The 368,340-nt window shown below is 67.2% G+C and carries 344 protein-coding genes, 1 tRNA gene and 2 pseudogenes (1 of these 347 only partly in view); 197 read left to right on the top strand and 150 right to left on the bottom strand.

The window, feature by feature from the left end:
* Together ACFWO8_RS00545 and ACFWO8_RS00550 are read left to right on the top strand one after the other, a co-directional pair.
* Positions 1-1,379 carry the 3' portion of an FAD-binding protein gene (locus ACFWO8_RS00545; protein WP_378940349.1) on the top strand. It extends 19 nt beyond the left edge of the window, so the window shows 1,379 of its 1,398 coding nt (coding positions 20-1,398); the start codon falls outside the window, past its left edge; its stop codon occupies positions 1,377-1,379.
* 212 nt (positions 1,380-1,591) lie between these two features.
* Entirely contained in the window at positions 1,592-2,311 is a 720-nt protein-coding gene (locus tag ACFWO8_RS00550; RefSeq protein ID WP_378940351.1) for a hypothetical protein, read from the top strand.
* A gap of 48 nt (positions 2,312-2,359) precedes the next feature.
* On the opposite strand, the gene ACFWO8_RS00555 is transcribed toward ACFWO8_RS00550, so the two are convergent.
* Positions 2,360-3,514: a cytochrome P450 gene (locus ACFWO8_RS00555; protein WP_378940353.1), complete on the bottom strand. Its 1,155-nt coding sequence runs from the start codon at positions 3,512-3,514 to the stop codon at positions 2,360-2,362.
* A 167-nt stretch (positions 3,515-3,681) separates the two neighbouring features.
* Between ACFWO8_RS00555 and ACFWO8_RS00560 the strand changes: the two genes are divergently transcribed.
* From ACFWO8_RS00560 to ACFWO8_RS00595, 8 genes are all read left to right on the top strand, one after another.
* Positions 3,682-4,710, top strand: coding sequence for a 3-oxoacyl-ACP synthase III family protein (locus ACFWO8_RS00560; protein WP_378940355.1), 1,029 nt, complete (start codon positions 3,682-3,684; stop codon positions 4,708-4,710).
* 6 nt (positions 4,711-4,716) lie between these two features.
* Positions 4,717-5,583: a hypothetical protein gene (locus tag ACFWO8_RS00565; protein ID WP_378940357.1), complete on the top strand. Its 867-nt coding sequence runs from the start codon at positions 4,717-4,719 to the stop codon at positions 5,581-5,583.
* Positions 5,584-5,684: 101 nt separating this feature from the next.
* Positions 5,685-5,939 carry a hypothetical protein gene (locus ACFWO8_RS00570; protein ID WP_378940359.1) on the top strand — a complete coding sequence of 85 codons (255 nt, stop codon included), beginning with the start codon at positions 5,685-5,687 and terminating at the stop codon, positions 5,937-5,939.
* Between the two features lie 106 nt (positions 5,940-6,045).
* The gene (locus ACFWO8_RS00575) at positions 6,046-7,065 is read left to right on the top strand and encodes an NAD-dependent epimerase/dehydratase family protein (RefSeq protein ID WP_378940361.1); all 1,020 of its coding nucleotides are present in this window, start codon (positions 6,046-6,048) and stop codon (positions 7,063-7,065) included.
* Positions 7,062-7,829: a glycosyltransferase family 2 protein gene (locus tag ACFWO8_RS00580; protein WP_378940363.1), complete on the top strand. Its 768-nt coding sequence runs from the start codon at positions 7,062-7,064 to the stop codon at positions 7,827-7,829. The genes ACFWO8_RS00575 and ACFWO8_RS00580 overlap by 4 nt, the downstream gene beginning before the upstream one ends.
* Before the next feature lie 54 nt (positions 7,830-7,883).
* Positions 7,884-9,398: a class I adenylate-forming enzyme family protein gene (locus tag ACFWO8_RS00585; RefSeq protein WP_378940365.1), complete on the top strand. Its 1,515-nt coding sequence runs from the start codon at positions 7,884-7,886 to the stop codon at positions 9,396-9,398.
* A gap of 69 nt (positions 9,399-9,467) precedes the next feature.
* Complete coding sequence (locus tag ACFWO8_RS00590; protein ID WP_378940367.1) at positions 9,468-9,719, top strand: type II toxin-antitoxin system Phd/YefM family antitoxin; 252 nt, start codon at positions 9,468-9,470, stop codon at positions 9,717-9,719.
* Positions 9,712-10,125: a type II toxin-antitoxin system VapC family toxin gene (locus ACFWO8_RS00595; RefSeq protein WP_378940369.1), complete on the top strand. Its 414-nt coding sequence runs from the start codon at positions 9,712-9,714 to the stop codon at positions 10,123-10,125. Before ACFWO8_RS00590 ends, ACFWO8_RS00595 begins: the two co-directional genes overlap by 8 nt.
* A gap of 8 nt (positions 10,126-10,133) precedes the next feature.
* On the opposite strand, the gene ACFWO8_RS00600 is transcribed toward ACFWO8_RS00595, so the two are convergent.
* The gene (locus ACFWO8_RS00600; protein ID WP_378940371.1) at positions 10,134-11,411 is read right to left on the bottom strand and encodes a hypothetical protein; all 1,278 of its coding nucleotides are present in this window, start codon (positions 11,409-11,411) and stop codon (positions 10,134-10,136) included.
* A 109-nt stretch (positions 11,412-11,520) separates the two neighbouring features.
* Between ACFWO8_RS00600 and ACFWO8_RS00605 the strand changes: the two genes are divergently transcribed.
* Both ACFWO8_RS00605 and ACFWO8_RS00610 read left to right on the top strand, forming a co-directional pair.
* Positions 11,521-11,799 (top strand): hypothetical protein, encoded by a 279-nt coding sequence (locus tag ACFWO8_RS00605; RefSeq protein WP_101466053.1) that lies wholly within the window; start codon positions 11,521-11,523, stop codon positions 11,797-11,799.
* On the top strand, positions 11,796-12,119 hold the full coding sequence (locus ACFWO8_RS00610) for a hypothetical protein (RefSeq protein WP_378940373.1): 324 nt from the start codon (positions 11,796-11,798) through the stop codon (positions 12,117-12,119). Before ACFWO8_RS00605 ends, ACFWO8_RS00610 begins: the two co-directional genes overlap by 4 nt.
* Positions 12,120-12,368: 249 nt before the next feature.
* On the opposite strand, the gene secA is transcribed toward ACFWO8_RS00610, so the two are convergent.
* Positions 12,369-15,161 (bottom strand): preprotein translocase subunit SecA, encoded by a 2,793-nt coding sequence (secA, locus tag ACFWO8_RS00615; RefSeq protein ID WP_378940375.1) that lies wholly within the window; start codon positions 15,159-15,161, stop codon positions 12,369-12,371.
* 245 nt (positions 15,162-15,406) lie between these two features.
* Between secA and ACFWO8_RS00620 the strand changes: the two genes are divergently transcribed.
* The 6 genes from ACFWO8_RS00620 to bluB all read left to right on the top strand — a co-directional run bounded on the left by ACFWO8_RS00620 (position 15,407) and on the right by bluB (position 22,176).
* On the top strand, positions 15,407-16,819 hold the full coding sequence (locus ACFWO8_RS00620; RefSeq protein WP_378916778.1) for a wax ester/triacylglycerol synthase family O-acyltransferase: 1,413 nt from the start codon (positions 15,407-15,409) through the stop codon (positions 16,817-16,819).
* Positions 16,820-16,829: 10 nt separating this feature from the next.
* Complete coding sequence (locus ACFWO8_RS00625; protein WP_378942975.1) at positions 16,830-17,375, top strand: DUF6912 family protein; 546 nt, start codon at positions 16,830-16,832, stop codon at positions 17,373-17,375.
* 127 nt (positions 17,376-17,502) lie between these two features.
* A complete protein-coding gene (locus tag ACFWO8_RS00630) occupies positions 17,503-18,633 on the top strand; it encodes a ferredoxin reductase (protein WP_378940377.1) in 1,131 nt (376 codons plus the stop codon).
* A gap of 140 nt (positions 18,634-18,773) precedes the next feature.
* Positions 18,774-20,174 (top strand): fatty acid desaturase family protein, encoded by a 1,401-nt coding sequence (locus tag ACFWO8_RS00635; protein WP_378940379.1) that lies wholly within the window; start codon positions 18,774-18,776, stop codon positions 20,172-20,174.
* Positions 20,175-20,271: 97 nt separating this feature from the next.
* Entirely contained in the window at positions 20,272-21,516 is a 1,245-nt protein-coding gene (locus ACFWO8_RS00640; protein ID WP_378940381.1) for a fatty acid desaturase family protein, read from the top strand.
* Between the two features lie 15 nt (positions 21,517-21,531).
* Complete coding sequence (gene bluB, locus ACFWO8_RS00645) at positions 21,532-22,176, top strand: 5,6-dimethylbenzimidazole synthase (protein WP_378940383.1); 645 nt, start codon at positions 21,532-21,534, stop codon at positions 22,174-22,176.
* A gap of 49 nt (positions 22,177-22,225) precedes the next feature.
* On the opposite strand, the gene hpf is transcribed toward bluB, so the two are convergent.
* The 6 genes from hpf to ACFWO8_RS00675 all read right to left on the bottom strand — a co-directional run bounded on the left by hpf (position 22,226) and on the right by ACFWO8_RS00675 (position 29,103).
* Entirely contained in the window at positions 22,226-22,927 is a 702-nt protein-coding gene (hpf, locus tag ACFWO8_RS00650) for a ribosome hibernation-promoting factor, HPF/YfiA family (protein WP_378940385.1), read from the bottom strand.
* Positions 22,928-23,108: 181 nt separating this feature from the next.
* The gene (locus ACFWO8_RS00655; protein ID WP_378940387.1) at positions 23,109-23,753 is read right to left on the bottom strand and encodes a ComF family protein; all 645 of its coding nucleotides are present in this window, start codon (positions 23,751-23,753) and stop codon (positions 23,109-23,111) included.
* A 200-nt stretch (positions 23,754-23,953) separates the two neighbouring features.
* A complete protein-coding gene (gene lpqB / locus ACFWO8_RS00660) occupies positions 23,954-25,762 on the bottom strand; it encodes an MtrAB system accessory lipoprotein LpqB (protein ID WP_378940389.1) in 1,809 nt (602 codons plus the stop codon).
* Positions 25,759-27,630, bottom strand: a complete 1,872-nt coding sequence (gene mtrB / locus ACFWO8_RS00665; protein WP_378942985.1) for an MtrAB system histidine kinase MtrB — start codon at positions 27,628-27,630, stop codon at positions 25,759-25,761. The genes lpqB and mtrB overlap by 4 nt, the downstream gene beginning before the upstream one ends.
* Positions 27,631-27,700: 70 nt before the next feature.
* Positions 27,701-28,378 carry an MtrAB system response regulator MtrA gene (mtrA, locus tag ACFWO8_RS00670; RefSeq protein ID WP_056813049.1) on the bottom strand — a complete coding sequence of 226 codons (678 nt, stop codon included), beginning with the start codon at positions 28,376-28,378 and terminating at the stop codon, positions 27,701-27,703.
* A gap of 77 nt (positions 28,379-28,455) precedes the next feature.
* Entirely contained in the window at positions 28,456-29,103 is a 648-nt protein-coding gene (locus ACFWO8_RS00675) for a dTMP kinase (protein ID WP_378940391.1), read from the bottom strand.
* Positions 29,104-29,243: 140 nt separating this feature from the next.
* On the opposite strand from ACFWO8_RS00675, the gene ACFWO8_RS00680 reads away from it, so the two are divergent.
* Both ACFWO8_RS00680 and ACFWO8_RS00685 read left to right on the top strand, forming a co-directional pair.
* Positions 29,244-29,660, top strand: coding sequence for a hypothetical protein (locus tag ACFWO8_RS00680; RefSeq protein WP_378940393.1), 417 nt, complete (start codon positions 29,244-29,246; stop codon positions 29,658-29,660).
* Between the two features lie 128 nt (positions 29,661-29,788).
* On the top strand, positions 29,789-30,040 hold the full coding sequence (locus ACFWO8_RS00685) for a hypothetical protein (RefSeq protein WP_378940395.1): 252 nt from the start codon (positions 29,789-29,791) through the stop codon (positions 30,038-30,040).
* 66 nt (positions 30,041-30,106) lie between these two features.
* On the opposite strand, the gene ahcY is transcribed toward ACFWO8_RS00685, so the two are convergent.
* The 10 genes from ahcY to cofD form a co-directional block, all read right to left on the bottom strand.
* Positions 30,107-31,588, bottom strand: a complete 1,482-nt coding sequence (ahcY, locus tag ACFWO8_RS00690; protein WP_378940396.1) for an adenosylhomocysteinase — start codon at positions 31,586-31,588, stop codon at positions 30,107-30,109.
* A 57-nt stretch (positions 31,589-31,645) separates the two neighbouring features.
* Positions 31,646-32,803, bottom strand: a complete 1,158-nt coding sequence (locus tag ACFWO8_RS00695) for an alkane 1-monooxygenase (protein WP_378940397.1) — start codon at positions 32,801-32,803, stop codon at positions 31,646-31,648.
* Between the two features lie 131 nt (positions 32,804-32,934).
* On the bottom strand, positions 32,935-33,594 hold the full coding sequence (locus ACFWO8_RS00700; protein WP_378940398.1) for a TetR family transcriptional regulator: 660 nt from the start codon (positions 33,592-33,594) through the stop codon (positions 32,935-32,937).
* Complete coding sequence (locus tag ACFWO8_RS00705) at positions 33,591-33,773, bottom strand: rubredoxin (RefSeq protein WP_266292625.1); 183 nt, start codon at positions 33,771-33,773, stop codon at positions 33,591-33,593. Before ACFWO8_RS00705 ends, ACFWO8_RS00700 begins: the two co-directional genes overlap by 4 nt.
* The gene (locus tag ACFWO8_RS00710) at positions 33,770-33,943 is read right to left on the bottom strand and encodes a rubredoxin (protein ID WP_358183913.1); all 174 of its coding nucleotides are present in this window, start codon (positions 33,941-33,943) and stop codon (positions 33,770-33,772) included. Before ACFWO8_RS00710 ends, ACFWO8_RS00705 begins: the two co-directional genes overlap by 4 nt.
* Positions 33,940-35,178, bottom strand: a complete 1,239-nt coding sequence (locus tag ACFWO8_RS00715) for an alkane 1-monooxygenase (RefSeq protein ID WP_378940399.1) — start codon at positions 35,176-35,178, stop codon at positions 33,940-33,942. The genes ACFWO8_RS00710 and ACFWO8_RS00715 overlap by 4 nt, the downstream gene beginning before the upstream one ends.
* A 200-nt stretch (positions 35,179-35,378) precedes the next feature.
* Positions 35,379-35,906 (bottom strand): NUDIX hydrolase, encoded by a 528-nt coding sequence (locus ACFWO8_RS00720; RefSeq protein ID WP_378940400.1) that lies wholly within the window; start codon positions 35,904-35,906, stop codon positions 35,379-35,381.
* Entirely contained in the window at positions 35,903-36,025 is a 123-nt protein-coding gene (locus ACFWO8_RS00725) for a hypothetical protein (protein WP_378940401.1), read from the bottom strand. The genes ACFWO8_RS00720 and ACFWO8_RS00725 overlap by 4 nt, the downstream gene beginning before the upstream one ends.
* On the bottom strand, positions 36,022-37,413 hold the full coding sequence (locus ACFWO8_RS00730) for a coenzyme F420-0:L-glutamate ligase (protein ID WP_378940402.1): 1,392 nt from the start codon (positions 37,411-37,413) through the stop codon (positions 36,022-36,024). Before ACFWO8_RS00730 ends, ACFWO8_RS00725 begins: the two co-directional genes overlap by 4 nt.
* Positions 37,410-38,396 (bottom strand): 2-phospho-L-lactate transferase, encoded by a 987-nt coding sequence (gene cofD, locus ACFWO8_RS00735; protein WP_378940403.1) that lies wholly within the window; start codon positions 38,394-38,396, stop codon positions 37,410-37,412. Before cofD ends, ACFWO8_RS00730 begins: the two co-directional genes overlap by 4 nt.
* A gap of 560 nt (positions 38,397-38,956) precedes the next feature.
* Between cofD and ACFWO8_RS00740 the strand changes: the two genes are divergently transcribed.
* The 8 genes from ACFWO8_RS00740 (at position 38,957) to ACFWO8_RS00775 (ending at position 46,465) form a co-directional block, all read left to right on the top strand.
* Complete coding sequence (locus ACFWO8_RS00740; RefSeq protein WP_133733920.1) at positions 38,957-39,190, top strand: WhiB family transcriptional regulator; 234 nt, start codon at positions 38,957-38,959, stop codon at positions 39,188-39,190.
* Positions 39,191-39,314: 124 nt separating this feature from the next.
* Positions 39,315-39,797: a metallopeptidase family protein gene (locus tag ACFWO8_RS00745; RefSeq protein ID WP_194826429.1), complete on the top strand. Its 483-nt coding sequence runs from the start codon at positions 39,315-39,317 to the stop codon at positions 39,795-39,797.
* A gap of 58 nt (positions 39,798-39,855) precedes the next feature.
* Positions 39,856-40,230, top strand: a complete 375-nt coding sequence (locus ACFWO8_RS00750; RefSeq protein ID WP_101466035.1) for a DUF3499 domain-containing protein — start codon at positions 39,856-39,858, stop codon at positions 40,228-40,230.
* 121 nt (positions 40,231-40,351) lie between these two features.
* Positions 40,352-41,731, top strand: a complete 1,380-nt coding sequence (locus ACFWO8_RS00755; RefSeq protein ID WP_378940404.1) for a phosphomannomutase/phosphoglucomutase — start codon at positions 40,352-40,354, stop codon at positions 41,729-41,731.
* Positions 41,732-41,867: 136 nt separating this feature from the next.
* Complete coding sequence (locus tag ACFWO8_RS00760) at positions 41,868-43,082, top strand: tobH protein (RefSeq protein ID WP_378940405.1); 1,215 nt, start codon at positions 41,868-41,870, stop codon at positions 43,080-43,082.
* Positions 43,082-44,302, top strand: coding sequence for a mannose-6-phosphate isomerase, class I (gene manA / locus ACFWO8_RS00765; protein ID WP_378940406.1), 1,221 nt, complete (start codon positions 43,082-43,084; stop codon positions 44,300-44,302). The genes ACFWO8_RS00760 and manA overlap by 1 nt, the downstream gene beginning before the upstream one ends.
* A gap of 124 nt (positions 44,303-44,426) precedes the next feature.
* Entirely contained in the window at positions 44,427-45,341 is a 915-nt protein-coding gene (locus ACFWO8_RS00770) for a cation diffusion facilitator family transporter (protein WP_378940407.1), read from the top strand.
* Between the two features lie 173 nt (positions 45,342-45,514).
* Complete coding sequence (locus ACFWO8_RS00775; protein WP_378940408.1) at positions 45,515-46,465, top strand: cation diffusion facilitator family transporter; 951 nt, start codon at positions 45,515-45,517, stop codon at positions 46,463-46,465.
* A 4-nt stretch (positions 46,466-46,469) separates the two neighbouring features.
* On the opposite strand, the gene ACFWO8_RS00780 is transcribed toward ACFWO8_RS00775, so the two are convergent.
* Together ACFWO8_RS00780 and ACFWO8_RS00785 are read right to left on the bottom strand one after the other, a co-directional pair.
* Complete coding sequence (locus ACFWO8_RS00780; RefSeq protein WP_378940409.1) at positions 46,470-47,939, bottom strand: phytoene desaturase family protein; 1,470 nt, start codon at positions 47,937-47,939, stop codon at positions 46,470-46,472.
* Between the two features lie 69 nt (positions 47,940-48,008).
* A complete protein-coding gene (locus ACFWO8_RS00785) occupies positions 48,009-48,587 on the bottom strand; it encodes a TetR/AcrR family transcriptional regulator (RefSeq protein ID WP_378940410.1) in 579 nt (192 codons plus the stop codon).
* 107 nt (positions 48,588-48,694) lie between these two features.
* Here ACFWO8_RS00785 and ACFWO8_RS00790 point away from each other — a divergent pair, with 107 nt between their 5' ends.
* Complete coding sequence (locus tag ACFWO8_RS00790) at positions 48,695-49,111, top strand: DUF4267 domain-containing protein (RefSeq protein ID WP_378940411.1); 417 nt, start codon at positions 48,695-48,697, stop codon at positions 49,109-49,111.
* 72 nt (positions 49,112-49,183) lie between these two features.
* A complete protein-coding gene (locus tag ACFWO8_RS00795) occupies positions 49,184-49,402 on the top strand; it encodes a DUF4287 domain-containing protein (RefSeq protein WP_378940412.1) in 219 nt (72 codons plus the stop codon).
* An 83-nt stretch (positions 49,403-49,485) separates the two neighbouring features.
* Here ACFWO8_RS00795 and ACFWO8_RS00800 read toward each other — a convergent pair whose 3' ends face one another.
* The gene (locus tag ACFWO8_RS00800) at positions 49,486-50,850 is read right to left on the bottom strand and encodes a cation:dicarboxylate symporter family transporter (RefSeq protein ID WP_378940413.1); all 1,365 of its coding nucleotides are present in this window, start codon (positions 50,848-50,850) and stop codon (positions 49,486-49,488) included.
* A gap of 98 nt (positions 50,851-50,948) precedes the next feature.
* Here ACFWO8_RS00800 and ACFWO8_RS00805 point away from each other — a divergent pair, with 98 nt between their 5' ends.
* Together ACFWO8_RS00805 and ACFWO8_RS00810 are read left to right on the top strand one after the other, a co-directional pair.
* Positions 50,949-52,502: an ATP-binding protein gene (locus ACFWO8_RS00805; protein WP_378940414.1), complete on the top strand. Its 1,554-nt coding sequence runs from the start codon at positions 50,949-50,951 to the stop codon at positions 52,500-52,502.
* Complete coding sequence (locus tag ACFWO8_RS00810; RefSeq protein WP_378940415.1) at positions 52,499-53,197, top strand: response regulator; 699 nt, start codon at positions 52,499-52,501, stop codon at positions 53,195-53,197. The genes ACFWO8_RS00805 and ACFWO8_RS00810 overlap by 4 nt, the downstream gene beginning before the upstream one ends.
* On the opposite strand, the gene ACFWO8_RS00815 is transcribed toward ACFWO8_RS00810, so the two are convergent.
* The 3 genes from ACFWO8_RS00815 to ACFWO8_RS00825 form a co-directional block, all read right to left on the bottom strand.
* Positions 53,198-54,526 carry a cytochrome P450 gene (locus tag ACFWO8_RS00815; RefSeq protein ID WP_378940416.1) on the bottom strand — a complete coding sequence of 443 codons (1,329 nt, stop codon included), beginning with the start codon at positions 54,524-54,526 and terminating at the stop codon, positions 53,198-53,200.
* A gap of 100 nt (positions 54,527-54,626) precedes the next feature.
* Entirely contained in the window at positions 54,627-55,340 is a 714-nt protein-coding gene (locus ACFWO8_RS00820; protein ID WP_378940417.1) for a TIGR03089 family protein, read from the bottom strand.
* Between the two features lie 3 nt (positions 55,341-55,343).
* Complete coding sequence (locus tag ACFWO8_RS00825) at positions 55,344-56,765, bottom strand: LCP family protein (protein WP_378942994.1); 1,422 nt, start codon at positions 56,763-56,765, stop codon at positions 55,344-55,346.
* Positions 56,766-56,991: 226 nt separating this feature from the next.
* Here ACFWO8_RS00825 and rfbD point away from each other — a divergent pair, with 226 nt between their 5' ends.
* From rfbD to ACFWO8_RS00840, 3 genes are read left to right on the top strand one after another with little or no spacing between them, the layout of a single operon-like run.
* Positions 56,992-57,843, top strand: a complete 852-nt coding sequence (gene rfbD, locus ACFWO8_RS00830) for a dTDP-4-dehydrorhamnose reductase (RefSeq protein ID WP_378940418.1) — start codon at positions 56,992-56,994, stop codon at positions 57,841-57,843.
* Positions 57,844-57,854: 11 nt separating this feature from the next.
* Positions 57,855-58,760 (top strand): glycosyltransferase family 2 protein, encoded by a 906-nt coding sequence (locus ACFWO8_RS00835; protein ID WP_378940419.1) that lies wholly within the window; start codon positions 57,855-57,857, stop codon positions 58,758-58,760.
* A gap of 35 nt (positions 58,761-58,795) precedes the next feature.
* Positions 58,796-59,875, top strand: coding sequence for a sugar phosphate nucleotidyltransferase (locus ACFWO8_RS00840; protein ID WP_378940420.1), 1,080 nt, complete (start codon positions 58,796-58,798; stop codon positions 59,873-59,875).
* A gap of 58 nt (positions 59,876-59,933) precedes the next feature.
* Here ACFWO8_RS00840 and ACFWO8_RS00845 read toward each other — a convergent pair whose 3' ends face one another.
* The gene (locus ACFWO8_RS00845; RefSeq protein WP_378940421.1) at positions 59,934-61,511 is read right to left on the bottom strand and encodes a carboxylesterase/lipase family protein; all 1,578 of its coding nucleotides are present in this window, start codon (positions 61,509-61,511) and stop codon (positions 59,934-59,936) included.
* 214 nt (positions 61,512-61,725) lie between these two features.
* On the opposite strand from ACFWO8_RS00845, the gene ACFWO8_RS00850 reads away from it, so the two are divergent.
* Positions 61,726-61,947 carry a zinc ribbon domain-containing protein gene (locus tag ACFWO8_RS00850; protein ID WP_301902976.1) on the top strand — a complete coding sequence of 74 codons (222 nt, stop codon included), beginning with the start codon at positions 61,726-61,728 and terminating at the stop codon, positions 61,945-61,947.
* Positions 61,948-61,984: 37 nt separating this feature from the next.
* Here the strand turns inward: ACFWO8_RS00850 and ACFWO8_RS00855 are convergent, their stop codons facing one another.
* The 4 genes from ACFWO8_RS00855 to ACFWO8_RS00870 all read right to left on the bottom strand — a co-directional run bounded on the left by ACFWO8_RS00855 (position 61,985) and on the right by ACFWO8_RS00870 (position 65,779).
* Positions 61,985-62,260, bottom strand: coding sequence for a SelT/SelW/SelH family protein (locus ACFWO8_RS00855; protein ID WP_378940422.1), 276 nt, complete (start codon positions 62,258-62,260; stop codon positions 61,985-61,987).
* Between the two features lie 18 nt (positions 62,261-62,278).
* Positions 62,279-62,677, bottom strand: a complete 399-nt coding sequence (locus tag ACFWO8_RS00860; RefSeq protein WP_378942998.1) for a YchJ family protein — start codon at positions 62,675-62,677, stop codon at positions 62,279-62,281.
* A 50-nt stretch (positions 62,678-62,727) separates the two neighbouring features.
* A complete protein-coding gene (locus tag ACFWO8_RS00865; RefSeq protein ID WP_378940423.1) occupies positions 62,728-63,153 on the bottom strand; it encodes a hypothetical protein in 426 nt (141 codons plus the stop codon).
* A gap of 85 nt (positions 63,154-63,238) precedes the next feature.
* A complete protein-coding gene (locus ACFWO8_RS00870; RefSeq protein WP_378940424.1) occupies positions 63,239-65,779 on the bottom strand; it encodes an AAA family ATPase in 2,541 nt (846 codons plus the stop codon).
* Positions 65,780-66,170: 391 nt separating this feature from the next.
* Between ACFWO8_RS00870 and ACFWO8_RS00875 the strand changes: the two genes are divergently transcribed.
* The 5 genes from ACFWO8_RS00875 (at position 66,171) to ACFWO8_RS00895 (ending at position 76,573) form a co-directional block, all read left to right on the top strand.
* Positions 66,171-69,230, top strand: coding sequence for a DUF5691 domain-containing protein (locus tag ACFWO8_RS00875; protein ID WP_378940425.1), 3,060 nt, complete (start codon positions 66,171-66,173; stop codon positions 69,228-69,230).
* Positions 69,227-70,327 (top strand): AAA family ATPase, encoded by a 1,101-nt coding sequence (locus tag ACFWO8_RS00880; protein ID WP_378940426.1) that lies wholly within the window; start codon positions 69,227-69,229, stop codon positions 70,325-70,327. The genes ACFWO8_RS00875 and ACFWO8_RS00880 overlap by 4 nt, the downstream gene beginning before the upstream one ends.
* A 122-nt stretch (positions 70,328-70,449) precedes the next feature.
* Complete coding sequence (locus tag ACFWO8_RS00885) at positions 70,450-72,837, top strand: DUF5682 family protein (protein WP_378943004.1); 2,388 nt, start codon at positions 70,450-70,452, stop codon at positions 72,835-72,837.
* A 175-nt stretch (positions 72,838-73,012) separates the two neighbouring features.
* Positions 73,013-74,176 carry a VWA domain-containing protein gene (locus ACFWO8_RS00890; protein WP_378940427.1) on the top strand — a complete coding sequence of 388 codons (1,164 nt, stop codon included), beginning with the start codon at positions 73,013-73,015 and terminating at the stop codon, positions 74,174-74,176.
* Between the two features lie 129 nt (positions 74,177-74,305).
* Positions 74,306-76,573, top strand: coding sequence for an ADP-ribosylglycohydrolase family protein (locus ACFWO8_RS00895; protein WP_378940428.1), 2,268 nt, complete (start codon positions 74,306-74,308; stop codon positions 76,571-76,573).
* A gap of 64 nt (positions 76,574-76,637) precedes the next feature.
* Here the strand turns inward: ACFWO8_RS00895 and ACFWO8_RS00900 are convergent, their stop codons facing one another.
* The 4 genes from ACFWO8_RS00900 to ACFWO8_RS00915 are packed head-to-tail and all read right to left on the bottom strand — an operon-like array spanning position 76,638 to position 81,463.
* Positions 76,638-77,063 carry a nuclear transport factor 2 family protein gene (locus tag ACFWO8_RS00900; protein WP_378940429.1) on the bottom strand — a complete coding sequence of 142 codons (426 nt, stop codon included), beginning with the start codon at positions 77,061-77,063 and terminating at the stop codon, positions 76,638-76,640.
* Positions 77,060-77,992, bottom strand: a complete 933-nt coding sequence (locus tag ACFWO8_RS00905) for an NAD-dependent epimerase/dehydratase family protein (RefSeq protein ID WP_378940430.1) — start codon at positions 77,990-77,992, stop codon at positions 77,060-77,062. Before ACFWO8_RS00905 ends, ACFWO8_RS00900 begins: the two co-directional genes overlap by 4 nt.
* Before the next feature lie 8 nt (positions 77,993-78,000).
* Complete coding sequence (locus ACFWO8_RS00910; protein ID WP_378943008.1) at positions 78,001-80,904, bottom strand: alpha/beta fold hydrolase; 2,904 nt, start codon at positions 80,902-80,904, stop codon at positions 78,001-78,003.
* Entirely contained in the window at positions 80,846-81,463 is a 618-nt protein-coding gene (locus ACFWO8_RS00915) for a malonic semialdehyde reductase (RefSeq protein WP_378940431.1), read from the bottom strand. Before ACFWO8_RS00915 ends, ACFWO8_RS00910 begins: the two co-directional genes overlap by 59 nt.
* A gap of 113 nt (positions 81,464-81,576) precedes the next feature.
* On the opposite strand from ACFWO8_RS00915, the gene ACFWO8_RS00920 reads away from it, so the two are divergent.
* On the top strand, positions 81,577-82,233 hold the full coding sequence (locus ACFWO8_RS00920) for a TetR/AcrR family transcriptional regulator (protein ID WP_378940432.1): 657 nt from the start codon (positions 81,577-81,579) through the stop codon (positions 82,231-82,233).
* A gap of 64 nt (positions 82,234-82,297) precedes the next feature.
* On the opposite strand, the gene ACFWO8_RS00925 is transcribed toward ACFWO8_RS00920, so the two are convergent.
* From ACFWO8_RS00925 to ACFWO8_RS00955, 7 genes are all read right to left on the bottom strand, one after another.
* Positions 82,298-84,850, bottom strand: coding sequence for an ABC transporter permease (locus tag ACFWO8_RS00925; protein WP_378940433.1), 2,553 nt, complete (start codon positions 84,848-84,850; stop codon positions 82,298-82,300).
* A gap of 23 nt (positions 84,851-84,873) precedes the next feature.
* Entirely contained in the window at positions 84,874-85,650 is a 777-nt protein-coding gene (locus tag ACFWO8_RS00930) for an ABC transporter ATP-binding protein (protein ID WP_378940434.1), read from the bottom strand.
* A gap of 78 nt (positions 85,651-85,728) precedes the next feature.
* Positions 85,729-86,643 carry a hydroxymethylglutaryl-CoA lyase gene (locus tag ACFWO8_RS00935; protein WP_378940435.1) on the bottom strand — a complete coding sequence of 305 codons (915 nt, stop codon included), beginning with the start codon at positions 86,641-86,643 and terminating at the stop codon, positions 85,729-85,731.
* On the bottom strand, positions 86,640-86,810 hold the full coding sequence (locus ACFWO8_RS00940) for a hypothetical protein (protein WP_378940436.1): 171 nt from the start codon (positions 86,808-86,810) through the stop codon (positions 86,640-86,642). Before ACFWO8_RS00940 ends, ACFWO8_RS00935 begins: the two co-directional genes overlap by 4 nt.
* Positions 86,807-88,018, bottom strand: coding sequence for a CaiB/BaiF CoA transferase family protein (locus ACFWO8_RS00945; RefSeq protein ID WP_378940437.1), 1,212 nt, complete (start codon positions 88,016-88,018; stop codon positions 86,807-86,809). The genes ACFWO8_RS00940 and ACFWO8_RS00945 overlap by 4 nt, the downstream gene beginning before the upstream one ends.
* Before the next feature lie 68 nt (positions 88,019-88,086).
* On the bottom strand, positions 88,087-89,016 hold the full coding sequence (locus tag ACFWO8_RS00950; protein ID WP_378940438.1) for a TauD/TfdA dioxygenase family protein: 930 nt from the start codon (positions 89,014-89,016) through the stop codon (positions 88,087-88,089).
* Between the two features lie 101 nt (positions 89,017-89,117).
* Complete coding sequence (locus ACFWO8_RS00955; RefSeq protein WP_378940439.1) at positions 89,118-89,888, bottom strand: deoxyribonuclease IV; 771 nt, start codon at positions 89,886-89,888, stop codon at positions 89,118-89,120.
* A 118-nt stretch (positions 89,889-90,006) separates the two neighbouring features.
* Between ACFWO8_RS00955 and ACFWO8_RS00960 the strand changes: the two genes are divergently transcribed.
* From ACFWO8_RS00960 to ACFWO8_RS00970, 3 genes are all read left to right on the top strand, one after another.
* Positions 90,007-91,215, top strand: coding sequence for a protein kinase (locus ACFWO8_RS00960; RefSeq protein ID WP_378940440.1), 1,209 nt, complete (start codon positions 90,007-90,009; stop codon positions 91,213-91,215).
* Between the two features lie 137 nt (positions 91,216-91,352).
* On the top strand, positions 91,353-93,200 hold the full coding sequence (locus tag ACFWO8_RS00965; RefSeq protein WP_378940441.1) for a protein kinase: 1,848 nt from the start codon (positions 91,353-91,355) through the stop codon (positions 93,198-93,200).
* Entirely contained in the window at positions 93,176-95,014 is a 1,839-nt protein-coding gene (locus ACFWO8_RS00970; RefSeq protein ID WP_378940442.1) for a protein kinase, read from the top strand. The genes ACFWO8_RS00965 and ACFWO8_RS00970 overlap by 25 nt, the downstream gene beginning before the upstream one ends.
* Here the strand turns inward: ACFWO8_RS00970 and ACFWO8_RS00975 are convergent.
* Entirely contained in the window at positions 95,011-95,835 is an 825-nt protein-coding gene (locus ACFWO8_RS00975; RefSeq protein WP_378940443.1) for a GNAT family N-acetyltransferase, read from the bottom strand. The genes ACFWO8_RS00970 and ACFWO8_RS00975 overlap by 4 nt on opposite strands.
* 53 nt (positions 95,836-95,888) lie before the next feature.
* Positions 95,889-96,167, bottom strand: coding sequence for a hypothetical protein (locus ACFWO8_RS00980; RefSeq protein ID WP_378940444.1), 279 nt, complete (start codon positions 96,165-96,167; stop codon positions 95,889-95,891).
* Positions 96,168-96,425: 258 nt separating this feature from the next.
* Between ACFWO8_RS00980 and ACFWO8_RS00985 the strand changes: the two genes are divergently transcribed.
* On the top strand, positions 96,426-97,061 hold the full coding sequence (locus ACFWO8_RS00985; RefSeq protein WP_378940445.1) for a hypothetical protein: 636 nt from the start codon (positions 96,426-96,428) through the stop codon (positions 97,059-97,061).
* Between the two features lie 48 nt (positions 97,062-97,109).
* Here the strand turns inward: ACFWO8_RS00985 and ACFWO8_RS00990 are convergent, their stop codons facing one another.
* Entirely contained in the window at positions 97,110-98,237 is a 1,128-nt protein-coding gene (locus ACFWO8_RS00990; RefSeq protein WP_378940446.1) for an acyl-CoA dehydrogenase family protein, read from the bottom strand.
* Between the two features lie 9 nt (positions 98,238-98,246).
* On the bottom strand, positions 98,247-99,419 hold the full coding sequence (locus ACFWO8_RS00995; protein ID WP_378940447.1) for an acyl-CoA dehydrogenase family protein: 1,173 nt from the start codon (positions 99,417-99,419) through the stop codon (positions 98,247-98,249).
* Positions 99,420-99,618: 199 nt separating this feature from the next.
* On the opposite strand from ACFWO8_RS00995, the gene ACFWO8_RS01000 reads away from it, so the two are divergent.
* Positions 99,619-100,419: a hypothetical protein gene (locus tag ACFWO8_RS01000; RefSeq protein ID WP_378940448.1), complete on the top strand. Its 801-nt coding sequence runs from the start codon at positions 99,619-99,621 to the stop codon at positions 100,417-100,419.
* Between the two features lie 131 nt (positions 100,420-100,550).
* Here the strand turns inward: ACFWO8_RS01000 and ACFWO8_RS01005 are convergent, their stop codons facing one another.
* The gene (locus ACFWO8_RS01005; RefSeq protein ID WP_378940449.1) at positions 100,551-101,465 is read right to left on the bottom strand and encodes an SMP-30/gluconolactonase/LRE family protein; all 915 of its coding nucleotides are present in this window, start codon (positions 101,463-101,465) and stop codon (positions 100,551-100,553) included.
* Between the two features lie 161 nt (positions 101,466-101,626).
* Here ACFWO8_RS01005 and ACFWO8_RS01010 point away from each other — a divergent pair, with 161 nt between their 5' ends.
* From ACFWO8_RS01010 to ACFWO8_RS01025, 4 genes are read left to right on the top strand one after another with little or no spacing between them, the layout of a single operon-like run.
* On the top strand, positions 101,627-102,232 hold the full coding sequence (locus ACFWO8_RS01010; RefSeq protein WP_378940450.1) for an alpha/beta hydrolase: 606 nt from the start codon (positions 101,627-101,629) through the stop codon (positions 102,230-102,232).
* Between the two features lie 18 nt (positions 102,233-102,250).
* On the top strand, positions 102,251-102,649 hold the full coding sequence (locus ACFWO8_RS01015; RefSeq protein ID WP_378940451.1) for a hypothetical protein: 399 nt from the start codon (positions 102,251-102,253) through the stop codon (positions 102,647-102,649).
* Positions 102,642-103,943 (top strand): hypothetical protein, encoded by a 1,302-nt coding sequence (locus ACFWO8_RS01020; protein WP_378940452.1) that lies wholly within the window; start codon positions 102,642-102,644, stop codon positions 103,941-103,943. The genes ACFWO8_RS01015 and ACFWO8_RS01020 overlap by 8 nt, the downstream gene beginning before the upstream one ends.
* Positions 103,940-104,644 (top strand): ESX secretion-associated protein EspG, encoded by a 705-nt coding sequence (locus ACFWO8_RS01025; protein WP_378940453.1) that lies wholly within the window; start codon positions 103,940-103,942, stop codon positions 104,642-104,644. Before ACFWO8_RS01020 ends, ACFWO8_RS01025 begins: the two co-directional genes overlap by 4 nt.
* Positions 104,645-104,654: 10 nt before the next feature.
* Here ACFWO8_RS01025 and ACFWO8_RS01030 read toward each other — a convergent pair whose 3' ends face one another.
* Together ACFWO8_RS01030 and ACFWO8_RS01035 are read right to left on the bottom strand one after the other, a co-directional pair.
* Complete coding sequence (locus tag ACFWO8_RS01030) at positions 104,655-108,581, bottom strand: AAA domain-containing protein (RefSeq protein WP_378940454.1); 3,927 nt, start codon at positions 108,579-108,581, stop codon at positions 104,655-104,657.
* A 134-nt stretch (positions 108,582-108,715) separates the two neighbouring features.
* Positions 108,716-110,518 (bottom strand): DEAD/DEAH box helicase, encoded by a 1,803-nt coding sequence (locus tag ACFWO8_RS01035; RefSeq protein ID WP_378940455.1) that lies wholly within the window; start codon positions 110,516-110,518, stop codon positions 108,716-108,718.
* A gap of 62 nt (positions 110,519-110,580) precedes the next feature.
* Between ACFWO8_RS01035 and ACFWO8_RS01040 the strand changes: the two genes are divergently transcribed.
* Both ACFWO8_RS01040 and ACFWO8_RS01045 read left to right on the top strand, forming a co-directional pair.
* Positions 110,581-111,438 (top strand): carbon-nitrogen hydrolase family protein, encoded by an 858-nt coding sequence (locus ACFWO8_RS01040; RefSeq protein ID WP_378940456.1) that lies wholly within the window; start codon positions 110,581-110,583, stop codon positions 111,436-111,438.
* An 11-nt stretch (positions 111,439-111,449) separates the two neighbouring features.
* On the top strand, positions 111,450-112,070 hold the full coding sequence (locus ACFWO8_RS01045; RefSeq protein ID WP_378940457.1) for a phosphoribosyltransferase: 621 nt from the start codon (positions 111,450-111,452) through the stop codon (positions 112,068-112,070).
* A gap of 7 nt (positions 112,071-112,077) precedes the next feature.
* On the opposite strand, the gene ACFWO8_RS01050 is transcribed toward ACFWO8_RS01045, so the two are convergent.
* On the bottom strand, positions 112,078-113,256 hold the full coding sequence (locus ACFWO8_RS01050; protein WP_378940458.1) for an amino acid deaminase/aldolase: 1,179 nt from the start codon (positions 113,254-113,256) through the stop codon (positions 112,078-112,080).
* Between the two features lie 45 nt (positions 113,257-113,301).
* Positions 113,302-113,838: a TetR family transcriptional regulator gene (locus tag ACFWO8_RS01055; protein WP_378940459.1), complete on the bottom strand. Its 537-nt coding sequence runs from the start codon at positions 113,836-113,838 to the stop codon at positions 113,302-113,304.
* Between the two features lie 314 nt (positions 113,839-114,152).
* Between ACFWO8_RS01055 and ACFWO8_RS01060 the strand changes: the two genes are divergently transcribed.
* Positions 114,153-114,896 carry a tyrosine-protein phosphatase gene (locus ACFWO8_RS01060; RefSeq protein WP_378940460.1) on the top strand — a complete coding sequence of 248 codons (744 nt, stop codon included), beginning with the start codon at positions 114,153-114,155 and terminating at the stop codon, positions 114,894-114,896.
* Here the strand turns inward: ACFWO8_RS01060 and ACFWO8_RS01065 are convergent, their stop codons facing one another.
* Both ACFWO8_RS01065 and ACFWO8_RS01070 read right to left on the bottom strand, forming a co-directional pair.
* On the bottom strand, positions 114,897-116,147 hold the full coding sequence (locus ACFWO8_RS01065; protein WP_378940461.1) for a class I adenylate-forming enzyme family protein: 1,251 nt from the start codon (positions 116,145-116,147) through the stop codon (positions 114,897-114,899).
* A 78-nt stretch (positions 116,148-116,225) separates the two neighbouring features.
* Entirely contained in the window at positions 116,226-117,020 is a 795-nt protein-coding gene (locus ACFWO8_RS01070; RefSeq protein ID WP_378940462.1) for an enoyl-CoA hydratase/isomerase family protein, read from the bottom strand.
* A 175-nt stretch (positions 117,021-117,195) separates the two neighbouring features.
* On the opposite strand from ACFWO8_RS01070, the gene ACFWO8_RS01075 reads away from it, so the two are divergent.
* The 8 genes from ACFWO8_RS01075 (at position 117,196) to ACFWO8_RS01110 (ending at position 128,447) form a co-directional block, all read left to right on the top strand.
* Entirely contained in the window at positions 117,196-117,915 is a 720-nt protein-coding gene (locus tag ACFWO8_RS01075) for a hypothetical protein (RefSeq protein ID WP_378943012.1), read from the top strand.
* Positions 117,912-118,874: an ATP-binding cassette domain-containing protein gene (locus tag ACFWO8_RS01080; protein WP_378940463.1), complete on the top strand. Its 963-nt coding sequence runs from the start codon at positions 117,912-117,914 to the stop codon at positions 118,872-118,874. Before ACFWO8_RS01075 ends, ACFWO8_RS01080 begins: the two co-directional genes overlap by 4 nt.
* The gene (locus ACFWO8_RS01085) at positions 118,871-119,656 is read left to right on the top strand and encodes an ABC transporter permease (RefSeq protein ID WP_378940464.1); all 786 of its coding nucleotides are present in this window, start codon (positions 118,871-118,873) and stop codon (positions 119,654-119,656) included. The genes ACFWO8_RS01080 and ACFWO8_RS01085 overlap by 4 nt, the downstream gene beginning before the upstream one ends.
* Positions 119,656-123,261 (top strand): ABC transporter ATP-binding protein, encoded by a 3,606-nt coding sequence (locus ACFWO8_RS01090; RefSeq protein WP_378940465.1) that lies wholly within the window; start codon positions 119,656-119,658, stop codon positions 123,259-123,261. The genes ACFWO8_RS01085 and ACFWO8_RS01090 overlap by 1 nt, the downstream gene beginning before the upstream one ends.
* Before the next feature lie 105 nt (positions 123,262-123,366).
* Positions 123,367-127,137 carry a multifunctional oxoglutarate decarboxylase/oxoglutarate dehydrogenase thiamine pyrophosphate-binding subunit/dihydrolipoyllysine-residue succinyltransferase subunit gene (locus ACFWO8_RS01095; RefSeq protein ID WP_378940466.1) on the top strand — a complete coding sequence of 1,257 codons (3,771 nt, stop codon included), beginning with the start codon at positions 123,367-123,369 and terminating at the stop codon, positions 127,135-127,137.
* Positions 127,138-127,241: 104 nt separating this feature from the next.
* On the top strand, positions 127,242-127,520 hold the full coding sequence (locus ACFWO8_RS01100; protein ID WP_378940467.1) for a type II toxin-antitoxin system prevent-host-death family antitoxin: 279 nt from the start codon (positions 127,242-127,244) through the stop codon (positions 127,518-127,520).
* A complete protein-coding gene (locus tag ACFWO8_RS01105) occupies positions 127,517-127,780 on the top strand; it encodes a type II toxin-antitoxin system RelE/ParE family toxin (RefSeq protein WP_378940468.1) in 264 nt (87 codons plus the stop codon). The genes ACFWO8_RS01100 and ACFWO8_RS01105 overlap by 4 nt, the downstream gene beginning before the upstream one ends.
* A 43-nt stretch (positions 127,781-127,823) precedes the next feature.
* A complete protein-coding gene (locus ACFWO8_RS01110; RefSeq protein ID WP_378940469.1) occupies positions 127,824-128,447 on the top strand; it encodes a hypothetical protein in 624 nt (207 codons plus the stop codon).
* A gap of 87 nt (positions 128,448-128,534) precedes the next feature.
* Here ACFWO8_RS01110 and ACFWO8_RS01115 read toward each other — a convergent pair whose 3' ends face one another.
* Together ACFWO8_RS01115 and ACFWO8_RS01120 are read right to left on the bottom strand one after the other, a co-directional pair.
* Positions 128,535-129,008, bottom strand: coding sequence for a hypothetical protein (locus ACFWO8_RS01115; RefSeq protein WP_378940470.1), 474 nt, complete (start codon positions 129,006-129,008; stop codon positions 128,535-128,537).
* The gene (locus ACFWO8_RS01120; RefSeq protein WP_378940471.1) at positions 129,002-129,718 is read right to left on the bottom strand and encodes an SDR family NAD(P)-dependent oxidoreductase; all 717 of its coding nucleotides are present in this window, start codon (positions 129,716-129,718) and stop codon (positions 129,002-129,004) included. The genes ACFWO8_RS01115 and ACFWO8_RS01120 overlap by 7 nt, the downstream gene beginning before the upstream one ends.
* Before the next feature lie 101 nt (positions 129,719-129,819).
* Between ACFWO8_RS01120 and ACFWO8_RS01125 the strand changes: the two genes are divergently transcribed.
* Positions 129,820-130,659 (top strand): helix-turn-helix transcriptional regulator, encoded by an 840-nt coding sequence (locus tag ACFWO8_RS01125; RefSeq protein WP_378940472.1) that lies wholly within the window; start codon positions 129,820-129,822, stop codon positions 130,657-130,659.
* 6 nt (positions 130,660-130,665) lie between these two features.
* Here the strand turns inward: ACFWO8_RS01125 and ACFWO8_RS01130 are convergent, their stop codons facing one another.
* On the bottom strand, positions 130,666-131,277 hold the full coding sequence (locus tag ACFWO8_RS01130; protein ID WP_378940473.1) for a hypothetical protein: 612 nt from the start codon (positions 131,275-131,277) through the stop codon (positions 130,666-130,668).
* Positions 131,278-131,356: 79 nt separating this feature from the next.
* On the opposite strand from ACFWO8_RS01130, the gene ACFWO8_RS01135 reads away from it, so the two are divergent.
* Together ACFWO8_RS01135 and ACFWO8_RS01140 are read left to right on the top strand one after the other, a co-directional pair.
* Positions 131,357-132,004 (top strand): TetR/AcrR family transcriptional regulator, encoded by a 648-nt coding sequence (locus tag ACFWO8_RS01135; RefSeq protein WP_378940474.1) that lies wholly within the window; start codon positions 131,357-131,359, stop codon positions 132,002-132,004.
* A gap of 96 nt (positions 132,005-132,100) precedes the next feature.
* Positions 132,101-132,319 (top strand): hypothetical protein, encoded by a 219-nt coding sequence (locus ACFWO8_RS01140; protein WP_378940475.1) that lies wholly within the window; start codon positions 132,101-132,103, stop codon positions 132,317-132,319.
* Between the two features lie 63 nt (positions 132,320-132,382).
* Here ACFWO8_RS01140 and ACFWO8_RS01145 read toward each other — a convergent pair whose 3' ends face one another.
* Complete coding sequence (locus ACFWO8_RS01145; RefSeq protein WP_378940476.1) at positions 132,383-133,375, bottom strand: NAD(P)/FAD-dependent oxidoreductase; 993 nt, start codon at positions 133,373-133,375, stop codon at positions 132,383-132,385.
* A gap of 82 nt (positions 133,376-133,457) precedes the next feature.
* Between ACFWO8_RS01145 and ACFWO8_RS01150 the strand changes: the two genes are divergently transcribed.
* A complete protein-coding gene (locus ACFWO8_RS01150; RefSeq protein WP_378940477.1) occupies positions 133,458-134,072 on the top strand; it encodes a helix-turn-helix domain-containing protein in 615 nt (204 codons plus the stop codon).
* Between the two features lie 13 nt (positions 134,073-134,085).
* On the opposite strand, the gene ACFWO8_RS01155 is transcribed toward ACFWO8_RS01150, so the two are convergent.
* The gene (locus ACFWO8_RS01155) at positions 134,086-134,568 is read right to left on the bottom strand and encodes a hypothetical protein (protein WP_378940478.1); all 483 of its coding nucleotides are present in this window, start codon (positions 134,566-134,568) and stop codon (positions 134,086-134,088) included.
* 564 nt (positions 134,569-135,132) lie between these two features.
* Between ACFWO8_RS01155 and ACFWO8_RS01160 the strand changes: the two genes are divergently transcribed.
* From ACFWO8_RS01160 to ACFWO8_RS01180, 5 genes are all read left to right on the top strand, one after another.
* Positions 135,133-136,443 (top strand): cytochrome P450, encoded by a 1,311-nt coding sequence (locus ACFWO8_RS01160; RefSeq protein WP_378940479.1) that lies wholly within the window; start codon positions 135,133-135,135, stop codon positions 136,441-136,443.
* Between the two features lie 109 nt (positions 136,444-136,552).
* The gene (locus ACFWO8_RS01165; RefSeq protein WP_378940480.1) at positions 136,553-144,982 is read left to right on the top strand and encodes an SDR family NAD(P)-dependent oxidoreductase; all 8,430 of its coding nucleotides are present in this window, start codon (positions 136,553-136,555) and stop codon (positions 144,980-144,982) included.
* Between the two features lie 34 nt (positions 144,983-145,016).
* Positions 145,017-146,588 carry an NAD(P)/FAD-dependent oxidoreductase gene (locus ACFWO8_RS01170; RefSeq protein WP_378940481.1) on the top strand — a complete coding sequence of 524 codons (1,572 nt, stop codon included), beginning with the start codon at positions 145,017-145,019 and terminating at the stop codon, positions 146,586-146,588.
* Between the two features lie 26 nt (positions 146,589-146,614).
* Entirely contained in the window at positions 146,615-147,523 is a 909-nt protein-coding gene (locus ACFWO8_RS01175; RefSeq protein WP_378940482.1) for an SDR family oxidoreductase, read from the top strand.
* A 244-nt stretch (positions 147,524-147,767) separates the two neighbouring features.
* Positions 147,768-148,247 (top strand): PaaI family thioesterase, encoded by a 480-nt coding sequence (locus tag ACFWO8_RS01180; protein WP_378940483.1) that lies wholly within the window; start codon positions 147,768-147,770, stop codon positions 148,245-148,247.
* 45 nt (positions 148,248-148,292) lie between these two features.
* Here the strand turns inward: ACFWO8_RS01180 and ACFWO8_RS01185 are convergent, their stop codons facing one another.
* Together ACFWO8_RS01185 and ACFWO8_RS01190 are read right to left on the bottom strand one after the other, a co-directional pair.
* On the bottom strand, positions 148,293-148,871 hold the full coding sequence (locus ACFWO8_RS01185) for a LuxR C-terminal-related transcriptional regulator (RefSeq protein ID WP_378940484.1): 579 nt from the start codon (positions 148,869-148,871) through the stop codon (positions 148,293-148,295).
* A 205-nt stretch (positions 148,872-149,076) separates the two neighbouring features.
* Complete coding sequence (locus ACFWO8_RS01190) at positions 149,077-149,796, bottom strand: alpha/beta fold hydrolase (protein ID WP_378940485.1); 720 nt, start codon at positions 149,794-149,796, stop codon at positions 149,077-149,079.
* A gap of 177 nt (positions 149,797-149,973) precedes the next feature.
* Between ACFWO8_RS01190 and ACFWO8_RS01195 the strand changes: the two genes are divergently transcribed.
* Positions 149,974-150,624, top strand: coding sequence for a TetR/AcrR family transcriptional regulator (locus ACFWO8_RS01195; protein WP_378940486.1), 651 nt, complete (start codon positions 149,974-149,976; stop codon positions 150,622-150,624).
* A gap of 4 nt (positions 150,625-150,628) precedes the next feature.
* On the opposite strand, the gene ACFWO8_RS01200 is transcribed toward ACFWO8_RS01195, so the two are convergent.
* The 10 genes from ACFWO8_RS01200 to ACFWO8_RS01245 all read right to left on the bottom strand — a co-directional run bounded on the left by ACFWO8_RS01200 (position 150,629) and on the right by ACFWO8_RS01245 (position 161,790).
* Positions 150,629-151,900, bottom strand: coding sequence for a glutamate synthase-related protein (locus tag ACFWO8_RS01200; protein ID WP_378940487.1), 1,272 nt, complete (start codon positions 151,898-151,900; stop codon positions 150,629-150,631).
* Positions 151,897-152,892, bottom strand: a complete 996-nt coding sequence (locus ACFWO8_RS01205; RefSeq protein WP_378940488.1) for an asparagine synthetase A — start codon at positions 152,890-152,892, stop codon at positions 151,897-151,899. The genes ACFWO8_RS01200 and ACFWO8_RS01205 overlap by 4 nt, the downstream gene beginning before the upstream one ends.
* A 36-nt stretch (positions 152,893-152,928) precedes the next feature.
* Positions 152,929-154,137: an ATP-grasp domain-containing protein gene (locus ACFWO8_RS01210; RefSeq protein ID WP_378940489.1), complete on the bottom strand. Its 1,209-nt coding sequence runs from the start codon at positions 154,135-154,137 to the stop codon at positions 152,929-152,931.
* A 38-nt stretch (positions 154,138-154,175) separates the two neighbouring features.
* Positions 154,176-155,438: a methylaspartate mutase gene (locus ACFWO8_RS01215; RefSeq protein WP_378940490.1), complete on the bottom strand. Its 1,263-nt coding sequence runs from the start codon at positions 155,436-155,438 to the stop codon at positions 154,176-154,178.
* Position 155,439: 1 nt separating this feature from the next.
* Positions 155,440-156,921, bottom strand: coding sequence for a hypothetical protein (locus tag ACFWO8_RS01220; protein WP_378940491.1), 1,482 nt, complete (start codon positions 156,919-156,921; stop codon positions 155,440-155,442).
* Positions 156,918-158,153, bottom strand: coding sequence for an acetyl-CoA carboxylase biotin carboxylase subunit family protein (locus ACFWO8_RS01225; protein ID WP_378940492.1), 1,236 nt, complete (start codon positions 158,151-158,153; stop codon positions 156,918-156,920). Before ACFWO8_RS01225 ends, ACFWO8_RS01220 begins: the two co-directional genes overlap by 4 nt.
* Positions 158,153-158,641 carry a cobalamin B12-binding domain-containing protein gene (locus ACFWO8_RS01230; RefSeq protein WP_378940493.1) on the bottom strand — a complete coding sequence of 163 codons (489 nt, stop codon included), beginning with the start codon at positions 158,639-158,641 and terminating at the stop codon, positions 158,153-158,155. The genes ACFWO8_RS01225 and ACFWO8_RS01230 overlap by 1 nt, the downstream gene beginning before the upstream one ends.
* A complete protein-coding gene (locus ACFWO8_RS01235; RefSeq protein WP_378940494.1) occupies positions 158,638-159,888 on the bottom strand; it encodes an MFS transporter in 1,251 nt (416 codons plus the stop codon). Before ACFWO8_RS01235 ends, ACFWO8_RS01230 begins: the two co-directional genes overlap by 4 nt.
* Positions 159,889-159,890: 2 nt before the next feature.
* Positions 159,891-160,952: an LLM class flavin-dependent oxidoreductase gene (locus ACFWO8_RS01240; protein ID WP_378943017.1), complete on the bottom strand. Its 1,062-nt coding sequence runs from the start codon at positions 160,950-160,952 to the stop codon at positions 159,891-159,893.
* Between the two features lie 124 nt (positions 160,953-161,076).
* Positions 161,077-161,790: a LuxR C-terminal-related transcriptional regulator gene (locus tag ACFWO8_RS01245; protein ID WP_378940495.1), complete on the bottom strand. Its 714-nt coding sequence runs from the start codon at positions 161,788-161,790 to the stop codon at positions 161,077-161,079.
* A gap of 591 nt (positions 161,791-162,381) precedes the next feature.
* On the opposite strand from ACFWO8_RS01245, the gene ACFWO8_RS01250 reads away from it, so the two are divergent.
* The 3 genes from ACFWO8_RS01250 to ACFWO8_RS01260 all read left to right on the top strand — a co-directional run bounded on the left by ACFWO8_RS01250 (position 162,382) and on the right by ACFWO8_RS01260 (position 165,007).
* Positions 162,382-163,761, top strand: coding sequence for a cation:proton antiporter (locus ACFWO8_RS01250; protein WP_378940496.1), 1,380 nt, complete (start codon positions 162,382-162,384; stop codon positions 163,759-163,761).
* Between the two features lie 145 nt (positions 163,762-163,906).
* Positions 163,907-164,125, top strand: a complete 219-nt coding sequence (locus ACFWO8_RS01255) for a hypothetical protein (protein WP_378940497.1) — start codon at positions 163,907-163,909, stop codon at positions 164,123-164,125.
* Between the two features lie 135 nt (positions 164,126-164,260).
* The gene (locus tag ACFWO8_RS01260; protein ID WP_378940498.1) at positions 164,261-165,007 is read left to right on the top strand and encodes a response regulator transcription factor; all 747 of its coding nucleotides are present in this window, start codon (positions 164,261-164,263) and stop codon (positions 165,005-165,007) included.
* A 12-nt stretch (positions 165,008-165,019) separates the two neighbouring features.
* Here the strand turns inward: ACFWO8_RS01260 and ACFWO8_RS01265 are convergent, their stop codons facing one another.
* On the bottom strand, positions 165,020-165,655 hold the full coding sequence (locus tag ACFWO8_RS01265; RefSeq protein ID WP_378940499.1) for a TetR/AcrR family transcriptional regulator: 636 nt from the start codon (positions 165,653-165,655) through the stop codon (positions 165,020-165,022).
* Between the two features lie 68 nt (positions 165,656-165,723).
* Here ACFWO8_RS01265 and ACFWO8_RS01270 point away from each other — a divergent pair, with 68 nt between their 5' ends.
* The 4 genes from ACFWO8_RS01270 (at position 165,724) to ACFWO8_RS01285 (ending at position 170,962) form a co-directional block, all read left to right on the top strand.
* The gene (locus ACFWO8_RS01270; RefSeq protein ID WP_378940500.1) at positions 165,724-167,271 is read left to right on the top strand and encodes a flavin-containing monooxygenase; all 1,548 of its coding nucleotides are present in this window, start codon (positions 165,724-165,726) and stop codon (positions 167,269-167,271) included.
* Positions 167,268-168,101: an SDR family NAD(P)-dependent oxidoreductase gene (locus ACFWO8_RS01275; protein WP_378940501.1), complete on the top strand. Its 834-nt coding sequence runs from the start codon at positions 167,268-167,270 to the stop codon at positions 168,099-168,101. The genes ACFWO8_RS01270 and ACFWO8_RS01275 overlap by 4 nt, the downstream gene beginning before the upstream one ends.
* 18 nt (positions 168,102-168,119) lie before the next feature.
* Complete coding sequence (locus ACFWO8_RS01280; protein WP_378940502.1) at positions 168,120-169,073, top strand: alpha/beta hydrolase; 954 nt, start codon at positions 168,120-168,122, stop codon at positions 169,071-169,073.
* A 92-nt stretch (positions 169,074-169,165) separates the two neighbouring features.
* Complete coding sequence (locus ACFWO8_RS01285; RefSeq protein ID WP_378940503.1) at positions 169,166-170,962, top strand: AMP-dependent synthetase/ligase; 1,797 nt, start codon at positions 169,166-169,168, stop codon at positions 170,960-170,962.
* A gap of 51 nt (positions 170,963-171,013) precedes the next feature.
* Here the strand turns inward: ACFWO8_RS01285 and ACFWO8_RS01290 are convergent, their stop codons facing one another.
* Positions 171,014-171,724 (bottom strand): cutinase family protein, encoded by a 711-nt coding sequence (locus ACFWO8_RS01290; RefSeq protein WP_378940504.1) that lies wholly within the window; start codon positions 171,722-171,724, stop codon positions 171,014-171,016.
* Positions 171,725-172,091: 367 nt separating this feature from the next.
* Between ACFWO8_RS01290 and ACFWO8_RS01295 the strand changes: the two genes are divergently transcribed.
* Both ACFWO8_RS01295 and ACFWO8_RS01300 read left to right on the top strand, forming a co-directional pair.
* Positions 172,092-172,403, top strand: a complete 312-nt coding sequence (locus ACFWO8_RS01295; RefSeq protein WP_378940505.1) for a hypothetical protein — start codon at positions 172,092-172,094, stop codon at positions 172,401-172,403.
* 44 nt (positions 172,404-172,447) lie between these two features.
* A complete protein-coding gene (locus ACFWO8_RS01300; RefSeq protein ID WP_378940506.1) occupies positions 172,448-174,121 on the top strand; it encodes a molybdopterin-dependent oxidoreductase in 1,674 nt (557 codons plus the stop codon).
* Between the two features lie 160 nt (positions 174,122-174,281).
* Here the strand turns inward: ACFWO8_RS01300 and ACFWO8_RS01305 are convergent, their stop codons facing one another.
* A complete protein-coding gene (locus tag ACFWO8_RS01305; protein ID WP_378940507.1) occupies positions 174,282-175,754 on the bottom strand; it encodes a DHA2 family efflux MFS transporter permease subunit in 1,473 nt (490 codons plus the stop codon).
* Positions 175,755-175,782: 28 nt separating this feature from the next.
* Complete coding sequence (locus tag ACFWO8_RS01310) at positions 175,783-176,439, bottom strand: PadR family transcriptional regulator (protein ID WP_378940508.1); 657 nt, start codon at positions 176,437-176,439, stop codon at positions 175,783-175,785.
* A gap of 372 nt (positions 176,440-176,811) precedes the next feature.
* Here ACFWO8_RS01310 and ACFWO8_RS01315 point away from each other — a divergent pair, with 372 nt between their 5' ends.
* Positions 176,812-177,672: a hypothetical protein gene (locus ACFWO8_RS01315; protein ID WP_378940509.1), complete on the top strand. Its 861-nt coding sequence runs from the start codon at positions 176,812-176,814 to the stop codon at positions 177,670-177,672.
* Positions 177,673-177,785: 113 nt separating this feature from the next.
* Here the strand turns inward: ACFWO8_RS01315 and ACFWO8_RS01320 are convergent, their stop codons facing one another.
* Both ACFWO8_RS01320 and ACFWO8_RS01325 read right to left on the bottom strand, forming a co-directional pair.
* Positions 177,786-178,847, bottom strand: a complete 1,062-nt coding sequence (locus ACFWO8_RS01320) for an alpha/beta hydrolase family protein (RefSeq protein ID WP_378940510.1) — start codon at positions 178,845-178,847, stop codon at positions 177,786-177,788.
* 274 nt (positions 178,848-179,121) lie between these two features.
* On the bottom strand, positions 179,122-179,730 hold the full coding sequence (locus ACFWO8_RS01325; RefSeq protein ID WP_378940511.1) for a hypothetical protein: 609 nt from the start codon (positions 179,728-179,730) through the stop codon (positions 179,122-179,124).
* A gap of 199 nt (positions 179,731-179,929) precedes the next feature.
* Between ACFWO8_RS01325 and ACFWO8_RS01330 the strand changes: the two genes are divergently transcribed.
* From ACFWO8_RS01330 to ACFWO8_RS01345, 4 genes are read left to right on the top strand one after another with little or no spacing between them, the layout of a single operon-like run.
* Positions 179,930-180,862, top strand: coding sequence for an ABC transporter substrate-binding protein (locus tag ACFWO8_RS01330; protein ID WP_378943022.1), 933 nt, complete (start codon positions 179,930-179,932; stop codon positions 180,860-180,862).
* 28 nt (positions 180,863-180,890) lie between these two features.
* Positions 180,891-182,039 (top strand): ABC transporter ATP-binding protein, encoded by a 1,149-nt coding sequence (locus ACFWO8_RS01335; RefSeq protein ID WP_378940512.1) that lies wholly within the window; start codon positions 180,891-180,893, stop codon positions 182,037-182,039.
* Positions 182,036-182,695: an ABC transporter permease gene (locus ACFWO8_RS01340; RefSeq protein ID WP_378940513.1), complete on the top strand. Its 660-nt coding sequence runs from the start codon at positions 182,036-182,038 to the stop codon at positions 182,693-182,695. The genes ACFWO8_RS01335 and ACFWO8_RS01340 overlap by 4 nt, the downstream gene beginning before the upstream one ends.
* Positions 182,692-183,411 (top strand): ABC transporter permease, encoded by a 720-nt coding sequence (locus ACFWO8_RS01345; RefSeq protein ID WP_378940514.1) that lies wholly within the window; start codon positions 182,692-182,694, stop codon positions 183,409-183,411. Before ACFWO8_RS01340 ends, ACFWO8_RS01345 begins: the two co-directional genes overlap by 4 nt.
* Before the next feature lie 42 nt (positions 183,412-183,453).
* Here the strand turns inward: ACFWO8_RS01345 and ACFWO8_RS01350 are convergent, their stop codons facing one another.
* The 5 genes from ACFWO8_RS01350 to ACFWO8_RS01370 form a co-directional block, all read right to left on the bottom strand.
* Complete coding sequence (locus ACFWO8_RS01350; RefSeq protein ID WP_378940515.1) at positions 183,454-183,663, bottom strand: hypothetical protein; 210 nt, start codon at positions 183,661-183,663, stop codon at positions 183,454-183,456.
* A 69-nt stretch (positions 183,664-183,732) separates the two neighbouring features.
* A complete protein-coding gene (locus ACFWO8_RS01355; protein ID WP_378940516.1) occupies positions 183,733-184,953 on the bottom strand; it encodes an NADP-dependent malic enzyme in 1,221 nt (406 codons plus the stop codon).
* Between the two features lie 422 nt (positions 184,954-185,375).
* A complete protein-coding gene (locus ACFWO8_RS01360; RefSeq protein WP_378940517.1) occupies positions 185,376-186,932 on the bottom strand; it encodes an FAD-binding protein in 1,557 nt (518 codons plus the stop codon).
* 51 nt (positions 186,933-186,983) lie between these two features.
* Positions 186,984-187,250, bottom strand: coding sequence for a hypothetical protein (locus tag ACFWO8_RS01365; protein ID WP_378940518.1), 267 nt, complete (start codon positions 187,248-187,250; stop codon positions 186,984-186,986).
* Entirely contained in the window at positions 187,247-188,101 is an 855-nt protein-coding gene (locus tag ACFWO8_RS01370; protein ID WP_378943026.1) for a PHP domain-containing protein, read from the bottom strand. The genes ACFWO8_RS01365 and ACFWO8_RS01370 overlap by 4 nt, the downstream gene beginning before the upstream one ends.
* Positions 188,102-188,178: 77 nt before the next feature.
* Between ACFWO8_RS01370 and ACFWO8_RS01375 the strand changes: the two genes are divergently transcribed.
* Positions 188,179-189,255 (top strand): magnesium and cobalt transport protein CorA, encoded by a 1,077-nt coding sequence (locus ACFWO8_RS01375; RefSeq protein ID WP_378940519.1) that lies wholly within the window; start codon positions 188,179-188,181, stop codon positions 189,253-189,255.
* Here the strand turns inward: ACFWO8_RS01375 and ACFWO8_RS01380 are convergent.
* The 3 genes from ACFWO8_RS01380 to ACFWO8_RS01390 are packed head-to-tail and all read right to left on the bottom strand — an operon-like array spanning position 189,252 to position 191,292.
* Entirely contained in the window at positions 189,252-189,833 is a 582-nt protein-coding gene (locus ACFWO8_RS01380) for a suppressor of fused domain protein (protein WP_378940520.1), read from the bottom strand. The two genes, ACFWO8_RS01375 and ACFWO8_RS01380, sit on opposite strands and share 4 nt — an antisense overlap.
* Positions 189,834-189,837: 4 nt before the next feature.
* Positions 189,838-190,332 (bottom strand): general stress protein, encoded by a 495-nt coding sequence (locus ACFWO8_RS01385; protein WP_056813349.1) that lies wholly within the window; start codon positions 190,330-190,332, stop codon positions 189,838-189,840.
* Positions 190,333-190,344: 12 nt separating this feature from the next.
* The gene (locus ACFWO8_RS01390; RefSeq protein ID WP_378943030.1) at positions 190,345-191,292 is read right to left on the bottom strand and encodes an HpcH/HpaI aldolase/citrate lyase family protein; all 948 of its coding nucleotides are present in this window, start codon (positions 191,290-191,292) and stop codon (positions 190,345-190,347) included.
* Between the two features lie 52 nt (positions 191,293-191,344).
* Here ACFWO8_RS01390 and ACFWO8_RS01395 point away from each other — a divergent pair, with 52 nt between their 5' ends.
* The 9 genes from ACFWO8_RS01395 to ACFWO8_RS01435 all read left to right on the top strand — a co-directional run bounded on the left by ACFWO8_RS01395 (position 191,345) and on the right by ACFWO8_RS01435 (position 198,978).
* The gene (locus tag ACFWO8_RS01395; RefSeq protein ID WP_378940521.1) at positions 191,345-192,652 is read left to right on the top strand and encodes a magnesium transporter MgtE N-terminal domain-containing protein; all 1,308 of its coding nucleotides are present in this window, start codon (positions 191,345-191,347) and stop codon (positions 192,650-192,652) included.
* Entirely contained in the window at positions 192,649-193,239 is a 591-nt protein-coding gene (locus ACFWO8_RS01400) for a DUF1003 domain-containing protein (protein WP_378940522.1), read from the top strand. Before ACFWO8_RS01395 ends, ACFWO8_RS01400 begins: the two co-directional genes overlap by 4 nt.
* Before the next feature lie 112 nt (positions 193,240-193,351).
* The gene (locus ACFWO8_RS01405) at positions 193,352-194,722 is read left to right on the top strand and encodes a lytic transglycosylase domain-containing protein (RefSeq protein ID WP_378940523.1); all 1,371 of its coding nucleotides are present in this window, start codon (positions 193,352-193,354) and stop codon (positions 194,720-194,722) included.
* A gap of 96 nt (positions 194,723-194,818) precedes the next feature.
* Positions 194,819-195,682, top strand: a complete 864-nt coding sequence (locus ACFWO8_RS01410; protein WP_378940524.1) for a lytic transglycosylase domain-containing protein — start codon at positions 194,819-194,821, stop codon at positions 195,680-195,682.
* A gap of 71 nt (positions 195,683-195,753) precedes the next feature.
* Positions 195,754-196,890 carry an Mrp/NBP35 family ATP-binding protein gene (locus ACFWO8_RS01415; RefSeq protein ID WP_378940525.1) on the top strand — a complete coding sequence of 379 codons (1,137 nt, stop codon included), beginning with the start codon at positions 195,754-195,756 and terminating at the stop codon, positions 196,888-196,890.
* 37 nt (positions 196,891-196,927) lie between these two features.
* Positions 196,928-197,248, top strand: a complete 321-nt coding sequence (locus ACFWO8_RS01420; protein ID WP_378940526.1) for a DivIVA domain-containing protein — start codon at positions 196,928-196,930, stop codon at positions 197,246-197,248.
* The gene (locus tag ACFWO8_RS01425; protein WP_378940527.1) at positions 197,245-197,877 is read left to right on the top strand and encodes a DNA-3-methyladenine glycosylase I; all 633 of its coding nucleotides are present in this window, start codon (positions 197,245-197,247) and stop codon (positions 197,875-197,877) included. The genes ACFWO8_RS01420 and ACFWO8_RS01425 overlap by 4 nt, the downstream gene beginning before the upstream one ends.
* Positions 197,878-197,983: 106 nt before the next feature.
* Positions 197,984-198,151 carry a DUF3117 domain-containing protein gene (locus ACFWO8_RS01430; protein ID WP_011211259.1) on the top strand — a complete coding sequence of 56 codons (168 nt, stop codon included), beginning with the start codon at positions 197,984-197,986 and terminating at the stop codon, positions 198,149-198,151.
* Positions 198,148-198,978, top strand: a complete 831-nt coding sequence (locus ACFWO8_RS01435; protein WP_378943039.1) for a putative RNA methyltransferase — start codon at positions 198,148-198,150, stop codon at positions 198,976-198,978. The genes ACFWO8_RS01430 and ACFWO8_RS01435 overlap by 4 nt, the downstream gene beginning before the upstream one ends.
* Positions 198,979-199,070: 92 nt before the next feature.
* On the opposite strand, the gene glgA is transcribed toward ACFWO8_RS01435, so the two are convergent.
* Positions 199,071-200,237, bottom strand: coding sequence for a glycogen synthase (gene glgA, locus ACFWO8_RS01440; RefSeq protein WP_378943044.1), 1,167 nt, complete (start codon positions 200,235-200,237; stop codon positions 199,071-199,073).
* Positions 200,238-200,348: 111 nt separating this feature from the next.
* On the opposite strand from glgA, the gene glgC reads away from it, so the two are divergent.
* Positions 200,349-201,566, top strand: coding sequence for a glucose-1-phosphate adenylyltransferase (gene glgC / locus ACFWO8_RS01445; RefSeq protein ID WP_378940528.1), 1,218 nt, complete (start codon positions 200,349-200,351; stop codon positions 201,564-201,566).
* 19 nt (positions 201,567-201,585) lie between these two features.
* On the opposite strand, the gene ACFWO8_RS01450 is transcribed toward glgC, so the two are convergent.
* Positions 201,586-202,218, bottom strand: a complete 633-nt coding sequence (locus tag ACFWO8_RS01450; protein WP_378940529.1) for an O-methyltransferase — start codon at positions 202,216-202,218, stop codon at positions 201,586-201,588.
* A 376-nt stretch (positions 202,219-202,594) separates the two neighbouring features.
* On the opposite strand from ACFWO8_RS01450, the gene sigE reads away from it, so the two are divergent.
* The 9 genes from sigE (at position 202,595) to ACFWO8_RS01495 (ending at position 209,867) form a co-directional block, all read left to right on the top strand.
* Positions 202,595-203,257 (top strand): RNA polymerase sigma factor SigE, encoded by a 663-nt coding sequence (sigE, locus tag ACFWO8_RS01455; RefSeq protein WP_378940530.1) that lies wholly within the window; start codon positions 202,595-202,597, stop codon positions 203,255-203,257.
* Between the two features lie 139 nt (positions 203,258-203,396).
* Entirely contained in the window at positions 203,397-203,765 is a 369-nt protein-coding gene (locus ACFWO8_RS01460; RefSeq protein ID WP_378940531.1) for a hypothetical protein, read from the top strand.
* Between the two features lie 10 nt (positions 203,766-203,775).
* On the top strand, positions 203,776-205,308 hold the full coding sequence (locus ACFWO8_RS01465; RefSeq protein ID WP_378940532.1) for a trypsin-like peptidase domain-containing protein: 1,533 nt from the start codon (positions 203,776-203,778) through the stop codon (positions 205,306-205,308).
* Between the two features lie 33 nt (positions 205,309-205,341).
* A complete protein-coding gene (gene tatB / locus ACFWO8_RS01470; protein ID WP_378940533.1) occupies positions 205,342-205,761 on the top strand; it encodes a Sec-independent protein translocase protein TatB in 420 nt (139 codons plus the stop codon).
* A gap of 182 nt (positions 205,762-205,943) precedes the next feature.
* Entirely contained in the window at positions 205,944-206,801 is an 858-nt protein-coding gene (locus ACFWO8_RS01475) for a hypothetical protein (RefSeq protein WP_056813397.1), read from the top strand.
* Positions 206,802-206,917: 116 nt separating this feature from the next.
* Positions 206,918-207,484: a hypothetical protein gene (locus ACFWO8_RS01480; RefSeq protein ID WP_378940534.1), complete on the top strand. Its 567-nt coding sequence runs from the start codon at positions 206,918-206,920 to the stop codon at positions 207,482-207,484.
* A gap of 91 nt (positions 207,485-207,575) precedes the next feature.
* Positions 207,576-208,667 (top strand): XdhC family protein, encoded by a 1,092-nt coding sequence (locus ACFWO8_RS01485; protein WP_378940535.1) that lies wholly within the window; start codon positions 207,576-207,578, stop codon positions 208,665-208,667.
* 152 nt (positions 208,668-208,819) lie between these two features.
* Positions 208,820-209,413: a TetR/AcrR family transcriptional regulator gene (locus tag ACFWO8_RS01490; RefSeq protein ID WP_378940536.1), complete on the top strand. Its 594-nt coding sequence runs from the start codon at positions 208,820-208,822 to the stop codon at positions 209,411-209,413.
* Position 209,414: 1 nt separating this feature from the next.
* On the top strand, positions 209,415-209,867 hold the full coding sequence (locus ACFWO8_RS01495; protein ID WP_378940537.1) for a DUF6640 family protein: 453 nt from the start codon (positions 209,415-209,417) through the stop codon (positions 209,865-209,867).
* A gap of 52 nt (positions 209,868-209,919) precedes the next feature.
* Here ACFWO8_RS01495 and ACFWO8_RS01500 read toward each other — a convergent pair whose 3' ends face one another.
* From ACFWO8_RS01500 to dapE, 7 genes are all read right to left on the bottom strand, one after another.
* Positions 209,920-210,858 (bottom strand): glucosyl-3-phosphoglycerate synthase, encoded by a 939-nt coding sequence (locus ACFWO8_RS01500; RefSeq protein WP_378940538.1) that lies wholly within the window; start codon positions 210,856-210,858, stop codon positions 209,920-209,922.
* The gene (gene folP, locus ACFWO8_RS01505) at positions 210,855-211,823 is read right to left on the bottom strand and encodes a dihydropteroate synthase (protein WP_378940539.1); all 969 of its coding nucleotides are present in this window, start codon (positions 211,821-211,823) and stop codon (positions 210,855-210,857) included. Before folP ends, ACFWO8_RS01500 begins: the two co-directional genes overlap by 4 nt.
* 139 nt (positions 211,824-211,962) lie before the next feature.
* On the bottom strand, positions 211,963-213,729 hold the full coding sequence (locus ACFWO8_RS01510) for a long-chain-acyl-CoA synthetase (RefSeq protein WP_378940540.1): 1,767 nt from the start codon (positions 213,727-213,729) through the stop codon (positions 211,963-211,965).
* 11 nt (positions 213,730-213,740) lie between these two features.
* Complete coding sequence (locus ACFWO8_RS01515) at positions 213,741-214,292, bottom strand: TIGR00730 family Rossman fold protein (RefSeq protein ID WP_378940541.1); 552 nt, start codon at positions 214,290-214,292, stop codon at positions 213,741-213,743.
* Positions 214,289-215,080: a TIGR00730 family Rossman fold protein gene (locus tag ACFWO8_RS01520; protein ID WP_378940542.1), complete on the bottom strand. Its 792-nt coding sequence runs from the start codon at positions 215,078-215,080 to the stop codon at positions 214,289-214,291. Before ACFWO8_RS01520 ends, ACFWO8_RS01515 begins: the two co-directional genes overlap by 4 nt.
* 107 nt (positions 215,081-215,187) lie before the next feature.
* Complete coding sequence (locus ACFWO8_RS01525; protein ID WP_378940543.1) at positions 215,188-216,009, bottom strand: TIGR02452 family protein; 822 nt, start codon at positions 216,007-216,009, stop codon at positions 215,188-215,190.
* 237 nt (positions 216,010-216,246) lie between these two features.
* Positions 216,247-217,341 (bottom strand): succinyl-diaminopimelate desuccinylase, encoded by a 1,095-nt coding sequence (gene dapE / locus ACFWO8_RS01530; protein WP_378940544.1) that lies wholly within the window; start codon positions 217,339-217,341, stop codon positions 216,247-216,249.
* A 118-nt stretch (positions 217,342-217,459) separates the two neighbouring features.
* Here dapE and dapD point away from each other — a divergent pair, with 118 nt between their 5' ends.
* The 7 genes from dapD (at position 217,460) to ACFWO8_RS01565 (ending at position 223,691) form a co-directional block, all read left to right on the top strand.
* Positions 217,460-218,410 carry a 2,3,4,5-tetrahydropyridine-2,6-dicarboxylate N-succinyltransferase gene (dapD, locus tag ACFWO8_RS01535; RefSeq protein WP_378940545.1) on the top strand — a complete coding sequence of 317 codons (951 nt, stop codon included), beginning with the start codon at positions 217,460-217,462 and terminating at the stop codon, positions 218,408-218,410.
* A gap of 112 nt (positions 218,411-218,522) precedes the next feature.
* Complete coding sequence (locus ACFWO8_RS01540; protein WP_378940546.1) at positions 218,523-219,101, top strand: hypothetical protein; 579 nt, start codon at positions 218,523-218,525, stop codon at positions 219,099-219,101.
* 401 nt (positions 219,102-219,502) lie between these two features.
* Complete coding sequence (locus ACFWO8_RS01545) at positions 219,503-220,138, top strand: hypothetical protein (RefSeq protein WP_378940547.1); 636 nt, start codon at positions 219,503-219,505, stop codon at positions 220,136-220,138.
* Positions 220,135-220,791, top strand: a complete 657-nt coding sequence (locus ACFWO8_RS01550; RefSeq protein ID WP_378940548.1) for a hypothetical protein — start codon at positions 220,135-220,137, stop codon at positions 220,789-220,791. The genes ACFWO8_RS01545 and ACFWO8_RS01550 overlap by 4 nt, the downstream gene beginning before the upstream one ends.
* 129 nt (positions 220,792-220,920) lie before the next feature.
* Positions 220,921-222,000 carry an NAD(P)/FAD-dependent oxidoreductase gene (locus ACFWO8_RS01555; RefSeq protein ID WP_378940549.1) on the top strand — a complete coding sequence of 360 codons (1,080 nt, stop codon included), beginning with the start codon at positions 220,921-220,923 and terminating at the stop codon, positions 221,998-222,000.
* Positions 221,997-222,884, top strand: coding sequence for an RNA polymerase sigma-70 factor (locus ACFWO8_RS01560; RefSeq protein ID WP_378940550.1), 888 nt, complete (start codon positions 221,997-221,999; stop codon positions 222,882-222,884). The genes ACFWO8_RS01555 and ACFWO8_RS01560 overlap by 4 nt, the downstream gene beginning before the upstream one ends.
* A gap of 135 nt (positions 222,885-223,019) precedes the next feature.
* Entirely contained in the window at positions 223,020-223,691 is a 672-nt protein-coding gene (locus ACFWO8_RS01565; RefSeq protein WP_378940551.1) for a molybdopterin-dependent oxidoreductase, read from the top strand.
* Between the two features lie 45 nt (positions 223,692-223,736).
* Here ACFWO8_RS01565 and ACFWO8_RS01570 read toward each other — a convergent pair whose 3' ends face one another.
* A complete protein-coding gene (locus tag ACFWO8_RS01570) occupies positions 223,737-225,164 on the bottom strand; it encodes an acyl-CoA synthetase (protein ID WP_378940552.1) in 1,428 nt (475 codons plus the stop codon).
* 125 nt (positions 225,165-225,289) lie between these two features.
* Between ACFWO8_RS01570 and ACFWO8_RS01575 the strand changes: the two genes are divergently transcribed.
* Complete coding sequence (locus tag ACFWO8_RS01575; RefSeq protein WP_378940553.1) at positions 225,290-226,141, top strand: oxygenase MpaB family protein; 852 nt, start codon at positions 225,290-225,292, stop codon at positions 226,139-226,141.
* A gap of 50 nt (positions 226,142-226,191) precedes the next feature.
* On the opposite strand, the gene ACFWO8_RS01580 is transcribed toward ACFWO8_RS01575, so the two are convergent.
* A complete protein-coding gene (locus tag ACFWO8_RS01580) occupies positions 226,192-227,742 on the bottom strand; it encodes a GMC oxidoreductase (protein ID WP_378943050.1) in 1,551 nt (516 codons plus the stop codon).
* Between the two features lie 345 nt (positions 227,743-228,087).
* Here ACFWO8_RS01580 and ACFWO8_RS01585 point away from each other — a divergent pair, with 345 nt between their 5' ends.
* The gene (locus ACFWO8_RS01585) at positions 228,088-228,798 is read left to right on the top strand and encodes a hypothetical protein (RefSeq protein WP_378940554.1); all 711 of its coding nucleotides are present in this window, start codon (positions 228,088-228,090) and stop codon (positions 228,796-228,798) included.
* 20 nt (positions 228,799-228,818) lie between these two features.
* On the opposite strand, the gene ACFWO8_RS01590 is transcribed toward ACFWO8_RS01585, so the two are convergent.
* The 3 genes from ACFWO8_RS01590 to fdxA all read right to left on the bottom strand — a co-directional run bounded on the left by ACFWO8_RS01590 (position 228,819) and on the right by fdxA (position 232,029).
* Complete coding sequence (locus tag ACFWO8_RS01590) at positions 228,819-230,396, bottom strand: serine/threonine-protein kinase (protein WP_378940555.1); 1,578 nt, start codon at positions 230,394-230,396, stop codon at positions 228,819-228,821.
* A 197-nt stretch (positions 230,397-230,593) separates the two neighbouring features.
* Complete coding sequence (dapC, locus tag ACFWO8_RS01595; protein WP_378940556.1) at positions 230,594-231,679, bottom strand: succinyldiaminopimelate transaminase; 1,086 nt, start codon at positions 231,677-231,679, stop codon at positions 230,594-230,596.
* Between the two features lie 26 nt (positions 231,680-231,705).
* Positions 231,706-232,029, bottom strand: coding sequence for a ferredoxin (fdxA, locus tag ACFWO8_RS01600; RefSeq protein WP_056813450.1), 324 nt, complete (start codon positions 232,027-232,029; stop codon positions 231,706-231,708).
* Between the two features lie 282 nt (positions 232,030-232,311).
* On the opposite strand from fdxA, the gene ACFWO8_RS01605 reads away from it, so the two are divergent.
* The 3 genes from ACFWO8_RS01605 to ACFWO8_RS01615 are packed head-to-tail and all read left to right on the top strand — an operon-like array spanning position 232,312 to position 234,240.
* Complete coding sequence (locus tag ACFWO8_RS01605; RefSeq protein ID WP_378940557.1) at positions 232,312-233,151, top strand: SH3-like domain-containing protein; 840 nt, start codon at positions 232,312-232,314, stop codon at positions 233,149-233,151.
* Positions 233,152-233,180: 29 nt separating this feature from the next.
* Positions 233,181-233,888 (top strand): thiocyanate hydrolase subunit gamma, encoded by a 708-nt coding sequence (gene scnC / locus ACFWO8_RS01610; RefSeq protein ID WP_378940558.1) that lies wholly within the window; start codon positions 233,181-233,183, stop codon positions 233,886-233,888.
* Positions 233,889-233,895: 7 nt separating this feature from the next.
* Complete coding sequence (locus tag ACFWO8_RS01615; RefSeq protein ID WP_378940559.1) at positions 233,896-234,240, top strand: thiocyanate hydrolase; 345 nt, start codon at positions 233,896-233,898, stop codon at positions 234,238-234,240.
* A gap of 2 nt (positions 234,241-234,242) precedes the next feature.
* On the opposite strand, the gene ACFWO8_RS01620 is transcribed toward ACFWO8_RS01615, so the two are convergent.
* Complete coding sequence (locus ACFWO8_RS01620; protein ID WP_378940560.1) at positions 234,243-236,843, bottom strand: bifunctional FO biosynthesis protein CofGH; 2,601 nt, start codon at positions 236,841-236,843, stop codon at positions 234,243-234,245.
* A gap of 149 nt (positions 236,844-236,992) precedes the next feature.
* Here ACFWO8_RS01620 and ACFWO8_RS01625 point away from each other — a divergent pair, with 149 nt between their 5' ends.
* Entirely contained in the window at positions 236,993-237,493 is a 501-nt protein-coding gene (locus ACFWO8_RS01625) for a PH domain-containing protein (protein ID WP_378940561.1), read from the top strand.
* Positions 237,490-239,319: a PH domain-containing protein gene (locus ACFWO8_RS01630; RefSeq protein WP_378940562.1), complete on the top strand. Its 1,830-nt coding sequence runs from the start codon at positions 237,490-237,492 to the stop codon at positions 239,317-239,319. Before ACFWO8_RS01625 ends, ACFWO8_RS01630 begins: the two co-directional genes overlap by 4 nt.
* 45 nt (positions 239,320-239,364) lie before the next feature.
* Here ACFWO8_RS01630 and ACFWO8_RS01635 read toward each other — a convergent pair whose 3' ends face one another.
* Positions 239,365-240,882: an MFS transporter gene (locus tag ACFWO8_RS01635; RefSeq protein WP_378940563.1), complete on the bottom strand. Its 1,518-nt coding sequence runs from the start codon at positions 240,880-240,882 to the stop codon at positions 239,365-239,367.
* A 164-nt stretch (positions 240,883-241,046) separates the two neighbouring features.
* Between ACFWO8_RS01635 and ACFWO8_RS01640 the strand changes: the two genes are divergently transcribed.
* Both ACFWO8_RS01640 and ACFWO8_RS01645 read left to right on the top strand, forming a co-directional pair.
* The gene (locus ACFWO8_RS01640; RefSeq protein ID WP_378940564.1) at positions 241,047-241,787 is read left to right on the top strand and encodes a TetR/AcrR family transcriptional regulator; all 741 of its coding nucleotides are present in this window, start codon (positions 241,047-241,049) and stop codon (positions 241,785-241,787) included.
* A 70-nt stretch (positions 241,788-241,857) separates the two neighbouring features.
* A complete protein-coding gene (locus tag ACFWO8_RS01645; RefSeq protein ID WP_378940565.1) occupies positions 241,858-242,211 on the top strand; it encodes a DUF1622 domain-containing protein in 354 nt (117 codons plus the stop codon).
* Here ACFWO8_RS01645 and ACFWO8_RS01650 read toward each other — a convergent pair.
* The 4 genes from ACFWO8_RS01650 to typA all read right to left on the bottom strand — a co-directional run bounded on the left by ACFWO8_RS01650 (position 242,201) and on the right by typA (position 247,429).
* Positions 242,201-242,620 (bottom strand): hypothetical protein, encoded by a 420-nt coding sequence (locus tag ACFWO8_RS01650; RefSeq protein ID WP_378940566.1) that lies wholly within the window; start codon positions 242,618-242,620, stop codon positions 242,201-242,203. The two genes, ACFWO8_RS01645 and ACFWO8_RS01650, sit on opposite strands and share 11 nt — an antisense overlap.
* 66 nt (positions 242,621-242,686) lie before the next feature.
* Positions 242,687-243,568, bottom strand: coding sequence for an N-acetyl-1-D-myo-inositol-2-amino-2-deoxy-alpha-D-glucopyranoside deacetylase (mshB, locus tag ACFWO8_RS01655; protein ID WP_378940567.1), 882 nt, complete (start codon positions 243,566-243,568; stop codon positions 242,687-242,689).
* On the bottom strand, positions 243,565-245,298 hold the full coding sequence (locus ACFWO8_RS01660) for an ABC transporter family substrate-binding protein (RefSeq protein WP_378943055.1): 1,734 nt from the start codon (positions 245,296-245,298) through the stop codon (positions 243,565-243,567). Before ACFWO8_RS01660 ends, mshB begins: the two co-directional genes overlap by 4 nt.
* 229 nt (positions 245,299-245,527) lie before the next feature.
* Complete coding sequence (gene typA / locus ACFWO8_RS01665) at positions 245,528-247,429, bottom strand: translational GTPase TypA (RefSeq protein WP_378940568.1); 1,902 nt, start codon at positions 247,427-247,429, stop codon at positions 245,528-245,530.
* 125 nt (positions 247,430-247,554) lie between these two features.
* On the opposite strand from typA, the gene ACFWO8_RS01670 reads away from it, so the two are divergent.
* Both ACFWO8_RS01670 and ACFWO8_RS01675 read left to right on the top strand, forming a co-directional pair.
* Complete coding sequence (locus ACFWO8_RS01670; RefSeq protein ID WP_378940569.1) at positions 247,555-247,731, top strand: hypothetical protein; 177 nt, start codon at positions 247,555-247,557, stop codon at positions 247,729-247,731.
* A 20-nt stretch (positions 247,732-247,751) separates the two neighbouring features.
* Positions 247,752-248,039, top strand: a complete 288-nt coding sequence (locus ACFWO8_RS01675; RefSeq protein WP_378940570.1) for a 4a-hydroxytetrahydrobiopterin dehydratase — start codon at positions 247,752-247,754, stop codon at positions 248,037-248,039.
* A gap of 3 nt (positions 248,040-248,042) precedes the next feature.
* Here the strand turns inward: ACFWO8_RS01675 and ACFWO8_RS01680 are convergent, their stop codons facing one another.
* The gene (locus ACFWO8_RS01680; protein ID WP_378940571.1) at positions 248,043-249,299 is read right to left on the bottom strand and encodes a mannosyltransferase; all 1,257 of its coding nucleotides are present in this window, start codon (positions 249,297-249,299) and stop codon (positions 248,043-248,045) included.
* A gap of 324 nt (positions 249,300-249,623) precedes the next feature.
* Between ACFWO8_RS01680 and ACFWO8_RS01685 the strand changes: the two genes are divergently transcribed.
* Positions 249,624-250,343, top strand: a complete 720-nt coding sequence (locus ACFWO8_RS01685; protein ID WP_378940572.1) for a hypothetical protein — start codon at positions 249,624-249,626, stop codon at positions 250,341-250,343.
* A gap of 99 nt (positions 250,344-250,442) precedes the next feature.
* Complete coding sequence (locus ACFWO8_RS01690) at positions 250,443-250,793, top strand: hypothetical protein (RefSeq protein ID WP_378940573.1); 351 nt, start codon at positions 250,443-250,445, stop codon at positions 250,791-250,793.
* A 1-nt stretch (position 250,794) separates the two neighbouring features.
* On the opposite strand, the gene ACFWO8_RS01695 is transcribed toward ACFWO8_RS01690, so the two are convergent.
* The 3 genes from ACFWO8_RS01695 to ACFWO8_RS01705 form a co-directional block, all read right to left on the bottom strand.
* Positions 250,795-251,505 (bottom strand): DUF1906 domain-containing protein, encoded by a 711-nt coding sequence (locus ACFWO8_RS01695; RefSeq protein ID WP_378940574.1) that lies wholly within the window; start codon positions 251,503-251,505, stop codon positions 250,795-250,797.
* Positions 251,506-251,667: 162 nt separating this feature from the next.
* Positions 251,668-252,816 carry a hypothetical protein gene (locus tag ACFWO8_RS01700; protein WP_378940575.1) on the bottom strand — a complete coding sequence of 383 codons (1,149 nt, stop codon included), beginning with the start codon at positions 252,814-252,816 and terminating at the stop codon, positions 251,668-251,670.
* 188 nt (positions 252,817-253,004) lie between these two features.
* Positions 253,005-253,589, bottom strand: coding sequence for a CHAP domain-containing protein (locus ACFWO8_RS01705; RefSeq protein ID WP_378940576.1), 585 nt, complete (start codon positions 253,587-253,589; stop codon positions 253,005-253,007).
* A gap of 395 nt (positions 253,590-253,984) precedes the next feature.
* On the opposite strand from ACFWO8_RS01705, the gene ACFWO8_RS01710 reads away from it, so the two are divergent.
* Entirely contained in the window at positions 253,985-254,725 is a 741-nt protein-coding gene (locus tag ACFWO8_RS01710) for a helix-turn-helix domain-containing protein (protein ID WP_378940577.1), read from the top strand.
* On the opposite strand, the gene ACFWO8_RS01715 is transcribed toward ACFWO8_RS01710, so the two are convergent.
* Positions 254,722-256,158 (bottom strand): MFS transporter, encoded by a 1,437-nt coding sequence (locus ACFWO8_RS01715; RefSeq protein ID WP_378943062.1) that lies wholly within the window; start codon positions 256,156-256,158, stop codon positions 254,722-254,724. The two genes, ACFWO8_RS01710 and ACFWO8_RS01715, sit on opposite strands and share 4 nt — an antisense overlap.
* A 68-nt stretch (positions 256,159-256,226) precedes the next feature.
* Between ACFWO8_RS01715 and ACFWO8_RS01720 the strand changes: the two genes are divergently transcribed.
* Positions 256,227-256,712 (top strand): MarR family winged helix-turn-helix transcriptional regulator, encoded by a 486-nt coding sequence (locus tag ACFWO8_RS01720; protein ID WP_378940578.1) that lies wholly within the window; start codon positions 256,227-256,229, stop codon positions 256,710-256,712.
* Between the two features lie 19 nt (positions 256,713-256,731).
* Complete coding sequence (locus tag ACFWO8_RS01725; RefSeq protein WP_378940579.1) at positions 256,732-257,055, top strand: hypothetical protein; 324 nt, start codon at positions 256,732-256,734, stop codon at positions 257,053-257,055.
* Here ACFWO8_RS01725 and ACFWO8_RS01730 read toward each other — a convergent pair.
* Both ACFWO8_RS01730 and ACFWO8_RS01735 read right to left on the bottom strand, forming a co-directional pair.
* Positions 257,052-257,342: a hypothetical protein gene (locus ACFWO8_RS01730; protein ID WP_378940580.1), complete on the bottom strand. Its 291-nt coding sequence runs from the start codon at positions 257,340-257,342 to the stop codon at positions 257,052-257,054. The genes ACFWO8_RS01725 and ACFWO8_RS01730 overlap by 4 nt on opposite strands.
* A gap of 235 nt (positions 257,343-257,577) precedes the next feature.
* On the bottom strand, positions 257,578-258,441 hold the full coding sequence (locus ACFWO8_RS01735; RefSeq protein WP_378940581.1) for a DoxX family protein: 864 nt from the start codon (positions 258,439-258,441) through the stop codon (positions 257,578-257,580).
* A gap of 121 nt (positions 258,442-258,562) precedes the next feature.
* Here ACFWO8_RS01735 and ACFWO8_RS01740 point away from each other — a divergent pair, with 121 nt between their 5' ends.
* Complete coding sequence (locus tag ACFWO8_RS01740) at positions 258,563-259,192, top strand: class I SAM-dependent methyltransferase (RefSeq protein WP_378940582.1); 630 nt, start codon at positions 258,563-258,565, stop codon at positions 259,190-259,192.
* A 75-nt stretch (positions 259,193-259,267) separates the two neighbouring features.
* Here ACFWO8_RS01740 and ACFWO8_RS01745 read toward each other — a convergent pair whose 3' ends face one another.
* A complete protein-coding gene (locus tag ACFWO8_RS01745; RefSeq protein WP_378940583.1) occupies positions 259,268-260,224 on the bottom strand; it encodes an alpha/beta fold hydrolase in 957 nt (318 codons plus the stop codon).
* 189 nt (positions 260,225-260,413) lie between these two features.
* On the opposite strand from ACFWO8_RS01745, the gene ACFWO8_RS01750 reads away from it, so the two are divergent.
* Together ACFWO8_RS01750 and ACFWO8_RS01755 are read left to right on the top strand one after the other, a co-directional pair.
* Entirely contained in the window at positions 260,414-261,514 is a 1,101-nt protein-coding gene (locus tag ACFWO8_RS01750; RefSeq protein ID WP_378940584.1) for an agmatine/peptidylarginine deiminase, read from the top strand.
* 51 nt (positions 261,515-261,565) lie between these two features.
* Positions 261,566-262,144 carry a TetR/AcrR family transcriptional regulator gene (locus ACFWO8_RS01755; protein WP_378940585.1) on the top strand — a complete coding sequence of 193 codons (579 nt, stop codon included), beginning with the start codon at positions 261,566-261,568 and terminating at the stop codon, positions 262,142-262,144.
* 17 nt (positions 262,145-262,161) lie between these two features.
* Here the strand turns inward: ACFWO8_RS01755 and ACFWO8_RS01760 are convergent, their stop codons facing one another.
* A complete protein-coding gene (locus ACFWO8_RS01760) occupies positions 262,162-262,878 on the bottom strand; it encodes a hypothetical protein (protein ID WP_378940586.1) in 717 nt (238 codons plus the stop codon).
* Positions 262,875-263,510: a hypothetical protein gene (locus ACFWO8_RS01765; RefSeq protein ID WP_378940587.1), complete on the bottom strand. Its 636-nt coding sequence runs from the start codon at positions 263,508-263,510 to the stop codon at positions 262,875-262,877. Before ACFWO8_RS01765 ends, ACFWO8_RS01760 begins: the two co-directional genes overlap by 4 nt.
* A gap of 211 nt (positions 263,511-263,721) precedes the next feature.
* On the opposite strand from ACFWO8_RS01765, the gene ACFWO8_RS01770 reads away from it, so the two are divergent.
* From ACFWO8_RS01770 to ACFWO8_RS01785, 4 genes are all read left to right on the top strand, one after another.
* Positions 263,722-265,434, top strand: coding sequence for an ABC transporter substrate-binding protein (locus tag ACFWO8_RS01770; RefSeq protein ID WP_378940588.1), 1,713 nt, complete (start codon positions 263,722-263,724; stop codon positions 265,432-265,434).
* A gap of 63 nt (positions 265,435-265,497) precedes the next feature.
* Positions 265,498-266,496, top strand: coding sequence for an ABC transporter permease (locus ACFWO8_RS01775; RefSeq protein WP_378940589.1), 999 nt, complete (start codon positions 265,498-265,500; stop codon positions 266,494-266,496).
* Positions 266,493-268,238, top strand: coding sequence for a dipeptide/oligopeptide/nickel ABC transporter permease/ATP-binding protein (locus tag ACFWO8_RS01780; protein WP_378940590.1), 1,746 nt, complete (start codon positions 266,493-266,495; stop codon positions 268,236-268,238). The genes ACFWO8_RS01775 and ACFWO8_RS01780 overlap by 4 nt, the downstream gene beginning before the upstream one ends.
* Positions 268,239-268,240: 2 nt before the next feature.
* The gene (locus tag ACFWO8_RS01785; protein WP_378940591.1) at positions 268,241-269,086 is read left to right on the top strand and encodes an ABC transporter ATP-binding protein; all 846 of its coding nucleotides are present in this window, start codon (positions 268,241-268,243) and stop codon (positions 269,084-269,086) included.
* A 212-nt stretch (positions 269,087-269,298) separates the two neighbouring features.
* Here the strand turns inward: ACFWO8_RS01785 and ACFWO8_RS01790 are convergent, their stop codons facing one another.
* The 3 genes from ACFWO8_RS01790 to ACFWO8_RS01800 form a co-directional block, all read right to left on the bottom strand.
* Complete coding sequence (locus ACFWO8_RS01790) at positions 269,299-270,078, bottom strand: hypothetical protein (protein WP_378940592.1); 780 nt, start codon at positions 270,076-270,078, stop codon at positions 269,299-269,301.
* A gap of 158 nt (positions 270,079-270,236) precedes the next feature.
* A complete protein-coding gene (gene ychF, locus ACFWO8_RS01795) occupies positions 270,237-271,316 on the bottom strand; it encodes a redox-regulated ATPase YchF (RefSeq protein WP_378940593.1) in 1,080 nt (359 codons plus the stop codon).
* 81 nt (positions 271,317-271,397) lie between these two features.
* A complete protein-coding gene (locus tag ACFWO8_RS01800; RefSeq protein WP_378940594.1) occupies positions 271,398-272,315 on the bottom strand; it encodes a zinc-binding alcohol dehydrogenase family protein in 918 nt (305 codons plus the stop codon).
* A 348-nt stretch (positions 272,316-272,663) separates the two neighbouring features.
* Here ACFWO8_RS01800 and ACFWO8_RS01805 point away from each other — a divergent pair, with 348 nt between their 5' ends.
* The 7 genes from ACFWO8_RS01805 to ACFWO8_RS01835 all read left to right on the top strand — a co-directional run bounded on the left by ACFWO8_RS01805 (position 272,664) and on the right by ACFWO8_RS01835 (position 279,522).
* Positions 272,664-273,506: a helix-turn-helix domain-containing protein gene (locus tag ACFWO8_RS01805; RefSeq protein WP_378940595.1), complete on the top strand. Its 843-nt coding sequence runs from the start codon at positions 272,664-272,666 to the stop codon at positions 273,504-273,506.
* A gap of 4 nt (positions 273,507-273,510) precedes the next feature.
* Entirely contained in the window at positions 273,511-273,921 is a 411-nt protein-coding gene (locus ACFWO8_RS01810) for a VOC family protein (RefSeq protein ID WP_378940596.1), read from the top strand.
* A 126-nt stretch (positions 273,922-274,047) separates the two neighbouring features.
* Positions 274,048-276,300 carry a carbon starvation CstA family protein gene (locus tag ACFWO8_RS01815; protein ID WP_378940597.1) on the top strand — a complete coding sequence of 751 codons (2,253 nt, stop codon included), beginning with the start codon at positions 274,048-274,050 and terminating at the stop codon, positions 276,298-276,300.
* 128 nt (positions 276,301-276,428) lie between these two features.
* A complete protein-coding gene (locus ACFWO8_RS01820; RefSeq protein WP_378943066.1) occupies positions 276,429-276,608 on the top strand; it encodes a YbdD/YjiX family protein in 180 nt (59 codons plus the stop codon).
* Positions 276,609-276,664: 56 nt separating this feature from the next.
* Positions 276,665-278,284, top strand: a complete 1,620-nt coding sequence (locus ACFWO8_RS01825) for a DNA-3-methyladenine glycosylase 2 family protein (RefSeq protein WP_378940598.1) — start codon at positions 276,665-276,667, stop codon at positions 278,282-278,284.
* Complete coding sequence (locus ACFWO8_RS01830; RefSeq protein ID WP_378940599.1) at positions 278,277-278,789, top strand: methylated-DNA--[protein]-cysteine S-methyltransferase; 513 nt, start codon at positions 278,277-278,279, stop codon at positions 278,787-278,789. The genes ACFWO8_RS01825 and ACFWO8_RS01830 overlap by 8 nt, the downstream gene beginning before the upstream one ends.
* Before the next feature lie 79 nt (positions 278,790-278,868).
* Positions 278,869-279,522 carry a YitT family protein gene (locus tag ACFWO8_RS01835; RefSeq protein ID WP_378940600.1) on the top strand — a complete coding sequence of 218 codons (654 nt, stop codon included), beginning with the start codon at positions 278,869-278,871 and terminating at the stop codon, positions 279,520-279,522.
* Positions 279,523-279,593: 71 nt separating this feature from the next.
* Here ACFWO8_RS01835 and ACFWO8_RS01840 read toward each other — a convergent pair whose 3' ends face one another.
* Together ACFWO8_RS01840 and ACFWO8_RS01845 are read right to left on the bottom strand one after the other, a co-directional pair.
* Positions 279,594-283,256 (bottom strand): AAA family ATPase, encoded by a 3,663-nt coding sequence (locus tag ACFWO8_RS01840; protein ID WP_378940601.1) that lies wholly within the window; start codon positions 283,254-283,256, stop codon positions 279,594-279,596.
* Positions 283,257-283,284: 28 nt separating this feature from the next.
* A complete protein-coding gene (locus ACFWO8_RS01845) occupies positions 283,285-284,472 on the bottom strand; it encodes an exonuclease SbcCD subunit D (RefSeq protein ID WP_378940602.1) in 1,188 nt (395 codons plus the stop codon).
* Between the two features lie 169 nt (positions 284,473-284,641).
* On the opposite strand from ACFWO8_RS01845, the gene ACFWO8_RS01850 reads away from it, so the two are divergent.
* Together ACFWO8_RS01850 and ACFWO8_RS01855 are read left to right on the top strand one after the other, a co-directional pair.
* On the top strand, positions 284,642-285,790 hold the full coding sequence (locus ACFWO8_RS01850) for a DNA recombination protein RmuC (RefSeq protein ID WP_378940603.1): 1,149 nt from the start codon (positions 284,642-284,644) through the stop codon (positions 285,788-285,790).
* A gap of 51 nt (positions 285,791-285,841) precedes the next feature.
* Positions 285,842-286,696, top strand: a complete 855-nt coding sequence (locus tag ACFWO8_RS01855; RefSeq protein ID WP_378940604.1) for a DUF6542 domain-containing protein — start codon at positions 285,842-285,844, stop codon at positions 286,694-286,696.
* A 162-nt stretch (positions 286,697-286,858) separates the two neighbouring features.
* Here ACFWO8_RS01855 and ACFWO8_RS01860 read toward each other — a convergent pair whose 3' ends face one another.
* Positions 286,859-287,872, bottom strand: coding sequence for a 4-hydroxy-3-methylbut-2-enyl diphosphate reductase (locus ACFWO8_RS01860; protein WP_378940605.1), 1,014 nt, complete (start codon positions 287,870-287,872; stop codon positions 286,859-286,861).
* 114 nt (positions 287,873-287,986) lie between these two features.
* On the opposite strand from ACFWO8_RS01860, the gene ACFWO8_RS01865 reads away from it, so the two are divergent.
* The 4 genes from ACFWO8_RS01865 to ACFWO8_RS01880 all read left to right on the top strand — a co-directional run bounded on the left by ACFWO8_RS01865 (position 287,987) and on the right by ACFWO8_RS01880 (position 291,758).
* Positions 287,987-288,580, top strand: a complete 594-nt coding sequence (locus ACFWO8_RS01865; RefSeq protein ID WP_378940606.1) for a lipid droplet-associated protein — start codon at positions 287,987-287,989, stop codon at positions 288,578-288,580.
* A gap of 78 nt (positions 288,581-288,658) precedes the next feature.
* Complete coding sequence (gene xseA / locus ACFWO8_RS01870) at positions 288,659-289,945, top strand: exodeoxyribonuclease VII large subunit (RefSeq protein WP_378940607.1); 1,287 nt, start codon at positions 288,659-288,661, stop codon at positions 289,943-289,945.
* Complete coding sequence (locus tag ACFWO8_RS01875) at positions 289,942-290,202, top strand: exodeoxyribonuclease VII small subunit (protein WP_378940608.1); 261 nt, start codon at positions 289,942-289,944, stop codon at positions 290,200-290,202. The genes xseA and ACFWO8_RS01875 overlap by 4 nt, the downstream gene beginning before the upstream one ends.
* A gap of 131 nt (positions 290,203-290,333) precedes the next feature.
* Entirely contained in the window at positions 290,334-291,758 is a 1,425-nt protein-coding gene (locus ACFWO8_RS01880) for an FAD-binding oxidoreductase (RefSeq protein ID WP_378940609.1), read from the top strand.
* An 11-nt stretch (positions 291,759-291,769) separates the two neighbouring features.
* Here ACFWO8_RS01880 and ACFWO8_RS01885 read toward each other — a convergent pair whose 3' ends face one another.
* Positions 291,770-292,336: a DUF4245 domain-containing protein gene (locus ACFWO8_RS01885; protein ID WP_378940610.1), complete on the bottom strand. Its 567-nt coding sequence runs from the start codon at positions 292,334-292,336 to the stop codon at positions 291,770-291,772.
* Between the two features lie 127 nt (positions 292,337-292,463).
* Between ACFWO8_RS01885 and glpX the strand changes: the two genes are divergently transcribed.
* A complete protein-coding gene (glpX, locus tag ACFWO8_RS01890) occupies positions 292,464-293,507 on the top strand; it encodes a class II fructose-bisphosphatase (protein ID WP_378940611.1) in 1,044 nt (347 codons plus the stop codon).
* A 164-nt stretch (positions 293,508-293,671) separates the two neighbouring features.
* A complete protein-coding gene (locus tag ACFWO8_RS01895) occupies positions 293,672-295,072 on the top strand; it encodes a class II fumarate hydratase (RefSeq protein WP_378940612.1) in 1,401 nt (466 codons plus the stop codon).
* Positions 295,073-295,123: 51 nt separating this feature from the next.
* Here ACFWO8_RS01895 and ACFWO8_RS01900 read toward each other — a convergent pair whose 3' ends face one another.
* From ACFWO8_RS01900 to ACFWO8_RS01910, 3 genes are all read right to left on the bottom strand, one after another.
* On the bottom strand, positions 295,124-295,978 hold the full coding sequence (locus ACFWO8_RS01900; protein ID WP_378940613.1) for an acyl-ACP desaturase: 855 nt from the start codon (positions 295,976-295,978) through the stop codon (positions 295,124-295,126).
* 83 nt (positions 295,979-296,061) lie between these two features.
* The gene (locus ACFWO8_RS01905) at positions 296,062-296,688 is read right to left on the bottom strand and encodes an LGFP repeat-containing protein (protein WP_378940614.1); all 627 of its coding nucleotides are present in this window, start codon (positions 296,686-296,688) and stop codon (positions 296,062-296,064) included.
* Positions 296,689-296,872: 184 nt separating this feature from the next.
* A complete protein-coding gene (locus tag ACFWO8_RS01910) occupies positions 296,873-298,252 on the bottom strand; it encodes a PhoH family protein (RefSeq protein WP_378940615.1) in 1,380 nt (459 codons plus the stop codon).
* Positions 298,253-298,559: 307 nt separating this feature from the next.
* Here ACFWO8_RS01910 and ACFWO8_RS01915 point away from each other — a divergent pair, with 307 nt between their 5' ends.
* Positions 298,560-298,832: a hypothetical protein gene (locus ACFWO8_RS01915; RefSeq protein WP_378940616.1), complete on the top strand. Its 273-nt coding sequence runs from the start codon at positions 298,560-298,562 to the stop codon at positions 298,830-298,832.
* Here the strand turns inward: ACFWO8_RS01915 and ACFWO8_RS01920 are convergent, their stop codons facing one another.
* Both ACFWO8_RS01920 and ACFWO8_RS01925 read right to left on the bottom strand, forming a co-directional pair.
* A complete protein-coding gene (locus tag ACFWO8_RS01920) occupies positions 298,833-299,252 on the bottom strand; it encodes a limonene-1,2-epoxide hydrolase family protein (protein ID WP_378940617.1) in 420 nt (139 codons plus the stop codon). It lies immediately after the preceding gene.
* 9 nt (positions 299,253-299,261) lie between these two features.
* Positions 299,262-300,005: a TetR/AcrR family transcriptional regulator gene (locus ACFWO8_RS01925; protein WP_378940618.1), complete on the bottom strand. Its 744-nt coding sequence runs from the start codon at positions 300,003-300,005 to the stop codon at positions 299,262-299,264.
* Between the two features lie 109 nt (positions 300,006-300,114).
* Here ACFWO8_RS01925 and ACFWO8_RS01930 point away from each other — a divergent pair, with 109 nt between their 5' ends.
* From ACFWO8_RS01930 to ACFWO8_RS01955, 6 genes are all read left to right on the top strand, one after another.
* Positions 300,115-301,308, top strand: coding sequence for an FAD-dependent monooxygenase (locus tag ACFWO8_RS01930; protein WP_378940619.1), 1,194 nt, complete (start codon positions 300,115-300,117; stop codon positions 301,306-301,308).
* 63 nt (positions 301,309-301,371) lie between these two features.
* Positions 301,372-301,617 carry a ribbon-helix-helix protein, CopG family gene (locus ACFWO8_RS01935; protein ID WP_378940620.1) on the top strand — a complete coding sequence of 82 codons (246 nt, stop codon included), beginning with the start codon at positions 301,372-301,374 and terminating at the stop codon, positions 301,615-301,617.
* Positions 301,614-302,048, top strand: a complete 435-nt coding sequence (locus tag ACFWO8_RS01940; protein ID WP_378940621.1) for a PIN domain-containing protein — start codon at positions 301,614-301,616, stop codon at positions 302,046-302,048. Before ACFWO8_RS01935 ends, ACFWO8_RS01940 begins: the two co-directional genes overlap by 4 nt.
* 163 nt (positions 302,049-302,211) lie before the next feature.
* Entirely contained in the window at positions 302,212-303,195 is a 984-nt protein-coding gene (locus ACFWO8_RS01945) for an LLM class F420-dependent oxidoreductase (protein ID WP_378940622.1), read from the top strand.
* Between the two features lie 90 nt (positions 303,196-303,285).
* Positions 303,286-303,531: a type II toxin-antitoxin system Phd/YefM family antitoxin gene (locus ACFWO8_RS01950; RefSeq protein ID WP_378940623.1), complete on the top strand. Its 246-nt coding sequence runs from the start codon at positions 303,286-303,288 to the stop codon at positions 303,529-303,531.
* Complete coding sequence (locus ACFWO8_RS01955) at positions 303,518-303,901, top strand: type II toxin-antitoxin system VapC family toxin (RefSeq protein WP_378940624.1); 384 nt, start codon at positions 303,518-303,520, stop codon at positions 303,899-303,901. Before ACFWO8_RS01950 ends, ACFWO8_RS01955 begins: the two co-directional genes overlap by 14 nt.
* Positions 303,902-303,924: 23 nt before the next feature.
* On the opposite strand, the gene ACFWO8_RS01960 is transcribed toward ACFWO8_RS01955, so the two are convergent.
* The 4 genes from ACFWO8_RS01960 to ACFWO8_RS01975 form a co-directional block, all read right to left on the bottom strand.
* Entirely contained in the window at positions 303,925-305,223 is a 1,299-nt protein-coding gene (locus ACFWO8_RS01960; RefSeq protein ID WP_378940625.1) for a hypothetical protein, read from the bottom strand.
* Between the two features lie 4 nt (positions 305,224-305,227).
* Complete coding sequence (locus ACFWO8_RS01965) at positions 305,228-305,440, bottom strand: hypothetical protein (RefSeq protein WP_378940626.1); 213 nt, start codon at positions 305,438-305,440, stop codon at positions 305,228-305,230.
* A 154-nt stretch (positions 305,441-305,594) separates the two neighbouring features.
* Positions 305,595-306,890: a serine hydroxymethyltransferase gene (glyA, locus tag ACFWO8_RS01970; RefSeq protein ID WP_378940627.1), complete on the bottom strand. Its 1,296-nt coding sequence runs from the start codon at positions 306,888-306,890 to the stop codon at positions 305,595-305,597.
* Positions 306,891-307,084: 194 nt separating this feature from the next.
* Entirely contained in the window at positions 307,085-308,287 is a 1,203-nt protein-coding gene (locus tag ACFWO8_RS01975; protein ID WP_378940628.1) for a DUF885 domain-containing protein, read from the bottom strand.
* A gap of 292 nt (positions 308,288-308,579) precedes the next feature.
* On the opposite strand from ACFWO8_RS01975, the gene coaA reads away from it, so the two are divergent.
* A complete protein-coding gene (coaA, locus tag ACFWO8_RS01980; RefSeq protein ID WP_378940629.1) occupies positions 308,580-309,512 on the top strand; it encodes a type I pantothenate kinase in 933 nt (310 codons plus the stop codon).
* A gap of 34 nt (positions 309,513-309,546) precedes the next feature.
* Here coaA and ACFWO8_RS01985 read toward each other — a convergent pair whose 3' ends face one another.
* The gene (locus tag ACFWO8_RS01985; protein WP_378940630.1) at positions 309,547-310,662 is read right to left on the bottom strand and encodes a hypothetical protein; all 1,116 of its coding nucleotides are present in this window, start codon (positions 310,660-310,662) and stop codon (positions 309,547-309,549) included.
* A gap of 264 nt (positions 310,663-310,926) precedes the next feature.
* Positions 310,927-311,709 (bottom strand): isoprenyl transferase, encoded by a 783-nt coding sequence (locus ACFWO8_RS01990; protein ID WP_378940631.1) that lies wholly within the window; start codon positions 311,707-311,709, stop codon positions 310,927-310,929.
* Positions 311,710-311,815: 106 nt separating this feature from the next.
* On the opposite strand from ACFWO8_RS01990, the gene ACFWO8_RS01995 reads away from it, so the two are divergent.
* Together ACFWO8_RS01995 and ACFWO8_RS02000 are read left to right on the top strand one after the other, a co-directional pair.
* Positions 311,816-312,481, top strand: a complete 666-nt coding sequence (locus ACFWO8_RS01995) for a hemolysin III family protein (protein WP_378940632.1) — start codon at positions 311,816-311,818, stop codon at positions 312,479-312,481.
* 115 nt (positions 312,482-312,596) lie between these two features.
* Entirely contained in the window at positions 312,597-314,078 is a 1,482-nt protein-coding gene (locus ACFWO8_RS02000) for an adenylate/guanylate cyclase domain-containing protein (protein ID WP_378940633.1), read from the top strand.
* A gap of 191 nt (positions 314,079-314,269) precedes the next feature.
* Here the strand turns inward: ACFWO8_RS02000 and ACFWO8_RS02005 are convergent.
* From ACFWO8_RS02005 to ACFWO8_RS02015, 3 genes and pseudogenes are all read right to left on the bottom strand, one after another.
* A pseudogene (locus tag ACFWO8_RS02005) lies at positions 314,270-316,346 on the bottom strand (thioredoxin domain-containing protein).
* Positions 316,347-316,409: 63 nt separating this feature from the next.
* On the bottom strand, positions 316,410-318,077 hold the full coding sequence (locus ACFWO8_RS02010; RefSeq protein ID WP_378940634.1) for a recombinase family protein: 1,668 nt from the start codon (positions 318,075-318,077) through the stop codon (positions 316,410-316,412).
* 510 nt (positions 318,078-318,587) lie between these two features.
* Positions 318,588-318,791, bottom strand: coding sequence for a hypothetical protein (locus ACFWO8_RS02015; protein ID WP_378940635.1), 204 nt, complete (start codon positions 318,789-318,791; stop codon positions 318,588-318,590).
* An 87-nt stretch (positions 318,792-318,878) separates the two neighbouring features.
* Between ACFWO8_RS02015 and ACFWO8_RS02020 the strand changes: the two genes are divergently transcribed.
* Together ACFWO8_RS02020 and ACFWO8_RS02025 are read left to right on the top strand one after the other, a co-directional pair.
* Positions 318,879-319,460 (top strand): TetR/AcrR family transcriptional regulator, encoded by a 582-nt coding sequence (locus ACFWO8_RS02020; RefSeq protein ID WP_378940636.1) that lies wholly within the window; start codon positions 318,879-318,881, stop codon positions 319,458-319,460.
* Between the two features lie 266 nt (positions 319,461-319,726).
* Positions 319,727-320,512, top strand: a complete 786-nt coding sequence (locus ACFWO8_RS02025; RefSeq protein WP_378940637.1) for a helix-turn-helix domain-containing protein — start codon at positions 319,727-319,729, stop codon at positions 320,510-320,512.
* Positions 320,513-320,550: 38 nt separating this feature from the next.
* Here ACFWO8_RS02025 and ACFWO8_RS02030 read toward each other — a convergent pair whose 3' ends face one another.
* Together ACFWO8_RS02030 and ACFWO8_RS02035 are read right to left on the bottom strand one after the other, a co-directional pair.
* Entirely contained in the window at positions 320,551-321,126 is a 576-nt protein-coding gene (locus tag ACFWO8_RS02030; RefSeq protein WP_378940638.1) for a Fic/DOC family protein, read from the bottom strand.
* Positions 321,123-321,434 carry a hypothetical protein gene (locus tag ACFWO8_RS02035; protein WP_378940639.1) on the bottom strand — a complete coding sequence of 104 codons (312 nt, stop codon included), beginning with the start codon at positions 321,432-321,434 and terminating at the stop codon, positions 321,123-321,125. The genes ACFWO8_RS02030 and ACFWO8_RS02035 overlap by 4 nt, the downstream gene beginning before the upstream one ends.
* Before the next feature lie 303 nt (positions 321,435-321,737).
* Here ACFWO8_RS02035 and ACFWO8_RS02040 point away from each other — a divergent pair, with 303 nt between their 5' ends.
* The 8 genes from ACFWO8_RS02040 (at position 321,738) to ACFWO8_RS02075 (ending at position 329,571) form a co-directional block, all read left to right on the top strand.
* Positions 321,738-322,940 (top strand): transcriptional regulator, encoded by a 1,203-nt coding sequence (locus ACFWO8_RS02040; RefSeq protein ID WP_378940640.1) that lies wholly within the window; start codon positions 321,738-321,740, stop codon positions 322,938-322,940.
* An 87-nt stretch (positions 322,941-323,027) separates the two neighbouring features.
* A complete protein-coding gene (gene adh / locus ACFWO8_RS02045; protein WP_378940641.1) occupies positions 323,028-324,545 on the top strand; it encodes an aldehyde dehydrogenase in 1,518 nt (505 codons plus the stop codon).
* Positions 324,545-324,940 (top strand): DUF779 domain-containing protein, encoded by a 396-nt coding sequence (locus tag ACFWO8_RS02050; protein WP_378940642.1) that lies wholly within the window; start codon positions 324,545-324,547, stop codon positions 324,938-324,940. The genes adh and ACFWO8_RS02050 overlap by 1 nt, the downstream gene beginning before the upstream one ends.
* 207 nt (positions 324,941-325,147) lie before the next feature.
* The gene (locus ACFWO8_RS02055) at positions 325,148-326,341 is read left to right on the top strand and encodes an RNA-guided endonuclease InsQ/TnpB family protein (RefSeq protein ID WP_378940643.1); all 1,194 of its coding nucleotides are present in this window, start codon (positions 325,148-325,150) and stop codon (positions 326,339-326,341) included.
* A gap of 100 nt (positions 326,342-326,441) precedes the next feature.
* Positions 326,442-327,854, top strand: a complete 1,413-nt coding sequence (locus ACFWO8_RS02060; protein ID WP_378940644.1) for an ethanolamine ammonia-lyase subunit EutB — start codon at positions 326,442-326,444, stop codon at positions 327,852-327,854.
* A 113-nt stretch (positions 327,855-327,967) separates the two neighbouring features.
* A complete protein-coding gene (eutC, locus tag ACFWO8_RS02065) occupies positions 327,968-328,831 on the top strand; it encodes an ethanolamine ammonia-lyase subunit EutC (RefSeq protein ID WP_378940645.1) in 864 nt (287 codons plus the stop codon).
* A gap of 75 nt (positions 328,832-328,906) precedes the next feature.
* Entirely contained in the window at positions 328,907-329,305 is a 399-nt protein-coding gene (locus ACFWO8_RS02070) for an NUDIX domain-containing protein (RefSeq protein ID WP_378636247.1), read from the top strand.
* 92 nt (positions 329,306-329,397) lie between these two features.
* A complete protein-coding gene (locus ACFWO8_RS02075; RefSeq protein WP_378940646.1) occupies positions 329,398-329,571 on the top strand; it encodes a hypothetical protein in 174 nt (57 codons plus the stop codon).
* Here ACFWO8_RS02075 and ACFWO8_RS02080 read toward each other — a convergent pair.
* Positions 329,568-329,813, bottom strand: a complete 246-nt coding sequence (locus ACFWO8_RS02080; RefSeq protein WP_378943069.1) for a hypothetical protein — start codon at positions 329,811-329,813, stop codon at positions 329,568-329,570. The genes ACFWO8_RS02075 and ACFWO8_RS02080 overlap by 4 nt on opposite strands.
* The gene (mca, locus tag ACFWO8_RS02085; protein WP_378940647.1) at positions 329,813-330,679 is read right to left on the bottom strand and encodes a mycothiol conjugate amidase Mca; all 867 of its coding nucleotides are present in this window, start codon (positions 330,677-330,679) and stop codon (positions 329,813-329,815) included. Before mca ends, ACFWO8_RS02080 begins: the two co-directional genes overlap by 1 nt.
* A 120-nt stretch (positions 330,680-330,799) precedes the next feature.
* On the opposite strand from mca, the gene ACFWO8_RS02090 reads away from it, so the two are divergent.
* Positions 330,800-331,264, top strand: coding sequence for a DUF4307 domain-containing protein (locus tag ACFWO8_RS02090; protein ID WP_378940648.1), 465 nt, complete (start codon positions 330,800-330,802; stop codon positions 331,262-331,264).
* A gap of 318 nt (positions 331,265-331,582) precedes the next feature.
* The gene (greA, locus tag ACFWO8_RS02095; RefSeq protein ID WP_056813695.1) at positions 331,583-332,074 is read left to right on the top strand and encodes a transcription elongation factor GreA; all 492 of its coding nucleotides are present in this window, start codon (positions 331,583-331,585) and stop codon (positions 332,072-332,074) included.
* Positions 332,075-332,165: 91 nt separating this feature from the next.
* On the opposite strand, the gene ACFWO8_RS02100 is transcribed toward greA, so the two are convergent.
* Complete coding sequence (locus ACFWO8_RS02100; RefSeq protein ID WP_378940649.1) at positions 332,166-333,308, bottom strand: cystathionine gamma-synthase; 1,143 nt, start codon at positions 333,306-333,308, stop codon at positions 332,166-332,168.
* 99 nt (positions 333,309-333,407) lie between these two features.
* On the opposite strand from ACFWO8_RS02100, the gene ACFWO8_RS02105 reads away from it, so the two are divergent.
* Positions 333,408-334,589, top strand: coding sequence for an acyl-CoA dehydrogenase family protein (locus tag ACFWO8_RS02105; protein ID WP_378940650.1), 1,182 nt, complete (start codon positions 333,408-333,410; stop codon positions 334,587-334,589).
* 5 nt (positions 334,590-334,594) lie between these two features.
* Here ACFWO8_RS02105 and ACFWO8_RS02110 read toward each other — a convergent pair whose 3' ends face one another.
* Complete coding sequence (locus ACFWO8_RS02110; protein WP_378940651.1) at positions 334,595-334,900, bottom strand: hypothetical protein; 306 nt, start codon at positions 334,898-334,900, stop codon at positions 334,595-334,597.
* Between the two features lie 114 nt (positions 334,901-335,014).
* Here ACFWO8_RS02110 and ACFWO8_RS02115 point away from each other — a divergent pair, with 114 nt between their 5' ends.
* On the top strand, positions 335,015-335,359 hold the full coding sequence (locus ACFWO8_RS02115; RefSeq protein ID WP_378940652.1) for a DUF6401 family natural product biosynthesis protein: 345 nt from the start codon (positions 335,015-335,017) through the stop codon (positions 335,357-335,359).
* A gap of 67 nt (positions 335,360-335,426) precedes the next feature.
* Here ACFWO8_RS02115 and ACFWO8_RS02120 read toward each other — a convergent pair whose 3' ends face one another.
* Positions 335,427-336,269 carry a hypothetical protein gene (locus ACFWO8_RS02120; protein WP_378940653.1) on the bottom strand — a complete coding sequence of 281 codons (843 nt, stop codon included), beginning with the start codon at positions 336,267-336,269 and terminating at the stop codon, positions 335,427-335,429.
* 217 nt (positions 336,270-336,486) lie between these two features.
* Here ACFWO8_RS02120 and ACFWO8_RS02125 point away from each other — a divergent pair, with 217 nt between their 5' ends.
* The 3 genes from ACFWO8_RS02125 to erm all read left to right on the top strand — a co-directional run bounded on the left by ACFWO8_RS02125 (position 336,487) and on the right by erm (position 339,391).
* A complete protein-coding gene (locus tag ACFWO8_RS02125; protein ID WP_378940654.1) occupies positions 336,487-337,131 on the top strand; it encodes a TetR/AcrR family transcriptional regulator in 645 nt (214 codons plus the stop codon).
* Positions 337,128-338,312, top strand: coding sequence for an NAD(P)-binding protein (locus ACFWO8_RS02130; RefSeq protein ID WP_378940655.1), 1,185 nt, complete (start codon positions 337,128-337,130; stop codon positions 338,310-338,312). Before ACFWO8_RS02125 ends, ACFWO8_RS02130 begins: the two co-directional genes overlap by 4 nt.
* 254 nt (positions 338,313-338,566) lie before the next feature.
* On the top strand, positions 338,567-339,391 hold the full coding sequence (gene erm / locus ACFWO8_RS02135; RefSeq protein WP_378940656.1) for an ErmE/ErmH/ErmO/ErmR family 23S rRNA (adenine(2058)-N(6))-methyltransferase: 825 nt from the start codon (positions 338,567-338,569) through the stop codon (positions 339,389-339,391).
* Positions 339,392-339,506: 115 nt separating this feature from the next.
* Here erm and ACFWO8_RS02140 read toward each other — a convergent pair whose 3' ends face one another.
* A complete protein-coding gene (locus tag ACFWO8_RS02140) occupies positions 339,507-340,754 on the bottom strand; it encodes a Glu/Leu/Phe/Val dehydrogenase dimerization domain-containing protein (RefSeq protein WP_378943072.1) in 1,248 nt (415 codons plus the stop codon).
* Between the two features lie 145 nt (positions 340,755-340,899).
* Here ACFWO8_RS02140 and ACFWO8_RS02145 point away from each other — a divergent pair, with 145 nt between their 5' ends.
* A complete protein-coding gene (locus tag ACFWO8_RS02145) occupies positions 340,900-341,871 on the top strand; it encodes a LysR substrate-binding domain-containing protein (protein ID WP_378940657.1) in 972 nt (323 codons plus the stop codon).
* A 70-nt stretch (positions 341,872-341,941) separates the two neighbouring features.
* On the opposite strand, the gene ACFWO8_RS02150 is transcribed toward ACFWO8_RS02145, so the two are convergent.
* Positions 341,942-342,655: a hypothetical protein gene (locus ACFWO8_RS02150; RefSeq protein WP_378940658.1), complete on the bottom strand. Its 714-nt coding sequence runs from the start codon at positions 342,653-342,655 to the stop codon at positions 341,942-341,944.
* Between the two features lie 21 nt (positions 342,656-342,676).
* Complete coding sequence (locus ACFWO8_RS02155) at positions 342,677-344,059, bottom strand: cystathionine beta-synthase (protein ID WP_378940659.1); 1,383 nt, start codon at positions 344,057-344,059, stop codon at positions 342,677-342,679.
* 244 nt (positions 344,060-344,303) lie between these two features.
* On the opposite strand from ACFWO8_RS02155, the gene ACFWO8_RS02160 reads away from it, so the two are divergent.
* A complete protein-coding gene (locus ACFWO8_RS02160) occupies positions 344,304-345,173 on the top strand; it encodes an SGNH/GDSL hydrolase family protein (RefSeq protein ID WP_378940660.1) in 870 nt (289 codons plus the stop codon).
* Between the two features lie 62 nt (positions 345,174-345,235).
* On the top strand, positions 345,236-346,456 hold the full coding sequence (locus ACFWO8_RS02165; protein WP_378940661.1) for an acetyl-CoA C-acetyltransferase: 1,221 nt from the start codon (positions 345,236-345,238) through the stop codon (positions 346,454-346,456).
* A 60-nt stretch (positions 346,457-346,516) separates the two neighbouring features.
* Here the strand turns inward: ACFWO8_RS02165 and ACFWO8_RS02170 are convergent, their stop codons facing one another.
* Both ACFWO8_RS02170 and ACFWO8_RS02175 read right to left on the bottom strand, forming a co-directional pair.
* Positions 346,517-347,374 (bottom strand): Bax inhibitor-1/YccA family protein, encoded by an 858-nt coding sequence (locus tag ACFWO8_RS02170; RefSeq protein ID WP_378919449.1) that lies wholly within the window; start codon positions 347,372-347,374, stop codon positions 346,517-346,519.
* 150 nt (positions 347,375-347,524) lie between these two features.
* Positions 347,525-348,673, bottom strand: a complete 1,149-nt coding sequence (locus ACFWO8_RS02175; protein ID WP_378940662.1) for a class I SAM-dependent methyltransferase — start codon at positions 348,671-348,673, stop codon at positions 347,525-347,527.
* Positions 348,674-349,077: 404 nt separating this feature from the next.
* Between ACFWO8_RS02175 and ACFWO8_RS02180 the strand changes: the two genes are divergently transcribed.
* The 9 genes from ACFWO8_RS02180 (at position 349,078) to ACFWO8_RS02220 (ending at position 354,782) form a co-directional block, all read left to right on the top strand.
* A complete protein-coding gene (locus ACFWO8_RS02180) occupies positions 349,078-349,659 on the top strand; it encodes a hypothetical protein (protein ID WP_378940663.1) in 582 nt (193 codons plus the stop codon).
* A gap of 24 nt (positions 349,660-349,683) precedes the next feature.
* The gene (locus tag ACFWO8_RS02185) at positions 349,684-350,253 is read left to right on the top strand and encodes a hypothetical protein (RefSeq protein WP_378940664.1); all 570 of its coding nucleotides are present in this window, start codon (positions 349,684-349,686) and stop codon (positions 350,251-350,253) included.
* 65 nt (positions 350,254-350,318) lie between these two features.
* Positions 350,319-350,924 (top strand): DUF305 domain-containing protein, encoded by a 606-nt coding sequence (locus tag ACFWO8_RS02190; protein ID WP_378940665.1) that lies wholly within the window; start codon positions 350,319-350,321, stop codon positions 350,922-350,924.
* 158 nt (positions 350,925-351,082) lie between these two features.
* Complete coding sequence (locus ACFWO8_RS02195; protein ID WP_378940666.1) at positions 351,083-351,622, top strand: hypothetical protein; 540 nt, start codon at positions 351,083-351,085, stop codon at positions 351,620-351,622.
* Between the two features lie 89 nt (positions 351,623-351,711).
* Entirely contained in the window at positions 351,712-353,019 is a 1,308-nt protein-coding gene (locus tag ACFWO8_RS02200; protein ID WP_378940667.1) for a serine hydrolase domain-containing protein, read from the top strand.
* Positions 353,020-353,127: 108 nt separating this feature from the next.
* Positions 353,128-353,859, top strand: a complete 732-nt coding sequence (locus ACFWO8_RS02205; RefSeq protein ID WP_378940668.1) for a GntR family transcriptional regulator — start codon at positions 353,128-353,130, stop codon at positions 353,857-353,859.
* An 86-nt stretch (positions 353,860-353,945) separates the two neighbouring features.
* Positions 353,946-354,218: a hypothetical protein gene (locus tag ACFWO8_RS02210; RefSeq protein ID WP_378940669.1), complete on the top strand. Its 273-nt coding sequence runs from the start codon at positions 353,946-353,948 to the stop codon at positions 354,216-354,218.
* Positions 354,219-354,378: 160 nt separating this feature from the next.
* Positions 354,379-354,534 (top strand): DUF6131 family protein, encoded by a 156-nt coding sequence (locus tag ACFWO8_RS02215; protein WP_378940670.1) that lies wholly within the window; start codon positions 354,379-354,381, stop codon positions 354,532-354,534.
* Positions 354,535-354,569: 35 nt separating this feature from the next.
* Positions 354,570-354,782: a hypothetical protein gene (locus ACFWO8_RS02220; RefSeq protein ID WP_378940671.1), complete on the top strand. Its 213-nt coding sequence runs from the start codon at positions 354,570-354,572 to the stop codon at positions 354,780-354,782.
* A 36-nt stretch (positions 354,783-354,818) separates the two neighbouring features.
* Here ACFWO8_RS02220 and ACFWO8_RS02225 read toward each other — a convergent pair whose 3' ends face one another.
* A complete protein-coding gene (locus ACFWO8_RS02225) occupies positions 354,819-355,649 on the bottom strand; it encodes an MHYT domain-containing protein (RefSeq protein WP_378940672.1) in 831 nt (276 codons plus the stop codon).
* A gap of 147 nt (positions 355,650-355,796) precedes the next feature.
* Entirely contained in the window at positions 355,797-356,243 is a 447-nt protein-coding gene (locus ACFWO8_RS02230; RefSeq protein WP_378940673.1) for an SRPBCC family protein, read from the bottom strand.
* A 163-nt stretch (positions 356,244-356,406) separates the two neighbouring features.
* Here ACFWO8_RS02230 and ACFWO8_RS02235 point away from each other — a divergent pair, with 163 nt between their 5' ends.
* The 4 genes from ACFWO8_RS02235 (at position 356,407) to ACFWO8_RS02250 (ending at position 363,845) form a co-directional block, all read left to right on the top strand.
* Complete coding sequence (locus tag ACFWO8_RS02235) at positions 356,407-357,894, top strand: peptide MFS transporter (protein ID WP_378940674.1); 1,488 nt, start codon at positions 356,407-356,409, stop codon at positions 357,892-357,894.
* Between the two features lie 53 nt (positions 357,895-357,947).
* A complete protein-coding gene (locus ACFWO8_RS02240) occupies positions 357,948-359,459 on the top strand; it encodes an APC family permease (RefSeq protein WP_378940675.1) in 1,512 nt (503 codons plus the stop codon).
* Between the two features lie 116 nt (positions 359,460-359,575).
* Positions 359,576-359,649 (top strand) — tRNA-Leu (locus tag ACFWO8_RS02245).
* Between the two features lie 959 nt (positions 359,650-360,608).
* The gene (locus ACFWO8_RS02250; protein WP_378940676.1) at positions 360,609-363,845 is read left to right on the top strand and encodes a WD40 repeat domain-containing serine/threonine protein kinase; all 3,237 of its coding nucleotides are present in this window, start codon (positions 360,609-360,611) and stop codon (positions 363,843-363,845) included.
* A gap of 19 nt (positions 363,846-363,864) precedes the next feature.
* Here the strand turns inward: ACFWO8_RS02250 and ACFWO8_RS02255 are convergent, their stop codons facing one another.
* Positions 363,865-364,836 carry a hypothetical protein gene (locus ACFWO8_RS02255; RefSeq protein WP_378940677.1) on the bottom strand — a complete coding sequence of 324 codons (972 nt, stop codon included), beginning with the start codon at positions 364,834-364,836 and terminating at the stop codon, positions 363,865-363,867.
* 239 nt (positions 364,837-365,075) lie between these two features.
* Between ACFWO8_RS02255 and ACFWO8_RS02260 the strand changes: the two genes are divergently transcribed.
* The 3 genes from ACFWO8_RS02260 to ACFWO8_RS02270 are packed head-to-tail and all read left to right on the top strand — an operon-like array spanning position 365,076 to position 367,837.
* Positions 365,076-365,483 carry a hypothetical protein gene (locus ACFWO8_RS02260; RefSeq protein WP_378940678.1) on the top strand — a complete coding sequence of 136 codons (408 nt, stop codon included), beginning with the start codon at positions 365,076-365,078 and terminating at the stop codon, positions 365,481-365,483.
* Between the two features lie 40 nt (positions 365,484-365,523).
* Positions 365,524-366,273, top strand: coding sequence for a hypothetical protein (locus ACFWO8_RS02265; RefSeq protein ID WP_378940679.1), 750 nt, complete (start codon positions 365,524-365,526; stop codon positions 366,271-366,273).
* 52 nt (positions 366,274-366,325) lie between these two features.
* Positions 366,326-367,837 carry a protein kinase gene (locus tag ACFWO8_RS02270; RefSeq protein WP_378940680.1) on the top strand — a complete coding sequence of 504 codons (1,512 nt, stop codon included), beginning with the start codon at positions 366,326-366,328 and terminating at the stop codon, positions 367,835-367,837.
* Positions 367,838-367,911: 74 nt separating this feature from the next.
* On the opposite strand, the pseudogene ACFWO8_RS02275 reads toward ACFWO8_RS02270, so the two are convergent.
* A pseudogene (locus ACFWO8_RS02275) lies at positions 367,912-368,120 on the bottom strand (transposase); the annotation flags it as partial.
* Positions 368,121-368,340 lie beyond the last annotated feature (220 nt).

The following is a 368,340-nucleotide window of genomic DNA, read 5'->3' on the forward strand; positions in this document are numbered from 1 at the left end:
ATCCAGTCAGCAATTGCCGCAGCCTGAGCGGTTGGGCCCGCACCGCACCGAGCGTCGCCGAAGTGCTGCGCACGCCGGACGTCGCGGTGATCGCCGAACGGGTGCGGACCGCGGGGCCGCGCGGGGTGATCGCGCGCGGGCTCGGGCGTAGCTATGGCGATCCGGCGCAGAACGCGGGCGGATTGGTCGTCGATATGACCGCGCTGGACCGTATCCACAGCATCGATCCCGACAGCGGGATCGTCGAGGTCGACGCGGGCGTCAGCCTGGACACGCTCATGCGCGCCGCGCTGCCGTTCGGGCTGTGGATTCCGGTGCTGCCGGGAACCCGGCAGGTGACGGTCGGTGGGGCGATCGGCGCGGATATCCATGGGAAGAACCATCATTCGCAGGGCAGCTTCGGCAATCACGTGGTGTCGATGGACCTGCTCACCGCCGACGGATCGGTGCGCGCCTTGACACCGGAAGGGGCCGACGCGGAACTGTTCTGGGCGACGGTAGGCGGCATGGGGCTCACCGGCATCATCGTCAGCGCGCGAGTCCGGTTGACGCACACCGAGACCGCGTATTTCATCGTCGACAACGACCGCACCCGCGATCTCGACGAAACGATGGAATTGCTGACCGGTGGTTCCGATGACGGGTACGACTACTCGATGGCGGTACCGGACACCATTTCCACCGGGGCGAAACTCGGGCGGGCCGGGTTCAGCCGCGGGTCGCTGGCCACCGTCGATCAGTTGCCGGTGCGGCTGCGCAGCAAACCCTTGAATTTCGATGCGCCGCAATTGTTCACGGTGCCCGATATCTTTCCGAACGGGATGGTCAATTCGGTCACCACCCGGGTTGCCGCCGAGGCCGCCCATCGCCTTTTTCCTCGCCGGGCGCGCGGACGTATCCAGAATCTGACGCAGTTCTATCACCCACTCGATCTGCTCGGCGAATGGAATCGGGCATATGGCAAGCGGGGGTTCCTGCAGTATCAGTTCTCGATGCCGTTCGGGGCCGAGCAGCAGCTGGCCGACACGGTGCGCGCCATCGCCGAGTCGGGGCACCACTCGTTCCTCAATGTGTTCAAGCGAATGGGGACGAGCAACCCGGCGCCGCTGTCGTGGCCGCATCCCGGATACATGCTGAGCTTGGACTTCGCACTGACCAGCGGGCTCGACCGGTTCTGCGTCGACCTCGACGAACGGGTGCGGGCGGCGGGCGGGCGCTTGTATCTCGCGAAGGAGTCACGGACCACGCCCGAGATGATCGCGACGATGTACCCGCGGCTCGACGAATGGCGCCGAGTCAGGGATCGAATCGACCCGGAGCGGGTGTTCGCCTCCGACCTCTCACGGCGATTGCGGCTGGTCGCCGGACTCCGATATTGATGTGCTTCAGATCACGAGGGGTGTATTTCGAGCGAAAGTTCCTAACAGCTAATCGAATTCATCGAGAATGACGCACGTCACTGTCCGTTTTGAACTCTCAGGACTTTCTAAGTTACATTTCAGCAACAAACAGTTGGACACTTGATCATGGGTGCTCGATCGAGGGCCTGCGCTCCCCAGGGAGTATCGCCATTGAGGGAAAGACTGCATTCATGAACATCAGCAAGGTCGCCGCAACCTCCGCACTTGTCATTGCCGCACTCGGCGTTGCCACCGGCACGTCGCACGCTGCCCCGGCACCTGCTCCCGCGCCCGTCGCGGCCTTCCTCGACGGCGTGAACCAGGGTGTGAACCAGGTGCTGCCCGGCATCAACTGGAAGACCGGCATCGAGGGCGACGCGGTCGTCGTGCAGACCGACGCGGGCTCGCTCACCACCGAGAACAACCAGTTCCAGGTGCGCGACAACCAGGGCAATATCGTCGTCGCCCTGCCGCTGGCCTACACACTCGACGACCTCGAGTACCCGATCGACGCCGCCATCGACGGCACCCGCGCCACCCTGACCCCGCGCACCGACGTGGCCTCGGCCCGCCCGTCCACCCTGCTGAAGGACGTCGTTCGCCAGGACGCCTTCGATGACGCGGTCGGCGCCGCGGCCACCCAGTTCGGCATCATCACCGCCATCGGCACTCTCGTCGGCACCCTCACCGGCGGCCTCGCCGGCTGCGCCATCGGCGGCGTCGGCGGCCTGGTCCTCGGCGTCCCGGTGCTCGCCCTCGGTGGCGCCACCGGCGTCGCGGGCTGCCTCGCCGGTGCCGCGGTCGGCATCCCGCTCGGCGCGGCCGCGGGCCTGGTGCTGACCGGCGTCCCCGCCGCGATCGCCATCGGCATCGGCTTCCACAACCGGATCAACGCGCCGGAAAACCAGTAGGTAATCGTCGCGAAGGCCCCGTCCACCCGGATGGGGCCTTCGTGGAGTTCACTGCGCGAGACGGATGCGCAGCTTCTCATAGGTGGGGATGAAAACCTTTCGGCGGTACCGACGTTCGACGATCTCCCAGGGGCGACCGGCGGCGGTCAGCGCTTCGAGAAGCGCGGTGAGTTCGGAGTGGACGAGTTGCGCGCCGAGGCACAGGTGACGGCCGCCGCCGAACCAGAGCTGGCGGGTTTCGGGGTTGTAGTCGCGGTCGACGCGGAACTCGCCCGCGGCGTTGTTGATGGTCCAGGTGAGGATTTTGACGTGTTCGCCCGCGCGTAGGTCGCGGTCGGCGATGCGGACGTCCGCCGTGACCGAGCGGCCGACGAGGTAGGCGGGGCTGGTGACGCGCAGGGTCTCTCGGACCGCGTCGGGGAGCCGGTCGGGAGCGGCGAGCAGGGCGCGATGCTCGCCGGTGTCGTGCATGATCGCGACCATTCTGGTCATGGCGCTGGCGAGGGTGTCGGTGCCCGCCACGGCCATCAGGATCGCCAGGCCGCCCGCGTGCTCCACGTCCAATCCCAGTTCACGGCAGCGGCCGAGAGTGGTGTCGGGGTCGGCGCGGGCGTACGCATCGGGAACATTCACGGCGAGCTGGGTGGCCAGCGCACGGGCGCGGGCCAGCGCGACGGGGTCGAGTGTCGTCGAGGCCATGGTGCCGAAACCCAGGTTGACCAGCTCTTCGACATGATGGAACAGCCGCAGGAACAGCGCGTCGTGGTCGTCGGTGTAGTCGCCGCCGATGGCCGCGGCGATGTCTTCGGGGCGCATGCCGACCAGGTCGGAGACGCTGCGGCCGACCAGGATCTGCGCACGGGCGGCGATGTCGACGGTCTCCCCTGCGGCGAGCCGTTCGCGCAGGTCGCGCAGGTCGGGGCCGATCACTCGCTCCACCAGCGCATCGGTGTGGGTGAGGGTGAACAGGTCGCGCACCTTGGACCGCAGGTCGGTATGGCCCGGCCCTTCGAACAGATCCTCGACCCAGTCGCCGATGACCTGCGCCCACCAGTGCCCGGCCGCACCCTCGGACACGATGCTGAAATGCGTGCTGTCGTTATAGATCTGGCGGGCCACCAGCGGATCGGCGACGAACCAGCCGAGTTTGCGAACCTTGCGGATCGGCCGCGCGACCCGGCCAAGCAGCAATAAGCCAGGCAACCAGGGCTGACCTGCGGCGAGTAGGGTTAGTTCATGGCGTCGGGCAGAGCTCCACACCCCGGCACAATCTAATCGACCCGGCCCGATTAGTGAAGGTCTGTGGCTAGGATCGGCGAGATGCGCTGGTGGTGATCTGTGCATCACGCGATATCTGGAAGTGAACAAGCATGGTGAGATCGACAATCGAAGCCGTCGGCGCGTATCTGCCGGCCAGGGAAGTGACCACGGCGGAGTTGCTGGCACAGCTGGCAGTCGACGCACCGCTGGATCTGGAGAAGGTCAGCGGAGTCAGGGCGCGCAGGGTTCGCGGCGAATCCGAGGACTCGTTCACCATCGCCCTCGCCGCTGCCCGTAGCGCGCTGGACAATTCGCGCTACGACCCCGCCGATCTGGACGTGATCATCTCCTGCTCGATCACCAGGACCCGCGGCGAGGACTTCTGCCTGGAACCCTCGTTCGCCCTGATGCTGCGCACCGCGCTCGGGGCAGGCAGGGCGATCCACTTCGACGTGTCCAATGCGTGCGCCGGGATGATGACCGGAGTTCTCCTGCTGGACAGGATGATTCGATCCGGTGCGGTACGTCGCGGCATGGTGGTGTCGGGGGAATGCATCACGCCGATCGCCGATACCGCGGTGCGGGAGATCTCGCAGAAGTACGACCCGCAATTCGCCTCGCTCACCGTCGGTGATGCCGGCGCGGCCGTGGTGCTCGACGGTACCGACGGGCCAGGGCTCGACTACGTGGAGCTCAACACCAGCGCCGCTTTCGCGAAGCTGTGCCTCGGGATGCCGAGCGATCAGGGGCCGGGGGTCGCGCTCTACACCGACAACCGCGCGATGCACAACGAGTCCAGGTACCTGCTGTGGACCTCGCGGCAGCTGGAGTTCCTCGCCGCCCGCGGTTCCAGCTTCGCCGAGGAGGGTTACGACTACCTGATCCATCACCAATTCAGCGGCCCTGCCGTGGAATTGATCAACAAGATCGCCGAGCGCGAATTCGACGCGGCGATGCCGCCGGGGCTCGCGGTGCTGGACAGATACGGCAACACCGCGTCGACCTCACATTTCGTGGTGTTGCACGACGCGCTGCGGCAGGGACTGATCGCGCCGGGGTCGAAGGTTCTGCTGGTACCGGCGGCCTCCGGGGTGGTCGCCGGATTCTTGTCGGTGACAATCGGCGATCTGCGGGTATAGGACAGTATGGGAATCATCATTTCTTCGGCAGTGACGCGCAGCGGCGGCGTCAGCTCGGTGGGACAGGCGGCCGACGCCGCGCGCACGGCGTTGGCGGGGGCTGGTTGTCAGCCCGATCAGGTCGACGCGCTGATCAATGTGGGCGTTTACCGCGATGCGAACCTCGTGGAACCGGCGGTCGCGGCGCTGATCCAGCAGGCGGCGGGGATCGGATTGGACTACCGGCGCGGTGATGTGCCGTGTCTGTCGTTCGATCTGATGAACGGCGCCTGCGGGGTGGTGAACGCGGTGGGAGTGGCCGCCTCGCTGCTCGCCGACCTGCCTTCCGGGCATGTGGTGGTGGTCTCCGGGGATGCGCATCCGTCGGGGCTGGCCGATGCGGAGTTCGCGTTCGAGCCTGTCGGGGCGGCCTTCGTACTCGAGAATTCCGCTGAAGCCGCGGGTTTCGGCAGCGTCCATGTGAGCGCCGGTGACGTGCTGCCCGATCCACAGGGGTATGTGAAGTTGTCCGCGATGGGAGCCGAAGGGCGCTCGTCGTTGACGGTGGAATTGCTCGCCGGGACAGCGGAGCTCGTCGAACACGCCGCCATCGCGGCGCGAGAAGCCTTGGCCGCCGACGGTATCGACGCTGCGCAGGTGGTGCTGCTGTGCGGCAAACCGACGGCGGACTTCGCCGGGGAACTGGCTGCCCAGCTCGGCGTGGGCGCGGTGGTGACCGACGACTTCGCCGCCGACGCACACACGTCCGCGCTGACCGCCGCGTTCGTGGCCGCGCGTGATGCCGGACTGGCCGATCGGCCGTTGCTGTTCGTCGCCGCTGACGGTGGACCCACCGCCGCGGCTGTGACCTATCGAGGGGTTGGTGTGCGGTGACACGGTCTCTGCATGTTGTTCCGGATCCGGTGAATGCGCCGCGGCACGGTCGCCATCGCGCGTCAGACGATCCTTCGGCAGGAGTACCCAGCCGGGGCACGGTGCTGGCCCTGCGGTCGATTCCGGTGATCGGCTGGATATTTCTGATCGTCGGTGTGGTGCGGCCGTTCCGGGCCCGATGGTTGCGGGTGGCCTTCTGGATCGATGTGGTGTTGAGCGTCGGGGTGCACGCCGCGCAGATTCCGGCTGCCCGGAAAGTGGCCGCCGAGCGGGGGATCTCGCCCGGCCGGGCCGCCGTGATGACCATGCTGTTCGGGGCTACCTGGTGGAAGACGTTGGGCGAGGGCGAGCAGTGATCGATGCGCCGGGCGGCGATAGTGCGACCACGGGGTTCGGCCCGTGGGGGTACAGCACCTCGACTCTGTCCGGCTGGAGCTCGCATCGACGGTATAGCTTGGCGCCATGACTGTGCTGGTGACAGGCTCAACAGGGTTCGTCGGCGGGGCGATCGTGCGTGGGCTGCTGAAACGGGGGGTGCCGGTTCGGGCGATGGTCCGGGATTCAGCGGCGGCACCGGAGGGTGCCGAGGTCGTGGTTGCCGATCTCGGGGATACCACCGCGCTGGCGCGTGCGGTGACCGGGGTACGGGCTGTTGTACACGCGGCTGCCCTGCTGGGCGAATTCGGTCGACCCGCCGAGTTCTTCGCGGTGAATGTGGCGGGGACCGATCGGCTGGTGCAGGAAGCCGCGGCGGCCGGGGTCGAGCGGTTCGTGTTCATCGGGAGTCCGAGTGCGTTGATGGCGCCCGATGGCGGGGATCAGGTGGGGATCGATGAGACGGTGCCCTATCCCGAGCGGTTCCTGAACAGCTATTGCGAAACCAAGGCTGTCGCCGAGCAATTGGTGCTCGCGGCGAACGCGCCCGGGTTCACGACGTGTTCATTGCGGCCGCGGGCGGTCTGGGGGCCGGGGGATCGGCGCGGGCCGATCGTGCAGATTCTGGCGAAGTTGCGTGCGGGCCGGTTGCCGGATCTTTCCGGCGGACGCGATGTTCGGGCCTCGCTGTGCTACATCGACCATCTCGTCGATGCCGTCGGTCTCGTGCTGGAAGCCGAGAATGTCGGCGGACGCGCATATTTCGTCGCCGATGCGGAACCGGTGTCGGTGTGGCCGACGTTGGACGCCGTGGCCGAACGGTTCGCGTTGGCCCGGCCGAGTGTCACGGTGCCCGCGCCCGTCCTCGGCGGGGCGCTGGCGGCGATCGAAACGCTGTGGCGGATACCGGCGGTCGCGCAGCGGTGGACTCCCCCACTGTCGCGATACGCGGTCGCGCTCGTCACCCGGTCGGCGACCTACGACATCTCGCGAGCCGAGCGTGAACTGGGCTATCGGCCGGACGTCCCGTTCTCGACGGGCCTGGACAACTTCCATCGCTGGGTCGCCCAGGTCGGCGGGCTCGATCGGCTGTTGGAGGACCTGTGAGTAATCGTGAACCGGAATCGCTGTGGGTGGTGATTCCCGCCTTCGACGAAGAACGAGGAATCGGCCGGACCCTGGCTGCCATTGCCGCGCAACAGGACACGGACTTCACGGTGGTCGTGGTCGACAACAATTCGACCGATCGGACCGTCGAGGTGGTCCGCGCGTTCGCTTCAGCACATCCGGTGCCGCGCATCATGGTGATCCACGAGCAGCAGAAAGGCACCGGAGCTGCCGCCGATACCGGTATGCGCCATGCGATTTCACAGGGCGCGACCTACCTGGCACGGACCGACGCCGACTGTCTGCCCGCGCCCGACTGGACAGCGCGGATCAGAGCCGGGTTCGGCTCCGGGCTGCGACTGGTCAGCGGTCAGCTGATTCCGCGCACCGACGAAGGCGTTTCCTGGATCGACCGCACGATCATTCGGGTGGCTTTGGAAGTGGCGTCGACCTTCGGCAAGGTGCGCTCGGGTAACCGGGACCCGAAGTATCTCGGGCCCTACGTGATGACACCGGGCTGCAATATGGCGATAACCGCCGAATTATATATTGCCGCAGGAGGATTCCCGCGAACCGCGATCGAGGATCTGCACGAGGACCGGGCACTGGTCAACGCGGTGCGGACCATCACCACCGACTACGGGTTGCGTCGGGACGTGCGGGTGTTCGGCTCGAATCGGCGGGTACGCGCCTGGGGAATCCGCAAGACGCTCGCCTGGTATGCCGACCATCGGTATCGGCCCGAAGTGGTCGACATTCGGTGAGGGTCGCGCCCGTCATGCCCGCACGCCGTGCTCGACTACCGAGGGGGACCACCGATGACCGACTTTCTCGAACGGCTTGGGGCGCAAGCTGAACGGATTCCGGATGCCTCGGCACTCGGGACGGTCGGCAAGCGTGCGCTCACCTACCGGGAACTGGTGGACACCGTCGGCCGGGTGGCGAACAACCTCGGCGAAGCCGGGTTCTCGGCAGGTGATCGGATGCTGTTCTCGATCCGGCCGAGCGTGTCGTCGGTGATGTTGATCTTCGGGGTGATCGCCGCGGGCGGAACGATCGTGTTCGTCGACCCCGGTGTGGGGCCGGAGCTTTTCGCCAAACGGGTCGGCGTGGTCGAACCTACTTGGGCAGCAACGGAATCACTGCTGTATGCCGTGAGTGGGCCGCTTGCCGGGTTCGGCCGCAAGAAGGGGCTGGAACTGCCCCGGTTCGGCGCGCTCGATGTTCGGCACATCCACAGTGGGGTGTGGGTGCCCGGCACACCGTTCGGGTCGATTCCGTTGCGGCGGTTCACCGGCGATGCGCGCCAGACCGTCCTGCCGGCCCCGAAGCCTGATGCGGCGGCGTTGATCGTGTTCACCTCCGGAACCACCGACGAACCGAAAGCCGTTGTGCACACCCGTGCTTCGCTGAGTGCGGGGCTCGCCGCGATGGGCGGAAAGACCGATCTCGCGCCCGGCGCCTTCCTGCACACCGAGCAGCTCATGATGGGACTGCCCGCCTTGATGGCGGGAGCACGGTGGGCGATGCCGCGATATCCACGGTTCGGTACCCATATCGACCCGGTCCGATTCACGCAGAATCTGCGAAGCGCGACGCACGCGTTCTACACCCCGGCCGATCTCGCTGTCGCGCTCGACGCGATCGAAGCCGGCGATCTCACGGCGCCACCGAATCTCCGTCAGGTGGCCCTCGGCGGCGCGCCGGTCACGTCGACACTCCTTCGCCGGGCACGGAAGTCATTGCCCGACACCGAGTTTCTGGCGATCTACGGGATGACGGAGATTCTGCCGGTGGCGGTAGCGACCGGCGCCGCCAAGCTCGCGCACGACGGGGATCTGCTCGGTTCCCCGGTGCGGGGTGTGCAGGCGCGGATCGCCGACGACGGCGAACTCGTGCTGTCCGGCCCGAACCTATGTCGCGGCTATCTCGGCGCCCAGCCGCTGACCGAGATCGCGACCGGCGACCTCGCCCGCTGGGACGGCAAGGAACTGGTCCTCACCGGACGCAAGAAGGACATGATGATCCGGGGGAAGACGAACATCTACCCAGGGTTGTATGAGCCCGTGATCACCGCGATCGACGGTGTGCGCGAGGCGATCATGGTCGGTCTGCCGGACGAGATCGGTGACGAACGGATCGTGCTCGCCGTTGTCGCGGAACCGGGATCCGGGGACATCGCGGCGCTGCTTCACGAACGACTGCCGCGGGTCATCGACACCACCGCCGTCCCCGACGACATCGTGGTGGTGGATCGAATTCCGGTCAGCGGACGAACGAACAAGCCGGACCGGGCGGCACTACGGGAGATGGTGCGCGGGCTGCTCGCCTAGTCGGACAGTCGCGCGAACCCGCTGTAGCATTATGTACACAACGTAGCAGTCGTGAGTACACTTGCCTCTATGAAGCAGATCCAGCAACGCGACCTTCGCAACGACAGCGGAAAAGTGCTCGCCGCGGTCGAAGCAGGCGAGAGCTTCATCATCACTCGCAATGGCAACCCCGTGGCCAAGCTCGAGCCCCTCGTTCGACGGACCTTTGTGCCCGTCGCCGAGCTGGCGCGCACGAGCGCCCGACTCCCGCGCGTCGACTACCAGCAGTGGCGTGCCGACCTGGACGCGATGATCGACCCGGAAATGCCCGACGGTGAGTGAGCCAGCCGAGCCCCTCCACATCCTCCTCGACACGTCGGTGCTCATCGACTACAGCGATGTTCAATCGAGCCTGCCTACAGACGCAGACGCTGCGATCAGCGCCGTCAGCGTGGCCGAACTCGCCGCCGGCATCCACGCCGCCATGGACCCGGTGCGCCAGGCACAGCGCCAACTCCGCTTCCAATGGGTTGTCAGGTCCTTCGATCCACTCCCGTTCGAGATCGACACAGCTCACGTGTACGGGTCGCTGGCTTTACTGGTCGAGCAGATCGGCCGCAAACCCCGGCGCCGGGTTGCCGACCTGCAGATCGCGGCCACCGCGGTCCAGCATGCGCTGCCGCTCTACACCCGAAATCCCGACGACTTCAAGGGGCTCGGTCCGCTGCTCAACATCGTCGCTGTGTAGCCGCCGAATCAACAGGTGACGGAGCGGATGGTTCGGTCTGCCAGAGATTCGATGGCTGCATGCGGGAGTATGGCGTCGACGTAGCAGAAGGTGACCGACATCGTGGTGCCGAGGGTAGCTACCGCGACCGTGAGGGCACTGGCGCAGGAGTTCGTTCCGGCGACTGTGAGGGCGGTGATGTCTAGGGGCTCAGGGGTTTCGGGTGGGGTCAGTTTTCCGAGGTTGCTGAGTGTGACGTTCCACGGTGCGCGGCGGTCGATGAGTTCGATGGTGCGCCTGCCGGATTCGAGTGATCGGGGACAGCCGTAGCGGATGGCGGCCAGGGCGGTGAGGTCGTTGTTCTTCGCCAGTCGTTGAGTCAGTTGGGTTTTCGCCGCGCGGGCCGCGTCCCAGAGGGAGTGAGACAGGCCGTAGGGGACGAAAGTGGGGACTACCGCGGTGAACATGCCGGGCTCGTCGTCGTCCGGGGGTGGGTTCAGGCGGGAGCGGACGTCGACGGGGATGCCGATGCCCGCTACGCCGGAAGGTTGGGGGGCGAGTTCGCCGAGGGCGTTGGCCAGGGCAGCGGACAGCGCGGCGTTCATGGTGACGTCGTGCTGATGGCACCGGGTGCGAAGGTCGGTGAGGGTTGCCCCCTCGATGGTGCGAATCACGGTGCGGGTGCGGCGGATCGGGAGCGGCGGCGGGGTGCCGGGCAGGCTGGCCGGGCGGCGGGCCATGGCGGTGAGTTGGCCGGTGATGTTGGTGCGTAGACAGCGTAGGAGTCGGGTGTGTGCGGGCGGGATGAGGTCGTCGGGGGCTGGGATCGGCGGGCGCGAGGCGGCGGGGACGGGAGATCCGAAGGCGTAGGCGAGGATTCGCCAACCCAACGACGTCATCGAGCGTCCGTCGACTAGGACGTGGGACAACACGAGGATCAGGTCGTGGTGTTCCTCGGAAGTGCCTGGGCGCCAAACCAAATCGATGAGGCGCCCGGGTTCCGTTGCCAGATCGACGGACTCGGCCAATTGTTCGTCGAAGACCGTGCGCCACTCGTCGGGGTCTTCGGCGATGCGGTGCAGGACCGGTAGGTGCGGGTCGGCGGACGGGGCGAAACGCGGGCCGTCGACCACCGTTGTTCGCAGCAGCGGAAACTCCGCGACCAGCGCGTCGGTGGCCGCTTCGAGGCGGTAGGCACCGATCGAGCCGCGCACCCGCAAGCGGACGACGCAATTAGCCGGCGACAACTGATCGACGAGCCAGAACCACCGCTCCGACGCCGACAGCGGCCGCATCACCTCACCCATCGCGGCCTCCTGTGTATCGGCAATTGTGTCACCGCCGAGCGTAACGAACCGACGCCCGCTCGATCCTCAGCACTTTCACATGGCGTTACTACATGCGTATTATGGACTTATGGGTTTCGAGTGGCCTGATTGGGCGATCGCTCACCTGATCGGCATCGAACCCAGCGAGGTTCGGCAGGTCCTCGCAGCGTCACGACGGTGGCCACGCCCGGCCTTCGACGGCCAGGTGACCGTTCTGACGGTGTGGGGGCGCACCACAGCCGGCCGCCCGCTGATCGTGGTGATGCGACAGCGGGAGGACTGGACGTGGGTGATCATCGGCGCACGCACGATGCGCGCCGAGGAACTGGCGCAATTCGAGCAGTGGGAAAGTGGGAGCCAATCATGAGCGAGCCAGGACTTCCGTCCAGCAGAGAAGAACTCGCCGACTTCATGGATCGGCTGAGTTTCTCCGACGAGCCCACCGACGCCCCACCACGCCTTCCGGTCAACGAAGACATCATGGTGACCACGTCGATCCGCCTCCCTCTCGGCCTACACAGCCGCCTGAAATCCCTCGCCGACGAACGCCGCGTAGGCGTATCGACCTTGCTCCGAGAATGGGCCGAAGCGGCCGTCGCCGAAATCGACGACGAAGACCAAATGATCTCCCTCGCCGAAGCCAAACGCGCCCTCTCCCGAGTCCACCCGATCCACCGGGCGAGTTGAAGAGCGAACCCGCCATTCAGGCCGGCTACCGCTCGGGCCGCTTGGTCGGTGCTGATGGTGCCCGCACCGGTGAAGCGGCGAATCACCGAAAGGACTTCGACGGTCCAGTGCTGGGGGCGATCCAGCGATTGTCGGCTTCCAAGGCGGCGCGACAGCTGTCACCGAGGGGGCTGGATTCAGGAGAGCGGGAAGACGACCGAGGCCCCCGCAAAGCGGAGGCCTCGGTCATGCTGATCAGCTAGCTCTGCCTCAGCGGCGGCGCTTGCCCTTCGAATCGGTGCGGGCCGCTTCGCGACGCTCGCGGCGGGTGCCGGACTGCTGGCCGCCGCCGTATTCCTGGGCGTCGGAATGGGATTCGGCGTGGCCGTCTTCGGCGGGGCCCGAGTAGTTCATCGCGCGGGCGGGCTGGTCGGTGATGCCCTTGGCCCGCAAGGCCGGTGGGGCCTGGACGGGGGCGTCCTGGACCGGCGCGCCGACCGGGGAGCGCAGGCCCTTGTCGATGGAGACGCCTTCGGGCTGGGGCTGCTGGACTTCCACCTGGAGGTTGAAGAGGAAGCCGACGGACTCCTCCTTCAGGCCTTCCAGCATGGCGGCGAACATGTCGAAGCCTTCGCGCTGGTATTCGACCAACGGGTCGCGCTGGGCCATGGCGCGCAGGCCGATGCCCTCCTTGAGGTAGTCCATCTCGTAGAGGTGTTCGCGCCACTTGCGGTCCAGGACCGAGAGCAGGACCTGGCGTTCCAGGTTGCGCATGGCGCCTTCGCCCGCGAGGCCGTCGATTTCCTGTTCGCGCTTCTCGTAGGCGTTGTGGGCGTCTTCGAGGAGGGTCTCGCGGAGTTCGTCGCGGGAGAGTTCGCCCGCGTCGCCGGTGGCGGTCTCGCCGGTGAGTTCCTTGTGGTCCAGGCTCACCGGGTAGAGGGTTTTGAGGGCGGTCCAGAGCTTGTCCAGATCCCAGTCCTCGACGTAGCCCTCGACGGTGGCGCCGTCGACGTAGGCGGTGGTCACGTCGGTGATCATGTTCTGAACCTGACCCTCCATGTCCTCGCCACGCAGGATCTGGTTGCGCTCGCCGTAGATCACGGTGCGCTGCTGGTTCATGACCTCGTCGTACTTCAGAACGTTCTTGCGGATCTCGAAGTTCTGCTGCTCGACCTGGGTCTGCGCGCTCTTGATGGCCTTGGAGACCATCTTCGCCTCGATCGGGACATCGTCGGGCAGGTTCAGGCGCGTCATGATCGACTCGAGCGCGGCACCGTTGAAGCGGCGCATCAGCTCGTCGCCCAGCGACAGGTAGAAGCGGGACTCGCCCGGGTCGCCCTGACGGCCGGAACGACCACGCAGCTGGTTGTCGATACGGCGCGACTCGTGACGCTCGGTGCCGAGCACATACAGACCGCCGGCCTCGCAGACCGTTTCGGCATCTTCCTCGGTCTGCTTCTTGACCTGCTCGAGCGCGGAGTGCCAGGCGGCCTCGTACTCGTCGGGGGTGTTCACCGGGTCGAGGCCCTGCTTGCGCAGCAGGATGTCAGCGATGATGTCGGCGTTGCCGCCGAGCACGATATCGGTACCACGACCGGCCATATTGGTGGCTACGGTGACCGCGCCGGGGCGACCGGCCTCGGCGATGATCTGCGCTTCCTGCTCGTGGAACTTCGCGTTCAGAACCGAGTGCGCCACACCGCGTTTGGTGAACTGCTTGGACAGGTACTCCGAGCGCTCCACGCTGGTGGTACCGATCAGGACCGGCTGGCCCTTCTCGTGCCGCTCGGTCACGTCGTCGACGACGGCGGCGAACTTGGCCTCTTCCGACTTGTAGATCAGGTCGGCCTGGTCCTTGCGGACCATCGGCTTGTTCGTCGGGATCGGGACCACGCCGAGGTTGTAGATCGAGTGCAGCTCGGCGGCCTCGGTCTCGGCGGTACCGGTCATGCCGGACAGGCGGTTGTAGAGGCGGAAGTAGTTCTGCAGGGTGATCGTGGCCAGGGTCTGGTTCTCCGGCTGGATCTCGACCTTCTCCTTGGCCTCGATCGCCTGGTGCATGCCCTCGTTGTAGCGGCGACCGACCAGGATGCGGCCGGTGAACTCGTCGACGATGATCACTTCGCCGTCGCGGACGATGTAGTCCTTGTCGCGCTGGTAGAGCTCCTTGGCCTTGATGGAGTTGTTCAGGTAGCTCACCAGCGACGAGTTCGCGGACTCGTAGAGGTTGTCGATGCCGAGCTGATCCTCGACGAACTCCACGCCCTGCTCGTGCACGCCGATGGTGCGCTTCTTGATGTCCACTTCGTAGTGGACGTCCTTCTTCAGCAGCGGTGCGATGCGCGCGAACTCGGCGTACCACTTCGACGAGGCGTCGGCCGGGCCCGAGATGATCAGCGGGGTGCGGGCCTCGTCGATGAGGATGGAGTCGACCTCGTCGACCACGGCGAAGTTGTGACCACGCTGGACGAGATCGTCCAGGGAGTGAGTCATGTTGTCGCGCAGGTAATCGAAGCCGAACTCGTTGTTCGTGCCGTAGGTGATCTCGGCGGCGTAGGCCACGCGGCGCTCGGCCGGGGTCATCCCGCCCAAGATCACGCCGACCTCGAAACCGAGGAAGCGGTGCACGCGGCCCATCCACTCGGCGTCGCGCTTGGCGAGGTAATCGTTGACCGTGACGACGTGCACGCCGTCACCGGAAATCGCGTTGAGGTACGCGGGGAGCACACAGGTCAGGGTCTTGCCCTCACCGGTCTTCATCTCCGAGATATTGCCGAGGTGCAGCGAGGCGCCGCCCATGATCTGGACCTTGTAGTGCTTCTGGTTCAGCACGCGCCAGGACGCCTCACGCGCCACGGCGAAGGCCTCGAGCAGCAGGTCGTCGAGGGTTTCCCCGTCGGCGTAGCGCTGGCGGAACTCGTCGGTCTTGGCGCGCAGCTCGGCGTCGGTCAACGCTTCGATCTCGTCGCCGTACGCGATGACCTCATCGGCGAGGTTCGAGAGCCGCTTGACCATGCGACCTTCACCAATCCGTAGCAACCTCGTCAGTGTCAGCGCAGGCACGGGTCTCGTCAGTCCTCTGGTCGGAGTTGTGTTCAACGGCGATGGTAGTCCGCAGACCACCGTACCCGGCGGCGCGGACCCGTGCCCGACGTACCGGTGCAGTCATTACCCCAGGTCACGACGCTCGGCGAGCCTCCTTGCCCGGCACCGCGATTCACCTGCCGTGACGTAGGATGTAGCGCGTGCCCGATCAGCGCCATGGGCGCGCGAAGCGTGCTACGGCACCGGAAGGAGCTTCGGAGCGCGTGATCACGAGATTGACGCCGCAGGACGCGTCGTTCTATCGGCTCGAGTCGAGCAGCAACCCGATCCACATCGGCTCTCTCGCGATCCTGAACAACTCCTCTCCCGACGCCGAGGGCCAGGTACTGGACTACGAACGCCTCGTCGACCTGGTCGAATCCCGGCTGCCGCTGGTGCCGCGCTACCGCCGCAAGGTGCGCGAGATCCCACTCGCCATGGGCAGGCCGGTATGGGTCGAGGACAGCCGTTTCGACATCAGCTATCACATCCGCCGCTCCGCGCTGCCCGGTCCGGGCAGCGACTGCCAGCTCTACGATCTCGTCGCCCGGCTCGCGTCGCGACCCCTGGATCAGGGTCGGCCGCTGTGGGAGATGTATCTGATCGAAGGGCTCGCCGACGGGCGCGCGGCGGTGTTCACCAAGTCGCACTCGGCGCTCGTCGACGGTGATACCGCCCTCGAAATCGGGCACGTGATCCTCGACAACTCCCCGCTGCCGCGCGAACTGGCCGACGACTCGTGGCGTGCGCCGCGCGAACCAACCGATGTGGAATTGCTGGCCGGGGCGCTGTCGCAGCTCGCCGCGCAGCCACGCGAGGCCTACGGCGTGATGCGCGACGCGGGATCGAACGCGTTCGGGGTGGTGCGCGGCACCCGGATGGCAGTGAAGGCCGCGGCCAATGTGGTGCGCGCGGCGACCTCGAGCGCGGCGCCGGACAGCCCGCTCAACGCCCGCACCTCGCGCAGCCGCCGCTTCGACGTGGTGCGCACCGATCTGGACGACTACCGCACGATCCGCAGGCATTTCGACTGCTCGATCAACGACGCGGTGCTCGCGGTGGTCACCGGGGCGCTGCGAAACTGGCTGCTCTCACGCAACGAGGCGCTGGTCGAGTCGACCAATCTGCGCGCGGTGGTGCCGATGTCGGTCTACGTCGACGGCGACAACCAGCTCACCCCGGCCAGCGAGGTGTCCTCGTTCCTCATCGATCTGCCCGTGGGCGAACCGAATCCGACGATGCGGCTCTCGCACATCTCCCATGCCACCGAGGCCGCGGGCAGGCAACGTCGCGGCGTGCGGGCCCGCACGCTCGTACACCTGGCCGGATTCGCGCCCGCGAGCCTGCACGCGATGAGTGTGCGGGCGGCGAGTACGTTCGCCGACAACAGTTTCAATCTGGTGATCACCAACGCGCCGGGACCACAGACCGCGATGTACATCGGCGGGGCGCGCATGCTGGAGATGTATCCGGTATCGCCGCTGCTGCGCAATCAGACATTGAGTTTCGGACTCACCTCGTACGACGGTCAGGTCTTCTACGGACTCAACGCCGACCGCGACGCCATGGCCGACATCGATGTTCTCGCGGCCTCGGTGCACGAATCGATGGAGGAGTTGCTCGGTGCCTGTCTCTGAGAACGACACGATGCGGGTCTACATCCCGGCGACGATCCCGCTGCTGCGCCAACTCGTCGACGAGCAGCAGTTGCTCCCGCTCGGCGCGACCGCGTTCGCCGTGACGCCCGCCCTGCGCGAGGCCTACGCCGCGGGCGACGACGAGGAACTCGCCGAAGTGGCGATGCAGGAAGCCGCGCGGGCCTCCATGCGGCTGATCGCCGCCGAGCGCGACGGACTCGACGATCCGGACGACGCCGCCGAGGGCGAAGCGGCCAACCCGGGTAGCCCGGTGTATCGGCGCGCGGTGATCGCGGCGGATGTGCCGGGGGCGAAGCTGCGGCCCGATCTCGACGATGCCGTGGTGAAGCTGTCGGGGCCGATCAGCTTCAAGCAGGTCGCCGCGGTGCATGTCGACCTGGCCGAGGCGGAGCCGCAGGTCGCCAAGGCCGTGGACGTCATCGATGCCGCCGACCTCGGTGATACCGATGCGGAATTCGTCCTCGGCGACGCCGAGGACCATCAGCTGGCCTGGTACGCGCCCCAGGAGCTGCCGTTCCTGCTCGAGCTGTTGTAGCTGCGGCGGTCGGCGGCCCCGGTTGCCCGATGTTCACAACTAGCGCTCAACCTACGATGCCGTAACCTGGCTGCGAGCGAGTCACCCCACGGTGGCTCGAATGCACGACAGGGAGAAATCGCAGCGCATGGTCCTCAATAAGTTCCGGGAATGGCTCGAAGCACCGGCGGCGCAGGTCGCCGATCGCGGCGGCAAGCTGAACGTGTTGCGTGGCGCGGTAGCCCGGGTGACCACTCCCCTGCTGCCCGATGACTACCTACACCTGGCCAATCCGCTGTGGTCGGCGCGCGAGCTGCGCGGGCGCATCGTCGAGGTGCAGAAAGAGACCGCCGACTCGGCGACCCTGGTGATCAAGCCGGGCTGGGGCTTCGATTTCAAGTACCGCCCAGGGCAGTACATCGGCATCGGCATCCTGATCGACGGCCGCTGGAACTGGCGTTCCTACTCACTGACCTGCCCCCCGGACTGGACCGGCGAGGGCGGCAAGCGGCTCATCTCCATCGCGGTGAAGGCGATGCCGGAGGGCAAGCTGTCAAGCCACCTTGTCAACGGGGTGGCCGCGGGCACCATCGTGCGGCTGGCCGCACCGGCGGGCGGGTTCGTGCTGCCCGAGCCGCCGCCGACGAAGGTGCTGTTCCTCACCGCGGGCAGCGGTATCACCCCGGTGATGTCGATGCTGCGCACGATGGACCGCCGCGACGGCGTCAACGACGTGGTGCACGTCCATTCCGCGCCCACCGACGCCGATGTGATGTTCGGCGCCGAACTGCGCGCCCTGCACGACAAGCACCCCAGCTTCGTCTCCCACCTGCAACTCACCGACGAGCAGGGCCTGTTCTCCCTGGCCCGCCTCGACGAGCTCTACCCCGACTGGCGCGAGCGCGAGACCTGGGCCTGCGGACCGGCCCCGATGCTCGACGCGATCGAGAACCACTGGAAGAACGCGGGTGTGGCCGACAAGCTGAACATCGAACGCTTCGAGGTGGAGCGCTCCGCGATCGGCGAGGGCGGCACCGTGACGTTCGGTACCACCGGGCGCACCCTCACCGTCGACGGTGCGACCAGCCTGCTCGAAGCCGGTGAATCCGTCGGCGTGCAGTTGCCCTTCGGCTGCCGGATGGGCATCTGCCAGACCTGCGTGGTGACCATCTCCGCCGGACACGCCCGCGATCTGCGCAACGGCGACGAACGTCAACCCGGCGACAAGGTGCAAACCTGCATCTCCGCCGCCGCGGGCGACTGCACCCTGGACATCTAGCGCCGCCTGCCGGAGCGACCAACGGGTACCCTCGGAGCTATGCGTCGGTCATAACCCGTGACCAACGGTCATCTCTGCGGCCCCTGACGTCGATCGATTCCGACGGGCGCGACCTAGGACCACTCACAGGAGGACCCCCGGTGGCCATCACCGATATCCAGGCCTTCGCCCATCTGACGGCGGCCGACATCGACACACTGGGGAAAGAACTCGATTCGATCCGCCGATCGGTGGAGACCTCCCGCGGCGAACACGACGCCAAGTACATCCGGCGCACCATCGCGGCTCAGCGCGCACTCGAGGTGGCCGGGCGCGCGGTGCTGTTCGGCAGCCGTAACCGCTGGGCCTGGCTCGGCGGTACCGCGATGCTCTCGGTCGCCAAGATCATCGAGAACATGGAGCTCGGCCACAATGTGAGCCACGGCCAGTGGGATTGGATGAACGATCCCGAGATCCACTCCACCAGCTGGGAGTGGGACATGACGGGCCCGTCGGCGCAGTGGCGGCGCGCGCACAACTATTCGCACCACACCTACACCAACGTCCTCGGCAAGGACGAGGATCTGGGTTTCGGCATTCTGCGGATGACCCGCGACGAGGCGTGGCGCCCCGTCCATCTGGCCCAGCCCGCCGCCAATCTGCTGCTGGCCGCGACCTTCGAGTGGGGTATCGCACTGCACGATCTCGGCATCGAGAAGGAGCTGGCCGGGATCGCGCCCGGCGCGAAGACCTCGCCGCCCGATATCGAGTTCTACCGTAAGTCGGCCCGTCAGGTCGCCAAGGATTTCGTGCTCTACCCAGCACTGACCGGCCCGGCCTGGAAGTCGACGCTCAAGGCGAACGCCACCGCCAATCTGGTGCGCAATCTCTGGTCCTACGCCGTGATCTTCTGCGGGCATTTCCCCGACGGCGCGCAGAAGTTCACCTCCGAACAGCTCGACGGGGAAACCCAGGGCGAGTGGTACCTGCGCCAGATGCTGGGCAGCGCCAACTTCAAGGCCGGTCCGGTGATGGCCTTCATGAGCGGCAACCTCTGCTACCAGATCGAGCACCACCTGTTCCCCGACCTGCCGAGCAACCGGTATTCGGAGGTGGCGGTACGGGTGCGCGAGCTGTGCGACAAGTACGACCTGCCCTACACCACCGGCTCGCTGGGCAAGCAGTACCTGCTGGCCTTCCGCACCATCCACAAGCTGGCGCTGCCGGACCGTTTCCTCAAGCGCACCGCCGACGATGCTCCCGAGACGTCTTCGGAGCGTAAGTTCGCCGGCATCTCACTGCCCGACAGCCTGCGGGTAGATCCGGAGACCGGTAGGCGTTTCGGCCTGCGTTCGGCGCTGCACGATGCGAAGGTCGCGCTCGAGATCAAGGCGCGGCACGAGAAGGAAGTGCTGCGCGAGGCGAAGACGGCGCTCAAGGCGCGAGCACGGCAGGAGAAGCTGGCCTTGCGCGAGGCCAAGCGGGCGCTCGGCGAACGCGCCGTGCGCGAACGGGGTGTGCTGCGCGACAAAGCAGCTCGCCGAATGGCTCGCCACGCCTGATAACATTTACATCTCGATTACGCAATAGGACTTATCACACATTTCGTCCTGAAAATCGCCAACCTACGCTCTCGTAACTTACGGTACTGTAGCCGCCATGGCGATCTCGGATGTCAAGGAATACGCGCACCTCACCGCAGCGGATGTCGAAGCTCTAGGTGCGGAGTTCGACGCGATCCGCCGAGAGATCGAATCCTCGCGCGGAGCGGCCGACGCGCGCTATATCCGCAATGTCATCCGGCTACAGCGCGCCCTCGAGATCAGCGGCCGCACGGTGCTGTTCGCCAGCTTCCTGCCTCCGGCCTGGCTGGCCGGGGTGGCCCTGCTCGGCACCGCCAAGATCATCGAGAACATGGAGATCGGGCACAACGTCTTGCACGGGCAGTGGGACTGGATGAACGATCCGGAAATCCATTCCACCTCGTGGGAATGGGACAACGCAGGCCCCTCCGAGCACTGGAAGATCACCCACAACTTCCTGCACCACAAGTACACCAACGTGCTCGGCATGGACGACGACATCGGCTACGGCCTGCTTCGCGTCACCCGCGACCAGCGCTGGAAGCCGTTCTACCTCGGCAACCCGGTCTACAACCTGCTGCTGCAGATGTTCTTCGAATACGGCATCGCGATCCAGCATCTCGAGCTCGGCAAAGTCGCGATGAGCAAGTGGGAAAAGGACTCCGCCGAATGGCAGAAGTTCGACGCCGACCGCAAGGTGGTGCTGAAGAAGGTCGGCAAGCAGGCCGCCAAGGATTACCTGGTCTTCCCGCTGCTCACCGGGCCCGCCTTCCTGAGCACACTGACCGCGAACCTCGCCGCGAATGTCGTGCGCAACGTGTGGACCAACGCGGTCATCTTCTGCGGCCACTTCCCCGACGGCGCCGAGAAGTTCACCAAGGCCGATATCGTGGGCGAAACCAAGGGTGAGTGGTATCTGCGCCAGATGCTGGGCAGCGCCAATATCAACAGCGGTAAGGTCCTGGACTTCATGACCGGCAACCTCAGTCATCAGATCGAACATCACCTGTTCCCCGACCTGCCGAGCAACCGGTACGCCGCCATCGCGGTGCGGGTGCGCGAACTGGCCGACAAGTACGACCTGCCCTACACCACCGGTTCGATGCCGGCACAGTACTTCAAGTCGTGGCGCACCATCCTCAAGCTCTCGCTGCCGAACAAGTACCTGCGCCACACCACCGACGACGCGCCGGAGACCAAGTCCGAGCGCCTGTTCGCCGGCAACACCACCACCACGATCGACCCGGCGACCGGGCGCCGGCAGGGCCTGCGCACCGCGCTGGCCGCCGGTCGTAAGCTGGCCCGCCGAACGGTGGCCTGAGGCGGCTACGGTTGTATGGTCGGCGTGAGTGCCGACCAACTGAGCGTCTACGACGCGATCCGTCTGCGTCGTGATGTGCGCGCCGAATACACCGGCGAGCCCGTCGACGACGACACCCTGTTGCGGATCCTCGACGCCGCGCATCGCGCGCCCAGCGTCGGGAACTCGCAGCCGTGGGATTTCGTCGTGGTTCGCCAGGCCGAGACGCTGCGCCGGTTCGCCGAGCATGTGGCGGACAAGCGGGTCGAGTTCCGTGCGTCGCTGCCTGCCGAGCGGGCGGCGACATTCGAGCCGATCAAGATCGACGGGATCCTCGAGAGCGGCACGGGTGTTGTTGTCACGCACGATAATTCGCGTGGCGGACCGCAGGTACTCGGTCGGGCGAGCGTGCCGGAGACCGGCGTGTACTCGACCGTGCTCGCCATTCAGAACCTGTGGCTCGCGGCGACCGCGGAGCAGGTGGGGGTGGGCTGGGTGTCGTTCTACGATCCGGAATTCCTGCGCGAACTCGTCGGCCTGCCCGCCGGAATCGAGCCGGTGGCCTGGCTGTGTGTCGGGCCGGTGAGCGCATTCCAGCAGGTGCCGGATCTGGAACGTTTCGGATGGCGGACGGGACGGTCGCTGACCGAGGCCGTGCATCACGAAACCTTCGGCGGCTGAACAAGATCCGGACACCCGCCGAAAGCGGATGCCCGGATCGGTCATGGCTCTAGGCCAGCTTGATCAGGCCGTAGTCGAAGGCGTGTCTGCGATAGACGACCGACGGACGGTCGGTCTCTTTGTCGTGAAACAGGAAGAAGTCGTGGCCGACCAATTCCATCTGATAGAGGGCGTCGTCCACCGACATCGGTGTCGCGGTGTGCACCTTGGTGCGCACGATGTGGCCAGGGCCGGACTCGTCGAGTGCCTCGTCGTGGTCGTGGGCAGCGGAACCGTCCGGCTGGGCGAACAGCGACTCGTCGACCAGCGTGGCAGTGGCCTGCGCGACCGAGACCGGCGTCTTGTCGCCGTAGTGCACGACGCGCCGCTTGTCCTTGGACCGGCGCAGTCTGCTCTCGATCTTCTGGGTGGCCGATTCGAGCGCGGCATAGAAGCTGTCGGCGCACGCTTCGGCGCGCACGATCGGTCCACGGCCGCGCGCGGTGATCTCCACGCGCTGACAGGCCTTGCGTTGACGACGATTGCGTTCGTGGAACAGTTCCACATCGAAGAGGAAGATCGACGGGTCGAAGCGCTCTAACCGAGACAGCTTCTCCGCGACGTAGATTCGATAGTGGTCAGGGATTTCGACGTTGCGACCGGAGACCACCACTTCGGCGTTCGGGGTCTCCATATCGATCGTCTCGGTGGCACCGTTCTGTAGTGCCGTGGGTTCAGCATCTTGCACTGATGCCCGTGAAGAAGTCGTCACGCGTACCTCCCGGATATGGCCGCACAACTACGAACGTAGGGCGGCGGGATTGAGCTGTGCCGATCGGGAATCGCCCGGCACCTGTATCCGCGGCACCACCTCCCAGACTTGGTTCGGTGTGTGCTCGCGACGCTAGTCCGCCATCGGCAAGTCCGCCACTGTTCACGCGAACTTTCCTCCGTCAAGCCGCGCAGGTCACCAAAACCGCCCGCGGAACTATGCCGATTCGGCTAAGAACGCGTGTCGATTCACAGGCGGTGGCACCGGTGGTCAGCACATCGTCGACCAGCACTACCTGCGCTTTCGCACCGATAGCGACCCACTCGGCCGGATCGGCGACGGTCATGATCTTGCCGCGCAGATTGTGGGTGCGCTCATGCTGCGTCAAGCCCACCGAATCCCGTACACCGCGACCCATCCGCAGCAACGGCGCGGTTCGGCAATCGATCAGCGATCGTGCCGCGACCACGGCCGAGCGTGCCACGGGATCACCACCACGGCGACGGGCCGCCGCGGATCTGGTCGGTGCGGGCACGAGCAGGAGTGGGCGGTCGGGGGCGCGCAAGCGGGCCAAGCCGTGGGCCAGTGCCAGCCCGAGTGGGCCGGCGAGGTCGCGTCGGCCCTGTTCCTTGGCCGCCAGCACCGCCCGCCCGCCCACGCCGGTGTAGGGCCCGAGCGCCCAGCACGGCACACCGGGATCGGCGCGCGGCCGCACCCGGACGGGACCGCGGCCGAGCTCAGCGGCGCACTCGGCGCACCAATTCTCGCCCGGCGAACCGCAGCCGCCGCACCGGTCGGGCAGGATCAGATCCAGCAGCGCCTTCATAGCGAGCGAGTATGGCAGTGCGCACTGACATGCTTCGTCGCTCTACGAGCGTTGTTCTCGGCGCGCCTGGCGCCGATGGACTGACCGAAGGGTGCGACGAAGGAGTGCCCGTAGGGAGGGAAGAGGTGGAGTTAAGCGCCGAGAACCGCGGCGCCAGCCGCAAATAGACACAGAGAACTGCGGCACCAGCCGCCAATAATTCAGCTCGGCAGGACCGGCACAACCTGTTCTCCGGTCAATCCGGGTACCTCGCGCCAGAAACGGTCATTGCGGGTCGGATCGGCGGTCTGTAGCTGCAGGACGGCCCGGGAATCGGCCACGTACTGCGTGGCCGGGGCTGCCGTCACCACTCGAACCGGCGGGGTGAGGTTCTGCGAGGTCACCGCGTTGAATTGGGAGCCGTCGATGGAGACGGTGAAGACCGGATCAACATTGCCTTCGCGGGCGACCATGATGGTGTCACCGGTGACCCAGCTCAGTGAGACCGCGCGCGAGCTCAGGCCCAACGCCAGCGGCAGCGGCGAGGTGAGCGCGTACTTGCCGTCGGGACGCCGTTCGACCACCGCGACGTAGACCTTGCCGTCGGCGATCAGCGCCGCACGTACGCCGGTGCGCGAGATCACCACCTCGCTGATCGGCGGCCGCGGGGCGCCGGTGCCCTCCAACAGGGCTGCGATGTCGACGTCCTCGGTGGAGACGTTGCCGGTGGCGCGATCGGTGACCGCCCGGATGACTCGCTCACCGTCGATCACCGTCCAGGCCGCGCCGCCGTCGCTGGTCCAGGACGGACGAGCGATGCTGGCGCCCTCGGCGACCGCGAACGCCTTGGCGCCGTAGTTGCCGATGAGCAGGGTGCGGGCGGGTTCGGGCGCCGGTTTTCCGGAGTCGGCGACCGCGGCGACGAACTGACCGTCGGCCGAAATGCCGATCGACTGCAGGTTGGTCGCCTCGCCGAAGGAACCGCTCGGCGTGACGATGCCGTCCGGGGTGACCTGAACCAGCGTCCCGTTGCGCAGGGCGTGCAGGCCGATCCGGTTCTGGCCGGGCGCCGAGGCGCTGTACTGGTCGACATCGGCCACCGACCACCCGTTGGCGTACCGGTCGTCGAGCGGTTTACCGTCGGCGAGCAGCACGTACGGACCGAGGATGTCGGCGCCGGACAGCGTGAGCACCACCTGCGCCGCGAGGAGTTCGCGCTCGCGCTGGCCGAGTGCGCCGAGGCCGGCGAAGTCGATGCGCACTCCACCGATACCGATCCCGACATCGCCCGGTTCGTTGTTGGCCTTGGTGATCGGACCGCGCAGCGAAACCGGCTGCGCCAACGGGTTGCGCACCACCGGGGCGATCGCGGATTGCGGGCCTTCGGCGAGCATGCTGATCAGTCGCTCGGTGAGCTGGGCGCGCGGTACCGAGATCCAACGCGGATCCGGGACGACCAGCGAATTGCTCGGGTCGATGTAGTGCAGGAGATAGCGGTGATAGGACTTGACGAAGGCATCGTTGTCCATCACGACGCCCGGCGGTAGCTCGGTGATCCGCCACTCGCCGTCGATCTTGCTCATCTCGATCTTGTTCTCGAGGGTGCCCTCGGTGGCGCGATAGCCGCCGTCGCCGGCGAGCTCACCGACTTTGCGGGCACGCAGCACGTAGCTGGCCTTGTCGCCCGAGCGTGACTCGCGCAGGGTGTCGGGGCGGTCGTCGACGATGGTGGTGCTCGCCTCGTCGTTCCAGGCGGCGGCCGTCTCCGGTGCCATGTATTGGCGGGCGGCGGCGTGCCTGTTGGTGGGATCGGCGCTGGCGGTGAGGAAATCGCCGAGCAACAGGTCGGGGTCGCGGCCGGAGATCGGCGGGGTCGGTCCTTCCGAGGTGGGGGCGCGGTTGATCGTGCCGAGTGCCTGGGGTGCGGAGGACTCCGGCAAACTGGCGCAACCGGTGAGCACCATCAGGCCGGCCAGAACCGCCGCGACCAGTGCGGCGCCGTGCCGATCCCGACGATCACCACTAGTCATGACTTCCCGTCTCCGGTTTCGGTGGGCATCGACTCGTCGGCGTCGGCTGTGACGGGGTCGCGGCCGTTGGTCGTCGGGTGCGCGCCCGCGGCGGGCGGTTCGATGCCGGGCTCGTCCGCCGATGGGTCCTGCGGTTCGACGGCCCCCGGCTCCACAGCCGTCGGGTCGTCGACAGCCGGATCGACAGCCGTCGGCTCGTCGATCGTCGGCTCGGCACCACTCGATGCGTCCTTCGCCGGCGCGGTCGGCTCGGCGGGTTCGGCTTCGATGATCGTCGGCTCGGGTTCGACTTCCGGCAGTGCGGGGACCTTGCGCAGCATCGGTTCCAGCGCGAGCGGGCTCTGACCGAGCTTGCGACCGCGCACCATCGGGAGCAGCAGCCGGAAGCTCGCGCCGACGCCCGGATCGCCCCACGCTTCGAGCCTGCCCTCGTGCAGATTCGCGTCCTCGACGCTGATCGACAAGCCGAGCCCGGTGCCACCGGAGCGACGCACGCGCGACGGGTCCGAGCGCCAGAACCGGTTGAACACCAGCTTCTCCTCGCCCGGCCGCAGCCCGACGCCCTGGTCGCGCACCACCGTCGCGACGGCATTGGCCTCAGCGTCGCCGCGCATCCGGATCAGCACCGGCTTGCCCTCGGAATGGTCGATCGCGTTGGCGAGCAGGTTGCGCAGCACGCGCTCGACGCGGCGCGGGTCGACCTCGGCGACCACCGGCTCCTCCGGCAGGTCGATCACCACCTCGATCTCGGCGTCGCGGGCCAGGTGGCGCACCGTGGAGATCGCGGCACGCGCGCACATCCGCACATCCAGCGATTCGACCTGCAGTTCGGCCACACCCGCGTCGTGACGGGAGATCTCGAGCAGGTCGTTGAGCAGGCCCTCGAACCGGTCGAGCTCGTTGACCAGCAGTTCGGAGCTGCGGGCAAGAGCGGGATCGAGATCGTCGCTGGAGCCGTGGATGAGGTCGGCGGCCATGCGCACCGTGGTGAGCGGGGTGCGCAGTTCGTGGCTCACGTCGGAGGTGAAGCGGCGCTGCAGATTGCCGAATTCCTCGAGCTGGGTGATCTGGTTGGACAGGCTCTCGGCCATCTCGTTGAACGCCTGTGCCAGCCGCGCCATGTCGTCCTCGCCGCGCACCAACATGCGTTCTTTGAGTCTGCCGTCGGCGAATCGGCCCGCGATCCGCGCCGCCGACCGGATCGGCAGCACCACCTGCCTGGTGACGAGTGCGGTGATCGCGGCGAGCAACACCAGCAGGACCACCCCACCGATGAGCATAGTGCCGCGCATCAGCGACAGGCTCGATTCCTCGCTGGCCAGCGGGAAGATCAGGTAGATCTCCAGGGTCGCGACTTCGGCGCTCGGGCTGCCGATAACCAGCGCGCGCCCGCGGTAGCCGTCGGGGTCGGCGACGGTGGTGAACTGGTAGGAGACCTGGTTGCGCTGGACGAACCGGCGCAGTTCCTGCGGGACCTCCGAGATCGAGCTGGTGGCGATCTCGTGCGGCGGTGTCCCGCCGACCATCGCCAACGCCGAGTCGAAACTACCCGCCGCGCCGCTGGACTGACCGGTGCCACCACGGCTGGACAGCGCGGCTCGCGCGTCTTCGAGTTGCTGCTCTTGGCTGTTGCCGGATTGGACGCCCGACATCTTGTTCTCGATCGTGCTGCGGGCACGATCCATTTCCTCGACAGCCGCGTTGATCTTGGCTTCGAGGAGCCGGTCGGTGATCTGACCGGTCAGCACGACCCCGAGGATCGTGATCACGATGAGCGACAGGGTCAACGTCGAAACGATGACTCGCAGCTGCAACGACCGGCGCCACAGATGGCCGAGTGCGGTCCCGACGGCCTGGAACCAGGCCATGATCGGGCTCGCCCACCGCCGCAGCTGCGCCACTGGACCAGTGGTCACAGCGGCGCCCCGCAGTGACCGATCACGGCGGTCCGGCCTTGTAACCGACACCGCGCACGGTCAAGACGATCTCCGGGTTCTCCGGGTCCTTCTCGACCTTGGCGCGCAGTCGCTGCACGTGCACGTTCACCAGACGGGTGTCGGCGGCGTGCCGGTAACCCCACACCTGCTCGAGCAGTACCTCGCGGGTGAACACCTGACGAGGCTTGCGCGCGAGCGCGACCAGCAGGTCGAACTCCAGCGGGGTGAGCGAGATCTGCCCCGGGCCGCGAGTCACCTTGTGCGCGGGCACGTCGATGACGATATCGGCGATCGAGAGCAGCTCGGCGGGCTCGTCCTCGGTGCGGCGCAGGCGCGCTCGTACCCGGGCGACGAGTTCCTTCGGCTTGAACGGTTTGACGATGTAGTCGTCGGCGCCGGACTCCAGGCCGAGGACCACATCGACCGTGTCGGTCTTGGCGGTGAGCATGACGATCGGAACGCCGGAATCGGCCCGCAGCACCCGGCATACGTCGATGCCGTTCATGCCGGGCAGCATCAGGTCGAGCAGAACCAGATCGGGGCGGATCTCCCGCACCGCTGACAGGGCCTGCGTGCCGTCGCCCACCACATGCGGGTCGAACCCTTCCCCGCGCAAGACGATGGTCAGCATCTCAGCGAGTGCCATATCGTCGTCGACGACCAGAATCTTGGGCTTCATAGTCCTATGTTGTCATCTTCATGGCCAGGATCGGGCCGCCACGCCATTAATGGTGTGAACCCGTCGCGTATCCAACCTTATCCGGAAAAGATTTCCGAGCAGAGGGTGAGTAATGCAGGCCTATCGTCATCGGATCGGTATGTCCACCACCGGCCGAACCAGTCGCGGTCGGCGAGTTCACGATAGACCTCGCCGGTGCGCTGCTGTAGACCGCCATCCCGTTCGTAGGCATCGAGGGCCCGCGCGTCGTCGAGTTCGCCACGGCGACGGGCACGTTCGGCCGCCACCTCGGTGGGCACGTCGAGCAGCACGGTGAGATCCGGCGCCGGCAATGCGAGCCTGCCGAACTCCAGATCGCCCACCCACGAGACGATTTCACCATCGGCGTCCTGGTGTGCCCGCGCCGCCGAGTAGGCGGCGTTGGAAGCCGCCCAGCGGTCGAGGATCACGATGTCGTTGCCGCTCAACAGGTCCGATAGTTCCGCGGTTGCGCCGGCCCGGTCGAGCGCGAACATGATCGCCATCGCGTTGATCGACCCGCCAAGGTCGCCATTGCCCCCACGCAGCGCTTCCGCCGCCAGATCGGCATGGATCGAGTGCCCGTATTGCGGAAACGCCAGGCTGTCCGCCCGTAACCCCTTGGCGGACAATTCGGCGATCAGCCCATCGATCAGCGTGCGTTTGCCCGCCCCGTCGAGACCCTCCACCGCGATCAGTACGCCCATGCGGTGAGATTACCGCGCCGGTACGCGCGTCTTCACCGGTGGCGCGGTGCCCCGAGTTCTTCGGTCTGGCGCAGCCGTCGGCGCGACGACAAGGTGAGCGCAGCTCACTCTCACCGCACAGCGACCGAATGGACCAGCCCATGAACACACGCAGACTGACCATCGCGGCAGGCGCCTTCGCCGCCGCAGCAGCGCTGACCTGCGGTCCCGCGACCGCCACCCCGACGCCACCGGCTCCGATACCCGTCGCGGATTCGGGCAGCGCCGCTCAGAGCTTCATCGACGGACTCCTGCGCGCCATCCGCTGCGGATCATCGACCACGTGCGGCACCTACCCCACCGCGGTGGCCGACACCGCCACCGGTTCCGACGCCACCGCACCGCTGTTCAACGAGCTGGTCATGAGCGGCTCCGGTCAAGGCGTCGTCACCGGCAGCAATGCCATCACCAGCGGGACGGCGCAGAGCCCCGCGCTGCCCGGCGTGCTGTGTTCCCTGGCGACCATGTCGGGCCTGTCACCGCAGAACATCTTCTGCACCGGCTATCAGAACGGCTGAGGATCCCCGCGGAGCACTGGACGCACCCGTTGATATTTCGCTGTTCCCCCTCCTGCCGAGAGTGTGAAGTGTTCTCATTTCAGTACTGAATTTCCGGCCTCACGTGCCGGCTCGGACCAGGAGTCACCATGCGCAACCGCACCACCCTCCGCGCCGTCGTCGCCGCCGCGGCCCTCGGCCTCACCCTCGCGGGCACCGGCGTCGCCGCCGCGGCACCCGAAGCGGCCCCGATCCGCCACGACCGCCCCGGCCTACTCGCCGGCTCCGCCTCGGCCGGGTCGGCAGCGGCGGGTTCAGCAGCGCGCGGTTCCGCGGATCTTGCCATCTGCCTGCTGCTGGAAGTCGCTATCCCACTGCCGGTTTGCCTGCTGCTCAGCTGATACTCCCGGACACGACGACACTGGCCCGCCGACCGGATGGTCGACGGGCCAGTAGTCATGCGGAGATCAGTAGCGGTAGTGGTCGGGCTTGTACGGGCCTTCCACGTCCACGTTGATGTACTCGGCCTGATCCTTGGTGAGCTTGGTCAGGGTGCCACCGAGGGCTTCGACGTGGATCTTGGCGACCTTCTCGTCGAGGTGCTTGGGCAGGCGGTAGACCTCGTTGTCGTATTCCTGCGGCTTGGTCCACAGTTCGATCTGCGCGATCACCTGGTTGGAGAAGCTGTTCGACATCACGAACGACGGGTGGCCGGTCGCGTTGCCCAGGTTCAGCAGTCGACCCTCCGACAGCAGGATGATCGCCTTGCCCGAATCGAAGGTCCACTCGTCGACCTGCGGCTTGATGTTGATCCGGGACGCGCCCGAACGCTCGAGCGCCGCGATGTCGATCTCGTTGTCGAAGTGGCCGATATTGCCCAGGATCGAGTGATCCTTCATCGCCTTCATGTGCTCGAGGGTGATGATGTCCTTGTTACCGGTCGAGGTGATGACGATGTCGGCATCGCCGATCGCCTGCTCGACGGTGACCACGTCATAGCCGTCCATCAGCGCCTGCAGCGCGTTGATCGGGTCGATCTCGGTGACCTGCACACGCGCGCCCTGGCCCGCGAGCGACTCCGCGCAGCCCTTGCCGACGTCGCCGTAACCGCAGATCAGCACCTTCTTGCCGCCGATGAGCACATCGGTGCCGCGGTTGATGCCGTCGATCAGTGAGTGGCGGGTGCCGTACTTGTTGTCGAACTTGGACTTGGTGACCGAGTCGTTGACATTGATCGCCGGGAACACCAGCTCACCCGCGGCGGCGAACTGGTACAGCCGCAGCACGCCGGTGGTGGTCTCCTCGGTGACACCCTTGACCGACTCGGCGATGACGCTCCACTTGGTCTTGTCGGCCTCGAGGCTCTCACGCAGCAGGTCGAGGAACACCGTGTACTCGGCGGAGTGATCGGCGTCGGCGGGCGGGACCACACCGGCCTTCTCGAACTGCGCACCGCGCAGCACGAGCATGGTCGCGTCGCCACCGTCGTCGAGGATCATGTTGGCCGGCTCGCCGGGCCAGGTGAGCATCTGCTCGGCGGCCCACCAGTACTCCTCCAGTGTCTCGCCCTTCCAGGCGAAGACGGGGATGCCGGCGGGCTCGTCTTCGGTGCCGTTCGGGCCGACCACGATCGCGGCGGCGGCGTGATCCTGGGTGGAGAAGATGTTGCAGGAGGCCCAGCGCACCTCGGCGCCGAGGGCAACGAGGGTTTCGATCAGGACGGCGGTCTGCACCGTCATGTGCAGCGATCCGGAGATTCGCGCACCCTTGAGCGGGGCGACGTCGTGGTATTCACGACGCAGCGCCATCAGGCCCGGCATCTCGTGCTCGGCGAGGCGGATCTCCTTGCGGCCGAATTCGGCCAGCGAGAGGTCTGCCACCTTGTAGTCGATGCCGTTACGGACGTCAGGGGTGAGCTCGGTGCGCGCGGGGAGTTCTGAGGTCGTCACGTTGGCTAGGTTACCGTCTGGGGCCGCGCGAGTTCCCGGCTCCGTCGAGGTGGAGTCTCAGGCCGCCGCACGGTATCGGGCCAGCAACCGTCGCGGCTTCTCGGGCGCGACGTTGGCCAGGCTCAGGTCACCGCCGTAATGGGCCGCGACCTTGGGGTCCATCACCGCACGCCACAGCGGCGGGACGGCGGCCAGCAGGATCATGGTGGCGTACCCGGCGGGCAGCTGCGGCGCATCTTCGGTGCTGCGCAAGGTCTGATAGCGCCGACCGGGGTTGGCGTGGTGGTCGCTGTGGCGCTGCAGATGGAACAGGAAGATGTTGGTGACCAGGCGATCGGAGTTCCAGCTGTCGCGCGGGGAGCACCGTTCGTAGCGGCCGTTGGGCTTGCGCGCGCGCAACAGCCCATAGTGCTCGACGTAGTTGACGGTCTCGAGCAGCGCGAAGCCGATCACGGCCTGGATGACCAGCCACGGCAGGATAGCCGGGCCGAAGACCAGCGTCAGCGAACCGAACAGCACCGCCGTCATCGCCCAGGCCTGCAGGATGTTGTTCTCGATACTCCACCAGCCGCGACCCTGCCGGTACAGGCGCGCGCGCTCGAGTTGCACGGCCGAGGCGAACCCGCCGATCACGCTGCGCGGCAAGAACTCCCACAGCGATTCACCCATCCGGGCGCTGGCCGGATCCTCGGGGGTGGCCACGCGTGCGTGGTGTCCGCGATTGTGCTCGACGAAGAAGTGGCCGTACCCCGATTGGGCCAGCGCGATCTTCGACAGCAATTTTTCAGCACTCTCCACCCGGTGACCCAATTCGTGGGCGGCGTTGATGCCGATGCCGCTGACGAAGCCGACCGTGGCGGCCAATCCGAGCTTGTCGACGAGGGCCAGCTCGGGGCTTGTCCACATGAAGCAGGCCACGGCGAGGCTGATCAGCTGGATCGGCAGGAACAGGTAGGTGCACCACCGGTAGTACCGGTCGGCCGACAGCGCCGCGTAGTCCTCGTCGCGGGGATTGTTGCCGTCTTCACCGACGATCCAGTCCAGCACGGGAATGGCGATCAGGACGATGACAGGTCCGATCCACCAGAACACTTCAGCCTTGGTATGGAACACCAGCTGGGAGGGCAACAGCGCGCACGCCGGGGCGATCAGCCCTAATGCCCAGAGATACCGTTTGGGATCACGAAAACCCCCCGGTTTGCCAACCGTTTGCACACCCGCTCCGCTGTAAAAAGACTAATCGTCGACCGATGTGAATACTGACAGACCGTAGACGCGTTACACACCGGCAGATCATCAAACGTGGTGATGGTTACACCGGAGCGAATTCAGGCTAGTGACTTCTCTCAGTGATCCACTTCACCCGAGGGGACGCATATGCCTCGTACCTGCACAATTGCCTCGACATACGGGCTGAGCAGGGCGCTCATCTCGGCCGGGGCGTCGCGTTCCGGCACGGGCGGATTCGGGATGTAGCTCAGCGCGATGCGGACCAGCGCGTGCGCGATCACATCGGCCTCGGCGTGCGTCGCGTCCACCCAGCTGTGCATGAAAACCTCGGTCAGGCGTGCGGTAGCGTGCTCGAGCAGCGGGGCCGCGTCGAGGGTGATCAACCGCAGCAGGTCCGGCTTCATCTCCCCGCTCAGCAGCGAACGGACCAGCGGGTCGCCCGCGGCGGAGAGAAAGAACCCGGTCATCCCGACCCGGATCGCCGCGCGCGCGTCACCGATGTTGGCGTCGAGCGCCTCACGCACATGGTCGACGAGGTCGTCGGCCAGGCGCAGCGCGTAGGCCTGCGAGAGCCCTGAGCGCGAACCGAACTCGTTGTAGAGCGTCTGCCTGCTCACCCCGGCCCTTGCCGCGACGTCACCGAGCGTGACTTTGGACCAGTCACGCTCGGTGAGCAGTTCGCGCATCCCGTCCAGGACCGAATTGCGCAGCAGTTCGCGCGCGGCCTCCTGGTACGGGATGCGCGAACCTGTGCGCGGAGTGCCCGCGACGCTCACGAACGTTCGATCTCGACCATGAAGAAGTCGGACTTGCGGGCACCGCAGTCCGGACAGGTCCAGTCGTCGGCGATGTCGTCCCAGCGAGTGCCGGGCGCGATGCCGTCGTCAGGCCACCCCTGGGCCTCGTCGTACTCGAAACCGCACTGTGCGCACTGGTACAGCTTGTAGTCGGTCACAGCGATTCTCCTACCGCCTCGAAGTCGATCTTTTCCCGCACCCCACAGTCCGGACAGCACCAGTCGTCAGGAACGGCAGTCCACAGTGTGCCAGGCGGAAATCCTTCGCGTGGCGCGCCTTTGGCTTCATCGAAGACAAAATCACACACCGGACATTTGTAGGCACTCATGACCCGACCTCGGTTCCGTACTTTTCCAGCACCTGCGCGCGGCGCTTGGGTTCGATATTGGCGCGGGTGACGTCCCCGCCGTAGTGCGCGAGCACGCGCTTGTCCATCACCTTGCGCCAGATCGGCGGGAAGTAGCCGAGCAGGATCATGCTGGCGTAGCCGCTCGGCAGGTTCGGCGCACCGTCCCAGCTGCGCAGTGTCTGGTAGCGACGGGTCGGATACGCGTGATGGTCGCTGTGTCGCTGCAGGTGGTAGAGGAAGATGTTGGTGACGATGTGGTCGCTGTTCCAGCTGTGCGCGGGCGCCGGTCGTTCGTAGCGTCCGCTCGCGGTCTTCTGCCGGACCAGGCCGTAGTGCTCGAGATAGTTCACCGACTCGAGCAGGCTGAAACCGATCACGGCCTGCAGGATCAGGTACGGCAGCACCTCGATGCCGAACACCGCGATCAATCCGAGCCACAACACCACCGACATCGCCCAGGCATTGAGCACATCGTTGCGCAGCGTCCACGGACCCTTGTCGAGCCGACCCAGACGTTGCTGCTCGAGGTGCCAGGCCGAGCGCAGGCTGCCCCAGACCGTGCGCGGCCAGAAGGCCCAGAACGACTCACCGATGCGCGAACTCGCCGGGTCCTCCGGGGTGGCGACCCGCACGTGGTGACCACGGTTGTGCTCGATGTAGAAGTGCCCGTAGAACGACTGGGCCAGCGCGATGCGCGCGAGCCAGCGTTCCAGTTCGACCTTCTTGTGACCGAGTTCGTGGGCGGTGTTGATGCCGATGCCGCCGATCATGCCCACGCTGATCGCGATGCCGATCTTGTCGACCACGTTGGCGCCGCCGGAGAAGCCGAGCCAGTGCAGGTTCGGCGCGGTGATGATGTAGCAGGCGAAGATCAGCGAGGCGTACTGGAACGGCAGGTACAGGTAGGTGAGGTAGCGGTAGTACTTGTCGTTCTCCAGGTACTCCATCACCTCGTCGGGCGGGTTGTCGCCGTCGGGCCCGAAGAACAGGTCCGCCAGCGGGATCACGATGTACACCAGCACCGGACCGAGCCAGAACGGCACTTCGGCGAGGCGATGCCAGCCGAGCTGATTGAGGCCCCAGATCAGGGGGATCGCGATCGTGAACAGGCCGGTCGGGGCGAACAACCCCCACAGCCACAGATATCGCTTGGAATCTCGCCACTGCGGCGGCGCGATCCGCTGCTCGGACGCTCCTGCATCGGTCGACATCATCGTCTCCATCCCGAGGCACATCTCACACCTGTGATGTGCGTAACTCTCTGTCACAGACGATAGGTGCGCAGATGTTCGATGTCTAGACAAATTTCGCAATTTGTAAAGTCGAGATGGTCGAATAACGAAAGCGACGACCGCGCCCATCCGGACGCGGTCGTCGTCGTTACAGGTCAGAGACCTTTTCAGGGGCCTTTACATCACCCTTCTGACCGAAGCAGAACGTCGGCGCCCGCCGGTAGCCCATCGACCGGCCACCACCGCAGATCGGTCGATTCTGAGCTGCGGACCGGCACCGCGCCCGGAGGTGCCACGAGCTCGAAGAGCAGGTCGAGGTGCCGTGTCGGCACACCGAGCGAGCAGGTGATCGGGTGCGCCTGCACGCCGTAGAGACCCGGCGTGAGGGTCAGGTCGGGAATGCCGGATTCCTCCACCGCCTCCCGCAGCGCCGCGTCCGGCACGGTCTTGTCATCGGGTTCGCAGTGACCACCCAGCTGGATCCAGCGACCGACGCGCGGGTGCAGGGTGAGCAGGATGTCGCGCCGGTCATGGGACAACACGATGGCCGATGCGGTGATGTGGCCGGGGGCGTGTGCGCGCAGGCAGCCACGCGGCGCCGAGCCGAGGAAGGCCAGAATCGCTTCGCGCAGTGAGCGATCCGCGTTCGTGTCCGGCTCCCACTCGGTGAGCAATCCGGTTGCCGAGGCGTGCAGCGATTCCGCGCTCATCGGAGCAGCTCCGTCATCGCGGCGTGCGGCACCGCGCCGGGCTCCGGCTGTGCGGCAGGTGCCGGCTCCGTGGTCGCGGCACGCAGCTCCGACGCGGCGGCGCGCGACTGCGCGGTCACAGCTCCACCAGCCCAGCGCCGGGCGAGCTGACGGCGCGCGGGACAGGCTCTTCCAGTGGATGACCGATTGCGATGGCGCCCAACGGCATCCAATCCTCGCCGAGGCCGAGGACCCCGCGGACGATCTCGGGCGCGAAGATGGTCGAGCCGATCCAGCAGCTGCCGAGGCCATCGGCGGCCAGCGCGACCAGCAGGCCCTGCACCGCCGCGCCGACTGCCACGGTGAACATCGTCTGCTCAGCGGCCTGGCGACGAGCGTCGGGGTAGTCATGTGCGCCGTCGGGCACGCAGAACGGGATGATCACCTCCGGTGCGTCGAAAAGGATGCGACCGCGCGCGATTCGACGCTGCACGCGTTCGGGGGCGAGCCCGTCGGCGGTGAGGTCGGCGCTCCACTTCTCGGCCATGGCCTCGAGCAACCGCGCCCGCAGGGTCGCCTCGCGCAGCCAGACGAAGCGCACCGGGCGGGTGTGGTGCGGCGCGGGGGCGGTGAGGCCGACCGCGACGGCGGCGCGGATCCGTTCCGGGTCGACGGCTTCGCCGGTGAACGCGCGCACCGAACGACGCAGCGGCACAGCCTCTTTGCGACCCTGCTCGAGCGCCTCGGCGGTGCCGAGCCAGAACAGGTCGTCGACGCCGCCGCGCAGCAGCGCCGCCGCGGTCGATCCGTCGTCGTCGGTGTCGAGCCCGCGCACCACCGCCACCGGGACTCCGCCGAGCTTGCCCTTGACCAGATCGGCGGCCGCGGCGAGTTCATCGGCGATGGCCACCAGCGTGACGTGCAGTTCGTTGCCCTGCCCGTCGACAGCGCCGTCGTAGTCGTGCAGCACCCGCAATCCGGCCGACCCGATGGCCGCGTCGATCTGCCCGTTGCGCCAGGCGCGACCCATGGTGTCGGTGATGACAACGGCCACGTCGACACCGAGCCGCGCAGCGAGCGCGGTGCGCAGGGCTTTCGCGCTGCCATCGGGATCGATAGGCAGCAGCACCAATTCACCCTCGGCCACATTGGAGCCGTCGACCCCGGAGGCCGCCTGCACGATGCCGAGCCGGTTCTCGGTGATGAGGGTGCGGCCCTTGCGCGCGAGCACCCGGACGGCCTCGTCCTCGACGAGCTTGCGCCGAGCGGTGTCGCGCTCCTCGGGGTCGATCGGCGCGACGACGATGCGCCCCTCGGCCTTCGACACGATCTTGCTGGTGACCACGAGGATGTCGCCGTCGGCGAGCCAGGGCGCTTGTGCCGCAAGATGTTCGGCGATGTCGTCACCCGGCCGGAACTCCGGCAGGCCGGTCACCGGAAGGATCCGCAGCTCGTCGGCGGCATGGTCGGGCAACGCACCGCCGCCGTTCGCCGGCCGGATCGAGGGGGCCGCCTCGTGTGCGCTCATGCCTTCACTCCCGCCAATTCCAGTGCGGCGCGCGCCATTTCAGCGGTCGCTTCGGGGTCGCTCATCAACAGCGGTACGCTGCGCACCTCGACGCCGGGAACATCCGCGGAGTCGGTGGAGTGCACCAGCCACCCGTCGAGAATGCCGGTGGCCGAGCGGGCGCCGTAGTGGCGACCGATGGCCTCCGCGGTGGACTCGACGCCGATCGCCGCGAGGCACTCATCGGCCATGCCGCGCAACGGCTTTCCATCGATCACCGGCGAGAGCCCGATCACCTTGGCTTCGCTGGTGCGCAGCGCACCCCGGATCCCGGGCACGGCGAGGATCGCGCCGATGCTCACCACGGGGTTCGACGGGGCCAGCAACACGGCGTCAGCGGTGCCTATGATTTCGGTCACATTCGGCGCCGGAGCGGCTTGCTCAGCGCCGATCGAGGCAAATCCGTGGGTCGGGAGGGCCGCGCGATACCGCACCCACCATTCCTGAAAGTGGATCGCGCGACGTTCGCCAGCATTGTCGGGATCACTGACCACCACGTGGGTTTCACAGCGATCGTCGGTAGCCGGGATCAGCTGCACGCCCGGTTGCCACCGATTGCACAGCGCTTCGGTGACCGCGGACAGCGGATATCCGGCGCGCAGCATTTCGGTGCGAATGAGATGGGTGGCGATATCGCGATCGCCGAGGCCGAACCAATCGGGCTGGGCGTTGTATTTCGCCAGCTCCTCTTTCGCGTGCCAGGTTTCGTCGGCGTGGCCCCAGCCACGCTCGGTATCGATGCCACCACCGAGGGTGTACATGCAGGTGTCGAGGTCGGGACAGATGCGAAGGCCATGCATCCAGACGTCGTCGCCGACGTTGACGATGGCGGAGATGTCGGCTTCGGGCAGCAGCTGCCGGACGCCTTGGAGGAACCGGGCACCGCCGACGCCGCCGACGAGAACGGCGATCTTGGGCTCGCGCACCGCGTGTTGTGCAGTCACAGGGTCACAGCCTAGTGAGTGGCGGTTGCCGGTTGGTTCCGCGCCGAAGTCCAGTGAATTTGCTGATCGTTAGCCACAGCACATAACAAGATCAACACGAAAGGCGGGTGCGGAGTGTAACGGAAGGGTGACGGCGGGTTGACCACCGGCAAGTGCGGCGTGTCTAATCACAGACATGTCATTCCGGTCACCGCGAGAGGGCATAGCGCGGGGGCGTTTGCGAGAAGGTTCCAGCTCGCCGAAACGGACACAGCGCGAGGTCGTAGCGCGGTGGACGTTCACGAGAGTTTCGATCTCGCCGGAAGGCAGGCTTGGGGAAGCCCGCGAGACTACGTCGCGGTGTTGGGCCGTCGGAGTTCTCATCGGACCGACGGAAAGAATCATTCTGCGCTAACACATAGTGAGGAGGCGGAACGATGACCGAAGATCTGGTCTCGCCGACCGATTCCACAGCAGGCGCAGCTCACGCTGTCTGCGCTGACATGAGCTGGCAGGAACCGGACGTGGTAAGCGAAGTCGCGGCTCCCCGGCTGAGTCTGGTCGTCACGGGCTTCGACGAGATGTTCGAGTCGATCGAGGAGCAGTGGCAGGAACGTGCCCTCTGCGCTCAGACCGACCCCGAGGCGTTCTTCCCCGAGAAGGGCGGCTCGACGCGTGAGGCCAAGCGAATCTGCTTGGGCTGTGAAGTACGTGACCAGTGCCTGGAATACGCACTGGCACATGATGAACGCTTCGGAATCTGGGGCGGTCTCTCGGAACGAGAGCGTCGCAGGCTGAAGCGCGGAATCGGTTAAGTGACTGTTCGAAAGTAGACTCTCTCCAGGCCTGGCCCGGAGCCACGCAGGCGCAGTACGTCGGTGTCTCCGGGCGAACGCCCTTGTTGATCTTCACGGTGCAGGCGAGAGAGGTGAAAGACCCATGGCACGTTCCCGGCGTCATTCCCCGGCACCCACCGCTCGTTCGGTGACCCGCCGCGGCCGCGGTGTCCGTGGCCCCATGCTCCCGCCGACGGTGCCCGCGTGGCGCACCAGGGGCCAGAAATTCGATCGGCTCGTGCTCGAGGCGTTCGCTCCGCTCGATACCCGCTGGCACGATCGACTCACCAAGCTCGATATCGCCGTCGACGATGTCCCGAAAATCCGTCCGCTGCATCCTGATTCGGTCACCTGGCCGGACGAGGTCGTCGCCGACGGACCGGTGCCACTGTCGCGGCTCATCCCCGCGGGCGTCGACCGCCACGGTGCGGCCACCCGCGCCAGGGTGGTGTTGTTCCGCAAGCCGCTGGAATTGCGCGCCGCAGATCCCGACGATCTGGTCGAGTTGCTCCGCGAGGTACTCGTCCAGCAGATCGCAACTTACCTCGGCGTAGACCCCGATCTTATCGATCCGGAGCCCGAATAAAGGCGTGTCCGTATCCACTTTCGGCGCGCGGAGGGTTAATCTCGACGTCGTGATCCCTATGCGTCGTTGCTGCCGACCCGGCTGCAAGAACCCGGCTGTAGCGACGCTGACTTATGTGTACTCCGACTCGACCGCCGTCGTCGGACCCTTGGCCACCGTCGCCGAACCACACTCCTGGGATCTCTGCGAAACGCACGCCTGCCGCATCACCGCGCCCAAGGGCTGGGAACTGGTCCGCCACGAAGGCGGCTTCTCCTCGAGCACCCCGGACGACGACGACCTCACCGCCCTCGCCGAAGCTGTCCGCGAAGCGGGCCTGCGCCGCCGCCCCGCCGAAGCCGACCAGCCGGGCTACCGCGACAACGCCCCCGCGGCCCCCCGCACCGCACGCACGGGCCGACGCGGCCACCTACGGGTTCTGCCAGATCCGTAACTGGTCTCGCGAGTACATGGACCACCTCCCAGCCTGCCTCCCCACACAGGGGCCGCCGAAACTGTCGCGCTAGGCGGACCTGTACGGCCGAAGTCGCGGAGTGGCGGATACGCTTAGCCATATGACGACCCTCGCGCGCTCTGGCGAACTCGTGAATGCCGTGATCAAGGCTTATGACGTCCGCGGGGTGGTGGGCGAGCAGATCGACGAGGCGTTCGTCGGCGATGTGGGCGCATCCTTCGCCCGCCTCATGCGCGAAGAAGGCGCCACCCGCGTCGTGATCGGCCACGACATGCGCGACTCCTCCCCCGCGCTGTCCCAGGCTTTCGCCGCGGGCGTGCAGGCCAACGGCCTCGATGTGGTGCACATCGGCCTCGCCTCCACCGACCAGCTCTACTTCGCCTCCGGCAAGCTCGGCTGCCCCGGCGCCATGTTCACCGCCAGCCACAATCCGGCCAAGTACAACGGCATCAAGCTGTGCCGGGCGAACGCGCTGCCCGTCGGCCAGGACACCGGGCTGGCCACCATCGCCGCCGAGGTCATCGCGGGTGTGCCCGCCTATGACGGCACGCCGGGCACCGCGACCACTACCGATCTGCTCGCCGACTACGCGACCTACCTGCGCGAGCTGGTGAACCTCGACGAGATCCGCCCGCTCACCATCGCGGTCGACGCGGGCAACGGCATGGGCGGCCACACCGTGCCCGCCGTCCTCGGCACGCTCTCCTGCGTCACGATCGTGCCGCTGTACTTCGAACTCGACGGCTCGTTCCCCAACCACGAGGCCAACCCGCTCGATCCGAAGAACCTCGTCGACCTGCAGGCGCTCGTCCGTTCCAGCGGCGCCGACATCGGCCTGGCCTTCGACGGCGACGCCGACCGCTGCTTCGTCGTCGACGAGCGCGGCGAGCCGGTCTCCCCCTCGGCGATCACGGCCATCGTGGCGCAGCGTGAGCTGGCCAAGGAGCCGGGTGCCACCGTGATCCACAACCTGATCACCTCGCGCGCGGTGCCCGAGCTCGTCGAGGAGCTCGGCGGCAAGCCGGTGCGCACCAGGGTCGGGCACTCGTTCATCAAGCAGGAGATGGCTTCGACCGGCGCGGTGTTCGGCGGCGAGCACTCGGCGCACTACTACTTCCGCGATTTCTGGGGTGCCGACTCGGGCATGCTGGCCGCGCTGCACGTGCTGGCCGCGCTCGGTGAGGGTGAACGTCCGGTCTCGGACCTGATGGCCGCCTACGACGTGTACGCCGCCTCGGGCGAGATCAACTCCACCGTCGCCGACGCCGCCGACCGCACCGCCGCGGTGCTCGCCGCGTTCGCCGACCGCACCGAGTCGGTGGACCGGATGGACGGCGTCACAGTCGACCTGGGGAACCACGCCTGGTTCAACCTGCGTGCCTCGAATACCGAACCGCTACTTCGACTCAATGTCGAGGCCGGATCGCAGGACGAAGTAAACGCACTCGTGACCGAGATCCTGAGCATCGTCCGCGCCTGACTGGGAAGATGAAACCAGTACCAGTGGAATCACATGCCCGGTATTCGGCGACGGCAGATTACGAGCATTGCCGGTGCCCGGCTGGAATAGTGGAGTCACGGACGACACAGCGCGATGAGGGGAGGTGGATTCGGCGATGATCGCTGGAACACCGGTATTCGACCTCGACGATGCCGAGTCGCTGGCGGCCGCCGACACCGGCGGCACCCTGCGCTCGGCGGCTTCGGGCGGCGCCCAGGTGCGTGCCACGGCCGCCGCGGTCGCTGAAACCTCGCTCATCGAACGGCTCTCCGACCTGCGCCCGCGCAGCCTCGTACTGGTCGCGGGCTCGGGTCGGGCCGCGCGCGCGGCCGGGCTGCTGGTCGCCACGCTCGGCGACCGGGCCGGGCTGCCGATCGTGCCCGTCACCTCGCTGCCGCCGTGGGTCGGCCCGCTGGACGTGGTCCTGGTCGCCGGCGACGACGCGGGCGATCCGCGGCTCATCGACGCCGTCGACCGTGCCCTGCGCCGCAGCGCCGAAGTGGTGATCGCCGCGCCCAACGAGGGTCCGTTGCGTGCGGTCGCCGCCGGTCGCGCGATCGTGCTCGAACCGCGGGTGCCCGTGCTCGACCACAACCGGCTGCTACGTTTCCTCGCCGTCGGGATCGCGGTGTTACGCGGTGTCGACGCCCAGCGCAGCGGCCCGGCCACGCCGGACCTCACCGCGCTGGCCGACATGCTCGATGCCGAAGCGCTGCGCGACGGCCCGACCAACGAGGTCTTCCACAACCCGGCCAAGACGCTCGCCGCGCGCATGCACGGTGTCGGTGTCGTCCTCGCGGGCGACTCGCCAGCCGCTGTCGAACTGGCCGGTCACGGTGCCGAGGTGCTGCTGCAATCCGCGGGCAAGCTGGTTTCGGCCGCCGATCTCGCCGATGCTGTCGCCGCGGTCGGCCGCCTGGCCGCGACCACCGGCGGCACCGCGCCCGGCTTCGATCCGCTGTTCCACGACGAGGAGCTCGACGGACCGGCCCCGGTCGACCGGGTGCGGGTGCTGGCCTTGAGCGTGCACCCCGATCAGGCCGCCGCCCGGCGCAAGCTCGCGGTCTTCGAAGGCGCTGGCGCGGGACTGGTCGACGCCGATCTGGTCCATGCCGATGTCGATGTGCTGCAATCTCAGCTCGCCGACCCGGGTGCCGCGATCGAACGTGCCGCTGCCGAGTCCGCCGCGGGGGGCGGTCACGGCAGTGAACTCGAGCAGCTGGCCGTGCTCGCGCTGCGGCTGGACATGGCCGCGGCTTATCTTCGACTGACCGGTGCGCGCGGTGTCACCGCGCCCGAACCGGATCGATACGACGGGGGACGCTACTAGTGCAGGAACTCGTTGGTGCGCTGCGTTCCTACGCATGGGGGTCGCGCACCGCGCTCGCTCAGCTGTGCGGAAGGCCGGTACCCTCGGCCCATCCCGAAGCCGAACTCTGGTTCGGCGCGCACCCGGCCGATCCCGCGCACGTGCAGACCGACTCGGGCAAACGCTCACTGCTCGAGGTACTCACCGCCGACCCGGCGGGTGAATTGGGCGCGGTGGCCGACACTTTCGGCACCCGGCTGCCGTTCCTGCTGAAAATCCTCGCCGCCGAGGAACCGCTGTCGCTGCAAGCCCACCCGAGTTCGGCGCAGGCGCGCGCCGGATTCGAACGGGAGAACCGCACCGGCGTCGCGCTGGACTCGCCGCTGCGCAACTACCGCGACGACAGCCACAAGCCCGAACTCGTTGTCGCACTGGAGCGTTTCGAGGCACTGGCGGGGTTCCGCGACCCGCATCGCACCGTCGAGTTGTTGCGCGCGCTCGACGTGCCCGGCCTCAATGTCTACGCCGAACTGCTTGCCGCCCAGCCTGATTCGGCCGGCCTGCGAACCCTGTTCACCACCTGGATCACCCTGCCGCCCGCCGCGCTGTCGAAGCTGCTTCCCACGGTGCTAGAGGGCTGCGTGCACTACCTGTCCGGCAAGGGCGCGCGGGCGTTCACCGCCGAAGTGCGCACCGCGCTCGAACTGGCCGAGGTCTACCCCGGCGACGCGGGTGTCCTTGCCGCGCTGCTGCTCAACCGGCTGACCCTCGAACCGGGCCAGGCGCTGTTCCTCTCGGCCGGCAATCTACACGCCTACCTGCGTGGGGTCGGGGTGGAGATCATGGCCAACTCCGACAACGTGTTGCGGGGCGGACTCACGCCCAAGCACGTCGACGTGCCCGAACTCTTGCGGGTACTCGACTTCGAACCGATCGACCTACCGGTGATCGAACCCGAACCCGGCGGCGACGGCGGCATCCGATACCGCACGCCCGCACCGGAATTCGCCCTGTGCCGCTTCGACCTCGGCGCCGAGGCCGAGCCGGTCGTACTCGCCGATGCCGGACCCGGCATCGTGCTGTGCACCGCGGGCACGGTCGAGCTCTCCGAGAACGGACGCACTCTCATCGTCGAACGTGGCAGCGCGGCCTGGATCTCCGCCACCGACACCGACATCAAAGCGCGCGCGCTGCGCGGCCCCGCCCAGCTGTTCAGTGCCTGCGTCGGCGACGGCAACTGATCTGCGCCCGAGGCTAAACCTCCCCCATCGCTGCGGCAATGTGCGAGAGACAAATGACCGCTTCGCGGCTGTGTCCTATTAGGCTGTGGCCAGTCGAGTTCAGTGAGCAGAAGGGCGGGCCGGCATGTCGGCTGGTGGTGGCAAGAAGGCGATCGTCGCGGCGTTGGTGGCCAACGCGGGGATCGCGGTGGCGAAGTTCGTCGGCGCGTTCATCACGGGGTCGGCATCGATGATGGCCGAAGGTGTGCACTCGGTCGCCGACACCTCGAACCAGGGTCTGCTGCTGTTCGGGCAGCGCGCCGCCGCCAAGGACGCCGACGACCTGCACCAGTTCGGGTACGGCCGTAACCGCTACTTCTACTCGTTCGTCGTGGCGCTGGTGCTGTTCACCCTCGGCTCGGTGTACGCGATCTACGAAGGCATCCACAAGGTCCAGCACCCCGAGGAGCTGAGTCAGCCGATCGTCGCGGTCGTCATCCTCGTGATCGCGATCGGCCTGGAGACCTTCAGCTTCCTCACCGCCGTGCGCGAATCCCGGCCACTCAAGGGCAATGCGAGCTGGTGGCGGTTCATCCGCAACTCGCGCAGCCCCGAGCTGCCGGTAGTGCTGCTCGAGGACACCGGCGCACTGATCGGTCTGATTCTCGCCCTCGGCGCGGTGGGGATGACCATGATCACCGACGACCCGATCTACGACGCCATCGGCACCCTCTCCATCGGTGTCCTGCTCGGCATCATCGCGATCGTGCTGATCGTGGAGATGAAGAGCCTGCTCATCGGTGAAGGCGCCACCCCCGAACAGGGTCAGGCCATCCACGAGAACTTGGTCGACGGCACCAAGATCACCTCGGTGATCCACCTCAAGACCCAGTACATCGGCCCCGAGGAAATGCTGGTCGCCGCCAAGGTGGCCATCGCACCGAACCTCGACATCGCCGGAATCGCCGAGGCCATCGACGCGGCCGAAACGCGTATCCGCGCCGCGGTACCGACAGCCCGCCTGATCTACCTCGAGCCAGACCTCTACCGTGTGAAATAGCGGCTGGTGCCGCAGTTCTCGGCGCTTAACTCCACCTCTTCCCTCCCTCCGGGCACTCCTTCGTCGCACCCTCCACTCAGTCCAGAGGCGGAGGCGCGCCGAGAACGTCAGGGCCTGGCGACACGGGGGTGAGGTCGGGAGTGTGTGCGGGCGTCGGCGGTAGCGTCGGCGATATGGCCGAGCAAGGTGGAGACAGCAAGGTCGCGATCATCGCCGCGCTCGGGGCGAACGCGGGCATCATGGTCGCGAAGTTCATCGGCGCTTTCATTACCGGTTCGTCGTCGATGCTGGCCGAGGCGGTGCACTCGGTGGCCGACACCGGCAATGAGGCGCTGCTGCTGGTCGGACGTCACCGAGCCGAGCAGGCGCCGGACACGCTGCACCCGTTCGGGTACTCACGCAACCGGTACTTCTATTCGTTCGTTGTCGCGCTCGTGCTGTTCGTGATGGGCTCGCTGTTCGCGATCAACGAGGCGATCCACAAGATCCGGTTCCCGGCGGAGATCGAATCGCACTGGGTCGCGATCGGGATCCTCGGTGTGTCGTTGGTGTTGGAGAGCGGCAGCTTCCGCACGGCGCGCAAACAGTCGGCGCCGCTGAAGGGTCAGCAATCGTGGTGGCATTTCATCCGCCACACCCGCAATCCTGAACTGCCCGTGGTGCTGCTGGAGGACGCGGGCGCGATCATCGGCCTGCTGTTCGCTCTCATGGGCGTGTGTCTGACGGTGCTCACCGGCAACGCGGTGTGGGACGGCATCGGCACACTCCTCATCGGCATTCTGCTCGGTGTGAACGCCGTGATCCTGATCGTGGAGACCAAGAGTCTGCTGATCGGTGAGGGCGCGACGGCCAAGGACGACACCGCGATTCGGTCGGCGCTGCTCACCGATCCGCGGATCGAGCGGGTCATCCGGATGCAGACCCAGTACCTCGGGCCGCAGGACCTGCTGATCAACGCCAAGATCGCGCTGCACGCCGGCCTGGATATCACGCAGGTGTCCGAGGTGATCGCGGCCGCGGACGGCCGCATTCACGCCGCCGTGCCCAACGCGTGCACGATCTATCTCGAGCCCGATCTGTTCGAGCCCGACAAGGTCCACGACATACCGATGAAGCCGAGCTGAGCGGCTACCGGTAGGCGGGGGCCTCGCCGCGCAAGAGGTCGAGTGGGTCGGTGACGATGCCGAAACGGTTGCGCAGCAGGTGTTGTGCCGCGTGCAGCCCCGGCATTCCGTGGACGCCGGGCCCCGGCGGGGTCGACGACGAGCACAGGTAGGTGCCCGGAATCGGGGTGGAGTAGGGGTTCCAGCGAGCGAGCGGCCGGAACAGAGTCTGGCGCGTGGTCATCGCGCCCGCGGAGATATCGCCGCCGACGTAGTTGGCATTGTGCGCGGGCATGAAGGCCGCCGGGCGCACGTGTTTGGCGAGGATCAGGTCGCGGAAACCCGGCGCGAAGCGTTCGACCTGGTCGATCACCTGGTCGCTGATATCGCGATCGGTTCCGTTGGGAACGTGGGCATAGGTGTAGAAGGTGTGCTGGCCCTCGGGCGCCCTGGTGGGGTCGACCACGCCGGGCTGAATGGCCAGGACGAACGGCCGATCGGCGAATCTGCCGGTGGCGACCTGATGTTCGGCGTGCATGGCTTGCGCCCTGGTACCGACCAGGTGCAGGGTGCCCGCCAGGTCGGCGCCCGGTGCGGCCCACGGCACCGGCCCCGACAGGGCGAAATCGACCTTGCAGGCGGCGTTTCCGTACTGAAAACGCCCGAGTCTGTTGCGGTATCGCGACGGCAGCCGGTCACCGGCGATGCGAAGGAGTTCGGCGGGCGAGGTGTCGAACAGCACCGCGCGCGCGGTGGCGAGTTCGGCGAAATCGTCGACCCGGTGCCCGGTGCGCACCTCGCCACCGAGGCTTTCGATCTCGGCGATCATCGCGTTCGGGATCGCCTGACTGCCACCGCGCGGGATCACCCAGCCGCCCGCGTGCGCGAGGGTGCCGAGCAGCAGGGAGGCGCCGACCGCGGGGAACGCGCGCGGTGAGGTGATGGCGTGGGCGGCCACACCGCTGAACATCGCGGGCGCGACCTCACCGCTGAAACGGTTGTCGGACAACGGGGATGCCTGTTCGAGCAGGCGGGTAGCGAACTTGATACCCGTGCCGACGCGCAGCGGTGGGTGCCGCAGATCCGACATGGCCAGCTCGACCACCTCGGGCCAGTGCTCGACCAGCGGCGCGAACAGCTCGCGCCAGGCCCCGCCGTCGCGCCCGAGGTCGGCAACAGTGGATTCGAGGTTGCGCCAAGCCAATCCGGCGATCCCACCGTCGAGGGGGTGTGCGTAGGAGACGGTCGGGGCGAGCAGCTCGACGCCGTGCGCCTCGAGGTCGAAGGCGCGAAAGAACGGTGATGCCAATGCCATCGGATGCGCACCGGCACAGATATCGTGATGGAACCCGGGCAAGGTCAGCTCGGCCGTGCGCGAGCCGCCGCCCGCCTGCTCCTGCGCTTCGAGAACCCGCACCGACAACCCGGCGCGAGCGGCGATCACCGCCGCGGCGAGACCGTTCGGCCCCGACCCGACCACAATTACTTCCGCCATTGCCGTCCCTTCGCACACATGCCTACCTGCTCCAACCTACGCGGACCCGGTCCGCGCGCCGATGAGCGCTCAATCCGCCGCTTCGCTGGCCCCGTCTACCAGCAAGGCGATGCGGCGTTCGCGGAGTTCGGGGCGCAGCCGGCTGCTGCGCTCGAGGGTCGCGAGGCCGTGCAGGGAGGCCCAGGCGACTTCGGTGCGGGCGCCGAGGTCGTCACCTTCGGCGTACGGGGTGAACATCGCTTCCAGACCGGCGAAGGCGTCGCGCAGGGGCTGCGGAGCATTGAGTCCGAACTCGAGGTCGGTCTTCTGCTCGAAGATGGCGTCGTAGCGGGCGGGGTTGTCGGTGGCGAAGTCGAGGTAGGCGCGGGCGACATTGGCGACCACCTCGGAATGGGTGGTCGCCGCCTCCCTGGCCACCTTCAGTTTCTCGGCGAACTCGACGCAGCCCTGCAGGGCAACGGCGCCGACGATCGCCGCCTTGTTCGCGAAATGGCTGTAGAGCACGGGCTGGCTGTATTCGATGCGGTCGGCCAGTTTTCGGATGGTGACCGCGTCCCAGCCGTCCGCTTCGGCCATCTCACGTGCGGCGTCGATGATCCGCTGATGCCGTTCGGCGCGGTCGCGTTCTTTGCGCTGTTGCGTGCTCATGCTTGAAATTCTAGCAGCGCTAGACAAGATAGCGAGGCTGGGTTATGGTTCTCTCAACACCTAGCGCCGCTAGATTTCAGAGCACAGCAAAGATTCAGGAGCACATCATGACCACCTCGCGCATCGCCACCGCCCTCTCCCTGCTCGGCGGGCTCTTCATCATCTACGTCGGCATCAACTACCTGATCGTCCCGGAGGCGACGGCCGCGGGCTTCGGCCTTCCCGCTGTGCCCGAGGGCGACGCGGTGGCGTTCCTGAACCTCAAGGGCGTCCGTGACATCGTCAGCGGCGTGGTGATCCTCTCCCTGCTCGCCACCAAGCAGCGCTTCGCGCTCGGCGTCGTCATGCTGGCCACCTCCCTCACCCCGTTCGGCGACATGACCACCGTCCTGAGCTGGCAGGGCTCCACCGCCACCGCGTTCGGCGTGCACGGCTTCACCGCGGTCCTGGTGGCGCTCGCCGGCGTGCTGCTGATCCGCGAGCGCCGCGGGAGCTCGACCGAACGCCCACTCGTCGCGGCATGAGTCGCCGCCGATGAATTCCCTACCGCCACGCCGTCTGTACCGATAACGAACACCCACCGAGGAGGAACCACCATGGCGAACGCACCGCACGGCCCCGCGTCCTACTTCCCCACCATCGAGGCCAAGTACGGGCGCACCGCCGACGAGTGGTTCGCGCTGCTCGCCGCGGCCGAGCCGAGCGGGCACACCGCATTGGTCGGCTGGCTGAAGTCCGAGCACAGCCTCGGCCACGGTCACGCCAGCGCCTTGGTGCAGTTCCACCTCAACCCCGGCAAGTGGTCCAGAATCTAACCCCCCACAACGGCGCAGCCGGTCCCGCATCCGACACCACCGATAGGCCCCGCGATTTCTCATCGCGGGGCCTATCGGCTTTCTCACCGCACTTCGACCGACTGCGCTGGCGCAGGTTTGGTGAGTTCGACGGGCTGATCCACCTCGTGATCGTCGACCATCGTCTCCTCGTCGAACGGCAATTCACGGTCGAGCACGCGGCGGGCCCGGTCGGCGTCGACCGTCGCGGTCCAGGTGCCGATGAGCAGCGTGGCCACCGCGTTGCCCGAGAAGTTGGTCAGCGCACGGGCTTCCGACATGAAGCGGTCGATACCGACGATCAGGCCGACACCGTCGAGCAGGTCGGGGCGATGGCTCTGCAGGCCGCCGGCGAGGGTGGCCAGACCGGCACCGGTGACACCGGCGGCACCCTTGGACGCGATGATCATGAACAGCAGCAGGCCGATCTGCTCGCCGAGCGCGAGCGGCTTGCCCATGGCGTCGGCGATGAAGATCGAGGCCATCGTCAGGTAGATGGCGGTGCCGTCGAGGTTGAACGAATACCCGGTCGGCACAACAACACCCACGGTGGTGCGCTCCACCCCCGCGTGTTCCATCTTCGCGATCAGTCGCGGCAGCGCCGACTCCGACGACGAGGTCGCCACGATCAGCAGGTACTCACGCGACAGATACCGGCACAGCTTCAGGATCGAGACACCCGAGACCACCCGCAGGATCACGCCGAGCACACCGAACACGAACACCAGACACGTCAGATAGAACGCGATCATCAACGTCGCCAACTGCACCACCGCCGACCAGCCGGTGCGCCCGACCACATTCGCGATCGCGCCGAACGCGCCGATCGGAGCCAGCCACAGGATCATCGACAGGATCCGGAATACCAGCTTCTGTCCCAGCGCGACCGCGCGCAGGATCGGCGCGCCGGCATCGCCCATCGCCTGCACGGCGAACCCGACCAGCAGCGCGACGAACAATGCCTGCAGCACGCTGCCCGCGGTCAGCGATGACACGAGCGTGGTCGGCACGATGTTCTCGATGAAGTCCCACGTGCCGCCCGCACTGTGTGCCTGATCGGCATATTTCGCACCCGCTCCCGCGGTGCCGACATCGAGTCCGTCACCCGGATCGATGAGGTTGCCGACGACGAGCCCGATGCCTAGCGCGACCGTCGACATCACCAGGAAATAGCCGATGGCCAGGCCACCGACCTTGCCGACGGTGGCGGCCGCGCGCACCGAACCGATGCCGAGGACGATTGTGCAGAAGATGACGGGTGCGATCATCATCTTGATCAGGTTCACGAACACGGTGCCGAGCGGCGCCAGTGACTGACCGAATTCCGGGGCCACCCGGCCGACAATGACGCCGGCCACGACCGCGATGATCACCGCGATGTACAGCCAGTGGGTATGGTCGCGTTTCCGCGCTGCGGTGGTATCACTCATGCCGACGAGCATGAGGAACTATTGTGACGGCCGTCACTTTGTTCCATAAGTTTCATATAGGCGCATAACGTTCGAGAAATCCAGGTCGGAGGCAAGAGGTGCGACGAGTACGACTGTCGCTCGCAGGGCAGGCCTTCGTATGGCAGCTGGTGGTGCTGGGGCTGCTGATCGCCGTCGGCACCATTCTGGCCGTGTTCGATGCCAGGCGCGACCATGACGTGGCCGCGGAAATGCAGGTCAGAGACGTCGCGGTGACGGTGTCGCGGTCACCGTCGACCCTGGCCGCGGTGAACTCGCCCTACCCGAGCGGGCTGCTGCAGCCGACCACCGAGCGGATCAGAGCGGCCACCGGCATGGACTTCATCGTCGTGATGGCACCGGACCGCACGCGCTACACCCACACCAACCCCGACCTGATCGGCAAGCCGTTCATCGGCAGCATCGACGGTGCGCTGGCAGGCCAGACCCTCACCGAGACCTTCACCGGGACCCTCGGCCCCTCGATCCGCGCGGTCACCCCGGTCTACGACAACGGCCGGGTGGTTGCCCTGGTCTCGGCCGGGGTCACCCGAGCCAAGATCGGCACCCAGGTCGCCACTCAGCTGCCCCTGATCCTCGGGTTGGCCGCGGTGGGGCTCGCGCTGGCCGCGCTGTCGTCGTTCCTGATCAGCCGTAGGCTGCGCCGCCAGACCCACGGTCTCGCCCCCGACGAGCTGCGCGCGCTCTATGAACACCACGACGCCGTCCTGCACTCCGTCCACGAGGGGCTGGTGGTATTCGGCGCCCAGGCCGAGGCCGCGGAGGTGGTCAACGATCAGGCACGCACCCTGCTCGACCTGCCCGATGGTCCGGTGCACCGCGGTGACCTGCCCATCTCGCTGCAGCAGATGAGCGGAGGCGTGGTGCGCGATGAGACACACGTGACCACCGACCGCATTCTGCTGGTCAACCAGGACCTGGTCAGCTGGGAGGGCCGCGAGATCGGCACCGTGCTCACCATCCGCGATCAGACCGAACTGCGCGCGGTGCTCGGTGAACTCGACTCGGTGCGCGGCTTCGCCGAATCGCTGCGCGCCCAGGCGCACGAGGCCGCCAACCGGCTGCACACCGTGGTCACCATGGTCGAGCTGGGCCGCCCCGACGAAGCGGTGGCCTTCGCGACCGCGGAGCTACAGCTCTCACAGGTGCTGATCGACCGTTTGCTGGCCGCCGTCGGCGACGCGGCGCTGGCCGCGCTGCTGCTCGGCAAGGTCGACCAGGCCGCCGAGCGCGGGGTGAGCCTGGCCATCAGCGAGGACACCGCCCTGGACTCCACCGACCCGCTGTCCGCGCACGAGACCGTGACCCTGGTCGGCAACCTGATCGACAACGCGATCGACGCGGCGGCGGGCACCGTCGCCAAGCGCGTCGAGGTGTCGGTGTGTCATCGTGACGGCGCGCTGTGGGTCCAGGTATCCGACAGCGGACCCGGCATGTCGGCCCAGATGTTCTCGCGTGCCGCCGAACGCGGCTACACCACGAAATCCGACCACGCGGGCCTCGGCCTCGCGCTGGTGCACCGCCTCGTCGACCGACATCGCGGCACCATCACCACCACGGCCGCACCACACAGCGCGGTCATCGTTCGCATTCCGCTGAGGGAGACACCTTGATCCGCGTTCTGATCGTCGAGGACGAGCCGTTGATCGCCCAGGCACACCGGGCCTATCTCGAACGGCTCGACGGTTTCGTCACCGGTGGCGTCGTGCACACCGGACGCGACGCGCTGCGAGTGGCGGCCGAGGCGATCGCCGCGGGCAATCCGTTCCATCTGGTGCTGATGGATATCGGGCTGCCCGATATCAGCGGGCTCGATGTGGCCGCCGCGCTCAACGGACTGCAGCCGCGACCCGATGTCATCGCGATCACCTCGGCGCGCGAGCTGAACATGGTGCGCAGTGCGGTGGCGCACGGTGTGGTGCTGTATCTGCTCAAGCCGTTCACCTTCGCCGCGTTCCGCGAAAAGCTGGAACGCTACCGCGGTTTCGACACCGCGCTGCCCGCGGGCGAGGCGGCCCTGTCGCAGTACGACATCGACCGCGCGCTCGGTGCGCTGCGCACCGCCGACCAGAAGGCCGGTGCGCCGAAAGGCGTTGTGCAGCACACCCTGGAAGAAGTCTCGCGAGCCGTGCGCTCGGCCGAATCCGGCATCACGGCCACCGATGCCGCCGCGGCCGTCGGTGTTTCGCGGATCACGGCGTGGCGATACCTGGAGAAGCTCGCCGACGACGGATTGGCCGAGCGCCGTGCCGATTACGGCCGGGCCGGTCGCCCGAAGACCCGCTACCGCTGGCGCTCGACCACCTGACTAGGCCGGATGCGCGGCGCCTGCCAGATCGTCGGGCGCCGACGTGCGCGCGACCGGCCCGAGATCGACCGGCATGTGCTCGAAACCGTGCAGCGTGAACAGGTTTCGGCGGGTCGGCTCGCCGCGTAAGCGCAGGTTCGGGTAGCGGGTGTAGAGCGCGCGCAACGCGCGCTCCGCTTCCATCCTGGCCAGGCTCGCGCCGAGGCAGGCGTGGATGCCGCTGCTGAACGCCACGTGCTCCTTGACATTCGGGCGGTCGATATCGAAGCGGTGCGGGTCGGGGAAGACCGCCGGGTCGCGGTTGGCTCCGGCCAGCGACAGGATAACCGTGCTGTTCGCCCGCAACCGCACGCCATCGATGTCGACATCCTCGAGCGTCTGGCGTGCGGTGGTCTGGACGGGTGGATCGAACCGCAGCGTCTCCTCGACCACGTCGGGCCAGCGGTCGGGGTCGTCCTGGGCGAGGGCGAGCTGGTCGGGATTGGCCGACAGCGCGGCGACCGCATTGCCGATCAGATTGACCGTCGTCTCGAATCCGGCGCCCATCAGCAGACTCGCGCCGGCCTGCAGTTCCCGCAGACTCAGATCGCCCGAGCTGACCAGTGTGGACAGGATGTCCTCGCCCGGTGCGCGGCGCAACGTGGCGATGTGGTCGGCCAGGTACTCGTCCATGGTCTCGGTCGCGGCCATCGCCGCCCGATACGACCGCCACGAGGTGCCCAGATCGAGCAACGGCGTCATCTTGTCGCCCCACCGCAGGAACATCTCGTGGTCCGAGGGCGGGAAGCCGAGCATGTCGGCGATGATCGCGATCGGCACCCTGGCCGCGAAATCGGTGATCAGATCGACCGATCCGTCCGCCGGCATCGCCTCGAGCAGTTCGGCGGTGACCACCTCCACGCGCTCGCGCAGCCGGGCGATGGCGCGCGGGGTGAATGCCGAGGCCACCGGCTTGCGCATCCGGGTGTGCTCGGGCGGGTCGAGGACCAGCATCGACGGCGGCTCGACCGGGTTGGGTGGCACCGTGACCCGCTCGGCGAGCTTGTGCCACGGCGCAGGCAGCTCAGCGTTGAGGGGCGGTCGCACGCCGAATCGGGGGTCGCGCAGGATCGCTCGGACCTGCGCGTGATCGAACGTGGCGAAGGACACCGCCGTCTTGATCAATCCGCCGCGACCGCGCAGTTCATCGATCAGCGGATAGGGGTTGTGCAAGCCCCGCTGACCGCTGAGCAACGTCGCGAACGGATCGCCGCGACGCACCTGCCACCGCAGGATCGCCCGCGGCGCTCCGTGTTCTGCCGACCATCGAACCCAGTACTGCGCAATCATCGCCACCCCTGCTCTGCCGAAGTCTTGCTTCCACAGTACGGACGGTGTGTGACATGCGACACGTCCCCGAGGTGGACCCGAACCTATACCTGGGTAGGAGCTAGCGCCGGACGGTCACCTTTTCGGTGACGACCCGATGGTCGATCGCACCCGGATCGGGATTGACGACCTGCACCAGTGAAGCCCCGGCGAACAACACCGCGACGAACCCGTCGATCACTTCCTCCACCGTGTCCCACGGTGTGCTCGACAGCACCCGGTCGCCAGCGGAAAAACCTTGCAGTGCGGCGGATTTCCGAGACATGGTCAGCACTTCGTTCACCGAGAGGCCGTCGAGCGCGGCCCGGAATCCACCGGGCAGGAACTGATCACCGTGCACCCGCACCGCGGTCGCGAAATCGGTGACCCCGACCGGCAGATCACGCACCGGCGTCCCCATCGCGTCCAGCGACAGCACCGCCACCTCGCCGACACCGTCGGCATCGTCGAGCCGGTCGGGCGTCACCAGCGCGAGGTCGGCATCAGGATCGGGCGTGAGCACCACTTCGGTTCCCGCCCACCAGCATCCGAGCAGCACCGCGGCGGTCTGCCAGTGCGCGGGCAACAGCACCGCGACCCTGGCGCCGGGGGTGAGCGCGAATTCGTCGCGGATCAGGTTCGCGGTCTTGGCGGCCCAGTTGGCCAACGTCAGCCCCGACAGTTCGATCCGCGCGCCGGTGGCGTCGTCGTACCAGGTGACGCGCGGTCCGGCGGGATCGCGTTCGAGAATCGGGTCGAGGAGGGCGTCGGTCAGGGTCGAGTTCGGCTCACGCATGGGTCAATTCACACATTTCGGTCCGTTCTGGCCTGCGTCGATCGGCGGGGCTGGCGGTATCGGTGTCGCGGTCGCGGAGGATGTCGCGTCGAGATCGAACATGCCTGCCGCGGCCGAGCCCGGACCAGAATAGTCGCTCGCCAGGACCACGCTCACCGTATCCGCCGACACTGTCGCATCGGCGACCACCGTCAGGCCACCGAGCGCCTCGGCGACCGCCACCGCCTTCGGGTCGTCGGCATCGGCGGCCAGCACCCGACTCGAGCTGACGCTGCCGCCGGTGTAGTTGCTGATCGTGCCTTCCCGGAATCCCTTGCTCGTCAGGGCCGCCGACACCTTGCCCGCGAGCCCGGTGGCGCCACCCGCGTTGAGCACGCTCACCGTCACCGTGGAGGTGTCGATCTTCGGCGCGGCCTCTTCTTCGGTCTTCTCCTCCCCCACCAGGGCGGCGACGAAACTCTGCACCGTCTTCGGGTCGACCTTCACCACCGACTCCCCCGCCGAGGTCATGCTGTTGAGATCGGAGACGGGAATGGTGTCGAATTCCACCTTGCCGCCGGACAGGTCCTTGAGCTGCTGCAGAAAGGCCAGCACGTCCCAGTCCTCGTCGAGCACGACGGTGCGCCCGACCGCCTCGCTGATCTCGCTGAGCTTGCCCGGATCGGCGAGAGTCTTGGCATTGAGCAGCTGGCCGACCAGCTGCGCCATGAACACCTGCTGACGCACGATCCGGTCGATGTCACCGCGTTCGAGATCATGGCGCTGACGCACGAAGCTCAACGCCTCCTGACCGTCGAGACGCTGGCGGCCTGCCGGGAAGTCCGCGCCCGACATCGGTTCGTCCACCGCCTGATTCAGGCATACCTCGACCCCGCCGACCGAGTCGGTGAGCAGCACGAAGCCGAGCAGGCTCACCTCGGCGTAGTGGTCGACGGTGATGCCGGTCAGGTTGGCCACCGATTTGATGAGGGCCTGCCTGCCCGCCTTGGTCGACTCCTTCTCGGCGTCGGATTCGGATTTACCCGCGGCGAGCAGCTTCGCGCGTTCGGTCTCCTTGGTCGAGCCGTAGGCGGAGTTGATCTTGGCCTTGCCCTGGCCGCCGCCGACATCGACGTAGGAATCGCGCGGGATGGAGATCGCGGTGGCCGAGCGGCCGTCGTTGGGGACACGGATCAGCACGATGGTGTCGGTATTGGTGCCCACCTCGTCGCCGGCGTGCAGCATGGCGCGTTCGGCTTTGGTGAGTGGGTTGCCATGCGCGTCGGTGCGGCTGTCGACACCGACGAGCAGAATGTCGACGGCACCGTCGCGTCCACCGCCGAGGCCGAGGCCACCGATCCGGTCGATATTGGCGATCAGGTTGTCGACACTGCGCCAGGCGAATCCGGTGAGTGCCAGCACCAGCACCGCCGAGATCGCCACCATCAATTTGGCCGGACCGAAGGTGCCCGCAGGCGCGCTGATCGGTCTTGTCGACTCTCGCACTCGTGCATCCTCTCGACGAACTCCGCGCCCGGTCAGCTCTTCCCCCCGGCAAACACCACCTTGTCGTCAGCCCGGGCTCGTCCGAGGACACCGGCCATCACAGGCTAACGAACAGTTACCACACTCGGGCCCAACCGCAGGTGCTCCGGCGTGCCAGACTGGCCGCGTGAACGCCGATTTCCCCGCCCCCGCTCAGCTGATCGTAACCGGCGCACGTGGTCTGCTGGGGCGACAGCTGCTGCGCCTGGCACCCGATGCGCGTGGCTTCGGGCGGGCCGAACTCGACATCACCGACCGCGCCGCCGTCGACGCGGTCCTCACGCCGGGCGCCGTGGTGATCAACTGCGCGGCCTACACCGCGGTGGATGCCGCCGAAACCGATGTCGAGGCGGCCTTCGCCGCCAATGCGACCGCACCGGCCGTCCTCGCTGCCGCCTGCGCCGCGGCGGGTGCGCGGCTGATCCACGTGTCCACCGACTATGTCTTCCCCGGGACCGCGCGGACACCGTACGAGCCCGGCGATCCGACCGGACCGGCCACGGTCTACGGACAGTCCAAGCTCGCCGGTGAGCGGGCCGTACTCGAACTGGGCGCACACGTTGTGCGCACCGCCTGGGTGTACGCCGGTGTCGAGGGGGATTTCGTCGCGACGATGCGCAGGCTGGAAGCCGAACGCGACACCGTCACCGTGGTGAACGACCAGCTCGGCTCCCCGACCAGCGCCGCCGACCTCGCCGCCGCACTCCTGGAATTGCGCACCCGCCCCGACGCTCCCCGTGTGCTGCACGCCACCAATTCCGGCACCGCCACCTGGTTCGACCTCGCCGCGGCGGTGTTCACCGACCTCGGCGCCGACCCGAACCGGGTGCTGCCGTGCGCGTCCAGCGAATTCCCCAGACCCGCACCGCGCCCGGCGTATTCGGTGCTGTCCCCCGCGGCCTGGAACGCGGCAGGCCTCACCCCGCTTCGCTCCTGGCGTATCGCACTCACCGACACACTGCGGCGGTTGTCCGACTAGGCTCCGCAGTCGTGAACGCAGCAGACGCAGCCGATTCTCCAGCCCCCGCCGGCCTTGCCGTGGTCACGGTGACCTATTCACCGGGTGAGCACCTCGAGCACTTCATCACCACCCTGGCCGACGCGACCAGCGAGAAGCCGCAGGTGATCCTGGCCGACAACGGCTCGACCGACGGCGTCCCCGAACTCGTCGCCGAGGCCAACTCACACGTGACACTGCTGCACACCGGCGGCAATATCGGCTACGGCGGTGCCATCAACCGGGCCGTCGCCGAGATCGATCCGTCGATCGAGTTCGTCATCCTGGCCAACCCGGACATCCGCTGGGGCGTCGATTCCATCGACAAGATGCTCGAGGCGGCGAAGCGCTGGCCGCGCGCGGGCGCTTTCGGGCCGATGGTCCGTGAGCCCGACGGCAGCATCTACCCGTCCGCACGCCGGGTCCCCGGGCTCGCCGACGGCGCGGGCCACGCCGTTCTGGGCTCGGTCTGGCCGAAGAACCCCTGGTCGGTGCGCTACCGCCAGGAGAACGAGGAGATCTCCGAGCGGGTGGTCGGTTGGCTGTCCGGCTCGTGCCTGCTGGTGCGCCGCGCCGCGTTCGACACCATCGACGGTTTCGACTCGCGCTACTTCATGTACATGGAGGACGTGGACTTCGGTGACCGCATGGGCAAGGCCGGCTGGCACAATGTATTCGTCCCGGACGCCGAGGTGACCCACGCCAAGGGCCACGCCGCGGGCAAGCATCCGGAATTGATGCTGCCCGCCCACCATGCCAGCGCCTACCGCTTCCAGGCGGACCGGCATCCGCACTGGTGGCAGGCACCGTTGCGGGGCGCGCTGCGGGTCGGACTTGCGGTTCGCTCCCGGATTGCGGTTCGATCGGCGCTGCGTGAGCAAGCGCGAACCGGCGCCTGAGTGGGCGCCGGTCCACTGTGAACAGGGGAAACTCGATGGCAGGCAATGCAGGCACCGACGCGGTCATCCTCGTCGGCGGACAGGGCACGCGGCTGCGTCCGCTCACCCTCTCGGCGCCCAAGCCCATGCTGCCGACGGCCGGGCTGCCGTTCCTGACCCACCTGCTGGCCAGGATCGCCGAGGCCGGGATCACCCATGTGGTGCTCGGCACGTCCTTCAAGGCCGAGGTCTTCGAAGAGCACTTCGGTGACGGCTCCGAGCTGGGCCTGGACCTGGAGTACGTGACCGAGACCGAACCGCTCGGCACCGGTGGCGGTATCCGCAATGTGCTGCCCAAGCTGCGCGCGGACAACGTGATGGTGTTCAACGGCGACGTCCTCGGCGGCACCGACCTCGGTGCGATCCTCGACACCCATGAGTCGACCAACGCCGACGTCACCCTGCACCTGGTCCGGGTCAGCGACCCGCGGGCCTTCGGCTGCGTGCCGACCGACGAGAACGGCCGCGTCACCGCGTTCCTGGAGAAGACCCAGGATCCGCCGACCGACCAGATCAACGCGGGTTGCTATGTGTTCCGCCGCGAGTACATCGAGAAGATCCCCACCGGTCGTCCGGTCTCGGTGGAACGCGAGGTCTTCCCGGCGCTGCTGGCCGAGGGCGCCCGCGTCCAGGGTCACGTCGACGCCTCCTACTGGCGCGATATGGGCACCCCGGAGGACTTCGTGCGCGGCTCCGCGGACCTGGTCCGCGGTATCGCTCCCTCCCCCGCTCTCCCCGGCCAGCGCGGCGAGTCCCTCGTCCATCCCGGCGCGGGTGTGGCACCGGGCGCACTGCTCATCGGTGGGACCGTGGTCGGGCGCGGCGCCGAGATCGGCGCGGGTGCGCGACTGGACGGCGCGGTGATCTTCGACGGCGCGGTGGTCGAGGCGGGCGCGACCGTCGAACGCTCCATCATCGGCTTCGGTGCCCGCATCGGCCCCCGCGCGCTGGTTCGCGACGGTGTGATCGGTGACGGCGCCAACGTCGGCGCCCGCTGCGAACTCCTGCGTGGCGCCCGCGTGTGGCCCGGCGTGGTCATCCCCGACGGCGGCATCCGCTTCTCCACCGACGTCTGATCCACATCACGCCGGGTCACCGCCCGAGTTCTCGGTCGGTGACCCGGCGTTGTGCTGTTCAGCTGAAGCCGACGGCCTGGTCACCCCAGGCGGTGTGGAGGTCGGCGTCGGGGTTGTCCACGACGCGGTCGATGGTGTCGATGAGCAGGGTGGTGCGGGCGGCGGGGCGGTAGTGGGGCCAGTGTTTGGAGCCGTCGATGGCGGCGGGGACGCTGTGTTCGGCGAAAGCCAGCCAGCGCCGCTGCATGCGGCCGGAGACCGCGACCGACGCTTTGCGCCCGCCGAGCCAGAAGGTGGGGTCGTGGTTGAAGGTGCCGAAATTGCCGAAGACATAAGGCAATTCGGTGGCATGACCGGCGCCGACCCTGGCCGCCTTCAACATCGGGGTGGCGTAGTCGAAGCGGTACATCCAGGTCGGCGAATGCTGGGCATGCCCCTCGGCAACCCAGGCCGCGGGCATCCGGAAGGCCGCGTCGGTCGACATCGCCAGCGCCCCACGGGTTTTGGTGAGATCAGGGTAGGCCGAGGTGATCTCGGCGATCCGCTCCGGCGACATCTCGGGATGCGACGCGGCGACGTCGCGCAGCATCGCGTTCACCGCGTCGGGCGTCACCGGCATGATCGGTGAGCGCAGCACCCGAAACAGCGACGCCTCATCGCGATTGGTGCCGATCAGCAACGGCACACGATGCGACAGCCCCTGCTGGAATCGGTCGATCGGGTAGCCCGGCAACAGGTTTCCGTCGACGACCGGCGCCGCGGCGAGCCTGCCCGGTTCCTTGATCGGTACCTCGTCCAGCAGCACGGCACCGACCTCGACGAGCTGTTCGATCGGCAACTCCAGCAACCGATTCGCCTCGCCCGGCCCGAGTTCGAGCAGCTCCAGATAGCGCTGCCCGACGACCGCGGCCCGATCCTGTCCGAAAACTGTTGTGGCGGGCGGACTCTGGACAATTGCCTGGTGGAACAGTCCGGCAGCGGAAGGCGAGGTGAGTAGTGCGGTAACGCATCCCGCGCCCGAGGACTCGCCGAAGAGGGTCACATTGCCCGGGTCGCCGCCGAACGCGGCGATATTCTCGCGCACCCACGCGAGCGCGGCGAGCAGATCGTGCAGGCCGAGGTTGGCGGTGAACTGCTCGCCGAACGAGGACAGATCGAGAAAGCCGAGCACCCCGAGTCGATAGTTCACCGAGACGACCACCACGTCGCCCGCCTCGGCCAGCTTGCGGCCGTCGTAGATGGACTGGGCAGCAGTGCCGAGGCAGTAGGCGCCGCCGTGCACCCAAACCATCACCGGGCGCGGTTCGTCCTGGCTCGGCTCGGGCCGCGGCGACCAGACATTGACCCACAGACAGTCCTCGCCCATCTGCAGGTCGGAATCCACCGGCACCATCGCGCCCATGGCCTGCGGTGCGATATCGCCGAAGACCACACAGTCGCGCACACCGTCCCATGGCTTCGGCGGCTGTGGCGCGGCGAATCGAGCAGGTCCGGCGGGTGCGGCGGCATAGGGAATGCTGCGCCACACCGCAACCGGCCCGTCCCAGGTTCCACCGACCTGTCCGTATTCGGTCTCTGCCAGCGGGTCGGCATCGTGGGTCCGCGCGTCCGGATCGAAATCGGGCTGAATGCTCATCGCACACCTCCTAGCCGGCACGACCGCACGGGTACCTGTGTATTCGCTCCCGCGGGTCGCAGCACCTGGTGACTTCCTACGAGAGTACGTGCGTGCCGCCTGAACGCGCGCCCTACGCGCCGTTTCCGCAGGTAACAGTTACTCCACGGTACAGACGGAAGCGACGTGATGAACGGTCGATCCATCGTGCGCCGTTGCTGCTTACACTGTGCCGATGCCGAACTACAGCTTCCGGTGTCGTTCCTGCGGCGACACGTTCGACGTCAACCGGCCGATGGCGCAGTCCTCGGACCCTGCCACGTGCCCCGCCGGCCACGACGACACCGTCAAACTGCTCACCACCTTCGCGGCGGTGGGGCGCGGCTCGGCTCCGAGCCCCGCGCCCGCGCCACGTCCGGCAGGTGGCGGTTGCTGCGGTGGTGGCGGCTGCTGCTGACCCCGCCGATCGGAGGTGCGCGGCCGCCGCCCGGTCGTCAGTCGCGGCGGTCGACGTGGCCGAGGTCGCGTTCGGGTGCGATGCGGTCGCGGACCCGTTGCTTGAGGATGGCGATATCGGGGAAACCCCCGTCCGCCTTGCGTTCCCAGAGCTGTTCACCGTCGAGGGTGATGCGGAAGATGCCGCCCTGGCCGGGAACCAGCGCCACCTCGCCGAGTTCGGTGGCGAACGTGGTCAGCAGTTCCTGGGCCATCCAGCTCGCCCGGAGCAGCCAGCGGCATTGGGTGCAGTATTCGATCGCGATACGGGGCACGTGAGCAGTATCCCCGTTTCAGGCCTGGAACGTCCCGTCGAGGTAGACCCATGCCCCATCGACCCGGACGAACGTGCTCATCTCGTGCATCGCGTCGCGCGTGCCGTCGAGCTTGTAATGGGCGATGAATTCGACGGTGCCGTTGTCGTCGAACGGGCCGCCACGCTGGGTGCCGACGATCTCGAGGAACAGCCATCGCTGGTCCGCGTCGTGCTCGAGGCCGGCCGGGCGGGTGCTGGGATGCCAGGAGCGCAGCAGATAGTCGACATCGCCGACGACATAGGCGGTGTACCGAGACCGCATCAGCGTTTCCGCGGTCGGCGCGGCTTTCTCCCCCGCCAGAATCGGCCCACAACAGGCATCGAACGGCTCACCACGACGACACGGACACGGCCTCACTTCACCCATACCGCCCATCCTGCCGGACCGGCCTGCGACCTCGGGCACCCAACGTCCGCCGACGTCGATCACCCGAACGGCTGCTGTGCGAGCGGAGCGAGCTCCAACACCCGCGCCAGCTCCGCCGTCTGGTCCCGCCAGCGCCGCAGATCGGTGACACTCGGCGCCATCTCGTAATCGAGGTGATGCGCCGCGCGCGACAGCGCCGCCCACAGCGCACCGACCTGACCGGCGGTTTCCGGCCCCGTATACACCCGCAACGCGAGTAGTTGAGCACGCATCGGGCACCGCATCAGCTCCGGCGCGACCTGCGCCCACAGCTGATCCACCGCCTGCTCGAGCGCCAACCGCAGAATCCACGCCACCGCCCGCGACCACACCCCACCGGCGTCCGACACCGACCCGTCCAGCAAATTCTCGGCCGCTTCCAGCCGCTGAGCCACCGAGGGCCGCGGGCTGAACTTCGCGCGAGCAGGTCTGCCGCGGCGATTCACGACCCCACCGTACCGGGACGGCGGCGCGCGGCCGTCGGGTCGCGTCGACCGCGACGCTGCCCGCCGACTTTCCCCGTGAGCTCACTCACCTGCGCACCGCGGCAGGCTCGTGGGCTCGCAGCCAGGTGATGAATCGTTCGGTGTCACTGATCAATTCACGCATCGGACGGTCGATCGGCACGTGCGCGCCCGCGGTGGCATCACGAAGGACGCCGACGAGCCAGCGTCCGCCGACCGCGCTCAGGTGCTTGTTCAGGTCGTCCACGCGGGCGCCGACACCCATGATGGCGAGGGTGATCATGGCGCGGGTGGTGTGCGCGTTGCGCACCCGCCGTTCCACTTCCCCGTGCTCGAGACCGCCCGCCAGCAGTTCCTGGCGGGCCTTGGCCAGCCCGGCCGCCTCGATCGCCGAACGGCAACAGGTCGCGACGAGTTCGTCGGCGATGGCGGCGGGAAGTTGCGGTGTGCGCAGCAGGGATCGGGCGTCGTCGAGATAGCGGCGAACCGGGTCGCCGGTCACCCGCACCTCGACGATCGAACGCTCACGACGCTGGACTTCGAGCACCGTCGCATCGAGCTGCATGCGACGCACCGCCTCGGCGAGGCGCTCGTCGTGGGTAAACACCACCACCTGTCGCCCCGCCGCTACCTCGGCGAGGACCCTGGCCAGCCCGTCGACCTTCGCGGGGTCCATCGCCTGCACCGGGTCGTCGATCATCACGAACCGGAAAGGGCTGTGCGCCACCGTGGCTCGCGGCAGGAACAGCGACAGCCCGAGCGCGTGCAGCTCCCCCTGACTCATCACGCCGAGCGCCGCGCCGTCCACTTCGTCGACGGTGACATCGAGCAACACCCGTCGCGCGGTCCCCGCACTGCCCTGCAACCGAATCGATCCGAGCTCCACATTGCTCTGCTGGCGCAGGGTGCTCCACACCCAGCGCGCGGTGGTCTCCAGCGGCCGCATCCGCTCCCCACGGATCGTCGCCGTCGCCGCCTTGAGCCAGTCGGCCGCCTTCTTCACGACCCGCAGCTCGCTCGCGTGGTCGGCGACGGCGCGGGCGGGGTCGAGCCAGGCGAGAACGCGCGGGACCAGTGGCGACCACACCGCATCGAGTCGATCCAGTTCGGTGCGCGTATCCCTTTGTAGTGCACCGAGTTCCACAGCAAGGTCGGTGTGAATCGCGCGCAGTCGATCCGGGAGCCGATCTTCGTAGTCGGCTGTCGCGAGCCCGGCCCACTCCGACCAGAGCTGCCCTACGATCTCGCGCTGTTTACGCAACGAGTCCGAGGTGCCATACGAACTCGGTTGCCCTGCAGGAGCATCCGCCTGGCGATGCCTCGGATCGAGGCTTGGCAGCACGTCCGCCGGGTAGGAGCGGCCCGCTCCGCCGGGGGTCGCCGAGCCGAGCTCGATCGGCAGCTGCGCGGGGAGGTCGCGGGCCGCCGCGAGAGCCGTGTCGAATTCCGCCGTGGCCGCCTGCAACGCCGCGAGTTCCGTGGTGCGGTGCGCGATTTCGGACTCAGCGGCAGCGAGCCAGTCGGCGCCGAGCTCGTCGCGTCCACAGACCGGGCAGGGACACGAACCCGCCGCCGTGACGTGTTCGCGGGCCCGCGTGAGCAATTCGAGAACTCGCAGATCGGCGTCGGTATCGACGGTCGCGTGGCGCGCCACATTCCGGGCCGATTCGGCGAGCCGATCCGCCGTGGCGGCGACCTGCCTGGCATCGGGCAACGTCAGCCGCAAGATCGTGCGCAAACCCTCGGGCCCGTCGATACCGAGGACCGAGCCCGCTACCGCGCCTGCCACCGCGTCGAGATCGGGGTCCGGCGTCCGCAGCAGCTCTGCCACGCCGCGAGCACGGTCGTCATCGGCCTCGGCGAGCTCGACCAGCAGGTCGGCGCGGGACTGACGCGAATCCTTCACGGCGCGTTCGAGTTCGAGTTTGCGCAGCCTGATCTGTTCGGCCGCGGCGGCCAGCTCGTCGAGGCCGAGCAGGCGATGCAGCGCGTCGAACAGGTCGCTCGGCTTGCCGTCGACGAGCGCGCCGAGTTCGCTGTAGGACAGGAACGGGCGGTACAGATCGAGCCGTTGCCTGCGTCCACGCGGGTCGACCGATGCCACCGGTTCGGATCCGCGCCGCTCGGTCCACTGTGCGTCGGCCAGGTCCGCACTCGCGTCCCAGCTGGTGGCGACCGAGAGTTGCGGCTGTTCGCCTGCGGTGAGCAGCTCGACATCGATCCGGGCGGTATCGGGTTCGTGCAGGTTGCGCCAGCCCTCTCGCCATGCGGTCGAGCGGCCGTCCCAGCGCCGATTTCCACCGGTCAACGCGAATTCCGCGGCCTCGGCGAAACTCGACTTTCCGCTGCCGTTGCGACCGACCACGAGCGTCAGGCCGGGCCCCGGATTCAACCGCAGCGTCGCGGCGGGCCCGATCCCACGAAAACCCTGCACGGTGATCGACCGCAGGAAAACCCCGGAATCACCGGAATCCGTTGCGGCCGAGTCACCGTCGACAGCTGTGAGCGCGGCGAGCACGCATTCGGCGACCCGTTCCTCCACTGCCGGGTCGGCGGCGAGCTCGCGTGCGACCACCTCGGCGATCCGATCCGAGCACACTTGCGACATCCCCCTTCGCGTCGGCGCGCAACGCGGCGATTTTGGTGGAAACGCTACCTGATCGCCGGATGTTCGCCCAGGGGATGCGCAGGGCCCCAGCGAATCTGCCCGCGGGAGTGGAATGGCCATCGCGGTACCTCGGCGGCCCTCGATGTCCACCCCTCGCCCACCCCGGCGGGCAGCTCGATGAGGTGTTCACACCCGCGTTACGCTGCGTCGAGCAGCGCGGGCGGTCCGGGCGGTGCCGAACAGGTCAGAATGCCAGACATCGCGGCTCACGGCAAGGGCTGGAGCACGAAACTTCCACAGCTCCAGCATTTTCCAGGTGCCTCGCCGCCAGGACCGCTAGTTGTCGGTGGGTTGCGGTAGATATTCGGCGAACAGAGAACGGGGGAAGTTGATGACCGAGCAACGCACGCCGTGGACCGAGGACCAGGTCCGCGCGCTCGCACCCGACGCGAGCTCGCTGGCTGCCGCACGCAAGCTGGCCGGTCGCTGGCGCGAGACCGGCACCGCCGGTAACGCGGTGTGGGGGCTGTGTCAGGGCAGTGGCGCCAAGCCGTACCAGGCGATCGTCGACCTGGATGGGCCCGCGTACAAGTGTTCGTGCCCGAGCCGCAAGTTCCCCTGTAAGCACACGCTGTCGCTGTTGCTCGCATGGTCGAGCGGCCACGCACCCGCCCGGGATGCCCCCGCCGATTTCGCGGCCGAGTGGCTGGCGGGGCGGGCCGCGAAGGCCGCCGCACCGCCGAAGGCCAAGGCCGCGAGCACACCGTCGCAGGCCTCCGTCGAGCAGCGGCGGACCCGCGTCGCCGCCGGGCTCACCGAACTGGAGGTCTGGCTGACCGACCAGATCCGGACCGGCCTGGCCCAGACCGACCGGTCGTTCGCCGCCTACGAGGCGATCGCGGCACGGATGGTCGATGCCCAGGCGCCCCGCATCGCCGAGACTCTGCGCAGGTTGCCCACCGCGGTCGTCACCACCGAGCACTGGCCCGAACTGCTGTTGCGCGAGTTCGCCCGCCTGCACCTGCTGGTGCTGGCCCATCGCAGGCTCGATGCCATGCCCGAGCCGCTGCAAGCGGGAATTCGCACCCATGTCGGCTACCCGACGTCGGCCGAGTCGGTCCTGACCGAGCCCGGCGTGCGGGATCGCTGGCTGGTGCTCGGCATGCGGGTGAGCGAGGAGGAGCGTCTGCACACCCGTCGTACCTGGCTGCGTGGTCGCGGCAGCGGACGATGGGCTCTGCTCATCGAACATTCCTTCGCCACACCGAATTTCACCGGCGAGGTGCCCGCGCCCGGCAGCGAGGTGGACGCCGAGCTGCACTACTACCCCGGCGCGGCGGCCCTGCGCGCGCAATGGGGCACCCGCCACGGCGTACCCGAACCCTTCACGACCATCCCCGCTGTCGGCGGCACCACGATCGACGACGCGCTGGACGCCTACGCAGGCGCGTTGAGCGACGATCCGTGGCTGCGCGCCTGGCCCGCGCTGCTCACCGATGTCGTACCGGTGCTCGACGAGAACGGCTGGCAGCTCGTCGCGTCCGACGGCACCGCGCTCCCGCTGCCCGCGGGCGTGCGTCCGTGGCGGCTGATCGCCGTCGCAGGTGGTCATCCGGTGACGGTGTGCGGCGAGTGGCGGGCCGACGGCTTCGACCCGATCTCGGTCTTCAGCGCGGGCGAGGTGAGCGACCTGGAAACCGAGTTCCCCACCGAGATAACCCCGACTCCCGCGCTGGCCGAACTCGTCTCGGTAGCCCTGCTCGGCACCGCCCGCCGCAGCGCCGACGGCATCCACCTCGACGCCGTGGTCGCCACCGCCGTCCCGCAGCACGCGGGCGAACCGGCCACCCGGCTGCTGCACACCGCCGCGCTGCAAGATCTGTACCTGCGCGGCGGGCAACTCCCGCGAGCCGCGTCGAAACCCGAACCCGCCGTGGACGATCCGCGCCGCCTGCTGCCCCGTCCGGCCGCCGATCGCCTCAGCCGCCTGCTCGCTGACAAATCCCCGTTCCTTAGCGAGTGGTTCGCCGCGGCAACGCCTTTCGATTTCCGGCTCCCCGACGTGCTGTGCGTCCAGGCGCTCTCCGCTGCCTCCGACAGTGCGCTGCGAGCGCCACTACTGCGACTTGCCGGCCGCCGCGGACGCTGGCTCGCCGCCCGCAATCCCGCCTGGGCGAAACTGGTCGACGAGTTCCCCGCCGATGCGGCCCTATCGCTCGCGGATGGGGCAGCCGAGAACAGCCGGCCGGAGCAAACAGTGGATACCACCGGCATCCACACCCACGCTGAGGCGAGCACTGCCCGCAGCGCTGACACAGGCGCGCGCGCAGCCACCGAAAGGGACTCCGAGCCGACGACGACTGCGGATATCGGTACCGGCTCGGGCTCCGGTACGGAGCCGGGAGCCGCCGCTGCCCATGATGTCTGGTTGTTCGGCACATCCGGCGAGCGAAAGGACTGGTTCGCGCGTACGCGCCGGGCCGATCCCGCCGCTGCCCTGGCCGTGCTGAAATCGGCGTGGCCGAAGGAGTCCGGGCCGGTCAAGGCGGAACTGCTGGCACTGCTGGAGGATGGGCTGAGTTCGGCGGACGAAGCCCTGCTCGAGCGGGCTCTCGATGATCGGCGCGGGGATGTCCGGCGCACCGCCACCACGCTGCTGAACAAGCTCCCTGACGCCGCTTTCGGGCGGCGGATGGCAACTCTGGTGGCGTCGTGGATTCGGGTCGACGATGACGGCACCATCGAGGTGACGGTGCCAGCGGAGCTCGACGCGCAGGCCCGGCGCGACGGCATCACCGATGCGACCGATCAAGCGAAATTGCGCTGGGACACCCCTGATTCGACGATCACGACCCTGCACCAGGCGATCGCCGCGACTCCGCTCACCGCATGGACCCCGATCGTGCGCTCCACCCGCGAGAACACCGCGACCACCGCGCTGACCTTGTCGCTGCCACCGCGCTATGCCAAGGCGATCGTGGACGGCTGGGTCGATGCCACGCTCGCCCAGCGCGACACCACGTGGGCCCGTGCGCTGTTCGCCCACGCGACGCCGACCGAGCAGGCCGTGCTCCGGCGGCGCGAGCTGTTCACCCTGCTCGATGCCGCCGACCGGATCGAGCACGTGCTCGACCTCGACGCACACCAACTCAACGAACTCCACGCGATCCTGCCCGGCCTCGATCACCCGTGGCCGGAACCCGTCGCCACCCATGTGCTGCGTCTGCTCGGCGAGCGTGCCCGCACCACCGCGCGTCAGCCCCATGCCAGTGCCGGCGTGTACACCGACCGGGCGCTGCTCACCGCGGCGAGCGTCCACCTGCCTGTCGAGCTCGCGACGCGCATCACCGCGCTCGCCGACACCACCGACGATCCCGCCTGGCAACAGGCTTTCCACCGACTCGCCCACGATCTCACCGACCGCGCCACCATGCTCGAGGAGCTGCGATGACCACCACCGAACCCGCCACCACCCTGCTGCGCCCGCACGCCGAACAGGCCTTCGCCGACGAGCTGGCCGCCCTGGCCCGCGTCGACGACCGCGTGCGTCCGCCGTCCTGGCAGCTGTCGCCGTGGGCGGTGGTCACCTACGTCCTCGGTGGCACCCTCGACGACGGCACCGTGATCACGCCCAAGTATGTCGGCCCACGCAGGCTGATGGAAGTCGCGGTCGCGACGCTGGCCACCGACCGCGCGCTGCTGCTGCTCGGTGTACCCGGTACTGCGAAAACCTGGGTGTCGGAACATCTTTCGGCTGCGATCAGCGGCGAGTCGACGCTGCTCGTGCAGGGCACCTCCGGCACCGCGGAAGAAGCGATCCGCTACGGCTGGAACTACGCCCGCCTGCTCGCCGAGGGGCCGAGCGACGCCGCGCTTGTCGCGTCGCCGGTGATGACCGCGATGCGAACCGGCGCCATCGCCCGCATCGAAGAACTCACCCGCATCCCCTCTGATGTGCAGGACGCGCTGATCACCATCCTGTCCGAGAAGACCCTGCCGGTTCCCGAACTCGGCGCAGAAGTGCAGGCGGCCAAGGGCTTCAACGTCATCGCCACCGCCAACGATCGCGACCGCGGCGTGAACGATCTTTCCTCGGCCCTGCGCCGGCGTTTCAACACCGTCGTGTTGCCGCTGCCCGCCGACGAGGATTCCGAGGTCGCCATCGTCAGCCGTCGCGTCGAACAGCTCGGCGCCGCACTGGAATTGCCGACGGTTCCCGCCGCCGCCGAGGAAGTCCGCCGGGTGGTGCGGGTCTTCCGCGAACTGCGCTCCGGCATCACCGCCGACGGCCGCACCAAACTCAAGTCCCCCTCGGGCACCCTGTCCACCGCGGAGGCGATCTCGGTGATCACCAACGGCCTCGCCCTCTCCGCTCACTTCGGCGACGGTGTGCTGCGCGCCTCCGACATCGCGGGCGCCGTCCTCGGCTCGGTGATCAAAGACCCGGTGGCCGACACCGTGGTCTGGACCGAATACCTCGAGGCCGTCGTCCGGGAGCGCCCCGACTGGGCCGACTTCTACCGAGCCTGCCGCGAAATCGCCGGCTGACACCACCGCCTGGGAGGACGGAACACACAGCACACATGGGGTTTTCGATGAGTCACAGCAACAAGGCGGCCCACTCCGCCACTGGTGATGCCACACCGGGCGATCCGGCGGGCGATCCGCCTGTGGATGCGGTGACGCGGGTGTTCGGCATCCGTCACCACGGGCCGGGATCGGCGCGCTCGCTACGCCACGCACTCGAGGAGTTCCGACCCGACGCCATCCTCATCGAAGGTCCCGCGGACGCTGACCCGCTCGTCGGATTCGTCGCCGCCGACACGATGATCCCACCGGTCGCGCTGCTCGCCTACGTCCCGGATTCGCCTGCCCGCGCGGCATTCTGGCCCTTCGCGGCGTTCTCCCCGGAATGGCAGGCGATGCGCTACGGCGTCGACCACGCCGTGCCCGTCCGCTTCTGCGACCTCCCAGCGGCGAACGTCCTCGCCGCCGACGACGATGCTCGCGGTGGCGGTTCCGACCCACTTGCCGCTCTCGCCTCGGCCGCCGGCTACGACGACGCCGAACGATGGTGGGACGCCGTGGTCGAATCCGTCCCCGACAGCGCGGCTTTCGACGCGATCACCGAAGCGATGACCGCCCTACGCGAGGACGCCCCACACCCGGCGACCGGCGCCACACCGCACGCAGCGGACGCGCCACCACCGAACAATCGGGCACCCATCGACCCGTCTGCACCAGCGAGCGGCGCGGCCCGGACGGGCACCGATCCGGACGATGCCGCTGAAACAACTTCAGCGGCAGCGGAATTCATGTCTCCGGCAGCGCCGGATCAGAGTCGCAGCGCCTTCGCACCGCTGGTTGTCGATCAGCACACATTGCGACGGGAGGCGCATATGCGGGAGGTGATGCGGAAGGCTCTCAAGAATGGGTCGAAGCGGCTGGCCGTGGTGTGCGGCGCCTGGCATGCGCCCGCGCTGACGGGCCCGCTGGGACCTGCGGCGCCGGACAAGCGGCTACTCACAGGCTTGCCGAAGACGAAGGCGGCACTGACGTGGGTGCCGTGGACACATTCGCGGCTGGCGGCCGGATCGGGATACGGGGCAGGCGTCACCTCGCCCGGCTGGTACCACCATCTGTTCACCGAGACCGAGCGGCCGGTGGCGCGCTGGCTCACCAAGGTGGCGGGGGTGCTGCGCGAGCACGATCTGCCGGTGTCGAGTGCGCACATCATCGAGGCGGTGCGGCTGGCCGACACCCTCGCGGCGTTGCGCGGCAGGCCGCTGGCCGGCTTGTCCGAGGTCACCGAGGCGGTGCGGTCGGTGATGTGCGGTGGCGACGAGACCATGCTGCGGCTGGTGATCGATGAACTCGTCGTCGGCGAGACGCTCGGCAGCGTGCCCGAGGACACCCCGACAGTGCCTTTGGCCGCCGATCTGCGGGCGCGCAGCAAAACCCTGCGGCTCAAGCCGGAGGCTCTTGCCCGCACAGTCGACCTGGACCTGCGCAAGGAACGCGATGTCGAACGCTCGCATCTGCTGCACCGGCTGCGCCTGCTCGGCATCGACTGGGGCACGCCGACAACCGGCGAGGTCCGCAGCACCGGCACCTTCCGCGAGACGTGGACCCTGCGCTGGGAACCGGAATTCGAAGTCCGCATCGTCGAGGCCGCGGTATGGGGCACCACCCTGCGCACCGCCGCGGAGACGAAGATCCTCGATACCGCGAGCCGCGACGACGTCACCGTCACCGCACTCGCCGACGCACTGGAAATGGCCCTGCTCGCCGACTTGGGCGGTGCCACCGAAGGTTTGATCACCAGACTCGAAGCCGCCGCCGCCCTCGACCACGACGTCACCCACCTTCTCGGCGCCCTACCCGGCCTGACCCGCACGCTGCGCTACGGCGATGTCCGCGGCACCGACACCAAGGCATTGGCCCACGTCGCCGACGGCCTGCTGGTACGGATCTGCGCGGGCCTGCCCGGCGCTGTCACCGGCCTCGACACCGACGCCGCGCAGGCCCTGCGCACCCAGATCGACGCCGCGCACACCGCCATCAGCACCCGCGACGATGAGCACGCCACCACCGAATGGCTGGCGACCCTGCAGCGCATCGCCGACCGCGACGATGTGCACGGCGCGATCGGCGGCCGCGCGGTGCGCCTGCTCTGCGACGCCGAACGCATCGACGACGCCGACTCCGCCCGCCGCCTCGCCGCCGCGCTGTCCATCGGAAACACCCCCGCCGCGAAAGCCGCCTGGATCGACGGCTTCCTCGGTGGCCGCGGCCTGCTCCTGGTTCACGACCGAGAGTTGTTGCGCCGCATCGACGAATGGCTCCGCGATCTCAACGAGGACCAGTTCGTCGCCACCCTCCCGTTGTTGCGCCGCACCTTCGGGTCCTTCGAATCCGGCGAACGCCGAGCCATCAGCCAGGTCCTACGAGACACCGACTCAGCACCGACGACACCCTCGGGCCCCACTGCCATCGATCCGATCCGCGGACAACTGGCGCTCCGCGCGGCGACCGCGATCCTCGGAGCCGCAGGATGACCCACCTCCACAGACCTCGAACGCCAAGCCGCACACAACGCCAGATCCCCAGGTCACAACCGTTCTCCGCGATGCCGCGACAGGATTTCGCACCGCCCATCGAACCCGGCGCGATCAGCATGGCGGCTCGCACCCTCGCGCTAACCGATCTCTCGCTCGATCACCAGGAGCACCGATGACCGATCCCGACGAAACCCAGTCGCGCCGTTGGCGTCTGGTGCTCGGCACCGCCGCCGACGAGCAGCTCGGCGGCCTGTCCGCCGGCGCCGATCAGGCAATGGACCAGGCACTGGGTGCCCTCTACAACACCGGCGAGGCCGGCGGCTCGACGAAAAGGTCCGGCGGACTGGGTGGTTCGGCGCCACGGGTAGCGCGCTGGCTCGGCGATATCCGCACCTACTTCCCCGCGACGGTGGTCGAGGTGATGCAGCGCGACGCGGTGGAGCGACTGAACCTCACCCAGCTGCTGTTGGAGCCAGAGCTGCTGGAATCGGTGGAGCCCGATGTGCACCTGGTCGGCACCCTGCTCGGGCTCAACCGGGTGATGCCCGAAACCACCAAGGCCACCGCGCGGATGGTAGTCGAGAAGGTGGTGCGCGAGATCGAGCAACGCATCGCCGCCAAGACCGTGGCCGCGGTGTCGGGCGCCATCAACCGTGCCGCCCGCACCCATCGCCCGAAACTGCGTGACATCGATTTCAATCGGACAATTCGCAAGAATCTCGCCAATTACCTGCCCGAACACCGCACCATCGTGCCCGAAAGGCTCGTCGGCTACGGCCGCAAGTCGCAGTCGATCCAGCGCGATGTGGTCCTTGCCATCGACCAATCCGGTTCGATGGCGGCCAGTGTCGTCTACGCCTCGGTTTTCGGCGCGGTCCTCGCCTCCATGCGGTCGCTGAAGACCTCGCTGGTCGTGTTCGACACCGAGATCGTCGACCTCACCGACCAGCTCAGCGACCCGGTCGACGTGTTGTTCGGCACCCAGCTCGGCGGCGGCACCGACATCAATCGCGCCATCGCCTACTCGCAAACGCTGATCACCCGCCCCACCGACAGCCTGTTCGTGCTCATCTCCGATCTCTACGAAGGCGGCGTGCGCAACGAGATGCTGCGCCGCTGCAACGCGATGAAGGAAGCGGGCGTCCAGGTGGTCGTGCTGCTCGCCCTCTCCGACGAAGGCGCACCCGCCTACGACCACGACAACGCCGCGGCCCTGGCAGCACTCGGCATTCCCGCCTTCGCCTGCACCCCCGACAAGTTCCCGGATCTACTCGCCACCGCGCTGGACCGCGGCGACATCACGCGCTGGGCCGACACCTTCGCCCCAGCGGTGTAATCGCGCCCCGGCGGGAATGTGGGTGGTCTTCCACAGATCTCGCCGGCGGCCGGTGGCGAGACTCGGGAGCGTTCCGAGCCCGGGCCAACTAGGCTGCCAACGATCGGGTTCGGTGAACGGAGTGAGGCGATGTTGCGGCGCGGGGCGGTGTTCGCCGGTTTCGTCATCGAGCGTGAGCTGGGGCGGGGCGGGATGGGCGCGGTGTACGCGGCCAGGGACCGCAGGCTGCCACGGCTGACCGCGTTGAAGTTGATGCACCGTGACCTGTTCGCCGACTTCGAGATCCGGGCCAGGTTCGAACGCGAAGCCGACCTCGTGGCTCAGCTCGACCACCCGAACATCATCACCGTCTACGACCGTGGCATCGACGAGGAACGACTGTGGATCGCGATGCAGTTCGTGGACGGTGTCGACGCGTCGGCGGTTCCGGTAGAGCAGTTCGGGAGCGAGCGGATCGCTCAGATCGCCACCCAGACCGCGAGCGCCCTCGACTACGCCCACCGCCAGGGCGTTCTGCACCGAGACGTGAAACCGGCCAACATCCTGTTGTCGCGCACCGCGGGTGTCGGCGCGGGCTTCGACGAACGAGTCGTATTGACCGACTTCGGCATCGCGAAACTCCTCGACGACACCGGCGGCCTTACCCGCACGGGCCAGTTCACCGCCACCATCGCCTATGCCTCCCCCGAGCAACTCAGCAGCGCCCCTCTCGACGGCCGCGGCGACCAATACTCGCTGGCCTGCACGGTATTCCGCCTGCTCACCGGCACCGGCCCCTTCGACGCACCCAACCCGGCCACCGTCATGCTCGGCCACCTCAACACCCCACCCCCCGCGGCCAGCACCCGCCGCGCCACCCTCCCCACCGCGGTGGACGCGGTCCTGTCCAAGGCCATGGCCAAGGACCCCGCCCACCGCTTCCCCACCTGCATCGCCTTCGCCACCGCACTCACCGAAGCCCTCCGTCGCCCGACATCCGGGGCTACCTCGGCGCTGCGGCCGGGTACCGGTGCCGCGCCGCACAGGTCGCCGAGTCAGCCGCATGCCGCCGGGCGCCACGACCCGACTGCTGTCCGCCACACCTCGATCGAGCCGGAAAGTCTCGTCTCACTCAACAGTCGTGGGCTCGACGCGGCCCGGAAGGTCCATCCCGCACAGGAACCGACAGCACACGGCCTGTCACGGACGCGATCGTCGAGCCCCGATCCCGCCCGACGGACCAGGGATGCCGTAGCGACCGCCGCCCCGCTGTGGCTGAACGCCGTGCACGGCTGCCTGCTCGGCGGCGCGATCGGCGATGCGCTCGGCGCTCCCGTGGAAACCCGCTCGCTGCCAGAGATACGGGCCGAATTCGGCCCGCTCGGCGTCACCGACATCGACCCGCTGCGCATCTCCGAAGAGACCCAGCTGACCGCGTTCACCGTCGAAGCGCTGATCCGCGGCTCGGTGCGAGCCAGGGCGAAGGGCATCGGCGGCGCGACGATGGGTTTGCTCCAGCAGGGCCTGCTCGTGTGGTTACGCGGACAGGTCACCGAAATGCCCGACCAGCCGTTCGCGCTGTACAGCTCGCTCAGCGACTACCCCGAACTCACCGAGCAACGCGGCGTGGCCAATTCGGTCTACACCGCGCTGCGCCACGCGGCGGAAAGGCGCGCGCCGACCGACCCGCTCGGCACCCGCGCCCAGCCGATCAACCACTCCAAGGGCAGTGGCGCCGTGATGCGCGCCGCCCCGTGCGGATTCGGTTACGCCGCAGACCGTTCCGGTGCGGCTACCGACGCCGTCTTCGAATTGGGTTGTGACGCCGCCGCACTCACCCACGGCCACCCCAGCGGCTGGCTCCCCGCGGGCACCCTGTCCGCACTGATCTATCAGCTCGCGCGCGGCGCCGACCTCGCCACCGCACTCTCCCGCGCACGCGTCGAGCTCGCGAAGTACCCCGAGCACGAGGAAACCTCGGCCGCCCTCAATGCCGCACACCGGCTGGCCGCCCGGATCGAACGCGAACGGCGGTATCCCACACCGGAAGACGTGGAGACCCTCGGCCAGGGCTGGATCGGCCCCGAAGCTCTCTCGATCGCCGTCTTCGCCACCCTCGCCGCCGAAGGTCTCGGTGGCGCGCCCCACGACATCGTCCGCACCGGACTCCTGCTGTCGATCAACCACTCCGGCGACAGCGACGCCACCGGCTCGATCGCGGGCAGCCTCCTCGGCGGGCGCTACGGCCGCTCCGCCCTGCCCCGACGTTGGGCAAACGCTGTCGACGCCCGCCGGGTCCTGGAGTTCCTCGCCACCGACTACTGCACCGAATTCGGCCTCACCCCACCCCGCGACTCCCGCGGCCAACCACCCGACCAGTGGTGGAACAACCACCCTGACCGGCCGCCGTCTGCCTGACCGCGCACCCCGACGGCGTAGCCGTCGGCAGGACGACACGGGGCGCCCTGCCAACGGCTTGCGATCAACTCTCGATCAGCCGGTGGAACTCGACGGTGTCGAAGATGTCCTCCATCCGGGTCGCCTTCCCGTCGCGCATCGTCCACGAGTGCAAGAAGGAAAGAGTGGCGGTGGTTCCGGTTCGGGAGGTCACATCACGGATTCCGAATACCACCACCCGATCACCTTGCTCGATGAACTCCTGTGGGTGCAGCTTCATGCCGCCCAGCACCGACGGGACGTGCGCGAGGAATGCCTTGATTCCCGCATGACCCAACTTCGTTCCGCCGAGCCCGTATTTGTTCATCCCCTCCGGATGCACCCATTCGATATCCGGGTGCATCGCCGACAGGATCGCGTCGACATCGCGGCTGGCGAAACCTTCATATGACCGGCGGATCACGGCGAGATTGTCCGTCCGGGTCTGCGACCCCCTGGTTGTCTCGCTCATGACACCGACTCGCGCAACTGCTCGGGGAACAGCTCGGCCACGGTCCGGCGAATGCCTTCGCGCCAGGTCACCGCGCACGGGCCGGTGAGGGAATGCCGCAGCGCCGGATCGAATTGGTATGTTTCCCTGGTGATTTCGCTGGGCACCAGTTCGGCCTGCACGCCGGTCAGTTCCTCCAAATAGCGAACGCAGTCGGTGATGCCGACCGATTCGTCCCCGCCCCAGTTCACCAACGTCGCCGACGTGGACGCCGCGGCGAACAGCTTCGGTACCTGCGCGATGAGATCGTCGATGTAGAGCAGCGAACACCAGTTCTGACCTTCGAGCGGCACGGGGATGGGTTCGCCCGCCAGCATTCTCTTCAGGTACAGCATCGGCACGCCGCCATAGCCGCTGGGGCCATAGGCGATATTGAGCCGCGCGATGACGGTCGGCAACTCGAGCACCGACGCGAGCGCACGGACCGCGCCCTCGGCCGCTATCTTCCCGACGGGATAGGTCGGCAACCAGTCCGCGACACCGTCGATCGGATCGGTCTCCCGGTAGCGGTGGTCGAGGGTCTGGCGCTTGTACAGCGCGCCTGTCGAGACGAACAGGAACGCCTCGGCGGTCCGGCAATGCGCCATCAAACGGCCGGTGGCGGTGGTATTCGCCGCGATGCTCTCAGTGAAATCCGTACCATCGCCGCGGCGGACCGCCGAGTGGAAGACATGGGTGAAATCGTCGGGCAGCCCGGCGTAGGCGGTGGGCCCCTGGTTGTCGAGATCCCACTGAAAAGTCGTGATCCCGTGGTCCCGCAGTGCCGCTTCCGAACCGGGTGCACTGAACCGGCCGAGGCACCACACCTCGTTGTGTTCGGCCAGTGCCTTCGCGACGGGACCGGCCACCAGCCCGGTCGCGCCGGTGATGAGTACCTTCTTGCCCTGCAATGCTCGTCCTATCGATCGGTGCGGTTGGCGTCGGCGTCGGCGAGCGCCTGATCCAGTTCCTTGCGGAGAGTGGCTTGGAAGGATGCCACGTGCTGGGGACCCATCAGGGTGTAGTGCTCACCGGGAACGTCGATGTAACTATTGGTCTCCCGGCTGAAGTCATCCCATCGGCGCAGTTCCTTGTCGAGCCAGTCCTGCTTGGTTCCGCGCAGCGGAATCGCGTAGAAGACGGCCATCGACCGCACGTTCCCGCTCGGAGCGTACGTGCCCCCGAGTTCGGTCAGTCCGGCGGCGAGCTCGGCCCACGCGCGGAACTTCGTGAGATCCAGGTCCAGTTCGGAGACCCGCCCGGCGGGCGCGAGTTCGAGCAGCCGGATCAGTTGTTCTTCCTTCGGCAGCGGCCGCAGCCGGTCAGGTAGCAGCGCCGCTTGCGCCGTGGTGACCAGTTCCAGGAACATGGCCAGGTTCGTCGCGGTCTCAACGAAATCGAGTTCGTCCATGCGGTATTTGATGTGCGGCGGAAGATTGAAGCTGCCCACGAAATCGACTCGCTCACCGGCGGATTCGAGTCGCTTCGCGATCTCGAAGGCCACCGCGCCACCATAGGAGTAGCCGGCGAGGGCGTACGGGCCGTGCGGTTGACGTTTCCGGATCGCCGCCACATACGTGTCGACCATCTCGTCGAACGTGCTGAACGGCACTTCACCCGGGTTGAAGCCGCGGGCGCGCAGAGCGTAGAACGGCCGATCACCGACGAAATACTTCGCCAGGTTCACGAAGACCAGGACCTCACCGACACCCGGATGCACACAGAACAGCGGCGTCTTGTCGCCGACCGGCTGCAGCGCCACGATCGGATCGTAGGCGCGCGGCCCGGTGCCGCCCGCCACGTGGACCGCGAGTTCGCGAACGGTCGGTCCGGTGAGAATCTCGATCACCGGCAGTTCCCGGCCGTCGAAGTCCCTGGCCACCAGCTTGCTCAGGCGCAGAATATCCAGCGACGTCCCGCCGAGTTCGAAAAAGCTCGCGGTGACACTGATCTCGGCGGCGGGAAGATCGAAGAGTTCGGCGAAGATCTCGGTGAGTGCGGTCTCGATCGGCCCGTTCGGCGCCTCGAACCCGCCGAGCTGGCGGGTGGTCGCGGCAGCGGTGGCGGCGAGAATGTCACCGTATTCGCCGGATTCGAGCGCCCGCCGCATCCGAGGACGCAGGGTCTTGCCGAGACTGGTCTTCGGAAAATCCGACTTCGGCAGCGGCACAATCACTCCCGGGCGGAACCCGCACAACACCACCACGGTCGACCGCACCGCGGTCATCACCCGATGCAACTCGGTTTCGTCACCCTCGTTGTCGAGGTTGACCGCGATCACCAACTGTTCGGTGTCGGCGTCCGGGCGGCGGGTGGGGAAAGCTGCCACGTAGCCGCGGGTGACACCGTCGAGCTCCTCGAGCGCCGTTTCGATCTCGTGGCTGAAGTAGTTGACCCCGTTGACGATAATGCTGTCTTTGCTGCGTCCGGCCAGGGTCACCCGGCCGTCGTCGAGGCTACCGAGATCGCCGGTCCGGAACCAATGGTCAGGGGTGAAGGCAGCCGCCGTCGCGGCGTCGTTTCGGTAGTAACCGCGCGTGATCATGTCACCGCGCACCTGCAGTTCGCCGATCTCCCCGTCGGGCAACGGATTTCCGTCGTCGTCGGCGATGCGGACCGACAAACCGGGGATCGGACCGCCGACGCTCGCGAATTCCTGTCCGGCGTCGCAGACCGGGAATTCGCGGTTGTAGATGCTGCCCGCGCAGGTCTCGGTCATGCCGAACGCAGGCCACAGGGCGGCGTAGTTCAGCCCGTGCTGGGCGTAGGCGTCGAGGAACCGTTGCCCAGTCGCCACCACATTGGCCTCACCACCACTGACGATGTGCCGCAGGCAGGTCAGATCGAGACGCTCTGCCGCGGTCGCCACCGGCGCGTCGACCAGCGAATTGATCTGTCCGAGCAAGAAATTGGGTGTGAATGTCATGCTGACCCGGTATCGCGAGATGATCCGGAGGAATTCCAGCGGGTTCTGCAGGATCAGCTCCGATGGCGCGTGGATCTGCTGCGCACCGGCATACAGGGGCAGCAGATGTGTTTCCAGCATCGCGGCCACATGGTCGAAGGAAATCCAGTTGAACGTGGTGTCCCCGACGCCGAGCTGTTGCGTCTGCTGCTTGCCCGCCATCGACGCCAGCAGGTTGCCGTGCGTGAGCGTCACCGCCTTGGCGTTGCCGGTCGAGCCGGAGGTCAGCACGAGCAGTGCGAGATCGTCGAGCTGCGCGAGATGGGGCGCGGGCGCGGAATCGTCGGCGCGCAGGGCATCGAGTGACACCACGGACAGGCCTGGTACCGCGGGCAAGGCTCGGCGGGTAGCCGCCGAGGTGATCAGTAATGGGTGCTCGAGCAGCTCGTCGACGTGCCGCAGCGTGGCGGCCCAGCGTGCGGGGTCGGCCGGGGTCGCCACCAGCGTGCACGGTACGAATCCGCCGAGGAAGCAGGCCCACAGGGTGGTGACGAAGTCGCGATGATCATCGAGCAGCAGCGCCACCTTCGACTGCGGCCGCAGGCCCTGCGCGTGCAGTGCGCCCGTCAACAGCATTGCCTCGTCGAGCAATTGGCGATTCGACTGGTGGGAGCGAACTTCGGGTGTGCCGTCGGCGGCGTTGTCCAAATAGATGATCCCAGATGACGGGCGATGCAATACGGCAGACAGCAGGATCTGGGCTACTGATTGCGCGTCCTGCACCGAACGCGGAACTGGGATCGTTTCGAATCGACTCGCGAGCATGCTGTTCTCCATGTCCGGTTGCGGCAGGGCTGGATCAGACGGCGGTGATGACTTCGTCGTACTCGAGGCGGGGCAGGCGGCCCATCCAGGCATCCGGGCCGGGTTTGCCGATATTGACCACGCACAGCGGGGCGTGGCGGCCGTCGGGGAGGAATTCCCGAGCCACCGCTTCGTGGTCGAAACCGACCATCGGACCGGCCGCCAGGCCCGCTGCCCGGACACCGATGATGAAGTAGGCCACCTGCAGGGCGGCATTGAATTTCGCCGACTGCGCGCGGATCGCGGGATCGGCGAACACCGCTTGCGGGTTCTCCATGAACGGCACGAGTCTCGGCAGTTCTTCATGGAAGTCCAGGTCGGCGGCGAGAATCGCGACCAGCGGCGCCCGGTTGGTCTTTTCCTGGTTCCGCTCGGTCATCGCGGCGATCAGGCGACCTCGGGCCTCTTGCGAGCGGACCAGCACCACCCGAAGTGGCTGCTGGTTCATTGATGTGGGACCGAACTTCACCAGGTCGTAGATCGCCCGCACCTGCTCCTCGGAGACCGGCTCGTCCAGGAAAGTGTTGGCGGTGCGGGCGGTGCGGAACAGCAGATCCTGCGCGTCCGGATGTAGTGCCAGCGGTTCGGTCGATGTCAAGGTACGGCCGTCCATGACGCCCTCTCATAGTTTTTTGGACTGAGAGTCCAGAAAACCACCCGCTAAACTGGCCCGCAACTCGAACCATCGGTGACGCGTCTCACACGGAAGAAGGATGGGCCTGGGAAATGTGCTCCGCCGCCGCATATTCCGCTGCCATCGGGCGGCCGAAGGGGAATGACCCCGGTAAGTCCCGCCGGATCCTGGACGCTGCGGTGACCGAATTCCTCAACGAAGGCTATGACCGAACCAGCGTCGATTTGATCGCGGAGCGAGCCGGCGTCGCCAAACAGACCGTCTACAACCACTTCGGCGACAAGACGTCGCTGTTCCTGGCCGCGGTAGAGGCCGAACGCGGCCGTACCGCCACCGAATTCGAGAACAGCGCCGCCGCCTTGGTGCCGGTCGCCCCAGGAGCAGATACCCGCTCGGCACTACTCGCCATCGGACGACGCGCACTCGCGGTACTGCTCGATGAACGTGCCTCGGCCCTGCGCCGCCTGGTGATCAGCGAGGTCGCCCGGTACCCCGGACTGCAGCCTGCCTGCTCGGCGGGTGAACCGGCGCAGCTGGTGCGATTCATCGCCGATGAGCTGCGCCGGCGAACCGATCGTGGCGAACTGGATGTCCCTGATCCGGCAACAGGCGCCCGCCAGTTCGTCGCTCTGCTCGTCCAGCAGGGTCTGCACGAGTCGATGTACGGCACGATCGCGCTCACCGACGCACGGATCGACAGTCTCTGCGCTGAAACAGTCGAGTTGTTCCTGCGCGCGTACCGCATCTGAGCCAACGCGGCCGTGACCAGGTTCCCGCCGAACGCGTCTTCAGCGGGAACCTGTCGCCTGACTGCTACAGATCGGCGATGGCAGCCAGCGGTGGGGTGCGGGCAGCCCGCACACCTGGCCACACCGCCGCCAGCACACCCACCACACCCGAGGCGACCAGCACGATCACCAACTGCGACCACGGAATGGTGATCTGGTCGATGCCCATATCGCGCAGGGTGCGCAGGAATCCGACACCGAGCGCGATGCCGAGCACCAGCCCGACGATCGCGCCGAAGATGGCGATCAGCATGGACTCCAGATAGATCGTGCGCCGCACCTGCGCACGCTGGGTGCCGACCGCGCGCAGCATGCCGATCTCGCGCCTGCGCTCCACCACCGACAGCGCCAGGGTGTTGATGATGCCGAGCACCGCGATCACCACGGCCAGGGCGAGCAGCCCGTAGAGGATGGCGAGCAGGGTGTTGATCTGCTTGCCCTGGGCGCCCTTGAACTGTTCGTGATCCTGCACCTGCACCACCACGAACGGTTCGGTGGCCTTCTCCAGATTCGCCCGCATCGCGGTCAGGTCGGCGCCCGGCGCGGCCTTGACCAGCACGAAGATGTTGGTGCGCAGGCTCTGCGGCATCAACTGCTCGTACACGCCCGGATCGACGACCATGGGACCGAGCAGCGGTGTGTTGGCGTAGATGCCGGCGACGGTGAGCTCGAACTGCTTGTTGTCGAGGCTGGTGATGGCGATCTTGTCGCCGGGCTTCCACCCACGGGCGGTCGCCTCGGTCTCATCGACGAGCGCGCCACCGGCGGGGATCGTGCTCGTGCCGCTGAGCATGTCGACATCCATCACCGGATCGATCGGACCATCCGGTGAGGTGGCGCCGATCTGATCGTCGCCGACCTTGAACGCGACGACCCGGATCCCGGTGACATCGCTGACCTCGGGTACCTCGGTGCGCACGGCGTCGACCGCACCGATCGGCGCGCCGATCATCTGCGGACCGGCGAGCACGTATTCGGCCTTCACACCCTTGTCGATCAGCACACCGACGCTGGTTTTCGCCGAAGCGCCGAGAATGCCGATCGCCGAGACCAGCATCAGGCCGAGCGTGAGCGCGAACGCGGTGGCCGCGGTGCGACGTGGGTTGCGCGTGGCGTTGTTGCGCGCCATCTGCCCGATCGGGCCGAACGGCCTGGTGAGCACCCCGAGCACGAGCACCATCGGCCGCGACAGCGCGGGCGCCGCCAGCAGCACCGCCAGAATCAATCCGAGCGCACCGACACCGACGGTCACCGCCGAGCCCTTACCGGTGCCCTGCGCACCGACGTAGACGAGCACACCACCGGCAACGGCCATGACCGCGCCGATCGCCGTGCGTACGTGCAAAGAGTCACCGGCACTGGCGAATTCGGAACGCATCGCCTCCACGGGCGGCACCTTCGCGGCCCGTCGAGCGGGGGCGTAGGCACTGGCAACGGTGACGATCAGGCCGACGAGCAGCGCGACGATCGCGGTCCGCGGCAGCACCGTCAGCGAACCGGTGGGCAGGCCGAGATCGAAAGCGTTGAGCAGCACCGACAACCCGTAGGCCAGGCCGATACCGGCGGCCAACCCCAGCGCGCTACCGATCAACCCGATCACGATGGCCTCACCGACCACCGACCGGCCGACCTGCTGACGGCTCGCCCCGATGGCGCGCAGCAACGCGAGTTCGCGCAGACGCTGGGCCACGATCATCGAGAAGGTGTTGTAGATGATGAACGTGCCGACGATCAGCGCGATCGCGCCGAAAGCGAGCAGGAAGTAGTTGATGAAGGTGAGGGCCTCGGAGATCTCCTTCTTCATGTCCTCGCGGACCTGGTCGGAGTTCTGCACCTTGTAGTTGGGCAGCCCGGCGGCGAGCTGGTCGCGCAGGTCATCGGCCGAGACTCCGGGCGCCGCGGCGATATCGACGTAGGCCACATGCGAGCCGTCGGTGAACAGCTTGCGGCCCTGTGGCTCGGTGAACATCACCGCGACCACACCGCCGCCCTCGGCACCGGGCATCTCGTAGATGCCAGACAGTGTCACCTCGAAGGGATCACCCTTGGAGGGAATCAGCACCTTCGTCTTGTCGCCGACCTTCAGCCCGGCCTTCTCGGCGCCACCGGTATTGAGGGCGATCTCGTTGGGCTGGGTGGGCGCGACACCCGCCACGAACTTGTTCGGCTCCTCGACGGACTTGTCCGGCGGCAGGTAGGACAGACCGAAACTCGGTGCGCCACCGGTCTGGACGGCCTTCTTACCGTCGGGCTCGAGCAGCACGACCGGTCCGTTCACGGCGGGAGCGACCCGCGCGACACCCTCGTGCTTGGCCAGCGCGTCGACGATATTCGTCGGCAGCCCCAGTGATTGGCGATCGGCGGGGCCGACGCGCACGTCCACACCCTGGGCCTGGCCTTCGAAGATGCCGTCGAAGGTGCGCTGCAACGTGTCGGTGAAAACGAACGATCCGGCGATGAAGGCGGTACCGAGCACCACCGACAGCAGGGTCAGTGCCAACCGCACCTTGTGCGCGGCGAGGTTACGCAAGGCAACCTTGCGCATCGGCCCGCCCGTCACCCGGCCACCACCCCTCATCGAATCGCTCCGCGATGCTGTGTTCATCGGGTTTCCAGCGCCTTCATCCGGTCGAGGATCGAATCCTGAGTCGGGGCACGCAGCTCATCGACGATGCGACCGTCGGCAAGGAACACGACGCGGTCGGAGTAAGCGGCCGCACGCGGGTCATGGGTGACGATCACGACGGTCTGGTGGAACTCGTCGACCGAGGCCCGCAGGATCGAGAGCACCTCGCCCGAGGAATGCGAGTCCAGGTTGCCGGTCGGTTCGTCGCCGAAGATGATCTCCGGCTTGCCCACCAGCGCACGCGCACACGCCACGCGCTGCTGCTGGCCACCGGACAGTTCGGACGGCCGGTGCTCGAGGCGGTCGCCGAGGCCGAGGCGCTTGACCACGGTGTCGAGCCACTCCTGGTCGGGCTTGCGGCCCGCGATATCGAGCGGGAGGGTGATGTTCTCCAGCGCGGTGAGCGTCGGGACCAGGTTGAACGCCTGGAAGACGAACCCGATCCGGTCGCGCCGCAGTGCGGTCATCTGCTTGTCGGACAGGCCGGTGAGCGGGGTGTCGCCGATGCGCACCTCGCCCGCGCTGGCGCTGTCGAGCCCGGCCAGGCAGTGCATCAACGTCGACTTGCCCGAGCCGGATGGACCCATGATCGCGGTGAACTCGCCTTTGGCGAAGTCAGCCGACACTCCGTCCAGGGCCTTGACCTGTGTATCTCCCGATCCGTACAGCTTGACCAGATCGAGCGCGGCGGCCGCGATATCGGCGGCGGCCGCCGCGTCGACGGCCTCGGTCCCCATGGCGTGCGAAGTCATGCTGTCCAGTCTGGCTGGCAGGAGTGAACCGCGCCATCCGGGATCCCCCCGATACCGCAGGTCTTACCGACCTCTCAGTTAGCGAACGACCCACTCGAACGCGTCAGCCTCGGAGCGCGCGCCTTCCAGCGCTCGGGAGCGGTTGGGTTCGCCCAGATCAGCGAGGAGCCCTTCGGTGAGCCCGACCAGATCAGCCAGCGAGGCCGGGGTGAACCAATCGGGTCGGGTGGCGAAGAGGATGTCCTCGGAGGCGGTGTTGCCGCTGGCACCAGGGGCGAACGGGCAGCCGCCGAGACCGCCCAGCGCGCCGTCGACCATGGTGGCGCCCGCGGCGACGGCCGCGAGGGTGTTGGCCACGCCCATGCCCCAGGTGTCATGACCGTGGAAGACGATGCGGCGCGGCGGGGTGGTGTCGCGGACGGCGGAGACCAGCGCGCTCACCTGACCCGGGTGGGCTTGGCCGAGCGTGTCGGCGAGGACGATGTCGGCGGCGCCGTCGGTGCGCGGGTCGTTCGCGATGGCCAGGACGCGCTCCGGATCGACGGGTCCGTCGAACGGGCAGGTGAAGGTGGTGGCCAGGCACAGCTGGATTTCGCCGCCCGCCGCATGGGCGAGGCGGATCGCGTCGGGCATCGCGGCCACCGAGGTCTCGGTGTCGCGGCCGATATTGGCCTTGTTGTGCGCGTCGGACACCGAGAAGCAGTACTGGAAATTGCGCGCACCGGCCGCGGCGGCCTTCTCGACGTGGCGCGGCGTGGCCACCCACACCCAGCATTTCGCCAGCTCATCAGGGGTGAGGGCCGCGATCAACTCGAGCGAATTGGCCATCGGCGCAACAAGGTCGGGCCGCGCCATCGAACCGATCTCGAGCGCGGGCACACCGGCGGCGAGCAGCCTGCGCACCACGTCGACCTTCCGCTCGACGGGCAGTACCTTGCCGGTGAGCTGCAGGCCGTCGCGCAGCGTCACGTCCCGCAACAGCGGTGCGGTCATCGCCGCTGCTCGGTTTCCTGCGCGGGCACACACATCACGCCACCGCACGGTTTGTCGCCCACGCTGGCCGGGGTGGGGTGGACCGTCGGACGCACATGACCCGGACCGCGCGGCTCCCACTTGTTGCGCACCGGCGGGCGGCGCCTGCCGTGTACTCGCCTCGTCACAGTGCCTCCAGCGCGTCGATCTGATCTTCACTCATCCCGAGCAACCCGCCGAGCACTTCCCTGGTGTGCTCGCCGAGATCGGGGCCGACATTGCGAATCGGCAGCGATGCGCCCCCGATCACCGGGACGATGCCACCGAAACCCACCTGTTTGGGTTCGGCCTCGCCCACGTCGACGGGGAACATCTGGATCATATTGCGTGCGCGGTACTGCTCGTCGGCCACGATGTCGGCGGCGGTATAGATCGGCCCGCACGGGATGGCGGCGTCGTCGAGCACTTTCAGCGCTTCCGCGCGCGTGCGCCCGATCGTCCATTCCGCGATCGAGGCGTCGAGGCGTTCGCGGTTGCGCCAGCGGCCGTTGTTGTCGGCGAGTTCCGGGTCGACGGCCAGGTCGGGGCGGCCGATGACCTGCATATACCGCTGGAAGATGGCGTCACCGTTGCCACCGATGATGATGGAGAAACCGTCGCTGGTCGGGTAGGCGTTCGACGGCGCGATGCCCTCCATCCGGCCGCCGACGCGCTCGCGGTTGATGCCATAGGCGAGGTGGTCGGGGATCAGCGATTCCATCACCGACAGGATCGACTCGTTGAGCGCGACATCGATGATCCGCTCCACCTGCGGCACCGGACCCGCGACCCGTTCGCGCTGGAACAACGCCATCACGGTCCCGAAGGCCGCGTAGATGCCCGCGATCGAATCACCGATCGATACCCCGGTACGCACCGGCGGCCGATCCGGATCGCCCACCAGCTCACGCAGCCCACCGACCGCCTCCGCGACCGCGGCGAATCCGGGCCGAGCGGCCATCGGCCCGGTCTGCCCATACGCCGAGATCCGCGTGATCACCAGCTTCGGGTTCGCTTCTTCGAGCACCTCGGGCCCGAGCCCCCACTTCTCGAGCATCCCCGGCCGGAAGTTCTCCAGCAGCACATCGCACTGCTTCACCAGATCGAGCACGATCGCGCGCCCCGCCTCGGTCCGCAGATCCAGCACGATCGACTTCTTGTTGCGATTGACAGTGCGATACAGCATCGAGGTATCGCCACCGTACAACCGCCAGTTGCGCAACTCGTCGCCCGTACCGGGCCGCTCCACCTTGATCACCTCGGCACCGAAATCGCCCAGAATACGTCCGGCAGTAGGAGCGGCAACATAGTTACCGAGTTCCAGGACGCGAACACCGTCCAACGGCCGAATACTCATGGCTGCAGTATCGCAGTGCGACCCCCGGTGACGCCGGGCACATGCGGGCCCGGCGGCGAACCGATAGTTCAGCTGGCGAGGAGTTCCACTTCCTCGATGATCGAATAGTCCTCGGCGTTGCCCTTCAGGACGGTGCTGGTCTGCCCGTCGACACCTACCGGGATATCACCGGCAAGCGTGATCCGGGTAAGCCGACGCGGCTGGTCGTTGTAGTCGTCGATCGCGTAGTGCTGAGTGGCACGGTTGTCCCAGATCGCGACATCGCCGTCGACCCAGTTCCAGCGCGTGGTGTTCTCCAGCTTGATGACCCGATCCTGCAGCAACCGGAACAGCTGCTCCGACTCCCGGGCCGGGATCCCGACGAACTGCTTCACGAAGTGGCCGAGCAGCAACGAGCGCTCGCCGGTCTCGGGGTGCACCCGCACGACAGGGTGTTCGGTCTCGTACACATCGGACTGGAATTCCGTCGAGTACTCGACCTGGCTCGGACGGACCTTGTCGCCGCCTGCCGCGTAGTCGTAGACGTTGGTGTGCACCGCGCGCAGGTTCTCGGCCAGCACCTTGAGCGGCGCGGGCAGCGAGTTGTAGGCCGCGACCGTCGACGCCCAGGTGGTCGAGCCGCCGTAGGTGGGCAGGTGCTCGGCCCGCAGGATCGATGCCTTCGGCACCCGGTCGACGAACGTCACATCGGTGTGCCAGGAGTTGGCGCGGCTGCGCTCGGAATCGATGGCCAAGCTCTTCACGCCGGCCGACTTCACCGTCGGATGCGGGGTGGTCGGTGTGCCGAGCAGCTCCGCGAACTCGTACTGGCCGTCCTCGGTGAGGTGGTTCTGGCCGCGGAAGAAGATCACCTTGTGCTCGTTGAGCGCACGACGGATCCTCGCTACGGTCGCCGCGTCCAGGTCACCACCCAGACGGACACCATCGAGCTGCGCGCCGATGTGAGCGCCGAGCTTGGTCACCGTCAGGGTGGTGTTGGTGGCAGTGTCGACCGTCATGGGGATCACCTTCAATTCGTTCTCGATCGGTTTGCTGGTATCAAGCACACCGCGAAAACGCCCCCGCAGACAGGTTTTATCTCGGGATGATCGGAAGGCGCTCAGCCAAGGTTCTCCCGCAGATAGGCCAGGTCGTCGGCCACACCGTCGACCGGAGTTTCCAGGATCACCGGTGCGCCCGCGGTGCGGCAGACCTCGGCGAGCAATTGCGGGTCGATGGTGCCGTCGGCGAAATTGGCGTGCCGGTCGGCGCCGGAATCGAATTCGTCGCGCGAGGAGTTCAGGTGCACCAGGTCGATCCGCCCGGTGATGGCCTTGATCCGCTCGACCACCCCGACCAATTCCTCACCGCCCGCCCACGCGTGGCAGGTGTCGAGACAGAATCCGGCACCGTAGTCACCGACCGCGTCCCACAATCGCGCGATCGAATCGAAGTGCCGTGCCATCGCGTGGTTGCCGCCCGCGGTGTTCTCGATCAGGATCGGCACCGCGAACCCGCCCTTGTCCTGCTGGCGCTCGAACAGCTTGCGCCAGTTGTCGATTCCGGTATCGAGCTCGGCATCGGAGCGCACATGTCCCCCGTGCACGACCAGCCCGAAAGCACCGAGCTCGGCCGCCGCCTTCGCCTGCTGCGCTACCGCGTTGCGCGAGGGCATCCGCAACCGGTTGTTCAGGCTCGCCACATTGATCTGATAGGACGAGTGCACGACAACATCGATCGGACTGGCCGCAATCTCGGCGGCCTTGGGATGCGGCTGGGGTTTGTCCCAGCTCTGCGGATCGACCACGAACATCTGGACAACCTCGGCACCGAGCTTCTCGCCGAAGCCGATCGGATCGCTCTCGTCGCGAACGTGTGCTCCAATGCGCATAGATCCCACCCTAATATCAGGCACCGACAACTTCGGCCGATGTTGCACCGTGGTGGCTTCGGGAGATACATCGGTAGAATTTCGGACGGGTGCTCTGCCCTGGAGGGGGTGACTTCGCGTGTTGCGCAAAGGCGACGTGTTCGCCGGGTACACGATCCGGCGCGTGCTCGGCCAGGGTGGCATGGGTGTGGTCTATCTGGCTCGGCACCCGCGTCTGCCCCGGCTGACCGCGCTGAAACTGCTCAGCCGCGAGCTGTCCGTCGACGAGGAGATCCGCCTGCGCTTCGAACGCGAAGCCGATCTGGTCGCCCAGCTCGAGCATCCCAATATCGTCAATGTCTACGACCGCGGCACCGATGACGATCAGCTGTGGATCTCCATGCAGTTCGTGGCGGGCACCGACGTCGCGACCGCCGACGTGAACGTGCTGACGCCGGGCCGGGCAGTGCAGATCGTCGCCGAGACCGCCACCGCACTGGACTTCGCGCACGCGAGCGGCGTGCTGCACCGCGACGTGAAACCGGCCAACATCCTGCTCGCCAAGCCACCGATCGGGCGCCCGGAACGCGTGGTGCTCACCGACTTCGGCATCGCGGCGGTGCGCGACAGCGAGACCACGCTGGCCTCGGCGGGCACGATCACCGCCACCCTGGCCTACGCCGCGCCCGAGCACCTGGCAGGCGCACCGCTGGATCATCGCGCCGATCAGTATTCGCTGGCCTGCACGCTGTTCTGGATGCTGACGGGCTCGGTGCCGTTCCCCGGACCGAGTCCGGGCGCGGTGATCCAGGCGCACCTGAGCAAGCCCATTCCCCCGCTGCGCAGCCTGCGCCCGGACCTGCCTGCGACTCTCGACGCGGTGCTGGCCAGGGCCACCGCCAAGCGGGTCGAGTCGCGTTTCGCCAGCTGTGCCGAGTTCGCCCAGGCGGCCAAAGCCGCGCTGTTCGCGGTGCCGGGGCCGTGGCATCACCAGCAGCAGTACACCGCGGCGGGCGTGGTCCTGCGCGCTCGCGACCCGTACCCGCAGGCACCGGGATATCCCCGGCCGCACACCCCGGCGCAGCCTTACCGGAACGCACCACCGCCGACCACCCCCGCGCAGCCGCACCCGCACGCGCACACCCCGCCGACCACACCCGCGCAGCCGCACGCGCACACTCCGCCGACTACTCCCGCGCAGCCGCATCCGCATGCGCCGCGGCCGTCGACGGGCGGTCCGGCGGTGCCACCGCGGCGCGGGACCGCTCGCCCCGGCACCATCGATTTGCCTGGTGGCCGTAACCATCCCGGCTATATCGTGCCGCCCCAGCAGCGGCGTCCGCCGTGATCGTGGCAGCCTTCGGCGTCGTCGCCGACTGATAAGGTTTCGTTGATTTTCCCGCGGCGGGCAACCTCGGCCGCGGCTTTTATGCTGTACGCGCGTGCGCTGGTGGGTCCCGGCGCGCGGCGGGAAGTGGAGCAGACATGCTGGCCAACGGAGATGTCTTCGCCGGCTACGTCATCGAACGGCAGCTCGGTCGTGGTGGCATGGGTTCGGTCTATCTAGCCAAGCATCCTCGCCTACCGCGAATGACGGCGCTGAAGTTGCTCAATCGCGAGATGTTCTTCGATGCCGAAGTACGGGCGCGGTTCGAGCGGGAGGCCGATCTTGTTTCGCGCCTTGATCATCCGAACATCGTCACCGTCTACGACCGCGGACACGACGACGAACAGCTGTGGATCTCCATGCAGTTCATCGACGGCGTCGACGCGGCATCGGTGGATCCGCAGACCCTGCCACCCGCCCGCGCGCTGCAGATCGTGAAGGAAACCGCCGACGCGCTGGACTACGCGCACGGCATGGGCGTGCTGCACCGCGACGTGAAACCGGCCAATATCCTGCTCGCCCGCTCGGGCGCGGGCCGTGGCGAGCGGGTCTACCTCACCGACTTCGGCATCGCCCGATTGCGCGATGACACCGGTCATCTCACCCAGACCGGCACCTTCACCGCGACGCTCGCCTACGCCTCGCCCGAACAGCTCACCGGCGCCGCACTGGACCACCGTTCCGACCAGTATTCCCTTGCCTGCACACTGTTCTGGCTGTTCACCGGTTCGGGACCGTTCGCGGCGACCAATCCGGCCGCGGTCATCCAGGGTCATCTCCAGCAACCGCCGCCGTCGTTGAGCAGTGTGCGGCCCGGACTCTCCTATGCGCTGGACGGCGTGCTCGCCAAGGCGATGGCCAAGCGGCCCGAGGACCGGTTCGATTCCTGTTCGGACTTCGCCGAGGCCGCGATCGAGGCGTTGAACAGTCCGAGCGCGCCCGCTCTGCCGATTGTCGGTTCGCGACCGGGCACCGGTGGGGCGCTGCCGATCGCCGGGCGACCCACGACCGGCGGTGCGATTCCACAGACCGGTCTGCCGTATCCCGTTGCCACACAGGGTCCGATGACCGGCGGGCCGATGGCGCACGGTCCGATGACCGGCGGCCAGATGGGCACCGCCCAGGGCCCGATGACCGGTGGGCCGATGGGCACCGCCCACGGGCCGACGACCGGCGGCCAGATGGGCACCGCCCATGGCCCCATGACCGGCGGGCCGATGGGCACGCAGCGGCCGATGAACCAGTCCCCGGCCGGCGCTTCGCAGAGTCCCTACACCCCGCAGTACCAGTCCGCGCCGCGGCCACCGGCCAGTGGTTTCACCCAGTATCCGCCGGGACAGCGACCGCCGTCGAAGTCGAACACCGGGCTGATCATCGGCATCGTCATCGCGGTGGTCCTGGTGATCGTGCTGCTGATCGGCATCGGCATCGCGGCCAGCGGTGACGACACGGGCGGCGGCGACCGCACCACGACAACGTCAGCGAGCCCACGCATCACCCCGAACGCCGCGGCCATCAGCGCCGAATTCGGCCGGATCGTGCCGGCCACGGTCGACGATTCCACCGGGTACAACGGCGCCACCTGCTGGGAGACCGACAGCAGCGATCCGCCCTCGCCCGCGGAAGGCGAACCCGATTTCGGTGCCTGGGTGCATCTGTGGAGTTGCTTCGGCGGCGGCGACAGCGACGACCCGTTCTACCGGATCTACGCCTTCAACTCGGCCGCCGACGCCAAGTCGGTGCTCGACGGCCTGCCGACCAACACCAAGTCCACCGACAGCAACGGCGGCAAGCAGTACACCAACTACAAGTACACCGATAACGGGAACAAGATCATCACGCAGTTCACCGGCGACCCCGACCGCGCCCAGTTCCTGATGTACACCGACGGCTACGGCACGGCCGACGAGGTGCTGCGCTGGTGGCGCTCGGCACCGCTGAACTGATGTCGGTGCAGGACGAGGGCGGCGTTTTCGCCGGATATACGATCGAACGGCTGCTCGGTCGTGGTGGCATGGGGTCGGTGTACCTGGCGCGCCATCCGCGGCTGCCACGACGCACCGCGATGAAGCTGCTGAATCGAGAGCTGTTCTTCGACAACGAGATCAGGGCCAGGTTCGAACGCGAGGCCGATCTCGTGGCGCAGCTCGAGCACCCGAATATCGTCACCGTGTACGACCGGGGTGTCGAGAACGATCAGCTGTGGATCTCGATGCGCTACATCGACGGTGCCGACGCGTCGTCGCTGGTTTCGCCCGTTGACCCGGCACGCGCGGTCCGCATCGTCGCCGAAACCGCGGCGGCACTGGACTTCGCGCACAGCCGAGGGGTACTGCACCGCGACGTGAAACCCGCCAACATCCTGATCGAACCGGTCGACGGCACCGAACGCGTCTATCTCACCGATTTCGGCATCGCCCGCCTGCACGACGACAGCGCGGCCAAGCTCACCCAGACCGGCACCTTCACGGCCACACTGGCTTTCGCCTCCCCCGAGCAGCTCTCCGGCATCACCCTCGACGGCCGCGCCGACCAGTACTCCCTGGCCTGCACGCTTTTCCGGCTCCTCACCGGAACCACCCCCTTCGATGCCACCAACCCTGTCGCGGTGATCCAGGGCCACCTCCAGCAACCCCCGCCCCGAGCGAGCACACTGCAATCGGGCATCACTCCCGCGCTGGACGCGGTCCTCGCCCGTGCCATGGCCAAGCGCCCCGAAGAACGCTTCGCCACCTGCGCCGAATTCGCCGCCGCAGCCATGCGGGCATTGGCCGGTCACCCTGTCCCGCAGCAGATTCACGGCTCGGCGCCGACCAGAACCTACCCGCCGAACTCGCCCTTCACCCCGGGCGCCGGTTACCCCGTTGCCGGACACACCGACCCGAATACACCGGGCGGACAGACGCCATGGCCAGGCACAACCGGTCCCGATCAGCCGTGGGCGGCAGGCGGCCAACCTGGGTACGGCCCGCAGTGGGGCGCGAACGGCGCGCCGAGCTCTGGTCAGCAGTGGCCTGCCGGAGTGAGCGGTCGATCGTGGCCCGCACAGCCGAGTCCTTCATGGCCGGGCGGGTCGTCTCCGCACCATGCGAGCGCGCCGAATGCCCTCGCACAGCGTCCCCGCGACGCCGGGCGTTCCAGGGAGACGGGCGCGCGCCCCTCGGTCGCCGAGGAGTATCTCGGCAAGAAACGGAACTCACGCTGGGAGGGGTCGCCGATCAGCTGGCTGGCGATCATCGCCGCTGTGGTGTTCCTCGGCTGGATTCTCGTGAAGGCGTTCGGCGATGACGGCGACGCAGGCGCCTCGGGTCGGCCGGGTCTCGAAACCTCCGAGGTCGCACCGCCGTCCGCGAACGCGACGACCTCCGCACCCCAGCGCCTGACGTCGACGACGCGTCCGACCACCGACCGGCAGATCGTCGGCGCCAACGCGGCACAACTCAGCGACGAGTTCCCCCGCATGCTGCCGCACACCTCGGCTAGCAACCTCGTCCATGCCGGTTCAGGTCTGGGCAACGCGGGCTGCTTCGCCTACGACCGCGCGACCGCCAGCCGCGATTCCGACGATGCCGATATGGGCGACTGGTCGGTCATGTGGCATTGCTTCGGCGGCGGCAACAAGGCCATCTACGAGTTCTTCCTCTACCCCTCCGCGGGCCTGGCCGCCCAAGCGATCTCGGGCCTGCCCGCCAATGACGTGCGCTCCGCATTCGCTCCGGCCGTGGGCGGTTGCGGCCCGCTGCGCGTCTGTGCTTGCTAGGAATTCAGTGCGTAATGCACGAAGTCGCGCACCGGCTCGAAGCCGATTCGTTGGTAGATCTTGTTCGAGGTCGGATTGGCCAGGTCGGTGAACAGGCAGGCGTCGGCACCCTCCGCGCGAATCCGGCCGGCGACCGTGGCCGTGAGCGCGCTCGCGAACCCGTTGCCCCGGAACCGCGGTGGGGTGTAGACCGGGCCGGTCCTGGCCCAGCCGAGGACTGCCGCCTGCCGGGCGACCAGTGTGACGGGCTGACCGTGGTGCTCCCACAACCAGTAGGCCCCGGCCTCGATGCGCCTGCGCACCGCCGTCTCGTCGAGTCGATGCGGCACATCGGCTTCCACACCGAACTCCTCGGTCATCGCGATGCAGACGGCCATATCGTCGACGGTGGCCTGTCGTGGTGCGCCAGGGGCGTCGGGCACATCCAGGGTGCCGAGGCGGAACAGGCGGACAGCGAACTTCTCGCCGTAGGTACCGCCGTTGGTCTTCGACCAGTGCGCCGCGAAGGCAGCGGCGTCGTCGTCGCCCTCGACGCTGCGCAGCGCGATGTCATGCGCCGGGAACGCATCGGCGACGGCCGAAATGGTGTGTGCGGGCAGCTCACCGAGGTAGGCGGCGCCGTTCGTGCATTGTGCTAGACCGACGACTTCACCCGCGCTGTCACGGACGCTCAGGAATTGGGTCGCCATCCCGCCGGACCTGCCGTTGATCCGGTTCACCAGCGCAGTCGCAATGACTGTGTGGCGCAGCGGCTCACGACGAAGGAAGGGCTCCACATCAGCCAGGAACCGGGCGGCGTCAGGAGTGATTTCGATGCGCACCGCATCGACGGTAAGCCGTCACACCCGCGGTCGCATTCCAATTATGAGCTGTCTCAGCTTGTTTCGCGCGCGTCCCGATCGGTGCGCAGCTTCAATAGGATGAGACCAGCCGTGCAGGCCAGGATCAGCCCGGCGACGGCGATCTCCACGTGCAGGCCCGCGATACCGAGGCCGGCGCCGACGAGTCCGCCGACGAAGAACAACCAGCCCATGATCCGCGCGACAACCGCGAAGGTGCGGTTACCGGGCGGTGTCGACGACAGGTGCCCGACGGTGGCCGAATCAGTGTTCGCCGCCGCGGTTTCCAGCCGGGGTGTCGAGAGTGCTCCCATGAGATTCTCCTCGATGACGCCGATCAGATACTTGCATCGCGCAAACCTCGCGCGTCAGGGGTTTCGGTCCGGGCGTCTCATGCGTAACTTTGCTCACACACGCTACGACTCGGTGACGCCGAACGTGCGCGACACGTCCCCACGACACGCCGAATTGATCAATCCGATATCTGGACCACTAGCGTTTAAAATGCGCTCTTTGACCGGACCTGAACTACTGTGAGGCGATCTCGAAGCCGACGAGGAGTATGCAGGCGCATGGATAACAGCAGGGCCAAGTTGGTAGGTCCGGCAGTCGCTGTGGGCGCGGTGTCGCTCGGACTGATCATTATCGGTGCGTGCGGTGTCGGACAGCAGGATGTCTACGTGCCCGCGCCGCCGTTGAGCGCGGACCTGGCAGCCGCACCCGCGCGGGTGGCCGACGAGCCCACCTCGACGACGGTGCACATCCCGATCCCGCCCTCGCCCACTTGGCGGATCGCGCCGTACATGTCGCCGCGTAAACCGTTCAGCCTCAGCTCCACCGAGACCTCACCGTCGGAGCCGCCGCCCGAGGGCGAACCCGCCCCCGAGTCCAGCCCGGCCGAGGCGACAACGGAATTCCGGGCGCCCGAGGCCGCGCTGCGTCCGCCGGAGACCACCGAAGACGAGCCGACGACGACCACCCGGCCGCAGCTCCCCACCCGGCCGAACCCGACCCGCACCGTCACCCCGCCCAGCGTCGGCGACGACGAAGCGGCCGAGGACTATCCGCCCACCCACGCCTTCGACCGCGCGACCCCGACCCCGACCTCGGTCGTCCCGGCCGACACCGGCGCCACTCCGACCCCGGCGACGACCACCGGGACCGCGACGACCACCGAAACCCCGGCCCCCACGACCGCCGAGGGCTGACACAACGATGGTGCGCACCCGAACAGGGCGCGCACCACCATCGACAAGCTACAGCTCGACCAGGTCGTACTCGCCGATCCGATCGGCCAGCTCGCGCCGATGTTCCAGTGCCCCACCGAGGGTCTGCCCGATCGCGGTCAACCGGGCGACGTAGTGGCTCACCGGATACTCCGCGGTGACGCCGATGCCACCGTGCATCTGGATCGCCTCCTGGCCGATGTGCTCGGCGGACTTGCCCACCTGCAACCGCGCCCGTGACGCGACCACCGGATCGTTGCCGCCGTCGGCCAGCGCCGCCGTCGCGTACAGGCTCATGCTGCGGGCCAGTTCCAGCGAGACGTAGCAGTCCGCCGCCCGCTGGGTGAGCACCTGGAACTTAGACAGCGTGACCCCGAACTGCTTGCGGGTCTTGAGGTATTCGGTGGTCAGCGTGAGCGCGACCTCCATCGCCCCGACCGACTCCGCGCACAGTGCCGCCTGCGCGTAGCCCTGGGTCAGCGCGATCTGTTCGGCCGCGTCGACGTTGTCGCCGAGCAATTCGCCGGTCGCGTTGTCGAAGTCGAACTGCGCGGCGCGGCGACCGTCGAACGTGCGGTACGAACGTCGTTGCACCCCATCCTGATTCGGGTCGACCAGGAAAAGTCCGGTCCCGCCGCCCGGCAGTAGCGCACTGACGATCAATTCGTCGGCGACATCACCGCGCAGCACCGGATTCTTCACCCCGGTCAGCGCGTACCCGTCGCCCGTGGCCACCGCGGCGGTGGCGAGCTCGGTCGACGGCCACCGAATGCCGGGCTCGGTGTGGGCGAAGGCGAGCAGGGTGGTGCCCTCGGCCAGCGCGGGCAACAGCCGTTGCCGCTGCTCGGCGCTGCCTGCCAGCCGCAGCAATTCGGCCGGGATCACCACCGAGTCGAGCACCGGCTCCGGGGCCAGCGCGCGACCGAGCTCCTCCTGCACCAGCATCGCCTCGACCGGACCCGCGCCGACGCCACCGTCCTCCTCGGGGATGGTCAGCCCGAGCACGCCGAGGTCGGCGAGCTGCTTCCACACCGTGCGGTTCCAGCCGGGGTCGGTGTCGCCGACCTTGGCCAGCGCCTCGCCGTCGTAGAACCGGTGCAGCAGTTCGCGCACGGTGTCACGCAGCATCGTCTGTTCGTCGGTCAGTGCGAGTTCCATGTCAGTGCCTCACAATCCGAGGATCGTGGAGGAAATGATCGAGCGCTGTACCTCGCTCGAGCCTCCGTAGATGGTCACCTTGCGGTAGTTCAGGTAGCCGGGGCCGGTGTGCTGGGCCCACGCGGGCGAGGCGATGCTGTCGGCGCCCACCGGCAACGCGTCGGCGCCCGCGATGTCGAGCAGCAGTTCGGTGGCGGCCTGCTGCAAGTCCGTGCCTTTGAGCTTCAGCACCGAGGACGCCGGATTCGGCTTGCCCTCAACCGAGTTGGACACCACCCGCAGCTGGGTCAGTTCCAGGGCGAGCAGCTCGTTCTCCAGCTCGGCCACCCGCGCCGCGAACACCGGGTCGTCGAGCAGCGTGCCCCGCCCGGTCCTGGTCGCGCGGGCATATTCCTTCGCGAGGCCGAGCTTGACCTTGGTCTTGCCGACGCCGGTGATGGAGGTGCGCTCGTTGCCGAGCAGGTACTTGGCGTAGGTCCAGCCCTGGTTCTCCTCGCCGACGAGCTGATCGGCGGGCACCCGGACGTTCTCGAAGAACACCTCGTTGACCTCATAGCTGCCGTCGATCAGTTTGATCGGCCGCATGGTGACACCGGGCGATTTCACATCGAAGAGCAGGAAGGAGATACCCGCCTGCTTCTTCGGCGCGTTCGGGTCGGTGCGCACGAGGCAGAAGATCCAGTCGGCGTACTGGCCGAGCGTGGTCCAGATCTTCTGGCCGTTCACGATGTAGGAGTCGCCGTCGCGCACCGCTGTGGTGCGCAGCGAAGCCAGGTCGGAGCCCGCGTCGGGCTCGGAAAAGCCTTGGCACCACCAGATGTCGAGCGCGGCGGTGGGCGGCAGGAAGCGCTGCTTGAGTTCCTCGGAACCGAACTGCGCGATCACCGGGCCGACCATCGAGGCATTGAACGTGAGTGGCTCCGGCACCGAGGCCAGCTGCATCTCGTCGAGCCAGAGGTGGCGCTGCATCGGCGTCCAGTCCTTGCCGCCCCAGGCGACCGGCCAGTTCGGCACGCACAAGCCGTTGTCGTTGAGGATCTTGTTCGCGGTGACGATGTCCTCGCGGGACAGATCCTCGCCGTGCTTCACCCGGTCACGGATGGCGGCCGGGATCTCGGTCGCGTAGAAATGCCGGAGCTCGTCGCGGAAAGCGACCTCTTCAGGGGACAGGGCTAACTTCATACGGGTCTCCCAGTCACTCGTAGCCGTCGAAGAGAAACTTACCCTTCGGTAATCCCCGGTGTCGACTACATCACACTCCGATGACGGCCCCAGCGGCGCTCGCCACGCGGTCGGCGGCTCGGCGACCCGTGCGACGACCTGGTACCTTGCCAGACGAACCGGACTATCCGGGGTACGAGCATCCACCGAGGAGTTACGGGTGAACGGCAGATCCATCGCAGGTAGAGCAGCGGCGGTCACCGCGGCGAGCATCAGCGCGCTGGCACTGCTGGCCCCGAGCGCGGCCGCGACGCCCACCGACGACGCGATCAGCCACCTCACCCACCTCGCGGGCGACGACGCCACGACGAAGGCCGGTGTCGGTGCGATCGCGAGCTTCACCAGCATCGTCGGCGACGATGCCCTGCGCGACATCTCGACGCAGTTCACCCCCTTCACCTACGCGGCCCCCACCTTCGGCTGCGGCAGCAACGGCCCGATCACCACGATCATCGCCGCGGCGACGTTCGAAGGACCGGGCCCGCGCACCGAGATGAGCCTGACACCGGGCGACATCCGCTTCAGCGCGAGCCCGCGCCACACCGGTGTTCCGCTGGCATCGGGCCTCAGTGTCGCCTGGGTCAACGTCAACAACGGTCAGAGCGGCATCATCGGCCTCGACGACCAGACCGAATTCAACCTGCCGTCACTGTCGAAGACGGTGCACAGCGGTGCGGGCACGGTGGTCGCCTCGATGTGGGGAACCATCGACTACGCGGGCGCTCGCTGCGTGATGACCCCGACCGTCGGCACGTTCGTCGTGCCCGATCTGCCGGTCGCGCTGCCCGAAGCCCCCGCGGCTCCGCCCGCTCCCGAACCTCGGGCCGTCAGCCCGGGCTCGGGCGAATCCTCCTCGGGCACCCCGACTTCGCAGGCTCCCGCCGCCCCGGCACCCGCTCCGGCCGAAACAACCCAGCCCGCTCCCCCGGCCCCGCCGGCAGCGGCCAACGTCGGCGGCTGAGCCGACTCACCGGGCGATCCACCCAGTCGACGCGGACGAATTCAGCGATCGAACAGCGGTGCGCCAGATCGGCGGGTCACCCCGACGGCTGTGTCAGCCGGTCGGGCAGAACAGCCGCGTCGACGGATGAATCAGCTGATCGGGCGGATTCGCAGAACGGTGCCTTCCTCGGAACCGGCGAGCAACGCGGAGGGATCGGCAGGGTCGGCGACAACCGCGGTCAGCGGTTGGGTGGCGACAACCGTGCAGGCGGTGCCGGTGGTCGGGTCGACCCGGACGAGGTGGCCGGCCAGCGTCGTGACGTAGAGGGCGCCGTCGCGGACGACCAGGTCGTCGACGAAATCGGGCAGCGTGCCGAACGAGGTCAGGTCGGCGACGGTGCTCGCCTCACCCGGATTGGAGCGTGACAGTCGCAGCACGCGACCGACGGGGCCGCCGCTACCGGCGAAGTTCGCGGTGACGTAGACCGAATCACCCGACACCACAACACCATTGGGCCCGTCGACACTGACGGCCGACCACCAGTCCATGTCCTCGCTGCCGTCGCGGCGCAAGCGGTGCAGGCCGTTGCCGGTGGTCACATACAAGTTGCCGTCGGCGTCGAACGCGGCACCGTTGGGCTGCGGGAACCCGGTCGCGAACGCGACGGGGTTCGGGCGCGCTGCCGCCGGGTCGAAGCGGACGATGCCGCCCGAACCGGCCAGCGGCGAGTTGCCGGTGACCACGTACAGCAGTCCGTCGGGACCGAGCCGGACCGCACCGGGCGATGGTACGGCGACGGTGGCGGTGAGTCGCCCGTCGCGGTCGTAGCGCTGTACCTCGCCGCGCATGACCCGCGAAACCCACAGGTCACCCTGGGCGTCGATGCCGAAGTTCTCCGACCAGTCCAGCAGCGGCACACTCGACCTGATCGCGACGTCCTGGCGTGCCTGCCCGCACGACGACAGCGGCGCGGCGCCCGCGATGGCACCGGTACCGAGCGAGGCGCTGCTCACGACAGCCGCACCGACCACAGCACGGACGACGCAACGGCGGAACGACAACATCTGACACCCTCGACTCTGTTGACCCAGTTCGACGCGCGAAGTCTAACGGCTGCGGGCCCACCGTGTGCAGCCCACGTCACCTGCGGTTCCGGTCACGGAGCGACACGTACTGACGCTGTCCCCCATGACAATTGAGTCGGTACAGCGGCGATAATCGACACGTGCCCTATTTCGACAGCGCGCGTGGACGACTCCACTGCCGGTGTTGGTCCATCGACCAGCCCGCGGCGAGGCTGGCGCTGCTACCCGGGACCGGTCAGCACAGCGGGCACTACCACCGCTTCGCCGCGGCGTTGCGTCCCGCCCGGATCGAGCTGTGGACCCTGGACACCTCGGGGCAGGGACTGAGCGAGGGCGATCCCGACGCGCCGGGCACCATCGATGAGCTGACCGCCGACGCGCGGGAATTTCTAGCGCTCGTCCGCGCCGATCATCCGGACGCACCGGTGTTGATGGGCCACTCCCTCGGCGCGGTGACCGCTGTGAACCTTGCGCGCGAAAACCATCCTGAGCTGGCCGGACTGGTCGTGTGCGGCACTCCGCGTCGTGTCGCCGACATCGCACCCGATCCCCGCCTTCCGCTGCTCGCGGTGCACGGCGTGGACGACCGGCGGGCACCCATCGATGTAATCCGGCTATGGACAGCACGGCACCGATCGGTAGATTTGCGCGAGTACGCCGACGCCGGACACGACCTGTTGCACGAACCGGTGCAGCACCGGGTGGCGGCCGATATCGCGGAGTGGGTACTCACCGCGGTGCGATGAACGACGAAGGGGGAACCGGTGCAACCGAACCGAACGGGGCTGCCGAATACGGCGGCTCTCGGCCAAGCCGTCGACGAGGGTGGGCTGTGGATCGACGGAGTGCTCGTCGCCGACGGCGCGCCAGAACGGTGCGCTCTGCGCTACGAACGACTGGCCGATGAGGTCGACGCCCAGGTGCGGGTTCTCGGCCAGACCGCGGTGATCCCCGGTTTCGGCGGACTCGCCTCGGGCGGTGCCCTGCGTACCGGCTTCGAGACCAAGGCGACCGAGGCACTCGACGAACTGCGTGCCTACGCGAGCAGCGCGCGCGAGCTGGCCGCGGTGTTCCGTGCCGCCGGTGCGAGCTACCGCGACGCCGATCAGGCGCTGGCGGGCGCGGTCGCCGCGATCGAGGTTCCCGGTGGTGGCGATGCGTAGCATTTCCGGCCGCATCGACGCGGACTACGTGTCCGTCGTCGAGGTCTTCGACAACCTCTCCCATGCCGATATCCACAGTGCGGTAAGGCAACTCGACCCGGCGGCACTGGCAGGCGCGGGGCAGACCTTCCTCGCCACCGCCACCGGCCTCGGTGACGGGGTCGAGATCGCACACGGTGAGATCAGGGCCGCTATCGCCGACGGCTGGCGCGGCGCCGCGGCCCAGCAGGCCTGCGACGCCGTGCGCGACTTCGAGCACGCGGGTCGGCGCATCGCCGATGTCTTGACGGCGGTCGGCGTCCGGCTCAGCCAGGCAGGCGATGCCGCCGAGTCCATTCGCACCGCCGTCGCGGAACCCACTGGGACAGAGCCTGATCCGGCTGCCGCGCTCCTCGACTCCGAGCAGGCGGCGAACAACGCCACGATTACCCGCGAGGCCGAGAACGCTCGGCTCGACGCGGTGCGGGCGATGGAGACGATCTACGCCGGAGCCTTCCTGCCGACCGGGTCGGGTGTGCCCGCGTTCACCGGAATCACCACGGAGACAGGAACTGTCGCTGCCGGTGCCGCACCGTCGGGTGCCGTGGCCGCAACTCCGCAGACCACGCCCGCGGTCATCGCATCGACGACAACACCGGCAACCGTCACCGCCGCCACGCTGCCCGCCGGATCCCCGCCGGTTGCCGGCAGCACCGGCGCGGCATCGACGAGCAACGGCGCGCTCCCGGCCAACGGCAACGCCGCGGGCCCGGCGCTGTCGACAGGCGGGACGGCCCCTGCCGCCACGACACCGGCCGCGGTCGCCGGTCCGGGCAGGCCGCTGACCAATCCCGCCGCGACAGCGAGCACCACCACGGCTGGACCAGCGGGCAGCACCCCGGCAGCCACGTCACCAGGTTCCCTCGGCAGGGCCGCAAGCAGCCGGCCCCGCCCCACACCGGCCGACACCAGTACGGCCTCGGCCGCCGGCCAGGTGGCCGAGACCTCGGCCGCGAGCGATGGGCGGCAGGACCGTGATCCCTCGGTAGCCGGCGGTGAGGCCGCGGCCGGGATGAGCGCGGGCGCTATCGGCGGCATGATGGGTGGGGCGATCGCCGCGGATCAGGCACGGGCGTCCGGTGGGCCGCGGCCTGCCCAGCCGGTGGACGAACCCGAGGACGAGGACGACGAGTTCCTGCGGTTCCTCGAGGACGAGCCGACCTATCTCGAGCCCGCCGATGAGGTGAACGCGCTGATCGGGAAGATGGATCCGACCAGTCCCGCCGTGCTCGGTGAGTGGACCGAACGGGAGTGAACTGGCACTTCACCCCGGACCAGTTCGCGCTGACCTGGGCACGCACGGACGGCGACCGGATCCCCTATCCGCTCGCCGTCCGCGCGTCGGCACGCGACACCGTCGAGCGCGCCGCCCAGCAACCCGCGCTCGACGCTTGGTGCGCCCGCACCCTCGACGCCGACCTGGCGGCCGCCCTGCGCGTGCTGGCGAAACCGGAGATCCGGGTCGAGGTGTGTGGCCACGCGCCGGCACCGGTGCGGATGCTCGGCGCGGTCACCGCGGATGTCGCGGTCCTCGCGGTCCAGGATCCCGGCAGCGCGCCCGACCGTGGCGGCTCGGTCCATGTTCAGGTCGGTAGCACGAAACGTCTAGCGGCCCAGGTGTTCTCCCGGCTTCCGGCGCAGCCCCCCGGCCACATACCGCGCATCACAGCGCCGGCGACTCGTGTCGACGAGGACAGCCGCGACCTGGTGACCGCCCCCGTCGCCGGCCCGTCCGACGCCGCCCGCATCCGCCGCCTCCTACAGCGCCCCCGCAGCGGCATCGGCCAGATCCTCGTCGCGGCGGGCACGGACCCGAAACCCACGGGCGTGCTGTCCTGGATCGACCTCACCGGCGACGGCCGCTACCTCGTCCACGCCAGCCGACATATCGACATCACCCCCGCCACCCCCGATTCCGCCGTCGAATGGCTGCGCCGCCTGCTCCGCAGCGTATGACTGCCCCCGGCTAACCGAGCTGGAGGAACCCTGCCAGGTCGGCCAGCTCTTCCGGAGTATCCGGCAGGTACTCGGTGAGCAAGGGCGAGCGGATAACGATGGCTTTCCACATGGCTCGGCACAGGGTCGCGTGGATGACGGTGCGCGACAACAGGGGTCGCATGCCGAAGGGTGCGTCGGCCGGGGTCGATGTGGTCATCGACAGCAGGACCACAGCGGCTTCCCGACCCCGGAACCGGTCGGGCGTGCCCACGAGCACGTCTTCGATCTTGGCCCGGGCCAGCAGAGTTCGAATACGCGCCACCTGGGCGGCATACGGGGCCACAACGAAGATGTCATGCGGGTGGAGCTTGCGCGTGCCGCCGTCAGAGGTCCAGGTTTCGCCGAGCAGGACGCGAACCCGGCGCACCACTTCGCGCGCCTCGGCGTCGGATTCGGTGGCGCTGCCACGGTGCTCGACGAGCACCGTGCTCACCCCGGGCGCGATCCCGGCCAGATCCCTGGTCAGGGTGATCGCCTCGTCCGCGCGTAGTCGGCCGTCGTAGCAGCTCGCCGACACCGGTTCGCAGACCGCGGGGTGCATGCGCCAGGTGCGGTCGAGGAAGTAGCCGCGGTCGACGGGCAGGGTCGCCGCCCCATCACAGAGCCACTCCAAGGCCGAGACCTGCACGGGCTGTGGATGTTTCGCCTGCGACCTGGCCGGTACCGGGTCGCCGATCAGCAGCAGATTGCGCGCGCTCACCGCGACCGCGACGGTGTCGGCCAGCGAGCATTCGCCTGCGTCGGCGATCACCAGCAGGTCGAGGGCGCCGGGTGCGATCAGCCGCTCGTCGACGAAATCCGCTGTGATACCACCGATCACGCAACCGTTGACCGCGTTGTCGAGGAACCGCGGATACCGCGCGGCGTCGATCGCCGACCATTCGAGGCCGACCGAGGCAACGTCCTTCTTCGCCACGAGCTCGGGCAGCAGTCCCGCCTCGACGACCGCGTCGAAGATCCGCTCGATCACCGCGTGCGACTGCGCCACCACCCCGATCCGCCACTTGTGCCGGGTGACGAGCCGCTCGAGCGCACGCCCGGTGATCCCGGTCTTGCCGGTGCCGGGCGGGCCGTGCACGGCCAGGTACGAGGCGTCCAGCGCGCCGACCGCGTGGGCGAGGACGGCACCGAGGTCATCGCGGGGCTGCGGCAGCGCCATCCCGTCGCGCAGCCGTGGCGCGCGGCGCAGCAGCAAATCGTAGACCGCGTTCTCCGGTACCCACGGCAGGCTCATCAGCAGGTTCTGGCCGGTGTACTCCAGCGCGGCCTCGATCTCGGCCTCCCCATCGGGCGGGCCGGGAGCGATGGCGGCGGGGAGGTCGTCGTAGGGCGGGCAGCCTGCCGGAAGCAGTTCTTCCAGCCGGACGGTGTCGTCGAAGTTCGGATCGACGGCGCACCCGAGCACGGTGGCGGTAGCGGTGGCACGGCGGCCGAGCGTCTGGGTCATCCCCGCCGCGGCGGCACCGTCGTAGATGGTGACCATCTGCGTGCCGGGGGTGAGCGTGGCGCCCGTGCCGAGCCTGCCGGTGAGCGTGAGGTAGCGGCGCATCGTCGGAAGTTGCGGCGTGCGATGCCATTTGGTGTCGACGGTGCCCCATTCGACGACGAGCACGCCCGGCGCGTCGGCCCAGTCGCCGACCGGATGGCCGAGCCGATCGATGTGGGCCCACCAGCGGGGCTGCCGTTCCCGCCGGTGGTAGCCGAGGACCGCGGCCGTCAGGGCGGCGGCGCGCGCCGAATCTCCTTGCGCGTCAGCGGCGAACTCACTGAGCGCCGCTTCCAGCGAGCCGGGGTGCAGCGAGGGCGGTACATCCGATTCCGCGACGGCGAACCGAGTGCCCGGCACCGCGATTCCCGCGTCGGTCGCACGGTCGAGCAGCCAGTCGCGGATACCGAGAACCGTCGCCGCTCGACCGGGCGTATCCGGCAGCAACGCGGCGAGTCCCGCTGCGTCATAGGACTGTTCACCGATCAGCAGCGCGGTGCGCACGATCGGTGCCAGGTCGACAAGCGCGCCATCGGCCAACAGCTCATCCAGCAGATCGGCACCGGTTCCGAGCCGGCCTGCCCAATCGAGCAGCGCCGTCCGGATATCCGACCCGTAGTGGTACACACGCACATTCGGATTCGCCGCCCGATGCTCGGCGATGATCTCCAGCAACTCCTCGAACACGCCCCCGCCCTGCGACGGCGAAGCGGTCGCGAAACCGTGAGCGCGCTCCATGACAGCTTCGGCCGAGCCGAATTCACCGGTACCGCTCCGATCACCGGCCACCACATGATCGAAGCCGGCGGGGCCGCGGGTTCCGGCTGGACGTAAATCGGCCGCCGTCACATCGGCCGAGTCGCTGATGACGATGCGTGCGAAGGCGATGGTGTCGGCCTCCGACGGATCGCCACCGCCGCCCGCGCGCCCGTGGCCGGCGGGCGTCGGTTCGGCTCTGGGGTAGCCGCCCGGATTCGCGGGTTCGATGCCGTTCGGCCCGAAGACCACCGCGTTGGTGTCCATCGGATCAACCGGGGTACCACGGGAGCCCACACTGTACGGCTGGTCGACACCGGCGACTACCGGCCGGAAGACGATGCCACTCGCATCGGCGAGCTCGAGGCCGGTGATGGTGCCGTGCCGGTCGAGGTCGATGACCAGCGCGAGGTCGCCCGAGCACGGGGCGGGCAGGGCGCCGAGGGCGGCCGCGTCGCGGAGGGTGAAGGTGGGGCGACCGGTGCGTTCGCGGACGAGTTGGAGCTCGGCTTGTGTGCGCAGCGCGGTCAGCGTGCGGGGAGCCAGGCCGGGGACGGGGGTGTTACCGGTAGCGAGGCGGTCGATCGTGAGCACGCCCGCCTCGCGCAGCCTGGCGCGCTGGGTGGGGCGGATTCCCGCGACCAACAACAGGTCTCGCGCAGTAGCCGCCGCCGCACGGCAACTCGGACAGTGCCCGCACGCCAGGTAGCGGGGGTCGCCCCACTGGACGGGCAGCAGTTCCGCCAGCTTGTCCTCGATGATGAGTTCCACGCGAGCCCGCCGCGCCGAATACACCGGCGCCAGTTCATCGGTCACGTCACGCCGCACACCATCGGCTGTCCACAGATACGCCGACGGATCGACAGACCTGCCCAGCTCGGCGAGGGCCTGCGCACAGGCCGCCGATTCGAGACGAGCGCACAGCAATTCGCGCGCCGGATCGACTTTGATCGCGTGCACCGACGCCGCGACCCGCTCGAACGGCGTCCGGCCGGCGGCCAACTCGCGGCGCAGGACACGAATGTCGGCGGGTGGCACGGCCATCGCCCCGACGGGACTGCCGGTCTGCTCGTCCGCCCACGACACCGAATCTGTGGACGCCGAGCCGACCTGGCCTTGCGAAAGCTCCCGACGCGGGGAGTTCGTCGGTGCGGCAACCGAAACCGGGGCCCCGCCCAGGAAACCCGTTGCCGCGGAATCGAACTCCACCCGGCTGCGAGCACGAGAATCGCCGAGCACACCCACTACGGCCGGTCCGACGGCACTGTGCAGCGTGTATCGCGGTTCGTTCTCGGCGCGGACCACCAGATCTGCACCGCAGGCGAATCGCCCGTCGAAGAACACCGCGCCGTAGATGGCCTCGGCGCCGGAACTCAGCGCGTGCGCGGTGTGCTCGGCAGCGGATGTGAGCGCCGCGATCCGGGCAGCCGCGTCCCCGCCGACCGCCTCGGGTGACGGAATCCGGACGAGCCTGTCACCGAAGTGCGCGACCAGTTCGGCGGACGGCTCGGCCGTGCGCACCAGCGGGGCGGTCGTGTCGGGGACCCCGGGCAGGTTGCCGAGGGCGGCGTCGATTCCGCGCAGCACCGCGAACTCACAGTTCGCCGCGCGCGCGAGATCGCCGACGGCACCGACCACCCGATCACCGGACACGAACAAGCGCGGCCCTCCTGTGTTCACGCACACCCGACGCCCAACACCTTAACCAGCGTTGCGAGAGACCAGGGCACTACCCGCGGACAGGGCGAAACGCGCCTGACCTCGGCCCCGGTACCCGCGAGCAGGACTCAGGTGCGCGGCTTGCGCCGTTCGGTACGCGGTCGCGCCTCGCGGTCGCGGCGCGGGCCACGAGCGTTCAGTCGCTGCGCCGGTGCGCCCTGGTCGGGCGTCAGCTGGATCAGCACGCCGCTGATCCTGGTGCGCCGCAAGGCTTCCAGGGTCTCGTTGGGCAGGTTGGCAGGCAGCTCGACGAGGCTGTAGTCGGGCCGGATGCTGATGTGGCCGAAGTCGCTGCGACGCAGGCCACCCTCATTGGCGATGGCACCCACGATCGCGCCGGGGACCACACGATGGCGCTTGCCGACGCTGATCCGGTAGGTGGCGAGTTCTTCGCCGTTCTCCCGGTTGAACGACGGCGGACGCGGGGCGCGGTCCTCGTCGTCGTAGCGGCGCGGGGCGCGCTCACGGTCGCGATCGTAGTCACGCTCACGACGCGGGGCGGGCTCCGGCTCGGGCGACATGAAGAAGTTGTCGCCGTCATAGCCACCGACGGCCAGTGCCGCGGCGATATCGGCGAGCGGGGTGTTGTGCTCGGCCTCGTAGTCCTCGATCAGCTTGCGGAACAGCGCGATGTTGTCCGAGGACAGGTTCTCGGTGATCGAGTCGCCGAACTTGGAGGCACGCGTGGCGTTCACGTCGTCGACGCTCGGCAACTGCATCTCGGTGAGCGCGCTCTTGGTTGCCCGCTCGATCGACTTGAGCAGATGACGCTCACGCGGGGCCACGAACAGCAGCGCCTCGCCCGAACGGCCCGCGCGGCCGGTGCGGCCGATGCGGTGCACGTAGGACTCGGTGTCGTGCGGGATGTCGTAGTTGACCACGTGGGAGATGCGGTCGACATCAAGGCCGCGAGCCGCGACGTCTGTCGCGACCAGGATATCGATGCCGCCCGACTTCAGCTGCCCGATGGTGCGTTCACGCTGGTTCTGCGCGATGTCACCGTTGATCGCGGCGGCGGAGAAACCGCGCGAACGCAGCTTCTCGGCCAGCTCTTCGGTGGCCTGCTTGGTGCGCACGAAGATGATCATCGCCTCGAAGGTTTCGACCTCGAGCACGCGCGTGAGGGCATCGAGCTTGCGCTGATGCGACACCTGCACATAGCGCTGGGTGATGTTGGAGCTGGTCTGCGTCGTGGACTTGACCGTGATCTCGACCGGATCGTTGAGGTACTGCTTGGAGATCTTGCGGATCACGCCCGGCATGGTGGCCGAGAACAGCGCGACCTGCTTGTCCTTGGGGGTGTCACGCAGGATGCGCTCGACGTCTTCCTGGAAGCCCATCTTGAGCATCTCGTCGGCCTCGTCGAGCACCAGGTAGCGCAGCTGCGAGAGGTCGAGCGTGCCCTTCTCCAGGTGATCGATCACACGGCCGGGCGTACCGACGACAACGTGCGCGCCGCGACGCAGACCCGACAGCTGCACGCCGTAGCTCTGCCCGCCGTAGATCGGCAGCACATGCAGACCCGGGATGTGCGAGGAGTATTTGCCGAATGCCTCGGCGACCTGGATCGCGAGCTCACGAGTCGGCGCGAGCACCAGGGCGCTCGGCTTCTTCTGCGCGGTGTCCAGATTCATCAGGATCGGGATCGCGAATGCCGCGGTTTTGCCGGTGCCCGTCTGGGCGAGGCCCACCACGTCGGCCCCGGAGAGCAGCGGGGGGATCGTCGCTGCTTGAATCGGGGACGGCGACTCGTAGCCCACATCGGCGATGGCCGCGAGGACGCGGTCATCGATCCCGAGATCGGCGAAAGTCGGGCCGGTGTCGTTCCTGTCGTTGTCGGCAGGAACGCTGTCGACCTCATTTGTACTCATTGACCACGAGTTTACTGCCTGGCGGTAGCTGTCCCAACCACCAGGTGAATACGGTGAGACCTATGCAACTGTCTGACGGGTCAGCACATCAGGAACTTACGCCGGTGACAGTGGGGATCGCGGCGGTCCAGTTCGCCCCCGAAACCGACCCCGAAACCAATCTGTCGACCCTGCGCGAACACGTGCGGACGGCCGCCGCCGCGGGTGCTCGCGTGGTGCTCGCGCCCGAATACTCGATGTTCGCTGTGACCCGTCTCGATGAGCGGGTGGTGGCGATCGCCCAGCCACTCGACGGTCCATTCACCAGTGGACTCGCGGCCCTCGCAGCCGAATTCGGAGTGTTCCTCGTGGCCGGGGTGGTGGAGTTGCCATCACCGGGGGCACAACGAATCAGTAATACGCTCGTCGCGCACGGGCCCGATGGCGCGCGCGTGGCGGTGTATCGCAAGGTGCATTTGTACGACGCGTTCGGACATCTGGAATCGGATGTGGTGGCGGCGGGCCCGCTCGTCGCGCCTGCGACATTCGCTGTCGACGGCGTGGTGTTCGGCATGCAGACCTGTTTCGATCTGCGATTTCCGGAGGGGTGTCGGCGTGTCGCGGCGGCGGGCGCGCACGTGTTGCTGCTGCCCGCGCAGTGGATTCCGGGACCGGCCAAGGTCGACCAGTGGACGACGCTGCTGCGGGCGCGCGCCATCGAGAACACGGTGTACGTGGCGGCGGCCGATCAGTGCGCGCCGCGCGGTGCGGGCGCGTCGATGATCGTGGATCCGGCGGGGACGGTGCTGGCCGAACTCGGCGACGAACCCGGCGTACTCACCGCGACGGTGGATCCAGCGCATCTGGCCAGGGTGCGCACCGCCAATCCCAGCCTGTCGCTGCGACGCTTCGCCATTTCCGAGGCTTCCGGAGCGGAGTAGCGTTCGAGGCGATGGTGTACCCGGATCGCACAGCGGCGGGCCGCGCCCTCGGCACGGCCCTGGAGCACCTGCGGGCCACTCGTCCGCTGGTGCTCGGGTTGCCACGCGGGGGTGTGCCGGTGGCGGCGGCGGTGAGCGCGGCGATCGGCGGGGAACTCGATGTGCTGCTGGTGCGCAAGCTGGGGCTGCCGTGGCAGCCGGAGTTGGCGATGGGCGCGCTCGGCGAGAGCGGACTTCTGGTACTCAATCGTGACGTCATCGATCGCAGCGGGGTGAGCGCCGAGGCCTTCGACGAGGTGGAGCTGGCCGAGCGGGCCGAGCTACGCCGTCGGCAGGAGATGCTGCGGGTCGGCGAGCCGATTCCCCTGGCGCGGCGCACGGTGGTGATCGTCGACGACGGGATGGCGACCGGGGCGACGGTGGTGGCCGCGTGCCGGGTGGCGCGGGCACAGCGGCCCGACCGGCTGGTGGTGGCCATGCCGGTGTCCTCACCCGAGGCGGCGCGCCGGGTCGAGCGCGAATGCGATGAACTCGTCTGCCTGTGGACGCCCGCCGACCTGGGCGGAGTCGGCATGGCCTACCGGGATTTCCATCAGCTCGAGGACTCCGAAGTCATCGAGCTACTGCGTTGAGGCGATCTCAGCCGAAGCACTGCCCTTCGCCTCGATAGGTGGGAACGGTTGTGCGCGTTCCTGATTCATCGATGAGGTGGATCTCGGCGAAGCGTTCGCATAGCTCGCCGGCCTTGGCGTGGCGGAACCACACACGGTCGCCGATCTCGAGTTCCGCGCCACCGGCCAGGGGTGTCTGGACCTCGCCCGCGCCTTCGGAGCCGAGCAGTTTCAGACCCGCGGGCCACACGGGAACCGGTACGCGACTCGGGCCGGCGGGACCCGAGGCGATGTAGCCACCCGCGAAGACTGTGGCGATGGTCGGGGCCGGTTTACGCAGGACCGGAGTGGCGAAGAACAGGGCGGGGCGGGGGGTGAACGAGCGGTAATGGTCGAACAGGGTCGGCACGTAGAGGCCGGAACCGGCGGTCACCTCGGTGACATCGGGATCGGTGATCGAGACTTCGATCGAACCGGTGCCGCCGCTGTTGACGATCTCCAGCGGGCCGGTCACCGCGCGTACCGCGTCGAGCACCCGGGTGCGCCTGCGCCCGATTTCGATGGCGGACAGGCGTTTCACCGCGCGCACCGCCGGATTGCTGTCGGGCAGACCCGCGATCTGCGACTCGTAGGTCATCACGCCGACCACATCGAACCCGCGCCGCCGTGCTTCGGCGGCCAACTCATCGGCTTGCTCGGGACTGCGCACCGGCGAGCGCCGGGCACCCAGATGCAGCGGGCCGATGCGCAAGGCGGCGTCGACATCGAGGCAGACGCGAGGGTGGACCAGGTCGGTGCCCATCGCGGCGCGGGTGAGTTCGAGCTGGGCGACATCGTCGATCATCAGCGTGATCGCTGCGAGCAGGGTCGGGGCGGTGGCGAGTTCGGCCAGGGCCGCCCGGTCGAGAACCGGGTACCCGAGCAGGACGTCGCGGGCGCCGAGGCGGGCCAGCCAGATAGCCTCGCGCAGCGAGTACGCCATGATCCCGGCGAAGCCGTCGCGGGCGGTGAGCCCGTCGCCGAGCACCCGCTCGAGCACGGCCCGGCAGCGCACCGACTTGCTGGCCACCCGTACCGCGATGCCGTTCGCCCGCCGCACGAGGTCGGCGGCATTGCGGTCGAGCGCGGTCAGGTCGACGGCGGCCAGCGGCGGGTCGAGCTCCGCGGTCGCCGCGTGCAGATGGTGCAGCGATGTCGTCTGGGTCACCCGACTACTGAACCACCTATTTGGTCAGTCGTCCAGCATTGCGGGTCAGCTTTCGACAGCCTTCAGAGTCAGGCAGCCGACCAGGTCGTCGATCACCACGAGGATGGTCTCGTCGTTGCCGTCGGCGAGCCAGCGCAGGACCGCGCCGTGGAAGACCGAGACGAGGTAGTTCGCCACCGAATCGACCGGCTCGAGCCACTGCGTGCCGGACAGGCGCGCGCACATCCCGAGGAAGTCGGCGGCCTCGTCGTCCATCTCGCGGAACATCGCGACGGCGGTCGGATCGCCGATGGGGTCACCCGGGGGCGCCCACCGCAGGCGCAAGGTCTGCAACGCGGCTTCGTAGGCGGCTATTCGCCGGGCGGGAGCGGCCTTCACCAGCGGCCAGTAGGTGCTGAGCCCAGCATGCAAGAACACCCGCAGTGCCCGAACGCCGGTAGCGTCCGAACTGGCGGCGGCTTGTTCGACGGCATCACATACGGCAGGCCGTAGCGAAATTTCAGTTAGTTCACGGCTGGCGCTCAACGACGACTCCTCGGCAACAAATATCGCTGCCCGCGGCGATGCGAGCTTGGTGGTCACCGAGCTCGATCTTAGAAGATTTTCAGGATTCATGAACTGGTTCAGCCATCCTTTTCAGACTGAAAGATTGTTTTGTTATCCGAATGCGACCTTTTGAAAAACCGACCATACGGCCTCAATTTGTCGCATTCCTGGATATCCGGCACCCCCGCGCCCGAATCCACGCATCTGGTCGATTGTACAAGTAGGCCCTGGTCAGGCCCCGAGGTGTGGGCGACGGCACAGTGGCAACCGTCGGAACGGACACAACACATCCGATGTCCGATCCGCGAACTCGGGCGCGGCGACGTCGGGGTCGCCGATAACCTGGTCAGGTGACTCTCTCGCCTCCTGCCGACCAGTTCGCTCTCAGCGGCACCTTCAATTTCCGCGATGTGGGCGGTCTTCGCACCGCTGACGGCACCACGGTTCGTCCCGGCGTCCTGCTGCGATCGGCCCAACTGAGCGGTCTGGACGACAAGGGCCACGACACCTTGCGCGAATGGGGCGTCACCGATGTGCACGATCTGCGCGGCATCGTCGAGATCGACCACATCGGCCACGACACCCTGCCCGATGACGTGCGCCTGCACGTGACACCGTTCGATTCACGCATGGAGGAGGCGCCGCCGCACGAGGCGAAGACCACCTCGGCGTTCGCGCACATGATCGAGGTCTACCGAGCCTTCCCGGCCCTGCCCGAGGCACACACCGCGATCGCCGAACTGGCCGGCTCGATCGTGCGCGGCGACGGCGCGGTCCTGGTGCACTGCGCGGCAGGCAAGGACCGCACCGGCTGGGCGGTCGCCACCTTGCTGCGCGCCGTCGGCGTCACCGAAGAGGACGTGTACACCGACTTCCTGGCCAGCAACGCGGCCGTCGAGCCGCTGCGCAGACTCCTGGAACCGAAGATCGGCAACGGCGACGCACTGTCGGCGGACCTGCTCGGCGTACGCGAGGAATACCTACGCACCGCCGACGCCGGGGTCCGCGAGATCCACGGCGACATCGAGACCTACCTCGCGACGGTCGGCCTCACCGGCAACCTGCGCGAGGCACTGCGGTCCCGCCTGGTGTGATCACAGCCCACTGACCCGGCGGCCCGGGTCCACCCGAACCAATCCATCAGCATCGATACTGACGAAATCGCCGGTGTGGAACCAACTCCCGCTGAACCGAGCGGCCGAGGCATCAGGGTTGTTCCGGTAGCGACGGCTGACATTCGGCCCACGACACAGCAATTCGCCGCGACCGGCACTCGCCTGCGGCCCGAACAGCGCCAATTCCGTTCCGCCGAAGGCGAACCCGAGCGTCGCCTCGGAGTCGGCGAGCTCGGTGTCATCGACCATCAGCCCGATGCCACTGGTCTCGGTGGCCCCCCAGACCGACCACTGCTTGGCAGCGGGAAACAGCCCACGCAACGCCGTGGCGAGAGTGGCGGGAGCCGCCGCGGCAGCGCGTTCGGACCGGTGACAAGCCTTGCTGATCCGGCGCACACCGGCCCCGGTACGGCGGGCGAGGAGTTCCGGCACCAGTCCCGCGAAGATCCGCGGCGTGGCCGAGACAGTATCGATCCGCTCGGCCACCAGCACGTCGGAAAGCCGGCGGGCACCCGGCGCGAGCACAACCGTGCCGCCGACAGCGAAGGTGGGTAGCAGTTGGTCGACGCACCCACTGGCATGAGCCAATGGCAACAGCACCAGATTGCGCAACCCATCGGCAGGCAGTCCGAGCGCCCCGACCACCGACGACACCGCCGAGAGCAGATTCTCATTGGTCAGCTCGACACCCGTTGGCACGGGCCGGCGAGCCGCGGCGCCGGTATAACAGAGCAGGGCCGGATCATCCAGTGCCGCACCGTCATCGATGTAGGCAGTGCTGTCGGGCAACGGTCCGTCCGGACCGAGCACGAAATCGGCGCTGCTGTCGGCGATCACACGCTCGGCGATCGCGGCGGGCAGGGCGTCGGGCACCAGTACCGGTACCGCGCCCGAGAGCAGGGCGCCCAGGAACGCCTGCACCCAGCGCGCACTGGTCGGCATGTGCACCGCGACCCGATCGCCGTAGCCGATGCCGTGATCCTGCAGGCCGCCCGCGATCCGCGAGGCGCTGTGCCAGAGTTCGCGATAGGTCAGGCGCGGGCCGCCGACCTCGACCACTGCCTCCCGATTCGTGAACGAGTGCACCCGCAGGTCGAGCAGCTCGGTGAGGGCCGGGCTGAGGTCGCCGTAGCGCAGCACGCCGTCGGAGCCCCGCCGCAGCTGCGTTGCCGCACTGGTGGCGGGGAACTCGAAGACGGCCGCGCCCGGTTCGTGCTCGCCATGACCCATCCGGACCTCCGTACGTCGATACAGCCGCACCTGTGACTATATGACGTGGATCACACCACTGTCAGGCGCTCGGCGTGCTCATTCGCCGCGATAGGTCGCCTTACCCGGTCCGACCTCGAGGAAACTGCGGACCGCGCCACGCAGATCCGCGGTGCCGAACAGCTCGCCCGAGACCTCCGGTGTCACCGAATCCGCATGTGACACACCGCCGGAGCGCCACGCCTCGATGATCTGTTTGGTCGCGGCATGCGCGCGGGTCGGACCTTCGGCGAGGCGGGTGACCAGCGCACCAGCCGCGGTTTCCAGATCCTCGTGGATCGCGTTGACCACGCCCCACTCGGCCATCGTCGCCGCGTCGTAGAGATCGCCGGTCATCACGAATTCGCGGGCGCGGCCCGAACCTGCCCGCTCGGCCAGCCGCTGCGGTCCGCCCATCGACGGTGTCAGCCCCACGACCGTCTCCACCAGACCGAACTTCGCCTTCGGTGCGGCCAGGATGAAGTCGCACGCGAGGGAAATCTCGAAGGCCGCGGTCAGCGTGAGTCCGTGCGCGGCGAACACCACCGGGCACGGCAGCGCCTCGAGCGGGTGGATGATCTGCGCGAACAGCTCACGCCACAGCTGCGCGCCCTCCTCGACGGTGCGGCCGTCGAAGATGTTCACGTCGACACCGCCCGAGACGACCTTGCCTGCTGCCCTGATCAGCAACGCACGCGGCGGCAGAGCGCTCACCGCGGCGATATCGGCGGTCAGCGAGGCGATGAGTTTGCGATCGAACAGGTTCAGCGGCGGGTGGTCGATGGTGATCGTCGCGAACTCGGCACCGGCTTCGGTGAACTCGCGCGACAGTCGGGTTGGCTGGTTTCCACTCATCGGTTCAGCGTAGAACCCGGCATCGAAGCCGACAGAGCTAGTCGGACCGACCGGCACGAAGCGCCTCACGCACGTCACGGAACCGCGGGCTGTCGGTGCTCGTTGGCATGATGAGCTCTGGGGTACGGAAGTGCCCTACAGTTCGACTCGTTGGGGCGAAGAGGAGGACGACGCCGTGTTCAAGAACGCGATCGAAAAAGCCGTGGTCGATGTGCTCGACACCGGGTCCAAGCTGCAGGCGCCGGCCGTACGCCGCTATGTCGAGTTCCTGCGTGAGCGTCATCCCGGGGAGAGTCCGGCCCAGATCGTGACACGGCTGGAGAAGCAGTACCTGCTCGCCGTCACCGGCAGCGGTGCCGCGGTCGGCGCCACGGCGGCGGTGCCCGGTGTCGGCACGATCGCCGCGCTCGGGGCCGTCAGCGCGGAGACCGTGTTCTTCATGGAGGCGTCGGCGCTGTTCACACTGGCCCAGGCGGCGGTGCACGGCATCGAGCCCGAGAACAAGGAAGCCCGGCGCGCGCTGGTACTCGCCGTCGTGCTCGGCGACGCCGGAATGGCGATCGTGCAGAAGGGGCTGAGCACTCAGTCGAAGAATTGGGCGGGTGCGCTGGCGGGCAAGGTCCCCGGCCTCGGCGGGATCAACAGCAAACTGCTGCAGCAGTTCATGAAGCGGTTCATCACCAAGCGGGTCGCGCTGATGGCGGGCAAGGTGCTGCCCGCCGGAATCGGCGCCGCCATCGGTGGCGCGGGCAACCGGGCGCTGGGCAAGGTCACCATCGAGAACGCGCACAAGGCTTTCGGGCCCGCACCCGCGCTGTGGCCCACCCCGCTGCACAACGTGATCGATGCCGATCCGCTGCCCGCGATCGGTACCGGCAAGGTGAACAAGAAATGAGCAAGACCCGCGGCCGTGACGCCGTGCTGGTGCGTGGCGTCGGCAAACAGTTCGGGCCGGTGAGCGCGGTCCACGAGATCGACTTCGCCGTGCCGACAGGTTCGGTGACCGCGCTCGTCGGACCCGCGGGCGCGGGCAAGTCGACAGTGCTGCGGATGGTGCTGGGACTACAGCAGCCGACTACCGGCAGCATCGAGGCAGGCAACCGTGGTCCGGCCGCGGTCGGGGCGATGCTGAGTCCGCGCGGACTGCATCCGGCCCGCACCGTGCACGATCAGCTGTGGAGCTACACGCCGGTCGCGGGTGCGTCCCGGCGCCGGGTCGCCGCGGTGCTCGACGAGACCGGCCTCACCGCCGTCGCCGAAACTGTTGTGGCCCAGCTACATCCAGGTCAGCAGACGCGTTTGGCACTGGCGATGGCGTTACTGGCCGATCCCCCGCTGCTCGTGCTCGACGATCTGTTCTCGGGTGCGAACGGCATCGAACGCGGCTGGCTGCACGATCTGCTGCGCCGTCACGTGACCCGCGGTGGCACCGTGCTGGTGAGTTCGGACGCGCTGGCCGATGTGGTGCCGAGCGCCGATCAACTCGTGGTGCTCAGCGAGGGCACTGTCGTCTGGCAGGGCACACCGGCCAAGCTCCGCCGCGGCCATCCCGACCGGCTCGTTGTCGCCGCGTCCCCGTCCATCGCGCTGGCGACCGCGCTGGCAAGCCACGGATTCACCGACGCGGTCATGCGACCCGACGGCCGCCTGGCCGTCGCCGAGGCGAGCGAGGCGACCATCCGCTCGATCGCCGAGCTCGCGCAGGTACGGCTCGGCAGTATTGTCGCCGACCCCATCCACCCCGATCGGGTACTCGCCTCGCTGACCAAACCGCGCCGTCACCGGCACACCGTGCCCACGCCGAATCCCGCCGCGTACGCCCCGGCGCCGACCTCGTATGGGATGCCCCGATGACCAGCTCCGTGATCCCCGCCGATCTCGTTCCCGGTATCGACACCGAGGCGCGCAAGGTCGTCGCGCTGCGGCAAACCCGGCTGCTGCTGGCCGCGCCGGTGGCGCTGGCGCTGGTCGGAACACTGATCACCGCGATCATGTCGGGACCGGTCGATCCGAAGGGTCAGCCCGCGACCGGTGCCGCCACGATCGGTCTCTACCTCGGGATGATCGCGGTCTTCGTGGTCGCCGCACTGCTCGGCATCGCCTCGACCGGCGGCGAGTACCGGCATAAGACCATGGCGCTGACCGTGCTGTTCGCGCCCGATCGCGACCGGCTGGTCACCGCGAAATACGTCGCCGTCGCCGCCTTCGCGTTCGCGCTCGCGCTGGCCGCCGAACTGGTGAGCTTCCTGGTGCTGCTGGTCGCGGCGCGCGGGAAATTCGAACTCGGCTGGCAGCTGATCGAGGTGCTCGGCGCCGGGCTGCTCGTGGCCATGTGCTGGGCGGTGCTCGGCGCGGGTGTCGGACTGCTGCTGCGCACCTTCAGCGGCGCCGTGTGGCTGGTGCTCGGCTGGGCCTTCGCGCTCGAACCACTGATCTGGGTGGTGGCCAAGGGTTTCGGTGCGGGCGGATTCGCCGCGCTGCTGCCCGTCTCGGCCACGGTGGCCGGGGTGAGCGCGGGCTCGTTCGACGAGGCCGCGGTCTTCGCGCCGACACCGGCGGCACTGGTGGTGCTGGTGCTGTGGACCGCAGCGGTCGGCGTCGTGGGGTGGTGGGACCTGCGCAACCGAGACCTGTAGTGCCTGCCACCGCGGGTTCGTCCGGGTGGGTCCGCAGGCTGTGGCGCCTGTGCCTGGAACATCCCCGGCTGCTGGCGGGCATCGCGGTCTCGGTGCTGGCCGGTGCCGCCGTCGCGATCGCCGCGCCGCTGGCCACCAAACGCGCGGTCGACGCCGCCCAGGTGGGCGACACCTCGGTGATCGGCAGTGCCGCCGCCCTGCTCGCCGTGCTGGCCGCGACCAGGTTCGTCGTCACCTTCGCGCGCAGGCTCTGGGCGGGCAAGCTGTCACTGGAAGTGCAACACAGCCTTCGGATTTCGCTGCTCGCCGCCCTGCAGCGCCTCGACGGCGCCGGCCAGGACGCGATTCGCACCGGGCAGGTGGTGTCGCGGTCGATCACCGACCTCCAGCTCGTGCAGGGGCTGCTGGCGATGGTGCCGTGGTCGGGGCTGGCGGTTTTGCAGTTCGTGCTGTCGGTTGTGGTGATGGTGTGGTTGAGTCCACCGCTGGCACTGGCCGCCCTGCTGGTCGCGCCCGCGATGGCGGTGATCGTGTTGCGGATGCGGCCCCGGCTCTACGCGGCGACCTGGTCGGCGCAGCAGCGCGCGGCCGACCTGGCCGAACACGTCGAGCAGACAGTGACCGGTGTCCGGGTGGTGAAGGGCTTCGGGCAGGAGTCCCGGATGGTCGACATCCTCGAAGATCACGGCCGGCTGCTGTTCGCGGAGCGGATGCGCGCCGCGCGGATCAATGCCAGGTTCGCGCCCGTGGTGTCGGCGCTGCCGCAGGCCGGGCTGGTCGCGGTGATCATCGTCGGCGGGGTGCTGGCCTCGCACGGCGCGATCGGCATCGGCACCTTCCTGGCGTTCACCGCCTATCTCGCCACGATGACGTCCTCGGCCCGCACGATCACCTCGGTGCTGATCATGGCTCAGCTCACCAAAGCCGCCGTCGACCGCGTCTTCGGGGTGATCGATGCGGCGCCGGTCCTCGTCGATCCCGACGACCCCACCGAACTACCGCCGGGACCACTCGGGATCGAATTCGATGCTGTCAGTTTCGGTTTCGAGGCCGATCAACCGGTATTGCAGGACCTCGATCTCACCGTGCGCCCCGGCGAGACGGTCGCGGTGATCGGCCCGGCCGGCTCGGGCAAGTCCACGCTGTCGCTGCTGCTGCCACGTTTCTACGCCCCCGACGCGGGCCGGATCGATCTCGTCGGCACCGATGGCACCCGGGTCGACCTGGCGGATCTGCGCGCCGATGAGCTGCGCGGCGCGGTCGGTGTCGTCTTCGACGATCCGTTCCTGTTCTCCGACACCATCGCCGCCAATATCGCGCTCGGCAGACCCGACGCCACCGATGCCGAGATCACCGCCGCCGCGACGGCCGCCGCCGCGGACGAGTTCATCGCCGCGCTGCCCGAGGGCTACGACACCGTCATCGGCGAACGCGGGCTGACGCTGTCGGGTGGCCAACGTCAGCGCATCGCCCTGGCCAGGGTGCTGCTCACCCGGCCCCGCGTGCTGGTGCTCGACGACGCCACCTCCGCGGTCGACGCCGTCACCGAGGCCGAGATCTTCCGCAGGCTGCCCGATCCGGGCGGACGGACCACGCTGATCCTGGCGCACCGCGAATCGACCCTGGCCCAGGCCGACCGCGTCATCCGGCTGCCCGCACCCACCGGATCGATGGTGCCGACGGCGGCCACGATCACCGAGCCCCGCATCGACGCGGGGAAACCGCGGTCGATGTCGTCGGCGTCGAACGACCTCAGCGCGACACCGGAACTACGCGCGGCGGTCGAGGCCCTGCCACCGGCCACCGAAGAACCCGCACTGGCTGGCGACCTGCGCGCACCCCAACCCGACTTCGGGCTCCGCGCACTGCTGCGCCCGGTTCGCGCGCTGGTGTGCGTGGTCGTGGGACTGCTCATCGTCGAGGCGCTGGTCGGCATCGCCTTCCCGCCGCTGGTCCGCTATGCCATCGACACCGGTGTCACCGCGGGCGACGACACCGCGCTCGTCATCTCGGCGGTGATCGGGATCGGGCTGGTCGCGGCCGCCCTGGTGGTCGGCGCCGCGGTCACCGTGCTCACCGCCCGTACGGGCGAGCGAGTGCTGTTCGGGCTGCGGGTGCGTAGTTACGCCCAGTTGCAACGGCTCGGCCTCGACTTCTACGAACGCGAACTGTCCGGCCGCATCATGACCAGGATGACCACCGACGTCGACGCGCTGTCGACGTTCCTGCAAACCGGGGTCGCCACCGGGCTGGTCGCGTTGATCACCCTGACCGGCGTCGCCATCGGGCTGTTCTTCATCGATGCCGGGCTGGCCGTGGTGGTGCTGGTCGCCGTGGCGCCGATGCTGCTGGCCACCCTGGCCTTCCGGCGGGTGTCCTCGGTGGCCTACACCGTCTCGCGGGAACGAGTCTCGGCGGTCAATGCCGGATTCCAGGAGAACATCGCGGGCCTGCGCGCCGTGCAGGCCGCCCGCAACGAGCCGACCGCCGCGCGCCGCTTCGCCGAATACTCCCACCGCTATCGCGATGCCAGGATCCGGGCCCAGCGCGCGATCGCGGCCTACTTCTCTTTCGGCCTGGCCTGGGCCGACCTGGCCTTGGCCGTCGTGGTCTATCTCGGCGCCAACGCCGTCGCCGACGGGCGCACGAGCACCGGAACACTCGTCGCCTTCGTGCTCTACCTGGGTCTGTTGTTCAGTCCCATTCAGGAGCTGTCCCAGGTCTTCGACGGTTATCAGCAGGCCAGAGTCGGTCTGCGGCGCATCGGCGAGCTGCTGCGCACCACGTCGTCGATCGCCGCCGATCCGCCCGACGCGGTTCCCATCGACCGGCTACACGGCGAGATCGTCTTCGACGACGTCGGATTTCTCTACCCCGGCGCGAGCGCACCCGCCCTCGACGGCGTGAGCTTCACCGTCCCCCCTGGCGCGACCCTGGCACTCGTCGGCCCGACCGGCGCGGGCAAATCGACGATCGTGAAGCTGCTGGCCCGCCTCTACGACCTCCCACCAGAGTCGGCGGCGGGCGCGATCCGGGTCGACGGTGTCGATCTTCGTAAATATGTCCTCACCGACTACCGGAAGCGGCTGGGAATCGTGCCACAAGAAGTTCACTTGTTCACCGGCGACGTGGCGAGCAACATTGCATTCGGGCAAACATTTGCCACATCAGTGGACATCGCGATCGCCGCCGACAATGTCGGGGCGACGGAAATGATCGACGGTTTACCCAGGAAAATGCACCATCCGGTGGGTGAACGCGGACGCGGGCTGTCTGCCGGGCAACGCCAGTTGATCGCGCTGGCCAGGGCCGAACTGGTCGATCCCGACCTGCTCCTGCTCGACGAGGCGACGTCGACACTTGACCCGGAAACCGAGGCATCGGTGCTGGTAGCGAGCCGATCGCTGGCGCGAGGCCGCACCACCGTCGTGGTCGCGCATCGGCTCGCGACAGCGGCGCGCGCCGATCTGGTCGCTGTGGTCGAACACGGCCGTATCGTGGAATTCGGCGCACCGTCAGACCTACTCGCCAGTAACGGCAACTACTCCCGACTCTGGGCGGCGGGGCTGGAGGCAGAGGGCATAGTGTCGACCCAAGACCGGTAGCGACGCCTGTCAACCGCTGGGCATATGCTCGGTGAGGGCGCATCGGCAGCCATCCGCTGATATCCCTGCCAAGCACGTCACAAACGTCGCAGCGCGAAGAACGAAATGAGGCGAACACCAGCTGTGAGCAGCTCAACTTCCCAGTTCGGACAGAACCAGTGGCTAGTCGACGAGATGTATCAGAAGTTCAAACAGGATCCATCCTCGGTCGACGCGAGTTGGCACGAGTTCCTCGCGGATTACACGCCGGAAGCAACTGAATCCGGTAACAGTCAGGCCCCGGTCGCCTCCTCCGCTCCGTCAGCAGCCGCAGCACCGAAGGCGGCAGCTGCTCAGGCCCCAGCCCCCAAAGCCGTGGTAGCGACGGCACCGCCGAAGCCCGCCGTGGCTCCGGCGCCGGCCCCCGCTCCGGCCGCCAAGACCGTGCGCGCACCGCAGACCACACCTGCACCGGTGTCCAACGCACCGGCTACCGCCGCGCCGAAGGCTGCTGCCGCAGGCCCGGAGAACAAGGTGCTGCGCGGCCCCGCCGCCGCCATCGCCAAGAACATGTCGGCCTCGCTGACGATCCCCACCGCGACCTCGGTGCGTGCCATCCCGGCCAAGCTGATGATCGACAACCGCCTGGTGATCAACAACCACCTCGCGCGCACCCGCGGCGGCAAGATCTCGTTCACCCACCTGCTGGGTTACGCGATCGTGCAGGCGATCAAGGCGTTCCCGAACATGAACCGCCACTTCGCCGAGATCGACGGCAAGCCGAACTCGGTCACCCCGGCCCACACCAACCTGGGCCTGGCGATCGACCTCGCGGGCAAGGACGGCAACCGATCGCTGGTCGTCGCCGCCATCAAGGAAACCGAGGAATTCAGCTTCGGTCAGTTCCACGCGGCCTATGAGGACATCGTGCGCCGCGCACGCGAGGGCAAGCTCGGTGCCGACGACTTCGCCGGCGTCACCATCTCGCTGACCAACCCCGGCACCATCGGCACCGTCCACTCGGTGCCGCGCCTCATGCCGGGCCAGGGCGCGATCATCGGTGCCGGTGCGATGGAGTTCCCCGCCGAGTTCCAGGGCATGAGCGACGAGCGGATCGCCGATATCGGCGTCGGCAAGCTGATGACGCTGACCTCGACCTACGATCACCGCATCATCCAGGGCGCCGAGTCGGGCGATTTCCTGCGCACGATCCACAACCTGCTGATCTCCGACGAGTTCTACGACGAGATCTTCCACGGCCTCGGTGTGCCGTACGAGCCGATCCGCTGGCGCAAGGACATCAGCGCGCGCGGTGTCGACAAGAGCGCCCGGGTGCTCGAGATGATCGCGGCCTACCGCAACCGCGGCCACCTGATGGCCGACACCGATCCGCTGCGCCTGGTCAAGGACAAGTTCCGCAGCCACCCCGACCTCGATGTCACCGAGCACGGCCTCACCCTGTGGGACCTGGACCGCACCTTCGACGTGGGCGGTTTCCACGGCCAGGAGCGGATGAAGCTGCGCGATGTGCTGTCGATCCTGCGTGATGCGTACTGCCGCCACGTCGGTGTGGAGTACACCCACATCCTCGAGACCGATCAGCTCAAGTGGATGCAGGAGCGGGTCGAGCAGAAGCACGTCAAGCCGACGGTCGCGCAGCAGAAGTACATCCTGAACCGGCTCAACGCGGCCGAGGCGTTCGAGACCTTCCTGCAGACCAAGTACGTCGGCCAGAAGCGCTTCTCACTCGAGGGCGCCGAAGCCGTCATCCCGATGATGGACGCCACCATCGACCAGTGCGCCGAGTACGCGATGGACGAGGTCATCATCGGCATGCCGCACCGCGGTCGCCTCAACGTGCTCGCCAACATCGTCGGCAAGCCGTACTCGAAGATCTTCACCGAGTTCGAGGGCAACATGAACCCGGCGGCCACCCACGGCTCCGGCGACGTGAAGTACCACCTCGGTGCGCACGGCCAGTACCTGCAGATGTTCGGCGACAACGAGATCGCGGTCTCGCTCACCGCCAACCCCTCGCACCTCGAGGCGGTCGACCCGGTGCTCGAGGGTCTGGTCCGCGCCAAGCAGGACCTGCTCGACAAGGGCGACGGCCCCGACGGTTTCTCGGTGATGCCGCTGATGCTGCACGGTGACGCCGCGTTCGCCGGTCAGGGCGTGGTCGCCGAGACGCTGAACCTGTCGGGTCTGCGTGGTTACCGCGTCGGCGGCACCATCCACATCGTGGTGAACAACCAGATCGGCTTCACCACGGCGCCGGAGAACAGCCGCTCCACCGAGTACTCCACCGACATCGCGAAGTTCATCGGCGCGCCGATCTTCCATGTCAACGGTGACGACCCGGAGGCCTGCGACTGGGTGGCTCGCCTCGCGGTCGACTTCCGCCAGAAGTTCCGCAAGGACGTCGTCATCGACCTCGTCTGCTACCGCCGCCGTGGGCACAACGAGGGCGACGATCCCTCGATGACCCAGCCGGAGATGTACGACATCATCGACACCAAGCGTTCGGTCCGTAAGGCCTACACCGAATCGCTGATCGGCCGTGGTGACATCTCCATGAAGGAGGCCGAGGACGCGCTGCGCGACTACCAGGGTCAGCTGGAGCGCGTGTTCAACGAGGTCCGCGAGCTGGAGAAGTACATTCCGGAGCCGTCGGAGTCGGTCGAGGACGACCAGAAGGTGCCCGCCACCGTGGTCACCGCGGTCGACAAGTCGGTGCTGCAACGTATCGGCGACGCGTTCCTGAACACTCCCGACGGTTTCAACGTGCACCCGCGCGTGAAGCCGGTGCTGGAGAAGCGTCGTGAGATGGCCTACGAGGGCAAGGTCGACTGGGCCTTCGCCGAGCTGCTCGCCTTCGGCTCGCTGATCGACCAGGGCCACGATGTGCGCCTGACCGGTCAGGACTCGCGTCGCGGCACGTTCACCCAGCGGCACTCGGTCATCATCGACCGGATCAACGCCAACGAGTACACCCCGCTGCACAACATCGGCTCGGAGAAGCCCGGTTGGTTCGCGGTGCACGACTCGGCGCTGAGCGAGTACGCCGCCGTCGGTTTCGAATACGGCTACTCCCTGGGCAATCCCAACGCACTCGTGCTCTGGGAAGCGCAGTTCGGTGACTTCGTCAACGGCGCGCAGTCGATCATCGACGAGTTCATCTCCTCCGGTGAGGCCAAGTGGGGCCAGCTCTCCGACGTGGTGCTGCTGCTGCCGCACGGCCACGAGGGTCAGGGTCCCGACCACACCTCCGGTCGCATCGAGCGGTTCCTGCAGCTGTGCGCCGAGGGCTCGATGACCGTGGCGGTGCCGTCCACGCCGGCGAACTACTTCCACCTGCTGCGTCGCCACGCGCTCGACGGGATCCGTCGTCCGCTGATCGTCTTCACCCCGAAGTCGATGCTGCGCAACAAGGCTGTGGTGTCCGACGTCAAGGACTTCACCGAGTCGAAGTTCCGTTCGGTGTTCGACGAGCCCACCTACGAACAGGGCATCGGCGACACCACCAAGGTCAAGCGCATCCTGCTGACCTCGGGCAAGCTCTACTACGAGCTGGCCGCGGAGAAGGCGAAGCACAAGCGCGAAGACGTGGCCATCGTCCGGGTCGAACAGCTCTACCCGATCCCGACGTACCGCCTCAACGAGGCACTGGCCAAGTACCCCAACGCGACCGACATCGCCTGGGTCCAGGAAGAACCGGCCAACCAGGGCGCCTGGCCCTTCTTCGGTCTGAACCTCCCCGAGGTGCTGCCCGAGCGCCTGGGCCGGCTGCGTCGCATCTCGCGTCGCGCCATGTCGGCCCCGTCCTCGGGTTCGTCGAAGGTGCACGCCGTGGAACAGGCCGAGATCATCGGCGAGGCTTTCGAGCCGACCACGTAAGTTCTTCACAGCACGACCGACGCCGGGTGGATCATCGCGATCCACCCGGCGTCGGCCGTTTCACACCCGCGAAGGTGTACACCCCAAGGTGTACACTGGGCGACATGGACGATCAACTCAGCATCCGCGAGGCTCGGGCCCAACTTCCCGCCGTCGTCAGCGCCGCCGCGAACGACGGCCAAGTCACGGTCATTACCCGCGCGGGCGAACCTGCCGCTGCCGTGGTCCCGTTGTTCATGCTGGCCAAGCTCGAGGAATGGGAAGACGAACAGTTGGGCCGGATGGCAGACGCGGCGCTCGCCGAGGGCGGGGAACCCACGAACGCGACTGTCGGCCAGATGATCGACGACATTCTCGCCCGCGGCCACGCAGGCGCCGCGTGAAGTACGAGCTCTGTTGGACGCCCGCCGCCCACCGGGCACTGAGATCGATCCCGCAGCACGATGCGCTCCGCCTACTCATGGCGCTCACGCTCCTCGGCGATGATCCTTATCGGCGCGACGGCGTCGACGTCAAGGCATTGACCGGTCGCGACGGCTTCCGGTTGCGTGTCGGCAACTACCGACTCGTCTATGAGGTCGACGACGGCAAATTGATCATTCTCGTGGTGACGGCTGGACATCGTCGCGACATCTACGAGTAGTCGCGACATCACATCCCGAGTGCGAAAAGCACGGTGACCCTGAGTGACCGCGTGCCGTCCAGCCCGACACAACCCCGTCGACCTGTTCGACGCGACAGGCGTGAAGGCCGACCAGCAGGCGCGCGCGACCAACCTGATCCGCAGCACCCTCGATGGCCTACCCGCCTTCGCTGACGTGAATTCCGTTGGTGCCCTTGGCTTCCGCTCGATCGGTGACTCGGCGACCGGCTACGAGCACTACATCAATATGAGCTACATCCGCGACAACAACTTCCTCGATCCCGCCCACCCGGAGTCGCTGGTCTATCGGGTCGACGGCCCCGACCGCACCCTCGTCTCGGCGATGTACATCGCCAACGGCAAGAAGATCGACGACCCTGCCCTGGTGGACTTCGGCGGGTCCCTGATGCAGTGGCACGTGCACGACAACCTCTGCTGGAAGGCGGGCGACAACGGTCCTGTGGTCGCCGGTGTCCTCGACGCGGCGGGAAACTGCCCGCCCAACTCCATCAACCCCGGCTCGGGCAACCCGATGGTGCATGTATGGATCGCCCCGCATGAGTGCGGTCCGTTCGCGGCGCTCGAAGGTCATGGCGCAGGTCAGGCGAGCGCCGACGGCCGCCGCACCGACACGTGCAGCCACGACCACGGCGGCGGCCACAAGTAGGCGGTCGCCGGCGAAACCCACCGGTTGTCCGAGCCGCTACCCGTTGTCGCGGCGGTGCACGAGCGCCGCGGCGGTGAAGAGTAGCGATCAGCCGGGCTGGACCCAGCGACGCAGGGCGTCGACGGTGGTTTCCGGAGAGGTGTTGAAACAGAACCGGATTCCGGGCGCGAGGTCGGACGCGACATTGATCAGCCGCTCGAACAGCAGGGTGTGTTCGGGGGCCATCCGCACACCGGCGCCGATCATCGCGACCCGGAACTCACCACCCGCCGCGCACTCGCGCAGTGCCGCTTCCGCCGCATCGGGGTCGGCGGGGAGCTGACAGCTGACGATGTCGAAACCTGCTTCGCGCAAGGCGGATTCGCCTGCGGCGATGCGGGCGGTCAGGGTGGATTCGTCGAGCTGCGGGTAGTTCGAGTAGTCGACGGCGCTGGGGTGCAGGCCGATCGACAGCACGGTGTTCGTATTCCGCTGTGCCACTGGGCTCTCCGTTCTCATCAGGTAGGCGGTGACACCGAGGCCGGCGAGCACCGCCACGAGCAGTGCGCCCGCTTTCACCACGGTGCGGCGCCCGTTCGGTCGAAGAATCCGCCTGTCGGGCCGTCCCCGTCGGCCGTTGCCACGGCCACGACGGCGTCGGTGCCCTCGGTGACGGTCTGGAAACCACTGTGCCCGTTGAGGTCGGTGGCGGTGTAGCCGGGATCGATCGCGTTGACCTTCATCTCGCCGAGTTCGCTCGCGTACATGACGGTGAGCATGTTCAGCGCGGCCTTGGTGCTCGGGTAGCCGAGGGCCGGTGGCAGCACGCCGCTCCATTTCGGGTCAGTGACCATGGCGATCGTGCCGACGCTGCTGGAGACCATCACGATGCGGGGACGGTCGGACAGGCGCAGCAGTGGCACGAACGCGTTGGTCACCCGGACCGGGCCGAAGACGTTGGTCTCGAACACTTCTCGCAGGTCGTCGGGCCCGGTCTCCGACGGCGCGGTGCGCGGACCGCCGATGGCCGCGTTGTTGATGAGCACGTCGAGGCGACCCGCCGTGGCCTTCACGATGTCCACGGCCGCGGCGACGGAGTCGTCGGACGTCACATCGAGCGGGATGAATCGAACATCGAAACCGGCCGCGGTGAATTCGGCGGCCGCTGCCTCGCCGAGCGCGGCGTCGCGGGCAGCGAGGAACACCTGCCAGCCCGCTTCGGCCAGCCTGCGCACTGTTTCCCGGCCGAGCCCCTTGTTGGCCCCGGTGACCAGGGCAATCGTTGTCGTCATGCCTCCAGAATCTCGCCGACGCGACACGGTCTCCAGTGCTGGGTCGGCCTAGGACTGGCGGTACCACCCCCGCACTCCCGTCCTGCGGCACCATGGGAGAGGTGGACAGAGCGGAATTGGCGACGGTACTGCGCACCGCGCGTTCTCGGCTGACCCCCGCCGATGCGGGACTGCCGAGCGGATCACGCAGGCAGGTGCCCGGATTGCGGCGCGAGGAGGTGGCGAGCCTGGCCGGTGTCAGCGTCGATTATGTCGTGCGACTCGAACAGGGTCGCGGACCCAAACCGTCCGAGCAGGTACTCGGTGCGTTGACCAGGGCGCTGCGCCTCACCGATGTCGACCGCGATCTCGTCTATCGGCTCGCCGGGTCCGAACCGCCGCAGGCAGGACGGATTCCGATGATGATCCGCCCCAGCGTGCTGCGACTGCTGGATCGCCTGGCCGATCTGCCCGTGCTCGTCCTCTCGGCCAAATCCGATGTCCTCGCCTGGACTCCCCTGGCGGCGGCCTTGTTCGGTGATTTCTCCGCGATCCCGCCTGCCCAGCGCAACATCATGTGGCAGCGTTTTCTCGGCACCGGCATGGGCCGCATCGTCCTGACTCCCGAGGAGGCCGACAGCAATGCCGCCGCCTGCGTCGGCTGCCTGCGCGCGGTCGACGCGACCTACCCCGACGACCCAGGTCTGACCCGCCTACTCACCGAACTACGCACCGGCAGCACCGAATTCGAGGCGCACTGGCAGGCAGGCCGCTCCAGCGTCATGCACAGCCTCACCAAAACCATCGCCCACCCCGACCTCGGCGCCCTCACCCTCGACTGCGACGCCATGCACGTCCCCGACACCGACCAAACCGTCATCATCTACTCCGCGACACCCCACACCCCCACCGCCACCGCCCTCGACCTGCTCCGGGTAACCGGCCTCGAATCCTTCCACTGAACCCCTTCAGACCGCTCGATCCAGCACCGCCGCACGGATTTTCGCGACCGCGGCCTGGGGGTCGTCGGCCCAGAAGGCGACGGTGCTCACCGTGAAGTCGCCGTGTGGGGTGGGAAAGGTCTGGGGTTCGGTCAGGATGACGCGGATGTTCGTCGAGCTGCCGATGATCACGGCGAGCGTCTGGTCGCCTGTTCCGGTGAGCTGCAACGATTTCGCGCCGTCGTAGGCTCGCAGGTCGTGCCGGATCGCGCGGATGTCGGTCAGCGAGATGTCGAGGCCGACTCGGCGCAGGTAGCGCACGCGCAGCAGTTCAGCGGTGAGCACGTGGGGGTATATATGGTGCGCGGCCAGCATTCCGGCCATCCACAACAATCCCCAGACCCCGAGCGTCAGCGCGACGATCCGCGCCGCGGGCCACGGGATCAGCAGGTGAACCGCCGGGATCTCCACGGCGCTGACCACGATGAACGCCCAGATGACCGCCGATACCGCGCCCGCGTACCGAATCGGTGTGCCGCCGCCGGTGTCCGGACGCCGGGCGACTACCCGCGCCAGGCTCACCCAGATGTCGACTTCGAGACGAACGAAAGACCGTGCGAGCTGGGCGATCGGGCGCATGGGACCCTCCTTTTCAATACACTCGCATTGTAAAGAGGTGAACCACAGCAATACAAGTGCATTGTGAAAAGATGGGCGGATGCCGAAGCGGGTGGATCACAGTTCTCGACGCGCGACGATCAGCGATGCGGTGATGCGCCTGCTCGCCCGCGACGGTCTGGAGTCGATCAGCCTGCGCCATGTCGCCACCGAGGCAGGGGTCTCCGCGGGCCAGGTGCAGCACTATTTCCCCAGCAAGGAGGCGATGATGGAGTTCGCGACCACCACCATCGCCGATCGGATCGCCACTCGAATCTCCGCAGCGGGCCCCGACCCCGATCTACACCAGCTCCTCACCGCACTGCTCCCCACCGACCCTGAATCGGCCGCCGACGCCCGCATCCTGATCGGTTACCTGGCCTTCGCCACGGTCCGCCCCCAGATCGCCGAAACGCTGACAACGAACGGCCTCGGCTTCCGCGACCACGTCGCCGGCATGATCACCCACCACCCCGACCCGACCGCCGCCGCCGAATCCCTCCTCGCCCTTCTCGACGGACTCGCCCTGCACGTCACCATCGGCCAGCTCTCCCCGGAGAAGGCTCGAGCGCTACTCATCGCAGCAATCGATCAGACGCAGGGCTATCGCCAACGGGAAGCACTCGGACGGCTGAAGCAGCTCGATCGCAACCCGTTCCTCACCGACGATGAAGCGGCAGCCGGTCAGGACGAATCCCGCCGATCGTGACAGCCCCGATTTTCAGGGCTACCGGTCGGTCGTTTTCGAAGGAATCGTTCTTGTCGCCCACTCTGCGGCAACACTTTTCGAAATATGGGAGACAGCGTGTCGATCAGGAAATTTGTCATGGCCGGTATGGCGATTGCCGCGTTGGGGGCCATGGCACCTGCTACCGCGATGGCCGCGCCGACAGCAGCCGCGCCGGTCGCCGAGACCGGCAGTGCCGATGCGACCAGTGGGAGTGGCGTGTTGGTGATGCTCATCGAGGAGTTCTTCAAGCCGTGCCCGTTCAGCAGCACGGTGTGCCCGACCACCGACAACTGAGTCCGCTGCACAGGACCCCGCCGATACGTTCGGCGGGGTCCTGCGTGCCAGCTGTCGAGCGGCTTACGCGGACGCCGGTTCACCCAGGTCAGCGTCGACTCGGCATGCGGCTACCGCGGCGGCGGTTTCGGCCATCACCAGTTCCGCGTTGATCTGCGCACCGGCCATGGCGCCTGCCGCCGCGGCGGCGCCGACTTGGGCGGATGGGTCGGTGGCGTTGCCCGCGATCCAGACGCCGGGGACCGAGGTGCGGCCTACGGGGTCGGCGGGGATGTGGTCGCCTGCGCCGGAGGGGTGCGGTTCGGGGACCAGGCCGAGGTCGGTGAGGAAGGTGGCGCGGGTGTTCATGCGGGGTGCCACAACCAGGGCGTCGCGTTCGATGACGGTGCCGTCGGCGAGCCGGACGCCCGTCAGGCGGTCGGTGCCGAGCACCTCGACGACCTTGCCGTCGACGATCCGAATGCCGCGGGCCACCAGCTTTTCCGCGTCTTCGGCACTCACCGGATCCGCCGTGTGGGACAGGAAGACGATGTCGTCGCTGAGCTGACTGAACAGCAGCGCCTGGTGCACCGACATCGGTCCGCTCGCCAGCACGGCGATGCGCTGGTCGCGCACTTCCCAGCCGTGGCAGTACGGGCAGTGCAGTACATCGTGACCCCAGTGTTCGCGCAGGCCGGGGACGTCGGGGAGCTCGTCGGCGAGTCCGGTGGCGACGAGAACGCGCCGGGCCCGCGCGGTGCGACCGTCGGCGAGGGTCACCACGAATTCCCCGAGGTCGGTCGCAGTCGCGGCGCGGTCGACCGCGACAACCGCACCCGACACCACATGTCCGCCGTATCCGCGCACCTCGGCGCGCCCGAGCTCGAGCAGCTCCAACGGCGACATCCCCTCGCGTCCCAGCAGTCCGTGCACCCCCTGAGCAGGCGCGTTGCGCGGCGCCCCCGCGTCGATCACGGCCACCGAGCGCCGTGAGCGCGCCAGCATCAGCGCCGCGTTCAGCCCGGCGGCCCCGCCACCGAGCACCACTACGTCGTACGAATCGTTCAGCTGTGTCATCTCGACCTCCTTCGAGAATCCACAGTGCATCCCATCGACAAATACTGGCAACCTTCTTTGCCGACATGGCAAACTGGACAGCATGGACGACCTCGATCACACCCTCGACTCGGTCGGCCCCCGGCTGCGCGCTCTGCGCAAACAGCGCCAGACCACCCTCGCCGACCTCTCCCAGGAAACCGGCATCTCTGTCAGCACCCTGTCCCGACTCGAATCCGGCGCCCGCAAGCCAACTCTGGAGCTACTGCTCCCCCTGGCCAAAGCGCACGGCGTCACCCTCGACGAACTCGTCGACGCCCCGCCCACCGGCGACCCGCGCATCCACCTGCGCCCGATCACCCGCCACGGCATGACCATGCTCCCGCTCACCAAACGCGCGGGCGGCATCCAGGCCTTCAAGATGATCATCGCCCCCGGCGCGCGTAATCGCCCCGACACTCCGCAGGTCCACGAGGGCTACGAATGGCTCTACGTGCTCAACGGCCGCCTGCGCCTGATCCTCGGCGACAACGAAGTCATCCTCGCCCCGGGCGAGGCCGCCGAATTCGACACCCATGTCCCGCACTGGTTCGGTGCCGCCGACGAACAATCGGTCGAATTCCTCAGCCTCTTCGGCAAACAGGGCGAACGCGCCCACTTCCGCGCCCGCCCGAAGGGTTCCGCCGCACAGCGTGCGACGGGCCAGGACCAGGCCTGACCCGCCGCCGTGCTCAGCCGAGCGTGAAGCTCGCGCGGCCGGAGATGTGCTCGAGCTCCTGATGCTGCGGCAGGGTCTCGTCGGTGGTCACGATCCACGCTTCCACCCGGCCCTTGCCCGGCCCGGTTCCCATGCCGACGATGATGCTGTCCGGCAAATTCACCAGCTGACCGTTCTCGACGGCATGCGACTGCCCGTCGCTGTAGCCCGAATCCAGATTGCGGAAGCGCACGGCCACCCGGTATCGCTGGCAGAAGTCGCCGGTCTGGGTGATGCTCACCTGCACCCCGAACGAGCCGGACCGCTCCTGCGGCACAGTCTTGGCGTTGATGATGGCCGCACAGTTGGCGCCGGGGATCCGGCTGATCGTTGGCGTGAACTGGACCACCGGATCCGAGGGGAGCGCGGTTGCCGGACCGGCGAATCCGACCAGCGTGGCGGCAGCGGCAACAACCACGGCCGAGAACTTTCGGTAAGTGCTGTTCGTGAGAGTCATACCCTCTACTTCGGGCCGGAGCAGCCTCCCGTTAGCCACCATAACGGTCTCGATTTCGCAACCAAACATGGTGTGCCACAGCATATTTGACAGTGTCGGCACCCTTCCCATGCAGCTGCTGAGGCGGCCGCAACCCGGGATCCTCGTACCCTGTTCGCGACACGCCATGCGGTCCGTTAACAGAGATCTCACCCCGCGCGACGCCGGCAGGTTCGCCGCACCCGCGCCAGCGCTGACGATCCAGGCACTGGCCCGGCCCGCGCCCGAAATCGGCCGTGCCGTGCCGTGATCAGGGCCCGACTCACCACCGCCTACGGCGCCTACCATGAGGCCGAATTCTCACCGGTTCCGACGCCACCCATTCGGGGGGATGTCCATTGAATTCGACCCGTTTAGAATTCGACTCAGGAGAAATTCCGAACGCTGGCGATATCGTCATTGCTCGCGTGGAATAGTCGGCCGCATTGGCAAATGAGGTATACGCCATGAATTCACAATTCCCGGATCCCGGCCATCCTGTGCCGTATCAGCGAATTTTCATTTCGGAGACAGGTTGCCGATAGCATGACGCTGCAATATCGACTTCGATGGCTTTCACTACACGGCGTACCGCGGGTAGTACTGCGCGTTCAGTCCCGGCGCGGCGACATCTTCGCCCGGATGATGGGGCCGGAAGGTATCGCCGACCCTCACCCCTACCTCGAACAGATCAGAGCGCAGGGCACGCTGGTGAAGACACCGCTGCCCTGGGTGACCTGCGACCACGCGCTGGCCCGGGCGATCCTGCGGGACAACAGGTTCGGCGTGCGCAGCTCTGCGAGGATCGAGATACCCGAGCTGTTGCAGAAGCTGGCGAGCCGGGTGCCGCCGCCGGCGAATCCGGCCGATCCACCCGCGATGCTGCGCCTGAACCCGCCGGAACACACCACGATGCGCCGACCGGTCGTCTCGGCGTTCACCCCGCGCGCGGTCAACAAGCTGCGCGACCGAGTCGAGACCGTCACCGAGGAGCTCCTCGACGCATTGCCCGCCGGTGAGTCGGTCGATCTCGTCGAGGCGTTCGCCTCGCGGGTGCCCATCGCCATCATCTTCGAAATGCTCGGCATGCCCCGCGAAGACCAGGAGAAGTTCCTGCACTGGGGCGAGGCCATGACACCCATGCTCGACGTCGGCATCTCCTGGCGCACCTACGACCGCGCCATGCGCGCCGCCCAAGAACTCAACGACTACCTCGACCGGCACATCGAGCGGCTGCGCCGAGAACCGGGCGACGATGTCCTGAGCAACATGATCAAGGGCGGTGACCTCGACCATTACGCGCTCAAGGCGAATACCAGCATCATCATCGGCGCCGGCTTCGAGACAACCGCCAATTTGATCAGCCATGCCGTGACCCTCCTGCTGACGCACCGGGAACAACTCGACCGGCTCAACGCGGAGCCGGAACTGTGGCCCAACGCCGTCGACGAAGTACTGCGCTACGAGCCGCCGGTGTTCATCACGGCCCGCTCCGCGCTGACCGATCTCGAACTGGCGGGCGTCCCATTGCCCCAGGGCGCCATGGTCATGCTGTCGCTCGCCGGCGCGAACCGTGATCCGGCGGTGTTCAGCAACCCGCACCGGTTCGATGTCGCCCGTCCGAATGCCAACGAGCACTTGGCCTTCAGCAGCGGTGTCCACGCGTGTTTCGGCGCCAATCTGGCCCGGATGGAAGCCGGTCACGCACTGCGCGCCCTGTTCGCCCGCTTCCCCGATATGCGCTCGGCCGCCCCACCCCGGCTCCGCTCGCAGCTGACTTTCCGTGGCTACGAGCATGTGCCGGTCGAACTGGGCCGCAGCGTGGGTGCGACGCCTTCCGCATCGATCGAGAATTAGATTCCGCTCACAAAGACGAACACGCCACCAGAAGCAGTCGATTTCTCCGCTGCAGTGAAAACAACGCGTGTGCCGTCGATCGATATTTCGCCACGAATGAGGTCAGCAAATGAATTCCATCCACAATGCCCCGACCGATCCCGTTGCGGCTACGCACGAGGGAATCGCCGTCGTGGGAATCGGTTGCCGTTTCCCCGGAAATGTTCGCACTGTGCGCGAATTCTGGCAACTGTTGATCGATGAACGTGACGCGGTCCGCGAGGTTCCGGCGGACCGGTGGAATGCCACCGCCTTCTACGACCACGATGCGGGCAGGCCGGGGCACATGCGCACCCGCACGGGCGGCTACCTCGACGATGTCTCGTCGTTCGACGCGCACTTCTTCGGCATCACCCCGACCGAGGCCGCCCGGATCGACCCACAACAGCGACTGTTCCTGGAAACCACCTGGGAGGCCCTGCAGGACGCGGGAATCGTGCCCGAGGACATCGCGGGCGAGAAGGTGGCGGTCTACGCGGGTGTCTCCGGACACGACTACGGCATCATCGCGCTCAATCCGGAGAACCGGAATCTGATCGGCGGTCACACGATGACCGGCGTCACGAATTGCATTGTGGCCAACCGTGTGTCATATCTGCTCGATCTTCGAGGACCGAGCATGACCGTGGACACGGCCTGTTCGTCGTCGCTGGTCGCGATTCATCTGGCGATCCGCAGTATCCGCTCCGGTGAGGCGACGATGGCGATCGTCGGTGGCGTCAGCACCCTGTTGCTGCCCGAGGCCTCGATCGGGTTCAGCCAGGGCACCTTCCTGTCGCCCGAGGGCCGGTGCCAGTCGTTCAGCAAATCCGGCGACGGCTACATCCGCAGTGAGGGCTCGGGCACGATCGTGCTCAAGCCGGTGTCCGCGGCCGTCGCCGACGGCGACCGCATCTACGCGGTACTCCGCGGTAGCGCGACGAATCAGGATGGTCGCACCACCGGCATTTCGGTCCCCAGCGAGCACGCGCAAGCGGAGATGATCCTGGACGCGTGCCGTGACGCGGGCGTCGATCCCGCCGAGGTCGGCTACATCGAAGCCCATGGAACCGGTACCCCCGTCGGTGATCCCATCGAGGCGCGCGCGCTGGGCAAGGCGCTCGGGGCCGGGCGCAGCGGCGCGAACGCCTGCGTCGTCGGCGCGGTGAAGTCGAACGTCGGCCACCTCGAGTCGGCGGCGGGCATGGTCGGCATCATCAAGGCGTGCCTGATCGTCGACAGCGGCGAGATTCCCGCGAATCTGCATGCGGAAGAGCCGAATCCGGCAATTTCCTTCGACGAACTCGGCTTGCGGCTCGCGCAGACCCGCCAGCCGTGGCCAACGACCGGACCCCGGGTCGCGGGCGTGAACTCGTTCGGCTTCGGCGGATCCAACGCGCACGTGGTCCTGGCGTCCCCACCGGCCACCGCACCGGTGGCCGAACCCGCCGACGCGGTGCCGGTGGTGTTCGCCCTCAGCGCCAAGACCGGGGAAGCGCTGCGCGCCTATGCCGAGAACTACGCCGATTTCCTGGCCGCACCCGACACTGCCGCGCTCGGGCTGACGGCGATCGCGTCGGCGCAGGCACGAACCCGATCGCATTACGACCAGCGACTGGCCCTGGTGTGCTCGTCGGTCGCGGAATTGCGAGATGCCCTGCGGGACACGGCGAAGGACACCGAGTTCGCAGCACTGCGCGGTAGCGGGAAGACACCGGGCGCGAAGACGGTCTTCGTGTTCTCCGGGCAGGGCCCGCAGTGGTGGGCGATGGCGCGCGAACTGCTCGCCCAGAATCCGGTGTTCCGCCGGACCGTCGAGCGCGTGGACACCGAGCTGCGCAAGCACGCCACGTGGAGTGTGCTCGAAGAACTCGGCCGCGATGAAGCCGACAGCCGAATCGGTGAGACATACATCGCGCAACCCGCGGTCTTCGCGGTCCAGCTCGGCCTGGCCGAGCTCTGGCAGAGCTGGGGCATCGTCGCGGACGCCGTCGTCGGTCACAGTATCGGTGAGGTGGCGGCCGCCGCCGTCTCGGGCGCGCTGTCGTTCGAGGACGCGGTGCGGGTGATCTTCCACCGCAGCCGGGTCCAGCAGCGGGCCTCCGGCAAGGGCACGATGCTGGCCGTCGGCCTACCGCATCACGCGGCGGCGCAACGCATCACCGGCTATCGCGGGCGGGTCGAGATCGCGGCGCTCAACGGTCTGGAATCGACCGCGCTGGCAGGCGATCCCGATGCGCTCGAGGAGATCAAGGGCGCACTGGAGCAGGATCGGATCTTCTGCCGCATGCTCCAGGTGCGCGTCGCCTTCCACAGCCACCACATGGATCCCCTGCGCGAGGAACTGCTCTCCTCGCTGGCGGGCATCACCTCGGGTCCGGCGACGGTGCCGATGTATTCGACGGTGACGGCCGACGTGGTCGCGGCCGGCGCGCTCGACGCCGAGTACTGGTGGCGCAATATCCGCGAACCCGTCCGGTTCGCCCCCACCCTCGACCGCCTCATCGGCGATCAGCACCGGACCTTCATCGAGCTGGGCCCGCATCCCATCCACTCGACCGCCATCGCCGAACTGCTGGACAAGCAGCAGGCGTCCGGCCTCACGGTGCCGTCGCTGCATCGGAAGCAGAGCGATCGTGCCACCCTGCTGTCGTCATTGGCCGCGCTGTACACCGCCGGGTACGACCCGGCCTGGGCGACCGTTTTCGCCGATGACGCCGGGCGCGTGCCGGTGCCGTTCTATCCCTGGCAGCGCGAAACCTATTGGCTGGAAACCCCGGTCTCGCGCGGCGCGCGTTTTCCCTCGCTGGGGCATCCGCTCGTCGGAACCCGCACACCCGTCGCCGACGAACCCGACAAGCACGTCTGGGAACTGACGATGGACACCGCGACGTTCCCGTGGCTCGACGACCACCGGGTCCAGGGACCCATCGTGTTCCCCGGCGCGGGCCATCTCGACCTCGTCGTCGGCTGCTTGACGGAAGCGTTCGGACCGGACAAGTACTCGATCGAGAATGTCGAATTCCGCCGTCCGCTCTTCATCTTCGACGACCGGCCCGCCCCTCGGGTCCAGGTGGTGATGACCGCCTCGATGCACTTCGGGGTGTACAGCCTGCAGGACGGTGACAAGGATTGGATCCTGCACTCGTCCGGTACCGTGCGCCGCGGCGCCCCCGACACCGAACTGCCCGTGCCGTTCGCCGACCTCGATGCGCAATGCCCGCTCGAATTCGACCCGGGCAAGGTCTTCGCGAAATTCCGGAACAACGGCCTCATGCTCGGCCCGACCTTCCGGGCTATCACCCAGCTGCGCTACGGCGAGCTCTGCTCGCTCGGGCGCATCGATACCCCGGACGCCATCCGTGACGAGGCGTCGCGCCACATGATCCATCCGGCACTGCTCGATGCCTGCTTCCAGTCGCTGTCCATCGCGATGGGCAACGACCCGAACAACGATGACAAGACGCTCTACATCCCGTTCGACATCAAGCGATTCAGTTTCCACGCCGCGGCGGGCAAGCGCGTGTACTGCTACGGGCAGGCCAACATCCTCGACGACCCCGCCTACTGCGAGGGCGATCTGTGGCTGCTCAACGAAGACGGCACGCTGGTGGCCCACTTCGAAGGATTCAAAGGCAAATCGATCACTCAGCCGACCGAGGATCGCGACACGCTCCTGCAATGGCTCTACGAGTATCGGTGGCACGCGGCGCCGGTGCGCGTGAAGACGCTGCTGCCCGCCGATTTCGTGCCGAGCACCGAGGTGCTGGCAACCGCGGTCGACCCGGTTCTCGACGAGGTCCGCGCGTGGTCGCTCAACCGTGAGTACCACGCGACCACCGAAGCGGCGATGAACGAGCTCTGCGTCGCCTACGTGACCGAGGCATTCCATCAGCTCGGCATGGACTTCGCCCTCGGCCGGCGATTCTCCCTCGATGAGATCGCGCACGAGCTGGGCGTGCACGACAAACACCGCGACTACCTCGCCCGCCTGCTGGAACTGCTGTCCCGGCACGAGATCACCGGCAGCGACGGCGACCACTGGCAACTGCGGACGGTCCCCCAGCGAGTGGACACCGCGGCCGTGCTCGCGAGATTGCGCGCGCAGCATCCCGAATGCGAGGCCGAGTACGCGGTGCTGGAGCGCTGCGGCACCGAGCAGGCCGCCGTCCTTCGCGACGAGGTCAATCCGATCGAGCTGATCTTTCCGCAGCACGAGTACCAATCCGTGGTCGATCTCTACGAGACCTCGTTCTCGTTCGAGCGGTGCAATCGCACGGTCGCGAAGCTGATCGCCGAGGCAGTGCGGGCCCTGCCGGCCGACCGGCCCCTCCGGGTGCTCGAGATCGGCGCGGGCACGGCGGGCACCACAGGCTGGATCCTCAACGAACTCCCGGCCGACCGCGCGGAATACATCTTCACCGATATCGGCCAGCTGTTCCTGAACAAGGCGCGACAGCGTTTCGCCGAGTTCGACTTCGTGGACTACCGAATCCTCGACATCGAGAAAGACATCGCCGAGCAAGGCTTCGACCAGCACTACTTCGACATCGTCGTCGCGGCGAACGTTCTGCACGCCACCGAGGATCTTCGTGTCACGCTCGGCAATGTCGACCAGCTCCTCACCTCCGGCGGACTGATGCTCGTCGTCGAGGAGACCAACCCACCGCACTGGGTCGACCTGACCTTCGGCATGACCGACGGGTGGTGGCGGTTCACCGACCACGACCTGCGACCCCACTATCCGTTGCTGTCGGAGGCCACCTGGCAGGAGTTCCTGCCCACCGTCGGCTTCGAACACGTCCAGATCTTCTCCGATATGACCGGTAGCGAACAGACCGGCTGCTCGGTGATCGCGGCGCGGGCACCGCACCGGGACCTCGCACCCCATCAGCCGCGCATCGAGCCGGGCCCGTGGGTGGTGCTGGCCGACGCCGATGGCGTCGCCGAGGACTTCCTCGCGCGGCTCGATGAGGCCGGGGCGGGCAGTGTGGTGGTCACTCGCGCAGCGTCCTTCGAACAGCTCGACGACCACAGCTTCCAGGTCGACCCGACCAGCGCCACAGACCTCCGGCGCGTGCTGGAGCAGGTGCGGGACGCGGCGGGCACGGTGGCCGGTGTCCTGCACCTGTGGAACCTGGACTTCGCCGGGACCGACCTCACGGCCGAGCTGCTCGCCGAGGTGGAGCGGCACGGCGCGTACAGCGTGATCGCGGCGGCGCAGGCGGTCGATCAGCTGGATTGGGCAGTCGCGCCGCGGTTCTGGGTGGCGACGGCCGGTGGTCCGGTCGTCGTGCCAACCGATCGCACCGCGCCGTCCCAGCTGCCGAGCTGGGGCATCCTGCGGGTCCTGCTCAGCGAGCACAGCACCCTCCGGGCCAAGATCATCGACTTCGATCCGGCCGCGGGAGCCGACGCTCGCTCGGCGCAACTGTTCGACGAACTGCTGCACGTGCGGACGCGGGAGGAAGAGGTCGCCTACCGCGGTGCGGCCCGCTTCATCGACCGCTTCGAGCATCTGTCCCTCGCCGAGTTCGAGGCCTCGACCGCGATTGCCACCACCGCATCCGACGAGCGTCCGTTCGTCCTGGCTGTTCCCGCGACACCCGGAATCGACGAACTCCGCTACGAGAGCCGGCCACTGCCTGCCCTCGGCCCGCACGATGTCGCCATCCGCCCGGCGGCGACCGGCCTGAATTTCCGCGACATCATGCTGACCCTCGGCATGCTGTCCGAAGGCGCGGTCTCCGGTGGCTTCTACGACAGGAACATCGGCGTGGAATGCGCCGGCCGCGTCATCCAGGTCGGCTCGCAGGTCACCGACTTCGCCCCCGGTGACGAGGTGATCGCCTTCGCCCGTGGTTGTTTCGGTTCCGCGGTGGTCACCCCCGCGCAGCATGTCTACCCGGCACCGGCGAACCTGTCTGCCGCCGACGCCGCGACGCTGCCGATGGCCTATCTGACCGCGTGGTACGCCTTGGTCGAGGTGGGCCGTTTGCGGGCGGGCGATCGAGTGCTGGTGCACGCCGCCGCCGGTGGTGTCGGCCTGGCCGCGCTCCACATCGCGCAGCGGCTGGGCGCGACGGTTCTCGCGACCGCGGGCAGCCCGGAGAAGCGGGAATACCTGAGCTCGCTCGGTGTGGAGGGGGTCTTCGATTCTCGTTCGCTGTCCTTCGCCGACGACATCCGCGCGCGCTTCGACGGTGTCGACATCGTGCTGAATTCGCTACAGGGCGAGACCATTCCGAAGAGTCTGGAGCTGCTGCACCCGCACGGCCGGTTCATCGAGATCGGCAAGAAGGACATCTACGAGGACTACAAGCTGGGGTTGAAGCCGTTCGGCAACAACCTGAGCTACTCGGCGGTCGACATCGACCGCATGTTGCTCGAGTCGCCCGCCCGGTGTCGCGAGGCGATGACCGCGGTCCTCGAGCACGTCGCCGCGGGCACACTGCCCCGCTTGCCGCACACCGATTTCGCTGCCGCGCAGGTGACTTCGGCCTTCCGGTACATGGCGGGAGCCAACCAGATCGGCAAAGTTGTCGTCGAATTCGGCGCCGACACCGAGGTGCTGGTCCATCCGGGCACCACCGGCGCGGAATCGTTCGATGCCAACGGCACCTACCTGATCACCGGTGGCTACACCGGTTTCGGTCTGCGCACCGCACAGTGGCTCGCCGGCAAGGGCGCACGCACCATCGTGCTGGTCGGCCGCCGAGCGCAGGTGGACGCCGAGAACGAGCAGCAGATCGCCGGCCTGCGCGCCGCGGGCGTCGACGTGGTGCTCGAACGAGCTGACGTCTCGGTCGAAGCCGAGGTCGTGAACCTGCTCGAGCGGGTATCGACGCTTCCGCCGCTGCGCGGTGTCTACCACGCCGCCATGGTCATCGCCGACGGCCCGCTCGCGACCATGACCGAGGAGGAGTTCCTGCGGGCGGTGCGGCCGAAGGTCGACGGCGCCTGGCATCTGCACACCCACACCCGGGCGCTCGACCTGGACGCGTTCGTGATGTTCTCGTCGATGAGCTGGAATGTCGGCACGCCGGGACAGGCCAATTACGCTGCGGCCAACGGGTTCCTGGACGCGCTGGCCGTCCATCGCCACCAACTCGGACTGCCCGCGCTGACCGTGAACTGGGGTGCGATCGCCGAAGTCGGGTTCGTCGCGCGCAACAAGCTCGACACGCTGTCCTGGCTGGGATGGACGCCGATCTCGCCGGACCACGCGCTCGATTTCATCGGCCGCTGCCTGGTTCAGGGCGTCGAACGCGCCAGCGTCTTCGGGGTGAACTGGGCCAAGATGAATCAGGTCATGCCGATCGTGCGCAGTTCACCGCGGCTGGCGCATCTCGCGACGCAGGACACCGCGGGTTCGGCTGCCGCGTTCGGCACCGAGGGACTGCGCGCGGAGTTGTTCGAGCTCACCGGCGACGATCGTCTGCCACGACTGACAACAGCTCTGGCACAGCAGATCTCACGGATCTTCGACATGCCCGTCGAGCGCTTGGCCCGCGATGTCGGGCTCACCGATCTCGGGATGGACTCGCTGATGGCCGGCCAGATCCGCAACATGCTGGCCAAGCACCTGGAGATCGACTTCCCGACCATGGGCCTGATGCGCGGTCCGACGATCACCGAACTGGCCGAGGAAGTCCTCGCGCAGGTCCACGGCGAATCCCTCGGTGTCGCGCCGTCGGCGGCGCCGGCCACCGGCCCGGAACGCTGGATCCGCACCGTGGTCGGCCGGTCCAACACCGCCTCGATACGGCTGTTCGCGCTGCCCTTCGTCGGTGGTGGCGCCTCGGTGTTCACGCCGTGGCCCGGCTACCTGCCCGACTCGGTCGAGACGGTGGGAATCCAGTTCCCCGGCCGCGAGGAGCGACTCGGCGACGTTCCGGTCGATGCGATGCCGGAGTTCGTCGCGCAACTGGCCGAGGCCATGCTGCCCCACCTCGACCGGACCTTTGTGATCTACGGGCACAGCATGGGCGGGCTGCTCGCCTACGAGCTCGCCAAATACCTCGAACAGCACTACAACGAGGTGCCGATGAAGCTCGTTATCGGTGGCTGGCCGGCGCCGACGCTGGTCGAGAAGTACGTGCGGAATCTGGCCCACATCCGCGACGGCTTCGATCTCGACATGGCCTCCGACAGTCAGGTACTCGAGGTCCTGCGCGACAACAAGCTGCTCGACATTCCGGTGGCCGAGGAAGCGTCGATCCTGCATTGGCTGCCGTCGATCCGGGCGGATCTGACAATGCTCGGCGACTACCGATTCGAGAACGGATATACGCTGCGTGCCCCGATCTCGGTGCTGCGCGGCGCCGACGACCCGGTGTTCGACGACGACCAGATGCAGGGCTGGGGCAAGTTGACCAGCGGCGGGTTCTCGCTGTCGACCGTGCCCGGCGGGCACCTGTTCATCCAGAACGCGGACCCGGGTGTGCTGCGCACGCTCGCCGAGGAACTGTCCGTCGAGGACACCTTCCCGAATTTCACCAGCCTGGCGTACGGGCGCTGAGCCGAACACTTTCCAACATCTCGAACGGGGAACAATGATGGAGCAGACGAAACGGTACGACGTCGTGATCTGCGGTGGCGGTCTGGCGGGACTGACACTGTCACGACAGCTCGCGCGGACCATGCCCGACCTCTCGGTGCTGGTCTTGGAACGCAGCGGGCACGGGATCCCGGACGGCGCGTTCAAGGTGGGTGAGGCGACGGTCGAGGGAGGTGCCCACTACTTCGGCGAACAACTCGGCCTTACCGGGTACTTGAATCGACGGCACCTGCACAAACTCGGACTTCGAATGTTCTTCGGAGATTCGCAGGGCCCGCTCGAGATTCGGCCGGAGCTGGGAGCCCGGCGGTTTCCGCGGGTGACGTCTTACCAGATCGACCGCGGCAGATTCGAACGAGACCTGCGCGAAGGCGTCCACGAGCTCGGGACCGAGCTCATCGAGCAGGCGAAGGTACTCGACATCGAGCTCTCGGACTCCGACGCGGACCATATCGTGCGCTTCGAAGTGGACGGCGAGAGCGGCGAACAGCAGGTGCGGGCGCGCTTCGTCGTCGACGCCTCCGGTCGTCAGCGGTTGTTGCAGCGCAAACTCGGCCTGAGCGCGCCGAGCCCGCACAAGATCAATGCGGCGTGGTGGCGCTTCCGCGGCGAGTACGACGTCGAACGAATGACCGATACCACGAACCCCGCGTGGCGCCCGCCCACGCAGGAACGCCGATGGTTCTCCACCAATCATTTGATGGGTACCGGGTACTGGGTGTGGATGATCCCGCTGTCTTCCGGGAACACCAGCGTCGGCATCGTCACCGACGACACGATCCATCCGTTCAGCACCTACGGGACCGAGAAAAAGGCCAGGAACTGGATCGGCGAGCACGAGCCGACACTGGCCGCGTTCATCGATGGTGCCGAACAGCTCGACTTCTTGCAGGTGCGCAACGCCAGTTACGGCTCCGAGCAGATCTTCTCCCACCAGCGGTGGGCCTGCGTCGGCGAGGCAGGCATCTTCCTCGATGCCTTCTACAGCCCGGGGTCGGACTACATCGCCTACACGAACACGATCACGACGCGCATGATCGAACTCGATCGCCGAGGCCGGCTGACCGCGGAGGTCGCCCAGACCTTCAATCGGTTGATGCTCGAGGACATGTGGCCCAACTATCTGGGGATGTACCACCAGAACTACTCGATTTTCGGCAGCGCCCCCGCCATGTTCACGAAGGTGATGTGGGATACCTCGTTCTACTGGGCACTGCCTTCGCAACTGCTGTTCAGAGGGCTGATCGGCAACGAAGACGCGGCGGCCGAATTCCACCCGATAGCTACCCGATTCAAGGGAATTCAGGCGCGCATGCAGGCGAATCTGCGCGCTTTCGGCGCGCAGGCCACGCAGCCGGACAAGTACTTGTTCGTGGAATACAGCAAGGTGCCGATCTGCGCGCAACTACACCTCGACCTGCTCACCGAGAAGACCGCCGATCAGACGTTCCGTGACATGCGACGCAATGTCGACCGGCTGGAAGCGTGGGCGGACTCCTTCGAGCAAGAGGTCGGCGCGCGGTTCGACCTGCCGACAAGGTCACCGGCAGCCGTCGGCAGCCGGTGACCGAACAGACCGAACAGGAGCGGAAAGTGACACAGTTCGAAGGCCGGGTAGCCGTCATCACCGGGGGCAGTCGCGGAATCGGTAAGGCGCTGGCGCTGGCGCTCGCCGAACGCGGCGTGTCCATCGTCATCGGTGCGAAGACGATGGAAGCCGGTGGACGACTGCCGGGCAGCGTGCCGGATACGGTGCGGGAAATCGAAGAACGGGGCGCACAGGCCCTCGGCGTGCGCTGCGACGTCCGCGACGAGGCGGACTTGAAGAACCTGGTGGACCAGACGATGGAACGGTTCGGCCGGCTCGACATCCTGGTCAACAACGCGGGTGCCATGTGGCTGCAGTCGGTCGAGCACACCCCGCACAAGCGATACGACCTGGTGATGGCGATCAACGCCAGGGCGCCATTCCTGCTGGCGCACCACTGTATTCCGCACATGCGGCAAGGCGGGTGGGGCCACATCGTCAACCTGAGCCCCCCGCTGGATCCGGAGGGCATACAGCACATGGGCGGCAAGGTGGCCTACATGTCGTCGAAACTCAACGCCACCCTGCTGACCCTCGGCCTGGGAAAGGAGGTCGCGGCAGACGGCATCGCCTGCAACACGATCTGGACGCGCACGCTGATCGGCACCCTCGCGACCCAGAATCTCGGCATCGGCAGCCCGTCGGATTGGCGGACCGAGGACATCGTCGTCGATGCCATCCTGGCTGTACTGGAACAGGACCCGGCGACATTCACCGGAAACGCGCTGATGGACGACGACGTCCTGGCTCAGTTCAAGGGGATGACCGACCTGTCGCGGTACCGGTTCGTCCCCGATACCGAGCCGACCCCGATGACGTGGGAACGCTGGGACCTGATCGCCGAGGTCGCCCAGCAGATGTACTTCTCCGCGCTGGCCGCCGCCACCGGTGCGAAGGCGTCGCCTGGCGCGTGACATTCAGCTGGGCCGCCGATCCGAACGCGATGTCACCGAGCTGCGCATTTCCCGGCCTTAATTCAGGTAGGCTTGTCATGGGAAATGCGTAGTGGCACTGCAACTTCCGCAGTGTTGACGTCGGCGCGACGGCCCGTACCATGGCCTGGAATTCCCCCGATTCCGTTGATGGACCCGACCATGGCTACCGGAACCGAAAAACACACGCCCCGATAAATAGTCCGATGCGATAGAGGAGCTGTTCATGGCCGAGGAAACCGTCATCACCGGACACGATGCGATCGTCAAGCATGCGATCACCGCATTCGATAACCTTCCGATTCCGCCGGGAATCGAGCTGAAGCTGCCGCCGCCGTCGACCACGACCCTCGGCTTGCAGTACGAGGAATTCGTCGTCGGACAATCACTCTCGGCGACAGTCGAGATCCCGGCACAGTACGGCAATGTCATGGGCCTGCTCCAGGGCGGTTTCCTCGCCGCCATGTTCGACGACCTGATGGCCCCACTCAGCTATCTGACCTCGAAGAACCCGACGACCACGATGGAACTGACAACGCACTTCATGCGCCCGGTATTCGTCGGCGAACGCCTGACCTTGAACGCCACGGTGCGCAAGCCCGGCCGATCGGTGATCTACCTCGCCGCCGAGGCACACAACGGGAACAACAAACTCGCGGCCACAGCGATCTCGACGATCCAGGTCATGCAGTTGCCGAATTCCTGACGACCGAATAGACGCTGTACTACCACCCGGTAGTACAGCGTCTGTTCAGGCTGACAACCGCCATGATTCCGCGCGTACCGCGACGACTGCCGCCGCGATTCGACTACTCACCTGGAGCTTGGCGAGAATCCTGCTCACATGTTCTTTCACGGTATCCGCACTGATGAAAAGCCGGGCGCCGACTTCACGATTGGACAGCCCGTCGACGATGAGCACAAGGATCTCTTTTTCGCGACCCGTCAGCAGCGAAAGACGCCGGTAGGCAATGTGGTCCGGTTCGATGCGATCCGCCTGCTCGACATTCGTGGTGGCGACGATTATTCCCGAGGCCGCCACATCCAGCGCATCGAGTATTGCCTTGGCGTGGAAATCCGCTGCCAACAACACGTCGACCTCGAGCGTCGTTCGCGCGGTGTCCTGGGGGACGAGCAGCGCGATGAGCGGTCGCTGGTCGAGTGCGCGCAAGCCCCGCACAACGGAGACGAGTGCGGCTTCCGGGCCCGTCGCCGCGTCGAGCAGCACGATGTCGGGCTGCCACCTCGTGGCCTTTTCCACCATCCCCGAGATCGGGGCCAACGCGATCTGCCGATTCGGCCTGATCGCCTGCAGGAAGTCGATATTCATTGCGTGGCAGCTGGACTCGGCGACCATGATGCGACAGCACGGTAGTCGCGGGACAGCGCGACCGGCGGTGTCGGTCGCGGCGACTCTCGTCGGGTGGGATTTCGGGATCTTCGGTTCCGGACTCGCAGCCAATTTCATAGACCCTTGACCTGAGATGACGACGTGTACTGAGAGAGGTCGGTTCAGTGGTGGACCGGCCGGCGAGTCAACCGAGCCGGAGATATCGCTGGAGCGCCAGTGGCGGCCACCGGGCGATGATCTCGGCGAGATCCTCGGGACGCTCCCTGGCCACCAGGTGCCCGGCGCCCAGGATCTGGATGACCGTGGCGTGCGGCGCCAAGCGCAGAAATCCCTCGACGTCGTCGTCGGCAACCGGTGTTCTGCCATCGGCCCGCACCAGCAGGACGGGCACGTCAAGGACATCGGCGGCCCGCCGAAGCTGTGGCATATGCGCGAGGACGTCGTCGACGAGCTCGGCATACGGGCCGTGTGTGGTTGTCGCGGTGAGGAATTCGAGTACGCGGGCGGGATTCATGGTTGGCACGACATCGACCAGCACCAAGCCACCGACCCGGGCGCGCACTTCGGTGTCCTCGAGGGCGACCAGCGCGGCGAGTCCCCCCAGGGACGCCCCGACAACAATGCATCCGGACAGTTCGGTGCGCACCATCGCGGCGACGTCGGCGGCGCACATCGCCGTCGACCGCGCGGAACCGCCGCTGTCGCCGTGCCCCCGCAGATCGAAGGCGACGCACCGATAGCCCGCCGTGACAAGCCTGCCGACCACCGGCTCCCAGACATGGGATCGCTCACCACCGGCATGTAGTAGCAGGACAGTCGGCCCCGAACCGACCGCCTGCCCACGCAGGATCGTGCCGTCGGGGCGTTCGATCTGCCGTAGATCGCGGGTCATGGAATCGTTCATGTGAGGCCTTCCGCGTTGCCCACGTCGTCGTCGAAGGTTCGACCCGACAAAAGCAGTGAATGCGTAATGCACTATCCGGCAACAAGTTACGGTGATCATGCGCGCAGTTTCCCCGTCGAAACCCGCCAGGTCGTAGCCTAAGCCGATTACTTTGACCCGTCAAGGTAAGGTGGCGATATGACTGCTCCCCGTGTGCGCCGCACGCCGGAGGAGGCGCGGCGCCTGATCCTGGATGCCGCCGAGCACCTCCTGGCAGAAGGCGGCGTCTCCGCTGTTCACGTCCGCGCCGTCGCCGCTAGCGTCGGCATGACCGACGCGGGTCTCGGATACCACTTCGGGACTCGCGATGGCCTCTTGGAAGCCTTGCTGCACCACGGCGGCACCAAAGTCGGATCAGGACTGCAACAGGTGGTGCAATCCTGTCTGGTCCAGCCGGCGGACCTCGGTGGATTCGTGGAAACCCTCGCGGCGTTCTATCGGCAGGGCTATGGCGAGCTGGCGATCGCGCTGCACGCCGCCGGATGGCGGGATCCCGGATCCGGGATGCTGAATCCGGTTGTCGAGGCGCTGCATGCGCTGCGCCCTGACAAGGGCGCGGGCATCCCCGTCGACGACACCCGACTCGCCGTCGCGGCACTGCACCACGCCGTGGCGACGGAATCCGCCTACGGGGCGGTCTTCCGTCGTAGCGCCGGGCTCACCGGACCCGATGCCGAGGACTGGCAGCCTCAGCTCCGATGGTGGACCATCAATCTGGCCCGAATCCTCGACATCGAGCTCCCCGCACCGGCGTCCGGGGAATCCTCCCCCGCCCGGGAACGGGGGTAGGCGTTCAGCTCGGCTCGTCCGCGCCGGGAAACCAGACATCCTCGGCTCCGAGATCACCGACTCGATAGCAGCCGAGCGCGCTGATCATGAGACGTAACTCGAATGCCAAGCAATCGAGCAGCGCGATCAAACCCCGGTCGGGGTCCTCGTCGGCCGCGATCAGCGCCGCGCGTCCGAGGCCGACGGCCGACGCACCGAGGGCAAGGCATTTCACCGCTCGACCGCCCTCCCAGATCCGGCCCGACGCCAGCAAGCTGTTGTCCCGGACATCGATGCGGCGCAGGCATTCCGCCAACGGCAAGCCGACCTGACCGAGAAATCCCAGTGGCGCCCAGCCGGTCCCGCCCTCGGCACCGTCGACGGTGACCGCGTCGGCACCGGCCGCCCAGGCGAGGGCCGCCGCCAGATGCACATCGCGGGCAGGCGGTAGCTTCACCCACACTCGGCACCGCGGATAGTTGTTGCGCATCAACAGGATCTGTCGTCGCAGGATCTCGTCGTCGAAGGTGCCCGGTGTGCCGCAGCGCAAGACGGGCGTCTGCGCGCCACCGTAGATGTCGACCAGGTCATACTGCGCCGCAAGGTGTTTCGCCTGTGCTCGCGACACCATGGTCATGCCCCCCAGACCAGGCTTGGCGCCCTGACCGACCTTGAGCTCGAACGCCAGCCGACCGGTCGCCGACAGCGCCGTGGCCGTGGGATCGCTGTAGACCAGGTTCCACACCTCGGCGTCGGCGTCTTCGGTGCTCTGCTGCACGACGACACCGCCGATCCCGTCGGGCACCGAGGCGGCGTACTCGGCGATCCGCGACAGCAGGGAGCTCGCTTCCTCGTCGGTCACCCTGCCGTATCCGGCCACGGGGACGATGTTCTCGCCGATCACCATGGGAATCCCCGCCGCGGCGGCCTGTGCTGCGACCGCGATGCCCAGATCACCCGAAGCGGCCGCGGTCGAGCCGAATGCCGAGATGTAGATCGGCGATGTCGCGTTCAACCCACCGATCACGGTGGTGAGGTCCACGTCGCCCGGAAGCGGTTCGCGACCGAGTTCGATCAGCGCTGCCATCCGCTTCGGGACGAAGATCGGCGGTACCAGCCGTGCGCGATCGAGCGCGTCGGTCGGTGCGCTGGGCGCACGCTCCCCGAACAGCGCCGAACCGTAGTCGGCCATGGCGGGAAAGGCCGCGCCGCGCCCCATCCGCGCGCGGCGGCGTACCTCGTGCTCCGGGAATCCGGTCGCGGACAGGGCCGATGCCACACCGTCGGACCCGGTCACGGCCGCGCCTGCCCTGGCAGCTTGGGATAGGCCGTGGCCTGCCAGACCGCATCCAGCCCGCCGAGGAACCGGGTGAACCGCTCGACACCGAGCCCGAATCCGGCACTGGGCGGCAGCCCGGCCCGGACCAGCGTGAGATACCACTCGTATTTCGCGGGATTCTCACCGGTCTCCCTGATTCGCCGCAGCACCCGGCCATAGTCCGTTTCCCGCTCACTGCCGCTCATCATTTCTCCGAACCCGGCGGAGAAGATCAGGTCGAAGTTGCGCAGCACCCCGAGTTCCTGGGGGGACTCCCGGTCGTAGAAGCCCCGTGACCCTTTCGGATAGTCGGTGACGAAGAACGGGCCGCTCCTCGTCGCTGAGATGAGTTCCTCACCGCGCCAGTCGATTTCGGTGAAGTCATCGTGCGGGTGTCCGAGCTGGCGCAGTTCGGCGACCACCTCCGCGTGCCGGAGCCGCCCGTAGGGTCGAGCGACCGTCTTCGCGAGCTCGGACCGGTCTCGGCCGAGAACCTCGAGTTCCCGGCCGCTCGTCGCCAGCACGTGCGCCACACAATGCCGGGTCAGCCGTTCGGCCAGCGCCATCGCCTCGTCACGAGACCCCCCGGCGAACTCCACATCGAGTTGATGGAACTCCACCAGGTGCCGGTGGGTCACCGCTGTCTCCAGTGGTTCGAGCCGGACATTGGGCGCCACGCAGAAGATCTTGTCGAAGCTGAGCAACGATGCCTGCTTGTAGAGGATCCCGCTGGTCATCAGCTTGTACCGATGGCCGTAGTAATCGATGTCGACCTGCTTGGCACCGCGCGCGCCCGGGTCGGTCACCGGACCGATGATCGGTGGCAGCAGTTCGGTGAATCCTTCCGCCGTGAGGAATTCGCGCGCTCCGGCGAGGAAGCTCTGCTGCAGCGTCAGAGCCGCGATCGTCCGTGGCGAGGTCAGGTGGGTATACGGGGTCGGCGGAACGGTCGGCGTCGATTCGGCACTCACACTATCTCCCTGAACGAACCATGATCGGTTGGTCGGCTACAGCACACGGTGTTCGAGTCGCCGTAGAGCTGCATAGGATTTCTGTATCCGCGCGGCGTCGCGGTCGACGAAGAACACCGCGCCCGGCGCGGAGTTGAGGTCGACCGTCGGGGTGGTCGGTTCCCGCTCACCCAGCCGAAAGCGCACGCTCTCGAACCCGGGCAGCCGGGCCAGCTCCTCGGCGAGCCTCGCCCGGGGAAACGGAAGCTGTCGGTGGGCGATGAGATTGACGCACCGGGCCGCCGCCCGGCGGACGTACACCGACGGCCGCCGGGCCAACGCCCGGCCGGACCCGGCGTAGCAGTCCAAGGTCAGGTCGACCTGATTGGCGCCCGTGCACCGATCCAGTGCCGCGGGGTTGGCCAACCCCGACAGTCTGGCCCCGGTCTCGAGCAGCACCGGGCCGTCGCCGGTCTGGATCAGCTCGGTGTGCGCGGGTCCGTTGACTATGCCCAGTGCGTCCAGACAGCCTCGGACGTAAGCGAGTATCGCGGGCAGCCGTCCGTCATCCGGGGAGAGCAGCTCCTCGAAATCATAGATTCTGTGCCTGCCCGCCACCGTCCGCTTGTGGCTGATCCACGCATCGGTGAACCAGTGCGTTCCGTCCCGGCTGACCGAGTTGACGACGAATTCGTCGCCGTCGAGATATTCCTGGGCGAGCACGGCGCTATTGGCCCGAAGCATCAGGTTCGTCTTACCCAGGATGGTCGAGACCGCCGCGCGCACATCATCATCGGTCTCGCACACGAAGACGTCGTCGGATCCCGCGCTGTCCAACGGCTTGACCACCATGCGCTGTGGTCCCGCGTCGCGGCGCCACCGCAGCACGGCGTCGGCATCGCGGCTTCGATACTGTCGCGCGGTCCGCAGACCCGCCGCGGCCACGGCGGCGTGCATCTGGAACTTGTCCCGCCGGAACTGGGAAAACGCCGGGTCGTTGCCGCGCACACCGAGTTTGTCCGCGATCTCGTCGGCGGCTTCGACACCGAATTCGCTGGCCGGGATCACGGCCACCGGATCGTCTTCCGCGAGCCGGTACAGGACATCACCGCCGTTGTCGGCGTAGCTCAGGTCCGCCGCGAAGAGATCGGTGGGCAGGCTCGCGGCGAAGACCTCGGGCAGTTCCGGGCGTGATCGCACGTGCACCAAGCGGTAGTCGGCCGCAGCACGCTCGGCGAGCAACGCGCCGGTGGACAGCGCGTCCACCAAAACCATGGTGGGGCGGGCCCTGCTCCTGTCCCCGATCATCGTGGGTCCAGTGCGTGGTCGGGTAGGCGGTCGTAGTGGCGCGCGACATGGTTGAGCATGCCGAACAGCCGGTCCGAGGTCAGGTCGCCCGGCCCGGCACGGGCGGACTCGGCGGGCAACGGGAGTCGGCCCCGCGAACCCCAGACCAAGGCACCTCGATCGTCGATCAGGCAGGTCGTGGCTCCGGCGTTGTCCTGGTGCAAGCAGAACGGAACGTCGAGCAGGCCCCGGGCGAAGGCCTCGACCAAGGCGGTGCCGACGTCACGATGGAGGCCGAGTACGGCGTCGATCAGCAGCCGTGCCTCGGCCAGGATCTCCTCGCGGTAGCCGAAGTCGGCCGCTGCGGCGCGGGCGCGCGGACCGGCCGATTCCGCCGACGCCAGCCTCAGGGCGGCCACATTCTCCGACACGGACGGAATCTGCCATGCCTCCGATACCGTTTTCACGATCAACCGCTCGCACCCGGCATCACGCGCCAGCCTGGCACTGTCGCGGATCAATCGGGTGGCCCCGTCCGGAGTCCTGGGGAACAACCCCATGTAGGTGTAAGCCACGAGGTGCCAGGTCGTGTCGGCCAGGTAGTCCTGCGCCAGCTGCCGTAAGGCCAGCAGCGCCCCCCGGTCCTGTTCGGGCAGGGTCCCCTGGGCGTAGCTGAGGGACAGATGCCGGATTCCGTGCTGCCGGAAGAAACACCCCTCCAGCACGGTCATCGCCACCAGCAGCGACGGCGGGCACAATTGCCCCAGCAGACATCCACCGAAACTCTCGATATGGCACGACTCGGTTTCACCCGCCAGGAATCGGCAGCCTTCCGACCACGCGGCGACGGTGTGCGCGAGCGGCAGCCGGCTGTACGGCAGGCAATAGGACACCGGCCCGCCCTCGGTGGCATCCAAGCCGACCTCGACCAGTCGGCGGAAGATGGGCAGCGGCAGTGCGGTGCCGTGCCGCACCTGCACCGGGAATGCCGGACCGGGCAGCTGATCGAGCATGGCCCGGGTGACCTCGACCGGATGGGACACCAGCGGGTAGCCGTTCAGCTCGATGCCCGCAGCGAGCTGCGCCAGCGGAGTCCGGTGGTCGCCGACACGGGTGTAGCTGTCCACGGTCAGTGTTGCGGCGACCGGGAAGTCCAGCAGCCCGAGCTCGGCCAGCCCGGCCCGCATGGCCTCGGGACGCCCGAATCCCATCCGCGGCTGGACGACCAACCGATCGCGACGAGCGCTGTCGGCGATGAAGCGATCGAATCGGCCGCGCACGTCAGCGCCCCGAGATCAGCTCGACAACGGGCGCGCCCGTACGCGGATCGACCGTCCGCACCTCCTGTTTGTGCGGATCACCGGAACGCACCCGCGCCATGACGGTGTCGCGTCGGGAGAAATCGACCAGGGCATCGTGGTACAGCGTGCGCAGCAGCTCGATAGGCAGCCCGGACACCTCCGCGAGCCAGTCGGCTTCGGATTCGGTGCCCGGCTCGGCGCGCAAGGCGGCGTGATACCGGTCCAGCCTGCCGAGATGGTCGGCATGGCAACGTCGGAGGAAGGCCGCCAGGCGCTTCCCCTGGTCGGTGAAGGGGGAGAAGACGATTGCCGCCAGTGCCGACTCCGAGAGGCCGAAGGCCCGCAGGGCGTAGTCCGCGGCGATGGTTCGCCGTTCGCTGATCTTCGCCGGCGAGTCGTACCGGCCGAGAGCAAGATCGATGAGCCGGTCGGGCATCTCCTTCTTGCGCATCATCGCCTCGGCGAACTCGAGGTACTCGCCGATTCCGGCCGCGTAGCCACGTCCGTCGACCAGCTCGGCCCGCAGTCCACGCAGATGAGCCATCAGCGTCGGGTTCGCGCAATCGGACTCGGTGAAGCTGAAGGCCAGGTCGTCGAACCGGAAACCGAGGAAGTCGACGATCAGGTCCCAGTGATCGTGCACGCGATAGCTGACCACGTCGTAGATGGAGACGAAGCGCGGCTGTAGCGTCCGGTTGCCGACGGCTACCGAACGCTCGGCCAGCACCGCGTCGTCACCATCGCCGAACAGCTCGCGGTAGTACGCGTCACCGATGCCGCGGAGCGCGGTCAACAGCTGGGAGAAGTCCAGTGCCCCACCACGATCCGGCTCGACGCCGGTTGCGCGAGCCAGCCGTCGAATCCACGCGGCGTACAGCGCCTGCTCACGTCGGGAGTCGCCGGTCATGATCGCGTCGACTCCCCCGTCCCACCAGCCCGCCCGACCGTAGAAGTCCGCGACCGCGAGATTGCAGCTGTTGCAGAACGTCGGCCGTCCGTCCCCGGCCGAGCGGTGGCCGTTCATGAGCACGTCGAGCCGATTGACGGTGACCACGCTCTCCGGCAACGGCAGGTCGACCCGGAACCGGCGGATCTCGGTGCGGTCGACGGTGAGGAGTTCGGCGCGGTCGTCGTCGAGCATCCGCAACGCCGCGTACACCCGGTCGATGTTCTCCATCACCGCGGTGGGCACACCGGCGTGTCGCATATTCGCCACCCGCATCGTGAAGGTGCGCCCGTGGTCGAGCTGCAAGCGCAACTGGACAGCGCGGACGATGGCGACGACATAGGTGCTGTCCTTGCCACCACCGTAGGCGACCATGACCTTGTAGTCACCGATGCGGTCGATGCCACCGGCCGCGTCGATCAGTGCCGCGCCGACAGCGTCGACGCCGCGCCGCTCGACATCGGACAGGTGGCCGATCAAGCGCTGGAACAGATTCAGGTCGTCGTGCTCGGTCATACCGGTACCGCCTCGAAGCAGAAGTCGTCGATGATCTTTCGGATGCCGGCCTCGGCCTCGTGTTCGCTGTCGTGCAGCACGATGAACCGGCCGGAGTGCACGGCGTCGTAGGAACCGCCCTGACCCAGCACCTCACCGGGCGCGGGCAGCAGTTCGCGCCAGATGATCGGCACCTCGGCGCGCATGGAGACCGCCTCGACGACACGCACGCACCGGTCGGGTTTCGGCACCACCAGCCAGCCGCCGGAGGGATCGCCGACCTTGACCAGGAGCGGGACCGGCTGCTCGGCAAGCGCTTTGAGCCACACCTCGTAGAGATTGACGCCGAAGAGCTTGTTCAGCAGGTGGGGAACCTCGGACCCACCCACCCGTCCGCCGACCTCGAGGAACACCAACTCGGCATCGGCGGTCACGAACAGTTCGAGATGAAACGGGGTGGTTCGCAAGGCGAGTACGTCGATACACCGCTGGGTGAATTCCTCGATGCGGGTGCGCAGTTCCGATCGCTGCACGACCACCGACCCCAGCGGCGCACCGCCGACGAACGACAGACAATCGTTGACGTATCGGGAAACCACCTGGAAGTCGATCCGCGACGCGCCATCGGCGTAACCGTCCACGTGGTAGATGGCGCCGTCGACGAATTCCTCGATCTCGTACCCCGACAGCTCGATCGACGGCAACACCCGGTCGAGTGCCGCCGGATCCGCCACCTTGTGCACGCCGATACTGGCCGCGCCGTCGACGGGTTTGAGCACCACCGGAAATCCGGACCTGTGCGCGAAGGCCCGCACCTGCCGCGGACTCTCGCAGGACGCGAAGCGGGGCACCCGGATTCCGGCATCCGCCAGTACCTGCTTCATCCGCACTTTGTCCCGGTATCGAGCGACCTCCGCGGTGGTCGGTCCCGGAATCGCGAGATCCTCGCGAACCTTCGCCGCGACGCCGAGGGTGAACTCCGACAACGCGATCAGACGGTCGACCCGACCCACCCGCTCGGCCGTCCGCCGGACCGCGGCGCGCAGCAGATCCACATCATTGACGTCCTCGACCTGTTCGAGATGAGCGATCAGCGGCTCCCCCACCAGGACACCCGCGGCGCCGGCGCCATCGACGATGTAGCTCACCTGGTTGCCGACATGGTCGAGGAAGTCCTCATACCGGGTGAGTTCGTTGTCCCAACGCACTCCGTCGGCGAATCGAGGCCACCGATTGACTACGACGATATGCATCAGGACACCTCCGGTGTCAGCACGGGACTGCTGTCCCAAGGCGGAACCACGGCGGCCGCTGCCTGCCAGGACGAAAAGTTCGATACCACACCATGATTCAAGAAGCGACGGAAGTTCTCGATCGCGTCGTCGCTGGTGAAGACATCGAGATAGCCCAGGGCCAGCAGTTCGCGCCGCACCTGGTCGCCGGCTGACATCGCGGTGGTCAGCTTGCCGCCGACCACGCAGGGGACGGTGAGACCCCGCGCGCGCAGAGCCGTCAACAGCTCACTGGCACCGTGGTACCCGTGACCGTTCACGCTCGAGACAACCAGCAGGTCCGGGTGATCCACGGCGACCGCCTGCACGACCTCGTCGATCGGCGTGCACGGCCCGAGGTTGCGGACCGAGGCGCCCTGCTCTTCGAGCACCTTCTGCAGGTAGACCAGATTCCAGATGTGCGAATCGGATTCGACGGTGCTGAGCACGCATCGAAATCGTGCGTTCATGAGGGAACTCCAACCGGCGTGCTCGATCGGGCGGCGATCGCCGCGCGGAAACTCGCCATCGTGAGCGGAAGGAAGATCGAGCCGAACAGGCACAGCCCGATCGCCAGCCCGAGGATCAGGCGCTGCGCTCCCACCGCGGTACCCACGGTCGCTACCAACACGCCCGCGATCGGGTAGGACAGGAGGTTGAGCAAATAGAAGGGACCCATGACCTTGCCGAGATGCTCATGCGGGATGACCTTCAAGCGCTGAGTCCGGTTGTAGACGTTGTAGATCGCCACCCCCGCGATCACCGCGACGAATCCCACCGCGTAGACGGAGAAGGCCGCCGCGGCGCCGACGAGCAACAGCGCCGCGCACAGCACCGTGAATCCCGTGACCGCGATCATGCCGATCCCGAAGCGTCGCACCAGGAACGGAATCATCAGCAGATTCAGCAGACCCACCACGCCGACGGCGGTGTTGAGTAGTCCGTAGGCGGACTCCGCCGCGTGAAAGACCCCCGTCACCAGGGCGACATTGCAGGTGAGCAAGGCCGCGACCGACAGGTTGATGGCGAAGTTCAGAATTCCGAGCAGCAGCACCGGACGGTTGCCTGCCAGTAGCCGCCAGCCGATGCCGAGATCGTGCGCGATCGCGCGCGCCGATCCGTTCACGACGGCCTGTACCGCGCCACGTGGGAGCGGCAACCAGCACGCCGCACTGATCAGGAATACCGCGGCGGCCACCCCCAGCAGCCACACCTTGCCCAGATACACCGCCGCCAGCGCCGCCGCGGCGGGCCCGATCGCCATGGCCAGCAGCTCCATGTTCTGCACGAGCGACTGCATCGTCGCGACCCGATCCTCGACGGCCAGCCGCGGCACCATCTTCTCGACCGACATGCGGGTCGGCGCCATGCACAGCGACAGGAACCCGCCACCGATCATCAGGGCAGGGGTCGTCCAGGACGGAAAAGCCAAGCAGATCGCGCCGACGCCGCACAGGATCACGGCTCGGGCGACGCTGACCCGCCGAAAGAGCCGGGCGCCGCCGTCGCGGTCGGCCAGCAACCCGGCGAACGGGTAGGCCAGCAGACTGGGTAGCCACTCCAGCGCGAACGCGATGCCGAGGCCGACCAGCGACTTCGTATCCTGGAAGATGAGCAGCGGAACCGCGAACAGCACAACCTGTTCGGCGATCAGGCCGAGCAGGACGCCGAAGGCGAACAGTCCCCGATCACGCGCCGGGGCCGACGGCGATGTCATCGCTACTGCTCCGCCTGCTCGCGCTCCCGGATGAGTGGCAGGACATGGGTGTAGAAGGTGCGCATTTCGGTGCGCGTCGGCCACCCCGAGAAGATGAACTCGCTGACCCCCGCGGCCTTGTATCGCACGAGGTACTCAGCGACCTCGGCATAGCTGCCGACCACGCACAGCGCGGGTCCGCCCCGGTAGGCAACGGCGCCGGAGTAGATCATCGGCGAGAGCCAGTCGTCGTCCGCCTCCTCGGCGAGACGGAACGAGGTCTTGACCGCGTGGGAATCGGACGTAGCCACGAATTGCTCCACCCACGCGCGATGATCCTCGTCCGGATCACGCATCGTCGCGGCCAGGTCGGTCAGCGCCTCGGCCCGGGTCTCCCGCGCCAGCACATGCATGCGGATGCCGACTCGGGTTGCCTTGTGTAGCACCGGTTGTGCGGCCACGGCGATGCCATCGGGGGTGTCGCCATAGCGAAGCCAGCAGTCACCGTGTTCGATGGCGGTTTCCTGAGCCACCTCCGAAGCGCCACTGATGTAGATCTCGGGCCTGCCACCGCCCTTGTATCCGAGCCCGAGTTGCGCCTGGTCGATCCGGTAGTGCTCACCGTCGAAGGTGAGCGGGCTCTCGCCCCGCCAAAACCTGTGCAGCACATCGAGGAACTCACGCGAACGCGCGTACCGTGCGTCGTGGGCGAGGAAGTCACCGTAGTAGGCCTGTTCGGCCGGGGAGATCCCGGCGACCAGGTTGAGCGAGATGCGGCCGTCGGACATCCACGACACCGTGTTGACGATCTGGGTGAACAGTGTCGGCGACAGCAGCCCTGGCCGATACGCGAGAATGAATTTCACCCGCTCGGTTTCCCGGACCAGGGCGCCGATCATCGGCAGCGGGTCCGGCATGTGATAGCTGATTCCCATGAGCAAAGAATCGACGCCGAGGGCATCGGCTTCTTGCGCGAAATCGACGATTCCGCCGAAATCGAGTGCTCCGACATCATATTTATCGGTGGCTTTTTGCTGGCCACTGTCGAGCGGCGAGCACCAGTGAAATCTCAGCGGACGAAGCATCGGCACCCTCAGAATTCTCTATATTTCCGATATTATCGCGGCCGCAATTTCCCGGTTCGACAAGTTCAGAATAGTCGGCTCGCCCGAATTCGACATCCACCCGATCGGGGGATCTTGTTCATCGTCATTGGGCGCCGACGTGTTCGAGCGGTCTGCCCCACTGCCCGCGATCGGCCCGCACCGCCGCGACCGCGGCCTCGACGCGGGTCGCCACGTCGAGCTTGGCGAGGATCCGGCCGACGTGTTCTTTCACCGTGTCGGGGCTGATGAACAGCCGGGCGCCGACGTCTCGGTTCGACAGCCCACCGACGATGAGCCGAAGTATCTCCCGCTCCCGCTCGGTCAGCCTCGATAATCGTTGCCGCATGGCGAGTTGCGCCGACGAGGCCGGCCGCACCGCGGGGATGACCGGAGCCGCAGCGACCATCACACCGGTCGCCACCAGCGCCAATGACTCCAGCACCGCGGGCACGCCGTAGTCGGCTGTCAACACGGCATCGACACAGGCGATCTCGGGGTGGGGAGTCCCGCGCGGCACGAGCAGCGCGACCCGCGGCGGGTGATCCAGTGACCGCAGCTCGCGAATGAGCGCGCCGAGGCTCGGCCGGAGTATTCCTGACACCTCGAGCAGGATGATGTCGGGACGACAGCGCAGCGCGTTCTCGACCAGTTCGTGACAGGTCGAGGTCCGGATGAGTGCCACCCGCTGGTCGACACCGAGAACCTGCTCGAAATTTCTCCGCGTGGCCGGGGAATCCGAGGCGATCAGCATGGTGTGCTCCCGCGGCGACACACGCTCGGTTCCGCCGAAGACACGATCGAGCTCGGCAATCGACATACCAGCCCCTTAGCTCAGTACTGACAAAGCGCGAATCCAGTTGCTGGACAGATGCCATCGATCACCACATCATCGGGGAAGCGCGTGTCATATCTGCGCATTCAATCAATGCTCACAAATCCGTTTATCCGACCTAAGGATATGCGCCGTGTGATCAGCCGACATCCCCCCGACCGGGGGAGTGCGCAGCTGTTCCCCGCGGTGCCACAGTGTCCCAATCTATGAAATCCCATGCGGCACAGCCGATCTCACCGTATCGTGGGCGGCATCCCCGGCCGGCGGGACAGGGGAATCGAAAAGGTTGAGCCATATCCGCAGCAATTCCCTGCGCACCCGATCGGTATCCACGTATACCGCACGCGCGTGCACAATTACATTATTGTTCACCAGCTGGATTTCACCGGGACGAATAGGCATATTCACCGTGCGCTCGCACCTTTCATCCCATGTCTTGGCATTTCTGACCGGGTTGACTGAAGCGTAGGTCAGCGACCCTGAGATAGGCATCCCCCCGTCCAGGTGGATGCCTATCTCGAAGTGGCCTGCGTAAGGTTTGATTCGTAGTCAGCGGATCTGAAAATTGGGGGCATTATGCCAACGCTGTTAGAGGTCACCACCCATCTTTTCCTGCAGGTCGCTGTCATCTTGATCGCGTATAGGGTTTTTGTTCTTATTTTTCGGAGACTGGGGCAGGCACAAGTCGTCGCGATGATGGTCGCGGGATTCGCGTTGGGTCCATCGGTGCTGGGCTGGGTGGCTCCGTCGGTGCAGGAGTGGATCTTCCCGACCGAGCTGGTGGTCGAGGGCATCGCCGTTACCCACCCGAACCTGACCGCCATCTATGTGATCGGGCAGCTCGGGCTGGTGCTCTACATGTTCATGGTGGGGGCGTCGTTCAAACTCGACATCCTCCGATCCCACAGTCGGCAGGCCACCGCGACATCTGCCGCCGGCGTGGTGGTTCCCCTGGTGCTCGGTGGCGTGACCGGATGGCTGCTCGTCGACGCCGGCGGATTCTTCACCGCCAAGGTCGAGTCCTGGCAGGGCGGACTGTTCCTCGCCGCGGCGGTGGCGATCACAGCTTTCCCCATGCTGGCCTGGATCATCTACGACGCGGGCCTGCTGAACACCCGACTGGGCACGATGTCGCTGTCCTGCGCCGCGGTCGATGACGCGTGCGCCTGGGTTCTGCTCGCGACCGTCGTGGCGACGACACAGGATTCCATGAGCGGGGCGCTCATCGCCGTGGGCGGTGGAGCGATCTACTTCCTGTTCATGGTGTCGGTGGCCCGGCGTCTGCTGGCCCGCTTCCACACCTGGACAACGTCACAGACTCGCCAGGAGGAATCCAGCTCGATCCCGATCAGCTATCTCTCGATCGTCTTGATCGTCGTTGTGCTGGCCAGCTGGTTCACCGATCTTGTCGGTATCTACTCGGTCTTCGGCGCGTTCATCGTCGGCGCCGTGATGCCCCGCGGCGAGCTGCTCGACCGTATCCTCGAGCGTTTCGAGCCAGTGGTCGCCTATCTCCTGCTCCCCGCCTTCTTCATCTATTCCGGCCTCAACACCGAGTTGAGTCTGATCTTCCAACCGGTGGTGCTGGTCGCTGGGGCGGCCGTCCTCGCGGTGGCGTTCGCCGGAAAGTTCGGTGCCGTGTACCTCGCGGCTCGGTGGCAGGGCATGAGCCGGCGCGAGGCCGGTTCGATGGGCGCCCTGGCCAATGCCCGGGGTCTCATGGAGCTCATCCTGCTCAATATCGGCCTCAGCGCCGACCTGATCACCAGCCAGCTCTACACCGTCCTGGTACTGATGACGATCATCACGACCTTTGTCGCCGGCCCGCTACAGCGGCTGTTCGAACGGAGCGCATGGCGAAACGGGTTTGTCTTCGGACCGTCGGGCGAAGCCCCGAAGCCCGATCCTGACATCGCGGAGCAGGCAGCACCCCGCCAGCAGGCACCTGCCAGATGAACGACAACGCCGCGACAGGCAGCGTGCCTGCGACAGGAGAGATCATGGCGATCGACGTTCCCGGGTTCCGGATCGGGCACTGGTCGGACCCGATCGGCGAGACCGGCTGCAGCGTTGTCCTCTTTCCCGAGAACACGACCGCCTCTTGCGAGGTGCGCGGTGGCGCGCCCCGGCGAGCCGCGAGCTCGACGCGCTCGCCCCGGACAAGATGGTGACCTTCATCGACGATGGAACGACCGAGATCGATCTGGCCGCGATGATCCTCCCGCGTCCCGTTGATCCCACAGCATGGACGCACACGACGATCGGTGTGGTGGTCACCAATGCCAGAACCGAAGCCATCCGTTCGATCGGGCCGCGGTAGCGACGCGACACCGGATCGAGCTCGCACTGCGCCATCCACTATGGCGACTGTCACACTCCGGGGCACCTGATACGAAGGATGCATTGGTACCGTTGGTGCTGTCCTGAGTGCGAGAGTTCCACGGGGAGAACAACAATGGCGATCGAACCCGAGCCCCGCGAGTCCCCGCCCAGAGGCGCACAACAACCACCGCACGCGGCGATCAACTCGCCGCCGACCTCGCCGCAGCACCAGCAGCCGCGGCATTCGACCCTGCTGTTGGTCACCGAAACACCCTTGCTGCGAACACAATTCGAAGCAGCGGTGGCCGCTGCCGCGGACTTCACGCTGGCCGGAACGTGCCGCGTACGAGATATCATCGCCGCCCACGAGCGGCTGCGACCCGACATCGTCATCGTGGACGGCGCTGTCGAATCGAACAGCGAGTGGCCCGGCTCGGCCGTTCGGTTGCAGGAACTCGAGTACCCACCGATGATCACGCTCGTCATCGACCGGGATACCGAACCATCGCCACTCGCCGACCGGGTAGATGCCATCTTGTCGGTGAAACTCGGAATCGCGGCCGTGCTCGAGGCCTTGCGGGTCCTGAAACTGGGGGCGGTGGTTTCGGTGGGGCCCCGATCACCGATATGCGCGGTGGATATGACCGCGAGCGATCTGGCGGAGCAGCTCTCGACGCTGACCAGAAGGGAACGCGAGATCCTGACCTTGATCGCCGACGGATTGTCCAATCGTCAGGTGAGTTCCCGGCTGTTCATCAGCCCGAATACCGTCAAGGAATATGTCAGCCGGATTCTCGGCAAGCTGGGGGTAACCAGCCGGATCGAAGCCGCGGTGCTCGCGGTGCAGGCGGAGATCCACGGGTATCCGGAGACGCGGTAGTACCGAGCCGATTCAGACCCGCAGCGCGGCGATCAACGCCGGACTCAATGCCAGCGCGGGCAAGGACTCGACCAGCAGGTCGACCAAAGCCTCTCGGGTGATGGGCTTGTCGATCATCCAGGCGAGGATGGTCTCCTCTACGAAGGCGATCCAGCCGCGAATGGCCAAGGTGAGCCGGGCCAGATCGGGGTCCTCGGGCGGCAGCGGCAGTTCGCTGACGATGAGATCGGCGATGGCGCCACGGGTTTCGTTGACATAGTCGGCCATGTCGGGGGTGACGCTGGCGGGCCCGCGCAGGACGGAGCGGTAGGACGCGGAGTGCTCGGTGGCGTAGTCGACGAACCGTTCGATCGAGTCGCGCAGCATGTCGAACAGCGACAGTTCGCGGTTGGGCATGATCGCGGCGAAGAACTCGGCGCTCACATGCCGGGCGATCGCCTCGTGGAATTCCTGCTTGGAGGCGAAGTAGTGGAACAGCAGCCCGCGCGAGATGCCTGCCTGCTTGGCGATGTCGTCGACCGCGACATCCTCGAGCGATCGGTCGACCAGCATCTCGGCACCGAGGGTGATCAGCTGCAGCCGACGCTCCTCGGGGCCGAGCCGCACACGCTTCGTCTCTCCCGGACTTCTGGTACTCACAGCGGCCATCCTAGCCGCTACTGAATCCAGTTCAATAGCTGTTGACTCCGCCTCAATAAGACCGTAGGCTGCAATACATGAGTCGTAAGGTTACAGACAATGTTGTCGAACCCCGGGTCGCCGAAACCCGCCACGTGAAGACGATCATCGTCGGCAGTGGGTTCGCAGGGCTCGGCCTGGCCATCCGCCTGCGCCAGGAGGGTCGCGACGACTTCCTCGTGCTCGAGCGCGGCAGCGAAGTCGGCGGCACCTGGCGCGACAACACCTACCCCGGTGCTGCCTGCGACGTGCCTTCGCACCTCTACTCGTACTCGTTCGCACTGAACCCCGACTGGACGCGCTCGTTCTCCAAGCAGGGTGAGATCCAGGGCTACATCTTGGGCGTCGCCGAGCGCTACGACGTGCTCGACCGGCACATCTTCGACTGCGACGTGCAGAGCATCCGCTGGAACGATGCAGACGCGCAGTGGGAGATCGGCTCAACCAAGGGCAATTTCACCGCCGACACCGTGGTCTCCGCGGTCGGCGCGCTGTGCGAGCCGTCGCTGCCCGACATCAAGGGCATCAACGACTTCGAGGGCGAGATCTTCCACTCCGCCCGCTGGAACCACGACGCCGACCTCACCGGCAAGCGCGTCGCGGTGATCGGCACCGGCGCCTCCTCGATCCAGATCGTGCCCGCCATCGCGAGCAAGGTCGCCACCCTCGACGTCTACCAGCGCACCGCGCCGTGGCTGCTGCCGCGCTCGGATCGCCCGTATCTGCTGCCCGAGCGGCTGGCGTTCAAGCACATCCCCGGCGCGCAGCGCCTCTCGCGAGCGGCCATCTACGCCATCCGTGAGACCCAGGTCGTCGGCCTGACCAGGTTCCCCGTGCTGATGAAGGCCTTCGAAGCCATCTCGCGGGCCAAGCTGCAGATCGAGATCCGCGATCCCGAACTGCGCAAGAAGGTCACCCCGAACTACCGGATCGGCTGCAAGCGCATGCTGATCTCCAACGAGTACTACCCCGCGCTGGATCGCGACAATGTCGACGTGGTCACCGACGGCATCGCCGAGGTGAAGGCGGGTTCCATCGTCACCGAGGACGGCACCGAGCGCGAGATCGACGCGCTGATCGTGGCCACCGGCTTCCACGTCACCGACTCCCCGGTCTACGAGACGGTGGTCGGCCGCGACGGTCGCTCGCTGTCGGAGGTGTTCGACGAGGTGGGCCAGCAGGCGTACAAGGGTTCGGCGATCGAGAACTTCCCGAACATGTTCTTCCTGGTCGGCCCGAACGTCGGCCTCGGCCACACCTCGATGGTGTTCATGATCGAATCGCAGATCAACTACGTCGCCAGCGCGCTCGCGACCATCGACGCCAAGGGCCTGCACACGGTGGAGGTCCGCAAGGATGTCCAGCAGGCCTACAACCGCGATCTGCAGGACAAGCTCGCCAAGACCGTCTGGAACACTGGCGGTTGCGCGAGCTGGTACATGGACAAGCACGGCAACAACACCACCCTGTGGCCCGACTTCACCTTCCGGTTCCGCAGTCTCACAAGACAATTCGATGTCGACGCCTACAATGTGACAACCGCTGGCGCCTCGCGCGCCGACGATCAGAAAGTGGTAGCCCAGTGAGCAAAGACGCTTACTTCACGAACAAGGTCTGCGTGATCACCGGAGCCGGTTCCGGCATCGGCCGCGCACTGGCCGAGAACCTGGCCGCCCGTGGCGCCAAGCTCGCGCTCTCCGATATCGACGCCGAGGGCCTGGCCCAGACCGTGGCCTCCTGCGAGAAGCTGGGCGCGCAGGTCAAGTCCGACCGGCTCAACGTGGCCGAGCGTGAGGCGTTCCTGCTCTACGCCGATCAGGTGAAGGCGCATTTCGGTGTCGTGCACCAGATCTACAACAACGCGGGCATCGCCTACCACGGTGACGTGGTCAAGACCGAGTTCAAAGACATCGAACGCATCATGGATGTGGACTTCTGGGGCGTCGTCAACGGCACCAAGGCGTTCCTGCCGATGCTGATCGAGTCCGGCGACGGCCACGTGATCAACGTCTCCAGCCTGTTCGGCCTGGTCGCCGTGCCCGGCCAGGCGGCCTACAACTCGGCCAAGTTCGCGGTGCGCGGCTTCACCGAGGCGCTGTACCAGGAGATGAAGGTCGCCAAGGCGCCCGTCAAGGTCACCTGTGTGCACCCCGGCGGTATCAAGACCGCGGTCGCCCGCAACGCCACCTACGCCGAGGGCATGGACGGCGCCAACGCCGCCACCCTGTTCGACAAGTACCTGGCGATTCACAGCCCGGAGATGGCCGCGCAGACCATCACCGAAGGCGTGCGCAAGGGCCAGGCCCGCGTGCTGATCGGCTGGGAGGCCAAGCTGCTCGACGTGAGCGTGCGCTTCCTCGCCTCCGGCTACAACCGGATCTCGACCGTGGTCAACGGCCGCTTCATGCCGAACTGAGAAGATCCAGGAAACTCCATGCGCGAGTTCAAGATTCCACTGCCGATCGCCCGCACGGTGCTCGACCCGGTATTCCGGGTGACACTCAACGCGCGGCTACCGGTCGTGGTGCAGCGTGTTCTGCTCGACGCGGTCTCCCGGCTGCAGCTGGTGCCCGGCGGTTCCGTCGTGCAGCACCTGCAGCTGGGTGGGCGCCCCGCCGAGCGCGTGATCGCCGAGACCGCCATTCCGGGTTCGCGTACCCGCGCGGTCCCGCCGGAACGTGCCGCGGGCGCGATCTTGTACCTGCACGGCGGCGGCTACGTGGTCGGTTCGATCGCCACGCACCGTTCGCTGGTGGCCGGGCTCGCGCGGGAGACCTCGTGCGCGGTGTATTCGCTGGACTACCGGCTGGCACCCGAGCACCCGTTCCCGGCCGGTCTCGACGACGCCGAGGCCGCGTTCCTCGACCTGGTCGGCAACGTCGGCTACCGACCTGATCAGATCTGTCTGGCCGGTGACTCGGCGGGCGGCGGCCTGGCGATGGCGCTGGCCCAGCGGCTGATCGAGCGGCATCAGATGACGCCGGCCGCACTCGGCCTCATCGCACCGTGGGTCGACCCCACCGAGGTGCCGAGCAGGGACCGCGATCTGGTGATCAACCGGGCGTGGTCGCGGGCGTGCGCCGCCTACTACCTCGGCGACGCCGCCGCGACCGAAGCGGGTTACGCCCCGCTGTCCGGAAACCTGATCGGCCTGCCGCCCACCTATGTGCAGGTCGATGTGAGCGAACTCCTGCACGACCAGTGTTGCAAGCTCGTCTCAGCCTTGCGTGGCGCGGGCGTGCACGTCCGCTTCACCGAAACCCGCGGTCTTTGGCATGTCGCGCAACTGCAGGCCGCGCTGGTCACCGAGGCAGCGCTGGCCCTCAGCGAACTCGCAGAATTCCTGCGAGAAGCAATTCAGCCAGTATCGATCGACGATTTACGATAAAGCCTGGTGACGGGCAATTCGGGCGGCGATATCGCGACCCGCGCGAACGTGTCGTAGATTACTGGCGAGTAGAACCCACTGGAAGGGCACAGATGCGAGAGTTCGAAGTTCCGGCTTCCTACACCATCCCGGACGATGCGAACAATTCCGACAACGTCTTCCGCTTCGCGCAGGAGACGCCGAACACGGTCTTGTTCAACGTCCCGAACGGCAGCGGCGGCTGGAACGACGTCACGGCAGCTCAGTTCGAGAAGGCCGTCACCGGCGTTGCCAAGGGCTTGATCGCCTCCGGCATCGAGCTGGGCGACCGCGTCGCGATCATGGCGGCCACCCGCTACGAGTGGTCGCTACTCGACTTCGCGATCTGGGCCGCCGGTGGCGTCACCGTCGCGATCTACGACAGCTCGGCCGCTGAGCAGGCCAAGTGGATCCTGCAGGATTCCGAGACCAAGCTGCTGGTCGTCGAGAACGACAAGCATCGCGCCACGATCGACGAGATCGAAGCCGGTTCGCTGACCGCGCTGGCCGAGACCCTGCAGATCGACAAGGGCGCGGTCGACACGCTCACCGAGCGCGGCGCCGATCTCGACGATTCCGTCGTGCACAACCGTCGCAAGCTGGTCGGCGCGGCCTCCCCCGCGACGCTGATCTACACCTCGGGCACCACTGGCAAGCCCAAGGGCGTGCAGCTGACCCACGCGAACCTCTACGCCGAGTCGCGCTCCGGCGGTATCGAGCTGTCCGCGTTCGTCACCGAGGGCCAGAAGACCCTGCTGTTCCTGCCGCTGGCGCACGTGTTCGCCCGCGCGGTCGCGCTGATCTCCTTCGATTCCAAGGTGACCATCCGCCACAGCGCGGACTGGACCACGTTGGTGGAGCAGTTCGGCGACTTCAAGCCGGACTTCATCCTCTCGGTGCCGCGCGTATTCGAGAAGGTGTTCAACTCCGCCAAGCAGAAGGCGCACGACGGCGGCAAGGGCAAGATCTTCGACGCGGCCGCTGAGACCGCCATCGCCTACAGCACGGCGCTCGAGACCAAGGGCGGCCCCGACCTGCTGCTCAAGGTCAAGCACTTCGTCTTCGACAAGCTGGTCTACAGCAAGCTGCGTGCGGCCCTCGGTGGCCAGTGCCTGGCCGCTGTCTCCGGTGGTGGCCCGCTGGGCGCGCGCCTGGGCCACTTCTTCCGTGGTGCGGGCGTGACGATCTACGAGGGCTACGGCCTGACCGAGACCACCGCCGCGTTCAGCGTGAACACGCCGTCGGCCATCCGGGTCGGCTCGGTCGGTCGCCCGATCCAGGGCCACGCGGCCAAGATCGCCGAAGACGGCGAGCTGCTGCTCAAGGGCTCGGTTGTGTTCGACGGCTACTGGGGCAACGCCGAGGCCACCGCCGAATCCATCGAAGACGGCTGGTTCAAGACGGGCGACCTCGGCGCCATCGACGCCGACGGCTTCATCACGATCACCGGTCGCAAGAAGGAAATCCTGGTCACCGCGGGCGGCAAGAACGTCTCCCCCGCGATCCTCGAGGATTCCCTGCGCGCGCACCCGCTGATCAGCCAGGTCATGGTCGTCGGTGACGGCCAGCCGTTCATCGGCGCGCTGATCACCCTCGACCCGGAGGCCCTGCCGGGCTGGAAGGATCGCAACGGCGTCGCCGCCGACACCGCGATCGAGACCCTGATCGAGAACCCGACGCTGGTCGCCGAGGTGCAGGCCGCGATCGACGAGACCAACAAGAAGGTCTCCAAGGCCGAGGCGATCAAGAAGATCCGCATCCTCCCGGTCGACTGGACCCAGGAGGGTGGCGAGCTCACCCCGAAGATGTCGCTCAAGCGCGCCGTCGTCATGAAGCAGTACGCGGGCGAAGTAGACAAGATCTACTCCTGACCCTCGCTCGCGTTAGGCCGGTTGCGTATCCGCAACCGGCCTTTCGGCTGTCTAGAACCGTTGCGCCGCGAATTGTGCCGCGGTGACGGTCATTCCGTTGATGCCGTAGAGCGTGTGCAGGGCATTGGGTTGGGCGAGTGGGGAACCGTCGCAGATGTTGTCCGCGTCGATACACAGGTCGATGGTCTTGTCCTTGTAGAGCGCGCCGATCGAGACCGGGGGCGCGTCGGCGTCGCGCATGAACCGATCCGACGGTTTGCCGAACAACGCGACCGCCGCGACATGCTCGGCCACCTCGGCCGCCATCGGCTCGGGCAGATACATCTCGTACTCCGGCGGCACGCCGTCGGGCACATCGACGCCGGTCGCGAACCCGGCCAGCGCCGCGCCCTGGGAGTACCCGCCGAGGACGATCCGCGCGTTGGGGCAGTTCGCCGCGATGTATTCGACGCGGCGCTGGGCATCGCTGATCCCCCGCACGACGGTGTGCGCGAAGGCGAGCCGATCGGTGAAGTCGCTGCTGGCCGGATAGTCGACGCCGTACGAGCCGACCGAGCGCCCGCCCGCGTTCGCGCGCAGTGCTTCGACGAAGGAAATACCGGTCAGACCGAGTTCGCCACCCGGCTCGGCGGTCCCGCGAGCGAACACCACCTCGATATCGGAACAGGGCGCGGCGGTAGCGGATTGGATGGGCGATACCAGGGGAATCGCGGCTGCCAAGAAGACTGCAGACACGAATCGCGAGAAGGAACGTGCTGTCATGCCGCGCAGACTACCGACCGCGAACGTTCACCAGCGCCTCGGCCACCGGCGCGCCGACAGCCCGACCTCATCGCATTACGATCGTGGTACGCTGTGTCGTGTTCGATGACATCCTGTGGACACCCGCGTCAGAAGCTCATATCGCTCGACACCAAGTCGAGCCGCACGAGGTGGGGGAGGCAACTGAGCGGCCGTTCCACACGATGCCCGGCCGAGAAGGCACCACACTGCTCCTCGGTCGCACGTATCACGGCCGGTACCTGCTGGTCGTGTTCGCGTCCGCCTACGACGGTCGCGCCTATGTCGCAACTGCTCGCGACATGACCGACGCAGAGCGGCGCGTGTACACCCGGAAAGCGAGATGACTATGGGTGATCTAGACAAAGCACGCGACTACTACGACAACAACGACATCGCGGACGAGATCGAAAACGCTGATCTGACGGCACACCCTGGCAACGCCCCCGGTAGCGCGATGGCTTCATACAGCGTTCGCATGCCCGCCGCCGTACTCGAAGAAGCCCGCGAAATCGCCAAGGTTCGCGGCATTACGACCGGCGCGTGGTTGCGAGAAGCCATCGAGGCGATGATCTCACGAAACCGCGACGACGAGGAATCGGTCCCGATCTCCGTGCTGCTGGCGGCCGCTGAGGAGTACCGGCACCGAAAGGCCTCCTGATCGCGACTCAGCCCGGCCGGCAGGTAGCGACGTAGGCTCAGTTCATGGCGTTCTTGCGGGCAGTGGCCGGAATCGTGGCTGCTGCGCTGGTACTCGGCGTGGCGGAGTTGGTCGCGGTGTTCACCGGGGCAGGCAGTGCGCCCGCGTACGCGCTCGGGGCCACGGTTGTCGACCACACTCCCGATGGGATCAGGGAGTGGGCGATCTCGACCTTCGGGACGAACGACAAGGCCGTGTTGTTCGTGTGCATGGGCATAGTCGCGGTCGTCGTCGCGGGGCTCGCCGGGGTCGCGGAACGGACGGCCCGCCCGATCGGGTCGGTCGGATTCGCGATCTTCGGAGTGGCTGCCGCGGCCATCGGCGCCGGCAGAATCGGCGGTTTCTCCGGTGCGCTGCCCGCGCTGATCGGTACTGCCGCTGGGATTCTCGCATTGCGAGGGCTGACCCGGCGGATCGACGACGCAGCCGATTCAGTGCGATCAGCGGCGAAACCTACTGCACCGCAACAGAATGACGGAATCTCATCGACCGTTGGCGAGGCATCGAGATACCCCGGTTCGGCACGCGGCGAGGCGGCAACGACCAGTGCGGCCACTGCGACGCCGGACGTGCGCGGCGATCGAATTCCATCGCGCACCGGCACATCGATCGCCGGGCGGCGGCGAGTGCTCGGTGGTCTCGCGGCGACCGGGGTGTTGGCGATCGGAGCCGGGCTCGCGGGGCGGCTGTTCGGTGGTGCCCGCCGCGATGTGACAGCCGAGCGCGCGACCGTCGAATTGCCCAGAGCAGCCGCACCACTGCCGGAGCTTCCGCCCGACGCCGATCTGCGGTTGCCCGGGCTCACCTCGTATATCACCCCCAACAGCGACTTCTACCGCATCGATACCGCGCTGATCGTTCCCCAGGTATCCACAGACACCTGGTCTCTGCGCATCCACGGCATGGTCGAACGCGAGATCCAGCTCAGCTGGGACGATCTGCTGCGCCGCACGCCGGTGGAACACCTGGTGACGTTGGCCTGCGTCTCCAACCCGATCAACGGCGACCTGATCGGCAACGCCCGCTGGCTCGGCTACCGCCTCGACGAACTGCTCGCCGAAGCAGGCCCGCTTCCCGATGCCGACATGGTGCTGTCCCACAGCAAGGACGGCTGGACCGCGGGCAGCCCGCTGTCGGTGCTCACCGACGGCCGCGACGCGATCCTCGCCATCGGCATGAACGGCGAACCCCTGCCCGTCCAGCACGGCTACCCCGCCCGGCTGGTGGTCCCCGGCCTCTACGGCTACGTCTCCGCCACCAAATGGGTCACCGAACTCGAGGTGACCCGCTTCGACAAGGCCACCGCCTACTGGACCCGCCGCGGCTGGTCGGCGCAGGGCCCGATCAAGACCGGCACCCGCATCGACACCCCACGCGGCCGTGGCCGAATCCCGCAGGGCCGCACCGTGATCGCCGGCGTCGCCTGGGCCCAGCATCGCGGTGTCACCGGCGTCGAGGTCCAGATCGACAACGGCGACTGGCGCCCGGCCCGACTTTCGACCGAAGTCACCACCGATACCTGGCGCCAATGGGTCTACGACTGGGACGCCACGCCCGGCCAGCACACCCTGCGCGCCCGTACCACCGACACCACCGGCCAACCCCAAACCGCTGTCGAACAAGACGTCATCCCCGACGGCGCTACGGGCTACCCCACCCTCACCATCCAGGTGCAGTAGCTGTCGACGCACGGAGAAGTTGCCCGAACAGGCTCCCCGTTGCCGGCAAGATGCCGCCGTCGGGCGGCGAGATCGACTGGAAGCGGTTGAGCGAGCTGGTGCTGTGAGCCCGTCTGCCCGTCGCTCACACGAATGCGCAACGGGCAGACGTACTTCGCGATCAGACCGACGCATCTGCTTTCGCGGGTTCGGACCTGCCTGCGCCGGACCTACCATGGCCGACGAACAGCGCTGACGCGATGATGCCGATCACCAGGATCGAGGCGGGCAGGATCATCGACTGGGCCAGCGAGGTGCTGAATTCGTCGACGATCTGGGGCGGGAGCGGGCCGGTGGCCGCGCCCTCCCCGACCGGGCCGCCACCGCCGAGGCCGTTGGCGGTCAGGCGGGCGGCGATCAGGGCGCTGATCGCGGCACTACCGAGGACCGAGCCGACCTGACGGGTGGTGTTGTACACGCCGGCGCCCGCACCGGCCTGGGCGACCGGCAGGTTGTGGGTGGCGGTGGTGGCCAGCGGGGCCCAGATGCAGGCGTTGGCGAGGCCCGCGACGCCGGCGGCGATCAGGAACCAGATGATCGACGAATCCGGCGTCATGAGCACGCCGAAGATGAAGACCGAACCGGCGAACAGGGTGAAACCGATGGTCGGCAGCAGGCGCGGTGGCAGCCGGTCGGAGATCTTGCCGATGAACGGCGCGGCGAAACCGGTGATGATCGCCATCGGCGCGAAGACCAGCGCCGAGACGGTCGGCGACATCTCGCGCACCGACTGCAGATAGAAGTACGTGGGCACCATCATCGAGGTCACCGCGGCGCCCATCGCGGCGATCGCCAGATTCGACAGCGCGAAATTGCGGTCACGGAACAGGCTCAGCGGCACCAGCGGTTCGCCTCTGTTGCGCGCCTGGTTGATCACGAACACGACCAGCATCACCACGCCGAAGCCGATCAACAGCCAGATCCGCAACGACCAGTCCTGCGAATTGCCTTCCTGGATACCGAAAACCAGTGCGAGCATGCCGATTCCGCTGAGGATCACACCGACGATGTCGAACTTGTGGTCGCTGGTCGGCAGCGCGGGCACCAGCCACACGGCCAGCCCGAACGCGATGATGCCGACCGGCACGTTGACGAAGAAGATCCATTCCCAGCCGAGGTTGTCGACCAGCACACCACCGAGGATGGGGCCGATCAGCGTCGCCAGCCCGGCGACACCGCCCCACAGGCCCATCGCGGCACCGCGCTTGTCCGGCGGGAAGGTGCGGGTGATCACGGCCATCGTCTGCGGCGTCATCAGCGCCGCGCCGATGCCCTGGGCGGCGCGGGCGGCGATCAGCATGCCGATGCTGCCGGACAGCCCGCACCACAGCGAGGCGGCGGTGAAGATCGCCAGGCCGATCAGGTAGATGTTCTTCGGCCCGAATTTGTCACCCAGACGGCCGGTGACCAGCAGCGGTACCGCGTAGGTGAGCAGGTAGGCGCTGGTAACCCAGATGACGTTGGAGATATCGGTGCTGAGCTCGGTCATGATGGCCGGATTGGCGACCGCGACGATCGTCATATCCAGCAGGATCATGAAGAACCCGACCACGAGCGCGAAGAGCGCTAGCCACGGATTACGTTGGGTGGTCATCGAATTCGTTCCAATCGAGGTGAGGGGTTCAGCTTCGGGCAGCCCAGCGGGGCCGGGGCGCGGCGTCGGGGTGATCCCCCTGCGGCCATTCGTGGGCGTGATCGTCGGTGATCCGTTCGCCGGTGTCGGGGTCGAACTGCTCCCATGGCACGGCACCGCTGCCGAGTTCGGCTGCGAACTCTTCGATCCAGGTGAGTTCGGCGTGGAGATTGGCGCGAATGTATTCCAGGACAACGTAATAGCGGCGCGGGATGGCACGGCTGCGCGTCCAGTCGAGCAGCGCGTCCATGTCGGTCCGCGACTGGTTCAGGTACTCCACGCGCTCCTCGAGCAACGCGACGACCTGCTCCTGCGGGAGGGTGTGCGCCTCGGCCAGCGCCACCCGGAAGATCGGATACTCCTGCACCGGCGTCCGCAGCAGCTCGGCGATCCGCCCGCGCAGCGCGGTTCGCCCGGAATCGGTGATCCGATAGGTGGTCCGCTCCGGCCGATTCCCGGCCCGACCGACCCCCTCCGCCGCCACCATCTCGTCATCGGCGAGCCGGGCAACGACGTGATACAGCGACCCCGGCCGCACCTTGACCAGCAGATCCTCCCGCCGAGCGATCAACAGCTGATACATCTCGTACGGATGCATCGGCCGCTCATCGAGCAACGCGAGCACCGCGATAGCCAACGGTGTCATCGCGTTCCGCCCTGACTGCCCCACCCCGCCACCTCCACTCCAGCTCTATGTTCCAGACCAAATATTCCAGTAGAAATATACGGAGCGGGACATAGCATGGCAAGGCTGAAACCAACCGATTGCCATGTCTCGAGCAACCTGGCCGAGCCGGCGGTGGGCTGCGCCGGGGCAGAAGGGCGAATTGCCGGCGTAGTAGCGCTGCGGCGTCCAGATCTGGGGCGTCGATCTGACAGGTGCGGCCACGGTTGGGAACCTCGACGTCGCACACCACTACGCCGGGCTGTGCCGGACTCCGTTCAGCCGCGGGCGGTGGCGCCCCGAAGGGGATGGACCCGGTCGGATATAGATCGAACAGGTGCGCCGTTCATCACGATGAAATACCGTGAAAGTGGTTGCGAGGCCGGGAAAAGCGAGCTGGTTGGCTCGCCCATTCGTACGGGCATGACACGCCCAACTCGGGTGGCCACGAACACTCACAGCCGAGGTGAAACCATCATGTCGTCCGGTCAGTTCCTCGTCGGTTCAGCCATCATCGTTGTCATATTGGCAGTCATACTGCTCGGCACCGCTAGAACCGAGCTTCGGAAACGAAGCAACGCCGTTGACGAACAGGTCGCGCTCGGAATGATGGAATCGGAAGTTGTTGCGCTGCTGGGGTATACGAACAAGCAGGTGAGCACCGAAGAGATCCTCGCGAGTTTCACAGTCGTCGTCACGGACGGGAAGTTGCCCAGTCAGCGCTTCTGGAGCTATTCCAACAAACCGCGCGGCTACAACACCGATCTCGTCTTTCAGGGCGATCAACTCGTGCGTGTACGACAGACGTCGAGGCGAACGGGCGAAGTCGTTCGAGACGAGGAAATCTCGGATCCGGTCGGCGCACAAGCGGACAAGGTCGTCATGGCCGCGCGGCAGCTACCTCCCGGCGAAGCCGAGGATATTCAGCGCGACTTCGCGAAGGTCGCGGACGCTTGGGGTGCGAGGGCAGTGCTTGTAGTGGCCGCGGGCGACCTGCGCGGTTGGATCGCAAAGCTCCTGGCGGACAACGCTGCTGAGAGCTTTACAGATTTGCGCATCGACGTGGAGGTCTCCGAACGTCCTCCGCGGGTTCGGCTCATCGCGATCAGCGAGTCGCTGCTTATCGCGGGCCGACCTTCTGCGCGGGCCTATCGAATCGTGCATCAATTGGACGGTGATTTCGCCGTATACGGCCATCCAGGCATGTATCGGTAAAGCCCGATCGTGACGGAAGATCGTTGCGGACTTCACCGACGCCATGTCGATCCGTAGTCGTCCAGCGACGACCCGTCCAGGGCAGTGCCGGGTCGTGCTCGGTGGTGGTGTTCCTACGGGACCAGGACCATTTCCGGGTGCAGCAAGGTGGCCGGTAGCTGGGCGAGGTCGTCGTATCGACCGAGCGTCGTATCGAAGAAGCTGCGCAGGTAGTCGAGTTGCACATCGAGTGACTTGCGCGGATCGATGGTGCCGACGACCTGCGACGCGGCAGCGGAGGGGATGAGGCCCGCGGCGACCAATGGTGCGGCGATCAACTGGGTGTCGCAGAACGACTGATGTTGTGCGCCGTTGAGGCGGAAATTCAGTTTCGGGCCGTGACTGGTTGCCCAGAACTGTTTCCAGCTCGGGACGTCGTCACGGTCGTGGCCCTCACCGTTGATGAGCATGAAAGGGCGGTCCAGCCCGTCGGTGACAACCGAGCCCCAGAGACGGCCATCGAGGTTGGCTGCCGCCGCGATCCGGCGGTCGTCGTGCATTGCCTGGGCCGCGGTGGCGCCGCCGAGGGAATGTCCGAACATCCCGACCTTCGATACATCGAGTACGCGGGCGAGGTTCGCGGGCAGCGGGTGCTGGTCGGCATCCGGGTTGTTCCCCGCGGTGATGTCGGCGAGCCTGTCGAGCACGAACCGCGTGTCGGCTACCCGCGTCTCTATCGCGATAGCGCCCTGAGCCTCGACTTCGCCGGGATCGGTGGTCGGCGGCAGGAGGCTGCGTTCGATCCGCCCGCCGGGGAATTCCGTCGCCAATGATTCGTAGGTGTGACTCAGGGTGACCACAACAAAACCGTGGCTGGCAAGGTCTTCGACGTGCGCTGTACTCAGCTCACGCGGCATGCCCATACCCGGCGAGAACACAACGATCGGGCGCGGCCCACGAGAGATCTCCGCGGGCGCGCCGAGGTGGCCGTGGCTGGGCGCGATCGTCAATCGCTCCGTCGACGCTGCCCCGATCTGAGCGAGACTGTCGGCATAGATCCGAGTGAGACTGGGAGAAAGCCAAGGCCGCGCAGGCGCTCCCGCCACATCGGCGGCGGGATACCAGATGCTCACCATCAATTCGCGCGGCGCGCTCGGCTTGTACGGATCGCGCCGCGAGGAATCGACCAAATGCATGTCTGTTACACCGATTGCCTCGGCACCAGATGGTTCCGGCAGGGTAATGAGCACCGAGTCCTGTTGCGGCAATTCTGGTTCAGCGTGAGCGACAACGCCGACCGTGGGCACCATCAGCAGAACAAGAACCGAAATGCATCGAAATACCTTCGTCCACACGACCATTCACTCCCCAAGCGTCGACATCGCCAGCCTTCGGCCGGTTCAGCCTAGCCCGAGCCCGGTAGGTGGCCCTGTGGCTGACGTTCGCCGCGGACGAGCACCATCTCCTCGCCTACAGGCTGTGGGCGTCCAGCCAGGATCTGGCTGCGTCGGCGGGGCGGGTGCCGGTTTCGATCTGGTTGATCGACTCGATCAGGCCCTCGGTGGTCAGTTCGCCTGCCACGTAGTTGAGCTTTTTCAGCTGTTGGCGGTCGAAGATGCCGGTGCGGTAGAGGGCGAGGATGTTCTGGGCGCGGAAGGTGTAGTCGGGGCCGGGGAGGGCGTCGCGGGGGCGTAGGTCGGTGCCGTCCGCGGCGTCGGTTACCGAAAGGCCCTGTGGGAGTGCGGCGTTGACTGCGGCGACGACCTCGTCAGGTTTGCGGGCCGGGGAGGCCGGGTTCCAGCGGTCGAGGAGGGCGCCGTTGCGGGCGGGTAGGACCGCGATGCGGCCTGCGTCGAGATCGGCGAGTGGGGTGGTCAATCCGGTGACGACGGTGGATTCGGTGCCCGTGCGGGCCAGTGCCTGGGAATAGATCTCGGCGAGCAGAACCGATTCCGTCGACGAATCCGCGCCCACCGCAACCACCGGCTTCGCGTCGTCGGAGGCGCAGGAAATAGTGGTGAAAGCGCAGGCTGCGGCCAGGATCGCGACGGCGGTTCGGCGCACGGCGACCGAGTACATCCGGCGACACCAACTTTCCGTATTTGCCGTCAACCCGCGCAATTCGGCCCGACGGCGGGCAGTATGAACTACCAGAATGTACCTGTGGCCCCCGGGTCGCACGCACAGCGCACTGCCCGCCTTTGCCGGAAGGACACCAGTGAAAACCGCCTTCGCCTCCTCATCACCAGGACAACGTCGACCGGCACGCCGCCTCGCAGTGCGGGCGGGCCGGGTACTGGTCGCCGCGGTGGCGCTGGCCGCCGCCATGATCGTCGCCGCCTGTGGCACCAGCGATCCGCTTGCCGCGAAGGGGGATTGCGCGAGCGACGCGTTGATCGTCGGGTCGGCCAACTTTCCCGAGTCCGAGACCGTCGCCAACATCTACACCGAGGTGCTGCGGATCAACGGCTTCAAGGTCGACACCAAGTTCGATATCGGCTCGCGCGAGGCCTACATTCCCGCACTGCGCCAGTGCGCGATCTCGCTGATCCCGGAATACACCGGCAACCTGCTGCAATACCTCGACAAAGACGCCACGGCCACCGCCGCGCCCGAGGTGAACGCCGCGCTCACCAAGGCGCTCGGCGACGACCTCGCCATCGCCACACCCGCCCCCGGCGAGGATTCCGACGCGGTGGTCGTCACCCGCGCCACCGCCGACAAATGGGGCTTGAAGTCCATCGCCGACCTCGCACCGCACTCGGCCGAGGTGAAGTTCGGCGGGATGGCCGAATTCGCACAGCGCCCGGGCGGATTGCCAGGTTTGAAGAAGACCTACGGACTCGATATCAGCGACGCCAATTTCGTGCCGATCGCCGACGGCGGTGGCCCCGCGACGGTGCGCGCGCTGGTCGACGGCCAGGTGACCGCGGCCGACATCTTCACCACCTCGCAGGCCATCGCCGAGAACGACCTGGTCGTGCTCGCCGATCCCCAGCACAATTTCGCGGCGCAGAACGTGGTGCCGCTGTTCAATGCGGCGAAGAAGACCGACAAGGCCGTTGCCGTGCTCGACGCGGTATCGGCCAAACTGACCACCACCGAACTGATCTCGCTGAACACGGCCGTCTCGGGCGACAGCAAGATCGAACCGAAGGCCGCCGCGCTCGCCTGGATCACGGCGAAGGGTTTGAACTCCCCCATCGGCTAGGCGCACCTGGGCCTCGAGGAGAAACACATTGTCCGACATCGTATTCCGCGGTATCGACAAGACCTATCCGAACGGCACACACGCGGTGCGCGACCTGAACCTGCACATCGACTCGGGATCGTTGTCCGTCTTCGTCGGGCCGTCCGGCTGCGGCAAGACCACCTCGATGCGGATGATCAATCGGATGGTCGACCCCACCGCGGGCACCATCACCATCGACGGACGCGACATCGCGACGGTCGATCCGGTGAAACTGCGCCTCGGCATCGGCTACGTGATCCAGAGCGGCGGGCTGCTGCCCAACCGCAAGGTGGTCGACAATGTGGCGACCGTGCCGATCCTGCTCGGGCAATCACGCAAGGCCGCCCGCGCGGCGGCGCTGGAGGTCATGGACCGGGTGGGGCTGGATCGCGGTCTGGCGCAGCGGTATCCGTCGCAACTCTCGGGTGGACAGCAGCAGCGGGTCGGGGTGGCGCGGGCGCTGGCCGCGGATCCGCCGGTGCTGCTGATGGACGAACCGTTCAGCGCGGTCGACCCGGTGGTGCGCGCCGAGCTGCAATCGGAGATGCGGCGCCTGCAAGCGGAGCTGAACAAGACGATCGTGTTCGTCACCCACGATATCGACGAGGCGATCACCCTCGGCGACAAGATCGCGGTGTTCGGACGCGGTGGGGTGTTGCAGCAATACGACACGCCGGAGCGCGTACTGGCCCAGCCCGCGACAGATTTCGTCGCCAGGTTCGTCGGGAGGGACCGCGGCTATCGAGGGCTTTCGTTCCGTAGCGCCGAAGCTGTCGCGCTGGCACCGATTCGGATGATCGAGCCCGACGACATCGCCGGATTGCGGCTCACCCAAGGCGAATGGGCGCTGGTCGTCGATGCCTTCGGCAAGCCGGGCGGCTGGATCGATGTCACCGGCGTGGAGCGAGTGCGCGCGGGAAAACCCTTGGACTCCAGCGTATCCGCCGGTGGTTCGCTGTTCACCCCGGACGGCGACCTCCGTCAGGCGCTGGACGCGGCCATCTCCTCGCCCGCTGGCATCGGCGTCGCCGTGGACGAGGCGGGTGCCGTGCGCGGCGGGCTGCTCGCCACCGACGTGCTGACCCAGCTCGCGCGACAGCGGGCAACCGCGGACGCCGAACGCAATCAGGAGTTCTTCGCCAAGGGCACGTCGTGAGATATCTGATCGACAACTTCGCCGACATCATGGCGATCACCCGCACCCACCTGGTGCTCGCACTGGTTCCCCTGCTGATCGGCCTGGTGATCGCGGTCCCGGTGGGCGCGCTGGTGCGCGGAAACCGCTGGGCTCGCCGGATCACCACCACGATGTCGAGCCTGGCCTACACCATCCCATCGCTCGCGTTGTTCGTGATCATTCCGCCGCTGATCGGCATCTCGATGATCGACCCGCTCAATGTGATCATCGCGCTCACCGTGTATTCGACCGCGCTGCTGCTGATCGCGGTGCCGATGGCGCTGGATACGGTGCCCGCCAGCGTGGTCGATGCCGCCGACGCGATCGGATTCGGACGGTTGCGACGCACCGTCACCGTCGATATGCCGTTGGCGCTACCGGTTTTCACCGCCTCGTTGCGCGTGGTGGTGGTCACCAATATCGCGATGGTGTCGGTGGGCGCGCTGATCGGCGTCGGCGGGCTCGGGAAGCTGTTCACACAGGGCTATCAGCGTGATTACCCCGACCAGATCATCGCAGGCATCATCGTCACCCTGGTGCTGGCACTGATCTTCGATCGACTGGTGTTCCTGCTCGGTACCCTCGCGACCCCGTGGACCCGTGCCGACGCGCGGGTGAAAGGGGCGCGGTCGTGAACCTGTTCATCGAGGCCTGGAACTACCTCAGCGACGGCGCCAACTGGGGCGGCCCCACCGGCATCGAACATCGCCTGCTGCAACATCTTTGGTACAGCTTCCTGGCGGTGGCGTTGTCGGCGGTGATCGCGGTGCCGCTCGGGCTGGTCATCGGGCACACGCGTCGCGGCAGCGCGGTGATGGTCGGCTTCGCCAATGCCATGCGAGCGCTGCCGACGCTGGGCCTGCTCACCTTTCTGGTGCTCGGACTCGGGCTCGGGCTGATCCCGCCGCTGCTGGCCCTGATCACCGTCGGTATTCCACCGCTGCTGGCGGGTGCCTATGCGGGGATCGCGAATGTGGGAGCCGATGTGGTCGACGCGTCACGGGCGATGGGGATGACGGAGCGCCAGATCCTGTTCCGGGTCGAGGTGCCCAATGCGATGCCGGTGCTGCTCGGCGGCTTGCGCAGCGCGACTTTGCAAGTTGTCGCCACCGCGACGATCGCGGCTTACGTCAACCTCGGCGGGCTGGGCCGATACATCTTCGACGGGCTCGGCCTCTACCGGTACGACCTGGTGCTGGTCGGTGCGCTGCTGGTGGCGGCGCTGGCGCTGGCGCTCGACGGGCTGCTCGCGGTGGCGGTCTGGGCCAGCGTGCCAGGATCCGGCCGAGTCACGCGCCCTGCCTCCCCCGGCGTAATCGTGCAATCGAGCGCCGCACACTCAGAATTCTGACTGGAACGAGCCGTTTTGCACGATCAGGCCGGTCCTACAGCGTCAGTCGTCGCCGAGTAGTGCGCGCAGGTGCGGGTCGTCGGCCAGCACTTCCTGCATCCTGGCGCGACCGCGGGAACGCTGAGCTTGCGCGTGGACCCATTCCTGCGCAGCCAGCACCATCGCCACATTCACCGACACACCATCGGCCTCGGCCCCGGCGGCCAGCTGTTCGTAGACCTCGTCGGGGAGCTGCACGGTGATCGTGGTCATCGTTCGATGATCCCAGACACGTGACAGCGCCCCCGCTCCGGTGGGAACGGGGGCGCTGTCAGCAGCAAACTAGGCGACACCCTCGGCGCGCGCGGCTTCCGCGACGGCCTCGGCCACAGCCGGAGCCACGCGCGGATCGAGCGGGCTCGGGATGATCTTGTCGACGGCGAGCTCGTCGGCGACGACACCGAAGATGGCGTTCGCGGCGGCGACCTTCATGCCCTCGGTGATCCGGCGGGCACCGGCATCGAGCGCACCCTTGAACACGCCGGGGAAGGCGAGCACATTGTTGATCTGGTTCGGGAAGTCGCTGCGGCCCGTCGCCACGATCGCCACGTACTTGGCGGCCACGTCGGGGTGGATCTCCGGATCCGGGTTGGACATGGCGAACACGATCGCCTCCGGCGCCATCGAGGCGATGAGCTCTTCTCCGATGGTGCCGGCGGACAGGCCGAGGAACACATCGGCACCGGCCAGCGCGTCGGCCGGGCCACCGGTCAGGCCACGCGGGTTGGAGCGGGCGGCCAGGTCGGCCTTCACACCGTTGAGACCGTCGCGACCGGCGCTGACGATGCCCTTGGAGTCGAGCACGACGACGTCGGGGACGCCGGCGGCGATCAGGATGTCGGCACAGGCCACACCGGCCGCACCGGCACCGGAGACGACGACCTTGAGCGCCGACATGTCACGGCCCTGCACCGCGGCCGCGCCCTTGAGGGCGGCCAGCACCACGATGGCGGTGCCGTGCTGGTCGTCGTGCATGACCGGGCAGTCGAGCGCCTCGATGACGCGGCGCTCGATCTCGAAGCAGCGCGGGGCGGAGATGTCTTCCAGGTTCACCGCGCCGAAGCTCGGACGCAGGTGGATCAGCGTCTGGACGATCTCGTCGGGGTCGGTGGTGTCGAGCACCAGCGGGATCGAGTTCAGGCCCGCGAACTTCTTGAACAGCGCGGCCTTGCCCTCCATCACGGGCAGCGAGGCGCGCGGGCCGATGTCGCCGAGGCCGAGCACGGCGGTGCCGTCGCTGACCACGACCACGAGGCGGTCGGTCCAGGTGTAGCGCTTGGTGAGCGCGGCGTCCTCGGCGATCGCACGGCTGACCTGGGCGACACCGGGGGTGTAGGCGATGGACAGATCGCGCTGGGTCTCGAGGGGGGCGCTCAGCTCGACCGACAGCTTGCCGCCGAGGTGGCCCGCGAAGATCTCGTCGTTGGTGATGGCAGCTAGGCTCGCTGCGTCATCGGCCTTGGGCGCCGCGGTGGCATTCGGTGCGTCAGTCACAGGTGACACGATTTCACTCCTGCTCGAGTCGGGCTCAACCGGGGGACGGTTACCGCCGGGTATATCGGAACTACGAATTTTCAGACGCCGGATTTCTACGACGTCGGATCGCTACAGCACTCATCGGGTGCGCGACCGCACGCGTTTCGCGGTGGCTACCGGTACGCGTGGCGCGGCACTGATCCGCCGAGCGGAACCGGACGGGTGTGTCCGGGCGAGCAGAACGGGTCGACCGACGCTGCGACGGTGCGTCGCACGGCGGAAGGTCGCCGATGTCCCCGATCCCGGCGGTGGCAAGGGAAGGGAATCCGCAACATTCTGCCAGCATGGTGCGTCGATTGACAAACTGCGTCATGTGTCGAGCGTAGCCGTGTCGAATTGCCGTGGCGTAAGCGAAAACTCGCAGCACAGCGGTAACATCCGGTGAACTCTCACACCGTGGCGGGGGTAGCCGCGGTGAGCTCGCCACCGAGTGGCTCCGGCCATTCCTCGCGACGCACCCACACGTCGTCGAGCCCACCACAGCGCAGCCGGACCAGCCAGTCCGAGCGCGCGGCGGGGTGGTCGATGCGACGGTGGATACCGCGACTCTCGGCGCGCACGAGCGCGCTGTAGCCCGCCCACCGGGCGACGGCGAGCAAGGCCGCCGCCTGACGTGCCCGCAACTGCCCGACGCCGAGGCCGCCGAGTTCGAACTGCGCGCCGGGCCACATGGCGTCCAGTTCGGCGATGCTGTCGCCGAGGCTGCCCGCGCTACGCCGGTAGCTGCGGCGCAACGGCAGCGTGTGTTCCTGCACCAGGCCGACCACCGAACGCGGATCGATGTGGGCATGGGGACCGAGGCCGGCGCCGGGCACGGGGCGCGCGCTGCTCGCCCGTTCGTTGGCGACCGCGAACGCGGCGGCACCGTGCCCAGCCCAGGTGCCAGAGGCCAGCGCCCACGCACCGTTGAGGCCGCCGCCGGCGCCCGCCGCTCCGGTGACCACCTGCCTGCCCGTCACATCGCCCGCACCGAACAGACCGCGGATCGTCGTCGAGCAAGCGGTGTCGGCGAGAGCGAGTCCACCCGCGCCGCGGATGGTTCCCTCCAGCACCGCCCGCACGGGAACCCGTCCCGTGGCATCGACGGCGCCGTGTCTGCTCAGCCAGTGCCGGACGGTGTCGGGCACCTCGTTCAGTGCGGCGAAGACCCGCCGACCGTCCGCGATGGCGGCAAGTGCCGCCGGATACCGGTCGGGCAGTTCGGCGCCCGCTTCGTCGTAGAGGGCCGCGAAATGCACCGACAGACCGGGCGCGACCGCCGGATGCGGATGCACTCGCGACAGCACCGGTGCCAGTCCGTACGCGCTGGAGAATTCCATCCCGCACAGTTCGGCACCGGCCTCGGCCGCCATCAGCAGGCCCTCGCCGGTGCTCACCTCGGTTCCCGCACCCCCGGACAGGAAGGCACAGCCACCGGTGGCGACCACGACCGCGCCTGCCCGGATGGCCCACGGCCGAAACTTGTTGTGGCGCTGGACCCCCGCGGCCCCGACCACCGTGCCCGCCGGATCGACGAGCAGTTGCAGCGCCGGATGATGATCGAGGATGCGCACGCCCGCCTCCAGCGCGCCGCGACGAAGTCTGCGCAGGTAGCTCGCGCCGTCGAAATGCACGTGGGCCGGGTCGCCGTTCGGGTCGGGCACGCGGTGGCGGGTGCCCGACCAGGTCTGCAATCGCCGGTGGGTCTCGTCGACGACGCGGTGCAGCCAGGCCCGATCACCGAGACCGCCGCCACCGACGAACACCTTCTCGACCGCCTCGGCGCGGCCGGGACCGGGCGGAATATCCCAGAGCACGGTGGTGCCGTACACGGTGGGACCACTGGAACCGCAGCGGCTCTTGTCGACCAGAACCACCCGCGCGCCCGTCGCCGCGGCCGAGACGGCGGCCCAGAGCCCGGCGGGTCCACCGCCGAGGATCAGGACATCCGTTTCGATGCTGGTCACAAACAGAAATATTCGGGCACAGTTCACCCGTCCGCAACCATTACGGGTCCGTCAACCCCACCATTGTGTCCAAAGCAATACACCGGCCGTGACCAAGACCGCCGCGGATCCGAGCAGTGCCGATATCCCGCGCCGCCGATCGGCGAACACCTGGGCAACGATCACCACCGCCGCGGCCACGAAATGCCACGTCAGTGATTCACCGCCTGGCCCGGGAAAGTCGCGGCGCGAGCCGATCACGGCCGCGCCGACGACCACGCACAACAGCACGAGCACCCCGCCCGCCACCACACCACTGACCGTGCGCACCAGCGTCACGGGGCGATCACCGGCGTCCCGCTCGCTTTGTCGATGAGCGCTTCGTACTGCTCGGGATCGGTGGCGCACGCGCCGATCTCGATGGTCTTGTTGCTGCCGTGATAGTCCGACGAGCCGGTGCGGACAAGGCCCAATTCCCGCGAGAGCCCGGTCAGCACACGGCGATCGGCGGAGCTGTGATCCGGGTGGTCGATCTCGAGCCCGCCGAGGCCGAGCCCGGCCAGCTCCCTGATCTCGTCGAGCGCCAGCAGCCTGCCCCGGGTGCGCGCGCGGGCATGGGCGATCACGCTGACCCCGCCCGCGGCCGCGATCAACTGCACCGCCCTGGTCAGCGGGGTGTCGGCCTTCTCGGCGTAGTACGGCCCGTGCGGGGCGAGTAGATCGATGAACGCGGCGTTCACGCTCTCGACCACTCCGGCCGCGACCAGTGCCTGCGCCAGATGCGGCCTGCCCACGGCGGGACCGGCGCTCGCCATCACCGCGTCGGGATCGATCGGCAGTCCGTCGGCGGCCATCTTGTCGGCCATCGCCCGCACCCTGGCCACCCGTTCGGCGCGCAACCGCTCGCGTTCGGTGGCGAAACCGCGGTCGGTGGGGTCGAACAGATACGCCAGCAGGTGCACCGGCACCGGGTGGCCGTCCTCCCCCATGCCCGTGCACGACATCTCCATGCCACGCACCAATGTGAGGCCGGGTGGGCGGGCGGCCTCGGCCTCGGCCCAGCCGCCGGTGGTGTCGTGGTCGGTGATCGCGACGACGTCGAGACCGGCCGCCGCGGCATGACGCACCAGTTCGGCGGGGGTGTCGGTGCCGTCGGAGGCGGTGGAATGGGTGTGGAGGTCGATGCGCACACCCTCAGTCATACAGTGCGGTCTCGGCTGGCGCGCACTCGTCCGCCGAGACGGGCGGTGGCCGTAGGATCACGCTGGTGCCCTCCCTACCGCCGATGCCGTCGTTTCGTGGCCCTGGCCGGGCCACGCATCCGCGACCGCGGATACCGGTGCCGACCGCGCGCGCCATCGTCGACTGCGGTGTCTACGTCGATGGCACACGCACGCCGGGACATTTCACCCCGGAGCAGGCGTTGAGCGAAGCGCGCAAGACCGAGGCCGGCTTCGTGTGGGTCGGCCTGCACGATCCCGACGAGTCGCAGATGAACGAGATCGCCCGGATCTTCGACCTGCACCCGCTCGCGGTGGAAGACGTCGTGCATGGCCGCCAGCGCCCCAAGCTGGAGCGCTACGACGACACCCTGTTCCTGGTCATGCGCACCGTCAGCTACATCGAGCACGATATCCACGCCATCAGCGAGATCGTCGAGACCGGCGACATCATGGTCTTCACCGGCCCGCATTTCGCGATCACCGTGCGCCACGGCGAACACACCGGCCTCGCGGGGGTGCGCCGGGAACTGGAGGGCAATCCCGATCAGCTGCGGCTCGGTCCGTGCGCGGTGCTGCACGCGGTCGCCGACCACGTGGTCGACTCCTACGTCGAGGTGTCCGAATCGGTGGAGGAGGACATCGACGAGATGGAAGAGGCCGTGTTCACGCCGTCGTCGAAGATCGGCATCGGGTCGATCTTTCAGCTCAAACGGGAAGTCGTCGAACTGCGGCGGGCGGTCGGGCCGCTCGGATTGCCGTTGCAGCAATTGGTCCACAACCAGGACCTGCCGCTACCCAAGGAGATTCGCCGCTACCTGCGCGACGTCGCCGATCATCACACCAGCGTCTCCGAGCACATCACCTACTTCGACGAATCGCTCAGCGCGCTGGTGAACGCGGCCCTGGCCAAGATCAGCGTCCAGCAGAACACCGACATGCGCAAGATCTCGGCCTACGCGGCGATGGCGGCCGTGCCGACGATGATCGCGGGCGTCTACGGCATGAACTTCGACCACATGTGGGAGCTGCACCAGGTGTGGGCGTACCCCGCCGTGCTGATGCTCATGGCGGGGCTGTGCGCGCTGTTGTTCCGCAGTTTCCGCCGCAACAAGTGGCTCTAGAGGTTCACCGCACCGCGCTCGGGATCACGCACGTCGATACCGGCCTCGGCCCAGGCCTCGCGCAGCGCTTGGGCACCACGCACCCGCACCCAGGCGGCCTCGGTCGCGGTCACCGGGGTGACGCTGAGGTAGCGCACCGGGTCGGCGGGATCGGGCAGCGGGATCGCGGGAATGTCGCTGTCGCCGAGCACCACCGCGGTGAACTTCGCGTTGCGCCACAGCGGTTCGCCGAGATCGAGGAGCGCGTCCGCTTGCAGCACAACACCTTCCACCGACGGCGAGGCGACCAGGACGCCGAGGGATTTGGCCACCCCGACCTGCGGGTCGGCGCTCATCAACAGCGTCAGGATCAGTTCGGCGCGCGGTCCGCGCACCGGGTCGGCCAGCAGATCGGTCGGATCACCCATCGGATGACGTGAACCGCCCAGCGTGGCGTAGTGGACCGCGCCGTCGCCCGGGATACGCAGGATCTCGACGGGTTCCAGCCCGAGGAAGGTCACCGAGGCCGAATCGACCTGTGCGCGTTCGACATCGAAGTGATCCAGCACCGCGGCGCGGACCGTGTTCTCTACATCCATTGCGCTACAGGGCCAATCGGGCCAGCATGTCGCGGGCTTGTTCGGCGGACTTCGGATCGCACAGCACGTCGTAACGCCCCGCGACCAACTGCATGGTCGAGGCGAAATCGCGCTGACCCTTGGTGGCCGCGTACGGGATCGACGTGGTGATGACACCGAAGACGATGCCGCCGAGCAGACCGACGACGAGCGGTCCGAGCGCACCGCCGGTGGTGGTGAACAGGCTCAGCAGCAGACCGAGGAACAGGCCGAGCCACGCACCCGACACCACACCGCCGCCGATGACCTTGCCCCAGGTCAGCCGGTAGAGCACCCGCTCGACCTGCATCAGATCGACACCGACGATGGTCACGTCCTGCACCGGGAACTGCCCGTCGGCCAGGTAGTCGACCGCACGCTGCGCCTCGGCGTAGGTGGGATAGGAGCCGACCGGCCAGCCCGACGGCGGCGTCGGCAACGCCTGCCGCCCGCGATTCGAGTTGCCCAAGGGATTCGTCATAGTCCTATTCTGCTATTCGTCGACCGACTGTGCCGCAGTGAAACGCCTCATCCCGGCGGCACGGCCCTTGTCTGCTACCACCTGAGCCATTTTGGCGCTTGCTTCGTCGATCATCTCATCTCCCAACATGACAGCTCCACGCGCGCCACCTGCCTCGGAGGTGTGGAAGGCGTAGGTCTCCAGGATCAATTCGGCGCGGTCGTAGTCGGCTTGGCGTGGGCTGAAGATCTCGTTGGCCGCGTCCACCTGACCCGGATGCAGCACCCACTTGCCGTCGAAACCCAGTGCGGCCGTACGGCCCGCGGCCCGCCGGAAACCATCGACATCGCGAATCTGCAGGTAGGGTCCGTCGATCGCCTGCAGGCCGTGTGCTCGGGCGGTGAGCAGGATCGTCATCAGGATGTGGTGGTAGGCGTCGCCGACGTCGTAGCCCTCCGGCTGCTCGCCGACCACCAGCGTGCGCATATTGATGCTGGCCATGAAGTCGGCGGGCCCGAACACCAGCGCCTGCACGCGCGGGCTCGCGGTGGCGATCGCATCGATATTGCGCAGGCCGAGCGCGTTCTCGATCTGCGGTTCGATACCGATCTGCCCGACCTCGAGGCCGCTCGCCTTCTCCAGCTGGGTCAGCAGCAGATCGAGGGCCTGCACCTGACCCGCATCGGTGACCTTGGGCAGCAGGATCGCGTCGAGCCATCTGCCCGCGCCCTCGACCACGCTGATCACATCGGCGAAGGTCCATTCGGTCGACCAGTCGTTGACCCGCACCACCCGTAACTGCGCACCCCAGCCGGGTTCGTTCAGCGCGGCGACGATGTTCGCCCGCGCGGCGGCCTTGGCGCCGGGGGCGACCGCGTCCTCCAGGTCGAGGAACACCTCGTCCACCGGCAGAGTCTTCGCCTTGGCGATCATCTTCGGGTTGCTTCCCGGTACGGCGAGTACCGAACGACGTGGCTTCATGAGGAGCGCCTCCTGGCTGATCCGGCCGTCCCCGACCGATAACCTGATGGTCATGGCAACCACCAGGGTGTATGTCGCCCGGCTCGCCGGCCTGACGGTGCTGGGTCCGGACGGGGAGTCTATCGGCCGGGTCCGCGACGTGGTCGTCGCCGTCCGGCACGGGCGCCAGCCGCCACGCGTGCACGGGCTCGTCGTGGAATTGCTCACCCGGCGACGAATTTTCGTGCCGATGCTGCGGGTCACCGCGATCGAACCGGGCATGGTCACGCTCAATACCGGGACCGTGAGCCTGCGCCGATTCGCCCAGCGCGCGGGCGAACTCCTCGCCCTGGCACAGATCGTGGACTCGCAGGTGCGCGTGAACGACCCGGATCTGCCGGATCTGGCCGACGTCGAGGTGCTCGTCGCCGATCTGGGGATGGAGCAGACCAGAACACGGGATTGGATCGTCAGCCGGGTCGCGGTGCGCGGGCATCGGCGGATCGGGCGCAGGCGCGCGGTGCACGTCGTGGAGTGGTCGCTGGTCGACGGGCTCACCCCGGCCGAGGTGGCCCGGCCCGGCCAGGATGTGACGACCCTGCTCACCCAGTTCGAGGGGCTGCGCGCGGCCGATGTCGCGCATCGGTTGCGTGAGCTGCCGGAGAAACGTCGTATCGAGGTGGCGATCGCCCTCGACGACGAACGCCTGGCCGATGTGGTCCAGGAACTGCCCGACGACGACCAGGTGGACCTGCTCGGCCATCTCGAGGTGCGCCGCGCCGCCGACGTGCTAGAGGCGATGGACCCCGACGACGCCGCCGACCTGCTCGGCGAGCTGCCGGAGAGCGAAGCCGAATCACTGCTGGCGCTGATGGATCCCGAGGAATCCGAGCCGGTGCGCCGATTACTCGCGCACTCCCCCGACACCGCGGGCGGCCTGATGACGCCCAAACCGATCGTGCTCGGACCCGCGACGACCGTCGCCGAAGCGCTGGCCCGCGTCCGCGACCCCGACCTCACGCCCGCGCTGGCCTCGATGGCCTTCGTCGTACGACCGCCGACGGCCACGCCGACCGGTCGCTACCTGGGCTGCGTGCACATTCAGCAGCTGCTGCGGGAACCGCCGGCGCATCTGGTGGGCGGGATCGTCGACACTGATCTGGCGCCGCTGTCACCCGATCTGCCGCTCTCCGCGGTGACCCGCTATTTCGCCACCTACAACCTGGTGTGCGGACCGGTGGTCGACGCGGAGAATCACCTGCTCGGCGCGGTGACCGTCGACGACGTCCTCGACCATCTGCTGCCCGAGGATTGGCGGGAAGAGGAACCACCGGCACTGGGCCGGGTCGATCCGAGCCTGGTGCACGGGAGTTCGGCGTGAGTGAGAAGAATCCGGCCAGGCAGCGGCTGGAGACCCCGGTCGGGTCGCGGTTCAATTTCGACTGGGACTCCGACGCGTTCGCCCGCTCCAGCGAGCGGGTCGCGCGGTTCCTCGGCACCGGACGCTATCTGGCGATCCAGACGCTGATCGTCATCGTGTGGATCGTGATCAATGTGTTCGTGGTGTGGTTGCGCTGGGACCCATACCCGTTCATCCTGCTCAACCTGGCCTTTTCCACCCAGGCGGCCTACGCGGCACCGCTGATCCTGCTGGCGCAGAACCGCCAGGACAACAGGGACAAGGTCTCACTCGAAGAGGACCGGACCAGGGCCGCGCAGACCAAGGCCGATACCGAGTTCCTCGCCCGCGAACTCGCTTCGCTGCGCCTCGCGGTCGGCGAGGTCGCCACCCGCGACTACCTGCGCCGGGAACTGGAGGAGATCAAAGACGTGCTCGACCGCATCGACGAGGTCACCACCCCCGACGGCGCGCCGAAGACGGACAAAAAGCGGAAAGCGGTCCGCAAGAAAACCTCCGGTCAAACGCCCTCTTCCGCCCCGATTTCGCCTGGTGCTCCAGATGCATGACCGGAAATGCTCAACAACTTCCTGACCGGTAGGTAACCTGGATCACGTTGTTCCGGGCGGGCCGGAGGGGGACTCTGCGGCACCGCTGCTTTTCGACGAAAAGGGTGTGGCCGTGCGAATCTCAGCTCCGATAACGATGTCGGCCCTTGTAGTCGCAGGTCTCGTCGCCTCGGGGTCGGGGGTGCACACGAGCGACTCGAGCACCGCACCGACCGCACCGGAGGCCCTGCTGGCCGCCACCGCGAGCACCGCCGAGGACACGCCCGAAGTCGATCCGTCCGAGATCGTCGGCCTGTTACCGGTAGCGCAGGAGGCCCCGCGCAGGTTGCGTGCCCTCTCGCCGAACGCCAACAGTGCCGCACCCTTCGCGGGGACCGTTCCGCTACAGAGCATTTCGCTACCCATCGGCAGCGGCGCACTCGGAATCCCGGAGATCGTGCTCGCCGCCTACCGCAATGCCGAGCTGGCCCTGGAATCGGCGCAGCCGGGCTGTGGGCTCACCTGGAACCTGCTCGCCGGCATCGGCCGGATCGAATCCGGGCACGCCAGCAGTGGCCGCACCGACCCCGCGGGCACGACCACGACGCCGATCTTCGGGCCCGCCCTCGACGGCACGTTGCCCGGCAACGAGATCATCAAGGAAGCCGACGGCGGATTCGTGCGGGCGATGGGTCCCATGCAGTTCCTGCCGAGCACCTGGGTGCACTACGCCGCCGACGGCAACGGCGACGGTGCCTCGGACCCGCACAATGTCTTCGACGCCGCGCTGGCCGCGGGCAAGTACCTCTGCTCGGGTGGCATGAACCTGCGCGAGGCGGCCCAGGAACTGCGAGCGGTGCTGCGCTACAACAACTCCATGTCCTACGCGGCCAATGTGCTGAGCTGGTCGGCGGCCTATCGCACCGGCGGCGCACCGAGTCAGGTGGCCATCTCGCCGGAGATCATCCCGCCGGGCAGTGGTCCGCTGGTGGCGCCCAATGTGCTGGCCGCGTCGACCAACACACCCACTACTACCACCACGCCCGCGCCCACCACGCCGAAGGTCACCACGCCGACCCAGGTGATGATCACGCTGCCCGGTCTGCCGCCGATTCCGTGTGGCATCTTCTGCCCGGCGCCGGTCGCGCCGCCCGAAACCTGTGTGAGCGAGCCGGTGCCCGCGCAGATGCCCAACCCGCTCGCACCCGAACAGCAGCCCGTCGACAAGCCTGCCCAGCAGACCTACGGCGCCGCGGCACCGAAGGATCCGGCCGCGCCCGAGCAACCGGTGGTCGAACCCGCCGCGTGCACACCGGCCGCCGCGGAGCCCACCGAGCAGCCCGCTCCCGCCACGCCGGAGAAGACACCGGAACCCGGTGTCGCGCCCGCCGAGGAACCCGCACCCGCCGAACCAGCGCCGGTGGCGCCGACCCAGCAACCCGGCATCACGCTGCCGTTCGGCATCGTCATCCCGCTGCCGCCCGCCCCCGCACCTGCTCCGTAGAAATCAAACCGAAACTCAGATCACAGAGGGGTAACAAAAAGGTCTCGGGTGCGGTAATCTCTTCTCATCCAACACGGTTGAGGAGGGCACCACACAGTGGGTCGTCATCGGAAACAGCCTGCTACGACAGTTCGGCGTAGCTCGCTCATCGCACTGACCGGTTTGGTCCCCGCTGGATTGGTAGCCGTTACCGCGGCCGCCACCGAGGCGACCACGGCAACCAACGCAGCTGTCGAGCACGACCTGCTGCCCGGCGCCGAGCCCGAGGCGGCGGCCGATCTGGTCGCGGCGCCTCAGGCCGAATTCGCCGAGGTCGCTCACGCGGAAGCGCGGCAGTCGGCCTCGGCCACACCGGTCGTGAAAACCGTTGCGCTGTCGGGAGATCGCTCGTCCGCCGATATGCCCGCGGGTCCGCTCGGCATTCCCGGCATCGCCGTCGCCGCCTATCAGACCGCCGAAGAGCAACTGTCCGTGGAGAATCCGCACTGCGGGATGTCCTGGTCGCTGCTGGCGGGCATCGGCCGCGTCGAATCCACCCATGCCTACGGCAAGGCCGACGCGCAGGGCAATCCGATCAAGGCGGTCTACGGACCCGTCCTCGACGGCAGCCTCTCGGGCAACAACGTCATCCACGACAGTGACGGCGGCGAGCTCGACGGCCTCGGCGGCTACGACCGCGCCATCGGCCCGATGCAGTTCCTGCCCGAAACCTGGCACCGCTACGCCGCCGACGGCAACGCCGATGGCATCGCCGATCCCCAGAACCTCTTCGACGCGGCCCTCACCGCGGGCCGCTACCTGTGCGACGGCGGCCTGAACATGCGCGATCTCTCGCAGCAGTCGAAGGCGATCCTGCGCTACAACAACTCGATGGCCTACGTCGCCAACGTGATGGCCTGGTCGGGTTCCTACTCCAGCGGCCTCGCCCCCAAGCCCCAGGACCTGCCCCAGATCCACTAGGAATCGACCCCACCACCATCGACTGTCGTCCCCGGATCGTCGACTGATCCAAGGGCGCATAACATCGGGGTATGTCAGTGATTACGGAAGCGGATGTGCGTGCGGCGCTCGCGAAGGTCGACGACCCGGAGATCCGCAAGCCGATCACCGAGTTGGGGATGGTCAAGTCCATCGCCATCGCCGACAGCGGTGATGTGCATATCGAGATCTATCTGACCACCTCCGGGTGCCCGTTGCGGACCGAGATCATTCAGCGGGTCACCAAGGCCGTCGCGGATGTCAACGGCGCGGGCGCGGTGACTGTCGACCTCGATGTGATGAGTGATGAGCAGCGCACCGAGCTGCGTAAATCGCTGCGCGGCGATTCGGCCGAGCCGGTCATCCCGTTCGCCCAGCCCGGTTCGCTGACCCGCGTGTACGCGGTGGCCTCCGGTAAGGGTGGCGTCGGCAAGTCCAGCGTCACCGCCAACCTGGCCGTCGCGCTGGCGCAGCGTGGGCTGTCGGTCGGTGTGCTCGATGCCGATATCTACGGCCACTCCATCCCGCGGATGCTCGGCACCGACGCCCGCCCGACCCAGGTCGAGCGGATGATCATGCCGCCCGTCGCGCACGACGTGAAGATGATCTCGATCGCGCAGTTCACCCAGGGCAATACCCCCGTGGTGTGGCGCGGCCCGATGCTGCACCGCGCGCTGCAGCAGTTCCTCGCCGACGTGTTCTGGGGCGACCTGGACGTGCTGCTGCTCGACCTGCCGCCCGGCACCGGCGACGTCGCGATCTCCATCGCCCAGCTCATCCCCAGCGCCGAGATCCTGGTCGTCACCACCCCGCAGATCGCCGCCGCCGAGGTGGCCGAGCGCGCGGGTGCGATCGCCCTCCAGACCCGCCAGCGCATCGCCGGGGTCGTGGAGAACATGTCCTGGCTCGACCTGCCCGACGGTTCCCGCATGGAGCTCTACGGCTCCGGCGGTGGCCAGGTCGTCGCCGACCGCCTCACCCGCGCCGTTGGCTCGAATGTGCCGCTGCTGGGCCAGATCCCGATCGAGCAGGCGCTGCGCGAGGGCGGCGACGAAGGCAACCCGATCGTGCTCTCCGACCCGGAGAACCCGGCCGCCGTCGCCCTGCGCGGCGTGGCCGACAAACTCGCCGTCCGCAAGCGCGGCCTGGCAGGCATGTCCCTGGGAATCGACACCACCCGTCATCTCTGATTGAGGACTTGTCAGTGGCGTTGCCTAGGCTGTTTCTATGCTGACGCTGCTTCTATACGTGCTCATCGTCGGGTTGGTCGCGGCGATGCTGTTTCTCGTCGCCAGTGCGGTGTTCGGGCGGTCCGAGGAGCTCGGGCCGTTGCCCGAGGGGACCACCGCTACCGTGCTGCCCGCCGATGGGGTCACGGGGGCCGATGTGCGGGCATTGCGGTTCCAGCAGGTGGTGCGCGGATACAAGGCCGGCGAGGTCGACTGGGCGCTGGGCAGGCTGGCCGCGCGGATCGATGAACTCGAGTTCGAGGTGGCGCAGGCTCGGCAGTGGCAGCCGCAGGTGGCGGCGGGCAGGGATCGCGAGTGAGCGAGCTCGCCGACGACGGCCTCGTTCGCTGCGACTGGTCGACCGGCTCACAGCTGTACCGCGATTACCACGACACCGAGTGGGGCAGGCCCCTGCACGGCGACGACGCCATGTTCGAGCGGCTCTGCCTCGAGGCATTCCAGTCCGGGCTGGCCTGGATCACCGTCCTGCGTAAGCGACCCGCCTTCCGCACCGCGTTCGCCGGGTTCGAGATCGCGAAGGTCGCCGAATTCGATGATCACGACCGCGCGCGGCTGCTCGCCGACGTCGGCATCGTGCGCAACCGCGCCAAGATCGACGCGGTGATCAACAACGCCCGGGTTGCTCGCGACCTGCCGGTGAGTCTCGACGAGCTGGTGTGGTCGTTCGCACCCGCGCCACGCCCACGGCCCACCTCGATCGCGAATGTGCCCGCCACCACACCTGAATCCATTGCTCTGGCAAAGGAATTGAGGCGTCGCGGGTTCGCTTTCGTCGGCCCGACGACGGCGTATGCCCTCATGCAGGCAACCGGCATGGTGGACGATCACCTGGAGGTTTGCTGGGTGAGCGCGGCACCGAACGGAACCGACTCGGCAGTCACATTTCGCACTCAGGTGTCCGCCCGCGACGGCAATAGGGAAGAATAGGACCGGTGTGGCCCGCCGAACACCCGGCGAGCCCGCTGGTTGGCGACAACCGGCAGACGAGAAAACAGTGCGCAGAACCACCGCGCAGATCTGGAGGGAGCAGAGGATGGCGGCCATGAAGCCCCGTACCGGGGACGGTCCCCTCGAAGCAACCAAGGAAGGTCGTGGAATCGTCATGCGGGTTCCACTCGAGGGTGGCGGGCGTCTGGTCGTCGAACTCACACCGGACGAGGCTGCGGCGCTCGGTGACGAACTGAAAAGCGTCACCAGCTGAATGCGCTGACCGAGGTCGCCGCACTTCTGGCCTGCCCGGAGTGCGGCGATGAACTGCAACCGCACGATCGTGCGCTGCGATGCGGTACCGGCCACAGCTTCGACATCGCCCGTCAGGGTTATGTCGGGCTGTTGACCGGCGCATCGACGAAAATGACCGGCGATACCGCCGACATGCTCGACGCCCGCGCCGCTTTTCAGGGTGCGGGCCATTTCGCCCCGATCGCCGCGGCGATCGCTCGCGCCTTCGACACCGATCCCACGGTGCTCGAGATCGGCGCGGGCACGGGCTACTACCTCGCCGATGTGCTCGACGCGCATCCCGGCGCCCTCGGCATCGCCTTGGATGTGGCCAAGCCTGCCGCCCGCCGAGCCGCTCGCGCGCACCCCCGGATGGCCTCCGTGCTGGCCGACGCCTGGCGTGGGCTGCCCGTGCGCGACGACGCCACCACCGGCGTGCTCTCGGTCTTCGCCCCGCGTAACCCCGCCGAAGTCGCCCGCGTCCTCGCGCCGGGCGGGCGCTTCGTCGTCGTCACGCCAACGGCTCGTCATCTCGGCGAGCTGATCGGCCCCCTCGGCATGGTCAGTGTCGACCCCGACAAGGACCGCCGCCTGGCCGACTCCCTGGCAGGCACCTTCACCCGCGCCGAGCACACCCTCGTCGAGTTCCCGATGAAGCTGTCGCGCCCCGACGTCACCAATGTCGTCGCGATGGGGCCGTCCGCTTTCCACGGCACCCCCGCCGATGACCCACGCATCGCGGCGCTACCCGACAGCACCGAAGTGACGGCCTCGGTAACCGTGTCGACCTACTTACCGCGCAACTGACCGCACACGTCGCACCGAGACCCAGCTGGGCATGCTGCCGTCAGACCCCGGCAATACACTTCGGCCTCCCGCGCCGTCGGCAGTGCTCGGCCCTAGCGCAAAACGCTCCGGTACACCTCGAGCGTGCGCTCGGCGATCCGCGTCCAGTCGAACTCCGCGATCGCCCGCGCCCGCCCGGCCTCGCCATAACGCGCGGCCAGCGCAGGATCCCCCGCGACCTCGTTCACCGCGGCCGCGAGTCCCCGCTCGTACTCCCCCGTCGCCTCCGGGTCGTAGTGCACCAATCGGCCGGTGACCACGTCGACGACCACCTCGGGAATCCCACCCACATCGGAAGCGACGACGGCGGTCGCGCACGCCATCGCCTCCAGGTTCACGATGCCGAGCGGTTCGTACACCGACGGGCACACGAATACCGAGGAGGCGGACAGGATCTGGCGGACCTGCTCGGCGGGGAGCATCTCCTTCACCCAGAAAACGTTGCCGCGCTGCCGCAGCAATCCGGCGACGGCGGCGGCGACCTCCACCTCGAGTTCCTTGGTATCGGCCGCGCCCGCACACAGAACCAGCTGGATATCGGGGTCGAACGAGGCGGCCGCGGCGAGCAGATGCCCGACGCCTTTCTGCCGGGTGATCCGCCCCACGAACGACACGATCGGCAGGTCGGCGCGCACCCCGAGCCGGTCGAGCACCGGCACCTCGGCACCGGCGGGCGGGCCAGGATGCCACACACTCGCGTCGATACCGTTGTGCACCACATGAACTCGATCGGGATCGATCGCGGGGTAGGCGTCGAGCACGTCGTGACGCATGCCTTCGCTCACCGCGATCACCGCATCGGCGTGCTCCATCGCAGTGCGTTCCGACCACGACGAGAGCCGATAGCCACCGCCGAGCTGCTCGGCCTTCCACGGCCTGCGCGGTTCCAGCGAATGCGCCGTGAGTACATGCGGAATCCCCGACAGCATGGCGGCGAGATGCCCGGCCAAGCCCGCGTACCAGGTGTGCGAATGCACCACGTCCACACCGCCGGCGGCATCGGCCATCCGCAGCTGCGCCGACATCATCTGCAACGCGGCGTTGGCGGCATACAGCTCGGGGTCGGGGCGGTGCACCACGGCACCGTTGCGCGGCGCGCCCATACAGTGCACGGTGACATCACAGAGCTCGCGCAGCCGGGCTGTGAGCTCGGTGACATGAACTCCCGCACCGCCATACACCTCGGGCGGATATTCCCGGGTCAGCATGGCGACCCGCAGCGGTTGCGCCGGAGTCTGCTCGCTGTCGGTGCCGTCACTCACTGGTCCTAAATTAGACCCTCGGGTCGACATGGGCCACCGTTGCCGCGCTGGCCCTGTACTTTGAGCAGGGTGAGGAGCCAGCCGCACGTACTCGGGATCGTGCTCGCCGGTGGCGAGGGCAAACGACTGTTTCCACTCACGGCCGACCGGGCCAAGCCCGCGGTTCCGTTCGGTGGCGCGTACCGGCTGATCGACTTCGTGTTGAGCAACCTCGTGAACGCGGGATATCTACGCCTGTGCGTCCTCACCCAGTACAAGTCGCATTCGCTCGATCGCCATATCTCACAGACCTGGCGGCTGTCCGGTTTCACCGGTGAGTACATCACCCCGGTGCCCGCGCAGCAGCGTCTCGGACCGCGCTGGTACACCGGCAGCGCCGACGCGATCATGCAGTCGCTCAACCTGATCTACGACGAGGACCCCGACTACATCGTGGTGTTCGGCGCCGACCACGTGTACCGGATGGACCCGGAGCAGATGGTGGCCAGCCATATCGCCTCGGGCGCTGGCGTCACTGTCGCCGGGATCCGGGTGCCCCGCGCCGAGGCGAGCGCGTTCGGCTGCATCGACACCGACGAGTCCGGCAAGATCACCCAGTTCCTGGAGAAGCCCGCGCACCCGCCGGGCACTCCCGACGACCCGAACGTGACGTTCGCATCGATGGGCAACTACGTGTTCACCACGCGCGTGCTGGTCGACGCGATCCGCGCCGACGCCGAGAACTCCGATTCCGACCACGATATGGGCGGCGACATCATCCCGACGTTGGTCGCCGCCGGCCAGGCCGCCGTCTACGACTTCGCCGACAACGACGTCCCCGGCGCCACCGAACGCGACCGCGGCTACTGGCGCGACGTCGGCACCATCGACGCCTTCTACGAGGCGCACATGGACCTGGTCTCGGTGCACCCCGTGTTCAACCTCTACAACAAGCACTGGCCGATCCGCGGCGCCGCCGAGAACCTGCCGCCCGCGAAATTCGCCCAGGGCGGGCTCGCCCAGGAATCGATCGTCGGGGCGGGCTCGATCCTGTCGGCGGCCACGGTCCGTAATTCGGTGCTGAGCTCGAATGTGGTGATCGAGGACGGCGCCACGGTCGAGGGCAGTGTGTTGATGCCCGGTGTGCGGATCGGGCGTGGCGCGGTGGTGCGCCACGCGATCCTGGACAAGAACGTAGTGGTCGGCGAGGGCGAGATCATCGGCCTCGATCTCGATCGTGACCGGGAGCGTTTCGCGGTCAGCAACGGCGGTGTGGTCACCGTAGGCAAAGGAATCTGGGTCAGTTAGGCGGCCGCCCGCCAACACCTCATCCCCGTGACGCGCAGAGCAGACCGTCACCGATCGGGATCAAGACGCTGGTGAGCTCCGGATTCTCCGCGATCGCGCGGGTCGCCGCGCGCACCGCCTGCGTGGCCGGGTCGCGCTGAGACTGATCAGGAACGCGCCCACCGAGCAGCGCGTTGTTGAGGATGAACGCGCCGCCCTCACGCAACAACCGCACGCCTTGTTCGACGTAATGGGGGTGTTCCATCGGCGCCGCGTCGATGAAGACCAGGTCATAGGAGCCATCGGCCAGCCGGGGCAGCACGTCCAGCGCGCGCCCGTTGATCAGTCGCGTGCGCGACGGCGTGATCTCGGCGGTCCGGAACGCCTCCTTGGCCGCGCGCTGATGCTCGGGTTCGGAGTCGATCGTCGTCAGGGTCCCGTCCTCGCGCATCCCGTCGAGCAGCCACAGCCCACTGACGCCTGCCCCGGTACCCACCTCGACGACCGAGCGCGCGCCCAGCATCTGCGCGTACATGCTCAGCAGTGCACCGACCGCCGCCGGCACCGGCGCGGCACCCAATTCGGTGGCCCGCTCGCGCGCTTCGAGAAGAACCTCGTCCTCGACGACGGACTCCTCCACATAGGCCAGATTCCGCTCCACGTTCGATGCCACAGCTATGAGGCTAGGCCACCGGAGGGGTCTGTGTATTCAGCAAAGGGACGGATCCGGCACTGTGTCGCGCAGATCCCGGACAATTGCCGAAGATTTGCGGATCGGTCACAACGGTCCCGGAACTGCTAGTTCTTCGTTGCCGACGGGACTAGGGTTGATTCTGACCAGAATTCTCAGGTCACACTCAGGATCTCCACATCTGACCCATATCAGGGCAGGAAATAGTTGCCCTACGCAAGGCCAGCCGATCGCGGCGGGCACGAGACTCGGGAACAACCGCACACAGTTGCTGGTTGATTGTCGATAAGCAAGGTTCGCTGACCCGGACCAGCCAGGTTTCGTGCCAGCGGTCCCGAGTAGGAGGTGTCCCATCCCGATGGTAGACACGGCACGTCAAGACGCCACCGACCAGACTCTGCCCGCCGAACTCACCGCGGCAGAAGCCGAAGAACTCGACGCCGAACTCACCGGCACCGCCGCTTTCGACGCGACCGGCGATCGCGCCGCCATGCCGTCGTGGGACGAGCTGGTCCGCGAGCACGCCGACCGGGTCTACCGCCTGGCCTACCGCCTCTCCGGCGACGCCCAGGATGCCGAAGACCTCACCCAGGACACCTTCATCCGGGTATTCCGCTCGCTGCAGAACTACCAGCCCGGCACGTTCGAGGGCTGGCTGCACCGCATCACCACCAACCTGTTCCTCGACATGGTCCGCCGCCGCAACCGCATCCGGATGGAAGCGCTGCCCGAGGACTACGACCGGGTACCCGCCGAAGGCCCCACCCCCGAAGACGCCTACCACGACTCCCGCCTCGACCCCGACCTGCAGAAAGCACTCGATTCGCTGGCGCCGGAGTTCCGCGCCGCGGTCGTGCTGTGTGACATCGAGGGTCTGTCCTACGAGGAGATCGGCGCCACGCTCGGTGTGAAACTGGGCACCGTGCGCAGCCGGATCCATCGCGGGCGTCAGGCATTGCGCGAGTACCTCGCGCATAATGGAAGTGAGCAGCGGTACTCCGCGCAAGCCCCATCGGTGTGACGGGCGTTCGACGTCACCGGGGCCTCTCGGTTGATGTCGGTCGGAAGGAAGAACTCCGCGTGAGTGAGCGAAGCGAGCGGCAGAGGAACCACGCCGTGACCCCGGTCATGCCGGAACCGAGCGCCGATGAGGTGCGGGCATGAGCGTGGATCCCAGTGCCGCAGGTCGCCCGCCGCGCTTTCAGCCCACCGAGCATCTGGCCAGCGAGGCTGTCGCGGCCTTCGTCGACGGCGAACTGCGAATGAACGCCTATCTGCGTGCCGCCCAGCATCTTTCGGTCTGCCCCGAATGCGCGGCCGAGGTCGATGCCCAGCAGCAGGCGCGGATCGCGCTGCGCCGGGCCGCCGAGGTGGCGATTCCGCGCAGCCTGCACGACAGCCTCTCGCGCATCCCGCTGGCCGATCTCCCCGGCAACGCACCCGAACCGCAACGCCGTAACGAGGCATTTCTCGGATTCATCACAGATTCCTTCACCGCGACCCGGTGGACAACGTGGCGGCGCAAGTAGAGTCTGCGACGTGACAGGCGAATCGACGAATTCCGGATCGGCCGAGCACTCGGATTCAGGAGACAAGCGGGGCACGCTGCGCCCTTCCGACGCACCGAGCCTCGGTCCGCGCCCGGTCTACCGGCCGCACATCGACAGCCACACCGCGCGTGCGTTCCGCCGCCCGAACGGCCAAGCCGGTTCGTTCGCACCGCACGATCCACAGCGCGCGGCCGGTAGAGGCGCCGACGAAGGACTCGTGCAGCGCCCGCCGGACGGTGTGCTCGCCGAGGCGTTCGCCCGGCCCGAGGGCTCCTCGGAGCTGTTGCAGCGCGAGCCCGGCGCCGACGAGCCGAAGACGGTCATCGCGGGTCCGGTCGACCCGTGGCGCGATCCCGACGCGGCGGCCCGGCTCGGCGCTCCCGCGGTGGACACTCCCCCGCCCGTCCGGCTGCCTGTCGCGGACAAGCTGAGCGCGCGCGAGGTGCTGTTCGGTTCGCGGGTGGCGCCCAAGGCATTGGCGATGCTGGCCGCGCTGGCACTCGGCATCGCCGTCGTCGGCGGGCTCGTCGGCCGGGTCACCGCCGAGACCGCGTCCACGCTCACCTCACGCAAGGTGACGCTGGATCAGAGCGCGGGTGTCGAGACACCGCACAGCCAGATCGCCGCCGTCGCCAATGCCGTACTGCCCTCGGTGGTCTCGATCCGGGCCACGGTCGGCGACAACGGCGCGACCGGTTCCGGTGTGGTGATCGACGGCGGGGGTTACGTCGTCACCAACAATCACGTGATCTCGATGGCCGCGACCGACAAGTCCAACCGGGCCGCCATCCAGGTGCAGTTCTCCGACGGCACCCGGGTGCCCGCGCAGATCGTCGGGCGCGATCCCAAGACCGACCTCGCGGTGCTCAAGGTCGAGGCGAAGAACCTGACGGTGGCCAATCTCGGCAAATCCGCCGACGTGCAGGTCGGCGACGATGTGCTCGCGATCGGCTCACCGCTCGGCCTGAGCAAGACCGTCACGTCCGGCATCGTCAGCGCCCTGCACCGCCCCGTGAAGCTCGCGGGCGAGGGCAGCGATACCAACGCGGTCATCGACGCCGTGCAGACCGACGCCGCGATCAACCCGGGTAACTCCGGTGGCGCGCTGGTCGACATGCAGGGCCGGGTGATCGGCATCAACACCGCCATCCGCAGTGAGACCGGCGGTTCGGTTGGCCTCGGCTTCGCCATCCCGGTCGACGTGATGACCACGGTCACCCAGACCCTGATCCGCGACGGCCAGATGCACCACCCGGTGATCGGCCTGAGCGCGCGCACCAAGACCGTCGCCAACGAGGTGATGAGCGGTGCGGCCGTCGCCGATGTGGCGCCGGGCAGCCCCGCCGACAAGGCGGGCATCGTCGAGGGCGACGTGGTGGTGCGGGTCGGCGACCGCGAGGTCACCGGGCCCGACGAGCTGGTGGTCGCGGTGCAGTCGCGCAAGATCGGCGAGACGGTGAACGTGCAGTTGATCCGCGATGGCAGGCAGGTGGACGTGCCTGTCACCCTCGAATCCGACTGACCTGCGGGCGCGCGCGCCGGGTAACCTGGATTCGTGTTCAGCAACATCGGGTGGAGCGAGATGATGATCCTGCTCGTCGCCGCCCTCGTGATCCTCGGCCCGGAGCGACTGCCCGGCGCTGTCCGCTGGACCACCGGCGCGCTGCGCCAGGCACGCGACTACGCCAGCGGCGCCACCTCCCAGCTGAAGCAGGAACTCGGACCGGAGTTCGACGACCTGCGCAAGCCGCTCGCGGAGCTCAACGAGCTGCGCGGGATGAGCCCGCGGGCCGTGGTCACCAAACACCTGCTGGGCGGCGACGATTCGGTGCTGCGCGATCTGGAGAGCGCGGTGCCCGACAAGAAGCAACTGTTCGGCACCAGCAGCGGCATGCCCGGTGCCCCGTCGACACCCGCGCCGCAGAAGTCGCTCGAGCACAACGAGCGCCCCCCGGTCGACTACGACGCGACCTAGACCACCGAACACACCGCACGGTCGGCATTTGCTACGAGATCGCGCCGGTCGGACTCTGCGGCGACGACCTCGCTTCTCTGTGATTTGCCGATAAATCCGCATCCGAGGGTGTTGTCTCGCAAGACAGTTCGATGTCAACGGTTATAGACACACAATGCTGTCGAGCTGTCTAGACTTCGCACATGTCGGCCGATGACGTGGCACGAGTTTTCGCGATCGAGGACAAGGTCGAGAGACTCAAAGCAGCCACCGACGGGGTGGCGGCTGCTCAGCAGACCATCAACGAACTAACCAGGATCCGGCGGGCCGTGATCCGAGAACTCCATGCCGACGGCTGGACGTTCGCCCGGATCGGCGCCGCCGCCGGATTGTCGCGTGCGCGCATCCACCAGGTGAGCACCCAGGGCCCAGTTCCCGAAGGATTGTTCTTCGGCCACGGCACACTGACCGTGCTCGCCCCCGAGGTCCGCTCGGGCAGGCTACTCGGCGCACCCGACCCGCAAGCCGCTCAGCGCCTGGCCGAGCTGCTGCGCCAACTCGGCTTCGCCGCCAACGTCGAGACGTTCATGCCGGGCAGGCCGATCGACCTCAATCGCGACGGGCTGGTGATCCTCGGCGGCCCCGAGCTCTCGCCCAGTCTGCGCCAGCTCGTGGTGGCCGATCCGCGCCTGCGCCGGACCGTCACCAGAGCGGGCGATACCCGGCGCGGCATCGAGGACAGGGCCGCGCGCCGTGTCTACCGCCCCGGTGGCACCGAACCGCACGACATCGCCTACCTGGCCCGGCTCCCCCGGCCCGACCGCCGCGGCAGCATCATGTTGATCGATGGCCTGCATCCGCCCGGCTCGCTGGGTGCGATCCGATTGCTGGCGACCCGATTGGCGACCCTGCACGAGCGTGCGAGCAGTCATTTGTTCTCGGTTCTCATCGCAGTCCGGTACGACCGCGCTACCGGTGAACCGGTTGATGCGGATCTACTCACCCCGGTATACCGCCATGAAACAGACCCCAAGTTGGCTACGACCCGGGTTCGTCCCTAGGCTGATCTAAACTCTCCGTGCTTAGTGATCTGCATCACTGTACTGTTATGGATCACAAGTCGTCCGCGATGGTTAGATTGCTAGCGAGTAACCGAGTGTGAGTAGGTGAGCATCACATGTTCTCGTCTCCAGAGGCCAGCGCATGCCGGGTTCTGCCGGTACGCGCGGCAGGTCACCCACGGCCCGTTCCGCCCTTCGAGGCGGAGCCGGCTACCGGCGACGTCATCGTCACCACCCATCGCGTGACCTATAGCGACCGCCTGAAGGTCTTCATCGGCCCGCACGAGGACGTGGACAGCTTCCTGCGCCCGTTGCGGCGGATGGATGGTCGCCAGCGCTACGCGCTCGATCTGACCGTGCTGTCCGAGCCGGTGCCCGCCACCGAGGTCACCACGACGGTGAGTTCGGCGCGCGGCGATCTCGCGCTCGGCTGCGCCGGTTCGGCGGATGCCATGACCCTGCAACTGCGCACGAGGGTCGACCACGTCACCCGGCGCTTCACCCTCGGACTACCCGGCGGCCGACTCGGCCTGCCGACGGTGTACCTCCCGCACGGCGACGAGGACACCTACGTCTACCCCGAAGAGGTGTTCACCGCCGACAACGCGGTGGCGATCTTCCGCGACTTCTTCCACGCCGGTACGGTTTCCGCCGGTCTGCAGCACCGCGAGATCCTCGACTGAGCGCTTCTCGCCGCGCGCGAATGCTCGACGATAGCTAGGCTGGTCAGCAGGTCACAACGCCTCGACGGTGACTGTGAGAGGCCGGTGCGTCATGCGTGATCTCCTCGGACAGCTGCTCGAACTGCTCCCCGATCAGGCCGTGGCGCTGGCCAGGATCGTCGATCGGACAGGTGCGGGTCCACGCGAGACCGGGGCCGCGATGGCGGTGACCGACGACGGCCGCGTGCTCGGCTCACTGTCCGGTGGCTGCGTCGAATCGGCGGTGCTCACCACCGCAGGCCAGGTTCTCCTCGACGGCCACGCGAGCCGCGAGCGGTTCGCGGCCGCCGACCAACTCAACGTCGGCCTCCCGTGCGGAGGCGAGATCGAAGTCTTCGTCGAACGCCTCGACCACAACGATCTGCCCGCCTTGCGCGCACTCCACACCGCACTCGACGTCCACCACCCGGTCGCCTACGCCACCACCCTCGAACCGACCCCCGACCGAAAACTCTTGCGCCCCGGCGATTGCGCCCCCTGGCGCGGCCTCGACCACGACGCCGCCGCCCTCCTCGCCGCAGGCCACAACGGACTCATCGGCGCCCAGGACTGCACGCCCGCCCTGGCCGAACGCCCCCGCACGTTCGTTCAGGTCTTCCGCTCCCCCGCCCGGATGATCCTGGCCGGCGCCAACGACTACACCCGTGCCATGACCGTCGCCGCGGCGAACCTCGGCTACCACGTCACCGTCGTGGACGCCCGTGAAACCTTCACCACCCCAGCCCGTTTCCCGGCGGCCGACGAGGTGGTGGTCGACTGGCCGCACCGCTATGTGGAAGCCGAACAGGATGCGGGCCGCATCGACAACCGCACCGTCATCTGCGTCCTCACCCACGATCCCAAATTCGACGTCCCTCTCCTGACTTCGGCCCTACGCCTACCAACAGTCGGTTTCATCGGTGCCCTCGGCTCCCGCCGAGCCCACACCGACCGCACCACCCGCCTCCACGAATCCGGCCTCGCTGACACCGAAATCGCCCGCATCCGAAGCCCTCTCGGCCTCGATCTCAACGCCAACACCCCCGAGGAAACCGCGATTTCCATCCTCGGCCAAATTCTCGCCGAACGGAGCGGCGCCACAGCGAAACCCCTAGCAACGCTGGATGGTCCGATCCACGGCCCCGGAGAAAGTGCCAAAACCTAGAGACTCGTGGCATGCGGGGCGGATGGCGTGGACGCCATCGGGGCAAACCATCAACCCGATGTAGGCAGTGGCACGCACCGACTGTTCATCTACTACACACTTCGATACAGTTTGTATCGAAGTTCTGGAACAGAGTGTTCGAAAGGAGCGCCGTGCGACCACCCGACCCACGAACGGTGCGCAGTCTCGATGCTGCGCTCGCCTCGGCCAGAGAGCTATTGGTCGAGCAGGGAGTGGCCGGTCTGACGCATGGCGCGGTCGCGGCCCACAGTGGAATCAGCCGGGCCACGCTGTACCGGCTCTGGCCGGAGCCGACCGATCTGGTCCGCGCCACATTGACCAGGCACATCACCCTCGCGCAGTCGCAGCCGACCGGAGATCTGCGTGCCGATCTGCTGACCGAGCTGTCAGCCACCCGCGCGATGCTGCACGACCCGGTGACCGAGCAGGGGATGCGCGTGATGATCGAAAGGGCCGCTGTCGACCCGAAATTCGCCGAGGTCAAGGAGGCGCTGTACCGGTCGGGAACCCGGGCGGTGCGCGCGATTCTGGCCCAGGCCGTTACCCGTGCCGAACTGCCGGCCGAACTCGATATCGATCTAGCCGTCGATCAGCTGCATGGTCCGCTGTTCTTCCGGCGACTGGTCTCCCATCGGACCTTCGACGTCGACTATGTGCGCGACGTCATCGACGACTTCCTGCGCAGCCGCGCCTCGAAAACCCCACACCAGCAAGGAACCTCGTGACATGACGACCATCGTCTCCAGAAGTCTGTCCGCTCCACGCGCTCTCGCCGTGCTCGTTGCGGTCATCACCGCATTCGGTGCCCTGCTGGCCGATTTCGTCATCCCGGGCGGCGCTGTCCAGCACCTACGCAACGACGACTGGCCGCCGCACGCGAAATTCCACGATGCCCAATACATCGTCATGTCCATCCTGCTCGGTGCCCTCGCACTGATCCTGCTGATCGGTCGCGGCAACATCACCCGATCCCGGATCTGGACGTCCTGCGCCCTCCTCGCCACCCCTTGGCTGGGTCTACTGGCCGCGTTCCTGTTCCCCGGCACCGCCATCGAGGACCCCGGATTCGACAATCCGACTATCCTCGGCCTCCACCCCCAGGTCCTGCTGGCCGCGATCCTGCTGATCCTCCTACTCACCGCAGGCCTGCTCACCACCCGTTCGCAACCGCGGGGCTGAGACGACAAGCGCCGCACCGGTCTACGGCGATGCGGCGCTCGAAGTAATTCGGCTACGCCGCGACCTGTTCCGGTCGAAGGGTTTTCATCGGGGGTCGGTCTTCGAGCGAGACCGTGGTGGTGTGGGCGATGAATTCGCCTTCGATCAAGGGGAACTGGGTCAGCGGAGCGCCGGAGTCGGGGACGCCGCTGCGGCGTAGCGCGGTGCCGAGGATCTGGCGGCTCATCACGCCCAGGTCGGACAGCGGGCGGTTGCGGTGGGTGCGCACGCCCAGGTTGACCTGGGTGATGGCATCCAGGCCCATGTGGTCGTAGGTGTCGAGGAGCAGGCCGATCTCCACGCCGTAGCCGGGCGCGAACGGGACCGCGGTGAGCAGTTCGCGGGTGCCCGCGTATTCGCCGCCGAGCGGCTGGAGGACCTGGGCCAGTTCGGGACGCAGGGCCGCCAGCAGGGGGCGGGCGACGAGTTCGGTGACGCGGCCGCCGCCGTTCGCGTCGACGGACTCGCCTTGGCGCAGCGGGCGGCGGTAGTAGGCCTTGGACAGGTGCGTGCCCTCCATGGTCAGCAGCGGGCCGAGGAGCTTGGGCACGAAGTCGGGGTCGGGGTCGATCAGGTCGGAGTCGACGAAGGCGATCAGGTCGCCGGTGGTGGCCGCCAGCGATCGCCACAGCACCTCGCCCTTGCCGGGGACCGGCTCGAGCTCGGGAACGGCTTCCTCGCGCGAGATCACCTCGGCGCCCGCCGCGCGTGCGCGTTCGGCGGTGGCGTCGGTGGACCCGGAGTCCAGCACGATCAGTTCGTCGACGAGCGTGCCGAGCAGCGGCCGGATACTGGCCACGACATCGGCGACGGTGTCCTGTTCGTTCAGCGCGGGCAGCACCACCGAAACGGTGCGGCCCGCCTTGGCGGCGACGAGTTCGCCGACCGTCCAGTCAGGGGTGTCCCAGGTGTGGGTGGTGGCCCAGGCGGGCTCGCGGTGTTGGATTTTCATGCCAGACCTCGCAGAGTTCGTGCGGGGGGACGGATGCCCTGGATCGCGGCGATCATGTCCACGACCCGCCGGGTTTCGGCGACTTCGTGAACCCGGAAGATCCGAGCGCCCGCGGCGGCCGACCATGCGGTTGCCGCCAGTGTGCCCTCGACCCTTTCGGTAAGACCTACCCCTAGAGTCTCCCCGATAAAATCCTTGTTGCTCAGTGCCATCAGTACTGGCCATCCGGTTTTTACAAGACCGTCGATTCCGCGCAACAACTCGAGCCCGTGATAGGTGTTTTTTCCGAAATCATGGGTGGGATCGATCACGATCCCATCGGCTCGCACGCCCGAGGCCGCAGCATTTTCGGCCGTGGCGACGACGGTGGCGGTCACCTCGGCCACCACATCGGCATACCGAACACGATGCGGACGGGTGCGCGGCACGGCGCCACCGGTGTGGCTGCAAACGATGCCGGCACCCGTATCGGCGGCGACGTGCACGAGGTCGGGGTCGGCACCGGCCCAGGTGTCGTTGATCAGGTCGGCACCGACGGCGACCGCCGCCCGCGCGACCTCACCGCGCCAGGTATCCACACTGATCAACAGGTCCGGATACTTCGCCCGGATCGCCGCGACGAACGGCACCACCCGCTGCGTTTCCTCGGCCGCGTCGACGGTGACCCCCGGCCCCGCCTTCACGCCGCCGATGTCGACCAGATCGGCGCCCTCGTCCACCGCACGCGAAACCCGTTCCATCGCGGCCTCGTCGCTGAACGTGGCACCACGGTCGTAGAACGAGTCCGGCGTGCGATTCACGATCGCCATCACCAACGCGCGATCGGTCGCCACTTCACGCCCACAAAAAGTCTCGTTCCGCCTCCCCGAGACTTCTGCCGACAACTCGGGACCGCGACTGCTTGTGCTCCGGGCAGGCGGTTCGTTCTCTGGTCGGGGTCCGGGCGTGCCCGACGAGTTACCCATGTGCATTCCCGCCCCTCCGCGACTTATGGCCAGACTCGAGTGGTCGGAATTCGCGTTGGCGACCTGCGGACAGGCGTCGGCAAAGTCTGCCCGTCCCCGACAAGTTACCCATGTTCATGCGAAATCAGAAGTTACCTTGCTAGCGCGGGGCGCGACCGGACGCGACGTCTTCGGCGTATTCGTCGTAAGCGGGGATGTAGCCGTCTTTCGGACCGGACAGCACGTACAGCTGACTGTCGGGGTCGGGCGCGTAACCCTGCTTGCGCAATTCCACCTTCCGGCTCTTGAACGTCGAGGTCTGCTCCAATTCGGCGACCACGCGCACGTACAGCGGGACCGCGTACAGCGGCAGCCGCCCGTAGGCGGTCGTCGCCAGGGTCTTCCCGTCGAAGGTGGCCTCGGCGGACAACGTGATCGCTGCCATGCCTGCCTTGCCGTCGGTGCCGGGAATGTCGACACCGTAGACAACGGCTTGCTCGATGCTCGCGTCGTGCCCGAGTGCGCCCTCGACCTCGGTGGTCGCCACGTTCTCGCCCTTCCAGCGGAAGGTGTCGCCGAGCCGGTCGACGAACGCGATGTGCCAGAAATGCTGATCGCGGACGAGGTCGCCGGTGTCGAACCAGCAGTCGCCCTTCTTGAAGCCGTCACGCACCAGCTTGGATTCCGACGCCTTCTCGTCGGTGTAGCCGTCGAACGGCTGGCGGTTGTTCACCTTCGCCAGCAGCAGCCCGACCCCGCCGGACCGCACCCGGCGCAGCTTCCCATCGCTACCGCGGCGAGCATGGCCGGTCTCGTCGTCGTACTCGACGACCGCGTAGGGCAGCGGGCACAGGCCGACGGTCCGGTCGATACCGAACGCGTTGACGAACGCCAGCGGCGCCTCGCTCGACCCGTAGAACTCGACCACCCGGCCGATCCCGAACCGGCGACGGAACTCGTCCCACAGCTCGGGCCGCAGCCCGTTGCCGACGGCCAGCCGGACCCGGTTGCCCTGCTCACCGGGCCGCACCGGCTGGTTGATCAGGTACCTGCACAGCTCACCGATGTAGATGAACGCGGTCGCCCGCTCGCGTGCGATCTCGCCCCAGAACCCCGACGCCGAGAACTTGCGGCTGAGCACATAGGTCGATTCGCCCGCGAGCACGGCCGACAGCGCGACCGTGAGCGCGTTGTTGTGATAGAGCGGCAGGCAGCAGTACAGGGCGTCGTCGGCACGCAACCGGATGCCGAGCCCGCCGAGCCCGGACATGCTCTTGGTCCAGCGCTGATGGGTCATCACGCTGGCCTTGGGCAGACCGGTCGTGCCGGAGGTGAAGATGAGGAACGCCCGCTCCCCTGCCAGGACCTGCTCGCACACGGCGGGGTCGGAATCGGTTGCGGTGCGAGCGGATTCGTCCAGTTCCTCGGCGGTGAACACATTCGCCGCGGGCTCGGGCAGCGAATCCAGCGCCTCCGAGCACTCCTCGCCGACGACAGTGAGCACGCTGCCCAGCAAGCCGATGCTGTGTGCCAGCACCTGATCTCGCTGGTTGTAGTTGAGCAGGCCGACCGTGGCGCCGAGCTTGAGCACGGCCAGTACCGTGAACAGGGTTTCGGGCCGGTTGGTCATCAGCACACCGACCACATCACCGCGCTGCACCCCGCGCACGGAAAGCACCGCGGCGTACCGGTTCACCTCGCTGTTGGCGGCGCGGTAGGTGTAGGAGCGGCCTTCGAAACGCAGGAACACCCGGTCGGGCCTGCGGTGCGCGACCCGCTGGAAATACAGCCCGATGGAGGCTTTGTCCTTGGGCCCCACCAGCATTCCGCGCGCGTTGCGCAGCATGCCGGGAGCGTCGAGTGCCATTCCGGGCAGGGCCTTGGCCAGGTCGAACACGCTTACCGTGTCGCGGGCGTCTTTGCTCACGTCGATCTCTCCTACTGTGCGGCCGCGGCCGGTTCCAGCGCGGCGAACGCTGCGGGCAGGTCGGTGGCCACGATGAGCCGGTCACGTGCCTGCCTCGGCACAATTGTGCGCTCGGACAGTTCGTCGATCCAGCGGAACAGGCCGTCGTAGAAGCCGTTCGCGTTCAGCAGCACAACCGGTTTGGTGTGTTCACCGAGGTAGCCGCCGGTCCAGGTCTCGAACAGTTCCTCGAGTGTCCCGATGCCGCCCGGCAGGGTGAGAAACGCGTCGGCCCGCTGTTCCATCAGCTGTTTGCGCTGGCGCATCGTGTCGGTGACGAGCAGTTCGTCGGCGCCGACATCAGCGACTTCCTTGTGCACCAGATGTTTCGGGATCACCCCGATGGTGTGCGCGCCACCGGCCCTGGCAGCGGTGGCGACCGCGCCCATCATCGACACATGACCACCACCGGAAACCAATTGCCAACCGCGCCGGGCGATTTCGGTGCCGACGCGCGCGGCGAGGCTGATCAGGTCGGGATCGGTGGTGCTGGCGGAGCAGTAAACGCAAATGGAGTAGCTCACCACTGATCCTCGGTGCCGAGACGCTCGATGTTGGCGTGGTCGCCGGTTTCGCCCTGGATGATCCGCACGACCTCGTCGACGCTGTCGGTGAGCTGGATCAGATCGAGATCGGTGGGCGAGATCTTGCCCGAACCCGCCAGCGAGCTGCGCATCCAGTCGACCAGACCGGACCAGTAGTCGGTGCCGAACAGGATGATCGGGAACCGGGTGATCTTGCGGGTCTGCACCAGGGTGAGCGCCTCGAACAGTTCGTCGAGGGTGCCGAAGCCACCGGGCAGGCAGACGAAGGCCTGGGAGTACTTCACGAACATCGTCTTGCGGACGAAGAAGTACCGGAAGTTGATCCCCAGATCCACCCACTCGTTGAGCCCCTGCTCGAACGGCAGCTCAATCCCGAGCCCGATCGAGTAGCCGCCCGCCTCCGAGCAACCACGGTTGGCCGCTTCCATCGCACCGGGCCCACCGCCGGTGATCACCGCGAAACCGGCCTCGGTGAGCGCGGTGCCGATCGCCTTGCCTGCCACGTACTCGGGATGGTCGGGGCCCGTACGCGCCGACCCGAACACCGTCACCGCGGGCGGGATCTCGGCGAGCGCGCCGAAACCCTCGACGAACTCGGCCTGGATCCGCAGCACCCGCCACGGATCGGTATGCACCCAATCGCTGTCCTGCCGCGTATCGAGCAGGTTCCGGTCCTCGGTCCGCACGCCGGGCTTGCGCTCCCGGCGGAACATCACCGGACCACGAAACTTCGGTCTGACCTTCCCAACCTGCTCATCAGCGGACATGACCCCAACTTACTGTGTCGGATTCCGGGCACGGGCGCGCACTTCTCGATCGGTCGTCCGCAACCCTCTCGGCGCTCTGCCGGAACCCCTACACGCACTCGGATCTACTATGCCGCGAAGACGGTTCGGAAGGTAGTGAGGATGGTCTCGCCAGGGGTCCGGTCCAGTATTGCGAAGGTGATCTCATCAAAGTGCCCATTGAACCGCCCACCATCGGCTAGCAGTGCATGGAAGGCACCGGCCACCATGCCTGGGTCGTTGCCGTAGGCGCCGCAACCCCAGGCGCCCAGTACCAAACGCCGGTAGCCGACCGCTGTTTCGAGAATGCGCTCGGCGCGGGTGGCCAGCACCGCGGGTATTCGATGCGCCTGGCTCGCCAGCTCCTGCATGATCACGTTGGTCCGGGGCGCCGGGCAAGTGAGGAAGCCGACCATATAGGGGCTGTCGAGCAGGACGCCCGTGTCGTCGCGGAAGACAGGCACGGCGGGAGACAGGATCACGCGGTCGCTGTAGAAAGGGTCCGGTGTGCGTCGGTGGTGCTCGTAGTATTGCGGCACGGCCAGCAGGGTGGTGTACAGCGCCGACGCTCTACACAGGGCTTCTTCTTGGGTGCGGGCGCCGGCGAGGTAGTGGCCGCCGGGATTGCGGGCGGACGCGAAATTCAGGACGGCGACCGGCTCCGGATCGGTATCGTGCATCCGGAGCGCCGCGGCGAGGCTGCTCTCCCCGGTCACTGTGATGACGGTGGTGGCCTCGCCGCGGGTGATGACCGGGACCGGGTCGGGACCGTACATCCGGGTTCCCTGAACGGCGGCTTGCACCCTCGATGTCAACGAGACATAGTCTCCGCCGGGCGCCAGGTAACCGCCAGCTGCGATGATCTGCTCGTTGTCGGCGGCGATGGCTCGGAAGCGTTCGGACACGCCCACAATGCTCTCATGGCTCGAGACAACCGCCAGCCCAGCCACCGCATCGCGGTCTCGTCACCCTCGTGCCGATCACCCGCTCCGAGAATGTATTTCGCAACCCACTGCAGAGACTCCGGGATTTCGGTACCCACGAACTATGACTCCGTCGACTGCTTCAGCTGAGCCGCGCGGGTCGCTCATCACGCAGGTGCTCCAGCCCTGCGCAAAAGTCCGAACGACCCTCCGCGCTTGCGCACATCACGCGCGCGAGAGGTAGGTCCGCAGCATTGCGGTGACGGCGGTGATCTGGCTCAGCGGGACGTGTTCGTCGCGTTTGTGGGCGAGGTTGGGGTCGCCGGGGCCGAAGTTGACGGCGGGGATGCCGCGGGCGGCGAAGCGGGAGACGTCGGTCCAGCCGTATTTGGCGCGTACGCCGCCACCGCCGTGGGCGTTGACCGAGTCGATGAGGGTGCGGGCGGCCGGAGCGGTCAGGCCGGGGAGCGCGCCGGGAGAGGAGTCGGTGACTTCGAAGGCGATGTCGAGTCCGTCGAAGACCTCGCGGACATGCGCGATGGCTTGCTCGACGGTGCGGTCGGGGGCGAAACGGAAGTTCACATCCACCTCGGCGATATCGGGCACCACATTGCCCGCGACCCCACCCGAGACCCGAACGGCCGACAGACCCTCGCGGTACACACAACCGTCGATATCGACCTCGCGTGCCGCATAGGCCGACAACCGCGCCAGCACCGGCGCGAGACCGTGAATCGCGTTCTCCCCCAGCCATGCTCGCGCCGAATGCGCGCGTACACCCGAGGTGGTCAATCGCACCCGCAAGGTGCCCTGGCACCCGGCCTCGATCCAACCGGCCGACGGTTCACCGAGAATCGCCAAATCTCCTTCGAGCCATTCCGGCAATTCGCGCTCGATACGTCCGAGGCCGTTGAACTCCGCGGCGATCTCCTCGCCGTCGTAGAAGATCAGCGTCAAATCGTGGGCCGGATCGGCGATCGTGGCGGCCAGGTGCAGGAATACCGCGTCGCCGGACTTCATATCGACTGTGCCACAACCGAACAGCACCGCTTCGCCGTCGACTTCAGCCGGTCGGCTCGGCACATTGTCCGCGATCGGCACAGTATCGAGATGTCCCGCCAGAATTACCCGCGTCGGCAGTCCGCGCTGTGTCCGCGCCAGCACCACATTGCCGTGCCGCACCACTTCGAACCCGGTGGTCTGCTCCCGGATCGCCTGCTCGACCAGGTCCGCGATCTTGGCCTCGTCGCGCGAAACGCTCGGCACGTCGACGAGGTCGGCGGTCAGCTGGATGGGATCGGCACGCAAATCGAGGGTCACATCTCGACACTAGTACGGGCGAGCCACCGATCCACGGATCCGGGCGAAGCAGACCGCGTGGTCCAACGCACAGGGCCCGCGGCACACCGCAACGGCTGGAACGGGCAAAATGGCGTCCGTGAGTATTCAGGGAGCAACTGCAGTCGGTATCGCCAATGTGACCTCGGACGGGACCGTCCTCGATACCTGGTACCCCAGCCCCGCGCTGGGCGAGTTCACCGAAACCGGCTCCCAGCGCCTCGACGCCGCTGAGGTGCCCGAGTTCGCCGAGCTGCTCGGCGTGGACGCGGCGCGTGGGGTCGAGGTCGTCGCGGTGCGCACCACGATCGCGGACCTGTCGGCCGCCCCGATCGACGCGCACGAGGTCTACCTGCGCCTGCACCTGCTCTCGCACCGTCTCGTCCAGCCGCACGGCCTGAACCTCGACGGCCAGTTCGGCCTGCTCAGCAATGTCGTGTGGACCAACCACGGCCCGTGCGCGGTCGACGGCTTCGAGCAGACCCGGCTGAAGCTGCGCGCCCGCGGCCCGGTGACGGTGCTCAGCGTCGACAAGTTCCCCCGCCTGGTCGACTACGTGGTCCCCTCCGGCGTGCGCATCGGTGACGCCGACCGGGTCCGCCTCGGCGCGCACCTCGCCGCGGGCACCACGGTCATGCACGAGGGCTTCGTCAACTTCAACGCGGGCACCCTCGGCAACTCGATGGTCGAAGGTCGTATCTCGGCCAGTGTCGTGGTCGGCGACGGTTCCGATGTGGGCGGCGGCGCTTCCATCATGGGCACCCTGTCCGGCGGCGGTACCCAGGTCATCTCGGTCGGCGAGCGTTCGCTGCTCGGCGCCAATTCGGGCCTCGGCATCTCCCTGGGCAACGACTGCGTGATCGAGGCGGGTCTCTACGTCACCGCGGGCACCAAGGTCACCGGACCCGACGGCACCGTAGCCAAGGCCGCGAGCCTGTCCGGTCAGGACAACCTGCTGTTCCGCCGCAATTCCACCACCGGCGCTGTCGAGGTCGTTCCGCGCAAGGGCACCGGCGTCGAACTCAACGCCGCACTGCACGCCAACGATTGAAATATCGCGAATTCTTGACGGTACGTCTTGAATTGCCGCGGTAGTTTATGTTTTCGTTACGCTTCGTGCGCCGTCCCGATCGGGGACAGCGAATGCGGAGGGATTCACGAAGATGAAGTTCGGAAAGATCACTGCTGCTGTATTCATGGCGGTCGCCGCGGTGGGGATCACCGCGGCGACAGCACATGGTTCGCCCGCCGTCGCCGCCGAGCAGTCCACGGCGGCTCTGGACGGCGTGACGGTTTCCCCGGTGGACAAAGCCATCACCTGGGCCGTCGACGGCGGCAAGTTCGAGATCGCCGCCGACGGTGCCGCGGTGCTACTCAAGGGTGCCGACGGTGCCACGGTGGACCAGGTGTCGCTGCGTCAGGAGGTCGCGGGCCTGCCGATCGCAGTCACCCCCGAGATCAGCCAGGACGGCCGCACCGTCAAGCTGGCCGCGTCGATGACGCCGCAGGATTCCGCGAAGCTGAGCGATGTCGCGGAACTGAAGGACATCAGCGCCTACGACCGCTTCATGTACCAGACCCAGAAGAATATGCCCGGGATCGTGGTCGGTGGCCTGATCGGCGTGCTCTTCCCGTTCCTGTGGTTCGTCACCATCCCCGCCGGCATGTTCCTCGGCGGTTACGTGATGGGCGGCGAGGAGTTCCGCGAAGCCGTGGTCGCGTACCTGACCGGTCAGCCCTGATCCGATCTCGCGTCCAAAGGCCTCGCACTCTTCGAAGTGCGGGGCCTTCGCGCTGTTGCGCACCGACAATTCTCGACATCAGAAACAATTCAGCAAATATTGCGAACTCATGACGATCAAGCCAGGGCGACCGCACCATTCCAGACCACCCACGCCGAATAGTCGCGACTGTTAGGTGATCTGCATCACCATCGATCATCACATCTTGATATCATTCCGCGATCTTCGATCTACTGTGGCGTCGTTGAATTCGGCCGGGGGCATTTCGGCGACATTGGTCGACCGGATGCATGCCGGTGTGAGTATTGAATTGAAGGGTGGGGTCGCATCGCATGGCGGGTCGACACAGAAAAGTCAGACGCAGCGCTCTACGCGCATCAGTCGCGGGTATACCGCTGGCTGTGGCTGTCAGCTACGCGGGAAGTGTGCATGCGGCTCCGGCTGAATTCATCGCGCCGCAACAACCCGGCGTGGTCGTGCCGCCGACGCAGCCCGGCGTGACCACGCCGGCTCGGCCCGCGGCGGAACCGCCACCCATGGAGTATGTCTCGCCCGAAGCGGACGCGCGCGGTGTCGCCCCCGAGACGGATTACCTTCCCACGCGCCAGGTCCCGCAGCGGGAGTACGTCGCACCGCTGCAGCTGGAAGAACTGCATGCGCCCGAACCCGAGCGACCGGTCGCGCCGATCGTTCCGGTTCCGCGAGTGCTGCGGGCGGGTGATCTCATCACGCCTGCACCAGAGTTCCTCGACCAGGGAATGGTCGATCAGTTCAATGCGATGGGCGCCGGTCCCGAGGCGCAGATCTCGCAGTTCGCCAGGTCGGTCGGTGTCGCACCGAGTAGAGCGGACAAAATCGCCGCGGGCGCCGTCGGAGGAGCCATTCGCGGTGCCGCGATCGGCTGTGTCGTGCCTGCCGCGCTAGCGACAGCCACCGTTGTCGCCGCACCACTGGCGCCGCTCAATTGTGTGGCCTGGGGAGCGGTGGGGCTTGCCGCCGGCGGGCTGATCGGTGCGGGCGCCGGAGGTCTGCAGTGACTGACTCAGCACGGCGGATCCAGACCCGATTGTCACGCAGAATCTTGGCGGCGGCCATCCCGACTATCGCCGCTGTCGGCATAGCAACCGGCACGGCCAATGCCGAGCAAACCGTGCCGACGCCACCGGGTTCGCACGAGACCGCGCTGTCCCCGGTCAAGGGCACAGCGTCCGGCATCGGATACAGCGCACAGCCGACCGTCGACGGCTCCGGCCTCACCACCACCCTTGATGCGGGCATCTTCTCCTTGTCTGCAGCCGGTGACGGCGTCGACGTCCGCGGTCCCGCTGGGGAGATCGTCGACTCGGTGGCACTCGAACTGCGCATCGGAGACCGCGAGGTGGCATTACACCCTGAAATCGCCAACGGTGGCACGTCGATGACGCTCCGCCCAGTGGGCCTGCCAGTCGCGGCGGGCACCGTCAGTGCCACGGAAGAGCGGTGGAATGCCGCGGTGCAGCGCGCGACGATGGGCGCCATGATCGGAGCGGGAATCGGACTCATCCCCGGTCTGTTCATCGGGATCCTCATCATCCCGATATTCCTGTTCCCTGCGATCGGGGCCGGGATCGGCTTCCTCGTGGTCGGCGGTCAACCCCTGATCGATGCGGGCATCGCCCACTTCACCGCCCCGCCGGCCCCGCCTGCGTAAGCTGCCAAAACAGAAGCCTCGCACTCTTCGGAGTGCGAGGCCTTTTGCTGTGGTGCACATCACCGTCACAGCGAATCCCCGCGCCGCATCCCATGGTCGAACACACAGTTCCCATGGCAGGAGGCACAGATGAACATCGTGGTTATCGGGGCAGGCTACGCAGGGACTGTCGCGGCGAATCGGCTGCACAAGAAGGTTCCTGACGCGCGGATCACCGTGGTCAATCCGCGGGGTGACTTCATCGAGCGGGTGCGATTGCACGAGCAGATCGCGGGCAGCGGTACCGCGGCCCGGCCGCTCACCGAGATGCTCACAGCGGGAATCGCGCTCGAGACCGCGAGTGTGGACAAGATCGGCGACGGCGATGTCACCCTCGACAACGGCCGGATCCTGACCTTCGACCACGCGATTCTCGCGGCGGGCAGCATCGCGGATCCGCTACCCGGCGCGATCCCGGTCGGCGTGTGGGAAGGAGCCGAGCAGGCACGCGCCGCGCTCGAGGCGCTGCCCGCGAACGGGATCGTCACGGTGATCGGTGGTGGGCCGACCGGGATCGAAATCACGGCCGAGATCGCCGAAGCTCGGCCCGACCTGCGGGTACGCCTGGTGAGCGATACCGTCGCGCCCGCGCTCTCGGCTGGTGCGCAGCGGCATATCCGGCACACGCTCGCGCGATTGAACGTGGAGATCGTGGCCGACCAGATCACCGAAATCGATGGGACGACCCTGCGTCTTGGCTCTGGCACCGAACTCGATTCCGACCTGACTCTCTGGGCGATCATCTCCGCGGTACCCGAACTGGCCGCCCGCAGCGGACTCGCGGTGGACGCCGACGGCCGGGCCCTGGTCGATGCCAACTTGCGCAGTCGCACCGATCCGCGCATCTTCGTCGTCGGCGACTGCGCCGCGGTCCCCGGGATGCGGATGGCCTGCGCCACCGCTGCACCGCAGGGCGCGCACGCGGCCGATACGCTGGCCGACATGATCAAAGGACGTGCGCTGCGGCCGTTTTCGATGGGCTACGGCGGCGTTGGGCTGAGTCTGGGCAGGCGCGACGGACTGATGCAGACGACTGACCGCGCGGACAACGCCGGTCGGCTGTTCTTGGGCGGGCGTATCACGGCCTTCGCCAAGGAACGCGTCAACCGCTACGCCGCGTACGCCTCCCGCACCGGCAACAGCGTGTGGTTGAGCGGCCCGGCACAGTGACCCACGAGGCTGCGACACTCGAGGGCATCTTCACCGAGAACCGGCGGTTGCTGTTCTCGATCGCCTACGAGATCCTCGGCACGGTCGCCGACACTGAGGACGTCCTGCACGACAGCTACCTGCGCTGGCGCGAGATCGATCTCGCGCTGATCGACAATCCGCGCGCCTACCTCGCCCAGATCATCACCCGGCAGGCGCTGGGCGTACTGCGGTCCACGGCCCGCAGGCGCGAGGAGTACATCGGGCCATGGCTGCCCGAACCGCTTGCCACCGAGGCAGCCGACGGGGTCGAACACGTGCTGACCGGCGAGGCGGTGACCACTGCGATGCTGCTCGTGCTGGAGAAGCTGACGCCGGTACAGCGCGCGGTGTTCGTGCTGCGCGAGGTGTTCGCGTTCGACTATTCGGAGATCGCGGCCGCGGTGGACAAATCCGAAGCGGCTGTGCGGCAACTCAATCAACGCGCCCGCGATCGCGTGCACGCGCAGCGACATACCGCGATCGCCACGCCCGCCGAGGCCCGATCGGTGGTCGAGCGGTTCGCGATCGCCGCCGCTACCGGCAATGTGCAAGCACTGATGGACGTGCTCGCCCCCGAAGTGGTGTTCCTCGGCGACGGCGGCGGTGTGGTGAACGCGGTGCGACGGCCCGTACTCGGCCAGGACAAGGTCGCTCGGCTGGTCATCGGCCTGCTCGCCAAGGGCCAGCGAATGGGCACGATGGGTATGCACTTCGGCGTCTACAACGCGATGCCCTCGATCGTGGCGACCGTCGACGGCATGCTCGATCAGGTGACCTCCATCGAAGTCACAGGTGGTGTCATCACCGCGCTGTACAGCGTTCGCAATCCCGACAAGCTCAGGACCGTGCGCGTTCCGACATGAAGCCTGACCCTGGGCGCGTGGGCACGTGCCCACGTGGGCGAGCGCACAGCCGCGCGTTGCGTGCCACCTCTCGACCTCGCGCCGCCCGCGCGCTAGGCTTCAAGCTATACGGAACCGTATAACTGGAGGTTCGACATGACACTTCCCCCTGGTCAACGCGCCGTCGACGGCTTCCCGCGTTTCGGCACACACCTCCATCACCCACCGCCGCCGGTTCCCGCGAACCCGGTGATCGAGGTCGACGGGGCGATGACGCAATCGTTCACTCTCGCCATGACCGACCTCGCCCAGCTGCCGCGATCGGAGGTGCGGGCCGACTTCCACTGTGTGGCCGGGTGGTCTGCCACCGACCTGCACTGGGAGGGCGTCCCGTTCGCCACGCTCTATCGCACACGCGTCGAACCGCTACTCGCGCCGGGTGTTTCGATCAGCCATGTCGTTTTCGAAGGTCTCGACGGGTATCTGTCGGTCGCGTTGCTCGAGGACGCGCTGGCCGATGACGTGCTCATCGCCGACCGACTCGACGGGCAGCCACTCACCAGCGATCACGGCGCTCCGGTTCGGTTGGTGAGCCCCGGCCAGTACGGGTTCGTCAACACAAAGCACCTGTGCCGCATCGAATTCCACACTTCCGCGCCCGTCGACCCGGACAAGTGGTCACCGCTCGCGGCACACCACCGGGCCCGCGTCTGGCAGGAGGAGCGCCATCGCTACCTGCCGGGACGCGTGGTTCGCCCGATCTACCACGCGCTGATCGGGCCGATCCGCAGGATGAGCGCGCGCGGGAGCACCGAACGAACTGCGTGAATCCTGGCGCCGGACAGACCGAGTCAACGGCGCCACGACAGCACGTCAGGCCAGCAGCTTCTTCTGCACCTTGCCCATCGCGTTACGCGGGAGCGAGTCGACGAAGCGAACCTCACGTGGGCGCTTGTGGGCCGAAAGCTGTTCGCCCACATAGGCTGTGAGCTCGACACCGAGCGCGTCGGAACTCGCCTCGCGCGCGACGACGAAGGCCACGATCCGCTGACCGAGATCGTCATCGGGCAGCCCGACCACGGCGACCTCGGCGACCGCCGGATGCCCGAGCAGCGCGGTCTCGATCTCCCCCGCGCCGATGCGGTAGCCGCCGGATTTGATGAGGTCGATCGACTCGCGCCCGACGATCCGATGGAACCCGTCGGCATCGATCACCGCGACGTCACCGGTGCGGAACCACCCGTCCTCGGTCCAGTCCCGCGCGGTGGCCTCGGGCCGATTCCGGTACCCGTCGAACAGCATCGGCCCACGAACCTGCAGACCACCGATGCTCACACCGTCCTGCGGAACGGGCTCGCCCGCTTCATCACGCAACCTCGTCTCGACGCCGCGCACCGGGGTGCCGACCCAGCCGGGCCTGCGCTCACCGTCGGCCCGGGTGGACAGTGTGATCATGGTTTCGCTCATCCCGTACCGCTCCACCGGTGCTTGCCCGGTGAGTTCGGCCAGCTTCTCGAACACCGGAACCGGCAGCGGCGCACTACCCGAGACGAGCAGCCGTGCCTTACTCAGTTCCTTTGCCAGTTCGGGCTTTTCGACCACGCGCGACCAGACCGTCGGCACCCCGAAATACAGGCTGCCTGCCGCTGCCGCATACGCCTGCGGTGTCGGCTTGCCGGTGTGGATCACCGGACTACCGACCCGCAACGGCCCGAGCAGCCCGAGGATCAGCCCGTGCACGTGGAACAGCGGAAGCCCGTGCACCAGTGTGTCTTTCCACGTCCATGCCCACGCCTCGGCGAGCGCGTCGAGCCCGGCGGCGATCGCGCCGCGGCTGAGCATCACTCCCTTGGGCGCCCCCGTTGTTCCCGAGGTGTAGAGGATGAAGGCGATCGCCGCCGGATCGGGTTCGGGATAGGTATGCCAGGACCGTGCGTGCAGCCGCACCGGCACCACCGGCAGATCCGTGCCCTCCGGCGCCGGGCCGAGCCAGGCCTGCGCACCCGAATCGCGCAGGATGTGCTCGCGTTCGGCGGTCCCGGAGTCCGGCGGCACCGGAACGACGGTCACGCCGGCGATCAGGCAACCGACCACGGCGATCACGGTGCGCAAGGTCGGTTCGGCCAGTACCGCGACGCGGTCGGCACGGGCGATTCGTTCCGCTACCGATGTTGCCGAACCCAGCAGATCACTGCGTGAGACGGTGGCATCATCGATGGTGACGGCGTCGGGAATGTCATCCCCGGCGGCGACGGCGGCCGGATTCAGCGAAGCGAGCAGCAGCGGCGGACCATAGGGCATCTGTCAACGCTAACGCGACGTGATTCGGGGCTTGCCGCCGCCGCTGTCGTTGACACCCCGGCGACGTGATGAGACATTCAACGTATAATTCTCTCACGCTCTCTTCGATGAAAACGGGGTCAACGATGACCATCCTGTCGCGCTCGCGTTCGCAGCGGTCCGAACCGGCACAATTCGACATCCGCGACTACGTCGACGGCTCCGCCGCCTTCTACGGCGCGACCGCCAACGTGATCATGCAGCTCAGCCTGGCCCCCGTCGGCTACGGCGTCGCGGAATCGAAGGTGCACAGCGGCAGCATCATGGTGCACCCGGTGAAGCGCACCCGGACCACCTTCACGTACCTGTCCGTGGCGCTGATGGGCACCGACGCCGACCGCGCGGCCTACCGCACTGCCGTCAACGGCGCGCACCGCCACGTCCACTCCACCGCCGACAGCCCGGTGAAGTACAACGCCTTCGACAAGAACCTGCAGCTGTGGGTGGCCGCGTGCCTGTACGCGGGCGCGGTCGACGTGATGGACCGCCTCCACGGTCCCGCGGACGACACCGCCGCCGACACCTTCTACGACTACGCCCACTACCTCGGCACCACCCTCCAGGTGCCTCGCGAGATGTGGCCCGCCGACCGCGCCGCGTTCGATGCCTACTGGTCCGAGCATTTGCAGCGCACCAGCGTCGACCCCACGATCAAGGCCTACTTCGACGGCCTACTCGACCTGAAGATGATCAACCCGCTGTTGCGCCTGCCCTTCGCTCGCTTCCACCGCTGGTTCACCACGGGCCTACTCCCCCAACATCTCCGAGACGAACTCGACCTTTCCTGGACCGCCGCCGACGAGCGCAAACTCAACCGTCTGCTGCGCACCACCGGCAAGGTAACGGGCCGCATGCCCCGCTTCGTCCGAGCCTTCCCCTTCAACGTCACCCTCGCCGATATGCGCCGCCGCAACCGGCGAGGCAAGCCGCTGATCTGACCCACCGCGCCACTCCGACTGCCGGCTGATCCGGCAGTCGGAGCACGAGGTCAGCGCAGATCGTCGGCGATGATCCGCTCGATATTGCGCTCGGCCAGCGCGGTGATCGTGACGAACGGGTTGACGCTGGTGTTGCCGGGAATGAGCGCGCCGTCGATCACGTAGAGCCCCTGATAGCCGTGCAGGCGCCCGTAGTTGTCGGTGGCCTCGTTCAGCACACAGCCGCCGAGCGGGTGATAGGTGAAGTCGTCACCCCAAGTCTTGTAAACGCCGAACAGATCGGTCCGGTAGATCGTCCCCTCCTTGCTGTTGATCTTGTCGAAGACCCGCTTCGCCGCATCGATCGAGGACTGGTTCCAGGCCTTCTGCCAGTTCAAACCGACTGTGCCACTCCCGGAATCGAAGGTGAACCGCCCACGGTTGGGGTTCTTCGTGATCGACAGATACAGGCTCACGTAGGTTTCCAGCCCGGATGGGAAGGGCGCGACCTCGGCGAACGACGGACCGCCCGCGTCGGCCCAGTTGTCGATGCCCAGGCACGGCATCGACGATTGCAGGCTGCCCGTGCCGTCCCACATGTGATTGGCCCGACCGACCATCACATTGCCGTTATTGCCCCACTTCTGCCCGACGGCGTCGGACAGGTCGGTGAGTTTGCCCTTGGCCTTCATGGCCACCAGCAGCTTGCTCGTGCCGATACTGCCCGCCGCGAAGAAGACCCGTTGCGCGATCACCGATTTCGTGGCGACGGTGTTGCCCGAGGTATCGATCTGGGCCATCTCCACGCGGTACCCGCCCTCGGCGGGCGTCACCGTGGTGACCTTGTGCATCGGGGTGATCCGCACCTTGCCGGTGGCGGTGGCCGCGGCGAGATAGGACTTGTCCAGCGAACGCTTGCCGTTGTTGTTGCCGTAGATCACCTCACCCGCCAGTGCGGACCGGGTGACCGTGTTCGCCTGCTCCTTCTTCATGTACTCGAAGTCGTAGACGTTCGGCACGAAAGTCCAACCGAAGCCAGATCTTTCGGCGTGCTTGCGACCGACGCGCGCGAACTGATAGCACTCGGCCGACTCGAACCAGCTCTTGTCGATGTGATTGACCCCGAGACCGGTGTTCGCGCGCGGGTAGTAGGTGCTGTACATCTCGTCGGCGTTCACCGAGGGCAGGATCGCCCCGAAGTTCTCCCGTTTCGGCGTCACGGCCATGCCGCCGTTCACCAGCGAACCGCCACCGACACCGCGCCCCTGATAGACGCGGATGCCACCGAAATCCTCGGAATCCAGGACGCCCGTGTACTTGTCGATGTCCTTGTTGTAGGAGCTGCCCGCGAAGTAACCGACCGGCTGATCGGTGCGATCGCGCAGCCAGTAGGACCGCCCGTCCGGCTTCAGGACCGGACAGAAGATCTTGCCGTCGGCACCCGGGGTGGTCCAGGACATGCCCATCTCGACGACGGTCACATCGACACCGGCCTGTGCCAAGCGCAACGCGGCGACCGAACCGCCGTACCCACTACCGATGACCAGGGCGGGAACCTTGTCGCCGTCGGCCAGCGGAGCGGCGGCGGCCACGGCCCGACCGGCCAGCGCCACCGCACCCAGGCTGATACCTGTTGCAGCTAGAAATCGACGGCGGGATAGCCCGCCGGAATACTGGCTTCTACCGGGCTTTTCATACAAGAATTCACGCACCGTGCAGCTCCTCATCGAGACGGCAATGAGAACCTGTTATACCGAGGATTTCAGTGAAACGAACATGTTTCGAACAAACCAGATCGCACGCGCGGACCTGACCGGGTTAGCGCGAAAATAGCGCTCGGGCAACCACTGTGCCGATCATCGAGCCGCTGATCTGATCGGCATTACCGCGCGCCTCACCCGCCGACCTGCGGCATTCGGGTTTCATTCCCACGACCGCAACGTCGTCGTACGAATCGGAGGACGCTCGTGAGCATTCGAACAGTGACCTGGTGTGTGGCGGCGGCCGCCGTCGGCCTCATGGTGGCAGCGCCCGCCGCCCACGCCGACGAGGACCCGACAACGGTACCGCCACGAACCGCCATTTCGCTGCGGATGCCGGGCGGATTCGCCTGGGGCACAGCCAATGAGCACGAATCGCGGTCGGCGCTGTCGATGTCCAAGCTCTATATCGTCGACTACGCGCTGCGCCACGGCGACGGATCGCCGGAAGACCGCGCGCTGTCGGAACGGATGATCCGGGACTCCGACGACGGCGCCGCCACTCAGCTGGCAGGCAAATACCCGCAGGCGATCGACGCGACCGCGAGCGAATACGGACTGCGCGAGACCCACGGCACCGCCGACTGGGGCCGGTCGAGCACCAGCACCGCCGACATCACCGACTTCCTGGCCGCCAAGCAGCGCACCGATGCCGGTTCGCCGATCTTCGAGTGGATGGCGGGTGCGAGCAATACCGCCGCCGACGGCACTCCCCAGAACTGGGGCACCGCCCAGCTTCCCGGCGTGCAGGGCAGCAAGTGGGGGTGGTCCGATCTCGGCGCCCCCGAGGTGGCCTCCGCGTCCTTCGGACCCAGCTTCTCGGTCGCCGCGCACACCTACGGCACCCCGGCAGACCAGTCCGCGGATGTGCTCGACGCCCTGCCCGCACTGATCCTGCGCCTGGCCGGCGCGTACTGATCCCATGGTGCGGTAGCTGGTCAGAAGGGGGCTTGCTGCCACCAGTTGTCGCGGGTCTCCTCGAAGGAGCGACCCGGCCACGACACCTCGACCACCGAGTTCGCGCTGAACACATTGCCGCGTTCCCTGGCCGCGAGCGTGAACGGTGCGGCCGGGTCACGCGGACGGTAGGCGGCGAGGCTGGTGTGGTGCAGTTCCCGCGTGGTGTCCTCCGTGGTGTGCCGCAGGAGGTAGGCATCGACATCGGTGGCGCTCGGGTACTCGGTGTACCAGGCAGTGAGTCCGTCGGTGTCGGTGCAGGTGATCTGCCGCAGCGGCGCCGGATCGCCCGGCAACACAACCAGCGACGGGGTCGCCGAGCAATTCGCCGCACGCCAGCCGCGCCCGGTCGGCCCCGACGGGATCAAGTCGGTGAATCCCGAGGCAACCGACGCATGCGCACCCCAGGTGGGCGGCGGCGGAACTCGGTTCGGGCGCACGAACTTCCAATAGATCGCACCGACGCCGACGGCGCCGACCCCGGCGACCATCGCCAGCACGAGCAGGCTCACCGCCAGCACCCGCCATCGCGACGAAACCGCCCGCTGAGGTTGTCGCGCGGCGGGCCGCACAGCGGAGTACGACGGCGAACTCACGAGGGTCGGGTTCTGCGAACCCTCGTCGGCATTCGGCGGCCGGTGTTCACGACCGAAAGGCACTCCAGGCGAAACGCTCGCCGCACGGGGGCCTTCTCCGGCACGGGGCTGCGATGCGGGGCCCGCGGCGGCCAGCGCCGCTGTCGCCGCACGCGCAAATTCCTCGCAGCTGTCGAATCTTTCGGCAGGTTCCTTCGCCATCGCCCTGGCGATGACCGCGTCGATTCCGGCTGGCAGGCCGCCGACCAACGCGGACGCGCGAGGCACCGGCTTGGTCAGGTGAGCGGCGACCACCGCGCCGGGATTATCTGCGGGGAAAGGACTTTCGCCCGTGAGCAGAGTGAACAGGGTGCAGCCAAGCGAATACTGGTCGGAACGGTGATCGACCAGGGCACCCGAGAGTTGTTCGGGGGACGCGTAGGCGAGGGTCGCGAGGAAAGCTCCGGTGCGGGTGAGCTGGCGGGCGTCGCCGCGCAGTCGCGCGATGCCGAAGTCGGTGAGCAGGACGCGGTCACCGGCGCGGCCGGGAGCTAGCAAGATGTTGGCCGGCTTCACATCTCGGTGCAGTACGCCGCGATCATGGGCGTAGTCCAGTGCTTCGGCGGTTTGGGTGATGATGCCGATCGCCCGAACCGGATCCAGTGGCTCACCGCGGAACACCGAAGCATCGCGGCCGTCGACATACTGCATGGAAATCCACATCAGCCCGTCCTCGACCCCACGGTCGAGCACCGACACGATGCCAGGGTGGTCGAGATGGGCCGAGACATCGGCCTCGCGCTCGAACCGGCCGCGGACCTCGTGATCGGAATACAGTTCGCGATTCAGTAGTTTCAGCGCGACCTGCCGGGGCAGTCGAGGATGCGCCGCCAGATACACGGTGCCCATTCCACCCCGGCCGAGCAGCCGATCGATGCGATACTCCGCGAACACCGTGCCCGCCTCGAACTCCACCCCGTGCATTCGTTGCGAGCCTTTCGATCCGGTACCGCGCCGATCGCCCGGACCCTGCTGGGCCCAGGCGCGGTGCGTTCGTCAGTCTATTCGCGCATGGCCGGAGCGAAGTCGCAGGTGTGCCCAACCGATCACGCCGCCGACGCGCGAGATGCGTTGCGGACAGAAGCAACCCCGGGCACGATCATGCCCGGGGTGCGTAGTACTCAGGACAGGCGTGCGGCCGCTTCGGCGATGCGCTCGTCGGTAGCGGTCAGTGCGATGCGTACGTGTTCGGGCGAACGGGGACCGTAGAAATCGCCGGGGGCGGCGAGGATTCCGCGTTCGGCGAGCCAGTCGAGGGTGATGCGGCACGGTTCGCCGCGGGTGGCCCACAGGTACAGACCTGCCTCGGAGAAATCGATGCGGAAACCCGCCTGCTGCAAGGCGTTTCGCAGGATCTCGCGGCGGGCGCGGTAACGCTCGCGCTGCTGCGCCTCGTGCCCGTCGTCGCTGAGCGCGGCGGTCATCGCGGCCTGGATCGGGAACGGCATGATCATGCCGGAGTGCTTGCGCACCTCGAGCAGTTCGGCAACCAGTTCCGGGTCACCGGCGACGAAACCGGCTCGGTAGCTGGCCAGGTTCGACGTCTTCGACAGGGAGTGGATGGCCAGCAGGCCGGTGTGGTCGCCATCGCAGACGCGGGGGTCGAGGATCGAGATCGCCTCGCCCTCCCAGGTCAGGCCCAGGTAGCACTCGTCGGAGGCGACGATCGCACCGCGCTCGCGCGCGAACGCGACCACCTTGCGCAGGTGCTCGACGGGCAGCACCTTGCCGGTGGGGTTCGAGGGCGAGTTCACGAAGATCAGCGCCGGATTCTGCGGGCCGATCTGGGTGAGACCGTCTGCGCGCCAAGGCTTCGCGCCCGCCAGCAGCGCGCCGACCTCGTAGGTCGGGTAGGCGATCTCGGGGATCACCACCAGATCGTCGGAGCCGGCACCGAGTAGCCGCGGCAGCCCGGCGATCAGCTCTTTCGTACCGAGCACCGGCAGCACCGCCGCCGGATCGACCCCGGTGACGCCGAACCTGCGCGCCAACGCGGCGACGACGGCGGAGCGCAGCTCCGGGGTGCCGTGCGTGGTCGGATAGCCGGGAACAGCCGCCACCGAACCCAAGGCCGCCTGGATCAGCGGATCGACCGGGTCCACCGGGGTGCCGACGGACAGGTCGACGAGACCGCCCGGATGGGTGGCCGCCTTCTGTTTGACCGCGGCGATGGTGTCCCAGGGGAAGTCAGGCAGCAGGCTGCTCACACGCCCACGGGTTGGCACCCCTGTGCTCACTCTTCGGCCATCGGGGGCAGCGCCTTGATGAAGGCGGGGTCGAAATCGACCACACCGACCTTGGTCGCGCCACCGGGGGAACCCAGTTCGTTGAAGAAGTCGACGTTGGCGTTGATGTAACCGCTCCACTGATCCGGAGTGTCGTCCTCGTAGAAGATCGCCTCCACGGGGCAGACCGGCTCACACGCACCACAGTCCACGCACTCGTCGGGTTGGATGTAGAGCATGCGACCGCCCTCGTAGATGCAATCTACGGGGCATTCCTCGATGCACGCCTTGTCCTTCACGTCAACGCACGGTTCAGCGATGATGTACGGCACTGCCGTTCTCCTAGTCTGTCCTCACCTGCGGTGGTACTCCGCCCACGCAACCCTAGCGTGATCCTGGGCCCAGGCCCAGGTCAGCCTGCCCTAACTACTGCCGGTCATGACGTTGCCGCCGCTGCCGACCCTGCCGGGTCGCCCGCTCAACCGATCGTCGGCGGCGGGGACCGCGTTGCGCCCTTTACCTGCGCAACATCGAGGCTTAGATTTGTTCTCGGAAATCGTTGCACACAGCGGATCCCCTCGCGTCACGGAGACCGCGCGACGAAGGGAACCGTTATGAGTACGGCGCAAGAGCGTGCGGCCGCGCTGGACCTGGTAGCCCGGCTGAAGTCGTCCTATCCCGAGCTGCCGAACGCGCCCACCCCGGATCTGCTCGATCACGATCGCCTCTGGGCGTATTTGAAAACCGATCACGATGTGGGCGGTGAGCCCGACGCCCCGATCGCGTACGAGAACAAGCAGTACGAGCTGTGGGAGCACAACACGTATGTGATCTGCGAGGTGCTCGCCTGGCGTGGGATCTGGCTCTCCGAGGAACGGCGCCGGATCGGCAATGTCGATCTCGGGCGCGCGATGTACCTGGGACTGCCGTATTACGGCAGATGGCTGCTCGCCGTCGCGCGCGTGCTGGCCGAGAAGCACCACATCGGCCTGACCGAGCTGAGTGAACGCATGATGGAGGTCACGGCGCGCTACGAAGGCGGCCTGGCCGGGAAGACCCTGGCCGCCGAGCCGAAGTTCGAAGGCGACGGCTCGCGGGTCGCGCGCAATCGTCATCACCTCGCGGCGGTCGGCAAGGGCGATCCGCAAGTGTTCGCCGGCAAGGCAGGCCAGGCGCGGTTCGAGGTCGGTGATCCCGTGCGGGTCCGGGAACTGCCCGCGCTGTTCTACACCCGCACCCCGGAGTATGTGCGCGGCGCGGTCGGGCGGATCGCCGCGCTCGCCTACGAGAGCCCGGCACCGGAGGACGAGACGTGGGACCGGCCGGACGCGGTGCCCGAGTGGTTCTACGTCGTCGAGTTCAACCTCGCGACGCTGTGGCACGGCTACACCGGACCCAGCGCGGACATGTTGCGCACGGAGATCCCCGAACGCTGGCTCGAGCCGACCACCTAGACCGATCATCCTGCCAGGAAAGGGATTCCATGACCGGGCACGACCACGATCACGACCATGAACGCACGGTGGCCCCGATGGTCGACGAGATCACCGATTTCGAAGTGCTCGAGATCGCGTTGCGTGAGCTGTGTATCGAGAAGGGAATCTTCACCGCCGCCGAACACCGGCGGTTCACCGAATTCGCCGAACAGATCGGCCCGACTCCCGCTGTCCACCTCGTGGCCAGAGCCTGGCTCGATCCCGACTTCAAGGCGCTCGCGCTCGCCGAACCGATGACCGCGAGCAATGCGGTCGGGGTGGATTGGCTGGAGCCGACCGGTTTCGGCACACCGAGCGACTTCACCGCCTTCTCCATTCTCGAGGACACCCCGACGCTGCACAACGTGATCGTGTGCGCGTTGTGTTCGTGCTACCCGCGACCGATTCTCGGCAACTCCCCCGAGTGGTATCGCACCCCGAATTACCGGCGGCGGATGGTGCGCTGGCCACGCCAGGTGCTCTCCGAATTCGGACTCGACCTGCCCGCGAATGTGGCGGTGCGCGTGCAGGACTCGAACCAGAAGCACCGATTCATGGTGCTGCCACTGCGTCCGGCGGGCACCGACGGCTGGAACGAGGATCAGCTCGCGGAGATCATCACCCGCGACTGTTTGATCGGCGTCGCGCTACCCACACCGGGCGTGACCACGAATGTGGTCACCCACACCCGGCCTGCCATCCACCCGGCTACCTAGGAGCGTTATGGGCACACCCGAGATCGCCGCGCTGCGGGCCATCGTCGACCGCGACCAGGTGTGGCCGAGGATGGCCGCCACGTACGGGGTGAGCAATCCCGTGCCACCGTGGAAGACCAGCCTGGACGGCCTCTGCGACGCGCTCGATCACGCCCGCTGCGCGGCGCCGATCCCGGATTTCCAGAACCGGCGCGACGACGAGGATTCGCTGTCGGCAACCGTCTACGCCGACCTGCCCTATCCCGAGAACCAGCTCGTCGCGCTGGCGCATTCCCTCGTGACGCGCGGCGTCATCGACGAGAGCGAACTCCAGGAGCGGCTCACCAGCGTTCGGGCCCGGCTGGAATCCTGAACTCAGCCGATCGAGAGCGGCAGCGGCGCCGGTTTGGATTCCACCCGACCGTAGATCGTGGTGCGTTCACGCACCGGGCGAGCGATGCCCGCCGCGATCTCGGTGAGCTCGGCGACGGTTTTGGCCGAACCGTGCTGGGAGCCCGCCATCCGGGAAATGGTTTCCTCCATCAAGGTGCCGCCGAGGTCGTTGGCGCCGCCGGTGAGCATGGCCTGGGTGCCGAGGGTGCCCAGTTTCACCCAGCTGGTCTGGATGTTGTGGATGCGGCCGTGCAGCATGATGCGGGCCAGGGCGTGGACGGCGCGGTTGTCGCGGTTGGTCGGTCCGGGTCGAGCCGCGCCCGCGAGGTACAGCGGCGCGCTCTGGTGGACGAACGGCAGCGGAACGAACTCGGTGAAGCCGCCCGTCTCGTCCTGGATACCGCGCAGCACACGCAGGTGGCCCACCCAGTGCTTCGGGTTGTCCACATGGCCGTACATCATCGTCGAGCTCGACGGGATGCCCAGCTTGTGGGCGGTGGTAATGACCTCGATCCAGGCGGAAGTGGGGAGTTTGCCCTTGGTGAGGACCCAGCGGACCTCGTCGTCGAGGATTTCGGCGGCCGTTCCGGGGATCGAGCCCAATCCGGCCTCTTTCAGCGCCGAAAGCCAGTCGTGGATGCTCTGGCCGCCGCGCGAGGCGCCGTTGACGATCTCCATCGGGCTGAACGCGTGGACGTGCATCGACGGGACGCGGGCCTTGATGGCGCGGACCAGATCGGCGTACCCGGTGACGGGGAGTTCGGGGTCGATGCCGCCCTGCATGCAGACTTCGGTGGCGCCGTCGACGTGGGCTTCCCACGCGCGATCGGCGACCTCGTCGGTGCTGAGGGTGAAGGCGTCGGCGTCACCCTTGCGCTGGGCGAAGGCGCAGAAGCGGCAGCCGGTGTAGCAGATATTGGTGAAGTTGATATTGCGGTTCACCACGTAGGTGACCTCGTCGCCGGAGACCTCGCGCCGCAGCGAATCAGCTAGTGCGGCAACGGCTTCCATATTCGCACCGTCGGCGGTGGCCAGGGCCAGGTACTGGTCGTCGGTGAGTCCCGCCGGGTCCTTCTCGGCGGCGCGCAGGGCGTCGAGTACCTCCGAATCGAGGCGCTCGGGTGCGACGACGGCCAGGTCGCGGGCGTGTTCGCGGATCGTCTCCCAGTCACCGAAGGCGCCGACGACTTCCTGGCCGAGCCCGGAATCACTGCGGCTGTCGGTGTTTCGGCCCTCGGTGTCGATGGCGGTATTCAGGTCGACGCGGCCGACCGAATCCCATGACTCGTCCGGCTCCTGCCAGGGCAGGCCGACCGGCATGGCGTCGGGCCTGGCCAGCCCGGTCGCGGGATCGGTGAGCGCGTCGACATGCGCGCCGATGCGCGGATCGATCCAAGGATGGCCCGCGCGAACGTATTTCGGGTGCGCGGAGGTGCGTTCGACGAGGGTGTACCCGGCCGCCTCGGTGATCTCGCGCAGGGTATCCAGGTTCGGCCACGGCCGTTCGGGGTTCACGTGGTCGACCGTCACCGGCGACACCCCGCCCCAGTCGTCGATACCCGCGTCGATCAGCGCCCGGCAATCACTGTGTGACACCAGGTTCGGGGGCGCCTGCACCGGAACATCAGGTCCGAGAAGCAATCTCGTCACCGCGACGGCTGCCAGGAACTCCGCCACGCCCGCATCGGGAACATCGCGCATGGCGGTGTCGTCCTTGGCCCGGAAGTTCTGCACGATCACTTCCTGGATGTGCCCGAATTCCCGGTGCTGCTGACGAATCGCCATGATCGACTCGGCGCGCTCGGTGAGGTTCTCGCCGATGCCGACCAGGATGCCGGTGGTGTAGGGCACCGAGAGCCTGCCCGCGTCGGTGATCGAGCGCAGCCGGACCGCGGGATCCTTGTCGGGGCTGCCGTAATGGCACTCGCCCTTGTCGGTGAACAGCCTGGTGGCGGTGGTTTCGAGCATCATGCCCATGGACTGGGCGACGGGCTTGAGGCGGGAGATCTCGTTCCAGCTCAGCACGCCGGGGTTCAGGTGCGGCAGCAGGCCGGTCTCCTCGAGCACGAGGATGGAGACGGCGCGCAGGTAGTCGAGGGTGGAGTCGTAGCCGCGTTCGTCGAGCCACTGCGCGGCCTCGGGCCAGCGGTCCTCCGGCCGGTCACCGAGGGTGAACAGCGCTTCCTTGCACCCGAGGGCGGCACCCTGGCGGGCGATTTCCAACACCTCGTCGGGTTCGAGGAACATCCCCTTGCCCTCGGCGCGCAGCTTGCCGGGCACGGTGACGAACGTGCAGTAGTGACACTTGTCCCGGCACAGTTTGGTGAGCGGGATGAACACATTGCGCGAGTAGCTGATCGTGCGTGGGCGCCCCGCCGATTCCAGACCCGCATCACGGACTCGGGCGGCGCTGGCACACAGATCGATGAGGTCGTCGCCGGTGGCATGCAGCAGGACGGTGGCCTCGTCGACGTTCAACGTGACGCCGTCGCGGGCTCGGCGCAGGGCCCGGCGCATCGCGGCGGGACTCGGCGGCGGCATCGGAACGCTCGGCTTCGGAAGGTCGGTCACCCCGTCGATCATGCGCTACTTCTTCCCCGGACGTGTGGTCGGCTGGTCACGAGCCCTCGGCGGGCGCGGTGCGGTCGTCCTTGTCGACGACAACCTCCCCTTCGACCGCGCATATTCCCGACGGGGTGAACTCGTCGCACGCGCATGGAACCATGGGCAGCATGTCGCTGCCACGCTCCACCATCCTGGCCGAACCTGCCTGGCGTCCGAGTGCCAAGGCCAAGCTGCTGTGGGCTTCGGAGAACGCGATCGGGGTGGTCGTGTTGTTCGTGGCGCTCGCGGTGTGGGCGGTGTTCGATGAGGACCGTCGTGGCTGGCAGGTGCTCACCGGGTTGGTGCTCGTGGTGCTCGCGGCGGTCGCGGTCGTGGTGATTCCCGTGTGGCGGTACGCGGTGCATCGGTGGGAGGTCACCGATGATGCCGTGTACACGCGGGTGGGGTGGCTGGACCAGGAGTCTCGGGTCGCGCCGATTTCGCGGGTGCAGACCGTGGACACCGAGCGTGGGCCGCTGGAACGGATCCTGGGACTGGCGACGGTCACCGTCACTACCGCGTCGTCGGCGGGGGCGGTGAAGATCAGTGCGCTGGACCTGCCGGTCGCCGAGGAAACAGTGCTGCGATTGACCGCCATCGCCGCGCAGCATCGCGGAGACGCCACATGACCGCACCCGCGCGGACCGAAAACGACTGGCAGCGCCTTGATCCGCGCATGCTGCTGGTGTATCCGGTCAACGAGATCATGAAATACATTCCGGTGCTGCTCGGTTCGATCATCGTCGGCACGACCAGTGGCAATCCGCTGTGGAGTTTGATTCCGGTGACGCTCGTCGCGGCGTTCGGCGTCGCGCGGTGGTTCACCACCTCGTATCGGATCGATGCCGATCACGTGCAGCTGCGCAGCGGGATCGTGGCGCGCCGGACGTTATCGGTGCCGCGCCCACGGATTCGATCGGTGGACGTGGAAGCCGATCTGCTGCACCGGGCGCTCGGCCTGGCGGTGCTGGCCATCGGAACCGGCAAGCAGACCGACAAGGGTGAGGAATTCAAGCTCGACGCGCTCGACACGAGTCAGATCCCGGCGTTGCGTGCCGAATTGCTCGCGCACACCGGTCAACACGCACCCGCCCGCCTCGATAGCGCGGGGACGCCGCATGTCTCGCAACCCGATGCCCACGCGGATTCCGGGGTCGAGATCGGGCACTGGCAGGCGGCGTGGGTGCGGTACGCGCCGTTGTCGCTGACCGGGCTGGCCGTCGTCGCGCCGGTCGCCGGGCTCGGTGCGCAGTACGGGCTCATCGATGTGCTGTCGGAAAGTGCTGTCGTGCAACATCTCGACGATGACACCGCGATGATCGTCGTCATCGTCATCACCGGGTTGACCGTGTTGTCGCTGGTGCTGGTGAGTCTGGCCGCATGCGCCCAGTACCTCGCCACCTGGTTCGGCCTGCGGGTGCTCGACAACGGCGCCACCCTGCACCTGCGCCACGGCCTGTTCACCGCCCGGCAGATCACCCTGGACCTGGCCCGGTTCCGCGGCGCCACCCTCAGCGAACCACTCCTGCTGCGCGCCGCCAAAGCCGCCCAGCTCGAAATGATCATGACGGGCGAGAACCCACGCCAGAAGATCCTCCCGCAGGCCCCACGCACCGCCGTCGAACGCACCCTCGACGAACTCCTCCGCACCCGCCGACGCCCACACGCCGACACATCGACAGTCCCCGTACCGGACTCGACCTGGGCCCGGCGCGACGAATCGAGCGTCCCCGTGACGGACTCGACGCTGGCCCGGCACGACGAACCGACCGTCCCCGTACCGGACTCGACCTGGGCCCGACGCGACGAATCGACCGTCCCCGTACCGGACTTGGCCTGGGCCCGACGCGACGAATCGAGCTCGGCGTCCGCCTTCACCGAAACCGGCGACACCGAGCGCCCGGTCGCGACCTCCCTCACCAAAGGCGAGCCGACCGCAGTGCTCGTGGATTCGATTGCGCCGCAACCGATCACCGGTTCCACACTCGGCACCGTCGAGTTGCACAGACACGGACCGGCCGCGCGCCGTCGCCGCTACACCCGGGCCGCGTGGCCCGTCGGCGCTGTGGTCGTCGCGATGCTCGCCATCGTGCTGACGGGCGGTCACCTACCACCGTGGACCTGGGCGTTCCCGGTGGTCCTCGCCCTCGTGATGGCCGTCCTCGCCGAAGACCGCTACCGCGGCTTGGGCCACCGCGTACTCCCCGGCACCACCGGCCCGACCTGGCTGATCACCCGCCGTGGCAGCCTCGACCGCAATCGCGACTGCCTCCAAGCGCCGGGCATCATCGGATGGACTGTGCGACAGACCTTCTGGCAGCGCCGAGCCGGACTCGCTACCGTCGTCGCGGCCACCGCGGCGGGCAAGAAGGCATACCTGGTGGTCGATATCCCGATCGATCAGGTCGCCGCGCTGATCGAGGCAGTGACCCCGGGCCGACTAGGTGAACGCTGAAATGGCCGGGCGCCCTTGGACTCCCGGCCATTCCGCGTCGTCAGCTTAGGCGTTTACCGATTCCTTCGCCAGATCAGCCTCGCCCACAACGGTTTTCGCATCACGCATCAGCACCACCGCCATCACCGCGGCGGCCAGCGCGCACAGCGCACCCACCCCGAACGTCACCTGCATTCCGGTACAGAACGCATCCCGCGCCAGCCCGATGACCGTCGCCTCGCCGGTACCGAGCGCCCCCGTGATGGACTCCCGCGCCGCCGACCGCACCGAATCCGGCATCGCCCCCGCGAAGGTGCCCGCCAGGATCGCGCCGAGAACCGCGACGCCCAGTGCCGCGCCCGCCTGCTGAATGGTGTCGTTGAGCGCGGAGCCGACGCCGGCGTGCTCGCCGGGAACCGCACTCATCAACGCACCGATCGCGGCGGGCATGGCCAGACCGGCACCGGCCCCGAGCAGTGCCATCGCGACGGCGGGCAGGGTGAACCCGGCGCCTGCGTCGAGGGTGGCCAGTACCGCGAAGCCTGCGGCGATCACGATCAGACCCGCGATGGTGACGATGCGGGGGCCGAGTTTGCCGACGAGCACCGCGCCGAGGCCATTGGCGATCAGCAGCGTGACCGCCATCGGAGTGAAGGCCAGCGCGGTGCTGATCGGCGAGTATTCGAGGACGAACTGCAGGTACTGGGTGAGCACGAGGACCAAACCACCGTTGGCGAAGGTGACCAGGACCAGGGAGAAACTGGAGCCGGTGAAGGTGCGGTCGCGGAACAGCTGCAGCGGCACCATCGGTGAGTCGGTGCGCAGTTCACGAATCACGAAGGCGGACAAGGCGATCACCGTCACGGCGAAACCACCCAGCACACCGACGTCGGTCCAGCCCGCGTGCGGCACCGAGATGATGGTCCACACCAGCGCGGTCATGCCGATGATCGAGGTGAGCATGCCGGGGAAGTCGGGCTTGCGCCACGGGCCCTTGGATTCGGGCATCAGCACCAGCGCTGCCACGATGGCGACCACCACGATCGGCACGTTCAGCACGAACACCGCGCCCCACCAGAAATGCTCGAGCAGTACACCACCGATCACCGGGCCGCCGACCATGCCGACGGTCGCCACCGCACTCCACGCGCCGATCGCCTTGGGCCGTTCGTCGTCGTCGAAGACGGTGATCAGGATCGACAGGGTGCTCGGCATGATCAGCACCCCACCGATGCCCATCAGCACGCGTCCGGCGATGAGCATCTCCGTGCTGCCCGCGTAGGCGGCGAGCAGCGACGCGGCGCCGAAGACGACCAGGCCGATCACCATCACCAGCCTGCGGCCGAACCGGTCCGACAGGCTGCCCGAGGTGAGCAGCAGGCCGGCGAAGACCAGCAGGTAGGCGTCGATGATCCATTGGATGTCCTGCGCGCCCGCACCCAGATCGGTGGCGATCTGCGGGATGGCCACGGTGAGGACCATGTTGTCCACCACCAGCACCAGCGAACTCAGGCACAGCACGATCAGGATCAGCCACCGGCGTGGGTTGCGGACCGTCTGATCCGGCGGAGTCGTTGTGAGCATCTTGCTCCCCTTTCGAAGCGCTCTCCGCACGTTGTGCGGTCATGCCGAACACTGCACGACCACCGCACACTGTTCGCAATAGGTGCGGCGTTCGGCCTCCGTACAGTGTTCAAGCGGGGCTATGCTGTGCTGATCGGCGAGTCGTAGACGCGAGGAGGCAGCGGATGACGAGCACCGGCTCGACGGAGATCACCTCGGTGTGGACCAGGCCCGCGCGGGAACGGCGCGACCAACCCACGCTGAGCCGCGACCAGATCGTCGCCGAGGCCATCGCCCTGCTCGACGCCGAAGGCTTCGACGCATTGAGCATGCGCAAGCTCGGCGCCCGCCTCGGCGCGGGCGCGACCTCGCTGTACACCCATGTGGCGAACAAGGACGAACTGCTCGAACTCGTCGTCGACCAGGTCATCGGCGAGACGCCGACGCCGGCGCCCGATCCCGAACGCTGGCGCGCGGTGATGCACGAACAGGCGAATGGATTGCGCGCGACGATCCTGGCGCACCCATGGATCACCGTGGTGCTGAGCAGCGCGGCGCTGACCTACCTCGGGCCCAACATGATGCGGCTGACCGACTCGATGGTCGCCATCGTCGAAGCAGGCGGCTTCGACGACGAGGTAGTCGATATCGCGACCAACGCCGTATTCCAGTTCATTGTCGGCTCGTGCGGCAACGAGGCCGCGATGATGATGACGGTCGCGCGCAGCGGCCTGTCGACACAGCAGTGGGTGGACCAGGTGATGGCGGCGAGCGAGGCCGCCTCACAGCAGTATCCGCGCCTGCACCGGCGCTATGTCGAGCAGCGTCCGCAGGTGGTCGAGGAAGCGGCCAACGGCGTGATCAGCCGATTCACCCACGCCATCGACCTGATCCTGGACGGCGCGGAAACCCGCCACGCCCGATAGCAGCGCAGGCGAGGTCGACGCGGGTAGCGTTCGATTCGATCGCCGTGCCGCTGACGCTAGGGGTTGATGCGTGCAGTTCACCGAGGTTGTCGAGACCGCAGGCCAGGGGCTGGACGCGGCGGGTGTCGCGGCCATCGTCATCGGCGGGTTGGTCGGCACGATCCGGTTCCTGCGGCAGTTGGCCGCGCACCAGGAGTTCGATCTCGCCTATCGCACCTACCGGCGCGGGCTCGGCCGGGCGATCCTGCTCGGACTGGAATTCCTGGTCGCGGCCGACATCATCCGCACGGTCGCGATCTCACCGACATTCACCAGCGTCGGCGTGCTCGCGCTGATCGTGCTGGTACGGACGTTCCTCAGCTACTCGCTGGAACTCGAATTGACCGGGCAGTGGCCGTGGCAGCGGACGAAATCTACCGACTGACGTTCGAGCGGTAGTACAGGTACCCGGCGGGGGCGAGGACACCGCAGGCGAGCAGCAGCAGGGTGCGACCGTCGCTGCCGAGCATGATGTCGCCGCCGGGCCCGCGTGAGGCGCACACCAGGAATCCGAAGACCCACACCACAATCGGGGCGAAGGTGAAGCCGACCCGATCGGTCACCGATTCCATGCCATAGACCAGGGCGATGTTGATCGGTGCGGCCAGCAGGGCCACCACCGGAAAGGCCAGTGAGCCGATATACAGGGGCAGGAACAGCACTTCGACGGCCAAGGTGATCAGCGCGGCGACGAACAGCAGCACGACGATGAGTCCTGAGATCAGCGGATCCGGCAGACCGGGAAGGCGCGAGGACCGCAGCACGGCGGTGGGCTGATCGTGATCGGTCACCATGGGCGTGAGTCTATTCGGCCGAGCCCACCGGCAGCCGCACCGAGTTGATCGCCCGCGATCGGCTATTCAATCGAGACCGGCGAACAGGTCGTGCTCGAACCCGTCGGCACCCACCTGCCCACGCTTGCCGCGCACCAAGGTGAAGTGTTCCTCCGGCAGCACCGGCAGTGCGATGTTGTTCGACAGCGCGAATTCCCGGCCACTCGGCGCGACGGTGACCTGGGTGGCGTGCGCGCGCATGGCGGCTCGCTTGGCCGAGACCACATCGGAGACGTCGACCACGGTGGTCACCCCGCTCGTGGACATGAAGGCCAGTTCGGCCTCGATCGGCAGACGCCAGCCCGCGGGCAGCGCGCCCGGCAGTTCGTCGACGGTGCGGCGAGCCAGCGCGGCGGTGTGCTGGCGCAGCAGGTCGCCATCGGTGACGGTCCAGTAGAACTTCGGGACATCCCAGCCCTGTTCCGCGGCCGCCGCGACGGCCGCGGTGGTGATCTCGTGCGCGCGAATGTGGTCGGGATGGCCGTAACCGCCGCGCGGGTCGTAGGTGACGACCACTCGGGGCCGTAGTTCGAGGATCACCGCGACGAGCTCGTCGACGGCGGCGTCACCGGAATTCACGAAGGCGCGTGGATTCGCGGCCGACGGCGTGCCCGCCATACCGGAATCGCGCCACCGGCCGGGGCCGCCGAGGAACCACGGCTCGCCCACGTCCAGGGCCGACAACGCGGCGGTGAGTTCGGCGATGCGGTAACCGCCGAGCTGGTCGGCTTCGGCGGCGATCAGGCGCGACCACCGTTCGCCGATGACCTCGCCCTCCTCGCCGAGCGTGCAGGTCACCACGGTCACCGGGATGCCACGGCGGCGATAATGCGCGATTGTGCCGCCCGTAGTGAGGGTTTCGTCGTCAGGATGCGCGTGGACGAGGAGCAGTCCGCCGGTATCGGTCACGGGATCCTCCGCCACTGCGCCGTATCGCCGAAGATGCCGACCTGGATGGCACCCGAGAGCGACACACCGTCGACGCGCGGACCGGCCGCCGCGACGACGTTGTCCTGCACGATCGGCAACACAGTCGCCAGTTCCCACAGCCGCGGCTCGGCTTCGGCCAGGATCCGCGGCACCTCGAACCCACGCAGGGCTTCATCGATCGACGGCTGGATGGTCGGGTCGCACACCCCGCCGATGTTGCTCGGCGCCTGGCGATAAGCCTCGGCCGCGGCCAGTACCGGACCTTCGGCACCGGCCGGTGCGACCGGCGCGCAGCCGTAGCGCGAGGCCAGCGCGGTGGCCGGGTCGCCGCCTGCCATCTCCCAGCCGACGATGGCGTCGATCGAGGATTCGATCAGGTCCTTGCCGTACAGCTCGTCGGCGGCCAAGCCGCGAACACTGGCATCGATTCCGGCACTGCGCAATTGGTCGGCGGCGGTGTTGGCGACAGCCAGCGCGGTCGCGTCCTCGGTGACGGCGCCGATCCGCACCGACAGCCCCTTACCGTTGCGTGCCACCGAGCGCGGACGCGGCGCGGGCGAGGTGGGCGAGCCGGTCTGCGGCGTCTCCGGTGCGCGGCCGTAACCGGCCTCGGCCAGCAATGCGAACGCTTCGTCGGCGGTCATCCGCGGCGGCGCGGTCGGCACATAGCTGGGGCTCGACGGCGAAAGCACTTGTGCGCGTGCCGGTTCCACCCAGCCGCCGGTCTGCGCGCCGACGGTTGCCAACAGGGCGGGGTCGAGCAGCGCGAGCACCGCCTTGCGGACCCTGGCATCGGCGAGGTCGCCGGAACGGCCGTTGAGCGCGAGTTGTAGTTCCCGGGCCTGCGGCATGATCGTGGTCCGCACCGACGGGATCGCGGCCAGTTGCGCCTGCGTCGCCACGCCGCCGTGTACGAGCGCCATCTGGGCGTCGCCGGTGCGCAGCGATTCGGCCAGCTGCGAGGGCGTGCCACCACGACGGAACTGGATCTGATCGGGTGAGGCGGGCGTGCCCCAGAAGCGGTCGTTGCGTTCGAGCAGGATCTCGTCGCGTCCGCGATCGACCGATTTGATGGTGAAACTGCCGCCCGAGACCGGGATCTTGTCGACCAGGCCGCTGGTGAACCCACCCGGCGAATCCTTCACCAGATGCGAGGGCAACAGGTTCGAGAACAGTTCACGCCAGGCGGGGTAGGGCTGGGTCATGGTGACCGTGACCGTTTTGCCGCCACCCGAGGACGCCACATCCGAGATGAGCCGGTAGCCGGCCGGATCGACCACACCGGGCTGGCTGATCATCTGCTGCCAGAGGAACCGGAAGTCCTCGGCCGCGATCGGGGCGCCATCGGACCAGTTGGCCTGGTTGCGCAGGGTGTAGGTGATGGTGAAGGGCTCCTGCGCCGTCACATCGGCCGACACGATCAGCGAGGAATCCGGCACCCAGTCGACCAGGCCGGGATGCACGGGGCTCGGCGCGGCGCGGAACGGACTCGGCAGCACCATCGAACTCACCGCACTGGTCACCGGCGACTGATCCGAGCGCAGATGCGGATTGAAACCGATCCCGATGTCGTCGATCGCGACGACCACAGTGTTCTTGCCCGGCTTGGCCTGGGTGGTCTTGGGAGAATCGGAAGACTCGATCGGTGGTGGCGGATTCGCCGTGCAACCGGCCACGACCGCCGTCGAGGCAATCATCGCCAGCACCATCGCCCGCCACCCTGCGCGCCGCCCCGAACTCACTCTGCGCACTCTACCGCGTCAATTCGCGGCTGGCGCCGCTGGGTTGGGCCCTCGTAACCTCGGTCTTCCCTCCCTCCGGGTACTCCTTCGTCGCACCCTCTACTCAGTCCAGACCGAGGCGGGCCAACCCCCGCTGGGCGCTGACAAACGCGAAGTGGGGCGGTGCCGTAGCACCGCCCCACTTTTCGTCTACGCCTTAGTTCGCGGCGGCCTTGTCACGGGCCTTGCGACGCGACAGGTCGCGGGCCCGCTCGTTGGCGCCGAGCACCAGCTTGCGCACGCGAACCACCTCGGGGGTGACCTCGACGCACTCGTCTTCGGTGCAGAACTCCATCGCCAGCTCGAGGTCGAGCTGCAACGGCTTGGCCATGGTCTCGAAGGTGTCCGCGTTGGCGCTGCGCATGTTGGTCAGCTTCTTCTCGCGGGTCACGTTGATATCGAGATCCTCGGCACGCGGGTTGATGCCGACGACCATGCCCTCGTAGGTGTCGGCACCCGGCTCGACGAAGAACTGACCACGGTCGGCCAGCTGGATCATCGCGAACGGGGTGACGCTGCCCGCGCGGTCGGACACCAGCGAACCGGTGTGGCGAGCGCGGATCTCACCGGCCCACGGCGCGTAACCGTGGGAGACGGCGTTGGCGATGCCGGTGCCGCGGGTCTCGGTGAGGAACACGGTGCGGAAGCCGATCAGGCCACGCGACGGGACGATGAACTCCATGCGCACCCAACCGGCGGCGTGGTTGCTCATCTGCACCATCTTGCCCTTGCGGGCGGCCAGCAGCTGGGTGATCGCGCCCAGGTACTCATCGGGGCAGTCGATGGTCAGCTCTTCGAACGGCTCGTGGGTCTTGCCGTCGACCTGCTTGGTAACCACCTGCGGCTTGCCGACGGTCAGCTCGAAGCCTTCGCGACGCATCTGCTCGACCAGGATGGCCAGCGCCAGCTCACCACGACCCTGCACCTCCCAGGCGTCGGGACGGCCGATGTCGAGCACGCGCAGCGACACGTTACCGATGAGCTCGGAATCCAGGCGCGACTTGAGCATGCGGGCGGTGAGCTTGTGGCCCTGCACCCGGCCGACCAGCGGCGAGGTGTTGGTGCCGATGACCACCGAGATGGCGGGCTCGTCGACGGTGATGCGCGGCAGCGCGACCGGGTTCTCCGGATCGGCGAGGGTGTCGCCGATCATGATGTCGGGGATACCGGCGATGGCGACGATGTCGCCGGCCTCGGCGACCTCGCCGGGCTGACGCTCGACACCGATCGTCTGCAGCAGCTCGGTGATCTTGACCGTCTTGGCGCCGTCGGCGTTGATCCAGGTGACGTTCTGACCCTTGCGCAGCTCGCCCGCGTAGATGCGGACCAGGGCCAGACGGCCGAGGAACGCCGACGCGTCGAGGTTGGTGACGTGGGCCTGCAGCGGCGCGTCCTTGTTGCTCTTCGGTGCCGGGATGTAGTCCATCAGCACCTCGAACAGGGCGTCGAGGTTCTCGGCGTCGGGAGCGGAACCGTTTTCCGGCTGCTCCTTGGACGCCTTGCCCTCACGGCCCGAGGCGTAGAGGACCGGCAGGTCCAGCGCCAGCTCGGCGGCTTCGGCGGCCTCGTCGTCGAGGTCGGAGGCCAGGTCGAGCAGCAAGTCGTGCGACTCGGAGACGACCTCGGCGATGCGAGCGTCGGGGCGGTCGGTCTTGTTGACGACCAGGATGACCGGCAGCTTGGCCGCGAGGGCCTTGCGCAGCACGAAGCGGGTCTGGGGCAGCGGGCCCTCGGACGCGTCGACGAGCAGCACGACACCGTCGACCATGGACAGGCCGCGCTCGACCTCGCCACCGAAGTCGGCGTGGCCGGGGGTATCGATCACATTGATGACGGTGAGCGAACCGTCGGCATTATGGCGATGAACCGCGGTGTTCTTTGCGAGAATGGTGATGCCCTTCTCGCGCTCCAGATCACCGGAGTCCATGACTCGGTCGACCAGTTCGGCTCGCTCAGCGAACGCGCCCGACTGACGAAGCATGGCGTCCACCAGCGTCGTCTTGCCGTGGTCGACGTGGGCCACGATGGCGACGTTGCGAAAATCGCGTGAAGACGACACGCCTGGATCCTCCTGCTGTTGGGGTATTTGGCGCGCATTCATCTGGCATCGCGGCCTGTTACATCCTACCGGTACTCCAGTGGCAGTCTCGTGTCAGGCTTTGTACTTAGGCTACGCTAACTCCCATGGGCAAGGTGAAGGCAAAGAAGGTCTCGAGCCTGAAGCCGAAGAAAAAGTGCTGCAGGAAGAAGACGCGCTGCTTCAAATGCCCCGTCGTCATCATGCGAATGAAGAAGGCCGAGGCCGCCGGAACGTGCGGTAAAGATCTCAAAAAGGCCTTGAAGTCGGCGCGCGCGAAGTGAGTGAGGCGTACAACCGAAGTATGGGTACTTCGTTGCTCTCCGCTCCCGAACTCACCATCGCGCTGGCTACCCTGCCGGAGTGGTCGCGCGACGGTGACGCGATCACCCGCACGGTGCAGGCACCGAGCTTCCTCGCCGGAATCGAGACGGTGCGCAAGGTCGCCACGGCGGCCGAGGCGGCCGATCATCATCCCGATATCGATATCCGTTGGCGCACACTGCGTTTCACGCTGAGTACGCATTCGGCGGGCGGGCTGACCTCGCTCGATACGGCGATGGCGCACACCATCGACGACATCGTCGGCTGAGCCTCAGCCAGCGGGCACCTCGGCCGTGCGACGGCCGGGGAGTTGCGCGCGCAGGGTGTCGCGGCCGTGCCAGATCAGCCAGCCGAACAGGACGAACACGCCGATCACATCGACCGCGCCGAGCCAGGCCAGCGGCCACGGGCGCGGGATGGTCCAGATCGTCGGCTGCGCGAACGAGAGCACCCACGGCACGCCGACCAGCATCGTCAACACCCAGAACCCGGCGATGATCCGCGCGACCCGCTCGGCCCGCAGCGGGCCGTAGAGCAGCCACAGCGCGGTCGGGATCAGCCATACCCAGTGGTGCGACCAGGAGATCGGCGAGATCATCAGCCCGAACAGCTGCACCAGCACCAGGGTGCCGAGCCGGTCGTCGGAGTCGAGGGTGCGCCACGCGCACAACGCCAGCACGGCCGTGACCGCGACCGCGGCGAGCCACCACGGCCCCGACTGCACGTCGTGACCGAGGATGCGGCTCAGCGCACCGCGCAGCGACTGGTTCCACACCGAGCCCACCGGGCCGATCCGGTCGGCATCGCCGAGCAAGGTGCCGAAATAGCGCTTCGCCTCGTGGGCATTGATGAGAAAGCTCACAGCGACGGTCAGCCCGAAGGCCGCCGCCGACCACAGCACCGTCGCCCAGCGCCGCCGCGCCACGAAATACAGGCCGGTGATGGCCGGGGTCAGCTTGATCCCGGCGATCACGCCGACGAGGGTGCCCGAGATCCACCAGCGCGCACTGCGCACGGCCAGCATCGCGCCGAGCACCAGGAACACATTGACCTGGCCGTAGTCGATCGTGGTTCGCACCGGCTCGAGCCACACGCCGAGCGCGGTCCAGCCGACGGCCGCGGTGATCCACGGCGTCCGCTTGGCCTTCTCCGCGCCGAGCAGCAGTTCGAAGCTGATCCGGATCACGCCGTAGAGGGCGGCGACCGTGGCCAGCATCCAGCCGACCGCCACGAGGGTGAACGGCAGATAGTGCAGCGGGAAGAACACGAGCGCGGCGAAGGGGGGATAGGTGAACGGCAGCGGGAAGTCCGGCGTCACCTCCGAGTAGGTGAAGTCGTAGAGCCGATCGGTGAGCAGCGCGGCCGAGCCGTCCACGTAGACGTGCAGATCGACCACATTGAGCCCGTTCGGGGCGAAGAGCATCCAGGCCAGCCGGGCGAGCACGGACAGTCCGAGCAGCGCGAGAGCCCATCGGAGGTGTCTGTTCAAGGCCAGGCTTTCGGTCGGATGGGAGGCGTCGCGCGCCATTTCGCGGTGCTCCGCTACTTTAACCAGGCGCCGACCGGTCCCCCGCGACCACCGGCCACGACGACACCATGGGTAACATTTACATCAACATCCCCAGGTGTAACAGCATGCGGGACTAACGTCGATGAACATGGTTTCGGCTGGTGCGCCGCGTTGGGCCCGGCGGCTGTACAACACGGCGGCGTTGTCCTTAGAGTGACCCCCGACATGCTGGGCTCGACAACCCTCGCCCATCGCTCCATCGAGGTAAGGACGGCTGGACAAGTGCTTCGTAGCCGAGGATCGCGGATCGTAACGACCGCTCTCGCCCTTGCGGCAGGCGCCATGCTGGCTGCGCCGGCATCGACCGTCGCCGCGCCCGCGCCCGCCCCGCAGGCGGCGCCGATCAGTGTCCCGATGGTGCCCGAAGGCGTCCCGGTCGACGCGCTAGCCGCCTTCGCCCCCGCGGTGGCCGGACTGGTCGCGGGCCCGGCCGACATCGCCAGCCCGCAGACCGCCCTGCTCGATCAGGCGCGCGTACTGCTGGCCACGCTGAACCTGCCGCCCGCCATCAAGGCCACCCTCGAGCGGATCATCACCTTCCTCGACGGCAGCGGCGGCGGCGGTCCCGAACTCCCGCAGGACGGCCCGGCCATCGCGCAGTTCCTCTACCCGACGATCGGCAAGGGCTGCATCGGCGACGGCGCCGATTCGGTCGGCACCGCGCTCGCGGTCGCCGGTCCGGCGCAGCTGCCCCCGCCCGGCCCCGCCGCCGGGCAGGCCGGTTTCGTGTTCACCGCACTCGGCACCAAGGCGCCGACCGGCGAGCAGAACCCGCCGATGACGGTGCAGTGGCTCAACCTCGACACCCGCCAGTCCGCGATCCAGACGCTGACCGACGAGGCCAAGATCAACCCCGGTGGTCCGGCCACCCTGTCGGCCGTCGCGAACACCGGTCACGGCCGCGTCGTCGCGGTGATCTCGGGTTCGCTCACCACCGCCGCCGAGGGCGCCGCACCGCGCACCTGCACGTTCTTGCCGACCCTGGGCTTCTTCACCGTCTGAGCACGACGCACACTGAGCCCGATTCGTTCCTCGAGAACGGATCGGGCTCAGTTATTTTCGGCTGTTCCCGCGGGCATCGCGATGTGGTAAACCGAGACGATGGCGACCACGCATGGTTCTTCCCGGAACGTTCGGTCGATTCGGAGCAGCCGGTCGATCCTGTCTTATCGGTCCGAAGGGTCGATCCTGTCGATCGGATCGGCCTATTCGGTGCTGTCCATCGGCAGTGTCGGGTCGGTGCTGTCCGTCGGGTCGATCGGGTCGTTCGGGTCGGCGATCTCGTCGCTGTCGTTCGCCAGTATCGGGTCGGCGCTGTCGGGTCTGTCGCGGTGGTCGCTGATGTCGTGGCGCGGGGTGCTCGCCGAACCCGAGATGAGGCCCGCGCTGCGCGTGATGCCCGACGACGAGCCAGATATTCGCTGCGGAGCGACCTGCCACTGCCAGACCTAGTTCACCACTGGCCGTAGTCCTCGGCCAGTACCCGGTTCAGGTCGACGCCGATGCCGTCGATCGCGCGCTTGTCGATCTCGAATTGGTGCAGGTGCGCGGAGCCGTGCACGAAACCTCGCTCGGTACCCCAGTTGTGTTGCCAGAACCAGGAACCGAGGCCCGCGTCGAGTGCGCGGTCGATGGTCGGCGCGTTGGCGTAGATGCCGACGAGTTCGGGTCCGAGCACCGACTGCCAGCCCTCGATATAGGGCGCGATCATCTCGTCGAACTCCTCGACCGAAGGGTTGTCGTCGATGGAGGCGTAGATCGGCGCGGTGTCGGGTCCGCCCGCGGCGACATGGATGGCCCAGCCGCGCTCGGCGTGTTCCTTGCCCGCTTCGAGGCCCCCGCGCCAGTCGGCCGTCGGGCCCTTGCCGAACTGGTAGTTCGACACGATCGACAGACCGTTGGCCCACAGGTCTTCGACCTCGGCGGCCAACAGCGGTTTACCCGCCATCCACTCCGCGCCCGGCCTGCGCTCGGAGACGTAGCGGATGACGCCGATGTGGCCTTCGGAGGCGATCGACGCGGCGGAGGGAACCCCCGCGGCGTAGTCGACCATGGTGCCGAAGGATTGGGCGCGGGCGGGCGCGGCGGCGAGGCCGGCCCCGATCGTGGCCGCGGCGGCGGCGAAGCCGAAGAACTTCCGCCTGGTCACCGGAACAGAACGCATCGCAGGACTCCTTCGCGCAACCCGACCTTCAACCGGCAAGCGAACCCGGCGCGCCTTCCCCGAAAATCGCGCGCCGGGAGTCTAGAACGTGCGATTCATTGCACCACAACCCCAGGGGAACCGCCAGAACCAACGGCAACATTCGCCCCACGAGTCACAGACTCAGGTCGCGCCGTCGATCGCCGCGCCCACGTCGATGGTGCGACCGGTCGGATCGGCCAACTCGGTGCTGACCACCGCGACAACCTGCCCGACGATCTGCCGCTTGATCCCGGCCAGCCGGGCCAGGGTCGCCGCGCGCAGGCCCTTCGCGCTGAATTCCATCGAGATGTCCTCGATCGCGGGTGGCGGCACCTCGATCACGATCTGCAACGGCTCGGCGGCCCTGGCCGTGAGGACCAGCGGAATCTCCAGGTCGGCGCGGTAGTGGTTGGCTTTGAGCACGTCGACGGTGATGTCGAGCCCGACCGGCAATGTCATGTCGAAGATCCGCGGGTCACCCGGCGCGCCGAGGCCGCGATCGACCACGCGCGGCTGCTCGATCGCGCCGCGCACGGTCACCGTGGCCGCGCCGCGCGGACCCTCGGCCAGCGGTCCGATCTCGATCGCACTGCCCGCCAGCTGGCCGACCACACCGTGCACGCGATCCCTGGTGACGATGGTGGTGAAGAAGCGCAGACCGAATTCGCGGTAGTCGATCCACTCGAAGACGGTGTCGTTGCGGTGCGGCGAGCGGTAGCCGTCCAGGATCGCCTCGATATCGAAGACCCGCTCCGAGCGAACCTTCGGATCGCCGACGATGGCGTTGACCCGGTTGGCGACCTCGCGCTGCACCAGGCCCGCGATCGGGTCGAGCAGCATCTCCCACGCACTGTCGATGGCCTCGGCGCGCAGCGTGAAGCTGACATCCTTGGCCATCACCGGTGCGACATCGATCACGACCAGCAGCGGCGCGGCGGTGCGGGCATGCAGCGTGAGCCCGATCTCCACCACGGCGGCCAGGCGCAGTTTGCGTCCACCGAGGACGAGGTTCACGGCCAGGGTCAGCGGGATCCGCACGCCGAAGCTCAGCGCGTCGCCGGGCGTGCGGGTGACCACGGGGGTTCCGAGCGTGCCCTCGGCGACGAAACCGGCCAGTCCGGCGGGCCCGAGGGAGAACGGCCCGATCTTCACGCCACGCCCGGTCATCCCCGACACCGCGGCGGTGATGCGCTCCTCGGTCACCGCGTAGGTGACGAACCGTTCACCGAAATCGGCGTACTCGATCCACATCGGGTCACGACGTGGCTTCTCGCCCACCTTCACACGCACATCGAACACGGTACGTGACGACCGCGAACCCCCTGCTGGTGGCACAACTCCCCCGTCCTGCCGATGAGGGGGAAGCAGGACGGAGGAGCCGGCAACGGCGCTGCCGGGCGCCGCGACATCCATCGTACGGGTATCGGCGTGGTACCGCCGTCCAGGATCACCGCAGTTGTCTTGAGCGCCAATCGATTTCAGAATCTTCCATAACCGACCAGATCGGCGGTCTCAGCCGGTGTGATCGTGCGAACCCGAACCCCGCCCATCTCGTTGCCGCCGATGGTGGTGATCGTGTCGCCCTCGGCCTTCAACACGATGTTGGTGTGCTGACCGAGCGGGCTGTCGGGCCCGTAGAGCACCACGTCGCCGGTGCGCGGCCGGTAGCCGACGTCGGGTCGGGTGAAGCGGCCCACCTGCTGGTAGTACTCCTGCAGCGTGTAGACGCCGGGAATGCGCCAGGAACCGGAGTTCGGGTTGGCCAGCGGCCTGCCCGCCTCGCGCATCGTCCAGCTGACGAAGTCGGCGCACCAGGCCTCCTGAACACCCTCGGCGTACTTCGGGCCGTCACCGGGCTGCTCGTGCTCGCGGCGCAAGACGTCGACGAGCACGATCTGCTGTTCGTCGAGGTGTTCGCTGTCGAGTGCGGGGAACTGATCGCCCCAATCGTGCTGCCACCACACCAGCCCGACGGCCACCACTGTCGCCGCCGCCAGCAGCCCGGAGATTCCGGCGATCCAGGACGTGCGTCGTCCAGGTCGTTCGGCTTGAATCTGCGTCATCGCCCCCCACTCTCGTTCATCCTTCTGACCTATTGGACGAATCACGAGCGCTTTCGGTTCCCGATCACGAGTGTTTTCCGAAGCGGACGGGGCGAGGACCGGATGGACCCCTGCGCCACCCGGGTTTTCAGCCCGGCAATCGCTCTCGGCGCGCACAACCGAGCGCGCGCCGTCCCCTCCGGCGATAATTCGTCCGCGCAGAGGTGGAATCGAACACTATCCGCTCCGGAACACACTGGCCCGACCAGCACTGAACCGAAAATCGGCCGGTGCGCGTTGGTCGAACAACCACGCGCTGTCCCGCCCGGCTGTGATGAGTTTTGCGAAACCTTTACCCTCGGTCAAGCTGGGCGACTGTCCCAATTTGTACCGGCAACCGAAAAGAGGAACACCACGTGGAAGACCCGCACGCGCCGATTGCGCGGCATCTGCGTGAACGCCGCGAATCGTCGGGACTGACCAGGGCGGCGCTGAGCGAGGCGGCAGGCATCTCGCCCGCGCTCATCCAGAAGATCGAACAGGGCACGCGCGTACCGACTTTGGAGGCGCTGACCGCGCTGTTCGACGCGCTGGACGTGCCCGACGTGTTCCGCAACCACCTCGTCGCGCTGTCGCTGTCGCATCGCTACGACGAACCGGCGCCCACCCAGCTCAACGACCTGCCCGCGGCGGATCTGGTTCTGCTGCACAGCCTGCCCCACCCAGCCAGCGTCCAGGTGTACCCGACCTTCGATGTGCTCGCCGTGAACGCGGCGTGGGAGCGGTTCTTTCCCGGGCTGGTCCCCGGCACCACCTTGCTCGAATGGATGCTGCTCGACCCGATCTCCCGCACGGTGGTCATCGAGTGGGCCAAGCAGATCCATCTGAGTGTCTACGGGTTCCGGGTGATGAGCCCGGGCGTGGTGCCGCAGCAGCGGATCGACGAGCTCGTCGCGGCGTGCTCGGCAGCACCGGAGTGGGAGCACCTGTGGACTACCGAGCCGCAACAACCGCACGACATCGACAGCCCGGTCCTGACGCTGCGCGATCCCGGCACCGGGGCGCCGACCCTCATGTCCATGCTCAATTTCGAGTTCGCGCACCCGCGCCGGGAGTGGTCGCTGATCACGTTCTGCCCGGCGACCGAGGAGATCTAGTTCTTGTCGGCCTTGCCCAGCGGAATGCAGGCGGTCAGCACGATCGCGGCCACCGCACCGGCCATCGCGATGAAGAAGGCGGTGTGGAAACCCTCTCGCGACGGCAGCACGTGCGGGCCGAGGTTGATCGTCATGTGCGCGAGCACCACACCCATCACGGCCGCCGACGTCGAGGTGCCGATGGAACGCATCAGCGAGTTGAGGCCGTTGGCGGCGCCGGTCTCGCTCAGCGGCACCGCACCCATGATCAGCGCGGGCATGGCCGCGTATGCCAGGCCGACACCGCCCGCGACGATGACCGCCGACAGCACGATCTGCCACACGGTGTCCATCATGACGACCGCGCACAGGTAGCCGAGCGCGATCACCGCCGAGCCGAGCGCCAGCGTGAACTTCGGCCCCTTCTTCGCCGACAGCCGCGCCGAGACCGGGGACAGCAGCATCATCACCAGACCGGTCGGCGCCATCGCCAGGCCCGCGACCACCATCGACAGCCCGAAACCGTAGCCGGTTTCCTCGGGCGCCATCAGCAACTGCGGGAAGGTCAGGGACATGCCGTAGAGCGAGAAGCCGACCGCGATCGAGGCCATATTGGTGAACAGCACGCGCGGGCGAGCCGACACGCGCAGGTCGACCAGTGGCGAGGACCGGCGCAGTTCATAGGCGCCCCAGCCGAGGAAACTCACCAGCGACAGACCGAACAGCGCGAGGATCGAGCCACTCGCCCAGCCCCAGTCGGCGCCCTTGGTGATGCCGATCAGCAAGGTGAGCAGGGCGATCGACAACCCGACCGCACCACCGAAATCGAAGCGCGACGGCGTGCGCACCGGCGACTCCGGCACGAACACCAACACCAGCACCGCGCACAGCACGCCGAGCCCGGCCGCGGTCCAGAACAGCACGTGCCAGTTCGCGTTCTGCGCGATCAGCGCCGAGAACGGCAGGCCGATGGCACCGCCGACACCGAGGGTCGCACTCATCACGGCCATCGCGCCGCCGACCTTCTCGGGCCGTAGTTCGTCGCGCATGATGCTGATCCCCAGCGGGATCGCGCCCACCGCGACGCCCTGCAGCGACCGGCCGATCACCTCGGGCAGCAGCGAGTTCGCGAGCGCGCAGACCACCGAGCCGACGATCATGAAGCCGAGATTGATGACGAGGATGCGCCGTTTGCCGAACATGTCGCCGAGTCGTCCGGCGATCGGCGTCGAGACCGCACCCGCCAGCAGGGTGGCGGTGACCACCCAGGAGGCATTGGACGCCGAGGTGTTCAGCAGGGTCGGCAGCGACGGAATGATCGGGATGACCAGCGTCTGCATGAGCGAGACGACGATGCCGACCGTGCTGAGCACCGCGATCAGCACGGCGGGGGCCGGGCGGCGGGTTTCGGGGGTGGCCGGGGAGACGTCGGCGGCAGTGACAGACACGAATATGGACGGTACACAGCATGTGCATAGTACACAATTTGGCTCCGGGGTGACCCACGCGACATAGTTGGCACATGTCCGATTCCGGCGCCGCCGACGACACCCCGTTCACCCGCCTGGTGTTCGAGCTGAACCTGATCTCGCGGTACTTCCCCACGACCACCCGCAGGCGCCCCGGTTTCCTGCTCGACCGTTCGGCGTTTCTCATCCTGACCCGGCTCGATCTCGGCGAACCGCTGAGCCTGCGCGAGCTGTCGGAGTCGTTCCAGCTCGACATCTCCACCATCAACCGGCAGGTCGGCGCGATGCTGAAACAGGAACTGGTGCAACGGGTGCCCGATCCGGACGGCGGCGTCGCGCGCAAGATCCAGACCACCGCCGACGGCAAGGCCGCGCTCGCGGCGGACCGGCGGCACCGCAGCAGCGACATCGGCAAGGTCGTCGCCGACTGGGACGATGGCGATGTCACCGAGCTCAGCAGGCTGATGCGCAAGTTCAATCGGTCGGTCGAACAGCTGGAGCAAAACCCGTGGCCCAGACCGCCGCACAGCGAAGGCTGATCGCGCTAGGCTGCGCGGCGTGGTCACTCACCGGTCTACCCGCCCGAGCTGGCTTTCCTGGGACAACTACTTCGTCGGCGTCGGCGGACTGGTCCTCGGTCTGTGCTTCGGCATCTGCGCCGCGCTGATCGCCGGGCCCGGACACAATCTCGCGGCGATCGTCCTCGTCGTGCTCGCCGTGGTCTGCGTCTTGCCCGCGCTGCTGCGCGCGCTCGGCGAACTCAGCGTGTGGGTGCGGCTGGCGATCCTGCTGATCGGCTTCGCGCTACTGCTTCCCGCGATTCTGCTCAGCGGCGAGGTGCGCGACTGGGCGGCCGAGCGCTGGGAAAAGACCTGGAACTAGATGTTGCGCATCGGGACAGACAGCAGCATGCGCAGGGTGTTGTGGATGAACTGCGCCGACTGCCACGTGAGGTAGGCACCGGCCGCCGTCGCCGGACCGACCGACGCCGAACCGGACGCCGAACCCGATGCCAGGTCCGCGGAGCCACTGGCCGAACCCGATGCCGAGCCCGAACCCGGAAGTGCCGCGGCGGTTCCCGCTGAACCGAGCAGTCCGACCAGCACCGCCGCTCCCACCACTGCTACTCGAACGGCATACGGCTTGGACGTTTCACGACCGGACAACATCAGATGGATCCCACTCTGTCGAAATATATTGCGAATGCCCAGTATTCACACCAGAACTCACCGCCAAACCGAATTCGCCCGGATTGCTCCGAATATCGGCCTGCGCGGTGAGTCCGTCGGTTTGCCCGACCCCGTGTCTATGGTGCGCCACAACCAGATCGGCGCACCAGACCACGATTGTCGGGGCATCCGCGTACTGACCGGCCGGTTCGCCGGTGAGGTAGGCAGTTCGCGGCTACGTTCTGTTCTCCGCGCGCTCGCGGGCCGCTTCCGCCAGGTCGGAGCCGCGTTCCCTGGCGACGTCTACCAGGTGCGATCCGCGGGTCCGGGCCGATTCGGCCAGCACAGGGCCCCGCTCCTTGGCGACTTCAGCGAAATGAGCGCCCTTGGTCCGCGCCACCTCGGCGACCTCTGGGCCGCGCTCCTTGGCGACCTCGACCAGGTGCGCACCGCGGTTGCGAATCGCCTCGGCCAGTTGGGGCGCGCGTTCCCTGGCGATCTCGGCCAGCTGCGAACCACGCTCGCTCGCGACCACCGCCAGATGTTCGCCCTGCCCATGGGCCACATCGGCGATCTGCGCGCCCCGAACCTTGGCCGCCGCCGCGAGAGCGGCGCCCTCGGCCGCGATGCGCGGTTCCTCGCGCGAGAACGCCTTGCGAGCCCGCCACCCCAGCGACGGCTTGCCCTCGGTGTCGGACGCCGCGATCATCAATCCGCCGAGCAGTCCGAGATCCTTCAGGAAGCCAACCCGCTTGGCCGCCTTGCGGTCGGGATCGTTCTCGGCCCAGAAGTCCTGCTCGGTGACGGTCCCCGGTACGACAGTCGCGGCGAGCACGAGCGCCGCGGGTCGCGGTGCCCGTCCGGTGGCCAGCAACAACCCACCGACGACCTGCGCCGCGGAGTTGATTCGCACGAATTGACTCGGATCGTCGGGCACCCGCGCGGCCAGCGCGTCGGGCAGACCGGTTCTGCCCTTCTCGGCCAGCGCGTTCGCGGCGTCGGCGCGGGGCTTCTGATTCATCAACCCGTTCACTCCGGCGGCCACGAATGTGGTCCCCAGCAGCGCGCGAGCAATGCGTCGAACAGGCTTGATCGGCATCGTCGATCCCTTCGTGTCTACGACTGGGAAAACGGCTCCCTACATTCGACTACCCGGGTCCCCCCAGGACAAACGATGGACGGAACCGGGCATGCCCTGTCCAGTGGCTAGTGTCGACCGGGTGCCCGACAACACCGTTCAAGCCGCGTATTCGGCCATCCATACCCTCTACATCGAGGTCTGCGGCCACCTCGAATTCCTCGACCCTGAGGACACCACCTTCGCCCGCACCCATCTGTCCCCCGGCCCGGTCCTCGACCTGGGCTGCGGCCCCGGCCACTTCACCAAATTCCTCACCGACGCGGGCATCCCCGCCACCGGCATCGACATGGTCCCCGAATTCATCACCCACGCCCGAACCACCTACCCCGGCGTCCCCTTCGAACTCGGCTCGCTCCGCACCCTGAACGCCCCCACCGATTCCGTCCCCGCCATCCTCGCGTGGTTCTCCCTCATCCACCTCGACCCCACCGAACTCCCCACCGTGCTGGCGGAATTCCACCGAGTACTCACCCCCGGCGGCCGCCTGGTAATCGGCTTCTTCGAATCCACCGACACGGTCGAATCCTTCCCCCACAAAGTGACCACCGCCTACCGCTGGCCCACCGATACCCTCGCCGAGGTTCTCGCCACAGCCGGCTTCACCGAACAGGCCCGCCTCCAACACCCAGCATCCGGCGACGTCCGCTCCCACGCAGCGCTGGCAGTAGCGAAGTCGTCATCCGATACCGACCTGCACCGACTGAGCTAGCTCGCTGAGGACCTGAACACGGCCGAGCTCATGGGCCGCGCATGGTCATGAACGGTCGTGCCTCTCTCGGCCGGCTCAAGCGGCGAGGACCAGCTGGGCGGCTTCGATCCGGTCGGCGCGGTTCACCCGACCGACCAGCCGGGCCACCGCCTCGGCGACCTGCGCGGGCTGCTCGAAGATCACCGAGTGGCCCGCGCCGTCGATCTGCACGAAATCCGCGTAGTCGACGGCGGCGGCCATGGCGACGGAATGGGACGGGGGTGTCATCAGGTCGGCCGAGCCGCACAGGATCAGGGTGGGGATGGTCGAGAGGGTGGACAGGGCGGCGGTGCGGTCGAAGGTCTTGAAGGCGCTCAGGAAGCTGGCCATGGTCACGATCGACGTCGCGTTGTGCATCGCCTCGGCCAGCGTGAGCACACGCTGGCTGACCTTGCGATCACCGAACTCGGCGGCGCGAACGACCGGGGCGAAAACCTTGCAGGCCAGCAGCTTCACGTGCTGCATCAGGCGCGGTGCCCGCCGAACCGCCGCCTGGAAGCCGGCGATGATCGGGTTACGCAGCAGCCGCCCGAAGCCGGCGTCGGCGAGTCCGCTCGCGGCAGTGGCGACGAGCCCGACGCCGACGATGCGGGTCCCCACCTCGTGCCGGTACCGGTCGACGTAGGTCAGCACGGTCATGCCACCCATCGAATGCCCGACCAGCACGACCGGCCCGGTCGGGGCAACGATGTCGAGCACCTCGTGCAGATCATGAGCGAGCTGTTCGATGTTGTAGGTCTGCCTCGACGCCGCGGCGGAGTCACCGTGCCCGCGATGGTCGTAGCAGACGACCTTGGCATCGGAGTGCTCGCGCAACAACGCGTCCCGCACTTCCGCCCACGACTCGGTCCGCAGGCAGTGCCCATGAATCAGGACAACCGTCAGATCCGCGTCCCGCCGACCGTATTCCCGCACCGCGAGCTCCACACCGTCACCGGTCGTCACCGAAACACGACGCTCGCCCGAGTGGGCGATCGAGCTGATGTTCGACATCGGAACCTCCGGTTCGCGTGCGGTGACAGCATCAACTCTGCGCCCGATCAGGTGCCGTTATCAGGACCCCGAGTGCTGGGGCCGCTCCCCCGAGGGTGCGCAGAATCCCACCAAGGTGCCACCCGTCACGGTCCTTGACTAAATTTTCAGTCAGGTTCTACAGTGCTGGTAGCCGGAAGGAGAAGGCAGATGCGACGACGCACGTTCGTCCAGACCACGCTGGCCGCACTCGGCAGTGTGCTGGGCACAGGCTGTGTTGACACCAGCACGACAACCGACGACGGCAGGCCCTGGTTCATGCCAGAGGAGGGGCAGCCACACAAGCGCACCTGGATGGCCTTCGCGGCCGATGAACGGATCTGGGGCGCCGACCTGGTCCCCGAGGTGCAGCGCAATCTGGCCACCATCGCCACCACGATCGCCCGCTTCGAACCGGTCGCCATGCTGGTGCGCCCCGGCGAACTGGCCCAGGCGCAGCGCTTGATCCGCACCGCGAACGTAGAGCTGATCCCCACCGACCTCGACGACCTGTGGATGCGCGACACCGGCCCGGTGTTCGTGCGCAGCGGAAACGCCAAGGCCGGTGTGGATTTCAACATCAACGGCTGGGGCGACAAGCAGGAGTATCGCGCCGACGCGAAGGTCGCGGAGTTCGTCACCGCGCGCGCGGGCGTCGAGACCAGGCACACCGATCTGGTGCTCGAAGGCGGCGCGCTCGAGGTCGACGGCGAGGGCACCGCGATCATCACCGAGAGCTGCGTGCTCAACAGCAATCGCAACCCCGGCTGGAAGAAGCGCGATGTCGAGGAGGAGCTCGACTACCTGCTCGGCATCAAGAAGGTGATCTGGCTGCCCGGCATCGCCGGCCGCGACATCACCGACGGGCACACCGACTTCTACGCCCGCTTCACCGGCCCCGGCGTGGTCGTGGCCGGACTCGACAACGACCCGGACTCCTTCGACTACGACGTCACCCGCCGCCACCTCGACATCCTGCGTGCGGCCACCGACGTCCACGGCCGCCCCGTGCAGGTGGAGGTGCTGACCGGGCCGTCGACCGTGCGTGAACAGTTCGAGAGCGACGACTTCGCCGCCGGCTACATCAACTTCTACGTCTGCAACGGTGCCGTCATCGCTCCCGAGTTCGGCGACCCGGCCGCCGACAGCGCCACCGCGGCCACTCTGACGCGACTGTTCCCCGGCCGCGACGTGGTGCAGATCAATATCGACGGCATCGCCGCTGGTGGCGGTGGCATCCACTGCACCACGCAGCAGGAACCCGTCGACTGAGCCGCGCCCGGCGGATTCGCCGCCGGGCGCCCGGCCCTACTGTGAGGAATCGTGTCGGAACGTCGAACCCAGATCCTGGAAGCCGCCGTCCGCGTCATCGCTCAGGACGGCGTGCGCGGACTGCGGATCGAAAAGCTCGCTGCCGCGGCCGAAGTGTCAACGGCGCTGATCTACTACCACTTCAAGGACCGCGCCGGCGTCCTGCGCGCTGCCCTGGAACACATCAACCACCGCGCCCAGTCCTACACCGACTCGACCGCCACCGACCCCCGCGCCCGCGTCGAACAGATGCTCCTGCAAGAACTCCAGGACGCCCCCGAAGTCCGCGAAATCAGCATCGCCTGGGGCGAACTACGCGCGAGCGCCGCCTTCGACCCCGACCTCCGCGCCCCCCTGCGCACCACCACCGAAGCCTGGAATTCCGACGTCGAAACCCTGATCCGCCAGGCCACGGACTCCGGCACTGTAGCCGCCACCGTCGACCCCACCGCCAGCGCCGAACGCCTCACGACCCTGGTCGAAGGCCTCAGCGAACGCTGGCACAGCGGCTCCCTCGACCTCGACCGCGCCCGCGAACTCCTCACCGGCGCAATCGAACTCGAACTCCCCACCAAACGAGGCGACTCCTAGAGGTGGCGGGGCTCCGGCTACGGCACGATCAGCTCCTCGCGTGCACTGGCTCCGCCACGTCGCTGGCGCGCGCCGCGCAGCCAGTGCATCATCCGGTACATCAGCTGCGTGGCGCCCGGCATGAAACCCGAGCCGTGGTGGAAGGACGCGTCCATCGTGCTGACAACGACCTCCGCGGGGAACGTGCCCGCGTCGTAGTACATCAGGGTGTTGCTGTGTCCGGGAATGGCCCGGTACGCGTTGCCCCAGGGATCGTCGGGTGCCGTTTTCCCCTGGTCCAGTTCCTCGAGCCGAACCAGTGGCACGGCGGTCTCGGGGTGGGTGAGCACGCCGTGATAGTGCCAGTGCACCGCATCGTCGGCGAGGCCGTCCCAGAACGGGTGCTCCCGATTGACCGAGCGCCGTCCGACGTCCTCGCCGATCCGCCATGCCCAGAAGTTCGTGCCGCGCAGCGTCTCGGTGGTGCCGGGCAGCCAGTCGCCGACGGTGTTCTCGCCGTCGATGTACATCCGCGCGCCGGGTGTGTCGAGGAAGCCGACGAGAATCGGTGCGATGCGCGCGAGCACACCCGGGTGCAGCCTGGCCGCGACATAGACGGCGTCGAATCCGTCGAGTCCGCCCGGCCGCAGATCGGGTGCGTACACGTCGGTCAGATCCATCGCGCGGACGGCCGGATCGCGCAGATCCGAGAGGTGGAAGAAGCTACCGGTGTGGACGAAGGCGACGCGGGTCATCGTGCCACCGCCAGCGCGCCCTCGAGGTGGGCGAGCGTGCGCTCGCCCACCTCGGCGGCGGAAGTGCCTGGACGGGTGAACGCCGCCATGTCGTTGCCGAGATGCAGGATCACCTCGCCTGCTCCGAGCGGGTAGGCCACGTCCACCGGGAGGCGACCCGGACCGATCCCGGTGATCACGACGGTGTCCGCAGGCAGATCGACGAGATAGGCGTGCGAATAGAACCCCGCTACGCCGATGCGCTCGAGATCGGCGAACGAGTGCGTTCCGGGCACGCCGGTGTTGAAGAGCACGTCGCGGCGGTCGACGCCATCCCAGATCGGATGCGATCCCGTCTCGGTGAGCCACAGGTCGCGCGTCGTGTGGAAGTCGAGCTTGCGATGCTTCGGCATGCCATCGATGAACCGCTCCATCGGGTGTCCGTTGACGAGGATGCGCCCGCCCGCGCGCACCCAGGCCGACAGCCGATCGGCCCGTGCGGCGAGGAAGCGCTGATCGCAGGCACCGCTGACCGCGATACCCGCGAAGGCGTCGAGGTCGATCCCGTCGAGGTCGTACACGTCGCGGACGGCGACGCGAGGCGTGTCCTCCGCCCGTGCGGGACGTTGGACGAGTTGCAGGATCGGCGGCATCGAGACTCCTTGACCGGAGGCGGAAACGGAATAATTATGGTGAGGCTAACCTAAGACCAGAGCGGTCCACTCGGCGACCTCACAGCGCTGAAATCGGAGATGTGTACCCGATTTCCCCTTCATATTAGGTGAGGCTATCCTATGCTCCACCCGGGGCGTCCGAAGCTCTCCAGCCTCCCGCGCCACGTCTTGACTCCCGAATAGAGGCTCCATGACCAACCGTCCGAACCGCGCCTTGCCGACCGTCAGCGCGGCGATCGCCCTGGCTGTCGCCCTGAGCGCCTGTAGCGCAGATTCCAGCGACGCGAGCGCCGGCCCGAGCGGACCCGACACCGCAAGCGAACTCACCATCGCGCTGGACAAGGACTCCGGGCCCATCAACCTGTTCGCGGGGGCGAGCGATCAGCTCATCGAACTCGTCTACGACAAGCTGCTGGCGCCGTCGCCCTACGTCGACGACCCGCAGCCGTGGCTCGCCACCCAGGTTCGGCACATCGACCCGACCACCTGGGAAGCCGATCTGCGCACCGACGTCACCTGGCAGGACGGTGAGAAGTTCACACCGGCCGACGTCGTGTTCTCCTTCGAGTACATGCACAAGGCGCCTACCGGCCGCTACACACACCACGTCAACGACACCCCGTACGTCGATCGCGTGGCCCAGATCGACGCTGACACAGTGCGTTTCGAATGCCGTGACGCCTGCCCGTCGCTCGCCCGCGTCACCCTCGCGGATCTGCCGATCGTCGCCGAACACATCTGGGCCGGGGTCGACCCGACCAAGGCGAAAACCGTGCAGACGCTGCCGATCGGAACCGGGCCGTACCAGCTGACGGCCTACAGCCCCACCTCGGGATACACCTTCAGCGCGAACAAGAACTACTTCGCCGGAAAACCCACGGTCGATACCCTCACCATGCCGGTCATCACCGACCAGTCGGCGACGTTCACCGCCTTGCAGTCGGGCGAGATCGATGCCACCACCCGCACGGTCAGCCCCGAACTCGTCGCGCAGTTCGAGCAGTCGAAGAGCCTCGACTCGATCACGACACAGGCACTGAGCTTCCCCGAGATCAAAATGAACTTCGGCAAGGCGCCGCTGAATCAGCCGGAGTTCCGTCGCGCGCTCTCCGACGCCATCGACAAAGAGCAGATGCTCGACGTCGTCGCACTCGGCCAGGGACGCGCTGCTACCCAGGGCTACCCGCACCCCGACGCCCCGTTCGCGAACGCGAAGAACTCCACGCCGACCGACCGGAACGCGAGTGTCAGCGCGCTCGACAAGCTCGGCTACCGCGACACCGATAACAACGGCGTGCGTGAGATCGACGGCACACCGCTCACCCTCACCATGTTGGTGAATTCGGCTCTGCCGCAAGATGTTCGGGCCGCGGAACTGGCCGCCGAGGACCTCGGCAAGGTTGGCATCGAAGTCCAGCTGGAGGGGATGGACGCCGCGGCGCTCGCGGCACGCTCCACCGCGAAGACCTACGACCTCGCCGTGAGCTCGATCGGCGCGCACGGTGTCGCCGACCCCGACCAGTTCATCATGTCGCACCGCTCCGGGTACCTCTGGGCAACGAACGCCGCATGGCCCGAGTGGGACCAGAAGTACACCCAGTGGCTGGCACAAACCACCCATGAGAACCGCATCGCCGTGATGCAGGATTTGCAGACGATCCACAACGCGGCACCGACGACCGTGCCGCTGTTCTACCCGGAAGAGCATTGGGCCGTCTCGCACACCTACGGCGGCTGGATCGAGAGCCCCGGCTACGGCATCGTCCACAAGTGGTCGTTCCTCCCGGCAGACGTCGTGACCGCCGCGCACTCGAGCACGGTCAAGGCGATCGTCGAGCTCACCGGCACCGCACCGGCCACCGCGGTCACCGCACCACCGGCCTCGAAAGAGCACGGGCACTGACGACCTCAGGCCACCGGCCGTCACCACGGCTGGTGGCCTGCGCTCATCGAGAGGACACCGTAGATGAAGAGGCCGGACAGATCGTGGCCCTCGCGGCTCGGCCAGTACGCCGTGGTGCTGTGGGTGGCTGTCACCCTCAACTTCGCACTACCGCGGCTGGCACCGGGCGACCCCGCGCTGGTCATGTTCACCGGAGAGGGTGACCCCTCCCCCGAGGAACTCGCCGAACTCGGCGAACTGTACGGATTGAACGATCCTGTCCTCGTACAGTATCGGCGGTTCTGGACCGACCTGCTGCACGGCGACCTCGGCCTCTCCACCGGCCACAACCGGCCCGTGACCGACATCCTCATGGAACGGCTGCCGTGGTCACTGACGCTGGTCGTGCTCGGCCTCGTCGGTGCCGTCCTGGTAGGAACCCTGCTCGGGGCGTGGTCGGCGTGGCGGCGCGAGGCCGGTCGTCCCGGGCAGGACAAGGGCATGCTCGTCGGCGTGCTGACCGTCGACTCGATGCCGGGATTCTGGGTCGGCATGCTGCTGATCGCGGTGTTCTCCGCACAACTCGGTTGGCTGCCGTCGTACGCGTCGGCGCAACTGCCCGACGGGACGTTCGCCTGGTTGGCCGAATCCGGCCGCCGAATCATCATGCCGCTGTTGACGATGATGATCACCACGATCGGCACCTACTACATGCTCGCCCGAGCATCGATGACCTCTGTGCTCGGCGAACCCTTCATCCGCCTCGCCCGCGCCAAAGGTCTCCCCGAACGTCGCGTCGCCACCCGGCACGCGCTGCGCACCACACTGCTGCCCATCGCGACCAATGCCGCGATGGCGGCCGGGGCTCTCGTCTCCGGTGCCGTCGTGGTCGAGACCGTGTTCTCCTACCCCGGGCTCGGGAAGGTCATCGCCGACGCGGTCAGCGCGCGCGACTATCCGCTGCTACAGGGCGCGTTCCTGCTCGCCACGGTCGGCGTGATCCTGGCGAATATCCTCGCCGATCTGCTCTACCCGCTACTCGATCCGCGCGTGCGGCACGCCCGACAGGTGGTTGCCGCATGACGCGCTTTCTGGCCGGTTGGCGATCCCTGTCGGTGACGAGTCGCCTCGGTATCAGCATCGTGCTCACGCTGTGCGTCGTCGCGATCTTCGCCCCATGGTTCGCGCCATACGATCCCGACGAGCGTGTCACGCGGCCGTTCGCGGCGCCATCGCTCTCGCATCCGCTCGGTGCCGACGATGTCGGGCACGACCTCCTCAGTACCCTCATCTTCGGCGCGCGCCCCTCGCTGCTCGTGGGCATCATCGCCGCGATCGTGGCGACCCTGATCGGCATGCTCATCGGCATTACGTCGGGTTACCTGCGCGGGACCGTCGATACCGTGCTGATGCGCATGGTCGATGTCGTGCTGTCGATGCCCGTCGTACCGCTCACCCTGGTGATCGGTGTGTTGGCCGGGCCCGGGATCGGCACGCAGATCTTCGTCATCTCGATCGCGCTCTGGGCTCCGATGGCACGCGAACTGCGCGCACAGGTGCTGAGCGTGCGTGAGCGCGACCATATTCACGCGTTGCGCGCCATGGGCGCGCGCGATGGCTACGTCCTCACCCGGCACATCGTTCCCGCCATGGGCACGCTCGTCGCGCCGCAACTCGTGCTCGCGGTCAAGAGCGCGGTGCTGTTGGAGGCGACGCTGGGGTTCCTCGGGCTCGGCGATATCACCGCGATGAGCTGGGGAATGATGCTGAATGTCGCGAATGACCGCAGTGCGTTCCTCACCGACGCGTGGTTGTGGTGGGTGGTGCCGCCGGGGCTGCTGATCGGGCTGACCGTGCTGGGATTCGCGCTCGCCGGTGATGCTATGGAGCGCACCGCGGTCGGGCGGACGGTCCGAACCGGACGGACGCCTGGAGCTGGTCGGACACTCCGAAGGGGTTGGGCACTCCTGGCCGGGCGGCCCGCGAAGCCACGCCCTGCCGAGGCGGACGCTTCCACCGCACCCGATCTCGACGCCCCATTGCTTCGCATCGAAGGTCTCACCGTGCGCTACGGCGAGAGCGCGGCAGGCGGCTGCACCGACGTCGATCTGACGATCCCGCGTGGTCAGGTGCTCGGCCTCGTCGGCGAATCGGGGTCGGGCAAATCGACGGTCGCAGCGGCGATTGTCGGCCTCATGCCACCGGCGGCCCGGATCGTCTCGGGCCGCATCCTGCTCGGCGGCATCGACCTACTCGCTCTCGATGACAGCGAACGTCGCGCCCTGCTCGGCGCGCGCATCGGTCTCGTGCCACAGGAGGCGCAGTCCGCGCTGAACCCCGTGCACCGCATCGGCGACCAGATCCGCGAGGCGATCCTCATCCACAGCGACGCGTCGCGCGATCGAGCGAAGGAGCGCGCCCGCGAATTGCTGCGGATGGTCGGCCTGCCCGAGGAGAGATATCGCGCGTTCCCGCACGAACTTTCGGGCGGCCAACGTCAGCGCGTCGTCATCGCGATCGCACTGGCGAACGAACCCGAGTTGCTGGTCGCCGACGAGCCGACAAGCGGCCTCGATGTGCTGGTGCAGCAAGAGATTCTCGACCTCATGGACGACCTCCGCACCCGACTGTCGTTGACCATGGTGATCGTCACCCACGACCTGCCCATCGTGGCGCAAACCGCCGATCTCGTCGCCGTCATGCGAGCGGGTGCCGTCGTCGAACAGGGCGACGCGGTCGCGGTACTGACCGATCCGCAGCATCCGTACACCCGCGACCTGATGGGCTCGATGCCCGACATGACCGAGTTCGAGAGGGCCTTGTGACGATGGAGACCGTAGCGATTGCGGCCGCGGAGTCCGAGGATCTCGCCGGACGCGAGCCGGTACTCCGGGTCGCCGGGCTGACCGTGCGGTACGGCAATACCGTCACCGTGCGCGATGTGCACCTCGACCTTCACCCCGGCGAGACGGTGGCCCTCGTCGGGGGCTCGGGAGCGGGCAAGTCGACCGTCGCGAAAGCGATTGCCGGACTTGTCGTCCCGTCGGCAGGGTCCATCCTGCTCGATGTCTGCGCCGAGGGCGGCGAACTCGTCGACCTACTCGCGGCATCCGCGTCAGTCCGCCGCGCGGCCCGCCGCGCCGTGCACCTCGTGATGCAGGATCCGTACGCGTCCCTGCCGCCGCACCGCCGGGTCATCGATATCGTCGCCGAGCCCCTCGTCATCCACCGCATAGGCGGTGCGACGGAACGGGAAGAGGCCGGCCGGTCAGCACTTCTGGCTGTCGGCCTCGACCCCGCGCGCTACGCGCATCGACTTCCCCACGAACTCTCGGGTGGCGAACGCCAACGCGTCGCCTTCTCACGGGCGATCGTGACGCGACCCGCGGTGATCCTGGCAGACGAACCGACAGGCATGCTCGACGCCACCCTGCGCGCCGAGGTATCCCAGCTCATGGGCGATCTCGCCCGCGACAACGGCACAGCGATCCTGCACATCACCCACGACCTCGCCCTCGCCGCCCACACCTGCGACCGTGTCGTCGTCATGGCCGACGGCGCGGTCATCGAGCAGGGCCCCACCGCACAGGTACTCCACAACCCACAACACGCGACAACCGAACGCCTCCTGACCGCGGCCCTACGCGGGTCGCGCCGCGTCAGATCCGCATGACACGAACCGAGTTGCCGCAGAGCATGGTGCCGCCAAGATCACCTCAGGCGCAACGGATTACACGTTGAAGCGGAAGTCGCACGAATGCCGAAGCCGAACAACCTCTACCCACGAGCCCGCGATTGGGGCGTGCAATCCCTCTGGCAACCCGCGTTGCTAGAGATACCGTCGCGGTAATAATCACCGTCGGCTGATCGCAACGAGCGCATCGGTCAAAGGTCGGCGGTGCTGGCCGATGTCTCGAGAGCGTGCAGAGACACATACCGCTGTCGCTGGGTGAATGCGGATCCGCGGCCAACACCCCTGTGCGGCAATGGATCAACGAGCTGCCGGTGCACGGGGTCACCTACGCGCGTCAGTAGAAAGACCTGGTACGCGCCGCCAGTCCATCCGTCCGAACGAGACTCGTCGATCACACGAGCGATCTTTCGGTCCACAGGGTCGGCTGATGCCCGCAACCGATCCGCCGACGTCGGAGACCAATCGATATTGTCGCGACGATGCTGGATGCGAGGAATGTCGATCTGAATGTGGGAGTCGACGTAGAACGCGATACGGTCCACCGGCCGAAAGAAACGGCTGGGTTGGCACACGTATGCATAGCTCCGCCGATAAAGGGGCCATGCATCTTTCGCGGCGACGACAGCGGTGTCGGCAACGGCTATCGGACGCTGCGCGTACTGGTCCATCGCTGCGCTCACTTGCTGCAACCACTTGGCGGCCGATGTATCGATGAAACCTGCGACCTCGAGGACTCGCCGAATCTCGAACGGAACGTCGACGTTCAGCAAGCTGTCGTGATGAGCGAGCCGATTGCGAAACTTCCGCACGCCCTCGACAGCGACCGCCAGTTGCTTTCGCTGGCCGGTTGAGTTCGGGAACGCGCGGTGGAGGCAGTCACGCCACAGTTGCTCGTACTTCCGCCCCAGCAGACCTGACCAGAATCCGAAGCTGAGGCCGGCAACGATCTGATGTCGTGACTCGCGGTTCATCGGACGCAGACGTGTACGGACCGAGCAGGTCCCACACATCGGTCGCGCAATAGTCCCCGGGCATCCGAAGATGCTATCCTGTTCAAGAACGCCCCAGTGTCGCCTCTGAAGCAATTCATGCGCCTGGGGCTCCTTCAATTGGCCTCAGGCGCAACGGATTACACGTTGAAGCGGAAGTCGCAGACGTCGCCGTCGTGCATGACGTATTCCTTGCCTTCCATACGGACCTTGCCCGCCGCCTTGGCAGCCGCCATGGAACCCGCTTCGACCAAATCGTCGAAAGCGACGAGTTCTACCTTGATGAAGCCGCGTTCGAAGTCGGTGTGGATAACGCCCGCGGCCTTGGGGGCGGTGTCGCCCTGGTGGATGGTCCAGGCTCGGGATTCCTTGGGGCCTGCGGTGAGGTAGGTCTGCAGGCCGAGGGTGTGGAAGCCGGCGCGGGCGAGGGCGTGCAGACCCGGTTCGGTCTGGCCGATGGACTCGAGGAGTTCCAGGGCGGATTCGTCGTCGAGTTCGAGGAGTTCGGCTTCCACCTTGGCGTCGAGGAAGACGGCGTCGGCGGGGGCGACGGTCGCGCGCAGTTCGGCGAGCTTGGCCTCGTCGGTGAGGACGGATTCGTCGGCGTTGAAGACGTAGAGGAACGGCTTGATGGTGAGCAGGGAGAGCTCACGGAGCAGTTCGGCGTCGATCTTCTTCCCCGCGGCGAACAGGGTGGTGCCCTCGTTGAGGAACCCTTCGGCGGTCTTGGCCGCGTCGAGCAGGGGCTTGCGGTCCTTCTTGATCCTGGCTTCCTTCTCCAGGCGCGGGATGGCCTTCTCGAGGGTCTGCAGGTCGGCGAGGATGAGCTCGGTTTCGATGACCTCGATGTCGGCGGCGGCGTCGACCCGGCCGTCGACGTGGATCACGTCGTCGTCGGCGAACACCCGCACGACCTGGCAGATCGCGTCGGCCTCACGGATGTTGGCGAGAAACTTGTTGCCCAGGCCCGCGCCTTCGGAGGCGCCCTTCACGATGCCCGCGATGTCGACGAACGACACCACGGCGGGCACGATCTTCTCGGAACCGAAGATCTCGGCGAGCTTGTTCAGCCGCGGGTCGGGCAGCGGGACCACGCCGACGTTGGGCTCGATGGTCGCGAACGGGTAGTTCGCGGCCAGCACGTCGTTCTTGGTCAACGCGTTGAACAGCGTCGACTTTCCGACGTTGGGCAGGCCGACGATTCCGAGGGTGAGGCTCACAAGGACCAGAGTCTACGGGTCCGCGACCGCGCCCGAACCACCGGAACCCGCCCCGTCGGCCGGGGCGGGTTCCAGCGGCGATCAGGGAACGAGGACGACCTTGCCCAGGTTGGCGCGCTGCTCGATCACCGCGTGTGCGGCGACCGCGTCGTCGAGCGCGAACTCGGCGTGCACGACCGGGTGCAGCAGACCGGAGGCGTAGTACTGCCAGACCTCCTGGCGCAGGTCCTCGTAGCGAGCCGGGTCGCGCTGGGCGAGACGGCCGATCCGGAAACCGGTGAGGGATTTGCCGCCCGCGAGGAGGTCTTCGGTGTCGATGAGGCCGCCACCGGTGCCGTAGGTGACCACGCGCCCGCCTTCGGCGAGACCGGCGATGGCACCGCCGAGGCCGGTGCCGCCGACGCCGTCGAGGGCGTAGTCAGCCTGCTTGCCGCAGTGCAGCTGGTCGTAGGTGAACACCTCGTCGGCGCCGAGTTCGCGCACGAAATCGATCTTCGACTCGTCGGACACCGCGCCGACGACCCAGCTCGCCCCTCGCACCTTGGCCAACTGCACGGCGAGATGGCCGACACCACCGGCAGCGGCGGTGACCAGCGCGGTTTCGCCCTCGCGCGGGGTGGCGGTGTCGAGCGCGCCGAGGGCGACGAGCCCGCTGCGCATCAGCGCCACGGCGTCGACGGCCGAGGCGCCGTCCGGGATGGCCGAAACCTGGTCTATCGCGAGGATGACGTACTCGGCGTAGGCGTCAGCGGTACACAGGCCGACCACGCGGTATCCGGCGCTGTAGCCGTCGACCCCGTCACCGACCGCGACGACCTCACCGGCCACCTCCGCACGCACTTGCTCTGCTTCGCCACTGATCCGCCGAATCGCCGACAGGGTGACCCCGATCGCCTCGACCCGCACCAGCAGCTCGCCTGCACCGGGCACCGGCACCTCGGCCGCGACGACTTCGAGCGCCTCCGAACCACTGCCGCGCTCGTACTGAACCCGTCGCATGACACCTCCTACGTAATTGAGCGAAGCGCAAGATTAACCGGCTGACCTCGCGTTTCCACAGACCGTGCACCTAGGAGTGCGAAATCTCACCGCGTCCGCCGCGTTGCGGAGAGGGGGCCTTCCGATGCTGGATACCCCGCCTGGAGGTCGGGGACGCGTGGGTAATGCCACACCGCGGACGAATGGGTCGGCAAGCGCGTGTCGGCGCGGCGAACGATGTTCGGTGAGCGACTGCGGCGTTCCGGCTCCCGGCTGGTCGAGTTCCGGCGCGGCGGCGAGGGAGTCCGCCCGCGCTACCCGAACGGATGACCTGGTCGCCACCAGCATTGTCGGCGTAACGTGGCGCGCATGGAGGCGACCACCGAGGTGGTAACCGCAGCCCCCGCGCCGGTGCTGGCAGCGTTCATCGACCGGTACGTGGGCTATCGACTCGCGGGTTTCGAGCCCGGCTTGCACCGAGGCCTCCCATCACGGCACATGACCTTCATCGTCGCCGTCGGCCCGACGATCGATGTCGTCGAGCAGACCGACCCGCACCAAGCCCCCGGCAGCTACCGCTGCGTGCTGAGCGGCCTGCAGGCGAGCCCAGCGATGATCGCGCACACCGGTTTCCAAGAAGGTGTGGCGATCGAGCTGACCCCGCTGGGTTGCCGGGTGCTGTTCGGCATGCCGGCGAGCGAGCTGTGGGATATCTCGATCGAATGTGCCCAAGCGCAAAGAACTCTCGGCGATCAACTCGCCGATGCTGTTCAATCGCACCAGGATTGGCCCCACCGATTCGCCGCGTGCGATCGCGCGCTCACCGCGGCGGCGCGCACCGAGTCCGTCGCCGGACCCGAACTCACCTGGGCGTGGCGCGCTCTCGTCGGCACCGGCGGCACCTGCTCGATCAACCCACTCGCCGATCGGATCGGCTGGACCCGCCAGCACCTGACCCGCAAGTTCACCGCCGAATTCGGCGCGAGCCCGAAACTGGCCGCGCGGATCATCCGGTTCGAGCGGGCCAGGCGCATGCTGAGCAGCACCCCCTCCTATATCTCCATCGCCCAGATCGCGACCGCCTGTGGCTACTACGACCAGGCCCACCTGAACCGCGACTTCGCCGAACTGGCAGGCATCGCTCCCACCGCCTGGCTCGCCGAGGAGATTCCATCCGTCCAAGACCCGAATGCCCTCGAAGCGCGAGGCTGAACACATGGACACTTCAACGGATACCCACACCAGCGTCTGGCCCTGCCTCGCCTTCGACGACGCCCGCGCCATGATCGGATTCCTCACCACCGCCTTCGGTTTCGAAGCAACCGCGGTCTACGCCAGGGAAGACGACGATTCCATCGTCGAACACGGCGAACTGCGCTGGCCGGGCGGCGGCGGCATCATGTTCGGCTCCACCGGCCGCGACGACTCCCCCTTCGGCACCCGCCCGCCGGGCGTCGCCAACCTCTACCTGGTCACCGACCACCCCGACGCGCTCCGTGACCGAGCGAAGGCCGCGGGCGCGACGATCATCCGCGACCTGCGCGACGAGGACTACGGCTCCCGCGGCTTCAGCGCCGCCGACCCGGAAGGCAACCTCTGGAGCTTCGGAACGTACCGGGGCGAATGACCATCTGAACAAAACTTTCATTCTGCGCACGATCGTGTGCGAACCTCTCCGTCGCAGTTCGGCGATCGGCTACGTTGTCGATTGCTTCACCCGAGGCTCTGCGCGTTATACAGGAGAGTTGAGTCAATGGCGACCATCGAATATCTGCGGACCGATCCGGACTTGCCTCCGGTCGGTGTCGTCGATCGCACACCGATCACGCCCGCGAAGAAGGCTGTGTTCGCGGGGATCGCCGTACTCGGCGCCGTCGCGTGGACGATCATCGCGTTCGTGCGCGGCGAGTCCGTGAACGCGGTGTGGATCGTGATCGCGGCGGTCTGTACCTACATCATCGCCTACCGCTTCTACGCGCGGTTCATCGAGTGGAAGATCACCAAGCCACGCGACGACGTGGCCACGCCCGCCGAAATCTATGACAACGGCAAAGATTTCATGCCGATGGACCGGCGGGTGCTCTACGGGCACCACTTCGCCGCCATCGCGGGCGCGGGCCCGCTGGTCGGTCCGGTGCTGGCCGCGCAGATGGGTTATCTGCCCGGCACCATCTGGATCATCGTCGGCGTGGTGTTCGCCGGTGCGGTGCAGGACTACCTGGTGCTGTGGGCCTCGACCCGTCGACGCGGGCGCAGCCTCGGCCAGATGGCGCGTGACGAGCTCGGCGTGGTCGGCGGTGTCGCGGCGATCGTGGCGATTCTGGTGATCATGGCGATCCTGCTCGCGGTGCTCGCGCTGGTCGTGGTGAACGCGCTCGGCGAGAGCCCCTGGGGCGTGTTCTCCATCGCGATGACCATCCCGATCGCGCTGTTCATGGGTGTCTACCTGCGGTATCTGCGACCGGGTGCGGTCGGCGAGGTCTCCGCGATCGGCATCGTGCTGTTGCTGGCCGCGATCATCGGCGGCGGCTGGGTATCCGAAACCGAGTGGGGCGCGGACTGGTTCACGCTCTCCCGGACCACCATCGCGTGGTGCCTGATCGCCTACGGCTTCATCGCCTCGGTGCTGCCGGTGTGGCTGCTGCTCGCCCCGCGCGACTACCTGTCGACGTTCATGAAGGTCGGCACGATCGTGCTGCTCGCGGTCGGCATCCTGATCACGATGCCGGTGCTGAAGGCACCCGCCGTCTCCGAATTCGCCCACACCGGTGCCGGTCCCGCGTTCGCGGGCAGTCTGTTCCCGTTCCTCTTCATCACCATCGCCTGCGGTGCGCTCTCGGGTTTCCACGCACTGGTCTCCTCGGGCACAACGCCGAAACTGCTGGCCAAGGAATCCAATGCCAGGATGATCGGCTACGGCGGCATGCTGATGGAGTCGTTCGTCGCGGTGATGGCGATCATCACCGCCTCGATCATCGACCAGCACCTGTACTTCGGCATGAACGCCTCGGCCGGACTCACCGGTGGCACGGCGGAAGGCGCTGCCAAGTTCACGAACACGCTCGGCCTGTCCGGACCGGCCGCGACGCCGGAATTGTTCTCCACCGCGGCCGCTGATGTGGGCGAGAATTCGATCGTCTCGCGCACCGGTGGCGCACCGACCCTGGCGATCGGCATCTCCGAGGTCTTCTCCGATTTCCTCGGTGGCGCGTCGATGAAAGCGTTCTGGTATCACTTCGCGATCATGTTCGAGGCGCTGTTCATCCTCACCACCATCGACGCGGGCACTCGGGTCGCGCGATTCCTGGTCTCGGACGCGCTGGGCAACTTCGGCGGCGGGTTCAAGAAGTTCCGTGATCCGTCGTGGCGGATCGGTGCCTGGCTGTGCTCGCTGATCGTGGTCGCGGGCTGGGGCGGGGTGCTGCTGATGGGCGTCAACGATCCGTTCGGTGGTATCAACGCGCTGTATCCGCTGTTCGGCATCGCCAACCAGCTGCTCGCCGCGATCGCGCTGACCGTGGTGCTGACGATCATCGTCAAGCGCGGACAGTGGAAGTGGGCGTGGATTCCCGGCATTCCGCTGGCGTGGGATCTGCTGGTCACGATGACCGCGTCCTGGCAGAAGATCTTCTCCGCCGATCCCAAACTCGGTTTCTGGAAGCAGCACAGCATGTGCCAGGCCGCCAAGGACGCGGGCAAGGCCTGCCTGACGGCGAAGACACCGGAGCAGGTCGACATCGCGATCCGCAATACCTTCATCCAGGGCACGCTCTCGATCGTGTTCGCGGTGCTGGTCTTGATCGTCACCGCCGTCGGTGTGCTGGTGTGCGTGAAGGCGATCCGGACGGGCACGGTGTCCAGCACCGAATCCGAGGAGCAGCCGTCGAAGCTCTTCTCCCCCAGCGGTTTTATCGCGACTTCCGCGGAGAAGGACGTGCAGAAGGAATGGGATGTGCTGATCGCCGAGGGCAAGGTGAGTGCGCCGGGATCGGCGCACGTCTCTTGAGCGTGAGTGTGGTCAGGGACGCGGACGGCCGGTTCAGTGGATCGGCCGTCCGCGCTCCGGTGGCAGTGATCGGCCCACTCGGCACCGCCGGTCCCGTCGGTACCCCCCGAGGGCTGTTCCGGCGGGCCTTGGCGGCGGCTCGGGGGGTCGCCCGCTGGTACAGCGCGATCAACGGCGGCCAGGATTACGAGCGCTACGTCGAGCATTTGCGCCGCAATCATCCGGGGGCTCCGGTGCCCTCCGTGCGCGACTACTGGCGCGAACGCTATGCCGAAGCCGAGCGAAATCCGACCAATCGCTGCTGCTGACCCGGGTTCGGCCCCCTAGAGGATCGGTGGCCGATTTCCGCTAGCACCCCGCCGGGATGGGTGCCATTGTGGAACTCGTGACCATCACTGCTTTGGACTTCGAGGGCTGCTACCGGGCGGTCTCCACCCGCGACTCCCGCTTCGACGGGCAGTTCTTCACCGCGGTGCGCACGACCGGCATCTACTGCAGGCCGTCGTGCCCGGCGATCACGCCCAAGCGGGTGAATGTGTCGTTCCTGCCCACCGCGGCGGCCGCGCAGCAGGCCGGTTATCGCGCCTGCCGCCGGTGTCTGCCCGATGCCGCACCCGGTTCACCGCTGTGGAATGTGCGGGCCGATCTGGCCGCGCGGGCCATGCGGTTGATCGGTGACGGGGTGATCGAGCGTGGTGGGGTGCCCGGCCTGGCCGCCACCCTGGGCTATTCGCAGCGTCAGCTCACCCGGGTGCTCACCACCGAACTCGGGGCCGGTCCGCTCGCGCTGGCCAGGGCGCATCGCGCGCATACCGCGCGGCTGCTCATTCAGACCACCGAGATGCCGATGTCGGATATCGCGTTCGCGGCGGGGTTCGCCAGCATTCGGCAGTTCAACGACACCGTGCGCGAGGTATTCGCGGTGAGTCCGACGACGATGCGGACCGAGTTGCGCCGATCCCCGCGCGCCGATGTGGTCGCGCCCGGCACGCCCGGCCTGCTGACCTTGCGATTGCCGTATCGCGAGCCGCTCGATACCGGCTGGCTGAGCTGGTTCCTCTCGGCGCACGCGGTGCCGGGGATGGAGCTGTGGGAGGACGGCGTCTATACGCGCAGCCTGCGAACTCCGCACGGCCACGCGACTATTGGGCTGTCGTTTCAGCCGGGGCATGTGCGGGCCGAGTTGGCGCTGCGGGATATGCGCGACCTGGCGCCGACGGTGGCGCGGGTGCGGCATCTGCTCGATCTGGACGCGGATCCGATGGGGATCGATGGTGCGCTCGGCATCGGGCGGCCGGAGCGCGACCTCGGTTACCGCTCCGTCGACAGTACCGGTCACATCGGCAACGGTTCCGGCGATGCCACACCATATTCGGGCACCGCGGCGGTGGCGAGTACGAGCGCAGGGCTCGGTTTCACACCGGGAATCCGGGTACCTGGATGCCTCGAAGGCTCAGAATTGTTGCTGTGCACCATGATCGGGCAACAGATCTCGGTGCGTGCGGCGGGGACGCATATCGCACGGCTGGTGGATGCGCTCGGTGAGCGGATCGACGGGCCGGTGCCTCGGCTGTTTCCGACTGCCGAGGCGGTCGCCGAGCACGGTGCCGAGGTGTTGACCGGGCCCGCGCGCAGGGTAGCCGCCATCGCGTCCGCGGCACGGGCGATCGCCGACGGCGAGTTGGTCCTGCATTCCGGTCGCATCGCCGATGACCTGCGGCGCGACCTGCTCGCGCTGGACGGGGTCGGGCCGTGGACGGCCGATTACGTCACCATGCGGTCCCTGGCCGATCCCGACATTCTGCTCGCCACCGACCTGGTGGTCCGGCAAGGCGCCGCGCGGGCGGGGATCGACCTCGACAACACCACCCGCTGGGCGCCGTGGCGCTCCTATCTGTCCATGCACTTATGGAAGACCGCGCTCGAACATCGTGGCGCGCTTGTCCGTGAACCTGCTCTCCAGGAAGCGAAACACCATGACTGACACTGCTCTTCGTCGCGCCGATGTAGCCACCGTCCCGACGCCGATCGGCCCGTTCACCACCATCGCCGACAACGACGGCGCCGTGATCGCCTCGGGCTGGACCGGGGACGCGGCCACACTGACCGGCCTCATCCACGCCACATTGCGTCCGACCGAACTGCGGCAACGGGATTCGCTCGGTGCCATCACCCGGGCCGTGATCGACTATCACGCGGGCGACCTCACCGCGATCGACACGATTCCCGTGCGTCAGCAGTCGGGCGAATTTCTGGTCCATGCCTGGGAAGTCCTGCGCAAGGTCCCCGCAGGCGAGCCGGTTACCTATACCGAATTCGCCGGGCTCTCCGGGCGTCCAGCGGCCACGCGGGCCGCGGCCAACGCCTGCGCGCGCAACTCCGCCGCGCTGTTCGTGCCGTGCCATCGCGTGCTGCGGATCGGTGGAGCGCTCGGCGGGTTCCGGTGGGGGCTGGAGGCCAAGGCCTGGTTGCTCGCGCACGAGGGATGAGCGGGCGCCGGGACAGAACAGTCCAGTTATCTCAGATTGGCTCTTCTCTTCAGGTCCAGTAGGCCGGATTCTGGTACCCATGCTCACTCGTCGCCTGCTCGCGCTGTATATCGGTTTGTGGTTGTACGGCACATCGATGGCAGTGATGATCCGGGCGGGGCTCGGGCTCGACCCGTGGGATGTGTTCCATCAGGGGGTCGCCGCGCATGTGCCCTTGAGTTTCGGCGTGGTGACCGCGCTGACGGGAATTGCCGTGCTGCTCGCCTGGATTCCATTACGGCAGCGTCCGGGACTCGGGACCATCAGCAATGTGGTGGTGATCGCGATCGCGGTCGACGCCGGGTTGTGGTTGATCCCGGCCGTGGACGGACTGTGGTTGCGGATACTGGCCATGATCGCCGCGGTGGTGGTGAACGCCGCGGCGACGGTGCTCTATATCGGTGCGGGCATGGGCCCGGGACCGCGCGATGGACTGATGACTGGACTGGTAGCGCGGACCGGCTGGCCGGTCTGGTCTGTTCGGACCGGCATCGAGGTCACGGTGCTGGCCACCGGTTGGTTCCTCGGCGGCAGCGTGGGGATCGGCACCCTGGTCTACGCCTTCGGGATCGGACCGCTGGTCCAGCTGATGATCCCGCTCGTCGACGGCCGACTCCCCGGTTTCGCGCCGATTTCGCGCCAGGAAGCGGTGCTACCCGCGGAACGTCCGCAAGCCCCCACCGCGCCTTGCTGAGCCGTTCCGGGCAGAATACCGGCGAAATCGACAGCCGCCGTCACGATGCGCAGGTCGTCGGCTACGGGTGACTATGCGACCGTGGCCTCGAGATGCGAGCCTGCGCGACCGCGCACGACGTGCAGGCGCGTGGGGATACGCTGGCGCATTTCGTCGACGTGACTGACGACGCCGACCACGCGGCCGTTCGCGCGGAGTTCGTCGAGGACGCCCATGACGGCGTCGAGGGTGTCGGCGTCGAGGCTGCCGAAGCCTTCGTCGATGAACAGGGTGTCCAGGATCAGGCCACCGGATTCGGCGGCCACCACGTCGGCGAGGCCGAGCGCCAATGCCAGTGAGGCCATGAAGGTTTCGCCACCGGACAGGGTTTTCGCGGAGCGGACGACGCCGGTGTAGTCGTCGCGGACGTCGAGGCCGAGGCCGCCGCGTCGGCCCCGTGGGCCCGCCTTGTCCGAGTGGACGAATTCGTAACGGCCACCGGACATTCGGCGTAGACGCAGTGATCCCGCGACCGCGACCTCTTCGAGCCGAGCCGCGAGGACATAGGAGCGCAACGACATTCGTCTGTTGTTCTCGCCCCTGCCCGCGACCACTTCCGCCAATGCCGCCAACTCGTCGAATACACGCTGCTCGGGCGTGATCCGCTCGACCTCACCCCACAGCTGCGTCCCCAACTGCTCGAGCTGGGCGACCCGCTCGGTGGCCGCCGACTGGGCCGCCACCGCAGCGGTGAGCGCACTCTGCGCTTCGGTGAAGCGCTGCTCGAGCACGTTCAGGTCGCCAGGCGTCTGCTCGGCGACAGCCTGGATCCGCGGTTCGGCCAGCACCGTCTCGGCATGTGCGCGAGCCCGGTCCGCGGCGGTGAGTTCGGCTTCGATCTCGGCCTGCTGCCGTGCGGTTCGCGCCACGGCACCGACGAACTGGGCGTAGGCAGTCAGCAGGGCGATGTCATCGCGGCGCGGTGCTGGTTCGACCGCGGGAACCTCATGGACCGAATCCTCATCGACCGGCTCGTCGTCGAGGGAATCTTCATCGAACAGATCGAAAAGGCTCGGCATTTCGGCCTCGCTACGGATCGCTCGAGCTCGGCCCGTCCTCGCTTCTTCGCGGCCCGCACTCGCCTTCTCGTCAGTGCCGAGCTCGTCGCCGGCGGCCGTCTGGACGCCCGACTCCACGACAACACCCGTCTCGGACACAATGCCTGCGGCCGCGCCAGAACCCTCCTCGGCGACGACGCCCACCTCGGCGACAGCACCGGCCTCGGCGACGGTGCCCGCATTCACGACAGCACCCGTCTTGGCAGCGGCATCATCTGCCGCAGTTCGACTTGCGGTACGACTCGTCGATTCGTGTGCCGCTCGCTGCGCACTCTCCTCGTATCCCGCCGGCACGAGACCTGCTGTGCGGGCGAGGTTTTCCACGCGGGTGGCGATGGTGTGGACGGCGTCGCGGGCGGTGGTTTCGTCCATGCGGGCGGTACGGAGGGTGGTGGCGGCGGTGATGAGGGATTCGAGGCGGGTGGTGCGGGCGTCGACGGTGTTATCGGCGCCGGCGGCGGTGCGCAGACGGGCGGTGAGTTCGTCGAGGCGGGTGCGGGTGGTGGCGATGTTGGCGGTGACGGTGCCGAGGCGGGCGTCGAGGTCGCGGGACTGGTCGTGGAGGGCGGCTTCCTCGGTGCGCAGGGCCTCGAGGCGGCTGGTCAGAGCGGGCGTACGTTCGGCCGTTTCGGCGGTGTCGTCGAAGCGGTGGGTGGCGGTGCGGACGGCGTCGGCGAGGGCGACGGGGTCGGCGTCGCCACCGCGCGCGGTCAGCGCCTCGATTTCGCGTTCGATCGCGCTGATGCGTTCGGCGATGCGATCCCGCGCGGCCTCCGCGACCTGTTCGGCCGCCTGCGCGGCGTCCTCGGCGTCCTTGGACACCGCGTCGTCGGTGGGCTGGGCCGGCTCCGGGTGATGAGCGGACCCACAGACGGTGCACGGCGCACCCTCGCTGAGCGCGCCCGCGAGTTCGGCGGCCATGCCCGCGAGGCGGCGGGCGCGCAGGTCGAGGACGCGCTCCCTGGCATCGAGATGAGTGCGCCAGGCCGTGTCGTGTTCACTGCGCGCTGTGTCCAAAGCCGGTCGGCGACGGGCAATCTGGACAGCGGCCGCCGCCGAGTCCTGCCACTTGGCCAATTCGTTACGAACCCCGGGCAATGCGGCGGCCGCGTCGGTGGCCTCACGGAGCTGTTCCTGAACAGAACTGATCGCCGTCGGCAGTTCGACCCGCCGCTGCGCCAACTCCACCGCACGCCGCGTGAGCCGGGCAGATTCGCTCTCGTGAGCGGCGAGATCGTCGGCGAGCCCGCGGGCGATCACCGCGTCCGCGCGCACCTCGCCGAGCACACCGAGCAGCGCGTTCCACTGGCTGATCGCCGCATCGAGATCACCTTGGACATCCACGGTGCCTGACCCCGAATACAGGCGGCGTGCCTCGAGATCATCACCACGATCCGATCCACGGCGAGGTTGTCCGTCGGACGCGGGTTCCCGTCGACCCGCTCGCGTGCCGAGTCCGTCGGCACCGGCCAGCTGGTCTGGCATGCCACGATCCGGTGCCGCGACGCCATCTCGGGCGCCGCCGTTCGGGCCGATCGGCTCGTCCATCACGACGGTCAGCAGGCCCACGCCCGCGATATCGGCTGCCGCCGGGGCACCCAGCCGGTCGGCCAACTCAGTTGCGGCGCCGCGAGCGGCGCCTTCCGAGCGGCGCAGGCCGCGGACCGCGGAGCGCGCTTCGTCGATGGCTCGGACGACAGGTTCAGCCAGGCGGGCCCGGTCGAGTTCGCGTTCGAGTTCGGCGCGGCGAGAAGCGGCGGCGGTGTAGGTGGCCAGTTCGGTGCGGGCCGCGGCCATGCGGTTATGCAGCTCGGCGACGCGGCGTTGCTCTTCGGCTTCGGTGCGGGCTTCGGCCGATTCCTTGTGGCGCAGTTCGGCATTCGTGGTTGCCTCGGCGAGTACGGTGCGTGCGGTCGCCAGCAGTTCCTGGGACCACGTCACCGCGTCGAGGACGCCGACCGATTCCGCGCCGCCGTAGCCTCCGGCCATGCCGACCTTGGTGATCAGGCGGTCGATGCCCTGTTTGCGGGATTCCAGCTCGGCCGCGGCGGCGCGGCGGCGATCGGAGAGCCAGTGCTCGGCCGTGCCGAACCGCTGGGTGTCGAAGAGCTTTTCGAGCAGTTTCTCGCGGTCTTCGTTCTCGGCTCGCAGGAACTTGGCGAAGTCGCCCTGCGGGAGCAGCACCACCTGGAAGAACTGGTCGGCGCTCATGCCGAGCAGGCGCAGGACCTCGTCACCGATATCGGTGATGCGCGAGAGGTTCTCGCCGCTGCCGTCGAGCCAGGTGAGCGTGGCTTGGGGTTGCAGGAGCCTGGTTCCGCTGCCGTTCTTCTTCGGGCGCTCGAATTCGGGCGACCTGGTCAGTCGCAGGAGGCGGCCGCCGAGGGTGGCCTCCAGCACGACGCTCGGTGGTGTCTGCGGATCGGCGTGGTCGGAGTGCAGCCGCTTGCTCTCGCCGCGCGCGCCGGGCACCTTGCCGTAGAGGGCGAAGGCGATAGCGTCGAGGATGGTCGTCTTGCCCGCACCCGTGTGCCCGTGGAGCAGGAACAGCCCGTCGGCGCCGAGCGCGTCGAAATCGACGACGGTGGTCTCGGCGAACGGGCCGAACGCGGTGAGTTCGAGCCGGTGCAGCCTCACGCGACGCCACCGGCCGCGAACACGAGGCTCACGCAGTCAGCTCCGACGCGACCGGCTCGTGGCCGGATTCGGCACGGCACGAATCGTTTTCGCTCACCGCGGCCGCCAGCGCACGCTCCACCCATGCCATCTCCCCCTTGCTCGGTGTGCCACGCACGTCGGTCAGGAAGCTCGCCGCGACCTCCGCGTCGCGACGACCGTGCACCCGCTCGCGGTAGTGCAGCTCCGGATTACCTTCCGGGCGCGCCCATTCCACGTGCACCGCGTGCGGGAACCGCCCGCGCAGCTTACGCATCGGGTCCACCGGGCGGGTGGTGTCGGTGAGCGTGGCCGACACGTAATGCTCTTCGGCCGCGGCGAATTCGGCGTCGGTGAGCAGGGATTCGATGGTGCCGGTGAGCCTGCTGAGCCCGCGTACCAGCGGCAGATCGTGGCGATGCACCGCGGCGAGCCCCCCGGCGTCGAGGTCGACGATCCACACCGCCTTGCGATGGGAACTCTCACCGAACGAATACGGCAGCGGAGATCCGCTGTAGCGCACCGACTCCGACAGCGTCTGCGGTGAATGCAGGTGCCCCAGCGCCACATAGTCGATGCCGTCGAAGGCCGACATCGACACCGTCTCCACACCGCCCACCGAGATGGACCGTTCCGAACCCGTCGCCTCCCCGCCGATCACGAACGCGTGCGCGAGCACCACCGTGCGCGGGCCGGACCTGGCGGCGATATCGGCACGAATCCGCGCCATCGCGGCATCGAGGATCTCCGCGTGCGAATGCGCCTGTGGCACACCCAGTTCGGCGCGGGTGATCTCCGGCTCCAGATACGGGATGCCGTAGAACGCCACCGCACCGTCACCATCGGCGAGCACGATCGGCCGGTGCGCGTCGGCGACTCTCGTGCACAGGTGCAAGCCACCGGCGGCGGCGAAGCTGGCACCCGCGCCGAGCCGGGCAGGCGAATCGTGATTGCCCGAGGTGGCGATGATCGTCGCCCCCGCTGCCCGGATCGCCTCGAATCCACGATTGCAGACCCCGATGGCATCGGCATTGGGGATCGAGCGGTCATAGATATCGCCGGGCACCACCACCACGTCGACCGATTCGGCCGCGACCAGCTCCGCGACGGCCGCCAGCACCCGCGCCTGATCGGCCAGCAGGTCGACACCGTGAAAGGTGCGCCCGATGTGCCAGTCGGAGGTGTGCAGGATCCGCATGTCGCGAACCGTAGGGCACACCCCCGACAGAATTCAATCGACCCACCACACGCGTGTAATTCACCGGCGTGGCGCCCAGCATGGCGCACGATGTCCGGCCCGCCGCGACCATGCCCGGTTTGCCGGGGAATTGCGAACTTGTCGGTGGCCTCGGGCAGTATCGCCTCTCATGACCGCTTCGATGCTCGTCGCGCTCGTCTTCGTTTTCGCCGCAGGCTTCGGTCTCGGCTGGTTGGGGCATTCCGCCCGTGGTGGGCAACGCGCCGCCACCGCGGAGGCCAGGCTCGCCGCGTCCGGGGACAATCAACGGTTGCTGCAGCAGTCGCTGCACTCGGCCAATGAGGACGCGGCGCGCAGGCATTCGGCCGCGATCGGCGCGATGGTCGATCCGCTCCGCGACGCGGTCGGCGCGCTGGAACAGCAGATCCGACAGGTCGAGCACCATCGGATCGACGCCTATTCGGGCTTGCGCGAGCAGGTCGCGGGCATGCAACGCACCTCGCATCGGCTCTCCGATCAGACCGGTCAGCTGGTCGCCGCGTTGCGTGCGCCGCAGGTGCGCGGACGGTGGGGCGAGATCCAGCTGGAACGGGTCGTCGAACTGGCCGGGATGACCAGGCACTGCGATTTCGACACCCAGGTGAGCCGGCCCGGCGGCGACGATCGAGGCTCGGTTCGGCCCGACATGGTGGTGCGGCTGGCCGGTGGCAGGCACATCGTTGTCGACGCGAAGGTGCCGTTCTCGGCGTATCTGGACGCGGCGACCACCGACGATCCCAGCGCACGCACCCAATTCCTGGCCCGCCACGCCAAGCACCTGCGTGCCCACGTCGACCAACTGGCCGACAAGGCCTACTGGGCTGCCTTCGATCCGGCACCGGAGTTCGTCGTGCTGTTCGTACCGGGCGACCCGTTCCTCGACGCCGCGCTCACCACCGATGCTGATCTCTTGGAGTACGCGTTCGGCCGGAACGTGATTCTGGCAACCCCCACTACCTTGATCGCGCTGCTCCGCACGGTGGCGTTCAGCTGGCGGCAAGAAGCGCTCTCGCGCGATATGGCAACGGTGCAGCAACTGGGTAAGGAGCTCTACACCCGGGTGGGCAAGGTCGCCGAGCATCTGGACAATCTTGGCGTGAATCTCGGTAAGGCCGTAGCGGCTTTCAACGCGACAGTGGGCTCGGTGGAGTCGCGGGTAATGGTCACCGCGCGCCGGATGCACGATCTCGGCGTCGGCGATCAGGAGCTCCCGGCAATCCGGCTGACCGAGACCCGACCACGCGTCGTCGCGTTCGCCGACGCCGAGGATCGTGTCTGAGATCCCCGTGCCGTAGCGCCTACGGGGCCGATATGCAGTTAGTGTCATAGTGTGGCTGCTTCCCAACGTGCGCGACCCCGGGTGCCCGCGCCGCAACGTTCGATCGTGCCCTCGGTACCCGGCATCCCCGCCTGGGCCGCGATTCTGCTCGCCGCGGGTGCGACGGGTCTCGGGTTCCTGATCGACGGACTCGGCGGCGAAACCTATCCGACCGGCACGTTCTCGGCGCTGTATGTGCTCGGCTGCGTGCTCGCCGTGTGCGCGGTGCGCTTCCGCGGTCTCTTCTCCACCATGGTGATGCCGCCGCTGCTGCTGTTCGTCGCAGTGCCGGTGGCCTGCCAGATGCTGGGTGGGCGTGCCACCACCTCGATCAAAGACGTTCTGATGAACCTGGTCATCCCGCTGGTGGAGCGCTTCCCGACGATGGCACTGGCGACCGTGCTGGTACTGGCCATCGGTGGAGCCCGGATCGCGATCGCCAAGCGCGCGCCCCAGACCGCTCGCCCCACGCCGGACCGCCGGACCGCACGCACCCCGGTCAAGCGCCGCCGACCCGAGCCGACCCCCGACCTCGCCACCGCCGCGCGCAAGCGGCCCCGCCGCGCCACCGCCGTCCTGGACGACCCCGATCCCGACACCGAGGTCGATATGGCGAGCCCGGCCCGCCGACCCGCCAGGCCCACCGAACCGAAACGCGCTCCCGCCGCTGCCAGACAACGCGAGCCCCGTGCCGCCCGCGGCGGTGAAGCCCGCCCCACGCGCGCTGCCACCGCGCCGCGCGAAGCCGAGCCTGCCCGCGTCCCACGCCGCCGCGGCGAAGCACCCCCGCACCCACAACCGAACGTGCGCTACCGCGACCGCGCCGACTCCACCCGAACCGAACGCCGCCGCCCGGACAACGGGTAAGAAACGAACGAAGATCCCCGCCTAGACGGCGGGGATCTTCTTCTTTGTGCGCCCACTGATCTCGCACGAACATGGGTAACTCACCGGGTACGGGCTAGCTGAGCCACCAGCACTGTCTGGCCGCCAACGCGAATCTCCCCGCACCCCAGATCTGGCTTGAAGTCACGGGGAGGCGGGGGAGCGGGAAGGCCGTAGTTCGCGTGGCAACGAGAAGACCAGCGTCTCGTTGGCCGTGGTCACCGGCTGTACCTCGCCGAAGCCGTGCTCGGCCAGCAGGTCGAGCACCCCGGTCACCAGGATCTCCGGCACCGAGGCGCCGGAAGTGATGCCGACGGTCTGCACACCCTCGAGCCAGGCCAGGTCGACTTCGCGCGCGTAGTCGACCAGATAGGACGCCTTCGCACCCGCGCCGAGCGCCACTTCGACCAATCGCACCGAGTTCGACGAGTTGCGCGAACCGACCACGATCACCAGATCGCATTCGGGCGCCATCGCCTTGACCGCGGTCTGGCGGTTGGAGGTGGCGTAGCAGATGTCGTCGCTCGGCGGGTCCTGCAGCGTCGGGAAACGTTCGCGCAGCCGCTCGACGGTCTCCATGGTCTCGTCGACCGAGAGCGTGGTCTGCGACAGCCAGATCACCTTCGACGGGTCGCGCACGGTCACCTTGTCCACCGAGTCGGGCCCGTCCACCAGCTGCACGTGCTGGGGTGCCTCACCGGCGGTGCCTTCGACTTCCTCGTGGCCTTCGTGGCCGATCAGCAGGATGTCGAAGTCGTCGCGGGCGAAACGCTTGGCTTCCTGGTGCACCTTGGTGACCAGCGGGCAGGTGGCGTCGATGGTGCGCAGGTTCCGTTCGGCGGCGGTCTCGTGCACGATCGGCGCGACACCGTGCGCGGAGAACACGACCAGCGCGCCTTCTGGCACCTCGTCGGTCTCGTCGACGAAGATCACGCCCTGCTCGCGTAGCGTTTCCACCACGTGGCGGTTGTGCACGATCTCCTTGCGCACATAGATCGGGGCGCCGTGTTTCTCGAGCGCCTTCTCCACGGTCTCGACGGCGCGGTCGACGCCTGCGCAGTAGCCGCGCGGCTCGGCCAGCAGCACGCGCTTGCCACCGGCAGCGTTCGCGCCCGCGGAGCGCGTGATACCGACGTTCAAGGGGATTGCCGAGGTCATATTCCACAGCTTACGTGCGTGCGACGGGCCCGATCAGGTCGGATCAAGGGGCGAAAGTCACATAACAGGGGTGTGGACCTTTGCATCACACCCGGTTTGCGGCAGGCTGGGGGCATGTTTCGACCTCCGTTCCTGGCCAGGGTGGCCGCCGGCGCCGCCGTGTATGCCTTAGAAGAGACCCGGCGACTGCCCGTCGCCGCGGTCAATTTCCCGATCACCGCGCTCAGCCGTGTGCTGCAGACCACCATGCATGTGCAGCAGTTCGTGACCAGCCTCGCGCTCAAGGGTGACGGTGTGTTCGAGCGGCTCGGTTCGGCTCCGGCCGAGCAGCCCGAGTGGGCCACTTTCGACGAGGACATCGAGCCCGCGCCTGCCACCAACGGCCACACCAGCCGCTTCGATCTGTTCGAGGAGGCCGACGCCACGCCGACCAACGGCAAGGTCGTGCCCGCGTCACTGCTGCTGCTCGAGACCGAGCAAGAGGTCATCGAGCCCGCCGAGGAGCCCGCCGCGGCGGAGGTCGTCGCCCCCGAGGTCGCGATCCGCTACGACTACCCCGCGATGACGCTGGCCCAGCTGCGCGCCCGGCTGCGGATGCTGACCGTCGAGGAGCTGGCCCAGCTGCTGGCCTTCGAACAGCAGACCCGCGCCCGCGCTCCCTTCGTCACGATGCTCACCAACCGCATCGCCACCGTCCAGGCGCAGTAAAGCAGAAGTCCAGGCGGCCGTATCCCCTCCAGGGATGCGGTCGCCTTTCGGTTGCAGTGCATCGCGTAGAACTGACCTATGACTCAGGACGGCGTCGCGCAGACCGGCGCTCCGGCGAATTCGGCGGAGCAGCCGTATCCGGTGCGTTCGGTCGCGGTGAAGGTCGCCCAGTGGATCGAGCGGCTCGGCAGCATCTGGGTGGAGGGGCAGGTCACCCAGATCAATCTGCGCCCAGGCACCCGCACCGCGTTCCTGGTGTTGCGCGATGCCTCGGTGGACATGTCGCTGTCGCTGACCTGCGATCCCGAGCTGTTGCGCAGGCTGCCGGTGCCGTTGACCGAGGGCAGCCGCGTGGTCGTCTACGGCAAACTGCACTTCTTCACCGGCCGCGGCACCGTCTCGTTGCGGGTCACCGAGATTCGCGCGGTCGGCATCGGTGAGCTGCTGGCGCGGATCGAACGATTGAAAGCCCTATTGACGGCCGAGGGGCTGTTCGATGCCCGGCTCAAGCGGCCGTTGCCGTTCCTGCCCGCGACGGTCGGGCTGATCACCGGGCGGGCGAGCGCGGCCGAACGTGACGTCGTATCCGTGGCCCAGAACCGTTGGCCCGCAGTACGTTTCGTCATCCGCAATACCGCGGTACAGGGCCCGACCGCGGTCCCGCAGATGCTCGAAGCCCTGGCCGAACTGGATCGCGACCCCGACGTCGAGGTGATCGTGCTGGCACGCGGCGGTGGCAGCGTCGAAGATCTGCTCGCTTTCTCCGACGAGGCGCTGTGCCGGGCGGTCGCCGCCGCCCGCACCCCGGTCGTCAGCGCCATCGGCCACGAACCCGACAACCCCCTGCTCGACCTGGTCGCCGACCTGCGCGCGGCCACCCCCACCGACGCCGCCAAACGCATCGTCCCCGACGCCGCCGCCGAACTCGCCGGGGTTCGCGAGATGCGCGCACGCTCGGCGGCCGCGTTGCGCGGCTGGGTCCAGCGCGAGGCGCACACCATCACACAGTTGCGATCGCGCCCCGTCCTCGCCGATCCGCTGCGCGAACTGACCCACCGCCATGACGAGCTGGAACGACTGCGCACCGCCGCGCGACGCAATGTCGAACAGCTACTGCGCGGCGAGTCGACGACCACCCTGCACCTGCGCGAGAAGCTCACCGCGGTGGGTCCGGCCGCCACGCTGGCTCGTGGCTACGCTGTCGTGCAGCGCGTCGCCGGTCCCGAACGGCATGTCGTTCGTTCGATCGATGACTCCCCCGCGGGCAGCCAGCTGCGCATCAGGGTCGCCGACGGAGCCGTCACCGCCGCGGCACTCGGCACCAAGCGACTGACGCCAGAGACCACCGACGAGAAGAGGAAGTGACCGTGGCCGACGCCGGTTCCGAGAACACCGCTGCCGACACCCTGGCCGAGATCGCGACCTTCGGCTACGAACGCGCCCGCGACGAACTCATCAACGTGGTGAAGATGCTCGAACAGGGCGGCCTCGACCTCGACGACTCGCTGGTGCTGTGGGAACGCGGCGAAGCCCTGGCCACCCGCTGCGAACAGCATCTCGCCGGCGCCCGCCGTCGCGTGGAGGACGCACTGTCCCGCGCGGATCTGGACACCTCCGACTGAGCTCGCGTCCGACATTCCACTTTTACCGCCGCGAAACACCGGCCGGGCACGCTGGTCCTCGGTCGGTCCGACGATGGATCGCCCGTCCGGGCAGCGCGCGGAGGAGTTCGAACCATGACGGAGTACGGCCGATGTCACCCACTGATTCCCTGACGAGCCTGCGCGTCGATCTGGGTCCCATCGCCTATTCCACCGATACCCGCAAGCTCCGTACCAAGAGCCGCGACCGGTTCGCCCAGAGCCCGGTCCTGCGAGACCTGTTGCGCGGGCGCAATGCCGAGATCTTCATCGCGCCCCGCGACAAGGACGAGTTGCGCACCGCGGTGGCCGCTTGCGCCCGCCATCGCATCCCGATCACGGTGCGCGGTGCGGGTTCCGGACAGTTCGGTCAAGGCGTGCCGCTGCGCGGTGGCGCGGTCATCGACGTCACCGCCATCGCCGGCGTCATCAACTGGCACGGTGAACCAGGCAGGCGCCTGCCGACCACGGTGCGCGCGCTCACCGGGACTGTCGTCGCCGATATCGACGCCGCGATCCGCCCGTCCGGCTGGGAGCTGCGGATGCACCCATCGACCGCGCACCAAGCCACTGTCGGCGGTTACATCGCGGGCGGGCACGCGGGAATCGGCAGCTGCCGATGGGGCATCCTGCGCGACCCCGGCAACATCACCGCGCTGGAGGTGATGACGGTGGAAGAACGCCCGCGGTTGATCGAGCTGCGTGGGCGCGATGTGAACACCGTGCACCATGCCTACGGCGCCAACGGCATCATCACCGAGGTCGAACTGCCGGTCGCTCCGGCCTGGGAGTGGCACGAACTGGTCATCGCGTTCCCAGATTTCGAGCAGGCGTCCCGCTTCTCGGTCGACATCTGCTGTAGCGACGGCATCCTCACCAAAGTCGTGTCACCGCACGCACATCCACTGCCGCGGTACTTTCCCGAGCTGGCCGGATTGATCCCCGACGGCGAGTCGATGGTGCTTGTGATGGCCGCGGTCCAGTCGGTGCCGAATGTGGAGGATCTGGTGCACGCCAACGGCGGCCGGATCCGCTACCGCTGCCTGGAGGGCAAGGGCGCCTACGGTGCGCCACTGTACGAGTTCACCTGGGGCCATTCGATGCTGCGCTACCAGCGCCACAACGACAAGCTCACCGGGTTGATGGCACTGTTCCCGCAGGAGAATCTGTACGAGTCGATGGTCGCCGTCCACCGCGATTTCGCCGAGCTGGGCCCGCTGCACGTGGAAATGAAGCGGATCGACGGCGGCCTGTCCTGCCAGGGCTCACCGGTCTTCGAGTTCGAGAGCCAGCAGCGATTGGCCGCGATCACCGAGCGTTTGCAGCAGGCGGGGTTGTTCATCGCGAACTCCCACACCCCCGTACTCGGCGCGGGCGGCATGAAGCCATGGGGACCGAGAGAGGCAGCCGTCAAACGCGAATTCGACCCCTATGGCCTGCTAGCCCAGGGCAAAGCCGACGACGCCGTGGTCGAGGACACCATCGCGGTGTCGACCGCGCTACCCAACAGCGGCTGGTCCTACCGACTGAGCACGTAAGCGCGGTCGGCTCACTTGGCCAGTGGCTGGGCGGTGGTGATGGCCTGCGCCAGCGTGGTGAACGCGGCTTCATTGCCCGCGCCGGTGATCAAGATCCGCACGCCGCCGAGGTCGGCGATCCAGCCGGTTTCTTCGGTCGGTTCGGAGTAGACCACCCACGTCTGCCCGGCCACGTCCTGCGTCCCGGTCGGATAGCGCGAGCCGAGCGCCTGCCGTGACAAGGCTTCCTCGGTGGCGTCGGTCTGCGAGTACCGCATATAGGTGCCCTGCGGGGTGATGTAGCCGACCGTGCTCACCGCGCCGCCGCCGGCGGTGGCGATGGTGTCGCGGCTGCCCGAGTTCGACGTCCAGCCCTGCGGCAACGCCGGCTTGCGGATCGGGAACGACAGCGTCTTCGCGTCGGATGTCAGCGCGGCGTCGGCATCGAAGAAGGGGATCTGCCCCTGCGTCGGGCCGTTCGTCGCCACCGTGCACTGGCTCGCCACGCCCGCCAGCACGACCGCGGCCAGCACCAACGGGATCAACGACCAGAACAGATCGCGGTAGTCGTTGAAAATGCGGTGCTTCTTCTGGGACACGGCTACCAGTATCCACTCGAGCCCTGACCAGGCCGCCCAGGGGGCATCGCAGGAGGTCGTGCACGAGCGTGCCGTTTCGAAATGCGACAATGCCCCCGTAACACCAACGCCAAGGAGGCACTCCGCAATGACGGCATCTTCGCCCGCCCCCAGCCGCCGCGAGGCACCTGATCGCAACCTCGCGCTCGAGCTGGTCCGCGTCACCGAGGCAGGCGCGATGGCGAGTGGCCGTTGGGTCGGCCGTGGCGACAAGGAAGGTGGCGACGGCGCGGCCGTCGACGCCATGCGTCAACTCGTCAGCTCGGTGTCCATGAAGGGCATCGTCGTGATCGGCGAAGGCGAGAAAGACGAAGCGCCGATGCTCTACAACGGTGAGCTCGTCGGCGACGGCACCGGCCCCGAGGTCGACTTCGCCGTCGACCCGGTCGACGGCACCACCCTGATGTCGAAGGGCTCCCCCGGCGCCATCTCGGTGCTCGCGGTCGCCGAGCGCGGCGCCATGTTCGACCCGTCCGCGGTGTTCTACATGCACAAGATCGCCGTCGGCCCCGACGCCGCGGGCTCGATCGACATCACCGCCCCGATCGGCGAGAACATCCGCCGCGTGGCCAAGGCCAAGCGACTGTCGGTCTCCGATCTGACCGTCTGCATCCTGGACCGCCCCCGCCACGCGGAGCTCATCCAGCAGACCCGCGACGCGGGCGCCCGCATCCGCCTCATCTCCGACGGTGACGTCGCGGGCGCGATCGCCGCCGCGCGTCCCGAGTCCGGCGTCGACATCCTGGTCGGCATCGGCGGTACCCCCGAGGGCATCATCGCCGCTGCCGCGCTGCGCTGTCTCGGCGGCGAACTGCAGGGCATGCTCGCCCCCAAGGACGACGACGAGCGCCAGAAGGCGATCGACGCGGGCCACGATCTGGACCGCGTGCTCTCGACCACCGACCTGGTCTCCGGTGACAACGTCTTCTTCTGCGCCACCGGCGTCACCGACGGCGATCTGCTGCGCGGCGTGCGCTACTACCCGGGCGGCGCCTCGACCCAGTCGATCGTGATGCGTTCCAAGTCGGGCACCGTCCGCATGATCGACGCCTACCACCGCCTGACGAAGCTGCGCGAGTACTCCTCGGTCGACTTCGACGGCGACGACAGCGCGAACCCGCCGCTGCCGTGATGTGACATCGGATGCCCCCTCGAGCTGCCTCGGCAGCGCGAGGGGGCATTTTCACGCCCACCGATTCGCCCGACGCTTGCACCGGCACTATTCCTGGTCCGGGTGTGGGATTTCGCGCTGGCGTGGGGGCACCATTCGGGCGGTCCGCGTCCTAGGGTCGAGGTATGGCTGACGACGACGCGCAGTACCGCATCGAGCACGACACCATGGGCGAGGTTCGCGTCCCGATCGACGCCCTGTGGCGGGCGCAGACCCAGCGCGCCGTGGAGAACTTCCCGATCAGCGGGCGGGGGCTGGAGCGGGCGCAGATCCGGGCGCTCGGTCTGCTGAAAGCCGCCTGCGCGCAGGTGAACAAGGATCTGGGCCTGCTCGATCCGGCCAAGGCCGACGCGATCATCGCGGCGGCGGGCGAGATCGCGAACGGCGAGCACGACGACCAGTTCCCGATCGACGTGTTCCAGACCGGTTCCGGCACCAGCTCCAATATGAACGCCAACGAGGTGATCGCCTCGATCGCCGCACGCGACGGAGTCACCGTCCACCCCAACGATGACGTGAACATGTCACAGTCGTCCAACGACACCTTCCCCACCGCGACGCACCTGGCCGCCACCGAGGCCGTCATCACCGAACTGGTTCCCGCACTGGATCATCTGCGCCTGGCGTTGCAGGACAAGTCGCAGCAGTGGCGCACCGTGGTGAAGTCGGGACGCACCCACCTGATGGACGCGGTACCGGTGACGCTCGGCCAGGAATTCGGCGGCTACACCCGCCAGATCGCCGCGGGCATCGAGCGCGCGATGGCCACCCTGCCGCGCCTTGGCGAGTTGCCGATCGGCGGCACCGCGGTGGGCACCGGACTCAACGCCCCCGCTGGTTTCGGCACGAAGGTCGTCGCGGAACTGGTGCGCACCACGGGAATCGACGCGCTGCGCGAAGCCCATGATCACTTCGAAGCCCAGGCCGCGCGCGACGGGCTCGTCGAGGCCTCCGGCGCGCTGCGCACCATCGCGGTCAGCCTGACCAAGATCGCCAACGATATCCGCTGGATGGGGTCGGGCCCGCTGACCGGGCTCGGCGAATTGCAGCTGCCGGACTTGCAGCCGGGTAGCTCGATCATGCCGGGCAAGGTGAATCCAGTTCTGCCCGAAGCGGTTACGCAGGTGGCGGTGCAGGTGATCGGCAACGACGCCGCGATCGCGTTCGGCGGGGCGAGTGGGGCGTTCGAGCTCAATGTCTACATCCCCGTGATGGCCCGCAATCTGCTCGAGTCGATTCGCCTGCTGGCCAACGTATCTCGGTTGTTCGCCGACAAGTGCGTGAGCGGGCTGGTCGCCAACGAGGAGCACCTGCGGACCCTCGCCGAATCGTCGCCGTCGATCGTCACCCCGCTCAACTCGGCCATCGGCTACGAGGAAGCGGCCGCCGTCGCCAAACAGGCACTGCGCGAGAAGAAGACGATCCGCCAGACCGTGATCGATCGCGGGCTCGTCCCCGACAAGCTCTCGCTCGAAGAGCTCGACCGCAAGCTCGACGTGCTGGCCATGGCCGACGTAGACCGCTGAAATACCAACGGCCGCCACCTCCCAGGAGGTGACGGCCGTTCGCGGAGCAGCTCAGGCCAGGTGCGCGAGTTCCGCGCGAGCCTTTTCGCCCGCTTCGCTGAAATCGGTGCGGGAGAAGATGTTCCAGCGCCGCAGCAGCGGCTTGAACACCAGCTCGTCCTCGTTCGCACGGTCGTAGATGCCCGCCTCGGCCAGCGCCTCATCGCTGGATCCGCCACCGGGCAGATCCACGTGCGGCACCCGGAAGTCGGCGACCCGATCGGCGATCGCGCGCACAGCCTGGTCGGGAACCAGGTCGAGGGCGGCGGCGACGAGCACGGCGAAGAACTCGGCCTGCAGTTCGTCGTCGGCGGCCAGCTTCTCGGCCATCCCGGTGACGATCGGGTTCTCGCCGAGCGCGGCGGTGTTGCGATGCCGGATCGCGGCGGCGACCTCTTCGAACGCGCAGGTGGCCAGCACGTCGATCAGGTGCATCGGGGGCCGGTTGAAACCGTCGGTCATGTGCTGCATGCGGACCCGCTCGAGCGCGACCGGGTCCACCGCACGCGTGAGCATGAGGTAGTTGCGGATCATGATCTCGTGGCGGTTCTCCTCCGCCGTCCACCGGCCGACCCAGCGCCACCAGGGACCGGTGCGCAGGTGCTTACCGAGCTCACGGTGGTAGGACGGCAGATTGTCGGCGACCAGGACACTCACGGTCAGCGCGAGCCGGGCGGTGTCGCTGAGCTCGGACTGTTCCGGGGTCCAGTCGGTGCCGCCGAGGAAGGCGAAGTTGCGCCCGTCCGACCACGGCACCTGTTCGTGCGGCTGCCAGCCGTCGGCCAACTCGATGTGGCGACGCAGGTTGATTTCCACCTCGTCCGCGAGCGAATCCAGCAGCTCGCGGTCGGTCAAAGTTTTCTGCACCCCGACAACCTAGTACCTCCTGCGCAAGCGCGGGGACCCACGGGGTGAACCGGGCCCCCGCGCTGGGGCGGAGCGCAACGCTCTTACTTGGGCGTCACCGTGGTCTCACCGTTGACCCAGGTGATGGTGCCGCCGGTGAAGTCGCTCTGCTTGCCACCGGTGATGTCCTTCTCGTCGCTGGTCGGGTAGCCCAGCGTGCCGTTGGCACCGCCGTTCTCCTCCCACGCCTCGCGAATCTCGCCCCACACGATGTGGGCGCCGGAATCCTTGCTCCAGTAGATGGTGCCGCCGGTGAAGTCCTGGTACTCGCCACCGTCGGGGCCGGATTCCTGAGCTTCTTCCGGTGCGCCGAGCGGGCTGGCCGCGGCGCCGGCCGCCACGTACTTCTTGTACACCTCGCCGGAAATGGTGATGTCACCGTTCGGGGTGGAGATGGTGGTCGATTCGCCTGCCGCCCCGCCGGTGGTGGCCGCGCCGGAGGTGGTCTCGGCACCGGAGGTGGTTTCCGCACCGGGGGTGGTGGTCATCGCGTCCATGTCGTGCTCGGTGGTGGCGCTCGCTCCTGGGGCGCCGACGGCGGAGGTCACCGAAGCGACGGCGTCTTTGGCCTTGTCCTTGTTTTCGTCGGTGCAACCGGCAGCGAGCAGTAGACCCGCCGCGGCCAGGACCGCGGCGCTCCCGGCAGCAGTACGTCGAGCGAAGTGGTTCATATCCATCCTCTCGCGAGTGGCCCCACGGGGGTGCCCCCGGAATGGAGCCCGGCCGATAATCCAGCAACGGCCCGGCGTAACAGTGTTCGCCGAGCCGTTGCTGGATTGGTGTCCTCGCGGATATTACCCACCATTTGCGGTAATCAAACGGATTCTGGCCGTGACGCGGCCTGATTGCCGATGATTACGCGTTCGGTCCGTACTCCTCGAGCATCTCGGTCACCAGTGCCGCGATCGGCGAGCGCTCGCTGCGAGTGAGCGTGATGTGCGCGAAAAGCGGGTGGCCCTTGAGCTTTTCGATCACCGCCGCCACACCGTCGTGCCTACCCACCCGCAGATTGTCGCGCTGGGCGACATCGTGGGTGAGCACCACTCGCGAACCCGTGCCAAGGCGGCTCAACACCGTGAGCAACACATTGCGTTCGAGCGACTGCGCCTCGTCGACGATCACGAACGAATCGTGCAGCGACCGGCCGCGAATGTGGGTCAGCGGCAACACTTCGAGCATGTCGCGGCTGAGCACCTCCTCGAGCACCTCGCGGCTGGCCAGTCCGTCGAGGGTGTCGAAGACGGCCTGTGCCCACGGGCCCATCTTCTCGCTCTCCGACCCCGGCAGGTAGCCCAGTTCCTGCCCGCCCACCGCGTACAGCGGCCGGAACACGACCACCTTGCGCTGCGTGCGCCGCTCCAGCACCGCCTCGAGCCCGGCGGTCAACGCCAGCGCCGACTTACCGGTACCGGCGCGCCCACCCATCGACACGATCCCGATGCTCTCGTCGAGCAGCAGATCGAGTGCGATGCGCTGTTCGGCCGAACGTCCGTGCAGCCCGAATGCCTCCCGCTCCCTGACCAGTTGAATCCGCTTGTCGGCGGTGACCCGGCCCAGCGCGCTCGAGCTGCTGCCCAGCAACCGAACGCCGGTGTGGCACGGCAACTCTCGCGCATCCTCGAGGTCGATCACCGAATCGGTGTAGAGCTGATCGATCTGGGAGCCCGCCACGTCGAGTTCCACCATCCCGCTCCAGCCGGAGGTCACCACGTCCTGCGCGTGGTACTCGTCGGCCGACAAGCCGACCGCGCTGGCCTTGACCCGTAGCGGGATGTCCTTGGACACCAGCACCACGTCCTCACCCTCGGCCGAGAAGTTCAGCGCGCAGGCCAGGATGCGGGAATCGTTGGTGTCGGAACGGAATCCGGCGGGCAGCACCGACGAATCGGTGTGGTTGAGCTCCACCTGCAGGGTGCCGCCGTCGGTGCCGATGGGCAGCGCCTGGTCGAGCCTGCCGTGCTGCACACGCAGGTCATCGAGCATGCGCAGAGCCTCGCGGGCGAACCAGCCGAGCTCGTGGTGGTGTCGTTTCGCCTCCAGCTCACTGATCACGACCAGGGGTAGGACCACACTGTGTTCCCCGAACCGGGTGACAGCCCAGGGATCCGACAGGAGTACTGAGGTGTCGACTACGAATGTCTTGCGACCGGAACGTGAGGGGCGAGCCCCTTTCTTCGAGGCCGAGGCCGAGGCCGTGTGCTTCGCGGAAGCGGAAACGGAGCGTGCAGCAGTCACGGTGGGCTCCTTATGTGTTCGCACGGCACCCGCGCGAACGATCTCGCTGGACCGGTCCGTCCTGTGGGCGTTTGACGCTGAGTCAACCGCCCCGAGGGCCAGGTGCCGGCCCTCTCGCACTGAGTAGCTCAGTCACGGTCAGGACCTCCCGTACGAATCACACCGACGCGACTCGCATCTCCGACGCTACCGCCGAATTCGTAGCCGCGCTGCTGGACCGGCGCACGCGTGGCGTGAATTTGTCGTTAACCCGCACTGTCGCGCCGGATCCGGCACGTGTGCGTCGCCGAGCGCTAGAGTCGATGGCATGGCCGATGACCAGGATCTGGAGAAGCTGTCGTCGAAGGAACTGCACGATCGCGCGGTGAAGACGGCCGTGCGACGCGGTGACGTGAAGTTCCTGTGGGAACTGCTCAAGTCGATTCCGGCGGCCCAGGCCGAGGCGGGCGACCTCGGCGAGAGCTCGGCCGACATCAAATACGTGCTGCCGATGCTCGACGACTACTTCCACGCGGGCGACGGCAAATTGGCCGACGTGCTGCGACCGACCTATCTGGCGTATCTACGCAAGCACAAGTAGTCAGCGCCCGGTGATCGCCTTCGCCACGCCGACGATGGTGCCGCGCAGGGCATTGCCCTTGCTGAAGTGGTCGTCCCACAGCACGATTCGGCCCTCGCGCAGCTCGAAGGTGCCGCTCACCCAGAAGCCGATCCGCACCGGGCCGACGTGCAGGTAGTCGGTGCGGTCGGTGAGCACGATGTCGCCGTCGGCGGCGATGTGGTGGATCTCCGCGGAGAACCCGAGCTTGGGACGATCCAGGCCGCGCAACACCGCGGCCACCCGCTTCTTGCCGCGCACGGAAGGCAGTGAGGCGTTCTTCCAGACGATCGTGGGATCGAGGAGATCGAGCGCCTCGTCGACCGCGCTGAGCTCGAGCGCGGCGAAGAATTCGCGAACGATGGTGACAGCGGGCTCCGGCAGTTCCGGCTCGTCGGTCATGGGAAGAGCCTAGGGCGACGACCGCGGCGGGGCCAGGGGACTGCTGAAGTTTCGCTGATCGATCAGCGCGGCGAGTCCGTCGAGAATGCGGTCGACACCGAAACGCAGGGCGTCGTTCGGTCCGCCGCTGCCCGCCGGGACGGCGGCTTCCTCGGCGAAGGCCGCGAGCACCTCGGGATAACGGCCCGCGGCGGCGGTCATCATCTCGGTGAACTGCTCGGTGAACTGCAGCTCGCCACTACCGCTCATCGACGCGACCTGCTGGGCCAGATTGCGGGTGTGACCGTTGAGCAGGACGATCGTGTCGAGCTTTTCCGAGCCGGTGAGGCCGGTCCCCGCCAGCGCGGTGAGCGCGGCTTCGGTCCACCCCATCTCGTTCGGACCGAAGGGCCGCACGCCGAGGGTGAGCTCGATCGTCCACGGGTGTGCGAGGTAGCGCGCGAAGATCGCCTCGCCCCACTCCCGCAGACCGGTACGCCAATTCTGTGGTGAGCCCGCGGTATTCGGCGGCTCCCCCATCGCCGCGTCGAGCATCAGCGCAGTCAGCTGCTCCTTGCCCGGCACATACCGGTACAGCGACATCTTGGTGAAGCCGAGGCGTTCGGCCAGCCGCTGCATCGACAGCGCGGACAGCCCTTCGGCATCCACGAGCGCGATGGCCTCGGCGACGATCCCGTCGAGGGTGAGGGCGGGTTTGGGCCCGCGCTTGGGGCGCTGCGTGGTTCCCCACAACAGCTCGACCGTGGTCGGCATCTGCCCATCCTCTCGACAAACATCTTGACGCGAAACTGTGTCTACCATACTCTTATCTGCATCCACCGGATACAGATTCCATCGGACACAAATCTTCTAGGAGTTCACCATGCGCACCGTCCTCATCTCCGGCGCCAGCGTCGCAGGCCCCGCCCTGGCCTACTGGCTGCACCGATACGGCTTTTCCGTCACCGTCGTCGAGCGCGCACCCGCACTGCGGGCCGGCGGTCAGGCGGTCGATTTCAAGGGCAAGACCCACCTGACGGTGCTCGAGCGGATGGGCATCCTCGACGAGGTTCGCGCCCGGCGTACCGGCACCACCGACATGATTTTCGTCGACGAGGACGGGCGCGAACTCGGCGTGATGTCGGGCGAATTCACCGGCGGTGATCTGGAGATCCTGCGCGGCGACCTGGCCGAGATCATGTACGACAAAACCGCCGACACCGTCGAATACCTCTTCGGCGACACCATCACCGAACTGCGCGACACCGGCGACGGGGTGGCCGTGCAGTTCGAGAACAACCCGCCCCGAACCTTCGACCTCGTACTGGGAGCCGACGGAATCCATTCGCGGGTAAGGAAATTGGCGTTCGGCCCCGAATCCGATTACGTCGCGCACCTGGGCTACTACTACTGCGTGGCAGGCGCGAGCCGCTGGAGCGACGCGGCCACTCCCCGCGACAAAGCGGCAGGCTACGCCCACAACACCCCGGGCAAACTCGCCATCGACGGCGGCCCGAAAGCTCAGCAGATGTACATGTTCGCCGCCCCCGAACTCGACTACCCCCGCAACGACCCCGCCGCCCAACGCCACATCATCGAAGAGACCTTCGCCGACATGGCCTGGCATGCCCCCCGCATGCTCACCGACCTGGCCGACTTCGACGACATCTACCTCGATTCGATCAGCCAGGTCCGCATGAACGGCACCTACACCCGCGGCCGCATCGCCCTCATCGGCGACGCCGCCTACGGAAACACCCTGGCAGGCTTCGGAACCGGCCTCGCCATCGTCGGCGCCTACGTTCTCGCAGGCGAACTGGCCTCCGCCGCAGGCGATCACGCGACAGCCTTCGCCAACTACAACCGAATCATGAAGCGCTACGCCAAAATCGCGGGCAACAGCAACGCTGGCCCGTTCCTCGCCCCGAAAACCGCCCGCGGCATCAAGGCCCGCAACTGGTTCCTCGGCTCCCGCCTGTTCAACCTCATGCTGAAATACGGCGACAAGGCCGCCAACGACATCGACCTGCTCGACTACCCGGAGCTGATCGGGTCCGCAACCCCGCGCCCCGCGTGAGCTCGGCGCCGTCCACAAACCCGGCAGCCAGCGCCAAGGTTATGGTGGAGGTACCATAACCTTATGGCACTCAAGAAGACGACCGTCATGGTCGACGAGAGCGACCTCGAGCTGATCAAGCAAGCTGCTGCCCGCGAAGGACGTCCGGAGTCGGAGTACTTCCGGGAAGCGTTCCACCTTGCGGCGATCCGAACACGCAGATGGGATGACGAATGGGACATCCCGGTCCTGGACTTCGGCGGGCCGATCGACGCCGATCAGATCCACGCGACTGTGCATGAGGCAATAGTCGACAGCACCCAGCGATGATCCTGGTCGGCGATACGTCCGGATTGGTGGCTGCGTTCAACTCCAAGGATCCAGAGCATGTTACGGCCCGGGCCGCGTTGCAACGGGCCGCACTGACCCTCGTGTCGCCGCTCGTGATGCTCGAGATCGAACACGTGATCACGCGAAACCAGAATCGCGACCTGGCCTATGGGGTAAACGATTGGCTTCTTGCCCAGGAAACCAAGGGGCGGGTGAAAATCCCTGAGGTTTCCAGCGCGATGCTTCGGACAGGTCGGCGTGTACAGAACCGCTATCTCGGATTGCGCTTGGACTTGACCGATGCGACCAATGTAGCCCTCGCCGAAAGGTACGAAACCGCCGATATCCTCACCCTGGATCGCCGGGATTTTCGAGCGATCAAGCCATTGACGAACCATGACGCGTTTCGGGTGCTACCCGACGACCTGTAAACCCCCTGGTCGGGCGAAATCCGCTTCCTGGGCGAACCGCGCGGCCGAAGACGTCCGACGAGATCCCTGACGCCCTCGGCAACGGGATCATCGAATCCTGAGCCTCTGACCCGAACTGTGCGGCCTTGACTTGGAGTGCACTCCAAGTCTTATCGTCGACCCCATGAGCATTCGACTCGGTTACCAGATGCCCAACTTCAGCAATACCGCTTCGGTGCGTGAGCTGTTTCCCGCGGTGATCGCGCAGGCCAGGGAGGCGGAGGAAGCGGGGTTCGATGCCGCTTTCGTGATGGATCACTTCTACCAGTTGCCGTTGATCGGCGAGCCCGCGGAGCCGATGCTGGAGGCCTATTCGGCGCTGTCCGGGCTCGCTACCGCGACCGAGCGAATTCAGTTGTCGGCCTTGGTGACCGGCAATACGTACCGGAATCCGGCGCTGCTGGCCAAGACTGTCACCACGCTCGATGTGGTGAGTGGTGGGCGGGCGGTGCTCGGGATCGGGGCGGGGTGGTTCGAGCTGGAGCATCAGCAGTACGGGTTCGAGTTCGGCACGTTCACCGAGCGATTCGAGCGGCTCGACGAGGCGCTGCGGATCATCACGCCGATGCTGCGCGGACAGCGCTCCACCCTCGACGGCAAGTGGTATCGCACCGAGCAGGCGATGAACGAGCCTCGCATCCGCGACGACCTGCCGATTCTGCTCGGCGGTGGCGGCGAGAAGAAGACCTTCGGCATGGCCGCCCGCTTCGCCGACCACCTCAACATCATCTGCAACGCCTCCGACCTGCCACGCAAACTCGACGCCCTGCACCAGCGCTGCGACGAAGCAGGCCGCGACCCCGCCACCCTCGAAACCAGCTTCCTCGCCATGACCATCGTCGACGAAGACGGCGACCGCGCCCGGAAGACCCAGTCCGACATGCTGTCCCGCCTCGGCATCGACCTGTCCACCATGACCGAAGCCGAACGCCGAGCCACCGTCGCCGACCGCCAATTCGCCGGCACCCCGGACGAAGTGGCCGAACAGATCCAAACCCGCGTCCTCGACCACGGCATCGACGGTGTCATCGTCAACCTGATCGCCAACGGCCACGAACCCGGCGTCATCAACCAGATCGGCCGCACCCTGCACCCGCTGGTGAACTGAGCGTCATCAACGCCGGTTGATGACGTAAGGCTCCGCGCACTACACCCCTAGTCATAGACTAAGTTGGACTAAGTCCAGTAGACTCAGTGAATGACGACAGTCAATATCCACGAAGCGAAGACACACCTGTCGAGGCTGCTCGAGCGGGTATCCAAGGGCGAGCGGATCGTGATCTCCAAAGCGGGCCAGCCCATCGCCGACCTCGTGCCGCACCGAAGCGCCCCGGTTACCATCGGTGGCCTGAAAGGCCAACTCACCTACGATGACTCGGCATTCGACGTCGACGTAGACATTCAGCGGATGTTCTACGGAGACGACGCCGATGCTTCTGCTTGACAGCCAATCCGCATTGTGGACTCTGGATGACAATCCTCGTCTGGGAGCCGTCGCTCGTCAGTCGATTTCCACAACCGCGGAGGTCTATGTCTCTGCGGCATCCGTGTGGGAGCTGACGATCAAGTCGATGCTCGGCAAACTCAGCATTCCGGCTGCCTTCACCGAATTGTTGACCGCTCAGGGCTTGAGCGTTCTCGACGTCACCGGCGAGCACGCCGAAGGCCTACGCGAGTTCCCCGAACTGGCCAAGCACGACCCCTTCGACCGGTTGATCGTTTCTCAAGCCAGCTGTGAAGGGCTACAACTCCTGACCGCCGACCACGTCCTGCTCGACCTGAATCGCGATTTCATCACGGACTCGAGAAAGTAGCGAGTTCGGCTATCGTCGGCATTTCACCACGACGCGAAGTGGTCTTCTCCTCGTTGGCGGATCTGCTGGCGGCGGCGGAAGAAGACTTCTTCGGGGGTGACGGTGGTCAGCGCGTTGGTGATGCGGCTCAGGCGGGTGTCGTAGCGGTTTTCGTGGATGTGGCGTTCGATGCCCGCTTGCCATTCGGGGGGAAGGCGCGACCAGATCGCGGCGACTCTGGATTGGGCGGCCGGTTCGGATTCGGCGAGCAGCTGCAGGAGGGCGGGCCAGTAGGTGGCGTCGGTCGCGTGGGCGGGCAGGGCGGCTACCGAGGTTTCGTCCAGTTCGGCCAGGGTGGCGGCGATGTGGCGGCGGGCCGGTTCGCTCAGGCGGGCGGAGAGTGCGAAAAGGCCACGCCACGGGTCGGCTTCGTCCTTGCGGTTCAGCGAGCGGACCAGTGCGCCGAGGATGTCGGTATCGGCGAACAGCGGGTGCGCCGACAGTGCCCACAGGGCAACAGGATTGAGTCGACCGATGACCGTGAGCAGGGCGCGCGAGGCGTTCCGGTTGACCGCGGTGAGCAGGAATCGACCGACCTCGTGCGTGCTGCCGCGGCCGAAGAAGATGTCGCCGAGGGTGCCCGCGAGATCGGGAGCGACCTTGCAGAACACGGCGAGCATCGCGTGGTGCAGGGTCGGCGGGCCGGCCAGGACCGTGTGCAGGATGCCTGGCATCCGTTTGCGCGGGCCCGCGAGCAATTGCCGGACGATCCGGCTCAACGAGTGCGCGGGGTAAGCGTAGGCGGCGGTGAAGACCAAGCCCGCGTCGTCGAGGACGTTGTGCTCCAATGCCGCGACCAGCGGTTCGTTCACCACCGAGAGGAACCGCGCCGCGGTCACGTAGTCGCGCCGCCGCAGTAGCTCGTTGATGATGAGCGTGATCGGCTCGGGCTTGCCGTATCGCATCAACTGTTCGAAGGCGCTCGGGTCCAAGAACCGTGCGCCGTCGGCCGCGTAGGCGGGGTCGACCCCACACAGCCCCTGTGCCAACTTCTCAGGATGTCGCACGCCGACCGCCCCGAGGAATCTGGCGGCGACCACCGGTGGCACCACCCGCTCGAACAGAACGATGCCGAGCCCGAGCGGAAAGATCGGCACGAGCGGGCTGAGCCTTCGAAACGTGTCGGCTTGCTCGGCATGCAGCGCGCGCAGAATCTGCTGATGGATCGCCGCGAGGTGCACCGCGCCGAGCCGAGCGAGCGGTGCGAGGTTTTGCGGCGGCACCTGCAGCGTGCGCGCCAGCACCACGAGTTGGGTCTGAGCTTCCAGCTCCGTCTCGATCATCGGCTCAGCTACCGAAAAGGAGGGTGCGGGTGAGTTTGCGCAGCGGACCAGGCATCTCGGCGACCGAGGCATTGATGGCCCGGCGCAATGCCCGCGCCTCGTCGGCCCGCGCGGTCCGGAACAACGTGACCAACTCCTTGGCTTCGGCCTCGGAAAGCAACTCGAACGCGTGCACCTCGCCGCCGACCTCACGCGCGAGCTCACGTCGATATCCCATGCAGACTGACCATGCCGTATTTCAGTAGGCCCGTACGCAATTCGCCAGAAATTTGTGCCTTCCGACAAACCACGCCGACTGTCCCTAGTCGCCACAACGCCCCCGCCGACCGAAAATATCGGCCGACGAGGGCGTTTCGTGTCGAGGGCGCTACTCAGCCGAGCAGGCGCCAGTCTTCGAGGCCCTGGTACAGCGGGACGCTCTGGGCCAGCTTCGAGACACGACCACGCAGGGTGTCGACGTCGGAGGTGCCTGCCAGGGCGGCGGCGATGATGTCGGCCACCTCGGTGAATTCGGTGTCGCCGAAGCCGCGGGTGGCCAGGGCCGCCGTGCCGATGCGCAGGCCCGAGGTGACCATCGGGGGGCGAGGGTCGAAGGGGACGGCGTTGCGGTTGACGGTGATGCCGACCTCGTGGAGCACGTCTTCGGCCTGCTGACCGTCGAGCTCGGAGTTGCGCAGGTCGACCAGGACCAGGTGCACGTCGGTGCCGCCGGTGAGGACGGAAACGCCCTTGTCCTTGACGTCGGCGCCGGTCAGACGCTCGGCGAGGATGCGGGCACCGGACAGGGTGCGGACCTGGCGGTCGGCGAACTCCTCGGTGGCGGCGATCTTGAACGCGGCGGCCTTTGCGGCGATCACGTGCATGAGCGGGCCGCCCTGCTGGCCGGGGAACACCGCGGAGTTGAGCTTCTTGGCGAATTCCTGCTTGGCCAGGATCAGGCCGGAGCGGGGGCCGCCGAGGGTCTTGTGCACGGTGGAGGACACCACGTCGGCGTACGGCACAGGCGAGGGGTGCAGACCGGCGGCGACCAGGCCGGCGAAGTGGGCCATGTCGACCCACAGGTAGGCACCGACCTCGTCGGCGATCTCACGGAAGCGAGCGAAATCCTGGTGACGCGGGTAGGCCGACCAACCGGCGACGATCACCTTCGGCTTGGCCTCGAGCGCGATGTCACGCACCTCGTCCATGTCGATGCGGTGGTCTTCCTTGCTCACGCCGTAGGAGTGGACGTCGTAGAGCTTGCCCGAGAAGTTCAGGCGCATGCCGTGGGTGAGGTGACCGCCGTGCGCGAGGTCGAGGCCGAGCAGGGTCTCGCCCGGGTTCATCAGCGCCATCAGCACCGCGGCGTTGGCCTGCGCGCCCGAGTGGGGCTGCACGTTGGCGAATTCGGCGCCGAACAGCTCCTTGGCACGGTCGCGGGCCAGGGTCTCCACCACGTCGACGGCCTCGCAGCCACCGTAGTAGCGGCGGCCCGGGTAACCCTCGGCGTACTTGTTCGTGAGTACGGAGCCCTGCGCCTGCAGGACCGCCCGCGGCACGAAGTTCTCCGAAGCGATCATCTCGAGGGTGTCGCGTTCGCGGGCGAGCTCGCCCGCCATCGCGGCGGCCAACTCGGGATCGAGCTCACCGAGAGACTGGGTATTCACCGAAGCGGTCGTCTGCGTCACGCATGCGAGTCTATTGCCGACCGTGTGCGAGCCGAGCACGGGGATACCGCAACACCGTCCGAGCCGCCACCCGAGAGACCAGCGTCACAGCACGCCTGACCAGGTTCGATAGCCATCGAACACGGCGAACACGGCGTAAGGACCCGTCCGGCGGTGACCGATGACACAGCAGTTCGACCCCGGCGGCTGCGCCATCATCCAGTAACGCTCATCCGCCGGATCGCCCCCGGTGTCAGCGGCTCGTCGAGCAGACGCCCGAACCGCTCGACCCGATCCTGGGCACCGGCCGCACCGTCGAGCCACCCACCGAGCAGCCGGTAACCCTCGACATAGGTGCTGATGTAGGCCCGCCACAGCGGTGAGGACAGAAACCGCAGCGACTGCCGCGCCCGTTCCGGCGTCGCCAGAATCCACCGCTGCAGGAACTGCGCCACCTCGTCCTCACCGCGATGCTGATCGTGCAGCAGCAGCGCGGCGTCCTGGCGCACGTTCAGCAATTTCGCCGACGCGATCGAGAAGCGTTCGGCCCGTTCACCGTCGAAGCGAAGGCCGAGGTCGGCGTAGATCTCCTGGGCCCACATGCCCCAGCCGGGTCCGACGATCGACTGCAGGGCCAGGTCGGCAAGGCCCTCGGCCATCAGGCACTGCGGGGTGTTGACCAGGAACAGCGTCTGCTCGTCCTCGCCGGCCGCGACCAGTCCGGCTTCCTTGCGGCAGTGCTCGGTGTGATGGCCGGGGTAGGCCTCGTGCGCGATCAGCGCGGGGAGGTTGCCCATGTGCTGTTTGAGGTCGGAGTTGATCGCGACCGTCGAGGCGAAATTGCCCAGGTAGTAGTTGAAGCCGGACCAGGGCTTGTCGCCGACCACCTCATAGGTGACGTGCTCGTGGTCGGGCAGCGGATACCGGTCGCGCACCCGCTCGCGCAACGCGCTGGAGAACGCTTCGACACAGACCGCGAGCTTCTCCGGCGGGATCTCGTCGCCGCGGCGGTAGGTGGCGGCCCGTTCGGCGAGCGGACCGTCGCCACCGAGCACCTCGTCCATCTGCCGGTGCGCTTCGCGGTAGTCGTCGGGGTCGCCGGGTGCGATGTCGACGTCGAAGTAGGCGCGGACCTCCTCGACGAAGCCGATCTGCTCACCGGCGAACTTGCGGCCTGAGCACTCCATCGCCACCAGGTGGGCATCGAGGAATTCGGTGCGCTGGGCCGAGAGCCCGGCATCGGGCAGTGCCGCCCGCAGCTCGACGGCGCGCCGGGCCAGCTCGGCGGGTGCCGGGACGGCGGCGTTCTCGACATCGCGACGCAGCTGCGGATCGCCGGTATAGGCGTCGACGAACCCCTCTTCGAGGCGATCGAAAGCCAAACCGAGGCGCAGGTATTCAGTGACAAGTGGATGCACTCTCCGACATTAGCGGCTGGCGCCGACGGTTTTCGGCCCCCGGTTGCCTCGATTCTTCCCTCCTCCGTTGGAGTCGCTGCGCTCCTTCTCTCCGTCAGTCCAGAATCAAGGCGGGCCGAAAACCACCCACCTACCTCGGGGTTGTTACTAGTTACCGACTGGTAGCCAAACCCCCTGTTGCGCGCCGGTGGCGAGCACGGAGCACAATCTCGCTATGCGGTCAGAGTTATCCCGGATCTCACCAGACGGGCAGCCAAGCTGTGCGGATGCACCCGGACGGGGGGTCGGGTAGGTGGCACGGATGAGCGAACCGAGCCCCTATGTGGAGTTCGATCGAAGCCAGTGGCGCACTCTGCGCAAATCGACTCCCCTGGTACTGACCGAGGACGAACTGACCGGCCTACGCGGTCTCGGCGAGCAGATCGATCTCGAAGAAGTCGCCGAGGTCTACCTCCCGCTGGCCAGGTTGATCCATCTCCAGGTCGCGGCGCGGCAGCGGTTGTTCGCCGCCACCGCCACCTTCCTCGGGGAGAAGCATCCCGACAAGCAGGTGCCGTTCGTGATCGGTGTCGCGGGCAGTGTCGCGGTCGGCAAGTCGACCACCGCGCGCGTGCTGCAGGCGCTCCTGGCGCGCTGGGATCACCATCCGCGGGTCGACCTGGTGACCACCGACGGATTCCTCTATCCCACCGCCGAACTCATCCGCCGCGGCATCATGCACCGCAAGGGTTTCCCGGACAGTTATGACCGGCGCAAGCTGCTCCGGTTCGTCACCGAGGTGAAGTCGGGCGCCGAAGTGGTGTGCGCGCCGGTGTATTCGCACAAGTCCTACGACATCGTGCCCGACGAGAAGCACTGTGTTCGTCAGCCCGACATTCTCATCGTCGAGGGCCTGAACGTGCTGCAGACCGGTCCGCGACTGATGGTGTCGGACCTGTTCGACTTCTCCATCTATGTCGACGCCCGCATCGAGGACATCGAGAACTGGTATGTGCAGCGCTTTCTGGCGTTGCGCAAGACCGGCTTCGCCGACCCCGACGCGCACTTCCACCACTATGCGGCGTTCAGCGACGAGCAGGCCACCGCGGCCGCGCGCGATATCTGGAACTCCACCAACCGGCCCAACCTGGTGGAGAACATCCTGCCGACGCGTCCGCGCGCGACCCTGGTGCTGCGCAAGGACGCCGACCACACGATCAACAGGTTGCGGCTGCGCAAGCTCTGATCAGCCTGCGCGGCAACAGGTTCCGCGAACGAAATCAGTCGGTCGTGGCGGTCGGCGCACCCAGCGAAATAACCTGCTGCGCCAATTCCTCACGGGCGTCGCCCTTGTGGACAACCAACACCCCGTGCGGTGTGCCGCGCGCATCGGTCGGCTCACCGGCGACCACCTCGATCATCGACTCCTGCGCCCGCGGGAGCATGTCGACCACCGGGTACTCCCCGACCGGCGCCCACCCCTGCGCCGCCGACTGCAGCCGGTCGACCGTGCTCGGCGCGCCCGCTAGGTCGGCCCATTTACGAGTGGCGATCGTGATCGAGCCGTCGGTGCTCCAGCGGGGGCTGTAGGCCGCCGAGCACTCGCCCGGCAGCGTCGGCAGCGCCCGGACGCCGTTGGTGGCGGCGTCGATAGTGGCCACGTTGCCGCTGCCGCAGGTCGCGCTGCGCGCCGTCGCGCCCGCCAGCACGAAGGTGTGCCCGTCGGGTCCGGCGGCGGCCGAGAGTCCGGCGTCTATGCCGGGCACGCGGCCCAGCGGCAGGATGGCGTCGGCGCCGATGGCGTAGAGGTGGCTCTTCTCCCACCACAGTCCGCGCGATTCGACGCGAGCCAGCAGGACGAATTCGTCGGTGGCCGCCACGAGCTTGGCGCCGTCCCACCCGCCGCCGGTCAGCGGACTCGGCGAATCCGGCAGGACGATCTCACGTTCGGGTCCGGCGGGCTCGGTACCGGCCAGATCCATGCTCATGATCTGTCCCGGCTCCCGCCACCAGCCGACGACCGACCCACGCAATGCGACCGCGTCGGTGCAGTCGCACGGTATGCGCGTCACCGACCGGTCCCGCACACCCAGCGCGACCAGTGTCTTGCTGCTCGTCTCCACCGCGAACGCGTACTGCCCGTCCCTGGTGAACGACACCGCGGCCGATGAATAGCCGAAACTACCCGGGGCCCTGACGGTTTCGGCGCCGCGCACCACCGCCAGCTCGGCGTCGGTGCGATAGGCGAACACCGGCCCCTTCGCGGCCTGCTCCTCGGCGGGCGTCAGTCGTGGCGGCGCGGGCTGGTCGACCCCACCGCAGCCCGCGACGACCAACGCGGCACCGAGCACCGCGATCCGCGCACGCCATCCGCTCGCCTTCGTCGCAATTCCCACAGCTCACACCCCTGCAATGTGTCGTCGGGCCCGGTCTCGTGCGGCAGCCTAATGGACACAGCCGGCGCAGCCGCCCAAAGACGTGCCCACAGCCGGAGCGAATGCGGAGGTATGCCTAGCCGGGGGACGTCCAGGATCGGGCGCGTACTCCACTACAACTTCCAGGCCCCGTCGAGCCTGGTCGCCAGGTCGATGTCGCGGACAGCCGCGATTTCGGGCTTGCGGATCTCCTGGGCGATACCCGGAATCGCGAGGGCTACGACATCACACGCCGAAACGACGGTGGCGCGCGGCGTAATCCCTTAGTGCGCGCAGGAAGTCGACGCGCCGGAATTCCGGCCAATACGCCTCGGTGAACCAGATCTCCGAATAGGCGCTCTGCCACAACAGGAAACCCGACAGCCGCTGCTCACCAGAGGTTCTGATCACCAGATCCGGGTCGGGCTGGCCGGAGGTGTAGAGATGCTGGCCGATCGCGTCGACCGTAATCGACTGCACCAGATCCTCACCCGACTCCCCCGACGCGATCTCCTGGCGCACCAGCGACCGCACCGCGTCGGTGATCTCCTGACGCCCGCCGTACCCCACCGCGACGTTCACATGCACGCCATCGCGCCCGCTCGTGCGCTCGGCGGCCACCCGAAGGCGCTTGGCGATCAGCTCGGGAAAACCCTCGAGCGACCCGACGATCCGCACGCTCCAGTTCTGCTCCGGGGCGGACAGTTCCTCGACGACATCGGTGATCACTTCGAACAGCGTCTCGAGCTCATCGGCATCGCGGCGCAGGTTCTCGGTCGAGAGCAGATAGACGGTGACCATCTCGATGCCCTGGTCGGAACACCAGCCCACGAGCTCGGCGATCTTCAGCGCGCCGACCCGATGGCCGTGGCTGACATCGGTGAACCCGTTCTCGCGCGCCCAGCGACGATTGCCGTCGCACATCACGGCGACATGGCGAGGGTGCTGCTTGTCTGCCAGCTGCTGCGACAGCCTGGCTTCGTAGATGCGGTACGGCAATCCACGCACCCGACCAAGAAACGACTCCACAGCCGCACCCTACGCCTGGAACTGCCTCGCTCCCCCGCCTCCCCGGTGTTGCCGTAACCTCGAGCCGGTAACCTACGGTACCGTAGGTTTTGGCTTGGGAGGTTTCGTGGAGGCGGTTCGGACTGAGGCCGATGGGCACTCGAAGCCGCGGTTTCGCGGATGGATTCACACCTGGGCCGTCGGCGTAGCCGCTGTCGCGGTGACGGTGCTCGCGGTCTTCGGGTTCCTGACGTCATTGACCGCGGGCTGGTCGACGCTGCTCTACGGGGTTTCGGTATGCGCGCTGTTCGGGGTGAGCGCGGTGTATCACCGGATCACCTGGGCGAGCGTGCGGACCAGGGTGCGGATGAAGCGGGCCGATCATTCGATGATCTTCCTGTTCATCGCCGGCAGTTACACGCCGTTCGCGCTGCTCGGATTACCCGGGCGGACCGGGCAGATCCTGCTGGTCGTGGTGTGGGCGGGGGCCATCGCGGGGGTGGCGTTGAAGGTGTTGTGGCCGACCGCGCCCGCATGGGTGGGGGTGCCGCTGTACCTGCTGCTGGGCTGGGCGATCGTGCCGGTGGCTCCCGAGCTGCTGCACAACGTCGGAGTGGCGCCGCTGGTGCTGCTCGCCGTCGGTGGGGTGATCTACAGCGTGGGCGCTGTCCTCTACGCGACCAAGTGGCCCAATCCTTGGCCCGACTTCGGGCATCACGAGATCTTCCATGCGGCGACGGTGGTCGCGGCGCTGTGTCACTACGTCGCGATCTGGCTCGTCGTGCTCGGCTGAACGGCGCGTGCGCGCGGCGTGGACCCGCGCGCCTTCTATGCTCAATAGTTGTGTCACCGGTCAGCGCAGCTCGTGATGCCCGGGCGTCCTCGGGCGCCGGGGCCGGGCGTGCGCGGTGAACCGGCTGGTTCGGTGGGCGCTGCAGTCCTATTGGGGACTGGCGCTGGTGGTGACCTCCGCCAATGTGGTCGGGGCCACGGCCATCTTCCTGGTCAGCTGGGCAGGCGGCGTGTTCAGCCGGGTCGGCACCGATTGGAGTGACGCGGCGGCACTGATCCTGATCTATCCGGTTGTCGGCTTCCTCGCAGGCATCGGGATCTCGCTCTACGACCGGCGCCGGTACATGCGCTGGCTCGACGACAACCGCAAACCGACACCCGAGGAAGCGTTGGTCCTGATCCGGCTGCCCGCCGCGATCACCGCGCGCGTGATCGCGCTGTGGGCACCGGGTGTCGTGTTGACCGTGTGGCTGATCGACCGATTCACCGAATATCACAACGTCACCGTGCTGCTGGCGGCATTCGCCCTCGGCGGACTCGAAGCGGCGGGCGCGACCTATCTGATCCTGGACCGGCTGATCCGACCGGCCGTGCCCATTGTCGCCTCGGTGCTCGGGCCCACCGTGGATCCCAGCTCGACTGTGCTGGTCAAAGTGCTCGTCACCTGGGCGGTATCCAGTGCGCTGCCGGGACTGATCATCATCGTCGTGTTGAGCGATTCCACCACCTCCGCGTCGGACCGGGTGCGCGCCGCCTGGCTGTTCTCGATCGTCGCGCTCGGTGTCGGCACGTTCGCGACCGCGCTGCTCGCGCGCTCGGTGGCCACCCCGATGCGCACGATGTACCGGGCGCTGGACCGGATCACCCGCGGCGAACTCGATGTGCGGGTGCCGGTGGGCAGCGCGAGCGAGATCGGGCGGCTCGAACACTCCGTCAACGAACTCGCCGCCACACTGCGCGACCAGATGCGCACCGAGGACGTCTTCGGCAGGCACGTGGGCTCCACCGTGGCCGAACGCGCGCTGGCGGGCAGCACCGACCTCACCGGCGATGTGCGCATCGTCTCGGCACTGTTCGTCGACGTCACCGGCTCGGTGCGGCTCTCCGCCGAAATGTCGCCGGAGGATTTCGTGCACAAGCTCAACCGGCTGCTCGCCACCGTCGTAGCGGCCACCGAGGACAACGGCGGCCTCGTGAACAAATTCGCGGGCGACGCCGCCCTGTGCATCTTCGGCGCCCCCTCCACCCTGGCCGACAACGCCACCCCGGCCCTCCGCGCGGCCCGGCGCATCCGCGACGAAGTAGTCGCCACCGGCGAACTCGACGTCGGCATCGGCGTGGCCCGCGGCCAGGTGTTCGCCGGCGACATCGGCGCCGACACCCGCCTCGAATTCACGGTCATCGGCGACGCGGTCAACGAGGCGTCCCGGCTCACCGACGTGGCGAAGGAAGTGCCGCGCCGCGTGCTGGTGAGCGATTCGATATGGCAGGCCGCCACACCGGCCGAGCGGTCCAAGTGGAAGCGCCACAAGGACTTACGCCTGCGCGGAATCCCCGGCCGAACCCGGACCTGGACGGACATCTCGCCGGGTAAGTGAGTCCGAGGCGCACGCATCACATGGGCGTGCCCCACCCTGACGCCTCGGCATACACCGCGATCGGCGAAGCAGCGGAGTGTCGGCACGAAGACCCGTCACGATCGCGGTCGGCGGTCACCGACGAATTCCGGCCCGGCACATACGCCGTGCCGGTCGGCCGATGGATCAGGCGTGGCGATGCACGGATCGGCTCACCGTCGAAGTGATGCGGTCAAGGCGGCCGGATCGGTGACCGGGAGGTCGCAGACCGCGCCTCGGCAGACGTAGGCGGCGGGGGCGCCGTCGACCAGGGGGCGGTCGACGAGGAGGGGGGCGGCGTTCGGTGGGGCGGCGAGGACGATCGAGCCGCCGGGGGCCGCGGCGCGGGCCGCGGCGAGGAGTTCCATTGTGGTGGATGACTTTTCGGTGGCGGCGATGGCTATCTGGTAGGGGCCGCGGACCGACGCTTCGGCGACCGAGAGCCAGTTACCCGCGGTGCGGGGGGCACGGGCCAGCAGGAGCGCGCCGCGGGTGAGGGTGTGGTCGGCGAGTTCGCGGTAGCGGATGGCGCGGTCGGGGTCGGCGACCGCGGAGGCGGTGAGGAGGGCTTCGGCCAGGGCGGAGGCGCCGGAGGGGGTGGCGCCGTCGACGGGGTCGCGTGGGCGGGCTACCAGGGTTTCGGCGTCGTCGGCGGTGTCGAACCAGTTACCGGGTCGTTCGGAGTCGGCGAAGTGGTCGATCGTGTTGTCCAGCAACAACTGTGCGGCGGCGAGCCAGTCCGGTTCGCCGGTGGCCTGGTAGAGGGCGAGCAGGCCGGTGACGAACCAGGCGTAGTCCTCCAGGACGCCGGGCGGGGTGCCCGCGACACCGTCGAGGGAGGCGCGGCGCAGTCTGCCGTCGACGAGGTGGACATCGAGCAGGTAGCGGGCGCAGCGCACGGCGGCGGCGATCCACGACGGTTCTTCCAGCGCCGCACCGGATTCCGCGAGCGCGGTGATGGCCATGCCGTTCCAGGCGGTGACCACCTTGTCGTCGCGGGCGGGCTGCGGGCGCAGCGTGCGGGCCTCGAACAGCCGCGCGCGCAGTCGATCGAAGCGCGACGCCTGTTCGGCGTCGACGGGGTCGCTGTGGCGGGTGAGCACCGAGGTGCCCTGTTCGAAATTGCCCCCGGTGGTGACGCCGAAAGCGTCTGCCGCCCAAATCCCTTCGAGCGGGCCGAGTTCGCCGATCAGCTCGGCGGGCGTCCACACATAGGTGGCGCCCTCGACACCGGGACCGCCCGGTTCGAGATGGGTGTCGGCATCGAGGGCCGACGCGAAACCACCGCCCGTGGTCCCGAGATCACCGAGCAGGAATTCGACTGTCTCGCGAGTCACCCTGTGCGGCAACGACTCCAGTGGGGTGACGGGCGCGCGGCGCGCGAGATGGGCGTAGGCGCGCAGCAGCAGGGCGTTGTCGTAGAGCATCTTCTCGAAGTGCGGTACGAGCCACCCGGCATCGACCGAATAGCGCGCGAACCCACCGCGCAACTGGTCGTAGATCCCGCCGCGCGCCATCGATTCCGCCGTGCGCTCGACCAGATCGAACACCGCCTGGTCGCCGGTCCGCTCCCAGTGCCGCAGCAGTCCTTCCAGCAGCGCCGACGGCGGAAACTTCGGTGCCCCACCGAATCCGCCGTGTGTCGAGTCTTCGTCGGCGGCGATCGCCAGCACAGCCTGGTCGAGAAGCTCAGGGACAACGGTGAATTCGGCGTCGGGAAGCCCCGATGCCTGCGCCTGGAGCGCATCGGTCACCTGCCGCGCGGCCTTGTCCACGTCATCGCGCCGGTTGAGCCAGGTCTCGGCCACCGCGGTGAGCAACTGTGTGAACGACGGCATCCCCCCGCGCGGCTGCTTCGGGTAGTAGGTGCCGCAGTAGAACGGCGCACCGTCGGGTGTGAGGAAGCACGTCATGGGCCAGCCGCCCTGCCCGGTCATGGCCACGGTGGCATTCATGTACACCGCGTCCAGATCGGGGCGCTCCTCCCGATCGACCTTCACACAGACGAAATCGGCGTTCATCTGTTCTGCGGTCGCCACATCCTCGAACGACTCGTGCGCCATCACATGACACCATGATTGGTAAGTAGCGCAGCTACCAGTGGCAAGACGCATACCCTACTGAAAGTAAAATGGGCACGTCTCGCCTGGTCGCTTCGCTACTTGCCTCCTCTCCCCACTCGTGCCAGTGCACGGGGTTAGCCGCGTGCTGGCGCAGGTAGGGCGATGTGGCTTCGCCTAACCGATTCATCTGTTCACCGTACCCCGGGTTCGACCCACAGTGCGGCAGCAGCAGCGCCAAGCCGCTCCTACACTACGATCCTGCATGTCCGGCCATTGTCGTGATCATGCGAATACTGCTGTGGGGACGCTTCTGAGTCCCCTTCCCCACTGGGTAGACCAGTACGGCGGAAACTTCCGCGAGGATGATCGATCGTTTCCGGTCCAGGTCGTAGCCGCCTGCACTGACCGGTTCAGACCAGCGCTCGCGGCAATCCGTCACAAAATCGACCGACAAAGCATGTGCGCGTTCGTACTCCGCCTTCGCCTTTCGCAAGGCGTCCACATTCTGATCGAGGAGGGGCGACAGTCGATAGAACCGATCGTCGGACTCCTCGCCACTGCTCCATCGCACTTCGAAGGCATCTCGCCGACGAATGGCATCAGAGAGTTCCGCCTCACCAGCCCATGTTTCCCGCTCAATAACCGGTCGGGATTCGAGCATCCCGAGAACTGCATCAGAGACTGCCTTATCGATCCATTCCCCGGCAACACTTACGCCGCCGCAACCTCCATCAGCAGAAGACCTGCACGAATATCGATATTTCGATTTACTACGACTGTCTTTCTCCGTAGAAAATCCAATCATGACCCCATTGCACAGTCTTCCGTCGACAGTCTTGCCGCACCGCAGCAGCCCCGAACAAAGGTACTTGCGAGCACTGCCCGCTTTAGCATCTGGCGGCGCGTCCGTACGCGCGCGTCGGTTCCGTGGCGGGTACCGTGCAGCAACCGATTCCCAGTCACCAGTGGAAATAATTGCCTCCCACTCACCAATTACCGGATGACCGTTGTCGTCACGAAGCAAGTCGAGCTCCTCGCCGAGAATCCGCAGTCCTGCGTTGCGAGGGCTGGATATGATCTGCTTGACAGTCTGGCGCCGCCACGGACCACCCTTCTCAGTCTTCAGACCGGACGCCTGGAATAGCCGGACGATACTTGCCAGGGATTGCCCTTCAACGCACGCACCTACGGCCAGGCGGATCACATCTGCTTCCCGTGGGACTACTTCAATCTTCCCGGGCTGCGCTATTACCGGACGATAGCCAAATACCCGACCACCGGTGTGAGCGATACCCCGGCGCGCCTGCTCTTCATGCCAGCGCCGAACTCGCGCTTTGCATTTCCGGTTCTCACCCATCGAAATTGCCACACTGCGCAATCCGACATCCTCAGCATCCTCCTCGTACAGATCTCGCATACCAGAGTAGTCAGCGAAAACCCGATCGGGAAACGAACGGAACGCCGCAATGAATCGATCCCATTGTTCCGGAGTTTTGTAAATTCGATCCTCGTCAACCGCAATAACACCATGAACTCGGTAGCCTTCGCGAGTGCATCCTCGATGTAGGTCCGTCAGCATGGATTCAAAATCTGGCCGGTAATCACCCTTACTGGCGGAGCGATCATTGTCGGTATACCGCTTGACAACCATCAGATTCTCCCGGCGGGCAATTCGACGCCCCGCGGCATGCTGGTTGGTGATGCCGTCGAGGCGCTTCTCAGGATCCCCCCGCTTTCCTGAAAGGTCACTGATCCGAGCATAGACAAGGACACACAACACCTCGTCCTCGATCAGGTTTGCCGGACTCGGAATTCCCGACGGTACGCCCCGCTCCGCTACGTCGATTCGGGCGACTGCACCCGAGTCCAGTGCATCCGAATCATCAAGTGCCACATCAACCCCCCAGGTGTCGGACATAACAGCACCGATCATACTTTCAACTCACGGCGTGTACCAGCGGGTATCCTTAGTTGCCGGTGTCCGATTCACTGCCGTCTACCGAGCCGAAGCGCCGCAACAGGAGTCGCCACTGCCAACCGACCCGTCGTCCGATTGGCCGCAGCCGACAGTGGCTGCTGATGCACCGCCTCGGTCCCCGGCTCCCTGCGGCCGCCGATCGCGGATGACTGTCACGGTTCGCGATCAGCGAACACGCATACCGAGTCCGGTGAGCATCGCGGCCATCTCGTCGGCGACTGGCAGATCTACCGGGCAACGGGCAAGTGAGGCCCGCAGCACCGCCGCCGCGAGATCCGGACGCGCGCCTACCTGATGAAGCTGGGCACAGAACAGTGTTGTCTCGCCGGCCTCCCGGTGGCAACCAGTAGCGATCAGCGCCTCCTGTACCGCGCCGTATCAGCCCCGGCCACTACCGGCCGGGTTGCTGTCCCGAGTTCGACGAATCCCTCGGGACAGCAACCACACTCATCAGAACGAACAGTCGCCGGGCCGACCTGCCCAGCCGCCCTTCAGGAAAATAATGACGGCACAGAACACATCCGCCGACGAGGAGCCCACCGGTGCGGGAGCCGAGGTCGGAGCGGCAGGTGCGGCGACAGATTCCGCGGCGGCCACACCGGCTGGTGCGACGAGCCCGGCGATCACAGCGGCGACAACGACAAGCTTCTTCATCACATGTCCTGTTCTGTAGTTGTGGATGGCGGGACGAAGTTTGGCATATTTGACCGATCGGTCGCAATAGACCTAGCATCGTGGAATATGGCACGCACCAAGGAATTCGACCCCGACGTCGTCCTCGATCGCGCATTGGACCTGTTCTGGCAGCGCGGCTACGAGACGACATCGATCGCGGATCTGGTCGAGCACCTCGGCATCGCCAGGGCGAGCCTGTTCGCGACCTTCGGCTGCAAACACGAGCTCTTCATGAAGGCGCTGCAACGTCACCTCGAGCTCGTCGACGCGCGGATCACCGCGGAATTGGCCCGCCCCGGCCCGGCGCTACCCGCGGTCAAGGGCCTGATCGACCGGTTCGTGAACGAGTCGTGCGCGGAGAACAGATTCCTCGGCTGCCTGGTCACCACCGCCGCGGTCGAACTGGCTGCCCGCGACCCCGATGTCGCCCGGCTGGTCGAATCCAGCTGGGCACGTACCGAAACCGCACTGGCCTCCGCCCTGTCGCGCGCCCACGCCCAGAACGAACTGGCCCCCGACGCCGACCCGCGCGCGCTTGCCCGCTTCCTCCTGGTCTTCTTCCAGGGAATCTGGGTCCTCGAACGCACCCCCAACGCCGCCACCCGCCTGCGCGACGCGGGCCGAGTAGCCGTGTCGATCCTGGGCTGAGAAGCCCGGCAGCCTCACCGCGTTCATACAAGAACGAACGATCTAGTATTTCGCGTCAGCGCGCATCGCGTTCTTGACTGCTCGCTGCTGCCCGACCTGCTCGCACTTCCCCTGCGATCAGAGCAGTTTCGCACTGGCCACGCTCGTATTTCTCCGCCTCCGGTTCGGGGGTGAGCTGGTTGTAGAACACGTCGTCATCACCCCACCGACAACGGTGCGCGTTGCTGTTGCGGCGCACCCGGCGACACGTCGATACCCTGGTGAGGGTGAGCATCGATACCCGTTCGGAGATCCGCAGATCGGTGCGGACGCCGACCGCGTGGGTCCGGCCGGGGCACATCGGGTACATCGGGCCGGATCTGCTGCCCGACACGCATTCGCCGCCGGTCGCGATGCTCACGATCGGGCTGGACGGGCCGCTGATCGTGCACACCTCCCGCGGTCCGATTCGCACCGGCAGCTCCTTCGCGCCTGCCCGCACCGCGCACCGCGTCGTTGCCACGCAGGGGTGGATTCTGGTGCTGTTCATCGACCCGTCGAGTGCGCCCGCGACCATGATCGCCGACGAGATGACTGCCGCCGCAGGCACTTTCGGCCTGAGCCACCGCCGCGAGCGCGAACTCGTCGAGCTGTGCGGCGAACCCGTCGCCGACCCGGATCTCCTCTACAGCCGCGCCATCGCGGGCCCGAACCTCGGCACCGACGCACGGATCTCCAGGCTCGCCGCCGCGATCCGCGACCAGCCCGCCAACACCCTGCGCGCCGACCAGATCGCCGCGAACCTAGGCCTGTCCACCGGCCACTTCCTGCACCTGTTCACCCAGCACTGCGGCACCACCTTCCGCGGCTACCAACGCTGGAATCGCATGGTCTGCGCGGTGAGCAGCGCCGTCAACGGCCACGACCTCACCCGCTCCGCCATCGACGCGGGCTTCGCCACCCCCTCCCACTTCAGCGAATCCTTCCGCGCCATGATCGGCCTACCCGCCACTAAAATGCTCGGAGCCGGCATCCACTTCGACCTCGGAACCCGCATCATCCAGCCCGGCTGAGCGTCATAGCCGCGACGGCTTCAGCGGCTCGATAGAAGCTAAATTTGCCGTACCAGCCGATCTAGCAGATCGCGCATCGGTCCGTTGTCACCACGCAGCGATGCCATCGACATCTGCACGTTCTCCTCCGGCTCGAGGCCGGACCAGTCGATCACCCAGCCGGCCTCACGAGCGAGCTGATGAAAGAACGCCCGCTGAGTACGACCGTTCCCCTCACGGAACGGATGGATCGCGTTGACCTCGCCGAAGTAATGGGTCAGCTTCGCGATGAAGTCGGTTCGGCTCAACCCGCGCAAGTGCCCGTCTGCCGCGAGAGCGGCGAAAACCTCCGATGCGTAACCCGCGATGTGGCGCGGCAGACAGAACGGATCCGATTTGGCGATACCGACCGTTCGAACCTCCCCTGCCCATGGGTACACATCAGCGAAGATCTCACGGTGGAACGCGCACAGGTGCTGTAGGTCGTAGCGACCAGGCAGCGATCTGATACCTAGGTCGGCCAGCGCAGCCTGACTCAGATCGGCCTCCGCTTGGCGCAAGGAAGCGGCGTCAACGATCCCGAGCCGATTACGCCACACACCTGATTCGGGGTCTAGGTACGGATCCACCGTCACGCTGCGCCGTGCATGCCCCGGATCAGCTCCCGCATCCGCGTGGTGCTGATCTCGCCACGCGCCCACTGCCCCATGATTCCCTCGGCCGCCGGACTCGCCGACGCACCCTCGGCCCTGACCGAAGCCGCAGCCTGCGCCAACGACCGTGATCGCTCCGCAGTCAACTCCTCGAACACCTCGACCGGCACCATCACCGCCTCGGTCTTGCGATGCGACCCGACCCCGACCGGTCGCCGATCACCTTTACGGAACCGCGCCAAAAGACCAGACAACTGCTCCCTCGCCTCACGAACCGATAGCGTCTCCATACAAAAAGTGTACACAATTGCATACACAATTGGCCCTTTTATCCTCCGAAACTACGCTCCGCCTGCTGACCGGCCGCGGCACGCCTGAGTATCGCTGTACGCGATCTGCCCAATCCGGGCAGGCCATGGATGCGGGCCGCTCCGTGGACGCGCGATGGCCATCGGCGGCTTGGTAGTCGATGAGGCAAATCTGCCTCGCCGTTGCGGCGGTATGGGCTGGCGAAACCGCTGCTCAGCGGGCGGTGCTGAGGCATGATGAAATGTGGAATCCTTGCCCGGTTCGTCTAGTTAGGAAGACCCGAGATGGTGCAGCTCACGCTTGCCGCGCAGCGCGCTGCGCTGGAGCGGGAGTGGGCAATGTGGGTGCCGGGCGGGGTGGAGGTTTCGGGGGCTGGGGTGCGGACCGAGGTGGCGCAGTCTTGGTCTCGGTCGTTGCGGACGGTGGATCCGGGGCGGGATCACGCGCCGGTCAGTGAGACCGATATCGGGCCTCGGTGGGCGGAGTCGCCGTTGCGGGGGCCGGTTACCGAGTTGAAAGAGCAGTTGCACAGTGTCGCCGATGACGCCGGGTACGTCGCGGCAGTCACCGATGCTTCGGGGACGATTCTGTGGACCTATGGCGGGCCCGTTATGCGCAGGCGGGCCGAGCAGGTGAACTTCGCGCCAGGTGGGCGGTGGGACGAGGCGCACATGGGGACCAACGCGTTGTCCTTGGCGTTGCGCACCGACCAACCGCACACCGTGTTCTCGGCCGAACATCTGGTCGCGGCACTGCATGGTTGGGTCTGTTATTGCGCGCCGATCCGCGCCGCCGACGGGACCTTGCTCGGCGTGCTCGACCTCTCGACCACCTGGAAACGCTCGCATCCGCTGGCCATGGCCACCGTGCGCACCATGACCAGCGCCATCGAGTCGAAATTGCACGCCGCCGTGCCCGCGTCCGCCGGGATGCGGCTCACCTGCCTGGGTTCCGGCAGGTTGATGCGCGACGGTCAGCAGATCCGGTTGCGGCCACGCCACCTCGAGATCCTGACCCTGCTCGCCCTCGACACCGACGGCTACAGCCACGAACGCCTGCACTACGCCGTCTACGGTGCCCGCGCGGTCGGCGCGAGCACGCTGAAATCGGAGATGTCGTACCTGCGCCGCGCCACCGGCGGCGACATCACCAGTCGCGTCTACCGCTTCACCACTGCCCTGTCCTGCGACGCCGTCGACGTGCTGCGTGCCATCGAGCGAGGCGATCTCGACACCGCTGTTCGCCTGTATCACGGTCCGCTGCTTCCTGATTCGGATACACCCGGCATCAGCGAGTGGCGCGACTACCTCGAAGTCGCCATGCGCAACGCGGTCCTGAACAGCCCCGACGCGAATCACGCACTGTCATACGGCGATTCCGCCCCCGACGACATCGCCGTCCACGAACACGCACTCGCACTGCTCCCCACCCGCGATGCACGTCGCGCGGTCGCCGCCGCACGCTTGCACAGCGCCCTTCGCGCCTGATCGGTCCGGCTTCAACGTTTCATCAACCCTCAGCAGGGATAGTGATGGGCGTCACGATTCATCGGAATCAGCGAGGAGCCACCGCACATGATCTACGCCAAGCCGGGCACCGAGGGCAGCATCGTCAGCTACGCGCCGCGATACGATAATTTCATCGACGGCAAGTGGATTCCGCCGGTAGAAGGCCGCTATTTCGAGAACACGTCCCCGGTGGACGGGCAACCCTTCTGCGAGATCGCCCGCTCGAGCGCCGCCGACGTGGAACTGGCACTCGACGCCGCCCACCGCGCGGCGCCGGCCTGGGGTGAGACCTCAGCCGCCGAGCGCGCCAATATCCTCAACAAGATCGCCGACCGGATCGAGGCCAACCTCGAGGCCCTCGCCGTCGCGGAGACCTGGGACAACGGCAAGCCGGTCCGCGAAACCCTGGCCGCCGATCTCCCCCTCGCGGTCGACCACTTCCGCTACTTCGCCGGGGTGCTGCGCGCGCAGGAAGGCGGCATCAGCGAGGTCGACAAGGACACCATCGCCTACCACTTCCACGAGCCGCTCGGCGTTGTCGCGCAGATCATTCCGTGGAACTTCCCGATCCTGATGGCCACCTGGAAGCTGGCTCCCGCCCTCGCCGCGGGCAACGCGGTGGTGCTCAAGCCCGCCGAGCAGACCCCGGCCTCGATCATGAAGGTCGTCGAACTCGTCGCGGATCTGCTGCCGCCGGGAGTTCTCAACGTGGTCAACGGTTTCGGTGTCGAAGCCGGTAAGCCACTGGCCTCGAGCCCGCGCGTCGCGAAGGTCGCGTTCACCGGTGAGACCACCACCGGCAGGCTGATCATGCAGTACGCCAGCGAGAACATCATCCCGGTCACCCTGGAGCTGGGTGGCAAGAGCCCCAACATCTTCCTGGCCGATGTGATGGCCGCCGACGACGACTACCTGGACAAGGCGATCGAGGGGTTCGTCATGTTCGCCCTCAACCAGGGCGAAGTGTGCACCTGTCCGTCGCGCGCGCTGATCGCCTCGTCGATCTACGACGAGTTCATGGAGCGCTGTGTCGAGCGCACCAAGGCCATCATCAGCGGCAATCCCCTCGATGAGGCGACCATGATCGGCGCCCAGGCCAGCAACGATCAGTTCGAGAAGATCCTGTCCTACATCGACATCGGCAAGAAGGAAGGCGCCGAGGTACTCACCGGTGGCGCGGTCCGCAGCGTCGACGGGCTGGCCGAGGGCTACTACATCGAGCCGACGATCTTCAAGGGCAGCAACGACATGCGCGTGTTCCAGGAGGAGATCTTCGGCCCCGTCGTCGCGGTCACCACCTTCGACTCCACCGAGGAGGCACTGTCGATCGCCAACGACACCCTCTACGGCCTCGGCGCGGGCGTGTGGACCCGCGATATGAACACCGCCTACCGCCTCGGCCGCGGCATCAAGGCCGGTCGGGTGTGGACCAACTGCTACCACGCCTACCCCGCGCACGCGGCATTCGGCGGGTACAAGAAGTCCGGCATCGGGCGCGAGAACCACAAGATGATGCTCGATCACTACCAGCAGACCAAGAACATCCTGGTCAGCTACTCGGCGACGAAGCTCGGCTTCTTCTGATGGTGCAGCGCGTCGACCTCACCGACCAGGCGGCGGCGCTGCTGCGGGACTTGACCGGGCAGCACGGCCCGGTCATGTTCCACCAGTCCGGTGGTTGCTGCGATGGCAGCTCGCCGATGTGTTATCCGCGTGGGGAATTCCGTGTCGGCGGTTCGGACGTGCTGCTCGGGTACCTGCCCGGCGACACCCCGTTCTGGATGAGTGCCGACCAGTTCGAATACTGGAAACACACCCACCTCACCGTCGACGTCGTGCCGGGCCGCGGCGGCGGATTTTCCCTCGAAGCTCCCGAAGGCGTGCGGTTCCTGATCCGCTCACGCCTGTTCACCGACGAGGAAGCGGCCGCGCTGGAGTCCCAGCCGCCGCCACCCACCGGTGACGCCGGTCCACAGTGATGTGAAACACCAGCTATCACACTGTTCCCGCAGGTCGGCGGCGCTCGATACGCGCCGCTGGCCTGTGGGATCCACGGCAGCGACATCGTCGGTCTTCTGTGTGTGACAGGCGTTTTCTTCCTGCTGCACCAAAACTGGCGGGGCGCAACGTCTCCGATCAGCGTGAGTGTCGGTCGGTCGACACGTGATGCAGGTAGATTGGCGAGGGTGCATCTGCGGTACAGCTACCGCCTCGTCCCGACAGCGAGTCAGCGGATCGCGCTGGCCCGAGCATTCGGCTGTGCCCGTGTGGTGTTCAACGACGCGATCGCCATACGCCGGGCTGCCCACGAAACTGGGGCACCGTTCCCGACCGATGCCGCGATGTCGAAGGCGCTCACGGCCGCAAAAAGAACACCAGAACGAGCGTGGCTCAGCGAGGTGTCGGCAGTGCTGCTGCAACAAGCTCTGGCCGACGCCAACAGTGCCTATCGCAACTTCTTTGCATCCCTGTCAGGGAAGCGGAAAGGCCGAAAAGTCGGAGCGCCCAGATTCCGATCGCGACGGGACTCCAGGCAGTCGATCCGGTTCACGGCGAACGCCCAGTTTCGGATACTGAGTAATGGCCGGTTGCGGTTGCCGAAGATCGGGGACATCCCGGTGCGTTGGTCACGGTCGCTGCCCTCGACCCCGTCGAGCGTGACGGTGACGCTGGATTCGACAGGTAGGTATCACGCCTCGTTCGTGGTCGAAGTATCCGATCACTCGCTTCCCGCGACCAACGGGGAGGTCGGGCTCGATCTCGGGTTGACGCATTTCGCGATCACCTCGGACGGCAGGAAGGTCACAAACCCCCGTATCGGCCGAAAGGCTGCGGTGAAGCTGCGGCGGGCGCAGAAAGAGCTGGCACGTCGCCAGAAGGGTTCTGCCAACCGGCGCAAGTCGGTCCGGCGAGTCGCGAAATGTCACGCCCGGATCGGTGACACCCGCCGGGATTGGTTACACAAACTGTCCACCACGATGATCCGCGAAAACCAAGCGGTGTACGTGGAGGATCTGGCGGTGTCAGGTTTGGGCCGGACAAGGCTGGCTCGCAGTGTCCACGATGCGGGTTGGTCGATGTTCGTGGCGATGTTGGAGTACAAGGCGAAGCGGTATGGCCGTCGGTTCGGGAAGGTGGATCGTTGGTTCCCCTCTACCCGGATGTGTTCGAACTGCGGTCTTGTCGGCGAGAAGAAGCCGCTACATATGCGGGAGTGGGTGTGCCCGTGCGGGGCGGTCCATGATCGGGATGTCAATGCGGCGATCAATATTCTGACGGCCGGGCGGGCCGACAGTTCAATGCCTGTGGAGCTGGTGTCAGTCAGGACTGTGGTCCTGCCCTCGGCTGTGAAGCAGGAACCCACCGGGAGTGCGGCCTAAAGGGTCGCGCAGACCAGAATCCTCGCCTCGCGCGGGGAGGACGCCAAAGTCGCAAACACCTGGACACACGCGCGACAACCGGAGAGGAAGTCGACGACTGATGACCTTGTTCCGCAGCATGATCGGCGTCAAGACCTATACCTTCGACGGTCTGGTCGATCTCCTGGCCAAAGCAACGCCCGAACGCAGCGGCGACCAGCTGGCCGGCTGCGCCGCCGCGACCGATGCCGAACGCGCGGCCGCGCAGTGGGCACTGGCCGACGTGCCGCTGACCACCTTCCTCAACGAGATGGTTGTCCCGTACGAGACCGACGAAGTGACCCGGCTGATCATCGACACCCACGACCGGATCGCGTTCGCCCCCATCACGCACATGACAGTCGGCGGGCTGCGCGACTGGCTGCTCGCGGTCGCCGCGACCGAGGATTCCGCGACCACGCTGGCCGTGGTGTCGCCGGGGCTGACACCGGAGATGGTGGCCGCGGTCAGCAAGATCATGCGCAATCAGGACCTGATCGCGGTGGCCAAGGCGGCTCAGGTGACCGCGGGATTCCGCACCACCATCGGCCTGCCCGGCCGGTTGAGCACGCGCTTGCAGCCCAATCATCCGACCGATGATCCGCGCGGGATCGCCGCCGCTACCTTGGACGGGCTGCTGCTCGGCTGTGGTGACGCGGTGATCGGGATCAACCCGGCCACCGATTCACCGCAGGCCACCTCGGATCTGCTGCAGCTGCTCGACGAGGTGCGCTTGCGCTTCGATATCCCGACCCAGTCGTGCGTGCTCTCGCACGTCACCACGACCATCGGCTTGATCGAGGCAGGGGCACCGGTGGATCTGGTGTTCCAGTCCGTTGCGGGTACCGAGGGCGCGAATACCGGCTTCGGCGTGAATATCTCGCTGTTGCGGGAGGGAAACGAGGCGGGGCGATCGCTGCGGCGCGGCACCGTCGGCGACAACGTGATGTACCTCGAGACCGGGCAGGGGTCAGCGCTGAGCGCGAATGCCCATCTGGGCGTTGGTGATCGGCCGGTAGACCAACAGACCTTGGAAGCGCGCGCCTACGCCGTAGCGCGGGATCTGCAACCGCTGCTGGTGAATACGGTCGTCGGCTTCATCGGACCCGAATACCTCTTCGACGGCAAGCAGATCATCCGCGCCGGACTCGAGGACCACTTCTGTGGAAAGCTCCTCGGCCTGCCGATGGGCGTTGATGTCTGCTACACCAACCACGCCGAGGCCGACCAGGACGACATGGACACCCTGCTCACCCTTTTGGGCGCGGCCGGTTGCGCCTTCGTCATCGCGGTCCCCGGCGCCGACGACGTGATGCTCGGCTACCAGAGCCTGTCGTTCCACGACGCCCTGTACGCCCGCCAGGTCCTGAACCTGCGCCCCGCACCGGAATTCGAGGACTGGCTGTCGGGTCTCGGCATGCTCGACGCGAACGGCCGTGTGCGACAAGTAGAACCATTGTCATCACCCCTGCGCGCGCTGACGGCCACCCGATGATCGCGTACAACCCGGCGCAGGCTGCGCCCCAGCGCTTTCCCAGCGCCCTGAACGTCGATGGACGATGCCCTCACGATTTCGACCACCTGAGCCGGGAGCCGAAGATGCCGAGCATGGACGACTCAGCGATGCCGCACGATCCAGCTCGTTGCCCGCACGCCGAGGACCCGGTCGCATCGATCACCGATCACCAGCCGGAATCTGTTGTTGCCCAAGCCTTCTGGGAAGTTCTCCGGGGTAGCACGCAGGCACGGATCGGGCTGGGCCGCACCGGCGACGCGTTACCGACGACAGACGTCCTCGCACTTCGCGCCGCCCACGCGGCCGCCCGCGATGCCGTTCACCTTCCGCTCGACGTCGCGACCTTCACCGAGCAGATCGCGGCAGTCGGACTCGGCACTCCGGTGACCGTCGCCAGCAGGGCGGCCGACCGTGCCGAGTACCTCCGGCGGCCCGATCTCGGCAGATTGCCCGCCGACCTCACCCCCGTCACCGACACCGGCGCGGATATCGGTTTCGTCCTCGCCGACGGGCTCTCCCCCGTGGCCCTGTCCGACCACGCCGTCGGGTTACTCGCCGCCCTGGCGACCGAACTCGGCGACCGCTACACCCTGGCCCCGCCGGTCATCGCGACACAGGCCAGGGTCGCACTGGGCGACCACATCGCCGAAGCCATGGGCGTGCGCACGGTACTGGTGCTGATCGGCGAACGTCCCGGCCTCTCGGTCGCCGACAGCCTCGGCATCTACCTCACCCACCTGCCCCGCCCCGGCCGTGCCGACGCCGAACGCAACTGCATCTCCAACATCCACCCGCCCGACGGCCTCACCTACGCCGAGGCCGCCCGGGTTGTGGCAGGTCTGGTCGCGGGGGCTCGCGCACTCGGCCGCTCGGGCGTCGACCTCAAGGACACCTCGCGCACCGATTCGCTGGCCGCGGCCGCAACCCTGACCGTCAAACCAGCACCTGGTTCGTGAGCTGACCCAGACACCAGGGTGACGCGGAGCACGTTTGGCGTGAGCCGGAGCCGATCGCTCCCTAGAGTGATCCCCATGATCCGCACCGCCGCCCTCGCCCATGTCCGCGACCGCAGGCTGATTCAGACGCGTCCCGAAGGCAAGGATGTCTTCTACATGGCGGGCGGCAAGATCGACCCCGGCGAGACCCCTTTACAGGCGCTACATCGCGAGATCGAGGAAGAACTCGGCGTCGGCCTGGCCGGTGTCGCCGAATTCGGCGTCTTCGAAGCCGAAGCCTTCGGACACCGCCGCAACACCGGCCTGCACATGACCTGTTTCCGTGCCGAACTCACCGGAGAACCCCACGCCACCGGCGAGATCGCCGAATTCCGCTACTTCACCGTGAGTGAATACGCCGCGATGGAGCACGTCGCACCCGGTTCGATGATGGTGTTCCGGCGCCTGCACGAACTCGACCTCATCGACTGGTAATTCGCGGACGGCGTCGATTGGATATCGGCCGAAACAAACCAACGACCGGCCACGATCCCATAGCTGTGAACATCCCGATATCCAGCGCGCCGATGACAGTGTCCGAACGCCGCGCCGCTCTACGCCGACTCGTCGCACTGTTCGGCCTGATGAACACGATGATCGAGCTGAACGCCAGTGGGGCGCCGCGGTCGGTGGCCGAGCACGCCGCCGCCGCGCGCGACCTGGTCGGCGAACTCGTCGCCGACCTGGCCGCGGCGCGCTAAGTACTCTGCTTCGGTTCCGAATCCTCGACCGTGATCACACCGGGCTCGGTGCCGTCGTCGGCCTTCTGATCCGGTTCCGGATGCTCGGGTTCGAACGTCTCGGGCAGGCCCTTGAGGTGCTTGTTCATCGAGCGAACCAGCAGCACCGTGCCTGCCAGCAGGATCAGGATGACCAGCAGGCCGAGGGGCGAGGCCTTGCCGAATTCGGGGCCCGTCGGTTGCTGCGCGAGGTAGACCAACATCACCGGTCGTTGTCCTCGATGCCGGCGAACAGGTCGGTCTCCGGGATTGCGGTGGACACGCGTGTCTTGGCCAATTCGAACTCCTCGGTCGGCCAGAGCCGCTGCTGCATCTCCAACGGGATCGCGAAGAACGCGCCGTTGGGATCGATCTGGGTGGCGTGGGCGCGCAGGGCGTCGTCACGCTGGGGGAAGTATTTCGAGCATTCGATCTGGGTGGTGACCCGGCCCATGATGTCGCCGCGCGCCGCCTGGTACTGCTTCATCCGGTCCAGCCACTCCTGGAGCGGGAACGGTTCACCGATGCGTTCGTACTCCTCGGCGAAGGCTTCCAGGCGCTTCATGCTGAAACCGTGGTCGTAGTACAGCTTGAGCGGCGTCCACGGCTCGCCCGCCGCGGGGAACTTCGTCGGGTCGCCCGCCGTCTCGTAGGCGGCCATCGACACCTCGTGGCAGCGGATGTGGTCCGGGTGCGGGTAGCCACCGTTCTCGTCGTAGGTGGTGATCACCTGCGGCTTGAACTCGCGGATCACGCGCACCAGCGCCTCGGTGGACTCCTCGAGGGGTACCAGCGCGAAGCAGCCCTCCGGCAGCGGCGGCAGCGGGTCGCCCTCGGGCAGGCCCGAGTCGACGAAGCCCAGCCAGTGCTGGCGCACGCCGAGCGCGTGGGCGGCCGCGGCCATCTCCTCGCGCCGAACTTCGTTGATCCGGTCGAGCACACCGGGGGTGTCCATGGCCGGGTTCAGGATGCTGCCGCGCTCGCCGCCGGTCAACGTCACGACGAGCACCTCGACGCCCTCCGCGGCGTACCTGGCGGTCGTCGCGGCGCCCTTGCTCGATTCGTCGTCGGGGTGGGCGTGCACTGCCATGAGGCGAAGGCCACTCACTTCTCGTTCACCGTCGCTCTCGCTCGCGGGTGTCAGATGTCGTTACCTATAGTTCCATCCGACCCCCCGTTTGTTCCGACCACCCCCGGGAGCGCGAAACCGATGACCGAGCCCGCACCCGACTCCGCCGCGACCTCGGCCGCCGCAGCAGCGCGACACGCCGACCGATATGGCACAAAACCACCTGCGCGTCGCCTGTGGCTGATGGTTTTGCTCGGTGTCGGCGTCGTTGTCGCCGGCTTCGCGGTGGCCTATCTCGGCTTCCAGAAATATGGTCCGAAGGCGGTCGAGACCGAGCAACTCGGCTACGTGGTCGTCGACGATGCCACCCTGCAGGTGCGGATCAAGGTCACCCGCGACAACCCACAGCAGGCCGTGGTCTGCTTCGTGCGGGCGATGGATCGCGACAGCGCCGAGGTGGGACGGCGCGAAGTGCTCGTCCCCGGCTCGGACTCGACCAGCGTGCAGGTGACCACTATCGTCAAGTCATCGGCACGGGCTTCGGCGGGCGACATTTATGGTTGCAGCGACCAGATTCCTGGGTATCTGCGCACCAGCGCCGAGTGAACCAGCACCAGCGCCCAGTGAACCAGCACCAGCGCCGAGTGAACCAGCACCAGCGCCCAGTGAACTGGCGCACCGAATAGCCTGCCTGACTAGCCTGACCTGCATTTTTATGAGACATGCTAAAATGGGTTGATACACGGTTCCGGGGTTCGGAGCCGTGTTTGCTGCATTGGCGGCCAGCGGTGCTGTTTGCGGGTATCGGGTTCACCCCCAGGATCGCTCCAGCCGTCGGGCTGGTGCATGCCCTCCTTCGGGAGGAATCGCGCTGGTTTCAGGGAATCCCGGTCCGCCGGGAACAACTACTAGGGAGTGATCGAGATGACCGAGAATGTGACCTGGCTTACCCAGGAGTCGCACGACAGGCTCAAGGGCGAGTTGGACTCGCTCATTGCCAATCGTCCGGTCATTGCCGCCGAGATCAACGAGCGCCGCGAAGAGGGCGACCTCAAGGAGAACGGTGGCTACCACGCCGCGCGTGAAGAGCAGGGCCAGCAGGAGGCGCGTATCCGCCAGCTGCAGGAACTGCTGAACAACGCGAAGGTCGGCGTCGCCCCCACCAAATCCGGTGTGGCACTGCCGGGTTCGGTCGTCACGGTCTACTACGACGGCGACGAAGGCGATACCGAGACCTTCCTGATCGCGACCCGCGAAGAGGGACTCGGCGCCACCGGCCTCGAGGCCTACTCGCCGAACTCGCCGCTGGGCGGCGCGCTGATCGACGCCAAGGTGGGCGAGACCCGCGAGTACACACTCCCCAACGGCAACACCATGAAGGTAACGCTGGTCAGCGCGGAGCCGTACCACAGCTGAGCCTGCTGAACCCGTACGTCGAGAACCCGAACGCAAGCGGCCGCATCCGGAATCCGGATGCGGCCGCTTCGTCATGTGTTGGGTCCGCTGCTCAGCTCAAAGCCTGTTCGACGTCAGCCAGGAGATCGCTGATGTCTTCGATGCCGACCGAGAGCCGGACCAGGTCGGCGGGAACTTCCAGGGCCGAGCCCTCGGTACTCGCGTGAGTCATCGCGCCCGGGTGTTCGATGAGCGATTCGACCCCGCCCAGCGATTCGGCCAGCGTGAAGATCTCGGTCCGCGAGCAGAACTTCAGTGCCGCTTCCCGGCCACCGGTCAGGCGCACCGAGATCATCCCGCCGCTGCGCCGCATCTGCTTCTGCGCGATCTCGTAGCCGGGGTGCGTGGGCAGGCCGGGGTAGATGACCTGCGAGATGGCCGGGTGGTTGGTCAGGAACTCCGCGATGACCTCGGCGTTGTCGCAGTGCTTTTCCATCCGCACGGCCAAGGTCTTGATGCCGCGCATCGTGAGGAAGGCGTCGAACGGGCCGGGCACCGCGCCCGCGCCGTTCTGCAGGAACGCGAAATCCTTGTCGAGCTCGGCGCTGTTGGTGATCAGCGCGCCACCGACGACATCGGAGTGACCGCCGAGGTATTTGGTGGTCGAGTGCAGGACCACATCGGCGCCGAGCAGCAGCGGCTGCTGCAGGTACGGGGTGGCGAACGTGTTGTCCACAACCAGCTTCGCGTCGGCCTCGTGGGCGATATCGGCCAGCGCGGGGATGTCACCGATGCTCAGCAGCGGGTTGGTCGGGGTCTCGATCCACACCAGCTTGGTGTTGGGGCGGATGGCCGCGCGCACCGCGTCGAGGTCGGCGATGTGGGCGGGCGAGTGCTCGATGCCCCACTGGCTGAAGACCTTGTCGATGAGCCGGAAGGTGCCGCCGTAGGCATCGTCGGGGATGACGATGTGGTCGCCCGGGCGCAGCATGGCGCGCAGCGCGCAGTCGGTGGCCGCCATACCCGAGGCGAAGGCGCGCCCATAGCTGCCCGATTCGAGGGCGGCGAGGTTGGCTTCCAGTGCCGTGCGGGTGGGGTTGCCGGTGCGCGCGTACTCGTAGCCACCGCGCATGCCGCCGACGCCGTCCTGGGCGAAGGTCGAGCTCGCGTAGATGGGCACGTTGACCGCACCGGTCTGAGGATCGGGTTCGTATCCGGCGTGCACGGCCCTGGTGGAGAATCCCAGCTCACTCATTGCCTCAGACTAGTTGGCCGGTTCGGGTCGGTGTCGCAGGGGTTCTCGACATGGTCGAAGTGTCGGATTCGGGTTCGGTACTGCGGTTAAGCTCACGCCATGGTCACCGTCGAAGAGCTGTTCGCCATCGATCCGTTGCTGTCGCAGGAGGAGCGCGAAATCCGCGACACGGTGGCGCGATTCGGGGAACGCAGGCTGCGGCCGCACCTTGCCGAATGGTTCGAGGAAGGCACGTTCCCGGCCCGCGAGATCGCGCCCGAACTCGGCAAGCTCGGACTGCTCGGCATGCACCTCGACGGCTACGGCTGCGCGGGCGCGTCGGCCACCGCGTACGGGCTCGCCTGCCAGGAGCTCGAAGCCGTCGACTCGGGTGTGCGCAGCATGGTGTCGGTGCAGGGCTCCCTCGCGATGTCGGCTATTCACTTCTTCGGGTCCGAGGAGCAGAAGCAGCAGTACCTGCCCGCGATGGCGGCCGGTGAGGTGATCGGGTGCTTCGGGCTCACCGAACCCGACTTCGGGTCCAACCCCGGCGGGATGCGCACGCGGGCGCGCCGCGACGGTGACGACTGGATTCTGAACGGGTCCAAGATGTGGATCACCAACGGGTCGGTGGCCGATATCGCCGTCGTCTGGGCCTACGCGGAGGAGCCCGGCACGGACAAGCCGCGGGTGCGTGGCTTCCTGGTGCCCGCGGGCACACCGGGTTTCACCACTCGCGAGATCCACCGCAAGCTGTCGCTGCGCGCATCGATCACCGCCGCACTGGATTTCGACGACGTACGCTTGCCCGCCGACGCGGTGCTGCCCGAATCACGCGGGCTCAGTTCGCCGCTGGCCTGTTTGAGTGAGGCGCGGTTCGGCATCATCTTCGGTGCGCTCGGCGCCGCACGCGACTGCCTGAGCGCGGCGATCGACTACTCCCGCACCCGCGAGGTGTTCGACAAGCCGCTGGCGGGCTACCAGCTCACCCAGGCCAAACTGGCCGATATGGCGCTCGAGCTCGGCAAGGGACAGTTGCTGGCGCTGCACCTGGGCCGGCTGAAGGACCGTCACGAGATCACCGGCGAGCAGATCAGCGTGGGCAAGCTGAACAGCACCCGTGAGGCGATAAAGATCGCGCGGGAATGCCGAACCATCATGGGCGCCAACGGAATCACCCTCGACTACCCGGTTCTGCGGCACGCCAACAACCTGGAGTCGGTGCTGACCTACGAGGGCACCGCCGAGGTGCACCAGTTGGTCATCGGCAAGGCGCTCACCGACGCCAACGCGTTCCGGTAGGTCGGCTACCGGCTCGGTCGCGGAGCGGGCCTGATCATGCCGCCCGCGAAGGCCGCGGCGAGCATCACGATCACCACCGTGAACACGGTCAGCGCGATGGGCACGGTGATCGCTGTGGGAATGCCGAGCACGGTCAGGCCGGTCACACTGCAGCAACCCCAGATGATCGCGGCGGCCAGACGGCCGAGCAACGGCGCGTAGGGCGACCGAGGCCAGGCACCGGCGATCCTCGTCTGAGCTGAATACCCCGCGCTAGCGGCGATTACGGTGCTCATGCCGACCAGGTGGACGGCTGGGTCGGTGACCTGCACTGCGGATCCTTTCGCTCGCCGAGCGGGTTTGCCGAAAGTTGTCTCCGAACGGTAATAATTGATCTTGAAATTATCCAATTGCAACATCGATGGATAGATTGCTACCATATTGTTATGTTTGCGCCAGGTCCCGCGTTGCTCGAACTTTCGGCGCAACGACAATTACAGCAGTTGAACACCGAGTTCGGCGCCCCCGCGGCCGCCGTCGCCGCGGTGGTGCCCGCACTGTCTGCCCAGTTGGACCAGCACGCTGCCGCGGTGCGCGACATTCTCGCCCTCGGCGTCGAGGATTCCGCGCGGGTGCCCCTGACCATTCTGCTCGCCGGTTATGTCCGCGGACTTCTCGATCATTTCGCCGAGCGGGCCGACGGATTCTTCGCGGGCGCGCCGGACGACTGGCACGCCGCCGACTGGCTGCAATTACGCCTCGCCGCGGTGTGCGCGTACGCCGCCGACTGATTACCGCGCACAGACCGACGCCGGCGCACCGCCACCCAGAGGTAACGGTGCGCCGGCGCCAGTTGGTTTACCTAGCTGTTTCGCCACCCCAGCCCGGCTCGCGTTCCGGGTAGCTCGCTCCTGGCGTGACCCACGCCTGCCTGCCCTGATCGGCCAAGGTCGGCGACACCTGCTCGCCCTGACGTGCGGCGTCCTCGCGTCCACGCTGGTAGGCCTGGGCATGCCCCTTCATCGCGGGCATCTCCGTTTCCAGATTGCCGAGCCAATTGTTCCAGCGCTGTTCCATGGGCCTGACCAGGCCGCCACCGACACCGACCACCATGATGCCGCCGATGGTGGCGAGCACGGCGATCAGGATCGGGGTGGTCACCGAGGTCGCGACGCCGATCTGGTTCAGCGCGGCGATGATGCCGATACCCCAGATGAACACCGCCGCGATCCGGCCGAGCATCTTCCCGTAGGACAGCCCGCCGAGCACATTGGAGATCAGATCACTCACCGCGTGGGCGATGGCCGCCGCGATCACGATGATCACGATCGCGACAACGGCCCTGGGCAGCCAGGCCACGATGCTGGTGAGCAGCGCACTGACCGGGTTCGGCCCGAACACCGCGAAACCGATCTGTAGGGCGATCAACAGAATCGCATAGTAGGCGATCTTGGCGATGATGTCGGAAGCGTCATACTTACTGCGGGACAACATTGTCCGCAGTCCGCCGCGTTCGACGAGTCTGTCGAATCCGACGCGCTCCAGCACCGCGTTCACGATCTTGGCGACCACCTTCGCGATGATCCAGCCGACGAGAAGAATGGCGATGAATGCCACCGCTTTGGGGACGAACTGCGCGACCGAACTCCACGCATCGGTCAAGCCCTGCTGGAAATCTATCGCAATGACGGAGGTATCCACGGCCTGTCCTTTCGCTTTCCGATCAGTGCGGCTGAATTGCCGATGCACCTGTTCGTGGTGTTTACCCAGGTAATTCTCATCGAATCGGTGAAGTAGCGATAAATTTGCTCACGGCCGGTCAGCGGCACAATATCGCACCGATCACCGTGGCGGTCTTGTGCTCGCCACGCGCTCGAGTCACACTAAGTAAGCGGTTACTTACAGCGGAGGTGGCGAGTTGTGCACATCGCGGGAGCGGATCCTGACCGAGGCATTGCGTCTGTTCGGGGAACAGGGGTTCGCCAAGACCTCGGTCGCGCAGATCGAGCGGGCAGCCGGGCTCTCCGGCGGGTCCGGCGCGCTGTACCGCCATTTCAAATCCAAGGACGAGCTGCTGGTGCAGGCGGTGGACGCGCGGCTGACGGATCGGGGCGAGTGGGAGCAGTTCCTGGCGCCCACGTTCTCCGTCGTGGCGGCGCTCGCGGCGATCACGCCGTCCGAGGACACCGTCGACAAACTCGTCGCGCTGTGCCGGATCGGCCTGGCGCGACTCGACCACGATCGCGATGTGACCCGAATCCTGTTGCGTGACAATTCGATCCCCACTCCGCTGCTGGAGGTGTTCCGGCAGCAGGAATACGCGGTGGTGATGTCGATGGTCACCCACGGACTGGTCGAACTCGCCGGCGACCGGGCGGGTGAGCAGGACTGGGACGCCACCGCGGCGGTGCTGGTCGGCGCGCTCGCCCACTTCTGGATGATGCGCGACATCTTCGACGGCGACCACCCGGCCGACGTCGACACCGATCGCTATCTACGAGCCACCGCAGAGATGATCGCCGCCCGGCTCGACTGGGCGGCCGCAGGAGAGGACCGAGGATGAACACACCCATCACCGTGGTCGGGGGCGGACTTGCCGGGCTCACCGCCGCGATCGCCGCCGCCGAAACCGGCGTGCCGGTGCGGCTGTTCGAGGCGCATCAGACGCTCGGCGGACGGGGTCGCGCGACGCCGCCGCCGCACGTCGCGCACGAGGGCGCGCACGTGTTCTATGCCGACGGCCCGCATTACGCGTGGCTGAAGGAGCGTGGTTTCGTCGCAGGCCTCGGCTGGCCGGGGATCACCGACTTCGCGAAGATCGGCTTCCGCACCGGCGACCGGATCCGGCGGACACCACCTGTCGGCGTCCTGCGCGCCCAATCACGCAAATGGCTGCAAGCCCCCGTCGACGTCGACTTCCACAGTTGGGCGGCGGATCGCTGGGACGCGACCACTGCCACCCGGATCGCGAACATGATCAGCGTCGTCACCTACGACGCTGACACCGGCAGGTTGTCCGCCGCCTTCGTCTGGGATCTCTTCCAGCGCGCAGTCGGTCTGAACGTGCCCGGCGTGCGGTGGGTACGAGGCGGGTGGCAGCAGGTGATCGACCGGATGATCACACGCGCAATCGAACTCGGCGTCGTCATCGAGACCGGGTCGCGGATCGACGAACTTCCGAGCGGCGGACCAGTTATCGTCGCCACCGATCTGGATTCGGCACGCCGCCTGCTCGATGACGACACTCTGCACGGTACGAGCGGTTTCACCGCGCTGCTCGATCTCGGCGTCACGAAGAGTCGACGCGACCGCTTCGTCGTCTTCGACCTGGACGAAGGCGGCTTCCATGAGTGCTACACCGCTCAGGACGACACCATCGCCCCTGCGGGCCAATCCCTGTATCAACTCCAGATGCCGGTGCGCGACAACGAATCCCGCGATACGACCCACCAGCGGCTGGAACATTTCGCGGACTCGACCATCCCGGATTGGCGCTCGCGCACCACATTCCGCCGCACCTCCACCGCGAAGGGCCGCACCGGCGCGCTCGACCTGCCCGGAACCACGTGGCGGGACCGACATGCCATCGATCGCGGGGACGGCGTCTATCTGGTGGGTGACATGGTCGCCGCGCCCGGCATGCGCGGCGAAATCTCCATCAACAGTGCGATTTCCGCCGCCGCGTCGGCGGTAACCGCGGTGCGGACGGTATCGGGCAGCCACGCGAACACCGAATCCGCCTAGGCCGACACCCGACGATCCGATCGACGCTGGTCAGGTGCCGCGCCGATCGGATCAAGACCCGCCCTAAATTCAGTTGCCCGCCGCCCCGATGGTTCCTAGAGTTGGTCGCATGTCGTGCCACTACTTCACTCGCCTCCGCTACAGCCGGGCTCTGGCCCGCTAGCGGACGCGGATAACTTCATCGGCGTCCACCGGCGCGCCCAGGGCCCTTCGAGACCGTATTTCGACTCGAAGACCCGAAGGGGCACACTGCCGTGGCGCAGGATTTTGCACACCGAAACTACTCACATACTCAGCGCAAGGTCACCGGTAAGAGCGGCGGTCGGACCGCCCGTGACCATGCGAGAAGGACACTGTCCCAGAACTTTCTGGTGGATCGTGCCGCCGTCGACTCGATTCTGACGGTGGCCGATCCGGCCGGGACCGTTCTCGAACCCGGTGCGGGCGAGGGCATTCTCACGCACGCCTTGGCTCGCAGTGGCGCACAGGTCACCGCGTACGAGATCGATCCGCTGCTCGCGGCCAAGCTCTCGGCGCAAACGCGTTCCGAGGACGGAATCCGTGTTGTACGTGGCGATTTCACCAAGGCCAAGGCTCCTCGCGAGCCGTTCGCCGTGGTGGGGAACATCCCGTTCTCCGTAACCGCCGATATCGTCGACTGGTGCCTGACCGCACCGACCCTGTCCTCGGCAACGCTGCTCACCCAACGCGAATACGCCCGCAAACGCACCGGCGACTACGGCCGCTGGAGCCTGCTGACCGCGACAACCTGGCCATGGTTCAGCTGGGAACTGCGCGGGCAGATCCCACGCACCAGCTTCCGCCCGATCCCGTCGGTCGACTCCGCGATCCTGCGGATCACCCGACGAGCAGAACCCCTTGTCCCCCACCGGGATTCCTACACCGAGCTGGTACGAACCGGCTTCTCGGGAATCGGTGGCACAGTCCGCGCTTCCCTACACGCCCACTACCACGGCGTGGACGAAGCCCTGGCTACCGCGGGCATCCCACACGACACCGTGGTCGCCTACGTCCACCCAGATCAGTGGGTGGATTTGCACTCGATTCTCACTCGCTGACCGTGAGTCGGTGCTGCCTTCCATTGCGCGGGCAGCACCGACGTCACTGCGCGAATCAACTGCCGAACACCAGCCTCGATGCCGCTCAGCCGACCGCTTCTTGCTTGCCCCGCGATCAGGGAATGACGACAGGCCCGGTGAGCGGGGACGGGTCGCCGGCCCAGCGGTGGCCGATCTCGCGAGGGGTGACGCCTTCGTCGGTCCATGCTGTCAGCAGCTGTGCGACCTTGTCGTGCATCGTGGTGCGGAGCCGGTCGAACGAGGTTTCCGGGGTGTCGTCGACTTCGCCGAGCAGCAACCACCACGCCCAGGCCACCGCGCCCGCGTTGGCGACGAAGTCGGGCAGCACCGGGATGCCGCGGGCGGCGAGCATGGCTTCGGCTTCCGGTGTGGTGGCGGCGTTCGCGGCTTCGACGACGACGTGGGCCCGGATGTCGTACGAGTTGTCCGGCGTGATCGCATACGAGATCGCCGCCGGCACAAGGATATCCACGTCGGCGGCGACAATGGCGTTGCGCGGCAGCTGCTCGATGCCCGCGGGCAGCCGGGAGCGGTCGATCTCGCCGTAGCCGTCGCGCAGATCAAGCAGCGCCGGAATGTCGAGCCCCTCGGCGCAGTACAGGGTGCCTGCGGCGTCGGCCACCGTGGTGATCTTCATCCCGGCCTCGTGCAGGTAGTACGCCGCCGCCCCGCCCATGGTGCCCACGCCCTGGATCGCGGCCGTCGTGTCGGCAGGTGCCTTCCCCCACTGCACCGCCGTGGCGAGGCAGGCGTGCGCGACGCCGTAACCGCCGATGACGTCACCGAGCAGGAAGCCGCCGTCGACCGCCGCGTTGAGTCCGTTGCGAACCCGCTCCAGAGTCGCCGCCGGGTCGGCGGAGCGCCGGATCGCGGCGTGGTAGCTCTGGTCCAGGTCGAGCTTTTCGAAGACCTCGTCGATCAGATGCTGCGGAACACCGAGGTCCTCAGCAGTCACCCAGTGCGCGTCGAGCCACGGGCGCATCGCCTCGCAGAATCGCTGCAGCACGTCGACGGCGCGCGGGTCCTTGGGATCGAAGTCGATCCCGCCCTTGGCGCCGCCGATCGGCAGGTCGAACGTGGCGGTCTTGTTGGCCATGCCGCGCGCCAGATCCTCGACCTCGCTCAGGGTGCAACCGGCCCGCATCCGGGTGCCGCCGGTGGCCAGGCCGCCGCGCAGGGTGTGGACGACAAGGTAACCGACCGCGTCGGTGAGCGAATCCGTCCAGTGCAGACGCAGATACGGCTCGCGACGACGGATCGTGGGAGTGACGGCCGGGTCCGTGGGTGTGGTCGCATCGGTATGCGAAGTCACCTGCGGCGTCCCTGCGCCCGGGTTCAGCATCGTCATGGTGCTCACCTCCTCGTTCGTCGTGACGGACCTCGTCGTCCCGATAGCACCAAGCCTGCGGGCCCCCTGGCCGCGCGTCTATTTACGGTTCGTTCACGGCACCCTTCACAGTTCCTGCACAGTGCCTACGCTCGGTGTTATGGAGCTGTCTCTGGCCCGCCTGCGAATGCTGCGCGAACTACACCGGCGCGGCACCATCACGGCCGCCGCGGCCGCTCTGCACTACACCGCGTCGGCGGTTTCCCAACAGCTCGCGCAGCTCGAACGCGACGCGGGCACCCGGCTGTTCGAACGACGCGGGCGCCGAGTGCAGCTCACCGACCTCGGGATCGTGCTCGCCGAGCACGCCGAAGAGATCCTGGCCTCGGTCGAGCGCGCGACCCAGGCGCTAGAGGAAGCCGGCGGATCGGTGACTGCGAAGATCACCGCCGGGGTGTGGGCGTCAGTCGCCTCGGGCCTGCTCCCCGACGCGCTCACCACCCTTGCCGCCTCACACCCGGGCATTCTGGTGCGCACCACCGAACTCGCACCGGAGTCGACGGCCGCTGCCGTCCGTGACGGCACGCTCGACCTGTCGTTCGTGCTCGACTACTCGAACTATCCGATGACCTGGGACCGCGGCCTGGAGCGGGCGGTCATCGGTGTCGAACGCATCCACGCCGCCGTCCCCGCCGGCGCGGTGCCCGCGGCCAGCGTGACCCTCGCCGAGCTGTCCGAGCATCCGTGGATCATCGCGCCCGCCCGGTCGCACTTCGGGCACGCGGCACGGCTGGCGTTCCAGTCCGCCGGGCTACGGCCGCGCATCGACCACGAATTGGAGGAGCAGGCGACCGCGATGGCGATGGTCGCGGCCGGGCTCGGCGTCACGCTGGTATCGGATCTGGGTTTGGCGTTGCGCCCACCCGGCGTGGATATCGTCGCGCTAGGCGACGCCCTCACCCGGACGGTGTCGCTGGCCTACCGCACCAACTCGGCGGGCCGAGCCGCACTGCTGCTGGTGGTGGACGCGATCCGGACCGCCGCGGCGAACAAGGGACTCGGCCCCGACATCCGCACCTCGCCCACAGTGCATCGAGCCTCAGATGGTGCAGGCGCTCAGGAAGCTGAGTAGACAAGAGTCCGATCAAGCAACGGATCGATATCGATCGGCAACGCGACGGATCCGCACCATCATATTCAGGTTACGGAACTGGAGTGTCATCCTCACCTCCTGCGAGCGCTATCGCCACTTTCTGGCATCGATCCCGGACCCGGCTCCAATCGTGCCACTTGCGATCGAGATTGCGATACGCCGACAGCTGCTGGGTTACCGACGAATCAGCGGGTCGCGGATCAGCCAACTGACGCGCAACCTGCGAGGAAACCGGAACCCCGTCGATGCGCTGATCGGCGTAGTACTCATCGATGTCGGCGAGTACAGCGGCCGCCTCCATCGTCCCCATCATCTCGGTGAGTGCGGCAACGTCGAGGAAGTCACGTGTTTGATTACGCCGCACAATGAGGAAAGCCTTGATACGCAACGTCTCCGCGACTGTCGGCACGCACAACTCACGTCCCGACGGAAGCTCAACGATGGCCGTCTCCAGCGGGCGCGCGCGAATCAACTGCCGAACGCCTGCCTCGATATCGCCCAGCCGACCGAGTATCAGCTTCCCCAGACGCACACGATTGGTTACCCACTCCCCCTCGGACTCGATGGCATCGAGCACCATGTCGAAACGATCCCGCAGCGGCTGGACGGCGGGACTATCGAAGAAACCGACGCCTGAGCCGTTGTTCTCACCACACGGTATTTGCACCCGGTCCGCGCCACACACCACGCAGCGCAGGATGACGCCGCCCGCCACCATGACCCTGCCGCCCGGATTGTTTCTCACTTCGCCCACCGATGACACTGGGCAACAGCTACTTCAGTGTCAGATAGAACCCGTGCTGAGGAAGCCGAGTAGGTCGTGGCGGGTGATGACGCCGACGGGCTTGCCGTCTTCGACGACCATCAGGGCGTCGGAATCCGACAGGGCCTTGGTGGCGGTGGAGATGGGTTCGCCGGAGCCGATCAGCGGGAAAGACGGGCTCATGTGCTGGGCGACGGAGTCGGTGAGGTTGGCGCGGCCTTCGAAGACGGCCGAGAGCAGGTCGCGTTCGGTGACGCTGCCCGCGACCTCACCGGCCATGACCGGGGGCTCGGCGCCGACGACGGGCATCTGGGAGACGCCGTATTCGCGCAGGATCTCGATGGCGTCGCGCAGGGTTTCCGACGGGTGGGTGTGCACCAGGTCGGGCAGGCCGCCGGACTTGCCGCGCAGCACGTCACCGACCAGCGGTTCGGGGCCCGCCTCGAGGGGAGTCTGGAGGAAGCCGTAGGAGCTCATCCACTTGTCGTTGAAGATCTTCGACAGGTAGCCGCGGCCACCGTCGGGCAGCAGCACCACCACCACGGCGTCGGGATCGCGGCGGGCGACCTCGATCGCGGCGACCACGGCCATGCCGCAGGAACCACCGACCAGCAGGCCTTCCTCGCGAGCCAGGCGCCGGGTCATCTCGAAGGAATCCGCGTCGGAGACCGCGATGATCTCGTCGGGGATCGACGCGTCGTAGGCGGTCGGCCAGAAGTCCTCGCCGACACCCTCGACCAGATACGGGCGACCGGTGCCGCCGGAGTAGACCGAACCCTCCGGGTCGGCGCCGATGATCTTGACCGTGCCGCCGGAAACTTCCTTGAGGTAGCGGCCGGTGCCGGAGATGGTGCCGCCGGTGCCGACGCCCGCGACGAAGTGGGTGACCTTGCCCTCGGTGTCGGCCCAGATCTCGGGACCGGTGGTCTCGTAGTGGCTGTCGGGGCCGCCCGGGTTCGAGTACTGGTTGGGCTTCCAGGCGCCCTCGATCTCGCGGACCAGGCGATCGGAGACGTTGTAGTAGCTGTCGGGGTGCTCCGGCGGCACGGCGGTCGGGCAGACCACGACCTCGGCGCCGTAGGCACGCAACACGTTGCGCTTGTCCTCGCTGACCTTGTCCGGGCACACGAACACGCACTTGTACCCGCGCTGCTGGGCGACCAGCGCCAGGCCGACACCGGTATTACCCGAGGTGGGCTCGACGATCGTGCCGCCCGGCTTCAGCAGTCCGTCCTGCTCGGCGGCGTCGATCATCTTGACCGCGATCCGGTCCTTGGAGCTGCCGCCCGGGTTCAGGTATTCGACCTTCGCGGCCACCAGGCCGGCGTTGGGGCCGACCACCGAGTTCAGCCGAACAAGGGGGGTGTTGCCGATGAGGTCAACCACATGATCCGCGATGCGCATACTGGCCCGCCTCTCCGAGTATTTTGCCGGTCGTAGGTGCCGCCGGACATTGTGTTCGGGCCCGCGTCTATCGGTGGGCAAGTCCTGGGCGTCCCCGGCGAGTTACCCATGTACCTACGAAATCGATTCTTCCGGCACGAGAGTAGCCGAGCACTTGCGCTCGCGACCGGGCGGAGGCGCCCCGCACCGGAGTGTGTGGTCGGTATCTCTGCCCGGGCCGGTCCGCGACGTAGAATTTTCGAATGTGAGCGCACCTCGAATCAGCTGGCGTACCGCTGCCGTCACCGGGGCGACGACCGTGCTCGCCGGGTCCGGCGCAGGCACCGTCTCCTGGGCGACCTATCGATTGCTGATGACGCAGGCGGGTGCGGCGCGCGCGGTGATCGGCCGCGACACCTCCAAGCCGCCCGAGGCCGACGGCGTGTACGCGCCGGGCGCCACCCTTCCCGAACCGTGGCGCAAGAGCACGCCCTTCGACCTGCACCTGATGGTCTTCGGCGACTCCACCGCGGCCGGGCTCGGCTGTCTCGGTGCGAGCGATGTGCCGGGCGTGCGGTTGGCTCGCGGGCTGGCCGAGGCCACCGGCATGCGCATCCGGTTGAGCACCAAGGCCATCTCCGGCGCTACGTCGAAGGGCCTGGCCGGACAGGTCGACGCGATGTTCGTCGCGGGCCCGCCACCGGACGCGGCAGTGATCCTGGTCGGCGCCAACGACATCACCAAGAAGCACTCCATCCGGGCCTCGGCACGCAGGCTCGCGGCGGCGGTGTCACGGCTGCGGGAAGCCGATGCGCTGGTGGTGGTCGGCACCTGCCCGAACCTGGGCACCGTCACCGCGATCCAGCAACCGCTGCGCACGATCGTCGCGAACTGGAGTGTGCGGCTGGCCAAGGCCCAGACGGTCGCCACCACGATCGCGGGCGGCATCGCGGTGCCGATGGGTTCACCCCTGGTCGCCTCCGAGTTCCGGGCCGCACCCGAAATCCTGTTCGCCACCGACGGATTCCACCCTTCCGCGGCAGGCTACGAATTGGCCGCTGCGCAGCTGCTTCCCGTGCTGATCGCGCAGGTGCGCGACCGACCTGCCCTTCCCGTCGCGCAACTGGAGACGTAGATTCGAGAGTTGACCGGCAGGTAAACAGCCGTTCACGTCGAACAACGCGAAAAGGAGTCCTCATGCCCGAGGCCGTCATCGTCAGCACCGCCCGTTCCCCGATCGGCCGTGCCGTCAAGGGGTCATTGGCGGGAATGCGCCCGGACGACCTGACCACGCAGATGGTTCGTGCCGCGCTGGCCAAGGTGCCTTCGCTGGATCCGACGCAGATCGACGACATCATCCTGGGCACCGGCTCCCCCGCCGGCGAGGGTGGCTTCGGTATGGGCCGCATGATCGCCATCGAGCTCGGCCTCGATGTCGTCCCCGGCACCACCGTGCAGCGCTACTGTGCGTCGTCGGTGCAGACCACCCGGATGGCCTTCCACGCGATCAAGGCAGGCGAGGGTGACGTCTTCATCTCCGCCGGCGTGGAGACTGTCTCGCGCTATGCCCGTGGCTCGGCCGACAGCTCGCCCGACACCAGGAACACCATTTTCGACGACGCCGTTGCCCGTACTGCCAAGGCCGCCGAAGGTGGCGCCGGTGTGTGGCACGACCCGCGCCAGGACGGCCTGCTTCCCGATGCCTACATCGCGATGGGCCAGACCGCCGAGAACGTCGCGTCGCTGACCGGCATCTCGCGCGAGGACCAGGACCGCTGGGGCGTGCGCTCGCAGAACCGCGCCGAAGAGGCCATCAAGGCCGGCTTCTTCGAGCGGGAGATCACCCCGGTGACCCTGCCCGACGGCACGATCGTGAGCAAGGACGACGGCCCGCGCGCCGGTGTCACCTACGAGGCGGTCAGCGGGCTCAAGCCGGTGTTCCGTCCCGACGGCACCATCACCGCCGGTAACTGCTGCGCGCTCAACGACGGCGCCGCGGCGCTGGTGATCATGAGCGACACCAAGGCCAAGGAGCTGGGCCTGACCCCGCTGGCCCGCATCGTCTCCACCGGCGTCTCGGGCCTGTCGCCCGAGATCATGGGCCTCGGCCCGGTCGAGGCCGTCAAGCGCGCGCTGGCGCTGGCGGGCAAGTCGGTCTCCGACATCGACCTGTTCGAGATCAACGAGGCCTTCGCCGTGCAGGTGCTCGGCTCGGCGCGTGAGCTGAAGATCGACGAGGACAAGCTCAACGTCTCCGGCGGCGCGATCGCGCTCGGCCACCCGTTCGGCATGACCGGTGCCCGCATCACCACCACCCTGCTGAACAACCTGCAGACCTACGACAAGCAGTTCGGCGTGGAGACCATGTGCGTCGGCGGCGGCCAGGGCATGGCCCTGGTCATCGAGCGCCTCAGCTGAGATAGATAGACCGAAAAAAGCGGCCCACCTCGATGAGGTGGGCCGCTTTTGTGTCTTCTATCAGTCGCGCTGGAAGTAGCTCAGCAGGCGGAGGATCTCGATGTAGAGCCAGACCAGGGTGATGGTGAGGCCGAGGGCGACGCCCCAGGCTGCCTTTTCGGGGGCCTGGGCGCGGATCAGCTGGTCGGCGGCGTCGAAGTCGAGCAGGAAGCTGAACGCGGCGATGGCGATGCAGACCAGGCTGAACACGATCGCCAGCGGGCCGCCGTCGCGCAGGCCGAAGCCGCCGTCGGTGAAGAAGCTCGCGATCAGGTTGCCGACCATCAGCACCAGCACGCCGACCATCGCACCGATCAGCATGCGGGTGAAGCGAGGGGTCACGCGGATGGCGCCGGTCTTGTAGACGACCAGCATGCCGAAGAACACGCCGAACGTGCCGAGCACCGCCTGGCCGATCAGGGCGCTACCACCCACGCCGCCGAAGGTGACGTCGGTGAACATCAGCGACAGCGCGCCGAGGAACAGGCCCTCGAAGGCCGCGTAGGCCAGCACGATGGCCGGGTTGTCCATCTTGCGACCGAAGGTCGCGATCAGGACGAGCACCAGGCCGATGATGCCGCCACCGATAACGAACAGCGGCGCCAGCGACGGGTTCGCGCTGGACAGCGCGAAGGAGACGATCGCCGAGACGGTGAGCACCGCGAGGGTGATGCCGGTCTTGGTGACCACGTCGTCGATGGTCATCGCGCGGGTGGCGGGGGCCTGCTGGAATTGCTGGCCGTACTGCTGCCCGTATTCGCCGTACTGCTGGTTGCCGACCTGTCCTGCGCCTGCTACGCCCGAACCGAAGTTCGCGTAACCGCCGACACCTTCCTGGCGGGGAAGGTTCTTGAACACCGGATTCGATGAGGTACGCACCGTGCGCCTTTCTTGGAGATACGAGTCGCTGCAGAAGCTCCAACTGCCCTGTTCAACGCGCCACGATCGGACAAAGTTCCCAGCGATCCGGTCCGTGACCACACCGCTCGCCCGTTCGGACAAATCGGACTCTACCGCTTTCGGGTCGCCCTATCGTTGTACGTCGCGCAGACCACGAACGGACCGCGTGACCGTGAACTTCTGGTTCCGGCCGATCACATCGGTGCGGCCGACCATCCGCTCCACCACGCCGCGATAGTTCAAGTGCGAGTTGTACACCGTCCACAACTCACCGCCGGGCCGCAGCACCCGCCCGGTCTCGACGAACATCTTGATCGCCGAGCCGGTGTGCACGGCCGCGCCGACATGGAACGGTGGATTGCACAGCACCAGGTCGGCGCTGTTGTCGGCCGCCGAGGACATGGCGTCGTCGCGCACCACCGTCACCCGGTCCGCGACACCGTTGGCTTCGGCGGTTGCCCTGGCCGAGGCGACGGCGGCGGCGGACTGGTCAGTGCCGACCACCCGGATGTGCGGACGGGATTTCGCCAGCGCGACCGCGAGAATGCCGGTGCCGCAACCGAGATCGACGGCATCGCGCGCGTCGGGCTTCATCCGGTCCATGTGCTCGAGCAGGAAGCGGGTGCCGATATCGAGGCGCGATCCCGAGAACGCCGCACCGAACGCGACGACATCGCCGTCGATCTCGATGACATGCTCGCGCACGGGAAACCGGGATTCGCCCACCGGCAGCGGCTCGCCGACCACGAGCACGCGCGACTTCTGCCGACCCCGGCCCGCGCGGACCTGCGCGAAGGATTCGGCGAGCACCTCGTTCATGGCCGGGGTGAGGTATTTGTCGCGACCGCCCGCGAACACCACCACGTCGTCGGCGGCGTAGCGGGCGATGGCCTCGGCGATCTCGGCGACGCCCGAGAGCATCCGCGGCAACCGCATCAGGACCACGCGCGCGCCGGTGAGCAGGTCGGCGTCGAGGGCGTGGGCGGTGTAGCGGTCGGTGAGCCCGAGGGTCTTGGCATTGGCTGCCAGCGCCGATTCGCCGGTGATCAGGTCCTGGTGCACGCGAATGCCTGCGAGTCCGTGCTGGGCGGCGACCCCGAGGGTGAGCGCGCCGTAGGCGTCGCCGATCACCGCAACCTCGCCGCTACCCGCGGCCGCGAGGACGTCCGCGGCCGTGTCGAGGATCAGCCGGTCGGCGGCGTCGACGGCATAGAGGTTCGGCGCCTCCACATCCGGGTACCGGCGTAGTCGCTCGAATACGTCCTCAACACTGTCCACCCGGCAAGTGTGCTGGATCGTTGCCCCACTGTCACATCCGGGCCCGGTATCGGCTGTCGGGGTGGCCCACAAGGGGGCGTCGTAGGATGTATTTCGCTGAGCGATAACGGGTTCCATCGATTTGCGATGCCCTTGCAGACCGCCGGCGAATTCGCCGATCTCACGAATTCCATTGCTCCCCAATGCGTCGGCCACGATCGCCTGCCAACCCGCGCCGCAGGCCGATCACCGCAGGTGGCGCTAACTACCGAACTGGTACGCGTTCACCGGAAATCCCGGCTGCGACCTGCGTGCATCGGCCGGAACAGCTCCCATTTGGAAGTCACCAGCAAACTTTCCGTAGCCCGAACACACCCCGCGCTCCTTCGCCCACCTCGCCGAGGTCCCTGCGTACCATCAGCCCCATGCGCAACGCCCTCGTGTTCGTGCTGATCGCCGCGGCCGCGGTGTCGGTATCCGGTTGCGGTACCGATGACGCACCGGCCACGGCGCCACCGACGACAACGAGCACCACCAGCACCTTCGCCGATGCCACCGGTGAGGTACCCACCGACGCGGGCCCGAAGTCCGGCGCGGCCTCCGCGGGCGCGGCGCTCACCGTCAGCGATATCCGGATCGGCCAACAGCCCGGCTTCGACCGCGTGGTCTTCGCTCTCGGTGGCACCGGGACTCCCGGCTGGCAGGTGGCCTACACCGATCGCGCGGTGCAGGACGGCAGCGGCAAGACCGTCGACGTGGCCGGCCGCGCGATTCTCGAGGTGCGCATCCTCGGCTCCGCGTATCCGTTCGACTCGACCGTCCCCCTGTTCGCCGGGCCAGATCCGGTGACCGACCCGAGCACACCGACCATCACCGGGGTCTACAAGAAGCTGGTCTATGAGGGCGTCACCCAGTCGTTTGTCGGCATCGACGCCGATCAGCCGCCCTTCGCGGTCACCGCCCTTGCCGATCCCCCGCGCCTGGTCGTCGACATCGCCACTCGGTAACTCTTACCCCTACCCGGTATCACGATGACGATCGCTAGACTGGTCGCCGTGATGGACCAGCATCCGCCCGCGCGCGCACCCGGCATTGCCAGGGCGCTCGCCGTGCTGATGCTGCTGGCCGGAATCGTCGCCATGCACTCCGCGGTCTTCGGCACCGCCCACGCGACCGACAGTGCCCACGGCCCCGCGCCGGCAGCATCGAACGTCACCATCGCACCGTCCGACCACGAGGATCCGCGGCTATCCGCGGCTCCGACCGACGAGCATGCCGCGGTCCTCGCGCCCGACCACTCCACGCCGAGCACGGTTGTCCTCGCCGAAGCAGCCCCATTCGACTCGACACGCTCCATCGCGGCTCCGTCCGACCCGCACACGGGGTGCGGCGCGGCAGGCTGTGATGAGCACACCGCCGTCCACGCCTGCGTTTTCGTTCTGGCCGCACTCGCCATCGCTCTGACCCTGGTCCTGCTCTACCGCCTCGGCGACACCGTCGAGGCCGCACGCCGCACGCCTCGAATCTGGCGCGGTAGGCGGATGCGCCCTCCACCATGGACCGTCCTCACCCTTTCCCAACTGGCGATTCTGCGGATCTGACAGGCGCGGCACTTCTCGTGCCTCGCCAGTTTCGACACCTCACCCGAATCCCCAGGAGGATCACCATGTCCATCAGTCGTACCCACGTCCTCGTCGCCGCCGCCGCCACCGTCTTGTTCGCGGCCGGTTGCAGCGACGACAGCACCACAACCACGCACACCACCGAGCACTCCACCACCACCACCACGACCAGCGCTGCCGCCAGCACCGACTTCAACGATGCCGACGTCAGCTTCCTGCAGATGATGTACCCGCACCACGCGCAGGCCGTCGAGATGGCGAAGATGGTGCCGAGCCACACCCAGAATCAGCAGCTCATCGCGCTGGCCGCCCAGGTGGAGAAGGCGCAGGCGCCGGAAATGCAGCAGATCACCGACCTGCTGGCCGGTTTCGGCAAGCCGGCTCCGAGTGCGACCGAAGGGCACGGCGGGCACGACATGCCCGGCATGATGACCGACGCGCAGATGAGCAGCCTGCAAGCCGCCAACGGCGCCGATTTCGACCGGCAGTGGCTGGAGATGATGATCGCCCACCACGAGGGTGCCGTCGCGATGGCGCAGACCGAGCTGAGCGGCGGCGTGAATCCGCCATCGCGGCAGCTCGCGACGAAGATCATGGCCGACCAAGAGGCTGAGATCACCACCATGCGCGGCATGCTCGGCCAGAACTGATCAGAGGCGGCGCCGGGCACGACACCCCCGGCGCCGCGTCTGAAGTTCGTTATCGAAAATCACCACCGCGACCTGACGTCACCCGGAAGTTGCCAGTACGGTCGATATGTTCGGCTCCGGCCCAACCGGTGCCTGCAATCTCGAGGCAGGAGAGAGAAATGCGCGTACTGGAACGGCTGGGGCTCGGGACCGCGCTCGCGGCCACCGCGACCGGAGTGATCTTCATCGGCGCCTGCTCCAAGCAGGTACCGGGTACCGCCGAGGTCAACCAGGGCGAGCTCGCCTCGTATACCTCCGAGGTGGCAGCGTCATCGGCGGCGGCGGAGGCGTCGCGGGCGGCGAAGATCGAGGCGGCCAACGACACCGCGTGCGATGGCCTGCGTTCGGCCAACAAGACCTCGGTCACCTCGTTCAACGCCTACATCGCGGCGTCCAACGAGCAGGCCCCCGATGCCGATGCCAAGGCCACGGATGCGGTCACCACCCTGCGCAACAGCGCCAAGGACCTGGACCGCAGGATCACCGCCGATGTGATCCCCGATCTGTCGGTGCCGCTGCGCGACTACATCGAGAAGACCAACTCCCTCGCCGACACCCTCGAACGCAGGGCGCCCACCGACGAACTCAACGGTGTGATCGACATTTTCAACACGTCCAAGGACGAGGCGATCGGCGTGTGCACCCCCTACGGCAGCTGATTCCCCGCGTAACAAGAACGTGATCGTTCACGATTCCCCTCCGGACACACCACCTGGAGGGTTACGTGCAGGGCTATCTGAAACACGTTGTGGCAGCAACGATTACCGCACTGACCCTGATTTCGGGGGCATGGCTCCCGAGCCCGGCGAAGGCCGACCCGGTCACCGCGAAGCAGTGTGAGGTCACCACCGGTCGCACACCACAGTCCGCGACACCGGCCGAAGCCGCGCTCGACCCCGCCGTGCTGGCCACCGCCATGGCGCGGGCCAGCGACGTCACCCGGTTCAATATCCAGCTGTACCGCAACAACTGCCTGATCGCGACCGGCCCGCGCAACGCCGAATCCGGCGGGGTGGCGTGGAATCTGTGGAGCGGGACCAAGAGTGTCGTCGCGCTCGTCGCCGGGGCGGCCGTCGACGAGGGGCTGCTGCGGATCGACGAGCCGATCGGCAATTATCTGCCGCCGGGTCTCGGCGACGCCGCGCACCGGGAGATCACCGTGCGCAATCTGCTCACCGAGTCCTCCGGCATGGAGGTCGCCGTCGCCGCCGAGGGCGCGACGGGGCTGGCCCAACTCGATCCCAATGTCGTCGCCCAAGCACTCGCGATGCCGATCGAACGCCCGCAGGGCACGATGTTCCGCTACAGCCAGCGCGCGGTCGACCTGCTGGTCTATGTGGTCCAGCAGTCGGTCGGCGAGGACTTCCAGGCCTTCGCCCAGCGAAAGTTGTTCGACCCATTGGGCATTGCTCGCGGCGACTATTACTGGGCCCGCGACCGCGCCGGAAACACCTACGGCCACGCGCATTTGATCCTGCCGCCGGACGATTTCGCGAAACTCGGCCTGCTCGTGGGTAATCGGGGCCGTTGGAACTCCCAGCAGGTGATCTCCGAGGACTACATGCGCGCGGCGGTATCGCCCTCTCCGAGCATGCCCTGCTACGGCTTCCTGTTCGTGATCAACGGCGCACCGTGCCGCCTCGAGTTCCCCGGACTGCCCGACGACGCGGTGAAGATGTCGGGCATGCTGCGCAACGACAGCTTCATCGTGCCCAGCCTCGGCATGGTGCTGAATTGGACCGGCGTCGCGACGGTGGGCAGTTCGACCACCTACACCCACGACGTGATGCGCACGCTCGTCTCCGCGTTCCGCGACCAGCAGATCCCCGATCCTGGCCCCTATCGGGAGCGTCCCGATGTGAGCGTAACCGACCCGATGATCGCCCGCCCCGACCCCTTCTTCGGCACCCTCGGCGTCGGCCCGTACGCCTACCCCGGCTGCAACTTCCTCGACTGCCTCGGCGAGACCCCGAAGGCCCCGTTCGCGGATTCGCCACCCGGATGCGTCATCCTGGGATGCATCGGCACCGACCCACGCACACCGGGCATCCGCTGAGCCGGGCATAGATCTCTGGGTTCCCGGGCGCCGGTCGCGTATTCTCGAAACCACCGGATAGGACCAGTAGGGACCGGTCGGCCTACCAGGACAAAGGAGCCACTGGCGATGCCCGCACCGCTGCGCGACAGCGCAGTGCCCAAACACGAACAGCTGCGCGCGATTCTGCTGCAGAAGTGCACGCGCGAGCTACAGCCGGGCGACCTGCTGACCAGCGAGCGCAATCTGATGCAGGACTACGGTGTCAGCCGGATCACCGTGCGCGAGGCAGTCGGTCAACTGGTCAACGAAGGGTATTTGGTCCGGGTCCGCGGCAAGGGCACCTTCGTCGCGCACCGGCCCGTGCAATCGCGACTGCACCTGGCCTCGTTCACCGAGGAGATGCGCGCACTCGGCCACCATCCGACCACCCTGGTGCTCGTCGCCGAGGAAGCGATCGCGCCCGAGGCCACCGCCCGCGCACTGCGCCTGCCCCAGGGTGCGCTCGCCTACCACGCGCGCCGATTGCGGCTGGCCGACGAAGATCCGGTCAGCGTCGACGACGCCTGGTTCAACCCCGAACTGGTCCCCGGCCTGATCTCGCACGACCTCACCGGTTCGATCTACCGGACCACCGCCGATCGCTACGGCAGGCCGATCGAACGCGCCGTGCAGACGGTCGACGCCCAGGCGGCCGAGGCCGGTGTCGCGGCCCTGCTCGGCGTCAAGAAGGGCGCTCCCGTCCTGCATTTCGACCGGGTGTCGTTCAGCGCGGAGGTGCCGATCGAGCACACCCAGAGCTGGTACCGCGCCGACCGCTATCGGGTGCAGATGGAAGTGGGTCAGCGGCCGCAGTCGTAGCCGGACCACACCGATCCAGTGTGAAATCAGCGTATTTCAGTTACCGTCTGAGGGCTATCACAGCGAAGCGCTCGGAGGTAACACCCATGTCCATCCGTCATTCCACTGCCGCCAGGGCGGGCCTGCTGGCCGTGCTCGCCGCGGGAACCCTGCTCGGTGCCGGCGGCACCGCCAACGCGGTCGGCGGCGCCGATTGGGATCTACTCCCCTCCGGTTCGGTCGAGCTCGGCCCGCCCACCGGCAGTTCGATGGGCTCGGTCGACGTCGGCAGCGGCACCGGCTCGTTCGATGCCGACCTCGGCTCCAGTGCCCCGCCGCCATCGACGGGCTCGGCCGTGCTGCCGATCTTCGCACGCTGATTCACCCCCGAACTGCCGTGGCCGACAGGTTCGGCCACGGCGGCTCAGGCGGCCCGCCTCTTGCGGCACAGCCTGTTTCGGATCGGGAAAACCGGGCATGCGGCCTATGTGGGTGCCCACCGGTATTCCACAATCCCGACACCGAACAAGGTGATCTCTGATGATTATTCTCGGCGCAGTTCTTCTCATAGCCGGACTCGTTTTCGGCATCCCCCTCCTCAGCACGGTGGGAGTCATCCTCCTGGTGGTCGGCGTCGTACTGCTATTGGTCGGTAGCACAGGGCGTGCTATCGGTGGCCGTCGGCACTACTACTGATCATGCGCAGACTCCGTCGAAATAGAGGACCAGTCATGTCAGGCAGTAGATCTCGCATTCTTTCGATCGTCGTGCTGGTGTGGTTGCTGATCGGCATCCTGGCCGCGGGACAACGCGGCTATTACACCGAACGCGACCAGAACTGCGCGACTCTCGGCACCATCGCGGTGACGATCATCGCGGGCCCACTGAACTATGTGGGCGCCAATCCGAAGGTCGATGACTGCGCGCTACCCCAGCCGAGCTGACCGATGCCGCCGTGGCCGAATATCCGGCCACGGCGGTCAATCCGGCTGACGCGGCCAGTGCTTCCCGCTGGCGGACAGCGTGGCCGGATCGGTGCTGTGCATCCCGCCCGCGCTCGTTCGCACCGGCGCGGATTCCGCTCGATTCTCGCCGACTTCCAATTCGGCCAACCCGACCACGATCACCAATCCGGTGACCACCAAGGACACCGTCGCGATCAACGGCAGCAGCAATTGCACTGGCGTGACACCGTCCACCACGGTCGTCGATTCACCATGGTGCACGCGCATTGCCGCCATCGCGGTGTAGTGCATGCCGCATACCGCGGTTCCCATTACCAGCGCGGCGCCCGTCGTCATCAGCAGGCCGCGCACGTGCAGCATGAACCACAGTGCCGCCGTGGCCGCGACCACCGCGATCACCAGCGACAACGCCATCAGCACGGGCTCGTATTCGATAACAGCCGTGGTTCGCATCGCCCACATCCCCAGATAGTGCATGGCGGCCACACCGAGCCCGGTGGTCGCGCCGCCCATCGGCAGCGTCACCCACTCGTTGCCGCCGCCGGTGACGATGGTGAGCCCGATCAGCACCACCACGACCGCGATGACCGCGCTGAGCAACGTCAACGGCACGTTGTAGCGGATGGGCGCCCCGTCGATGCTGAAGCCGAGCATCGCCGTGAAGTGCATAACCCAGATCGCCGCTCCACCCAGTGCGACGGCCGCGGCGATGAGCCAACCGAGCGGTGCGGGCGACGCTTTGGCATGCACCGCGCACCGTAGCCCCAATACCGAACCGATGAACGACAGGCCGAAGGCCAGCACCGGATTCATCCAGCCATTGTTGAAGTGCTCGATATGAAGCACGCGCGTTCCCCTGATCTACGCATTTATATTGGCTAGAGACTAAACCAAATACGCAGACAGAACATCGGGTCAGTGAATTCGGCAGAACTCTGTCAGCGCGAAATCCTCACAATGGAGAAATACGGACCGGTCGGAATTCGTGCCGAATCATTCATTCTGCGAACGCGCATGGATCAAATCGGCCAGCCGATCCAGGGATTCCTGATTGCGTGCCGCGAAGAGCAGGTCCTGGGCCACCCCGGGGATCAACTGCGCGGGTCCACGGGCAGCGCGTTCGATCATCCGGATCGTGGTGCGCCCCGGCGCTTCCTCTACGAGGGTGAGCGTGATCCACGCCGACCCGACCGACCAGAGCCGCGCCTCCAACTCGAGCCGGTGCGGCGGATCGATCGCGCGCACCTGGGTCGTATCGCTGATCAGCACCGGCCACAGCCCGAATCGGTAGTGGATGCGGCTGCCGACCGCGGGCCAATCGGGGTCGACCTTGCCGATGTGGGAGGCTCCGACCACCCAGCTCGCGTAGAGCCAGCCGTCGGCCAGGGTCGCGAACGCCCTTTCCGGCCGCACCGGCACGATCACCTGGGCTGTCAGCACGTCTGATTTCCTCATCCGTCGCGGGAGTCCGGTCACCACAGCTTAATTCGTGTCGGCGCCTGCCGCCGGACGTGTTCGCGGCGGCCCGGCGGGCGCGGCACGCCGAACCCGCGATGATGCGGGAAAATTGCTGTCCGCCGTTTCGGCGTGGGATCGTTCCCTTATGTCCACGGAAGAAACACGGCTCGGCAACCCGCCGAACCCTGCCGACACGGCGGCCGAACGCACCCTGTTCGGTCACCCCATCGGTTTGACCAATCTGTTCGGCGTCGAGCTGTGGGAGCGTTTCTCCTTCTACGGCATGCTCACCATCCTGGGCTACTACCTCTACTACTCCACCACCGAGGGTGGCCTCGGTATCGCCCAGAGCACCGCGCTCGGCATCGTCGGCGCGTACGGCGGCCTGGTTTACCTGTCCACCGTGCTCGGCGGCTGGATTGCCGACCGGGTGCTGGGAATGGAGCGAACCGTCTTCTACGGCGGTGTCGTGGTGGTGGCCGGGCATCTCGCGTTGGCGGTGTTGCCCGGGCTGACCGGTGTCGGCGTCGGCCTGGTGCTCGTCGCGCTCGGCAGTGGCGGGTTGAAGGCGAACGCGTCGTCGTTGCTCGGCACCCTCTACGCGCCGACGGACGCGCGGGTCGACGGCGGGTTCACGCTGTTCTATCTCGGCATCAATATCGGCGCGTTCTGCGGCCCGCTGCTGACCGGCCTGTTGCAGCGCGAGTGGGGATTCCACGTCGCCTTCGGTGCCGCGGCGATCGGCATGGCGCTCGGACTGGCCCAGTATGTGACCTTCCGGCGCAATCTCGGCACCCACGGGCGCGAGGTGCCCAATCCCATCACCCGTCGCGAGCTGACCCCGGTGCTGATCGGTGTCGCCGTCGCGGCGGTCGCGGTGCTGGTGGCCGTGCTGACCGAGCTGATCACCCTCGAGAATCTGTCCGACGTCACCACCGGCGTCATCGTGGTCGCCTCGGTCGTGTATTTCGCGGTGATGCTGCGCAGCGCCAAGGTGACGCAGGTCGAGCGGACGAGGGTGGTCGCGTTCATCCCGCTGTTCATCGCCAACGCGGTGTTCTGGTCGCTGTTCCAGCAGATGTTCACCATGCTCGCGGTGTATTCCGACGAGCGTGTCGACTGGCGGATCTTCGGCTGGGAGGCGCCGGCGAGCTGGATCGGTTCGGTCGAACCGGTGTGGATCATCGCGCTGTCGCCGCTGTTCGCGCTGCTGTGGACCAAGCTCGGCAATCGCGCGCCGAGCACACCGATCAAGTTCGCGCTCGGTGTGATCGGCATGGGCATCGCGTTCTGGTTGTTCGCGCTGCTCAGCGGTTTCGACGGCAAGACCGTGCCGGTGCTCGCGGTGTTCGCGATCCTGGGCGGCTTCGCGATCTCGGAGCTGCTGCTCTCACCGATCGGTCTGGCGGTGACCACGCATCTCGCGCCCGCCGCGTTCCGCTCGCAGATGATGGCGCTGTACTTCTTCTCCGTCGGTATCGGCACCTCGATGGCGGGCACGCTCGCCCGCTTCTACAGCCCCGAGAGCGAGACCGCCTACTTCGGGTTCAGCGGTGCCGCGGCCATCGTGGCAGGTCTCGTCGTCGTCGCGTGTGCGCCCTGGATCAAGCGCCGGATGCAAGGCGTGCACTGACCGGATTTCCGGGTAATCCACGATTACGTTTTCGTAGCAGAAGGAGAAATACCGTGCCGACACCGCAGGACCCTCCAGGCCTGGGCCGATCGCCCGGCCGCGGGAGCGGGTTGTTCCGCACCAAATCCGTCGAGCAGTCGATTCTCGATACCGACGATCCCGATTCCAAACTCCGCAAAGATCTGACTGCCTGGGATCTCACGATCTTCGGTGTCGCCGTTGTCGTCGGCGCGGGCATCTTCACCCTCACCGCGCGCACCGCGGGCAATGTGGCCGGGCCCTCGGTCTCGCTGGCATTCGTTTTCGCGGCGATCGCCTGTGGTCTCACCGCGGTCTGTTACGCGGAATTCGCTTCGACCGTGCCCGTTGCCGGTAGTGCCTATACCTATTCCTATGCCACCTTCGGTGAATTGGTGGCGTGGATCATCGGCTGGGACCTGATCCTGGAATTCGCGCTCGCCGCGTCGGTGGTCGCGAAAGGCTGGTCCCAATACCTCGGCACAGTATTCGGATTCGATTCGGCCACTGTGGAATTGGGGTCCGTCACCTTCGACTGGGGCGCGGTGTTACTGCTCGCGGTGCTCGGTGTGCTGCTCGCCGTCGGCACCAAGGTGTCCTCGCGGGTGTCGGCGGTCGCGGTGGCGATCAAGCTCGCCGTCATCGCGCTGGTGCTCGTGCTCGGCATCACCTACTTCAAGGCGTCCAACCTGAGCCCCTACATCCCGCCGTCGCAGCCTGCCGAGGAAAGCGCCAGCGGACTGCACCAGACCCTGTTCCAATTCATCACCGGCGCGGGTGATACCAACTTCGGCTGGTACGGCCTGCTCGCCGCGGCCAGCATCGTATTCTTCGCGTTCATCGGTTTCGACGTCGTCGCAACCGCCGCCGAGGAGACCAAGAACCCGCAGAAGGCGGTGCCGCGCGGCATCCTCGGTTCGCTGCTGATCGTCACCGTGCTCTACGTGGCGGTGACGCTGGTGCTCACCGGCATGGTGCCCTACACCGAACTGGCCGGCGAGAATGCCACGCTGGCAACGGCATTCCAGATCCACGGCGTCGACTGGGCCAAGAACGTCATCTCCATCGGCGCCCTGGCCGGCCTCACCACCGTGGTGATGGTGCTGTTCCTCGGGCAGACCCGCGTGCTGTTCGCGATGTCGCGCGACGGACTGCTGCCCCGCGGGCTGGCCCACACCGGCAAGCGCGGCACGCCGGTGCGGCTCACCGTCATCGTCGGCGTGATCTGCTGTGTGCTGGCCGGTTTCGTCGACTTCGGCACGCTGGAGGAAATGGTGAACATCGGCACGCTGTTCGCCTTCGTCCTGGTTTCGGTCGGCGTCATCATCCTGCGCCGCACCCGCCCCGACCTGCCCCGCGGCTTCCGCGTCCCCCTGGTCCCCCTCGTCCCCATCCTGGCCGTCGCGGCCTGCCTGTGGCTGATGGTGAACCTCTCGGTGGAAACCTGGCTGCGCTTCGTGATCTGGATGGCCATCGGCTTCGCCGTCTACTTCGCCTATGGCCGCCGCCACTCCGTCCTGGGCAAAAAGGCCGCGATCACAGACTGACCAGCACCTTCGATGACATGATCGGTCCCGGCGTGGTCCGTTCCGACACGCCGGGCCGACCTTGTCGACCAACAGGATTCCGGTACACCCGTACGATTCGCTACGCTATCCGGGACGCCCCTATAGCCCAATTGGCAGAGGCAGCGGACTTAAAATCCGCACAGTCAGGGTTCGAGTCCCTGTGGGGGCACTTAACTACCAGGTCAAGCCCGGTTCCCTGGCCTGAGATCTCGCAAAATGCGGGCCGTCATCAAAAATACGCAAAGAATTCCGGGCCAACTTCCTGTCGCCGGTCGCGGATTCTATCGTCCGGTCTGCCGTCGACCGGTTGACCGCACTTTGATCAGGACGATGACCTGCGACCAGCGATGACGTGCAGTCGACCGCCGAAACCTGCCAGGGGTTCGTTGGCCCGGACATGATGTTCTGCCTCTGGATGGTCCCAACCCAGCGCGGGAAGCGGACACAATCTCGCGGTAGATGTGGCCGGATTCGTCCAGTGCCCTGCACTGCCCCGACACAGTCATGCGCATGAGCTACCAATACTCCAGCCTGGCCACCGCAGAGAGTCAGCTCCGATGCAGGACAGGCGGCCACACACTTGTAGCCGCAGGCGCTCCGATGGGAAGTTCCCAAGGCCGACGCGCCCTGGCGATCGCCAATGGACGTCGCGCGGCGGTCCCCCCTGACGATCTACGCCATCGAATTCCTTAGGAAGATGGAGGGTTCGGCGATTCACTGATTTCATGCGTGAGCCGCACGACTTGCCTCTCTGAGATTGTCGATGCTGCATGGGACAGCTACACGCCGACAAGGCCTACGACATTGCCGAGCTGCGCGGCTGGGTCGCCGACCGCGGCATCGGAGTCCGTATCGCCCGCAAGGGTGTCGAACGCAGTGACCGACTCGGGCGCCACCAGCCTTCCGCTTTCGAGTTCCTCGAACGGACACTGTCAACCCGGATCGGCGATGATTCGACCCGGTATGCGCTGAACGGTACCGAAAGTCGCACACCGGAACGGCCCGTGAAGCGCTCGCCGCTTCCTGGTCGCTGTGCAGGCTCGAGGACTACCCCTGGCGAAGTGCCCCGATTGCGACGAGCATTGACGGAGTCCTCGTGACGAGTTCGGTATTGAAAGGCTGAGATAGTTGAAAAGCGGAGCCGCGAGCACCGACGGGGTTTTCATCCTATATACGAGCGGACACGACCCGGACGGCGCCGAGGCCGAGCAGATCGTGCATTCGGCCGTTCGCGACACGGGCATGTGTTTCGCCGGTGCCGAGATAACCAGATGTCACGGATCGGGAGACCTCGGTGAAGCTTACGGACGGTTCCTCATCGAAACGTATGAGCAGAACAAGAGTCTGCCGCACGGTGCGGTCGATCGCGCGCTGATCCGCGATGTCACCGTGAATGGCGTTCGACGAATCGTGGTGGTGGTGTTGAAGGATGAGTTCCATGCATGGGTGCGCGAACTCATTCCCAGACATCTGGCACATCTCGAACGCGCCGATCACTCTCTTGCCGTGCGGCCCGGATTCACCAGCCTGGACGACGAAACCGCGTTGTCGTTCGTCGCGGGGGCTTGGAACGGTGATGTACGGCGGCGCGACGATGCGGAGATCATGGTGAGCCTGTTCGCCGACACGGACCCCGGACGGATCCGGAAAAGGATTCCCGGCGGTGATTACACGAACTGGGTAACGCCGTGGGTGGAGCAGGCCCGCGAGCGCGGGGCAGACGCCGCACATTGGTTGGTATGCGCGGACGGCCGCGTCGGCGTAGTGCACCTCGGATACTTCGCGGCAGATGGTTCCACAATCACTCTGCCGTGGGATCTGTTGTCGCCGATCGAGCAGCAGAGGGTCAAGCGTATTCCGCAACCGGCGGGCGAACCCCGACCTCGCGACGTACCTCGGGTCGCCGACATCGGAGTTGGATCAGGCAACCAGATACGCCGGGGTGAGACCGAGAGCCCGCGACGCGAAGGTCCGCGCGCACCCGATGCCGGCAACGAGCGCGCCCAGGGCGGCGACCGGGGGGACGAGATCCGCCAGGCTGGCCGAAAGAACCCGCGCGGACGGGGAATCGAGTCGCGGCACTTCGGCGATGTGATCGGCGACCTGTACGGTGGTCGCGCGGTCTTCTCGGGGGGAATCGAGCCGTGGCACGTCGGCGATGTGATCGACGACCTGTACGACGTTCGCGCGGTCGTCTCGGGTGGGATGGGGGTCGTTTATCGGGTATGGCATCGAGGCTGGCGGGCGGAACTGGCGGTCAAGACACCGCGCTTGGAGCTTCTGGGTTCACCGGTCCACGTGCGCAGATTCGAGGAAGAAGCCGAAGCGTGGGTGGGATTGCGTGTACATCCGAACACGGTGACCTGCGTGTACGTGCGGCAATGGCGCGGGACGCCAAGGGTTTTCGCCGAGTGGGTCGACGGCGGCAGCCTCGCCGAAGCGATGGCCACGCGAACCCTTTACGTCGGTGCGGAACCTGAGGTGCTGGATCGTCTGCTGGATGTGGCGATCCAGTTCGCGTGGGGCGTGACGCACGCACACGAGAACGGATTGGTCCATCAGGACATCAAGCCGGCGAACGTGATGCTGACACGTCAGGGAACCGTGAAAGTCACCGATTTCGGATTGGCGAGAGCCTATGTCCGCGATGACAAGGTATCGCAGCCGAGCCTGCGTGTTGGCTACAGCGGGGGCATGACCATCGCGTACTGCTCACCCGAGCAAGCTCAGGCCGCTGTCGACCCGGCAGTGCGGCTGTCGGGAGCGACGGATGTGTGGTCCTGGGCGATAAGCGTGTGGGAGCTGTTCGTCGGCGAACCACCGTGCCGATATGGTCAGACTGCGGCAAGGACATTCGAAACATTCCTGGCTGACAATCGTACGGTCGCGGGAATTCCCGCGCTGCCGACAGGATTGGCGAACGTCTTGTCGAAATGTTTTGCGATAAACCCGGATACGCGTCCGACTATGCACGTTCTCGCCGACGAGTTGATCGAACTCTACGCAGAGTTGACGGGTGTGTGCTATCGGCGGCCGCGGCCGGAGCGGCGGTCGCTGACCGCCGACTGGTTGTCCAATCACGCACTGTCCCTACTCGACGTCGGCAGTCCTGAACGCGCGGAGAAACTCTGGCAACAGGCGAGAGCAGCGGATCCTGATCACCCGCACACCGCGTACAACTACGGGTTGCGCCGCTGGCGACAAGGTCGGATCACCGATGCCGAATTGATCGCCGAATTGGAGGCGGCTCGTCGTCGCGGCCCCGGGGACCCGGCTCGCGACCATTTCCTCGGGCTGGTCCATCTGGAGCGCGGCGACATTCGCGCTGCCCGTGGGCATCTCGAGCTCGCCGCCCGGGCGGCACCCAACGAGGGAGAGATTGCCGAAGCCCTCGCTCATGCGCGCGAGCAGGACGTCGAGGCCGAGCCAATCGTGTTCTCCGGGCACGATGGCCCGGTGGGTGCAGTTTCGATCAGCGCCGACGCCCGCGTCGTCGCGTCTGCAGGCGCCGACGGGACTGTCAGGATATGGGACATCGAGACCCGCCGGTGCCGTCATGTCTTCGCGGTGGGCGACGCGGTCGAGACGATGGCGCTGAGCAGGGATGGTTCTCGCGTCATCGCACGCGATGCCGCAGACACTGTGACGGTCTGGGATGCGGTCACCGGTCGCCGTCTCCATCGTCTCGGCGAGATTCCCGCAGCGTGTATAGCGATCGGCGCGCACGGTTCGATCGCGGTGTCCGGCGGATCGGGGCCCGTGCGGGTGTGGGATCTCGACTGCGGCCGAGTGCTGCGCACCCTGCGGGAAGGGCGCCGCCATCGCCCCGAAAGCGATGCCGCGCAATCGGTGGCGCTCACTGCCGACGATCGCTTGGTGGTGGGCTTCTATCCACACGAAGAGGTGACGCGGGTCTGGGAGGTCGGCTCGGGACGTCTCGTGCGGGCGCTCGACGGATTCACGGACGTTATCCTCGATGCGGATAGTGAACGGGCGGTATCACCAAGTGTCACAACAGGAACGCACACGCTTACGGTGTGGACCGTCCGCAACGGCAGGACGGTCGATACGGCGCGCATTCCGCCCGGACGACTCGCTGGACCTGTGGCACTCAACGGCGAACGACTGGTGATCGGCGGAGATGCGATAACCGGGCGGCGGGTGGAAATCTGGGGATTCGGCGGAAGTGGGCGCTGCCTGCGGACGCTGGTCGGCCATACCGGGCGTATCACCGCCGTCGCGTCGACCGCCGGAGGCCGGATCGTCGTGTCCGGCAGCCGAGATGGCACGCTCCGCGTGTGGCACCTCGCGCCGCCGGGGCCGTCCGCGCCCTGGCAGCTGGCCCAGGCGACGATCACTGCTTGAACGTCGTCAGGCCGCGCGCTCAGTCACGCCATTGGCCGATGTTGTGCCAGAGATAACTCACCCGCACGTTTGCGAACAGCGGTCCTGTCGGCTCGAGGATGTCGAATGTGCGCCGCATGAGCGGTAGTCCGCCCACTCGGTCGAGTTGACGTCCGATAGCACGTATTTCGGCGTGCTCTGCGAGCCATGGTTCTATGGGCGCTGCGGTGGACAGCATGGCATCGAGATGGTGCCGGTCCGCCCAGAGTTGCATCTGGGCCACAGTGAGATCGCGTCTACGCGCTCGGGCGGCAGCGGTGAGTTCTACGAGCCGCTCGCTGGCCTGCCTCGGCTCTGCCAGTTGAGTCGGCGTCAGCGGAGCCCACTCGGTCGGCGGCGATGCCGACGAGCCCTCCTGAGCTTCGGGGCTGGTGTACGTCTCTACGGTGTAGTTGCGGCTGTCGACCCGATTCACCGTCCCGCAGCCGGGGCAGCGGACGGCGGTGAAGTCTCGGTATCGGATGCCATCCCACCAGCCGGACCCGCAGGATCCGCACCGCAGCTCGGCGACGAAGTTGTCCATTGTGCCTTTCGCCGCGGTAATCAGCCCACCGGACGGATCGCCGATGCCGGGGATCCGGACAATGTCGGCATCACAGGTCGCCCGGGCAATGTCGCGCTGCCAGGGCAGCAGGTTCTCCAGGTACAGGCCATCGATGTCCCTGCCCCAGTTGCCCTCCGGCGTCTCCACGACGAAGTAGATCAACCTCGCGTCGACTCTCAGGTCGTCGGCCAGAAATCGCTTCGGCTGGTCGGCAGAGTCGGCTCGGAAGACGGCGAAGCGTGCGGTCGCGGTGGTCTTGATGTGACTTGGGGCCAGTCCAGCGTCCGCTGCTTTTCGTGCCACCCGTTCGGGGTCGGCGATGCCGGCGGCGGCGAACTGACGCGTCAGTAGATCGACAATAGTCCCGGCATGGTCGGATTCGTGGCCCTTGCGTTTGAAAAGTGCCATCCCCTGCACTCTCCTCCCTGGTGTCTTCCGTCGCACCGATCGTCGCGCGGGCGCGTCGGGTCGAACACTCGCGCACCGCCGCTCGAGACGCAACCTGAAAGTTGTCAGGTTGCCATCACACAGCCCCGGACGGATCATGGTCTACGCAGCACCGAGGAGTTCTGTCCGGAGAGTCAAGGGCACGAAGTCGATTTCGTGCGGCCGGGGAGGATGAGCTGCAGCCGAGGGAGGGAGAGATCATGCGATTTCGTTTCGATCGCAAACGGACTGGCGATGACGCGGCCGAAGGCACCCGAGCCGCCGGTGTGGCCAACGCCGTACTGGCGGACAAAGTCATTGCTGCAGCACAGCAGCTACCGCCCGTCAGCATCGAGGAGATCGAACCAGGCTTCCAGTTGGTAGCCGATGTATGGGGCGCCAAGGAGATAGTTGTGATCAGCCCCGGGGAGCTCCGACGTCGGATCTCGAAACTACTCGCGGACAACGGATCCGACGGTTTCACCGACTCGAGCGTCAAAACGCCCGCAGGCGGAGGCCCTCCCCATGTTCAGCTCGACTCGATGTCGGACTCCACATGGCGGCCGTACCGGATCTTCAAGAACGATAGCGACACGTTCGCAGTCTACGGTCACGCCACCATGTATTGAAGACCTGTTTCAGGTGGGATCGATGCGCCACACTGGTGTGGTGATCTCGAACGACAGCTGCTCGGTCCTCGTTCATGTTCCGGCGCCGCTGGAGGGTCCGCGGCAGCCGGCGTTGAACCTGTGGCCGGGCGAGGCGAGTTCATTCGGCCGCGGCTCGGATACGTTCCGCGTCGATATCCGCATCGACCGACCTGGTATCTCGCGTGTGGCCGGGCGCATCGAGGTGGTCGATTCCTATTGGCTGCTCACGAATTTGAGCTCTCGGACGACGGCGACTTATGTCGTTCACAACGATGAGGGGCGCGGCGAGCATTTCACGATCCGCCCAGGTGAACGGCTCCCGGTACCCTTCGCCTCCTCGCGCGTGGAATTGTTGTCGGCGGAAGGGGAGGTGGTGGATTTCAAGGTGTTCGCGATGCGACGACCGCTGGCCACCATCCCAGAAGTCACCGTGACCGGACGCACCGCCGATCCGATCCGGCCGCTCGACCCGACCACCAAGCATTTTCTCGTCCTGGTCGCCCTGTGTGAACCGCGATTGGTGTACGGCTCGGCCGCCATCCCCACGATCCCCGGACTGCTACGCACCCTGCGCAGGACCGCAACGGGACAAGACCTCGCGACGACGGCGGCGGTGAATTATCACATCGAGTACCTGGTCGAGCGTCTGGGGCTGAAAGGCTATGGGGAGCTGGAGGATCGGCGGGCCGCGCTGATCGGCCGGGCGCTATGGTTCGGCATCGTGCGAGAGGAACACTTGGCGCTGCTGACTCCGGTCGACACCCTGTAGGGCGTCAGGTTGAGTGCCGACGCCATCGCGTTCACGCTGTTCGACAAATGTAGTGAGCTCGATCGGCGCGGTATGTTGCCGCTATGGGAAGGGAGGGGCACTGACCATGTCCGCCAAGGTGACATTGACGGTGGTTACAGGTCCGTCGACGGGGGTGCACTTCGCCGTGGACGAGAAGGCTCACTGCGTTGCCGGGCGTGCCGTCGATAGCACGTTGCGGGTCGTCGACGATCCTGAGCATCCATTGGTGTCTCGACATCACTGCCTGTTCGACATCAACCCTCCCGATATCCGGGTACGAGACTTCGGCAGTCTCAACGGGACTCACGTCAATGGTGCGGAGATCGGGCGCCGCCTACCGGGCCAGACCCCGGAGGAAGGCGCCCGGCTGGAGTTTCGCGAACGCGATCTGGCCGACGGCGATGAGGTGCGGCTCGGGAAATGCGTCATCCGGGTCGGTGTCGTCGTCTCGCCGACATGCGGCCGTTGTGGCCGGGATGTCACCGTAGGCCTTGCGCTATGCGACCGATGCCGAGTCACCGAGCACAACGATGCTCCCGGCGCACCGCGCTGCCAGTTGTGCGGTCGATCGACCCCGGGACGCCGTGCGGGCAAACAGCTCTGCGACGACTGCCGCAGGGACCCGCAGGCGTTGTTGGGTGCGCTGCTGCAATCCGTCCCCCGGCCGGGCGTGGGTGTGCCCGTGATCCGTGGCTACGAGCCGGTTCGTGAACTCGGACGAGGTGGACAGGGCGTGGTGCACCTGGTGCGCCACACCGAGTCCGGGGAAGCGCGAGCCCTGAAGGTGCTGCCGGCGCAGGTCGGTGTCGATCCGAAGGCGGAGCAGGGTTTCCTCCGCGAAATGGACTGCATCCGTGGCTTACACCACCCGAATATCGTCGGCTTCAGGGAGGGCGGCGCGGAGGGCGCGACGTTCTATTTCGTGTGCGAATACTGCGACCGAGGCAGCGTCGATCAACTGGTCAAAACCAAGGGGCCGCTGGGTGTCGGCGAATCTGTCGCCCTCATCACGCAGGTGCTCGAGGGACTCGACTACGCACACAACGTTCCGGTCGATTGGGCCACCATCGATACCGAGCCAACCGCAATCGGATTGGTGCATCGTGACGTCAAACCGGCCAACATCCTCCTCGCGGGTCCGGGTACGGCTCCGATCGTGAAGCTAGCCGACTTCGGTCTGGCGAAAGCCTTCGAACGGGCAGGGCTGTCCGGTCACACCCTGACTGGCTCGACAGCGGGAACGGTCGGTTTCATGTCCCGTCCGCAGCTGATCAACTACAAGTTCGCCCGGCCCGAGGTCGACGTCTGGGCTACCGCCGCCTCACTCTATTTCATGCTCACCTGCCATACCCCTCGCGAGTTCCCGCCCACCGCCGATCCCATCGCGATCGTGCTGCACGACAACGCCATTCCCATTCTGCAACGCAATCCCCACATCCCAAGCAAGCTCTCGAGGGTCATCGACGAGGCCCTGATCGACGAGCCCGCCATCCAAATCACAAGCGCGAAGGAACTACGGCAGGCACTGATCGATGCTCTGTAGCGGCAAGGGAGCACTGTTCTAAGACTTTGTCTCATGTCGCTGATCGGACCTTGGCCAGCTTCTTTGAAAAAGGTGAGCGCGGCAGCCAGGGTCCAGAACCCGAGGAAGTGTTCGGCCTTGCGGTCGTAGCGCAGGTGAGCCGGTGGTAGCCGGTCAGCCAGGAGAAGGTCCGTTCCACGACCCACCGGTGGCGCCCGAGTCGGTCACTGCGTTCGACACCCTTGCGGGCGATACGGACTCCGGTGCCGCGGTCGGCGACCCAGCCGCGCAGCTCGGCAATGTCGGTGATTGTCCATGGTCGTCCGAGACCGAACGTGCATCACACCTTGGAATCGTCGCAGGTAGATCGGCTACCGTGATCCACCGGGGTCGAGTGTGACCACCGAAAACCCCCGAAACCAACACGCACAGTCAGGGTTCGTGAGGTTCACCTCGAGTAGTGGACACCGACTTGGCAGGATCATCGATAAATCGACTTATGTTTGCGCAACAGCGGGGGTTAG

It is taken from the genome of Nocardia sp. NPDC058480 (genome assembly GCF_042720495.1).
Taxonomy (GTDB): domain Bacteria; phylum Actinomycetota; class Actinomycetes; order Mycobacteriales; family Mycobacteriaceae; genus Nocardia.

Coding starts and splice junctions, on each gene's coding strand:
- ACFWO8_RS00550 (WP_378940351.1), top strand. CDS start 1,592: ATGAACATCAGCAAGGTCGCCGCAACCTCCGCACTTGTCATTGCCGCA.
- ACFWO8_RS00560 (WP_378940355.1), top strand. CDS start 3,682: ATGGTGAGATCGACAATCGAAGCCGTCGGCGCGTATCTGCCGGCCAGG.
- ACFWO8_RS00565 (WP_378940357.1), top strand. CDS start 4,717: ATGGGAATCATCATTTCTTCGGCAGTGACGCGCAGCGGCGGCGTCAGC.
- ACFWO8_RS00575 (WP_378940361.1), top strand. CDS start 6,046: ATGACTGTGCTGGTGACAGGCTCAACAGGGTTCGTCGGCGGGGCGATC.
- ACFWO8_RS00585 (WP_378940365.1), top strand. CDS start 7,884: ATGACCGACTTTCTCGAACGGCTTGGGGCGCAAGCTGAACGGATTCCG.
- ACFWO8_RS00590 (WP_378940367.1), top strand. CDS start 9,468: ATGAAGCAGATCCAGCAACGCGACCTTCGCAACGACAGCGGAAAAGTG.
- ACFWO8_RS00600 (WP_378940371.1), bottom strand. CDS start 11,411: ATGGGTGAGGTGATGCGGCCGCTGTCGGCGTCGGAGCGGTGGTTCTGG.
- ACFWO8_RS00605 (WP_101466053.1), top strand. CDS start 11,521: ATGGGTTTCGAGTGGCCTGATTGGGCGATCGCTCACCTGATCGGCATC.
- ACFWO8_RS00610 (WP_378940373.1), top strand. CDS start 11,796: ATGAGCGAGCCAGGACTTCCGTCCAGCAGAGAAGAACTCGCCGACTTC.
- ACFWO8_RS00625 (WP_378942975.1), top strand. CDS start 16,830: ATGCGGGTCTACATCCCGGCGACGATCCCGCTGCTGCGCCAACTCGTC.
- ACFWO8_RS00630 (WP_378940377.1), top strand. CDS start 17,503: ATGGTCCTCAATAAGTTCCGGGAATGGCTCGAAGCACCGGCGGCGCAG.
- ACFWO8_RS00640 (WP_378940381.1), top strand. CDS start 20,272: ATGGCGATCTCGGATGTCAAGGAATACGCGCACCTCACCGCAGCGGAT.
- bluB (WP_378940383.1), top strand. CDS start 21,532: ATGGTCGGCGTGAGTGCCGACCAACTGAGCGTCTACGACGCGATCCGT.
- ACFWO8_RS00655 (WP_378940387.1), bottom strand. CDS start 23,753: ATGAAGGCGCTGCTGGATCTGATCCTGCCCGACCGGTGCGGCGGCTGC.
- lpqB (WP_378940389.1), bottom strand. CDS start 25,762: ATGACTAGTGGTGATCGTCGGGATCGGCACGGCGCCGCACTGGTCGCG.
- mtrB (WP_378942985.1), bottom strand. CDS start 27,630: ATGGCCTGGTTCCAGGCCGTCGGGACCGCACTCGGCCATCTGTGGCGC.
- mtrA (WP_056813049.1), bottom strand. CDS start 28,378: ATGAAGCCCAAGATTCTGGTCGTCGACGACGATATGGCACTCGCTGAG.
- ACFWO8_RS00675 (WP_378940391.1), bottom strand. CDS start 29,103: ATGGGCGTACTGATCGCGGTGGAGGGTCTCGACGGGGCGGGCAAACGC.
- ACFWO8_RS00680 (WP_378940393.1), top strand. CDS start 29,244: ATGAACACACGCAGACTGACCATCGCGGCAGGCGCCTTCGCCGCCGCA.
- ACFWO8_RS00685 (WP_378940395.1), top strand. CDS start 29,789: ATGCGCAACCGCACCACCCTCCGCGCCGTCGTCGCCGCCGCGGCCCTC.
- ACFWO8_RS00710 (WP_358183913.1), bottom strand. CDS start 33,943: ATGAGTGCCTACAAATGTCCGGTGTGTGATTTTGTCTTCGATGAAGCC.
- ACFWO8_RS00715 (WP_378940399.1), bottom strand. CDS start 35,178: ATGATGTCGACCGATGCAGGAGCGTCCGAGCAGCGGATCGCGCCGCCG.
- ACFWO8_RS00720 (WP_378940400.1), bottom strand. CDS start 35,906: ATGAGCGCGGAATCGCTGCACGCCTCGGCAACCGGATTGCTCACCGAG.
- ACFWO8_RS00730 (WP_378940402.1), bottom strand. CDS start 37,413: ATGAGCGCACACGAGGCGGCCCCCTCGATCCGGCCGGCGAACGGCGGC.
- ACFWO8_RS00740 (WP_133733920.1), top strand. CDS start 38,957: ATGTTCGAGTCGATCGAGGAGCAGTGGCAGGAACGTGCCCTCTGCGCT.
- ACFWO8_RS00745 (WP_194826429.1), top strand. CDS start 39,315: ATGGCACGTTCCCGGCGTCATTCCCCGGCACCCACCGCTCGTTCGGTG.
- ACFWO8_RS00750 (WP_101466035.1), top strand. CDS start 39,856: ATGCGTCGTTGCTGCCGACCCGGCTGCAAGAACCCGGCTGTAGCGACG.
- ACFWO8_RS00755 (WP_378940404.1), top strand. CDS start 40,352: ATGACGACCCTCGCGCGCTCTGGCGAACTCGTGAATGCCGTGATCAAG.
- ACFWO8_RS00760 (WP_378940405.1), top strand. CDS start 41,868: ATGATCGCTGGAACACCGGTATTCGACCTCGACGATGCCGAGTCGCTG.
- ACFWO8_RS00770 (WP_378940407.1), top strand. CDS start 44,427: ATGTCGGCTGGTGGTGGCAAGAAGGCGATCGTCGCGGCGTTGGTGGCC.
- ACFWO8_RS00775 (WP_378940408.1), top strand. CDS start 45,515: ATGGCCGAGCAAGGTGGAGACAGCAAGGTCGCGATCATCGCCGCGCTC.
- ACFWO8_RS00780 (WP_378940409.1), bottom strand. CDS start 47,939: ATGGCGGAAGTAATTGTGGTCGGGTCGGGGCCGAACGGTCTCGCCGCG.
- ACFWO8_RS00785 (WP_378940410.1), bottom strand. CDS start 48,587: ATGAGCACGCAACAGCGCAAAGAACGCGACCGCGCCGAACGGCATCAG.
- ACFWO8_RS00790 (WP_378940411.1), top strand. CDS start 48,695: ATGACCACCTCGCGCATCGCCACCGCCCTCTCCCTGCTCGGCGGGCTC.
- ACFWO8_RS00795 (WP_378940412.1), top strand. CDS start 49,184: ATGGCGAACGCACCGCACGGCCCCGCGTCCTACTTCCCCACCATCGAG.
- ACFWO8_RS00800 (WP_378940413.1), bottom strand. CDS start 50,850: ATGAGTGATACCACCGCAGCGCGGAAACGCGACCATACCCACTGGCTG.
- ACFWO8_RS00815 (WP_378940416.1), bottom strand. CDS start 54,526: ATGATTGCGCAGTACTGGGTTCGATGGTCGGCAGAACACGGAGCGCCG.
- ACFWO8_RS00820 (WP_378940417.1), bottom strand. CDS start 55,340: ATGCGTGAGCCGAACTCGACCCTGACCGACGCCCTCCTCGACCCGATT.
- ACFWO8_RS00825 (WP_378942994.1), bottom strand. CDS start 56,765: ATGGTGGCGATCTCGGCGGTGCTGGTGCTGGCACTCACCGGATTCGCC.
- ACFWO8_RS00840 (WP_378940420.1), top strand. CDS start 58,796: ATGGCAGGCAATGCAGGCACCGACGCGGTCATCCTCGTCGGCGGACAG.
- ACFWO8_RS00845 (WP_378940421.1), bottom strand. CDS start 61,511: ATGAGCATTCAGCCCGATTTCGATCCGGACGCGCGGACCCACGATGCC.
- ACFWO8_RS00850 (WP_301902976.1), top strand. CDS start 61,726: ATGCCGAACTACAGCTTCCGGTGTCGTTCCTGCGGCGACACGTTCGAC.
- ACFWO8_RS00860 (WP_378942998.1), bottom strand. CDS start 62,677: ATGGGCGGTATGGGTGAAGTGAGGCCGTGTCCGTGTCGTCGTGGTGAG.
- ACFWO8_RS00870 (WP_378940424.1), bottom strand. CDS start 65,779: ATGTCGCAAGTGTGCTCGGATCGGATCGCCGAGGTGGTCGCACGCGAG.
- ACFWO8_RS00875 (WP_378940425.1), top strand. CDS start 66,171: ATGACCGAGCAACGCACGCCGTGGACCGAGGACCAGGTCCGCGCGCTC.
- ACFWO8_RS00880 (WP_378940426.1), top strand. CDS start 69,227: ATGACCACCACCGAACCCGCCACCACCCTGCTGCGCCCGCACGCCGAA.
- ACFWO8_RS00890 (WP_378940427.1), top strand. CDS start 73,013: ATGACCGATCCCGACGAAACCCAGTCGCGCCGTTGGCGTCTGGTGCTC.
- ACFWO8_RS00895 (WP_378940428.1), top strand. CDS start 74,306: ATGTTGCGGCGCGGGGCGGTGTTCGCCGGTTTCGTCATCGAGCGTGAG.
- ACFWO8_RS00900 (WP_378940429.1), bottom strand. CDS start 77,063: ATGAGCGAGACAACCAGGGGGTCGCAGACCCGGACGGACAATCTCGCC.
- ACFWO8_RS00910 (WP_378943008.1), bottom strand. CDS start 80,904: ATGCCTGGATGGGCCGCCTGCCCCGCCTCGAGTACGACGAAGTCATCA.
- ACFWO8_RS00915 (WP_378940431.1), bottom strand. CDS start 81,463: ATGGACGGCCGTACCTTGACATCGACCGAACCGCTGGCACTACATCCG.
- ACFWO8_RS00920 (WP_378940432.1), top strand. CDS start 81,577: ATGTGCTCCGCCGCCGCATATTCCGCTGCCATCGGGCGGCCGAAGGGG.
- ACFWO8_RS00925 (WP_378940433.1), bottom strand. CDS start 84,850: ATGAGGGGTGGTGGCCGGGTGACGGGCGGGCCGATGCGCAAGGTTGCC.
- ACFWO8_RS00930 (WP_378940434.1), bottom strand. CDS start 85,650: ATGACTTCGCACGCCATGGGGACCGAGGCCGTCGACGCGGCGGCCGCC.
- ACFWO8_RS00935 (WP_378940435.1), bottom strand. CDS start 86,643: ATGACCGCACCGCTGTTGCGGGACGTGACGCTGCGCGACGGCCTGCAG.
- ACFWO8_RS00945 (WP_378940437.1), bottom strand. CDS start 88,018: ATGAGTATTCGGCCGTTGGACGGTGTTCGCGTCCTGGAACTCGGTAAC.
- ACFWO8_RS00950 (WP_378940438.1), bottom strand. CDS start 89,016: ATGACGGTCGACACTGCCACCAACACCACCCTGACGGTGACCAAGCTC.
- ACFWO8_RS00955 (WP_378940439.1), bottom strand. CDS start 89,888: ATGCGCATTGGAGCACACGTTCGCGACGAGAGCGATCCGATCGGCTTC.
- ACFWO8_RS00965 (WP_378940441.1), top strand. CDS start 91,353: ATGCTGGCCAACGGAGATGTCTTCGCCGGCTACGTCATCGAACGGCAG.
- ACFWO8_RS00980 (WP_378940444.1), bottom strand. CDS start 96,167: ATGGGAGCACTCTCGACACCCCGGCTGGAAACCGCGGCGGCGAACACT.
- ACFWO8_RS00985 (WP_378940445.1), top strand. CDS start 96,426: ATGGATAACAGCAGGGCCAAGTTGGTAGGTCCGGCAGTCGCTGTGGGC.
- ACFWO8_RS00990 (WP_378940446.1), bottom strand. CDS start 98,237: ATGGAACTCGCACTGACCGACGAACAGACGATGCTGCGTGACACCGTG.
- ACFWO8_RS00995 (WP_378940447.1), bottom strand. CDS start 99,419: ATGAAGTTAGCCCTGTCCCCTGAAGAGGTCGCTTTCCGCGACGAGCTC.
- ACFWO8_RS01005 (WP_378940449.1), bottom strand. CDS start 101,465: ATGTTGTCGTTCCGCCGTTGCGTCGTCCGTGCTGTGGTCGGTGCGGCT.
- ACFWO8_RS01020 (WP_378940452.1), top strand. CDS start 102,642: ATGCGTAGCATTTCCGGCCGCATCGACGCGGACTACGTGTCCGTCGTC.
- ACFWO8_RS01035 (WP_378940455.1), bottom strand. CDS start 110,518: ATGAGTACAAATGAGGTCGACAGCGTTCCTGCCGACAACGACAGGAAC.
- ACFWO8_RS01040 (WP_378940456.1), top strand. CDS start 110,581: ATGCAACTGTCTGACGGGTCAGCACATCAGGAACTTACGCCGGTGACA.
- ACFWO8_RS01045 (WP_378940457.1), top strand. CDS start 111,450: ATGGTGTACCCGGATCGCACAGCGGCGGGCCGCGCCCTCGGCACGGCC.
- ACFWO8_RS01065 (WP_378940461.1), bottom strand. CDS start 116,147: ATGGGTCATGGCGAGCACGAACCGGGCGCGGCCGTCTTCGAGTTCCCC.
- ACFWO8_RS01070 (WP_378940462.1), bottom strand. CDS start 117,020: ATGAGTGGAAACCAGCCAACCCGACTGTCGCGCGAGTTCACCGAAGCC.
- ACFWO8_RS01080 (WP_378940463.1), top strand. CDS start 117,912: ATGAGCAAGACCCGCGGCCGTGACGCCGTGCTGGTGCGTGGCGTCGGC.
- ACFWO8_RS01085 (WP_378940464.1), top strand. CDS start 118,871: ATGACCAGCTCCGTGATCCCCGCCGATCTCGTTCCCGGTATCGACACC.
- ACFWO8_RS01095 (WP_378940466.1), top strand. CDS start 123,367: ATGAGGCGAACACCAGCTGTGAGCAGCTCAACTTCCCAGTTCGGACAG.
- ACFWO8_RS01100 (WP_378940467.1), top strand. CDS start 127,242: ATGGACGATCAACTCAGCATCCGCGAGGCTCGGGCCCAACTTCCCGCC.
- ACFWO8_RS01120 (WP_378940471.1), bottom strand. CDS start 129,718: ATGACGACAACGATTGCCCTGGTCACCGGGGCCAACAAGGGGCTCGGC.
- ACFWO8_RS01130 (WP_378940473.1), bottom strand. CDS start 131,277: ATGCGCCCGATCGCCCAGCTCGCACGGTCTTTCGTTCGTCTCGAAGTC.
- ACFWO8_RS01135 (WP_378940474.1), top strand. CDS start 131,357: ATGCCGAAGCGGGTGGATCACAGTTCTCGACGCGCGACGATCAGCGAT.
- ACFWO8_RS01145 (WP_378940476.1), bottom strand. CDS start 133,375: ATGACACAGCTGAACGATTCGTACGACGTAGTGGTGCTCGGTGGCGGG.
- ACFWO8_RS01150 (WP_378940477.1), top strand. CDS start 133,458: ATGGACGACCTCGATCACACCCTCGACTCGGTCGGCCCCCGGCTGCGC.
- ACFWO8_RS01155 (WP_378940478.1), bottom strand. CDS start 134,568: ATGACTCTCACGAACAGCACTTACCGAAAGTTCTCGGCCGTGGTTGTT.
- ACFWO8_RS01160 (WP_378940479.1), top strand. CDS start 135,133: ATGACGCTGCAATATCGACTTCGATGGCTTTCACTACACGGCGTACCG.
- ACFWO8_RS01165 (WP_378940480.1), top strand. CDS start 136,553: ATGAATTCCATCCACAATGCCCCGACCGATCCCGTTGCGGCTACGCAC.
- ACFWO8_RS01170 (WP_378940481.1), top strand. CDS start 145,017: ATGATGGAGCAGACGAAACGGTACGACGTCGTGATCTGCGGTGGCGGT.
- ACFWO8_RS01180 (WP_378940483.1), top strand. CDS start 147,768: ATGGCCGAGGAAACCGTCATCACCGGACACGATGCGATCGTCAAGCAT.
- ACFWO8_RS01185 (WP_378940484.1), bottom strand. CDS start 148,871: ATGAATATCGACTTCCTGCAGGCGATCAGGCCGAATCGGCAGATCGCG.
- ACFWO8_RS01190 (WP_378940485.1), bottom strand. CDS start 149,796: ATGAACGATTCCATGACCCGCGATCTACGGCAGATCGAACGCCCCGAC.
- ACFWO8_RS01195 (WP_378940486.1), top strand. CDS start 149,974: ATGACTGCTCCCCGTGTGCGCCGCACGCCGGAGGAGGCGCGGCGCCTG.
- ACFWO8_RS01220 (WP_378940491.1), bottom strand. CDS start 156,921: ATGACCGAGCACGACGACCTGAATCTGTTCCAGCGCTTGATCGGCCAC.
- ACFWO8_RS01225 (WP_378940492.1), bottom strand. CDS start 158,153: ATGCATATCGTCGTAGTCAATCGGTGGCCTCGATTCGCCGACGGAGTG.
- ACFWO8_RS01230 (WP_378940493.1), bottom strand. CDS start 158,641: ATGAACGCACGATTTCGATGCGTGCTCAGCACCGTCGAATCCGATTCG.
- ACFWO8_RS01235 (WP_378940494.1), bottom strand. CDS start 159,888: ATGACATCGCCGTCGGCCCCGGCGCGTGATCGGGGACTGTTCGCCTTC.
- ACFWO8_RS01240 (WP_378943017.1), bottom strand. CDS start 160,952: ATGCTTCGTCCGCTGAGATTTCACTGGTGCTCGCCGCTCGACAGTGGC.
- ACFWO8_RS01245 (WP_378940495.1), bottom strand. CDS start 161,790: ATGTCGATTGCCGAGCTCGATCGTGTCTTCGGCGGAACCGAGCGTGTG.
- ACFWO8_RS01250 (WP_378940496.1), top strand. CDS start 162,382: ATGCCAACGCTGTTAGAGGTCACCACCCATCTTTTCCTGCAGGTCGCT.
- ACFWO8_RS01260 (WP_378940498.1), top strand. CDS start 164,261: ATGGCGATCGAACCCGAGCCCCGCGAGTCCCCGCCCAGAGGCGCACAA.
- ACFWO8_RS01265 (WP_378940499.1), bottom strand. CDS start 165,655: ATGGCCGCTGTGAGTACCAGAAGTCCGGGAGAGACGAAGCGTGTGCGG.
- ACFWO8_RS01270 (WP_378940500.1), top strand. CDS start 165,724: ATGAGTCGTAAGGTTACAGACAATGTTGTCGAACCCCGGGTCGCCGAA.
- ACFWO8_RS01280 (WP_378940502.1), top strand. CDS start 168,120: ATGCGCGAGTTCAAGATTCCACTGCCGATCGCCCGCACGGTGCTCGAC.
- ACFWO8_RS01285 (WP_378940503.1), top strand. CDS start 169,166: ATGCGAGAGTTCGAAGTTCCGGCTTCCTACACCATCCCGGACGATGCG.
- ACFWO8_RS01290 (WP_378940504.1), bottom strand. CDS start 171,724: ATGACAGCACGTTCCTTCTCGCGATTCGTGTCTGCAGTCTTCTTGGCA.
- ACFWO8_RS01295 (WP_378940505.1), top strand. CDS start 172,092: ATGGGTGATCTAGACAAAGCACGCGACTACTACGACAACAACGACATC.
- ACFWO8_RS01300 (WP_378940506.1), top strand. CDS start 172,448: ATGGCGTTCTTGCGGGCAGTGGCCGGAATCGTGGCTGCTGCGCTGGTA.
- ACFWO8_RS01305 (WP_378940507.1), bottom strand. CDS start 175,754: ATGACCACCCAACGTAATCCGTGGCTAGCGCTCTTCGCGCTCGTGGTC.
- ACFWO8_RS01310 (WP_378940508.1), bottom strand. CDS start 176,439: ATGACACCGTTGGCTATCGCGGTGCTCGCGTTGCTCGATGAGCGGCCG.
- ACFWO8_RS01315 (WP_378940509.1), top strand. CDS start 176,812: ATGAAATACCGTGAAAGTGGTTGCGAGGCCGGGAAAAGCGAGCTGGTT.
- ACFWO8_RS01320 (WP_378940510.1), bottom strand. CDS start 178,847: ATGCATTTGGTCGATTCCTCGCGGCGCGATCCGTACAAGCCGAGCGCG.
- ACFWO8_RS01325 (WP_378940511.1), bottom strand. CDS start 179,730: ATGTACTCGGTCGCCGTGCGCCGAACCGCCGTCGCGATCCTGGCCGCA.
- ACFWO8_RS01350 (WP_378940515.1), bottom strand. CDS start 183,663: ATGACCACGATCACCGTGCAGCTCCCCGACGAGGTCTACGAACAGCTG.
- ACFWO8_RS01380 (WP_378940520.1), bottom strand. CDS start 189,833: ATGGATGTAGAGAACACGGTCCGCGCCGCGGTGCTGGATCACTTCGAT.
- ACFWO8_RS01385 (WP_056813349.1), bottom strand. CDS start 190,332: ATGACGAATCCCTTGGGCAACTCGAATCGCGGGCGGCAGGCGTTGCCG.
- ACFWO8_RS01390 (WP_378943030.1), bottom strand. CDS start 191,292: ATGAAGCCACGTCGTTCGGTACTCGCCGTACCGGGAAGCAACCCGAAG.
- ACFWO8_RS01395 (WP_378940521.1), top strand. CDS start 191,345: ATGGCAACCACCAGGGTGTATGTCGCCCGGCTCGCCGGCCTGACGGTG.
- ACFWO8_RS01415 (WP_378940525.1), top strand. CDS start 195,754: ATGTCAGTGATTACGGAAGCGGATGTGCGTGCGGCGCTCGCGAAGGTC.
- ACFWO8_RS01420 (WP_378940526.1), top strand. CDS start 196,928: ATGCTGACGCTGCTTCTATACGTGCTCATCGTCGGGTTGGTCGCGGCG.
- ACFWO8_RS01430 (WP_011211259.1), top strand. CDS start 197,984: ATGGCGGCCATGAAGCCCCGTACCGGGGACGGTCCCCTCGAAGCAACC.
- sigE (WP_378940530.1), top strand. CDS start 202,595: ATGGTAGACACGGCACGTCAAGACGCCACCGACCAGACTCTGCCCGCC.
- ACFWO8_RS01460 (WP_378940531.1), top strand. CDS start 203,397: ATGAGCGTGGATCCCAGTGCCGCAGGTCGCCCGCCGCGCTTTCAGCCC.
- ACFWO8_RS01475 (WP_056813397.1), top strand. CDS start 205,944: ATGTCGGCCGATGACGTGGCACGAGTTTTCGCGATCGAGGACAAGGTC.
- ACFWO8_RS01480 (WP_378940534.1), top strand. CDS start 206,918: ATGTTCTCGTCTCCAGAGGCCAGCGCATGCCGGGTTCTGCCGGTACGC.
- ACFWO8_RS01485 (WP_378940535.1), top strand. CDS start 207,576: ATGCGTGATCTCCTCGGACAGCTGCTCGAACTGCTCCCCGATCAGGCC.
- ACFWO8_RS01495 (WP_378940537.1), top strand. CDS start 209,415: ATGACGACCATCGTCTCCAGAAGTCTGTCCGCTCCACGCGCTCTCGCC.
- ACFWO8_RS01500 (WP_378940538.1), bottom strand. CDS start 210,858: ATGAAAATCCAACACCGCGAGCCCGCCTGGGCCACCACCCACACCTGG.
- folP (WP_378940539.1), bottom strand. CDS start 211,823: ATGGGTAACTCGTCGGGCACGCCCGGACCCCGACCAGAGAACGAACCG.
- ACFWO8_RS01520 (WP_378940542.1), bottom strand. CDS start 215,080: ATGTCCGCTGATGAGCAGGTTGGGAAGGTCAGACCGAAGTTTCGTGGT.
- ACFWO8_RS01540 (WP_378940546.1), top strand. CDS start 218,523: ATGAAGTTCGGAAAGATCACTGCTGCTGTATTCATGGCGGTCGCCGCG.
- ACFWO8_RS01555 (WP_378940549.1), top strand. CDS start 220,921: ATGAACATCGTGGTTATCGGGGCAGGCTACGCAGGGACTGTCGCGGCG.
- ACFWO8_RS01565 (WP_378940551.1), top strand. CDS start 223,020: ATGACACTTCCCCCTGGTCAACGCGCCGTCGACGGCTTCCCGCGTTTC.
- ACFWO8_RS01570 (WP_378940552.1), bottom strand. CDS start 225,164: ATGCCCTATGGTCCGCCGCTGCTGCTCGCTTCGCTGAATCCGGCCGCC.
- ACFWO8_RS01575 (WP_378940553.1), top strand. CDS start 225,290: ATGACCATCCTGTCGCGCTCGCGTTCGCAGCGGTCCGAACCGGCACAA.
- ACFWO8_RS01590 (WP_378940555.1), bottom strand. CDS start 230,396: ATGCACGGGGTGGAGTTCGAGGCGGGCACGGTGTTCGCGGAGTATCGC.
- ACFWO8_RS01605 (WP_378940557.1), top strand. CDS start 232,312: ATGAGTACGGCGCAAGAGCGTGCGGCCGCGCTGGACCTGGTAGCCCGG.
- scnC (WP_378940558.1), top strand. CDS start 233,181: ATGACCGGGCACGACCACGATCACGACCATGAACGCACGGTGGCCCCG.
- ACFWO8_RS01615 (WP_378940559.1), top strand. CDS start 233,896: ATGGGCACACCCGAGATCGCCGCGCTGCGGGCCATCGTCGACCGCGAC.
- ACFWO8_RS01620 (WP_378940560.1), bottom strand. CDS start 236,843: ATGATCGACGGGGTGACCGACCTTCCGAAGCCGAGCGTTCCGATGCCG.
- ACFWO8_RS01625 (WP_378940561.1), top strand. CDS start 236,993: ATGTCGCTGCCACGCTCCACCATCCTGGCCGAACCTGCCTGGCGTCCG.
- ACFWO8_RS01630 (WP_378940562.1), top strand. CDS start 237,490: ATGACCGCACCCGCGCGGACCGAAAACGACTGGCAGCGCCTTGATCCG.
- ACFWO8_RS01635 (WP_378940563.1), bottom strand. CDS start 240,882: ATGCTCACAACGACTCCGCCGGATCAGACGGTCCGCAACCCACGCCGG.
- ACFWO8_RS01640 (WP_378940564.1), top strand. CDS start 241,047: ATGACGAGCACCGGCTCGACGGAGATCACCTCGGTGTGGACCAGGCCC.
- ACFWO8_RS01650 (WP_378940566.1), bottom strand. CDS start 242,620: ATGGTGACCGATCACGATCAGCCCACCGCCGTGCTGCGGTCCTCGCGC.
- ACFWO8_RS01660 (WP_378943055.1), bottom strand. CDS start 245,298: ATGGTGCTGGCGATGATTGCCTCGACGGCGGTCGTGGCCGGTTGCACG.
- ACFWO8_RS01670 (WP_378940569.1), top strand. CDS start 247,555: ATGGGCAAGGTGAAGGCAAAGAAGGTCTCGAGCCTGAAGCCGAAGAAA.
- ACFWO8_RS01675 (WP_378940570.1), top strand. CDS start 247,752: ATGGGTACTTCGTTGCTCTCCGCTCCCGAACTCACCATCGCGCTGGCT.
- ACFWO8_RS01680 (WP_378940571.1), bottom strand. CDS start 249,299: ATGGCGCGCGACGCCTCCCATCCGACCGAAAGCCTGGCCTTGAACAGA.
- ACFWO8_RS01685 (WP_378940572.1), top strand. CDS start 249,624: ATGCTGGCTGCGCCGGCATCGACCGTCGCCGCGCCCGCGCCCGCCCCG.
- ACFWO8_RS01690 (WP_378940573.1), top strand. CDS start 250,443: ATGGCGACCACGCATGGTTCTTCCCGGAACGTTCGGTCGATTCGGAGC.
- ACFWO8_RS01695 (WP_378940574.1), bottom strand. CDS start 251,505: ATGCGTTCTGTTCCGGTGACCAGGCGGAAGTTCTTCGGCTTCGCCGCC.
- ACFWO8_RS01705 (WP_378940576.1), bottom strand. CDS start 253,589: ATGACGCAGATTCAAGCCGAACGACCTGGACGACGCACGTCCTGGATC.
- ACFWO8_RS01720 (WP_378940578.1), top strand. CDS start 256,227: ATGTCCGATTCCGGCGCCGCCGACGACACCCCGTTCACCCGCCTGGTG.
- ACFWO8_RS01730 (WP_378940580.1), bottom strand. CDS start 257,342: ATGTTGTCCGGTCGTGAAACGTCCAAGCCGTATGCCGTTCGAGTAGCA.
- ACFWO8_RS01735 (WP_378940581.1), bottom strand. CDS start 258,441: ATGCCGATCAAGCCTGTTCGACGCATTGCTCGCGCGCTGCTGGGGACC.
- ACFWO8_RS01745 (WP_378940583.1), bottom strand. CDS start 260,224: ATGTCGAACATCAGCTCGATCGCCCACTCGGGCGAGCGTCGTGTTTCG.
- ACFWO8_RS01750 (WP_378940584.1), top strand. CDS start 260,414: ATGCGACGACGCACGTTCGTCCAGACCACGCTGGCCGCACTCGGCAGT.
- ACFWO8_RS01760 (WP_378940586.1), bottom strand. CDS start 262,878: ATGACCCGCGTCGCCTTCGTCCACACCGGTAGCTTCTTCCACCTCTCG.
- ACFWO8_RS01765 (WP_378940587.1), bottom strand. CDS start 263,510: ATGCCGCCGATCCTGCAACTCGTCCAACGTCCCGCACGGGCGGAGGAC.
- ACFWO8_RS01770 (WP_378940588.1), top strand. CDS start 263,722: ATGACCAACCGTCCGAACCGCGCCTTGCCGACCGTCAGCGCGGCGATC.
- ACFWO8_RS01775 (WP_378940589.1), top strand. CDS start 265,498: ATGAAGAGGCCGGACAGATCGTGGCCCTCGCGGCTCGGCCAGTACGCC.
- ACFWO8_RS01780 (WP_378940590.1), top strand. CDS start 266,493: ATGACGCGCTTTCTGGCCGGTTGGCGATCCCTGTCGGTGACGAGTCGC.
- ACFWO8_RS01785 (WP_378940591.1), top strand. CDS start 268,241: ATGGAGACCGTAGCGATTGCGGCCGCGGAGTCCGAGGATCTCGCCGGA.
- ACFWO8_RS01790 (WP_378940592.1), bottom strand. CDS start 270,078: ATGAACCGCGAGTCACGACATCAGATCGTTGCCGGCCTCAGCTTCGGA.
- ACFWO8_RS01800 (WP_378940594.1), bottom strand. CDS start 272,315: ATGCGACGGGTTCAGTACGAGCGCGGCAGTGGTTCGGAGGCGCTCGAA.
- ACFWO8_RS01805 (WP_378940595.1), top strand. CDS start 272,664: ATGGAGGCGACCACCGAGGTGGTAACCGCAGCCCCCGCGCCGGTGCTG.
- ACFWO8_RS01810 (WP_378940596.1), top strand. CDS start 273,511: ATGGACACTTCAACGGATACCCACACCAGCGTCTGGCCCTGCCTCGCC.
- ACFWO8_RS01815 (WP_378940597.1), top strand. CDS start 274,048: ATGGCGACCATCGAATATCTGCGGACCGATCCGGACTTGCCTCCGGTC.
- ACFWO8_RS01825 (WP_378940598.1), top strand. CDS start 276,665: ATGGGTGCCATTGTGGAACTCGTGACCATCACTGCTTTGGACTTCGAG.
- ACFWO8_RS01830 (WP_378940599.1), top strand. CDS start 278,277: ATGACTGACACTGCTCTTCGTCGCGCCGATGTAGCCACCGTCCCGACG.
- ACFWO8_RS01835 (WP_378940600.1), top strand. CDS start 278,869: ATGCTCACTCGTCGCCTGCTCGCGCTGTATATCGGTTTGTGGTTGTAC.
- ACFWO8_RS01845 (WP_378940602.1), bottom strand. CDS start 284,472: ATGCGGATCCTGCACACCTCCGACTGGCACATCGGGCGCACCTTTCAC.
- ACFWO8_RS01850 (WP_378940603.1), top strand. CDS start 284,642: ATGACCGCTTCGATGCTCGTCGCGCTCGTCTTCGTTTTCGCCGCAGGC.
- ACFWO8_RS01860 (WP_378940605.1), bottom strand. CDS start 287,872: ATGACCTCGGCAATCCCCTTGAACGTCGGTATCACGCGCTCCGCGGGC.
- ACFWO8_RS01865 (WP_378940606.1), top strand. CDS start 287,987: ATGTTTCGACCTCCGTTCCTGGCCAGGGTGGCCGCCGGCGCCGCCGTG.
- xseA (WP_378940607.1), top strand. CDS start 288,659: ATGACTCAGGACGGCGTCGCGCAGACCGGCGCTCCGGCGAATTCGGCG.
- ACFWO8_RS01880 (WP_378940609.1), top strand. CDS start 290,334: ATGTCACCCACTGATTCCCTGACGAGCCTGCGCGTCGATCTGGGTCCC.
- glpX (WP_378940611.1), top strand. CDS start 292,464: ATGACGGCATCTTCGCCCGCCCCCAGCCGCCGCGAGGCACCTGATCGC.
- ACFWO8_RS01895 (WP_378940612.1), top strand. CDS start 293,672: ATGGCTGACGACGACGCGCAGTACCGCATCGAGCACGACACCATGGGC.
- ACFWO8_RS01905 (WP_378940614.1), bottom strand. CDS start 296,688: ATGAACCACTTCGCTCGACGTACTGCTGCCGGGAGCGCCGCGGTCCTG.
- ACFWO8_RS01915 (WP_378940616.1), top strand. CDS start 298,560: ATGGCCGATGACCAGGATCTGGAGAAGCTGTCGTCGAAGGAACTGCAC.
- ACFWO8_RS01920 (WP_378940617.1), bottom strand. CDS start 299,252: ATGACCGACGAGCCGGAACTGCCGGAGCCCGCTGTCACCATCGTTCGC.
- ACFWO8_RS01925 (WP_378940618.1), bottom strand. CDS start 300,005: ATGCCGACCACGGTCGAGCTGTTGTGGGGAACCACGCAGCGCCCCAAG.
- ACFWO8_RS01930 (WP_378940619.1), top strand. CDS start 300,115: ATGCGCACCGTCCTCATCTCCGGCGCCAGCGTCGCAGGCCCCGCCCTG.
- ACFWO8_RS01935 (WP_378940620.1), top strand. CDS start 301,372: ATGGCACTCAAGAAGACGACCGTCATGGTCGACGAGAGCGACCTCGAG.
- ACFWO8_RS01940 (WP_378940621.1), top strand. CDS start 301,614: ATGATCCTGGTCGGCGATACGTCCGGATTGGTGGCTGCGTTCAACTCC.
- ACFWO8_RS01945 (WP_378940622.1), top strand. CDS start 302,212: ATGAGCATTCGACTCGGTTACCAGATGCCCAACTTCAGCAATACCGCT.
- ACFWO8_RS01950 (WP_378940623.1), top strand. CDS start 303,286: ATGACGACAGTCAATATCCACGAAGCGAAGACACACCTGTCGAGGCTG.
- ACFWO8_RS01955 (WP_378940624.1), top strand. CDS start 303,518: ATGCTTCTGCTTGACAGCCAATCCGCATTGTGGACTCTGGATGACAAT.
- ACFWO8_RS01960 (WP_378940625.1), bottom strand. CDS start 305,223: ATGATCGAGACGGAGCTGGAAGCTCAGACCCAACTCGTGGTGCTGGCG.
- ACFWO8_RS01965 (WP_378940626.1), bottom strand. CDS start 305,440: ATGGGATATCGACGTGAGCTCGCGCGTGAGGTCGGCGGCGAGGTGCAC.
- ACFWO8_RS02010 (WP_378940634.1), bottom strand. CDS start 318,077: ATGTCCGACACCTGGGGGGTTGATGTGGCACTTGATGATTCGGATGCA.
- ACFWO8_RS02015 (WP_378940635.1), bottom strand. CDS start 318,791: ATGAAGAAGCTTGTCGTTGTCGCCGCTGTGATCGCCGGGCTCGTCGCA.
- ACFWO8_RS02020 (WP_378940636.1), top strand. CDS start 318,879: ATGGCACGCACCAAGGAATTCGACCCCGACGTCGTCCTCGATCGCGCA.
- ACFWO8_RS02035 (WP_378940639.1), bottom strand. CDS start 321,434: ATGGAGACGCTATCGGTTCGTGAGGCGAGGGAGCAGTTGTCTGGTCTT.
- ACFWO8_RS02040 (WP_378940640.1), top strand. CDS start 321,738: ATGGTGCAGCTCACGCTTGCCGCGCAGCGCGCTGCGCTGGAGCGGGAG.
- adh (WP_378940641.1), top strand. CDS start 323,028: ATGATCTACGCCAAGCCGGGCACCGAGGGCAGCATCGTCAGCTACGCG.
- ACFWO8_RS02050 (WP_378940642.1), top strand. CDS start 324,545: ATGGTGCAGCGCGTCGACCTCACCGACCAGGCGGCGGCGCTGCTGCGG.
- ACFWO8_RS02060 (WP_378940644.1), top strand. CDS start 326,442: ATGACCTTGTTCCGCAGCATGATCGGCGTCAAGACCTATACCTTCGAC.
- eutC (WP_378940645.1), top strand. CDS start 327,968: ATGGACGACTCAGCGATGCCGCACGATCCAGCTCGTTGCCCGCACGCC.
- ACFWO8_RS02070 (WP_378636247.1), top strand. CDS start 328,907: ATGATCCGCACCGCCGCCCTCGCCCATGTCCGCGACCGCAGGCTGATT.
- ACFWO8_RS02075 (WP_378940646.1), top strand. CDS start 329,398: ATGACAGTGTCCGAACGCCGCGCCGCTCTACGCCGACTCGTCGCACTG.
- ACFWO8_RS02080 (WP_378943069.1), bottom strand. CDS start 329,813: ATGTTGGTCTACCTCGCGCAGCAACCGACGGGCCCCGAATTCGGCAAG.
- mca (WP_378940647.1), bottom strand. CDS start 330,679: ATGGCAGTGCACGCCCACCCCGACGACGAATCGAGCAAGGGCGCCGCG.
- ACFWO8_RS02090 (WP_378940648.1), top strand. CDS start 330,800: ATGACCGAGCCCGCACCCGACTCCGCCGCGACCTCGGCCGCCGCAGCA.
- greA (WP_056813695.1), top strand. CDS start 331,583: ATGACCGAGAATGTGACCTGGCTTACCCAGGAGTCGCACGACAGGCTC.
- ACFWO8_RS02100 (WP_378940649.1), bottom strand. CDS start 333,308: ATGAGTGAGCTGGGATTCTCCACCAGGGCCGTGCACGCCGGATACGAA.
- ACFWO8_RS02105 (WP_378940650.1), top strand. CDS start 333,408: ATGGTCACCGTCGAAGAGCTGTTCGCCATCGATCCGTTGCTGTCGCAG.
- ACFWO8_RS02115 (WP_378940652.1), top strand. CDS start 335,015: ATGTTTGCGCCAGGTCCCGCGTTGCTCGAACTTTCGGCGCAACGACAA.
- ACFWO8_RS02130 (WP_378940655.1), top strand. CDS start 337,128: ATGAACACACCCATCACCGTGGTCGGGGGCGGACTTGCCGGGCTCACC.
- ACFWO8_RS02140 (WP_378943072.1), bottom strand. CDS start 340,754: ATGCTGAACCCGGGCGCAGGGACGCCGCAGGTGACTTCGCATACCGAT.
- ACFWO8_RS02145 (WP_378940657.1), top strand. CDS start 340,900: ATGGAGCTGTCTCTGGCCCGCCTGCGAATGCTGCGCGAACTACACCGG.
- ACFWO8_RS02155 (WP_378940659.1), bottom strand. CDS start 344,059: ATGCGCATCGCGGATCATGTGGTTGACCTCATCGGCAACACCCCCCTT.
- ACFWO8_RS02165 (WP_378940661.1), top strand. CDS start 345,236: ATGCCCGAGGCCGTCATCGTCAGCACCGCCCGTTCCCCGATCGGCCGT.
- ACFWO8_RS02180 (WP_378940663.1), top strand. CDS start 349,078: ATGCGCAACGCCCTCGTGTTCGTGCTGATCGCCGCGGCCGCGGTGTCG.
- ACFWO8_RS02185 (WP_378940664.1), top strand. CDS start 349,684: ATGACGATCGCTAGACTGGTCGCCGTGATGGACCAGCATCCGCCCGCG.
- ACFWO8_RS02190 (WP_378940665.1), top strand. CDS start 350,319: ATGTCCATCAGTCGTACCCACGTCCTCGTCGCCGCCGCCGCCACCGTC.
- ACFWO8_RS02195 (WP_378940666.1), top strand. CDS start 351,083: ATGCGCGTACTGGAACGGCTGGGGCTCGGGACCGCGCTCGCGGCCACC.
- ACFWO8_RS02205 (WP_378940668.1), top strand. CDS start 353,128: ATGCCCGCACCGCTGCGCGACAGCGCAGTGCCCAAACACGAACAGCTG.
- ACFWO8_RS02210 (WP_378940669.1), top strand. CDS start 353,946: ATGTCCATCCGTCATTCCACTGCCGCCAGGGCGGGCCTGCTGGCCGTG.
- ACFWO8_RS02215 (WP_378940670.1), top strand. CDS start 354,379: ATGATTATTCTCGGCGCAGTTCTTCTCATAGCCGGACTCGTTTTCGGC.
- ACFWO8_RS02220 (WP_378940671.1), top strand. CDS start 354,570: ATGTCAGGCAGTAGATCTCGCATTCTTTCGATCGTCGTGCTGGTGTGG.
- ACFWO8_RS02235 (WP_378940674.1), top strand. CDS start 356,407: ATGTCCACGGAAGAAACACGGCTCGGCAACCCGCCGAACCCTGCCGAC.
- ACFWO8_RS02255 (WP_378940677.1), bottom strand. CDS start 364,836: ATGGCACTTTTCAAACGCAAGGGCCACGAATCCGACCATGCCGGGACT.
- ACFWO8_RS02260 (WP_378940678.1), top strand. CDS start 365,076: ATGCGATTTCGTTTCGATCGCAAACGGACTGGCGATGACGCGGCCGAA.